The sequence below is a fragment of the Achromobacter sp. genome, from assembly GCF_050285565.1.
GTDB lineage: Bacteria > Pseudomonadota > Gammaproteobacteria > Burkholderiales > Burkholderiaceae_B > Achromobacter.
In genome coordinates, this window is record NZ_JBLZXG010000006.1 from 1 (window position 1) to 452792 (window position 452792).

397 protein-coding genes, 1 tRNA gene, 5 pseudogenes and 2 riboswitches (1 of these 405 running past the window's edge) are annotated in these 452792 nt (G+C 67.5%); of the genes and pseudogenes, 209 read left to right on the forward strand and 194 right to left on the reverse strand.

Going from position 1 to position 452792, the window contains the following annotated elements:
• The first annotated feature begins 59 nt into the window (after window positions 1–59).
• The 4 genes from apbC (at window position 60) to dcd (ending at window position 7356) form a co-directional block, all read left to right on the forward strand.
• Complete coding sequence (apbC, locus tag ACN6O8_RS13580; RefSeq protein WP_427991557.1) at window positions 60–1148, forward strand: iron-sulfur cluster carrier protein ApbC; 1089 nt, start codon at window positions 60–62, stop codon at window positions 1146–1148.
• A 3-nt stretch (window positions 1149–1151) separates the two neighbouring features.
• Window positions 1152–3044, forward strand: a complete 1893-nt coding sequence (locus tag ACN6O8_RS13585; protein ID WP_427991558.1) for an autotransporter assembly complex protein TamA — start codon at window positions 1152–1154, stop codon at window positions 3042–3044.
• Window positions 3045–3100: 56 nt separating this feature from the next.
• Window positions 3101–6700 carry a translocation/assembly module TamB domain-containing protein gene (locus tag ACN6O8_RS13590; RefSeq protein WP_427991930.1) on the forward strand — a complete coding sequence of 1200 codons (3600 nt, stop codon included), beginning with the start codon at window positions 3101–3103 and terminating at the stop codon, window positions 6698–6700.
• A gap of 92 nt (window positions 6701–6792) precedes the next feature.
• Window positions 6793–7356, forward strand: coding sequence for a dCTP deaminase (dcd, locus tag ACN6O8_RS13595; RefSeq protein ID WP_006226186.1), 564 nt, complete (start codon window positions 6793–6795; stop codon window positions 7354–7356).
• Window positions 7357–7363: 7 nt separating this feature from the next.
• On the opposite strand, the gene ACN6O8_RS13600 is transcribed toward dcd, so the two are convergent.
• Window positions 7364–8215 carry a GNAT family N-acetyltransferase gene (locus ACN6O8_RS13600; RefSeq protein ID WP_427991559.1) on the reverse strand — a complete coding sequence of 284 codons (852 nt, stop codon included), beginning with the start codon at window positions 8213–8215 and terminating at the stop codon, window positions 7364–7366.
• Between the two features lie 161 nt (window positions 8216–8376).
• Here ACN6O8_RS13600 and ACN6O8_RS13605 point away from each other — a divergent pair, with 161 nt between their 5' ends.
• Window positions 8377–9618 carry a diguanylate cyclase gene (locus ACN6O8_RS13605; RefSeq protein ID WP_427991560.1) on the forward strand — a complete coding sequence of 414 codons (1242 nt, stop codon included), beginning with the start codon at window positions 8377–8379 and terminating at the stop codon, window positions 9616–9618.
• A gap of 13 nt (window positions 9619–9631) precedes the next feature.
• Here the strand turns inward: ACN6O8_RS13605 and ACN6O8_RS13610 are convergent, their stop codons facing one another.
• The gene (locus ACN6O8_RS13610; RefSeq protein WP_427991561.1) at window positions 9632–10159 is read right to left on the reverse strand and encodes an N-acetyltransferase family protein; all 528 of its coding nucleotides are present in this window, start codon (window positions 10157–10159) and stop codon (window positions 9632–9634) included.
• Window positions 10160–10269: 110 nt separating this feature from the next.
• Between ACN6O8_RS13610 and ACN6O8_RS13615 the strand changes: the two genes are divergently transcribed.
• From ACN6O8_RS13615 to gcvP, 8 genes are all read left to right on the forward strand, one after another.
• Complete coding sequence (locus tag ACN6O8_RS13615) at window positions 10270–10722, forward strand: hypothetical protein (RefSeq protein WP_427991931.1); 453 nt, start codon at window positions 10270–10272, stop codon at window positions 10720–10722.
• Window positions 10723–10955: 233 nt separating this feature from the next.
• On the forward strand, window positions 10956–13217 hold the full coding sequence (locus ACN6O8_RS13620) for an Orn/Lys/Arg decarboxylase N-terminal domain-containing protein (protein ID WP_427991562.1): 2262 nt from the start codon (window positions 10956–10958) through the stop codon (window positions 13215–13217).
• Between the two features lie 17 nt (window positions 13218–13234).
• Window positions 13235–14437 carry an NAD(P)/FAD-dependent oxidoreductase gene (locus ACN6O8_RS13625; RefSeq protein ID WP_427991563.1) on the forward strand — a complete coding sequence of 401 codons (1203 nt, stop codon included), beginning with the start codon at window positions 13235–13237 and terminating at the stop codon, window positions 14435–14437.
• Window positions 14438–14635: 198 nt separating this feature from the next.
• Window positions 14636–15262 carry a superoxide dismutase gene (locus ACN6O8_RS13630; RefSeq protein ID WP_427991564.1) on the forward strand — a complete coding sequence of 209 codons (627 nt, stop codon included), beginning with the start codon at window positions 14636–14638 and terminating at the stop codon, window positions 15260–15262.
• A 27-nt stretch (window positions 15263–15289) separates the two neighbouring features.
• Window positions 15290–16183 carry a ZIP family metal transporter gene (locus ACN6O8_RS13635; RefSeq protein ID WP_427991565.1) on the forward strand — a complete coding sequence of 298 codons (894 nt, stop codon included), beginning with the start codon at window positions 15290–15292 and terminating at the stop codon, window positions 16181–16183.
• 69 nt (window positions 16184–16252) lie between these two features.
• Window positions 16253–16347: riboswitch (glycine riboswitch) on the forward strand.
• A 33-nt stretch (window positions 16348–16380) separates the two neighbouring features.
• A riboswitch (glycine riboswitch) is annotated at window positions 16381–16501 on the forward strand.
• Between the two features lie 80 nt (window positions 16502–16581).
• Window positions 16582–17682, forward strand: a complete 1101-nt coding sequence (gcvT, locus tag ACN6O8_RS13640) for a glycine cleavage system aminomethyltransferase GcvT (RefSeq protein ID WP_427991566.1) — start codon at window positions 16582–16584, stop codon at window positions 17680–17682.
• 98 nt (window positions 17683–17780) lie between these two features.
• Window positions 17781–18158, forward strand: coding sequence for a glycine cleavage system protein GcvH (gene gcvH / locus ACN6O8_RS13645; protein WP_427991567.1), 378 nt, complete (start codon window positions 17781–17783; stop codon window positions 18156–18158).
• Window positions 18159–18247: 89 nt separating this feature from the next.
• Window positions 18248–21121, forward strand: coding sequence for an aminomethyl-transferring glycine dehydrogenase (gene gcvP, locus ACN6O8_RS13650; protein ID WP_427991568.1), 2874 nt, complete (start codon window positions 18248–18250; stop codon window positions 21119–21121).
• A gap of 108 nt (window positions 21122–21229) precedes the next feature.
• On the opposite strand, the gene ACN6O8_RS13655 is transcribed toward gcvP, so the two are convergent.
• The 10 genes from ACN6O8_RS13655 to ACN6O8_RS13700 all read right to left on the reverse strand — a co-directional run bounded on the left by ACN6O8_RS13655 (window position 21230) and on the right by ACN6O8_RS13700 (window position 36127).
• On the reverse strand, window positions 21230–23197 hold the full coding sequence (locus ACN6O8_RS13655; protein WP_427991569.1) for a DUF945 family protein: 1968 nt from the start codon (window positions 23195–23197) through the stop codon (window positions 21230–21232).
• A 213-nt stretch (window positions 23198–23410) separates the two neighbouring features.
• Entirely contained in the window at window positions 23411–24886 is a 1476-nt protein-coding gene (locus tag ACN6O8_RS13660; RefSeq protein WP_427991570.1) for a M81 family metallopeptidase, read from the reverse strand.
• Between the two features lie 54 nt (window positions 24887–24940).
• The gene (locus ACN6O8_RS13665; protein WP_427991571.1) at window positions 24941–26350 is read right to left on the reverse strand and encodes an amidase; all 1410 of its coding nucleotides are present in this window, start codon (window positions 26348–26350) and stop codon (window positions 24941–24943) included.
• A gap of 46 nt (window positions 26351–26396) precedes the next feature.
• The gene (locus tag ACN6O8_RS13670) at window positions 26397–28082 is read right to left on the reverse strand and encodes an ABC transporter ATP-binding protein (protein ID WP_427991572.1); all 1686 of its coding nucleotides are present in this window, start codon (window positions 28080–28082) and stop codon (window positions 26397–26399) included.
• Between the two features lie 5 nt (window positions 28083–28087).
• A complete protein-coding gene (locus tag ACN6O8_RS13675; RefSeq protein WP_427991573.1) occupies window positions 28088–28993 on the reverse strand; it encodes an ABC transporter permease in 906 nt (301 codons plus the stop codon).
• Window positions 28994–29002: 9 nt separating this feature from the next.
• Window positions 29003–29944: an ABC transporter permease gene (locus ACN6O8_RS13680; protein WP_427991574.1), complete on the reverse strand. Its 942-nt coding sequence runs from the start codon at window positions 29942–29944 to the stop codon at window positions 29003–29005.
• A 26-nt stretch (window positions 29945–29970) separates the two neighbouring features.
• Window positions 29971–31536, reverse strand: coding sequence for an ABC transporter substrate-binding protein (locus ACN6O8_RS13685; RefSeq protein WP_427991575.1), 1566 nt, complete (start codon window positions 31534–31536; stop codon window positions 29971–29973).
• Between the two features lie 84 nt (window positions 31537–31620).
• The gene (locus ACN6O8_RS13690) at window positions 31621–33126 is read right to left on the reverse strand and encodes a M81 family metallopeptidase (protein ID WP_427991576.1); all 1506 of its coding nucleotides are present in this window, start codon (window positions 33124–33126) and stop codon (window positions 31621–31623) included.
• A 78-nt stretch (window positions 33127–33204) separates the two neighbouring features.
• Window positions 33205–34701, reverse strand: coding sequence for a CoA-acylating methylmalonate-semialdehyde dehydrogenase (locus tag ACN6O8_RS13695; RefSeq protein WP_427991577.1), 1497 nt, complete (start codon window positions 34699–34701; stop codon window positions 33205–33207).
• A gap of 100 nt (window positions 34702–34801) precedes the next feature.
• Complete coding sequence (locus tag ACN6O8_RS13700; RefSeq protein ID WP_427991578.1) at window positions 34802–36127, reverse strand: aspartate aminotransferase family protein; 1326 nt, start codon at window positions 36125–36127, stop codon at window positions 34802–34804.
• Window positions 36128–36298: 171 nt separating this feature from the next.
• Between ACN6O8_RS13700 and ACN6O8_RS13705 the strand changes: the two genes are divergently transcribed.
• Window positions 36299–37717: a PLP-dependent aminotransferase family protein gene (locus ACN6O8_RS13705; protein WP_427991579.1), complete on the forward strand. Its 1419-nt coding sequence runs from the start codon at window positions 36299–36301 to the stop codon at window positions 37715–37717.
• A 51-nt stretch (window positions 37718–37768) separates the two neighbouring features.
• Here the strand turns inward: ACN6O8_RS13705 and ACN6O8_RS13710 are convergent, their stop codons facing one another.
• The 4 genes from ACN6O8_RS13710 to ACN6O8_RS13725 form a co-directional block, all read right to left on the reverse strand.
• Complete coding sequence (locus tag ACN6O8_RS13710; protein WP_427991580.1) at window positions 37769–38257, reverse strand: dihydrofolate reductase; 489 nt, start codon at window positions 38255–38257, stop codon at window positions 37769–37771.
• 94 nt (window positions 38258–38351) lie between these two features.
• Entirely contained in the window at window positions 38352–40415 is a 2064-nt protein-coding gene (locus ACN6O8_RS13715; RefSeq protein WP_427991581.1) for a putative bifunctional diguanylate cyclase/phosphodiesterase, read from the reverse strand.
• Window positions 40416–40813: 398 nt separating this feature from the next.
• On the reverse strand, window positions 40814–41785 hold the full coding sequence (locus ACN6O8_RS13720) for a thymidylate synthase (protein WP_427991582.1): 972 nt from the start codon (window positions 41783–41785) through the stop codon (window positions 40814–40816).
• A gap of 47 nt (window positions 41786–41832) precedes the next feature.
• Window positions 41833–42276, reverse strand: coding sequence for an OsmC family protein (locus ACN6O8_RS13725; RefSeq protein ID WP_006391405.1), 444 nt, complete (start codon window positions 42274–42276; stop codon window positions 41833–41835).
• 119 nt (window positions 42277–42395) lie between these two features.
• Here ACN6O8_RS13725 and coq7 point away from each other — a divergent pair, with 119 nt between their 5' ends.
• The 10 genes from coq7 (at window position 42396) to ACN6O8_RS13775 (ending at window position 55276) form a co-directional block, all read left to right on the forward strand.
• Window positions 42396–43073 carry a 2-polyprenyl-3-methyl-6-methoxy-1,4-benzoquinone monooxygenase gene (coq7, locus tag ACN6O8_RS13730; RefSeq protein ID WP_427991583.1) on the forward strand — a complete coding sequence of 226 codons (678 nt, stop codon included), beginning with the start codon at window positions 42396–42398 and terminating at the stop codon, window positions 43071–43073.
• Window positions 43074–43873: 800 nt separating this feature from the next.
• Complete coding sequence (locus tag ACN6O8_RS13735; RefSeq protein ID WP_049076208.1) at window positions 43874–44977, forward strand: MraY family glycosyltransferase; 1104 nt, start codon at window positions 43874–43876, stop codon at window positions 44975–44977.
• 99 nt (window positions 44978–45076) lie between these two features.
• The gene (gene tviB / locus ACN6O8_RS13740) at window positions 45077–46354 is read left to right on the forward strand and encodes a Vi polysaccharide biosynthesis UDP-N-acetylglucosamine C-6 dehydrogenase TviB (RefSeq protein ID WP_427991584.1); all 1278 of its coding nucleotides are present in this window, start codon (window positions 45077–45079) and stop codon (window positions 46352–46354) included.
• Between the two features lie 12 nt (window positions 46355–46366).
• Window positions 46367–47392, forward strand: coding sequence for an SDR family oxidoreductase (locus ACN6O8_RS13745; RefSeq protein ID WP_427991585.1), 1026 nt, complete (start codon window positions 46367–46369; stop codon window positions 47390–47392).
• A 1-nt stretch (window position 47393) separates the two neighbouring features.
• On the forward strand, window positions 47394–48749 hold the full coding sequence (gene murJ, locus ACN6O8_RS13750; protein WP_427991586.1) for a murein biosynthesis integral membrane protein MurJ: 1356 nt from the start codon (window positions 47394–47396) through the stop codon (window positions 48747–48749).
• Window positions 48750–49895: a glycosyltransferase family 4 protein gene (locus tag ACN6O8_RS13755; RefSeq protein ID WP_427991587.1), complete on the forward strand. Its 1146-nt coding sequence runs from the start codon at window positions 48750–48752 to the stop codon at window positions 49893–49895.
• A gap of 46 nt (window positions 49896–49941) precedes the next feature.
• Window positions 49942–51873, forward strand: coding sequence for an asparagine synthase (glutamine-hydrolyzing) (gene asnB / locus ACN6O8_RS13760; RefSeq protein ID WP_427991588.1), 1932 nt, complete (start codon window positions 49942–49944; stop codon window positions 51871–51873).
• Window positions 51874–51876: 3 nt separating this feature from the next.
• Window positions 51877–52992, forward strand: coding sequence for a glycosyltransferase family 4 protein (locus tag ACN6O8_RS13765; RefSeq protein ID WP_427991589.1), 1116 nt, complete (start codon window positions 51877–51879; stop codon window positions 52990–52992).
• A complete protein-coding gene (locus ACN6O8_RS13770) occupies window positions 52989–54146 on the forward strand; it encodes a glycosyltransferase family 4 protein (RefSeq protein ID WP_427991590.1) in 1158 nt (385 codons plus the stop codon). The genes ACN6O8_RS13765 and ACN6O8_RS13770 overlap by 4 nt, the downstream gene beginning before the upstream one ends.
• Window positions 54143–55276: a glycosyltransferase family 4 protein gene (locus tag ACN6O8_RS13775; RefSeq protein WP_427991591.1), complete on the forward strand. Its 1134-nt coding sequence runs from the start codon at window positions 54143–54145 to the stop codon at window positions 55274–55276. Before ACN6O8_RS13770 ends, ACN6O8_RS13775 begins: the two co-directional genes overlap by 4 nt.
• Before the next feature lie 4 nt (window positions 55277–55280).
• Here the strand turns inward: ACN6O8_RS13775 and ACN6O8_RS13780 are convergent, their stop codons facing one another.
• From ACN6O8_RS13780 to ACN6O8_RS13790, 3 genes are all read right to left on the reverse strand, one after another.
• The gene (locus ACN6O8_RS13780) at window positions 55281–56960 is read right to left on the reverse strand and encodes a gamma-glutamyltransferase family protein (protein ID WP_427991592.1); all 1680 of its coding nucleotides are present in this window, start codon (window positions 56958–56960) and stop codon (window positions 55281–55283) included.
• A 75-nt stretch (window positions 56961–57035) separates the two neighbouring features.
• Window positions 57036–58595, reverse strand: a complete 1560-nt coding sequence (gene pgi / locus ACN6O8_RS13785) for a glucose-6-phosphate isomerase (RefSeq protein WP_427991593.1) — start codon at window positions 58593–58595, stop codon at window positions 57036–57038.
• Between the two features lie 8 nt (window positions 58596–58603).
• Window positions 58604–59995: a phosphomannomutase/phosphoglucomutase gene (locus ACN6O8_RS13790; RefSeq protein ID WP_427991594.1), complete on the reverse strand. Its 1392-nt coding sequence runs from the start codon at window positions 59993–59995 to the stop codon at window positions 58604–58606.
• Between the two features lie 306 nt (window positions 59996–60301).
• On the opposite strand from ACN6O8_RS13790, the gene ACN6O8_RS13795 reads away from it, so the two are divergent.
• From ACN6O8_RS13795 to ACN6O8_RS13815, 5 genes are all read left to right on the forward strand, one after another.
• Window positions 60302–60931 (forward strand): BPTD_3102 family carboxylase-like protein, encoded by a 630-nt coding sequence (locus ACN6O8_RS13795; RefSeq protein WP_427991595.1) that lies wholly within the window; start codon window positions 60302–60304, stop codon window positions 60929–60931.
• Window positions 60932–61027: 96 nt separating this feature from the next.
• Window positions 61028–62443: an FAD-binding oxidoreductase gene (locus ACN6O8_RS13800; protein WP_427991596.1), complete on the forward strand. Its 1416-nt coding sequence runs from the start codon at window positions 61028–61030 to the stop codon at window positions 62441–62443.
• 40 nt (window positions 62444–62483) lie between these two features.
• The gene (locus tag ACN6O8_RS13805; protein ID WP_427991597.1) at window positions 62484–63197 is read left to right on the forward strand and encodes a response regulator transcription factor; all 714 of its coding nucleotides are present in this window, start codon (window positions 62484–62486) and stop codon (window positions 63195–63197) included.
• A complete protein-coding gene (locus ACN6O8_RS13810) occupies window positions 63194–64522 on the forward strand; it encodes an ATP-binding protein (protein ID WP_427991598.1) in 1329 nt (442 codons plus the stop codon). The genes ACN6O8_RS13805 and ACN6O8_RS13810 overlap by 4 nt, the downstream gene beginning before the upstream one ends.
• A gap of 181 nt (window positions 64523–64703) precedes the next feature.
• Complete coding sequence (locus tag ACN6O8_RS13815; protein WP_427991599.1) at window positions 64704–65498, forward strand: phosphatase PAP2 family protein; 795 nt, start codon at window positions 64704–64706, stop codon at window positions 65496–65498.
• On the opposite strand, the gene ACN6O8_RS13820 is transcribed toward ACN6O8_RS13815, so the two are convergent.
• The 5 genes from ACN6O8_RS13820 to ACN6O8_RS13840 form a co-directional block, all read right to left on the reverse strand.
• Window positions 65450–66733, reverse strand: a complete 1284-nt coding sequence (locus tag ACN6O8_RS13820; RefSeq protein WP_427991601.1) for a TRAP transporter large permease — start codon at window positions 66731–66733, stop codon at window positions 65450–65452. The genes ACN6O8_RS13815 and ACN6O8_RS13820 overlap by 49 nt on opposite strands.
• Window positions 66724–67287, reverse strand: a complete 564-nt coding sequence (locus ACN6O8_RS13825; protein ID WP_427991602.1) for a TRAP transporter small permease — start codon at window positions 67285–67287, stop codon at window positions 66724–66726. Before ACN6O8_RS13825 ends, ACN6O8_RS13820 begins: the two co-directional genes overlap by 10 nt.
• Before the next feature lie 9 nt (window positions 67288–67296).
• On the reverse strand, window positions 67297–68274 hold the full coding sequence (locus ACN6O8_RS13830; RefSeq protein WP_427991603.1) for a TRAP transporter substrate-binding protein: 978 nt from the start codon (window positions 68272–68274) through the stop codon (window positions 67297–67299).
• Between the two features lie 119 nt (window positions 68275–68393).
• Complete coding sequence (locus tag ACN6O8_RS13835; protein WP_427991604.1) at window positions 68394–69275, reverse strand: SMP-30/gluconolactonase/LRE family protein; 882 nt, start codon at window positions 69273–69275, stop codon at window positions 68394–68396.
• An 18-nt stretch (window positions 69276–69293) separates the two neighbouring features.
• Window positions 69294–70133 (reverse strand): NAD-dependent epimerase/dehydratase family protein, encoded by an 840-nt coding sequence (locus ACN6O8_RS13840; protein ID WP_427991605.1) that lies wholly within the window; start codon window positions 70131–70133, stop codon window positions 69294–69296.
• A 117-nt stretch (window positions 70134–70250) separates the two neighbouring features.
• On the opposite strand from ACN6O8_RS13840, the gene ACN6O8_RS13845 reads away from it, so the two are divergent.
• From ACN6O8_RS13845 to ACN6O8_RS13855, 3 genes are all read left to right on the forward strand, one after another.
• Window positions 70251–70979, forward strand: coding sequence for a FadR/GntR family transcriptional regulator (locus tag ACN6O8_RS13845; protein ID WP_427991606.1), 729 nt, complete (start codon window positions 70251–70253; stop codon window positions 70977–70979).
• A 246-nt stretch (window positions 70980–71225) separates the two neighbouring features.
• Window positions 71226–73121 (forward strand): LTA synthase family protein, encoded by a 1896-nt coding sequence (locus tag ACN6O8_RS13850; RefSeq protein ID WP_427991607.1) that lies wholly within the window; start codon window positions 71226–71228, stop codon window positions 73119–73121.
• Window positions 73122–73198: 77 nt separating this feature from the next.
• Window positions 73199–74209: an acyltransferase gene (locus ACN6O8_RS13855; protein WP_427991608.1), complete on the forward strand. Its 1011-nt coding sequence runs from the start codon at window positions 73199–73201 to the stop codon at window positions 74207–74209.
• 13 nt (window positions 74210–74222) lie between these two features.
• Here the strand turns inward: ACN6O8_RS13855 and fahA are convergent, their stop codons facing one another.
• Together fahA and hmgA are read right to left on the reverse strand one after the other, a co-directional pair.
• Complete coding sequence (gene fahA / locus ACN6O8_RS13860; RefSeq protein WP_427991609.1) at window positions 74223–75542, reverse strand: fumarylacetoacetase; 1320 nt, start codon at window positions 75540–75542, stop codon at window positions 74223–74225.
• Between the two features lie 115 nt (window positions 75543–75657).
• Complete coding sequence (gene hmgA, locus ACN6O8_RS13865) at window positions 75658–76956, reverse strand: homogentisate 1,2-dioxygenase (protein WP_427991610.1); 1299 nt, start codon at window positions 76954–76956, stop codon at window positions 75658–75660.
• Between the two features lie 165 nt (window positions 76957–77121).
• On the opposite strand from hmgA, the gene ACN6O8_RS13870 reads away from it, so the two are divergent.
• The gene (locus ACN6O8_RS13870; RefSeq protein WP_427991611.1) at window positions 77122–78039 is read left to right on the forward strand and encodes a LysR family transcriptional regulator; all 918 of its coding nucleotides are present in this window, start codon (window positions 77122–77124) and stop codon (window positions 78037–78039) included.
• Here the strand turns inward: ACN6O8_RS13870 and ACN6O8_RS13875 are convergent.
• From ACN6O8_RS13875 to mutM, 4 genes are all read right to left on the reverse strand, one after another.
• Window positions 78005–78223 (reverse strand): DUF2783 domain-containing protein, encoded by a 219-nt coding sequence (locus ACN6O8_RS13875; protein ID WP_175134044.1) that lies wholly within the window; start codon window positions 78221–78223, stop codon window positions 78005–78007. The genes ACN6O8_RS13870 and ACN6O8_RS13875 overlap by 35 nt on opposite strands.
• A gap of 17 nt (window positions 78224–78240) precedes the next feature.
• On the reverse strand, window positions 78241–79920 hold the full coding sequence (locus tag ACN6O8_RS13880; RefSeq protein ID WP_427991612.1) for an FAD-dependent oxidoreductase: 1680 nt from the start codon (window positions 79918–79920) through the stop codon (window positions 78241–78243).
• A 124-nt stretch (window positions 79921–80044) separates the two neighbouring features.
• The gene (locus ACN6O8_RS13885; protein WP_427991613.1) at window positions 80045–80998 is read right to left on the reverse strand and encodes an MBL fold metallo-hydrolase; all 954 of its coding nucleotides are present in this window, start codon (window positions 80996–80998) and stop codon (window positions 80045–80047) included.
• Between the two features lie 217 nt (window positions 80999–81215).
• Complete coding sequence (mutM, locus tag ACN6O8_RS13890) at window positions 81216–82043, reverse strand: bifunctional DNA-formamidopyrimidine glycosylase/DNA-(apurinic or apyrimidinic site) lyase (RefSeq protein ID WP_427991614.1); 828 nt, start codon at window positions 82041–82043, stop codon at window positions 81216–81218.
• Here mutM and ACN6O8_RS13895 point away from each other — a divergent pair.
• The 18 genes and pseudogenes from ACN6O8_RS13895 to ACN6O8_RS13980 all read left to right on the forward strand — a co-directional run.
• The gene (locus tag ACN6O8_RS13895) at window positions 82042–83928 is read left to right on the forward strand and encodes a tetratricopeptide repeat protein (RefSeq protein ID WP_427991615.1); all 1887 of its coding nucleotides are present in this window, start codon (window positions 82042–82044) and stop codon (window positions 83926–83928) included. The two genes, mutM and ACN6O8_RS13895, sit on opposite strands and share 2 nt — an antisense overlap.
• A gap of 38 nt (window positions 83929–83966) precedes the next feature.
• Window positions 83967–84527, forward strand: a complete 561-nt coding sequence (gene lolB, locus ACN6O8_RS13900) for a lipoprotein insertase outer membrane protein LolB (protein WP_427991932.1) — start codon at window positions 83967–83969, stop codon at window positions 84525–84527.
• Window positions 84528–84763: 236 nt separating this feature from the next.
• The gene (locus ACN6O8_RS13905; protein WP_427991616.1) at window positions 84764–86362 is read left to right on the forward strand and encodes a methyl-accepting chemotaxis protein; all 1599 of its coding nucleotides are present in this window, start codon (window positions 84764–84766) and stop codon (window positions 86360–86362) included.
• A 40-nt stretch (window positions 86363–86402) separates the two neighbouring features.
• The gene (gene ispE, locus ACN6O8_RS13910; RefSeq protein WP_427991617.1) at window positions 86403–87320 is read left to right on the forward strand and encodes a 4-(cytidine 5'-diphospho)-2-C-methyl-D-erythritol kinase; all 918 of its coding nucleotides are present in this window, start codon (window positions 86403–86405) and stop codon (window positions 87318–87320) included.
• Window position 87321: 1 nt separating this feature from the next.
• Window positions 87322–87398, forward strand: a tRNA-Gln gene (locus ACN6O8_RS13915).
• A gap of 133 nt (window positions 87399–87531) precedes the next feature.
• On the forward strand, window positions 87532–88482 hold the full coding sequence (locus ACN6O8_RS13920) for a ribose-phosphate pyrophosphokinase (protein WP_006227587.1): 951 nt from the start codon (window positions 87532–87534) through the stop codon (window positions 88480–88482).
• Between the two features lie 125 nt (window positions 88483–88607).
• On the forward strand, window positions 88608–89225 hold the full coding sequence (locus tag ACN6O8_RS13925; protein WP_427991618.1) for a 50S ribosomal protein L25/general stress protein Ctc: 618 nt from the start codon (window positions 88608–88610) through the stop codon (window positions 89223–89225).
• 97 nt (window positions 89226–89322) lie between these two features.
• Window positions 89323–89919 (forward strand): aminoacyl-tRNA hydrolase, encoded by a 597-nt coding sequence (gene pth / locus ACN6O8_RS13930; protein WP_427991619.1) that lies wholly within the window; start codon window positions 89323–89325, stop codon window positions 89917–89919.
• On the forward strand, window positions 89919–90698 hold the full coding sequence (locus tag ACN6O8_RS13935) for a CPBP family glutamic-type intramembrane protease (protein WP_427991620.1): 780 nt from the start codon (window positions 89919–89921) through the stop codon (window positions 90696–90698). The genes pth and ACN6O8_RS13935 overlap by 1 nt, the downstream gene beginning before the upstream one ends.
• Window positions 90699–90793: 95 nt before the next feature.
• Entirely contained in the window at window positions 90794–91885 is a 1092-nt protein-coding gene (gene ychF, locus ACN6O8_RS13940) for a redox-regulated ATPase YchF (protein WP_427991621.1), read from the forward strand.
• Between the two features lie 196 nt (window positions 91886–92081).
• Window positions 92082–93293 carry a tyrosine-type recombinase/integrase gene (locus tag ACN6O8_RS13945; RefSeq protein WP_427991622.1) on the forward strand — a complete coding sequence of 404 codons (1212 nt, stop codon included), beginning with the start codon at window positions 92082–92084 and terminating at the stop codon, window positions 93291–93293.
• A 343-nt stretch (window positions 93294–93636) separates the two neighbouring features.
• Window positions 93637–94698 carry a Fic family protein gene (locus tag ACN6O8_RS13950; protein ID WP_427991623.1) on the forward strand — a complete coding sequence of 354 codons (1062 nt, stop codon included), beginning with the start codon at window positions 93637–93639 and terminating at the stop codon, window positions 94696–94698.
• Between the two features lie 126 nt (window positions 94699–94824).
• The gene (locus tag ACN6O8_RS13955) at window positions 94825–97623 is read left to right on the forward strand and encodes a DEAD/DEAH box helicase family protein (protein WP_427991624.1); all 2799 of its coding nucleotides are present in this window, start codon (window positions 94825–94827) and stop codon (window positions 97621–97623) included.
• A 15-nt stretch (window positions 97624–97638) separates the two neighbouring features.
• Entirely contained in the window at window positions 97639–99303 is a 1665-nt protein-coding gene (locus tag ACN6O8_RS13960; RefSeq protein ID WP_427991625.1) for a type I restriction-modification system subunit M, read from the forward strand.
• The gene (locus tag ACN6O8_RS13965) at window positions 99300–100889 is read left to right on the forward strand and encodes a restriction endonuclease subunit S (protein WP_427991626.1); all 1590 of its coding nucleotides are present in this window, start codon (window positions 99300–99302) and stop codon (window positions 100887–100889) included. Before ACN6O8_RS13960 ends, ACN6O8_RS13965 begins: the two co-directional genes overlap by 4 nt.
• The gene (locus ACN6O8_RS13970; RefSeq protein WP_427991627.1) at window positions 100886–102754 is read left to right on the forward strand and encodes a restriction system-associated AAA family ATPase; all 1869 of its coding nucleotides are present in this window, start codon (window positions 100886–100888) and stop codon (window positions 102752–102754) included. The genes ACN6O8_RS13965 and ACN6O8_RS13970 overlap by 4 nt, the downstream gene beginning before the upstream one ends.
• Window positions 102754–103827: an HNH endonuclease gene (locus ACN6O8_RS13975; RefSeq protein ID WP_427991628.1), complete on the forward strand. Its 1074-nt coding sequence runs from the start codon at window positions 102754–102756 to the stop codon at window positions 103825–103827. Before ACN6O8_RS13970 ends, ACN6O8_RS13975 begins: the two co-directional genes overlap by 1 nt.
• Window positions 103828–104179: 352 nt before the next feature.
• A pseudogene (locus ACN6O8_RS13980) lies at window positions 104180–104272 on the forward strand (transposase); the annotation flags it as partial.
• A gap of 50 nt (window positions 104273–104322) precedes the next feature.
• Here ACN6O8_RS13980 and ACN6O8_RS13985 read toward each other — a convergent pair.
• From ACN6O8_RS13985 to ACN6O8_RS14000, 4 genes are all read right to left on the reverse strand, one after another.
• Window positions 104323–106473, reverse strand: a complete 2151-nt coding sequence (locus ACN6O8_RS13985; protein WP_427991629.1) for a TonB-dependent siderophore receptor — start codon at window positions 106471–106473, stop codon at window positions 104323–104325.
• A 302-nt stretch (window positions 106474–106775) separates the two neighbouring features.
• On the reverse strand, window positions 106776–107273 hold the full coding sequence (locus ACN6O8_RS13990) for a DUF2938 domain-containing protein (RefSeq protein WP_427991630.1): 498 nt from the start codon (window positions 107271–107273) through the stop codon (window positions 106776–106778).
• 95 nt (window positions 107274–107368) lie between these two features.
• Window positions 107369–107815, reverse strand: coding sequence for a MarR family winged helix-turn-helix transcriptional regulator (locus ACN6O8_RS13995; RefSeq protein WP_427991631.1), 447 nt, complete (start codon window positions 107813–107815; stop codon window positions 107369–107371).
• A gap of 3 nt (window positions 107816–107818) precedes the next feature.
• A complete protein-coding gene (locus ACN6O8_RS14000; protein WP_427991632.1) occupies window positions 107819–109417 on the reverse strand; it encodes an MDR family MFS transporter in 1599 nt (532 codons plus the stop codon).
• Window positions 109418–109753: 336 nt separating this feature from the next.
• Between ACN6O8_RS14000 and ACN6O8_RS14005 the strand changes: the two genes are divergently transcribed.
• Complete coding sequence (locus tag ACN6O8_RS14005; RefSeq protein ID WP_427991633.1) at window positions 109754–112249, forward strand: AsmA family protein; 2496 nt, start codon at window positions 109754–109756, stop codon at window positions 112247–112249.
• On the forward strand, window positions 112246–112632 hold the full coding sequence (locus ACN6O8_RS14010) for an MOSC N-terminal beta barrel domain-containing protein (protein ID WP_427991634.1): 387 nt from the start codon (window positions 112246–112248) through the stop codon (window positions 112630–112632). Before ACN6O8_RS14005 ends, ACN6O8_RS14010 begins: the two co-directional genes overlap by 4 nt.
• 69 nt (window positions 112633–112701) lie before the next feature.
• Here ACN6O8_RS14010 and ACN6O8_RS14015 read toward each other — a convergent pair whose 3' ends face one another.
• The 4 genes from ACN6O8_RS14015 to rsmD all read right to left on the reverse strand — a co-directional run bounded on the left by ACN6O8_RS14015 (window position 112702) and on the right by rsmD (window position 115467).
• The gene (locus ACN6O8_RS14015) at window positions 112702–113922 is read right to left on the reverse strand and encodes a benzoate/H(+) symporter BenE family transporter (protein ID WP_427991635.1); all 1221 of its coding nucleotides are present in this window, start codon (window positions 113920–113922) and stop codon (window positions 112702–112704) included.
• Window positions 113919–114170 carry a YfhL family 4Fe-4S dicluster ferredoxin gene (locus ACN6O8_RS14020; protein WP_427991636.1) on the reverse strand — a complete coding sequence of 84 codons (252 nt, stop codon included), beginning with the start codon at window positions 114168–114170 and terminating at the stop codon, window positions 113919–113921. The genes ACN6O8_RS14015 and ACN6O8_RS14020 overlap by 4 nt, the downstream gene beginning before the upstream one ends.
• Before the next feature lie 168 nt (window positions 114171–114338).
• Complete coding sequence (gene coaD / locus ACN6O8_RS14025) at window positions 114339–114842, reverse strand: pantetheine-phosphate adenylyltransferase (protein ID WP_006385942.1); 504 nt, start codon at window positions 114840–114842, stop codon at window positions 114339–114341.
• A gap of 58 nt (window positions 114843–114900) precedes the next feature.
• Complete coding sequence (rsmD, locus tag ACN6O8_RS14030; RefSeq protein ID WP_427991933.1) at window positions 114901–115467, reverse strand: 16S rRNA (guanine(966)-N(2))-methyltransferase RsmD; 567 nt, start codon at window positions 115465–115467, stop codon at window positions 114901–114903.
• On the opposite strand from rsmD, the gene ftsY reads away from it, so the two are divergent.
• Complete coding sequence (ftsY, locus tag ACN6O8_RS14035) at window positions 115466–116776, forward strand: signal recognition particle-docking protein FtsY (RefSeq protein WP_427991637.1); 1311 nt, start codon at window positions 115466–115468, stop codon at window positions 116774–116776. The genes rsmD and ftsY overlap by 2 nt on opposite strands.
• A 132-nt stretch (window positions 116777–116908) precedes the next feature.
• Here ftsY and ACN6O8_RS14040 read toward each other — a convergent pair whose 3' ends face one another.
• The 7 genes from ACN6O8_RS14040 to ACN6O8_RS14070 all read right to left on the reverse strand — a co-directional run bounded on the left by ACN6O8_RS14040 (window position 116909) and on the right by ACN6O8_RS14070 (window position 124191).
• Window positions 116909–118567: a CHAD domain-containing protein gene (locus ACN6O8_RS14040; RefSeq protein ID WP_427991638.1), complete on the reverse strand. Its 1659-nt coding sequence runs from the start codon at window positions 118565–118567 to the stop codon at window positions 116909–116911.
• A 278-nt stretch (window positions 118568–118845) separates the two neighbouring features.
• Window positions 118846–119670: a phosphonate ABC transporter, permease protein PhnE gene (phnE, locus tag ACN6O8_RS14045; protein ID WP_427991639.1), complete on the reverse strand. Its 825-nt coding sequence runs from the start codon at window positions 119668–119670 to the stop codon at window positions 118846–118848.
• Entirely contained in the window at window positions 119667–120566 is a 900-nt protein-coding gene (gene phnE / locus ACN6O8_RS14050; protein ID WP_427991640.1) for a phosphonate ABC transporter, permease protein PhnE, read from the reverse strand. The genes phnE (ACN6O8_RS14045) and phnE (ACN6O8_RS14050) overlap by 4 nt, the downstream gene beginning before the upstream one ends.
• A complete protein-coding gene (gene phnC, locus ACN6O8_RS14055; RefSeq protein WP_427991641.1) occupies window positions 120566–121336 on the reverse strand; it encodes a phosphonate ABC transporter ATP-binding protein in 771 nt (256 codons plus the stop codon). Before phnC ends, phnE (ACN6O8_RS14050) begins: the two co-directional genes overlap by 1 nt.
• 5 nt (window positions 121337–121341) lie before the next feature.
• The gene (phnD, locus tag ACN6O8_RS14060; protein WP_427991642.1) at window positions 121342–122340 is read right to left on the reverse strand and encodes a phosphate/phosphite/phosphonate ABC transporter substrate-binding protein; all 999 of its coding nucleotides are present in this window, start codon (window positions 122338–122340) and stop codon (window positions 121342–121344) included.
• Between the two features lie 212 nt (window positions 122341–122552).
• Window positions 122553–123374, reverse strand: coding sequence for an IclR family transcriptional regulator (locus ACN6O8_RS14065; RefSeq protein WP_427991643.1), 822 nt, complete (start codon window positions 123372–123374; stop codon window positions 122553–122555).
• Between the two features lie 10 nt (window positions 123375–123384).
• Window positions 123385–124191, reverse strand: a complete 807-nt coding sequence (locus ACN6O8_RS14070) for an HAD-IIB family hydrolase (RefSeq protein ID WP_427991644.1) — start codon at window positions 124189–124191, stop codon at window positions 123385–123387.
• A gap of 147 nt (window positions 124192–124338) precedes the next feature.
• Here ACN6O8_RS14070 and ribBA point away from each other — a divergent pair, with 147 nt between their 5' ends.
• The 6 genes from ribBA (at window position 124339) to ACN6O8_RS14100 (ending at window position 128936) form a co-directional block, all read left to right on the forward strand.
• Window positions 124339–125514, forward strand: coding sequence for a bifunctional 3,4-dihydroxy-2-butanone-4-phosphate synthase/GTP cyclohydrolase II (gene ribBA / locus ACN6O8_RS14075; protein WP_427991645.1), 1176 nt, complete (start codon window positions 124339–124341; stop codon window positions 125512–125514).
• Between the two features lie 10 nt (window positions 125515–125524).
• Window positions 125525–126055 carry a 6,7-dimethyl-8-ribityllumazine synthase gene (ribH, locus tag ACN6O8_RS14080; RefSeq protein WP_006391339.1) on the forward strand — a complete coding sequence of 177 codons (531 nt, stop codon included), beginning with the start codon at window positions 125525–125527 and terminating at the stop codon, window positions 126053–126055.
• A complete protein-coding gene (nusB, locus tag ACN6O8_RS14085; RefSeq protein ID WP_049076116.1) occupies window positions 126024–126515 on the forward strand; it encodes a transcription antitermination factor NusB in 492 nt (163 codons plus the stop codon). The genes ribH and nusB overlap by 32 nt, the downstream gene beginning before the upstream one ends.
• A gap of 217 nt (window positions 126516–126732) precedes the next feature.
• A complete protein-coding gene (thiL, locus tag ACN6O8_RS14090; protein ID WP_427991646.1) occupies window positions 126733–127731 on the forward strand; it encodes a thiamine-phosphate kinase in 999 nt (332 codons plus the stop codon).
• A 135-nt stretch (window positions 127732–127866) separates the two neighbouring features.
• Complete coding sequence (locus tag ACN6O8_RS14095) at window positions 127867–128373, forward strand: phosphatidylglycerophosphatase A family protein (RefSeq protein WP_427991934.1); 507 nt, start codon at window positions 127867–127869, stop codon at window positions 128371–128373.
• Window positions 128370–128936 (forward strand): CinA family protein, encoded by a 567-nt coding sequence (locus ACN6O8_RS14100; protein WP_427991647.1) that lies wholly within the window; start codon window positions 128370–128372, stop codon window positions 128934–128936. The genes ACN6O8_RS14095 and ACN6O8_RS14100 overlap by 4 nt, the downstream gene beginning before the upstream one ends.
• A 70-nt stretch (window positions 128937–129006) precedes the next feature.
• Here the strand turns inward: ACN6O8_RS14100 and pyrF are convergent, their stop codons facing one another.
• Genes pyrF through ACN6O8_RS14115 form a run of 3 tightly spaced genes read right to left on the reverse strand, consistent with a single transcriptional unit; the run spans window position 129007 to window position 131603 of the window.
• The gene (gene pyrF / locus ACN6O8_RS14105) at window positions 129007–129825 is read right to left on the reverse strand and encodes an orotidine-5'-phosphate decarboxylase (protein ID WP_427991648.1); all 819 of its coding nucleotides are present in this window, start codon (window positions 129823–129825) and stop codon (window positions 129007–129009) included.
• A gap of 7 nt (window positions 129826–129832) precedes the next feature.
• Entirely contained in the window at window positions 129833–131152 is a 1320-nt protein-coding gene (locus ACN6O8_RS14110) for an NAD(P)/FAD-dependent oxidoreductase (protein WP_427991649.1), read from the reverse strand.
• A gap of 52 nt (window positions 131153–131204) precedes the next feature.
• Window positions 131205–131603, reverse strand: coding sequence for a diacylglycerol kinase (locus ACN6O8_RS14115; protein ID WP_427991650.1), 399 nt, complete (start codon window positions 131601–131603; stop codon window positions 131205–131207).
• A 269-nt stretch (window positions 131604–131872) separates the two neighbouring features.
• Between ACN6O8_RS14115 and ACN6O8_RS14120 the strand changes: the two genes are divergently transcribed.
• Window positions 131873–133420 carry a mannitol dehydrogenase family protein gene (locus ACN6O8_RS14120; RefSeq protein ID WP_427991651.1) on the forward strand — a complete coding sequence of 516 codons (1548 nt, stop codon included), beginning with the start codon at window positions 131873–131875 and terminating at the stop codon, window positions 133418–133420.
• A gap of 10 nt (window positions 133421–133430) precedes the next feature.
• On the opposite strand, the gene ACN6O8_RS14125 is transcribed toward ACN6O8_RS14120, so the two are convergent.
• A complete protein-coding gene (locus ACN6O8_RS14125) occupies window positions 133431–134360 on the reverse strand; it encodes a YihY/virulence factor BrkB family protein (RefSeq protein WP_427991652.1) in 930 nt (309 codons plus the stop codon).
• Window positions 134361–134475: 115 nt separating this feature from the next.
• On the reverse strand, window positions 134476–135729 hold the full coding sequence (locus ACN6O8_RS14130) for a flavin-containing monooxygenase (protein ID WP_427991653.1): 1254 nt from the start codon (window positions 135727–135729) through the stop codon (window positions 134476–134478).
• Window positions 135730–136055: 326 nt separating this feature from the next.
• Here ACN6O8_RS14130 and ACN6O8_RS14135 point away from each other — a divergent pair, with 326 nt between their 5' ends.
• Genes ACN6O8_RS14135 through ACN6O8_RS14155 form a run of 5 tightly spaced genes read left to right on the forward strand, consistent with a single transcriptional unit; the run spans window position 136056 to window position 140310 of the window.
• Window positions 136056–137174, forward strand: coding sequence for an ABC transporter ATP-binding protein (locus ACN6O8_RS14135; RefSeq protein ID WP_427991654.1), 1119 nt, complete (start codon window positions 136056–136058; stop codon window positions 137172–137174).
• Window positions 137175–137179: 5 nt separating this feature from the next.
• Window positions 137180–138178 carry an NAD(P)H-quinone oxidoreductase gene (locus ACN6O8_RS14140; protein ID WP_427991655.1) on the forward strand — a complete coding sequence of 333 codons (999 nt, stop codon included), beginning with the start codon at window positions 137180–137182 and terminating at the stop codon, window positions 138176–138178.
• Between the two features lie 53 nt (window positions 138179–138231).
• Window positions 138232–138852, forward strand: a complete 621-nt coding sequence (locus tag ACN6O8_RS14145; RefSeq protein WP_427991656.1) for a glutathione S-transferase — start codon at window positions 138232–138234, stop codon at window positions 138850–138852.
• An 11-nt stretch (window positions 138853–138863) separates the two neighbouring features.
• Window positions 138864–139343, forward strand: a complete 480-nt coding sequence (locus ACN6O8_RS14150; protein WP_427991657.1) for a type II 3-dehydroquinate dehydratase — start codon at window positions 138864–138866, stop codon at window positions 139341–139343.
• A 10-nt stretch (window positions 139344–139353) separates the two neighbouring features.
• Window positions 139354–140310: a 2-hydroxyacid dehydrogenase gene (locus tag ACN6O8_RS14155; protein ID WP_427991658.1), complete on the forward strand. Its 957-nt coding sequence runs from the start codon at window positions 139354–139356 to the stop codon at window positions 140308–140310.
• A gap of 114 nt (window positions 140311–140424) precedes the next feature.
• Here the strand turns inward: ACN6O8_RS14155 and ACN6O8_RS14160 are convergent, their stop codons facing one another.
• The 3 genes from ACN6O8_RS14160 to ACN6O8_RS14170 form a co-directional block, all read right to left on the reverse strand.
• Window positions 140425–141240 (reverse strand): ABC transporter permease, encoded by an 816-nt coding sequence (locus ACN6O8_RS14160; protein ID WP_427991659.1) that lies wholly within the window; start codon window positions 141238–141240, stop codon window positions 140425–140427.
• Window position 141241: 1 nt separating this feature from the next.
• Window positions 141242–142096 (reverse strand): ABC transporter permease, encoded by an 855-nt coding sequence (locus ACN6O8_RS14165; RefSeq protein WP_427991660.1) that lies wholly within the window; start codon window positions 142094–142096, stop codon window positions 141242–141244.
• Between the two features lie 99 nt (window positions 142097–142195).
• Window positions 142196–143221 carry an ABC transporter substrate-binding protein gene (locus ACN6O8_RS14170; RefSeq protein ID WP_427991661.1) on the reverse strand — a complete coding sequence of 342 codons (1026 nt, stop codon included), beginning with the start codon at window positions 143219–143221 and terminating at the stop codon, window positions 142196–142198.
• 290 nt (window positions 143222–143511) lie between these two features.
• Here ACN6O8_RS14170 and ACN6O8_RS14175 point away from each other — a divergent pair, with 290 nt between their 5' ends.
• From ACN6O8_RS14175 to argE, 4 genes are all read left to right on the forward strand, one after another.
• Window positions 143512–143925: a RidA family protein gene (locus tag ACN6O8_RS14175; protein ID WP_427991662.1), complete on the forward strand. Its 414-nt coding sequence runs from the start codon at window positions 143512–143514 to the stop codon at window positions 143923–143925.
• Window positions 143926–143945: 20 nt separating this feature from the next.
• Window positions 143946–144617 carry a DUF1028 domain-containing protein gene (locus ACN6O8_RS14180; RefSeq protein WP_427991663.1) on the forward strand — a complete coding sequence of 224 codons (672 nt, stop codon included), beginning with the start codon at window positions 143946–143948 and terminating at the stop codon, window positions 144615–144617.
• Between the two features lie 117 nt (window positions 144618–144734).
• Window positions 144735–145718 (forward strand): LysR substrate-binding domain-containing protein, encoded by a 984-nt coding sequence (locus ACN6O8_RS14185; RefSeq protein ID WP_427991664.1) that lies wholly within the window; start codon window positions 144735–144737, stop codon window positions 145716–145718.
• 7 nt (window positions 145719–145725) lie between these two features.
• Entirely contained in the window at window positions 145726–146901 is a 1176-nt protein-coding gene (gene argE, locus ACN6O8_RS14190; protein ID WP_427991665.1) for an acetylornithine deacetylase, read from the forward strand.
• Window positions 146902–147004: 103 nt separating this feature from the next.
• Here the strand turns inward: argE and groL are convergent, their stop codons facing one another.
• Both groL and groES read right to left on the reverse strand, forming a co-directional pair.
• Window positions 147005–148645, reverse strand: a complete 1641-nt coding sequence (gene groL, locus ACN6O8_RS14195; protein ID WP_427991666.1) for a chaperonin GroEL — start codon at window positions 148643–148645, stop codon at window positions 147005–147007.
• Between the two features lie 37 nt (window positions 148646–148682).
• Window positions 148683–148970, reverse strand: coding sequence for a co-chaperone GroES (gene groES, locus ACN6O8_RS14200; RefSeq protein WP_006221616.1), 288 nt, complete (start codon window positions 148968–148970; stop codon window positions 148683–148685).
• A 245-nt stretch (window positions 148971–149215) separates the two neighbouring features.
• On the opposite strand from groES, the pseudogene ACN6O8_RS14205 reads away from it, so the two are divergent.
• The 3 genes and pseudogenes from ACN6O8_RS14205 to ACN6O8_RS14215 all read left to right on the forward strand — a co-directional run.
• A pseudogene (locus ACN6O8_RS14205) lies at window positions 149216–149359 on the forward strand (transposase); the annotation flags it as partial.
• A gap of 375 nt (window positions 149360–149734) precedes the next feature.
• Entirely contained in the window at window positions 149735–150970 is a 1236-nt protein-coding gene (locus ACN6O8_RS14210) for a fimbrial protein (RefSeq protein WP_427991667.1), read from the forward strand.
• Window positions 150971–151227: pseudogene (locus ACN6O8_RS14215) on the forward strand (hypothetical protein); the annotation flags it as partial.
• Here ACN6O8_RS14215 and ACN6O8_RS14220 read toward each other — a convergent pair.
• Window positions 151194–151415: a helix-turn-helix transcriptional regulator gene (locus ACN6O8_RS14220; RefSeq protein ID WP_427991668.1), complete on the reverse strand. Its 222-nt coding sequence runs from the start codon at window positions 151413–151415 to the stop codon at window positions 151194–151196. The pseudogene ACN6O8_RS14215 and the gene ACN6O8_RS14220 sit on opposite strands and share 34 nt — an antisense overlap.
• 384 nt (window positions 151416–151799) lie before the next feature.
• Between ACN6O8_RS14220 and ACN6O8_RS14225 the strand changes: the two genes are divergently transcribed.
• From ACN6O8_RS14225 to ACN6O8_RS14250, 6 genes are all read left to right on the forward strand, one after another.
• Entirely contained in the window at window positions 151800–152516 is a 717-nt protein-coding gene (locus ACN6O8_RS14225) for a hypothetical protein (protein ID WP_427991669.1), read from the forward strand.
• A 26-nt stretch (window positions 152517–152542) separates the two neighbouring features.
• A complete protein-coding gene (locus ACN6O8_RS14230; protein ID WP_427991670.1) occupies window positions 152543–153598 on the forward strand; it encodes a linear amide C-N hydrolase in 1056 nt (351 codons plus the stop codon).
• Between the two features lie 474 nt (window positions 153599–154072).
• Window positions 154073–155707, forward strand: coding sequence for a Na+/H+ antiporter (locus tag ACN6O8_RS14235; protein WP_427991671.1), 1635 nt, complete (start codon window positions 154073–154075; stop codon window positions 155705–155707).
• A gap of 198 nt (window positions 155708–155905) precedes the next feature.
• The gene (locus tag ACN6O8_RS14240) at window positions 155906–156592 is read left to right on the forward strand and encodes a response regulator (RefSeq protein ID WP_427991672.1); all 687 of its coding nucleotides are present in this window, start codon (window positions 155906–155908) and stop codon (window positions 156590–156592) included.
• Window positions 156593–156938: 346 nt separating this feature from the next.
• Window positions 156939–158132 (forward strand): EAL domain-containing protein, encoded by a 1194-nt coding sequence (locus ACN6O8_RS14245; RefSeq protein WP_427991673.1) that lies wholly within the window; start codon window positions 156939–156941, stop codon window positions 158130–158132.
• Between the two features lie 76 nt (window positions 158133–158208).
• Entirely contained in the window at window positions 158209–158619 is a 411-nt protein-coding gene (locus ACN6O8_RS14250; RefSeq protein WP_427991674.1) for a DoxX family protein, read from the forward strand.
• A gap of 35 nt (window positions 158620–158654) precedes the next feature.
• Here ACN6O8_RS14250 and ACN6O8_RS14255 read toward each other — a convergent pair whose 3' ends face one another.
• Window positions 158655–159314 (reverse strand): response regulator, encoded by a 660-nt coding sequence (locus ACN6O8_RS14255; RefSeq protein WP_427991675.1) that lies wholly within the window; start codon window positions 159312–159314, stop codon window positions 158655–158657.
• 281 nt (window positions 159315–159595) lie between these two features.
• Between ACN6O8_RS14255 and ACN6O8_RS14260 the strand changes: the two genes are divergently transcribed.
• Window positions 159596–162418, forward strand: coding sequence for an ATP-binding protein (locus tag ACN6O8_RS14260; RefSeq protein WP_427991676.1), 2823 nt, complete (start codon window positions 159596–159598; stop codon window positions 162416–162418).
• 3 nt (window positions 162419–162421) lie between these two features.
• Here the strand turns inward: ACN6O8_RS14260 and ACN6O8_RS14265 are convergent, their stop codons facing one another.
• The 3 genes from ACN6O8_RS14265 to ACN6O8_RS14275 form a co-directional block, all read right to left on the reverse strand.
• The gene (locus ACN6O8_RS14265) at window positions 162422–162943 is read right to left on the reverse strand and encodes a hypothetical protein (RefSeq protein WP_427991677.1); all 522 of its coding nucleotides are present in this window, start codon (window positions 162941–162943) and stop codon (window positions 162422–162424) included.
• Window position 162944: 1 nt separating this feature from the next.
• Window positions 162945–163577, reverse strand: a complete 633-nt coding sequence (locus tag ACN6O8_RS14270) for a hypothetical protein (RefSeq protein ID WP_427991678.1) — start codon at window positions 163575–163577, stop codon at window positions 162945–162947.
• A 149-nt stretch (window positions 163578–163726) separates the two neighbouring features.
• Window positions 163727–164467, reverse strand: a complete 741-nt coding sequence (locus ACN6O8_RS14275; protein WP_427991679.1) for a response regulator transcription factor — start codon at window positions 164465–164467, stop codon at window positions 163727–163729.
• Window positions 164468–164769: 302 nt separating this feature from the next.
• Here ACN6O8_RS14275 and tssH point away from each other — a divergent pair, with 302 nt between their 5' ends.
• The 19 genes from tssH (at window position 164770) to ACN6O8_RS14370 (ending at window position 191971) form a co-directional block, all read left to right on the forward strand.
• Entirely contained in the window at window positions 164770–167415 is a 2646-nt protein-coding gene (tssH, locus tag ACN6O8_RS14280) for a type VI secretion system ATPase TssH (protein WP_427991680.1), read from the forward strand.
• 12 nt (window positions 167416–167427) lie between these two features.
• Window positions 167428–168075: a response regulator gene (locus tag ACN6O8_RS14285; protein WP_427991681.1), complete on the forward strand. Its 648-nt coding sequence runs from the start codon at window positions 167428–167430 to the stop codon at window positions 168073–168075.
• Window positions 168076–168245: 170 nt separating this feature from the next.
• Window positions 168246–168788: a fimbrial protein gene (locus ACN6O8_RS14290; RefSeq protein ID WP_427991682.1), complete on the forward strand. Its 543-nt coding sequence runs from the start codon at window positions 168246–168248 to the stop codon at window positions 168786–168788.
• A gap of 81 nt (window positions 168789–168869) precedes the next feature.
• A complete protein-coding gene (locus ACN6O8_RS14295) occupies window positions 168870–169610 on the forward strand; it encodes a fimbrial biogenesis chaperone (RefSeq protein WP_427991683.1) in 741 nt (246 codons plus the stop codon).
• 131 nt (window positions 169611–169741) lie between these two features.
• Complete coding sequence (locus tag ACN6O8_RS14300; protein ID WP_427991935.1) at window positions 169742–172327, forward strand: fimbria/pilus outer membrane usher protein; 2586 nt, start codon at window positions 169742–169744, stop codon at window positions 172325–172327.
• Entirely contained in the window at window positions 172324–172878 is a 555-nt protein-coding gene (locus tag ACN6O8_RS14305) for a fimbrial protein (RefSeq protein ID WP_427991684.1), read from the forward strand. Before ACN6O8_RS14300 ends, ACN6O8_RS14305 begins: the two co-directional genes overlap by 4 nt.
• The gene (locus tag ACN6O8_RS14310) at window positions 172875–173399 is read left to right on the forward strand and encodes a DotU family type IV/VI secretion system protein (RefSeq protein WP_427991685.1); all 525 of its coding nucleotides are present in this window, start codon (window positions 172875–172877) and stop codon (window positions 173397–173399) included. Before ACN6O8_RS14305 ends, ACN6O8_RS14310 begins: the two co-directional genes overlap by 4 nt.
• A complete protein-coding gene (locus tag ACN6O8_RS14315; RefSeq protein WP_427991686.1) occupies window positions 173396–174883 on the forward strand; it encodes an OmpA family protein in 1488 nt (495 codons plus the stop codon). Before ACN6O8_RS14310 ends, ACN6O8_RS14315 begins: the two co-directional genes overlap by 4 nt.
• 257 nt (window positions 174884–175140) lie before the next feature.
• Window positions 175141–175668 (forward strand): type VI secretion system contractile sheath small subunit, encoded by a 528-nt coding sequence (tssB, locus tag ACN6O8_RS14320; RefSeq protein WP_427991687.1) that lies wholly within the window; start codon window positions 175141–175143, stop codon window positions 175666–175668.
• 39 nt (window positions 175669–175707) lie between these two features.
• Window positions 175708–177210: a type VI secretion system contractile sheath large subunit gene (gene tssC / locus ACN6O8_RS14325; protein ID WP_427991688.1), complete on the forward strand. Its 1503-nt coding sequence runs from the start codon at window positions 175708–175710 to the stop codon at window positions 177208–177210.
• Between the two features lie 114 nt (window positions 177211–177324).
• Entirely contained in the window at window positions 177325–177807 is a 483-nt protein-coding gene (locus ACN6O8_RS14330) for an Hcp family type VI secretion system effector (RefSeq protein WP_427991689.1), read from the forward strand.
• A gap of 130 nt (window positions 177808–177937) precedes the next feature.
• Entirely contained in the window at window positions 177938–178477 is a 540-nt protein-coding gene (tssJ, locus tag ACN6O8_RS14335) for a type VI secretion system lipoprotein TssJ (protein ID WP_427991690.1), read from the forward strand.
• A 5-nt stretch (window positions 178478–178482) separates the two neighbouring features.
• On the forward strand, window positions 178483–179832 hold the full coding sequence (gene tssK / locus ACN6O8_RS14340) for a type VI secretion system baseplate subunit TssK (RefSeq protein WP_427991691.1): 1350 nt from the start codon (window positions 178483–178485) through the stop codon (window positions 179830–179832).
• On the forward strand, window positions 179829–181163 hold the full coding sequence (tssL, locus tag ACN6O8_RS14345; RefSeq protein ID WP_427991692.1) for a type VI secretion system protein TssL, long form: 1335 nt from the start codon (window positions 179829–179831) through the stop codon (window positions 181161–181163). The genes tssK and tssL overlap by 4 nt, the downstream gene beginning before the upstream one ends.
• A gap of 40 nt (window positions 181164–181203) precedes the next feature.
• Complete coding sequence (gene tssM / locus ACN6O8_RS14350) at window positions 181204–185085, forward strand: type VI secretion system membrane subunit TssM (RefSeq protein ID WP_427991693.1); 3882 nt, start codon at window positions 181204–181206, stop codon at window positions 185083–185085.
• Window positions 185082–185771, forward strand: a complete 690-nt coding sequence (gene tagF, locus ACN6O8_RS14355) for a type VI secretion system-associated protein TagF (RefSeq protein ID WP_427991694.1) — start codon at window positions 185082–185084, stop codon at window positions 185769–185771. The genes tssM and tagF overlap by 4 nt, the downstream gene beginning before the upstream one ends.
• 61 nt (window positions 185772–185832) lie before the next feature.
• Window positions 185833–188304, forward strand: coding sequence for a type VI secretion system Vgr family protein (locus tag ACN6O8_RS14360; RefSeq protein ID WP_427991695.1), 2472 nt, complete (start codon window positions 185833–185835; stop codon window positions 188302–188304).
• 64 nt (window positions 188305–188368) lie between these two features.
• Window positions 188369–188641, forward strand: coding sequence for a PAAR domain-containing protein (locus ACN6O8_RS14365; protein ID WP_427991696.1), 273 nt, complete (start codon window positions 188369–188371; stop codon window positions 188639–188641).
• A 9-nt stretch (window positions 188642–188650) separates the two neighbouring features.
• Window positions 188651–191971: an RHS repeat-associated core domain-containing protein gene (locus ACN6O8_RS14370; protein ID WP_427991697.1), complete on the forward strand. Its 3321-nt coding sequence runs from the start codon at window positions 188651–188653 to the stop codon at window positions 191969–191971.
• 10 nt (window positions 191972–191981) lie between these two features.
• Here ACN6O8_RS14370 and ACN6O8_RS14375 read toward each other — a convergent pair whose 3' ends face one another.
• The 8 genes from ACN6O8_RS14375 to ACN6O8_RS14410 are packed head-to-tail and all read right to left on the reverse strand — an operon-like array spanning window position 191982 to window position 200742.
• Complete coding sequence (locus ACN6O8_RS14375) at window positions 191982–193367, reverse strand: GlcNAc-transferase family protein (protein WP_427991698.1); 1386 nt, start codon at window positions 193365–193367, stop codon at window positions 191982–191984.
• A gap of 13 nt (window positions 193368–193380) precedes the next feature.
• Window positions 193381–194406, reverse strand: a complete 1026-nt coding sequence (locus ACN6O8_RS14380) for a fimbrial protein (protein ID WP_427991699.1) — start codon at window positions 194404–194406, stop codon at window positions 193381–193383.
• Between the two features lie 43 nt (window positions 194407–194449).
• Window positions 194450–195496: an ImpA family type VI secretion system protein gene (locus ACN6O8_RS14385; protein ID WP_427991700.1), complete on the reverse strand. Its 1047-nt coding sequence runs from the start codon at window positions 195494–195496 to the stop codon at window positions 194450–194452.
• Between the two features lie 17 nt (window positions 195497–195513).
• Window positions 195514–196563 carry a type VI secretion system baseplate subunit TssG gene (gene tssG / locus ACN6O8_RS14390; protein ID WP_427991701.1) on the reverse strand — a complete coding sequence of 350 codons (1050 nt, stop codon included), beginning with the start codon at window positions 196561–196563 and terminating at the stop codon, window positions 195514–195516.
• Between the two features lie 2 nt (window positions 196564–196565).
• Window positions 196566–198446 carry a type VI secretion system baseplate subunit TssF gene (gene tssF, locus ACN6O8_RS14395; RefSeq protein ID WP_427991702.1) on the reverse strand — a complete coding sequence of 627 codons (1881 nt, stop codon included), beginning with the start codon at window positions 198444–198446 and terminating at the stop codon, window positions 196566–196568.
• Between the two features lie 7 nt (window positions 198447–198453).
• On the reverse strand, window positions 198454–198960 hold the full coding sequence (gene tssE / locus ACN6O8_RS14400; protein WP_427991703.1) for a type VI secretion system baseplate subunit TssE: 507 nt from the start codon (window positions 198958–198960) through the stop codon (window positions 198454–198456).
• Window positions 198947–199789 (reverse strand): type VI secretion system accessory protein TagJ, encoded by an 843-nt coding sequence (locus tag ACN6O8_RS14405; RefSeq protein ID WP_427991704.1) that lies wholly within the window; start codon window positions 199787–199789, stop codon window positions 198947–198949. Before ACN6O8_RS14405 ends, tssE begins: the two co-directional genes overlap by 14 nt.
• 14 nt (window positions 199790–199803) lie before the next feature.
• Entirely contained in the window at window positions 199804–200742 is a 939-nt protein-coding gene (locus tag ACN6O8_RS14410; protein WP_427991705.1) for a TagK domain-containing protein, read from the reverse strand.
• Window positions 200743–200927: 185 nt separating this feature from the next.
• Between ACN6O8_RS14410 and ACN6O8_RS14415 the strand changes: the two genes are divergently transcribed.
• From ACN6O8_RS14415 to ACN6O8_RS14425, 3 genes are all read left to right on the forward strand, one after another.
• Complete coding sequence (locus tag ACN6O8_RS14415; protein WP_427991706.1) at window positions 200928–202427, forward strand: amidohydrolase family protein; 1500 nt, start codon at window positions 200928–200930, stop codon at window positions 202425–202427.
• Between the two features lie 169 nt (window positions 202428–202596).
• Window positions 202597–203292 carry a response regulator gene (locus ACN6O8_RS14420; RefSeq protein ID WP_427991707.1) on the forward strand — a complete coding sequence of 232 codons (696 nt, stop codon included), beginning with the start codon at window positions 202597–202599 and terminating at the stop codon, window positions 203290–203292.
• 174 nt (window positions 203293–203466) lie between these two features.
• Window positions 203467–206922 carry an ATP-binding protein gene (locus ACN6O8_RS14425; RefSeq protein WP_427991708.1) on the forward strand — a complete coding sequence of 1152 codons (3456 nt, stop codon included), beginning with the start codon at window positions 203467–203469 and terminating at the stop codon, window positions 206920–206922.
• Here ACN6O8_RS14425 and ACN6O8_RS14430 read toward each other — a convergent pair.
• Together ACN6O8_RS14430 and ACN6O8_RS14435 are read right to left on the reverse strand one after the other, a co-directional pair.
• Window positions 206913–207287: a hypothetical protein gene (locus ACN6O8_RS14430; RefSeq protein ID WP_427991709.1), complete on the reverse strand. Its 375-nt coding sequence runs from the start codon at window positions 207285–207287 to the stop codon at window positions 206913–206915. The genes ACN6O8_RS14425 and ACN6O8_RS14430 overlap by 10 nt on opposite strands.
• A gap of 878 nt (window positions 207288–208165) precedes the next feature.
• The gene (locus ACN6O8_RS14435) at window positions 208166–208531 is read right to left on the reverse strand and encodes a hypothetical protein (RefSeq protein WP_427991710.1); all 366 of its coding nucleotides are present in this window, start codon (window positions 208529–208531) and stop codon (window positions 208166–208168) included.
• Between the two features lie 835 nt (window positions 208532–209366).
• Here ACN6O8_RS14435 and ACN6O8_RS14440 point away from each other — a divergent pair.
• The 7 genes from ACN6O8_RS14440 (at window position 209367) to ACN6O8_RS14470 (ending at window position 221560) form a co-directional block, all read left to right on the forward strand.
• The gene (locus tag ACN6O8_RS14440) at window positions 209367–209948 is read left to right on the forward strand and encodes a fimbrial protein (protein ID WP_427991711.1); all 582 of its coding nucleotides are present in this window, start codon (window positions 209367–209369) and stop codon (window positions 209946–209948) included.
• Between the two features lie 71 nt (window positions 209949–210019).
• Window positions 210020–210766: a fimbrial biogenesis chaperone gene (locus tag ACN6O8_RS14445; protein WP_427991712.1), complete on the forward strand. Its 747-nt coding sequence runs from the start codon at window positions 210020–210022 to the stop codon at window positions 210764–210766.
• A 173-nt stretch (window positions 210767–210939) separates the two neighbouring features.
• On the forward strand, window positions 210940–213600 hold the full coding sequence (locus ACN6O8_RS14450) for a fimbria/pilus outer membrane usher protein (RefSeq protein WP_427991713.1): 2661 nt from the start codon (window positions 210940–210942) through the stop codon (window positions 213598–213600).
• Window positions 213601–214249: 649 nt separating this feature from the next.
• Window positions 214250–215254, forward strand: a complete 1005-nt coding sequence (locus ACN6O8_RS14455) for a hypothetical protein (RefSeq protein ID WP_427991714.1) — start codon at window positions 214250–214252, stop codon at window positions 215252–215254.
• Window positions 215251–218640, forward strand: a complete 3390-nt coding sequence (locus ACN6O8_RS14460) for a T6SS effector BTH_I2691 family protein (RefSeq protein ID WP_427991715.1) — start codon at window positions 215251–215253, stop codon at window positions 218638–218640. Before ACN6O8_RS14455 ends, ACN6O8_RS14460 begins: the two co-directional genes overlap by 4 nt.
• The gene (locus ACN6O8_RS14465; protein ID WP_427991716.1) at window positions 218625–219596 is read left to right on the forward strand and encodes a DUF6708 domain-containing protein; all 972 of its coding nucleotides are present in this window, start codon (window positions 218625–218627) and stop codon (window positions 219594–219596) included. Before ACN6O8_RS14460 ends, ACN6O8_RS14465 begins: the two co-directional genes overlap by 16 nt.
• A 284-nt stretch (window positions 219597–219880) precedes the next feature.
• Window positions 219881–221560, forward strand: a complete 1680-nt coding sequence (locus ACN6O8_RS14470; protein WP_427991717.1) for a sensor domain-containing diguanylate cyclase — start codon at window positions 219881–219883, stop codon at window positions 221558–221560.
• 54 nt (window positions 221561–221614) lie between these two features.
• On the opposite strand, the gene ACN6O8_RS14475 is transcribed toward ACN6O8_RS14470, so the two are convergent.
• Window positions 221615–222463 (reverse strand): IclR family transcriptional regulator, encoded by an 849-nt coding sequence (locus ACN6O8_RS14475; protein ID WP_427991718.1) that lies wholly within the window; start codon window positions 222461–222463, stop codon window positions 221615–221617.
• 170 nt (window positions 222464–222633) lie between these two features.
• Here ACN6O8_RS14475 and ACN6O8_RS14480 point away from each other — a divergent pair, with 170 nt between their 5' ends.
• Genes ACN6O8_RS14480 through ACN6O8_RS14490 form a run of 3 tightly spaced genes read left to right on the forward strand, consistent with a single transcriptional unit; the run spans window position 222634 to window position 225881 of the window.
• The gene (locus ACN6O8_RS14480; protein ID WP_427991719.1) at window positions 222634–224286 is read left to right on the forward strand and encodes an MFS transporter; all 1653 of its coding nucleotides are present in this window, start codon (window positions 222634–222636) and stop codon (window positions 224284–224286) included.
• Between the two features lie 20 nt (window positions 224287–224306).
• Entirely contained in the window at window positions 224307–225266 is a 960-nt protein-coding gene (locus ACN6O8_RS14485; protein ID WP_427991720.1) for a carbon-nitrogen hydrolase family protein, read from the forward strand.
• Window positions 225267–225269: 3 nt separating this feature from the next.
• On the forward strand, window positions 225270–225881 hold the full coding sequence (locus ACN6O8_RS14490; RefSeq protein WP_427991721.1) for a flavin reductase family protein: 612 nt from the start codon (window positions 225270–225272) through the stop codon (window positions 225879–225881).
• A 34-nt stretch (window positions 225882–225915) separates the two neighbouring features.
• On the opposite strand, the gene ACN6O8_RS14495 is transcribed toward ACN6O8_RS14490, so the two are convergent.
• Window positions 225916–226284 (reverse strand): VOC family protein, encoded by a 369-nt coding sequence (locus tag ACN6O8_RS14495; protein ID WP_427991722.1) that lies wholly within the window; start codon window positions 226282–226284, stop codon window positions 225916–225918.
• A gap of 139 nt (window positions 226285–226423) precedes the next feature.
• Between ACN6O8_RS14495 and ACN6O8_RS14500 the strand changes: the two genes are divergently transcribed.
• The 7 genes from ACN6O8_RS14500 to ACN6O8_RS14530 all read left to right on the forward strand — a co-directional run bounded on the left by ACN6O8_RS14500 (window position 226424) and on the right by ACN6O8_RS14530 (window position 233178).
• The gene (locus ACN6O8_RS14500; protein WP_427991723.1) at window positions 226424–227791 is read left to right on the forward strand and encodes a sensor histidine kinase; all 1368 of its coding nucleotides are present in this window, start codon (window positions 226424–226426) and stop codon (window positions 227789–227791) included.
• Window positions 227776–229113 carry a sigma-54-dependent transcriptional regulator gene (locus ACN6O8_RS14505; protein ID WP_427991724.1) on the forward strand — a complete coding sequence of 446 codons (1338 nt, stop codon included), beginning with the start codon at window positions 227776–227778 and terminating at the stop codon, window positions 229111–229113. The genes ACN6O8_RS14500 and ACN6O8_RS14505 overlap by 16 nt, the downstream gene beginning before the upstream one ends.
• Window positions 229114–229276: 163 nt before the next feature.
• A complete protein-coding gene (locus ACN6O8_RS14510) occupies window positions 229277–229951 on the forward strand; it encodes a hypothetical protein (RefSeq protein WP_427991725.1) in 675 nt (224 codons plus the stop codon).
• A 79-nt stretch (window positions 229952–230030) separates the two neighbouring features.
• Complete coding sequence (locus ACN6O8_RS14515) at window positions 230031–230378, forward strand: DMT family protein (RefSeq protein WP_427991726.1); 348 nt, start codon at window positions 230031–230033, stop codon at window positions 230376–230378.
• A 9-nt stretch (window positions 230379–230387) separates the two neighbouring features.
• Window positions 230388–231650 carry an MFS transporter gene (locus ACN6O8_RS14520; protein ID WP_427991727.1) on the forward strand — a complete coding sequence of 421 codons (1263 nt, stop codon included), beginning with the start codon at window positions 230388–230390 and terminating at the stop codon, window positions 231648–231650.
• 30 nt (window positions 231651–231680) lie between these two features.
• Window positions 231681–232898, forward strand: coding sequence for a diguanylate phosphodiesterase (locus ACN6O8_RS14525; RefSeq protein WP_427991728.1), 1218 nt, complete (start codon window positions 231681–231683; stop codon window positions 232896–232898).
• Window positions 232899–232986: 88 nt separating this feature from the next.
• On the forward strand, window positions 232987–233178 hold the full coding sequence (locus ACN6O8_RS14530; RefSeq protein WP_427991729.1) for a hypothetical protein: 192 nt from the start codon (window positions 232987–232989) through the stop codon (window positions 233176–233178).
• Window positions 233179–233199: 21 nt separating this feature from the next.
• On the opposite strand, the gene ACN6O8_RS14535 is transcribed toward ACN6O8_RS14530, so the two are convergent.
• The 5 genes from ACN6O8_RS14535 to ACN6O8_RS14555 form a co-directional block, all read right to left on the reverse strand.
• Window positions 233200–235275, reverse strand: a complete 2076-nt coding sequence (locus ACN6O8_RS14535; RefSeq protein WP_427991730.1) for a PIG-L family deacetylase — start codon at window positions 235273–235275, stop codon at window positions 233200–233202.
• 131 nt (window positions 235276–235406) lie between these two features.
• The gene (locus ACN6O8_RS14540; protein WP_427991731.1) at window positions 235407–236543 is read right to left on the reverse strand and encodes a hybrid sensor histidine kinase/response regulator; all 1137 of its coding nucleotides are present in this window, start codon (window positions 236541–236543) and stop codon (window positions 235407–235409) included.
• Between the two features lie 18 nt (window positions 236544–236561).
• Window positions 236562–237182 (reverse strand): chemotaxis protein CheB, encoded by a 621-nt coding sequence (locus ACN6O8_RS14545; RefSeq protein ID WP_427991732.1) that lies wholly within the window; start codon window positions 237180–237182, stop codon window positions 236562–236564.
• On the reverse strand, window positions 237179–238024 hold the full coding sequence (locus tag ACN6O8_RS14550) for a CheR family methyltransferase (RefSeq protein WP_427991733.1): 846 nt from the start codon (window positions 238022–238024) through the stop codon (window positions 237179–237181). Before ACN6O8_RS14550 ends, ACN6O8_RS14545 begins: the two co-directional genes overlap by 4 nt.
• A 29-nt stretch (window positions 238025–238053) precedes the next feature.
• Window positions 238054–241443, reverse strand: a complete 3390-nt coding sequence (locus tag ACN6O8_RS14555) for a response regulator (RefSeq protein WP_427991734.1) — start codon at window positions 241441–241443, stop codon at window positions 238054–238056.
• Window positions 241444–241620: 177 nt separating this feature from the next.
• Between ACN6O8_RS14555 and ACN6O8_RS14560 the strand changes: the two genes are divergently transcribed.
• The 14 genes from ACN6O8_RS14560 (at window position 241621) to ACN6O8_RS14625 (ending at window position 255974) form a co-directional block, all read left to right on the forward strand.
• Window positions 241621–241995, forward strand: a complete 375-nt coding sequence (locus ACN6O8_RS14560; RefSeq protein ID WP_427991735.1) for a response regulator — start codon at window positions 241621–241623, stop codon at window positions 241993–241995.
• A gap of 152 nt (window positions 241996–242147) precedes the next feature.
• Window positions 242148–242693 carry an RNA polymerase sigma factor gene (locus ACN6O8_RS14565; RefSeq protein WP_427991736.1) on the forward strand — a complete coding sequence of 182 codons (546 nt, stop codon included), beginning with the start codon at window positions 242148–242150 and terminating at the stop codon, window positions 242691–242693.
• Complete coding sequence (locus ACN6O8_RS14570) at window positions 242690–243361, forward strand: anti-sigma factor (RefSeq protein WP_427991737.1); 672 nt, start codon at window positions 242690–242692, stop codon at window positions 243359–243361. Before ACN6O8_RS14565 ends, ACN6O8_RS14570 begins: the two co-directional genes overlap by 4 nt.
• 58 nt (window positions 243362–243419) lie before the next feature.
• Window positions 243420–244319, forward strand: coding sequence for an alpha/beta hydrolase (locus ACN6O8_RS14575; protein ID WP_427991738.1), 900 nt, complete (start codon window positions 243420–243422; stop codon window positions 244317–244319).
• 2 nt (window positions 244320–244321) lie between these two features.
• Complete coding sequence (locus ACN6O8_RS14580) at window positions 244322–245062, forward strand: hypothetical protein (RefSeq protein ID WP_427991739.1); 741 nt, start codon at window positions 244322–244324, stop codon at window positions 245060–245062.
• Between the two features lie 67 nt (window positions 245063–245129).
• Window positions 245130–246062 (forward strand): acyl-CoA desaturase, encoded by a 933-nt coding sequence (locus tag ACN6O8_RS14585; RefSeq protein WP_427991740.1) that lies wholly within the window; start codon window positions 245130–245132, stop codon window positions 246060–246062.
• Between the two features lie 2 nt (window positions 246063–246064).
• Complete coding sequence (locus ACN6O8_RS14590; RefSeq protein ID WP_427991741.1) at window positions 246065–247330, forward strand: NAD(P)/FAD-dependent oxidoreductase; 1266 nt, start codon at window positions 246065–246067, stop codon at window positions 247328–247330.
• Window positions 247327–248103 (forward strand): DUF1365 domain-containing protein, encoded by a 777-nt coding sequence (locus ACN6O8_RS14595; protein WP_427991742.1) that lies wholly within the window; start codon window positions 247327–247329, stop codon window positions 248101–248103. Before ACN6O8_RS14590 ends, ACN6O8_RS14595 begins: the two co-directional genes overlap by 4 nt.
• Window positions 248100–249374 carry a class I SAM-dependent methyltransferase gene (locus tag ACN6O8_RS14600; RefSeq protein WP_427991743.1) on the forward strand — a complete coding sequence of 425 codons (1275 nt, stop codon included), beginning with the start codon at window positions 248100–248102 and terminating at the stop codon, window positions 249372–249374. Before ACN6O8_RS14595 ends, ACN6O8_RS14600 begins: the two co-directional genes overlap by 4 nt.
• Complete coding sequence (locus ACN6O8_RS14605) at window positions 249371–249886, forward strand: DUF2878 domain-containing protein (protein WP_427991744.1); 516 nt, start codon at window positions 249371–249373, stop codon at window positions 249884–249886. The genes ACN6O8_RS14600 and ACN6O8_RS14605 overlap by 4 nt, the downstream gene beginning before the upstream one ends.
• Entirely contained in the window at window positions 249883–250650 is a 768-nt protein-coding gene (locus ACN6O8_RS14610) for a DUF1295 domain-containing protein (protein ID WP_427991745.1), read from the forward strand. Before ACN6O8_RS14605 ends, ACN6O8_RS14610 begins: the two co-directional genes overlap by 4 nt.
• 11 nt (window positions 250651–250661) lie before the next feature.
• Entirely contained in the window at window positions 250662–251744 is a 1083-nt protein-coding gene (locus ACN6O8_RS14615) for an SAM-dependent methyltransferase (RefSeq protein ID WP_427991746.1), read from the forward strand.
• An 11-nt stretch (window positions 251745–251755) separates the two neighbouring features.
• Entirely contained in the window at window positions 251756–252274 is a 519-nt protein-coding gene (locus ACN6O8_RS14620; protein WP_427991747.1) for a lipocalin family protein, read from the forward strand.
• A gap of 337 nt (window positions 252275–252611) precedes the next feature.
• Window positions 252612–255974: an autotransporter domain-containing protein gene (locus tag ACN6O8_RS14625; protein ID WP_427991748.1), complete on the forward strand. Its 3363-nt coding sequence runs from the start codon at window positions 252612–252614 to the stop codon at window positions 255972–255974.
• Window positions 255975–256011: 37 nt separating this feature from the next.
• Here ACN6O8_RS14625 and ACN6O8_RS14630 read toward each other — a convergent pair whose 3' ends face one another.
• Entirely contained in the window at window positions 256012–256923 is a 912-nt protein-coding gene (locus ACN6O8_RS14630) for a DMT family transporter (protein WP_427991749.1), read from the reverse strand.
• Window positions 256924–257128: 205 nt separating this feature from the next.
• On the opposite strand from ACN6O8_RS14630, the gene dsbG reads away from it, so the two are divergent.
• Complete coding sequence (gene dsbG, locus ACN6O8_RS14635; RefSeq protein ID WP_427991750.1) at window positions 257129–257899, forward strand: thiol:disulfide interchange protein DsbG; 771 nt, start codon at window positions 257129–257131, stop codon at window positions 257897–257899.
• A gap of 135 nt (window positions 257900–258034) precedes the next feature.
• Here dsbG and arsB read toward each other — a convergent pair whose 3' ends face one another.
• Window positions 258035–259111, reverse strand: coding sequence for an ACR3 family arsenite efflux transporter (gene arsB / locus ACN6O8_RS14640; protein WP_427991751.1), 1077 nt, complete (start codon window positions 259109–259111; stop codon window positions 258035–258037).
• Between the two features lie 13 nt (window positions 259112–259124).
• Window positions 259125–259448 (reverse strand): ArsR/SmtB family transcription factor, encoded by a 324-nt coding sequence (locus tag ACN6O8_RS14645; RefSeq protein ID WP_427991752.1) that lies wholly within the window; start codon window positions 259446–259448, stop codon window positions 259125–259127.
• A 157-nt stretch (window positions 259449–259605) separates the two neighbouring features.
• Here ACN6O8_RS14645 and ACN6O8_RS14650 point away from each other — a divergent pair, with 157 nt between their 5' ends.
• From ACN6O8_RS14650 to pdeM, 4 genes are read left to right on the forward strand one after another with little or no spacing between them, the layout of a single operon-like run.
• Window positions 259606–260610: a ligase-associated DNA damage response exonuclease gene (locus ACN6O8_RS14650; RefSeq protein WP_427991753.1), complete on the forward strand. Its 1005-nt coding sequence runs from the start codon at window positions 259606–259608 to the stop codon at window positions 260608–260610.
• 48 nt (window positions 260611–260658) lie between these two features.
• Window positions 260659–262263 carry an ATP-dependent DNA ligase gene (locus ACN6O8_RS14655; RefSeq protein WP_427991754.1) on the forward strand — a complete coding sequence of 535 codons (1605 nt, stop codon included), beginning with the start codon at window positions 260659–260661 and terminating at the stop codon, window positions 262261–262263.
• The gene (locus ACN6O8_RS14660) at window positions 262260–264713 is read left to right on the forward strand and encodes a ligase-associated DNA damage response DEXH box helicase (RefSeq protein WP_427991755.1); all 2454 of its coding nucleotides are present in this window, start codon (window positions 262260–262262) and stop codon (window positions 264711–264713) included. Before ACN6O8_RS14655 ends, ACN6O8_RS14660 begins: the two co-directional genes overlap by 4 nt.
• Complete coding sequence (pdeM, locus tag ACN6O8_RS14665) at window positions 264697–265359, forward strand: ligase-associated DNA damage response endonuclease PdeM (RefSeq protein WP_427991756.1); 663 nt, start codon at window positions 264697–264699, stop codon at window positions 265357–265359. The genes ACN6O8_RS14660 and pdeM overlap by 17 nt, the downstream gene beginning before the upstream one ends.
• 28 nt (window positions 265360–265387) lie before the next feature.
• Here the strand turns inward: pdeM and ACN6O8_RS14670 are convergent, their stop codons facing one another.
• Genes ACN6O8_RS14670 through ACN6O8_RS14680 form a run of 3 tightly spaced genes read right to left on the reverse strand, consistent with a single transcriptional unit; the run spans window position 265388 to window position 270050 of the window.
• The gene (locus ACN6O8_RS14670) at window positions 265388–267130 is read right to left on the reverse strand and encodes an ABC transporter ATP-binding protein (RefSeq protein WP_427991757.1); all 1743 of its coding nucleotides are present in this window, start codon (window positions 267128–267130) and stop codon (window positions 265388–265390) included.
• Entirely contained in the window at window positions 267127–268842 is a 1716-nt protein-coding gene (locus ACN6O8_RS14675; protein ID WP_427991936.1) for an ABC transporter ATP-binding protein, read from the reverse strand. Before ACN6O8_RS14675 ends, ACN6O8_RS14670 begins: the two co-directional genes overlap by 4 nt.
• A 17-nt stretch (window positions 268843–268859) precedes the next feature.
• Window positions 268860–270050, reverse strand: a complete 1191-nt coding sequence (locus ACN6O8_RS14680; RefSeq protein ID WP_427991758.1) for an MFS transporter — start codon at window positions 270048–270050, stop codon at window positions 268860–268862.
• 247 nt (window positions 270051–270297) lie between these two features.
• Here ACN6O8_RS14680 and ACN6O8_RS14685 point away from each other — a divergent pair, with 247 nt between their 5' ends.
• The 4 genes from ACN6O8_RS14685 to ACN6O8_RS14700 all read left to right on the forward strand — a co-directional run bounded on the left by ACN6O8_RS14685 (window position 270298) and on the right by ACN6O8_RS14700 (window position 272551).
• Window positions 270298–270570 (forward strand): metal/formaldehyde-sensitive transcriptional repressor, encoded by a 273-nt coding sequence (locus ACN6O8_RS14685; RefSeq protein WP_427991759.1) that lies wholly within the window; start codon window positions 270298–270300, stop codon window positions 270568–270570.
• 54 nt (window positions 270571–270624) lie between these two features.
• On the forward strand, window positions 270625–271656 hold the full coding sequence (gene dmeF, locus ACN6O8_RS14690; protein ID WP_427991760.1) for a CDF family Co(II)/Ni(II) efflux transporter DmeF: 1032 nt from the start codon (window positions 270625–270627) through the stop codon (window positions 271654–271656).
• 116 nt (window positions 271657–271772) lie between these two features.
• On the forward strand, window positions 271773–272078 hold the full coding sequence (locus tag ACN6O8_RS14695; RefSeq protein WP_427991761.1) for a DUF883 family protein: 306 nt from the start codon (window positions 271773–271775) through the stop codon (window positions 272076–272078).
• Between the two features lie 74 nt (window positions 272079–272152).
• Window positions 272153–272551, forward strand: coding sequence for a PRC-barrel domain-containing protein (locus ACN6O8_RS14700; protein ID WP_427991762.1), 399 nt, complete (start codon window positions 272153–272155; stop codon window positions 272549–272551).
• Here ACN6O8_RS14700 and ACN6O8_RS14705 read toward each other — a convergent pair.
• Together ACN6O8_RS14705 and ACN6O8_RS14710 are read right to left on the reverse strand one after the other, a co-directional pair.
• Window positions 272542–273297, reverse strand: coding sequence for a hypothetical protein (locus ACN6O8_RS14705; RefSeq protein ID WP_427991763.1), 756 nt, complete (start codon window positions 273295–273297; stop codon window positions 272542–272544). The genes ACN6O8_RS14700 and ACN6O8_RS14705 overlap by 10 nt on opposite strands.
• Window positions 273298–273380: 83 nt before the next feature.
• Window positions 273381–274250, reverse strand: coding sequence for a glycosyl transferase (locus ACN6O8_RS14710; protein ID WP_427991764.1), 870 nt, complete (start codon window positions 274248–274250; stop codon window positions 273381–273383).
• Window positions 274251–274566: 316 nt separating this feature from the next.
• Here ACN6O8_RS14710 and ACN6O8_RS14715 point away from each other — a divergent pair, with 316 nt between their 5' ends.
• Complete coding sequence (locus tag ACN6O8_RS14715) at window positions 274567–275316, forward strand: class II aldolase/adducin family protein (RefSeq protein ID WP_427991765.1); 750 nt, start codon at window positions 274567–274569, stop codon at window positions 275314–275316.
• Between the two features lie 60 nt (window positions 275317–275376).
• Here the strand turns inward: ACN6O8_RS14715 and ACN6O8_RS14720 are convergent, their stop codons facing one another.
• On the reverse strand, window positions 275377–276162 hold the full coding sequence (locus tag ACN6O8_RS14720) for a hypothetical protein (protein ID WP_427991766.1): 786 nt from the start codon (window positions 276160–276162) through the stop codon (window positions 275377–275379).
• A 75-nt stretch (window positions 276163–276237) separates the two neighbouring features.
• Entirely contained in the window at window positions 276238–276627 is a 390-nt protein-coding gene (locus ACN6O8_RS14725) for a hypothetical protein (protein ID WP_427991947.1), read from the reverse strand.
• On the opposite strand from ACN6O8_RS14725, the pseudogene ACN6O8_RS14730 reads away from it, so the two are divergent.
• Window positions 276551–276998, forward strand: a pseudogene (locus tag ACN6O8_RS14730) (acetyltransferase). The gene ACN6O8_RS14725 and the pseudogene ACN6O8_RS14730 overlap by 77 nt on opposite strands.
• 106 nt (window positions 276999–277104) lie before the next feature.
• On the opposite strand, the gene ACN6O8_RS14735 reads toward ACN6O8_RS14730, so the two are convergent.
• Window positions 277105–279414, reverse strand: coding sequence for a molybdopterin-dependent oxidoreductase (locus tag ACN6O8_RS14735; protein ID WP_427991767.1), 2310 nt, complete (start codon window positions 279412–279414; stop codon window positions 277105–277107).
• 228 nt (window positions 279415–279642) lie between these two features.
• Here ACN6O8_RS14735 and ACN6O8_RS14740 point away from each other — a divergent pair, with 228 nt between their 5' ends.
• Together ACN6O8_RS14740 and ACN6O8_RS14745 are read left to right on the forward strand one after the other, a co-directional pair.
• Window positions 279643–280578, forward strand: a complete 936-nt coding sequence (locus tag ACN6O8_RS14740) for a 4-hydroxy-tetrahydrodipicolinate synthase family protein (RefSeq protein WP_427991768.1) — start codon at window positions 279643–279645, stop codon at window positions 280576–280578.
• A 138-nt stretch (window positions 280579–280716) separates the two neighbouring features.
• Window positions 280717–281724: a Bug family tripartite tricarboxylate transporter substrate binding protein gene (locus tag ACN6O8_RS14745; RefSeq protein WP_427991769.1), complete on the forward strand. Its 1008-nt coding sequence runs from the start codon at window positions 280717–280719 to the stop codon at window positions 281722–281724.
• A 21-nt stretch (window positions 281725–281745) separates the two neighbouring features.
• On the opposite strand, the gene ACN6O8_RS14750 is transcribed toward ACN6O8_RS14745, so the two are convergent.
• Window positions 281746–282963 (reverse strand): MFS transporter, encoded by a 1218-nt coding sequence (locus tag ACN6O8_RS14750; protein ID WP_427991770.1) that lies wholly within the window; start codon window positions 282961–282963, stop codon window positions 281746–281748.
• Window positions 282964–283056: 93 nt separating this feature from the next.
• Here ACN6O8_RS14750 and ACN6O8_RS14755 point away from each other — a divergent pair, with 93 nt between their 5' ends.
• Both ACN6O8_RS14755 and ACN6O8_RS14760 read left to right on the forward strand, forming a co-directional pair.
• On the forward strand, window positions 283057–284010 hold the full coding sequence (locus ACN6O8_RS14755) for a helix-turn-helix transcriptional regulator (protein WP_427991771.1): 954 nt from the start codon (window positions 283057–283059) through the stop codon (window positions 284008–284010).
• 130 nt (window positions 284011–284140) lie between these two features.
• Complete coding sequence (locus ACN6O8_RS14760) at window positions 284141–285403, forward strand: MFS transporter (protein WP_427991772.1); 1263 nt, start codon at window positions 284141–284143, stop codon at window positions 285401–285403.
• 29 nt (window positions 285404–285432) lie between these two features.
• Here ACN6O8_RS14760 and ACN6O8_RS14765 read toward each other — a convergent pair whose 3' ends face one another.
• Window positions 285433–286488 carry a GGDEF domain-containing protein gene (locus ACN6O8_RS14765; RefSeq protein ID WP_427991773.1) on the reverse strand — a complete coding sequence of 352 codons (1056 nt, stop codon included), beginning with the start codon at window positions 286486–286488 and terminating at the stop codon, window positions 285433–285435.
• A gap of 269 nt (window positions 286489–286757) precedes the next feature.
• Here ACN6O8_RS14765 and ACN6O8_RS14770 point away from each other — a divergent pair, with 269 nt between their 5' ends.
• From ACN6O8_RS14770 to ACN6O8_RS14780, 3 genes are all read left to right on the forward strand, one after another.
• Window positions 286758–288602, forward strand: a complete 1845-nt coding sequence (locus ACN6O8_RS14770) for a methyl-accepting chemotaxis protein (protein WP_427991774.1) — start codon at window positions 286758–286760, stop codon at window positions 288600–288602.
• A gap of 411 nt (window positions 288603–289013) precedes the next feature.
• On the forward strand, window positions 289014–289442 hold the full coding sequence (locus ACN6O8_RS14775; protein WP_427991775.1) for a tripartite tricarboxylate transporter TctB family protein: 429 nt from the start codon (window positions 289014–289016) through the stop codon (window positions 289440–289442).
• Window positions 289443–289460: 18 nt separating this feature from the next.
• Complete coding sequence (locus tag ACN6O8_RS14780) at window positions 289461–290972, forward strand: tripartite tricarboxylate transporter permease (protein WP_427991937.1); 1512 nt, start codon at window positions 289461–289463, stop codon at window positions 290970–290972.
• A gap of 37 nt (window positions 290973–291009) precedes the next feature.
• Here the strand turns inward: ACN6O8_RS14780 and ACN6O8_RS14785 are convergent, their stop codons facing one another.
• Window positions 291010–292176 (reverse strand): mandelate racemase/muconate lactonizing enzyme family protein, encoded by a 1167-nt coding sequence (locus tag ACN6O8_RS14785; protein ID WP_427991776.1) that lies wholly within the window; start codon window positions 292174–292176, stop codon window positions 291010–291012.
• Between the two features lie 156 nt (window positions 292177–292332).
• Between ACN6O8_RS14785 and ACN6O8_RS14790 the strand changes: the two genes are divergently transcribed.
• The gene (locus ACN6O8_RS14790; protein ID WP_427991777.1) at window positions 292333–293223 is read left to right on the forward strand and encodes a LysR family transcriptional regulator; all 891 of its coding nucleotides are present in this window, start codon (window positions 292333–292335) and stop codon (window positions 293221–293223) included.
• A gap of 34 nt (window positions 293224–293257) precedes the next feature.
• Here the strand turns inward: ACN6O8_RS14790 and ACN6O8_RS14795 are convergent, their stop codons facing one another.
• On the reverse strand, window positions 293258–293608 hold the full coding sequence (locus ACN6O8_RS14795; RefSeq protein WP_427991778.1) for a DOPA 4,5-dioxygenase family protein: 351 nt from the start codon (window positions 293606–293608) through the stop codon (window positions 293258–293260).
• Between the two features lie 5 nt (window positions 293609–293613).
• Window positions 293614–293973: a translation initiation factor Sui1 gene (locus ACN6O8_RS14800; protein ID WP_427991779.1), complete on the reverse strand. Its 360-nt coding sequence runs from the start codon at window positions 293971–293973 to the stop codon at window positions 293614–293616.
• Window positions 293974–294148: 175 nt separating this feature from the next.
• Here ACN6O8_RS14800 and ACN6O8_RS14805 point away from each other — a divergent pair, with 175 nt between their 5' ends.
• Window positions 294149–295198: an NADP(H)-dependent aldo-keto reductase gene (locus ACN6O8_RS14805; RefSeq protein ID WP_427991780.1), complete on the forward strand. Its 1050-nt coding sequence runs from the start codon at window positions 294149–294151 to the stop codon at window positions 295196–295198.
• A 36-nt stretch (window positions 295199–295234) separates the two neighbouring features.
• Here the strand turns inward: ACN6O8_RS14805 and ACN6O8_RS14810 are convergent, their stop codons facing one another.
• Window positions 295235–299209 (reverse strand): molybdopterin-dependent oxidoreductase, encoded by a 3975-nt coding sequence (locus ACN6O8_RS14810; protein WP_427991781.1) that lies wholly within the window; start codon window positions 299207–299209, stop codon window positions 295235–295237.
• A gap of 418 nt (window positions 299210–299627) precedes the next feature.
• On the opposite strand from ACN6O8_RS14810, the gene nirB reads away from it, so the two are divergent.
• Genes nirB through ACN6O8_RS14825 form a run of 3 tightly spaced genes read left to right on the forward strand, consistent with a single transcriptional unit; the run spans window position 299628 to window position 303867 of the window.
• Entirely contained in the window at window positions 299628–302180 is a 2553-nt protein-coding gene (gene nirB, locus ACN6O8_RS14815) for a nitrite reductase large subunit NirB (RefSeq protein ID WP_427991782.1), read from the forward strand.
• The gene (nirD, locus tag ACN6O8_RS14820; protein ID WP_427991783.1) at window positions 302180–302572 is read left to right on the forward strand and encodes a nitrite reductase small subunit NirD; all 393 of its coding nucleotides are present in this window, start codon (window positions 302180–302182) and stop codon (window positions 302570–302572) included. The genes nirB and nirD overlap by 1 nt, the downstream gene beginning before the upstream one ends.
• 11 nt (window positions 302573–302583) lie before the next feature.
• A complete protein-coding gene (locus tag ACN6O8_RS14825; RefSeq protein ID WP_427991784.1) occupies window positions 302584–303867 on the forward strand; it encodes a nitrate- and nitrite sensing domain-containing protein in 1284 nt (427 codons plus the stop codon).
• A 15-nt stretch (window positions 303868–303882) separates the two neighbouring features.
• Here the strand turns inward: ACN6O8_RS14825 and ACN6O8_RS14830 are convergent, their stop codons facing one another.
• Window positions 303883–304695 (reverse strand): metallophosphoesterase, encoded by an 813-nt coding sequence (locus ACN6O8_RS14830; protein ID WP_427991785.1) that lies wholly within the window; start codon window positions 304693–304695, stop codon window positions 303883–303885.
• Window positions 304696–304767: 72 nt separating this feature from the next.
• Between ACN6O8_RS14830 and ACN6O8_RS14835 the strand changes: the two genes are divergently transcribed.
• Complete coding sequence (locus ACN6O8_RS14835) at window positions 304768–305745, forward strand: bifunctional helix-turn-helix transcriptional regulator/GNAT family N-acetyltransferase (RefSeq protein WP_427991786.1); 978 nt, start codon at window positions 304768–304770, stop codon at window positions 305743–305745.
• 58 nt (window positions 305746–305803) lie between these two features.
• Here ACN6O8_RS14835 and ACN6O8_RS14840 read toward each other — a convergent pair whose 3' ends face one another.
• Complete coding sequence (locus ACN6O8_RS14840) at window positions 305804–306505, reverse strand: pentapeptide repeat-containing protein (RefSeq protein WP_427991787.1); 702 nt, start codon at window positions 306503–306505, stop codon at window positions 305804–305806.
• Between the two features lie 25 nt (window positions 306506–306530).
• The gene (locus ACN6O8_RS14845) at window positions 306531–307181 is read right to left on the reverse strand and encodes a response regulator (protein ID WP_427991788.1); all 651 of its coding nucleotides are present in this window, start codon (window positions 307179–307181) and stop codon (window positions 306531–306533) included.
• A gap of 391 nt (window positions 307182–307572) precedes the next feature.
• Here ACN6O8_RS14845 and ACN6O8_RS14850 point away from each other — a divergent pair, with 391 nt between their 5' ends.
• The gene (locus ACN6O8_RS14850) at window positions 307573–308385 is read left to right on the forward strand and encodes a hypothetical protein (RefSeq protein WP_427991789.1); all 813 of its coding nucleotides are present in this window, start codon (window positions 307573–307575) and stop codon (window positions 308383–308385) included.
• Between the two features lie 8 nt (window positions 308386–308393).
• On the opposite strand, the gene ACN6O8_RS14855 is transcribed toward ACN6O8_RS14850, so the two are convergent.
• Window positions 308394–308834: a gas vesicle protein gene (locus tag ACN6O8_RS14855; RefSeq protein WP_427991790.1), complete on the reverse strand. Its 441-nt coding sequence runs from the start codon at window positions 308832–308834 to the stop codon at window positions 308394–308396.
• A 174-nt stretch (window positions 308835–309008) separates the two neighbouring features.
• On the opposite strand from ACN6O8_RS14855, the gene ACN6O8_RS14860 reads away from it, so the two are divergent.
• A complete protein-coding gene (locus tag ACN6O8_RS14860) occupies window positions 309009–309389 on the forward strand; it encodes a hypothetical protein (protein WP_427991791.1) in 381 nt (126 codons plus the stop codon).
• A 45-nt stretch (window positions 309390–309434) separates the two neighbouring features.
• On the opposite strand, the gene ACN6O8_RS14865 is transcribed toward ACN6O8_RS14860, so the two are convergent.
• Window positions 309435–310751 carry a ParB/Srx family N-terminal domain-containing protein gene (locus tag ACN6O8_RS14865; protein WP_427991792.1) on the reverse strand — a complete coding sequence of 439 codons (1317 nt, stop codon included), beginning with the start codon at window positions 310749–310751 and terminating at the stop codon, window positions 309435–309437.
• Window positions 310752–310891: 140 nt separating this feature from the next.
• Between ACN6O8_RS14865 and ACN6O8_RS14870 the strand changes: the two genes are divergently transcribed.
• Window positions 310892–311572 carry an ArsR/SmtB family transcription factor gene (locus ACN6O8_RS14870; RefSeq protein ID WP_427991793.1) on the forward strand — a complete coding sequence of 227 codons (681 nt, stop codon included), beginning with the start codon at window positions 310892–310894 and terminating at the stop codon, window positions 311570–311572.
• 109 nt (window positions 311573–311681) lie between these two features.
• On the opposite strand, the gene ACN6O8_RS14875 is transcribed toward ACN6O8_RS14870, so the two are convergent.
• From ACN6O8_RS14875 to cyoA (ACN6O8_RS14905), 7 genes are all read right to left on the reverse strand, one after another.
• Window positions 311682–312788, reverse strand: coding sequence for a porin (locus ACN6O8_RS14875; protein WP_427991794.1), 1107 nt, complete (start codon window positions 312786–312788; stop codon window positions 311682–311684).
• Window positions 312789–313102: 314 nt separating this feature from the next.
• Window positions 313103–314284: a porin gene (locus ACN6O8_RS14880; RefSeq protein WP_427991795.1), complete on the reverse strand. Its 1182-nt coding sequence runs from the start codon at window positions 314282–314284 to the stop codon at window positions 313103–313105.
• Window positions 314285–314579: 295 nt separating this feature from the next.
• Window positions 314580–315374: an SURF1 family protein gene (locus tag ACN6O8_RS14885; RefSeq protein ID WP_427991938.1), complete on the reverse strand. Its 795-nt coding sequence runs from the start codon at window positions 315372–315374 to the stop codon at window positions 314580–314582.
• Window positions 315375–315378: 4 nt separating this feature from the next.
• On the reverse strand, window positions 315379–315777 hold the full coding sequence (gene cyoD, locus ACN6O8_RS14890) for a cytochrome o ubiquinol oxidase subunit IV (RefSeq protein WP_427991796.1): 399 nt from the start codon (window positions 315775–315777) through the stop codon (window positions 315379–315381).
• Window positions 315774–316415 (reverse strand): cytochrome o ubiquinol oxidase subunit III, encoded by a 642-nt coding sequence (gene cyoC / locus ACN6O8_RS14895; RefSeq protein WP_427991797.1) that lies wholly within the window; start codon window positions 316413–316415, stop codon window positions 315774–315776. Before cyoC (ACN6O8_RS14895) ends, cyoD (ACN6O8_RS14890) begins: the two co-directional genes overlap by 4 nt.
• Window positions 316408–318411, reverse strand: a complete 2004-nt coding sequence (gene cyoB / locus ACN6O8_RS14900) for a cytochrome o ubiquinol oxidase subunit I (protein WP_427991798.1) — start codon at window positions 318409–318411, stop codon at window positions 316408–316410. The genes cyoC (ACN6O8_RS14895) and cyoB (ACN6O8_RS14900) overlap by 8 nt, the downstream gene beginning before the upstream one ends.
• 60 nt (window positions 318412–318471) lie before the next feature.
• Window positions 318472–319515 carry a ubiquinol oxidase subunit II gene (gene cyoA, locus ACN6O8_RS14905; RefSeq protein ID WP_427991799.1) on the reverse strand — a complete coding sequence of 348 codons (1044 nt, stop codon included), beginning with the start codon at window positions 319513–319515 and terminating at the stop codon, window positions 318472–318474.
• A 224-nt stretch (window positions 319516–319739) separates the two neighbouring features.
• On the opposite strand from cyoA (ACN6O8_RS14905), the gene ACN6O8_RS14910 reads away from it, so the two are divergent.
• A complete protein-coding gene (locus ACN6O8_RS14910) occupies window positions 319740–321074 on the forward strand; it encodes an MFS transporter (RefSeq protein ID WP_427991800.1) in 1335 nt (444 codons plus the stop codon).
• A gap of 46 nt (window positions 321075–321120) precedes the next feature.
• Here ACN6O8_RS14910 and ACN6O8_RS14915 read toward each other — a convergent pair whose 3' ends face one another.
• From ACN6O8_RS14915 to ACN6O8_RS14925, 3 genes are read right to left on the reverse strand one after another with little or no spacing between them, the layout of a single operon-like run.
• Window positions 321121–322164: a histone deacetylase family protein gene (locus ACN6O8_RS14915; protein ID WP_427991801.1), complete on the reverse strand. Its 1044-nt coding sequence runs from the start codon at window positions 322162–322164 to the stop codon at window positions 321121–321123.
• A 32-nt stretch (window positions 322165–322196) separates the two neighbouring features.
• On the reverse strand, window positions 322197–322784 hold the full coding sequence (locus tag ACN6O8_RS14920) for a SanA/YdcF family protein (protein ID WP_427991802.1): 588 nt from the start codon (window positions 322782–322784) through the stop codon (window positions 322197–322199).
• On the reverse strand, window positions 322781–323149 hold the full coding sequence (locus ACN6O8_RS14925; RefSeq protein ID WP_427991803.1) for a hypothetical protein: 369 nt from the start codon (window positions 323147–323149) through the stop codon (window positions 322781–322783). The genes ACN6O8_RS14920 and ACN6O8_RS14925 overlap by 4 nt, the downstream gene beginning before the upstream one ends.
• A gap of 141 nt (window positions 323150–323290) precedes the next feature.
• Here ACN6O8_RS14925 and ACN6O8_RS14930 point away from each other — a divergent pair, with 141 nt between their 5' ends.
• The gene (locus tag ACN6O8_RS14930; RefSeq protein WP_427991804.1) at window positions 323291–323692 is read left to right on the forward strand and encodes a hypothetical protein; all 402 of its coding nucleotides are present in this window, start codon (window positions 323291–323293) and stop codon (window positions 323690–323692) included.
• A gap of 29 nt (window positions 323693–323721) precedes the next feature.
• Here the strand turns inward: ACN6O8_RS14930 and ACN6O8_RS14935 are convergent, their stop codons facing one another.
• The 3 genes from ACN6O8_RS14935 to ACN6O8_RS14945 form a co-directional block, all read right to left on the reverse strand.
• Window positions 323722–324324 carry a hypothetical protein gene (locus ACN6O8_RS14935; protein ID WP_427991805.1) on the reverse strand — a complete coding sequence of 201 codons (603 nt, stop codon included), beginning with the start codon at window positions 324322–324324 and terminating at the stop codon, window positions 323722–323724.
• A gap of 52 nt (window positions 324325–324376) precedes the next feature.
• Entirely contained in the window at window positions 324377–324778 is a 402-nt protein-coding gene (locus ACN6O8_RS14940) for a hypothetical protein (RefSeq protein WP_427991806.1), read from the reverse strand.
• 86 nt (window positions 324779–324864) lie between these two features.
• Entirely contained in the window at window positions 324865–325758 is an 894-nt protein-coding gene (locus ACN6O8_RS14945; protein ID WP_427991807.1) for a LysR family transcriptional regulator, read from the reverse strand.
• 107 nt (window positions 325759–325865) lie between these two features.
• On the opposite strand from ACN6O8_RS14945, the gene ACN6O8_RS14950 reads away from it, so the two are divergent.
• Complete coding sequence (locus tag ACN6O8_RS14950; RefSeq protein WP_427991808.1) at window positions 325866–326864, forward strand: TerC family protein; 999 nt, start codon at window positions 325866–325868, stop codon at window positions 326862–326864.
• Between the two features lie 267 nt (window positions 326865–327131).
• Window positions 327132–327899 carry a trans-aconitate 2-methyltransferase gene (tam, locus tag ACN6O8_RS14955; RefSeq protein ID WP_427991809.1) on the forward strand — a complete coding sequence of 256 codons (768 nt, stop codon included), beginning with the start codon at window positions 327132–327134 and terminating at the stop codon, window positions 327897–327899.
• Window positions 327900–328041: 142 nt separating this feature from the next.
• Here tam and ACN6O8_RS14960 read toward each other — a convergent pair whose 3' ends face one another.
• Window positions 328042–328503, reverse strand: a complete 462-nt coding sequence (locus tag ACN6O8_RS14960; protein WP_427991810.1) for an anti-virulence regulator CigR family protein — start codon at window positions 328501–328503, stop codon at window positions 328042–328044.
• Between the two features lie 250 nt (window positions 328504–328753).
• Here ACN6O8_RS14960 and ACN6O8_RS14965 point away from each other — a divergent pair, with 250 nt between their 5' ends.
• Window positions 328754–329665 (forward strand): SPFH domain-containing protein, encoded by a 912-nt coding sequence (locus tag ACN6O8_RS14965; RefSeq protein ID WP_427991811.1) that lies wholly within the window; start codon window positions 328754–328756, stop codon window positions 329663–329665.
• On the opposite strand, the gene ACN6O8_RS14970 is transcribed toward ACN6O8_RS14965, so the two are convergent.
• Complete coding sequence (locus ACN6O8_RS14970; RefSeq protein ID WP_427991812.1) at window positions 329658–331736, reverse strand: EAL domain-containing protein; 2079 nt, start codon at window positions 331734–331736, stop codon at window positions 329658–329660. The two genes, ACN6O8_RS14965 and ACN6O8_RS14970, sit on opposite strands and share 8 nt — an antisense overlap.
• Window positions 331737–332034: 298 nt before the next feature.
• Here ACN6O8_RS14970 and ACN6O8_RS14975 point away from each other — a divergent pair, with 298 nt between their 5' ends.
• The 7 genes from ACN6O8_RS14975 to ACN6O8_RS15005 all read left to right on the forward strand — a co-directional run bounded on the left by ACN6O8_RS14975 (window position 332035) and on the right by ACN6O8_RS15005 (window position 340596).
• Window positions 332035–332277 carry a hypothetical protein gene (locus ACN6O8_RS14975; RefSeq protein WP_427991939.1) on the forward strand — a complete coding sequence of 81 codons (243 nt, stop codon included), beginning with the start codon at window positions 332035–332037 and terminating at the stop codon, window positions 332275–332277.
• An 84-nt stretch (window positions 332278–332361) separates the two neighbouring features.
• Window positions 332362–332865, forward strand: a complete 504-nt coding sequence (locus ACN6O8_RS14980) for an RNA polymerase sigma factor (protein WP_427991813.1) — start codon at window positions 332362–332364, stop codon at window positions 332863–332865.
• Between the two features lie 52 nt (window positions 332866–332917).
• Window positions 332918–333913, forward strand: coding sequence for a FecR family protein (locus tag ACN6O8_RS14985; RefSeq protein ID WP_427991814.1), 996 nt, complete (start codon window positions 332918–332920; stop codon window positions 333911–333913).
• A gap of 164 nt (window positions 333914–334077) precedes the next feature.
• Window positions 334078–336468, forward strand: coding sequence for a ferric-rhodotorulic acid/ferric-coprogen receptor FhuE (fhuE, locus tag ACN6O8_RS14990; protein ID WP_427991815.1), 2391 nt, complete (start codon window positions 334078–334080; stop codon window positions 336466–336468).
• An 84-nt stretch (window positions 336469–336552) separates the two neighbouring features.
• Window positions 336553–337074, forward strand: a complete 522-nt coding sequence (locus tag ACN6O8_RS14995) for a sigma-70 family RNA polymerase sigma factor (protein WP_427991816.1) — start codon at window positions 336553–336555, stop codon at window positions 337072–337074.
• Window positions 337071–338051 (forward strand): FecR domain-containing protein, encoded by a 981-nt coding sequence (locus tag ACN6O8_RS15000; RefSeq protein ID WP_427991817.1) that lies wholly within the window; start codon window positions 337071–337073, stop codon window positions 338049–338051. The genes ACN6O8_RS14995 and ACN6O8_RS15000 overlap by 4 nt, the downstream gene beginning before the upstream one ends.
• Before the next feature lie 94 nt (window positions 338052–338145).
• The gene (locus ACN6O8_RS15005) at window positions 338146–340596 is read left to right on the forward strand and encodes a TonB-dependent siderophore receptor (protein ID WP_427991818.1); all 2451 of its coding nucleotides are present in this window, start codon (window positions 338146–338148) and stop codon (window positions 340594–340596) included.
• A 23-nt stretch (window positions 340597–340619) separates the two neighbouring features.
• On the opposite strand, the gene ACN6O8_RS15010 is transcribed toward ACN6O8_RS15005, so the two are convergent.
• Both ACN6O8_RS15010 and ACN6O8_RS15015 read right to left on the reverse strand, forming a co-directional pair.
• Entirely contained in the window at window positions 340620–341270 is a 651-nt protein-coding gene (locus ACN6O8_RS15010; RefSeq protein WP_427991819.1) for a 2OG-Fe(II) oxygenase, read from the reverse strand.
• Entirely contained in the window at window positions 341267–341974 is a 708-nt protein-coding gene (locus tag ACN6O8_RS15015; RefSeq protein WP_427991820.1) for a DNA-3-methyladenine glycosylase family protein, read from the reverse strand. The genes ACN6O8_RS15010 and ACN6O8_RS15015 overlap by 4 nt, the downstream gene beginning before the upstream one ends.
• 189 nt (window positions 341975–342163) lie before the next feature.
• Here ACN6O8_RS15015 and ACN6O8_RS15020 point away from each other — a divergent pair, with 189 nt between their 5' ends.
• Window positions 342164–342853, forward strand: a complete 690-nt coding sequence (locus ACN6O8_RS15020; RefSeq protein WP_427991821.1) for an HAD family hydrolase — start codon at window positions 342164–342166, stop codon at window positions 342851–342853.
• 13 nt (window positions 342854–342866) lie between these two features.
• Here the strand turns inward: ACN6O8_RS15020 and ACN6O8_RS15025 are convergent.
• Window positions 342867–343644, reverse strand: a pseudogene (locus tag ACN6O8_RS15025) (SDR family oxidoreductase).
• 119 nt (window positions 343645–343763) lie between these two features.
• On the opposite strand from ACN6O8_RS15025, the gene ACN6O8_RS15030 reads away from it, so the two are divergent.
• On the forward strand, window positions 343764–344282 hold the full coding sequence (locus ACN6O8_RS15030) for an MgtC/SapB family protein (protein WP_427991822.1): 519 nt from the start codon (window positions 343764–343766) through the stop codon (window positions 344280–344282).
• A 17-nt stretch (window positions 344283–344299) separates the two neighbouring features.
• Here ACN6O8_RS15030 and ACN6O8_RS15035 read toward each other — a convergent pair whose 3' ends face one another.
• The 6 genes from ACN6O8_RS15035 to ACN6O8_RS15060 all read right to left on the reverse strand — a co-directional run bounded on the left by ACN6O8_RS15035 (window position 344300) and on the right by ACN6O8_RS15060 (window position 348469).
• Window positions 344300–344668, reverse strand: a complete 369-nt coding sequence (locus ACN6O8_RS15035) for a cupin domain-containing protein (RefSeq protein WP_427991823.1) — start codon at window positions 344666–344668, stop codon at window positions 344300–344302.
• A gap of 87 nt (window positions 344669–344755) precedes the next feature.
• Entirely contained in the window at window positions 344756–345565 is an 810-nt protein-coding gene (locus ACN6O8_RS15040) for an AraC family transcriptional regulator (protein WP_427991824.1), read from the reverse strand.
• A gap of 4 nt (window positions 345566–345569) precedes the next feature.
• Window positions 345570–345953, reverse strand: coding sequence for a VOC family protein (locus ACN6O8_RS15045; protein WP_427991825.1), 384 nt, complete (start codon window positions 345951–345953; stop codon window positions 345570–345572).
• Window positions 345954–346000: 47 nt separating this feature from the next.
• The gene (locus ACN6O8_RS15050; RefSeq protein WP_427991826.1) at window positions 346001–346996 is read right to left on the reverse strand and encodes a formylglycine-generating enzyme family protein; all 996 of its coding nucleotides are present in this window, start codon (window positions 346994–346996) and stop codon (window positions 346001–346003) included.
• Window positions 346997–347112: 116 nt separating this feature from the next.
• Complete coding sequence (gene alkB, locus ACN6O8_RS15055; protein ID WP_427991827.1) at window positions 347113–347772, reverse strand: DNA oxidative demethylase AlkB; 660 nt, start codon at window positions 347770–347772, stop codon at window positions 347113–347115.
• A gap of 1 nt (window position 347773) precedes the next feature.
• Window positions 347774–348469, reverse strand: coding sequence for a 2OG-Fe(II) oxygenase (locus ACN6O8_RS15060; RefSeq protein WP_427991828.1), 696 nt, complete (start codon window positions 348467–348469; stop codon window positions 347774–347776).
• A 163-nt stretch (window positions 348470–348632) separates the two neighbouring features.
• On the opposite strand from ACN6O8_RS15060, the gene ACN6O8_RS15065 reads away from it, so the two are divergent.
• Complete coding sequence (locus ACN6O8_RS15065; protein WP_427991829.1) at window positions 348633–349211, forward strand: helix-turn-helix domain-containing protein; 579 nt, start codon at window positions 348633–348635, stop codon at window positions 349209–349211.
• Between the two features lie 7 nt (window positions 349212–349218).
• Window positions 349219–349755, forward strand: a complete 537-nt coding sequence (locus tag ACN6O8_RS15070) for a GNAT family N-acetyltransferase (protein ID WP_427991830.1) — start codon at window positions 349219–349221, stop codon at window positions 349753–349755.
• Between the two features lie 24 nt (window positions 349756–349779).
• Here the strand turns inward: ACN6O8_RS15070 and ACN6O8_RS15075 are convergent, their stop codons facing one another.
• Window positions 349780–350112: a hypothetical protein gene (locus ACN6O8_RS15075; RefSeq protein ID WP_020926561.1), complete on the reverse strand. Its 333-nt coding sequence runs from the start codon at window positions 350110–350112 to the stop codon at window positions 349780–349782.
• Between the two features lie 245 nt (window positions 350113–350357).
• Here ACN6O8_RS15075 and ACN6O8_RS15080 point away from each other — a divergent pair, with 245 nt between their 5' ends.
• Both ACN6O8_RS15080 and ACN6O8_RS15085 read left to right on the forward strand, forming a co-directional pair.
• Complete coding sequence (locus tag ACN6O8_RS15080; protein ID WP_427991831.1) at window positions 350358–350510, forward strand: hypothetical protein; 153 nt, start codon at window positions 350358–350360, stop codon at window positions 350508–350510.
• Between the two features lie 205 nt (window positions 350511–350715).
• Window positions 350716–351519 carry an SDR family NAD(P)-dependent oxidoreductase gene (locus tag ACN6O8_RS15085; RefSeq protein WP_427991832.1) on the forward strand — a complete coding sequence of 268 codons (804 nt, stop codon included), beginning with the start codon at window positions 350716–350718 and terminating at the stop codon, window positions 351517–351519.
• 14 nt (window positions 351520–351533) lie between these two features.
• On the opposite strand, the gene ACN6O8_RS15090 is transcribed toward ACN6O8_RS15085, so the two are convergent.
• A complete protein-coding gene (locus ACN6O8_RS15090; RefSeq protein ID WP_427991833.1) occupies window positions 351534–352304 on the reverse strand; it encodes a sulfite exporter TauE/SafE family protein in 771 nt (256 codons plus the stop codon).
• Window positions 352305–352577: 273 nt separating this feature from the next.
• Here ACN6O8_RS15090 and ACN6O8_RS15095 point away from each other — a divergent pair, with 273 nt between their 5' ends.
• Window positions 352578–353468, forward strand: coding sequence for a LysR substrate-binding domain-containing protein (locus tag ACN6O8_RS15095; RefSeq protein WP_427991834.1), 891 nt, complete (start codon window positions 352578–352580; stop codon window positions 353466–353468).
• 10 nt (window positions 353469–353478) lie between these two features.
• Here ACN6O8_RS15095 and ACN6O8_RS15100 read toward each other — a convergent pair whose 3' ends face one another.
• Entirely contained in the window at window positions 353479–354831 is a 1353-nt protein-coding gene (locus tag ACN6O8_RS15100; RefSeq protein WP_427991940.1) for an MATE family efflux transporter, read from the reverse strand.
• A gap of 235 nt (window positions 354832–355066) precedes the next feature.
• On the opposite strand from ACN6O8_RS15100, the gene ACN6O8_RS15105 reads away from it, so the two are divergent.
• Window positions 355067–355537, forward strand: coding sequence for a MarR family winged helix-turn-helix transcriptional regulator (locus ACN6O8_RS15105; RefSeq protein ID WP_427991835.1), 471 nt, complete (start codon window positions 355067–355069; stop codon window positions 355535–355537).
• Window positions 355538–355573: 36 nt separating this feature from the next.
• Here the strand turns inward: ACN6O8_RS15105 and ACN6O8_RS15110 are convergent, their stop codons facing one another.
• The 3 genes from ACN6O8_RS15110 to ACN6O8_RS15120 all read right to left on the reverse strand — a co-directional run bounded on the left by ACN6O8_RS15110 (window position 355574) and on the right by ACN6O8_RS15120 (window position 358357).
• Window positions 355574–356461, reverse strand: a complete 888-nt coding sequence (locus tag ACN6O8_RS15110; RefSeq protein ID WP_427991836.1) for a DMT family transporter — start codon at window positions 356459–356461, stop codon at window positions 355574–355576.
• Window positions 356462–356556: 95 nt separating this feature from the next.
• Window positions 356557–357354 (reverse strand): helix-turn-helix domain-containing protein, encoded by a 798-nt coding sequence (locus ACN6O8_RS15115; protein WP_427991837.1) that lies wholly within the window; start codon window positions 357352–357354, stop codon window positions 356557–356559.
• Window positions 357355–357394: 40 nt separating this feature from the next.
• Window positions 357395–358357: a LysR substrate-binding domain-containing protein gene (locus ACN6O8_RS15120; RefSeq protein ID WP_427991838.1), complete on the reverse strand. Its 963-nt coding sequence runs from the start codon at window positions 358355–358357 to the stop codon at window positions 357395–357397.
• Window positions 358358–358463: 106 nt separating this feature from the next.
• Here ACN6O8_RS15120 and ACN6O8_RS15125 point away from each other — a divergent pair, with 106 nt between their 5' ends.
• Complete coding sequence (locus ACN6O8_RS15125; protein WP_427991839.1) at window positions 358464–360758, forward strand: NADP-dependent malic enzyme; 2295 nt, start codon at window positions 358464–358466, stop codon at window positions 360756–360758.
• 89 nt (window positions 360759–360847) lie between these two features.
• Here the strand turns inward: ACN6O8_RS15125 and ACN6O8_RS15130 are convergent, their stop codons facing one another.
• Together ACN6O8_RS15130 and ACN6O8_RS15135 are read right to left on the reverse strand one after the other, a co-directional pair.
• Complete coding sequence (locus ACN6O8_RS15130) at window positions 360848–361222, reverse strand: hypothetical protein (protein WP_427991840.1); 375 nt, start codon at window positions 361220–361222, stop codon at window positions 360848–360850.
• A gap of 191 nt (window positions 361223–361413) precedes the next feature.
• Window positions 361414–361629 (reverse strand): SlyX family protein, encoded by a 216-nt coding sequence (locus tag ACN6O8_RS15135; RefSeq protein WP_006391018.1) that lies wholly within the window; start codon window positions 361627–361629, stop codon window positions 361414–361416.
• A 245-nt stretch (window positions 361630–361874) separates the two neighbouring features.
• Between ACN6O8_RS15135 and ACN6O8_RS15140 the strand changes: the two genes are divergently transcribed.
• Window positions 361875–363002 (forward strand): hypothetical protein, encoded by a 1128-nt coding sequence (locus ACN6O8_RS15140; RefSeq protein ID WP_427991841.1) that lies wholly within the window; start codon window positions 361875–361877, stop codon window positions 363000–363002.
• Window positions 363003–363041: 39 nt separating this feature from the next.
• On the opposite strand, the gene ACN6O8_RS15145 is transcribed toward ACN6O8_RS15140, so the two are convergent.
• The 12 genes from ACN6O8_RS15145 to ACN6O8_RS15200 form a co-directional block, all read right to left on the reverse strand.
• Window positions 363042–363659: a nitrogen fixation protein NifQ gene (locus ACN6O8_RS15145; protein ID WP_427991842.1), complete on the reverse strand. Its 618-nt coding sequence runs from the start codon at window positions 363657–363659 to the stop codon at window positions 363042–363044.
• Window positions 363660–363847: 188 nt separating this feature from the next.
• Window positions 363848–364198, reverse strand: coding sequence for a cytochrome o ubiquinol oxidase subunit IV (gene cyoD, locus ACN6O8_RS15150; RefSeq protein ID WP_427991843.1), 351 nt, complete (start codon window positions 364196–364198; stop codon window positions 363848–363850).
• On the reverse strand, window positions 364198–364812 hold the full coding sequence (gene cyoC, locus ACN6O8_RS15155) for a cytochrome o ubiquinol oxidase subunit III (protein ID WP_006387443.1): 615 nt from the start codon (window positions 364810–364812) through the stop codon (window positions 364198–364200). The genes cyoD (ACN6O8_RS15150) and cyoC (ACN6O8_RS15155) overlap by 1 nt, the downstream gene beginning before the upstream one ends.
• A gap of 3 nt (window positions 364813–364815) precedes the next feature.
• The gene (cyoB, locus tag ACN6O8_RS15160) at window positions 364816–366792 is read right to left on the reverse strand and encodes a cytochrome o ubiquinol oxidase subunit I (protein WP_427991844.1); all 1977 of its coding nucleotides are present in this window, start codon (window positions 366790–366792) and stop codon (window positions 364816–364818) included.
• Complete coding sequence (gene cyoA / locus ACN6O8_RS15165; RefSeq protein WP_427991845.1) at window positions 366792–367703, reverse strand: ubiquinol oxidase subunit II; 912 nt, start codon at window positions 367701–367703, stop codon at window positions 366792–366794. The genes cyoB (ACN6O8_RS15160) and cyoA (ACN6O8_RS15165) overlap by 1 nt, the downstream gene beginning before the upstream one ends.
• A 258-nt stretch (window positions 367704–367961) precedes the next feature.
• Window positions 367962–368516 (reverse strand): response regulator transcription factor, encoded by a 555-nt coding sequence (locus ACN6O8_RS15170; protein WP_427991846.1) that lies wholly within the window; start codon window positions 368514–368516, stop codon window positions 367962–367964.
• A gap of 1 nt (window position 368517) precedes the next feature.
• Window positions 368518–369720, reverse strand: a complete 1203-nt coding sequence (locus ACN6O8_RS15175) for an ATP-binding protein (protein WP_427991847.1) — start codon at window positions 369718–369720, stop codon at window positions 368518–368520.
• A 380-nt stretch (window positions 369721–370100) separates the two neighbouring features.
• Entirely contained in the window at window positions 370101–370592 is a 492-nt protein-coding gene (locus ACN6O8_RS15180) for a copper chaperone PCu(A)C (RefSeq protein ID WP_427991848.1), read from the reverse strand.
• Window positions 370593–370622: 30 nt separating this feature from the next.
• Complete coding sequence (locus tag ACN6O8_RS15185; protein WP_427991849.1) at window positions 370623–371240, reverse strand: SCO family protein; 618 nt, start codon at window positions 371238–371240, stop codon at window positions 370623–370625.
• Between the two features lie 59 nt (window positions 371241–371299).
• Window positions 371300–371734: a DUF2946 family protein gene (locus ACN6O8_RS15190; protein WP_427991850.1), complete on the reverse strand. Its 435-nt coding sequence runs from the start codon at window positions 371732–371734 to the stop codon at window positions 371300–371302.
• A 32-nt stretch (window positions 371735–371766) separates the two neighbouring features.
• Window positions 371767–373284: an acyl-CoA-binding protein gene (locus ACN6O8_RS15195; protein ID WP_427991851.1), complete on the reverse strand. Its 1518-nt coding sequence runs from the start codon at window positions 373282–373284 to the stop codon at window positions 371767–371769.
• The gene (locus tag ACN6O8_RS15200; RefSeq protein WP_427991852.1) at window positions 373274–374563 is read right to left on the reverse strand and encodes an MASE1 domain-containing protein; all 1290 of its coding nucleotides are present in this window, start codon (window positions 374561–374563) and stop codon (window positions 373274–373276) included. The genes ACN6O8_RS15195 and ACN6O8_RS15200 overlap by 11 nt, the downstream gene beginning before the upstream one ends.
• A 272-nt stretch (window positions 374564–374835) precedes the next feature.
• Between ACN6O8_RS15200 and ACN6O8_RS15205 the strand changes: the two genes are divergently transcribed.
• Window positions 374836–375534 (forward strand): peptidoglycan DD-metalloendopeptidase family protein, encoded by a 699-nt coding sequence (locus ACN6O8_RS15205; RefSeq protein ID WP_427991941.1) that lies wholly within the window; start codon window positions 374836–374838, stop codon window positions 375532–375534.
• Between the two features lie 71 nt (window positions 375535–375605).
• On the opposite strand, the gene ACN6O8_RS15210 is transcribed toward ACN6O8_RS15205, so the two are convergent.
• The 3 genes from ACN6O8_RS15210 to ACN6O8_RS15220 all read right to left on the reverse strand — a co-directional run bounded on the left by ACN6O8_RS15210 (window position 375606) and on the right by ACN6O8_RS15220 (window position 377911).
• Window positions 375606–376367 (reverse strand): amino acid ABC transporter ATP-binding protein, encoded by a 762-nt coding sequence (locus tag ACN6O8_RS15210; protein ID WP_427991853.1) that lies wholly within the window; start codon window positions 376365–376367, stop codon window positions 375606–375608.
• Window positions 376364–377044, reverse strand: a complete 681-nt coding sequence (locus tag ACN6O8_RS15215) for an amino acid ABC transporter permease (RefSeq protein WP_053497823.1) — start codon at window positions 377042–377044, stop codon at window positions 376364–376366. Before ACN6O8_RS15215 ends, ACN6O8_RS15210 begins: the two co-directional genes overlap by 4 nt.
• An 81-nt stretch (window positions 377045–377125) precedes the next feature.
• Window positions 377126–377911 carry an amino acid ABC transporter substrate-binding protein gene (locus ACN6O8_RS15220; RefSeq protein ID WP_427991854.1) on the reverse strand — a complete coding sequence of 262 codons (786 nt, stop codon included), beginning with the start codon at window positions 377909–377911 and terminating at the stop codon, window positions 377126–377128.
• A 192-nt stretch (window positions 377912–378103) separates the two neighbouring features.
• Here ACN6O8_RS15220 and ACN6O8_RS15225 point away from each other — a divergent pair, with 192 nt between their 5' ends.
• Both ACN6O8_RS15225 and trhA read left to right on the forward strand, forming a co-directional pair.
• Complete coding sequence (locus ACN6O8_RS15225; RefSeq protein ID WP_427991855.1) at window positions 378104–379192, forward strand: P1 family peptidase; 1089 nt, start codon at window positions 378104–378106, stop codon at window positions 379190–379192.
• Between the two features lie 134 nt (window positions 379193–379326).
• Entirely contained in the window at window positions 379327–379950 is a 624-nt protein-coding gene (gene trhA, locus ACN6O8_RS15230; protein WP_427991856.1) for a PAQR family membrane homeostasis protein TrhA, read from the forward strand.
• A gap of 16 nt (window positions 379951–379966) precedes the next feature.
• On the opposite strand, the gene ACN6O8_RS15235 is transcribed toward trhA, so the two are convergent.
• Window positions 379967–380440, reverse strand: a complete 474-nt coding sequence (locus ACN6O8_RS15235) for an Lrp/AsnC family transcriptional regulator (protein WP_427991857.1) — start codon at window positions 380438–380440, stop codon at window positions 379967–379969.
• 138 nt (window positions 380441–380578) lie between these two features.
• Here ACN6O8_RS15235 and kynU point away from each other — a divergent pair, with 138 nt between their 5' ends.
• Window positions 380579–381829: a kynureninase gene (gene kynU / locus ACN6O8_RS15240; RefSeq protein ID WP_427991858.1), complete on the forward strand. Its 1251-nt coding sequence runs from the start codon at window positions 380579–380581 to the stop codon at window positions 381827–381829.
• Between the two features lie 58 nt (window positions 381830–381887).
• The gene (locus ACN6O8_RS15245) at window positions 381888–383294 is read left to right on the forward strand and encodes an amino acid permease (RefSeq protein WP_427991859.1); all 1407 of its coding nucleotides are present in this window, start codon (window positions 381888–381890) and stop codon (window positions 383292–383294) included.
• A 98-nt stretch (window positions 383295–383392) separates the two neighbouring features.
• On the opposite strand, the gene ACN6O8_RS15250 is transcribed toward ACN6O8_RS15245, so the two are convergent.
• Window positions 383393–384304, reverse strand: a complete 912-nt coding sequence (locus ACN6O8_RS15250; RefSeq protein WP_427991860.1) for a LysR family transcriptional regulator — start codon at window positions 384302–384304, stop codon at window positions 383393–383395.
• A 101-nt stretch (window positions 384305–384405) separates the two neighbouring features.
• On the opposite strand from ACN6O8_RS15250, the gene ACN6O8_RS15255 reads away from it, so the two are divergent.
• A complete protein-coding gene (locus tag ACN6O8_RS15255; RefSeq protein WP_427991861.1) occupies window positions 384406–385539 on the forward strand; it encodes a pyridoxal-phosphate dependent enzyme in 1134 nt (377 codons plus the stop codon).
• Here the strand turns inward: ACN6O8_RS15255 and ACN6O8_RS15260 are convergent.
• Window positions 385511–386431 carry a LysR substrate-binding domain-containing protein gene (locus ACN6O8_RS15260; protein ID WP_427991862.1) on the reverse strand — a complete coding sequence of 307 codons (921 nt, stop codon included), beginning with the start codon at window positions 386429–386431 and terminating at the stop codon, window positions 385511–385513. The two genes, ACN6O8_RS15255 and ACN6O8_RS15260, sit on opposite strands and share 29 nt — an antisense overlap.
• Window positions 386432–386540: 109 nt before the next feature.
• Here ACN6O8_RS15260 and ACN6O8_RS15265 point away from each other — a divergent pair, with 109 nt between their 5' ends.
• Window positions 386541–387851: an SLC13 family permease gene (locus ACN6O8_RS15265; RefSeq protein WP_427991863.1), complete on the forward strand. Its 1311-nt coding sequence runs from the start codon at window positions 386541–386543 to the stop codon at window positions 387849–387851.
• Here the strand turns inward: ACN6O8_RS15265 and ACN6O8_RS15270 are convergent.
• The 4 genes from ACN6O8_RS15270 to ACN6O8_RS15285 form a co-directional block, all read right to left on the reverse strand.
• Window positions 387823–388245 (reverse strand): VOC family protein, encoded by a 423-nt coding sequence (locus ACN6O8_RS15270; RefSeq protein WP_427991864.1) that lies wholly within the window; start codon window positions 388243–388245, stop codon window positions 387823–387825. The genes ACN6O8_RS15265 and ACN6O8_RS15270 overlap by 29 nt on opposite strands.
• Before the next feature lie 111 nt (window positions 388246–388356).
• A complete protein-coding gene (locus tag ACN6O8_RS15275) occupies window positions 388357–389049 on the reverse strand; it encodes a helix-turn-helix transcriptional regulator (protein ID WP_427991865.1) in 693 nt (230 codons plus the stop codon).
• Window positions 389050–389237: 188 nt separating this feature from the next.
• Window positions 389238–390101 (reverse strand): hypothetical protein, encoded by an 864-nt coding sequence (locus ACN6O8_RS15280; protein ID WP_427991866.1) that lies wholly within the window; start codon window positions 390099–390101, stop codon window positions 389238–389240.
• 203 nt (window positions 390102–390304) lie between these two features.
• Window positions 390305–390772, reverse strand: a complete 468-nt coding sequence (locus tag ACN6O8_RS15285) for a CopD family protein (protein WP_427991867.1) — start codon at window positions 390770–390772, stop codon at window positions 390305–390307.
• Between the two features lie 232 nt (window positions 390773–391004).
• Between ACN6O8_RS15285 and ACN6O8_RS15290 the strand changes: the two genes are divergently transcribed.
• The 5 genes from ACN6O8_RS15290 (at window position 391005) to ACN6O8_RS15310 (ending at window position 395223) form a co-directional block, all read left to right on the forward strand.
• On the forward strand, window positions 391005–392051 hold the full coding sequence (locus ACN6O8_RS15290) for a hemin-degrading factor (protein WP_427991942.1): 1047 nt from the start codon (window positions 391005–391007) through the stop codon (window positions 392049–392051).
• Between the two features lie 10 nt (window positions 392052–392061).
• Window positions 392062–392895: a heme/hemin ABC transporter substrate-binding protein gene (locus ACN6O8_RS15295; protein ID WP_427991868.1), complete on the forward strand. Its 834-nt coding sequence runs from the start codon at window positions 392062–392064 to the stop codon at window positions 392893–392895.
• Window positions 392879–393877: a FecCD family ABC transporter permease gene (locus tag ACN6O8_RS15300; protein ID WP_427991869.1), complete on the forward strand. Its 999-nt coding sequence runs from the start codon at window positions 392879–392881 to the stop codon at window positions 393875–393877. Before ACN6O8_RS15295 ends, ACN6O8_RS15300 begins: the two co-directional genes overlap by 17 nt.
• Window positions 393874–394662: a heme ABC transporter ATP-binding protein gene (locus tag ACN6O8_RS15305; protein WP_427991870.1), complete on the forward strand. Its 789-nt coding sequence runs from the start codon at window positions 393874–393876 to the stop codon at window positions 394660–394662. The genes ACN6O8_RS15300 and ACN6O8_RS15305 overlap by 4 nt, the downstream gene beginning before the upstream one ends.
• Before the next feature lie 78 nt (window positions 394663–394740).
• Window positions 394741–395223, forward strand: coding sequence for a YajQ family cyclic di-GMP-binding protein (locus ACN6O8_RS15310; protein WP_427991871.1), 483 nt, complete (start codon window positions 394741–394743; stop codon window positions 395221–395223).
• A gap of 78 nt (window positions 395224–395301) precedes the next feature.
• Here the strand turns inward: ACN6O8_RS15310 and ACN6O8_RS15315 are convergent, their stop codons facing one another.
• The gene (locus ACN6O8_RS15315) at window positions 395302–396750 is read right to left on the reverse strand and encodes an AlkA N-terminal domain-containing protein (RefSeq protein ID WP_427991872.1); all 1449 of its coding nucleotides are present in this window, start codon (window positions 396748–396750) and stop codon (window positions 395302–395304) included.
• A 196-nt stretch (window positions 396751–396946) separates the two neighbouring features.
• Between ACN6O8_RS15315 and ACN6O8_RS15320 the strand changes: the two genes are divergently transcribed.
• Window positions 396947–397447, forward strand: a complete 501-nt coding sequence (locus tag ACN6O8_RS15320; protein WP_427991873.1) for a methylated-DNA--[protein]-cysteine S-methyltransferase — start codon at window positions 396947–396949, stop codon at window positions 397445–397447.
• A 48-nt stretch (window positions 397448–397495) separates the two neighbouring features.
• On the opposite strand, the gene ACN6O8_RS15325 is transcribed toward ACN6O8_RS15320, so the two are convergent.
• The 13 genes from ACN6O8_RS15325 to urtA all read right to left on the reverse strand — a co-directional run bounded on the left by ACN6O8_RS15325 (window position 397496) and on the right by urtA (window position 411837).
• Complete coding sequence (locus ACN6O8_RS15325; RefSeq protein ID WP_427991874.1) at window positions 397496–398101, reverse strand: phosphatase PAP2 family protein; 606 nt, start codon at window positions 398099–398101, stop codon at window positions 397496–397498.
• A 92-nt stretch (window positions 398102–398193) separates the two neighbouring features.
• The gene (locus ACN6O8_RS15330) at window positions 398194–398670 is read right to left on the reverse strand and encodes a hypothetical protein (RefSeq protein ID WP_427991875.1); all 477 of its coding nucleotides are present in this window, start codon (window positions 398668–398670) and stop codon (window positions 398194–398196) included.
• 94 nt (window positions 398671–398764) lie between these two features.
• Window positions 398765–400636, reverse strand: a complete 1872-nt coding sequence (locus ACN6O8_RS15335) for a sensor histidine kinase (protein ID WP_427991876.1) — start codon at window positions 400634–400636, stop codon at window positions 398765–398767.
• Window positions 400636–401319 (reverse strand): LuxR C-terminal-related transcriptional regulator, encoded by a 684-nt coding sequence (locus ACN6O8_RS15340; protein WP_427991943.1) that lies wholly within the window; start codon window positions 401317–401319, stop codon window positions 400636–400638. Before ACN6O8_RS15340 ends, ACN6O8_RS15335 begins: the two co-directional genes overlap by 1 nt.
• A 113-nt stretch (window positions 401320–401432) precedes the next feature.
• Window positions 401433–401861: an arsenate reductase (glutaredoxin) gene (gene arsC / locus ACN6O8_RS15345; protein WP_427991877.1), complete on the reverse strand. Its 429-nt coding sequence runs from the start codon at window positions 401859–401861 to the stop codon at window positions 401433–401435.
• A 74-nt stretch (window positions 401862–401935) separates the two neighbouring features.
• A complete protein-coding gene (locus ACN6O8_RS15350; protein WP_427991878.1) occupies window positions 401936–403471 on the reverse strand; it encodes a PepSY domain-containing protein in 1536 nt (511 codons plus the stop codon).
• Window positions 403472–403479: 8 nt separating this feature from the next.
• Window positions 403480–405681, reverse strand: a complete 2202-nt coding sequence (locus tag ACN6O8_RS15355) for a TonB-dependent receptor (RefSeq protein ID WP_427991879.1) — start codon at window positions 405679–405681, stop codon at window positions 403480–403482.
• Between the two features lie 166 nt (window positions 405682–405847).
• Complete coding sequence (locus ACN6O8_RS15360) at window positions 405848–406246, reverse strand: DUF2946 domain-containing protein (RefSeq protein ID WP_427991880.1); 399 nt, start codon at window positions 406244–406246, stop codon at window positions 405848–405850.
• Between the two features lie 25 nt (window positions 406247–406271).
• A complete protein-coding gene (gene urtE, locus ACN6O8_RS15365) occupies window positions 406272–406970 on the reverse strand; it encodes an urea ABC transporter ATP-binding subunit UrtE (protein WP_427991881.1) in 699 nt (232 codons plus the stop codon).
• Window position 406971: 1 nt separating this feature from the next.
• Window positions 406972–407811, reverse strand: a complete 840-nt coding sequence (gene urtD, locus ACN6O8_RS15370) for an urea ABC transporter ATP-binding protein UrtD (protein WP_427991882.1) — start codon at window positions 407809–407811, stop codon at window positions 406972–406974.
• Window positions 407808–408935 (reverse strand): urea ABC transporter permease subunit UrtC, encoded by a 1128-nt coding sequence (gene urtC / locus ACN6O8_RS15375; protein WP_427991883.1) that lies wholly within the window; start codon window positions 408933–408935, stop codon window positions 407808–407810. Before urtC ends, urtD begins: the two co-directional genes overlap by 4 nt.
• Window positions 408932–410563 carry an urea ABC transporter permease subunit UrtB gene (gene urtB, locus ACN6O8_RS15380; RefSeq protein WP_427991884.1) on the reverse strand — a complete coding sequence of 544 codons (1632 nt, stop codon included), beginning with the start codon at window positions 410561–410563 and terminating at the stop codon, window positions 408932–408934. The genes urtC and urtB overlap by 4 nt, the downstream gene beginning before the upstream one ends.
• A gap of 20 nt (window positions 410564–410583) precedes the next feature.
• Window positions 410584–411837, reverse strand: a complete 1254-nt coding sequence (gene urtA / locus ACN6O8_RS15385; RefSeq protein WP_427991885.1) for an urea ABC transporter substrate-binding protein — start codon at window positions 411835–411837, stop codon at window positions 410584–410586.
• 406 nt (window positions 411838–412243) lie between these two features.
• Here urtA and atzF point away from each other — a divergent pair, with 406 nt between their 5' ends.
• The 3 genes from atzF to ACN6O8_RS15400 are packed head-to-tail and all read left to right on the forward strand — an operon-like array spanning window position 412244 to window position 418457.
• Entirely contained in the window at window positions 412244–414073 is a 1830-nt protein-coding gene (gene atzF / locus ACN6O8_RS15390) for an allophanate hydrolase (protein WP_427991886.1), read from the forward strand.
• Window positions 414074–414099: 26 nt separating this feature from the next.
• Complete coding sequence (uca, locus tag ACN6O8_RS15395; protein ID WP_427991887.1) at window positions 414100–417735, forward strand: urea carboxylase; 3636 nt, start codon at window positions 414100–414102, stop codon at window positions 417733–417735.
• A 2-nt stretch (window positions 417736–417737) separates the two neighbouring features.
• Window positions 417738–418457 carry a GntR family transcriptional regulator gene (locus ACN6O8_RS15400; protein ID WP_427991888.1) on the forward strand — a complete coding sequence of 240 codons (720 nt, stop codon included), beginning with the start codon at window positions 417738–417740 and terminating at the stop codon, window positions 418455–418457.
• A 363-nt stretch (window positions 418458–418820) separates the two neighbouring features.
• On the opposite strand, the gene ACN6O8_RS15405 is transcribed toward ACN6O8_RS15400, so the two are convergent.
• From ACN6O8_RS15405 to ACN6O8_RS15425, 5 genes are all read right to left on the reverse strand, one after another.
• On the reverse strand, window positions 418821–419636 hold the full coding sequence (locus ACN6O8_RS15405; protein WP_427991889.1) for an anti-sigma factor family protein: 816 nt from the start codon (window positions 419634–419636) through the stop codon (window positions 418821–418823).
• A 1-nt stretch (window position 419637) separates the two neighbouring features.
• Window positions 419638–420150, reverse strand: a complete 513-nt coding sequence (locus ACN6O8_RS15410) for an RNA polymerase sigma factor (protein WP_427991890.1) — start codon at window positions 420148–420150, stop codon at window positions 419638–419640.
• A gap of 30 nt (window positions 420151–420180) precedes the next feature.
• Window positions 420181–420549, reverse strand: a complete 369-nt coding sequence (locus ACN6O8_RS15415) for a COG4315 family predicted lipoprotein (RefSeq protein ID WP_054447289.1) — start codon at window positions 420547–420549, stop codon at window positions 420181–420183.
• Between the two features lie 168 nt (window positions 420550–420717).
• Window positions 420718–421182, reverse strand: coding sequence for an N-acetyltransferase family protein (locus tag ACN6O8_RS15420; protein WP_427991891.1), 465 nt, complete (start codon window positions 421180–421182; stop codon window positions 420718–420720).
• Between the two features lie 8 nt (window positions 421183–421190).
• Complete coding sequence (locus tag ACN6O8_RS15425; RefSeq protein ID WP_427991892.1) at window positions 421191–422117, reverse strand: LysR family transcriptional regulator; 927 nt, start codon at window positions 422115–422117, stop codon at window positions 421191–421193.
• 61 nt (window positions 422118–422178) lie between these two features.
• Between ACN6O8_RS15425 and ACN6O8_RS15430 the strand changes: the two genes are divergently transcribed.
• Together ACN6O8_RS15430 and ACN6O8_RS15435 are read left to right on the forward strand one after the other, a co-directional pair.
• Window positions 422179–423327: a 4-oxalomesaconate tautomerase gene (locus tag ACN6O8_RS15430; RefSeq protein WP_427991893.1), complete on the forward strand. Its 1149-nt coding sequence runs from the start codon at window positions 422179–422181 to the stop codon at window positions 423325–423327.
• A 134-nt stretch (window positions 423328–423461) separates the two neighbouring features.
• Window positions 423462–424430, forward strand: coding sequence for a tripartite tricarboxylate transporter substrate binding protein (locus ACN6O8_RS15435; protein ID WP_427991894.1), 969 nt, complete (start codon window positions 423462–423464; stop codon window positions 424428–424430).
• Here ACN6O8_RS15435 and ACN6O8_RS15440 read toward each other — a convergent pair.
• From ACN6O8_RS15440 to ACN6O8_RS15465, 6 genes are all read right to left on the reverse strand, one after another.
• A complete protein-coding gene (locus ACN6O8_RS15440) occupies window positions 424387–425787 on the reverse strand; it encodes a DUF1501 domain-containing protein (RefSeq protein ID WP_427991895.1) in 1401 nt (466 codons plus the stop codon). The genes ACN6O8_RS15435 and ACN6O8_RS15440 overlap by 44 nt on opposite strands.
• Window positions 425784–427346: a DUF1800 domain-containing protein gene (locus ACN6O8_RS15445; protein WP_427991896.1), complete on the reverse strand. Its 1563-nt coding sequence runs from the start codon at window positions 427344–427346 to the stop codon at window positions 425784–425786. The genes ACN6O8_RS15440 and ACN6O8_RS15445 overlap by 4 nt, the downstream gene beginning before the upstream one ends.
• Window positions 427347–427436: 90 nt before the next feature.
• Entirely contained in the window at window positions 427437–428141 is a 705-nt protein-coding gene (locus ACN6O8_RS15450) for an SDR family oxidoreductase (protein WP_427991897.1), read from the reverse strand.
• Window positions 428142–428228: 87 nt separating this feature from the next.
• Window positions 428229–428681: an azurin gene (gene azu, locus ACN6O8_RS15455; protein ID WP_427991898.1), complete on the reverse strand. Its 453-nt coding sequence runs from the start codon at window positions 428679–428681 to the stop codon at window positions 428229–428231.
• 269 nt (window positions 428682–428950) lie between these two features.
• Window positions 428951–430285 carry a ferredoxin reductase family protein gene (locus ACN6O8_RS15460; protein WP_427991899.1) on the reverse strand — a complete coding sequence of 445 codons (1335 nt, stop codon included), beginning with the start codon at window positions 430283–430285 and terminating at the stop codon, window positions 428951–428953.
• A gap of 10 nt (window positions 430286–430295) precedes the next feature.
• Window positions 430296–430631, reverse strand: a complete 336-nt coding sequence (locus ACN6O8_RS15465) for a PepSY domain-containing protein (protein ID WP_427991900.1) — start codon at window positions 430629–430631, stop codon at window positions 430296–430298.
• Between the two features lie 192 nt (window positions 430632–430823).
• On the opposite strand from ACN6O8_RS15465, the gene ACN6O8_RS15470 reads away from it, so the two are divergent.
• Genes ACN6O8_RS15470 through ACN6O8_RS15480 form a run of 3 tightly spaced genes read left to right on the forward strand, consistent with a single transcriptional unit; the run spans window position 430824 to window position 433218 of the window.
• Complete coding sequence (locus ACN6O8_RS15470; protein ID WP_427991901.1) at window positions 430824–431171, forward strand: PepSY domain-containing protein; 348 nt, start codon at window positions 430824–430826, stop codon at window positions 431169–431171.
• Entirely contained in the window at window positions 431171–431833 is a 663-nt protein-coding gene (locus tag ACN6O8_RS15475; protein ID WP_427991902.1) for a response regulator transcription factor, read from the forward strand. The genes ACN6O8_RS15470 and ACN6O8_RS15475 overlap by 1 nt, the downstream gene beginning before the upstream one ends.
• Window positions 431830–433218 carry a sensor histidine kinase gene (locus tag ACN6O8_RS15480; RefSeq protein WP_427991903.1) on the forward strand — a complete coding sequence of 463 codons (1389 nt, stop codon included), beginning with the start codon at window positions 431830–431832 and terminating at the stop codon, window positions 433216–433218. The genes ACN6O8_RS15475 and ACN6O8_RS15480 overlap by 4 nt, the downstream gene beginning before the upstream one ends.
• On the opposite strand, the gene ACN6O8_RS15485 is transcribed toward ACN6O8_RS15480, so the two are convergent.
• From ACN6O8_RS15485 to ACN6O8_RS15500, 4 genes are all read right to left on the reverse strand, one after another.
• A complete protein-coding gene (locus ACN6O8_RS15485; protein WP_427991904.1) occupies window positions 433215–433643 on the reverse strand; it encodes a universal stress protein in 429 nt (142 codons plus the stop codon). The genes ACN6O8_RS15480 and ACN6O8_RS15485 overlap by 4 nt on opposite strands.
• Window positions 433644–433653: 10 nt before the next feature.
• Window positions 433654–434079 carry a universal stress protein gene (locus tag ACN6O8_RS15490; RefSeq protein ID WP_427991905.1) on the reverse strand — a complete coding sequence of 142 codons (426 nt, stop codon included), beginning with the start codon at window positions 434077–434079 and terminating at the stop codon, window positions 433654–433656.
• 132 nt (window positions 434080–434211) lie between these two features.
• Window positions 434212–435015 (reverse strand): glutamate racemase, encoded by an 804-nt coding sequence (gene murI, locus ACN6O8_RS15495; RefSeq protein ID WP_427991906.1) that lies wholly within the window; start codon window positions 435013–435015, stop codon window positions 434212–434214.
• 40 nt (window positions 435016–435055) lie between these two features.
• On the reverse strand, window positions 435056–435982 hold the full coding sequence (locus ACN6O8_RS15500) for a LysR substrate-binding domain-containing protein (protein ID WP_427991944.1): 927 nt from the start codon (window positions 435980–435982) through the stop codon (window positions 435056–435058).
• Between the two features lie 125 nt (window positions 435983–436107).
• Between ACN6O8_RS15500 and ACN6O8_RS15505 the strand changes: the two genes are divergently transcribed.
• Genes ACN6O8_RS15505 through ACN6O8_RS15515 form a run of 3 tightly spaced genes read left to right on the forward strand, consistent with a single transcriptional unit; the run spans window position 436108 to window position 437930 of the window.
• Window positions 436108–436686, forward strand: a complete 579-nt coding sequence (locus tag ACN6O8_RS15505; RefSeq protein WP_427991907.1) for a chromate transporter — start codon at window positions 436108–436110, stop codon at window positions 436684–436686.
• On the forward strand, window positions 436683–437207 hold the full coding sequence (locus ACN6O8_RS15510; protein WP_427991908.1) for a chromate transporter: 525 nt from the start codon (window positions 436683–436685) through the stop codon (window positions 437205–437207). The genes ACN6O8_RS15505 and ACN6O8_RS15510 overlap by 4 nt, the downstream gene beginning before the upstream one ends.
• Before the next feature lie 33 nt (window positions 437208–437240).
• A complete protein-coding gene (locus ACN6O8_RS15515) occupies window positions 437241–437930 on the forward strand; it encodes a DUF1345 domain-containing protein (RefSeq protein ID WP_427991909.1) in 690 nt (229 codons plus the stop codon).
• Window positions 437931–437985: 55 nt separating this feature from the next.
• Here ACN6O8_RS15515 and ACN6O8_RS15520 read toward each other — a convergent pair whose 3' ends face one another.
• The 7 genes from ACN6O8_RS15520 to ACN6O8_RS15550 all read right to left on the reverse strand — a co-directional run bounded on the left by ACN6O8_RS15520 (window position 437986) and on the right by ACN6O8_RS15550 (window position 447215).
• Window positions 437986–439116, reverse strand: coding sequence for a methyltransferase (locus ACN6O8_RS15520; protein WP_427991910.1), 1131 nt, complete (start codon window positions 439114–439116; stop codon window positions 437986–437988).
• Window positions 439117–439258: 142 nt separating this feature from the next.
• On the reverse strand, window positions 439259–440926 hold the full coding sequence (locus tag ACN6O8_RS15525) for an OFA family MFS transporter (RefSeq protein WP_427991911.1): 1668 nt from the start codon (window positions 440924–440926) through the stop codon (window positions 439259–439261).
• A 146-nt stretch (window positions 440927–441072) separates the two neighbouring features.
• Window positions 441073–441330 (reverse strand): formate dehydrogenase subunit delta, encoded by a 258-nt coding sequence (locus tag ACN6O8_RS15530; RefSeq protein WP_427991912.1) that lies wholly within the window; start codon window positions 441328–441330, stop codon window positions 441073–441075.
• A gap of 18 nt (window positions 441331–441348) precedes the next feature.
• Complete coding sequence (fdhD, locus tag ACN6O8_RS15535) at window positions 441349–442179, reverse strand: formate dehydrogenase accessory sulfurtransferase FdhD (RefSeq protein ID WP_427991913.1); 831 nt, start codon at window positions 442177–442179, stop codon at window positions 441349–441351.
• Window positions 442180–442199: 20 nt separating this feature from the next.
• Window positions 442200–445076 (reverse strand): formate dehydrogenase subunit alpha, encoded by a 2877-nt coding sequence (gene fdhF / locus ACN6O8_RS15540; protein WP_427991914.1) that lies wholly within the window; start codon window positions 445074–445076, stop codon window positions 442200–442202.
• A gap of 13 nt (window positions 445077–445089) precedes the next feature.
• Entirely contained in the window at window positions 445090–446661 is a 1572-nt protein-coding gene (locus tag ACN6O8_RS15545) for a formate dehydrogenase beta subunit (RefSeq protein ID WP_427991915.1), read from the reverse strand.
• Window positions 446658–447215, reverse strand: coding sequence for a formate dehydrogenase subunit gamma (locus tag ACN6O8_RS15550; RefSeq protein ID WP_427991916.1), 558 nt, complete (start codon window positions 447213–447215; stop codon window positions 446658–446660). The genes ACN6O8_RS15545 and ACN6O8_RS15550 overlap by 4 nt, the downstream gene beginning before the upstream one ends.
• A 158-nt stretch (window positions 447216–447373) precedes the next feature.
• Here ACN6O8_RS15550 and ACN6O8_RS15555 point away from each other — a divergent pair, with 158 nt between their 5' ends.
• Genes ACN6O8_RS15555 through mobA form a run of 3 tightly spaced genes read left to right on the forward strand, consistent with a single transcriptional unit; the run spans window position 447374 to window position 450196 of the window.
• On the forward strand, window positions 447374–448450 hold the full coding sequence (locus ACN6O8_RS15555) for a substrate-binding domain-containing protein (protein WP_427991917.1): 1077 nt from the start codon (window positions 447374–447376) through the stop codon (window positions 448448–448450).
• Window positions 448451–448485: 35 nt separating this feature from the next.
• Window positions 448486–449580: a GTP 3',8-cyclase MoaA gene (gene moaA / locus ACN6O8_RS15560; protein ID WP_427991918.1), complete on the forward strand. Its 1095-nt coding sequence runs from the start codon at window positions 448486–448488 to the stop codon at window positions 449578–449580.
• Window positions 449573–450196: a molybdenum cofactor guanylyltransferase MobA gene (mobA, locus tag ACN6O8_RS15565; protein WP_427991919.1), complete on the forward strand. Its 624-nt coding sequence runs from the start codon at window positions 449573–449575 to the stop codon at window positions 450194–450196. Before moaA ends, mobA begins: the two co-directional genes overlap by 8 nt.
• On the opposite strand, the gene ACN6O8_RS15570 is transcribed toward mobA, so the two are convergent.
• The 5 genes in view from ACN6O8_RS15570 to moaC are tightly spaced (at most 5 nt apart) and all read right to left on the reverse strand, a layout consistent with a single transcriptional unit that may run on beyond the window.
• Complete coding sequence (locus ACN6O8_RS15570; RefSeq protein ID WP_427991920.1) at window positions 450181–451386, reverse strand: molybdopterin molybdotransferase MoeA; 1206 nt, start codon at window positions 451384–451386, stop codon at window positions 450181–450183. The two genes, mobA and ACN6O8_RS15570, sit on opposite strands and share 16 nt — an antisense overlap.
• 5 nt (window positions 451387–451391) lie before the next feature.
• Complete coding sequence (moaB, locus tag ACN6O8_RS15575) at window positions 451392–451913, reverse strand: molybdenum cofactor biosynthesis protein B (RefSeq protein ID WP_427991921.1); 522 nt, start codon at window positions 451911–451913, stop codon at window positions 451392–451394.
• Window positions 451910–452392, reverse strand: a complete 483-nt coding sequence (locus tag ACN6O8_RS15580) for a molybdenum cofactor biosynthesis protein MoaE (RefSeq protein ID WP_049075647.1) — start codon at window positions 452390–452392, stop codon at window positions 451910–451912. The genes moaB and ACN6O8_RS15580 overlap by 4 nt, the downstream gene beginning before the upstream one ends.
• 5 nt (window positions 452393–452397) lie before the next feature.
• On the reverse strand, window positions 452398–452649 hold the full coding sequence (locus tag ACN6O8_RS15585; protein ID WP_427991922.1) for a MoaD/ThiS family protein: 252 nt from the start codon (window positions 452647–452649) through the stop codon (window positions 452398–452400).
• On the reverse strand, window positions 452630–452792 hold the end of the coding sequence (gene moaC / locus ACN6O8_RS15590; protein ID WP_427991923.1) for a cyclic pyranopterin monophosphate synthase MoaC. Its footprint extends 326 nt past the window's final position; 163 of the gene's 489 nt are visible here — the last part of the coding sequence; the start codon falls outside the window, past its right edge; it ends in the stop codon at window positions 452630–452632. The genes ACN6O8_RS15585 and moaC overlap by 20 nt, the downstream gene beginning before the upstream one ends.

Sequence of the window (452792 nt, forward strand, 5' to 3'; positions counted from 1 at the left end):
GCTATCCTTTAGGGGATGGCGGCCCGCAGACGCCGCGCTGCCTACGGAACCATAGTGACATGAGTATAACGATAGAACATATCCGCGCCGCGCTGCGCGGCGCGCAAGACCCCAATACCGGCTTGGACCTGGGCGTTTCTGTAAAAGATCGTGACATTCAAATCGACGGCGGCCGCGTCACCGTGGCGCTGGAACTGGGCTATCCGGCCGATGCCGTGCGCGAGCAGGTGCGTGGCGTCGCGGTGGCCGCGCTGGCCGCGGCCGGCGCGCCCGGCGCCCAGGTGAACGTGTCCTGGAAGGTGGCCGCGCACGCGGTGCAGAAGGGGCTCAAGCCGCTGCCCAATGTGCGCAACATTATTGCGGTCGCCTCCGGCAAGGGCGGCGTGGGCAAGAGCACCACGGCCGTGAACCTGGCGCTGGCGCTGGCCGCCGAGGGCGCCAAGGTCGGCCTGCTGGACGCCGACATCTACGGCCCCAGCGTGCCGACCATGCTGGGCGTCTCGGGCCGCCCCGAGAGCCTCGACAACAAGAGCATGGAGCCGCTGACCGGCCACGGCCTGCAGGCTAACTCCATCGGCTTTCTGATCGACGCCGACTCGCCCGCCATCTGGCGCGGCCCCATGGTCACCCAGGCGCTCGAACAACTGCTGCGCCAGACCAACTGGCGCGACCTGGACTACCTGATCGTCGACATGCCGCCGGGCACCGGCGACGTGGCGCTGACGCTGGCGCAGAAGGTGCCGGTGGTGGGCGCCGTGATCGTCACCACGCCGCAGGACGTGGCGCTGCTGGACGCGCGCAAGGGCCTGCGCATGTTCCAGAAGGTCGAGGTGCCGATCCTGGGCGTGGTCGAGAACATGGCCATCCACATCTGTTCGCAATGCGGCCACGCCGAACACATCTTCGGCGCAGGCGGCGGTCAGCGCATGGCCGAGCAGTACGGCACGCCCTGGCTGGGCAGCCTGCCGCTGACGCTGGCGATCCGCGAACAGACCGACGCCGGCACCCCCACCGTGGTGGCCGATCCCGGCAGCGAAGCCGCGGGGCTGTATCGCGCCATTGCCCGCAAACTGGCGGCGGGCGTTGCGGCGTTGCCCCGTGACATGGCCGGGAAGTTCCCGTCCATCGTCGTGCAGCAGCCGTCGTAACGCATGCGGTGGGCGGCCCGGGCCTTCTTGGCTGGACTTTGCATCGTGGCGGGCGAGGCGGCGGCCAAGCGCCCGGAAATCATCGTGGATCCGGGCGGCGTGCCGCCGGCCGCGTTGCAGGCGATCACCGAGGCGGTGGACGCCATCGCGCGCCTGGCGGAAGACCAGGACGGCGGTGAAATCAACCGCCTGCGGCGGCGCGCCCGCGACGCCACGCTGGCCGCGCTGGCCACGCAGGGCTATTTCTCGCCCACGGTCACGCTGGAGGCCGGCACCGACATCGGCGGCGAAACCTGGGACATCGGCATCGTGCCGGGCAAGCGCACCACGGTGTCGTCGGTCGATCTGACCTTCACCGGCCGCATCACGCGGCCGGAGTACGCGCAGCGGGTGCGGAAACTGCGCGACGACTGGCTGCTCAAGCCGGGCCAGCCCTTTATCAATGCCGATTGGAACCGGGCCAAGTCGTCCCTGCTGGATGAGGTCTCGGGGCGCGACTTCATGCTGGCGCGCATGACGGCGTCCGAAGCCGAGGTGCAGGCCGATAGCGCGTCGGCGGCGCTGCGCGTCACCATCGACAGCGGACCGATGGTGCGCATGGGCGAACTCAGCACCGAGGGCCTGGAGCGGGTGCCGCCCAAGCTCATCTCCCGTTATGTGCGCTATTCGCCGGGGGCGCCCTACGACCAGAACCGGCTCGATGAGTGGCAGCAGGACCTGCAATCGACGGCGTTCTTCCGTGGCGCGTTCGTCGCGCTGCGCCAGCCCGGCAGCGCGCAGCCGCCCGCTGAGCCGGCTGCGGACCGCGCCCGCGCGCCGGGCGCCGCCAACGCGGCCGAGTCGGCGCCGGCGGGCGATCCGGTGGTGTCCGGCGCCATGCCGCCACCGCCGCCCAAGTACGATTCCGACGGCGAAGTGACGCTGCCGGTGCAGGTGCGGGTGGTGGAGGCGCCGCCCAAGCGCTTTTCCGCCTCGCTCGGCGTCGACGATGAGGCGGGCGTGCGGCTGGAGTCGCTCTATCGCCAGAACGTGGTGTTCGGCCAGCCGCTGACGATGGAATCCGGTTTCAGCGTCGACCGCCTGCGGCAGCGCGTCTACGCCGACTTCCTGCTGCCGCCGACCGAGCGCGGCTACAAGGACTCCATCGGGGTGCTGGCCCAGCATTCCGACATCCAGGGGCTGGCGGTGACGCGCTACGCCCTGGGCGCCACCCGCAGCCAGGAGCGCAAGGGCGCCGGCGATAGCCGCGTCACCTACGAAACCCGCTGGGGCCTGCTGCTGGCGCACGACGACATCGCAATCGACGGCGGCGACGAATATGCCCTGCCCACACTGACCGCCACCGGCGAGTGGCTGCGGCGCGACGTCGACAACAAGTACGACCCGCGCGAGGGCAATCTGATCGCGCTGGGCGGCGGCGTGGGGGTGACGCTGGACACGGGCGAGCCCTACACCCGCGCGCGTTTTCGCGCCCAGAAGTGGTGGCCGATCGGCAAGCTGGACGTGCTGACCGTGCGCGGTGAGGTTGGCCGGGTCTGGTCCAACGGCAACGTGCAGGTGCCGGACGACTTCGGCTTTCGCACCGGCGGCGCGCGCTCGATCCGCGGCTACAAGTATCAGAGTATCGGCCTCAAGCGCGACAAGGCCATCGTGGGGGCGCCCACGCTGGTGGTCGGCAGCATCGAATACGACCACTATTTCAACGAGCGCTGGGGCATGGGCGTATTCGTCGATGCCGGCGACGCGGCCCAGTCGTTCGGCGATATGTCGCTGGCGTTGGGTTACGGCGTGGGCGCGCGGGTGCGCACCCCGGCCGGTCCGCTGTTCCTGGATGTGGCCTATGGCCAGCGCGAGCACGACCTGCGCCTGCACTTCTCGCTGGGGATCGCGTTTTGACGGTGCTGCGCAGATTCGGACGACGCCTGCTGGTGTGGTGGTTGCCGGGGCTGGCGATGCTGGCGGTGCTGGCATGCAGCTTCGTGTTCTGGCTGCTGGCCTCGCAGACCGGTACCCGCCTGCTGCTGACCACCGCCGCCCAGCAACTCGATGGCCAGGCGCTGGCGGTGCGCGGTTCGGTTCTGCGCGGCCTGCAAGTGGGGCGGCTGGATCTGGACATCGGCGGCACTCGCATCGGCATCAGCGACCTGCACCTGAAGGTGCATTGGCGCGCGCTCGGCGACCGGTTGCTGCATGTGCGCGAGCTGTCCGCCGGCAGCGTCGAGGTGGTGCTGGCGCCAGGCGCGCAGACGCCGGCCGACAGCCAGCCGGAGGCCCCCTTCACGTTGCCCGAGCTGCCGGTGGACATCGCGGTCGACCGGTTGGCGTTGGGCCGGTTCCACCTGTTGCAGGACGGCCAGCCGCTGCCGGTGACGCTGGGCGACCTGAGCGCCACGTTCGCCGCCGGCAAGCGCGGCGCGCAACTGCGCATCGCCAGCCTGCACGTGGGCCATGCGGTCGGACAGGCGCAGGTGAGCGGCGAGGCCGAATTGCAGGGCCTGGCCGATCCGTGGCCCTTCACCGCGCGTCTGGACGTGACGGCGCGCGGCGCCGGCCCGGATTCGCCCCTGTGCCAGGCCGATCGACTGAGCGGCAGGTTTGCCGCGCCGGCCCGGCCGCGCGCGCAACCGGCCAAGGACGCCTCGGGCGGCGCCAAGGGCGAGGGCGGCGCCTCGCCGGCGGAACTGGCGGGACCGCCCGCGCCGGCGTGCCAGGCGGTGTTGCGCGCGGACGCCGCGGGCTCGCTCGATGGCATCCAGGCCAAGCTGGAAGGTTCCGGCGCCGGTCTGGCCCTGGAGGTGGCGGCCGACCTGGCGCCCCGCACGCCGCTGATCCTGCGCAGCGCGCGGGCCGATGCGCGCTTGCCGGACAAGTCCACCCTGACGGCCCGCCTGGATCTGCAAGCGGTCCAGGGGCGGCCGGGCCGGGACCGGATTGCCGGCAGCGTCGGCGCGCAGCGGCTGGATCTGTCGCCCTGGCTGGGCGAGGCGATCCCGGCGGCGCTGATCAGCGCCAACGGCCAGGTCACCGCTGAATTCGAGAACCTCAGCGACCTGCGGCAGGCCGCCATCGACCTGCGCGTCGAAGAGGGCACCCGCTGGAACCGGCAGCCGTTGAGCGGCAGGATCAAGGCCGAGGTGGCTATCGCGGCGCCGGCCGCGCCCACCGCCAACCCGCCGGCCGGCAGCGCGCCAGCCGCCGACCCGCTGGCCGGCCTGCGCCTGCACGGCCTGGACGTGGACCTGAAGCTGGGCGCGAACCGGGTGCGCGTCCAAGGCGAAATCGGCGGGGCCGAGGGCGCGCTGGCGTTGGACGCGCAGGCGCCCCAGCTGGATGCGTTCTGGCCCGGCATTCCCGGCGGCGCCGACCTCAAGGGCCGGCTCGTCGGCACCGTGGCCGCGCACCGTGGCGAACTCACCGCCGGCTACAGCCCGCCCAAGCCGCGCCCGGGCGTGCTGGGCGCCTCGCGGGCCGAGGCCGCCATCGCCTTCGCGGGCGGCTGGGGCAAGGGGGCGGCCGGCGCAGCCGACGCGGCCCTGGCCGGCTGGCGCGGCACGTTCTCGCGTCTGAGCGCCAACAGCGCCGGCTTCACCCTCGCCGCTGACCGGCCGGTGACGCTGTCGTACCTGCCGGCGGCGGTGGCGCCGCAATGGCAATGGCAGGTCGGTCAGACGGTGCTGGGCGTGACGCTGCCCGGCAAGGAAAAACTGACCATCGCGCACCAGGGGTCGCGTGGCGGCGCCAGGCGCTGGGAAACCGCCGGACAGGCCGATAACCTGGTCATCACCGCCGCCATGGCGCGCCAGGTGATCGCCGCCGTCGACCCCGAGGCCGCGGCGAAGATGAACAGCGGTCCCAAGCGCGTCAATGCCAGCGTGGCCGAGGGCCGCCGCCGCATCGCGCTGGACGCGTCCTGGGACCTGAAATTCGACGGCCGCCTGGCCGGCCGCGCCCGCATCGCGCGCCGCGATGGCGACCTGCTGATTCCCGGCGATCCGCCGGTGCCGCTGGGCGTGAAGGCGCTGGTGCTGGACCTGACCGCCACGCCGACCTCGGCCAATACCAGCCGTCTGGATGCCAAGCTGGATCTGTCCACGGACAAGATGGGCAAGATCGCCGGCAACGGCACGGCGGTGCTGGCGGTCGACGCCAACGGCGGCATGGCGCTGGATCCGCGCCAGCCGATCCGCGCCCGGTTGGATGCCGACATCGCCGACCTGGCCTGGGTCGGTCTGTTCGTCGGCGATTCCATGGAGGTCGGTGGCCAGGTCAAGGCCAACCTGCAGGCCCAGGGCACGCTCAACGGCAAGTGGAGCGCCAGCGGCGCGATCCGTGGCGAAAAGCTGCGGGTGGTGCGCATCGACGACGGCGTGCGCCTGATCGAGGGCACGCTGTCGGCGCGCCTGGACGGCGACAAACTGGTGCTCGACAGCCTGCGCTTCCCGGCCTCGCTGCGGGTCATGCCGGCCGAATGGCGCACCAAGGAATGGATCACCACCAGCCCCGAGGCCAAGGGCGGCTACGTCGAAGCCAAGGGCCAATGGAACCTGATCGACGGCGGCGGCGACGTGCGCCTGACGCTGTACCGCTTCCCGGCGCTGCAGCGCTCCGACCGCTATGCCATGGTCTCCGGCACCATCGACCTGAGCGCCGCGCTGCCGCGCATCGACATCGTCGGCGACCTGAAGGCGGACGCCGGTTGGTTCAGCCTGGAGATTCTGCAGGGCGTGCCCTCGCTGGATGACGACGTCAAGGTGCGGCGCGCGGGCGACGAGCCCGGCACCGTGTCGACACCGCTGCAGACCAGCATGAACCTGAAGTTCGATATGGGTCCGCGCTTCTACATCACCGGCATGGGGCTGGACGCCGGCCTGCTGGGGTCGATCCAGATCCTGCTGAACGACGGCCGCTTGACGGGCGTGGGGGCGTTGCGCACGCGGGGCGGCGGCATCGAGGCCTATGGCCAGAAGCTGCGGCTGCGGCGCGGCACGCTGACCTTCCAGGGCCGCCTGGACAATCCGCTGCTGGACATCGAGGCCCTGCGCACCGGCGAACAGGTCGAGGCTGGCGTGAAGGTGGTGGGCACGGCGCAGCGCCCGCGCATCGATCTGGTGTCGTACCCGGACGTCAGCGACGTCGAAAAGCTCTCGTGGCTGCTGCTGGGGCGCGGCCCCGACGAAAGCGGCAGCGACGCCGCGCTGCTGCTGTCGGTGGGCACGGCGCTGCTGGGCGGCGGCGAGCCATTCTACAAGCAGTTCGGACTGGACGACGTCAGTGTGCGCACCGGCAACCTGGGCAGCTCGGGCAGCATCCTGCCCGACCGCACCGTGGCCGGCGACGTCAACCGCGACAGCGACAGCCAGTTGGCGACGCAGTTCCTGGTGGCCAGCAAGACGTTCGCCAACGGCATCACGCTCAGCGTCGAACAGGCGCTGGCGGGCAGCGATACCGTGGGCCGGGCCAGCTACCGGCTGGCGCGCGGCCTGTCGCTGGACCTGAAAGGCGGCTCGGTCAACGGTATCGCGCTGGTCTACCGCACCTTCTTCGGCGATTGATGCCGCGGCGGGGTTCCGTCCTTGTTGGGGACGGAACCCCGCGCTCGGGATAAAATGAGGCCCATTCCATTCCCCCAAGCACCTTTGCCATCATGAGCATCAAAAGCGACCGCTGGATCCGCCGCCAGGCCGAAGCCGGCATGATCGAACCCTTCGAAGCGGGTCAGGTCCGCACGGCCAATGGCGGGCGCATCGTCAGCTACGGCACCAGCAGCTACGGCTACGACGTGCGCTGCGCCGACGAATTCAAGATCTTCACCAACATCAACTCCACCATCGTCGATCCCAAGAATTTCGACGAAGGCTCGTTCGTGGATTTCAAGGGCGACGTCTGCATCATCCCGCCCAACTCGTTCGCGCTGGCGCGCACGGTGGAGTATTTCCGCATCCCGCGCAGCGTGCTGACCATCTGCCTGGGCAAGAGCACGTACGCGCGCTGCGGCATCATCGTCAACGTGACGCCGCTGGAACCCGAATGGGAAGGCCATGTCACGCTGGAATTCTCGAACACCACGCCGCTGCCGGCCAAGATCTACGCTGGCGAAGGCTGCGCCCAGATGCTGTTCCTGGAAAGCGACGAGGTCTGCGAGACCTCGTACGCCGACCGGGGCGGCAAGTACCAGGGCCAGCGCGGCGTGACGCTGCCGCGCACCTGATCGCGCCTCAGGCCTGGCGCCCCGGCGCCGGCCGCAGGTAGTCGATGTCCCATTCGCCTTGCGCCACCGGCTCGAAGCCGTGGCGGCGGTAGAAGCGGTTCGAGTCGCTGCCGCGCAGCGCGCCGACGCGCACCGGCAGGCCGCGCCGGTCGGCGTCCAGCAGCAGGCGGCCCAGCACCTGGCCGCCCACCCCCAGCCCCTGCGCCGGGGGCACCACATACAGATGATCCAGCCGCAGGCCGGCGCCGTCCGGGCGCAGGGCATAGAAGCCGATGCGCGCGCCGTCGCGCTCGATGAACCAGGTGTGCTCGGGCCGGAACGTGGCGCGCAGCCGCGCCCGCGCCCGCGCCGGGTCGAACCGGCCCAGGCGTTCCAGGCTGTCGCGCATGGCCTCGATGCGGATCGCCAGCAAAGTTTCGAAATCGGCCTCGGTCACCGGCGCATCGCGCAGCGCGCCCGGCGCCAGCGCATCGTAGCCCTGGCCCAGAAACTGCATGATGCAGATGCCGTGGCCGAACGGGTCGCTCAGGTGGGCGATGCGGCCCCATTCATGCGTGACCGCCGGGTCTTCCAGCCGCGCGCCCGCGGCCACTGCCCGCGCCACGGCGTCATCCACGTCATCCACCACCACGTCCAGGTGTACCGGCGTCCAGTGGCGCGCATAGTCGCGCGGCTGGCGCACGGCGCCCGCGGCCGGCGAGCCGGCGGCCTTTTGCAGCAGGTAGATGGGGGCCGGCGCACCCAGCATTTCGGCGCCGGTGGCGCCCAAGCGGCGGTGCAGCGCCAGCCCGAAGGCGCGGGTGTAGAAATCGATGGCCGCCTGCAGATCGGGGACATCGATATTGACCAGGATGCGCATGAGGTTTTTCCAGGGGGGGGCGAGCGCAGAACATAGCACGGCACGACCGCCGCCGAACGGGTGGTAACACGCTAAAGAACCCGGGGGCGCGACCGTAAAATGGCATATGTGTTTGCCGATTTGGCGACGTCATTTCAGCAAGCGTGAGCAAGGCCCTATCCGTGCGTTACCCCCATATCCCCTGGCTGCCCCTGTTGTTCTACCCTGCGCTGCCGGTGATGGCGGCGGTCGGGCTGCTGCTGTGGCGGCAATGGCCGCCCGCGCTGACGCAGATCGTGCCGTTCGTGCCGTGGGTCATGGCGCTGGTCGGGGGCGCCATCTGCCTGATGTATCAGCGCTCGCAGACGCTGGCATTGATGCTGGCGGTGCTGGCCGCGGTGGCCGCCTGGCCGATGCTGGCGAGCCAGGCGCCCTGGGCGCTGGGGCCGGCGTTGGTGTGGTGGTCGCTGGCCTACACCATCAATGCGCTCTGGCCCGAGCGCGCCGGCATGCTGCGCGACCTGGCCGCGCGCTTGGGGCTGATGGCCGCGGGCGCGGCCGTCATCGCGCTGGCCGGCAAGGAGGGCGTATCGCAGCTTTTCGGCGCGCTGGCGGTGCAGGGCGTGCTGGCGCGGCTGGGCGTGCCGTTCGAGGCGCTGGCGGCGCTGCTGTTGACAGGGCTGACCCTGACCCTGCTGCTGTTGCGCTATGGCCGTCCGCAGCAGGCCGGCCAATGGCTGGGTTTCGTCTGCATGGCCTGGGCCTTGCCGCGCGGCGCGCAGCATGGCGTCGAACTGGCGGTACTGGCCGCCGCCGCGTTGACATCGCTATCCATTTCGCTGGCGCACGAGGGCTATCACATGGCCTTCCGCGACGAGCTCACCGGCCTGCCCGGGCGCCGCGCGCTCAACGAACGCCTGCAGCGCATGGGCCGCGTCTACACACTGGCCATGGCCGACGTGGATCATTTCAAGGCCTTCAATGACACCCATGGCCATGACGTCGGCGACCAGGTGCTGCGCATGGTGGCGGCGCAACTGCGCCGGGTAGCGGGCGGCGGTTACGCCTATCGTTACGGCGGCGAGGAATTCACGCTGGTGTTTCCGGGCAAGACCGCGGTCGAGGCCATGCCGCACCTGGAAACCGTGCGGCGCGCGATCGAGGCCTATCAGATGCGCCTGCGCGACAAGCCGGCGCGGCCCAAGGCCGACCAGATCGGCCTGCGCCGGCGCGGTGCGCGCGCCGGCCGCAATGCGCGCCCGCTGCGCGTGACGGTCAGTATCGGGGTGGCCGAACGCGGCGAGACACTGCGCGCGCCGGACGCGGTCATCAAGGCCGCCGACCAGGCGCTATACAAGGCCAAGGACGGCGGCCGCAACCAGGTCTGCGCCTACGGCACGCGGCGGCGCGCGGGCGCGGCCTGACGCCGGGGCCGCGTCAACGGCCGGGCAAGGGCAGCGCCATCAGCAGTTCGTCGTACAGCGTGCCGTTGACGCACAGGGCTTCGTGCTCGTGGCCATACTGCTCGAAGCCGAGGCTGGCGTAGAGCCGGCAGGCGGCGGTGTTGTTGGCGGTGACGCTCAACTGCACCGTGCGCACGCCGCGCATGGCGGCGGCGTGGTCGAGCGCCGCCCGCATCAGCAGCCGCGCCAGGCCCCGGCCGCGCCACGGCGGCGCCACGTAGACGCTCCAGATGTGCGCCTTGTGGCGCATCTTCAGTTTGCGCTGCCGGGCCACGCCGATGATGCCGGCCAGCGCATCCGCCGCGAACACGCCGAACATCGCGCTGTCGTCCGCCGGGGCGATCCAGTTGCGGATGTCTTCCAGTGTCAGCGTGTGTTCCTCTTCGTAACTTGATCCGAACGCCTCCGGTGTTTCGCGCAGGGCGTCCAGGCGCAATTGGCGCAGGGCCGGGGCGTCCTCGGGCGTGAGACGTCTGACAAGCGGGGCGGAAGCGGCGGTCACGGAGCGGAGCGGCAGTGTTGGGATGAGGGAACGGCCGGGTCAGTATATAGGGGCAGGGGCCGCCTATAATGGTGTCAACGCCGCTCGCGGTTTTCACAAAGGAGCCAATGATGTTCGGTTTCCTCAAGATAAACCAGGACGCCAAGCGCGACGGAGTCCAGGAAGAATTCGTGGCGCGCGTGGCCAACGCCGCGCAGGATTTCGTCCAGGCCGCCGGCCCCGCCGGCGCCGGGCTCGACTACTCGCCATCGAGCGTGCATGCGCTCGACGACGTGCTCGAAGCCGCGCACCTGGGCACGCTGCCCCTGACCCCCATGCAGACCGTCGGCGCGGCCGCCTACCTGTACGAAGTGGCGCGGCGCGCCCATGGCGGACTGTACGAGGTCTGCGACGACGAGGATCCGGTGGTGCTGGTCTGCGGCGCGCCGGATGCCGAGATCTGCTTCGGGGCCATCGCCAAGGTCGAACGGCGCATCCGCTATGGCGCCGCCGAAGCCATTCCGCCGTACTTCGAGCGCTTCCTGACGGCCCTGGCGGCGGGCCAGGACATCACCATCCGCTAGGCGCAAAGCCCGCCGCCGCGCCGGATCGGCCGGCGCCGACGGCGGCCGGGGCGGGCCCATTGCACCGCGCTCCGGGAAAACCCATAGGGGCTGGAGAAAAACAGCCCTACAATTCCGCCATTCCCGCCGCCGGCGGGAACCTCGCGCCCGCCTGTCATCAGACGGTTTTTCACTAGAAGTACACTCGCGTCCGCCAACCCGGTCCGATTCGCCTTGCCCCCAGGAGCGCCTGCATGAAATTCCGCTTCCCCATCTTCATCATCGACGAGGACTACCGTTCCGAGAACGCGTCCGGTCTGGGTATCCGTGCTTTGTCTTCGGCGATCGAGGCCGAGGGCGTCGAGGTGATCGGGGTGACCAGTTACGGCGACCTGAGTTCGTTCGCCCAGCAGCAGAGCCGCGCCAGCGCCTTCATTCTGTCGATCGACGATGAAGAGTTCGATGTGGATTCGCCCGAGGACGTGGCCAGCGCGATCAAGAACCTGCGCACTTTCATTGGCGAACTGCGGTTCCGCAACGCCGACATCCCGATCTACCTGTACGGCGAGACGCGCACCTCGGAGCACATTCCGAACGACATCCTGCGCGAGTTGCACGGCTTCATCCACATGTTCGAGGACACCCCCGAATTCGTGGCGCGCCACATCATCCGCGAAGCGCGCAGCTACGTCGACAGCCTGCCGCCGCCGTTCTTCCGCGAGCTGGTCAAGTATGCCCAGGATGGCTCCTATTCCTGGCACTGCCCGGGCCACTCCGGCGGCGTGGCGTTCCTGAAGAGCCCGGTGGGCCAGATGTTCCACCAGTTCTTCGGCGAGAACATGCTGCGCGCCGACGTCTGCAACGCCGTGGACGAACTGGGCCAGCTGCTGGACCACACCGGCCCGGTGGCCGAGTCCGAACTGAACGCCGCGCGCATCTTCCACGCGGACCACTGTTTCTTCGTGACCAACGGCACGTCGACCTCGAACAAGGTCGTGTGGCACGCCAACGTCGCCGCCGGCGACGTGGTGGTGGTGGACCGCAACTGCCACAAGTCGATCCTGCACGCCATCACCATGACGGGCGCGATCCCGGTGTTCCTGCGCCCGACGCGCAACCACCTGGGCATCATCGGCCCGATCCCGCTGGAAGAGTTCCATCCGGACAGCATCCGCAAGAAGATCGAGGCCAACCCGTTCGCGCGCGAAGCGGTGAACAAGAACCCGCGCATCCTGACGCTGACGCAGAGCACCTACGACGGCGTGATCTACAACGTCGAGATGATCAAGAAGGAACTGGGCAGCTACGTCGACACGCTGCACTTTGACGAGGCCTGGCTGCCGCACGCCTCGTTCCACGAGTTCTACCAGGACATGCACGCGATCGGCCAGAACCGCCCGCGCAGCCAGGACGCGATGGTGTTCGCCACCCACTCCACGCACAAGCTGCTGGCCGGCATCTCGCAGGCCTCGCAGATCATCGTGCAGGAGTCCGAGACCCGCAAGCTGGACCGCAACGTCTTCAACGAAGCCTACCTGATGCACACGTCGACCTCGCCGCAGTACGCGATCATCGCGTCGTGCGACGTGGCCGCGGCCATGATGGAGCCCCCGGGCGGCACCGCGCTGGTCGAGGAGAGCATCCGCGAAGCCATGGACTTCCGCCGCGCCATGCGCAAGGTGGAGTCCGAGTTCGGCAAGAACGACTGGTGGTTCAAGGTCTGGGGCCCGAACCGCCTGGTGTCCGAAGGCATCGGCAACCGCGACGAGTGGATCCTGGAGTCGAACGACCACTGGCACGGCTTCGGCGACCTGGCCGAAGGCTTCAACATGCTGGACCCGATCAAGGCCACCGTCATCACCCCGGGGCTGGACATGTCGGGCAGCTTCGGCGAAACCGGCATTCCCGCCGCGCTGGTCTCCAAGTACCTGACCGAGCACGGCGTGGTGGTCGAGAAGACCGGCCTGTATTCGTTCTTCATCCTGTTCACCATCGGCATCACCAAGGGCCGCTGGAACACGCTGCTGACCGCGTTGCAGCAGTTCAAGGACGACTACGACCGCAACCAGCCGCTGTGGCGCATCCTGCCGGACTTCTGCCGCGGCCATCGGCGCTACGAGCGCATGGGCCTGCGCGATCTGTGCCAGCAGATCCACGAGGCCTACCGCGAGCGCGACGTGGCCCGCCTGACCACCGAGATGTACCTGAGCGACATGGTGCCGGCGCTCAAGCCGTCCGACGCCTTCGCCCGCATGGCGCACCGCGAGGTCGAGCGAGTCGACATCGACCAGCTCGAAGGCCGCGTCACCGGCGTGCTGCTGACGCCGTATCCTCCGGGCATCCCGCTGCTGATTCCGGGCGAGCGCTTCAACCGCACCATCGTCCAGTACCTGCAGTTCGCGCGCGAGTTCAACGAACGCTTCCCGGGCTTCGAAACCTACATCCACGGCCTGGCCGACGAAGTGGGGCCGGACGGCGAGAAGCGTTACTACGTTGACTGCCTGATCGAAGACTGATCAGGTCCGGAGTCCCGATGTTCGATGTCGCCGTCCTCGGCGCCGGCGCCGCCGGCATGATGTGTGCCGCGGTCGCCGGCCAGCGCGGCTTGCGCGTGGTGCTGGTGGACCACGCCGAGCGCCTGGCCGAGAAGATCCGTATTTCGGGCGGCGGCCGCTGCAACTTCACCAACATCGGCGCGGGACCCGCCAATTTCCTCTCCGACAACCCGCACTTCTGCCGGTCGGCGTTGTCGGGCTACACCCCGCAGGACTTCCTGGCGCTGCTCAAGCGCCATCGCATCGCCTGGCACGAGAAGCATCGCGGCCAGCTGTTCTGCGACGATTCCAGCGAATCCATCATCGAGATGCTGCGCGCCGAATGCGACGCCGGCGGCGTGCAGTGGCGCATGGGCTGCCAGGTGGCCGAGGTGGCCCATGGCGAGGCCGGCTTCGAGCTGCGCACCAGCCAGGGCGCGATCCGCGCGGCCAAGCTGGTGGTGGCCACCGGCGGCATGGCGATCCCGCAGCTGGGCGCCACCGACTTCGGCCTGAAGCTGGCGCGCCAGTTCGGCCTGAAGGTGGTCGAGCCGCGGCCGGCGCTGGTGCCCCTGACCTTCGACGCTGCCCAGTGGCAGCCGCTGTCGGAGCTGTCCGGCGTGGCGCTGGAGGTCAACCTGGCGACGGGGCAGGGCAAGGTCCGGGGGGAGTTCCTCGAAGACCTGCTGTTCACCCATCGCGGGCTGTCGGGCCCGGCCATCCTGCAGATCTCCAGCTACTGGCAGCCGGGCGAGCCCGTCGTCATCGACCTGGCGCCGGGGCGCGACCTGGCGGCCGAACTGCTGGCGGCCAAGTCCGGCAACCGGCAGCAATTGCATACGGTGCTGGCGGGCCTGTGGCCCAAGCGCCTGGCCGACCGCTGGCTGCAGCTGGCCGAGCAGGGCGGCAAGCCGGGCCTGGCGGCCTTGCGCCTGGCCGACGCGCCCGACAAGACCCTGCGCGCCCTGGCGCAGGACATCCACCAATGGACCCTGGTGCCCAGCGGCACCGCTGGCTACAAGAAGGCCGAGGTCATGCGCGGCGGCGTCGATACGCGTGGCCTGGACCAGAAATCGATGCAGGCCCGCACCACGCCAGGCCTGTACTTCATCGGCGAGACCGTGGACGTCACCGGCTGGCTGGGCGGCTACAACTTCCAGTGGGCCTGGGCCTCGGGCGTGGCCTGCGGCAAGGCGCTCTAGGCGTTCCTGGCGCTTCATCCAACGCTTTTCCGTCCGTCGGGTGCGGGCACGCTTCGTGCTGCCCGCCAAGACCTGTCCCGTCCCATACCCTGACTGGATGACAGGCATTGCAACGTTGTCGTTGTGATATCAAATAAAAATACCTATCATTTGTATTTCCAAAAATAAGACGCTTGCTTCCGCCAGCGGCGTCGCCCGATGGAGACCGACTTGGCCTATACCCTGCCGCCCCTGCCTTACGCCTATGACGCGCTCGAACCGCACATCGACGCGCTGACGATGGAAATCCATCACAGCAAGCACCACCAGACTTACGTCAATAACCTGAACGCCGCGCTGGAAGGCGCCGGCATTGCTACCGACGAGCCGGTCGAGGCCCTGGTGGCGCGCATCGACCAGCTGCCCGAAGCCATCCGCGGCGCGGTGCGCAACAACGGCGGCGGCCACGCCAACCACAGCCTGTTCTGGTCGGTCATGTCGCCACGGGGCGGGGGCGAGCCCGACGGCGCGCTGGCCCGCGCCATCGACGCCGAACTGGGTAGCCACGCCGCCTTCCGCGAAGCCTTCACCAAGGCGGCGCTGACGCGCTTCGGCAGTGGCTGGGCCTGGCTCAGCGTGACGTCGGCCGGCAGGCTGGTGGTGGAAAGCAGCGCCAACCAGGACAGCCCGCTGATGCAGGGCAACACGCCGATCCTGGGCCTGGACGTGTGGGAACACGCCTACTATCTCAAGTACCAGAACCGCCGCCCGGAATACATCGGCGCCTTCTACAATGTGATCGATTGGCCCGAGGTGGCGCGCCGCTACGCCGCCGCCCTGGGCTGAGCCGGCATTGCGCGGGGGCAGCGGTCCATGAACACCTTCAGCCGTCATCGCATCCGGCCCGCGGCCACCAGTGTCAGTGTCTGGACGCTGGCGGTGCTGGTCGCCTGCCTGGGCCTGCACCAGATGTGGGTCTATTTCAACGATCACGCGCCGCACGTGGCCGATGCCCTGCTGGGCGGCATGGTCGCCGCGGGCGCCACCGCGGTGGGCACGCTGCCGATCCTGTTCGCGCGCACCATCCCGCAGAAGATGCAGGACAGCATGTTCGGCTTCGGCGCCGGCGTGATGCTGGCCGCCAGCGCCTTTTCGCTGGTGGCGCCGGGCATCGCGGCGGCCGAGTCGCAGGGCGCGGGGCCGTGGGGCGCCGGCCTGACGGTGGGCGCCGCCATCCTGCTGGGGGCGGCGGCGCTGTTGCTGATGGACCGGCTGCTGCCCCATGAGCATTTCATCAAGGGCCGCGAAGGCATCGAGGCGCACCGGCTGCGCCGTACCTGGCTGTTCGTCTTCGCCATCACCTTGCACAACCTGCCCGAAGGCCTGGCCATCGGCGTGGGGTACGCCGGCAACGACCCGGTGCGCGGCACGGCGCTGGCCACGGGCATCGCCATCCAGGACATCCCCGAGGGCCTGGTGGTGGCCGTGGCGTTGATCGCCGCGGGCTACAAGCGCGCGTTCGCGGTGGCGCTGGGCATGCTGTCGGGCCTGGTCGAGCCGGTGGGCGCGGTGCTGGGCGCGGCCGTGGTGGGCTGGTCGGCGGCGCTGCTGCCGTGGGGCCTGGGCTTTGCCGCCGGCGCCATGTTGTTCGTGATCAGCCACGAAATCATCCCCGAATCGCACCGCAAGGGCCATGAGGTCTACGCCACCTGCGGGCTGATGCTGGGCTTCGTGCTGATGATGCTGCTGGACACGGCGCTGGGCTGAAGCGGCGCCCGGGCCGCGATCGCGGATCAACAACGGAACGGCGTTTCGCGGTATGCTTTCGGCGCTGTCACGCATGTTGCGGGAGAGAGCGGCCGTTCACCCGGCTGCCGCCGAAGGCGCAATTCGCCCGGAATCGCTCAGGTATCCCATACCGCGCATGTTTGCCCTGTCCCGGTTTTTACCGTGTGGACGCGGCAAAGCAGCACTCTGGAGAGACCTGGCGCCGCAACCCATCAGGGCATCGCGCGCAGACCAGGCGCCGAAGGTGCAAACCCGCCACGCGGGGCAACTCTCAGGCAAAAGGACAGAGGGGCGGAAATTTCAGCCGTTGGGCGGGCATCTGTCCCCCGGCGGCATTCCGTAACCCTGGCACCGCTGCCGCTCCGGAGTATCCGCGCATGTCCGCACCCCTCAAACGCACCCCGCTGGCCGACGAACATATCGCCGCCGGCGCCCGCATGGTCGACTTCGGCGGCTGGGATATGCCCCTGGCCTACGGCTCGCAACTGGAAGAGCACCACGCGGTGCGCCAGGACGCCGGCATGTTCGACGTCTCGCACATGCTCAACGCCGACATCGTCGGCCCCGACGCCTTTGCCTTCCTGCAGCGCCTGGTGGCCAACGACGTGGCCAAGCTGACCGTGCCCGGCAAGGCGCTCTACACCTGCATGCTGAACCCGCAGGGCGGCGTGATCGACGACCTGATCGTGTATTTCTTCGCCGCCGACGCGTGGCGCGTGGTGGTCAATGCCGGCACCGCCGACAAGGACATGGCCTGGATGCAGCGCGTCAAGCAGGCCGGCAAGTTCGACGTCACCATCACGCCGCGCCGCGACCTGGCCATGATCGCCGTGCAGGGCCCCAACGCCCGCGCCAAGGTCTGGGCCGCGCGTCCGGCCTGGCAGGCCGCCAGCGAGCCGCTGACCCCGTTCGTGGCCGCCCGCGTCGGCGACGACACGCTGGTCGCGCGCACCGGCTACACCGGCGAAGACGGTTTCGAAATCGTGCTGCCCGCCGCCGAGGCGGTGCAACTGTGGCGCGACCTGGCGGCCCAGGGCGTGCGCCCGGCCGGCCTGGGCGCGCGCGACACGCTGCGCCTGGAAGCGGGCATGAACCTGTACGGCCAGGACATGGACGAACTGACCCAGCCCGGCGAGGCCGCGCTGACCTGGACGGTGTCGCTCAAGAACCCCGAGCGCCGCTTCATCGGCCGCGACGCGCTGGAGCAATTCGCCAAGCCCGCCGCCTTCCTCGGCCTGAAGCTGCAGGAACGCGGCGTGATGCGCGCCCACATGGCGGTGCGCACCAAGAACGGCATGGGCGAGCTGACCAGCGGCACCATGTCGCCCACGCTGGGCGTGTCGATCGGTTTCGCGCGCCTGCCGCAAGGCGTGGCCGCGGGCGATACGGTCGAGGTCGACATCCGCGGCAAGTGGGTGCCCGCCCTGGTCTGCAAGCTGCCGTTTGTCCGTAACGGCAAAGCCGTCGAACACTCGTAAACTCGAAGCTTCGCGCCGTTGGCCCGTCCCTTGGGGCGCAGGCCGCCGGCGCGAGGCGCGCAACACCATTTCCCCATCCGAATCCCCCAGGAGTTCCCATGAGTCTGCCCACCGATCGCAAGTACACCGAGTCCCATGAATGGGTCAAAGCCGAAGGCGACGTGTTCGTCGTCGGCATCACCGATACCGCCCAGGACCAACTGGGTGACCTGGTCTTCGTCGGCGACGTGAAGGTCGGCGCCAAGCTGAATGCGGGCGAGACCGCCGGCGTGGTCGAGTCGGTCAAGGCCGCCTCGGACATCTACGCGCCCGTGGCCGGCGAAATCGTCGCGTTCAACGACGAACTGGAAAGCAACCCCAACCTGATCAACGAATCGGCCTTCACCGCCTGGATCTTCAAGATCAAGCCGGCCAACGCCGCCGATGCCGACAAGCTGCTGGACGCCGCCGGCTACGAAGCCGTCGCCAACGGCTAAGCCTGCCGGGGCGGGCGCGGCGCCGCCGCAGCCCGCCCACGCGTCACCGTCCGTCCCCCCGACGACACCGCCATCCCGAGATCCCTCCCATGTCGCGCGCCCTAGACACCCACACCGACTTCATCCCCCGCCACATCGGCCCTTCCGACGCCGACCAGGCCGCCATGCTCGCCGCCATCGGCAGCCCCAGCCTGGACGCCCTGATCGAAGAAGTCGTGCCGCCCAAGATCCGCAGCCAGGCGCCGCTGGCGTTGCCGCCGTCGCGCAGCGAAGCCGACGTGCTGGCCGAACTGAAGCAGATCGCCGGCCGCAACAAGGTCTTTCGCAACTACATCGGCCAGGGGTATTACGGCACGCAGACGCCCAACGTGGTGTTGCGCAACATTCTCGAGAATCCCGCCTGGTACACGGCCTACACGCCGTACCAGCCCGAGATCTCGCAGGGCCGCCTGGAGGCCCTGCTGAACTACCAGACCATGGTCGCCGACCTGACCGGGCTGGATATCTCCAACGCCTCGCTGCTCGATGAAAGCACCGCCGCCGCCGAAGCCATGACGCTGGCGCGTCGCAGCGCCAAGTCGCAGAGCCCGGTGTTCTTCATTTCGCGCCACGTGCATCCGCAGACCATCGAAGTCGTGCGCACGCGCGCCGAGGGCCTGGACATCGAGATCGCCGTCGGCGACGAGGCCGAAGGCCTGCCGGCGTGTTTCGGCGTGCTGCTGCAATATCCGCACAGCACCGGCTCGGTGGCCGACTACCGCAAGCTGGCCGAGGCCGCCCACGCGCAAGGCGCGGTGGTGGCGGTGGCCACCGACCTGCTGGCCCTGGCGCTGCTGGCCGCGCCGGGCGAGTGGGGCGCGGACATCGCCATCGGCTCGGCCCAGCGTTTCGGCGTGCCGTTCGGCTTCGGCGGCCCGCATGCCGGCTTCATGGCCTGCAAGGACGCCTTCAAGCGCAACATGGCCGGCCGCCTGGTCGGCGTGTCCAAGGACGCCCAGGGCAACCCGGCGATGCGCCTGGCGCTGCAGACGCGCGAACAGCACATCCGCCGCGAGAAGGCCACCTCGAACATCTGCACCGCGCAGGTGCTGCTGGCCGTCATGGCCGGCATGTACGCCGTCTGGCACGGCCCGGCCGGCATCCGCCGCATCGCCGAGCGCGTGCAGCGCTACACCGCGATCCTGCGCGCCGAACTCGTCAAGCTGGGCATCAAGGTCGCCAACGACACCTTCTTTGACACGCTGCTGCTGGAAACCGGCCCGGCCACCCCGGCCATCATCACGGCCGCCGAGTGCGAGCACATTAACCTGCGCCGCGTCGACGGCGCGCGCCTGGCCGTGTCGCTGGACGAGACCGTCACCGCCGCCGACCTGCAGGCGCTGGTGAACGTGTTCGCCGCCGGCCTGGAACGCGATGACGTCGAACTGGACATCGACGCGCTGGACGCCAAGGCCGCCGGCGGCATCCCCGCCGCCGTGGCGCGCGAAAGCGCCATCCTGACGCACCCGGTGTTCTCCAGCGTGCGGTCGGAGACCGACATGCTGCGCTACCTGCGCAAGCTGGCCGACAAGGATCTGGCGCTGGATCGCACCATGATCCCGCTGGGTTCCTGCACCATGAAGCTGAACGCCACGGCCGAGATGATCCCCATCACCTGGCCCGAGTTCGCGCTGGTGCACCCGTTCGCGCCCGCCTCGCAAAGCCAGGGCTACGACGAGCTGATCTCGCGCCTGTCGGCCGCGCTGTGCGAGATCACCGGCTACGACAACATCAGCCTGCAGCCCAACTCCGGCGCGCAGGGCGAATACGCCGGCCTGCTGGCGATCCGCGGCTACCACCAGGCCAACGGCCAGCACCAGCGCAACGTCTGCCTGATCCCGTCGTCGGCGCACGGCACCAACCCCGCGTCGGCGCAACTGGCCGGCATGGACGTGGTGGTGGTGGCCTCCGACGCCAACGGCAACGTCGACCTGGCCGACCTGCGCGCCAAGATCGAACAGGTCGGCGACAAGCTGGCCGCGCTGATGATCACCTACCCGTCCACGCACGGCGTGTTCGAGGAAGCGGTGACCGAGATCTGCGACCTGGTGCACCAGGCCGGCGGCCAGGTCTACCTGGACGGCGCCAACATGAACGCCATGGTCGGCGTGGCCAAGCCGGGCAAGTTCGGCTCGGACGTGTCGCACCTGAACCTGCACAAGACCTTCTGCATCCCGCACGGCGGCGGCGGCCCCGGCGTGGGCCCCGTGGCGGTGCGCGCGCACCTGGCGCCGTACCTGCCGGGCGTGGTCAACGAGCAGGGCAAGCTGCCCGGCGAAGCCCGCGTCGGCCCGGTCTCGGCCGCGCCGTTCGGCTCGGCCGGCATCCTGCCGATCCCGTTCGTGTACATCGCGCTGATGGGCGCCGACGGCCTGCGCCGCGCCACCGAAGTGGCGATCCTGAACGCCAACTACATCGCCACCCGCCTGCGCGACCACTACCCGGTGCTGTACGCGGGCCGCAACGGCCGCGTGGCGCACGAGTGCATCCTGGACGTGCGTCCGCTCAAGGAAACCAGCGGCATCAGCGCCGAGGACATCGCCAAGCGCCTGATGGACTATGGCTTCCATGCCCCGACCATGAGCTTCCCGGTGGCCGGCACGCTGATGGTCGAGCCGACCGAGTCCGAAGGCGTGGCCGAACTGGATCGCTTCATCGAAGCGATGATCTCGATTCGCGAGGAAATCGCCCAGATCGAGCGCGGCGAACGCGATCGCGAGGACAACGTCCTCAAGAACGCGCCGCATACCGCGCAGATGCTGCTGGCCGAGGAATGGCTGCACGACTACCCGCGCCAGCAGGCCGCCTACCCGGTGGCTTCGCTGCGCGACGCCAAGTACTGGCCGCCGGTGGCGCGCGTGGACAACGCCTACGGCGACCGCAACCTGGTGTGCGCCTGCCTGCCGGTCGAAGCCTACGCCTGATGCCGCATGACGGCCCGCCCCTGGGGGCGGGTCATCCAGGCGGGCCTGGCGACAGGCAAAAAAAACCCCCATCGGCAAGATGGGGGTTTTGCTTTGTGCGCGGCCGTCTTACTTCCTGGCCGGCGCCGCCGTGATGGCCGTGGCGAATTCCTCGGTGATGCTGAAGTAGGTGTTCAGCATGATCTGCAGGTTCTTCTTGCCGATGCCGCCTTCGGCGTTCATGTCCATCTGCAGCACGGCCTGGTTCTTGTCGTCCAGGTAGGCGCGGGTCCAGCGGTATTCCTGGTTCCAGGCGTTGATGGCCTTGAGCGTGGCCGGCTTCTTGCTGGCGTAGGTGGCGGTGGCCACCAGGTCGTAGCACTTCTCCGAGAAGTCGTTGCACAGGAACTCCAGGCGCAGGTCGGTGGCGCCGGTGTTGGCCGGATCCAGGATCAGAACCGGGCCTTCGTCGCCGTCGGTCTTGCGCGTGCTGTAGCCCATGTCTTCCAGCATGCTCACGACCGTGTCGACGTCGAATTGGTTGACCACGTCGGCGTTGCTGGTCGCGGCCATCTCGTCGTCCATGGGGGTGGCGCCGGCGGCCGGTTCCCATTCGTCTTCATCGTCCATGCCGTCGTGCATGCCGGCCGCGCCCAGCAGGCCCGAGAACAGCTCGTCGGCGGGGATCTTCTTGCCGTTCAGGTCGCCCATGCCATCGGCGAAGTGGAACTTGCCGACGATGTTGTCGCCGTCGTTCTTGCCGACGTTGAACATCTCGGCCATGCCGGACATGCTGCGCACGTTGTCGGCGGCCTCGGCTTCGGCCTGGTCGGCGGCCTTGCCGTCCTTCTTGATGGCGTATTGCACCATCAGGTCCTGCACCATGGGCTTGGAGATCACCAGGGTGGCGTCGATCTGCTTGATGGCCTTGACCACGATTTCCTGCGGCGTCAGGTTCTTGACGTCGGGCGGGTTGGCCAGATCCAGCGTGAAGGTCAGCTTGCTTTCGCCCTTGGCGGTTTTCCAGCTGATCGGGTCGATGCTGAACGACGGGTTGCCGGCGAGCAGTTTGCCGGCGTTGTCCAGCAGCACCTGGAACTGTTCGTCGTTCAGGCCTTCGTCGCGCACATCGACCATGTACTGGCGGATCAACTGGTTGTAGGTGTCCGACAGTTGCTTGACGGCGGCGCCGTCCAGCTTGGCAAGTTTGATCACGGCCTGGCCGTTGCCCAGCGCCACGTCGTTCACGTTCAGCTCGCCGGTCTGGTAGGCGGCCTGGATGTTGACGTTCTTGTCGTCTTCGGCCAGCTTGACGGTGTAGCCGAAGTTGTCGAGCACGACCTTGACGTCGGCATCCGGCTTGACCACTTCGACGCGCTTGATCTTGATGCCCGAGTCGCCGACCGACAGGCCAAACTTGCCCATGCGGCTGTCCACGTCCATCGACAGGCCCGACAGCACCATCTTGATCGGGTCGTTGCTCTTGGTGCCGTCCACGGCCAGCGTGTCGGTCTTGGCGCTGGCGGTGATGGCCTGCAGGCCGCGGTCGAAGGTGCCGGTGATTTCCATGCCGCTGAAATCGAGCGCGTTGCCGTCATGCACGACCTTCACCGGCGCGATGCGCGCGGTCGAGGCGGTGTGGCCGCCGAAGCTGACCACGGCGTCCGACACCAGGGGCGGGACGTCCTTGGTCAGCTCGAACAGGGGCTTGACGTTGTCGGTCTTGGCCAGTTCGGCGTGCACGAAGGCCAGCTTGGGGGCGATGGCGCCGCGCGCCAGCGCGCTCTTGGGGAACGGGCCGTGCTCGATGGTGGTGTCGAATTCGATCATGCCGGCGGGCATGTCCTGGGGGCTCTTGTCGTTCTTGACGAACGACAGGCCGTAGCGCGCCTGGGTCGAGAACAGGCTGCGTTCATACTTGATCTGGTCGATGCGCAGGCCGAACAGGGGCGTGATCTTGGCCAGCTTTTCATTGGCTTCGGCCAGGCGGCGCTGGGTGCTTTCCTCGATACGCTTGCCGGTGTACCACGTGGCGCCCACCCAGCTTCCCGCTCCCACTATGACCACGGCTAAGGTGATCGCTACGCTCTTTTTCATCGTTGTGCTTTGTCGTTGATTGTCGAGTCTCGTCCCGGCGGCGCGGCGCCCGTAAGGGGGCGCGTGCCGGCAAGGACGCATTCATCGGCCTGTCAGGACCCGCGGCGAGTATACCGAGGCGGGGTTGCCCGCGGCCGTGCGCACGGTTACTGAAGATTTCAAAATGAAAGCCGGCGTCCCGAGGACGCCGGCCATATTGTCGACAACCCGGGTTTACAGCGGATCGAGCGGGTAGATCGGCCGCCGCACGTGCTGGAAGTCGAGCTGGCCGTAGTCGGAGGTGGTGACGCCGACGCCGGTGCATTCGATGATCTCGGTGGCCATGGCGGAGAAGCCGGCGCGCCAGTGGATGCGGCTCTTGAGCACCACATAGCGCTTCTGCAGCGGGTCGATGCCGGCCGACAGCAGGCAATTGATGTCGAAAGGCTCCTGGTGCCGCGACACCACGACGATCTCGACCCGTCCGGTGTCGATCACCACGGTCAGGCCGGTATCGTTGCGCACGCCGCGATACATCGGGCCGCGATTCAGGTAGACGCCGTCGAACACCAGCTTGACCCGGCCCGTGACGGTGAGCGGCTCGCCGCGCCGGTTGATGGCGGGCATGTCCACCTTGCCCCCCAGCGGCAGGGTGATGGTGCTGCCGACGCCGGCCGTGGCGGCCTCGCGCGCCGCCTGCGGGTCACAGATGGCATAGAACACCACGTTGTCCAGTTCCTGGCGCAGCACTTCGGCCAGCACCGCGGTGGTGTCCATGGTGCCGCCGGAGCCGGTGTTGTCGTAGTGATCCAGCAGCACCACCGGGCCTTGCTCGATGGCCTTGGCGCGGGCAATGGTGGGCGCCAGCGGCTCGGAATGGAATACCCATTTGGCGCGATCGTTCCAGGCGCGCTCCAGCAGTTCGTCGCGGTATTGCGCCGCCTGGGCCGGGTTGGCGTCCGTACAGACGACGGCGCTCAGGCCCGCCTCGCGGATGTCGGCGTGCGGGAAGCCCACGAACACCGAGGCGGCCAGCACGCCCTCGGCCTCCAATTGGCGGCAGCGTTCCTGCAGCGACTTGTTGGGCTCGGCATGGGTGCCCTGGCACATGACGTGCGGCAGCATGGGCTTGCTGGCCCAGGTCATCACCGGCTTGATCTCGCCCTTGAGCGTACGCACGATGACGTTGGCCGCGCGCACGCCGGCTTCGCGGATGTCCACGTGCGGGTAGGTGTGAAAACCGCTGATGACAGTGGCGTTGTCGACGATGGCCGGGTAGATGTTGGCGTGCATGTCCAGCGTCACCGCCACCGGGGTCGTGGGGTCGATCTCGCGCAGGCGGCGCAGCAGGTCGCCCTCGGCGTCTTCCACACCCTCGGCCACCATGGCGCCGTGCAGATCCAGCAGGATGGCGTCGTAGCCGCCCTTGCGGACCTCGTCCAGCACCAGCCGGCAGAGCCGCTCGTGGGTCTCGGCGCTGGCCGGGCCGCTGGGCCAGGATTCGGCGGCCACCGGCACCACGATCTCGGCGCCGGCGCGGCGCGCCACCTCGATGTAGCCGCCCAGGCCGCTGTCGGTGTTTTCGTAGGCCCGGATGGCGCGCTCGCCGGCCAGGATGTCAGGGTTGCCGCGGAAAAAGCGCGCGAGCGGGGTCGGCACGGGCGAGAAGGTGTTCGTCTCGTGCTTGATCATTGCCAGAAGCCAACGCATGGGAATTCCTGTGGGTTGCCAAAGGGAAGGGGGGGGCGCGACTGCCGCCAGGCGCTAGGCGGCCCGGGGCGGTTGCGGCCAGGGCTGCTGTGCCGGGCGCATGCGTTCCCAGGCGCGCGCCATGCGCAGCACGCCGAGGTCGTCGAAGCGCGCCCCGGCGATCTGCAAACCGATCGGCAGGCCGGCGCGGGTGTAGCCGCAATTGACCGAGGCGGCCGGCTGCTCGCTCATGTTGTAGGGCAGCGTGTAGCCGATGTGGTGCATGGTCGTGGCCACTTCGTTGGTGGGCGCGGCCCACTCGGCGTTGTAGGCCACCACCGGCGCCACTGGCGACAGCACGTAATCGTAGGGCGCGGTGGCGGCCACCGTCCTGGCGCGCACGTTGAGGGTTTCGTAGTAGCTGCGCAACACGTCCTCGCCGGACTGGCCACCGCCGCTCTCGGCCCAGGCGCGGATGAACGGTAGGATCCGGGCGCGGCGCGCCTCGGGCAGGGCGCCCAGGTCGATGGCCGAGCGGGTGCGCCAGAAGCGGTCCACGCCGTCCAGCATGCCGGGGGTCATCCACGGATCGAGCGGCGTGACGATGGCGCCGGCGGCCTCGAACAGGCGCGCCGCGGCGTCGACGGCGGCGCGGATCTCGGGATCCAGCGGCAGGCCGCAACCGGCATCCAGTTGCAGGCCGATGCGCAGGCCGCGCACCTCGACATCCAGGTTGAGCCAGTCGAAGTCCTGGAATGGCAGGCTCATGTGGTCGCGCGCGTCGGGTTGCGACAGCACGCCCATCATCAGCGCGGCGTCGGCGATGTCGCGCGTCATGGGGCCGGCGCAACGGCCCATGAACGGCGGGTCGATGGGGATGCGGCCCAGGCTGGGCTTGAGCGTGGCGATGCCGCACCAGGCCGCCGGCAGGCGCACCGAGCCGCCGATGTCGGTGCCGATGTGCAGCGGGCCGTAGCCTGCCGCCGCCGCCGCGCCCGCGCCCGCGCTGGAGCCGCCGGGGTTCTTGGACAGATCCCAGGGATTGCGCGTCAGCGCATGAAAGCTCGACAGGCCGGACGACAGCATGCCGTAGTCGGGCATGGTGGTCTTGCCCAGCACCACGGCGCCGGCCTCGCGCATGCGCGCCGCGGGCGGCGCGTCGGCCGTGGCCGGCGTCAGGTCGGTGGCCGCCGTGCCCAGCGGCACCGGCACGCCCCGGGTGGCGATGTTCTCCTTGATGGTGGCCGGCACGCCGTCCAGCGAATAACCGCCGCAGGCCAGCGGCTCGCCTTTCATCCAGCGCGCCTCGGAGGCGCGCGCCTGACTCAGCGCCTGGTCGGGATCGAGCGCATAGGTGGCGTGGATGTGCGGCTCCCAGCGCGCGATGTGATCGAGCACCGAGCGCGTCGCCTCGACCGGCGACAGGGTCTTGTTGCGATAGGCGGCCAGCAGTTCCTGGGCCGAGAGTTCATGCGGTTGCGACATGGTGGATTCCAATTGCGGGGGGATGCCTGGGTTGCGGGGGGCGCCCTTAAGCGGCGGGGGCCGCCAGTCCGGCCGCCACGGGCCGGAAATTGCGGAAGTCCCAGTCGCGCCCGGGCGCCGCGTCGATCAGGGCGCGGGTGTACTCGTGGCGGGGATCGGTCAGCACGGCCTGCGCGGCGCCGGTCTCGACGACCTTGCCGCGCTGCATGACCATGATGGTGTCGCAGATCTGCGCGGCCACGCGCAGGTCATGTGTGATGAACAGCACGCCCACGCCGGTGCGCTCGCGCACCTGTTCGAGCAGTTCCAGCACTTGTGCCTGCACCGAGACGTCCAGCGCCGACACGGCTTCGTCGGCCACCAGGATCTCCGGGTCCATGACCAGCGCGCGGGCGATGCAGATGCGCTGGCGCTGGCCGCCCGAGAACTGGTGCGGGTAGCGCCGCATGGCGTCGGGGCTCAGGCCGACCACGGACAGCGTTTCGCCAGCGCGTTGCAGCGCCTGTTCGCGCGGCACGCCGAAATTGAGCAGGCCCTCGATGATCGACTCGCCCACGGTGCGGCGCGGGTTGAGCGAACGGTACGGGTCCTGGAACACGATCTGGATACGGCGGCGCACCGGCCGCAAGGCCGCGCCGGACAGCGTGCTGAGATCTTCGCCGCCCATCATCATGTGGCCGGCGGTGGGTTCGATCAGGCGCACGATGCAACGCGCCACGGTCGACTTGCCCGAGCCGGATTCGCCCACGATGCCGAGGATCTCGCCCTTGCGCAGCGTCAGGTTGACGTCGGCCGCGGCGATCACGTTCTGTGGCGCGCTGCGCGAGAACAGCGAGCGCCTGCCGCCGTAGGTGCGGCCCAGCCCCTTGACGTGCAGCACCGGCTGGCCGGCGGGCGCGGCGCGGTGCGAGGGCACCAGGCTGGGCACCGACGACACCAGGCGCCGCGTGTACGACTGCTTGGGTTCGGCCAGGATCTCGTTGCGCGTGCCGCTTTCGATCAGGTCGCCGCGGTTCATCACCACGATGCGGTCGGCGATCTCGGCCACCACGCCGAAGTCATGCGTGATGAACAGCACGGCGGTCTGGTGCTTGATCTGCAATTCCTTGATCAGCAGCAGGATCTGCTTCTGCGTGGTGACGTCCAGCGCCGTGGTCGGCTCGTCGGCGATCAGCAGCTTGGGCTCCAGGATCAGCGCCATGGCGATCACGATGCGCTGGCGCTGGCCGCCCGAGAGCTGGTGCGGATAGGCGTCGTAGATGCGTTCGACATCGGGCAGATGCACCGAGCGGAACATGTCCAGCACCTTGGCGCGGCGTTCGGCGGCCGACATGCGGCGGTGCAGCCGCAGCACTTCGTCGACCTGCTTGCCGACGGTGTGCACGGGATTGAGCGCGGTCATGGGTTCCTGGAACACCATGGCCATGCGCGTGGCGCGCAGCTCGCGCAGGCGGCGCGGCGTGGCGTTGGCCACGTCCTCGCCTTCGACGCGGATCGAGCCGGCGCTGATGCGCAGCACGCCCGGCGGCAGCAGGCCCATGACGGCCAGCGAGGTGACCGACTTGCCCGAACCGGACTCGCCGACCACGCAGACGGTTTCGCCGGCATGCACGTCCAGGCTCAGGTTGCGCACCACGCGGTTGCCGGCGCCGCCGACCTCCACCGACAGATTGCGGATCGCCAGCACGGCGGACGAGGCATCGCCCGCGGGGGGAGTGGGAGAGTAAGTCATCGGCATCAGATCCTGCGCACCATTTTCGGGTCGAGGGCGTCGCGCAGCGCGTCGCCCAGGATGTTCACGCTGAGCACGGTCAGCGACAGGAACAGGCCCGGGAACAGGATCAGGCCGGGCAGCATGCGGAAGTACATGCGGCCTTCGGACATGATGTTGCCCCACGAGGCGATCTCGGGCGGGATGCCCGCGCCCAGGAAACTCAGGATGGCCTCGGTCAGCATGGCCGAGGCGAACACATAGGTGCCCTGCACGGTCAGCGGCGCGATGGTGCTGGGCACCATGTGGCGCCACAGCAGCAGCGGCAGCGGCGTGCCCAGCGCCAGCGCGGCCTCGACGTAGGGCTCGCCGCGCACGCTCAGGATCTGGCCGCGCACCAGCCGCACCACCCGCGGAATCTCGGGAATGGTGATGGCCACCAGCACCGTCGTCAGGCTGGCGCCGGTGACCGACACCAGCGCGATCGCCAGCAGGATGCCGGGAATCGCCATGATGGCGTCCATGGTGCGCATGATGATGCCGTCGAGCGAGCGGAACCAGCCGGCGATGACGCCGACCACCAGCCCGATGGTGACGCTGACGACCGCCGCGCCCAGCCCCGCCATCAGCGAGACGCGCGCGCCATAGGCCACGCGCGACCAGACATCGCGGCCGAAGGCGTCGGTGCCGAACAGGTAATCGGTGAAAGGCTGCTTCAGGCGCGCGCCGGGATTGAGCAGGGTCGGATCGACCGTGCCCAGGAACGGCGCGAACAGGGCAATGGCGATGATGGCGACCAGCACCACCAGGGCCAGCATCACCGGCCAGCTTTTCAGGCCCTGGCGGATCTGGCGCCAGGCGGTGACATGGGGCGTGCCGCCGCCGGGAAGGTCGGCGGCCGCCTGCACAGCGGCGTCGGTTGGCGTTTGCATGGCGTGGCCTCAGTATCGGATACGGGGGTCGAACACCGTATAGGCGCAATCGACAACCAGATTGATGAACACGTAGACGAAGGCGAAGAACAGCGTCAGCCCCTGGATCACGGGATAGTCGCGCGCCAGCACGGCTTCCACCACCAGCCGGCCCAGGCCGGGGATGTTGAACACCGATTCGGTCACCACCACGCCACTGATCAGCAGGGCGATGCCCAGGCCCACCACCGTGGCGATGGGCACGGCCGCATTGCGCAGCGCGTGGCCCAGCAGCACGCCGGTTTCGGTCAATCCCTTGGAGCGCGCGGTGCGGATGAAGTCCTCGCCCATCACCTCGATGACGCTGGTGCGCGTGATGCGCGCGATCAGGGCGATGTACACCGTGGACAGCGCCAGCGCAGGCAGGATCAGCCGGTGCAGGAACAGCCAGAAACCGTTGGCCAGCGGTGTGTAGCCCTGCACGTTGAACCAGCCCAGCTTGATGGCGAAGGCCCAGATCAGCAGGTAGCCGGTGACGAACACCGGCACCGAGAAGCCCAGCACCGAAAAGCCCATGACGGCGCGGTCCAGCAGCCGGCCCTGGCGCCAGGCCGCCAGCACGCCCAGCGGAATCGCCACGATCAGTGTGAAGACCAGCGTCAGCAGCGCCAGGCTCAACGAGGGTTCGAGGCGCTGGCCGATGAGCTGGGTGACCGGCACGCCGGACATCAGCGAGGTGCCCAGGTCGCCCTGCAGCAGCTTGCCGCCCCAGATGAAGAACTGTTTGGCCACCGGCTTGTCCAGGCCCATCGTCTGGCGTATCTGCTCGATCCGCTCGGGCGTGGCGCCGTCGCCCGCCATGATGATGGCCGGGTCACCCGGGCTCAGACGCAATATCGCAAAGACCACCACCGCGACCATCACCAGAACGGGGATGGTCGCGAGGAGCCGGCGTGAGACGAATGCCAGCATGTATTTCCCCCTGAACTACCTGCCCGTCAAGGGGCTTTTTTGACATTCCAGAACGCGAACACCGGCGCGTGCACCAGGCCCGAGAGCTTGGTGGTGTAGACGGTGGGCACGGACATCTGGCCCAGCGGCACGTACAGGCCTTCGTCGATGCCGATGCGCTGCAATTCATCGGCGATCTTCTTCTGCTCGGCCGGATCGGAGGTCAGCGCGAACTTGGTGCGCAGTTCCTCGACCTGGGGGAAGTCGGGCCAGCCGAACCAGGCGTTGTCGCCGTTGGCCGCGGCCGGGGCCGAGCGCACCGGGTCCATCACGTCGGTGGCGTACCAGTTGGTGTTGTGGATGTTCCAGCCGCCTTCGGCCGGCGCCGCCTTGGAGGCGCGGCGGGTGGCCACGCTCTGCCAGTCCATCGCCGCCAGGTTGACGTTGAAGCCGGCCTTGCGCAGGGCCTGGGCCATCACCACCGGCTGCGCCGACAGCGTGCCGACGTCGGTGGCGTGCATCACCAGGATCGGGGTGTTGTCGTAGCCCGCTTCCTTCAGCAGGGCCTTGGCCTTCTCGATGTTCGAGGGCACCACCACGTCCTTGCCAATGTCCGATTCCAGCGGCGTGCCGCAGCCCCACAGCGAGGCGCAGGTCTTCCAGTACTTGGGATTGCCCACCAGCGCCTTCATCACGTCTTCCTGGCCGATGGCGTACATCGCGGCCTGGCGGATCTTCTTGTTGTTGAAGGGCGGGTGCTTGAAGTTGAAGCGGTACATCGTGAAGTAGCCGACCGGACTGAGCGACTCTTCCTTCAGGTCCTTGTTGCCCTCGACCATCGGCAGCAGGTCGTAGGGGAACTGCTCGACGAAGTCGATCTCGCCGCCCAGCAGGGCGTTGGCGGTGGTCAGGGCGTCGGGCATCACGTCCCACTCGACCTTGTCCACGTTCACGACCTTGCCGCCGGCCAGGCCGCTGGCGGGTTCCTTGCGCGGCACGTAGTCGGCGTTCTTGACGTAGACGGTTTTCACGCCCGGCTTGAATTCGGCCACCTTGAACGGGCCCGAGCCGGTCATGTCGGTGATCGGCTGGCCGATGGCCTGTTCGGCGATGCGCTTGGGCATCATGAAGGGCGCGGTGCCGGTGGGCTTGGACAGGGCGCGCAGCGCCAGGTCCGTGGGTTCCTTCATGACGATGCGGAAGCTGTTGTCGTCGATGACTTCGATCTTGTCGGTGAATTTCAGCAGCGTGCGGCCCATGCCGTCGCCGGCGGCCCAGCGCTTGATCGAGGCGACGCAGTCCTCGGCCGTGACCGGCTTGCCGTCGTGCCATTTCTGGCCCGGGCGCAGCGTCATGGTGTAGGTCTTGCCGTCGGCCGAGACATCCCATTTTTCCAGCATCTGCGGCTGGATCTTGTTGTCGGCGTCGGTGGCCAGCAGGGTGTCGTAGATCATGTAGCCGTGCCACGTCGTGATGTACGCGGTGGTGGCGTGCGGATCGGTCAGGCGCAGCGGCGAGTGCATCACCGCCTTGATGACGGTGTCGGCGTAGGCGCCGTGGGCCATCAGCAGGGTGGCGCCGGCGAACGCGGCCGCGCGGACGAACTTGAGCATGAAATTCCCCTTTTATGCGTAGTGAGCGGCGCGGATTGCCGCTACGTCGTTGACGCGCCGCGCCCCGGGCGCGGCGTGCGAGGGTCAGTCGGTTGCGGCGCCGGCAAAGACCGGACCGCAAGGCGCCATTCTGATACCGGGACGCAACCGTGTCCATGGTTGTTTTGCCGCATCCATCAGCATGGAGCCCGGCGCGGCGCAAACCAGGATCGTATGCGCGATGGGCGTGAAGTCGGCGCGGAAATGCGCCGAGCTCTTGACCGCCAGGATCGCCGTGCGGCGCGGCTCGATGCCGGCGAAACGGAACATTTCCTGGTCGGCCATTTGCACCTTGTTGGACGCCACCACGATGCGCACGCCACCGATGCGCAGACAGGCGCTGGGGCCCAGATCCATGTGAAAGCCGCGGTAGAACGCGCCGTGCGTGTCGAAACGTCCATCCGAAGTTTTCTCCACGATGAACTCGGCGTCCAGGGGCTCGTCGTCGGGAATACCCGAATGTCCACCCAATGCAATGCGGACTGTTTTACCGGCGCCGGCGCGATGCGCGGCCAGCGCCGCTTCCGGATCGACGATCAGGCCGATGGCGGCGTCGCGCACCTGGTGGCGGATCAACGCGTGCAGCAGGCCGGTGGTGTCGGAACTGCCGCCCGCGCCCGGGTTGTCCTGCGCGTCGGCGATCACCACCGGGCCATCGGCGTCGCGCGCCAGCCGCAGAGCGGTGGCGACGGCGTCATCCGGCGTGTAGAGCGTGCCGCCGAAATCGCGCTCCGCATCGAGCACCGCGCGCGCCAGGGTGTCGGCGGCCGCGTCGGCGTCGGCCTGGGTCGCGCCATAGGCCCACACCGCGGGCAGGCAATCGGGAAAATCCGCCGCCGGAAAACCGGTGGCCAGCGACACGCTCTGGGCGCCGCGCGTCTCGATCTCGCCCACCATCTGGTAGAGCGTGCGCGCCGGTTCGATGTCGGTCGATTGCCAGCACAGTGGAATCAGGTAGGGCAGTTGCCGCAGCGCCACGCAGGGCCGCGGCGCGCCGGCCAGGCGCCGCGCCAGCAGCGCGGCGGCGCGTTGGCCGGTCTCGGCCATGTCGATGTGCGGATAGGTGCGATAGCAGACCAGCGCGTCGGCGTGGCGCACCATCGCGGGTGTCATGTTGGCGTGCAGATCGAGGCTGGCCACCACCGGCACGTCGGGGCCCACCAGGCCGCGCACGCGCTTGAGCAATTCGCCCTCGCCGTCGTCCAGGTGTTCGGTGACCATGGCGCCATGCAGGTCGAGATAGACGCCGTCCAGCGGCATGGCCGCTTGCAGGCCCTGCAGGATCAGCGCGCTGATGCGTTCGAACGCATCCTCGGTGACCGGGCCGGACGGGCTGGCCGCGGCCCAGGTGGCCGGCAGCAGCGTGTGCTGTTGCATGGCCTCGATGAAGCCGGCCACCGGGATGTTGGCGCCGGCCACGGCCGGGAACAGCGCCGGGCCGCTGACCAGTTTCGGCCAGCCGCCGCCCTTGTCGGCGAAGTCTTCCCAGGCCGCGCGCGATGGCGCGAAGGTATTGGTTTCATGCTGAAAGCCGCCGATCCCGATGCGCATCAGGATTCCCCTTGTTGTGTGTCTTTCGGCAAAACCCCGGCCGCTTTGCGGCTCGGGGCGGTGAGAGCGTCTACATGATTACTTGGCCACCGGCATGGTGAATTCCGCGCCCTTGGCGATGCTGTCCGGCCAGCGCTGCATCACGCTCTTGTAGCGCGAATAGAAGCGGATGCCTTCCTCGCCGTAGGCGTGATGGTCGCCGAACAGCGAGCGCTTCCAGCCGCCGAACGAGTGCCAGGCCATCGGCACCGGGATCGGCACGTTGATGCCGACCATGCCGACCTTGATCTGGCGGGCGAAGGCGCGCGCCACGCCACCATCGGAGGTGAAGCAAGCCACGCCGTTGCCGAACTCGTGCGCGTTGATCAGTTCGACCGCGGCGGCGAAGTCGGGCACGCGCACCACGCACAGCACCGGCCCGAAGATCTCTTCGCGGTAGATGTTCATCGTGGGCTTGACCTTGTCGAACAGCGTGCCGCCCAGGAAGAAGCCCTTTTCGGCGCCCGGCACCTTCAGGTCGCGGCCGTCGACCACCAGTTCGGCGCCGGCGGCGACGCCGTCCTCGATGTAGCCGATGACCTTGTTGCGGTGCTGCGCCGTGACCAGCGGGCCCATTTCGGCATCGCCCTGCATGCCGTCCTTGACCACCAGCGCCTTGACGCGCGGGACCAGGCGCTCGATCACCTGGTCGGCCACGTCGCCCACCGCCACCGCCACCGAGATCGCCATGCAGCGCTCGCCGGCCGAGCCATAGGCCGCGCCCATCAGCGCGTCGGTGACCTGGTCGAGGTCGGCGTCTGGCATCACCACCAGGTGGTTCTTGGCGCCGCCCAGGGCCTGCACGCGCTTGCCGCGGCGGGTGCCTTCGGCGTAGATGTATTCGGCGATCGGGGTCGAACCGACGAAGGACAGGGCCTCGACGTCGGGATGCGCGATCAGCGCGTCCACCGCCTGCTTGTCGCCGTGCACCACGTTGAACACGCCCGGCGGCAGACCGGCCTCGGTCAGCAGTTCGGCCAGGCGCAGCGAGGCCGAGGGATCGCGTTCGGACGGCTTGAGCACGAAGGTGTTGCCGCAGGCGATGGCCACCGGGAACATCCAGCAGGGCACCATCATCGGGAAGTTGAACGGCGTGATGCCGGCCACCACGCCCAGCGCCTGGCGCATGCTCCAGTTGTCGATGCCGCCGCCGATCTGGTCGGAATACTGGCCCTTGAACAACTGCGGAATGCCGCAGGCGAATTCGACCACTTCGATGCCGCGCATCACTTCGCCCTTGGCGTCCGAGAACACCTTGCCGTGCTCGCGCGTGATCAGTTCGGCCAGTTCGTCCTGGTGCTTGTCCAACAGCGCCTTGAAGTTGAACAGCACGCGGGCGCGCTTGAGCGCCGGGGTTTCCGACCAGGCGGGGAAGGCGGCCTTGGCCGCGGCCACGGCCAGCGCCACTTCGTCGGGCGAGGCCAGCGGCACCGAGGTGATGATTTCGCCCGTGGCCGGGTTGAAGCCGTCGGCGTAGCGGCTGCTGCGGCCGTCGTAGGGCTGGCCGTTGATGTAGTGCGGAAGATTCTTCTTCATGGGAAAGCTCGAAGCGGGGTTCTTTGAAAATGGCACGGGGCGGCCCGGGGCTGCCCGCCGTTGCGTGCGATGCGCGCGGCGTCAGGCGCCGCGCCGGGGACTATGCGACTTCCTTGAGCACCTTGCCGATCTGCTCGAAGATCTGGCCGATCTGGGCCTGCTCGATGATCAGGGGCGGCGAGATGGCGATGATGTCGCCGGTGTAGCGCACCATCAGGCCGCTGTCGAAGCACTTCTGGAACACTTCGGCGGCGCGCGCGCCCGGCGCGCCGGCGCGCGGCGCCAGTTCGACGCCGGCCACCAGGCCCAGGTTGCGCACGTCGATCACGTGCGGCGCGCCCTTCAGGCTGTGGGCGGCCTGCTCGAAGGCGCCGGACAGCTTGCGGGCGCGGGCGAACAGGTCTTCGCGGCGATAGATGTCCAGTGTCGCCAGGATGGCGGCGGCCGCCAGCGGGTGGGCCGAATAGGTGTAGCCGTGGAAGAACTCGATGCCGCCGGCCGGGCCATTGACGATGGCGTCATGCACTTCGCGGCGCACCGCGACCGCGCCGGCCGGCACGGCGGCGTTGCTGACGCCCTTGGCCATGGCGATCAGGTCGGGCGTGACGCCGAAGAATTCCGACGCGGTGGCCGCGCCGAGGCGGCCGTAGGCGGTGATGACTTCGTCGAAGATCAGCAGGATGCCGTGCTTGGAGGTGATCTCGCGCAGCTTTTCCAGATACCCCTTGGGCGGGATCAGCACGCCGGTCGAGCCCGCCATGGGTTCGACGATGACCGCGGCGATGGTCGAGGCGTCGTGCAGCGCGATGATGCGTTCGAGTTCGTCGGCCAGGTGCGCGCCCCAGGCCGGCTGGCCCTTGGAATAGGCGTTCTGCTCCAGGTTGTGGGTGTGGGGCAGGTGATCCACGGCGGGCAGCAGCGCGCCGGAGAAGGTCTTGCGGTTGGTCGAGATGCCGCCGACCGAGATGCCGCCGAAGCCCACGCCGTGGTAGCCGCGCTCGCGGCCGATCAGGCGGGTGCGCTGGCCTTCGCCGCGGGCGCGGTGGTAGGCCAGGGCGATCTTGAGCGCGGTGTCGACCGACTCGGAGCCGGAATTGGTGAAGAACACGCGGTCCAGGCCTTGCGGCATGAAGCTGGCGACGGCCGTGGCGGCCTCGAAGGCCAGGGGATGGCCCAGTTGGAAGCCGGGCGCGTAGTCCATGATGCCGGCCTGGCGCGAGATCGCCTCGACGATCTCCTGGCGGCCGTGGCCGGCGTTGACGCACCACAGGCCGGCGGTGCCGTCCAGCACCTGGCGGCCGTCGGCCGAGGTGTAGTACATGCCCTTGGCCGACGCCAGCATGCGGGGATGCGCCTTGAACTGCTTGTTGGCGGTGAAGGGCATCCAGAGATGGGACAGGTCGGGCAACTCGGCGGGGGCGTTCATGGCGGCTCCAGGGGAAGGACAGGCGCCGGAGCCTGCGCGCTTTGCGGGCGGGCGGCCGGCGGGATGCGATTGATTCTGGTGCGTCCGGCGAGGAATGAAAATATACAATCCGCGCAAACCGGGCTAACTGTATAGTTGCAGGCATGACAACTGTACAGATAGCGTAGCGCCGTGATCGACTTCCAACCCGTGCGAGCCCGGGGCCAGGCGCCGACCCTGGTGGACCAGGTGGTGGCGGCCGTGCTGCGCGCCATCGAGGCGCAAGAGCTGCGTCCGGGTATGTCCCTACCCTCGGTGCGCGACTTCGCGCGTCAATACCAGGTCAGCACCTTCACCGTGGCCAGCGCCTACAGCCGGCTGGTGTCGCTGGGCTGGCTGGCCGCGCGTGCGGGCGCCGGCTACCGCGTGGCCTCGCCCGACGCGCCGCCGCGCCGGGGCCAGCCGCAGTCCTGGGAGCCGCCGCGGCTGAACGCGGCCTGGCTGCTGTCGGACATCTTCGCGGATCACTCCATTCCCATCAAATCGGGCTGCGGCTGGCTGCCGGGCGAATGGCTCAATGAAGAGGGGCTGCACATGGCGCTGCGGCACATGGGCCGGGTGCCGGCCATGCGCATCGCCAACTACGGCCATCCCTACGGCTACGCGCCGCTGCGCGAAACCATCGCCGCCACGCTCAGCGCCCAGGGCATGGAAGTGGAGGTGTCGCAGGTGCTGCTGACCCAGGGCGTGACGCACGGGCTCGACATGGTGATCCGCACGCTGCTGCGGCCCGGCGATACCGTGCTGGTCGAGCAGCCGGCCTACGCCAACCTGCTGCAGATGTTGCGCCTGGCCGGTCTGCGCGTGGTGCCGGTGGCGCGCACGCTGGACGGGCTGGATTGCGAGGCGCTGGAGCAGGCCGCGTCGCAGCACCGGCCGCGCGCGCTGTTCGTCAACACCGCCTTGCAGAACCCGTCCGGCGCCAGCATTAGCATGGCCAACGCCTTCCGCATCCTGCAACTGGCCGAGCGCCACGGGCTGTGGGTGGTCGAAGACGACATTTCGCGTGAACTGGCGCCCGGCGTCACGCCCATGCTGGCGGCGCTGGACGGCGGCCGGCGGGTGGTCTACCTGGGCGGCTATTCCAAGGTCATCAGCCCGTCGGTGCGGGTGGGCTACGTGGTGGCGCACCGCGACCTGGCGCGCGACATCGCGCGCACCAAGATGGCGGTGGGGCTGACCTCGCCGGAAATCATGGAGCGCATCGTGCACCAGGTCATCCGCGAGGGCCGCTACCGGGCCCACATCGAACGCACCCGCGAACGGCTGGCCCAGGCCCATGTGGCCGTGGCGGACCTGATGGCGCAGCATGGTTTCGAGATCTACGCGCGGCCGCGGGCGGGCCTGTTCCTGTGGGCCAAGGTGGCTGGGCAATGGCGCGAGCGCGGCGCCAATGGCCTGGCCGGGCTGGCCTTGAAGGACGGCATCTGGCTGGCGCCAGGGTCGTATTTCGAGGCCGACGAGGCCGATACGCCGTGGGTGCGCTTCAACGTGGCGTATTCGGAAGCGCCGGCGCTGTGGCGCTTCATGCGCAACGCGGGCGCGGCGTAGGCGGCATCGACCGCGCGCGGCGGCGCCAGGGCGAACCCGGCGCCACCGCGTTCAGGCGCGCTCGTAGGTCACGAAGTCGTAGCGGTAGCCGTTTTCCTCGGGCTGCGCCTGGCGCGCGGTTTCGCGCCATTGGAAGCCGGGTAGCAGCGGGAAGAAGGCATCGCCGTCGACCTCGGCGTGGACCTCGGTGGCGAGCACGCGGCTGGCCAGCGCCAGGGCCTGCGTGTAGATCTGCGCGCCGCCGATGACGAAGGCCTCGGCGCTGTCGCCGCAGGCGGCGATGGCGGCTTCCAGCGTCGGCGCCACGGTGGCGCCGGCGGCCTCGAAGGCGGGGTTGCGGCTGATGACGATGTTGGCGCGGCCGGGCAGGGGCCGGCCAAGCGAGTCCCAGGTCTTGCGGCCCATGATGATCGGATGGCCCAGCGTGCTGCGCTTGAAGTGCGCCAGGTCGCCTGGCAGTTTCCAGGGCAGGGCGTTGTCGCGGCCGATGGCGCGGTTGGTGGAATAGGCGACGATCAGGGTCAGGCGGGGGGCGGACATGCGGGCGGGATCAGTCAGGAAAACGGCCGGCAAGACCGGCGGGAGTGCCCAAGCGTAGCAAATTTGGCCGGCCCGTTGCGCGCCCGGCGCCGCTTCAACTGGCGGCGTGTTCGAGGAATTCGCTGGCCGGCATCGGCTTGCCCAGCAAGAAGCCCTGCAGCGAATCGCAGCCCAGGCCGGTCAGGAATTTCTGCTGGGCGGAGGTTTCGACGCCCTCGGCCACGATGCGCAGGTTCAACTGCTGGGCCAGCGCGACGATGGCCGAGACGATGGCGGCGTCTTCGTTGTCGTTTTCCAGTTGGTTGACGAAACCGCGGTCGATCTTCAGCTCGGTGGCCGGCAGCCGCTTCAGATACAGCAGGCTCGAATAGCCGGTGCCGAAATCGTCGATCGAAATCGTCACGCCCAGTCCCGACAGGCGCTTGAGCACGGTCAGGCTGGCCTCGGCGTCGCGCATGGCCGTCGACTCGGTGACTTCCAGCGTCAGGCACGATGGCGGCACGTCGTGCCGCGCCAGCGCGGCGCGCACCGTCTCGACCAGGCTGGCATGGGCGAATTGCAGCGCCGAGATGTTGACGGCGATGGTCCAATGGCCTTGCCCGGCATTGATCCATTCGCGCATCTGGCGGCAGGCCTCGTTGATGACCCATTCCCCGATCGACAGGATCAGGCCGGTCTTTTCCGCCGTGGGGATGAACTCGTCCGGCCCCACCAGACCGCGCGTCGGATGATTCCAGCGCAGCAACGCCTCGGCGCCGATGATGGGGCCGGCCGGCGCTTCGTATTTGGGCTGGTAGTGCAGCACGAACTGCTCGCGTTCCTGCGCCAGGCGCAGGTCGTGCAGCAGTTCGATCTGTTCGTGCGCGTCGGCGTTCATCGACGGCTCGAAGAAGCTGTAGCCGGTGCCGCCCAGCCGCTTGGCGTGGTACATCGCGGCGTCGGCGTTGGTCAGCAGCGCATGGGTGTCCTCGCCGTCGTTGGGGTAGATGGCGATGCCGACGCTGGAGGTCACCAGCACTTCATGGCCGTACACCATCACCGGCCGCGCGATCGCTTCGATCAGGCGGTCGGCCACATTGGCGGCGTCGGTCGGCTCCACCACTTCGCTGAGCACGATGAACTCGTCGCCGCCCAGGCGCGCCACGGTGTCCTGGGTGCGCAGGGTCTGGCGAATGCGCTGGGCCAGGTCGATCAGCAGGGCGTCGCCGGTGTGGTGGCCATAGGCGTCGTTGACCGCCTTGAAGCCATCCAGGTCGAAGAACAGCACCGCGAAATAGCCCTTGCGACGGCTGGCGCTTTCGATGGCCTGTTCCAGCCGGTCTTCCAGCAGGATGCGGTTGGGCAGCTTGGTCAGCGTGTCGTGCAGGGCCAGTTGCACCAGTTCTTCGTTGGCCTCGGCCAGCGACGAGGCCAGCGCCGAGGTACGGGCTTCGAGGCGGTTGTCCAGCACCGCCACCACCAGCGCGATGGCCAGCACGCTGAGCGTCACCGCGGTCACGGCAATGGCGAGCCAGCCGGCGGAGATGCCGCCATCGGCCGCCATGCAGATGCTGCCCTCGGGAAAGCCGGCCGCTTCCATGCCGGTGTAGTGCATGCCGACGATCGCCAGCCCCATGATCACGGCCGCCAGCGGCCGCGACAGCGCCACGCGCGGCCCGTCCTGCCGCAGCCGGTACGTGATCCAGAGCGCCGCGCCCGAGGCCGCCACCGCGATCGCGATGGAGAGCGCGAACCACGCGGGGTTGTAGACAATGCCCGGCATCATGCGCATGGCGGCCATGCCGATATAGTGCATGGCGGCGATGCCCGCGCCCATCAGCAGGGCACCGCTGAGCAGTCGCGACCAGGGCAGGTCGTCCTTGCAGACGATCCACAGGGCGAACGCGGAGCAGCCGATGGCAATGGCCAGCGACAGCACGGTCAGGGGCAGGTCGTAGCCCATCGGGATGGGCAGGTTGAACGCCAGCATGCCGACGAAATGCATGGACCAGATGCCGATGCCCATCGCCAGCGCGCCGCCGCCCAGCCAATAACGCGCCGCCGGCAGTCCGCTCGCGGCCCGCACGCGGTTGGCCATGCCCAGCGCCGTGTATGACGCCAGGATGGCCACCCCTAGGGATACGAGGACGAGCGAAGGGTTATATGTTCCAACGAGCATTTTTGGGGTCCTGTCCTGAGCGCATACAGCCGCCGCGCCGGCCTCAATTCAAATCAATTAGTAGTCAACAGTTGCAACTAGGCTGCAAGGCAATCCTGCTGTCGACGCTGGGCGATTCACATACTCTCTTGTCTGGATGGGGGGCGACGCCGCCCTGCAGGCGGTCGGCACAACCGGGGGGGATGATCCGGTCAGGCGGCGAATGGCAGGCACGGCGCGGCAAGGGGCCGTTCAGCAGCGACGGCGCGCTGGGCTTGCAGGACGCGCGTCCGAGGCTAAGGGATGGGTTATACCGAAAACGCGCTTCCAGAAGCTCACCAATCTTCACCTGAGCTGGCCGGCGCGCGCCCGCCGCCCGGCGCGGGCCGGGCCGGGGGGAAGTCCTGTCAGCCAGTGTGTCAGACGGCCATCGGCGCGGTGAGCGGGGCGTGGTGGGTGTAGCCGGCCAGCGAGAAGTCGGCGGGCTCCACTTTTTCCAGCCATTGCGGTTCGTAGCGGCCGGTCTGGGCGAAGTCGGGGATGCGGTCCGACAGCACCAGCCGCGGCGCTTCGTAGGGCGTGCGCGTCAGTTGCTCGCGCAGCATCGGCAGATGGTTCTCGTAAATATGGGCATCGCCGATGAAGTACGTGAACCAGCGCGGCGTGTAACCGGTCAAGCGGCCGACCAGGTGCAGCAGGGCCGCGCCTTCGGTCAGGTTGAACGGCGTGCCCAGGCCGACATCGTTGGACCGGATGTACAGGCACAGCGAGATTTCGCGGGTCGTCGCGTTCGGCAGGAATTGATAGAGCAGATGGCAGGGCGGCAGCGCCATTTCCTCGATCTGGGCCCAGTTCCAGCCGTGGAACAGGATGCGGCGGTCGCCCGGACGTTCGTGGATGGTGTCCAGGCACTGGCGCAACTGGTCGACCGCCTTGTAGAGCAGCACCTTGGGCGCGCTGCCTTCGTGCAGGTCGGCCACCTTGGTGTAGCCACGGCCCAGGGCGTCGGCGATCTGGTCGCCGCGGCTGGCGTCCAGCAGCTTGTAGGCCGGCCACTGGCGCCATTGCACGCCATAGACCGGGCCCAGGTCGTCCGGCCCCTCGCGGTAGGGGTTGGCCAGCCACTGGGCGTTTTCGTTGGCGTTCTGATCCCAGACCTTGCAACCCAGTTCGCGGAATTCGGCGGCGCTGCGCACCCCGCGCAGGAAACCGACCATTTCGCCGATGGCGGACTTGAAGGCCAGTTTCTTGGTGGTCACGGCCGGAAAGCCCTGCTGCAGGTCGAAGCGCAGCGAGGCGCCCGGCATGCTCAGCGTGCGTATGCCCGTCCGGTTTTCCTGCCACGCGCCGGTGTCCAGGATGGATTGAACGAGGTCCAGGTATTGTTTCATGGGTACAGAATCGGAAAAGGCTGAAGTGGCGCCGGCAACGGGCGGAGTCAGGCGGCTGCCGGGGCTTCCTGGGTATCGACGATGTCCACCGAGAAGGTCAGCTCGGCGGTCTTTTCGAGCATGGCGGAGGCCGAGCAGTATTTCTCGTGCGACAGTTGCACGGCGCGCTCGACCGCCGCGCGCGGCAGGTTGCGGCCGGTGACGGTGAAGGCGAAATGGATGCGCGTGAACACCTTGGGGTCGACGTCGGCGCGGTCGGCCTGCAGCTTGACGCTGCAGCCCGTGACGGCGTGGCGGCCGCGCTTGAGGATCAGCACGACATCGTAGGCGGTGCAGCCGCCGGTGCCGGCCAGCAACATTTCCATGGGGCGGGGCGCCAGGTTGTGGCCGCCGCCGTCCACCGCCCCGTCCATCACGGCCACATGGCCGCTGCCGGTGCTGGCGGTAAAGAGCATGCCATTGGGGCCGCCCCAGTCGATCGTGCATTCCATTTGTCAGATCCTTGTGCTTGAGCGCAGTCAATGGCTGATGATACCCGTTGCGTACAATTCCAGGCGTGAGAGCCCCGCCCCGCATCAGGGGTGTGTGCGCACCAATTCAGGAGTTGTCCATGTCCCCGTCCCTGTCCCCCTCCGCTGCCACCGCTTTCCTGCGCCGTTCCAATCCCTTGGACGCGCTGCTGGCCGAGGCCGACCGTGCCCTGCGCGTGCTGTCCGGCAACGCCAGTGCGGGGCGGCCCAACCCGGCCACCGCCGAGGAGGCGCCCGATACCTTGTCGGCGCGGGAAAAGCGCCACGCGGCCGGGCTGATGCGGGTCAACCACGTGGGCGAGGTCTGCGCCCAGGCGCTGTACCGGGGCCAGGCGGCGGTGTGCCGCGAACCGGGGCCGCGCGCCCTGCTGCTGGAGGCGGCCGGCGAAGAGGTCGATCACCTGGTGTGGTGCAACCAGCGCCTGACGGAACTGGGCAGCCGGCCCAGCCTGCTGAACCCGGTCTGGTACGCCGGATCATTCGCCCTGGGGCTGCTGGCCGGCTACGCGGGCGCGCCGCGCAACCTGGGATTCATGGCCGAGACCGAGAAACAGGTCGAGGCGCACCTGGAAGGACATCTGCGCACGCTGCCCGGGCAGGACACGCGCTCGCGTCAGATCGTGCAGAAGATGAAGGAGGACGAGGCCCAGCACCGTGCCAGCGCCGAGGCCGCCGGCGGCGTGCCGCTGCCCGCGCCGGTCAAGGCCGCCATGCGCGCCATGTCCAAGGTCATGACGACTACGGCGTATTGGGTCTGAGGCCGGGTGCTGAGGGCGGGCCGCCACATCCTGGGGCAGCAAAATGTTGCGATGCGCAATATTTGCCACAAATTGGTGCCACATGCACCTTTCCGGTGCAAATCATAGGGCGGGATTACCCGGCCTTGGCTAGGGTAAATCCGCAAGGGGTTAACCCCTTCGGCAATAACCCTGCATTTTCGAAGGTCATTGCTGGGCGCGGTTTTGCGGGCGGTCGTGGCAACCGGTGCGGCAAAAATGCAACGCATGACCGGGGCTGGCGCATGGCGCAAAAAAATTCTTGCATCGCACAAAAAAACTCGATACTATGCATCTCATCGGATGTTGAAACGCAGTCGGCGCGGTGCCAAACCCCGACAGCGCAGTGAGCGAAAGCGGCTCCCAACATGCCACGGTTGTCTCCTCCACCCTCCTCCTTTGGTGGATTTAGCCCGAGATCTCACGATCTCGGGCTTTTTTTTGCGCGGGGGTGATGTGTCCCTTTATTTATTCGCCGGCCTCGGACGAAGCGGGGCCGCGAGGGTGTGATCGTCCGGGCGCGGACTTCGCGTTTTCCCTTGGATATTTCGTATGCTCAGGGGCGGAAAGTTCTACAATCGATTCATGAAATTCGTACTCTCGTGCGGCCGCGTCGCAGCCTCCCCGGCAAGCCGGGGGCTCAGGCCCACGCGTGAAGCCGGCTCGCGGGCGTTACGTTCTGTCCCGGTGAATTGCACTTCCTTATCCCTCCCATATATGGGCGTTACACCTGCCGCCGATAATGGCCGGCCTGTCTCGATAGACCAACCAGAGGTGACCTTGTGACCTGGCTGTACATATGCGTGGTCGCGTTCATGGTGGGGGGACTCATCGTGGCGTCGGAGCGCTGGCATGGCGCCTTCACCGGCGACAGCGATCTCAACAAACCGCAAGCGAACCATTCGCGCGCCACGCCCCGCGTGGGCGGTCTGGCCGTGCTGGCGGGCACCCTCATGGGCCTGCTGGTGCTCGGGCCCGACAACATGACCCTGACCTGGCTCTGGCCGGCGCTGTTCGTCTCGGCGCTGCCGGTGTTCGTGGCGGGCCTGCTCGAAGATATCACCAAGGACATCGGCGCCAGCAAGCGTCTGCTGGCGGCGTTCGCGTCCGCGGCCATCGCCTGGTGGCTGCTGGGCGGTGTCAGCCGCGTCGGCATGGCGCCGGTGGATTACGTCCTGTCCTATTGGCCCGTTTCCCTCATTTTCACCATGTTCGCCGTGGGCGGCTGTACCCATGCCTTGAACATCGTCGATGGCATGAACGGGCTGGCCGGCATGGTCGCGACGCTGATGGCGGTGTCCATCAGCCTGGTCGCGCTGCAGGTGGGCGATGTGCCGATCTTCCTGGTGGCCGCGGCACTGGCGTCCGCCACGCTTGGTTTCCTGGTCTGGAACTTCCCCTTCGGCCGCGTCTTCCTGGGCGATGGCGGCGCATACTTCCTGGGTTTCATGCTGGCCGAGCTGGCCGTGCTGCTGGTGGTGCGCAATCCGTCGGTGTCGCCGTTCTACGCGCTGGCGGTACTGTTCTACCCCGTTTTCGAAACCGGTTTCTCGATCTGGCGCCGCCGCTTCAAGCGCGGCGTGCCTGTGGACCAGCCGGATGCCTTGCACCTGCACCAGCTGGTCTTCCGCCGCCTGGTGCGCGTGACCTTCAGCCGGGGGCGCCGCCACGCGGTGCCGGCCCTGTGCAACGCCCTGGCGTCGCCCTACATGTGGGTGCTGGCGCTGATCGGCCTGGTGCCCGCCACCATCTGGTGGGACAACGCCTGGGCGCTCAGTGCCAGCCTGCTGGTCTTCGCCGGCGTCTATATCTGGCTGTATGCGCGACTGGTGTCCTGGCGCCGCCCGGGGTGGCTGCTATTGCCGTCCGTCTTAAGAGCTGATTAAGTTCTCGGGCTCCCAGGCGGCAGCCGCCTTGGTGCCCGGTCATTCATCACCCCTACCATATTTAAAATACCGTAAACGTCTTACGGTGAAGGGAGAATTATGTTGCGTATTCAGGATGTGAAACTCGCGATCGTCGGCCTGGGCTATGTGGGCCTGCCGCTGGCGGTGGAATTCGGCAAGAAGCGCCCGGTCATCGGCTTCGATATCAACACGCGCCGGATCGATGCCCTGAAGGCGGGTCACGACCACACACTGGAAGTCAGCGACGCCGAACTGGCCGAAGCCAAGCAGCTGACCTACACCGCCGACCGCGCCGAACTCGGCCAGGCCAACGTCTTCATCGTCACCGTGCCCACCCCGATCGATGAATACAAGCAGCCCGACCTGACGCCGCTGGTCAAGGCCAGCGAAACCATCGGCGCCGTGCTCAAGCGCGGCGATATCGTCATCTACGAATCCACCGTCTATCCGGGCGCCACCGAAGAAGACTGCGTGCCGGTGCTCGAGCGTGTGTCGGGCCTGAAGTTCAACGTCGATTTCTACGCCGGCTACAGCCCCGAGCGCATCAATCCGGGCGACAAGGATCACCGCGTCAGCACCATCAAGAAGGTCACCTCGGGCTCGACCCCGGAAGTGGCCGAGCTGGTGGACCAGCTCTACAAGCAGATCATCATCGCCGGCACCCACAAGGCCGCCAGCATCCGCGTGGCCGAGGCCGCCAAGGTGATCGAGAACACCCAGCGCGACGTCAACATCGCGCTGATCAATGAATTGGCGCTGATCTTCAACAAGATGGGCATCGACACCGAAGCCGTGCTGCAGGCCGCCGGCACCAAGTGGAACTTCCTGCCGTTCCGTCCGGGTCTGGTGGGCGGCCACTGCATCGGCGTGGACCCGTACTACCTGACGCACAAGGCGCAGTCGATCGGCTACCACCCCGAAATCATCCTGGCGGGCCGCCGCCTGAACGATTCGATGGGCAGCTACGTGGTGTCGCAACTGGTCAAGGCCATGACCAAGCGCCGCATCCATGTGCAGGGCGCGCGCGTGCTGGTGATGGGCCTGGCCTTCAAGGAAAACTGCCCCGACCTGCGCAATACCCGCATTGTCGACATCGTCAAGGAACTGGGCGACTACAACGTCGACGTTGACGTCTACGACCCGTGGGTCGAACCCGAAGAGGCCGTGCATGAATACGGCATCACGCCGGTCGCCAAGCCCGAAGAGGGCAAGTACGACGCCGTGATCCTGGCGGTGGCGCACCACCAGTTCAAGGACATGGGCGCCGAGGGCATCCGCAAGCTGGGCAAGCCGGAACATATTCTTTATGACTTGAAGTACGTGTTGTCGCCCGCCGAATCCGATCTTCGCCTGTAAGGAGGACGTCGCATGACCACACGCTTCGAGACCGTCACCCGGGAACTGGCCGCCGCGCCGCGCAAGTGGCTGGTGACCGGCTGCGCCGGCTTCATCGGCTCCAACCTGCTGGAAACCCTGCTGAAGCTGGATCAGACCGTCATCGGGCTGGACAATTTCGCCACCGGCTACCAGCGCAACCTCGACGAGGTGCGCGGCGCGGTCACGGCCGAGCAATGGGCCCGATTCACGTTCATCGAAGGCGATATCCGTGATCTGGAGGCCTGCCGCCGCGCCACCCAGGGCGTGGACTTCGTGCTGCACCAGGCGGCCCTGGGCTCGGTGCCGCGTTCACTGAAGGATCCGATCACCACCAACGAGGTGAACATCGGCGGCTTTCTGAACATGCTGGTCGCCGCGCGCGATGCGCAGGTCAAGTCGTTCGTCTACGCGGCCTCCAGCTCGACCTACGGTGATCACCCGGCCCTGCCCAAGGTCGAAGAGAACATCGGCAACCCATTGTCGCCGTATGCGGTCACCAAGTATGTCAACGAGCTGTACGCGAGCGTCTTCGCGCGTTCCTATGGCTTCGAGACCGTCGGGCTGCGCTATTTCAACGTGTTCGGCAAGCGCCAGGATCCGGATGGCGCCTATGCCGCCGTGATCCCCAAGTGGACCGCCGCGATGATCAAGGGCGAAGACGTCGTCATCAATGGCGACGGCGAGACCAGCCGCGATTTCTGCTTCGTGGAAAACGCGGTGCAGGCCAATATCCTGGCGGCCATGGCGCCGCCCGAAGCCCGCAACCAGGTCTACAACGTGGCCGTCAGCGGCCGCAGCACCCTGAACGACCTGTTCGGTTTCCTGGTGCGCGCGCTGGGCAAGCAGGACGTGGTGTACGGCAAGCAGCCGGTCTATGGCGACTTCCGCGCGGGCGATGTGCGCCATTCGCAGGCGGACGTCAGCAAGGCCGGCCGCCTGCTGGGCTACCAGCCCACGCACACCGTGCTGCAGGGCCTGGAAGTGGCGATGCCCTGGTACACGCAATTCCTGCGTTGATTTGAAAGCACTCATCCGCAAACTCGGCAACATCCACCCGGACCACCAGCGCATTTTCAAAGGCGCCTTCCGGGTGGCGGTGTTCCTGCTGTTGGGCAAGGCCGCCGGCGCCATCAAGGAGATGGCGGTGGCCTACCGCTACGGTGTCAGCGACGCCGTGGACGCCTACCAGTTCACGATGACCATGGCCACCTGGCTGCCGGTCACCGTCGTGGGCGTGTTGTCGGTGGTGCTGATCCCGGTGCTGGTGCGCCTGCGCCGCGCCGACGCAGCCGAACGCGAACAATTCATCCGTGAGTTGCAGGGGTGGGTGGCGGCGGCGGGTATCGCGCTGGCCGTGCTGACCTGGTTTGCCTGGCCGCAGGTCGTTGGCATGCTGGGCCAGGGACTGTCGGTGCGAGTCCGCGACATGACGGCGGAACTGCTGCTGGCGTTTGCGCCCGTGGCGGCGTTGTTGCTGATCGCGGGTATCAGCGCGGCGCGCTTGCGGGCCCATGAGCGCCACGTCAATACCCTGCTGGACAGCGTGCCGGCGGTGGCGACGCTGGCGTGGGTCATGCTGGCGGCCAGCGCCGAAAGTGTCGGGCCGCTGCTGTGGGGCACACTGGTCGGCTATGCGATCCAGACAGTCTGGCTGGCGTGGCTGGCCGCGCGCGCCGACGGCGGTTTCTGGGGCGCGCCCAGGCTGACGCTGCGTTCGCCGCATTGGCCCGAACTGATGAGCGCGGCCGGCGTGATGCTGATCGGCCAGGTGGCCATGAGTTTCGTGGGCCCGCTCGATCAATATGCCGCCGCCAACCTGGGCGCCAACGCCAACGCCACGCTGGGCTACGCCAGCCGGCTGCTGTCGCTGCTGCTGGGCATCGGCGCGGTGTCGGTCGGGCGCGCGGCGCTGCCGGTGCTGGCCGATGTGCAGGCGCGTGGCGACACGGCGCGCGCGCGCGGCATGGCGCTGAAATGGTCGGTGCTGATGGTGGCGGCCGGCGGCGTCGCGGTGGCGATCGGCTGGGTGCTGGCCCCCTGGGGCGTGTCGGTGCTGTTCCAGCGTGGCGCCTTTACCGCCGAGAACACCGAGGCCGTGGCGCACGTGCTGCGCTGGGGGCTGTTGCAACTGCCGTTCTACTTTGGCGTGCTGATCCTGGTGCAGTTGCTGGCGAGCCAGAACCGCTATCGCATCATGGCGGCCATCGCCGTGGGCAATTTCGCGTTGAAGGCAGCGCTCAATACGGTGCTGGCGCCGAAGATGGGCGCCGCTGGCATCATGCTGGCGACCAGCCTGATGTACGTGCTGTCGTATGCCTGCTACCTGGTGGTGGCCCTGCGCCGCGCTGAACCCAACCACAACGAGGCCGATTGAATGCCCGCCGCTTCCGTTTCCGGACGTCCGCAGCGCGTGTTGCTGTTCATCCATTCGCTGCACGGCGGCGGCGCCGAACGTGTCGCCGCGGACCTGAGCGCCCACTGGGCCGGCATGGGCCGCGAAGTGATGGTGGTGACGCAGGCCGGCGCCGACGGTGATGTCTACACGCTGCACCCCAAGGTGCGGCGCGAGGTGCTGCATACGGCGGGCGCGGGCGGGGGGCTGCGCGGCATCTGGAGCAATGTGCAGCGCGTGCGCGCGCTGCGGCGCGTGATCAAGGCGTTCCGGCCCGACATCGTGCTGGGCATGATGACCACCGCGTCGGTGCTGTCGGTGCTGGCTTGCGCCGGACTGTCGTGCCGCGTCATCGCCACCGAACATACCCATCCGCCCTCGCAGACCCTGTCGGGCTTGTGGCAGCGCCTGCGCCGCCTGACCTATCCGCGCGCGGCGCGGGTGGTGGCCCTGACCCGTGGCACCGCGCAATGGATCGAGCGGCATGTGCCGGGTTCGCGGCTGGCGGTGATCCCCAATCCGGTGCATTGGCCCCTGCCCAAGGGCGAACCGGTGCTGGCGCCGCCATCGGCGGACGGCCGCAAGCGCCTGCTGGCGGTGGGGCGGTTGCATGCCGACAAGGGCTTTGACCTGCTGCTGCAAGCCTATGCCCGGCTGGCCCCGTCGCATCCGGACTGGGATCTGGTTATCCTGGGCGAGGGCGACGAACGCCGCGCCCTGGAAGCGCAGGTGCGCGAGGCCGGCCTGCAGGACCGCGTCAGCCTGCCGGGCCGGGCGGGCAATGTGGGCGACTGGTACCAGAACGCCGATCTGTACGTGCTGACGTCGCGCTTCGAGGGGCTGTCCAATACGCTGCTGGAATCGATGGCCAGCGGCCTGGCCGCGGTGGCGTTCGATTGCGATACCGGTCCGCGCGAAATCGTGCGCGAAGGCGTCGACGGCGTGCTGGTGCGGCCCAACGGCGATGTCGACGCCCTGTGCCGCGAGCTGGGTGCGGTGATGGACGACGAGGCCGGCCGCCGGCGCATGGCCGAGGCGGCCACGGCGGTGCGCGAGCGCTTTTCCGCCGGGCGGGTGCTGGGCCTATGGGAAGAACTTTTTGACGGTGTGAGCGGATCGGGCCGCTAGGCCGCGCGCGACACCGTTGCTGCGGTGACCACGAGAACCTGAAATCATGTGTGGAATAGTCGGAATTTGGGGCCCCCTGGGTGACAAGGCGCAGGTGCTGGCGGAAAGCTGCCGCCGCATCCGCCACCGCGGGCCGGACAGCAACGGCTTCTGGGAAGACACCGGTGCCGAGCTGGCGCTGGCGCACGTGCGCCTGGCGATCCAGGACCTGACCGAAGCCGGCCACCAGCCGATGGTGTCCGCCTGCGGCCGCTACGTCATGGTCTTCAACGGCGAGATTTACAACCACCTGGACATGCGCCAGCAGTTGGAGGCCTCCGGCCTGGCGCCTTCCTGGCGCGGTCATTCCGACACCGAGACGCTGTTGGCGGGCTTTAGTTCGCTGGGCATCGAGGCCACGCTACAGGCGTCGGTCGGCATGTTCGCCATCGCCCTGTGGGACCGCGCTGCGCGCAAGCTGGTGCTGGCGCGCGACCGCATGGGCGAAAAGCCGCTTTACTACGGCTATTCGGGCGCCGAACTGGTGTTCGCCTCCGAACTCAAGGGCCTGATGCCGATCCCCGGGTTCGGCCGCGATCTGAACCGCAATGCGCTGGCGTCGTTCATGCGGCACAACTACATTCCGGCGCCGCAATCGATCTACGAAGGCATCGCCAAGCTGCCCCCGGGCACCTGGATCGAGTTCACCGCCGACGACACCCGCAGCCGCCGCATGCCCGAGCCGCGCGTGTACTGGTCGGCGCGCGAGGCCGCGGACACCGCGGCGCAATCGCTGCTGTCGTTCGACTCCGACGCGCAGGCGACCGACGCGCTCGAAGGCGTGCTGTCCAAGGCCGTGGGCGGCCAGATGCTGTCCGACGTCAGCCTGGGCGCGTTCCTGTCGGGCGGCATCGACTCGTCCACCATCGTCTCGTTGATGCAGGCGCAGAGCGCGCAGCCCGTGCGCACCTTCGCCATCGGCTTTCATGAAAAAGGCTACGACGAGGCGCAACACGCCAAAGCGGTGGCCATGCACCTTGGCACCGACCACACCGAGCTGTACGTCACCGCCGACGATGCGCTGGCGGTGGTGCCTGGCCTGGCCGACATGTACGACGAACCGTTCGCCGATTCGTCGCAGATTCCAACGTCGCTGGTGACGCGCATGGCGCGCCAGCACGTCACCGTGGCCCTGTCGGGCGATGGCGGCGACGAGCTGTTCGGCGGCTATTCGCGCTATTTCCGCGTCAACAACTGGTGGCAGAAGTGCGAGCGCATCCCGTCGCTGCTGCGCGCGCCGGCCGGCGCGCTGCTCAGCGCCTCGACCCACCTGCCGGGGCGCGGCGCCTGGCGCGGCAAGATCGGCAAGCTGGGCGAGCTGTTGCGCGCCGACACGCGCGGCGATTTCTACCGTCTGTTCGTGTCGTACTGGTCGGACCCGGCCCGCGTGGTCAAGGGCGGCGTGGAACCGGTGTCCGAGTTCGCGCAGGCGATGCGCGGTTCGACCTTCGAGGCCATGATGAAGCTCGATACCGTGACCTACCTGCCGGATGACATCCTGGTCAAGGTCGATCGCGCCGCCATGGCGGTGAGCCTGGAAACCCGGGTGCCGCTGATCGACCACCGCGTCTACGAATTCGCCTGGAGCCTGCCGCACCAGTACAAGGTGCGCGGCGCCACTGGCAAGTGGCTGCTGCGCCAGGTGCTGTATCGCCATGTGCCGCAGGCGCTGGTGGATCGCCCCAAGCGCGGCTTCGCCGTGCCGCTGGCGGCCTGGCTGCGCGGCCCGTTGCGCGATTGGGCCGAGGCGCTGCTGGATCCGGCGCGCCTGCGCCAGGAAGGCTGGTTCGAGCCCGAGCCCATCCTGCGCAAGTGGCGCGAACACGTCTCGGGGCACCGCAATTGGGACAGCCATCTGTGGGGGGTGCTGATGATGCAGGCCTGGCTGGATCGCTACCGCGCGGGCGCTGAACAGGGAGGAACGGTTGGGAGTCGCTGACGAATGAAAATACTGATGCTGGTCAGTTCCATGCATGCCGGGGGCGCCGAACGCGTGGCCGCCACGCTGGTCAACGCCTGGGCCGAACGCGGCGATGACGTCACCCTGACGCCGACCTATTCGTCCAAGGGTACCTGCTTCTACCCGCTGTCGGACAAGGTCAGGCTGGACTGGCTGGCGGACCTGGCGGGCACGCGCGTATCCGGCCCGCTGGCCGCGTTCAAGCGCCTGCTGGCGCTGCGCCGGCATATCCGCGCCACCGCGCCCGACGTGGTGGTGTCGTTCCTGACCAACGTTAACGTGGCCGCGATCCTGGCCACCCGCGGCCTGCGCGTGCCGCTGATCGTCTGCGAGCGCACCAACCCGGTGGCCGAGACCACCACTGGCACGGTCTGGCGCCGGCTGCGCCGCCTGCTGTATCCGCGCGCCGACATGGTGACGGTGCAGGCGGCCGATACCGCCGGCCCGTTCTCGCGCCAGGTGCCGGGCATCAAGCGCCTGGCCGTGATTCCCAACCCGCTGCCCGCGCCCTTGCTGGACGCGCCGCGAGTGGCGCAGCGCGAGGATGGCGCGCCGCGCACGCTGCTGGCGATGGGGCGGCTGGTGACCGACAAGCAGTTCGACCTGCTGATCGACGTGTTCGCGCAACTGGCGCCCGAGTTTCCGGACTGGAACCTGCGCATCTGGGGCGAGGGTCCCGAGCGTGACGCGCTGGAACGCCAGGTCGAGAACCTGGGCTTGCGCGGGCGTGTCAGCCTGCCGGGCCGCACCGAGACGCCGTGGGACGAGCTGGCGCAAGGCCAGGCCTTCGTGCTCAGTTCGCTGGTGGAGGGGTTTCCCAACGTGCTGCTGGAGGCGATGGCGCTGGGCCTGCCCTGCGCCGCCTTCGACTGCCCCAGCGGTCCGCGCGAAATGACCCGCGATGGCCAGGACGCGTTGCTGGTGCCCGCTGGCAACCGCGATGCCTTGCGCGAGGCCCTGCGCCGCCTGCTGGGCGATGTGGGGCTGCGCCGGCAACTGGGCGCGCGCGGCGCCGACGCGGTGCGCCAGCGCTATGCGCTGGCGAGCGTGCTGACAGAATGGGACGAGCTGTTCGAGGCCGTGAGGGAAGGGCGATGAGCGCCGCCGCATTGCGTGTCCTGCATGTCATCACCGGCCTGGGCCAGGGCGGCGCGGAATCCGTGCTGTGGCGCCTGGCCACCTTTCCCGGGCAGGACGTCGAGCACATCGTGGTGTCGCTGACCGATGAGGGCCTGTATGGCGAGCGGTTGCGCGCCGCCGGCGTCGCCGTGCATGCGCTGGGCATGCCGCGCGGCCGTATCACGCTGGGCGGCTTCATGGCGTTGCGGCGCCTGATCGCCGGCGCCCGCCCTGATGCCGTGCAGACCTGGATGTACCATGCCGACCTCATCGGGGGGCTGGCGGCGCGCTTGGCGGGCGTGCGGGCCATTGCGTGGGGCATCCGCAATTCCGGCGCCCATCTTGAACGCAGCAGTCGCTCGGCCCGCATGGTGCTGCGCGCCTGCGCGTTGCTGTCGGGCGTATTGCCCGGCGCGATTGTGTGCGCGGCGCAGAATGCAGCCGAGCGGCACGCGGCCAAGGGCTACCGGCGCGACCGCATGGTGGTGATTGCCAACGGCTACGACCTGTCGCGCTATGCGCCCGATGCGCCCGCGCGGGCGCGGGTGCGGGCGCAATGGGGGCTGGCGGGGGATGCGCCGGTGATCGGTTGCGTGGCGCGCTGGGATCCGCTCAAGGATCACGCCAACCTGTTGCGCGCCGTGGCCGCGCTGGTGCGCGATGGCCGTGACGCCGGCTTGCGCTGCGTGCTGGTGGGACGCGGCATGACGGCCGACAACCCCGAACTGATGGCGCTGGTCGATAAGCTCGACCTGCGCGACCGCCTGGTGCTGGCAGGCCCCAGCGACGACGTGCCCGGCGTGATGAACGGCCTGGACCTGCACGTGCTTTCCAGTTGCGCCGAGGGCTTTCCCAATGTGGTGGCCGAGGCCATGGCCTGCGGCGTCTATTGCGTGGTGACGGATGTGGGCGATGCGGCCTATATCGTCGGCGACGCTGGCGTGGTGGTGCCGCCGGAGCAACCGGAAGCGCTGGCGCGCGGCATCGAGACCGCGTTGCGCGACGTGGCCTCGCGCGGACAGGGCCGCGCCGGCGAGGCCGGTCGCGCCCGGGTGCTGGCCAATTTCGATCTGGCGCGCATGGTGCAGCATTACACCGCGGTGTGGCGCCGCCTCGCCGGAGCCTCGGCATGAGCGCCGCCCGCCGTCTGCTGTTCGTGGTCAACAACCCGGCCTTCTTCATGTCGCACCGGGTGCCCGTGGCGCTGGCCGCGCAGCGCGCCGGCTATGATGTGCACGTGGCCACGATGGACGGCCCCGCGGTGGCCGACATCCTGGCGCTGGGCATGACCCACCACGTCATTCCGATGACCCGCAGCGGCAAGCACCCGCTGCAGGAACTGGGCACGCTGCTGGCGCTGTGGCGCCTGTTCCGGCGCCTGCGGCCGCGGGTGGTGCACCTGGTGACCATCAAGCCGGTTCTCTATGGCGGCATTGCCGCGCGTCTGGCGCGGGTGCCGGGCATGGTGGCGGCGATCTCCGGACTGGGCTTCGTGTTTCTGTCCAATTCGCTCAAGATGCGGCTGGTGCGCGCGGTGGTGGCGCGGTTGTACCGGCTTGCGCTGGGTCATCCCAACAGTCGCGTGATCTTCCAGAACGGCAGCGACCGCGACCTGCTCAAATCGCTGGGCGCGGTGCGCGACGAGCAGGTGGTGCTGATCCGTGGCGCCGGGGTCGACCTGGATCAATATCGCGCGCAGCCCGAGCCGCCGGCGCCGCCGGTGGTGGTGACGATGGTGGCGCGCCTGCTGCGCGACAAGGGCGTGCAGGAGTTCGTGCAGGCCGCGCGTCTGCTGCGCGAGCGTGGCGTGCCCGTGACGATGCGGCTGGTGGGCGGTGTGGACGCCGGCAATCCGGCGTCCGCCACGCCGGCCGAGGTGCTGGCCTGGCAGAAGGAAGGCTGCGTGGAGGCATTGGGCGAGCGCAACGACGTGCCGCAGCTTTACGCGGCGTCGCACATCGCCGTGCTGCCGTCTTACCGCGAAGGGTTGCCGAAGTCGCTGATCGAGGCCGCCGCCTGCGCGCGCGCCGTGGTCACGACCGATGTGCCGGGTTGCCGCGACGCCATCGATCCGGACAAGACCGGACTGCTGGTGCCGGTGCGCGACCCGCGGGCGCTGGCCGACGCCATCGCCCGCCTGGCCGGCGACAACGCCCTGCGCCAGGCCATGGGCGCGGCCGGCCGCGCGCTGGCCGAGCGCGAATTCAATATCGAGCGCGTTGCCCGCATCCACGTCGAGCTGTACGACACCCTCGGCGCCTGAGGTTTCAGCCGCCCAGCGCGGCGCCGTCGCGGCGCGGGTCGGCGGCGCCATCCAGCCCTTGCGGCGTCACGCGGATCGCGGCGGCGCCGCTTTTCATTTCGACCTGCTCGATTTGGTGGCCCTGCGCGGCCAGTTGCGCTGCCGTTTCCGCCGGCACCCGGCCTTTTTCGACCTGGCTGCGGCCGGTATTGCCGGCGACGTGCGGCAGCGCCAGCGCCTCGGCCGGACGCAGGCCCCAGGCCAGCGTGCCCACCACCGCCTGGGCGATGTAATCGACGATGTAGCCGCCGCCGGCCGAGCCGGTGACCAGGGCCAATTTGCCATCCCGGTCAAATACCATGGTCGGTGCCATCGAAGTGACCGGCCGCTTGTTGGGGGCCATGGCGTTGGGCGCGCCCTTGCCGTGCGCCGACGAGAAGTTGGTCAGGGCATTGTTCAGGAAGAAGCCGTGCGGCATCAGCCAGGAACCGAAGTTCAGGTTGATGGTGGTGGTCATGGACAGCGCGTTGCCGCGCGCGTCGACGATGGCGACCTGGCTGGTCTCGGTGGTGCCGGGGGCCTCGGCGCCGGCGGGCGCCGGCACGCCCGCGAACACGCCGGGGCGCGGATGCGCCAGCGCCCGGCCGGCCAGCAGCGTGGCGCGCTGGCGCACGTAATCGGGGGCGATGAGTTGCCGGAGCGGCGCCTTGACCTGGTCCGGATCGCCGATATAGGCCAGGCGATCGGCGCGCGCGATGCGGGCGCTGTCGATCAACAGGTGATCGGCGGCGGCGGAGCCGGGCGCCAGTTTGTCGATGCGGCGCGCCGCCAGCATGCCCAGTTGCTGCAGCACCGAAACGCCGCCGAAACTGGGCGGCGGGAAGGTACAGACCTTCCAGGACAGGAACGGGCCGCAGATCGGTGTGCGTTCGACCGCGCGGTAGGCGGCCAGGTCCTGCGCCCGGATCAGGCTGGGGTGCTTGCCGGCGCCGATGGCGGCGAGGATGTCGGCGCTGAGCGCGCCCTGGTTGATGGCATCGGGATCGGCCGCGACCTTGCGCAAGGCATCGGCCAGCCGCGGGTTGCGCACCGTAGCGCCCACCGGCAGCACCTGGCCCTGCGCGTCATAGAACACCTCGCGGATCGCGGGATTCTCCGCCAGTTGCGGCAGCCGTTGCAGGCTGTCGTGCAGGTACGGCGACATCGGGAATCCGTCTGCGGCGCTGCGGATGCCCGCCTGGAACAGGCTGGCCCAAGGCAGTTGGCCATAGCGCTGGTGCGCCAGCGCCATCACGCGCACGGTGCCGGGCACGCCCACCGGGCGGCCCTGGCGCGCCACGTCCTTGAGCGGCAGGGTAGTGCCGTCGACGTCGGTGCGCAGGCTGGCGGTGGCGCGCGCGGGCGCGGCCGCTAGGCCGTCCAGGGCGGACAGGGTGCCGCTGCCCTGGTCCCACACCAGCATCAGCGTGCCGCCGCCCAGGCCTGACGATTGCGGTTCGACCACGGTCAGCACCATCTGCACCGCGATGGCGGCGTCCACCACGCTGCCGCCGCGCTTGAGGGCATCGAGGCCCGCGGCCGCGGCCAGCGGATTGGCGGCGGCGACCATGCCGGGGGAGGCGGTCTGCGCCTGCGTGGCGGTGGCCGCCGCGCACAGCGCGAGGGCGGCCAGGATCCGCGCGATGCGGCGAACGGGCGTAGGCATGGGGCGCTCCGGGTAAGGACGACGGGCCATTATTCGCCCATCATTGCGTCCTGTCCATCGCAGCCCGAGGCGCGCTCAGTGGCGTCGCGCGATGGCGTCGATCCAGAAGCGGGTGGAGGGATCCTGCGCTGGCGCCGGCTGCGTGGGGGCGTCGAGTTCGCGGATGATGCTCTTGGCCAGGGCCTTGCCGAATTCCACGCCCCATTGGTCGAACGGGTTGATGCCCCAGATCACGCCCTGCGTGAAGACCTTGTGTTCGTACAGGGCCAGCAGCGCGCCCAGGGTGTAGGCCTCCAGGCGCGGCAGCACGATCAGCGAAGACGGCCGTCCGCCGGGGTGCACCTTGTGCTGCGCCAGCAGGCGCGCGCGCGCCGGGTCGGGCTCGACCTGCGAGGTTTCGGCCAGCGCGTCCTCGAACGATTTGCCGCGCAGCAGCGCGGCGCGCTGGGCCAGGCAATTGGCGATCAGCAGTTCGTGATGGCGCGCATAGGCGTGGTCGGGCTGCTCGCACAGGATGAAGTCGACCGGCGCGCCCGCGCTGTCCTGGTGCAGCCACTGGAAGAAGGTGTGCTGGCAGTCGGTGCCCGACATGCCCCAGACGGCCGGCCCGGTCGGCACGCCCGCCGGGGTGCCGTCAGCCGTGGCCACCTTGCCCAACGATTCCATTTCGAGCTGCTGGGCCCACGGCACCACGTGATAGAGCCGCGAGTCGTAGGGCGAGATGACCAGCGAGTCGAAGCCCAGCACGCTGCGGTTGACGACGCCGGCCAGCGCCAATTGCAAGGGCGCGTTCTCGGCCAGCGGCGCCTGGCGGAAATGCTCGTCCATGGCGGCGGCGCCGGCCAGCAACTGGTCGAAGGTGTCGTTGCCCAGCGCCAGCGCCACCGGCAGGCCGATGGCCGACCAGAGCGAATAACGGCCGCCGACCCAGTCCCAGATCTGGAAGATGTGATCAGGCGAAATGCCCAGATTGAGCGCAGCCTCGACGTTGGCGGTGATCGCCACCACCTGCTTGATCGGGTCGGCCACGCCGGCCTCGCGCAGCCAGTTCATGGCGACTTCGGCGTTGGCCAGCGGTTCGGTGGTGGTGAAGGACTTGGAGGCGACGATCACCAGCGTATCGTGTGGATCCAGCCGGCTCATGGCGTCGGCGACCGAATGCGAATCGACATTCGAGGCGAAACGCACCTCGCGGCGCATGCCGCCGTGGCGCAAGGCGCGCGTCACCAGGCGCGGTCCCCAGTCGCTGCCGCCGATGCCCAGGTGCAGGACGCAGCTGTAGCGGTTGGCGGCATCGGCATCGCGCACGAATTGGCGCACGCGTTCCCGTTCCGCCAATACCGCGCCGGCCACCATCGCGGGCGGTTGGGCCGCGCGCAGGGCGGTGTGCCAGGCCGGGCGCCGCTCAGTCCAGTTGGCCTCGCCGCCGTCGAACAGCCGGGCGCGCGCGGCTTCGAAGCCCTGCTGCGCCAGCAGGGCGGCGGCGGCCTCCTGCAGCGCTGGCGAATGGGCTTGCGCGCTCAGGTCCAGGCGCAGCCCCGGGGCGTTGATCAGGCGCAGTTGTTCGCCGCGCAGGGATGCCGTGGCGGCTGCGGCGGCGAAGGCTCGCCAGGCGGGGCTGTTGGGTAGAGACATGGGGAAATCTAGAAAGGCAGGCAAGCGTGGGGGGCCAGTTTAGTCAGTTCACGGCGGAAATCGTCCTGGATGCGGGACAAGGCCGCGGCGGTCTGCGCTTCGAAGCGCAGCACCACCACCGGGGTGGTGTTGGACGGACGGGCCAGGCCGAAGCCGTCGGGGTACTCGGCCCGCACACCGTCGATGGTGACCACGCGCGTCGCGCCCGGGAACTGGCCTTGTTGCTGCAAGGCCTTGACCAGCGCGAACGGCTGGCCTTCTTCCATTTCGAGTTTCAGCTCCGGCGTGGAGACATCCTGCGGCAAAGCCTCCAGCGGCGCGCCGGCGTCACTGAAGCGCGACACGATCTCCAGCAGGCGGGCGCCGGTGTAGAGGCCGTCGTCGAAGCCGTACCAGCGTTCCTTGAAGAAGATGTGGCCGCTCATCTCGCCGGCCAGCGGCGCGCCGGTCTCGGCCAGCTTGGCCTTGACCAGCGAGTGGCCGGTCTTCCACATCAGCGCCTCGCCGCCGGCGGCCTCGACCGACAGGCCGACGTGCCGGCTGCATTTGACGTCGTAGATGATGGTGGCGCCGGGATTGCGCTCGAGCACGTCGCGGGCGAACAGCACCAACTGGCGGTCGGGCCAGATGATCTGGCCGGATTTGGTCACCACGCCCAGGCGGTCGCCGTCGCCGTCGAAGGCCAGGCCGAGTTCGCAGTCGGTGGTGGCCAGGCAGTGGATCAGGTTCTGCAGGTTCTTGGGCTCGGCGGGATCGGGGTGGTGGTTGGGGAAGGTGCCGTCGACCTCGCAGAACAGTTCGGTGACCTGACAGCCCAGCGCGCGGAACAGCCGTGGCGCGATGGCGCCGGCCACGCCGTTGCCGCAGTCGATCGCGATCTTCATGGGGCGCGCCAGCTTCACGCCCGAGGCGACCCGCGCGATGTAGGCCGCCACCAGATCGAGTTCGCGGCGCACGCCGGGGCGCGCGGCCGGCGCATCGGTGGCGCCGTTCATGCGGCCGGCCAGGGCCTGCACGTCGTCGCCATAGAGGGCGCGGCCGCCCATCATCATCTTGAAACCGTTGTACTTGGGCGGGTTGTGGCTGCCAGTGATGGCGACCCCGGAACCGGTCTGCATGGTGTGGGCGGCGAAATACACCAGCGGTGTGGGCACCTGGCCGATATCCAGCGTGTCGACGCCGCCTTCCAGCATGCCTTCCTGCAGCGCCTGCGACAGCATCTGGCTGCTCAGCCGGCCGTCGCGGCCCACCACCAGCGTCTGCACGCCTTGTTCGCGGGCGACCGCCGCCAGCGCCGCGCCCAGGGAGCGGGCAAAGCGCGCATCGATCAGGTCCGGGACGGTGCCGCGGATGTCATAGGCCTTGAAGACGGAGGCGGGAAATTGCGCGTTGTCGGCCACGACGGTTCCTCGTTCTGTGGATCATGTTCTGGTAAACCCCAGGCCGGCTCGGGCCGGCAAACCGGGGGCAAACTCGAATTATCCTCCACATTGGGGGGCGGGATGTTGTCCGATGCTTGCCCGACCTGCCGACCGAGGCGCGCCGGCCGCCCCGCGCTGGTGCCCAGGGCGCGCCGGAACGCCTCGTTCCGGTGCGCCGGCAGGACCTGCCGAGGGGCGCGCCGGTGACGCGGACAATGGCATGGAACTTGCTCGTCCCCCGAAGGTGATACGCTTGTCATGCAAGCAGAAAGACCGGAGGGGCCCATGCGAGCCAAAGTATCCACAGTCATGTCATCAGGCGGCGCCCGGCGCAGGCGCGGACCGCCCACGGACGTCGCCGGGCCGGCGGCCGGGCGGGAACGCCGGCTCGACATTCACGTCTTCATCTCGCCGGAGGGCGAACTGGCCGCAGGCCGGGCCTGGGAACGTTGCGTCTGGCGCGACGCCCGCGTGCTGATCGCCGAATGTCCGGCGCCGCAATTGCCGGCTTCGGTCGAGAGCGCGCTGCGCGCCATCGCCGCCAGCGTGGCGCGGGATCGCGCCTGGCAGGGCATGGGCACGGTGGCCTTCTCGCTCGATGACCGCAGCGGCGTGTTCCGCGTGATCGGCGCCGAATCGCAGCCGCGCTCGGGCGCCGCGGAGGCCGGTTTCGAACCGCTCGCGGCGCATGCGCTGGAAGTGCGCATCGATGGTTGCGCCGACCGCCACATGCCATGCACGCACCTGCTGGTGTGCGGCGCCACCCGTGGCGAAGCCCTGCGGCGCGCCTACCGCGCCCTGTCCGAAATGCCGGGCCCGGCGGGCGTCGACCGCGCTTTCCTGATGAACCGCATCGCCTCGCGCGCCTATTGCACCGGCCTGACCGGCACCCGGCTGGATCAGGCCGTCGGTTGAGTCCGCCACCGCGGCCGGCCAGCCTCTACAATAGTCCGCACCTTCCTTGAACAGCGCCCGGGCGCGGCCCCGGCGCGATCTTTCCGTGCGGCGTCTATGACTTTGCTGAGCGAATTGCAGTCCCTCCTGGGCGAGCCCCATGTGCTGACCGGCGCCGACGCCGAACCCTTCGCGCTGGACTGGCGCCGCCGTTATCGCGGCGTGGCGCTGGCCGTGATCCGGCCCGGCTCGACGCAGGAAGTGGCCGACGCCATCAAGCTGTGCGCCCGCCACGGCGTGCCGGTGGTGCCGCAAGGCGGCAATACCGGCCTGTGCGGTGGCGCCACGCCCGATGGATCGGGCAGCGCCGTGGTGCTGTCGACCGCGCGCCTGAACCGGGTGCGCGCGCTGGACACCGACAACGACACCATCACGGTCGAGGCCGGCTGCATCCTGCAGGCGGTGCAGCAGGCCGCCGCCGACGCCGGCCGGCTGTTCCCGCTGAGCCTGGCCGCCGAGGGCAGTTGCACCATTGGCGGCAACCTCGCCACCAATGCTGGCGGCACCCAGGTGCTGCGCTACGGCAATACGCGCGACCTGGCCCTGGGCCTGGAGGTGGTCACCGCCGAGGGCGAGATCTGGAATGGCCTGCGCGGCCTGCGCAAGGACAACACCGGCTACGACCTGCGCGACCTCTACATCGGCAGCGAAGGCACGCTCGGCATCATCACCGCCGCCACGCTCAAGCTGTTCCCGCGGCCGGTGGCCTCGTGTACCGCGCTGTTGACGCTGGACAGCATCGACAACGCGGTCGAGCTGCTGTCGCGCGCCCGCGCGGGCTTCGGCGCCGCGCTGACCGGCTTCGAGCTGATGAGCGGCGACTGCCTGCAAGCAGTGGTGCGCCTGTTTCCCCAACAGCGCCTGCCGTTCGAGGGCGCGTCCGCCGCCTCGCCGTGGTTCGCGCTGCTGGAGCTTTCCGACAGCGAAAGCGAGGCGCACGCCCGCGAGCGTTTCGAGACCGTGCTGGGCGAGGCCATCGAGGCCGGCCTGGTGAATGACGCGGCCATCGCCGCCAGCGTGGCGCAGAGCAAGGCGCTGTGGCATCTGCGCGAGAGCATTCCGCTGGCCGAAGCCGAGCTGGGCAAGTCGGTCAAGCACGACGTCTCGATTCCAATCTCCGCCATTGCCGGCTTCGTCCACCAGACCAATGCGTTGCTGCAGGCGCGTTTGCCTGGCGTGCGCCATGTGATCTTCGGCCACCTGGGCGACGGCAACCTGCACTACAACGTGGCCAGCGCGCCCGGTCAGACCGAAGCCGAATTGCTGGCGCTGCAAAGCGATATCTATGGCGTGGTGCATGACAGCGTGCACGCGCACGCCGGTTCCATCAGCGCCGAGCACGGCGTCGGGCAGCTCAAGCGCGACGAACTGCCGCGCTACAAGAGTCCGGTCGAGCTGGCCCTGATGCGGCGCATCAAGCGCGCGCTGGACCCGCAAGGCCTGATGAACCCGGGCAAGGTGCTGCAGGCCTGAGCGGGCGATCCAACCCTTTCTTTCCATGAGGAACGATGCAATGGCGGCCAGTCCCGCGGCGGGCGCGAATCACCGGATCCTGATCGTCGAGGACGATCACATCATTGCCGGCAACCTGTATACCTTCCTGGAAGCGCGCGGTTTCGTGCCGGACGTGGCATACAGCGGCACCGGCGCGCTCGAACGGCTGGCGGAACAGCGCTTCGACGCCATGATCCTGGATATCGGCCTGCCCGGCATGGACGGCAACGCCGTATTGCACGCGCTGCGCAACGATCGCCGCCTGCCGCTGCCGGTGCTGGTTCTGACGGCCCGCGACAGCCTGGACGACAAACTGGCCGGCTTTTCGCACGGCGCCGACGACTACCTCACCAAGCCGTTCGCGCTGCTCGAGGTCGAGGCCCGCCTGCTGGCGCTGATCCAGCGCGCAAAAGGGGCAACCGTGGATACCGTGCGGACCTTCGGCGACCTGAGCTACGACACCCGCAGCCGCGGGGTTGCGATCGGCGGCAAGCCGGTGCACCTGACGCGCAAGGCCACGCTCATCCTGGAGGCGCTGCTGCGCGATCCTGGCCGCGTGGTGTCGCGCGAAGAACTCGAAGCGCTGCTGTGGGGCAGCGAGCCGCCGTCCTCCGACGCCTTGCGCAGCCAGGTCCACCTGTTGCGCCGCGCGCTTGCCGACGCCGGTTTTGACGGGATCGAGACCATGCACGGCACCGGCTGGCGCCTGGTCCACAGCGGGAGCGCCGCATGAGCCGTATCGCCGGGGGCGGCACCCTGACCCAGCGGGTGGTATGGGCGCTGACCGGCACCGTGGCGCTGTTCGTGACGGCGCTGGCGCTGCTTGCCTATCTGACGTTCGACCAGATGGAAGACGACCTGGTCAACGATATCCTCAACACCGAAATGGACCGCCTGGTGCAGCACGCGCGCGCCAGCGACCAGTTCCTGCCGCGTCGCGGCGCGCGCGAACTGGGCGGCTCCATGCGCGCCTGGCTCAGCGCCGACGGCCAGGCGCCGATCGGCATGCCGGAGGAGATTCGCGGGCTCGACAACGGCCTGCATCTGGTCGAGCCGGGCGCCTACACCTGGCATGTGATGGTGGCCGACACCGGCACCGGCAAGGTCTATCTGCTGTACGACGCCACCGACAACGAAGAACGGGTACATGATTTCGGCCTGATCGTGCTGGGGGTGGGCGCGATCTGCGTGGTGGGCGCGTATGCCCTGTCGCGGCGGGTGGCGGCGGTGGCAGTGGGGCCGCTGCTGGAATTGACCGATCGCCTGTCGACCTGGGCGCCGGGGGCGCCGGATCTGGCGGTGACCCGGGACGACGAGGCCGGCCGCCTGATCGAAGCCTTCAACCGGGTGCAGAACCAGGTCGACCGTTCCATCGCGCGCGAGCGCGAATTCGCCGGCAATCTCAGCCACGAGGTGCGCACGCCGCTGGCGGCGATCCGCTCCGACTGCGAGTTGATGCTGCTGACCCACGATTTGACGGCGGACCAGCGCCAGCGGCTGACGCGGGTGATGGACAACGTCGACGACGTCGTCGTCTGCCTCGAAAGCGCCCGCGCCATGGCCCGCGACCAGATGCGTCCGCCCGAGCCGGTGGACCTGGCCGAGTGCATGCTGGACGCCTGGCGCGGCTACGAAACCCAGGCGGCCCTGGCCCAACTGCGTTTCGACAACCACATTCCGTCCGAGCACATCCGCATCCTCGACCGCTACGCCCTGCTGACCGTATTGCGCAACCTGGTGCGCAACGCGGTCGAGCATGCCGCGCCGGCGACCCTCACGGCTTCCTTGGGGACGGATGGCGCGCTGCAACTGAGCGACGATGGCAAGGGCATCGCGGCCGAGGATCTGCCGTTCCTGTTCCGCCGTTACTACAGCGGTCGCTTGCGGGATGTCGCGACGGCGGGCCGTGACGAAACCGCGCGGGGCCTGGGCCTGGCCATCGCCAAACGGGTCTGCGACATGCAAGGGTGGACGCTGACGGTGGCGTCGTCCCGCGAGGGGCCGCGGCGGGGCACCTGCTTCACCCTGCGCCTGAACGCGGGCAAGGCGGCGGCCTGACAGGCGCCTGGGGAGCGCGGGCCGGCACGGCCCGCCCGGGGCCGCTGTGGAACCGCCGCCACACCGGCCCGCCGGCGGCAGGGCGCGGCGCCGCCGTGGCCGCCGGATTTGACGAATTTTCGACTATCGGCCACCTAAGCTCTGCGCTCCGGCCGGTCGCCATCGTCCCCAGCGCTCCCCCATGTCGTCACCCCTACCGTCCGCCTCCGTGTGGCCGTCGCCCGTCTCATACCTCTGTACGCACGTGCTGGGCGTGACCCTGATCCTGGCCTGTCTGGCCTGGTGGGCCAATGCGTCGGGCCTGGACCTGGTTATCGCCCGCGGCCTGTTCAATCCGGCGCTGGATGATTTTCCGCTGCACTCCAACCGTTGGCTGGAGCTGGTCGGACACCGCATGGTGCTGACCCTGCCCATCGGCATCGGCCTGGGGGCCGTGGCCGTGGCCGCCGCCAGCTATCGCATCCCGGCCTGGCGCGCCTTGCGCGGTCCGGCGCTGGCGCTGGCGCTGACCTGTATGGTGGGGCAGGTGGCCATCACCCAGCTCAAGCACTACACCACCTTGCCGCGCCCCTATGACCTGGACACGCTGGGCGGCTACACGCCCTATCCGCTGACGTGGTGGACCTGGGATCGCGGCAAGGCCGGCGGGGCGTTGCCCAGCGGCCATGCCGGTGCCGGCTATTCGATGTTGACCCTGTACTTCGCCGGCTGGGCCGCGCGCCGCCCCGGCTGGCGCTGGGGCGGCCTGGCGCTGGGCATCGCCGGGGGCCTCGGCTTTTCCGCCGTGCGCATCCTGCAGGGCGCGCATTTCCTGAGCCAGACGCTGTGGTCCGCCACGCTCATGTGGCTGCTGGCCGCGCTGTTCTTCTGGCCGCTGCTGGCGCGGGGGCGGACGCAGCGGCCGACCGCCTCGCCCGCCGCATCCTTTCAATTCAACAGCACGCCTGGCAGCCATAGCGAGAACGCCGGCACGTAGGTGACCAGCGCCAGTGCCCCCAGCAACGCGCCGTAGAACGGCCAGATGGTTCGCATCACCGTGCCCACCGAGACCCCGCCGATGGCGCACCCCACGAACTGCGTGGTGCCCACCGGCGGCGTGTTCAGCCCCAGCGCGCAGTTCAGCAACATCACCATGCCGAACTGCACCGGTCCCATGCCGTACTGCATGCAGATCGGCAGGAAGATCGGGGTGCAGATCAGGATGGTCGCGGCCATGTCCAGGAACGTGCCCAGCACGAACAGGATGATGTTGACCATCAGAAAGATGGCCCAGGGACTGGTGGACACCGACGCCATCAGCTCGCCGGTCTTTTCCGCCACGCCGTAGAAGCTGATCAGGTAGCCGAAGGTGGCCGAGATGCCGATCAGCAGCAGCACCACGCCGGTCGTCTTGACCGCCTTGCTGGCGGCGCGCACGAACTGGTCCCAGGTCAGCGAGCGATAGACGAAGATCGTCAGCGCCAGCGCATACAGCACGGCCACGGCGGCCGATTCCGTGGCGGTGAAGACCCCGCTCAGGATGCCCACGATAATCAGCACCACCACGAACAGCCCCGGCATCGCCGCCACCAGCGAGCGCGCCACGATGCGCCAGCCGGGGAAAGTGCCGGCCGGATAGCCGCGGCTGCGCGCCACGAAGTAGGCCGCCGCCAGGTTGCACAGCGTCAGGATCAGCGCCGGCACCACGCCGGCCGCGATCAGCGCCGCGATCGAGACCTTGCCGCCTGCCGCGAGCGTGTAGATGATGATGTTGTGGCTGGTCGGCATCAACGCGCCCACCAGCGCTGCGTGGGTGGTGACGTTGACGGCGTAGTCGGCGTGGTAGCCCTCGCGCTTCATCATCGGGATCATCACCGAGCCCATCGCCGACACGTCCGCCACCGGCGAGCCCGATACGCCGCCGAACAGCGTGCAGGCCACCACGTTGGACATGCCCAGGCCGCCGCGCACGTGGCCCACCAGCGACTTGGCGAAGGCCACGATGCGGTCGGCGATGCCGCCGTACAGCATCAATTCGCCGGTGAAGATGAAGAACGGGATGGCCAGGAACGAGAAGGCGTTCATGCCCGAGGTCATCTGCTGGAACGCCACCGCCAGCGGCAGATCCTCGTACATGATCGCGGTGATGGACGACAGCCCGATGGCGAATGCCACCGGCACGCCGATCACCAGGAAGCCCATGAAGGTGAAAGAGAGTAGGGTCAGCGCCATGCCGGTACCACCTTCTGGTTGCGCAACAGGGCGATGACGTGCTCGATCGAGAACAACGCGATCAGCACGCCCGAGAGGGCCGCGGGCACGTACTTCCAGCCGTTGGAAATGCCCAGGTTGGGAATCTTGTAGGCCCACACGGATTCGGCCAGCACGGCGCAGTTCCACGCCATCAGCGCGCCGAACAGCAGCACCAGCAGGTGGATGAAAATCTTCATGCGCTTCTGGCCCGCGGCCGGCAGCGCGTCGACCAGCGATTCGAAGCCGATGTGGCCGGCGTCGCGCACGCCGACGGCCGCGCCCAGCATGGTGACGTACAGCACCAGCAGCAGCGCCAGGCTCTCGGCCCAGGTCGGCGTGCTGTTCAGCACATGGCGGCCGACGATCTGCAGGGTGACCGCGACGATCAGGCAGACCAGCCCGAACACGCTGGTCCACATGCACAGCCGCGCCAGCCGGGCGCAGCCGCGGGCATAGGCATCCAGCGGGGCAGCCAGGGCATGCGCCCGGCCCCCCGCCGCGACATCCGGGTCATGGGTGGAGGTAGCCAACATGGGGGCTCCTTACTGGACGGCCTGGATCTTGGCGACCAGGTCTTTCATGTCGGGGGTGGTGACGAAGCGGTCGTACACCGGCTTCATTGCCGCCTGGAACGAGGCCTTGTCCACCTCGACGATCTGCGAGCCGGCCTTCTCGACCACCGCGCGTGACTTGCGCTCGCGCTCGTCCCACAGCTTGCGCATGTAGGGCACCGATTCGCGCGCGGCCTCGCGCAGGATCTTCCGATCCTCGGCCGACAGCTTGTCCCACTGGCGCTTGGAGAAGATCAGTATCTCCGGCGTCATGGTGTGCTCGGTCAACGCGTAGTACTTGGCGACCTCGTAGTGGTGCGCGCTTTCGTAGCTCGGATAATTGTTCTCGGCCGCGTCCACCAGCCCGGTCTTGAGCGAGGTGTAGACCTCGCCCATCGGCATGGGCGTGGCGTTGCCGCCCATGGCCTCCACCATTGCCACCGACAGATCCGACTGCTGCACCCGGATCTTCATGCCCTTGGCGTCGGCCAGCGCCTTGATCGGCTTGCCGCGCGTGTACATCGAACGCGAGCCGCTGTCGTACCAGGCCAGGCCGACGAAGCCGGCCGCCTCGCAGGACTTCAGGATCTGTTCGCCGAGCTCGCTGTCGAGCACCTTGTGCAGATGCTCCTTGGAGCGGAACAGGAACGGCAGCGACGGCACGCGGGTGGTCTGGCAGATGTTGTGCATGGCCGCGCTGGAGACGCGCGCCATGGCCAGCGCGCCCAGCTTGACCTGCTCGATCGAGTCGTCTTCATTGCCAAGCGCGCCGCCAGCGTACACCTTGACGGTGACGCGGCCGTTGGTGCGCTGCTTGACCAGCTCGCCGAACTGGCGCACGGCCTGCACGGTGGGGTAATCGTCGGGATGGATGTCCGCGGAGCGTAGCTCGGCGGCGTGGGTGGCGGGAATCAGCGTCAGCAAGGCGGCCGCGGCCAGGGTGGCGCGGGTCAGGGTCGGGCGCAACATGTCTACCTCCGGTTGGGAGTACGGCGTTTCGTTGAGGGCCATTGCGGCCCCGAAGCTCTTTATGTGTACGGACCTGCTTACTACACGTGCGTGGGCGCTTGGGGCGCCGCGGTCGGGTGCTAACCGGCGCTTGCGGTTTCCTCCAGGCCCCGCGCGCCGGGGCGCAGGAGAAAGACGGCACCGGCGATGCAATCCGGGGCGGCATCGGCGGGACGGATGGACGTGACCAGCAACTGGTCCAGGGCGGGGCCGCCGAAGGCGCACATGGCGACGCGCGCGGCCGGCACGTCCAGGCTGCGATCGAGGCGGCCGTCGGGGGTGTAGCGGTAGATGCGGCCCGCCTCGTTGCCGCAGATCCAGTAGCCGCCCTCGGCATCGACGGCCGCGCCGTCGGGGCGCCCGGCCGGCAGTTTCGGGATGAAGACGCGGCGGTTGCGCGGCAAGCCGGTGTCGATGTCGTAGTCGAAGGCCCAGACCACCTGCCGGCTCGGGTGCGAATCGGACAGGTACATGGTCTTGCCGTCGGGGCTGAAAGCCAGGCCGTTGGGCACGATCAGGTCATCGACGATGACCTCCAACGCGCCGCTGGGAGCATGGCGGTACAACTTGCCGGCATTGCGCGCCAGGCCCATGTCCATGACCATGGTGCCGGCCAGGAAGCGGCCCTGGCGGTCGCAACGGCCGTCGTTGAAACGCATGCCGGGCGCGCCGTGGCGCACCGCGGCCAGCGGCGCCGGCAGGCAGGGCTGTCCGGCCACCAGCGGCCCGCAGGCATACAGGCCGTCTTCCATCGCCAGCAGCCAGCCATCGCCACGCGGGGCGATGCAACCGGCCATCTGCGGCAATGCCCACTGCTCCAGGCCGCCGTCGGCGGGACTCCAACGCCACAAGGCGCGTCCGGCAATGTCTGTCCAGTAGAACGACTGGTCGGCGCTGCGCCACACGGGGCTTTCGCCCACGCCGCAGAGCAGGGTCCCGATGCGTTCGGCAGAAGTCGCCATGGTGGGAGAGGGCGGGTGTCAGCGCGGCGGAAAGGGGAACGGGCCGGCCTTGACGAAGGCGCCGCCTTGGTAGCGCGCCGCCGGGTCGTCGGCGGGCAGGGGCGGTTGCGCCTCGACCCGGGCGCGGAACGGCTCGGAGGAGTCCTTGGGCGTGAAGCCGAGCGCGGCGGCGCCGTGGTTGTCCCACCAGCTGTCGCGATTGGCCGAGGCGCCGTAGACGATCATGTGGCCGACATCCGGCGTGAACAGCGAGCGGACCACCAGGTCGGTCAGGTCGTCATGGCTGAGCCAGGTCACCATCATGCGGCGATCCTTCGGTTCGGGGAACGACGAACCGATGCGCAGGCAGACCGTCTCGATGCCGTAGCGGTCGTAGTAGAAGCGCGACAGGTTTTCGCCGTAGGCCTTGCTCAGGCCGTAGTAGCCGTCGGGCCGCAGCGGCACATCGGCATCCAGCCGCGCGCCCTGTTCGTAGAAGCCGATGACGTGGTTGGAGCTGGCGAATACCACCCGCCGCACACCATGGACGCGGGCGGCTTCATAGACGTGGTAGACCCCCTGGATGTTGGCCGGCAGGATTTCTTCGAAGGAACGCTCCACGGAAACGCCGCCCAGGTGCACAATGGCGTCGACGCCGCGCACCAGTCCGGAGACGGCGGCGGGGTCGGCCAGGTCGCAGGGCACGACTTCCTCGCCGGCGGCGGCGGGCGCCATGGCCGCCACGTCCGACAGCCGCAGCACGTCGGCGTAGGCCTTCAGGCGCGGCCGCAGCACCCGCCCCAGGTTGCCGGCGGCGCCGGTCAACAACAGACGATGACAGCGAGGGGAGACAGGCATGCGGTCGACAGCTAGGCTCATGGCGCAACGCTCGGTGGGGTGGACTTGCCTGGTACGTTATCGTACAACTAGTCCAAAGTATAATAAGCACGAATTTTTGCAGTCAAGCGCCACGCAACCGCTTTCGGACAATCCCTGATGAACGCTCCCGTCGATACCCCCGTCCTGCCGCAGCGTCGTCCACGAAACCTGGCCCAGGGCCTGGTGGAGAACATCTCCGAACGCATCCGCGGCGGCGACATCCGCCCCGGCGACAAGCTGCCCACCGAATCCGAGATCATGCGGCAGTTCGGTGTCAGCCGCACCGTGGTGCGCGAAGCGCTGTCGCGCTTGCAGGCCTCGGGCCTGGTCGAAACCCACCACGGGGTCGGCACCTATGCGCTCGAGCCCAGCGGCGGCGCCGATTTCCGCGTCGATCCGGCCGACATCGCCACGGTGCGCGACGTGCTGGTGCTGCTCGAATTGCGCATCTGCCTGGAAAGCGAGGCCGCCGGCCTGGCCGCCGCGCGCCGCAGCGAGGCCCAACTGGCCGAGATGCGCCGCGCGCTGGACGCCTTCAAGGCCGCGCTGGACAGCGGCGGCGACACCATCACGCCGGACTTCCAGTTCCACCTGCTGGTGTCGCAGGCCACCGACAACCGCTACTTCGCCGACCTGATGTCGCACCTGGGCTCGGCCATCATTCCCCGCACCCGCATCAATTCGGCCAAGTTCGCGCACGAGGACCGCGCCGCCTACTTGTCGCGCGTCAACCTGGAGCACGAGGACATCTACAGCGCCATCGTGCGCCAGGATGCCGAAGGCGCGCGCGCCGCGATGCGCACGCACCTGAGCAACAGCCGCGAGCGCCTGCGCCGGGTGCAGTAGCGCCGTGCCGGGCGCTGCCGGCCTTGCCGGCGCGCGTTCCGAAAGCGGAATTAGGATGTCGTACAACTTAACCCGGATGTCATCGGGTCTGTGTTCGGCCCGGCCGCCCGCGCCGCCGGCGCTGCGGCGCGTCAATCCGCGTTAACCTTTGCCGTTTTCAATCACTGGACGGCAAGGCATGGTTTGGCTCGGTCATCGTGGCGCGGCAACGGCGCGGGGGTTCATGCGTGAACGGGGGGCCGCCGCATGCGCCGCCTGACACTGCGTTTCATATTGTCCGTGCTGGTTCTGCTGACACTGAGCCGGCTGGGCCTGTCGCTGTGGATGTGGGAGCGCGTCGAGGCGGCCGGCGGCCTGTGGCCGGTGCTGTTCGGCGGCCTGCGCATCGATGTCTGCCTGCTGTCCATGGTGATCGCGCTGCCGGCGGTGTTCTCGCCGTGGCTGGGGCACCGGCCGTGGGCGGCGCGCGTCACCGCCTGGTGGTTCCGCGTCTGGTGGATGCTGTACGTGCTGCTGGAAGTCTCCACGCCGCAGTTCATCGCCGAATACGACACGCGGCCGAACCGCCTGTACTTCATCTACCTGCTCAATCCGAGGGAAGTCGGTTCGATGCTGTGGCAGGGCTACAAGGGCGTGCTGCTGGCGGCACTGGTGGTGCTGCTGGTGGCCGCGTGGCTCGCGCTCAAGCTGTTCCCGGTGCGCGTGCGCGATCCGTTCCTGGCGTGGTGGAAGCGGCCGCTGGCGTCGCTGGCGATCCTGGCGCTGGTGGTGTTGGGGGCGCGCGGCACGTTGGAGCATCGTCCCATCAACCCGGCCAAGGTCGCGTTCAGCTCGGACGCCATGGTCAATTCGCTGGCGCTCAATTCGCTCTACAGTGTGTTCGACGCCGCCTACCGCATGCGCGACGAGCGCTCGTCGGCCGCGATGTACCCGAAGATGCCGGTGGACGAGATGAACGCCATCGTGCGCGAGAAGGCCGGCCTGACGGGCGCGCCGCTGGACGCGCGTTATCCCAGCCTGCACGAACAGAAGGCCACGGTGCGACGCGACAAGCCGCTCAACCTGGTGATCATTCTGCAGGAAAGCCTGGGCGCGCAGTACGTCGGCAGCCTGGGCGGCAAGGACCTCACGCCCAACATCGACCGGCTCGGCAAGCAGGGCTGGATGTTCCACCGCGCCTACGCCACCGGCACGCGCTCGGTGCGCGGCATCGAGGCGGTCACGGCCGGTTTCCTGCCCAGCGTGGCCGACGCGGTGGTGAAACTGCCGCGCTCGCAGACCGGCTTCTTCACGCTGGCGCAGGTGTTGGGCAGGCATGGCTATCACTCGCGCTTCGTCTATGGCGGCGAGTCGCACTTCGACAATATGCGCGCCTTTTTCCTGGGCAACGGCTTTAACGAGATCGTCGATCGCCCGAAATTCGAGAACACGGTGTTCGAAGGCTCGTGGGGCGCGTCCGACGAAGACATGTTCAACCAGGTCGACCGCCTGCTGCGCGCCGACGGCGACAAGCCGGTGTTCACGCTGGCGTTCTCGGTCAGCAACCATTCGCCGTGGGAATATCCGGCGGGCCGCATCCAGCCGGTGGGCGATCCGGCCAGCGTCGACAACACCGTGCGCTACGCCGATTGGGCGCTGGGACAGTTCTTCGACAAGGCGCGCAAGGCGCCGTACTGGGACAACACCGTGTTCCTGGTGATCGCCGACCACGATTCCCGCGTCTATGGCTCGATCCCGGTGCCGGTGCGGCACTTCCAGATTCCGGCCCTGATCCTGGGCGCGGGCATCGCGCCGCGCCAGGACGAGCGTATCGTCAGCCAGATCGACATGGCGCCGACCTTGCTGTCGCTGATCGGGCTGGACAACGTCAACCCGATGCTGGGCGCCGATCTGACCCGGCGCGATCCGAACCGCGCGCTGATGCAGTACGCCGACAACTTCGGCTATCTGCGGGGCGACAGGCTGCTGGTGCTGGAACCTTCCAAGGCCCCGCGCGAGTTCCGCTACCGCGCCGCGCCGGTCGGCCAGGACGAGACCTATGACCCGGTCGAACCGGCGGACGAGACTTTGAGCAAGGCGGCGCTGGCGCACGCCCTGTGGGCCAGTTGGGTCTACCGCGAGGAAAAATACCGCCTGCCTTGATTTCGCCCCATCCCGGCAGGGGGCCGGTTTGATCCCGCGCAAGCCGGTCCGCCGCCGGCCCTCGCACACTCGCGCTCATGAACTTTCCCGATCCGCCCGCCGGCCCGGTCCGGCCTCCTGTCGATTCCTCCGATGCGCCTGCAGCCGCCGCCAGGCGCTGGCGCGCCTGGCCGGTTCCGCGCGGCCGCCTGGCATGGCTGACCGGCGTCTTCAGCACCGTCCTGATCGGCGTGAGCACGCTGTTCTGGTGCCTGTTGCTGTTTCCCCTGGCGCTCTTGAAACTGGCGCTGCCCTTCGCCGCGGCCAGGCGTCGCATCGATCCGGCTCTCAATGGCATCGCCACCGCCTGGATCAGCGTCAATACCGCCTGGTTCACGCGCATCCAGCGCCGGCCCTGGGACGTGCGGGGCCACAGCGGGCTGCGCTATGCCGACTGGTACCTGGTCAACTGCAACCATCAGTCCTGGTGCGACATTTTTGTGCTGCAGGGCGCGCTGAACCGCCGCATTCCGCTGCTGAAGTTCTTCCTCAAGCAGCAGCTCATCTATGTGCCGGTGATCGGCCTGGCATGGTGGGCGCTGGATTTTCCGTTCATGAAGCGCCATGGCAAGGCCGATCTGCGCCGCAACCCCGCGCTGGGGCGCCAGGACCAGGAAACGGCGCGGCGCGCCTGCGAGAAATTCTCATTGGTGCCGACCAGCGTGATGGTCTTTGCCGAGGGCACGCGCTTCACGCCGGCCAAGCGCGACGCGCAGGGGGCGCCCTACCGCCACCTGCTCAAGCCCAAGGCGGGCGGACTGGCGGTGTCGCTGAACGCGATGGGCACGCGCTTCCGTTCGATGATCGATGTCACCATCGCCTATCCGGCGGGCGTGCCCAGCTTCTGGGACATGGCCTGCGGCCGCATGGGCACGGTGCGGGTGCGCATGCGCCAACTCCCCGTGCCGCCGGCCTTCTGCGCAGGCGACTACAGCCGCGACAAGGCCTTCCGCAGCGAATTCCACCACTGGCTGGGCCAGCAATGGCAGGCCAAGGATGACGAGATCGAGGCGTTGACGGCCGATGCGGCCGCCACGCCCCGATCCTGACAGGCGCGGGCGCTTACCCCCGCGCCGGCAGCACGGTGCCCGAGCACTCGCCGAAGCCGATGCGCGGGTAGCCCGCCTTGACGCATTCGGCGCGCATGATGACCTGGTCGCCGTCCTGCAGGAAGGTACGCTTCTCGCCCCAGGGCAGTTCGATCGGGTTCTTGCCGCCGTGGTTCAGCTCCAGCAGCGAGCCGGCTTCCGATGGCTGCGGACCCGACAGGGTGCCGGTGCCGAGCATGTCGCCCGGCTGCAGGTTGCAGCCGTTCACCGTGTGGTGCGTGATCAACTGCGCCACGTTCCAGTAGGCATCGCGGAAGTTGCTGCGCGACAGCCGCGCCGGCGCCTGCTTGGCGGCACGCGACTGCTCGGTGGTCAGCAGCACTTCCATCTGCACGTCATAGGCGCCCTTGGCGCGGTTGGCATCGGACGCCAGGTACGGCAGCGGCTGCGGTTCGGCGGGGCCGCGGTTCCATTGCGTGCGGAACGGTTCCAGCGCTTCCAGCGTGACGATCCACGGCGAGATGGTCGAGGCGAAGTTCTTTGCCAGGAACGGGCCTAGCGGCTGGTATTCCCAGGCCTGGATATCGCGCGCCGACCAGTCGTTCAGGATGCACAGACCGAACACGTGCGAATCGGCGTCGGCCAGCGCGATGCGCTCGCCCTGGGCGTTGCCGGTGCCGACGAAGATGCCCAGTTCCAACTCATAGTCCAGGCGCGCGCACGGGCCGAACTGCGGCGTCTCGCCTTCGTTGGCGGGGCGGGTCTGGCCGACCGGGCGGGGGAATTTCTGGTCCACGCCGATGCTGGAGGCGCGGCCGTGGTAGCCGATCGGCACCCACTTGTAGTTCGGCAGCAGGGGGTTGTCGGGACGGAACTGCTTGCCCACGGCGGTGGCGTGGTGCACCGAGATGTAGAAGTCGGTGTAGTCGCCGATGCGGGCCGGCGTGGTGTATTCGGCGTCGGCCTGCGCCACCAGCAGCGGTTCGACCGTGGCGCGCAGCGCGGCGCCTTCACGCAGGGCGCGCGACAGCGCCAGCCGCAGCGCGCTCCAGTGGGCGCGGCCCAGGGCCATCAACGCGTTCAGGCTGTCGCCCTGGCAGGCGGCCAGCGCCTCGGCGGCGGCGCCTTCGAACGGCTTGGCGGCAGCCAGCGCGGCCAGGTCGACGATCTGGTCGCCGATGGCCACGCCCGGGCGGAACGATTCCTGCGCGCCCTTGCGGCGGAACGCCGCGTAGGGCAGGTTCTGCACCGGGAAGTCCGACGTGCCGGTGTTGGCGCTGGCGACCCAGCTCTTCAGGGAGGGGTCGTGGGTTTCGTTGATCGCGGTGGTCATGGGGAGTGTCTCGTTCAATGTGTTTGTGAGGGCGCGGCGGGCGCCGGAAAAATCCAAAGCCAAACGGCGATGCGCTTGCGCGCATCGCCGTGGGCGGGCGTGACGGAAAGAAAGGTCACGCCTTGGCGGGATCGAAATGCTTCTGCAGGCCCTGCCAGCACCGGTAATAGTCGCCCTGCAATTCTACCGAGGCCAGCGCCTGCGCCGTCGGGCGGATCACGCGCCGCGTCTCGAACATGAAGGCCATGGTGTCGCGGATGTAGTGCGCCTGGCTGGTGTCGGCGCGCGACGCCTTCTCGAAGGTCTCGGCGTCGGGGCCGTGGCCGCTCATGCAGTTGTGCAGGCTGGCGCCGCCGGGCGCGAAGCCGTCGGCCTTGGCGTCGTACACGCCCTGGATCAGGCCCATGAACTCGCTGGCGATGTTGCGATGGAACCAGGGCGGACGGAAGGTGTTTTCCATCGCCAGGATGCGCGGCGGGAAGATGGCGAAGTCCATGTTGGCCGTGCCCGGGGTGTCGGACGGCGCGGTCAGCACCGTGAAGATCGACGGGTCGGGATGGTCGTAGCTGATCGAGCCGATGGTGTTGAAGTGGCGCAGGTCGTACTTGTACGGCGCATGCGTGCCGTGCCAGGCCACCACGTCCAGCGGTGAATGGCCGATCGCGGCGCGCCAGAAGCCGCCGGTGAACTTGGCGATCAGTTCGAAATCGCCTTCCACATCCTCGTACCACGCCACCGGCGTCTTGAAGTCGCGGGCGTTGGCCAGGCAATTCGAGCCGATCGGGCCCAGTTCGGGCAGGCGCAGCGCGGCGCCGAAGTTCTCCAGCATGTAGCCGCGGGCACTGTCGTCCAGCAGTTGCACGCTGAAGCGCACGCCGCGCGGGATCACGGCGATCTCCAGCGGCTCCAGGTCGATCAGGCCCAGTTCGGTGGCCAGGCGCAGGCGGCCCTGTTGCGGCACCAGCAGCAGTTCGCCGTCGGCGTTATAGAAATAGCGGCCCTGCATCGAGCGGTTGGCGGCATACAGGTGGATGCCGACGCCGCCTTGCTCATCGGGGCCGCCGTTGCCGCCCCAGGTCTTCACGCCCTCGATGAAGTCGGTCGGCGCGGTGGGAATGGGCAGGGGGCTCCAGCGCAACTGATTGGGCGTGACCGGGCCGTGGCCGAACGCGCTTTCCCAGCCCTTGACGCCGGCAAAGGGTTCGAACGGCTTGTGCTGGGCGCCTGGGCGGATGCGGTAGAGCCACGAACGGCGGTTCTCGCTGCGCGGCGCGGTGAAAGCGGTGCCGGACAACTGTTCGGCGTACAGGCCGTAAGGGCATTGCTGGGGCGAATTGCGGCCCAGCGGCAAGGCGCCGGGCAGGGCTTCGGTGGCACAGTCGTTGCCGAAACCGGTCTGGTAGTGCAGTTCCATGGAATCCTCCTGGGTGGCGCGCGATGCGTGGCCGCGCGGTCTTGGTCGGGGCGCGCCGGCTTAAAGCGTCCGGCACCGATGCGCCATTGTCGGAAAAATCTCCCGTTGCGGCTACGGGAATGCAAAAATAGCAACTATAAATTTTGTGAATAGTAGGGGTGCCTGATGGCGGACTTGCGCGACGTCGACCTGAACCTGCTGATCCTGTTCCAGCACCTGCTGGAGGATCGCAACCTGTCCGCCGTGGCGCGCCGGCTGGACCTGTCGCAGCCGGCCGTCAGCAACGCCCTGCGCCGGCTGCGCCTGGCCTTTGGCGACGAACTGTTCGTGCGCACCGCGCAGGGCATGCTGCCGACACCGCGCGCGCAGCGCCTGGCCGGCCCGGTGAGCGAGGCGCTGGCAATGCTGTCGCAGGCCTTGCAGGAGCAGGACGCCTTCGACGCCGCCACCAGCACGCGGCGCTTTCGCGTGGCCATGACCGATGTCGGCGAGATCCACTTCATGCCGCGACTGATGGAGGTCTGCGTGCAGGTGGCGCCCCAGGTGCGCATCGATTCGGTGCGGGTGCAAGGGCCGGATCTGCCGCGCGAGATGGCGGCGGGCCGGGTCGACCTGGCCATCGGCGCGTTTGACGAGATGGGGGCGGGCACCTTGCAGCGCATGCTGTTCCGGCAGGGCTACGCCACCTTGTTCCGCCAGGCGCATCCCACCGCCCATGCCGGCATGGGGCTGAAGGCGTTTCGCGCCGAGCGCCACCTGATCGTGTCGCGCGCCGCGCCCTATGGCCAGGTGAACCAGTCGATGGAACGGGCGGGATTGACGCTGGCCGAGCATTTCAGCGTGCCGCATTTCTCGGCCGTGCCCTACATCGTCAGCGCCACCGACCTGCTGGCCACCGTGCCCGAGAAACTGGCGGCCAGCGCCGCGCCGCCGTTCGGCCTGCGCTATATGACGCCGCCGGTGAAGGTGCCGGCGCTGCAGACCAATATGTACTGGCAGCGCCGCTACGACCGCGATGGCGGCAATCAGTGGCTGCGCGCCCTGATCGTCAACACGTTTGCGGTGGGGGCGCCGTCGCGGTGACCGACGCGCGCGCCTGCGCCAGGGCCTCGCGCAGCACCGCCATGTCGCCCAGGTGGTTGGCCAGCAGCAGGATCAGCGCCGCGTTCATTTCCTGGCTCTGCTCGTTGCTCAGGTCACGGTGCGCGTCGATCAGCGCCTCGTAGAAATCGTCCGGCGCGGCCAGGTTGGTTTCGGTGTTCAGCATGGAAAGGGCCTCCGGATTCAGGCGCGGCCGATGGCGCGGTTGACGGCCGACGCTACCGCGTCGGGCTTGAAGGCGCGCCAGCGCGCGGCGACGTGCTGGTCGGGCCGGATCAGGTAGGCGGTGCCCGACAGCGCGTCATAGCGCTGAGCCAGCAGCCCTTCGGTATCGACGACGCGCGTCAGGTCGTCCGGCCAGCCGGCCGCGTCGCAACCCGGGCCGGCCACCAGCACCGGCTTGACCGGCACGGCGGCCAGGCGCAGCGCGCGCAGGGCCTGCAAGGTCCCGGCGTCGGGCGGGGCGTCGCCGCAGAACAGCGCCAGCGTGAAGCCCGCGTCCAATTGCGACAGCCACCAGGGCGAGTCGCCGGGGCCGCGCACCGGCGCGTCCAGCGCCACCGCGCCGGGCCGCAGGCGGCCGGCGAACGTGTCGGTGTCGGGCGTATTCAGCGGTGAATCGGCGTAGGTGGCGGGCAGCGACAGGCGGCCGCTGTTGACCAGCGCGCGCGCGAACGGATGGGTGCGCGCCAGATTCAGCACGGCGTTGCGAAAGCTCCGGCTGATGTCGCTCTTGGGCGTGATGAAGTCGGTGGCGCGCGAGGAATTCAGGATGTTCTCGTCGGCGGCATGCTCGCGTTCGGCGGCATAGCTGTCGATCAGCGATTCCGGCGCGTGGCCGGCCAGCACCAGGCGCAGCTTCCACGCCAGGTTCTCGGCATCCTGCACGCCGCTGTTGGCGCCGCGCGCGCCGAACGGCGAGACGCGGTGCGCCGAGTCGCCGGCGAACACCACGCGGCCGTGGCGGAACTTGTCCATGCGCTCGCAGGCGAAGGTGTAGACGCTGACCCATTCCAGGTCGAACTGCGCGTCCGGGCCGAGCAGGGCGCGGATGCGCGGCAGCACGTTCTCGGGCTTGACCGCCTCGACCGGGTCGGCGTTCCAGCCCAATTGGAAGTCGATGCGCCAGACATTGTCGGGCTGCATATGCAACAGCACCGATTGATTGGGGTGGAAGGGCGGGTCGAACCAGAACCAGCGCTCTGCCGGGAAGTCGGCCTTCATCTTGACGTCGGCGATCAGGAAGCGGTCGCGGAAGATGCGGCCGTGGCTTTCCTGGCCGATCAGCTTGCGCACCGGCGAACGGGCGCCGTCACAGGCCACCAGCCAGTCGGCGCGCAGCGCGTAGCCGCCTTCGGGCGTGTCGATCGACAACACCACGCCGTCGCCGGCCTGCTCCAGGCCCACCACCTTGTTCTTCCAGCGCAGGTCGATGTTCGGTTCCTGGCGCGCCTGCTCGTACAGATAGCCTTCGGCGTAGTACTGCTGCAGGTTGATGAAGGCGGGGCGGCGGTGGCCGGGTTCGGGCAGCAGGTCGAAGCGCCAGACTTCCTGGTCGCGGAAGAACACCTTGCCCACGTTCCACGACACGCCCTTGTCGACCATGCGCTGGCCGACGCCGAGGCGGTCCCAGATCTCCAGCGTGCGCTTGGAAAAGCAGATGGCGCGCGAGCCGGTGGACAGGCGGTAGTCGTCGTCCAGCACCACCACCCGCACGCCCTGGCGCGCCAGGTCCAGCGCCGTCGTCAGGCCGACCGGCCCGGCGCCCACCACCACCACCGGGTGGCGCGCCTGGGTCGCGGCGCCCTGGTCGGCGTGTTTCTCATAGGCGAACTCCATCGCCTGAAAGTCGATGTCTCCCACGGTTGTCTCCTGTGTGGGTCATTTTGTTTTTATGCGCGGCTGCGGCGCCCCGCGCGTGTCCGGGGGCGGACGGAGCCGTTTCGATCTGTGGAAAAAAAGCGGCCGGCGCACCGGCCGCGCGGGATCAGCCCTCCAGCTGGGCCCACATTTCCAGGTCGCGCTTGTCCGTCCAGATGCGCGGATGCACGTGACCGGTGGCCTCGTCATAGGCGCGCGATACGTCGAACGGCATGCAGTGGTCGAAGATGACCCAGTCGCTGTAGCGCGGCTTCATGAAATCGTAGACCTCCCGGTAGATCGTCTTCAGATCCTTGCCTTCGGCCACGCCGCGGTTCACCGCGCCGTACAGGTCGGTCAGGAAGGCGCGCGTGCCGGCCAGACCCTGGCGCACTTCGGCGGCATTCTTGAGCGCCGGGCCGCGGCCGGGCACCATCTTCTCGGCTTCGAAGCCGGCCAGCGCGTCCAGCGTGCTGGGCCAGTCGCGGAAATAGGCGTCGCCGCAGTACGGGGTGGACTGGTATTCGACCAGGTCGCCGGCGAACAGGATCTTCTGCTCGGGCAGCCAGGCGATGGTGTCGCCCTTGGTGTGGCCGCGGCCGACCTGCAGCAGCTTGACCTCAAGGTTGCCCAGGTTGACGGTCATCTCGCCCTTGAACGTCATGGTGGGCCAGACCAGGCCGGGGGGAATCGATTCGGCGTTGCGGAACAGGCGCGGGAAGCGGCCGATTTCGCTGGCCTTGTCCTGCTCGCCGCGTTCGGCGATCAGGTCGTAGGTGTCGCGGCTGGCCAGGATTTCCTGGGCGTTGTAGGCCGAGGCGCCGAACACCCGCACCGCGTGGTAGTGCGACAGCAGGATGTACTTGATCGGCTTGTCGGTGACTTCGCGGATGCGGCGGATGACGTCCTGCGCCATCACCGGGGTGGCCTGGGTGTCGACCACCATGACCGCCTCGTCGCCGATGATCACGCCGGTGTTGGGGTCGCCTTCGGCGGTGTAGGCATAGGCGTTGTCTGACAGCTTTTCGAACGATACGACCTTGTCGGTCAGGTCGGCGTGCGAAGCGAATTGCTTGCTCATGGAGGCTCCTTCCACTTTTATAGGCATAGGGTGTGTGGAAGGAATATAGCTTGGCGTTAGTGGTTGTGCAATACGTTTGCTATAAACGAATCAACCCTTTTTGGCAGGGATTTCCCTTGGGTTTCCAGGGCTCGTCCAAATGCATCCGGGCCGCGCAGGGCGGCCCGGACGGGAACCTTTCAGGGCGGCGGCGGCCCACAGGGAGTGGGTGCGCGGATCAGGTCTTCTGGCACTTCGGGCAGTAATAGGTCGCTCGCTGACCCTGGACGATGCGCTTGATCGGCGTGCCGCAGACCCGGCAGGGCTGGCCGGCGCGCTCGTAGACCGCGGCGTGGATCTCGAAGTAGGCGCCGGGCTCGCCGCTGGCGCCGACGTAGTCGCGCAAGGTGCTGCCGCCGGAAGTCAGGGCGTCGGCCAGCGTGGCGCGCACCATGTCCGCCAGGCGGTCGCAACGGGCCCGCGACAGCTTGTTGGCCGGGGTCTTGGGGTTGATGCGGGCGCGGAACAGGCTTTCCGAGGCATAGATGTTGCCCACGCCCACCACCGCCATGCCGGCCAGCAGCACCTGCTTGATCGCGGCGCCATGGTTCTTGAAGTGGCGGTGCAGCCAGGCGCCGTCGAAGCGCGGGTCGAACGGTTCGATGCCGAGCTTGGCCAGCAGGGGGTGGTTCTCGACCGGGCCGTCCGCGTCGGGATGCCACAGCACCGCGCCGAAACGGCGCGGGTCATGCAACCGCAGCACGGCCTGATCGAAGATCCATTCGACGTGGTCATGTTTGCGCAGGAATTCCCCGGGAGCCACGCTGCGCAGTGATCCGGACATGCCCAGGTGCACGATCTGGGTGCCGTGGTCGAAGCGCAGCAGCAGGTATTTGCCGCGGCGGCCGCATTCCCGCACGGTGCGTCCGCCCACCAGGGCGGGCAGGTCGGCCGGGATGGGCCAGCGCATCCGGGACTCATGGACGACCAGCCGCGTGAGGGGGCGGCCGGTGATGACGGCGTCGATTCCGCGACGCGTGGTTTCAACTTCAGGCAGTTCCGGCATGAGCCAGTGTAAGATCATCAATTGCGTGTACGAAGATTGTGCCACCAACCGGACGGGCCGCGTGAAGTCGTCTTTCAAACAAATGAATATCGGGATTGCCGCGCTGGCGCTTGCGTTGGCCTCTGCCCTGGTTCCTCAAGCCCAGGCCGCCGACAGCCGGACGCGGGATGCGACCGGCCCCCGCATGGCGCCCCAGAACCGCCAGCCTGAAACCGAGGTGATCCGCTTGCGTCCGGGCCAGTTGCCCTACGTGACGCTGACCGCCGACATCTTCTACCGGGTCCTGGCGTCGGAAATCGCCGCCCAGCGCGGTATGTACGGCACCGCCGCCAGCACCATGGTCGGCCTGGCCCGCGACACCGGCGATCCCCGCCTGGCGCGCCGCGGCCTCGAATTCCAGTTGGCCGGCGGCAACCTGCCGGGCGCGCTGGACGCGGCCCGCGTCTGGGCCCGCCTGTCGCCCAACGACCTGGAAGCCAGCTCCACCGAACTGGCGCTGGCCGCCGCCAACGGCCAGACCAAGGGCCTGTCGCAGGCGCTGCGCAACCGCATCGAAGCCTCGCGCGACAAGCCGGCCGCCATTGGCCAGGCCCTGGCCGTGCTGAGCCGCCTGAACGACCGCCGTCTGGCGCTGCGCATCCTCGACGAGGCCCTGAGCGACAGCGTGCGCAAGTTGCCCGCCGCCCACCTGGCGCTGGCCGATGTGGCCTCCGCCGCCGGCGACTACCCGCGCGCCGCCCAGGAAGCCCGCGCTGCCCTGGCCGCCGATCCCAAGTCCGAACCGGCCGCCCAGCGCGTCCTCGAGTATGGCGCCAAGGTCGACCCGCAGCGCGCGCAGGCCGATGCCCGCGCCTATATCAGCCGCAATCCCAACGCCCGCAAGGTGCGCCTGATGCTGGCCGGCCAGATGGCCGACGCCGGCGATTACAACGGCGCCCTGGCCGAATTGCAGGCCATGTCGCGGCGCTCGCCGGAAGACTTCGACCTGCTCTTCATGCAGGCGCAACTGGCCTACAAGGCCGGCCAACTGTCGCAGGCCAGGACGCTGCTGCAGCAATACCTGGACGTGCAGAACCAGCGCCAGCGCGCCATCGTGCCGGGCGCCACCGACGCCGGCGCCGCCGCGGCCGACGCCCACGTGCTGCTGTCGCGCATCGCCGAAGACCAGGGCCAGTACGACGAAGCCATCGCCGAACTGGGCCGCATTGACGATCCCTCGCTGCGCTTCTCGGCGCGCATGCGCCAGGCCGCGCTGCGCGCCAAGTCCGGCCGCGTCGACGACGCCATCAAGATGGTCGACGCCGCCGCGCCCCAGGACGAGGAAGAACGCACCCTGGGCGTGCTGACCAAGGCGCAGATCCTGCGCGACGCCGACCGTATCGGCCAGGCCGTGTCGGTGCTGGAAGCGGCCGACCAGGCGCTGCCCGACACCGTCGAGATCAAGTACGAGCTGGCCATGCTGTACGAGCGCCAGGATCGCCTGGCCGACCTCGAACGCATGCTGCGCCAGGTCATCGCGCTGGATCCGGAGCACGCCCACGCCTACAACGCGCTGGGCTACACGCTGGCCGACCACAACCAGCGCCTGCCCGAGGCGCTGGACCTGATCACCCAGGCGCTGGAACTCTCGCCCAACGACCCGTTCATCCTGGACAGCATGGGCTGGGTCAAATTCCGCATGGGCGACCAGATCGCCGCCGCCGATTACCTGCGCCGCGCCTACAGCGTGCGTCCCGAAGCCGACATCGCCGCCCACCTGGCCGAAGTGCTCTGGACACAGGGCAAGCGCGACCAGGCGGTCGAGCTGCTGCGCGCCGCGGTGCAGAAGGATCCCAAGAATAAAACCGTGCTCGATGTCATCAAGCGCCTGGGGGTCAGCCTGTGACGGCTACGCTGCGCGCTGCGCGCGACGGCCTGGGGTGGATGCGTTGGACGCTGCTGGCCATGCTGGCTTTCGTGCTGGCGGCCTGCACCACCACGCCCAAGCCCATCGAGGGCGCGTCGGCGGGCGCGTTCTCGCGCGTCGGCCGCTTCGCCATCACGGTCAACGAGGAAAGCGGCAAGCAGAGCGCCGTGCAGGGCGGCTTTTCCTGGTCGGATGACGGCCGCCGTTACGTGCTCGACCTGACCAATCCGCTGGGCTCGACCGAGGCGCGGGTCGAGGGCCGGCCCGGCGCGGCCAGCCTCACCAAGGCCGATGGCACCCGCCTGGTGGCTGACAACCCCGATGCCTTGGCCGAAGACGCCCTGGGCAGCAGCATGCCGGTGTCCGGCCTGCGCGACTGGCTGCGCGGCAAGCTGGCGGGCCAGCCCGAGGCCACCGACGTGTCCAACGACGACCTGGGCCGTCCGGTGGCTTTCGAGCAGGGCGGCTGGCGCGCGCGGTTGTCGCGCTACGACACGCTGGGCCCGCAGATGCTGGTGCTGGAGCGCCAGGAACCGGGCCGCCGCATCATGGTGCGCCTGGTCGTCAACCAGCCCTGATGGCCGCTCCGCCATGCCGCGCTCAACGGCCCCTGCGGGGCCGTTGTGACGTCCGGGGATAGCACGTCCGTTCCGCTTCAATCAGCAAATCAGCGTTGCAAAATCGACGCTGTTACTGATTGATAGGCTTTGTTTAACCTGAATAATCCTCCGCATACCCGCGCGCACTACCCCGCGCGCGGCATGCAAGGCCGGTGGTCGCGGATCGCGCCGCCGCTTTTTTACGGAGAATGCCAATGTTCAGGAATACGCGGATCGCGACGATGCTCTTGGGGATCATCGCGGTATTTTTCACTTTCCAGTTGCTGGTGGGCGGCATGGGTTTCGTCGCCCTGCGGCAGACCAACCAGGACGTCGGCCAGCTCTATCGTCTTTCGTCGCAACAGGTCAATGCCGTGAACACGGCGGCGTTGTCGCTGGTGGCGGCGCGCACCGACCTGAGCCGCTACGCCACGCGGGTGGCGCAGGGCAATGCCAGCGACACCACCGCGCTGCGGCTGGCGCGCCAGCGCATCGCCGCGGGCGACAGCGCCTTCCAGACCTTTGCCGGCGGCTTGTCGGCACAAGAGAAGACCGAGTCCAAGGATCTGATCGAGGCCTACACCAACCTCAGCGCCAACCTGCAGAACGTCGGCAAGGTGCTGGAGGCCGGCGACATGGACGCCTATTTCAAGCAGGGCACGCAGCAGGTGCAGGAACTGCTGGTGTCCGAACGCGACGCCTTCATGCGCCGCGCCGAAACCAGCGGGCGGGAGGTGATGGACGAGATCTCGCTGTTCCACACCTTGTTCAGTTCATTGCTGGCCGGCATCCTGGCGCTGGGCCTGCTGATGGCGGTGGGCGCGCACGTGCTGATCCGCCGCATGATCGTGCGGCCGTTGCTGGAGGCGGGCGAGATCTTCCGCCGCATTGCCGAAGGCGACCTGACGCGCCGCGTGGCCGATCGCGGCCGCAACGAGATCGGCGCGCTGCTGAACGCCCTGCGCGCGATGCAGGACAGCCTGGTGCGCACGGTGTCCACGGTGCGCCGTGGCGTCGACGAGATCAACGTCGGCGCGCGCGAGATCTCGTCCGGCAATGCCGACCTGTCCAGCCGCACCGAGGAGCAGGCCGCCTCGCTCGAGGAAACCGCCGCCAGCATGGAAGAGCTGGCCACCACGGTCAAGCAGAATGCCGATACCGCACGCGAAGCCAACCGCATGGTCGCCACCTCGGCCGCCGTGGCGCAACGCGGCGGCGAGGCCGTCTCCAGCGTGGTCGAGACCATGCGCGCCATCCAGGGCAGCTCGTCGCGCATTTCCGACATCGTCGGCGTGATCGACGGCATTGCCTTCCAGACCAACATCCTGGCGCTGAACGCCGCCGTGGAAGCCGCGCGCGCAGGCGAGCAGGGCAAGGGTTTCGCCGTGGTCGCCAGCGAAGTGCGCACGCTGGCTCAGCGCAGCGCCGCCGCCGCCAAGGAAATCAAGCAGCTCATCGAAGACTCGGCGCAGAAGGTCGGCGTCGGTTCCGAGCAGGTGGAAACGGCCGGCGCCACCATGCGCGAGATCGTCGAGTCGGTGCAGCGCGTGACCAGTCTGATGGGCGAGATCTCTGCCGCCTCTGAGGAGCAGGCCACCGGCATCGACCAGGTCAACCGCGCCGTGACGCAGATGGACGGCGTGACCCAGCAGAATGCCGCACTGGTGGAACAGGCCGCCGCCGCCGCCGGCGCGCTGGAAGAACAGGCGCGCCAACTGGCGGGCGCCGTGGCGGTGTTCAAGCTGCCGGAAGGGCAGGTGATCGAGGCGCCGGCCGAACGCCTGGCCGGCCGCGTCACGCCGCAGATCGCCTGATCGCTAAAATCGACGCATCCCCCCTTTTTTCCGCTCCATCGTGACTCTCTACGACGTCCCCGCGCCCGCCAAGGTGAATCTGTTCCTGCACGTGGTGGGCCGCCGTCCCGACGGCTACCACCTGCTGCAGACCGCCTTCCGCTTCATCGATCTGTGCGACACGCTGCATTTCGAGGCGCGCGCCGACGGCGTCATCAGCCGCGCCACGGAATTGCCGGGCGTGTCGGAAGCGGATGATCTCACCTTGCGCGCCGCGCGCGCCCTGCAGCGGGCCACCGGCACGCGCCAGGGCGCGCAGATCGCGCTGGAAAAACGCATTCCGCAGGGCGGCGGGCTGGGCGGCGGGTCGAGCGACGCGGCCACCGTGCTGATCTCCTTGAACCGTCTGTGGGGCACCGGCCTGTCGCGGCGCGAACTGATGGAGCTGGCCTTGCCGCTGGGCGCGGACGTGCCGGTGTTCGTGTTCGGTCAGTCCGCTTTTGCCGAAGGCGTGGGCGAAAAACTGACGGCGCTGGATCTGCCGGCGCGGGCCTATCTGGTGGCACAGCCGGACGCCAGCGTGCCGACTGCTGGAATTTTTTCCGCACCCGATTTGACAAGAGATTCTTCTTACATCACAATAGCGGACTTTCTTGCTTCGCCTACATTTTCCTTCGGGAAAAATGATTTGGAGCCGGTGGTCTACCGACTTTATCCTGAAGTTTTCAGGGCATCGCGGTGGCTTGCAGAGCAGGGTGTGTTGAAAAACACAGGAACCCAAGTTCGCATGTCGGGATCTGGCGCGTGTTTGTACGCCGAGTTTTCCGAGCTTTCGGAGGCCGTTTTGGCGAAAACGGAAATTACCGCTACAATGCGCGGCGCTGTTGAATTAAACGGCATCACGCATCCACGGTTCCGGTTAGTGCAGGCTTGTCCTGGGTTGACTGAGCATCCGCTGCGGAATTGGATTGCAAGATAGTTGGGGAGTCGCCAAGCTGGTTAAGGCACCGGATTTTGATTCCGGCATGCGAAGGTTCGAATCCTTCCTCCCCAGCCAACCGAATACATAAAAAAGCTGTTGAACACGCCTGTAAGACACTGGCCCGGGTTCAGCAGCTTTTTTATTTTCCGGTCCGCAGGTTCTCGCATCACCTCGTTAGTGTCTCGAAACGACCATCGCATCATCCATCATGGCAAACGATAGCTTCATGATCTTCACGGGCACGGCCAACACTCGGCTGGCCGTGGACGTAGTCAACCACCTCGATATGTCCCTGGGAAAGATGACCGTCGGTCGCTTTTCGGACGGCGAGGTGATGGTCGAGATCAACGAGAATGTGCGTGGCAAGGACGTCTTCGTCCTGCAGCCCACCTGTGCGCCTACCAATGACAACCTGATGGAAATCATGGTGATGGTCGATGCCCTGCGCCGCGCCTCGGCCGGCCGCATCACCGCCGCGATTCCCTATTTCGGCTACGCCCGCCAGGACCGCCGCCCGCGCTCGGCGCGCGTCGCGATCTCGGCCAAGGTCGTGGCCAACATGCTGCAAGTGGCGGGCGTCGACCGCGTCCTGACGATGGACCTGCACGCCGACCAGATCCAGGGTTTCTTCGACATTCCCGTGGACAACATCTACGCCGGCCCGATCCTGCTGGGCGACATCTGGCGCCGCAATTTCTCGAACCTGGTCGTGGTGTCCCCGGACATCGGCGGCGTGGTGCGGGCCCGCGCGCTGGCCAAGCAGCTCGAAGCCGACCTGGCCATCATCGACAAGCGCCGTCCGCGCGCCAACGTGTCGGAAGTGATGAACATCATCGGTGAAGTCGACGGCCGCACCTGCATCATCATGGACGACATGGTCGACACCGCCGGCACGCTGTGCAAGGCGGCCCAGGCCCTGAAGGACCGCGGCGCCGGCGCCGTCTACGCCTATTGCACGCACCCCGTGCTGTCGGGCGGCGCCATCGACCGCATCGAGGCGTCGGAACTGGACGAACTGGTTGTCACCGACACCATTCCGCTCTCCGAGCAAGGCCAGGCCAGCGGCAAGATCCGCCAACTGTCGTGCGCCGCGCTGCTGGGCGAGACCATCCTGCGTATCTCGAACGCCGAATCGGTCAGCTCGCTGTTCGTCGACTGACGTCAGCCCCCGTTTTTTGTGTCTTGCTGGTCGCGGCAAGACGCAAGCAACACGGCGCGCCTGTTGTGCGCCGTGCGTTCAACCGGCGAAGTCCGCTTCGCCATTTTTAGTTTTTGGAGTTTTCCATGAAATTCACTGCCACTGCGCGTAGCGTCCAGGGTTCGAGTGCGAGCCGCCGCCTGCGCCGCGCGGGCCGCGTTCCCGCCATCGTCTATGGTGGTTCGGCTGCCCCGCTGAACATTGAACTCGACCACAACGAGATCTACCACGCCCTGCGCAAGGAAGAATTCCACGCGTCGATCCTGCAAATGCAGCTCGAAGGCGCCAAGGACGAGCAAGTCCTGCTGCGTTCGGTTCAATGGCACGCCTACAAGCCGCAAGTCCTGCACGTGGACTTCCAGCGCGTCGACGCCAACCAGGCGCTGCGCACCAAGGTGCCGCTGCACTTCGTGAACGCTGAAGTCTCGCCGGCCGTCAAGCTGAGCGGCGCGATCATCAGCCACGTCACCACCGAACTGGAAATCACCTGCCTGCCGTCGGCGCTGCCCCAGTTCATCGAAGTCGACCTGACCAACATCCTGGCCGGCGCTTCGATCCACCTGGCCGACATCAAGCTGCCGATGGGCGTGACCTACGTCCCGCACGGTGGTGAAGAGAACCCGCTGCTGGCCGCCGCTGTCGTCAAGGGTGGCGCTGCCGCCGACGACGCCGACGACGCCGCTGCGGCCGCTCCCGCCGCCTAAGTCCTGCCGGAAAGCCTCGGCTTTCCCGCGGCTTGCGCCCGAAACCCTGCGTGTGCATTTGCATGCGCAGGGTTTTTTGGTTTAAACACCCCCCATCATGTCTATTCCCATACGCCTCATCGTGGGATTGGGTAACCCCGGTCCCGACTACGAAACCACCCGCCACAACGCGGGCTTCTGGCTGGCCGACCACCTGGCGGACGACCTGCGCGCCGCGTTCGCGCTGGAAAAATCGTTCTTCGGCATGGTGGCCAAATCCCGCCTGGGGGCCGACAACGTGCTGCTGCTCAAGCCCAACACCTACATGAACCGTTCCGGCCAGGCGGTCGGGGCGCTGGCGCGCTTCTACAAGCTGGTGCCGGAACAGGTGCTGGTGCTGCATGACGAACTCGATCTGATGCCGGGCCAGGTGAAACTCAAGCAGGGCGGCGGCCACGCCGGCCACAACGGCCTGAAGGACATCCAGGCCGCGCTCGGCAGCCCCAATTTCTGGCGCCTGCGGATCGGCATCGGCCATCCGCGCACGCTCGGCCTGGCACAGCAGGTGGCGGACTTCGTGCTGCATCCGCCGCGCCGCGAAGAGCAGAAGCTCATCGAGGCCGTCATCGACCGCTGCCGCGCTGTGGTGCCGGCCATGCTGGCCGGTGATTTCGCGCTGGCCACGCGCCAGTTGCACAGCGGCAACGAGGCCTGATGGACACCGGCCCGGGTTCCGTCGCGCCGCTCACGCCCCGTTTCCGCAGCGAATTGGCGGATTTCTGGCATTTCGTGCGCCGGCCGCATCCCTTGCGCCGTCTGCCGGGACGGGCGCCGACGGTCGGCTGGGTGTCGGACTGGTGGCCGGGTGTCGGCCCCGGTCGCCTGCTGGCCTGGGCGGCCGTGCTGTGGCTGATCAACCTGTTCGCGCTGGGGCCGGTGGCGGTGGCCGCGGCGGGCTTGGGAGGGGTGACGCACCGGCTCGATCCTGCCAACATCCCGTGGCTGACGGCGGTGGTCTGGGCGCCGCTGGTCGAGGAAATGCTGTTCCGCTACGGCCTGCGCCGGCCCAAGCAGGCGCTGTGGCTGTGCCCGGCGCTGCTGCCGGTGGTGTTGTACGGCCCGCGCATCTGGACCGGCCTGCTGCTGGCGGCCTTCGTGCTGCTGGCCTGCTGGGCGCTGCGGCCGCGTCCCGCGCCGCTCAAGCGCTGGAACACCGCGTGGCGGCGTCTTTACCTGAGGCACTTCGGCTGGGTGTTCCACCTGGTGGCGCTGACCTTCGCCGCCGTGCACCTGACCAACTTCGTCTTCCACCACACGCCGTATTGGCTGCTGCCGCTGCTGGTGCTGCCGCAGTGGCTGACCGGCCTGGTGCTGGGCTGGATCCGCATCCGCCGCGGCATCGGCGCGGCGATCGCGCTGCACGCCACCTTCAACGCCGGCCCCATTTTGCTGATCTGGGCCGTGATGCGCTGGGCCCCCACGGCGGCCAGTTGAGCCGTCCGTCCCCCAGGGCGCGGTCATCCTGACGCGCCGCCCGGCGGGGTAAACTAGAACGTTAACGATCAATACCGTACTTACACAGGATTCCCATGGCTCTGCAATGCGGCATCGTCGGCCTGCCCAACGTTGGCAAATCGACACTTTTCAATGCTCTGACCCGCGCCGGCATCGCCGCCGAGAACTACCCGTTCTGCACCATCGAGCCGAACGTCGGCGTGGTCGAGGTGCCGGATCCGCGTCTGCAGAAGCTGGCCGAGATCGTCAAGCCCGAGCGCATCCTGTCGGCCACGGTCGAATTCGTCGACATCGCCGGCCTGGTGGCCGGCGCCAGCAAGGGCGAAGGTCTGGGCAACCAGTTCCTCTCGCACATCCGCGAAACCGACGCCATCGTCAACGTGGTGCGCTGCTTCGAGGATCCCAACGTGATCCACGTGGCCGGCAAGGTCGATCCGATCGCCGACATCGAGGTCATCGAAACCGAACTGGCCCTGGCCGACCTGCAGACCGCCGAAAAGGCCCTGCAGCGCCACCAGAAAACCGCGCGTTCCGGCGACAAGGAATCGCAGCGCATCGTCGCCGTGCTCGAAAAATGCGTGGCGCAACTGAACGAAGCCAAGCCGATCCGCGCGCTCGACCTGTCCACCGAGGAAAAGGCCGATATCGCCCAGCTCTGCTTCATCACCGCCAAGCCCGCGATGTACGTGGGCAACGTGGCCGACGACGGCTTCACCAACAACCCGCTGCTGGACCGTTTGACCGAATTCGCCACCGCCCGCAACGCGCCGGTCGTGGCCATCTGCGCCGCCATCGAATCGGAGATCGTCGACCTGGACGACGCCGACCGCCAGGCCTTCCTGTCGGACATGGGCATGGAAGAACCGGGCCTGAACCGCCTGATCCGCGCCGCCTTCAAGCTGCTGGGCCTGCAGACCTACTTCACCGCCGGCGTCAAGGAAGTGCGCGCCTGGACCGTGCCGATCGGCGCCACCGCGCCCCAGGCCGCGGGCGTCATCCACACCGACTTCGAACGCGGCTTCATCCGCGCGCAGACCATCGCGTATGAAGACTTCATCACCTACAAGGGCGAGCAGGGCGCGAAGGAAGCGGGCAAGATGCGGGCGGAAGGCAAGGAATACATCGTGCAGGATGGCGATGTGATGAACTTCCTGTTTAACGTCTGACGATTTTTGCTGGATCTTGGTGGCGCTCAGTAGCGCTTGGTGGATAGATTGACCTGTTTTAAATCAATGGGTTGCAGAAATAATACGGTCTGCTGAGCGTTCCTATTGTTCATCGAGGTCTGAAAAATCCGGGGGTAGCGTTGGGGGTACTCGTGTTCAACCGTGGGGGTACATCTCCCCGCAGTGGAGTCCAACGATGCCCGAAAACCTACTCACCGACCTCAAGGTCAGGTCGGCCAAATCGACTGATCGAGATTGGAAACTATCAGACGGCGGGGGCTTGTTCCTGCTGGTCAAACCTACCGGCGGCAAGCTTTGGCGATGGAAGTACCGCCTGCAAGGCAAGGAGAACCTCTTTGCCATTGGCGGCTTTCCTCAAGTAAGCCTTGCGGAGGCGCGCGCGGCCCGCGAGAAGGCCCGCGCCCTGGTCAAGCAAGGCATTCATCCTGCGCATGAGCGGCAGCAGGTCAAGCGGCGCAACTTGGAAGCACTGGAGGAACGCAAGCGCGCTCGTGAAAGCTCGTTCGCCAAGGTGGCGCAGGCGTACCTGGCCGAGATCAAGCCTGTCTTTGCGCTCAGTTCCTACCGCACGAAAGAGTCCCGCATCAGGAAGTACCTGTCACCCAAGTTCGATGGGATGCCGATGAGCGACATTGGCGTGAAGCAGATTCGCCCGCTGCTGGAGGAATGCAAGGCCCACGGCGCGTGGGCGGCCATCCATGTCAAAGGCGATCTTTCGGCCATCTTCGAATTCGCGGTGGTTCGTGGGCTGGTCGAGGCAAATCCAATTCCCAGCCTGCGTGGGCTGCTACGCGTGCCGTTCAGCGAGAGCAAGGCGGCGATGACGCGAGAGCAAATCCAGAAGTTCTATCAGGAGTTGCGTGGCTACCGGGGCTATCCGGAAACCTCGTTGTGCCTGCGGCTGATTGCGCTGACCGCCTGCCGTCCAGGGGAGGCGGCGGATGCCGAATGGGACGAGTTCGACTTTGAGGATGCGCTGTGGCGTCGGCCTGCGGCGAAGATGAAGGCGCGGCGCGACCATGTCAGTCCGTTGTCCACGCAGGCCATAGCGGTGCTGAAAGACTTGCAGCACATCACGGGTGGCGGGCGCTATCTGTTTCCGCACCGAAGCGGAAAGGGCTTCACCACGCCCAATCGGCTCACCTACGCGATGCGCGACATGAACCTGGGCCGGGGCACGACGCCGCATTGCTGGCGGACGACCTTTTCAACTTGGGCGAATGAGAACGGATACCGGCCTGATGCGATTGAGCGGCAGCTTGCCCACGTGGAAAGCAACAAGGTGCGGGCGACCTACAACAAGGCGCTGCTGCTGGATCAGAGAAGGACGCTGTTGCAGGACTGGGCGGACTATCTGAGTGCGGCGGAGGGCAGCGTCACGGCATAGGGGCGATTTGGCTGGGTGTTGCAGAGCGAATGGACAGGGCGGCCTTTTCCTTTTCTGGATAGGCCTGTTGCCCTTGAGTGCCGTTCCCTTGCCGTTTGTCTTTGCCCTAGGTTGAACCTGGAAATGGGGTAAACAATAGGATAAATGGGGTAATTTATCATTTATTACCCTTTTATAGCTCGTGTTGTCTATTTCCTTCCCAGTCAGCCATGCCGGCCCCTCACGACCGCTGTTGTGTTCAGGAAATGGGGTAGTCCAACACCGTTAATGAGGCATTTTTAGAGACAATGCCCTATTTAGTGGCTATGATTACCCCATTTAGATAGCCTAGATTTACATTTTCATGCACTCGCTCACACCCGAGTACCTTGCCGCGCTTCGCTTCGATGGCACCCAGGCCGCCACGTTGCGCACACTTGGCGAGTACCAGGGTAAGCAGCAACTCTACGCTGCGCAGTCGCCCGAAGCCCTCAAGGGGCTACGCCAGATCGCGGTGGTGGAGTCCACCGAGTCGTCCAACCGGCTGGAAGGTGTTGTCGTCGCACCCTCGCGGCTGAAGTCCCTGGTCATCCGCAACGCAACGCCAAAGAGCCGTTCCGAACAGGAGATCGCCGGCTACCGTGACGCCCTGGCGCTGATCCACGAATCGGCCGCGCACATGCCCTTCAGTGAGGGCGTAGTGCTTCAACTGCACACCCTGCTGTACCGCTATATGCCGCAGGCGGGCGGACGCTGGAAGGCCACCAATAACGACATCATCGAGCGTCACCCGGATGGCACGTCGCGTCTGCGCTTCCAGCCGGTGGCTTCGCATCTAACGCCGATGGCCATGGCTGATCTGACAGGGCGCTACGCCACCGCGCTGGACCAGCACCTGGCCGACCCGTTGGTACTGGTGCCGCTGGCGATGCTCGACTTCCTGTGCATCCACCCTTTCCCGGACGGCAACGGTCGCATGTCCCGCTTGTTGACCATGCTGCTGCTCTACCACTTCGACTATGCCGCGGGCCGCTACATCAGCTTGGAACGCATCTTCGAAGATACCAAGGAAAGCTATTACGAGACGCTGGAAGCAAGCTCGCAGGGCTGGCACCAGGGGCAGCACGACGTAAAGCCCTGGCTCGACTACTTCTGGGGAGCCTTGCTACGGGCCTACCGCGAGTTCGAGGAGCGTGTCAGCACCATTGAGCGTGGCCGTGGCAGCAAGGGCGACCGGGTGCGGACGGAAGTTCTGGGGCGCACCCTGCCGTTCTCGATTTCCGAGATTGAAGAGGCCTGCCCGGGCGTGAGCCGGGACATGGTGCGGCTGGTGTTGCGGGTGATGAAGTCAGAGGGACTGATCGAATCGACCGGCAAGGGGCGTGGAGCAAAGTGGCTTCGCATCAATCAAGGCGGTGAGAAATGAAGACTAGAAAAAGTATTTTCAGCCTCGACATCCGCGACGATCACACTTGCGGCAACGTGCCCGCGTTCCAGACCGAGGAAATGGCCGCAGGTAGCCAACGCTTCCGCATAGCCAGGGAGGCTAGGCATGTCTAAATCCGAGGCACAGACACGAGCCGACTTGATTGACCAGCAACTCGCGTTATCAGGCTGGAACGTCAAAGACCCCACCCAGGTTGTCGAGGAATTCGACATCCTCACTGCCTTGCCAGTGGGCGTGGCCGAGCCGCGCACCCCCTACGAGGGCCACCAGTTCAGCGACTACGTCCTGCTCGGCAAAGACCGCAAACCCCTGGCAGTGATCGAGGCCAAGAAGACCAGCCGCGATGCCGCCATTGGCCGCGAGCAGGCCAAGCAATACTGCTACAACATCCAGAAGCAGCTAGGCGGCGAGCTGCCGTTCTGCTTCTACACCAACGGCCACGAGCTCTATTTCTGGGATCTGGAGAACGCGCCACCGCGCAAGGTGGTTGGCTTTCCCACCCGCGATGATCTCGAACGCTTCGCCTACATCCGTCGCAATCGCAAGCCGCTGACGCAGGAATTCATCAACACTTCGATTGCCGGACGGGATTACCAGATTCGCGCGATACGCTCGGTGCTCGAAGGCATCGAACAGAAGAAGCGCGATTTCCTGCTGGTGATGGCCACCGGCACCGGCAAGACCCGCACCTGCATCGCCATGGTCGATGCCTTAATGCGGGCTGGTCATGCAGAAAAAGTGCTGTTCCTCGTGGACCGTATAGCGTTGCGTGAACAGGCACTGGCCGCCTTCAAGGAACACATGCCCAACGAGCCGCGCTGGCCCAATGTGGGTGAAAAGCTGATCGCGACGGATCGTCGTGTGTATGTTGCCACCTACCCGACGATGCTCAACATTATCCGGGACGAGGCACAGCACCTGTCGTCGCACTTCTTCGATTTCATCGTCGTCGATGAAAGCCATCGCTCCATCTACAACACCTTTGGCGAAGTGCTGGACTACTTCAAGACCATCACACTGGGCCTCACGGCCACACCGACCGACATCATTGACCACAACACCTTCCAGCTTTTTCATTGCGAAGATGGCATTCCCACGTTTGCCTACACCTATGAAGAGGCCGTGAACAACGTGCCGCCCTACCTCTGCAACTTCCAGGTCATGAAGATTCAGACCAAGTTCCAGATGGAGGGCATCAGCAAGCGCACCATTTCGCTGGAAGACCAGAAGAAGCTGATCCTCCAAGGCAAGGAAGTTGAAGACATCAACTTCGAGGGCACTCAGCTTGAAAAGCAGGTGATCAACAAGGGCACCAACACCCTGATCGTCCGCGAATTCATGGAGGAGGCCATCAAGGACGCCAACGGCGTGCTGCCAGGCAAGACCATCTTCTTTTGCGCCACCAAGGCCCATGCCCGGCGCATGGAAGAAATCTTCGACAAGCTCTACCCGCAGTACCACGGTGAGCTTGCAAAGGTGCTTGTGTCGGATGACCCGCGCGTCTACGGCAAAGGTGGGCTGCTCGATCAATTCACCAACAACGACATGCCTCGCATCGCCATCAGCGTGGACATGCTCGACACCGGCATCGATGTGCGCGAAATCGTCAACCTCGTGTTCGCCAAGCCGGTCTACTCGTACACTAAGTTCTGGCAGATGGTCGGGCGCGGCACACGCCTGCTGGAAACCAGCAAGCCCAAGCCTTGGTGCCTTGAGAAAGATGTGTTCCTGATCCTCGACTGCTGGGACAACTTCGAATACTTCAAGCTCAACCCCAAGGGCAAGGAGCTTAAACCGCAGTTGCCGCTCCCGGTGCGGCTGGTGGGCCTGCGCCTCGACAAGATCGAAAAGGCCAATGACAGCGGCCATGCCGACATCGCCACGCGTGAAGTCGCCAAGCTCCGCCTGCAGATTGCCGCGTTACCCAAAGAGTCGGTGGTGATCAAGGAAGCCGCCGCCGCGCTGGCGCGGCTGGAAGATGACAACTTCTGGATCAGCCTCAGCCACGAGCGCCTTGAGTTCCTGCGTGCAGAAATAAAGCCGCTGTTCCGCACCGTGTCCGAGGCCGATTTCAAGGCCATGCGCTTCGAGCGCGATCTGCTGGAATATTCACTGGCCGTTTTGAGCAAGGAGAAGGAACAAGCCGACACCCTCAGGGAAGGCATCGTCGAGCAGATCGGCGAATTGCCACTCTCGGTCGGCTTTGTCAAGCAGGAAGAGGCCCTGATCCGCGCCGCGCAAACCAGCCACTACTGGGCCAAGGCGGATGAAGACGCCTTCGACGAACTGGTCGACAAGCTCGGCCCGCTCATGAAATTCCGCGAGCAATCCAGCGGCCAGGAGCAAACCCACCTCGATCTGGCCGATGAGCTCCACAAGAAGGAATGGGTGGAGTTCGGCCCACAGCACGAGGCGGTCAGTATCACCCACTACCGCGAAATGGTGGAAAACCTGATCGCCGAACTCACCGCGCACAACCCGGTGCTGCAGAAGATCAAGAACGGCGAGACAGTGAGCAGTGAAGAGGCCAAAGAGCTGGCCGAACTACTGCACGAAGAACACCCGCACATCACCGAAGACCTGCTGCGTCAGGTCTACAAGAACCGCAAGGCGCGCTTCATCCAGTTCATCCGCCACATCCTGGGTATTGAGGTGCTCAGGAGCTTCCCGGACGAGGTCAGCGCCGCCTTTGACCAATTCATCCGCGCCCACACCACGCTTAGCAGCCGGCAGATGGAATTCCTCAATCTGCTGAAGGGCTTCATCATCGAGCGCGAAAAGGTGGAGAAGAAAGACCTGATCAACGCCCCCTTCACGGTCATCCATCCGCAAGGCATCCGTGGCGTATTCAGTCCACTTGAAATCAACGAAATCCTGCAGCTGACCGAACGGTTGGCTGCCTAAATAGCAGAGCACACCATGCTTCAAAACAATCCCGAACTCAAAAGCAAGATCGACCAGCTCTGGAACAAATTCTGGAGTGGTGGCATCAGCAACCCGCTTACCGCTATCGAGCAGATCACCTACCTGCTGTTCATGAAACGGCTGGACGAACTGGATCAAAAGAGACAGGCCGATGCCGAGTGGACCGGCGAGAAATACACCTCCAAGTTTGAAGGCACCTGGATTCCACCCGAGGAGCGCAACTGGCCTGTGGCGGAACACCGTCCAGTCGACAAACGCACGCTGCGCTGGAGTGAGTTCAAGCGCATGCCGGCCGAAGAGATGCTGCAGCACGTGCAGGGCAAGGTATTCCCCTTCCTGAAAGACCTGAACGGCGCTGAATCCAATTTCACCCATCATATGAAGAACGCCGTGTTCATCATTCCCAAGCCAGCCCTACTGGTTGAAGCGGTGAAGACTATCGACGAAATTTTCGAGGTGATGGAGAAGGACTCACGGGAAAATGGTCAGTCCTTTCAGGACATCCAGGGAGATGTCTATGAAATGCTGCTGGCCGAGATCGCCACCGCTGGCAAGAATGGCCAGTTCCGTACCCCGCGCCACATCATCAAGCTGATGGCCGAACTGGTGCAGCCACAGCTAGGCTCCAAGATAGCCGACCCTGCCTGCGGCACTGGCGGCTTCCTGCTGGGCGCCTACCAGTACATCGTCACCCAGTTGGCCATCAAGGCAGGAACCAAGAACCTTGAGCCCGATGAAGACGGCTTTTTCCGCACCTCGATCGCTGCCGCACTGACCGAAAAGGCTCAGGCCATCCTGCAGGAAAGCCTGTACGGCTACGACATAGACGCCACCATGGTGCGCTTGGGTCTGATGAACTTGATGATGCACGGCATTGATGAGCCGCACATCGACTATCAGGACACCCTGAGCAAGAGCTACAACGAAGAAGCCGAGTACGACATCGTGCTGGCCAACCCGCCCTTCACCGGCAGCATCGACAAGGGTGATATCAACGAAAACCTGCAACTCTCCACCACCAAGACCGAACTGCTGTTTGTCGAGAACATCTATCGCCTGCTCAAGAAGGGTGGCACTGCCTGCGTGATCGTGCCGCAGGGCGTGCTGTTTGGCTCTGGCGGAGCATTCAAAACGCTGCGCCAGATGCTGGTGGAGCGTTGCGACCTCAAGGCCGTGATCACCCTGCCCAGCGGCGTGTTCAAACCCTATGCCGGGGTCAGCACCGCCATTCTGCTGTTCACCAAGGTTTGGGGGCCGAAAGACAAGGTGAGCAAAGCCGCCACCGAACACGTCTGGTTTTACGAAATGGCCGCCGACGGCTATTCGCTGGACGACAAGCGCAGCAAGCAGGAAGGCTTTGGCGACCTGCAAGACATCATCGCCCAATTCCACGCCCGCAACGCGGCGACCGACACCGACCGCACCGCCAAGTGCTTCATGGTGCCGCGCGCCGAGATTACTGACGAGAAGAACAACTACGACCTCTCGCTCTCACGCTATAAGCAGGATGTCTTCGAGGAAGTGCATTACGACAAGCCGAGCGTGATTCTGGATCGGCTGATTCAGGCCGAGGTGGGCGATGTGGATGAAGCGGATCTCTCCAAGGTGCGAAGCGGCATCGTGCGCGAGCTGCTGGAGTTGAAGGGGATTGTGGGATGAGGAAAGTCAAACTTTCTGACGTTTGCGACATATCGAGCGGCGGCACACCATCAAGAACTAATCCAGAGAATTTCAAGGGTAATATTCCTTGGGCAAAAATTTCCGACATTGAAAACGCCGTCAATGGCGTAGTTCATGATACCGAGGAGCACATTTCTGCTGAAGGGTTAAAGAGCATTCGTGGCAAGTTGTTTCCCGAGGGGACTCTTCTATTTGCCATGTATGGCTCAATTGGGAAGGTCGGCATTTGCGGGCGAGAACTATCGACCAATCAAGCAATTCTTGGCATCCGTCCAAAAAGAGAAAATGAAATTGATCTTGGATTCCTCAAGACTTGGTTTTCAAGCAACAAGCAGAGACTTATTAATCAAGGTCGTGGTGTTGCACTGAAGAACCTTTCAGCAACGATTGTTCGGAATCTTGAAATCGATCTCCCTGATTTCGACAATCAAATCCGCATTGCCTACCTGCTAGGCAAAGTTGAAGGGCTGATCGCCCAGCGCAAACAACACCTGCAACAACTCGACGACCTGCTCAAGAGCGTGTTTCTGGAGATGTTTGGCGACCCGGTACGAAATCAGAAAGGGTGGAAGATAGGCTCCCTTGGTTCATATGGCTCGTTCAAGAATGGCCTTAACTTCGGCAAGGGCGAGAGTGGCGTGACTGTTCGCTATCTGGGCGTGGGTGATTTCAAATCCAAGGCTGCGTTAGATGATTTTGATAGCCTTGGATTCATTGAACTCAACGAACTGCCTGCGGCGGACTATTTCCTCCATGACGGCGACCTCCTCTTTGTCCGATCCAATGGAAACAGAGAGCTGGTAGGCCGCTGCATGGCGGTGTATCCAGGAAAGGAGCGAGCCACTTACAGTGGCTTTTGCATTCGGTACCGTATTACTGATGCTTCTCTGCTCGCAGTTTACGTTGCTCACCTCTTCCGCTCCGCAGCATTCCGCCGTGTTCTTTTTCAGGGCGGGCAAGGGGCGAACATTCAGAATATCAATCAACAGATTCTTTCTGGCCTACCAATCCCAATTCCCGATGAAGGTCTGCAGAACCAGTTCGCCGCGATCGTCGAAAAGGTCGAAGCCCTTAAATCCCGCTACCAACAAAGCCTCACCGATCTCGAAGCCCTCTACGGTGCCCTGAGCCAGCAGGCCTTCAAGGGTGAACTGGATTTGTCGCGGGTGGCCTTGCCTGCCGCCCCCATCAAAGGAGAAAGCCCGGTGGTTGCTGCCGTGCCTGCGCCCATCACCACGCCGGTGATCGAACTGCCCGAAACCGATTTACTGCTGCCCGCACTGCAAGACCGCACGCACCTTGCGCCGCTGCTGCGTTTCTGGCTGGAGGCCTATCGTACGCAGTTGGGCAGTGCGGCTTTCTCCCTCGAACGATTCATCGCCGCCGCGCAAACCCGACTGGCTGAACTACATACGGACAATGACTTTGAACTGGGCAGCGATGACTACGAGCACATCAAAGCCTGGGTGTTCAAGTCGCTGGCAGCAGGCGCGTTGACTCAGGGGTTTGACGATGCGGGCAACTGCATCGAGCTCAAAGCCACCGCCGAGCAAAGTCCGGCATGAAACTTCTGCGCCTCAAGATCACCGATCCGGCCGGCTTTCGCAGCCTGCCTTGCGGTTTTGAACACCACTTTCGCACCGAGTGGAGCTTGCAGGACGAGCTGGCGCAAGCGAACGACTTTGCGCCCTTCGTTTGCGCCGGGCCCAATGGCAGCGGCAAATCCAACTTGCTCGAAGCGCTGGCGGCCGTCTTCTTTCAACTGGAAGTGTTGCGCGTGCGGCGCAGCTTTCTGCCGGAGGCCTTGCAGGACGAGGCGCTGGATGTTTCGCCCGTCGCCTTTGAGTTGGACTACCTGATCCGCGTGCCCGCCGAGTACCGCAGTCCCGACAGCCCGCCGTGGGCGAAAGTGGGTGTGTGGAAGAAGGCCGGTGAATCGGTGCGATTTCTTTGGGACAACCAGGACGACTTCGACACCGATGTGTATGAGGCGTTCAAGGGCGGACACGCCGACATCCTGTTGCCGCAGTACGTGCTGGGTTATTCCTCGGGCGAGAACGAGATCCTCAGTCTGCCCTTCTTCAAGATGCGTTTCGTGCAGTTCGACGAGTACTGGAATGCACTGACCCGCCAACTGAGCTACCCCGGCCACCCCGAGACGCGGCTGGCCTATCTGGACAGCGGATTCAGTCAGGCCATCCTGCTGTGCAACCTGCTGTTTCAGGGCGAGAGCACACTTCAGCCCTTCCGCGAGGATGTGGGCATCGAGGCCTTGCGGGAATTCCGCATCATCCTGCGCCGCCGAATTCCGATCGATGCAATACAACTGGAAGCCTTCGACCTCGCTGATGAAGATCAGAAGCGCGAGCGACGGAATCGAATACAGGCGGAAGCTCGAACACGCGGACTTTCAGAGTCTGATATCAGCCAGTCAGTTGATGATTGGGTTCGCCGCGAGATCATAAAAGACAACCCCGCGCTCTCGGAAACTGATGAGCCGGGAAATACGCGCTATCGCCTGAATCTGCTGCAGTTGCTGGAGGCTGACGAGAAGTCCTCGCTGGTGGTGAGCGCCCTCAAGCGTTGTGCCACTCTGAGTTACAACGACGACGCCAGCGATGCGCTGGTGCTCGACTACTGGGTGAATGAGGCGACCCGGCAGGCATTCCGCGAGAACTTCGATGGTTCGGCGCTGGCGCTGTTCCAGGCATTTCAGGTGCTGTTGACGCTCAACCTGTATGCCGTCAGCGATGTGCTGAAGGCCGATCTCTACACTTCGACCAGCCACTACGTCAGCGAGACGGTGCCAACCTTGGCATCCGACCAGCGCATCATGCGTTTCAAGTTCGTGCACTTCACCAAGCAGGGCGTGGCCGAGCCGATGATGCTCAAGGAATTGTCGGACGGCGAGCACCAGTTGCTGCACAGCCTCGGCCTGTGCCTGCTGTTTCGGGAGACCAACAGCCTTTTCCTTCTCGACGAGCCCGAAACGCACTTCAATCCCGACTGGCGCGCCAACTTCATCAGCCGCTTGCGCCAGTGCCTGCCGGGCCAGGGTGAATTCGCGCAGGAAATGCTGATCACCACCCACACACCATTTCTGATCTCCGACAGCAAGCCGGACAAGGTGCTGGTGTTTGCCAAGGACAAAGCCAGCGGCAAGGTCAGCATCAGCCACCCGCCGTACAACACGCTGGGCGCTTCGATTAACAAGATCACCATGAACACCTTTGGCAAGCGCGAAACCGTCGGCGGCCATGCGAAGGCCTTGCTGGACGCCTTGCGGGCCCGCTTTGAACAGGGCACCGAAGACAAGGAAGCCCTGATCACGGAGATTCACCAGCAGCTCGGTGACTCGGTGGAGAAAGTGCTGTTGATCAAAGCCATTCTTGACAGCGCTCAGTCAGACAATGGGGAGGAGCAGGACTGATGTTGTTCTCGTATACCTATGTGCCGCATCAGATGGAGAAGATGCAGGTGTTTATTGACTTCATTTTTCATGAGGTCTGGTGCAAAGCACCGGTTGGCTTGGTCTTCCATCCGGACCTTTTTGACGGCAGCCCGGAACTCAAGGAGGTCATGGGCGAGTTCGGCTTTTCCGCGCAAGCGGCAGAGCGAGGAAAGGCGTTTTACAAAGATGTGAAGGCAATCTACGATCTTTTCGCATCACTCTCACCGAGAGAGATTGACCAGTTCAAGCTGTGGTATCAGGGCAATAACGATCTGGAAAAAGTCTGTGCCAACGATCCTGCAACGCACCTCGCCCGTTACGCCGACATCGCCGTCAATCACAAAGAACTTGCAGATCAACTCGGTATCTTCTTCAAGGGACTGTATTCGCAATCGCTTTTGGGTCTCGCTGCACTGCGCGCCAAGATCGGTGATATCGACGATCACTATCAAGCCTTCGTGTCCACCAACAAAACAGGGAAGTGTCCGTTCTGCGGCATAGGCGATATCAAGGGTGAGAATCACAGCAAACGCGAAGCCTACGACCACTATTTGCCGAAAGCGCTATATCCATTCAATTCCATCAATTTTCGCAATCTCGCTCCCGCCTGCCATGAGTGCAATAGCACCTATAAACTAAGCAAAGATCCTGTACACAGTGCAGTGGGACGGCGTAAGGCCTTCTATCCGTATGCAGTTGTCAGCCATACCGTTGAATTGCAGGTTACTTTGCAACATGCAGACTTCGATAAATTGAAGCATGCCGACATCACAATTCAACTCGGTCCTGCGGAATTGGCTGAAGAACTCGACACATGGAAGCACGCATACGGAATTGAAGAGCGCTACAGAGCCAAAATCTGCGCGGAGAACAACGGTAAATACTGGCTGACGCAGGTGCTGGACGAGTGGAAAATGGACGGTCGAGATCCTGCTGACTTCATGGCAACGTTAGCGCGACAGGTGCAGAGGAATCCGTACGCCGAATGCAACTTTCTTAAAATGCCCTTTCTGGATGCTTGTCGGCAGGCCGGTGCTTTTTATGGATCGTAGACAGCCGATAAGTCGATTGTGAGCCTTGGGGAGCCCTAGCCGGGATTGGCTTGCCAGATAGACTGCCGTTGTTTCCACCCGCTCTGCCTGAGTTCACGACGGATTTGCTATCGAAAGGGGGCGGCTCGACGTCGTGATAGGCCGAGTTGGTCTGTATCAAGTTAGCCAGCTACCGGTGATTTTCTCCCTATCAACGTTTCGCCTCGTTCCCGTGTATTTCGATACCGCAGCTCATGCACTTTGTGGTGGTCAAGTTTTAGTGGACACCGCGATAGGTGGCTCTTGGGCGCAGTGACCTGCTCCCCGTGGTTAGTACGAAATCGATGTAGAGTCCGTTCACAAAGGAACGGCAATGAAGAAACGATTTACGGAAGAACAGATCATCGGGGTGCTGAAGGAGGCCAAGGCAGGGGCCAAGGTGGCCGAACTGTGCCGCAAACAAGGCGCTCTCCGACGGCATGCGTCAGGCATGCCGCTCCGTGCGCGACGGTGCCTTCAAAACTTCGCCTGCAAGCTCAACGTCACCCGCCGCGGCTCGCCATAGATCAAGCCGTTGTAGAACCCATACTGCCGGTAGTACGTCTTGTCGAACAGGTTGCTGACGTTCAGCATGGCCGACAGATGGCGGTTGATGTCGTAGCGCGCCATCGCGTTGAACAGCGCATACCCCTTCAGGGGAATCGGCGAGTCGTCGAAGCCGCCTCGGCCATTGGGCCGGCCGGGGTAGGGCTCGGACACCGTCTTGCCTTGCCAGGTCAGGCCGCCGCCGATGGTCAGCCCTCGCAGCAGTCCCTGCAGCCGGTAGGTGGTGTTCAGCCGCAGCAGATGGCGTGGATCGGGGCGCTCGGCGGTGTCGTTGTTGCCGACGTCCAGATAGGTGTAGCCCAGATAGACGTTCCAGGCGGCCGTCACGGCGCCGGCGATCTCGGCGTCCACGCCCTTGACGATGACGCCGGTGCCGGGCTGGTAGGCCTGTTCACCATCCGGCGTCAACCTGTCGCCGTCTTTCAGGGCGACGTTCTTCTGCAGGCTGCGGAATGCCGACACGGCGGCATTGAGCGCGCCATTGAACCATTCGCCCTTGATGCCGGCCTCGTAGCTGGCGCCCGTGATGGGCTTGAGGGTGTCGCCGCTTTCGTTCTTGCTGGTCTGCGGCGTGAAGACATCGGTGTAGCTGGCGTAGACCGAGTAGTTGGGCGTCAACCCATAGACCAGGCCGTAGTAGGGCGTCCAGGCGTGGGCGGCGTTTTCGCCGGTGCGCGCGCCGCGGGAGCCCGTCGCGTTGTAGTTGTCGCTGTGGATCTGGTAGACGCTGCGGCGCAGTCCGGTGATCAGGGTCAGGTCGTTGGCGAGCTCGAAGCGGCCCGCGACGTAGCCGCCATATAGCGTTGTCCGGGTGACGCGGCGGGCGTCGGTGCGGAAGGCGCGGATGTTGCCATATTCGTCGCCGCGCCAGGCGCGCCAATCCGCGACGGGCAACTCGGTGCGGTATTGGCAGCGGCCCCGGAAGCCGGCGATGCCGTCGATGCTGCAGTTGCTGCTGTTGAAAGTCCAGGACGGTTCGTCCATGCGCGAGCCGTTCAGGCCGACGAGCAGTTCGTGCCGGCGTCCGAACAGTTCCAGGGGCCCCGATAGATCCAGCGAGAACGCGTCGGTTTCGCCTTCGGTCTCCGAATGGATGGCATTGAGGTAGGCGCCGCTGCCGTCCTGATTCCAATGGGGCCAGCGGACCCTGCCGTTGTTGACCTTGATGGCGCCCTTGTTGTTCAGGTCCGCGCGCGAGGTGTGGGCATAGTCGGCGCGCAGCTTCCAGTCGTTGTCGAAGCGATGGTCGAGCGAGGCGAACAGCGTCTTCGCTTCCATGTCGGTCTTGCTCCAGTCCGCCGCGAGGTTGAGGCTGCGGCGGAAATGGGTCGGCGATCCGTCCGCGAACCAGGCGGGCACGTTGGCGCCCCAGGAGGCGCCGTGGAAGATGCTGTGTTCGTACTGGAAGCCCAGGCCCACCTGCGTACGGTTCGTCACGTCCATGGCGAAGCTGGCCAGGAACCCCTGCCGTTCGATGCCCGAGTGGTCGCGGAACTCGTCGGAGTCCTCGCCGCTGAATACCAGGCGCGAGCGGACGCGGCCGTCCGCCGCCAGCGGTATGTTGATGTCGCCGACGGCGTTCTTCTTGTTCCAGCTTCCGGTGCGCAGGGTCAGGCTCGCGCCGAGCGCGCGGCCAGGGCGCTTGCGCACCAGGTCGACGGTGGCGGAGGGATCGCCGGTGCCGCCCAACAATCCGTTCGCGCCCCGCACGATGCTGACGCGGTCGTACAGATCCATGTTGATCGCGCCGCTGCCGCCGCCGTTGAACGACGAGCCGCCGATGATCGACAGGCCATCGACCTTGTAGTTGGTGATGTCGAAGCCGCGTGCCCGCCAGGTGGTGCGCCCGCCGTTGTCCAACTCGACGAAGGTGATGCCCGTGGTGCTGCCCAGGACGTCGCCGATGGACTGCATGCCCTGGTCGTCCATCTGCTGGCGGGTCACCACCGACACGGACTGGGGCGTTTCCTTCGGACTCAGCGTCAGGCCGGTCGAGGCGCGGGTGGCGGGCACGGTATAGGATCGGGTCGCCTCGGTAGGTTCGTCGGTTTGCCCGCTCACTTCAATGGCCGGGAGCGTGGCCGGGCCGTGCGAGGGGTTGCCCGCAATGCCCGGTTGCTGTGTTTGCGCGTGCGCGGATGCGGATGTCAGGGCAATGGCAAGCAGGCTGAAAAGGACGGGCGAGCCTGATGAGTGTCGGTGCATGGCGATCTATCCCTGTATTTCTTGAAATGAAATCGCATCGATTCGCGTTTTTATTTATTGATGCGGCTGTGCAGGAATATGCAGGATCCGGGGCGGAATGGGGGCGCGCGGCAGCCCGCGCCGGCAAAAGAAGACTTGTTTAAGGGGGCGCGCGCCGTTCAGGCGCCGCGCGCCAGCGCCACCCCCCATCCCGCGAGATAGAGCCCGACGCCGAACGAAGCGTGCGCCATTAGGCTGCGTAGCCGGGCCAGGCCGGGTCTTGGCGTCCTGGACGCCGCGAGGCCGGCGCCCATGCCGGGCTGCAGGATCAGGAACGGCGCCGCGACCGTGGCGATGCCGACGATCAGCGCCGGCAGCAGGGTCGGCCGGTCGGCCCAGGCCGGGCCCCAGATCGCCAGGAGAACCAGGGCGAACACGATGCCGATGGCGTAATGGGCGAGCCAGCCGATGGCGCGTTCGCCCGTCACGGGCGCCGAGCGGACGATGGCGGGGTGGCTCAAGCGCCCCTGGGGCAGGTGGCCGAGCCAGCGGCCGACCAGCGCGTAGTCCAGTGACGCAATGCCGAACAGACGCTTGAGCAGCAGCGCCCACAGGTCCATGACGAGGGTGGCGCCGGCGCCGATCAGCGCGGCGCGAAGCAGAAGGTCAGGGGCCATGCGGACTCCGGTGAAATGAAAATAACAATCAATATATTAATTGAATGTTATTGAATAACGTTCCGGGATGTCAACGCGGCTTGCGGGGTGTGGCGTTACTCGCCCTTGCCGCCGCCCGCCGCGCGCAGGAAGTTTTCTTCCAGCACGTTGAGCACGCGGTTCAGCGTGTCGATGTCGGCGGCCGACAGCCCCTTGAGCGATTCGTCGAAGAAGGCCGCGCGCTTGGGCAGGGCCTCGTCGACCACGGCCTGGCCAGCCGGTGTCAGGCGGGCGTTGGTCAGGCGGTTGTCGTGCGGATCGACGGCGCGCGCGATCCAGCCGAGTTTCTGCATCGCCTGGAGCTGGCGGGTAAGCGAGGCGGGATCGAGGCGGCAGCGCTCGGCCAGGTGCTTTTGCGAGCATGGGCCGTTTTCATGCAGCGCCAGCAGGATGCGCCAGCGCGGCAGCGCATGGCCGACCCGGCTGCTGAAGGCGCTCTGCATGACCCGGTAGGTCTGGCCCATGTGCTGGATGACCTGCAGGCCCTGTTGTTGTTTGGGCAAAAGCTACTCTCCGACGGCGGCGGGCTCCGGCTTGGCGGGGCGCGCCAATTGCACCAGGGGGACGCGCCGCACGCACCACAGCGCCAGCAGCGCGACCGCCAGGGCGATGAGCTGCCCTTGGTGGATGGCGCCGACCAGCGCTACGCGCGCGGTCTCGATCAGCGACGTTCCATCCTGGCCTTGATGCGCCAATTGTGCCAGGAACTGGCTCTGGGCCTGGGGGTTGACCAGCATCTGCGGGTCGTCCAGTTGCGGCAGCCAGCGCGCCGCGGCGCCGCGCAGCGTCGATTCGACGCCGGTGAGATAGCGGTGGCTGACCAGGGTGCCGACCACGGCCGTGCCGAGCATGCCGCCGATCATGCGCAGCGATTGCAGCAGCGCGGTGGCGATGCCCAGGTGGCTGCGGCCGGCGGTCTGCTGCGCGAATACGGTCAGGTTGGGCATGATGAAGCCCATGCCCAGCCCGGCCAGGAGCATGTAGGCGGCGATCAGGCCGCGCGGCGTGTCTTGGTGGGTGGTGACGATGCCCAGGCAGGAGAGCGCCATCAGGATGAAGCCCGCGTACAGCATGCGGTTGGGGTTGCCGATGCGGGTGATGATGCGGCCGTTGATGATGCTGCCCACGGTGATGAAGACCACCATCGGCGTGATCAGCAGGCCCGCGTCCTGCGGCGACAGCCCGAAGCCGCCCTGCAACAGCAGCGGCGCGTAGAACAGCAGCGAGTACATCGTCACGCCCACCAGCAGGGCCAGGATGAACAGCATGGCCAGGCCACGGTTGCGGAACATGTCGAAGGGCAGCAGCGGATGCGGGCAGCGCCGTTCCCACCAGATCAACAGGCCGAAGGCGGCGGCGCTGCCCGCGCCCAGCAGGCCGATGGTCGCGCTGGCGCCTTCATTGGGCAGCAGTTCCACCAGCAGTTGCAGGCTGCCGAGCGCGGCGGCGATCAGCAGCGCGCCCTGCCAGTCCAGGCGCACCTTACCGGTGGCGTGGTTGCGCAAGTGCGGCAGGTAGCGCGTCACGAACCACAGGCCGAGGACGCCGATGGGCAGGTTGACGTAGAACACCGAGCGCCAGCCATAGTGCTCGGTCAGCGCGCCGCCCAGGGTCGGGCCGACCGCGTTGGCGATGCCGAAGGCCGAGCTGAGCATCACCTGCCAGCGCAGCCGCACGTGCGGGTCGGGAAACAGGTCGGGAATGGAGGCGAAGGCCGTGCCCACCAGCATGCCGCCGCCGATGCCTTGCAAGGCCCGCGCCAGCACCAGCGCGAACATGCTGTCGGCGGCGCCGCACAGCACCGAGGCCAGCGTGAACAGCACGATCGCCGCCACCACGAAGGGCTTGCGGCCGTAGTAGTCGCCCAGGCGGCCGAAAATCGGCACGGTGATGACCGAGGTCAGCAGATAGGACGTCGCCACCCACGCATACAGCGCGAAGCCCTTGAGTTCGGCCACGATGGTGGGCAACGCGGTACCCACCACGGTCTGGTCGATGGCGACCATCATCATGACGAAGCACATGCCCAGCATGGCAAGCAGCGTCTGCCGGAAGGGCAGCACCTGACCGGGCGAATACGGGGCGCTGGGGGCGGCGGCGGGCATTATTGGATAGATCAATGATTGATGGATCAATCATTCTAGCCCTACAATCCCCGGGACAGAAAACCGTCAGTTTCAAGTCGGGCGCGCAGAGGGGCCTGATTTGTTACGATAGCGGTATGTGCACGCTGGTCATGCTGGCGTCTTCAGCAGGTCTTTCCATGGCAGTTCCTTTCCGCTTGGCGTCCCGGCTTCCGGCCTGGCGCTCGCGGCGGCACGCGATCGAAGACGGACAAATCAGGAAGCCGCGCGCCCGGCGCGACGGCATAGCGCCATTTCCGCGCCCGGCGCGGCGGATGGCATTCAAGGATTACCAGTCGAGGTACCGACGGGGCGGCAATGAAAACGTGGTTCAAGCGCATTCTGATAGGCCTGGTGGTGTTGGTTGTCGTGGCCGTCGTTGGCCTGGCCATCTTTCTGCTGACGTTCGACCCCAACGCGTACAAGTACAAGCTCGAAGAGCTGGTCCAGGAACGCTATCACCGCACCCTCACGATCGACGGCGCGATCGAGTTGTCGCTGTTCCCGCGCATTGGCCTGTCGGTGCAGGGCGTGTCGCTGTCCGAGGTCAATAGCACCGACACCTTCGCCTCCATCGAGAGCACCCGCCTGGCGGTGGCCGTGTGGCCGCTGCTGTCCAACAGCTTCGTGGTCGATCACGTCGCCATCAGCGGTTTCAAGGCGCGCGTGGTGCGCAACAAGGACGGCCAGTTCAATTTCAGCAACCTGGTGGGCGGCACCGCGCCCGTCGTCGCCACGCCCGCCAATCCGGCCGAGGCGTTGGCTGGAGCGGCGCAGACCGCCGCGCAGGCGCTGACCAGCGGCACCCTGCCGTCGTCACGCAACAACATGCAGATCGATATCGCCGGTCTCGACCTGAAGGACGGCGAGGTGCTGCTGCAGGACGAGATGTCGGGCATGGCCGTGGCCGTGACCCGGATCAACGCCAATACCGGCCGCGTCACCTTCAACCAGCCGTTCGACGTGCGCCTGAATGCGCGCGTCGAGGGTGGCAATCCGCGCATCGACGCCAACCTGACCGGCCAGGCGCTGCTGACGCTGGATCCGTCGGCCAAGCGCTATGCGGCGCAGAAGCTGGACCTGCGCATGGACGGCAAGCTGCCGGGCGCGGAAGCCAAGAGCCTGGCGATGCGCGGCAACCTGGCGTTCAACGGCCAGAAGTCGGCGCTGGACGTGGCCGGCCTGGAAGTCGTGTTCCAGGGCGAGATCACCGACCCGGGCGCGCGCGCCACCAATGTCGAGGCCAGCGTGGCCATGCCCAAGCTGTCGATCGACCCGCACAAGAGCCAATTGCAGATCGAGAAGCTGGCGGTGCGCGCCAAGGGCAGCGTGGCCGATGGCCCGTTTGAATTCGCCGTGGATGCGCCGGCGCTGAACATTTCGCCCACGCAGGCCACGGGCGAGGCCCTGACCGGCCGCGTGCGCATCAGCGGCCTGGACGCCAGCTTCGGCCTGAACGGCATCAGCGGCAACGCCACCGAGCTCGACATCAAGGAAGCCAAGCTCGACAGCACCTCCAAGAAGGGCGAGCGGGTCGTCAAGCTGACCTTTGCTTCGCCGCTGACGCTGAACCTGTTGCAGCGCCAGGGTGGCCTGTCGGGGCTGCGCGGCGACGTCAGCATCACCGATCCGGGCCTGCCCAAGGGCAACCTGCAGATTCCCGTGATCGGCAGCCTCAACGTCGACCTGCTCAAGGACACGGCCAACAGCAAGATCAACGCCGTGCTCGAAGGCGGCAAGTTCGACCTGACCGCCGACATCGCCAAGCTGAGCGATGCGCCGCAGGTGAACTTCGCGCTGGCCGTCGATACGCTGGACCTGGACAAGCTGGTGCCGCCGGTCGCCACCGCGCCCGCCAAGCCGCCCGTCGACGGCAAGAAGGACGAGACCAAGCCGGCTCAGCCGGCGCCGGCCGCGCCGGTGGACGACACGATCAACCTGTCGGCGCTGGTCGGCCCGAGCGTGAACGGCACGCTCAAGGTCGGCAAGCTGGTGGTGCGCGGCCTGAAGGCCGACGATGTCGCCGCCGCCATCAAGCTCGATCGCGGCAAGCTCGATATCTCCAGCCTGACCGCCGGCCTGTATGGCGGCAAGCTGGCTGGCGCGCTGTCGCTGGACGCGGCGCAGGGCAACCAGTTGGCCACCAAGATGTCGCTGGCCGGCATCGCCATCGAGCCGCTGCTGATGGATCTGGCGCAGCGCAACGTGCTCAGCGGCACCGGCAGCCTGGCGCTGGACCTGAAGACCGCCGGCGCCAATCCCTACGCCATGAAGAGCGGCCTGGGTGGCACGCTGCAGGTGCGGCTGCGCGACGGCGCCGTCAAGGGCATCAACCTGACGCAGACGCTGCGTGAGCTGAAGGCCGCGCTCAAGCCGGAGTCGCAGGACGAGACCGTGGCGGCCGATACCAGCAAGCAGACCGCGTTCTCCGAAATGGAGGCCGACCTGGCCTTCACCAAGGGCGTGGCCAGCGTGAAGCGGCTGAATGTGGTGTCGCCGTTGCTGCGGGTGACGCAGGGCGAGCCGGCCACCATCGATTTCGTCAAGAGCGAGCTGGACCTGGTGGCGCGCGTCCGCGTGGTCAACCCGGCCGCCGACCCGGAAGGCAAGGAACTGATCGACCTGAAGGACGTGACCATCCCGGTGCGCGTCAAGGGCCCGTTCGACAAGCCTTCGTACACGTTGCTGTGGAAGGACGCCGTTGCCGGCATCCTCAAGCGCAGCCTGGAAAACAAGCTGCGTGAAGCCGTCACCGGCAAGGGCAAGGGCGGCGCGGCGGTGGACAAGGCGCTCAAGGGCCTGTTGGGCAGATGAGCGCCGCCACCTTCCAGCCCATCGCCCAGTGCGGCGTGACGGCGCAGGCCGAGGCCGCGCCCTATCACCGCCAATGGCTGGTGGCCAATGATTCGGGCCAGTGGCTCAACCGCGAGCTGTGCCCGCGGCTGGCGCAGGTCGAAGCGCAAGTGCGCCTGGGCTACCTGGTGCTGCGCGCGCCGGGCATGCTGCGCATGGATATTCCGCTGGATGTGATCGAGGACGACGACAGCGTGCGCTACAGCATGAAGGTCGGCGAACAGGTCATCGACGTGGTCGACGAAGGCGAGCTGGCCGCCGCCTGGATCTCGAACTTCGTGCAGGTGCCGTGCCGCATCATGAAGGTGCATCCGGACACGCCGGTGTCCGTCTGGCCGGACTGAACCTGGCGCGGGGCGCCGCTGGCGAGCCAGCGCCGGGCGCATTGGCCATCCATGCGTGACGGCGTCGGTTCAGGCCGCCGGCTTGCGTTTGTATTCGAACACGGTGTGGGCCAGCAGGCCCGCCACCAGGCCCCAGAAGGCCGAACCGATCCCCCAGAAACTGAAGCCCGAGGCCGTTGCCAGCAGCGTGATGAGCGCGGCTTCGCGCCGTTGCGGATTGGCCATGGCGGCGGCCATGCCGCCCATGATGGTGCCCAGCAGCGCCAGCCCGGCCAGGGCCGCCAGCAGCGCGGCCGGAAGCGCCTGGAAGAACACCGCGACCGCGCCGGCGACGATGCTCAGCGCGACATAGCTGACGCCGTAGGTGGCGGCGGCGATGTAGCGCTTGGAGGGTTCGGCATGCGCTTCGGGCCCGGTGCAGATGGCCGCGCTGATCGCGCCCAGCGTGACGCTGTGGGCGCCGAAGGGGGCGGCCAGCAGGCCCAGCAAGCCGGTGGCGGCCACCAGGCGCGAGGCCGGCGGGCGGTAGCCGGCGGCCTGCAGGATGGCCAGGCCGGGCAGATTCTGCGAGGCCATCGCCACCACGAACAGCGGCACGCCCAGGCTGATCGCGGCCTGCATGCTGAAGGCGGGCGTGGTCCAGACGAATTCGGTCAGGTGCCAGTCGAGCTGGTCGACCTGCATGAGCCCCAGGCCGGCGGCCGTGGCGACCGCCACGGCCATCACCACCAACACGGCGTAGCGTGGCGCCCAGCGCCGGCAAGTCAGGTAGGCGGCGCACATCGCCAGCACCAGCGCCGGCTGCTTGCCGACGTTGGTGAAGATGCCCATGCCGAAGTTGAGCAGCACCCCGGCCAGCATGGCGGCGGCGACTTCACCGGGAATGCGGCGCAGGATCGGATCGATCCAGCCGAACAGGCCGCAGGCCAGTGTCAGCGCGGCCGCCAGCACGAAGGCGCCGATGGCTTCGGGAAACGGCACGCCGGCCAGCGCGGTGACCAGCAGCGCGGCGCCAGGGGTGGACCAGGCCATGACGATGGGCAGGCCGGTGCGCAGGCTGTAGGCCGCGCCACCCAGTCCCAGCACCAGGCTGAGCGAGCCGATCCAGGAGCCGATGCGGGCCGCGTCCAGGCCGGCGGCGTGGCCGGCCTGCACCATCAGCACCGCGGTGCCGCCGAAGCTGACCAGCACGGCGACCAGCCCGGCCGCGATGGCGGAGGCGGACAGGTCGCGGCGGGCGTTGGGGCGGGTGGCGGGGGTGTCGAAGCCGGGTTGCGCGGTGTCGCTCATGCGGCACCGGTCAGGCGGCGGTATTTGGCCATCAATTGGTCCTGGCCTTCCTTCCATTGCGGGTGCAGTTCGATGCACTCGACCGGACAGACCACCTTGCATTGCGGCTCGTCGTGGTGGCCGACGCATTCCGTGCAGCGGTCGGGGTCGATGACGTAGTAGTCCTCGCCCATGGAAATCGCGTCGTTCGGGCACTGGGGCTCGCAAACGTCGCAATTGATGCATTCTTCGGTGATGGTCAGGGCCATGATGGGGGCGGCGGAATCAGGCGGGTCGCTGCAATTGTACTGCCGCGCCCGCCGGCGCCCGCGGCATGTCCCTGGCGCCGGCGGGCCCTTCGGCCGGCGCGGGCCGCAACAGCGCAAGAAGGGCGCCTGGGGCGCCCTTCGGAGATTCGGTGGCGGTGGGCGCGGGCCTCAGCCCGGCCAGGACTGCTCGCGGCGTTCCTTGGCTTTTTCCTGCAGCCAGCGTTCCACCGAGGGGAACACGAACTTGCTGACGTCGCCGCCCAACTGGGCGATTTCGCGCACGATGGTGCCCGAGATGAATTGGTATTGATCCGACGGCGTCATGAACAGGGTCTCGACGTCGGGCAGCAGGTGGCGGTTCATGCCGGCCATCTGGAATTCGTATTCGAAGTCGGACACGGCGCGCAGGCCGCGCACGATGACACGCCCGCCCTGGTCGCGCACGAAGTCCTTGAGCAGGCCGCCGAAGCTCTGCACTTCCACGTTGGGATAGTGCCCCAGCACTTCGCGCGCGATGTCCACGCGCTCGTCGATGCTGAAGAAGGGCTTCTTGTTGCGGCTGTGCGCGATGCCGACCACGACTTTGTCGAAAAGCGTGGCGGCGCGGCGGACCAGGTCTTCGTGGCCTCTGGTCAGCGGGTCGAAAGTGCCGGGGTAAACAGCGATGATCATGCGAGCTCCGTACCGTTATTAGTGGTGTACACCATCCTCCGAAGCTCGGATTATTGATCTATTTGCGCAATGCAGCAAATTCCAGGAGATGGTAGTGAACCGCCCCGGCCTTGTCCTGCCGCAGGATCGTGAAACCCTCGGGGGGCTCGATGGGGCTTTCGGCCTCGACGTAGACCAGTCCGCCCTCGGCCAGGATGCCGGGCAGCAGCGGCCACAGGCGCGGCAGCCAGCCCTGTCCGAAGGGCGGATCCAGAAGAATGAGGTCAAATCGGGACGCATCCATTCTTTCGGCGACCTGCATCGCATCGCCCACATGGATGCGTATCATGTCGGCTTTGAGCTTGTCGCGCAGTGTCCGCAGCGCGGACGCGGCGGTCTTGTCCCGCTCGACCATCTGCACATGCGCCACGCCGCGCGAGGCCGCCTCGAAGCCCAGGGCGCCGCTGCCGGCGAACAGATCCAGCACCTGCTTGTCGGCGAATTCGCCGCCCCACAGGTGGTTGAGCCAGTTGAACAGCGTTTCCCGCACCCGGTCGGGCGTCGGGCGGAGCGTCTCCACGTCGGGCACGACGATAGGGGTGCGCCGGTATTGGCCCCCGACGATACGAATATACTTGTTACCCATGTTTAGCCGCTTCTTCAAGAAAAAATCCCCTCCGCCCGCCGCGCCGGCCCAGCCCGCGCCGCCGCCGGAGCAGGTGGACGCCGGGATCGCGCCGCAGGCCGAGGCCGGCGTTCCCGTCCAGCCCGTCGAACCCGCCATTGCGGCGCGCGAAATCGCGCCCGTCGTGGCGCCGGAGGTGACGCTGCCGGTGCCGGCCGCGCAAGTGCCCGCGCCCGTGTCGGCCAGTGTGCCGCAACCCGCGCCGGCCGAGGTGCCGCAACCGCAAGCCTCGGCGCCGCTGGCCGCGCCCGTTGCCGCCGCCCCCGCGGCGACGCCCAGCGCGGCTGCGCCGGCCGTTGCCGCGCCGGCCGTTGCCGCGCCGGCACCCGCCGCGCCCGAGCCGGAGCCCGCGCCCAAGAAGGCGTCCTGGCTGTCGCGGCTCAAGCAGGGCCTGTCGCGCACGGGCCAGAGCATTGGCGGCATTTTCGTCGGCGTCAAGGTCGACGAGAACCTGTTCGAGGAACTCGAATCGGCGCTCATTATGGCCGATGCCGGCCTGGAGGCCACCGAGAAGCTGCTGACCGCGCTGCGCGCGCGGGTCAAGAAGGAACGCATCGAGGACCCGGCCAAGGTCAAGGCGGCGCTGCGCCAACTGCTGGCCGATCACCTGCGTCCGCTGGAACGTGCCTTCGACCTGAAGCGCGCGCAGCCGCTGGTGGTGATGATCGCGGGCGTCAACGGCGCCGGCAAGACGACGTCCATCGGCAAGCTCGCGCATACGTTCCAGCGCCAGGGCGCCAGCGTGCTGCTGGCCGCGGGCGATACCTTCCGCGCCGCCGCGCGCGAGCAGCTAATCGAATGGGGCAGCCGCAACAATGTCACCGTGATCTCGCAGGATGGCGGCGACCCGGCGGCGGTGGCGTTCGATTCGGTCAACGCCGGCCGCGCGCGCGGCATGGGCGTGGTGATGGTGGACACGGCCGGCCGCCTGCCGACCCAACTGCACCTGATGGAAGAACTCAAGAAGATCCGCCGCGTCATCGGCAAGGCCGACCCGGCCGCGCCGCACGAGGTGCTGCTGGTGGTCGATGGCAACACCGGCCAGAACGCGCTGGCGCAGATCCGCGCGTTCGACGCGGCCATCAACCTGACCGGACTGGTCGTGACCAAGCTGGACGGCACCGCCAAGGGCGGCACGCTGGCGGCGGTGGCTGCGGGCAGCCAGGGCGTGCGGCCGATTCCGGTGTACTGGATCGGCGTGGGCGAAAGCCTCGAAGACCTGCAGCCGTTCGTGGCGGATGAATTCGCCGGGGCCCTGCTGGCCGACTGACCAGGCCCACTGATCGCCGCCCGGGCCTCGCGCCCGGCGTCGAAAACACCGCGCCCCACGCCCGCGATGCAGCGGACGTGGGGCGCGGTGTTTTCGGCGGGCAGAACGCGATCCGCGGTGGACCGCGCCGCCTTACTTCCAGAACGGCTTGCTGTTGGCCAGGTCGTCGAAGGCGCGTTGCGCATCCACCGCCAGTTCTTCCAGGCGCGCGCTGATCCAACCCAGCGCGAACCAGGCCTGCGGATGCGTGGCCGTACACGACGCGTAGTAATCCTTGGCCACGGCCAGGTCGTTGATCTCGCCCAGGATGTCCTGCACCCGCGACAGCAGCTTGCGGTAGCCGCGCAGCTTGGCCGGCGGCAGCAGCGATTCGGCGAACGCCAGGCTGTAGCGCAGGCGCTTGCCGCGCTTGCGCAGTTCGTGACGCGTGGGCAGATCGAGCGTGGCGAACTGGGCGCCCTGGCCGGCCACTTTGCTATGCCAGCGGTGCAGGCGCCGCGCCAGTTGCTTGGGCAGTTGCTGCGGATCGGGCTCGGGCGCCAGCATGGGGATGATGGTGGGCTTGACGCTGGGGCCGGCGATGCCGCCTTCCAGACGGATGGCCGGCTCGGGCGCGGCGTCGCTGGGCATGCCGTTGGCGACCGGCAGGCCGTCGCTGGCCGGCGCCGCGGGCGGCACGTCCAGGCTCCATTCCAGCAGGTCCAGCAGCCAGGCCTGGAAGGCCTTGCCGCCGGCGATGGCGCGGGCGTCCTGTTCGGGCGGCGCGGCCTCCATCGGGATGACCGGCATGCCCGCGCGCATCAGCGCGGGCGCCACGGTTTCGTTCAGCACGTCCTGGTCGCGGTTGGCGCCGAAGGCGGCGAAGTGCGCGCGCACGCCCTGCAGGATGGCCTCGGGGACCGGCGCGACCCAGCCGTCGAACAGCTTCCAGGCCGAGCGCAGGCGGCGGATGCCGACGCGCAACTGGTGCACGTGCTCGGAATTGCCGGCGCGGTAGACGCCTTCGGTGTCGACTTCGGCCAGCACGGCGGCGTTGCGGGCGATCTGGTCCAGGCATTCGGCGGCGATGCGGCCCATGGCCTGGGATGCGGTCATGTCCTCGCGCAGCTTGATGGCAGCGGCGCCGCGCGGCGCCCAGAACAGGGCGATGGCCTGGGCGCGGCGGCTGTCGAGGTCGTCGCCCGGGATGGCGTCGACATCAGCCAGGCGCTGCGCCAGTTGGGCCAGTGCGTCGCCGCGCTCGGACTTGCTGCGCGGATCCAGCACCAGGCTGTGGCGCTGCTGCCAGCCGCGCGCCACCGCGAAGATGGCGGCGGGGCGGCCCGAAACCAGTTCGAATTCGAGTTCGGAGATCGGCAGTTCCAGCGCGCCGGCGCGCAGGATGCCGGTGTCGTAAGCGAGTTCGACGGTGCCATAGCGGGTGCGCACCTTGCGCAGCATGCGCTGCACGTCGGTTTCATAGCGCAGGCCGAGCTCGCCCTTGATGGCGGCCAGCGCGGCCTCGACTTCGGTGCCGGCGTAGACCGACAGATCGAGCACGGGGCCCGGGCGCGGGTGGTTCAGTTCGATGCGGGTGATGGCGTTGATGCCGGGCATCTTCAGCGTCTGCACCCAATCGCGCCCTTCCTGGCGCAGGCGGATGGCGATGCGGGCCCGGGCCAGTTCGCGCTCGGGCGTGTCGAAGTACATCGCATGCAGGCGGATGCGCGTCGCTTCGCGTTGCTTGATCTCTCGCAGCACGGCCTGGCGCGACGCCGTGGGCACATGCAGTTTCAATTCCTGTTCCGACATGGCGGGGGTGTCCAGCGGCAAAAGCCGAGATGTTAGTCAATGACAGGGAGGGATTTGATGACGGGTCATATTTTGGTCATGTTGAGCATAGGCTTGGTTGCGGTGCGTCAACAAGGGGGGCTGACGGGGCGTCGAGGGCAGGGGGCCAGGCCATAGGGTGGCTTGGGCTTGTGTTGCCGTGATGACGGCGGCAGGCGGATCGTGGCGAACGGGCGGGGGACGGGCAAAAAAAACCGCCCGTTGCCGGGCGGCGCAAAGGAACGTCGGTTGCGGGCGCGTCAGAGGATGCGCTTGCGCGCCTGGGTGATGAGGATCTCGGCCAGCACCACTACCACGAAGATGGCGGCCAGCACCAGGGCGACGCGGTCCCACTGGAACAGGTTGAGGGCGGTGTCCAGCGCCATGCCGATACCGCCGGCGCCGACCAGGCCGAGCACGGCCGATTCGCGCACGTTGATGTCCCAGCGCAGCAGTACGATGGACCAGAACGCCGGGCGGATCTGCGGCCAGTAGGCGTACCAGATCACCGAGGCCTTGCTGGCGCCGGTGGCGGTGACGGCCTCGATCGGGCCGCGCTGCGCTTCCTCGATGGCTTCGCCCACCAGCTTGCCGACGAAGCCGATGGAGCGGAACGCGATGGCCAGCGTGCCGGCCAGCGCGCCAGGGCCGAAGATGGCGATGAACAGCAGCGCCCACACCAGCGAGTTGACCGAGCGGCTCGACACCAGGATCAGCCGGGCCAGCATGTTGACGGTCTTGCTGGGCGTGAGATTGTTGGCCGCCAGCAGGCCCACGGGCACCGCCATGATGACCGACAGGATGGTGCCGAGCGTGGCGATGTGCAGGGTTTCGACCAGCGCGTCGTGCACGCCGCCGCGGTAGTGGGCCCAGTCCACCGGCCACATGCGCTGGAACAGGTCCGCCATCTGTTCCGGCGCGTCGTACAGGAACTCCGGGATGATCTCGACGCCGCGGATGGCCTGCACGATGGCGGCCACCAGCAGCAGGTAGAGGGCGAAGCGCAGCAGCCGCTGGCCCAGGCTGTAGCGGTGCCAGACGCGCGGCGCGTTGGCGGCGGGCAGGGTGGGGGCGTGCGTGGTCATTGGTCCGCCTCCGCCTTGCGGGCGGCCTGGTAGGCCGCCTTGGCGCTGCTGGAGCCGATGCCGCGCGCGCCGGCGAAGCGGCCCTGCAGGATGCGGTCAAAGCCCAGGTTGTCCAGGAACACGGCGCGCACGAAGCCCGCCAGGATCTCGCCCAGCATGATGATGGCGATCAGCGTCAGCAGGATGGCGCTGACAAAGTCGTAGTCAAAGCGCTGGAAGGCCGAGAACAGCGTGCCGCCCACGCCGCCGGCGCCGACGATGCCGACCATGGTGGAGTTGCGCAGGTTCGAGTCGAACTGGTAGGTGGCAAAGCCGATGAAGCGCGCGAACACCTGCGGCAGTACGCCGAAGGCCAGCACGTTGGCGAACGAGGCGCCGGTGGCGCGCACCGCTTCGACCTGCTTGAGCGAGATTTCCTCGATGGCCTCGGTGAACAGCTTGCCGATGAAGCCGATCGAGGCCACCGTCAGCGCCAGGATGCCGGCCAGCGCGCCGAAGCCCACAGCCTTGACGAACAGGATGGCGACGATCACCGGGTGCAGGGCGCGGCACAGCGCCACCAGCGAACGGGCGGGCCACGAGACCCAGGCCGGCATCAGGTTGCGCGCGCCCAAGAGGCCCACCGGTAGCGCGAACAGGATGCCCAGCACCGAGGCCAGCACGGCGATCTCCAGGCTTTCGGCGATGCCTTTCCACAGCGTGGCGGGTTTTTCGAAATTGGGCGGGAACATGCGCGCCAGGAAGGTCGAGGCGTGGCCCATGCCGCTTTCGAAGCGGGCCCAACTGAAGTCCAGTTGCGCGGCCGCGTAGATCGTATACAGCACCAGCAGCAGCACGCCGGCCTTGGCGCGGCCCGACAGGGCGAAGGGGCGCGGGTGCGCGGAACGCGGAGTCATTACGCCAGCCAAGACTCGCCTCCGTAGATGGTCTTGAGCATGGCGGCATCGAGCCCCTGGCCGTCGCCGTCATAGACCACGTGGCCGCCGGACATGCCGACGATGCGGCCGGCGTAGCGCCGCGCCAGCTCGACGTCGTGGATGTTGACGATCACCGGGATGCCGCTGGCGTCGCCCTGCGCCGCCAGCAGTTCCATGATCTCGACCGAGGTCTTGGGATCGAGCGACGAGGTCGGCTCGTCGGCCAGCAGCAGTTGCGGGCGCTGCATCAACGCGCGGGCGATGCCCACGCGCTGGCGCTGGCCGCCCGACAGCGCGTCGGCGCGCTGGTCGGCAAAGCCCGCCAGGCCCACCGTGTCCAGCAACAGGTAGGCGTGCTCGATGTCCTCGGCCTCGAAGCGGCGGGTCCAGGCCTTGAAGGCGCCGGTGTAGCCCAGCCGCCCGGTCAGCAGGTTTTCCATCACGGTCAGGCGTTCGACCAGGTTGTATTCCTGGAACACCATGCCGATGCGCCGGCGCGCGCGCCGCAGCGACGCGCCACGCACCCGGGCCAGATCGACCGTGCCGTCGCCGGCTTCCAGCACGATCTCGCCGCGGGTCGGCTCGATCAGCCGGTTGATGCAGCGCAGGAGCGTGCTCTTGCCGGTGCCCGACGGGCCGATGATGGCCGTCAGGCCGCGTCCCGCGATCCGCAGGTCGATGCCGTTCAGTACCGGCCGGCCGGCCCGGTATTCCTTGACCAGGCCGGATATGCGTAGCGACGTCGTCATGCTGGTTACTTCTTGCTCTTGGCGGATTCGCGGTCGTAGGCGGCGCGGTTGAAGCTTTCGCCGCCGGATTCGGCGACCTGGCGCACGATGGCCCAGTCCTTCTGGTAGGTCACCGGGTAGAAGCGGTCGGCGCCGTCGAAGGCCTTGGACATCTCGGCCGGGAAGCGGTAGTCGTAGAAGCACTTGAGCATCTGGTCGCGGAACTTCGGTTCCAGGTCATGCGCGTAGGCGAACGACGAGGTGGGGAATTTCTCGCTCTTGTAGATGACGCGGAAGTCGGCTTCCTTGACCTGGCCGCGCTCGACCATGCGCTTGAACACGTCCGAGGCCACGGCGGCGGCGTCGTAGTCGCCGGAGTTCACGCCCATGACGGACTGGTCGTGCTTGCCCGAGAAGATCACCTTGTAGTCCTTGTCGGGCGTCAGGCCTTCCTTGGGGAACAGCGCCACGGGCGCCATGTGGCCGGAGTTCGATGAGGGGGCGGTGTGCGCCAGCTTCTTGCCCTTGAGGTCGGTCAGCTTCTGGTACGGGCTGTCCTTCTTGACGATGACGATCAGGTTGTAGCCCTGGAAGCCGTCGGCGTAGCCCTTGACGGCGAACGGCACCGCGCCGGCGATGTTCACGGCGAAGGCGGTGGGGCCGGTGGAGAAGCCGCCCACGTGCAGGCGGCCCGAGCGCATGGCCTCGATCTCGGCGGCGTTGCTCTGCACCTGGTAGAACACCACGCGCTTGCCGGTGCATTCGGACAGGTGCTTGGTGAACGGCTTGAAAATGTCTTCGTACACGGCCGGGTCTTCCACCGGGGTGTAGGTGAACACCAGCGTCGACGGCGTCTTGAGCTTGGCCGGATCGGTGGGCGTGTCGGCCACCAGGTTCTTGTCGGCGTCGCAGTACATCTGGTCGAGGTCGCCCCGGTTCGGGCAGGTGTCGGCGGCGTGGGCGGCGAACGCCCCGAACGCGAGCGCGGCCAGCGAGGCCGCTTGCAGGTGACGCAAGGCGCGCATCGTATGTCTCCTCTTTTGTAGGTATGAATATGACTAGTAGCTGAATTCAAACATACAAGCGCAAGGGGGCACACTCGGGAAGTCCCGATGTTTCTTTTCGGGTTTTGTTCGTTTGGTTCGCTTTGGCTTCGTTTATGCGCGGATGGGGCGGCGCCGCCCGGACGGATCGGAAATCCATCGTCCGGACAGCGCTGCGCCAGCGCGGGGGCGGGTCAGGCGCGGTAGCCGAGCTTGCGCGAGATTTCCTGCGCGCAGGCCAGCAGCGGACGGGCGATGGCGCCGTCCCAGGACACGTCGAACAGGCCGGTGGGGCCCAGGCTGGTCAGCGCCAGCACGATGTTGCCGGTGTTGTCGAAGACGGGCACCGACAAGGCGTCGACGCCGGGCAGCGGGTTGCCCAGCGCGCGCGCCATGCCGTGCACGCGGATGTCGGCCAGTTGCGCCTCGATGTGGGCGCGGCTGGCCTTGCGCGGCGGCGGCACGCTGGCGATGACGGCGGTGTCGCCTTCCTCGCGGGCGATGTAGTGCTCGCTGACCTTGGGCGGCAGCCAGGCCGCGAACACCAGGCCGGTGGCGGTGTGCAGCATGGACATCACGGTGCCCTTGCGCATGTTCACGTGCACCGGGTAGCTGGCCTCGGTCATGTGGATCATGGTGGGGCCGTGCGAGCCCAGCACCGCGATCCCCAGCGTGTGGCCGATCTCGGATTGCAGCTTGGCGATTTCGGGCATGGCGATGCGCACCGGATCCAGCCGCTGCAGGCTGACCAGGCCCATCTGCAGCGCGAACGGCCCCAGCTCGTACTGGCCGGTGATGCTGTCCTGCTGCACCAGGCCGACGCGGATGAAGCTGACCAGGTAGGGGTGGGCCTTGGCCGAGGTCATGCCGGCGCCGGCGGCCAGGTCGCGCAGGGTCAGCGGCTTGGCGGCGTCGACCAGCGCGGCCAGCAGCGGCACGCCGACCTCGATGGACTGGATGCTGCGGCGGCCGTCGTTGGCGGCGGGGGCGGAGGCGGAAGGTTTGGCGGTGGCCACGGTGCGTGCCTCAGGCGGTGACGGCGCGGGCAGCCAGCAGGCGCTCGGCCATTTCGGTGAAGCCGGCGCCGCCGTGGAACGCGGCCACGTAGGCGGGGCGGTGCGTCAGGCGGTGCAGTTGCGACTGGATGTTGGCCACGCCGACCGAGACCGGGAAGTAGGCGAACATGGGTTCGTCGTTGGGCGAGTCGCCGATGAAGAGCGTGCTGTCGAGCGCGCTGGCCACGTCCAGGCCGAATTCGCGTTGGAACAGGGTGCGCGTCATGGTCAGCTTGTCGTAGTCGCCGAACCAGCCGTTGACGTGGATCGAGCTGACCTTGGCCTGGGCGCCGGCGTCTTCGAAGATGCGCACGATGCGGCCGATGTCGGCCTCGGGCAGGGGCGGCACATCCTCGCAGAAGTCGATGGCCAGGTCGGCCACGCGGTAGTCCTGGTCGCTGGCCACGGCGGCGCCGGGCACCTCGGCCAGCACCCGGTCGCGGATCGCGTCGAGCTTTTTGCGGCTGGCCTGGCGCGAGGCCGCGTCGGTCCAGTAGTGCGTGACCATGCGGCGCGCTTGGCGGTCGTAGGCGTAGTAGAACGCGCCGTTCTCGCCGACCACCGCGCGCACCGGCCACATGCGGGCGATGTGGTCGCACCAGCCGGCCGGGCGGCCGGTGATCGGCACCACCTGGATGCCGGCCTGTTCCAGGCGTTCCAGGGCGGCGTAGGCGTCGGCGGGCAGCCGGCCTTCGGTGGTCAGGGTGTCGTCGATGTCGGTGAGCACGACGCGGATCCCCGCCGCGACGGTCGAAGGCATGGCCGCTAGGGCTTGCATGGCGTTTTTCCTTGGTTTTATGGGGTGTTCTCCGGCCGAAAGTTTAACCGGATGGCCCTGTTTGGGCGGGGCCGGCGCGGCCCGGTAGGGGATATGGCGCCGGGGGCGGTAAAATCCGGGCTTTCCCGCCTGGTTTGCGTGCCCGCCATGTCCGTCCAGTTGTCCCCCTTGCCCGGCTCCGAGCCGGAATCCTTCGATATTGCCTCGGTCGCCGAGATCATCGCCGAGCTGCGCGCCGGCCGCATCGTCATCCTGGTCGACGAGGAAGACCGCGAAAATGAAGGCGACCTTGTCATGGCCGCCGAATTCGTCACGCCCGAGGCCATCAACTTCATGGTCACCCATGGCCGCGGCCTGGTGTGCCTGACCCTGACCGAAGAGCGCTGCCGCCAGCTGGATCTGCCCTTGATGGCGGCCCGCAATGGCACTCGGTACGGCACCAATTTCACTCAGTCGATCGAGGCCGCCGAAGGCGTCGAGACCGGCATCTCGGCCGCCGACCGCGCCCGCACCATCCAGGTGGCGGTGGCGCGCGACGCCAAGCCGTCCGACCTGGTCCAGCCCGGCCACATCTTCCCGGTGCGCGCGGTGCCCGGCGGCGTGCTGGTGCGCGCCGGCCATACCGAGGCCGGCTGTGACCTGACCGCCATGGCCGGCCTGACCCCGGCCGCCGTGATCTGCGAAATCCTCAAGCCGGACGGCACCATGGCGCGCCTGCCCGACCTGGTCGAGTTCGCCCGCCAGCACAACCTGAAGATCGGCACCATCGCCGATTTGATCCAATACCGCAGCGAGCACGAATCCATCGTCAAGCGCGTCGGCAAGCGCAGCATGCAGACCGCCTGGGGCACCTTCGAGGCCGTGGCCTACGAAGACGCCGCCACCGGTTCGGCCCACCTGGCGCTGGTGCATGGTACCGTGGCGCCTGACGTCGAGACGCTGGTGCGCGTGCACGAGCCGGCCTCGGTGCTGGACGTGCTGGATACCGGCGCCAGCCCGCATAGCTGGGGCGTGGCGCCGGCCCTGCAGGCCATTTCGCAGGCGCCGGCCGGCGTGCTGGTGCTGATGAACTGCCAGTCCTCCACCGAGCACCTGTTCGCGCAGATCGCCGGCTGGAGCGACCCCAAGGCCAATGCCAACCCCGCCAACGCCGACCGCTTCGGCCTGCGCACCTATGGCATCGGCGCCCAGATTCTGCGCGACCTGAACGTGGGCCGGATGAAGCTGCTGGCCCGGCCGCGCAAGATGCCCAGCATGGCGGGCTTCTCGCTCACCATTACGGGTTACGATTGCGACCCTCCGAATTCTCCCGCAACACACTGAAGGCCGACACATGAACCCTTACATCCTCACCCCCGACCTGAACGGCGAAGGGCTGCACATCGGCATCGTACGCGCCCGTTTCAATGAAGAGATCGGCCAGGCCGAACTCGAAGCGTGCCTGAAGGAACTGGCCGAGCTCGGCGTGGACGAGCGCGACGTGATGGTCGCCACCGTGCCGGGCGCCCTGGAACTGGGCGTGGCCCTGTCGCACATGGCCGAGACGTTCGAGTTCGACGCCCTGATCGCGCTGGGCGCGGTCATCCGCGGCGAGACCTATCACTTTGAAGTGGTCAGCAACGAAATGGCCACTGCAATCACCCGCATCTCCCTCGAGACCGGCATCCCGGTCGCCAACGGCGTGCTGACCGTGGACACCGACGAGCAGGCGCAAGCCCGCGCCGCCGGCAAGGGCCGCGACTGCGCCCAGGTGGCCGTTGAAATGGCCAACCTGGTGGCGGCCCTGGAGCCCGAGGAAGAAGACGAAGACGACGAAGACGAGGACGAAGATTTTGACGACGAAGAAGACGACGACCAGCGCTGATAGCGCGGCGCAAGCCCGCGCCAACGCCCGCAGCGCGCGCCGCCGTGCGCGCGAATTCGCGCTGCAGGGCGTGTACGCGTGGCTGCTGCGCGGCGGCGAAGGCACGCAGGACGCCGGCGAGATCGACGCCCACCTGCGCGACACCGAGGATTTCTCCGAGGCCGACGCGCAGTGGTTCAAGACTTTGCTGCACGGAGTCCTGCGTGAAGCGCCCGCGCTGCGCGAGCGTTTCACGCCCTACGTCGACCGACCGCTGGCCGAACTGTCGCCGGTCGAGCATGGCATCCTGCTGATCGGCAGCTTCGAACTGATCCATCACGTCGAAGTGCCGTACAAGGTCGCCATCAATGAAGCCGTGGAGCTGGCCAAGTCGTTCGGCGGCACCGATGGCTTCAAGTTCGTCAACGGCGTGCTCGACAAGCTGGCGGCCGACGTGCGTTCGCACGAGATGAAGAAGTAGAGCCCCCCCCGAAGCGCTGCGCGCTTCCCCCCCAGGGGGGCGCCGCTGCGGACCGGCGGAGCCGGATCCGCGCGGCCTGGGTCTGGGGAGGGCGGTTTCGTTTGGGGAGAACCCATTTTTGGGGTGAGCTTCCTGGGGCAAGCTTCTTATCGGGGTGAGCTTCCCCTCGTTCCTTTGGCGATCCTCCCTTTGGAGCGGGGCTCCTGAGTGGGAGTCAATGCCGGCTGTTGCGCCGGACTGCGGAGTTGTCGTGGCGTCCGAATTCGACTTGATCGCGCGCTATTTCACGCGCTCCGCGCCGGCGGGCCTGCTGGGCGTGGGCGATGACTGCGCGTTGTTTCCCGTGCCGGCGGGCGAGCAGGTGGCCACCAGCACCGATCTGCTGCTGGAAGGCCGGCATTTCTTTCCCGATGTCGATCCGAAGGCGCTGGGGCACAAGGCCCTGGCGGTGAACCTGTCGGATCTGGCCGCCATGGGCGCGCGCCCGATCGGCTGCCTGCTGGGGCTGGCGTTGCCGCGCCTGGACGAGCCGTGGCTGGCGGCGTTCGCCGACGGTTTTCACGCGCTGGCGGCGGCCCATGGTTGCCCGTTGCTCGGCGGCGACACCACCCGCAGCGCCCATGACCTGGCCATCAGCGTGACCGTGTTCGGCGCCGTGCCGGCTGACCTCGCGCTGCGCCGCGACGGCGCGCGCGTGGACGACGATATCTGGGTTTCCGGCGAACTGGGCGCGGCCGACGTGGCCTACCGCCTGCTCGACGGCCAGTATCCGGCCGACGCGGCGCGGCTGGCGGCGACCCGCGGCGCGCTCGAATGGCCCGCGCCGCAAGTGGCGCTGGGCCTGGCGCTGCGCGGCATCGCGCGCGCCGCCATCGATATTTCCGACGGGCTGCTGCAGGATCTGGGCCATATCCTGGCGGCCAGCCGGGTGGGCGCGGTGCTGCGCGAAGACCGCATGCCCGTGGCCGCCGCGCTGGCCGGTATGCCGGCCGAGCAGGTGCGCCGCGCCGTCCTGGGCGGTGGCGATGTCTACCAGCTTTGCTTTACCGCGCCGCCGGCGCAGCGCGACGCCGTGCTGGCCGCCGCCCAGGCGGCTGGCGCGCGCGTGACCCGCGTGGGCGGCATCGTGGCCCAGGCCGGCCTGGCAGTGCGGGATGCCGACGGGCACACGCTGGCACAACTGCCTGCCGGCTTCGATCACTTTCCCGCGGCCTGATTAGTCGGCGGCGTTGCGAAGCGCGCCGCCAAACCCTGGCACAATCGCTGCCACAGGCATTGCCGACAATACCGCCATTCCCCTGCCATCACCGGGCCCTCATCCATGTCGTCCTCTTCCCCCCATTCCCCGTCGATGCGCGAACGCGCGCGGGCGGTCTATCCCGCGCTGTCCTGGGTCTGCCGCGATCCAGGCCGCCTGATCGCCTTCGGCTTCGGCAGCGGCCTCATCCGGCCCGCCTCGGGCACCTGGGGCACGCTGCTGGCCTGGCTCATCTGGATCGCCGCCGCGCCAGCCGCGTCCGACCTGGCCATCGGCATCTTCCTGGCGCTGGCCTTCCTGTACGGCTGCTGGGCCTGCGACCGCGTCGGCCGCGAACTCCAGCAGCCCGATCATGTCGGAATGGTGTGGGACGAGATGGTGGCCTTCTGGCTGGTGCTGTGGCTGACGCCGGCCGGCTGGTTGTCGCAGGCGCTGGCGTTCGTGCTGTTCCGCGCGTTCGACATCGTCAAGCCGCCGCCCATCAAGTTCTTCGATGCCCGCCTGAAGGGCGGTTTCGGGGTAATGTGGGACGATATCGTCGCGGCCGGATACGCCTTGCTGATCATGGCGCTGGCGGTGCGCACAGGAGTCTTGGGATGAACCAGCAAGCGGAAAGCACGCGGCCGAATCTGTCGGCCGAACAACTGGCGCAGGCCACCACCTATGGCTTGGCCGAGCGGCTCGGCGATACGCTGCGGCGCCATGGCCTGGTGCTGGGCACCGCCGAATCCTGCACGGGCGGCCTGCTGGCGGGCGCCGTGACGGCGGTGGCGGGGTCCAGCGAATGGTTCGACCGTGGCTTCATCACGTACAGCAACGACGCCAAGGTGGCCGAACTGGACGTGTCGCCGGACGCCTTGCATCACTTCGGCGCGGTCAGCGAACCGGTGGCGCTGGAGATGGCCAATGGGGTGCTGCTGGCCTCGCCGGCGGCGCAGGTGGCGGTGTCCACCACCGGTATTGCCGGCCCGGGCGGGGCCACGCCGGGCAAGCCCGTGGGCATGGTGTGCTTCGGCTTCGCGCAGCGGGTCGGCGATGGCATCAGCAGCCGCGCCGTCACGCACGTGTTCAGCGGCGACCGCGCGCAGGTGCGCCAGCAGGCGGTCGAGTTCGCGCTGCGCGGGGTGCTGGAACTGCTGGGGGCGCCGGTCAACCGGCGTTGAGGGCGGCCGCGCGCAACGGCGCGGTTCGTGAATAGGGTGGCGGGGGCCGGGCGGCCCCCGCAAGCGTCGATCAGCGCACCGCGTTGATCGCGTCGCGCAGGCCGCGCGCGGCCTCGCCGGCGGCCTGGCGCCAGTCGTCGCCGCCGCCGGCGTAGATGATGGCGCGCGAGGAATTGATCATCATGCCGCTGCGCGCGGCGTTGGCGCCGGCATTGACGGTGGCGGTGATGTCGCCGCCCTGGGCGCCGATGCCGGGCACCAGCAGCGGCACCGCGTCGCCGATGCGCTGGCGCACCGCGGCCAGCTCGTTCGGGAAGGTCGCGCCCACCACCAGGCCGCACTGGCCGTTGGCGTTCCATTTGTCGGCCACCAGCCCCGCCACGTGCAGGTACAGGGGCTCGCCGCTATCCATCTTGAGAAATTGCAGATCCGACCCGCCGGGGTTGGAGGTGCGGCACAGCACGATCACGCCGCGGTCGCGCCACGCCAGGTAGGGCTCGACCGAGTCCAGGCCCATGTACGGGCTGACCGTCAGCGCGTGCGCCTGATAGCGCTCGTAGGCTTCGCGGGCGTAGTTCTCGGCGGTGGAGCCGATGTCGCCGCGCTTGGCGTCCAGCACGATGGGCAGGTCGGGATGCTGGTCGCGGATGTGCTGGCACAGCGCTTCGAGCTGGTCTTCGGCGCGGTGCGCGGCGAAGTAGGCGATCTGCGGCTTGAAGCTGCAGGCGTAGGGCGCGGTGGCGTCGACGATGTCGCGGCAGAACTGGAAGATCGCGTCCGGCTTGCCTTGCAGTTCGCGCGGAAAGCGCTGCGGGTCGGGATCGAGCCCGACTTGCAGGAGCGAATTGCGGGTGGTCCAGGCGTGTTCGAGTCTTTGGAGGAAATTCATGGGGAGTTCAGTGCAGTTTGACCCGGGGGCGCGTGCGCCGCATGAGCAGGCGCGCCAGGGCCAGGGAGGCGGTGCGTGAGAGGCCCAGCACCGCTTTGTGGTGCATCAGGTGCAGGCTCATGTACATCAGGCGCGCCAGTGTACCGCTTACAAACAGTCCGCGTCCGGCCAGCTTGCCCATCAGGCTGCCCACGCCGGCATCCTGGCCCAGCGAGACCAGCGAGCCGTGGTCTTCGTAGACGTAGGGCGTGGTGGGCTCGGCCGCGCGGCGCAGGCGCGCGGTGAGTTTCTTGCACAGGTAGTCGGCCTGCTGGTGCGCGGCCTGGGCGCGCGCCGGCACGGTGCGGCCGTCGCGCCAGGGCGCGGCGCAGCAGTCGCCCAACGCCACGATGTGCGGGTCGGCGGTTTCGAGCCGTTCATTGACCTCGACCTGGCCCAGCTTGTTCAGCGGCAGGTCCAGCTCGGCCAGCAGGGCCGGACCCTTGATGCCGGCGGCCCACATGCACAGGCGCGCGGGGAATTCGCGGCCGTCCGCGGTCTTGACCGTATCGGCGGTGACTTCCGAGACCCGGCAGGCGGTTTCGACGCGGATGCCCAGTTCCGTCAGCCGCGCGGTGGCGGCGGTGGAGATCTTCTCGGGCAGGGCTGACAGGATGCGCGGTGCGCCCTCGACCAGCGTGATCGCCAGGTCGCGCTCGGCGCGGAAGTTCGGCAGGCCGTAGGCGCTGACCACGTGGCTGGCCTCGACCAGTTCGACCGCCAGTTCGACGCCGGTGGCGCCGCCGCCGACGATCACCAGATCCAGCCGCGCGGAGGGATCGCGCACCTTGGCCTGGTCGACCAGCGCCATGGCCTTGAGCATGGTCAGGCGGAACTGTTCGGCGTTCTCGGTGGTGTCGAGCGTGACGGCGTGCTCGGCCGCCCCTGGGGTGTTGAAGAAATTGGAGGTGCTGCCCAGCGCCAGCACCAGCGTGTCGTAGGCCAACTCGCGGCGCGGCAGCACTTCCTGGCCTTGGCCGTCGGCCACGGCGTCCACGGTGATCTGGCGGCGTTCACGGTCGACGCCGACCAGTTGGCCCTGGGCGAAAGAAAAGCCGTTCAGGTGCGCCAGCATCAGGTAGGACAGGCCCTCCTGGTGGATGTCCAGGGTGCCGGCCGCCGCTTCGTGCAGCGACGGCTTCCAGATGTGGAACGGACGGCTGTCGACCAGGGTGATGTGCCGCCGGCCGTGGATGCGGCCGAGCTTGGCGGCCAGTTCCAGGCCGCCGGCACCTCCGCCGACGATGACGATGCGTTCCGAAGGGGCGGGCGTCGAGTTGGGCATCATGGCTCCCAGTATAGAGGCGCGGGCGCCGTGGCGGGCAAGCCGGCGCCGCAATTCAGTGCATCACGAACCGGCTGACCGCCACGCCCACCCACACGGCCACCGTGAACAGCAACAGCAGCATGACGGCGGCGCTGCCCAGGTCCTTGGCCCGGCCCAGCAGCGGATGGGTATCCACCGATAGCGCATCCGCCAGGGCTTCGATTGCCGAATTCAACAGTTCCACCGCCAGCACCAGCACCACGGTGCCGATCAGGAAGAACACCTCGACCGTGGTGCGGCCCAGGAAGAACGCGGCCGGGATCAGCAGCACGGCCAGCGCCAGCTCCTGGCGGAAGGCGGCTTCGTACTTGATGGCGGCTTGCAGGCCCTGCAGCGAATAGCGCAGCGCATTCAGGATGCGGCGCAGGCCGCCGGTGCTTTTGTAGGGCGAGTGGTGCGGATGGGTCGACATGGGGATAGCGTCATAAGGCCGGGTGTGGCGGCTTTTTAACAGATATGGATTGCGGGCGTGACTCGATCTGAAACGGGCTACGCACCGCCGCGGTTTTCGTTGGTAATAGTAAGTTACTTTTTGCCTTCGCCACGGCCATGAGATACCCTGGCGACGCGCGGCCTCGCGGCGTGGCTCTCGACCACGCCCGCCGTGTGCAATTCCCTATCAACGCGCCTTTCCGCCCGTCCCGGGGGGATGCGTGACGGCGCCCTGAGACATTGCCACCCATGCTCGAACGCTTGAATATGGAGTCCTTGCCACGCCTGCCCGCGGACGTGGAGAAACCCGCCTATGATCGCAGCCGGCTGACGCCGGGCATCGTGCACCTGGGGCTGGGCGCGTTTCATCGCGCGCATCAGGCGCTGGCGACCGATCTGGCGATGGCCGCCAGCCAGGACCTGAGCTGGGGCATCCTCGGCGTGTCGCTGCGCAGCGCGGCCACGCGCGACGCGCTGACGCCGCAGGACGGCCTCTATACGCTGGCGCTGCGCGACAGCGGCGCGCAGGGCGAGACACGCGAGCAACTGCGCGTGGTCGGTGCGTTGCAGCGCGTGATGGTTGCCGAGGAAGACCCGCAGGCCGTGCTGGAACGCATCGCCTACCCGCAGACACGCATTGTCAGCCTGACCATCACCGAGAAGGGCTACTGCCACGAACCGGCCACCGGCCACTTGCGCTGGGACGCCCCGGACATCCTGCACGATCTGGAGAATCCGGTGCGCCCGCGCAGCGCCATCGGCCTGCTGGTGCACGGCCTGGCGCTGCGGCGCGAGCGCGGCCTGCCGCCGTTGACGCTGCTGTCCTGCGACAACCTGCAGGCCAATGGCGACATGCTGCGCAGTCTGGTGCTGGCCTTCGCGCTGCGGCTGGACGCGGCGCTGACCGGCTGGATCGACACGCACTGCACCTTTCCCAACGCCATGGTCGACCGCATCGTGCCGGCCACCGGCGACGAGGATCGCGCGCGCATCGCGCAGCGGCTGGGCGTGGAAGATGCCTGGCCGGTGGTGGGCGAGCCCTACCTGAACTGGGTGATCGAAGACAAGTTCGCGGCCGGACGTCCCGCCTGGGAAGCGGCGGGCGTGACCTTCGTGGCCAACGCCGCGCCGTATGAGCGGCTGAAGCTGCGCATGGCCGACGGCCCGCATTCGGCGCTGGCCTACCTGGGCGCGCTGCTGGGTGTGGCCACGATGCGCGAGGCGGCGGCGGTGCCGGCGCTGCGCGGGTTCGTGGAAGACCTGATGCGCCACGAGATCGCGCCCACGCTCAAGGGTATTCCGCAGGCCGGCCTGGAGGGTTACCGCCAGCGTTTCCTGGCGCGGGTCGACAATGCGGCGTTGCCGCAGCCGACGCGGCAGGTGGCGCAGGACGGTTCGCACAAGCTGCCGCCGCGCCTGCTGGCCACGATTCGCGACCGCCTGCGCGGCGGCGACGATATCCGCCGCCTGGCGCTGGTGGTGGCGGCGTGGCTGGAGTACCTGCGTGGCCAGGACGAGACCGGCGCGTGCTATCCGATCGAGGATCCGCTGGCCGCGCCCCTGGCCAAACTGCTGGCGCGCGCCGAGGTGGCGGCGCGCGCGGCTGCGCCCAGGCAGGCCGCGCATCGCCGCGCCCTGGTGCTGGCCGGTTATCGGCCGGTGTTCGGCGACCTGGGCGACAAGCCGGTGTTTGTCGCGGCGCTGGCCGCGCAACTGGAGACGCTGCGCGAGCACGGTGTGCTGCACGCGTTGCAGGCCGTGACGCGCGACACGGAATCCGTCGCGCCGAGCGCCTGAAGCGCCCGCCTCAGGGCGTGGTCGCGGGCGGGGCCGAGTCCGTGCCTGCCGCCGCGCCTTCCTTGGCCGCGCGCCCGAAACGCAACGCGAACTGCCGCGTGAAGACCGCTCCGAAGAAGAATATCTGGGCCGAGTAATAGATCCACAGCAGCAGCGCGATCAGCGAACCGGCCGCGCCGTAGGCCGACACCGCCGCGCCGCGGCTCAGGTACACGCCGATGCCCCACTTGCCCACCAGGAACAGCGCCGCCGTGACGATGGCGCCCGGAATCACGTCGCGCCAGGTGATCCGCGCGCTCGGCAGCAGCTTGAAGATCACCGCGAACAGCGCCACCACCACCGAGAACGAAAACAGGTTGGAAAGCCAGTCCGCCAGCGTGGCGAAGGCCGACGCGGACCACAGCTCGCCATAATATTTGCGCGCGGCGCCCAAGGCCGCGTTCACGGTCAGCGAGATCAGCAGGAACAGCGCCAGCACCAGCACCAGGCCGAACGACAGCATGCGGCTGCGCACCATGCCGTGGATGCCGCCCTTCTGGTTGCCGGACACTTCCCACAGTTCATCGAGGCTGGCCTTCAGCTCGGCAAAGGCCGTGGTGGCGCTGAAGATCAGCACGAAGATCGAGATCAGCGCCGCGATCCAGCCGCCGCCCGATTCGTGCGCGCTGGCCAGCACCGTCTGGATCACCTCGGCGCCGCGCTCGCCGGTCAGGTCGCGCAGCGACGAAAACAGTTCCGAGCGCACCGCGTCCTCGCCGAAGAAGGCGCCGGCCACGGCGATCACCAGGATCAGCATGGGCGCCAGCGAGAACACCATGTACAACGCCAGCGCCGCGCCCTTGCTGGAGGCGCGATGGGCGGACCACTGGTTGGCGGAATCCATCAACAATCCGCCGATCTCGGACGGGCGCAGGGCGCGCAGGCTTTGGGGAAGGCGCATGGCTCTCGGTGGTTGCGGGCAAGCCCCCATTGTAGGGATTGCGCCGCCGGCCGCCCGCTTGCAAAAGTAACAAGTCCGCGCGCAGGCGTGCGGCCCCGAGACCGGCGGGCGTCGCCTAGCGCGCTTTCTCGTAGGCCAGATAGTCCAGGTGGATGCCGATGTGATCCGCGAGGTACTTGGCGTCGTGCCAGACGCCCCAGATGAAGGATGACGACCGGTTCGTCTGGTTCGGCAGGCCGAGGAAGTAAATGCCTTTCTCCGCGGTGATGCCGCGCTTGTGCACCGGGTAGCCGTGTTCGTCCAGGACATCGGCCTCGATCCAGCCGTAGTCCACCTTGAAACCGGTGGCCCACACGATGGACGTGATGCCCGCCTGCGCCAGGTCCAGGCTGAGGATGGGGTGCTTGAGGCATTCGGGGTCGTCGAGCAATTTCCAGGCCTCGGGCTCGGGCGGCAGGTCCAGGCCGTTCTGTTCGATGTAGGCATCGGCCTCGCGCAGCACTTCGAAGTAGTCGGCGTCGCCCTGCGCGATGTTGCGCGCCAGGCCCTCTTCGAAGGTCATCACGCCCTGGTCGAATCCGCGGGTGATGCCGACCAGCTGAATGCCGTCGTGGGCCATGCGGCGAAAGTCGATGGTCTTGCCGTTGTCGTAGCCGCTGACGGCGAAGGCGACGTGTTCGCGCTTGGGCTTTTTCCGCACCTCGTCCCACATGCCGAGCGCGCCCAGCCACCAGCAATAATCGCGTTCGCGGTAGGCGCGCGGCGGGCGGTAATGCTCGCCCACCGACAGGTAGACCTGGCGGCCGGCGCGGCGCAGCTCCTCGGCAATCTGCGAACCGGACGCGCCCGCGCCCACGACCAGCACCGCGCCGTCGACCAACTGGCCCGGATTCTTGTAGGCCGACGAGTGAACCTGCTGGATGCCGGCCTGCGCCGGAACGATCGCGGGATAGTTGGGAATCTGGAAGGCGCCGGTCGCCACCACCACGTGGCGCGCCTCGATCTCGCCGGCCGAGGTGGTCACGGTAAAGCCGGGGCGCTGGTGGTTGCGCCGCACCCGCAGCACCTCCACCCCCGTGCGCACCGGCGCCTTGATCATGCGGGCATAGTCCTCGAAGTAACGCGCCATGCGTTCCTTGGGCGGGAAGACGTCGGCGCCGACGTCGTCGAACTTCAGGTGGGGAAAGCGGTCGTGCCAGGCCGGGCCGTTGGCCACCAGCGAGTCCCAGCGTTCGGAACGCCAGCGTTCGGCGATGCGCTTGCGTTCCAGCACGATATGGTCGATGCCCATCGCGCCCAAGTGTTCGCTCATCGCGATGCCGGCCTGTCCGGCGCCGATCACCAGGGTATTGGTTGTTTCCACTGACATGTTTTTCCTGAGAAGTATCGAGGCCGGGTTGGCGGGGCGCCGCGGCATCGTCGCCTGGGACATGAGCGCGTTCGCTCACGGATCAGGCGCAGTGTGGGCCAGATGGCGGCGCTTGATAACTTGGTTTTTTGGACGCTGGGCTTAGGAAAAAGCAAATCACTGCGGGCGCGGCGGCGTTTCGTTTTTTCCGATGGCCCGCCTCGGTATCCACAAACGGCCGGCCGCGTTCGCCTCCCGTATGCTGCAAGCCATCGCATGCTCAAGCGCCCCGCCGCCACGCGCGCCGCGCGCCTTGCGCAGACTCTGTCGAACCCTTTCGAGCCGCCATGCAGAACAGCCCTTTGCCCCCGAAATCCTCCAGCGCGGTCAGCCTGGAAGGCGTGGTCAAGAAGTACCGCCAGCAGACCGTGTTGCAGGAGCTCACGCTGAAGATCCGGCGGGGCGAGTTCCTGACGCTGCTGGGGCCGTCCGGCTGCGGCAAGACCACCCTGCTGAACCTGATCGCCGGTTTTGCCGAGCCCGACAACGGCGAAGTCTTCATCGAAGACCAGTTGGTGACCGACCTGCCGCCCTATCAGCGGCAGATCGGCATCGTGTTCCAGAACTACGCGCTGTTCCCGCATATGACGGTGGAGCGCAACATCGGCTATGGCCTGCGCATGCGCGGCCTGCCGGCCGACGAGATCGCCGCGCGGGTGCGCGAGGCGATGGCGCTGGTCAAGCTCGACGGGCTGGGCCAGCGCCGGCCGCGCGAATTGTCCGGCGGTCAGCAGCAACGCGTGGCGCTGGCGCGGGCGCTGGTGATCCGGCCCAAGGTGCTGCTGCTGGACGAGCCGTTCTCGGCGCTCGACAAAGGCCTGCGCGGCGCCATGCAGGTGGAAATCCGCGAGATCCAGCGCCGGCTGGGCGTGACCACGGTGTTCGTCACGCACGACCAGGGCGAGGCGTTGGCCATGTCGGATCGCATCGCGGTGATGTCCGGCGGCGTGATCCGACAGATCGCCACGCCGGACGAGCTTTACCGCAATCCGCAGGATCCGTTCGTGGCCTCGTTCCTGGGCGACGTGAACATCCTGCCCGCGCACTACCACGGCGCCGAAACCGACGGCATCGTGCTGCGCCTGGGCGCGGGCCTGATACGCGTGCCGCGCGAACGGCTGGTGGGCGGGTCGCACGAGGGCCGCCGGCTGGATATCTACGTGCGTCCCGAGCAGATCCGGCTGGAGCCCCTGCACGGCGAATCGGTGCTCAGCGGCACCGTGGTCAATCACGTGTTCCAGGGCGACCATATCGATTCCTATATCGATGTCGATATCCCCGTGGCGGGCCGCCAGCGGGTCATGGTGCGCAGCGCCGGGCTGGACGCGCCGCGCCAGTGGCCGGTGGGCGCGGTGACCGGCCTGGCATTGCCGGGCCAGGGCGTCAGTGTCTTCGACGCGTCGTGACCGCCATGCCGATGCCACCGACCACCATGCGCGCCATCGTCGCCCGCGAACCGGGCAACGCCGATGTGCTGACGTTTGCCACCCGTACCGTGCCGTGTCCCGGGCCGGGCGAAGTGCTGCTGCGAGTGCGCGCGGCCGGCGTCAACCGCCCCGATATCATGCAGCGCCAGGGGCTGGCGCGCCCCGCTGAAGGCGTGACCGACGTGCTCGGGCTGGAAGTTTGCGGCGAGGTGCTGGCCTGCGGCGCGGGCGTGCCCGATGCGATGCGCGGGCGGCGCCTCATGAGCCTGTTGCCGGGCGGCGGCTATGCGCCGTGGTGCGTGGCGCGCCTGGAGCATTCACTGCCGGTGCCCGACTCGGTCGAGGACGACGCGGCCGCCGCCTTGCCCGAAGGGCTGTTCACCGTCTGGCACAACCTGTTCGAACTCGGCCGCCTGCGCATGGGCGAGACGGTGCTGATCCACGGCGCGGCCGGCGGCATCGGCACCCTGGCGATCCGCATGGCCCATGCGGCCGGCGCCCGCGTCATCGCCACCGCCGGCCGCGCCGAGCGCCTGCCCGCGCTGCGCGAGATGGGCGCGGCCGAGGCGCTGTGCTATCGCGAGACGGACTTCGTATCCGCCTGCCGCGACCTGACGCAAGGGCGCGGTGTCGACGTGGTGCTGGACGTGGTCGGCGGCGATTATGTCGCGCGCAATCTGCAGGCGCTGGCCTTCGGCGGCCGCCACGTCAGCCTGTCGTTTCTGCGCGGGGCCACGGTCACGCTTGATCTGCTGGTGGTGATGCAGAAGCAGTTGAGCCTGCATTCCTCGACCCTGCGGCCGCAGAGCACCGCGGAAAAGACGCGCATGGCCCAGGCCATCGCCCGCCACGTGTTGCCGCTGGTGGCCGATGGCCGCGTGGCGCCCAGGCTCTGCGCCCGCCTGCCGCTGGCCGAAGCGGCGGCCGCGCACCGCATGCTGGAAAGCGGCGAGGTGTTCGGCAAGGTGGTGCTGCGCCCCTGAGGCCGGCGCCCGCCGCCCGATGGATTTGCGATTTCCCACAAGGCTTCTCGACCATGCTGAAACTGCTTTACGCCCCGACCTCGCCCTACGTGCGCAAGGTCATGGTCTGCGCCCACCTGACGGGCCTGGCCGACCGGATCGAATGGCTGGACAGCGCGGCGCATCCGCTGCGCCGCGACGACCGCATCGCCGCGCACAACCCGCTGGCCAAGGTCCCGACCCTGATCCTGGAAGACGGCACGGCCCTTTACGACAGCCGTGTCATCTGCGAATTCCTGGCCGATCTGGGCGCCAGCGTCGACCTGTTTCCGGCGCCCGGTCCGCGCCGCTGGCAGGCGCTGACCCGCCAGGCGCTGGGCGACGGCTTGCTCGACGCCGCGCTGCTGGCGCGCTATGAACACACCGCCCGGCCCGCCCAATGGCAATGGCCGGCCTGGCGCGAGGCGCAACTGGCCAAGGTGGCCGCCTGCCTGGGCGCGATCGAGGCGTGCGCGCCGACGCTGGCGACGCGCGCGCCCGGCATCGGCGAAGTCACCCTGGGTTGCGCCCTGGGCTACCTGGATTTCCGCTTTCCGGAGCTGGACTGGCGCGCGCGTCATCCCGCAACCGCGCGCTGGCAGGCGGCGTTCGCCGACCTGCCAGCGATGCGGGCCACGCTTCCCTACGAACCCTGAGGCACCGACCCATGACCGCTTCCTCCGTTCCGCCCGGCCTCGCGCCGGACGCCACCCTTTGGTTTCTGAACGGCCCCAACGCCAACCTGTACGGCCTGGACGCCAACAAGACCTACGGCAGCGACAGCTTCCCGGTACTGCGCGAGCGTTGCGAGCGCAAGGCGGCGAGCCTGGGCCTGGGCCTGCGCTTTCTGCAATCCAACCACGAAGGCCAATTGGTCGACTGGATACAGGAAGCGCGCGGCCAGGCGCCGGGGCTGATCATCAACGCCGCCGGCCTGACCTATTCGTCGGTGCCGATCCTGGACGCGCTGCTGGCGTTTCCCGGCCGCATCATCGAGGTGCACATGAGCAACATCTGGCGGCGCGAGCCTTTTCGCCATCATTCCTATGTGTCGAAGGCGGCCGATGGCGTCATCGCGGGCCTGGGCGGCGACGGCTACGAGCTGGCGATCGAGGCCATGGCGCGCCTGATCGCGCGGGCGGAATAGGGGCGCGGCCATGCTCAGCGACGATGTGACGCCTTCCGGCGCGCTGGTGTTCTACAGCGAGTTCGACGATTTCGGCACCTGGCGCCAGGCGCTGCAAGCGCGCCTGCCGGCCCTGCGGATCCTGCATTCGAGCCAGGTCGAGGACCCGGCCGCCATCCACTATGCGCTGGCCTGGAAGCCGCCAGCCGGCTTTTTCGCCCGCATGCCCAACCTGCGCCTGATCATCAACCTGGGAGCCGGAGTGGATTCGCTGGTGGGGCGCGACGACCTGCCCGCCGGTGTGCCGGTCACGCGCATCACCGATCCGGAGATGGCGCGCATGATGGCCGGCTACGTGCTGTTCGCCACCTTGCGCCACGCCCGCGACATTCCCTGGTTCGAGCGGGCGCAGCGCCGCGGCGAGTGGGCCTACCGCCATCCGCGCGCCGCGGCTGACATCCGCGTCGCGGTGCTCGGCCTGGGCGAGCTGGGCGCGTACGCGGCCCGCGAACTGCAACGCCAGGGCCTGACGGTGCTGGGCTGGTCGCGCAGCCCGCGCGAGATCGCGGGCGTACAGTGCCATGCCGGCATCGAGACGCTCGACGCGGTCATCGCGCAGGCCGATATCCTGGTGGTGATGCTGCCGCTCACGGCGCAGACGCGCGGCCTGCTCGACCGGCGGCGGCTGTTGCGCCTGCCGCGCGGCGCGGCCTTGGTCAACGTCGCGCGCGGGGCGCTGGTCGATCAGGCCGCCATGACCGAGTTGCTGCGGGACGGCCACCTTGGGGCGGCCACGCTCGATGTCTTCGAACGCGAACCGCTGCCCGCCGACGACCCGCTGTGGCGCATGGACAATGTGCTGATCACGCCGCATCTGGCCTCGGTCGCCATTCCGGCCTCGGCCGCGGCCCAGATCGCCGACAATATCCTGCGCGTGTCGGGCGGCCAGGCGCCGCTGCAACAGGTGGACGCGGGGCGCGGCTACTGACTGACGCCGGCAGAACGGCGGACCTGGGCCGCGCCGCCGTCGGCGAGTGGCCGGCCAGACAGAAACGGCGCGGGATTCGCATCCCGCGCCGTTTTTTTCTGGCGAAGCCCCGGCTCAGTGCCGCGCTTCGATGTTGAGGATGCGCCCCAGGCCCAGGAAATAGTTGGCGAACGCCAGCAGCGTGGCCGTCACGGCGATGTAGACCACCGACAGCGCCGCCAGCGTCGGGTCGGCGAACTCGCGCACATAGTTGTACATGGATACCGGCAGGGTCTGCGTGGCCTGGGTCGTCACGAACAGGGAGGCGGTGAATTCGCTGAAGGACATGATGGCGGCGAACAGCCAGCCGCCGAACAGCCCGGGCGCCAGCAATGGGATGGTGACCGTGAGCATGACCTTCAACGGCGACGCGCCCAGGCTGGCGGCCGCCTGTTCCAGCCGTTCGTCGATGTTCTCCATCGATACATATACGCTGCGCATGACGAATGGCAGCACCAGCATCACGTGGCACAGCACCACCAGCGCATAGCCGCGGTCCACATCGAGTTGCGCCGCCAGGATCAGCAGGCCCAGCCCGAGCGTGAAATGCGGGATCACCAGCGGCGACAGCAGGATCGCCTGGAGCAGGTCTTTGCCGGGAAACCCCATGCGCTTGACCGCGATGGCCAGCGCGGTGCCGATCACCAGCGCCAGCACCGAGGTCCAGGCCATCACGACCAGGCTGGCGCGAAAGCCCTGCTGGAAATCGGGATAGGTGAATACCCGCGTGTACCAGCGCAACGACCAGCTTTCCGGCGGAAAGGTCAGCAGCGCCTTGTCGTTGAACGAGGCCAGCGTCACCACGAACACCGGCAGCAGCACGAATGCCAGGATCGCGCAGATGAGCAGCGGCGCGCCCAGGCGCAGCGGCAGGGAAGGTCTGTGGGCCATGTCAGTGGGCTCCGATCGCCTTGAGGCGCTTGGTGGCGCGGCCGAGCAGCATCAGCGCCGCGACCGTCAGGGCCAGGCCGGTGATGCTCAGGCTGGCCGCCAGCGGAAAGTTCATCGAGGAGAACCCCAGTTGGTAGACCAGGGTGGAAACGGTGGGCACGCGGCCGCCGCCGATCATCTGCGGCGTGGCGAAGGCGCTGAAGGTCCAGGCGAAGGCGGTGGTGATGCTGGCGATGATGCCCGGCATGGACAGCGGCAGTGTCACCGTCACGAAGGTGCGCACCGGCCCGGCGCCCAGGCTTTGCGCGGCCTTTTCATAGTCGCGGTCGATGTGCGAAATGGCGGTGGCCAGCATCAACACCACCACCGGTATCGTCACGTGCACCAGCGCGATCAGCACGCCCAGGTGGGTGAACATCAGGTTCAGCGGCAGGTCGATCAGGCCGAGCTGGCGCAACACGGTATTGATGAAGCCGTTGTTGCCCAGCACGATGATCCACGAGTAGGTGCGCACGATCTCGCCCAGGAACAGCGGCGTGATCGAGATGATCAGGATGCACGACTTCAGCAGCCGGTGGCGCACCCGCACCAGCGCGTAGGCCAGCGGATACGCCACCAGCAGCGAGCACACCGTGGTCTCGATGCTGAGCAGCAGCGTGTTGGCGAAGGCCGTCAGGTAGAGGGACTTGCCCAGGCCCGAGAAGTTGGCCAGCGTCAGGCCGCCGACTTCCATCGAGCCGGGAACGAAGGCGCGCACGCTGAATTGCAGCACGGCGGCCATCGCCACGACGATGCACAGTGCGATGAAACCCGCTGGCGATATCAGCCATCCTCGCAGGCCGGAGCGCGTGTTCATGGGTCGTATGACTTCCGTAGAGGGGTTGCTTGCGGAAATGCCCGCGTCCCGGCCGGGTGGACCGCCGGGGCGCGGGCGCGGCGCGCGGCGTGGCCGCCGTCAGTTCATGATGTTTTCGGTGAACCACTTGCGCCAGGTCGCGGTCTTCTCGGCGCGCAGCTTGTCGTCGATGACGATGGCCTGCGTGTCCCACTGTTCCTTGGTGGTGAAGACCCCCGGCAGCGCGGCGTCCTCGGCCGAGACCTTGGCGTTGGTGATGACCGGGCTGGCCTTCTTGTAGGCCACGATCTTGGATTGCACCTCGGGCGAGAGCGCGATGTTCATGAACTTGTAGGCCAGGTCGGTCTTGGCGCTGCCTTTCATGATGCCCATGGTGTCGATGCCGAGCACGGCGCCCTCCTTGGGCATCGCGACCTTGATCGGAACGCCTTGGCCGATCATGTAGTAGGCGTTCATCGACAGCAGGATCTGCACCGGCGTCTCGCCGGTGGCGATCAATTGCTGGCTGTTGGCGTCGTTGGTGTAGAAGGCCTTGAAGTTGGGCTTGAGGGCCTTGAGTTTGTCCGTCCCTTTTTCCCAGGAGGTGGCGTCGCCGCCCGAGAGCAGGGCGGCCACGGTGATGATGTGGCTGGGGTCGAAGTCCGGGGCCGACAGCTTGCCCTTGAGCGCCGGGTTCCACAGGTCGTTCCAGCTATCGAACTTGATGTCCTTGGGCACCAGGTCGGGGCGGTAGCCGATGGTGTAGACGTAGGCCCAACTGCCGACGTGGTAGGGGCTGACCTTGGCGCGATCCACCAGGTTGGCGTAGTTCGGCAGCTTGGCGGTGTCGAGCTTGTCGAACAGGCCGCCGTCGACATACAGCCAGCCGATGTGCGAGGTGGTGAAGGTGATGTCGCTTTCGGGCGTTTTGGCCAGCTTGGCCTTGTTCAGCCGGTCGATGGTGCCGCCGGTGACGTACTTGACCGGCACGCCGGTCTGGCGCGTGAATTCCTTGCCGATGTTCTCGTCGATCAGGTCGCGGAAGCTGCCGCCCCAGGTGCTGACCACGAGCGCGTCCTCGGCCCAGGCCACGTTGGCCAGCAGGACGGTGGAAAAGAGACCGGCTGCCGTAAGTTGTCGAATCATTGCAAACCCCTTGAGTGTTTTATGCCCGCCGAACGCCGCCGACTGGAGTCCAGATGATGGAAGAGGCCGATGCCGGCGGCCAAGTCGCCTTTTCCTTAGGCCTGGCTCGCAATTCCTGAGGCGCCGCGTAAACCCGCGGCGCCTCGGCCAGGTCGGAATTTCCGAGACCGGCCCCCGGAAAAAACAAATAGGCGCGCGCCGGCCCACGATCCGAAGATGGAGTCCCGGCCGTTCCCGCGGGAGCGGCCTTCGCCCGACGCCGCCCGCCGGCCCTATTTCCTCGAGAAGCCATGAAACACAAGCGCATCCGCACCTTCAATACCAAGGCGACCTATCCGGAACAGAATCTGGACAACGATCTTTGCCAGGCGGTGGTGGCCCGCGGCAGCACCGTGTTCCTGCGCGGGCAGATCGGCCAGAACCTGGAGACCTCGGAAAGCGTGTGCATCGGCGATGCCGCCGGCCAGGCCGAACAGGCCATGGCCAACATCGCCATGCTGCTCAAGGAAGCGGGCGGCGAGCTTGAACACATCTGCAAGATCACCATCTACCTCATCGACCCGCGCTACCGCGAAGCCGTCTACCGCGTCGTGGGGCGCTGGCTCAAGGGCGTGTTTCCGGTCTCGACGGGCCTGGTGGTGTCGGCGCTGGCCCGGCCCGAGTGGCTGGTCGAGATCGACGCCACCGCCGTGATTCCCGACTGATCGCGCGCAGGGGCCCGACCATGACCTTCTCGATCATCGCGCGCTGTCCGGCGTCCGGCCAATTCGGCGCCGCCGTGTCGTCGTCCTCGCCCGCCGTGGCCTCGCGCTGTGTGCGCGTGCGCGCCGGCGTGGGCGCGGCCGTCAGCCAGAACATCACCGACCCCGCGCTCGGGCCCTTGGCCCTGGACCTGATGGCCGCCGGCCAGACGCCGGCGCAGGCGCTCGAACGGCTGCGGCAGCGCCCATTCATCGACTATCGCCAACTGATGGCGATCGACGCCCGCCACCCGCCGGCCATTTTCACGGGCGCCAGCGCGCTCGGCACGCTGGCCGGCGTGGCGGGCGAGCACGCCGCCTGCGCCGGCAACATGCTCGCTTCGCCCGAGGTGCCAGCCGCGATGCTGGCGGCTTTCGAGCGCGCCGACGGGGTGCTGGCCGAACGCTTGATGCAGGCCTTGCTGGCCGGGCAGGCCGCCGGCGGGGAAGCGGGGCCGGTGCATTCGGCCGGCCTGCTGGTGTGCCAGGACCTGGACTGGCCGATGGTCGACCTGCGCCTGGACTGGGTCGATCAGGCGCCGGTCGAGGCGCTGTATGCCGTCTGGAAACGCTATGAGCCGCAGATCCCCGACTACCTGACCCGCGCCCGCGATCCGCGCGAGGCGCCGAGCTTCGGCGTGCCGGGCGATCTCTGAACGGGGGGCGGCCGGCGGCGGTGGAAATCCTTGCCCGGGGGCGCGGCCGGAGGGGATACTTTGCAGGCATCCGCCCGTCCCGGCCGGCCTTCCGAACCCGCTTTCCCACGTTGCACCATGCTCAATCGCATTTCCCTAAGGCAGATGGAGTACTTCGTGGCGACCGCCAAGCATGGCAGCATTGCCGCCGCGTCCGCCCAGATCCATATTTCGCCGCCGTCGATCTCGGCCGCCATCGCCCACATCGAGGCCGAGCTCGGCGTGCAGTTGTTCGTGCGGCATCCCTCCAAGGGGCTGGCGCTCACGCCGCTGGGCACGCAGGTCATGCAGGAGTGCGAAGACCTGCTCGAACGCGCCTCCAGGCTGTACGAGATTGCCTCGAATTCCCACGACACCATCCAGGGCGTGCTGCGCGTGGGCTGCTTCCAGCCGCTGGCCGCGATGATCGCGCCCGAGGTCATCTTCGGCTTTTCGCGCGCCTTCGAGAAGGTGGAGTTGCACATGGCCGAGGGCGACCAGCAGGAACTCATCAACCGTCTGCACCTGCTGGAGATCGACCTGGCCATCACCTACGACCTGCAACTGGGCGAAGAAATCCACTTCGAGACGCTGGCGCATATGCCGCCGCACGTGCTGGTGAGCGAGCTGCATCCGCTGGCGCAGCAGATCGCCGTCACGCTGGACGAGCTGGCGCAACTGCCGATGGTGCTGCTGGATCTGCCCATGAGCCGCGAGTATTTCCTGTCGCTGTTCGCCAAGGCCGGCCTGGAGCCGAACATCGTGGCGCGCTCGCGCTCCGAGGACGTGGTGCGTTCGATGGTGGCCAACGGCATCGGCTACGCGCTGTTCAACGTGCGGCCCAAGTCGAGCCAGTCGCTCGACGGCAAGCGCCTGGTGCGGCTGCGCCTGGCCGGCGAGCACCGGCCCATGCTGCTGGGGCTGGCCACCTACCGGCCAATGAAGCCGTCGCGGCTGACGCAGGCCTTCATGCAGCGCTGCCGCGCCTATATCTCCGATCAATACATTCCCGGCATGAGCGCGGCCAGCTTCTTCGACCCGTACATCTGCGGCCCGGCCGCCGGCACGCCGCCTTCTTCCTGAGTCTCCCATGAGCCGTCTCCCGCCGCCCGACAGCCTGGCGCTGCTGCGCGAACTGATCGCATTTCCCTCTATCACCCTGACTTCCAACGCCGCCCTGATGGATCGTGTGCAAGCAGTGCTGGAGCAGGCCGGCATCGCCTCGATGCGGGTGCCGGATCCGCAGGACGCGACGCGCTGCAATCTGTACGCCAGCGTCGGCCCGCGCGGCGTGGCCGGCATCCTGTTGTCCGGGCATACCGACGTGGTGCCGGTGGCGGGCCAGCCCTGGACCACGCCGCCTTTCGAGGCCAGCGAGCGCGACGGCCGGCTGTATGGCCGCGGCGCGGCCGACATGAAGGGGTTCGTGGCTTGCGCCGTGATGGCCATGGTGCGGGCCGCGCGCCGCCCGTTGCGGCGGCCGTTGCTGCTGGCCTTGTCGTTCGACGAGGAGATCGGCTGTGTCGGCGTGCGGCACCTGCTGCGCGAGCTGGAAGGCCTGGAACCGCAGCCGCTGCTGTGCGTGGTGGGCGAGCCCACGCTGATGCAGATCGGCACCGGCCACAAGGGCAAGGCGGCCTATCGCGCGCGCTGTTGCGGGCAGGCGGGCCATTCGGGCCTGGCGCCGCGTTTCGTCAATGCCATCCACACCGCCACCGACCTGGTGGGCGCGTTGCGCGACGTGCAGCGCGAGCTGGCCGAACAGGGGCCGCGCGAGGACGGCTACGCGATTCCCTATTCGACGGTGCACGCCGGTACGGTGCGCGGCGGGACGGCGCTGAACATCGTGCCAGCCGACTGCGAGGTGGACTTCGAGATCCGCAATGTCGCCCAGGACGAGCCGCAGCGCATCCTGGCGCGCGTGCTGGAGCGCACTCGGACGCGGATGCGCGAGGCGCAGGCCTTGCCCGAGGCCGCGTTGCCCGAGATCGTGGCGGGCAACGCGTATCCGGGGCTGTCGGTGCCGCCGGATTCGCCGGCGGTGCGCCTGCTGGCCTCGATGCTGCCGGCCGGCACGCCATGCACCAAGGTTGCCTTCGGCACCGAGGGTGGGCTGTTCGGCCAATTGTGGCAGCGGACCTCGGTGCTGGTATGTGGCCCCGGCAGTATCGAAGTGGCCCACAAGGCCGACGAATACGTCGAGATCTCGCAGATCGAGGCCTGCGACGCGATGCTGGCGCGCCTGACCGATTATCTGTGCGACTGAGCGTCGCCGAAAAAGAAAAACCCCCGGGGCGAAGGACCGGGGGTTTCTCGGGGTACTGCGTTCCCCGGCCGGAGCCGGGGAGGCCTGGCAGGGGAAGCGGGACTTAGAAGTCCATGCCGCCCATGCCGCCCATGCCGCCGGGCATGGCCGGGGCAGCGGGCTTGTCTTCGGCCAGTTCCACAACGGCGGCTTCGGCGGTCAGCAGCAGGCTGGCGACGGAGGCGGCGTTCTGCAGGGCGGTGCGGGTCACCTTGGTGGGATCCAGCACGCCTTGCTCGACCAGGTCGGTGTACTCGCCGGTCGCGGCGTTGTAGCCGTAGTTGCCCTTGCCGTTCAGCACGTTGCTGACCACGACGCTGGCTTCTTCGCCGGCGTTCGTGACGATGGTGCGCAGGGGCTCTTCCACAGCGCGCAGGATCAGCTTGATGCCGGCGTTCTGGTCAGGCGTGTCGCCCTTCAGGTCAGCGATGGCTTGCTTGGCGCGCAGCAGCGCAACGCCGCCACCAGCCACAACGCCTTCTTCCACTGCAGCGCGGGTGGCGTGCAGGGCGTCTTCGACGCGAGCCTTCTTTTCCTTCATTTCGACTTCGGTGGCAGCGCCAACGCGAATCACGGCAACGCCGCCGGCCAGCTTGGCCACGCGTTCTTGCAGCTTTTCACGGTCGTAGTCGGACGTGGCTTCTTCGATCTGGATGCGGATCTGCTTGACGCGCGCTTCGATCGACTTGCTGTCGCCAGCGCCGTCGATGATCGTGGTGTTTTCCTTGCCCACTTCGATGCGCTTGGCTTGACCCAGCTCGGCCAGCGTGGCCTTTTCCAGCGACATGCCGGTTTCTTCGGAGATCACCGTGCCGCCCGTCAGGATGGCGATGTCTTCCAGCATGGCCTTGCGGCGGTCGCCGAAGCCAGGCGCCTTGACGGCGGTGGTCTTCAGGATGCCACGGATGTTGTTCACAACCAGGGTGGCCAGCGCTTCGCCTTCGACGTCTTCCGCGATGATCAGCAGGGGACGGCTCGACTTGGCGACTTGTTCCAGCACGGGCAGCAGGTCGCGGATGTTGCTGATCTTCTTGTCGAAGATCAGGACATACGGGTCTTCCAGGACGGCGACTTGCTTGTCCGGGTTGTTGATGAAGTAGGGCGACAGGTAGCCGCGGTCGAATTGCATGCCTTCGACGACGTCCAGCTCGTTTTCCAGCGACTTGCCGTCTTCGACGGTGATGACGCCTTCCTTGCCAACCTTGTCCATCGCGTCAGCGATGATCTGGCCGATGGAGGAATCGCTGTTGGCCGAGATGGAACCGACTTGGGCGATTTCCTTGCTGGTCGTGACCGGCTTGGATTGCTTTTGCAGTTCGGCGACGGCAGCGGCGACAGCCTTGTCGATGCCGCGCTTCAGGTCGATCGGGTTGAAACCGGCGGCAACGTACTTCAGGCCTTCCTGAACGATGGCCTGGGCCAGCACGGTGGCGGTGGTGGTGCCGTCACCGGCGTTGTCGGAGGTCTTGGAGGCGACGTCCTTGACCAGTTGGGCGCCGATGTTCTCGAACTTGTCCTTCAGTTCGATTTCCTTGGCGACGGACACGCCGTCCTTGGTCACGGTCGGGGCGCCGAACGAGCGCTCCAGCACGACGTTGCGACCCTTGGGGCCCAGGGTGGTCTTGACAGCGTTGGCGAGAACGTTCACGCCACGGACGATGCGCACGCGGGCGTCATCACCGAACAATACTTGCTTGGCAGCCATGTTTTAGCTTCCTTCGAAAATTCGTTTGAGGCGGGGTTTACTGGACCACGGCGAGGATTTCGTCCTCGCGGATGACGAGCAGTTCTTCGCCATCAACCTTCACGGACTGGCCGGCGTACTTGCCGAACAGAACCTTGTCGCCAGCCTTCAGGTCGACCGGCAGGATCTTGCCGTCTTCGGTCTTCTTGCCGGGGCCGACGGCCACGACTTCACCTTGATCAGGCTTTTCAGCGGCGCTGTCGGGGATGACGATGCCCGAGGCAGTCTTGCGCTCGTTTTCGAGGCGTTTGACGATCACGCGATCGCCCAGGGGACGCAAGGCCATGAGGAACTCCTGTTACTAAGAAGAAAGTGAATGATCGGTTGGGCCCGGGAGGATTGTTAGCACTCACCGGAGTCGAGTGCTAATTATAGGGATGATGTCGCGGGGTTCAAGGGGGGAAGGGGCGGCTGTTACATATAGGGGCGGCCAGGGGGGGCGGTCTCCGATTGACCCTAACCCAGTTTTTAGTACCGATCTAAATTAGAGAAATCCGGCGTGATTTCACCATATGGAATAGGAGCCATGCCGTGAAGAGATCGAAATACACCGAAGAGCAAATCGCCTTTGCGCTGAAGCAGGCCGAACTGGGAACGGCCGTGCCCGAGGTTTGCCGCAAGATGGGCGTGAGTGAAGCCACCTTCTACAACTGGAAGAAGAAATTCGGCGGGCTCGATCACACAGGGCTCGGCGGCCAGGCCTTGCATCAGGTCGTGGTAGATCTCGCCCATCTGGCTGGCGGGCCGCTCCAATAAGCCCGATAGCTTGGTGATGCAAACGATGGTGCTGACCAATTGCGGGTTGCTCATGCAGGCCTTTCTGTGCTGGGTTGTTGAGCGCTGATACCCCGCAAGCCCGAGCGGAACCCTATGTGGCCTTGGCAACTTTCGTACTTGTCTGCTACGGGCGCCTTGGCCGTCCTTCTACACTCATTGGCGAATGAAGTGGGTGGTGGAATCTTGCATTTGTTGCGGAGGCCCACGGCCAATGGGGAGGTAGGCGCGCTTGCCAACCGCTTAGTTGGATCACAACGCTAATGGGACGGACAGATGAAACGATTGATGGCGACTTTAGGGAGCCCCCGTAAAGACTGCAATGGAGACCTGACCAAATGGTGCGGCATGGGTGCGCTGGCTTGTGCCATGCTTGTTGCGGCGCCAGCATACGCAGTCACAGGGACTTGCTCCGCGCCAAGCAGGTTTCAAGCTGTTGGCGGTTGGCAAGTAATGCAACCGGCGACCTTTTCAAAAGGGACGGTGCTGGCATCTATCAATATGCAACTGCCCATTAGCTTGTACAACGTTCGCGGTGGGACCACTGGGTCAGGGGGGCTGGCGTCCGATTACTTGCTTTCTTTTAGCATTGACCCGGCTGCCGGCGCCAGCTATCCGAATTTCGATACATCCACAAATTCAGTACCTATCTCCTCTTCTGGCGTAGGTGGCAGGCTGACCCTGACTTCGGCATCTTCGTCCATAGCGGGGCAAATGAATAGTTTTCTTCCCCTGGTGATGATTCCTGCGCAGAAAGATGGCGCATATTGGATTCCCTCTAAGGGTTCAACTGTTCAGCGATACAGCGGCACCTTTACCTACAGTGCGAAGTATGAACTTGTATTGCTAGATCCCGTAGCGTATGCGGCCGGTAATATTTCGGGGACATCTCTCGCCTCGCAGCTAGGACCTCAGTTTTCAGCTATCTTCGAATTCTATCCTGACACCTCGACCACGTATACGGTTACCAATTGTTTTAATGGTGTTTCAGGAAGTAATACACTGGCTTCGCTACCGGTTATCCCCACGCTGCCCAGGGATACGCCCACCTGCCAGTTCAGCGCTGGTGATTTAACTCAGACCGTCACGCTCGATTCGGCAACGCAGTCAAAGGTGGCTGCGCAAGGCAGTGCGCGCAGCGCAGGTAGTGTTGGCGAAAAAGGTTTTTCAATCACGGCTTCAAGCTGCGCCAAGGGTGCGGTGTACTCCGTTTATTTCACCGACGCGCTGCATCCCAGCAGTCAGTTGGATTATTTTGCGCCGGATGCGGGGAAAACGGTAGGTGTAAGGCTGTATCACAGTACAGAGACCACGCCCATCACAGTCGGCCCTGCACCCTTGGGTAGTACGTTGCCGCCGCAGGCGCCTGTCGTTTATGGCAATGCTTCAGCACCTGCCGGCGCCTCTTACGTTATGCCCTTCACCGCACAGTACGTGAGGATGCCTGAGGCGGGTTCGGCGGCGGCGGGAGCCGTCAACGCGAAGGCGACCGTCACTATTGTCTACCCTTAGTTGCTGAAGACGAAAGTCTTGCATAAGGAGTGGCGGTGCCTGGAAAACGAAGCCAGGCCGCGTCCAACTAACGCTGTCACACGTTCTCCGAAATTCTACCGGCTGGCGCCTACCTGGAGGGCAGCTTACGGTACGGCCACCAAGGTCACCAACATCGACCCACTCTTACGCTTGGCCGCGCAGGCTCAAAGCAACAAAAGGGCCAGCGCGTTGCGGCTGATTATTATCTGGAGCCGCAGATCATCATTGGGGATTCCGCACGGCCGTGCAGATATCGGCGTCCGAAGCACATCAGAATCCCGCCAGCCGACGCGGTTTGCGCTAGTTGAACAGGGCGAGGGAATTCCCCTTTCTTGATCTGCTCATAGACCGTCCACTTGGACAGCCCGATCACTTCTTTCAGATCACCGATGCTGTACACCATCGTTACGCCACACCCATCCATTCGCGATTTGTCTTATAGCGGACTCTCCCACGCCGAGCCTTTGCGCTATCTGTTTGCAGTACACACTTCCAACGTCTAACCATGCGCGACATGGCCGTGGGCAGTGTCGATGTCGACCTTCAGCCGCATACGGCCAACGTACCATCGACATGAGCATTGATTCCCCGGGGCGGTTCACTATCTCGTCGGTTTCGGGATTTTTGCGGAATTTGAGTAAGCTAATTAACGTAGATGCAAAGAAGGGAGGGCATCGGTGTGGTTCTGTCGCCTTGGTATGCGGTTGCCGTTGTCTTGTTCCTCTGCGGCGCAAATTCTGCGTATGGCGCGGATGCGACCCTCGACGTACCGGGAGAGCCCGTCCCGGCGGAATCCCCAAATGGGTCCTTGCAGGTCACACCTTATATGTGGGCGGCGGGCCTCGACGGGCATATTTCTCCATTCCAGCGAGGTTCGACGATTGGCGTCGAGAAGTCGTTCTCCGACGTGCTGGACAGCCTCAAATTCGGCGGTTTCATCAATATTTGGGGACGCTACGATCGTTTCGTCTTTTCGGGGGACATCATGTATGTCGATACGACGGACAGCCATAGCGCCGGACCGCTGCCGGCACTCGCGATTCCCGGCGTTGGTGTGATACCGACAGGCGGCGATATTGATGCGAAGGTCGACACGAAGCAATTCACAGCCACGATGATGGGTGGTTACCGCGTTATCGATACGCCGCAGTTCACCCTCGATGCCCTTGGCGGGGTGCGCTTCTGGTACATCTCCAACGATGTGAAGCTTACCGGGCGCCTTGGCGGCCCGAGTGGATCCGTCAGTTACGGCGAAAGCTTCGGCTGGGTCGATCCGCTAGTCGGCATGCGCGCATTTTTTCCCATAACGGAAAAACTGTTGGTGCAGGCGCAAGCCGATATCGGCGGCTTCGGCGCGGGTTCCAATCTCACATGGTCGGCGATGGCGACCGTCAATTACGTCTTCACCGATCGCCTTTCAGCCGCCTTGGGCTACAAGGTGCTCGACGTCAACTACAACCACAACGGCCACGTCTATGACACGCGCCTCAGCGGCCCGGTGCTTGGCATGACCTATCGGTTCTGATTTTGTCTCATGGATAGGTGTTCAAAATGTCTCGACTAACACGCATTCTCGCTACGGTGACGGCCGCCGTGGCGCTGCTGACCGCCGAGGCCCAAGCCTGCACGCGGGTCGTCTATCACGGCCCTGACGGCCGAACCCTCACGGGCCGCAACATGGACTTCAAGGATCCGATGGCCAGCAATTTCTGGATCTTTCCTCGCGGGATGAAGCGCAGTGGAGCCGCCGGTCCGCGTTCGGTGGAATGGACTGCGAAGTTCGGCAGCCTAGCCGTCTCCGGGTACGATATCTCGACGGTTGACGGCATGAACGAAGCCGGTCTCAATGCCAGCCTGCTATGGCTGAACGCTACAAAATTTCCTGAAGACGACGGAAAAACGCCTCGCATGTCGCTCTCGATCTGGGCACAGTTCTACCTTGATCAATTCGCAACGGTCTCGGAGGCCGTCGAATACACGCAGAGCCATCCCATCGAGGTGGTGAGCGGTGAAGTGCCAGGCCGTCCCGGCAGTCTCGCGCCGCTGCATCTGACACTCTCCGACGCCACCGGCGACAGTGCTGTTCTTGAGTGGATCAACGGAAAGCTGAGCATCCATCATAGCCGCACGTATCAGGTGGTGACGAACGATCCTCCCTATGACGACCAACTCGCTAACCAGAGATACTGGAGCGCGGTTGACTCCCTCAAATTCCTTCCCGGTAGCAGCCGTTCGGAAGATCGTTTCGTTCGCGCCGGCTTCTATATCAACGCCGTGACCCAGAGCGTCGACCCCAAGATCGCCGCCGCCGCCGTGTTCAGTGTGATCCGCAACGCTTCGGCACCCTACGGTGTGAGCCTTGCTGAGGCACCGAACCTGTCCACGACCCGCTGGCGCGTAGTGGCGGATCAAAAGAGCTTGCGCTTCTACGGCGAATCAGCAACCTCGCCCAACATCTTCTGGGTGGACTTGACGAGGCTAGACTTCACCGAAGGCGCGCATGTCCGCAAGCTCGATCTCGGGGTGGACATGAGCCGCATCCTTTCCGGCGAGGCATCGAACCAGTTCGTCCCTGCAAAACCGTTCGATTTCATGGAAGCGGAGTGAGGAAAGTAGAGTATGGCGAACGGATATGAGGAGCCGCCCTCTGTCTTATGTTGGAAGCGTTTAATGTCATGTCCCCCCAGTAAAACGACACTGGATGTCGCATAACCTCTGATTTTTGCGATTCCTCCCGGGCCCGCTCCAGGCAGCATGACCAGCGTGTATTTTCCGCCACGACTTGTCGGAAAAGGCCTGTAGGGCCTGCTCGGCGGACTGCGCACTGATGGCCGCGTAGCCAAGCCGCCTGCATCACATGCCGCACGTTTTTGCAGCCATGCACGGGAATTCGACTACGTCCGTCTCGAGTGCTTGTCAGGCCATATCCGCCCTTGGGCGGGCAGTGGCATGCAAAGTCGTCCGAGGCGAAGATATCTAGCGGGATGTTGGCATACGGCAACGTCTGCAATTGCATAGCTTGCAATGCGAGGTTATGTTCCCAATCTATCTCCTAAATCATGCGGGTCCAACGGGCGAATCTTGGCAACATTTACCATAGTCATTGCGATGCTGGTCGCCGTGTTGCTGAGCGGTGCTTGCGCACGCTTATCCCCAGTATCGATCCCTTTACCCTTCATACAGATCGCTTTTGGCTTCCTGGTTGCTGCCGTATTCCAGCGCGGGGTCATAATAGAGCCGGAAATTTTCTTCATTCTGTTCTTGCCGCCATTGCTGTTTCTCGATGGCTGGCGGATATCGAAGCGGACGGTGTGGGGGGAGGCGTCATCCATCTTGCAGTTGGCGTTCGGCTTGGTCTTTCTTACCGTGATCTGTATTGGCTATTTGATCCATTGGATGATCCCGGCGATCCCCCTGCCAGTATCGTTTGCCATTGCCGCGATCGTGTCGCCAACCGATCCAGTTGCCGTCGAGGCGATTTCTCGCCGGGTGGCGATTCCACGGCGCATGATGGCGATTCTCGAAGGGGAAGCCCTGTTCAACGATGCTAGTGGCCTGGTGGCATTTCGTTTTGCCGTGGCGGCAGTATTGACCGGCACATTTTCCTTGGCACAGGCAACCCTGGCTTTTCTTTGGGTATCGCTTGCGGGGGTGGTCATCGGGGCGGTATTGACCGGACTTATCATGAGGGCGCGCAGCTTGATCACGCGGCGCCTGGGGGAGGAGGCGGGCGCCGACGTGCTTCTGAGCTTGATTCTGCCTTTCTTGGTCTACTATCTCGCCGAAAAGGCCGGCGCCTCCGGAATCCTGGCGGCTGTTGCCGCTGGTGTGACGATGAGCTACGCCGAATTGTCGGGACGAGCCCTGGCGGCCACTCGTATTGAACGGCATGCCGTGTGGAACATGGTGCGTTTCACGCTAAACGGCATGATGTTCGTGCTGCTGGGAGAGCAGTTTCCCGTCCTTTTCGCCAATCTGTCCCGCGCGGCAGGTGAGGCCGGCGGACAGCCGCTCCACCTATTGCCGATCTATGGACTCGCAATCTGCCTGGGATTGATCGCAGTCAGATTTCTCTGGATCATGACCTCCCTGAAGATTAATGCGATACAGTCACGCCACCGCGGAGGCTTGCCTCAAAGCGTAAGTCCGCGCGTCATGCTGGCCATGTCGGTGGCGGGGGTTCGTGGAGCAGTGACACTGGCTGGCGTCATGACATTGCCGCTGGCGTTGCGCGACGGTTCGCCCTTTCCGGTACGGGATCTCGCCATCACCCTGGCCGCAATGGTTATCATTTTTTCCCTGTTGCTCGCGAGCGTGAGTCTGCCTGCATTGATGCGTGGCCTGCGATTCCCGCCGAATGAGCGAATCAAACAGGAACGGGATATGGCGGAAGAGGCGATGGCGCAGGCGGCGATCGACAGCTTGGCAAAAGGCCTGGAGCGACGGTTGAAGCAGGCGCCGGAAGACGCCGAGCTGTGTACCAGCGTGGTCGACATGCTGGCCGAGGATCTGCACCGTCAACGATGGGGCGCGGCAGATGAGAAGTCCGCTCAGATACAGGCCAAGCGTTTCAGTATCGAGCGTGAAATGCGCCTGGAGATGATTGCGGCTTCGCGCGCGAGGCTGTTGCAACTGGCCAGGAGCCATCAGATTTCAGATGCCTTGGCACGCGAGCACGTTCACCGTCTCGACATGCAAGAGACCCGGTTGAGATAGTCTGGTTCAGCGCGGGGGGAAAGTGGCGGGCCCGCGTTGCGTTCTCCGAGCTACCCGTCCGGTGGCTGCCGGCCATTGACTTTCGTACTCGTCTGTTCCGACTGCCGTGGGGGTGCGGACGGGTATGAGAGGCCGGAACCACGGTCGATACTACATTGGCTGTCCTTGTTTTTGAGGGCGGGATACGCCTGGAGAGCCATGAAAATAACTGTAGTGATAGCGGATGATCATCCCGCTCTGCTAGCGGGAATCCAGCACGAGCTTGCCGACTTTCACACCATTTCAATAGTCGGGGTAGCTTACAACTCCACCGATGTGGTCGCACTGCTGAAGACGCTGGATTGCGATGTACTGGTCACCGACTATGTAATGCCCGGCGGGGACTTTGGCGATGGGCTGGAGATGCTGTCGTTTCTGCGCCGCAGTTTCCCCAGCCTGGGAATCGTCGTGTACACCTCGATAGAAAGTCCCGCCACGGTAGCGGCGATCGCGCGAATAGGTGCCGGGGCGGTATTGAGCAAGGTAGATGCCGTCAGTCATCTGATTTCCGCCATTCATGCGGTACATGCGGGGACGGCGTACTTTTCGCCGAAATTCAGATCGCCACAAGCGCTGCAAGCGGCCGACGCGAAAAATTCCTTTCATTACTTGACGCGACGCGAGTCGGAAGTCGTGCGCCTTTATGCCGCTGGCGCCTCGGTCAGTGAAATCGCGGTGCGGCTCAACCGCAGCAAGCAGACCATCAGCGCTCAGAAATCGAGTGCGATGCGCAGGCTTGGAATAGAACGCGATGTGGATCTGTTCCGCTTTGCGTTCGAATCGGGCTTGTCGGCGGAGGGCGGGTACGCCCGGAATATCATGGAGCGGTTGGATTTCGACGCATGAGCGGGCGTTAGCCGACTTTGGTACTCGTCCGATTGTTACGGTTCTCGCCCACATTCATACTGCATGGCAAAGAGTCGGTGGCCATCTCTGTCCTGTGACCAGCCACCGAACCGCCGTGGGGCGCGTTAGCGCCGCTGTCTGGCGCACTCCTGAAAATATTGGCGTCGAAGGGCTTGTACCCGTGGTCCGCGTGGCCGCTTCGAGCCTGTGCCGAGCCGTGATTCGGGACGCCTAATACGAAACTCGCGAGGCCAAAGCGATGGTAGACCTGTGTTCCCCCTTTCCTGCGAATCCCGTCACATCACGCAAAGCCTTTGTGTTTGGTTCGCTTACGGCCTCCAGACCGATGTTTGCCCAGGCGATGGGAGATTTCGTGCTGTCACGGCGCGTGGACGATCTCAAGGAGCTTGCCGCAGCGTTGCGCATCGAGACCCCGGATTTCGTTGTATGTGAAATATCAAGCGCTGCATTTGACGGTCTGTGCGTACCGCTGCGCATACTGGAGGAGTTCCGCGCGGGAAGGTTGCAGCGGATGCCCGCGATCGTGTGGGTCAGCAATTTGCCGGAAGGAGTGCTGAATCCGTATGTGGAGAAACTGAACCGGGCGGGCCTGGTCACTCAGGTCGTGTCTTCCGTGCAAGCGATCCAGGGCGCGCTGGATCGTCTGACTGAAAGAGGCTTGTGGCCAAACAGCAATTCGCCACATGCCGCGCCGGACACAATGCCGGTGAATGCCGGCGACGCGCAGTTGATTTCGGCGCTTGGAGCAGGGCGGGGGCTGCGCGTGGTCGTCCAGCCTCAGGTGGAATTGGAAACCGGGCGAATTGTGGGCGGGGAAGCCCTGATTCGCTGGCGCCATCCATTACTGGGGGAAATTCCGGCTTCGCACATGGTGCAAGCGCTGGTGCGCTTGTCGCTCGATGCGCTGCTGTTCTATGTCGTGTCGGAGAGCGTGCTCGAGTTTCAAGCGATATTGATGAATCGTGGCATTCATGTGCGCATCGCGGTCAACGCATCCATCACCACATTGTCTTTGCCTGGCGTGCTGGAGAACTTCAGGCTACGTGCCATTCGCCGAGGCGTTTCGCCGCGCTTGCTGACCATCGAGATCACGGAAGATGTGAGCATTCCGGACAAGTCGGCGCTGGAGGCGGAATTGCGGCGGTTCCGAGAAGCGGGCTTCGGACTGAGCATGGACGACTTCGGCACGGGGGCATCGAACTGTGCGCGATTGACGCGGCTGCCGTTCAGCGAACTGAAAATCGATCGTTCCTTTGTCCGTCGTCTGCGTGACGACGCAGCGTCGGCGGCGGTCGTGGACGCCGCGTTGATGCTGGGGAAGCGGCTGGATCTGTCGATCGTCGCGGAAGGTGTGGAAGACTATGCCCAGGTCCGGTTGTTGCATGGGCTGGGATGTGAAATAGGCCAGGGATTCGGTTTGGGATCACCGATGGAGTATCCGGAATTTCTGGAGGCACTCTTGGCGCAAATTCCCAGCCGGAACGTGTGCGAGCACCCGCTGCAGTTGATCGCTGAGTGATCAATGGAAGGCCTGCGCCGGCGTTACGGATCGACTGCATGGAATGTGATTTTGCCGGCCGTGGCGCATCTACCAGATGGCAATTTCCCAGATGAGCGCGATTTCGCTTGTTGAGTGTCTCGTGCGAATTTTCGTGGCGTCGCAGTACTTGGAAAGCGGCGCCGCCAAGGCGATGAACTGGCATGGCACTGTGGCTCAGTTCACGCATGAATACACCATGCCGCTGTTGGCGCCGGCAATGCTGGCCACGCTATGCATGATTGGTGAGATTGTCGGTGCACTGTTACTGCTGATGGGGAAGTTTCTACGCAGTGGTTGCACCGCATTGCTGGTCATTAACAGCATTGCGGTGCTTTTTCACCCATCCATCTGGTCACTGTCGCGACCTGGCCCATTACAGGTGCGCTTGTTTGTGTCGGCTTACTTGTTGGTGGTCATCGCCTGGGGGCCAGGACGCTATTGCCTCGATGCGCGCGGGAAGTCATGAAGGGCGCCGTGCCTTGATCGATCAGTGCGATACGCTCAGGCGCTGGTGACGTCGGATGCCACCGCTATACCGTTTTCGTATGCGTAGCGAAAGAGATCGGCATCCCGATCAATGCTCAGCTTGCGCATGGCACTGGATTTCTGAGTGCTGATGGTTTGCTTGGAGCGATTCAAGCGGCTGGCGATCTCATTGACCGACAGACCGGAAACATAGAGACGAACCACCTCCAGCTCCCTTTGCGTCAGTCGGGGCGCCGACTTGGTGTCGCTGTTGCCACGCCGCGGCAAGGATACGTCGTACTCGGAGGGAAAATATCGCGCGCCAGCGTAGACCGCATGGATGGCGGAGATCAGGTGACTTGTCTCGAACACTTTTCCCAGCACCGAGTGTATTCCCAGCCTGGCCAGTCCATGCACGAGGGCCGGGCTGTCCAGCATGGTGAATACGACAATTTTCAGGTCGGGGAAATTCCGCCGCAGATACGACATGAAATTCATCCCATCACCGTAGGAACCCCCGGGCATAGCGTAGTCTGTCACCAGCACGTCGCAAGGTGTGGTGCGCAGCAGGCTGACAAGCTCGCCCGAGTCGCTTGCCTCCCCGACAACCTCCAGCGTCGGAATCTGGGCCAGATCGTGCTTGATACCGGATAACAAGGCAGGGTGGTCGTCGGCTAACAGTAGGCGGATCTTCATGGTGCGAATGAGCCAAAGGAAGGGGAAGCGCTTCAAGCGTAATGTAGCGCAGCCTATGGGACGTGGGATCACTTTCGGAAAATTGATTGCGGCGCCTGTCCCCTCGTGGATCCCGGGGGGGGGGGGTCATGCATGCGGTGGATAGTCGTTCTTGTACGAAATTTCCGCTCCAAGGGTTGGGACAAGTACGCAAATGTCCGGATTCGATTCGAACCGGGCTTGTCCCAATTCATACTTCGCAGAATTTATGGATCAGGACCGGTTTTCGGATCCTGCCTCACTTGTCGTATGTCGTGCTACATCCAGACCTCAAAACTCTGCGCAGGATTCGGAAAAATCAACAAAAGCTGCTGTATGGTGGGGGACTGATAACCACCTTGGTTGCGTTTTTCATTCTCGCCATGGGCGTCAAAGTGGGCATCGGCGCCTGCATGGAGACGCAACGGCGAGCGTTTGCCCTCGGCCGTGATCTGGTTTCTCGATATGGCCTGACAGCATTGAGAGATCCCTTCCTTGTCAGTGGTACTCACGGAATGGCCCTGTTGCTGTCAGCGGATGGCCAAATTCTCGCGTCCGCGGGCGACTGCTGCGATCAGGGTGGCGATCAATTCACGGAGATTCTGCGTCTCGTCGTCGGGAAGGCCGAGATACGCGAGCAGGAAGCGTCCCAGGATGGCATGTGGGCGATTTTTCAAAGGCTGCCGCAGACTGAGCATACGTTGGTGATGGTCTATGGCTGGCGGAGCATCGTCGCCGGAGCGAATGAGCACATCGGTGTCGATATCATGCTGACTCTGCCAACGGTGATCATGATCTGGCTGTTGCTCATCTCGCTGAAGCTACGGGCGTTCCGACCGCTAATGGAGTGGGCCAGGCGGGTCTACGAGAGCGAAAACCTGAGCCGTATCCTGATCGACACCGCGCCGGTCGGGCTTGGCCTGATCGCGGCGGAATCGGGTCGGCCGCTGCTTCGCAGTCCCGCCATGAGTGCGATCACGCTGCGTATCGCTCCCAATGAAAATGCGCTTCCGCAGGCCTGTGTCAGGCTGCACAGAGAACGCTTTAGCGGCGGCCATAGACAGTCACGCCGGGTAGTCAATGAAGATCTTCGGTTCGAGACGAAAGACGGAGCGAACGTCGTGCTGTCGGTGAGCATGGTGGCGGCCCGGTATCAGGGAAACGATGTGCTGGTCACGGCCTTCACGGACGTTACCGCTAAGCGGCGGGTCGAGCGCCAGCTCCGCAAGGCCAGAAGGGCCGCGGACATGGCTAACGCCGCCAAGTCGGCATTCCTGGCGGCGATGAGCCATGAAATACGGACACCTTTGAACGCCATTCTGGGAAATCTGGAACTGCTGGCCCATTCGCCGCTGAACAGTGAGCAAAAGGGCCGGCTCAATACCATCAGGGGTTCTTCTAACGGCCTGTTGACGATCGTCGGTGACGTACTCGACTTCTCCAAGATAGAAGCAGGCGAGCTGACCCTGGAGTCTCTGGAGTATGACGCCCACGAAGTGGCCGTTCGCGCATTGAGTATCTTCGCGCCGGTGGCGCAGTCAAAAGGCCTCAGCCTGGTGGCGGATCTGGGTGACGTAGTCAGCCTGCCGGTGCGCGGAGATCCCACGCGGCTGGGCCAGATCATTCAGAACCTGATTTCGAACGCCGTCAAGTTCACCGACCGGGGCGGCGTGGTGTTGAAGATGTGGGTCGACGAACAGGATGCGGCGCTTGGGGTGTCGGTGACGGATACGGGCATCGGCATGTCCCCTGAGCAGCGCGCCCGATTATTCCGCGCCTTCAGCCAATCTGATCCGACCATCAGCCGGCGCTTCGGCGGGACTGGACTTGGTTTGGCGCTGTGCCAGCGGCTCGCCCAGGCGATGGGCGGCACGATCTCGGTAAGAACCGCGCTGTGGCAAGGGAGCACGTTTACGTTGCGCTTGCCGCTGGGACGCGCGCCGCGTGTCGATTGCGTGCCCTGTTTTGAAGGCGAGAAGGTGGTGCTGCTGGCGGCTTCCGATGCGTGGCGGGATTGTATTTCACGTTGCTTGCGAGCTTGGGGTTTGCAGGTCAGCGCCCACGCAGATCCGGCCGACGTCGCGGGTAACGCCATGGCGGACGCTTCCGTCCTGATCCTGTGGGGCGGGCACAGGCCATGGTCGGCGCAGGCCGAGAACCAGCTCGTAGAGGAATCCGCCTGGGTGATTGACAGCATGGAAGACGGCCCGGCCGAGTTCGTGGAACGAAGTCGAGTGTTGGTGATATCCACCTATGGGTTGAAGACGCTGGCGCTTGCGTTACGTCATGTTCTCCTGGACGCGCCGCTTTCGCGGTCAGAAATGCGCAGGCCGTTACTTGCAAAGAGGTTGAAGGTTCTAGTGGCGGAAGACTGCGACGTCAATAGATCCTTGCTGCTCGAGCAATTGCGAATGCTTGGTTGCGATGGCACCGCCATGGCCAACGGTGAAACCGCTCTGCTGGCGCTGCGAGAGGATCACTTCGATGTTCTGCTGACCGACCTGACCATGCCCGTGATGGACGGCCATCTGCTAAAGAAAAGGGCGAGCCAGGCGTTGCCCGGGCTGATCGTCATCGCCATGACCGCGCACGTTACGACGCAGGAACGCCTGCGTTGCGAGAAAGAAGGGTTCGCGCAGGTACTGGAAAAGCCGCTGTTGTTGACGAAGCTGGGCGCGGCGTTAGCGGCGGCCACGGGAGTCGAGTTGCTTGATCAGGCGCGACCCGACGAACCGGCGGCGTCCGGGGAGAGCGCGATGGTCGAAGCGCTCAAGCCGCTCTTCATGGAGTCCTGTCGAGCGTCGCTGAATGCCTTGCGTGAAGCCAGGCAGGGAGGCGATGTGCCGCGGATTCTGGCTGAACTGCACAAACTGCGCGGTCTGCTGGCTGTCTATGGTCTGCATGAAATTGCGGAAAAGGCGGCTAAAACACACGGAAAGCTATGTGAGTCTTCTACTATGGACGCCGCGAAGCCGACGCTCGAGGTTCTGGAAGACGCGCTCGCTACGATACTCGAACGACGCCGCCCCAATGCCAGCGACGGAGATGGCCTCGAGGGCAGCACGGGCTGGAGAGAGACGCGCTAACCTTCACCCAAGGGCGGGGACACGCAGATCTTGAAGGTCAATCTGTGTGAGCCAGCCCAACTCATCGACTCCGAGCGCAAACTCTCGACTGATGCGATGCCAGCGCGACGCAGGCGCCCATATCAGACGCAGCCTAGCCGCTGTGCGGTCATAGTGCGCGACGGGCGTCTGTGGCTCCGTGAAGTGCCCCGAGGAGTCGAAGGCGGCATCGAGATAGGCCACGGCCGCTGCGCCGTCCACCGGCTCGAGCAAGGATTGCTGCCAGCGCAGCGGGTTGTCGTAGCCGTCAATGGACTCGAATCGCCGCGTGGCATCCAGGGTCAGGGTGAAGGTGCCGCTGACGATGTAGAGCGGCTGCGGCGTCAACCCGAAGCGCAGATCGAGAATTCCCGCCAGGGACGGGGGCTCGGGAGCGCGCGGCGGATAGACGACACGGCAGGACAGGCTATGGCCCTCACTGTCCCAGTCCGAATGGGCCTGGGCCAGGCAGGGCGCAGGTTCCACGCGAACCTGGATCGAGGTCATGTCAGCTCTTGTAAAGAAAGTGCAGGATGGTGAAGTCACGCTCGCGCACGACTACCTCGAGCAAATAGGGTTTGCCATTCTTGGTCATCTTGATGGTGTATTGAAACACACCGGCGTGGCCGAGAGGATCGGCCACCCGTTTTCCGTACCGGATCGCCAACTTGAGAATATGATGCGGCACATAGCGTCCCGGTTCACTCATATGCGCGAGCGGCGCGGCCGCGAACTTCAGCGGCTGTCGGGTCAATGCCGCAAAGCGCGTGCGTAGCCCGCTGATGGCCAGGTTGCCAACCGCGCGTCTGATGCCGACGCTGGCGCCGCTCTTGAAGAGCGCGCTGCCGCCGAGCCGCAACAATCCGTATCCCGCCAGCGCGATGTCCAGCGGATCCAGCAGCGGCGATTCGAGCGGCAATTCGCTGATGGAAACCAGGTCGCCCTGCAAGTCATAGAGATGCGTGACGCCGCCTAGTGTCCGCTCATAACCTATGATGCAGTTGAGCTCTTCATCGATCACCGGCTCGGCGCCGAGAGGCAGTCCTGGCGTTCTGATCTGAAACTGAAAGTCCGGGATGGCAGGCGCGCCATGCCATTCGAAGCCGGCCTCATCGCCAGTGTATTCCGGTATCAAGCGCATCAGCTATTACCTCCGGAGCGCACGTCGGCGCACGCCGGACCAGCGAGATAAATCTCCATCATCATTCCACTTTGTATGCCCGCGCGTCGTGCTCGGTTGGGGGCGACAGCGGGAATCAAGAGCTTATCGAGCGGGGAGTGGCTTACCCATCAGCACCGTCCTATGCGCGGGCAGTTCTTTGTCGCCGTGCGGCTATGGGAGGTGGTATCGACGGTCTTGCCAACCAGCCGGTACAGACCGTTGTCTGTCGTCACGCCGAGCTTTCGGAACGCGGCCGCTTTCTGGCTGCTGATGGTTTTCGGGCTCTTGCACAAGCGGGCCGCGATTTCCATGACGTTGGCGCCGGCCACGAAGTTGTGCAGTACGGAGTACTCGCTGGGTGACAACTCGGCACTGTGCAGCAATGCACGTATCCTCGACTCCGAATTCTCGCCGCGGGCGATGTGAGATGCGATAGGTGCCAGGCTTTCTGGCAGCAAGTGCTGGAGGGTTGGATCGATGTAGCGGTTGCCCGCGTGTACCCGCCGCAACGCCCGCACGATGATCTCATCGCGAGCCTGCTTGTTGACATAGCCGTGAGCGCCAAGCCGCAGGGCCAGCGCGACGATGCCGGGGTCTTGCGAGGCGGAGAAAACCAAGATTCTCGCACGCGGCTGCCGCTGTATCAGGACGGGTATCAGCTCAGCGCCACCAAGATCCCCCTGCTCAAGAAAGTACTCAGCGATGATGACATCGTAATGGCGTTCATCCATGCTTTCGAGCAGTTCGTCCGAATCTTCAAACGTGCCTTCGACTTCGATGTCTGGGCAGCTCTCGAAGATGGATTTGAGTCCCTTCAGTATCAATGGGTGACTATCGAGAATGGCGAGCTTGAGGCGATTTGGATACATGGGTTATGCGATGTGGGGAAGCTGCAGCCGCGCCATGTGAAGTCGGGGCGGCGTTGGTTGAGAAAGTGATGCGGCGATTGTTGGCGTTTCCACGGAGCATGAGAATAGGACTTTCGCTAAATATCCCTCCCGTCCGCCCACCGGAGGGCGCCAAAATCGTGCCGTTTGCGAAGGATCAAGAGTGAGAGGTTGCTTGATCAGTCTCATGTCGCGAAAGGGCGGCTTCAGTCCAGTCTGATTGTTCGTATTGCGCATACTGGATAGGCTGTCGTGCATTTACGCGGTACTTACCCCTGAAGCAGATGACAATTCTCCGGCGTGTCCTTTTTGGAAAACTCAACCAACGCATGTTCCAAAGTCTGGAATCTGCAACGGCGTTCTGTAAGTTGCGAGGCAATCCCTATGTGGAAGTCGCGCATTGGCTGCACCAACTCTTGAACCAATCAGATGGAGACCTGCAGCGGATACTGCGGCACGTCGGGGCGGATGGGGAGGTGATCGCGCTGCACCTGCGTGAATCACTTTCTTCGTTGCCGGGAGGAGCGGGATCGGTCAGTGACTTCTCGTATCAGGTCGAACTCGCGGTCGAACGAGCCTGGATAAGCGCGACGCTGCAGTTTTCCGACACGCGCATTCGTGGCGCATGGCTGATCCATGCGTTGGCCACGGATGCGGAGCTGCGCCGAGTGCTGCTGGGTATCTCGCCGGAGTTCCGCAAGATACCGATGGAAGACCTGGCTGATCCGTTGCGCGCTTGGATCCTGGGCTCGCCTGAAGGCGTGGACAGCGAGGCGGGAAAAGACGCCGATGATGGCGCGAAGTCCGACGATGATCCGCTGCGAAAGTTCTGTACGGATCTCACGGCCAGAGCACGCGACGGCGGCCTGGATCCCGTGTTGAGCCGCGAGACCGAGATCCGCGCGATGGTCGACGTGCTGATGCGTCGCCGGCAGAACAATCCGCTGCTTACCGGCGAGGCGGGAGTGGGCAAAACCGCTGTCGTGGAGGGGCTGGCGCTGGCGATTGCGCAGGAGCGCGTGCCGCCGATTTTGTGCGGCGCGCGTGTCCTTAACGTCGATATCGGCGCCATGTTGGCGGGAGCCAGCGTCAAAGGGGAGTTCGAGTCGCGCTTGAAGGGGCTGCTCGACGCGGCCAGGCGATCCAGCGCCATGACCATTCTGTTCATCGACGAAATGCACACGCTGATAGGCGCCGGCGGCCAGGCCGGCACCGGTGATGCCGCCAATTTGCTCAAGCCGATGCTGGCGCGCGGCGATTTGCGGGTGATCGGCGCGACGACGTGGGCAGAGTACAAGCGCTACATTGAGAAAGATCCCGCGCTGACGCGACGCTTTCACATGCTGCAAGTGGCCGAACCCAAGACAGAACAGGCAGCGGCGATGGTGCGCGGGCTGGTGCCAAGCTTTGCGCGTCATCATGGCGTCCTGGTTCGCGATGAGGCCGTGCGCGCCGCGGTGACGCTGTCTCAGCGCTATTTGCCGACGCGCCAGCTTCCGGATAAAGCGATCAGTCTGCTCGATACGGCCTGCGCCCGGGTGGCCCTGTCACAGAATGCGCCGCCTAAAGTTCTGGAGCATGTGGAACAGCGCATTCTCGCCTGCGAGGCGCTGCGCGACCTTATGCAGGCGGAAGTGAAGGTCGGCCTGAGGATGCCTGTCGAGCTGGCGGAAGTCGACGTGCAGATGGAGAAGCTGCGCCAGGAGAAGGCGGAGATTGAACTCAGATGGCGCCGTCAGAGCGAGCAGGTGCAGGCGCTGGTGGAGCGGCGCAAGGCCGCCCTAGAAGGCGGGGGGGACGAGGCGTTCGGCACGGATGCGTCGGCCGAGCTGCGAGACGCCGCGAAGGCCCTGCATGTGACGCAAGGCGAGGCGCCGTTGGTTCACCCGGAGGTGGGCGAGGCCGCGGTGGCCGAGATCATGGCGGACTGGACGGGTATACCTGTGGGGCGCATGCTGACCGATGAGATCACCGCATTGCGCAGCCTCCAGGATGCGCTGCGGCGTCGCGTGATCGGACAGGACGAGCCGATAGAGCGCATTGTGCAGCGCGTGCGCACGGCGCGGGCAGGTCTGTCGGACCCGAACAAGCCACAGGGCGTTTTCCTGCTCGCAGGGCCTTCCGGCGTTGGCAAGACGGAGACGGCGCTGGCGTTGGCAGAAGCCTTGTATGGCGGAGAGCAGAACCTGATATCCATCAATCTCAGCGAGTACCAGGAGTCGCACACGGTGTCCGGCCTGCGCGGCGCGCCGCCTGGATACGTGGGCTACGGCGAGGGCGGCGTTCTGACGGAAGCCGTGCGCCGCCGGCCGTACTCCGTCATTCTTCTGGACGAGGTGGAGAAGGCGCATAGCGACGTGCACGAACTGTTCTTTCAGGTCTTCGACAAGGGGCACATGGAGGACGGCGACGGACGATATATCGACTTTCGCAACACCATCATCCTGTTGACGACTAACGTTGGAAGTGAACTGATTTCAACTTTGTGCGGAGACGATCTCGCGCCTGTGAGTCTCGATGGCCTGCGCCAGGCGGTGGAACCGGAGTTGCTGACCCGCTTCCCGGCGGCTCTGTTGGGGCGGTTGACCGTGGTGCCATACGCGCCGTTGCGCGCCGACGCGCTTTCCAGCATCGTGCGGCTGCATCTGGATCGGGTCGGGCAACGGATGTCGGACACGCTGCATTCGCAGTTGGAGTATGGCCAGGATGTCGTGGACTACGTGGTGGCTGCTTGCCGCGTCGATCAAACCGGAGCCCGTGCGTTGATAGGATTCCTGGAGCAGCACATCTTGCCGGAGATCGCGAGTGTGTGGATGGATGCGATGTCCGAGCGCAAGGTGCTGCAGCGCGTGAGTATCGCTCTGGCGGATCCGGAATCTCCGCCCGAGCGCGCGCTCGCTTTTTCATTGAGCCTAGCTGACGGAAATTGAGGAGAGGTGGCCGTGCGAAAACTCATCCGTATTGTCGTGGCGGATGGGCACCCTGTCTGTGTCAAGGGTGTGAAGATCGAACTATCCGATGTTGACGCTGCACAGGTGGTGGGATACGCGTATGACTCGACCGGGCTGTTCGATGTCCTGAGGCAGAACGAATGCGATGTCCTGATCTGCGACTACGTGATGTCAGGGAGGCATTTCGGCGATGGCCTTTCAATGCTGGCGCTGATTCAGGAACGGCATCCGGCGATCAAACTGATCGTTCTTACGGGCATCGATAGCCCGATTGTCCTGCAGGCGCTGGAGCGCCAGGGGGTGCGGGGCATCGTCAGCAAATGCGATCGGTCCGAGCACTTGCGCCATGCCCTGCATACGGTGTGGCGCGGCGACTCATACTTCTCGCCTCGGATCATCGGCGCCTTGTCGGTGCCATCCGACGGCGATGCGGCGGAGCGCTTACGCGCGCTAACGCGTTGCGAGGTGGAGGTCGTTCGCCTGTTCCTGTCCGGCATGTCGGTTGGCGAGATAGCTGCCAAGTTCGGGCGCAGCAAGCAGACCGTGAGTGCGCAGAAACGTTCAGCGATGAAGAAGCTCGACGTGACATCGGACATCGAGCTGGTGCGCTACGGAATCTCCCATGGCTTGGCGGCCTGATGCCGCGATGGTGGCGGCCGGGACAAATATAAGGCGTCCCGTCGGACGACGCTGATGTCAAGCCCGCAGCGGGGTTCCTAAACTCATAGAGGCGTTTTCCGGTCGTATAGGAATGCGCGTAGTTCCTGTTCTTTCTCTCTAATCCGAAGCTCTCAGTCAAGGAAAGCAAGATGAAAATCAATGCTCTTCGCCTGGCGTTATTTACGCTGATGGCGGGTGGCGCTTTGTCCGCGCAGGCCCAGACGGTCACTCAAGGCAAAGTCAACTTCAATGGCAAGCTCATTGTCGATACGTGTGCGGTTATGTCCGGTTCGGAGAACCAGACCGTCACGCTGCCGACCGTCTCGACGCAGTCGCTCAGCGCGGCCAATGATACGGCCGGTTCGACGCCTTTCCAGATTCACGTCGACAACTGTCCCAGTTCCATCAATCAGGTGGCTGCGCACTTTGAAATGACCAATATGGAGCCAGGCCATTTCACCCTGAAGAATCTGGCCTCCGGCCCGAATGCGGCCACGCAGGTGACCGTCCAATTGGTGGAGGCCGATGGTTCCGAGCTCAAGGTGGGGTCGACCGGAAGGGCGTTTGCGGTGACCGGTACCGGCGCTTCGCGCGGCGCGACGATGACCTATGGCGGCCAGTACTTTGCCCTGGGCGCGACGACTCCCGGCACCGTGCAGACATACGCCGAGTTCACGCTGGCCTACCCGTGATTCCGGCTTGAGCCATTCTTAGGCGTTGCCGAGGGGTATGCCTTCGGCAACGGAGGATCTTTCTTTTCATCAGGGGCTAATGTGCTTGTCGCTGTTTCCCGGGCGTTCGCTGCCGCGCTGCTGGTCTGTGTCCCGCTGTTTGCCCAGGCGGGTGTCGTTATCACTGGAACCCGAGTCGTCTACTCGATGGGAGATCGCGAGGTCAACGTACGCTTGCGCAACATCGATAGAAAACCGGTGCTAGTGCAATCGTGGATCGACGATGGCTCGGTGAACGAATCGCCGGGACGGCTTGACGTGCCGTTTGTCATTTCACCGCCTATGTCCCGGGTCGAGCCACAGAGAGGGCAGACCTTGCGCATCATTTATACCGGCGGGGATCAACAGCAGGACAGGGAGACGTTGTTCTATCTGAATGTGCTGGAGGTTCCGCCCAAGCCGGATAGAAAGGTGGACGAGAACTTCATGCAGTTGGCCGTGCGCACGCGCCTGAAGCTCTTTCTGCGTCCGCAGGGGCTGGTTGTTCCCCCGGAGGAAGCGGCCAAGGCGCTGACGTGGGAGGCAGGCGCCCAAGGGGCGCTGCGGGTGCATAACCCCACTCCTTACTATCTTTCCTTTAGTCGTCTTGTGGCCAACGTCGCGGGCGTCAAGAGCGCATACGCCCAGGGCATGGTGGCGCCGTTCGCATCGCTTGATCTGCCGCGCTCCACGGAGAAGGTGGAGGGCGGCGAAGCGCTGCTCCCCGGCCATATCCGATACGGCATCATCAACGACTACGGCGCCGAGGTGGTGAATCAGGCAGTACTCCAAGGTAGGCCATAGGCTTCAAAGGTACGATGATGTCGCTAGGTGGAGAAATTGGGAAGAGTCCTGCCGGCAGGCTGAGTGCACCGGACGGCTGGCGCCTCGGGGGAAAATGTTCCCTGCAACGCGCGCTGCTGGTGGTTTGCTTGGTGGCGCCGATCGGCGATGCGACGGCGCAGGCTGCCGGGCAGGCGCAACCGGCGGATGTAGAGTTCGATTCCCGCTTCCTGATGGGGCCTGCGGTCGATCTCAGCCGGTTCAATCAAGGCAATGTGGTTCTGCCGGGCGTCTACTCGGTTGACGTCAAAGTCAACGGCCAGCGAGTGGGCAGACGTGATGTGCGCTATGTCGCCGTTGATGGCAGCCGCACCGAACCGTGCTTTTCCCGCGCCGACCTCGACCAAATGGGGATATCCCTGTCACGCGCGGGCGGGGAGCTCGCGCAGGCGGATGCCGCCTCTCCACGCGACACGCAGGCTGGCGATTCAACAGGCTGTCTCGCGCTGAGCGCACAGATACCCCAGGCATACGCCATGATGGATCTCGGCGAACTGGTTTTGGAACTGACGGTGCCGCAGGCCTACGTGCACACGCCGAGCCGGGGCTGGGTGGATCCGGTTCGCTGGAACGATGGCATCACCGCGGGCCTGGTCGATTACAGCCTGAATGGCTATACCAGCAATCCTCGGCATGGCGGGCGGCAGTTCAACAACCTCTATCTTGGGTTGACCTCGGGCCTGAATCTCGGCGGCTGGCGCTTGCGGCAACGGTCGACCAAGAATTGGTCGAACAACGGCTCGTCCAGTTGGAACAGCCTGGAATCCTATGCGCAGCGCGGCATCAGCCCCTGGCGCAGCCAAGTGCTGTTGGGCGACAGCTACACCAGCGGAGAGCTGTTCGACACGTTCGCGTTGCGCGGCGTGCGGCTATTCAGCGATGACCGGATGTTGCCGGACTCGATGCGCAGTTATGCGCCGGTGGTGCGCGGCCTGGCCGACACCAACGCGGTTGTCACGGTGCGGCAGGCCGGACGTGTCATCTATGAAGAGAACGTGCCGGCCGGGCCATTTGAACTGTCTGACCTGCCTGCGTCCGGCTATGGTGGCGATCTCGAGGTGTCGGTGCTGGAGGCTGACGGTCGCCAAAGCACGTTCAGCGTGCCTTTCTCCTCTGTCCCGATGTTGCTGCGCTCAGGCGTTCACCGCTATAGCGTGGGGATGGGCAAGTATCGAAATTCCGAGTTCTCCGACGAGCCTTGGGTCACGGAAGCCACTTATCAGTACGGATTGACGGACGGGCTGACCGCCTATGCGGGATCCCAGGCGGCTTCCGGCTATGCCTCGCTGATGGTCGGCTCCGCCATCAATACCCGAGCCGGCGCCTTCTCGTTGGATGTGACCGGAGCCGACACACGCATCGCCAGCGAGTCGCATCGGGGATTCAGCACTCGGCTGAACTATGCCAATATCCTGTCCAGCACCGGCACCCGCTTCTCCATGGCCGGCTACCGCTATTCGACGTCAAACTTCTATGGCTTGCGCGATGCCATCTACGCCCGCGCCGGGCGGCAGGATTCACGCGCGTTCTGGTATGACTATCGGGTCAAGCAACGCTTTCAGGTCAATATTTCGCAGCCTGTCGGCGACAGAGGGAATTTCTTTGTCACCGGAAGCCGGCAGAACTACTGGGCGCAGCAGTCCGGCAGCGACCTCCAGTTTCAGGTGGGTTACAGCGGCAGCTACCGCTCGGTCAACTATTCCATTTATGGTCAGCGGCTGCGCACGGGAGAGTCCGCGTCCTTGAGCAACCAGATCATGTTGACGCTGTCGATCCCGCTGGGCAGGGGCGCGGCCGACGATGGTCCACGGTTCAACACGCTGTCCAGCACGGTCGTCCGCTCATCCAACGGGAACTCCCAGGTCCAGGCCTCAGCCAGCGGATCTGGAGGACAGGACATGCCCGTGTCATTCGGGTTGACGGCGGCCACGTCGGACAATGATTCCGGTCGGAACAACAGTCTCGGCGCCTTCGGCACCTATCGATCGCCTTATGGCACATACAACGCCAGTGCCTCGACCGGCACCGACATGAACCAGTTCGCGCTCGGCGCAAGAGGGGCGCTGGTTGTGCATGGCGGCGGCGTAACGGCGGGCCCGTCCTTGGGGCGCGCGGCTGCGCTGGTTCAGGCAAAAGGAGCCGCCGGCGCGCGCGTGATAAACGGCCAGGGCGCGAAAATCGATGCCAATGGCTACGCGTTGGTTCCCGCTCTGTCGCCGTATCGAGTCAATAACGTGATGCTGGATCCTTCTCAGCTCGGGATGGACGTCGAGCTGGGAGCGACGGCGGAGGAAGTGGTGCCGACGCTGGATTCGGTGGTTCTGGTGGAAATACGCACCGAGCAGGGCCAACCTGTGCTGCTGCGCCTGCGCCGCGTGGATGGCGAGCCCGTGCCGCTCGGCTCGCAGGTGTATCAGGCCGAGAGCGAACATGCGCTGGGCACGGTGGGACAAGGCGGCGTTGCGCTGGTAAGGGGGATGGCCGAGCAGGGTATCTTGCGGGTCAAGTGGGGAAATGCCCCGCACGAGCAGTGTGAGGCGCCCTACACATTGCCGGCCAAGCAGCCGGCGGCGCGTTCCGCTCGGGCCATGACGGCCGACGCCATCTCGCGGCTGCAGGCTGAGTGCCGCGCCCCGGCCCAGGCTTCGGTGGTTCAAGCTGTAAGGGAGAAACCATGAGCGCAGTGTTCAGCCGCGGTCGCGGCGTTGTCGCCCGGCTCTTCGGGGTTGCGCTGGCGGTGCTTCTCGTCGCCAGCGCCGGTGCTGCGTCCGACGATGTCCATATCAGGTTCTCCGGCCGTTATGTACCGCTGAGTTGCCACGTTCGGGATGCCTCCATTGACGTGTTCCTGCCCACCATGTCTGTTCAGTCCCTTGGGTCGCCGGGCGACGTGGCCGGAGCCACGAGATTCGACATTCCGATCGAGTGTGAGGGAACGCCTGGCACGGTTCGCGCGTCATTTGAAGCGGGGCCTTATGTCGACGCCAGCGGCAGGCTCAACCTGCTGGATGCTTCGCCGGCGGCCACGCCGCGCGAGGTGCAGATCGAACTGCTCAACGCCGATGGCAGCATTATCCGGGTGGGAGATAAAAGCACTGTCAAGGCGGTCGCTTCCACGGGTTCTGGCGCTGTTCAGAATCTGACTTACTTCGCCCGCTACTACGCAACGGGGGCCGCCACCCCAGGGGTGGTGAAAGCCTACGTGACTTATACGATCGATATCCCATGAATGCTCGCAAGGTTGAAAGCGATGCCATGACGGGGGCTGCCTATACCCGTCTTCTCGACGAGACCATCCTGCATCTGGCGGTTCTGGAGTGGAGCGCGGGCATCGGCCCGACGCATGCGTGGCGAGCGCGTTGTGTGGCACTCATGGAAGAGTTCGATGACGGCCTGCGCGCGCTGGCGGTGGCGGCGGCGCAAGCCCGCCGCCTGCGACTGTCTCACACGTTGCTGTTGGACGACGTGACGGTGGCGGCCTGCACCCGGGAGGCGGGTGACGAATGGCTCGCCGCCTCGCTTTGCCGCGTCCAACTGGGTGAGCCGGATGCCCGGGAGCTGGTGCGCGCCGATCTGAGTTCGCAGATCGCCGACAGCTCGGCGTCTGTCGCGTGGCTACATTGGTATCGCTACCTGTTGACGGCGGGCCTCTTCGGACGCACGCCCGAAGCAGCCGCCTTCAAGAGAAAGCTCGAAGCTCGTCTCGGCGCCGGGGGCCTTGCCGTCTCGCGACATACGGGTGCCTCATGACTGAATCTGGCAAGCCAGGGTCGCCGGCCATGGTGATTGTCGGCGGGCCGAGCGCCGCGCTGTTCTTTGAAAAGCCGGTCGACACCCAATCAGGTGAAGTGCTGCGAAAGCGCTGGAGCGAGGGGGTCGCCTGGGTGATGGCTGCCACGCCGGAAGCGTTGATCCGCATGGTTCGAGAGGCTTCCCGCGATGGCGTCGGCTGCGCGGTTCTGCTGCCGCTGGTGCCCAGCGGCGGCGACGATGCGGTGATGCGATCGGATTGGAAATCCTGGCGGATCGCGATTGCGCGATGCGCAGTTGGCGGCCAGCCGCCGGTGCCCACGTATGCGGCCGTCTATGCGTGTATCGGGGGACACGGAAGGGCTTCCGAACAGGTTCGGAGCCTGTCAGCCGACGCGCCTTTTCCGCAAGGCAGGGTGGCCATGCGGCAAGCGGCGCAGACGCTGAGGCTTTCCAGTGTCCGGCACTTTGCCGAGGATGGGCTGTTGCGCGAGCGCCTGGTGTTCTCTGTGTTGGACTGGGCCGGCGACGCGGGCCTGCTGGCCGCAATCGAGGAGGTCGCCAACACGCCACCCTTCTTCCTCGCCGGGCTATTGCTGGTTGACGAGACGACGACGGTTCCTCATGCGACCGCCTGGATGCGTTGGGTGGTGGCAAGAACCGGACTGCATCTGGAACTTCCGCCGCCGCGCCCTGGCGTGCTCAGTTTGCCTGGGCTGCGGGTGGCCGGAAAGAAGTCAGACGGTGAATGGACCGCCGTCCAGGAGGAAAGGCGCACGCCGCATAAGTGGCTGCGCCGCGGGCTGGTGCTCGCTACCGCCCTGGCGTCGGCGGCGTTGGTCACGGGGATCCCTTACTGGCGGGTAAACCAGGATCTGAAGCGGTTCTCCGAAGTCTTGGGGCGCTACGCGGAGATACCCGAGAGCAGGATCCTCCTCAAATGCGATGCGCTTTTGCAGGTCACCGCGGACCTGAACGAGTTGAATCATCGCCTTGCGCAAGGCGGCGTCAAGTCCTGGGTGCATGAAGCCGCGGGTGCCGACCGCCTCCGCGCGGCGATGGCGCAGGCGGTCGCAGCGTACCGGCCGCCCCAGACCTCGCTGCGTATTGACAGTACGGCGAATTTCGATGCCGGCGACACGCGCATGCGACGGGCCACGGCGCAGCGGCTGCTGGAACCTGTCGCTGTTCTGCTCAAGGCAAATCCCGACTTGCGTGTCCAGATTATCGGACACACCGATTCCACCGGCGCCGCGCAGGACAACCTGGCGTTGTCGGTGGCCAGGGCGCAGGCGGTGCGCGACGAACTTGTGCTAATGACTGCTGCGTCGCCACAGCGCTTCGCAGTCGTCGGCAAGGGCGCGACGCAGCCGCGAGCGGATAACGCCTCAGCCTCCGGCCGGGCGCAGAACCGGCGCGTCGAGATTTCTCTGTTGCCGCCGATGTCGGCGCGCTTCGCCTGCGACGCGTTCGCGAATGAGTGACCGGAGGGCCACAAGCGTATCGCGCTTGAGCTTTCTCAACTCTACGCGTTTGCGATGCACGAAGCGGAAGATTTAGGACAACGCTGATTCCGACGTTCGAGGCAGCTGCCTAAGCTGCGAGGCTATTGAGGAGGCAAATCCCGGCGGTCGACGCCTCCGGGAGACTGCAACCCAAGATGGTCAAGGCAGACCGCCGTAGCGGTGGTTGCGACTGGCCATCCCGTACTACCAACCCCAAAGCCAGCGTCGGAGTATTCATGGCGGTTTCCAACAGTTCTCAAAAATTCATCGCGCGTAATCGCGCGCCGCGCGTGCAGATCGAGTATGACGTCGAGATCTACGGGTCGGGCCGAAAGGTCGAACTCCCGTTTGTGATGGGCGTGCTTGCGGATCTTTCCGGAAAGCCGCTGCAGGCCCTGCCTCCCGTCGGTGAGCGCAAATTCCTGAATATCGACATCGACAACTTCGACGAGCGCATGAAGGCGATTCAGCCGCGGGTTGCCTTTGCCGCACCCAACACGCTGACCGGAGACGGGCAGCTCATGGTCGATATCACGTTCGAAAGCATGGATGACTTCTCGCCGGCTGCCATCGCACGCAAGGTGGAACCTCTCGCGAAGCTGCTCGAGGCCAGAACCCAACTGGCCAATTTGCAGACCTATATGGACGGCAAGGCGGGCGCGGAGAACCTGATCAACCAGGTGCTCGCCGATCCGGCGTTGCTGCGCGCCCTTGCCAAAGAGCCCAAGCCGGCGGCATCCGCCGAAGCGCAAGCTTCCGAATGATCCCGCCGCTTCGAGACTTCTGAATCTAGAGAGAGAAACATGGCAGTCAAGGAAAAATCAGCAGCCCATGCCGCCGAGCAGGCGGTAGCGCAGCATTCCGACTTCAACAGCCTGCTCGCGCGCGAGTTCAAGCCCAAGACCGATCAGGCGCGTGTCGCTGTCGAGCTTGCGGTGCAGACGCTCGCCGAGCAGGCATTGCAAAACGTTGTGCGGGTATCGGACGACGCATACAAGAGCATCGCGGCGATCATTGGCGAGATCGACCGCAAGCTGTCCGAGCAGATCAATCTGATTCTGCATCACCAGGAGTTTCAACAGTTGGAGAGCGCCTGGCGGGGCTTGCACCATCTGGTCAACAACACCGAGACCGATGAGAAGCTGAAGATCCGCTTCATGGATATCTCCAAGGAAGACCTGCGCCGGACGATGAAGCGGTACAAGGGCCTCGCCTGGGATCAGAGTCCGTTCTTCAAGCAGGTCTACGAGGAGGAGTACGGTCAGTTGGGTGGCGAGCCATACGGCTGCCTGGTGGCTGACTACTACTTTGATCATACGCCGCATGACGTGGACATGCTGGGTTCGATCGCCAAGGTGGCGGCGGCCTCGCATTCGCCCTTCATCACCGGCGCGGCGCCGTCCGTGCTGCAGATGGATTCGTGGCAAGAGTTGGCCAACCCTCGCGACCTTACCAAGATCTTCACGCAGAACCTGGAGTATGCGCCCTGGAATGCGTTGCGCAATTCGGAGGACGCGCGCTATATCGGTCTGGCGATGCCGCGGTTCTTGTCGCGCCTGCCCTACGGCGCGAAAACCAATCCGGTCGACGAGTTTGACTTCGAGGAGTCAACGGACGGCGCCGATCACCGCAAGTACGTCTGGTCCAACGCGGCCTACGCCATGGCGGTGAACATCAATCGCTCGTTCAAGGAATACGGCTGGTGCACGCTGATCCGAGGTGTGGAGAGCGGTGGCGTGGTGGATAACCTGCCTTGTCACACTTTCCCCACGGACGATGGCGGCGTGGACATGAAGTGCCCGACGGAGATCGCCATTTCGGACCGGCGCGAGGCCGAGTTGTCAAAGAATGGCTTCATTCCGCTGATTCATCGCAAGAGCACCAATTACGCGGCATTCATCGGTGCCCAGTCTTTGCAGAAGCCGGCGGAGTACTACGACGCCGACGCGACTGCCAATGCGAATCTTTCGGCCAGGCTGCCTTACCTGTTCGCATGTTCGCGATTCGCGCACTACCTGAAGTGCATCGTGCGCGACAAGATCGGCTCCTTCAAGGAACGCGACGAGATGCAGACGTGGCTGAACGAGTGGGTCATGAACTACGTCGACGCCGATCCGGCGAACAGTTCGCAGGAAACCAAGGCACGTCGGCCGCTGGCCGCCGCCGAGGTCGTGGTGGAAGACGTCGAGGGAAACCCCGGTTACTACCAGGCGAAATTCTTCCTGCGCCCGCATTTCCAGTTGGAGGGTCTGACCGTCTCCTTGCGACTCGTCGCAAAGCTGCCGTCGGTGAAGGCCGCTGCCTGAGTGCATGGCTGGAGAAAGTTGAGGTTGGCGGACTTGTCCGCCGGAGCAGCAACCCGGAATGCTCCTGAATATCTCCGGGTTATTCCGCAATAACAAATGGTGTAAGGATTTCAAATGGCACATGATATTTTCCTCAAGGTCGACGGTATCGAAGGTGAGGCCGAAGACTCGACTCACAAGAACGAGATCGAAGTCCTGAGCTGGTCCTGGAATGTGTCGCAGCAGTCCAATATGCATATGGGCTCTGGCGGCGGCACCGGCAAGGCCTCGGTGGATGACTTGACGTTCGAGCATTTCATCGATCGCGCGACGCCCAATCTGGTTCAGTATTGCCTGCTCGGAAAGCACATTAAGCAAGCCCAACTGGTGGTGCGAAAGTCCGGCGGCAATCCGCTGGAATACCTCAAGCTGACCATGAACGACGTTCTGGTGACGCGCGTAAGCCCGGAAGGGGTGGCGGAAGATGAATCGCGTCCGCGTGAGCGTGTCAGCCTGTCGTTCTCCAGCATGAAGCAGGAGTACATCATCCAGAACGCCCAGGGCGGCAGTGGCGGCGCAGTGACTGCGACTTTCGATATCAAGAAGAATGCTGCCTGATCTGCCAAAAGGCAGATGACGCCGGGGGGGCTTGGCTGGCTGTTTCCAGCCGGCCCTTCCCGATTCGCCACATTTCAGCGCGGTAACGTGTTGCGCCCCGGCCTTTGCGACGGTGGCGCGAGTTGATCTCATGTACAGAAACAATCCATTCCGTCTTTCACCGCACCGCTTTGTGTGGCTGCGGATCTTGGGCGGCGTCCTCTTCGCCGCCTTGTTGACCTCATGCGCTGGCAAGAAGGAGCCGCAGGAAAAGACCGTGAACCTGGAGCTCGTTATCGAAGCGGATGATCGGGTCAACGCCGATGGCCAGGGCCGGCCCACGCCTATACAGCTTCAGGTCTTCGAGCTGAAGTCCCGCTCCGCGTTCGAAGAGGCAGATTACTTTTCGCTGCAGGCAAAGCCGCGGCAGATCCTGGGAAACGACCTGGTCGAGTCGAACGAGCTGGTGCTGCGCCCGTCTGACCGCAAGGTCATAAAGCGTCGCCTGGATGGACAGACCGTGGCGCTGGGCGTGATCGCGGGTTACCGCGATCTCGGTCACTCCGTTTGGCGCGCGACCTATATGTTGCCGCCGAAACAGGCGCAAGCCTGGTTCGGTTCATCCAGCCAGAATATCCGCGTTCGAATCAAGGTCGGCGCCGATGCCGTACTGATCGCTGAGACGGATTGAAGCCGATGAGTCTGTACAGCAAAGTCGTGTGGAGTGAGGGGTTGTTCCTCATTCCGCAACTGTTCCAGCAGCAGGAACGGTATCTGGAGTTCTACGCCCACAAACGCGCCGCGCCGGCGGGGCCGTTTTTCTGGGGCTTCTCGCGTTACGAGATTGACCATGAGGCGCTTTCGTTTGGGAAAATCGCGCTGCAACGGGGGCTGGGGGTGTTTCCCGACGGAACGCCTTTCGATATCCCGGGGCACAATCCGCCGCCTGCGCCGCTCACGGTGTTACCGGAGCATCTGAATCAAATCATCTATCTTGCAGTGCCGCTGCGGCTGCCCGATGTCGACGAAACCGGGTTTGACGTCGACCAGGGGTCAATGGCGCGGTACCAGGCGTTCGACCAGGAGCTGGCGGATAGCAACGCGATCGGTCAGGGGCCAAAAGCCGTACAACTCGCGCATCTGCGGCTTCGGCTCATGTCCGAGAAGGAGCTGACCCAATCCTGGATCGGGGTCGCGCTTGGACGCGTCAAGGCAATCCTGTCCGACGGCTCGGTGACGCTCTATGACGGCGAGTTCATTCCTCCGGTGAGCGCATGCGCGGCCAATCCGCTGCTGGTGCAGTGGTCGCAACAATTGCAGGGCCTGGTGAAGCTGCGGGCGGATGCGTTGTCCAGCCGCCTCTCCAGCGGGCAAGGCGGGGTGGCTTCGGCGGCGGAGGTATCGGATTACCTTCTGCTCCAGATCCTGAATCGATACGATCCTCTTCTCGATCATATCTGTCGTGTGTCCGAAACTGCGCCGGAGCGTCTGTACATGACGCTCGCCATGCTGGCCGGCGACCTGGCTACTTATGTCAGGCCGCAATCCAGGCGGCCGTTGCCGGCGCCCGGCTATGACCATGCGCAGTTGTATCGCAGCATTCAGCCGCTGGTGGCGGAAGTGCACAGCCTGTTGAACCAGGTGCTGGTGCGCAGCGCACAGGCGATTCCGCTGGTTGAACAGGCGCATGGCGTGAGGACGGCGACGCTAATGCCTTCGGAGCTGCAGGGCTACGCCAATCTGGTGCTGGCGGTCAGCGCGCAGATGTCGCCGGACAGCCTGATGCAGCAGTTCATTTCGCATACGAAGATCTCGCATCCGCAGCGGCTGCCCGAGTTGATAAGGTCGCACCTGCCAGGGGTGACGTTGTCGCCGCTGCCGGTGCCGCCCCGGCAGATTCCTTTTGCAGCGGGGAATGTCTATTTCGAGCTGTCGAGATCCGGTCCGCTGTGGGATCAGATTGCGCGCCAGGGAGGGCTTGCCTTGCATATCGCCGGCCACTTTCCTGAACTGAAACTTGAATTGTGGGGAGTTCGCAGTCGATGAACGCACCTGGATTTGACGCGAGGACATTTGACCTTCTGGCGGGGCCGGCGGCAGGCATTGCGCCGGCCGCAGCGCCGAGTCCCAGCCGCGAAGCGCCGAAGGTGGAGATCGCGCTTGACGAGGAAGGAACGGCGGCGGAGTTCGCTGTCCGTCTGGAAGCGGTCAAGGTGGCTGCCAATCCATTGCTGGAGGCGGCCGGGCCACTGTTGCGATTGCTGGCATCCATGCCAGAGAGCCTGCCCGACCAGACCGCGATCATGACGCTGCGTGAAATGTTGGTGCGGGAAATCGGAGTATTCCAGAATATCTGCGACAAGGCGGAGGTGCCATGGAAGAGCGTGGCGGTTGCCCGCTACTGTCTGTGCACCGCGCTGGATGAAGCGGCCAACCGCAGTGTCTGGGGCGCCGGTGGTGTCTGGGCGGCCCAGGGGTTGCTGATTGCATTCGAGGGCGAGGTCGATGGCGGCGAAAAGTTCTTCCTGCTGATCGGTAGGATGGCGAGCGATCCGGATGAGTATGCGGCCGTCCTGGAAGTCCTGTACCACATCCTCGGACTCGGCTTCGAAGGCCGTTATAGCGTGGTGGCGGACGGCCATCGGCACTTGGAGCAGATCCGTCAACGGCTGGCGGCGCTGGTCGCCCGCGCGCGCGACGCCGGCGGCAGCGAGTTGTCCGTGCATTGGCAGGGGGAAGGCCCGGCCCGGCAGACCAGCCGTCGAGTGATGCCGGGTTGGCTTAGCGCAGCCTTGGCCCTGCTGGTATCGGCCAGTGTATTCGGCTATTCGCTGAATCAGGTGAGCGAGCACCGCGACGCGGTGGTGGAGCGTATCGCCCAGGTGGGTGTGGCGGGCGAGGCGCCCGTGGCGCTGGGCACGCCGGTCGCGGTGGCGGACACCGGCCCGCGGCTGAATCTGGCTGAGTTGCTGAAAGAAGAAATAGCGCGCGGTCTGGTGAAGCTTCGCGAAGAGCCCAAGCGCACCCTGGTGACCTTCCCTGGCGACACCATGTTCGTGTCGGGGCGCAGCGACGTTCTGGCCCCCATGGTCGGCGTGCTCGAACGCGTTGCCGACGAGGTAAAGCGCGTACAAGGCAAGGTTGAGATCGTCGGATACACGGATAACCAACCGATTCGTACGAAGCAATTCCCTGACAACCAGGCGCTGTCACAAAAGCGCGCGGAGTTTGTCCGGGACGTCTTCCTGAAGCGCGGCTTGACGCCGGAGCAGGCCGTGGCCGCGGGGCGTGGCGAACTCAATCCCTTGGGGGACAACGCGACGCTGGAAGGCCGGGCCCAGAATCGCCGCGTCGAGCTCTATGTGACTTCGTACTGATTGGCCTGCGGGCTGCCGCAAGCGAATGGACTCTCAAATAATGAAACGACTGCTGGGCTTTGTTTTCTCATGGCGCTTCGTGGCCATTATCGTGCTGATTCTCTTGGCGGCGATGGTCTGGTTCGTCGGCCCCCTTGTTGACCTGGGTGGCCTGCGGCCAATGGCGGGCGAGGTGGTTCGCCTCGTCGCGATCGGCTTGTTGATGGCCACTCTCGGCTTCTGGTTGATGGAGTGGCCGCTATGGATCGTGTCGGTCGCGGCGCTGTGCGCGCTGATATGGTTCGGCGGGCCGATGGCAGCGATCGGCGAACTGCGGCCATTGGCTGACGTGATGAGCCGGGCCGGGCTGATCGCCGTCATCATCATGCTCGCGGGGATCTATGGCCTGTACCGCCTGGTCAGGCTGCTGCGCACGGACGAGGCGCTGTTGCGCCGGATTCTTGCGCCCAGCACAGACACCGCCGAGCATGATGCGTCTTCCGAGGTGCGCGCGGTTCGGCTGGTGGTTTCCAAGGCGGTCGGCCAGCTCAAGCGATTGCGCGGCGCTCCGCAAGGTTGGCGGCGCCTCCTTGAAAGCAAGCGATATCTCTATGAACTGCCTTGGTACATGATTATCGGTACGCCTGGCGCCGGCAAGACGACCGCGGTTCTGAACTCGGGCTTGGAGTTTCCGCTGGCCGAGCAGATGGGCGTCGCGAGCCTGCCTGGCGCCGGCGGGACGGTCAATTGCGACTGGTGGTTCACCAACGAAGCGGTTCTGATCGACACGGCGGGTCGCTACAGCGATCAGAATGAGCAAGGGAATGCGGACGCGGCGGCCGTCAACGCGGCCGAGTGGCAAGGCTTCCTCGGCGCATTGCGCAAGCATCGGACGCGCGCGCCCATCAACGGCGTGATTCTAGCGGTCAGCGTGGCCGAGCTGTTGGAGCGGCCGGCGGGCGACGTTGGCAGTCTGGCCGCCATTCTTCGGTCCCGCCTCGCGGACCTGCGCGGCGCGCTTGGCATTCGATTCCCGGTGTACGTGATGGTGACCAAGCTGGATCTGCTCCCGGGATTCGATGAGTATTTTCAGGCGATGACCTCCGAAAGCCGGTCTCAGGTATGGGGTTTCACGCTGGATTACGCGCGCGGCGAGGCCGATGACGGAAATCCCGACCTACGCGCCCGCTTCGAGGAAGAGTTCCGCCTGTTGGGACGGCGTCTTGAGGATGGCCTCAACTCCCGGTTGGTTGAGGAATACGGTCTGGCGCGTCGCAAACGCCTGTATCCGTTCCCGCAGGAGTTCCGTAGCCTGTCCCTGGTGCTGACCGAGCTGCTCGCGAAGGTGTTCCTGGATTCGCGCTACGACGACGTGCAGATTCAACGGATGTTGCGCGGCGTTTATCTGACCAGCGCGCAGCAGGTGGAGGCGGTCGTCCACGCTGACCAGAATTCCCTGTTCGAGAGGTTGCGCAGAACGTTGCGCCGCCTCTATGGCAGTGACGATGTCGCGTTGTCATCGCATTCGCGTGAGCCGGCCCTGATGGCGCATCGCAGCTACTTTCTTCGCAACCTGTTCAAGCAGGTTGTGATTCCGGAAGCGCACCTGGTGCAACCAAATCGGAAATGGATCATCGCCCAGACTGGGCTGCGCTGGGGCGTGCACCTCGGCTCGGCGGCGTTGGCCGTATGGCTGGTGATGGGCATGGTGAGCAGCCGCGCCAACAATGATGAATATCTGTCCGAGGTAAGCGAGAAGACGAAGGCGCTGGCTCTGCGAACCTCTGCTGTTTCAAAGGGAACGCTGGACGCGCAAGGCGTGCGCATGCTTACGGACGCAGCCAGGCTGGCCCAAGTCGAAGGGTTGAATCTGGACGCTCCCGCGCTGGAATATCGGTATGGCTTGTATGCAGCGCCACCGGTGGATGCCGCCGCGCAGCAAACCTACTCCCGTCTGCTGCGAACGTATCTCCTGCCTCCCGTGGAAGCGTCCCTGGCGCAGGCAATGCAGGATCAGTTGGCGCGCAAGAGCGCGGAAGAGCTCTACACGACGCTGGGGATGTATCTTTCGCTGTTCGACCCGCGCTTTCTCGACGCCGATGCGCTCATCGATTGGATTGAGAAAGATTGGTCAGCCAATCGTCGATTCAGCGAACGTGAGAAGTCGCAACTGTCCGTGCATCTGCGCTCGTTGTTCAAGACGGACTATCAGGGCATGCCGACATCGGAGCGGAATGCCGCGCTGGTGGAGAAGGTGCGAGCGCTGCTGCAGGAACGTCCGGATGCGATCCGGCTGTACGACCGCGCGATTCGGGCTCTCGAAGAGAACGCGCCGCCGCGTTTCAACCTGCACCAGGCGTTGGGCGCCAATGATGCCGCCCTGTTCAGCGACCAGGCATCGCCCAAGGATGGGGGGGTTCCCGGGATCTATACCTATGATGGGTACCGAGACGTCTTCCGCAAGCGCGTTGGGGGCTTCATCGATGGTGTCTGGACGCGCGACAACTGGCTGATGGGGCGGCAGGAGGGCAATGCGTCCGCCGCTACCCGGATCCAGAACATGGGCAAAGCCTGGCAGGACCGCGACGAGGTCGAGCGGGATGTCTACACGCAGTATCTGCGCGACTATGCCGCGCACTGGGAGCGTTATCTCGGTCAGATCCGTCTGGCGTCCGCGGCGGCGCCGGGCGAAGCGCCTTTGGCGATCGATGTGGCCACGTTGCGGGCGTTGAACGCGGCCGACTCGCCGTTGGCGCGTCTCGGCTTCGTGCTTGTTCGCAACACCACGCTGGGCGAGGCATCGGTACCGGGCAATCCCGCGGCGTCCGCGGCTGTCGGGGCCGCGATGGAAGCGGCGCAGCGCAAATCGCGCGCCGTGGCCAAGGCTTCCGACGCACTCGAAAAGCTCGGCGCCAATTTTGACCAGGACAAGTTGGCCGAAGAGATCGTGGACAAGCGCTTCGCGGCCTTGCGGGAGGTGGTGACTGGCTCGTCGGCGCCAGGGGTCATCGATCCCGCCAAGCCGGGCACGCAACTGCAGCAGACACTGCAACTGGTGGCGGAGCAGTACACGCAAATGTCGGTGGCGAGCAATGCCCTGGCCGCCGCCAGCATGCCGCCGACGCAGGAGACGAGCGCTGCGTTGCTGTTGACGGCTGATACGCTCCCCGCGCCGTACAAACGCATTCTTGCTGTCTTGTTCCAACGCACGGCAAATCAGTTGGGCAGGGAAACCGGCATCTTGCTGACGGAGCAGGTCAACGCATCGGTGGGCAAGGTCTGCCGAGCCGCCATCTCGGGCAAGTTCCCCTTCTCCGATGCCGAACAGGAGGTCGACCCGGATGATTTCGTGCAATTGTTCGCAAGCGGGGGGCTGTTCGATGAAACGTTCAGGCGGTCGTTGGCCGCCTACGTGGACACCAGCGCGACGCCTTGGCGCTACAAATCGGTCAATCCAGGCATGCCCGCCATCCGAGGGCCCGATCTGCAGCCGTTCGAGCGGGCCGCGGAAATACGCGCGGCATTCTTTGGCGGGGGGGGCAAGGGGCTGAGCTATCGCCTGACCGGTCGCATCGTTTCCGTGGATCCGAGTATTACCGAACTGTTGCTGGATGTCGATGGCGAGCGGTTGCGGTATGTCCATGGCCCGATTTCGCCTTTCGCGTTCAACTGGCCCGGCCCGCGCAGCGGCAGCTCGTTGGAGCTGTCGGCCAAGCCGCGGGTCTCTGCCAATACATCGTCCATTTATCTGACCGGACCCTGGGCGCCGATGCGTTTGTTGCAGCATGGCGAAGTCACGCCGACCGCCTCGGCCGGAAAGGCGTTGATCGATTTCGATTTTGATGGACGCCATGTTGTGCTGGAGGTCGGGGGAGGGCGCAAGGGGAACCTCCTGACCGGATCATTGCTGCGGGGCTTCCATTGTCCGGGAGGGGGGCTGTGAAGCTGCCTCGTCCCGCCTATTGGGGAAAGCTTCCCGCCTATGGAGACTTCCTGCGTCACGGCGCGCCCTTGGAGATTCAGGATGCCTGGAGGGCCTGGCTTGCGGGGCCGTTGGCGCGGGCCAGAGTGGCTTCGACGTCCGCCACGGATCAGGGCGTGCCGTGGGGATTCGTCATGACGCCGGGGTGCATGGCGTTTTCCCGTGACCGCTATGTCGCCGGCATTTACGCCGATTCATGTGACAAGTTCGGGCGTGAGCATCCCTTCTTGATGTGGTTTCAGCTCGATAGTGCCGGCGTTTCCGCTTTGCTGAGCGTTCACGATAACGCGCTATTTCATCTTTCCCGGCTGTTGCTTGGTCACTTGAAGGCGCCGTCGGTCTCTGCCGCAGAGGGGCTGCTGGCGCAGATAAACCGATTATGGCGTCCGCAGGGAAGAGGCGTCTGGAGCGCGCTACGCGGCAGCAGGGATGGGCCGGACTTTCTGCTAGCGCGTGCCTGGACCGACGGGCTGCGCTCCGACAAAGAGGCGGCAGGTCTGGTCGGCATTCCTTATTCCCCCTGGCGGGATTGGCCGGTAACGGTTTTCGGGGACAGTGTCCAGGCCTGGTACTGGCAGCAGGACGGGCAAGCGGGCTATGTCAGCTTTCTGTCGGTTGGGCCTGAAGCGCTCGCCGGCGGCGATTGAGGCGAAAAGTGTGCTGGCGACAGCACCTCTGCAACATTTCCATTAAAGCCTTAGGAATTCAATGATGGATAACGTGGGTATTCCTGTTCTGAATCAAGCCCGTACGGTCGAGATCCGTGGCGCGGGCCTGCCTTCGATCATGGGCCAGCCGATGCTGCGCTTTCAATCGCTGGATGGCCGGGAGCGGCTTGGGGAGCTCTTCACGTATGAGGTTCTGTTACGCACACCGAATGACACCCAGGTGCCTTTATCGGTGTCGGCAAACGTCGATCTGAAGGGAATGATCGGAAAAGAGCTTACGGTTTCGATGCAGCTTTCCGATGGCAGCGCGAGAGAGATTTCGGGTCTGGTGGTCACGGCCGGCTTCGTTCGGCAAGAGGGAGACTACAACCTTTACCGCGTCATGCTGCGGCCATGGCTCTGGCTGGCCACGTTGACCAGCGACTACAAGATATTCCAGGATCAAACCGTGGTCGAGATCATCGACCATGTCCTCAAGGACTATCCCTATCCGGTGGACCGCAGGCTGGATGTGGAAAAGTATGCGATCCAGGCGGAGAGCGAGTCCAATGATCCGCGGAATTTTCAAGTCCAGTACGGCGAGACTGACTTCGATTTCATCCAGCGGCTGATGGAGGAGTGGGGCATATATTGGTTCTTCGAGCACTCCGAAGGCTCGCACAGGCTGGTGTTGTGCGACCATGTCGGCGCACACCGGCCGCCTGACAGCCCCGCCTATCAAAAGATCCCGATGCATGCCGAAGGGGGGCGGCTGGACTGTGACGTTTTTCGGCAATTCGGTGTCGACGAGCGTCTGTTCCCTGGCCGTGTCGTGGTCGACGACTTCGACTTCACCCGGCCGCGCATGCAGTTAGTGACCTCCAACCACCAGCCGCGCGATACCAGTTGGTCCGAAGGAGAAATCTTTGAATGGCCCGGCGACTACACAGCGGCCAAGCATGGCGCCCTCATCAGTCGGGTGCGCATGGAAGAGCGCCGCGCGCGGGGCGTACGCTCCAGAGCGTACGGGAATGTGCGCGGCCTGGCCACGGGACAGACCTTCTTCCTGACAGGCCATTTATATGAGCGCGCCAACAGGGAGTACCTGGTGCTGGCCTCTCAACTGTCGCTGGTGGAGATCCCGGAGGAGGCCGGTGGCGGGACGATCTACGAATGCATTAATGAGATGGAGGTTCAGCCCACGGAGGAGGTCTTCCGCATGCCCCGGGTCACGCCTAAGCCGGTCGTCAGCGGACCCCAGTCCGCGCTTGTGGTCGGTCCCGAAGGCAAAGAGGTCTGGACGGATGAGTTCGGCCGCGTGAAAGTCCGCTTCCTGTGGGATCGCTACGCTCGCAATGATGCGTCGGATTCGTGCTGGGTGCGGGTCAATCAGGCATGGGCGGGGTCGAACTTCGGCGGTATGTATATCCCCCGCATCGGTCAGGAAGTGGTGATCAGTTTCATGAACGGGGATCCCGATCGTCCCATCATTCTGGGCGGGCTGTACAACAGTGTCACGCGGCCCCCCTGGGATCTTCCCGCCGAAGCGACCAAGAGCGGCATAAAGACCCGCAGCCTGGAAGGGGGCAGAGAGAATTACAACGGCATAAGGTTCGAGGATAAGCCGGGCGGCGAAGAATTCTATGTGCAGGCCGAACGCGAGATGGTGCGCCTTACCAAGGGCAATGAGTCGCATACGGTGGCGCTGACCTATGGGCAGAATGTGGGAATAAACCACTCCACGGCAGTCGGCGGAATGCTCAGCAGCGTGGTGGGCGGTACTGCCTCGTACAACGTCGGGCTGGCGCAGACGACACAGGTCGGCGGGGCTTGCGCCTTGAACGTCGGCGGCGCATACGCCGTGAATGTCGGAGCAGCCGCCAACTTGAACGTGGGGGCCGGCTACCTGGTCAACGCAGGCGCGATGATTGCCATCACATGCGGCAAGGCAGGCATCAACATGCTATCGGATGGCACGATCAAGATCATCGGCTCGGCGATTCACCTCGTGGGTTCGGGTGAGGTCGTCGTGCAGGGCAATCCGCTACAACTGAATCCAGGCATACAGGATGCCGCCGCTGGGTTTGGCCTGGGCGTCGCGATGCCCCCGGTCATCTTGCCAACCATTGCGCTGGCCACGGGAGGCGGGGATGACTCCACGCCCGTACCCACGCCTCCGCCGCCGACCGAGGCACCGGTGGAGACGCCGACGCCTACGCCCACGCCGACGCCCACGCCGACGCCGACGCCGACGCCGACGCCCACGCCGACGCCCACGCCCACGCCCACGCCCACGCCGACGCCGACGCCGACGCCGACGCCGACGCCGACGCCGACGCCCACGCCCACGCCCACGCCGACGCCCACGCCGACGCCCACGCCGACGCCCACGCCCACGCCGACGCCGACGCCGACGCCGACGAGAACGCCGACGCCCACGCCCACGCCGACGAGAACGCCCACGCCGACGCCCACGCCGACGAGAACGCCGACGCCGACCCCGACCCCGACCCCGACCACCTCGGACATCTGAGGCTGGATTAAACGTAACCGTCCGGGCGCTTTCCCGGCGCCCGGCGCTCATGAAGGAGTAGCCATTGGCCACATTTCCCGCCGTGCGTGCTGGCGACCTGATCGCTCATGGTGGCAGCATTCTCACCGGCTCGCCCGATGTCTTCATCAATCAGTTGCCGGCAGCCTTCCTTGGCGCGTCCGCGGTGTGCTGCGGCTTGCATATCTCGGTTCAGGCCATTGCCACGGGGGCGCCCAAGGTCTTCATCAATGGCTTGAACGCCGCGCACATGGCCTGCTGCTCGTCCTGTGGATCCACCGCGGCGACGGCTTCGAAGGACGTATTTATCGGTGAGTGAGCGCACTGTATGACAGTACGCGGATTGGCCGGCTGGTTGATGCGCTTGCCCGGCGAGCGCATCGACACGCCACCGCAGGGGCGCCGCTATGGCTGGTGGCTGCGCGGCGAAAGCGGCGTGCTTTGGCGGCGCCTGCCGGCGGCGGCACTGGCCGGATGGGGGCCGGGAGGCGTCGAGGCCTGGAGCGGCCGTCTCAATCGCGATTCATCGCTGCAACGAGACGTGCTGTCCGTCGGCCCGCGCCGGCCCGGCATTGCGCGCTTTTACGATAGTGGTGTTGCCGCGGGGGGGATGTTCGGAGCCGGCTGGCGCACAAGTTGGGATGTGGCCATCGATCGCCGCGGGGACGATCTCGTCTATCACGATGAATGGGGGCATGCGACGGTCGTTCCGTGTCCCGCACCCGGTAGCTTGGTGGTTTTGGCGGCCCTATCGTTGACTTTCGCCTGTCTTGAAGACGGAAGATTTGTGGTGGCGGATCTGGGCCCGGTGTATCGCCAGTTCTCGCCGGTCGATGCGGCGGGCAGGGCCAGGCTGGCCGCGATCGAGCACATCGACGGATATCGTATAGAAATCGAACGGAATGAGCGAGGCGTTGTCACCGGGCTGACGGATGGCGGGCAGGAAGGCGTGTGGTGCAGCACTGACGCGCGAGATCAGGTCACCGCGGTGGCGAGGAACCGGACGGTGCAGTCCGGTTTGCGATTCTCGTATGGCCCTGACGGACGATTGGCCACGGTAGCGCAGTCGGGTGGAAAGACACTGCGTCGATATGGCTACCAGAATGGCCTGCTGGCCGAGATCTGCGAGGCGGATGGAAACTGGTCCGTCCGCTGGCGGGACGAAGGCAGGCGTGCCGCGGTCGCCGGCGTACGGGAGCCGAGCGGGCAGATGTGGCTGCGCCAGCCGGATGCTCAGCGAAGATCCGTTTCCATGGTGTCGGCCGATGGCAATGCACTGCGTTGGATGTTCGACGAGCACGATCGCGTGGTGCAATACGTGGATGCGAAGGATAAATCGTATCAGGTAGCATACGACGGACGCGGCCGTCCCGTCAGTGTGGTCACGGCGGCGGGGGACTATACATTTGCGTACGATGATCTGGGCCGGGTCGTTCAAGAGAGCGGGCCGGGCGGGTTTTCGCGCAAAGTCTCGTATGCGTATGCGAGCCGCCGTCCCATGCTCATTTCTCGCAATGGGTCGCGTCATTGGTTCTGGATGCGTGACGCGCAGCTCCGTCCTCTCCAGCGCCGCGAGCCGAGCGGTGAGGTGAGCGTTTACACCTATGATGACAAGACTGGCGGGCGGACCCGAACGGCGCCGGGTGGCGTCGTCGAGGACTACTTTGACGAGTGCGGCCGTCTCAAGCTGCGCCTGCTCCCCGCAGGCGGGAAGGAGGCATTCGTGTGGTCCGCGCAAGGTCAGTTGCGTGCCCGCTCGAACGAACAGGGCGTGCTCGAAGCGCGTGAGTACGACGAGGGGGGAGGACTGCGTGTACGGCGCGGGCAGCATGCACAGATGCGGCTGATGGTGTACGACCGCCGAGGCCGCCTCCTTGCATTGTCCAATGCCGCCGGGCATGCGCGCCATTGGGCCTACGACAGCCGGGGGCGCCTGGAGTTGCAGACGGATGAAGAGGGGAATTCCACTCGCTATTCGCGCAGTCGGACAGGCAGTGACTTAGTGGTTCAAGGGCCAGCCGGAGGGACACAACGCTGGTCACGCGACCCCGGCAGACGGGTTTGCTCGCGCCACGATGCCGATGGCGTCGTCGTCGAGTACCACCAGGACATTTACGGCCACACATGCCGCGTGCTCGAGCTCGGTGCGTCGGCCCGCGCGGAGACCTGCTTTGATTATGACTCGGATGGCAGGGTGGCGAACAAGGAATGTCAGGGTCATCGATGGAGCTATCGATACGATGGCACGGGACGATTGACCACGTTGCGCGCGACGACGCCCAGCGCCGAAGAGAGCCTGCTGACGTTTGAGTACGGGGCGGGCAATCGGGCGCTCCGCGAGACCGGCGCGCTGGGCTCGGTGACCACGACGTGGGACACGCTGGGACACCTCGTGTCGATCGAGCTCCCCTGCGGCTTGGCCATATTGGCCACAAGGGACGATGGGCAGGGTGTTACCCAATTGAGCTACGTCCACGAAGGTCAGCCCGTGGTAATACTCACGGTCTGGCACGATAGCGCGGGTCGAGAGCGCGCGCGGGTGGCTGGAAACCTGCAACGGCGTATCCGATACGACGCCGAACAAGGATTGCGGGTCGAACACGCCGATCGCGTGTCGGGAAAGGGCGGCGCGGTCGAGTCGTTGATGCGCCGCCTGCGACACGATATGGCCGGGCGCGTCGTGGCGGTCGAAGGCGGCTGCGGCAGCATACTCTACGACTATGACCGCCGCGGTCAGTTGGTACGAACGATTGCCGAATCGGGGATCCTTTACACAAGCTGGAATGCCAGCGGCAACATTATCGCGCTGGATGGCTCCGGCTGGGTGCCATCGCCACTCTGCCCGGATCACCTGGTCAAGCGCGTGGGGCAATGGGCTATCGCCTACGACGAATGGGGACGGGTGGTGCGGCGCGAGGGCAATGGCACTGTCGCTACCTTCTCCTGGGATGCGCTGGGACGGCTGGTGACGGCGCAGGCCAATGGCGTAACGGTCTTCTATACCTACGACGCAGCCGGACGCCTGATCGGGCGCCGCCGAGCCGATCAGAATGAGGCGGATACGCACGCGCTGATCTGGCAGGGCCTGCGCCTGATTCAGGAATGCACACCGGCGAGGCGGGTGACATATCTGTATGAACCCGCGCCCGCCGGCTGCGTGTCTTACGCGCCGATGGCGCGCTTGATCCAGCGCCGTTCTTACGCGCATATGCCCTGGTCAGAGCCGTTGGTGCAATATCTGTTCGCGGATGCCGCAGGCCGGGTTCACGCGATTGCCGATGAAGACGGACGCGTTCAGGTTGCGGCCGACCAGCGGCCCTGGGGAGCGCTGGAGGCCTGGACTGGTGGCGAGGTTGCTACCATGCCTCCAGACCTGGCAGGGCAGTGGTCGGATCCGGATACCATGCTGCGTTGGAATGGCACGCGATTCTACGACCCGGCGACCGCGCGGTATATGAGCCCGGACCGCGACGCGCCCGCCGGTGTAAGCCCGTATCGGTACGTGTCGGCGCCGGTTTCGCAGGCCAACCCCCGCGGGTATGCGGTGCGTGCCGCCGGCATCGGTCAGTCAGCGGGCGTGGCGCCTCGGTGGACCGAGCCGGCCGCGTGGGCCGGCTCACGCGCTCCTGCCTTTTCCGAGCCGGCTTAGTTTCAGCGGATCAGCCCAGGATGGTCTGTTCGAATTGGTGCAGCACTTCGTCGTTCGGGCCGAGGATGGTCAGGCGGTAAGCGGCGGGGTGTTCCGTCAGATCGCTGAAGAAAATCAGGCGACGGTTGAACCATTCGCCGGTGCAACTGGCCCTTGCGGTGTCGATGTCAAGCGTTTCCTCGTAAATGATCGAGGCGTCCTCACGCAGCGCACTGACTCGGCAATGCGTGGCGAGCGGACAGCTTTGAACATCCATGATGCTACTGTGCGCGGTGATGTTCAGGTCGTGGGATCGGCGCAGCGTACTGCGCCAGGTGTCTGTGTCGCAGGGTTCAGTGTTCAGGCCGGGGGGGCGGCAGGCGATGACTTCCGGCTGCACCGCGCGCAGTTGGAAGCTGATGCCGGCATAGGATTCATAGTCGGACAATGTGCGTGCAGCGCCGAATCCGTAGTTTCCGTCGTGCGTCGTTTCGGGCGAGCTATCGGCGCAGGAAGGGGCGCTGTTCATCCCGAACAGCGCCCGATTGCGGGCGAGCGAACGTTCGTTGCGCTCCCACCAGGCTTCGGGCACCTGGCCAGTGTCTCGGGCCTGGCTATCATGGTCATCCCAGATCTTCGGCCGGCCCTCGCGGGTGTACTCATGCCATGCCAGGCTCCGGTGCGGATGATAGAGGTCATAGCCGTGTGTGAAGGCGCGCACGGCCAATGAAATCTCCTCTCCGTGGAAGAAGTAATCCGGATCGTGCTGGACCTCCCGCGCGAAGGAGCCATCGGCGAAGGTGAAATGACCGCTATAGAACCTGGCGGGAACCGGCTTTTTCAGCTCGGCCCAATCTGGCAATTCGAAGGCGCGGAAGAAGATCGGCCCTTCCGGGATAAAGCGGTCGAAGCGCATTCCCAAGGGCGGCGCGGCGCCCTGCGTTTCCGGGTGTGGCGCCACCGGCGAATAGGGAGGAAGGTAAGCGGTCAGCAGTGGCTTGTCGCCATCCGCACGGAGTTGCTCCAGCATGTCGATCAACTGCGTATCCCAATGCGCTACGAAGCGGTGATGAGAGTCCAACTGCAGCGTATAGGTCTCGTCGCCGTAGCGCTGCTGGATCATATTGCGCGCCCAACAGGCGCCTTGCGAGCGTTCGTGGGGGATATCGATCAGTTCGACGCGAGCGCCGCCATAATCGAAAGTGTGCAGGCAGAACGGCGTTGCGGGATGAAGCTGCCACCGCAAGAAGCCTTGCAGAAAAAAAATGCCGAGCGTTTCTTCCGGGCCATGCTGCCAGCTAACGACGATCCGCAACCGTTGCGGAAACTGTGCACGCTGGACCAGGTCCTGGATGGTCGGAACGAGTTCTGGATCGCGGTAGCTGGCGATCTGTACAAAGATAGTGGGCGGAACCATGCTGCATTGCCTGTCAAAGAAAAGTGAGTGTCACGACCGCCTGCGCGTCTATCGAGCCCGGTGCCGGTATCCCGCTACCCACCCGCAATACGGAAGCTTCGAGCGAAAAAGTGGTTTGGAATCCCGGCGACGATTTGGTCAGGACGCTGGAGGGATCTTGGGGCTTTAGCACGTACGAACTGCCGGCTTCGCGCAAGCGAATGGCCAGGTTGCTCGCATCCCCGTCATTGCGGATATAGTCGGGAGCGGCCGTGTCTGGCGAGGCGGAAAGCGTGGCCGAGACGGAGTTCGGCGCGGTTGGCCCATCGCAAGCGACATTGATGGTGACGGGTTTGGTCGGGCCGCTGACAGTCGAAACCTCCTTCGGCCCGAAAGAACCGAAATCCACCAGCAGCGACTTGCTGCTGGCGACCCAGCAATGGGGGAGAACGCGGAGAGTCACGGGGTCGACGCGCACGTCCAGAACGCTGGCGCCATCGCCGCCGCCCGATAGCCGGGCAACGGTCGCCAGGTTGATCGTTGACTGGCTTTGCATATCGCCGGTCTTGATCAATTCGATTTTGAAAACGTTGCCGGGCCCGATGGAGAGGTAGGCCGGCGGATACTTGGGAGGTTCGGCCGTCCAGTTGGACGAGAACGGAAGTACCGAGGAGGATCCTCCGGCGCGCTCATACGAGATACGGTAGGCAATGCCTGGCATGCCGGTCGGATACAAGCCGGGGGCGGTGGCGGGCTGAGCGGCCACCACGTCATAGTGAATCGTGCCGGCGTTGCCATCGCAGTACAGAACGTATACGCGCCCCTCTGCCGGGGTGGTGGCTGTCGCGATTGTGCCGTTGACGGGCAACGTGGCGTCGACATCGATCGGCGTCGCGCCAAACGAAATACGGCGTTCGGAATAGATGGACACCGTGCCGTCCGTCAATCCCGATTGCGCCCATCCCGATAGATCCTGGGCGGTCATCTTGCGGCATTCGGCCATGGCCGGCATGGAGTGAAGCAGTGCTGCGGCGGCGATTGCCGCACATACGGTCTTCATGAAATGTCGTCCTGTTTCACGGTTGAGTTCGCGTGGTTCGCTATCATTCCGGCGAGCAATCCCACTGCTCCAGAAGGTCGGGCGGCACCATTCGATGCAATTCCGAATAGCGCCGTCCAATCATGCGCTCGGCCTGCTTGAGCAATACGCTCACCGGGCTGCTGGGCTCATTGGCTTCAAACCAGGTTCTGGCTGCCCGTAATTGTTCAAGCACGTCCCAACGGGTGGGAGCGGGCGCCGTACCAGAGGTGGCCCGGCGGGTATCCGCAGGGGAGGCTGTCGCAATGGTTGGCGCGAGCGCCGCGCCGGCGGGCGCCTCAGCGGCCGCGAGGGGCGCCTCGGCAGGCACGGGGGCATGGTCGGCGTGGGCCGCGCCGCGAAAGGGCTCGAGAAGTCGCGCCAGCGGGGCGAGTTCCGGGGCCACGCCACCGAGGGTTTCGGATGCCCAACTTTCAATCCGCTCAAGCGCCGCGGCGGCGGCCGCCAATGCGAGGGCGGTCGTTTCGCGCCGGTCCAGCAGGTCGGCCACAAGGCGGTTGGCGGTTTCCGGTGCGAGCGCGTCCTTAAGGCGGGTCTTCGCCAGGGCTCGTTCGATATCCCGAAGCTGGAGCGAACTTGCCAGACTCTTGGGCAGAGCGATGTCGCGCACGTCGGCCACCAGTCCGTCAGGGTCGGCCAACGCGCTCAGCGCGTTGGCAGTGATCAGCGGATCCGGCTCGCCATCGATCAGGGGGACGGGATTGAGCGCCTTTCCAAAGCGCCGCAGCATTGCATCGATGAGTTCCAGTGAAGTGCGCAGGCCGGCCGCGCCCTCCTGGCGCGCGCGGCATCGCGCCAGGATGACGAGCAGGCGCACGTCCTTGCTGCGTGCCAGCAGCGCGCGGCAGTCGCGCTCGGCTTCGGCCCAGTTGACGGGCGCGGCGGAATCGACGAAGTCTCCGTACTGAGCATCCGCACGCGTGGCAACGTTGGCCAGCAGTACGACGTAGTCCGGGTCGTACTCGAGATCGGGGCCGCAAGGCGAAGCCTCGTCCAGCGGTTGCAGCAGGACAGCTTCGGGGCTGGTCTCAAGGTGCGAAGAGGTAGGCATGGCAGTCTTCAGGAAAGTCAGGTTTTGGCGTCACGGTAGTGATCGGGTTCAAAGATCATGCCAACGACAGCAAGATCGTCGGTAGCCTGGCCCAGCCAGGTGGAATAGCCCAGCCGATGACCGGGGCGCGTTTGCGCGCAGGGGGCTGCTCGTGGTTTTAGAACCAGTTTGAGTTCCCAGTCGAGTTCGAAGCCTACGAACGTTCGCACCCAGTCGACCAGTGTCGGCAGATCATCGCCGTGAGGTGTCAAGCGCAGATACTGTTCGAGGCTGAGGGGGCCCATCACCAGGCGGAAGCGATGCTGGCAGTCGGGGATGGACTGGCCGAGCGTGGCTTGTTCGCCCAATGCGGCGCAGGGGGAGGGCATGCCCAACACACTGCGGTTTTTCATTTCCAGAGGCATCCAGTACGGTACGTACTCTTCCACCGCCACGTCGACGCCGAAATAGAACGACAGCGCCCGAGCCAGTCCTTCAGGACTGCGCGCTTCGCGCACAAGGTGCGATGCAGCGGCGTAGCGGGCGTGGGTCGAGGGGTGCAGGCCGGCGCTGTCCTCGGGATCGTCGCCGATAAGGCTGCCGATGTAGAACGTGAAGCGCTCCTGCGAGGGGCGATCCAGCGATGCGGTCGACTGGCCTGCCGCCCAGGCGCGATAGAACAACGACAGCGCGCGATGGTGAAACATGTCCGCGAAGTCGGTCAACGTGCTGTCGTGGTGGCTCTCGGCGCGCGTATAGGCCTGCTCGGACATGTGAAGCGGCATCGGCCCCTGGGGACCCCATATCCCCAGACTGTAGAGGGACAGGCGGATGCGGTCGTCTTCCTGAGTCACGGCGGCGACTTCGCTCGGCGCAAACCTGAGGCTGGGGCGCTGGCCGATCCGGTGCCTTTCTTCTTGTGGCAGGTGCGCGGTGCCTGGCACCGGCGCGCTCTGCTCCTGGGCCGCGAGTGCGCGCATTACGCCAAGAAAGCTGCTTTTCCAAGGCTCTCTGGGGTCGAACCAGGCCGATAGCGGCTCAGCGCGGCTCGGCGTCGTAACGTTCTCGTTCTGGGGCGTACTTTCCATGCTCACACCGCGGAGCGGCCTCCCAGCCGTGGCGCCCAAGTGGCGATTTCACCGCGCTGCAGCGAGCGGAGCGTGGTCTCCGTGAAAACGTTGATCGACACGTGACGGGCGATGTACTGCTCCAGGACCAGGCCGAACAGGTACGGGCTGATACCGGAGAATCCGGCTTCGTCCACGGTTAAGGCGCAGTTCACGCCGCGGCCGTAGACCATCAACGCATGCCGCGGAAGCCTGCGGGCGACCCGGGTGATGCGCGAGCCGATCAGCGCGTCGATCTGGTTCGAAAGCTCTGTTTCGCCGGCGTGCAGAAAGAGGCGAAGCATGCTTCGAATTGCCCTTCCTCCTCCGCTCTCGTCAAGATCGGCCAGGGGGATGTAGTTGAAGCTGAGCTGGCGGATGAGCCGCCATGCGGCTTCTCCCTGGGCGTATGGCTCTCTGGGGACACTGGGCGCGTGCAGTAAAGTGACGCGTTCGATTGGCACGGACTCGCGCATGGACAGGTCATTCTGGGTGCCGTAAGGGATAAGCCTTGGGAGATCCCGATTGGTGACCAGGGCGTCGACGGACAGATAGCGGATGTCCGCGCCATAGGGCGCTTCGTGTTGATCGACCAGCGACAGGAACGCCTCGGTTCCGATGTACTGCGTGCGGGTGCCGTACTTGCGGGCATTGTCCGAGAGCAGCCGGGGTTCGCGGGTCACCGAGAAATAGCGCCCGTAGTTTCCGAGATCGCTGTGCACACTGTGATAAAGCGGGTTGAAGACGACTTCGGTGGCCGTCTGGGCCTGCTGGCCGACGACTCGCTGTACCGAGAACACCTCGTAGTCCAACGGGCGGCTGCGGTCGGGAACCAGATGAAACTCGGTCTTGGAGCGGTCGATCTCGACGCGATCCGTGCGATTTTCGAAGAGGTTTACGATCGGCGTGCAGAACAGCGAGAATCGGCTGGCGTTGACATGCGCGGACAGGGTTTGCGGCAGGCGGTCCAACAGAAGAATGATCTCGGCTTCGTTGCTGTGAGCGTTGGCCAGCCCGCGAGCCAGTTGGGTCACCTTGAAAAAATAGAAGCGTTGGCGAAAGGCAAAATACTCCTGGATCAGGTTGTGGCCATGAAAGCTGTTCCAGGAGTTCGGCAGTTGGGACTCTTCCGCGGTCAATCCGACATGGGCCACGGCATTGCGCGTCACCACGTGTCCGGCGTGCTCTCCCGCGTCGGCGCCTCGCACCACGGATGCCTGGCACCCTACGTGCACGAGTTCGAACAGGTGCGAGGTGACACGCTCGTCACCTGTTATGTAGAAGCAGAGTTCATCCAGGCCGCGCAATTGGGAGAACTTGAAATCGCCGGTTGTGCGCAGTCCGATGCGCAGCGCGCCCTGGAGCCGGGCGCTTGACGCCATGTGGCGCCGCAGGTCGGGAATATTCGGCGGCACGTTGGTCAGCGAGGCGTCGACGATCTCGATCGGCCATAAGGTGACATTCTGGCTGCTGCGGAATTCGCACGCGGTTTGTTCTCCGGGCGCGATGGGCGATCGGAACACACTGTGGCGCGGCACAACGACGCCGTGACTGAAGTCGCCCTCACGCGTGGCCGGGTGCAGCCGGGCGACGCTCATCGACGGGGTGGGCGCGACATAGTTGGGGTAGACCACCTCCAGCAGTCTTTGCGTGAACCTTGGAAACTCGGCATCGAGTTTGAGCTGCACCCGGGCCGCCATGAAGCAGAAGGCCTCGATCATGCGCTCGACATAGGGATCGGCGACTTCGCCGGACTGCATGCCGAGGCGGCGGGCGACTTTGGGGTGCGCTTGCGCGAACTCAGCGGAGAGCCCGCGCAAGTACGTCAACTCATTGTTGTAGTAGTCAAGAAGCTTGGGATCCATTTCAGATTCAGTTCAGAGCATCAATGGATGCGTGGGAGGATTCCAGGTCGTACAGACTCTGAACAAGGAATTCAAGCGGATACGGCGACCAGTGCATCAGAGCCTTGATTTCCAGGTGGATGACGTTGTAGGAGCCCGGCCCCTTCGGGGGCAGGGCGCGCACCGACAGCGATTCCGGGATCAGGCGGGGTTCGAAGGTGATGATTGCTTCGCGCACCAGTTTTTCGATGGCGGCCGGGCTATGGCTGGAACGCAAGCTGCCGGAAAGCGGGGGCAATCCGTAGTTCACGGCGGAGCGCGCGGCCTGGGGGTGACGCGCGGCGTCGATGGCCGAGCCAAGATTGCAGGTGTTCAAGAGCAAAGCGAGGTCGCGCTGGATGAGCTGGTGCATGCCGGCCGCGCTGGGCGCGTAAGCGTCATGGTGTTCATGCCGCGCGCGCGGATCGTTGTCGCGAAGGCGATCAAAGAGCGAAGGCAGGTACCTGACCTTCGGGAAAGCGTCATGCGACCGCAACGGCTTGCCCCTCGAAATGCATGCTGAGCACGTTCAGCATGGCGATTTCTCCGGCGTCGGTGATCCAGGTGCGTTGCCCCACACCGGCAATCGTGGTCTCACTGCACTCGCGCCACATTGTCACGATGCCAAGTTTCTGCGCGTCAGTTTCTCCATCGCTCAGCGGGTAGCGGGAGGGCATGTAGGCGTTGATGACCGTTTGGTCGCGCAGGGTTACCTTGCATTGGCGCCAGATCAGATCGAGCGCGGTGGCGACGGGGGGAAACGATAGCGACAGGATGTCGGAAAAGGGCACCCAGCGGTAGCCGCCTGAAAACATGAGTTCGCAAATCGGCCCCAGTCTGGAGTCGCTGTCGGCGATCCAGTCAAACGCCGGGCCAGGGTTCGCGTGTCCGGGCTGCTCTGGCGCCTGGTCCAGTGCCTGGATTCGGAGCGTATCCGACCGAGCCATATCGGCGGCCTGCATCGCTTCGGTGGCTTCGGTCATGAGACTTGCCCAGACGACAGGCTCGTCCAGCCAGCCAGGCCGTTTACGGCCTCTCATGACTTCCATGCGATAGTTTTCCGCGCGTAGAAGTTCTCGCAGCATCTGGGCCTCTCTGAGGTGGTCGGCGTCGAGGCAGGCCCAGATCTGCAGTTGCTTGAGCGCCCGTGCCCAATCTCCTTTGAGGCAAAGCAGTTGGAAGAGCATCCAGCGCAGGCCGATTTGCGCGGGATGCTTTCGCAGTTGACTTGCGGCATCTTCAATTGTGTCGGAGAGGGTGCGCCCGCCAAGCAAATGGCGCAACGAGTCACGTGGTTGGGTGCTTTGCACATCGGTATCTGGCATGGGTGGATGGCCGTTTATTGGGTAGGTTCTGGAACGTTCTGTTCAAAGTAGCTGTCGATCGACAGATCGTGATGTTCGCGGCGCGAGATGGCCGCCAGGGCCTTGGCGCCGAGCGGCTCATCGGTCTTGTCGGCGAGGAGCCGCAGGACATCCTTGTGGGCCGGGGGGGCGAAGAATTCGCCAGCCTCGAAGTCATTCATCTCGCCAAGAATCGTCTCTATGTCGGTGCGCTCGGGCAGCAACCCTTCGAGCAGCATGCGCGTGGGCACGCCGGCGGGGGCCGAATCGAACGGATCCGGGGGCGGGGGGAGCGCACTGGCCGGCGTATTGGTGGAAGTTGTCTGGAACGCTCGCAGTCCTTGATGGACACCCTGAATCGCCTGATCGAATTCCGTGGCGAGCGTTTGTAGCGGATCCTGCTGGGCAAGTGGCAGCGCGTCCGCAAGCGCGATCCCGTGATTGCGAGGACGCTCCCTTGGTGCGAGCACGCTGTTGGCCTCGTGAGGGGCGTCGAGCGCGCGCAGCGCTTCGAGCGCGGCCGCTTGGTCCAGGGTGCCGTTGCTTGGCAACCTTCCCGCCCACGCCTCCCATTGCTGCACGGAGTCGGACTGCACGACCAGCAGTTTCGTAAGGCCGACGGTTATCTCGTCCCTGTCGGCCAACATCCAACGTTCACCGGGGCGCATCTCGGCGCCGTTGACCCGGCATGACAGCGTTTGGCAATGATTCCGGATCCAGGCGCGCTCATCGTCATCCCGACCGAAAACAACGTGCTCGCTGCCGATGTTCTCTTCCTCGACGAATGCGCAGAGTCGGGCGCTGCGTGTCTGCAGGCACAGCGGCCGCGCCTGCAGCGCAAGGATTCGCATTTCCGGTTGCGCTTGCCCGCCATGCGCGACCAGCGATATCCCCCAGGCAACGGAATCGGCGCGATTTATGGCGAATGCTGTCATGGTGTAATGTTCCCGGTGATTGAGGTATGTCCGGGTTGGAGCGATGAGAGATCCGGAGATTGACCGGGTGGATGGTATGAGGCTCTTTGGCGCATTGCTATCGGCGCTGTCTGAAATGACTTCAAGAATCCGCTGTCGCCGATGTGGGAAATTGATATTGCTATTCGTTCTTAGGAGCCGCCACCATGTTCGACGTGGACAAAGCATCCCTCAGCATTTTCAGCCCCTCGCGCTGTGGCTGTCACAGCACCGCGGCAGCCCGCATTGGCGCTCTGTTTGCGGTGCATGAGAGGGTTTTGCAACAGGATCAGCGTGTTTCGACAGCGGCGCCCGCCGCGGCGGGCGCCAGCGCCCCGCCGACGATGTCGACGACGCAGGGGTCTGCACGCGCACCGTCGGGGCCGGCGCTCCAGCGCGCGCGGGCGACAGTGATTCAGAATGCCCGCATCTTTGATGGGATATCGTCGACGCTGACGGATGGCATGCGGGTAGTGGTGGATGGTCGTTTTATCAAGGCGGTGGAGCCCCAGGCACTGGCGCTGCCCGAGGGGTGCGAGGTCATTGACGCTAAAGGGGCCGTCCTGATGCCGGGCCTGATCGATGCGCATTGGCATTCGATCCTGGCGCGGCCCAGCATGCTTACCGCGATGACCGCCGATTTCAACTACGTGTACACGCTCGCGGTCGCCGAGGCCGATGCAACCTTGATGCGCGGTTTCACTACCGTGCGCGACATGGGCGGCCCCGCATTCGGGCTGAAACGCGCCATCGATGAAGGGGTCATTCCCGGGCCGCGTATCTATCCTTCGGGCGCTTTTCTGAGCCAGACGTCCGGGCATGGCGATTTTCGATTGCTATCCGAATTGCCAAAGTCGGCGCAAGGGGAACTTAGCTATGCGGAAAGGGTAGGCGTGACGGCGATCGCCGATGGCGCGGATCAGGTGTTGTTGCGCGCTCGCGAGCAATTGATGCGGGGGGCGTCGCAACTCAAGTACATGGCGGGCGGCGGCGTCATGTCCACGTACGATGGCCTCGACGTCACCGAGGGATCGGTGCAGGAGCTCGCCGCCGCGGTGACGGCTGCCGAGAACTGGGGAACCTACGTTACGGTGCACGCTTACACCTCCCGCGCGGTCAACATGGCGCTGGATGCGGGTGTGCGGTGCATAGAGCACGGTCAACTCATCGATGAAGACACCGCCCGGCGCATTGCGGATCTGGGGGTGTGGTGGAGTCTGCAGCCGTTTCTGGATGATGAGGATGCCGTTCCCACGCAATCGCCCGCGTCGCGCGAGAAGCAGTTGCGTATGGTGGGGGGTACCGATAAGGCCTATGGGCTGGCCCAGCGGTTCGGGATCAAGACCGCCTGGGGTACCGACACATTGTTCGATGCGCGGTTGGCCAGCCGCCAGGGCGCCCAGTTGGCCAAAATGAGCCGCTGGTACGGAGCGGCGAAGGTGTTGCAGATGGCGACCAGCGTCAATGGCGAGCTCTGCGCAATGTCCGGCCCGCGCAACAGCTATCCGGGTCGCCTGGGCGTCATCGCCCCGGGCGCCATGGCGGACCTTCTGCTGGTCAATGGAAACCCGCTGGAGGATCTGCAACGCCTGGCGCAGCCGGAGCGAAACCTGTTGCTCATCATGAAGGACGGCAGGGTCTGCAAGCGCCAGGACGCGGTTGCGTGAGGGATCGTTTGAATGGGGGAGGCACGGACGCCCGAACCCCATTTCTGCGGTTTTTAGTACGGGTCTGATGCGTTATGCCGCAGAGACGTATCCGTACTAGACGGCCTGACCGGATCGGGTAATACATTGGTGGTATTTGCATATTACAGGCCGCCAAGCGGGGCGAAGCGTGAAGATATCTCTCATCCTCGCCGACGATCATCCTGCATTGATCACAGGCGTTAGGTACGAATTAGCCGAGTTTCGTACGATCTCCATTGTGGGGACTGCCAGGAATTCAACCGAGCTGTTCGAATTGCTGGCGCAGTCGCAATGCGACATTCTGGTCACGGACTATGTGATGCCAGGAGGAGAATTCGGCGATGGCATGACCATGCTGTCCTTCTTGCGCCGGCGCTATCCGGCGTTGAAGATCATTGTGTTCACCACCATCGAGAATCGCGCGATCGTGGCCGAGATGATCAAGATCGGGGTGCGCGCCGTCCTGAGTAAGGTCGACGTCATTGGTCATCTCATTTCGGCGATTCACGCGGTGTACGCGGGCGCGACGTATTTCTCCCCGCAACTGCGCCATGTGTCCGCGGCGGACTGTGCAACGCAGAATGAACCGGTGCGCCGATTGACCCGCCGTGAGACGGAAGTGGTGCGGCTCTATGTGTCCGGCGTGTCGATTAACGAAATCGCCGATCTGTTCAAACGCAGCAAGCAGACTATCAGTTCTCAGAAGGCCAGCGCTATGCGTAAGCTGGGCATTGATCGCGACGTGGAATTATTCCGGTTTGCGTATGAGACCGGGCTGCTGGCCGAAGGGGGCGGGACGCTGCTGATGGATGATCCCGGGGCCTTGCCGATGACCTCCGGTTAGCCGCCAGGCGGTCAGGAGCGGCGCCCTCACGCGGTTGGAGGGGGTGGCGGGCTGGCGCGTCGTCGGAAGGTGCCGTTACGGACTATCTGAACGTGTGGGCATGCGTCATAATTGACAGAATGCAATTCACCCGAGTTCCGGGTCCCGCGCTTGCGGGCCGGGCGCCAGCGAGTTATGACGACTTCGGAACAAAGTGGCATCCTTGCGCGGCTACGCCGCTATCAGAAACTGGTGGTGTTCGGCGGTGGATTCGTCATCACGGGCGTCGTCCTGGTTGCCAGCTTGCTGGAGGATGCGGCCTCGGTTGACGCCTATATCGCGCGAACGAAGGAAGAAATTGCCGTCGATGTTCGACGTTCAAGGGATTTCATTACCCGGGCGACCGCGACGCTGCGCAACAACGTGCAGAACATGGTGCTGGCCTGGGATGTTCTGGAGACCGAGCCGTCCGGTGCCGCCGGCGCCTTTTTCGCGGATGCCCGGATCGAGAAAGTACAGCCGAACGCCGACCTGCCGCCTTTGCTGGTGATGCGGGCCAATGACCGAGAGCCCGTCTCGGACGCCTGGCGGTACGTCCGGCTGGCTGAGCGGATGGCGGCGGCCACGGCAGCGGTCGCTGCCCGCAACGCGGGAGAATTGACGGTTTATCTGATGAGTCCGGATCAGCGGACGCTGATTCTGGCGGTATTGCCCTGGACCGGAAGCGACTGGCAGGAACGGGTTCAGTCGGATCCGGACGGGCTGCTGGCAGCGCTTGCTATTGGTGATGACATGACGACGCTGTCCGCCTCGGGCCAGTGGCGGGATCCGGCCACGGGGGCGCGGGGGTTGCGCTGGCTGCCGCCCTACCAGAGCCCCCTGACCGGCAAGGCTTCGGTGAGAATTGCCGCCGAGCTTGTGGGGCGCAACGGTCGCCCGATAGGCACCTTGGTCTATGAGTTGCCGCTCGATCAGCTCGCGGCCACGCTTCCCGAAAATGGGTTGGGTGGCGCTTGCGCGATCATCGGGCCCGGGGGAACGCTCATCCTGTCCTGCAGTGATTCGCTCGAGCCCGGCTTCACGGCGCTCGCTGAGCAGGCGGTTGCCGCCGGGGTGAGCGCGTCAGGCCATAGCGTATATATCGATGGCTACCTGTTGAGCGGATGGCCGTTGGGCCCGGAGGGGTGGACCTTGGTCTACGCTCAAACGTGGCGAGACATTGCGGCGGGCGTCCATTCACAGATTGTGGTGTCGGCGTTGACATCGGTGTTGATCATCGCATTGACCTGGATGTTGCTGCTGACCGTGAAACGGCGGGTGTTCATTCCGGCGGTGCGGCAATCCCAACGCATTTTCGAGAGCGAACAACTGAGCCGGACGTTGATCGAAACCGCTCCTGTCGGTCTCGGGTTGATCGCGGTCGACAATGGACAGTCGCTGCTGCGAAGCCCGGTCATGGCGGACATGGCGCAACGGGTGAAGATAGATGGCCCGAGCTTGTCCTTCGTCCTGTCCAGAAAGTACCTGCAGCGCGAGGCGCGGGCTGGACGGGCGATGCTCATGCAGGAGGACCTGGAATTTCCCACACGGGACGGACAGCATCTTGATCTGGCGGTCAGCATGGCGCGCGCGCGCTATCAAGGCGAGGATGTGCTGGTTGCCGCTTTCACCGATGTGACGCAAAAGCGCAACCTAGAGCGCGAGCTGCAGGCGGCGCGCCAGGCGGCGGACGCTGCCAATGCCGCCAAATCCGCATTTCTGGCGGCGATGAGCCACGAGATACGTACCCCCCTGAACGCGATCCTGGGCAATCTGGAGATCATGTCGCATGCGTCACTGGATGCCCTGACGCGAGACCGGCTCAAGGTGGTCAGCCGCGCGGCGGACGGCTTGCTGGCTATCCTCAATGATGTGCTGGATCTGTCCAAGATAGAGGCGGGCGAGCTGCAAATCGAGTTCATGGAGATCGATGCGCTGGAAGTCGCTTCCCATGCGTTGATGATGTTCGCGCCAGTTGCCCGAGCGAAAGGCCTGACGCTGGTTGCCGAACTGGGGGTCGCCCTTTGTCAGCCCATGCGCACCGATCCTTCGCGGGTGGCTCAGGTGATCCAGAATCTTCTGTCCAACGCCATCAAGTTCACCGATCAAGGTCAGGTCCTGCTCAGGTTGAGGCGGGATGCGGCCAGTGACGCGTTGCTGATCGACGTCGAAGATACCGGTATAGGCATGTCATCGGATCAGGTTGCGCGACTGTTCCGGGAGTTCAGCCAGGCCGACGTCTCGATCGGCCGCCGTTTTGGCGGGACCGGATTAGGGCTGGCGTTGAGCCAGCGCCTGGCACATGCCATGGGGGGCTTCTTGGCGGCGCAAAGCGAGCCGGGAAAAGGCAGCAGATTCACCTTGCGGCTGCCCCTCGGCGGGGATGCCGACATCATCCCGGAGGTTCCCCAGTTTCCTGGGCGTCGCGTGATCCTGGTGGCGGCCGCGGCTGTGTGGCGCGACGTGATGGCCAGCGTGCTGCAGGTGTGGGGCATGCAGGTTGAAACCTGCGCGCACCCCGCTGTGGTCGGGGAAGGTAGCCTGGATGGCGCGGACGTGTTGCTGTTCTGGGGGGATCGGCAGACCTGGCATCCCGCGGATGAAAACAGGCTTATAGAAGGCGCGGCCTGGGTCTTGGACTGTCTCGAGGACGGGCCCGCGGAGCCGGTTGTCTCGGGGCGGGTGGTGAGTGTTTCGGTGTTCTCCTTGCGCGGCCTGGTGGAGGCATTGCGACATGCATTGCAAGACCAGCATTTGAGGCCCGCGGCGCCAAAGCTGCCGGCGCTGGAGAAGCCGTTGCGCGTGTTGGTGGCGGAAGACAATTCTGTCAATCGCAAGCTGTTCGAAGAGCAACTGAGCATGCTTGGCTGCGAAGTGACCGCGGTGACCAATGGGGAGCAAGCCCTGGCGCAGTTGCAACAACACACGTTCGACGTGCTGCTGACGGATCTCTCCATGCCTGGAATGGATGGATACACGCTGGCGGGACATGTCCGGCAATGTTGCCCCGGCCTGCCTGTCCTGGCCGCCACGGCGAACGTCACGCCGCAGGATCGGCAACGCGGATTGCGTGCAGGTATGGCGGCGGTGTTGGGCAAGCCGCTGTCTTTAGGAAAACTCGCTCAAGCCTTGTCCGAGGCGACTGGTCAAGCAGTTGTCGGTAACCACCCCGCTGTCGGCGCGACAATGCCCGACAACCGTGAAGGCGCGGAAAACGTGCGGCGAATCTTTCTCGACGCTTGTACCACGTCGGTTGAGCGCTTGCGCCAGGGGCTGGATGACCAGGATGCGGCCGCGGTGATGGCGGAACTGCATTCGCTGAGCGGCGCCTGTGCTGTTTTCCGTCTTTATTCGATTTCCGAACGCTCCGCAATGCTGGAGCGCGTGATCAGGAAGGATGGACTCGATGCCTGCGCGGCGGAAGTCCGCGCGCTGTGTGATAGGGTGGCAGCCTTGGCAAATCGCAGGCCTGAGGATTTGCGCGCGCTGGCCGATCAGATCATTGATCTGTCCGAAGGACAGCGCGATCAGAACAAATTCGCGGAAATTGCCGAGATTGCGAGGTTGTTGCGCAGCGCACTGCATTCCGGTCAGCAGGATCCTTACGGCTGATCCTCAATCAGCAATTGAGTCGACTGGAGGCCGAGCGCCGAGGCGAGCTTCATTTTGTTCTGTACGGTGAGTTTGTCGAATCCTTCCTCCAATTCGACGTAGAGCTGCTCAGGCACACCGGCATGCGCCGCCGCCGATTGCCGGGTCCAACCGAGGTATTCGCGCCATGCTCTGGGCAGCGCCCAGAGATTCTTGACCGCCTGCTCAAGGACTTCCTGGGGAATTGTGCCGTCACTGGGGACCTCGCAGAATGATTCTTCCAGAACCCCGGGGTCCAAATGGCTTCGGGCATAGTCGGTGAGCAGCGCGCCCTCCGCCCGCTTCTGGCGCAGCCAGGCGACGTTTTCAAGGTTCTGGCGTTGCATTCGCGATGCTTGGGCCGCTTGATTCATCTGTGTTCGCTCGACGTGGGCCGCGCTGGAAGGAGGGGGCGGGGTGGGGGCCTGGGTGGGGGCGGGGCGGATCCGGATGGTGGCCGTGGGTGCCCGGGCGCTCATTTTGGCTTGGGGGCGCTGGAGCGCTTGAGCCGGTGTATCACGACGCCGTTCTGATCCATAGAATACAGAACGTGCAGTGATCCAGATATCTTCAGGTTGCTCCGGGAGTCGTACGCGCTTGGTTTGATCGCGCCGGCCACGATCTGTGCTTCCAGACTTCTTGTGGCATTCAGCACTACACCACTTTCCTTTGGCCAAAGGGCAAGTAGAGCGGACGCGGCGTGGGACTCCCAACGTACACAGGCTGGAGGTCGGGTTCTTGTGTCCATGATGGTCGCTATTGTCGGTCATGAAGCGGCAGGAAAGGCTGGGGTCGGTACGAGGGCTGAAGCATGGCCCTGGATGTTGAACTCATGGCGAGTCACTCACAATAGGACAAGTTCGATAGTGCGGTACGAGAATCGGAGTGTGCCTGGCGGCAAGTCGCAAGACTTGACGCGCGGCAGGATCATCCGCCAGAAAATTTCGTACTAGTCTGGATGCCTTCGGGCGGGCTCGCAGGTATAGTTTCGGCACCGTTCGGGAGGGTGCTGTGTCATGCGCCGCGCGCGGCCCCGTTTGCCGCTATCGAGCAATTGAATGCGGCTTTCTCGGGCGAGGCGCTGCCCGCCAGGTTCGGAGGTGGCACTTTCGCGGAAGTTCTGTTTGCGAGCCTGGGAGGATGGGAAAAGAGGCTTTGCTTTGACTTCGCGTAGCGCCCATGCTGTTGGGCCCTCGTCCGTTGAGACGAGGGCCCAGTCTGTGGATCAGAGATAGCTCAACGTGACGCGATACAGGTTTTCAGTTTCGCTGGCTTGACGTAGCCAGATGCGACCACCCGGCGAAGCGGAACGACTCCAGACGAATCTCCCATTTTGAGCGGTATGGTCAACGGTTTCGAGGGTCGCGGTGACGCGGCTCTGCATGGTGTCGCGCGCACAGCGGATCGTCAGATTGGCGGGCGCGGACGGACGTCGAACGACTTGCTCGGTCTGGCACTGCGCGGCTTCGACGATGGCTCCCCGAAAACGAATCTCTCCATGCGCGCCAGGCTCCGCTGAGGCCTGGGCGAATACCAGGGGGGTGACAAGGGTGGCGGCGAGCGCCAAGCGGTGTCGTAGGGAGATGGTCATGCTTTTCTCCTTCCTTGTGTCGCGCCTTCCGAGTATCGGAATGCGCATTTACTACCTGCTCTACGGCGCGTTGGAGGCGGAACTTAAGGCCGGATGCTTCTTGTGATCGCTTGGCCTCGTGCCTTGGCACGCGGTCAGTGAAATGCTTGAAACCGCCGGCCTGACAGGTGCGGGTATCGCCATGGCTGCGCCGTATCGATATTTGTACCCACGAGGTCTGGCCATCGCCATTAGTGCAAATACTAGGCGTCCATGCAGGCTCGCGGCGGCTCCATGCCCGGTGCGCGCATTGCCGCATGGCTGATGGTGGCTGTCCATGGCTTCAAGATGCTTTTTTTTTGACCATGAAAGTAGAGGCGCCGAAATCGGATGCTGAATCTTGCGCGGCGGATGCCGCCCACTCCGTTGGGATTGCCCTAGTGCTGCTTGCCAAGCCGGGCACCGCTGGTCGTGGAACGATCGCGATGATCATCAGCCCGACTCGAAGCTGCGCGCAAAAACGCATGAATATGTCCGTCGGATCATTGAATAGCCCGCGGCGGCCTCGAATGCCACCTCAAGCAGGATGAGTCGCATTGGTTCGCACTGGCGTGCTCGGGTGTGCGGTTCATCATTGACGGGGGGCAGGAAATCGTTGCCCGGCCCCCACTCCGCTCAACCGCGCCGCGCCGATCCCGCGCGCATTTCGTACCTGTCTGAAACCTGGCTCTATGTGTAAATCCTACAATTTTTTCAGGCCCTCAAAAAGCCATTACCTCGATGCATTACGCGGGAGCAGGGTTGAGTTCTTGCCCCTCTGCATGCGTCATTCTTTCCATGTCAAGGATGTGAAACTATGAAAAAGCTGATCCTCAGCGTCGCCGTATTGTCGGCAATGTGTGCCGCCGCAGCGAGCTCGGCCGCCACCGTTGGCGCCACCGGCACGATAACGTTCAACGGCAACATCAATGCCGATACCTGCGAATTGACCAGCAACAGCGCCGGCACCAGCAGCACTGGTGGCAATATCGCTGTGAACATGGGCTCGGTTTCCACGAACACCCTCGGTACCGAAGCCTCGCCGGTGACGTCGAGCGGTTCGCTCGCCACGCCGTCGTCTCAAGATCTGAACTTGACGCTTCAGTGCCAGACGGGCACTTCGGTGGACCTGAAACTGACCCGTCAAGTTGCTTCGGGCAAGGGTATCGGTCTGGCTCCTGGTGGCGCTCAGAATGTGCAGATCATGCTGGTCGATACGAGTACTGGCGCGCCGCTGGACTTCACGTCCGGTTCGGTCAAGCTGACCAAGGCGCTCACTGGCGGCTATAGCACGTTTCCGTTGAAGGCTTACTACACGGTCGTCAGCGGAAAGACCAACGCCGATGTTGTGGTGGGCGCCGCGAACGGCACCGTGAACTACGAGATCTCGTACAACTAATTCGCCAGGAGAGGTTTGGAAGGCGTTCAGCGGTGCTGACGCCTTCCCGGAAGGCGTTTCTGGAGGAACCGATGTCCACCATTTCTATCGCTCGCCGCCTTTGCGGCGCTGCCCTCGGTGTCCTGATGTTCTGCTGTGTGGGCAGCGCGCAGGCATCCATTTCGCTCAGCGCGACGCGGGTCATCTTTGACGGCAAGTACAAGGAGGCATCCATTGCCGTTCGCAATGGAAATTCCAATATCCTGGTTCAGTCGTGGATCGAAAGCAATCAGCCGGGCGATAAGGGAGATCTTCCTTTTGCGGTCACGCCGCCGTTGGCGAAAATGCAGGCGAATGGACAACAACTGCTGCGTGTCCTGTACGCCGGTGCCAACAACGATTTGCCGCAGGATCGCGAGTCCGTGTTCTGGCTGAATGTGCAGGAGATACCCGAAGCGGCTCAGGGCGATGCCGTCCTGCAGGTGGCCGTGCGGCAGCGGATCAAGTTGTTTTTCCGTCCCGCGGGTTTGCGCGGTGTCGCCGCGGATGCGCCCGCTGCGTTGCAATGGCGCCTCGAAAAGGTCAATGGCCAGCCCAGCCTGTCGCTGGAGAATCCGTCCAATTTTCATGTGTCGATCAATAGCATCACGGTCGGAACGGAGGATGGCATCACCGCACCTCTGATGATCGGGCCCGGAGAGTCCCGCCGGTTTCCTTTGAAGACAAGCCAACCGGATGCGATGCTGAAGTTTCATAGCGTCAATGATTACGGCGGCAACGATGTGTTCAAGACACGCCTGAATGGAGCCGCCGCTGTCACGGCAACGGCCGAGAAGTAGAAAAGGGCTCTAGAGCGCGCGCTGCTTGTGTTCGTCTCTTCCTTTGATTCCATATTCTGTGAGCCGCTTCAGACCGGCTTGTGTATGCCGCTCGTTGGTCGGCATTGATCCGAAATAGGTCTTCCTCGATGAAATCCCCATACTCCCGTCGTTGCGGAGCGAGCGTATACGGCGTGGCTATCTACGCGCTCGCCCTGAGCCTGCCGGCGGCGGGAGCCGCGCCGGCGGCGAGCGAGCCTGCGCCGCCGGGCGGTCCACAGAGCTCCGGTACAGCGGCCGAGGCGTTGCCAAAGCATCCGGCGGTGGCTTTGGCGGGCAGCCCCAAAGGCTATACGACGGCGTTTCTTCAAGGCGGCGCGCAGGCGGCGGATGTCAGATCGCTCCTGGTCGGAGGGGATATCCTCCCCGGCACGTACCGCGTTGATCTTTACGTCAATACCACGCCGGCCGGCCGCCGAGATGTCACATTTTCGGAGAATCCCCGCACTGGCGCGGTGGAGCCCTGCATCTCGCCGGAGATGCTGATCCAGATTGGTGTGGATGGCGGAAAAATGAAAGTCGGCAATGAGAAGCGCGCCGACGGTGAGTGTCTGCGGCTTTCGGATTTGATTACAGAGGCTACCGCTTTCTACGACGTGCCTCGCTTGCGCTTGAATCTGAGTATTCCCCAGTCCTACCTTTCGCCCGCGCGCAGGGGCTACATCGATCCCGAGTTCTGGGAGGATGGCGTGCCTGCCGCTTTCCTGGACTACAGCCTCACTAACCGTAACGACTGGGCCAGCGGCAATGGCGGCAGAAACGGAACAAGCACCAGCGTAGGCATGCGCATGGGCGCGAACTTGGGCCCTTGGCGGTTGCGGAACAACTCGTTCCTGACTTCAGGCAAGAATCAGCCTACCCAGTTCAAGAGCCAGAATACTTATCTGCAGCGCGGACTCAGCACCATCAAGAGTCAGTTGTGGCTGGGCGAGACCTATACCAATTCGACGCTGTTTGACGGGGTTCGATTCCTGGGCGCCCAAATGGCGTCGGACGAGTCGATGTATCCGGACAACGAGCAAGGATACGCGCCGGTCATTCGCGGGAATGCCGATTCCAACGCCACCGTGGAGGTGCGGCAGAACGGCTATCTGATCTACACCGCCAACGTTGCGCCCGGCCCCTTCGAGATTACCGATCTGGCGCCTTCCGGATCGAATGGCGATCTGGAGGTAACCGTCATCGAGGCGGACGGCACCCGGCGTGTGCAGCGGCAGGCATTCTCCAGTCCGCCGTTGATGGTCAGAGAAGGCCGGGTGAGTTATGACGCGGCGATCGGACAGTTTCGCCAAGATTACACGGGGGGAGAACGTCCTGTGTTCGGCAGCGCTTCCGCGCTCTACGGCCTGTCCAGCAATGTGACCTTGGCTGGTGGGCTGCGCATGGCGGCGGGAGGCTATCAGGCCGCATCCCTCGGTGTTGGCGTCAATACGAGATTTGGCGCGTTGTCGTTGAGCGGGACGCACTCCATCAGCAAGGTCGGCGGCGAGAGCCAGGCCGGTGACCGGATCAATCTCCGTTATGGCAAGTATCTAGAAGACACCAACACCCATATCTCGGTGAATGCGCAACGCAGTCTCAACGATAAGTTCCGCAGCCTTTCCGATCATGTTTACGCAAAAGGCGTGATTGATCACGCGTCCTGGTATGGCTCGAAGTATGCCTATTCGAAGTCACGGGTAGACGTCTATTTGACGCAGAACATTGGTCGCGACAGCCGTTATGGCAGTTTGTATGTGAGTGGCTCTGACGAGGCGTATTGGGACGATTCGAAGTCGCGCAGCCTTTCGCTGGGATATAGCAATTCGCTGGGGCCGGTTTCGTACAGCATTGGCTACACCCATTCGCGCAATGTCAGCTCTCCGCAGTATCGGGATCGCTACAGCGACAACGTGGTTTCGCTTACTTTGTCGTTCCCTCTGGGATCGGGTTGGAAGGCGCCGCAAGCGTATACCAATCTGAATCGGCAGAACGCAGGCACATCGGTGCAGGCGGGTGTGACCGGACAGCTTCCCACGGAGCGGGAAATCAACTATGGCATCGCCGCCGGCCGAGGCATGGATGGAACTGGCAGCGGTTCGGCATCGGTCAGCACGACCACCTCATTCGCCCGACTGGGAGCCGGTTACAGCTATGGCAATAACTACCATTCCGGCACGTTGTCCGCCAATGGCTCGTTGGTGGTGCACGGTGGCGGGGTGAATATGGGGCAATCGGTGGGCGAGACCTTCGTGCTTGCAAAGGTGGATCCGCCTGTGAGTGGCGTGGCGCTGTCCAGTTATGCGGGCATCGAGACCGGCAGCAACGGCTATGCAATCGTTCCCGGTGCAACACCTTTTCGCAGTAACTGGGTGGGCTTGAACACGCGCGAGCTTGGTGGCGACATTGAGTTCGAGAACGCGATGCAACAGGTCGTCCCGACGCGGGGCGCGGTTGGCCTGGCGACTTTCGCAGCGGAAACCGGCCGTCGGGTGCAATTCGAGTTGACCCAGGCGGATGGCTCGCCGATGCCGTTCGGCGCGATTGTGGATGATGCTAGCGGTAATCGTCTTGGCATTACCGACACCCGCGGGCGGGTGTTGACGATGCTGGGGCCGAATGCGGAGCGCGGCTCGCTGGTGGTCCGGTGGAGCGATCGTCAATGCCGGGCGGACTATTCCGTAGCGGGAAAGGCCAAGGATGAGAACTATCAGCGAGTCCCTGTGCGCTGCGGCGAGTCGGAGATCGTGAAGCCGGACTCCAGCTCAAAAGGTGGACCCGTGGCGGCAGCTCGGTCGGAAGTTCCGAAGCTGTAAAGTCTGACGGGGCGACCGGTGGGGCGATGCGCCGGCCAGGCCGGCGCAGTAAGTTCTCTTAGGTTCTCCGCCTTGCACGCTCGCCGGCATAGACGACGGCCGGCGAGCAAAGGCTGGTTGCGCGCCATGCGCCGCCGGCCTCGTGATGCGGCGCCGGCGGCGTTTGCATTGGCATGGGCCGGGGCGTGGTCAGTCGTCGAGCGACGGCACTGTGCCAAGTGGGCATCTAAGGGAAAAACTCCACTCTTAATGGTTAGGCTGTGGCAACTTGAGTGGCAGCAATGCTGCCTAAGGTATTGATTCTTATGGATCCAGGGTTTTATCTGGAACGGACTTCAACAGCTGCTGTTGATATGAAACATCGAGGTCACTCCGACTAAAAGGAGCCCCTTATCTTGCTGTCACGGCCGCGCGCGACCAAATAAAAACGCTGATCAGCCCGAAAGCTGAGCGCAACTCAATAGTCTTTGGCATATTCAAAATCCACTCCGGGCTCATCGGTGATGCAATGATCGCCGATCGCGCTGTGACTGAACGGCCCGCTCAAATGCGGGATTGAGGGGTTCACACGGTATCCCCGAGTCGTTTTTCGTTACTCGCCTTTCTTTACCCCTACGGGGTGTTTTTTGAACCCAGGAGCCTGAGTTCGATGCTGTTGTCACCCCCAGCGTCGTTGCCTTCGATATTTCCGCCGCAATCGGCATTCGAGTCATTTCGCCACGCGCTGCTTTCAACACTTTGCGCGTTGCGGCGAGCGCGTCCCGATACCCGGCTATTGGTGCTGTACGACCCGGCGCTGGGCGATCCGCTGGGGGTGCTACACGATGAACGCCGCGCCACCACGCTGTTGCGCCATGGGGCGGGGGCAGGCGTTGCGCCGCCGCGCCTGATTGAACTGGATTGCCACAAGACCGCGCCCTATCTGTTCGAAACCGATGCCGGATTGGACGACCCCTGCTTCGAAGCCAGCCTGACCCAGGCATATCGCTATGCGCAGGCCGGCCCTCTGGGGCTGCCCGACGATCCTGGACGGGCCTGCGGCGGCTGGATCGTCACCGCCGATAGCGGCCATGCCGTGGCGCAACGGTTCGCCGCGGCCAGCCTCGACCTGGCCGCGCCTGTCGATCACCGGCACCGGTGGCATGATCCGCGCGCCTTGGCGCACATCTGGGACAGCTTGTCGGCATCCCAGCGCACCACACTCCTGGGCGACGATCTGATTTGGCTTGCGCTAGATGCCCAGGGGCGGCTGCGCACCTTTCAGGGCGGGGCGCAGGGCGCGCCCACATCCCGGCCGGGTTCCTTGACGCTCACGCCCGAGCAACGAGCCCGCGCCCGGCAAACTGGCCAGGTCAATCGACTGCTCGCGACGTGGCAAAGCCAGCAAGCGCATTTGCCGCCGGATGCGGCAGCCCGGCTGCACCGTCGCCTGGCGCATCCCCTGGCCAGCCGCCTGGACGGCCCGGACCGCGCGGCCTTTGCCTTGGCCACCGCCGAGCTGGATGATTCGTTTGCCAAGGACCCTCGTTGGCAGCGTGCGATCCTGGGCTTGCCTGGCCGTGGCACGCTCGCCGAAAGCTTGCGGCAACTGCCACGACAGGCCTGGACCGACAACGCGGTGGCTCGCCCCTCGCGACCGGAGCCTCGCGCATGACGTATCCCGGCATTGCCCTGGACGGTAAACCCTACCCTATCGACAGCGCCGATTGCCAGCAATGCGGGCGGCTCGATTACCCGTTGCTGTTGGTGCGCCCCAGCGTGGTAGACCGCCGGCACGAGCCCGCGCTGGCAAGCGTCACGCGCCTGTGCGACCAGTTGCTCGACACGGCGTTCGGAAAGATGAAGCGGCAAGGGACGACCCCGGTCACCCGCCTGTTGCGCCGAGGCTACGTCTATGTCTTCTACCAGGCCCGTGGGGTGTGGGACCTGTGGCGCAGCCATGAGGACGGCACTTATCTCAAGCTGCTTGAACAAGCGACCCCGCGGCAGTATGCCCAGTATGTGACCGAGTTCACGCAGGCGCCGGCGGACCTGCCCGCCTCCGCCTGCTCGCGCGGCGCGGCCAACGTGCCTGCCGGTCTGATCACCCTGGTGGGCGCCATCACCCAGCCCGATATCTGGCTGGCCTATGCCACGCACGTCTGGGATCCCGAGGTGCTCGACGGCTACGGCGCCGCCCGGAGCGCGACCAGGCCCCTGCGCATGACCCACCTGAACGGTCAGGCGTTGCTGACGCAGGGCGTCTTTCCGGCAACGGGAACGCTGCTCGCCCAGAGCGCCCTGGAGTCCTTCATCCCTGAGTTCAGTCCCGTCATGCCGACCGCCGGCCCCACGCATCACCCGGCGCTGAAAGTGTTTGAGCGTTCGGACTCGCCGCTGGCGGCGTCACGTTTTGGCCGCGCGGCCCAATACGACGCAGCCGCGCGCCAGCTCGAAGCCAGCAGCGGCCCGGCCGCGGCCAACAAGGCTCTGGTGCTGATGCTGGCCGATCCGGTTGGCGTGGCGCAGGACTACAACGATATCCGGCTGGGCATCCATGAGGAGCGCCAGCAATGGATGAATGGCGGCCCGGATGCCACCGGCAGCCATGTCGATGCCGACCGGCCCTGGAAACGCCAGTCCATGCTGTGCGCGGGCTACATCCGCGACTGGCTGCGCGCCCGTGAGCGCGGCAACGTGCAAGCCCGCTACGAGGGTGGCGCCATCAAGGACACGATCACCATCACGGAATATGAGTACCAGCGCATCCAGGCCGATGAGGCCGCCGGCCGTCCCCGCTACCCGGCCGGCACGCGCTATGAGCGCCTGGACACCGTGCCGGTGGTCTACCGGGTGCATTGGCCGACCACCTCGGTCGAGCAAGGCCTGGAGGGCATGGCGGATGGTCAGGCTCGCCCGCGCATCGACCGCTACAACAGCCACCTGGACTGGGCGCGTATGGAGCAGACCAACCAGCAATGGCTGGCGCAGGAACAGGGCTGGCGAGCATTGCAGGAAGCGCGCGACCAGGATTATGTGGACTGGCTGCAATCGGAGACCTTGCTGACCGCGCTGCGCCACGACTACGCGGACCGCCCCGTGCTTGCACAAGCCGCGCGTGAAGCCGGCCAGTTCGAGGCGGATCTGCACAATGCGATGGCACGCCTGGATGCGGTGGCTCGCTGCTATGGCGGCGGTGCCTGTGGACCGGCCTCGCTCAAACACCTGATCGCGCTCTTCGGCAGGGAAGAGGACGACCCCGAGCACTGGATCGCCGCGGCAGCGATCAAACCCTTCGACCTGCTCAAGACCTTGCGCACGGATCCGGGCGCGCAGGCTAGTCTGTATGACGCGCTGGTGGGCAACCGCAAGGCCGCGATCGAGCAATTGCGCGAAGGCTGGCTCTCGGTGCGCGAGTCCGGGGTGATGCACCTGGCCACGCTACTGCTGGTTTCAACCCAGATCACGCATCAGATGCGCTATCTGGCGCTGGCGCCGCAGGCGGTCAAGGAGTTGGGCCTGGCGTCGCAACTGGCGCTGGCGCGGGCCAAGGAAGGTATCTGGGTGCGCGCGGGCGCGCTACTGGATTTTCTGGACTCGGGCGAGCGCCGTTATCTGGTGGGCATCATCGCGGACGCGAGCGCCGCGCCCCGGCCGGCGCCGGGTAAAGTGCCGGCGGCGCCCGCCGATATCGGCCGCCTCGAACCCTATCCGGAGTCCACCGCGGGCCGCCAAGCCGGCCGCGCGGCCCAACGCACCGCGCGCGCCAAGGCGGCGCTACGCTTCCGTGGCCTGGCCGCCCTGGAGAATTCGACGGTCTACCTGGTGTTCGACCAGGCCGAGCTGCAGGCGCTGCAGGGTAAGGCGGGCGGCGTGGCGATGGTGCCGGTCACCTCGCACGATCTGTTTGGCAAGCCGACGCTCGCGCAGATCCCGGCCGACCTGGCCGATGATCTGCTGCGCGAGCCGCAGGTCGCCTTCGGCAAGCGCCTGGGCGTGGCGTTGGGAAAGCCGTTCGAGGTGGAATACCGGCTGCCGTCGCTGGCGGCGGTCGTGGTGCTGGCCTTGCAGGGGCGGGCGTTGTGGAAATCGATCGACGATCTGGAAAACCAGGGAGGATTGCAGCGCATGGAGGCTGCCGCCGCCGTCGCGAGCGCCAGTACCGGGATCGCTGGCGCCGCAGTGGAATTGGCGGCTATTGGGCTTGCGCGGCCCCTGGTGACGCCGGCCGGCACGCCGGCGGCCGCCATGCTGGCGGGCAAGCTGCCGTGGTCGGTGCGGCTGCGCTTGGCTGGTGGGTTTCTGGCTGGCGGCGGGGCGTTGTTTGATGGCATAGCTGCTTACATAAAAAAAACAAATCTAAGCCAGAAAGGCGACCAGGACAGCGCGAAGATGTACCGTATTCAGGCGCAATTTCAAGTTCTCGGTGGCTTTAGCGTAATTTCGGGATCGTTACTGACTTGGTATGTCGCCAGACGACTGGCTATCGATGCCTCCTTGCGCATCGGCCTGACCCTGGCTGGCGGAACGTTTGTTGCCGGCAGCACCATCGCCGCCTGGCTCAGCGGGGTGGGGTTGGTGTTGTGGATCGTGGGTGTCGGCGTCTCGTTCTGGGCCATGTCGCTGGAAGACGATGCGGCGGAAATCTGGCTGGATCGCAGCTACTTCGGCCGCCATCAGCGCTCGGAGGGCGCCTTCGACGATCTGGAGCAAGAGCTTCGTGCCTTCGGCGCGCTGTCGCTGGGCGTCACCGCGGACGCGTCGTGGAGCCACAACTGGATCAACGACGACGAAGTCTCCGCCACCATTACCCTGGCGAGCTGGGAGCCTGGGTTCGGCGCCGGCTATGTACTGGAAGGCTTTACCGACCGGTATACCCGCAACGCGATCGGCAGGTTGGCCGAGGGCCGCGAGCCTGCTCCCGCTGATCTGGGGCAACCCTGGGTCATCCGCGTGCGAGTGCCTATCGGTGGCAGGCAGACACGCGCCGCGCGGTTGACCTACGCGTTTAGCCGGGGCGATGAAGTCCTGGCAGTGGATCACATATGGATAGAAAAGTGATGGAAACACGGGCTCCTGATCGCCTGGAGCCGGACACCGCCAACGCCGTGCTGCTGCCCGGCATGGAGGAACGCAGCCGCAGCGCGCCGGCAGCGGGCTTTGCGGTGCTGCGCGCGTATAAGAATGGCTTGGCGCTCACTGACGGAGCGAGTCTGATTGAAGGGTATGGGGCGGTGTTCGGTACGCTCGGGCTATGTATAGCTGTTCCGATTTGGATATCGGCATTTACGGATGCGGATATTCTGGGGATCGCATTGATGTCAGTTGGCATCATGATGGGGGCCGTGATGTTGCTTTTCGACTGCACCGGCTACCGCGAACAACCGACCCTCTTCGATCGAGCCGCCGGCCGCGTTTACATCATGCACAGCCAGCGCGACTGGCTGCGCCCCTGGCGCTGGTTCCGTATTCCGGTTTCAGTCCAGTCGTTCGAATGGTGCCGCATCCGCGCCATGATCGTGCCCACGGTCGGCTTGGGCGGCGCCGGCGCGCCGCGCCTGAACTACGCCTTGCGCTTGGTCGAGACCGATGTGCCCAACGGCACGCGCATTGTCGCGTCCTTCGGCGTCGGTATTCCGAGCGTCTACGATGGCGGCGCCGAGCCCGCAGCGTTATGGGAACATCTGCGCCGCTTCATGCAGGAGGACGGGCCGCACCTGGGGCCTCATGACGCCCTCTACGTAGATGACAGCAGCCCGAGCCGGCTCTGGAACGCAATCTGGTGGTGGCAGCCGCTCCTGGGGCCGGGCGCCAAACAGTTCTGGGCGGGCCCCTACTGGTTCCTGACGGTTCCCTTCGGTCTTTTCGCGCTGATCGGCTTGCCTCTGACGATGGCAGGCGGCTTTATCCGTTGGTTGTCCTATCGCTGTAAGCGCCCGGCGCCCTGGCCGGTGGATGTGCTGGCCAGCATTGGACCGCCGCTGACGCCAGCCGAGTTGGCATCGCGTGGAAGGTAGACTCCGGCTGACCGGTCTGGGCCGTGGGCCGGCAAGGGCTCGAAAGAGTCGTTGAAGCGCACACCAAACCCGCAAAATTTCAAGATAAGTGACGAATTCGTAGCAAGATCTCAACTTAGGTGGATACGTGGCCCCAAAACCAAGGAAAAACATCTTCTAAGCGGTTGATTTCACGGTCTCGCACGTTCATTTTGCGGCGAGTTCGACATTGGCAGGAGGTGTGACAAAATATCAAAATTGCCGCTCGACTGTAACGGTAAACTTGGTATTGATCGGGTCCTGAAATGTCCGTTGCCGGAGACTCACACTTCACCCAGCGCGATCTTGGGGACGGCTCGCACTGCGAGTCCGGCGACCCCCTGGACCGGCTGGCGCGCCTGGCCCGACGCTTGTTCAGTGTGGACCTGGTCATCCTGGCGTGCACCGACGCCGCCGGCACATGCCAGGCGGTGGACGGCGCGCCGCCCCCCAGCGGCCAGCCCTGGTCGCTCGAATGGCCCGTGCGCGCCGCCGATGGGCGCCCGCTTGGCGGCTTCAAACTGCTGCACCGGAAGGCGCGCGATTTCGCCGCCGACGACCGCCAGGCCTTGACGGATCTGGCCGCGCTCGCGGCCTCGGTGATCGAGCAGCGCCAGGCGCGGGTCAGCGAGCGCGCCGACGAAGACACCTGGCGCGAAGAAGCCCGCAAGCTGTCCCTTGCCATCGCAGGTAGTGGCACCGGCGTCTGGGACCGCAATGTGGTGACGGGCGAGATCACGTATTCGCCCGGCTGGAAGGCCTTGTTTGGCTATTGCGAATCCGACCTCTCGACCCGCATCGAGGACGCCTATACCCGCCTGCATCCGGAAGACCTCGACTACGTGCGCGCCGCCATGCAGGATCATTTCGACGGCAAGACCGACAGCTATGAGGTCGAGCACCGTATCCGTTGCAAGGACGGTAGCTACAAGTGGATCAGCAGCCGGGGCAAGGTGATCAGCCGGGACCCTGAGGGCAGGGCGTTGCGGATGATGGGCACGACCACCGACATCAGCGCGGTGCGCGCCATGTCGGAACGGCTCAAACGCACGGCGGATCTTGTCGTGAACCTGACCGACGCCGTGCCCGGCCTGGTGTTCCAATGCCGATCCGTGCCCGAGGGCGGCGCGCGGTTCTCTTATGTCAGCGCCGGCATCTGGGACATGTTCGAGCTAACTGCCGATGCCGCGTACGCCAGCACCACGGCCATCGAACAGCGCATTCATCCCGAGGACCTGCCCGCTTATCGCGCCTCGCTGCACAAGGCCGCGGCCGCGCTGACCCCGTGGCACCTGGAGTTCCGGGTCTGCCTGCCGTTGCAGGGCGTGCGGTGGCGGCAGGGGGATGCCAGCCCGCGCCGCGACGCCGACAATAGCGTGGTGTGGCATGGATTCGTCACGGACATCACCGACCGCAAACGGGTTGAACTCGAACTGCGCGAGCTTGCCGCCACGGACGCGCTCACGCTCCTGCCCAATCGCCGCCATTTCATGACGGGAATCTGCGCGGAGCTCACCAGAATCAAGGCGCGCGGCGGCCTGGGTTCGGCGGTGCTCATGTGCGACCTGGACCACTTCAAGCACATCAACGACACCTGGGGCCACGCCACTGGCGATGGGGTGCTGCAGCATTTTGCGAACATGCTCAGAGCCCAGTTGGGCCAGGCCGACCTGGCGGGTCGCATCGGAGGCGAGGAGTTCGCGGTGGTGCTGTCGGAAGCGGACAGCCAACGCGCCCACCTGTTCGCCCGCAACCTGCAACGCCGGATCGCCGCCACGCCGTATGTGTCGGGCGGGCGCCACGTCCCGCTGACGGTCAGCATCGGCATTTCCGCGCTGCAAGCCGACGATGCTGACGCAGAGCTGGCGCTCAGCCGCAGCGACCGCGCGCTGTATCGCGCCAAGCAACGGGGACGCAATCGGATCGAGTCGCTGTTTTTCCGCTAGACCGAACCCCGCCAGGCCGCGCATCGCGGTCAAGCAAGAGAGAAACCTCGGCGCTCAGCGTTCGGCGCTATCGGTCCATCCCGCGAGCCGGGAAATCGCGCGGGCCTTTTCCAGCAGCAATTGCGCGGTATCCGATGCCAAGTCATCATCGATGGCGCCCACCGGGCCCATCAGCGTGATGCCCGCCGTCATGGAACCGAGCATGTCGAAGACGGGCGCGGACAGTGACGTGAAATGCGGCAACAGCGCGTGACGGCAGCGGCTGATATGGTGCTTTCGGACCTCCTCGCGAATCGCCTCGACGTCCTCGGGGGTGTAGCGGTGCGCGGCCTCTGCCTCATAGCGGTCCGACGACGGGCCTTCCATTTCGATTTCGAGCAGCTCGCGCGTGCTCGCTTGCGGCAGATGCGCCAGAAAGTTGCGGCCCAGGGCGGATGACAGCAGGGGCAGCACGCTGCCCACGCGCAGCTCCAACAGCGGGCGGCTGCGCGCGCCTTCGACGCGATAGACGATGGTCGGGCCTTTGTTGCCCCACACGCCCAGGAAGACGGTGTGGCCGGTGATCGCGGCGACTTCCTCCATGATGGGGCGCGCGCTGCTGAACACGTCGAACTGTTCCAGCGCCGCCAGCCCCAGCCGCAGGGCGTATGGCCCCAGGCCGTAGTGGCCGGTATCGGCCTGCTGCTGCACCAGGCCCACTTTCTGGAAGCTCACCAGGTAGTAGTGGACGTTGGGCACGGTCAGGTCACAGGCGTCGGCGATTTCCTTCAGGGGCGTGGGGCGGCCGGCCTTGCGGATGACGTCCAGGATGCGAAAGCCCACTTCGATCGATTGAATGCCTCGACGGCCAGATGCCGGCGCCCGCTCCGAATCGCTTTTCGCCGTGTTGGCGGACTTGGCCATGCGCTCCTCCCTCGAATCGTGTGGCGGGAAGTGTAACAGTGGCCGCGGGGCGTTCCCCGTGGGCGAAAACGCACTCGCCGGGTTTCCCCTAGTTCTGAAATGCCGGCCTCAAGTTTGATAATAGTTAAGCGATACAGCATTATCAATTCAAACCCAAGGGGAATTCAGGCATGCAAGCGCACGCGGCGACACAACGGATCGATACCGGTTCGACGCTCAGCAGGAACGAGGAACGCCAGGTGGTGGTGGCCTCGACGCTGGGCACCCTGTTCGAGTGGTATGACTTTTTCATCTATGGCACCCTGGCCGTCTTCATGAGCCAGGTGCTGTTTCCGCAGGACAATCCCACGGTGGCGCTGCTGGCGGCGCTGGGCGCCCTGGCGGTGGGCTTCATCATCCGCCCGCTGGGCGCGGTCATGTTCGGCTACCTGGGCGACAAGCTGGGCCGCAAGTACACCTTCCTCATCACGGTGGTGATGATGGGCGGCGCGACCGTGCTGATCGGCTGCCTGCCCACCTATCAGTCGGCCGGACATCTGTCCTGGATCCTGTTGCTGACCTTGCGCGTGGTGCAGGGCCTGGCGGTGGGGGGCGAGTACGGCGGGGCGGTGATCTACGTGGCCGAGCACTGCGAGCCGAAACGCCGCGGGCTGCTGACCGGCTGGATCCAGATCACCTCGTCGGCCGGGCTGATCCTGTCGCTGGTCGTGATCCTGTGCACCCAGGCGTCCATGAGCGCCGAGGACTTTCGTCAATGGGGCTGGCGCCTGCCGTTCATTCTGTCGATCGTGATGCTGGCCGTCTCGATCTACGTGCGCGCCAAGCTGCACGAGTCGCCCGTGTTCACCCGCATGAAGCAGCAGAACCGCCTGTCCAGCAATCCGGTCAAGGAAACGTTTGGCCAGTGGTCCAGCCTGAAACTTGTGCTGCTCGCGCTGGTCGGCGTGACGGCGGGCCAGGGGGCCACGTACTTCACCGGCCAGTTTTACGTCATGATCTTCATGCAGCAGGCGGTGCAGTTGGAGCAGACCAGCGTCTATACGTTGATTCTGATCGGCTTCATCATCGGCGCGCCGGCGTTTGTGCTGTTCGGCTGGCTGTCCGATCGCATCGGCCGCAAATGGATCATGATGGCCGGGCTGTTCATCGCCGCGATCGGCTATCACTCGATGTTCGATGTGCTGCTCAAGGCTGGCAACCCGGCCCTGGCGCAGGCGATGCAAAGCACGCCGGTGCGCGTGCATGCCGATACCAGCGCGGGGGCTTGCGATTTCGGGCTGCAGGCCGCCATGATCGGCAGCCACGCCGATCACAAGAAGGTTTGCGTGCAGGCCAAGAAGTTCCTGGTCGGCAAGGGCATCAACTTCGAATATGCGGCGCCGCTGCCCGGCCAGAGCATTGCCATGAGCGTGGGCGATACGACCGTCAATGGCTTTGACCGCGCCGCCTATACCCGCGCGCTGACCGCGGCCGGCTACCCCGAGCGCGCCGACCCCGCGCGCGTCGACCGCGCGACCATCATCCTGATCCTGGTGCTGATGACCGCCGTCGTTGCCATGGTCTATGGCCCGGTCGCGGCCTATCTGGTCGAGCTGTTTCCCGCGCGCATCCGCTATACCGCGCTGTCCTTCCCGTATCACATCGGCGCCGGCATCTTCGGCGGCATCGTGCCCTTCACCGCCACGTATCTGGCGCAGGCCAGCGGCAATATCTTCGGCGGCCTGATGTACCCCGTCGTCGTGACCGCCGTGGTTGGCGTCGTCGGCAGCCTGTTCCTGCCGAACACCCGCGCCCGCGCCATCGACGAAGACCCCGCGCACTGACCCAAGCAGAAAGGAAAGAAATGTCCAAGCAACAGCGTTTCAAGGCCGCCGTGATTCAGGCGGCGTCCATCCCGACCGACAGCGTTGCCTGCGCCCAAAAGGCCGCGGCGCTGATCCGTCAGGCGGCGCAGGAGGGGGCCCGCGTGCAGGTGTTCCCCGAGGCGTTCCTGGGCGGGTATCCCAAGGGCAATTCCTTTGGGGCGCCCATCGGCATGCGCAAGCCTGAAGGCCGCGACGCGTTTGCCCGCTATCACCGGCAGGCCATCGGCCTGGACGGAGAGGAAGTCGCGCTGGTGGCCCAGGCCGCGGCGGACACCGACAGTTTCGTGGTCATGGGCTGCATCGAGGCCGACGGCGGCACGCTCTACTGCACGGTGCTGTATTTCAATGGCCGCGAAGGCCTGGCCGGCAAGCACCGCAAGCTCATGCCCACGGCGGGAGAACGCCTGATCTGGGGGTTCGGCGATGGCTCCACGCTGCCCGCGCTGGATACGCCCTACGGCAAGATCGGCGCCGTCATCTGCTGGGAAAACTATATGCCGATGTTGCGCATGTACATGTACAGCCAGGGCGTGACGCTGTATTGCGCCCCGACCGCTGACGATCGGGATTCCTGGATTCCCAGCATGCGTCACATCGCTCTCGAAGGGCGGTGCTACGTGTTGACCGCGTGCCAGCATCTGCGCCGCGACGCTTATCCCGATGACTTCGAGTGCGCGCTTGGCGATGCCCCCGACACCGTATTGATGCGCGGCGGCAGCGCCATTATCGACCCGCTGGGCAACGTGCTGGCGGGGCCGGATTTTGCCTCCGAGACGATCCTCTACGCCGAGATCGATCCCGAGCAGATCCTGCGCGGCAAATACGATTTCGATGTGTCAGGCCATTACGCCCGCCCGGACGTGTTCCAGCTGCATGTCGATACCGACGCAAAGCGCGCCGTTTCCAGTCATCCCGCCACCCGGCCGCAGGAGGGCTGATTCATGCATTTCGACTTCAGCGAGCTGCCGCCGCAGACGGTCTACAACGTACTGACCTCGACCGTCACCCCGCGTCCGATCGCCTGGTTGACGACCCTGTCCGGCGAGGGCGTGGTCAACGCGGCGCCGTTCAGTTTCTTCAATGTCATGGGGCATCAGCCGCCGACGGTGGCCGTTGGCCTGATGCGTCACGCCAGCGGCCGCTTGAAGGACTCCGGCGCCAATATCATCGAGAACGGTGAGTTTGTGGTGAACCTGGTGCCCGAGTCGCTGGCCGCGCAGATGAACCAGACCTGCGCGGATTACCCGGCCGATGTGGACGAACTGGCCGCGGCCGGCCTGACGGCCAGGCCCGCGCTGCGCGTGCGTCCTCCGCTGATAGACGGGTGCCCGGTGGCGCTGGAATGCGTCAGTCAGGCAACGATCGTCACGGGACCGCGCCAGCTCGTGGTGATTGGCCGGGTGCTGGGTGCGCACGTGTCCGATGCCTATGTGTTGGACGCGCAACGCGGCCACATGGACACCCCGGCCATGAAGCTGATCGCGCGCATGCATGGCGGCGGCTGGTACGCGCGCAGCACTGACCGGTTTCAATTGGCGCGGCCGCCGGCGTAAGCGGCGCTTCCCGGTGTTGCCAGGGCGCGCGGCATCAGCCCTGGGGGCGGTGGCACACCGCTTCGACGTTGTGGCCGTCGGGGCCTATGACGAACGCGGCGTAGTAGTGGGGATGGTAATGCGGGCGCAGTCCGGGCGGGCCGTTGTCCTTGCCGCCCGCCGCCAGGGCGGCGGCGTAAAACGCGTCCACTTGGGCGTGGGTGTCCGCGGCGATGGCGATATGCAAAGGCGCGCAAACGCCGGCATGCGCATACAGCCAGAGCGATGGTTTGCCCTGTCTGCCCAGGCCGACGCTGTCCGGCCCCTGCATGGCCAGGCTCACGCCCAGCGGCGCAAGCGCCTGGCAGAAGAATTCGCGGCTCAGGTCGATGTCGCTGACGCCAAAGCCAATGTGATCGAGCATGCCGTGTCTCCGACGCTACGGTAAGCTGCCAGTTTTAACACTACCGGTTTGCGGAGGCCGGCGGCGGCGCGGATCGGGCCGGGCGCCGCGACCTGCCCAGGGCCTGGCGCCGGGCTTGTCCGATCGGGTATTTTGGCGAATGTGCACGCGAAGGAGCGCGATCCTGTCACCGCAGACATCGATTCGTCGAGACCTGGCGATCCTCTGGTTCTGGATCGCCATTGTCGCCCTGGTGCTGGCGGGGCTGCTGGTCGCCCTCGGCCGCCAGGGCGCCGGTTCCCAGATTGCGCGCGCGCGCGACTTGGCCGCGGTCAGTTGCGAAGCGCTGCGCGCGGGGGCGGCGCGCCTGCCCTGGGCCGGCGCCGCCGGCCCGCGCGCCGATCTGCCCGGCGCCCAGGCGATTCTTGATCTTGCCTTGCGGGATCGCGCCGGCATGGAAGGCGGATTCTGGCAGCCGCGCACGGGCGTGCTGGCCTATGCCTTTCCCACCTATGACGGCACCGGCATCAAGCGTGATCCGCCCAGCGCGGAGCTGGAGCGCATTGGCGCCACCGCGCAGCGCGCGCTGGATGCCGCCGGGCTGGTCACCGACATGCGGCCCGGCTTGCGCGAAGCCGTGGTCTTCGCGGCCTGTCCCGCCGATAGCGCGCCCAACACGCTGGCGGCCTGGACCATGACGCGCGTGCCGCTGATTGGCGGCGATGTGATCAATGCGCTGATCCTGGCGATCAGCCTGTTGCTGAGCATGGTGGTGGTATCCGGCCTCTGGCTCGGCCGCACGTTCACCCGCTGGCGCCGGCAGACCGACGCCATGCAGCGGCAGTTGCAACAGGCCGAACGGCTGGCGACCCTGGGACGGATGTCCGCGGGGCTGGCCCACGAAATCCGCAACCCCCTGGGCACCATGCGCATGAAAGTCGAGAACGCGCTGGCGGCGCCGCGGCCGGTCCGCGAGGCGCGCGTGGCCGGCGCCCTGGAGGCGGTGCTGGCGCAGACCGAGCGTCTCGAATCCCTGGTGTCCAGCCTGCTGGCCCTGACGCAGCCGTTCCGCGTCGAGCGGCAAGTGCTCGACCTGCCCGCCTTTCTGCGGGAGCGGGTTCAGGCGCACGCGGCCGCGGCGTGCAAGGCGGGCGTGCGGCTGACGGCGAACGCGCCGGACATGCCGGGGCCGCGCGCGTGGTTCGATCCGACCCAGATGGCGCGGGCATTGGACAATCTGCTGTTGAACGCGCTGGCGCATACCAGTGACGGCGGTGTGATCGAGCTGGGCGCGGGCCGCGGCCCGCATGGCGCCTTGCGGCTGTGGGTCGCCGACGATGGCGCGGGGGTGCCGGACGAATTGCGCGAAACCCTGTTCGAGCCTTTCGCGACGGCGCGCACGGGCGGGTCCGGCCTGGGACTTGCCCTGGTGCGGGAGATCGTGCAGGCGCACGCCGGACAGGTCAGGCTGGCGTCGACCGCGCGCGGCGCGCGCATCGAAATGGAGCTGCCATGGCCCGCATCCTGATCGTCGACGACGACGCGGCATTTCGCGACAGCCTGACGGAGACGTTGCAGGACCTGGGGCATGCCGTGTTGCAGGCCAGCTCGACCAGCGCCGGCCTGAACCGCTTGCGCACCGAGGCGGTGGACCTGGCCATCGTCGATTTGCGCATGCCGGGCGATGATGGCCTGGTGTTCCTGCGCAAGGCGGCCGGGCTGTCATCCGTGCCCTGCATCATGCTGACGGCCTACGCGAGCGGCGGCAACACCATCGACGCCATGCGCCTGGGCGCCTTCGATCACCTGGCCAAGCCGGTGGCGCGCGCCGCCCTGGTGGAAACGCTGGAGCGGGCGTTGCGCAGCGCCGCGGCGGCCGGCGATGCGGGCGCCGCCACCGGCGCCGAGCCGGTCGACGATTTCGAGCTGGTCAGCGGCAGCGCCGCCATGCGCGAGGTCTTCAAGCGCATCGGCATGGCGGCGCGCGGCGATGCCACGGTGTTGATCCTGGGCGAGACCGGTACCGGCAAGGAGCTGGTGGCGCGCGCCCTGCACCGCAGCAGCGCGCGCGCGTCGCGGCCGTTCGTTGCCGTCAATTGCGCCGCGATTCCCGCCGACTTGATGGAAAGCGAGTTGTTCGGGCACGTCAAAGGCGCCTACACCGGCGCCACCAGCGACCGTGCCGGCCGTTTCCGCGAGGCCGAGGGCGGCACCCTGTTTCTCGACGAGATCGGCGACATGCCGCTGTCGACCCAGGCCAAGATCCTGCGCGTGCTGCAGGAGCGGGAAATCACCCCGCTTGGCGGCGGGCGCGTGATGCCGGTGAATGTGCGTATCGTCGCGGCGACGCATCGCGATCTGCCGGCGGCGGTCGCGGCGGGCCGGTTCCGCGAAGACTTGTGGTACCGGCTGCAAGTCGTGCCGATTGCCTTGCCCCCGTTGCGCGAGCGGTTGGGCGATGTGCTGTTGTTGGCCGAGCATTTCCTGCGGCGTATCGGCGGCGGCGCGCCCAAGCGCCTGTCCACGGCGGCCGCGCAGCGTCTGCTGGCCCACCCCTGGCCGGGCAACGTGCGCGAGTTGCGCAACGCCATGGAGCGCGCGGCGGTGCTCTGTCACGGCGCGGTCATCGAACCCGGGCATCTCGGCGCGCTGCCGTTGGCGGCGGGGCGCGAGGAGGGCGGTGACATGGCGCTGGACGGCCCGCTGGCCGAGGCGGTGGCCGCCCTGGAGCGCACCATGATCCGGCGGGCGCTGGCGGCCACCGCCGGCAATCGCGCCGAGGCCGCCCGGCGGCTCGGGCTGTCGCGCCAGCAGCTTTATCGCAAACTGGCCGAGCACGGCCTCGGGTGAGGTGTCTGGTTCGGGTGTCCGCTTCTGTGACGCGCAGGCGTCGCGCAAGCGGACGCCGGCCGGCCGCCGGGCCGCGCAAACCATTGATTTATCTGGCACTCCTGGTTGGCACACGGTTTGCATTGAACACCGAAGTGTTCACTGCCGGCTCAAGGAGTCCATCATGTCCCGATCCGCGTTTGCCCTGCTTGCCCTCGCGGCGGCCCTCGCCGCCTGCCCGGCCGGCGCCGCGCCGCCGCCCGCCGGGGCGATGCCGCCGCCACCCGCCGATGCGATGCCGCCGCCCGCCGCGCCGGTGGTGGCAGAGGGCCAGGTCCAACGCCTGTTGATCAATCCCTATGGCGAGGTCGACGGCCTGCGGCTGGCCGATGGCACCGTGGTGCAGTTTCCGCTGCATCTGTCCGAGGCGCTCAGCGCCGCCGTCAAGCCCGGCGACGCGGTCCGCGTCATTGGCCGGCCGCAGGGGCGGGCCAGCGTCAAGGCCGACGCCATCGTCAATGCCGCCAGCGGGCAGACCGTCTACGACCAGCCGCCGGCAGCGGGCGGCGGGCGGCCGCTGCCGCCGCACCTGCGTGCCCAGGCGCTGCGGCCGCAGCAGGTGCAAGGCCAGATCGACGCCGTATTGACCGGGCCGCGCGGCCAGGCCAATGGCGTCATCCTGACCGACGGCAGCATCGTCCGCTTTGCGCCGCAGCCCCTGCCGTTGTCCGTGCGGCCCGGGGCGGCGTTTGCCGCCGATGGGCTGGGCACGCGCAATGCGCTGGGCACGTCGCTGGAGGCGATCCGCATCGGCACCAGCCTGTCGGCGCTGCAACCCCTGTACGACCGTGCCCCCTGACTGCCGTCCGCCCCATTCGAACCGGGCCGCCGCGCCGATCGGCAGCGGTTTGTCCGCCCTGTGCCCGAGAGGCCTGAAGATGTCCCCGAAGCTATTGCCCGTTGTGCTGTTGCTGGTCTCCAACGTATTCATGACTTTCGCCTGGTATGGGCATCTGAAGTTCGGCGAGCGTCCCCTGTATGCCGTCGTCCTGGCTAGTTGGTTGATCGCGCTGGCCGAATACTGTTTCGCGGTGCCGGCCAACCGCATCGGCCATGCCGTCTACAGCGCCGCCGAACTCAAGACCATGCAGGAGGTCATCACGTTGACGGTGTTCGCCGTGTTCTCGGTTTTCTATCTTGGCGAACGGCTGACGCTCAATCACCTGGTGGGGTTCGGTTGCATCGGGTTGGGGGCGTTCTTCGTTTTCAAGGGCCCGTTGCCCTAGGAGGCGATCATGGCGACCGCGCAAACGGACAACGATCCGCGACGCTGGCTGGCGGGGGTCAATTTCTTCCTGGCCGACGTGCGTGACGGGCTGGGCCCGTTCCTTGGCGTATTCCTGTTGGGCCACGGCTGGCAGGCCGACGCCATCGGTTACCTGATGACGGCCGCCGGCCTGGCGGGCATGCTGGCCACCACGCCGATGGGCGCCTGGGTGGATGCGTCGCGCCGCAAGCGCGGATTGCTCGCTGGCGCCACCCTGGCCCTGATCGCCTGCAACCTGGCGCTGTGGGCCATGCCCGTGGCCAGCGTGGCGGCCGCCACGCAGATCCTCGCGGCGGTCATCGGTGCCCTGTTCGCGCCCGCCATCATGGGCCTTACGCTGGGTTTGGTCGGCCCGCGCGGCCTGCCGCGACAACTCGGGCTGAACGAAGCCTGGAATCACGCGGGCAACGTCGCGGCCGCGGTGCTGGCCGGGCTGGCCGGCTACCGCTGGGGCCTGTCGGCGGTCTTCGTGCTGATGGTGGTCGTGCCGTGCGGCGCCTTCGTCTGTCTGGGGCGGATCCGGCCCTCGGCGATCGACCATGAGGTGGCGCGCGGCGCGCGGCCGGCCGCGCCGGCCCGGGCCCATCCGGAAAAAGCGCCGGGCATCTGGCAGGTGCTGTCAGGCTCGACAGCGCTGCGCCGGGTGGCGCTGGTCATGATGTTGTTTCATCTGGGCAACGCCGCCATGTTGCCGTTGCTGGGTCAGGCCGCTGTCGCGCGCGGCGGGGCCGACCCCAGTGCCTACACGGCGCTGACGATCATCGTGGCGCAGTTGGTGATGATCCCGGTGGCGCTACTGGCCGGGCGCTACGCCCGGCAGTATGGCTATTGGCGCCTGCTTGCGTGGGCCTGCTGCGTGCTGCCGCTGCGCGGATTGCTGGCGGCGACGCTGCCGCCGGCCTGTGCCCTGGTGCCGGTGCAGATGATGGACGGGGTCGCCGCCGGGCTGATGGGCGTGGCGTTGCCGGGGCTGGTGGCGTCGATCCTGCGCGGCAGCGGGCACGTCAATGCCGGGCTCGGCGCCGTCATGGCCATCCAGGGCGTTGGCGCGGCGCTCAGTCCGGCCCTGGCCGGCTGGGTGGCGCAACACCATGGCTATGGACCGGCCTTCATGGCGCTGAGCGGCGTCGCGGCGCTTTCCTTGGCGTTGCTCGCGACGCAGCGGATGCCGCGCCGCGGCATCCCGACAGGGGCAATACGGCGGCCCTACGACGTAAACTCCTCACATTGACTATCCAGGTGCCGCGGCGGGAGGGCACACATGCTATCGACATTGATCTACCGCAGCCGGGCCTGTGAGCCCATGAGCGCTGACGCACTCGATGGTCTCATCCGGCAGGCCAGAGCGCGCAACGCATCGTTGAACGTCACCGGCCTGCTGCTTTTTGACGGCGTCCACTTCGTGCAGTTGCTGGAGGGGCCCGCGCAGTCCGTGGAGTCGCTGTTCGACACGATTGGCCGGGATGCGCGGCATAAAAGCGTCGTGCGCCTGCTGCGCGACCATGGGCCATTTCGCCGCTTCGAGGGCGATGAGATGGCCATGGTCGATCTGCGCGATCTCGCCGTCACGCAGGTGGCGTCGCTGATTCTCGAAAAGATGAAGAAGCAGGCCCGGCTGGCCGTCAGTGATGACCGCGTCATCAAGATCCTGACCTGGTACGCGCTGGCGCGCGACACGAGCCACATCGTGGAAGGCGAGGATGCCGCGAACTGGCGGTTCGTGGCGGATGAGGGGGCGTCGTCCGAGCCCTGTTTGCAACCCGGGCAGACGTATCAGTTTGCGCTGCAGCCGATCGTGGAGCCGGCGCGCCGGGCGATCACGTCGTTCGAGTTCCTGATTCGCAGCCAGTCCGGCGGGTCGCCGGAGCAGTTGTTCGCGTCCGTGCCGCCCGCGCAGCGCTACCGGATCGACCTGGAATCCAAAGCGTTCGCGTTCCGCCTGGCAAGCCGCTTGTGCCTGGACGACATCAAGCTGTCGGTCAATCTGTTGCCCATGTCGCTGGTGGCCGATCCCTCGGCGGTGGATCTGATGCTTGACCAGATCGCGGGATGCGGCCTTTCGCCCGGGCAGGTGATCGTGGAGATCACGGAGCAGGAAGCGATCGTGAACCAACGCGACTTCGGGGCGGCCATCGAGCGCTTGCGCAGGGCCGGTATCGGTGTGGCCATCGATGACTTCGGCGCCGGCTTCGCGGGGCTGTCCCTGCTGGCCGATTTTCAGCCGGACAAGCTCAAGATCGACCGCAAGATCATCCAGAACATCCATGCGGACGGCCCGCGGCAGGCGATCGTGCGCGCGATTGTCGAGGCATGCGCGGCATTGGGCATTACGCCCGTCGCCGAAGGCGTGGAGCGGGTCGAAGAGTGGTGCTGGCTCCAGGCCGCGGGCGTGGAGCGTTTCCAGGGCTATTTGTTCGCCCGCCCCGCGCTGAACGGCGTGCCCGCGATCCACTGGCCGCAACGCACGCCGCCGCATTAGACTGTGCGAGTGGCCGGGAACCGCCGATGAAGGGATTCCAATTCACATCCGATGGGAGCGCTCACCCATGATTGTCAGATTAGCGGCCTTGAATCAAAGCCTGATCACCGTGGCCAGGCTGATGGATACGGCGGAAGACCTCGAAGGCGTGAAAGCCGCTTTTGCGCTGCACGCGGAGGTGGCCGCCGGGTTGTTCAAATTGCTCGAGGCGGAGTTGCTGGATCTGCGGGAGCGGGTCGACGAGGCGCAGGGGACGCTCACGCGGGCGGGGCTGATGTAGACGGCCGTCCCCGCCGGCGGGTCATTGCACCTGGGTCGGCGTGGCGGCGCGCGACGCTTGCGTCGGCATCGGGGCCTGCGTCAAGGTGCCGGGTTCGGTGGCCGACGGCCGGATCACGACGGCGTTGTGGCTGTCGGTGGCGCCCAGCTTGGGTAGATCGGCGGGCCGCGCGGCCAGGCCGGCGAACGGGCCGCCGCCGCTTGCCGGCATGCCGTCCAGCGTCAGGCTGGCGGCCCATTGGCCATCGCGGCGCGACAGCACCTGGTAGCGCTGCGGGCCGCCCGCCATGCGCGCCACCAGATACAGCGTGCCGTTGATCAGGTGCATCGCTGGCGGTGACGCGGCCTCGGCCTGCAATTTGACCGGCTTGCCATGCTCGACCAGCCACAGCGGCCCGCCAGCGCGTTCCAGGATCGCCACGAGCACGTTGCCTTGCGCATCGGCGTCGATGGCGGGGCGGCCGATGTAGGGCACGCCCAGGTCGGTCGGCGCGCTCCAGTCCATGTCCATATCGGTGGTGTCGCCGGTTTCTTCCAGGCGCGTCAGGTGATTGTTGGCGCGTTGCCGGAAATAGAGTTCGACCCGGTGCGCATGGTTGCGGATCGCGGCCAGTCCGCCAGCGGCCTGGGGCGCTGCCACGCGCCGCCAGGGCTGCCAGTCGGGGCGCTGGCCTTTGGCGGCGGGCCGTTGGCGGGTGTAGAAAAGCTGGCCGCCGCCCGCCGACGCGAACACGATGTAGCGGCCGTCGTCGCCGCGCACGACCGCGGGCGCGCCGGTGGCGCCGTCCAGCGGCGGCAGGCTTTGCCAGGGGCCCCAGCTGCCGTCGATGCCGGATGGCGCGATCCAGTGCAGCAGGCCGTCATAGCCGAGCGCGACGGCGGCGGCTTCGCCGCGTGGCGCCACGGCGGGGATCTGGCTGACGCGGATGCCCGCCAACGCCTGCCACCCTTGCCAGGTGCCGTCGTGGCGCTGCTTGTTGGCCCACACCCCGCCCAGGGGATCGCGCGCCATCAGGCCGGCGGTGCCGTCGGCGTGGCCGAACGTGACCAGCGGGCCGCTGGTGCGCCCACCCAGGCTTTGCCAGCGGCGCTGGCCGGCGTCCCAGCGATTGGCCGCGGCATTGGTTTCGCCGGCGGCGAACACCACCAGGCCGTTGCGGCCGTCCGGATAGATCTGTGGCGGCATGTCCTGGCGCGATACGTAGTACGCGCGCTGCACCCAGGCGGCGGCGGGGCCGGCCGGTTCCTTGCAGCCGCTGGGGCCGGCGCAGTAGTGGTAGTCATTCCAGGCGTAGTGCTGGAAGATCACCGATTTGCTGGCGATCTCGTTCTCGGCAAGGTTGCTGGCGCGTTCCTGGCTGGGGTAGTCGATATAGCCGGTCTCGGCATAGTTGCCGGGCGCGCGCAGCATGGCCGCGCGCACCAGCCGCGCGCTGGCGATATGGTCGGGATGCCCGTGCCCGGCGCAGCGCCAGCACAGTTGCGTGTACGGCACGGCGATGGTGTCGTCCAGGTGGCGCACGGTGGTCGGCTGATACTGGCGGATCAGTTCGGCCAGGGTATCGACCAGTTGTTCGCGCGAGTAGACCTCGGGGTAGGGGCCGAGCGTGTCGACCCTTTGCCCGGGCTCCGATTCGGTGCGGCTCAACGGCGTCAGGCTGCCCCAGCCCTTGCCCAGCCACGGGTCTTTCAGGCGCAGGTGCCACAGTTGCACGCGGGGGTTGCCGCTCAGGGTGAAGCGCGCGATCCGCCGTTGGCCGGCCTGGCCGGCGCTTTCTTTCCATTGATCGGGCTGGCGCGCCATGTAGGCGTAGGCGGCGCGCACGCCGCGCTCGCGGCCCAGCATGTAGGTGTCGCCTTCGCCGGCGTCGCTGGCCGTCAGGTAGACCACGCGCACGCAACCGCCGGCCGCGATGTTGGAGGCGATGTCCGGGTTCATGAACAGCAGGTCGTCATCCAGGTGGGCGACGAAGGCCAGATCCTTGATGCCGTTGCATTGCGCCAGGGTTGGCGGCGCGGCGAGGGCGGGGGCGGCCAGGCAGGCGAAAAGCAGCGCCCGCGCGGCAAGGGAGAGCAGGGTCGTGAGTATCCGCGTCAAGAGGCGTGGCTCCGGAAGGCAGGGATATGAAATTGCCGGTTGCGGGAATCTTACCAAGTCGCGTTGCGGTTGAATCAGGCGCGGACGCTCATTCGGGGCTGGCGCCGGCCACGGCTCGCGCCGTTGCGCGGTCAGCCCGCGACCGGCGCGGCCCGGCGTGGCAGCGTCACGCGAAAGCGCGTGATGGCATCGCGCGATTCGGCGCCGATGCGGCCGCCATGCGCCAGCACGATCTGCTGCGCGATGAACAGTCCCAGGCCGAGGCCGCGGTGGCCGCCGGGCGGGCGGGTGCCGCTGCGGAACGGATTGAACAACTGTGGCAGCAGGTCCGCGGGGATGGTGCCGCCGTTGCTGACCGTGACCACGACATGTTCGGGCGCCGCGCCATCGACCTCGACGCGCACCGGGACCTCGCGGCTGCCGTGGTGCAAGGCGTTGCCCAGCAGGTTGGACAGCACTTGCGCGATGCGTTCGCCGTCCCAGTCGCCGGCCGCATCGCCGTGGTACTCGGTGTCGATGCGCCGGTCGGCCGAGCCGGCGCGGACCTCGTCCAGCGCGCGCTCGACCAGCGCGGTCATGTCCAGGCGCGTCGGCGCCAGCGTCAGGCCGCCGGCCTGGCGGATGCGCGTCACGTCGAGCAGGTCCGAGATCAGGTGATTCATGCGTTCGCCGCTTTGCAGCATGCGCTGCGCCAGGCTGACGACGCGCGCATCGTCGCTCTGGCGGCGCAGCAGCGACGCGCCCATGATGACGGCCTGCAGCGGCGTGCGCAGGTCATGGCCGAGCACCGCCATGAACATGTCGTTGACCCGCAGCGCCTCGGTGCGGGCTTGCAGCTCCCGCGCCAGCGCGTGGCGGCGTTCGTGCAGCTCGAAAAAGACGTTGGCCTTGCTGCGCAGCATGTAGGGATCGACCGGCTTGTACAGGAAATCCACCGCGCCGCTCTCGTAGCCGCGGAACTGCCAGTTCTGCTCGCGCGAGCCGGCGGTGATGAAGATTAGCGGGATGTGGCGCGTGCGTTCGCTGCCGCGGATCAGCTCGGCCAGTTCGAAGCCGTTCATGTCCGGCATCTGCACGTCCAGCAGCGCCAGCGCCACATCGGGATGGTTCAGCAGCAACTCCAGGGCCTGCGGGCCGGATTGGGCCTTGAGCACCTGGACGCGGTCGCTGGCCAGCAGCGCTTCCAGCGCGATCAGGTTTTCGGGAACGTCGTCGACCAGCAGGCACTTGATACGATCGTCCGATGATTTGGAGGGTGTCAGTAGCATGGTGTCGGGTTGAGGGGGTCAGGGCACGCGCTGCGCGGGCAGGCGCGCCAGCAAGGCGGCGATGGCCGCGGGCGGCAGGACATGGGCGAACGCCACCCGCGCCAGGGCGGCCTCGGGCATGGCGCGCATGGCGGCGGTCTCGGGCGCCTGGACTACCGCCATGCCGCCCGCCGCCTGGATCGCCGCCAGGCCTTTGGCGCCGTCTTCGTTGGCGCCGGACAGCAAGATGCCCAGCAGGCGCGCGCCATAGCCATCGGCGGCGGATTGGAACAGCACATCGATCGATGGCCGCGAGAAATGCACCGGCGGGCCGATGGACAGGGCCAGACGCGGCCCGCGATCGACCAGCAGGTGGTAGTCGGGCGGGGCGAAGTACAGGTGGCCCGGCTGTATCGGCATCTGATCCTCGGCTTCCCGCAGCGGTAGCGCGCAACGGTCGCGGAAGATGTCGGCCAGCAGGCTGCGACGGTCGCGCGGCAGGTGCACCAATACGATCACCGCCGCGCACAGGCCGGCCGGCAGGGCCGGCAGCAGCAGGTTCAGCACATCGATGGCGCCCGACGAGCCGCCGATGACGACCGCGTCCCAGGCGGCCGTGGCCGCCGCCTCGTCGCGCGGCGCCGGCGCGTGGCGGTTCACAGCCCGGCCTTCTTGCGGTAGATGCGGTCTTCGAGCACGAAATCGTCGAAGCCGTCGGCCTGGGCGGAAAAACGCACCGATTCCCGCGATCCCAGGCCCATGAAGCCGCGATGCACCAGGGCGTCGTGGAACAGGCGCAGCGCCCGGTTCTGCAGCGCGCGCTCGAAATAGATGAGCACGTTGCGGCACGACACCAGATGCACTTCGGCGAACACGCTGTCCGTGGCCAGGCTGTGATCCGAGAACACCATCTGCGCGCGCAGCGCCTTATCGAACACGACGCGGCCGTAGCGCGCCGTGTAATAGTCGGACAGCGAGCTGCGGCCGCCGGCCGCGGTGTGGTTGCGGGTAAAGGCGGCCACCCGTTCCAGGTCGAACACGCCCTGTTCCGCCACGCGCAGCGCATGCGGGTTGATGTCGGTGGCGTAGATCAGCGCGCGATCCAGCAGGCCTTCCTCGTGCAGCAGGATGGCGAGCGAATAGACCTCTTCGCCGGTGCTGCAGCCGGCCACCCACACCTTGATCGAGGGGTAGGTGCGCAGGATCGGCACCACTTCGTTGCGCAGCGCCAGGAAGTAGCTGGGGTCGCGGAACATGTCGCTGACCTGCACCGTCAGGAATTGCAGCAATTCCGTGAACACGGGCGCTTCGTGCAGCACGCGGTCCTGCAGTTGGGACAGGGTCTTGCAGCCGAAGTGCGTCAGGGCGCTTTGCAGCCGGCGCTTGAGCGAGGCCTGCGCGTACTCGCGGAAGTCGTAGTGGTAGTGGTGATAGATCGCATCGAGCAGCAGGCGCTGCTCGATGTCTTCGGGGGCCACCTTGGCCGGCGCGGACGGATCCATGGTCACGGAAGGGGCAGGGCGCCGGTGTGTCACTTGCGCATCCAGACGCGCACCAGCGACAGCAGGCGTTCGACGTCCAGCGGCTTGGCGATGTAGTCGTTGGCGCCGGCGGCCAGGCATTTCTCCTGGTCGTCCTTCATGGCCTTGGCCGTCAGCGCGATGATGGGCAGGCGCCGCCATTCGGGCCGGGTACGGATCGCCCGCATCGCCGTGTAGCCGTCCATCTCGGGCATCATGATGTCCATCAGCACCAGATCGATGGCACGCTGGCCATCGACGCCGGCGCGATCCAGGGCCTCGAGCGCCTCGCGGCCGTTGCGCGCGATCTCCACCCGCAGGCCGGTCGGCTCCAGGATGCTGGACAGCGCGAACACGTTGCGCACGTCGTCCTCGACCACCAGCACCGTGCGGCCTTCCAGCGTGGCGTCGCGGCTGCGGGCCAGCTCCAGCATCTGGCGCTGCTGCGGTGGCAGGTCGGCCTCGACCTGGTGCAGGAACAGCGTCACTTCATCGAGCAGGCGTTCGGGCGAGCGCGCGTCCTTGATGATGATGGACTTGGAGAAGCGGCGCAGTTGCTGTTCCTCGTCGCGCGACAGCGCCCGGCCGGTGTACACGATGACCGGCGGGAACGACACGCTCTCCTGTTCGGCCATCTCGCGCAGCAGCTCATGGCCGCTGATGTCGGGCAGGTTGAGGTCCATCACGACACAGTCGAAGGTGGTGGCGCGCAGCAGGTCGAGCGCGGCGCTGGCGGTGGCGGCGGGCACGATTTCGACGTCATCGCGCGCCAGCAGTTCGCGCACGCTGTCGCGCTGGCGTTCGTCGTCTTCGACCACCAGCACACGGCGCACGTTCTGGGTGAACTTGGCTTCCAGGCGCTGCAACGCGTGCACCAGTTCCTCGCGCTTGACCGGCTTGAGCGCGTAGCCGACCGCGCCGCGCCCCATGGCTTGCTGGGCGTAGTCGGCCACCGACACGATGTGCACCGGGATGTGGCGGGTGTGCGGGTTGCGCTTGAGCTGATCCAGTACGCCCAGGCCGGAGAAGTCGGGCAGGTTGATGTCCAGCACGATCGCGTCGGGCCGGCGCCGGGTGGCCAGCGCCAGGCCGTCGGAGGCGGTGTGCGCGGCCAGACAGGCAAAGCCCATCTCGCGCGCCAGGTCGCCCAGGATCGCGGCGAAGCGCTCGTCGTCCTCGATGACCAGGATGGTGCGGCCGCCGTCCTGGCCGGGCTGGGGCGGGGATTCGGTGTCCGCTTCGATGGCGCTGGCCGGCGCCAGGGGCGCGGCGGGGGGAATGCTCGCGCGCGGCGCCGGCGCCGGCGCCGGCCTCGGGGCGGCGTCCAGGCGCAGCGGCAGCAACAGCGTGAACACGCTGCCCTGTCCCGGCGTGCTGACCAGCGACAGGCTGCCGCCCAGCAGTTTGGCCAGGTCGCGCGAGATCGACAGTCCCAGGCCGGTGCCGCCATGTTTGCGATGGGTGCTGCCGTCGGCCTGGCGGAAGGCCTCGAAGATCAGTTCCTGCTGGTCGGCGGCCACGCCGATGCCGGTGTCCTGCACCGCGAACGACAACATGTTGCGCGGCGCGCGCGCGACCTTGAGCGTGACGCTGCCCTGGTCGGTGAATTTGAGCGCGTTCGACAGCAGGTTCTTGAGCACCTGGCCCAGCCGTTGCGGATCCGTGTGCAGCGACGGCGGCACGTCGGCGGCGACCTGCAGTTCCAGCGCCAGGCGCTTTTGCTGCGCGATCGGCCGCAGCGGATCCAGCAGGCGTTGCAGCGCCGGGCCGATGGCGACTTCTTCGACTTCCACGGTCGCCTGGCCGGCTTCGATCTTGGCCAGATCGAGAATATCGTTGATCAGCGCGAGCAAGTCGCTGCCCGCCGCGTGGATGGTCTGTGCGTACTTGACCTGGTCCGGCGTGAGGTTGCCCGGCTTGTTGTCCGACAGCAGCTTGGCCAGGATCAGCGTGGAATTGAGCGGCGTGCGCAGTTCGTGGCTCATGTTGGCCAGGAATTCGCTCTTGTACTGGCTGGCCTGCGTCAGCAGGCGCGCCTTGTCGGTCAACGCGCTCTGCACCCGCAGCAACTGTTCGGTCTGCTGTTCGAGGCTGACGTTGGCCTGCTTGAGTTCGGTCTGCTGCACCTCCATGCGCGCCTGCGATTCCTGCAGGATGCGGCTCTGCTGCTCCAGCTCTTCGTTGCTGACGCGCAGCTCTTCCTGCTGGGTCTGCAACTCTTCCGATTGGCGCTGGGTTTGCGCCAGCAGCGATTCCAGGCGGGTGCGGTCCAGGCCCGCGCGGATCGCCGAGGCCAGCATTTCGGAGGCGCCCTCGAGCAGGCTGCGTTCGCTCTCGCTCACCGGGTGGTTGAAGCCCAGCTCGATCACCGCATACACCCGGTCGTTCTGCATGGCGGGGGCCAGCACCAGTTCGGCCGGGTTGGAGCGGCCCGTGGCCGACGAGATTTCGAAGTGGCCGGCCGGCACGTCGCGCAGGTGCAGCAGCTTGCGCGAACGGGCGGCCTGTCCGACCAGCCCTTGCGCGCTGGCGATCTTTTGCGCCAGGCGCTCGGGGGGCAGGGCGTAGCCACCGAACAGCGCCAGGTCATCACCGCCGTTGACCACGTAGCCCGCGCCCACGCTGGCATGCAGGTATTCGGCCAGGTATTCCAGCGCGCGCTTGCCGATCTCGTCCAGGCGGTGATCGCCGCGCAAGCGCATGCCCAGGCCCGACAGGCCCGCCGTGACCCAGGCCTGGCGCGCCTTGGCGCGGTACTCACGGATGGTCACGCCAGCCGACGCCAGGATCAGCCCCAGCAGCAACAGCGAGCCGCCCCAGGAGTAGTAGGTGGAGGTGGTCGAGGCCGAGGCCCAGGTTTCGCGGGCTTCCTCGACCATGGACAACTGCCGCGTGTACAGGTCGGCGACCAGGTCGCGCAACCGGTCCATCGCGTCCTTGCCGGCATCGGTTCGAACCACGGCCAGCGCGCCCTCGGCATCGCCGGCCTTGCGCATGTCGACGGTTTCGCGCAGCTCGGTCAGCTTCTGTTGGGTGATCCCGGCGATGTCGTTGACGAGGCGGCGTTGCGCCGCGTCCGTGGCGGCGGCGGCCTGGATGACGGCCAGGCGCTGCTCGATGAGGGGCACGGAGCGCAGGTAGGGCTGCAGGTAGGTGGGATCGCCGGTCAGCAGATAGCCGCGCTGGCCGATCTCGGCATCCTTGAGCGCCGAGTTGAACAGGCTGAGCTGGCGCAGCGTCTCGGTGGCGCGGTCCATGGCCGTGACCGCCTGGGTGCGGGTCTCGGCCGAGCGCACATTGACGAAGGCGATCAGCAGCGTGGCCAATGCCGCCAGCACGAAACCGAGCATCAGGATGCGGGGCAGGGCGTGGCGGGCGGCGCGTTGCGGCGAATGCGGCATGGCAATGGTTTGTTCGGATGCGAAAAGAACGTCGACTATACAGGGGGATGAAGCGCTTGTTGCGTAAGGATACAAATGCTTCCCCTATGAAGGGCGCGCATGTCCTAGCATGCGGCCTTTCCCGCTGCGCCTATGCGTCCGCGCCAGGCCTTCGCCGAGGCGCCGGCCTGAACAATCATGACGAAAATCCTTTTGGTCGACGATCAACCCGCGTTGGTCGCCCTGATGAGCGAGTTCCTGAGCAGCGAAGGCTACGAGGTCGCCACGCACACGGATGGCCTGACGGCGTTGCGGCAAATGCTGGAACTGCGGCCGGACGTGGTCATCACCGATTTTTCCATGCCGGGCATGGACGGCGGCGCGCTGCTTACCGCCATGCGCGAAAACGCCTATCTGAGCGAGACGCCCGTGCTGGTGCTGAGCGGGCGGCCCGAATCCGAGATCGGCGCGGCCTGCGCCGGGCGCGCCACGCTGCTGCGCAAGCCAGCCGAGCCCGAAGACGTGCTGCGGGCCGTCCGCCGCCTGCATCCGGCGCCGGCGCTGGCCGCCTAGCCCCGGCCGGTCGCGGCTTCTGCGCGATCCGGCCCGCCCAGGGCGCGCCGGCCCCCCGGACTTGCCTGTATCATGCGCTCGAAGACATCTGTCCCCCGAGCGCCGGTCCGCGGCGCGCGGCCGTACCCCCGTCAGTGACCCGGATAGCTGCCATGCCCGACCCGCTACGTCTGCAGGCTTTGATACAGGAGTGTGCCCGCGGCCAGGAATCCGCGTTGGCCGAACTCTATCGACACACGTCCCCGCATCTGTTTGCGCTTGCCGTACGTATATTGCGGCGAAGCGACTGGGCGGAGGAAGTCCTCCAGGACAGCTTCATCAATATCTGGCGCAACGCCACCCGCTATTCTTCGGAGCAGAGCCAAGTCATGACCTGGATGACGCGCATCGTGCGCAACCGCTGCATCGACCTGTTGCGCAGGCCGGACCTGGAGCGCCCCGACGCCGACGGGGCGCTGACGCTGGCCTGGGCCGATGATGCGCCCGGCCCGTTCGAGCGGCTGCAACGCGACCAGGACGGCCAGCGCCTGGCCGACTGCCTGAAACAGCTCGAGGGGCCGCAACGCACCGCCATCGCGTTGTCCTTCTTCGACGACCTCAGCCATAGCGAGATCGCCCGCCGCCTGGAGGCGCCGCTGGGCACGATCAAGAGCTGGGTGCGGCGCGGCATGGACCGGCTCAAGAGGTGCCTGTCATGAACTACAGCAATCCCCAACTGCGCGCGCGGCTCGCCGCCGACTACGTGGCCGGCGCGATGCGCGGCGGCGCGCGCCGCCGCTTCGAGGGCCTGATGGCCGCCGACGCCAACCTGCGCCGCCAGGTGCGCGACTGGGAAGACGACATCTACCCGCTGCTGTGGTCGCTGCCAGCCCGGGTGCCGCCGCGCCGCGTCTGGCGCGCCATCGAATCGCGCCTGAAGCCGGGCGGCGCCCGCGGCTGGCAGGGCCTGGCCTTCTGGCGCGTGCTCAGCGGCGCGCTGGCCGCGGTGCTGGTGGCCGGGGTGGTGGTCTACCCGATGCAGGTCGACCGCGCCGCGCGCACGCAACTGATGGCGGTGCTGCAAAGCCCCGAGGCGCAGGCCATGCTGGTGGTGCGCGCCGACGAGCGTGGCGGCCTGCACGTCCATGCCTTGCAGGATCTGGCTTCGCGCGCTGGCGGCAAGGCGCTGGAGCTGTGGGTGATCCCGCCCGGGCAGGCGCCGCAATCGGTCGGCGTGGTGGCGCCCGAGGGCCTGACGGCGCTGCAACGCCGCCAGGGCCTGGAAGGCATCCAGAAACTGGCCATCACGCTCGAACCGCCGGGCGGTTCGCCATCGGGCAAACCGACCGGGCCGGTCATCATGAGCGGCGACGTGCTCAAGATCTGAGCCGCATCCAAAGCGCGCCGGGCCGCGTATAGAGGGGTGTCCCATTGCGGAGCCCCTCATGTCTTCCTGGATAACCGCAGGCCCGCGCGGCCCGCTTGCGATCGTGGTTCTGGCCGCGCTGGCCCTGGGCCTGCTGGCCGCCTGTTCCCCCCTGACGCTGCTGAACGGGGCTGTGCCCGACGACGCCCACCGCGTCTCGTCGGGGCTGGCCTATGGCCCGCTCGCGCGCCAGCGGCTGGACGTCTACCGCCCGCCCGACGCGGCGCAGGCGCCGGTGGTGGTGTTCTTCTACGGCGGCAGTTGGCGCAGTGGGGAGCGGGCCGACTACCGCTTCGTCGGCGACGCGCTGGCGGCGCGCGGCATCGTCGCGGTCATTGCCGACTACCGCGTCTATCCCGAGGCCGGCTACCCGGACTTTCTGCGCGACGCGGCCCTGGCGGTGGCCTGGACCCAGCGCCATATCGATGCCTATGGCGGCGACCCGCGGCGCGTCTTCGTCGCCGGCCACAGCGCCGGCGGCTACATCGCCGCCATGCTGGCGCTGGACGGGCGCTGGCTGGGGGGCGCCGGCTCCAGCCCCGCGGCGCTGGCGGGCTGGATCGGCCTGGCCGGGCCCTATGACTTCCTGCCCATCGTCGCGCGCGATGTGCGGCCGGTGTTTGGCTACCCGGACACGCCGGCCGACTCGCAACCCATCCACCATGTCACCCCCGATGCGCCGCCCGGCCTGCTGCTGACCGGCGCGGCCGATACCACGGTAGACCCGCGCCGCAACAGCGCCCGCCTGGCGGCCGCCCTGCAAACGGCCGGCGCCTGTGCGCGGCTGGTGACGTACCCCGACCTGGGCCACAAGCTGCTGGTGGGCGCGCTATCGCGGCCGCTGCGCTGGCGCGCGTCCGTGCTGGACGATCTGGACGCGTTCGTGGCCCGTCCCTGTCCGTCCCCCCAAGGAGAATGACGATGCGACGCCTGCTCGCGTTTCTGCTGCTGACTCCGCTGGCCGCCTCGGCCGCCAACGAGCACTACCTGGGCTACGCCTATGACAGCCGCGATGGCGCGGAGCGCTATCGCGAGGAACACTGGGTGGTGCGCGAGGGCGGCCGGCAAGAGCGGCTGGTGTTGTACCGCTGCCCCAGCGGCGCGGCGTTCGCGCGCAAATGGGTGCGCGGCGCGGTCGATGATCCCGCGCCGGATTTCGCCCTGTATGACCAGCGCGACGGCTATCGCGAAGGCGTCGATACCCGCCAGGGTACGCGCATCGTCTACGTGCAGGCGCGCGCCGGCGCCGCGATGCGGAGCCGGCCGCTGCCCGCCGTGGCCGACGCCGTGGTGGATGCCGGTTTCGACGCCTGGCTGCGCGCCAACTGGCAGCCGCCCGCCACCCCGCCGAATTTCCTGCTGCCCAGCCGGCTGGACTGGATGCCGCTGGCAGTGCAGGCGCGCGCCGCCGCCGGCCAGGGGGAACGCAGCTTCCGCCTGCGGCTCGATGCCTGGTATGGCTTCGCCGCGCCGGCCTTGCGCGTGACCTACGACAGCGCCAGCCGGCGCCTGCTGCGTTTCGAAGGGCCGAGCAACCTGCGCGACGGCAACGGCGGCACGCAGACCGTGCGCATCGAATTCCCGGCCGAGGCCGTCCGGCCGCCGCCCTCGGCGCAGGACCTGCAGGCGGCGGCCACGCCGCTGGTGTCGCGCTGCAACTAAGGGTTTTCCCTGTGCATCCGATACAACCCCGTACCCGTATATCCCGACACGTTTCACACAGGACACCATGATGCGCTCCGTTTTTACCGGCTGGACCGCTTCGATACGACGCTGGGTTGATACGCAGGCGCAGGACGCGCCGGGCGGCGATCCCGACCGCATCGACTGGACCCGCGCCTTGCCCTTCGCTTTGTTGCACGCCGGCTGCCTGGGGGCGCTGTGGACCGGCGTGTCGCCCGCGGCGCTGGCGCTGGCGGCGGCGTTGTACGCCGTGCGCATGTTCGCCCTGACCGGGTTCTACCACCGTTACTTCTCGCACCGCACCTTCCGCACCTCGCGCGGCATGCAACTGGTGTTCGCCGTGCTGGGCGCCTCCTGCGCGCAGCGCGGGCCGCTGTGGTGGGCGGCCCATCATCGCCATCATCACCGCCATGCCGACGACGAGCAGGACCTGCATTCGCCGCGCCGCCATGGGTTCTGGTGGAGCCATATGGGCTGGTTCCTGACGCGCCGCGCCTTCGCCACCGATCTGGCGCGCGTGCCGGATCTGCGCGGCTACGCCGAACTGCGCTGGCTCGACCGCTTCGACGCGGCGGTGCCGCTGGCATTGGCGCTGGGCTGCTACGGCCTGGGCGCGCTGCTGGAGCGCGTGGCGCCCGGCCTGGGCACCGACGGGCCGCAGATGCTGGTGTGGGGCTTTTTCATTTCGACGGTGGCGCTGTTCCACGCCACTGTCACCATCAATTCGCTGGCGCACCGCTACGGCAAGCGCCGCTACGACACCGCCGACGACAGCCGCAACAACGCCTGGCTCGCGCTGCTGACCTTCGGCGAGGGCTGGCACAACAACCATCACTTTTACCCGGGCTCGGCGCGGCAGGGATTCCGCGCTCGCGAGATCGACATCACCTGGTACGGCCTGCGCCTGCTGGCCGCCGCCGGCCTGATCTGGGACCTCAAACCCGTGCCGGCCTGGGCGCTGGCCGCCGCCAAGGAGTGAACATGCGCATCGCCATCATCGGTTCGGGCATCGCGGGACTGGTCTGCGCCTGGAAGCTGGGCCGCGACCACGACGTCACGCTGTACGAGGCCAACGACTACCTGGGCGGGCACACGCACACGCATGCGGTCGAGCAGGACGGCCGGCGCTACGAGGTCGACAGCGGTTTCATTGTCCACAATCCGCTCAACTACCCGCACTTCACGGCCCTGCTGGACGAATTGGGCGTGGCGTCGCAGCCCACCACCATGAGCTTTTCGGTGCACAAACAGGCCGACGGGCTGGCGTACAACGCCACTTCGCTGGACACGCTGTTCTGCCAGCGGCGCAACCTGCTGTCGCCGCGCTTTCTGGGCATGGTGCGCGATCTGCTGCGCTTTTACCGCCAGGCGCCCGGGTTGCTGGACGCGCCGGACCCGGGCCCGACCCTGGGCGAATATCTGGAGCAACACCGTTACGGCCAGGCCTTCCGCACCGATCACCTGATCCCGATGGCCTCGGCGCTGTGGTCGTCGCCGGCGGCCCGCATCCTGGAGTTCCCGGCGCGCTATCTGGTGCAGTTCATGGCCAACCACCAGATGCTGCGGATCAGCGGCCGGCCGCAGTGGCGCGTGGTGCGGGGCGGATCGCGCCGCTATATCGATGCGATGCGCCAGCGCTGGACGGTGCGCGAGCGGCTCAATTGCGCCGTGCGCGGCGTCAGGCGCCATGCCGCCGGCGTGCAGGTGGTCACGCGCGACGGCCAGGAACACCATGACGAAGTGATCTTCGCCTGCCACAGCGACCAGGCGCTGGCGCTGCTGGCCGACCCGACGCCGCAGGAGCGCGCGGTGCTGGGCGCCATCCCCTACCAGGACAACGACGTGGTGCTGCATACCGATGCGCGCCTGCTGCCGCGCCAGCGCAAGGCCTGGGCCGCCTGGAACGCCTACGTGCCGGCCGACCCGGCGGCACCCTGTTCGGTCAGCTATTGCATGAACCTGCTGCAGGGCATCACGTCGCCGCGGCCGTTCATCGTGACGCTCAACCGCAGCGAGGCCATCGATCCGGCGCAGGTGCTGGCGCGCATGCGCTATCACCATCCCGTGTACACCCACGAATCGGTGGCCGCGCAGGCGCGCCGCGCCGAGATCTCGGGCCGGCACCGCACTTGGTACGCGGGCGCCTACTGGGGCTGGGGCTTTCACGAGGATGGCGTGGCCAGCGCGCTGGACGTGGTGGGCGCCATCCTGGGGCGGCCCCGGGTCTGGGCGCGGGAGGCGGCATGAATCTGCAAAGCGCGGTCTACGAGGGCCGGGTGACGCACCGGCGTCATCTCCCGCACGCGCATGGCTTCGGCTACCGCATGGGCCAGCTCTACCTGGATCTGGACGAGATCGACCAGGTGTTCCAAGGCCGCTGGCTGTGGTCGGTGGAGCGGCCCAACCTGGCGCAGTGGCGCCGCGCCGACTACCTCGACGCGGATGGCGGGCTGCCGCTGGCGCAGGCGGTGCGGCAACGCCTGCGGGCGCATCTGGGCGACATGCCGGCCGGGCCCATCCGCCTGCTGGCGCATCCGCGCTACGCCGGCTACGTCTTCAATCCGGTGAGCTTTTACTACTGCTACGAAGCCGACGGCAGCACGCTGGCCGCGATCGTGGCGGAGATCACCAATACGCCGTGGAAGCAGCGCCATTGCGTGGTGCTGCCGGCCGCCGCCGCCGAGCGCGAGGGCGACGCGCTGGCCTGGCGCTTCGACAAGCGTTTCCACGTGTCGCCCTTCATGCCGATGGACTGCGCCTACGACTGGCGCTTCACCGCGCCGGCCGATGACCTGCGCGTGCACATGCGCGTCAGCCGCCAGGGCGTGGCGCAATTCGACGCGCGCCTGGATCTGCAACGCCGCGCGCTCGACGGCGCGGCGCTGGCGCGCCTGCTGTGGCGCTACCCGCTGATGACGCTGCAAGTCATCGGCGCCATCCATTGGCAGGCGCTGCGCCTGTGGCTCAAGCGCAATCCCGTCTACGACCATCCCCGCACGCCCAACGGAGAACCCCAATGAAACCCATGACGCCCACGGAACACGCTTCGATCGCGGCCAGCCGCCGCGCCGGCCCGCTCGACCGCCTGTTGCGCCAGCGCCTGTTCGCCAGCCTGGCGGCGCTGGACCACGGCCAATTGCTGATCGAGGACAGCCTGGGCAGCGTCACGCTGGGCCGCGGCGAGCCCTGCGTGCGCCTGACCGTCAGCGACCTGGGCTTCTACCGGCTGGTGGCCGCGCAAGGCAGTGTCGGCGCGGGCGAAGCCTACGGCGACGGCCTGTGGCGCTGTGACGACCTGGTCGGGCTGGTGCGCCTGCTGGTGCGCAACCGCGACACGCTGGACGCCATGGAGTCCGGGCTGGCGCGGCTGGCCGGCTGGGCGCTGCGGCGCTGGCACGCGGGCAACGCCAATACGCGCGCGGGCAGCCGGCGCAACATCGCCGCGCACTATGACCTGGGCAATGCCTTCTTCGGGCTGTTCCTGTCGGATGACCTGATGTATTCCTCGGCGCTGTGGGCCGACGCCGATGACACGCTGGAAGCGGCATCCCACCGCAAGCTGGAGACGATCTGCCGCAAGCTGGAACTGCGGCCCACGGACCGCGTGGTGGAAATCGGCAGCGGCTGGGGCGGCTTCGCGATCCACGCGGCGCGCCAGTACGGCTGCCATGTCACCACCGCCACGCTGTCGCGCGAACAACATGACCTGGCGGTCGAGCGCGTGCGCGCCGCCGGATTGCAGGGCCGTGTCGAGGTGGTGCTGCGCGACTATCGCGATCTGCAGGGTCAGTACGACAAGCTGGTGTCGGTGGAGATGATCGAGGCCGTTGGCGCGAACTTCCTGGAAACCTATTTCGCCAAGGTCGCCAGCCTGCTCGACCCGCGCGGCCGGGCGCTGATCCAGGCCATCACCATCGAGGATCACCGCTATCAGCAGGCGCTGGCGTCGGTGGATTTCATCAAGCGCCACATCTTTCCGGGCAGCTTCATCCCGTCCATCGAGGCCATGCTGCGCGCCAAGACGCGCGCCTGCGACCTGGCCCTGGTGCACCTGGAGGACTTCGGCCTGTCGTATGCGCGCACCCTGCAGGCCTGGCGCGAGCGTTTCCTGGCGCGCCTGCCCGAGGTGCGGGCGCAAGGCTTCGACGCGCGCTTTTGCCGCTTGTGGGAGTTCTATCTGGCGTATTGCGAAGGCGGCTTTCGCGAGCGCTCGATCGGCGTCGCGCACTTGCTGCTGACGCATCCGCAGGCGCGCGCCACGGGCGCCCGCTGGGTGCGGGAGGACGCATGATGCGCTTCTGGGCCAACCTGATCGGCTACCAGCTCGTGTGGTTCAGCGCCGTGATCGGCGCCGGCCGCGGCCTGGCCTGGCCGGGCGTGGCTGCCGCCCTGGCGTTCATCGCGGCGCAACTGGCGGCCTCGGCCACGGCGCGGGCCGATCTGCGGCTGGCCGGCGCCGCCGTGCTGTGCGGCGTGGCGCTGGATGGCACGCTGTCGGCGCTGGGCTGGGCGCGCTATGCCGCCGACGCCTGGCCCGCGCCGTACTGGATCCTGGCGTTGTGGGCGGCGTTCGCGCTGACGCTGAACCATTCGCTCGCCTACCTGCGTCCACGGCCCTGGCTGGCCTGTGTGTTCGGCGCGGTCGGCGGCCCGCTGGCCTATTGGGGCGCGGCTCGTGGCTGGCAGCCGGTGCAGTTCGAACCGCCGGCCTGGCGCGCCACCGCCGCGCTGGCGGCGGGCTGGGCGCTGGCATTGCCGGCGCTGACCGCCGGCGCGCGGCGCTGGGTCCGGGAGGCGTCATGACGGCCTGGCAACAATGGTTCTGCATCGCGGCCGCCATGATCGTCGCCATGGCGCTGGCCTGGCGCTGGCAGCGCCGCCGCGCCAACGCCGGCATCGTCGACGTGGTGTGGGCGCTCGGCATGGGCGCGGCCGCCGGGCTGATCGCCGCCACCGGCGCGGGCAGCCCCGCCGCCCGGTTGGCGCTGGCGCTGATGGCCGGCGTCTGGTCGTTGCGGCTGGCCTGGCACCTGTGGCGCCGCGTGCGCGAAGGCGAAGATGGCCGCTATCGCGCCCTGCGCGAACACTGGCACGGCCACCAGGGCAAGTTCTTCGGCCTGTTCATGTTCCAGGCCGGCCTGGTGATGCTGTTCTGCCTGCCGTTCCTGGCGGTCGGCGCCAGCCCGGCGCAAGGCTGGCCGGTGATCCTGGGCTTGTTGGTCTGGCTGGCGGCGCTGGCGGGCGAGGTGATCGCCGACCGTCAGCTCGACCGCTTCCGCGACGACCCCGCCCACCGGGGCCGGACTTGCCGCGAGGGGTTGTGGCGCTATTCGCGGCATCCCAACTACTTCTTCGAATGGTGCCACTGGTTCGGTTATGTGGCGCTGGCCTGGGGCTCGCCGCTGCAATGGCTGGCCTGGCTGGGACCGGTGCTGATGTACGTATTCCTGCGCTGGATCAGCGGCATTCCGTTCACCGAGCAACAGGCGCTGCGCACGCGCGGCGACGACTACCGCGACTATCAACGCCGCACGTCGGCCTTCTTTCCCTGGTTTCCCAAATCCTGACGAGGCACGCCATGACGACCGCCACCTTGCACGACACTCCCCTGGCCACCGATCGCCCCGCGCCCGGCCTGCTCGGCTTGGCCGAACGCGGCCTGCTGCCCGATGCGCTGCTGCGCCTGGGCATGCGGCGCCTGTGCGCCCAGCGCCTGGCGCAGGAATATGCCGGCGGCATCGAGGCCTGGACCGAGCGCGACCGCCAGCTCATCGCCGGGCTGCGCGCCAGCGCCGTCGCCCTCCATACCGACGCCGCCAACGCCCAGCACTACGAGCTGCCGACCGCTTTCTTCCAGTTGTGCCTGGGCGCGCGGATGAAGTATTCGAGCTGCTACTACCCGACCGGCGGCGAAACCCTGGACCAGGCCGAGACCGCCATGCTGCGCCTGTACGGCGAGCGCGCCGGGCTGGCCGACGGCCAGGACATCCTGGAGCTGGGCTGCGGCTGGGGCTCGCTGACCTTGTGGATGGCCGAGCAGTTCCCCAACGCGCGCATCACGGCGGTGTCGAACTCCGCCACCCAGCGCCAGCACATCGAGGCGCGCTGCCGCGAGCGTGGCTGGTCGCACGTGCGGGTCGTCACGTGCGACGTCAATGTGCTGGCGCTGCCGGCCGCCGCCTACGACCGCTGCGTCTCGGTGGAAATGTTCGAGCACATGCGCAACTACGAGGACCTGCTGGCGCGCATCGCCCAGTGGCTGCGGCCCGGCGGCAAGCTGTTCGTGCACATCTTCGCGCACCGCGAACGCGCCTATCCGTTCGAGACCGAGGGGGCCGATAACTGGATGGGGCGGCATTTCTTCACCGGCGGCATCATGCCGTCGGCGCATACCTTGCTGCACTTCCAGCGCGACCTGCGGCTGGAGGAACGCTGGTTCCTCGACGGCACGCACTACGCCCGCACCGCCAACCACTGGCTCGCCAACCAGGACGCGCGGCGCGACCAGGCGCTGGCGGTGCTGGCGCAGGCCTATGGCGCGCCGCTGGCCGGCCTGTGGCACCAGCGCTGGCGCATGTTCTGGATGGCGTGCGCCGAGCTCTTCGGCTACGACGACGGCCAGCAATGGGGCGTGGCGCACTACCGCTATACGCGGCCCTGAGGAGAACGATCATGCTGCGCACCCTGTGTATCGGCCTAGCCGCCCTGCTGGCCGGCTGCGCGTCGCCGCCACCGATGCCGCCGGTGGCGCAGGTGGACCTGGATCGCTTCATGGGCGACTGGTATGTGATCGCGCATATCCCCAGTTGGCCCGAGCGCAACGCCTACGATGCGGTGGAAAGCTACCGCCGGCTGCCGGACGGCCGGGTGCAGACCGACTTCCGCTACCGTGATGGCAGCTTCGATGCGCCGGTCGACACCATGCACCCGGTGGCCACCGTGCGTCCGGGCACCGGCAACGCGGTCTGGGGCATGCAGTTCATCTGGCCGATCAAGGCCGAATACGTCATCGCCTACCTGGACGAGGGCTACCAGACCACCATCATCGGCCGTTCCAAGCGCGATTACGTCTGGATCATGGCGCGGGTGCCCTGCCTGGACGACGCGGTCTACGCCGATCTGCTGCGCAGGGTGACGGCCCTGGGCTATACGGAACCCCCGCGCAAGGTGCCGCAGCGCTGCTCCCGGTGACGGCAGGCCGGCGCCGCGATGTTCCCTTAAGGACTTGAAATGAAAGAAAAATCGATGCGGGCTTAAGCGCGGGCGCCTGGTGTCGTCAATGGCTTTGGAACCTTTTCGAAAGGAATGTTACTTAGCGGGTTAATTTTCCCGGTTTCCAAGGCCCATTGTGAAAAGAAAAACCTCGATTTCCCCCGCCTTCCATGCCGGCGTGTGGCCCTGTTCGCTTTCGCTCATCGCCGCGTTGCTCGCGGGCGTCACCGCCAATGCGCAGGCGCAGGGGATACCGCATGTCTGGATCGCGGGCGGCGGCGCCGATACCCGATGGAGCACGGGCGGCAATTGGGATATGTCGTCCCCGCCCGGGGCGGGCGACGATGTCTACATCGGCAATTCGGCGTCCCTGCAAACCGTGCGGCTGGATGGCGCGCAGCAGGTCGGGCTGTTCTACCTGGGCACCTCGGGCAGCGCCACGCTCGATTTCGATCCCGCCGCGAGCCTGCAGACCAATCTGAGCATCCTGTCCAACAGCGCCACTTCCCAGGTCTCCATGAACCTGGCCGGGGGCCAGTCGTGGACGGATACCTCGTTGTCCATCATCGGTAATTTCGGCCGGGCGCAGGTGTCGCTGTCCGACGGCGCCTCGTTCAACGGCGTTCGGGTCTACCTGGGAAGCGAACGCGGCGCGCACGGCACTCTGCAATTGCGCGACCGGGCCTCAGCGACCCTCACGGCGCTGGAAATCGGCGCATCGGGCACCGGGCTGCTCTCCGCCGCGGACAGGGACACGCTGCTGCAGACCGGTTCCGCGGTGCTTGCGACCGGCGCGGGATCCAGCGGCTCGGCGACCTTGGCGAACGAGGCGCGATGGATCGTCTCCAATCAGTTGACGGTTGGCAGCCAGGGCGAGGGCAGCGTCAGTGTGGCCTCCGGCGCGCAACTGACCTCGCAGGGCCAGGTGATCATGGGCCTGTACGCCGGCAGCCGGGGCGACATCATGGTCACCGACCGCAATTCCCTTTTCAGCACCTCCGGCACCCTGTTCGTGGGCGCGCGAGGCACGGGCCTGATCACGATTGAAAACCAGGGCGCGATGGTCGCGGGCGACACCGTGCTGGGCCGGGGCGGTTCGGCCAACGGCGGCATCGTGCTCAGGGGGGGCGGCACGACGATGGGGGTCAATACCCTCACCATCGGCGGCGACCGCACCGATACCGGCGCCGTGGCGGCCGTGGGCCGTCTGGACATCAGCGACGGCGCCAAGGCCACCACGGCCCAGGTCCGGCTGGGCGACGCGGTCAACGCCAGCGGCACGCTGACCCTGACCGACACGGGCTCGTCACTGACCTCCAGCGACCGGATCAGCGTCGGCTATGCCGGCACCGGCTCGCTGGTCATGACGCGCGGCGCGGCGTTGACGGCGCAAGGCATGTTGATCGGCCATGAGGCCGGTTCGTCCGGCTCCGCCACCCTGGACGGGGCCGGCACGCGCCTGAACAGCGCCGGCGTCGTGTACGTGGGCAACGTCGGCAACGGCACCCTGCAGATGAGCGGCGGCGCGCGCCTGGACAGCACCGACGGCTACGTCGGCACCGAAAACGGTTCCAACAGTAGTGCCACGCTCAGCGGTGGCGCGGCCTGGGTGAACAGCGGCGACTTCTTCGTCGGCCACAACGCCGGCGCCCGGGGCGCGGCCGTGGTCGCCGGCGGCGCCCGCGTCGAAAGCCGCTATGGCATCCTGGGCGATCTGAACGGCGCCAACGGCACGATGCTCGTCACGGGCGCCGGTTCGCTCTGGCAGACCTCCAACGACATGAACGTCGGCCGTCTGGGCCAGGGCGAAATGACCCTGGCCGATGGCGGCACGGCGCGCGCGCCCGTGATCTACATCGCCAACAACGCCGGCTCGCGCGGCGTGCTCAACGTCGGCGCCGCGGCGGGCGCGGCGCCGGCGGCCGCCGGTGTGCTGGACACCCCGCGCGTGCACCTGGGCGCGGGCGACGGCCGGCTGGTATTCAATTTCGCCGGCGCGCCGCTGGTCTACGGCGGCAAGATTTCCGGCCGGGGGGCCGTCGATCTGTACGCCGGCAACCTGGTGTTGACCGGCGCCAGCACCAATACCGGCCCGACCACCGTGCGCGGCGGGTCCCTGGCGGTGAACGGCAGCCTGGCCGGGCCGGTTCAGGTGCAGACCGGCGGCGTCCTCGGCGGCAGCGGCACCGTGGGCCCGACCACGGTGGCGGCCGGCGGGGTGTTGGCGCCCGGCAATTCGATCGGCACGCTTACCGTCAACGGCGACCTGAGGCTGGCGTCCGGCTCGGTCTATCGCGTCGAAGCCGAACCGGCGGGCACCCAGAGCGATCGCGTCGACGTGCGCGGCACCGCGTATCTTGGCGGCTCGGTGCTGCACGTGGGCCCGCAAGGCGACTTCACCCCCAACCAGCGCTACACGATACTGACCGCCAACGCGATCTCGGGCCGCTTCGACAGCGTGGCTTCCAACTACGCCTTTCTCGATCCGGCCTTGAGTTACGACGGCGGCGCGGTCAGCCTGCAGCTGGATCAGACCCGTTCGTTCGCCAGCGCCGGCGCCACGGGCAACCAGCGCGCGGTCGGCGCGGCGCTCGACAGCCTGCCGCAAGGGCACACGCTGCGGCGCTACGTATCGACCTTGCCTGCCGGCCAGCCGCAAGCCGTGTTCAACAGCCTGTCGGGCGAAGCCCATGCCAGCGTCAGCGGTTCGCTGGCCCAGGGCGCGGCCACCTTGCGCGCGTTGCCGATGACGCGGCTGCGCGCCAATCTGCAAGCCGGCATGCTGCCGGGGGCGCCCACGGCGCAGGCGGGCGGCACCTTGCCGCAAGGCGCGCTGCCCTCATCGGCCGCCTTGCCCGCCTGGGCCGAGGTGGTGGGCGGCTGGCAGCGCTTCGATGGCGACGGCAACGCGGCGCGCCTGCGCCAACATACCGGCGGCGTGTTCGTCGGGGCCGACCAGGCTGTTGGCGCGGGCTGGCGCCTGGGCGGCGCGGTGGGCTTCACCGATACCCGGGCCAAGGTCGATGACCGCAGCAGCCAGGCGGACATCGGCAGCTACAGCGCCCTGGTCTACGGCGGCAAGTCGTTCGCCGCCGCCAGCGGCGCCTGGAACCTGCTGGCCGGCGCGGGCTACACCTGGCACGACATTTCCACCCGGCGCCAGGCGGCCAGCCAGGCCGACCCGTTGACGGCCGATTACGGCGCCAGCACCGCGCAACTGTTCTCCGAGCTGTCCTATGCGTGGGCGGCAACCCCGGGCTTCACGCTCGAACCGTATGCCGGACTGGCCTGGAGCGACCTGCGCACGCGCGGCTTCCGCGAAACCGGCGGCGCCGCGGCGCTGACGGGCCAGTCATCGCGCCAGCAACAGACCCAGACTTCGCTCGGTCTGCGCGCGCGCCAGGATGTCGAACTGGGCGGCCGGCAAGGGCGGGTGACCGCCATGCTGGGCTGGCGCCATGCTTTTGGCGACGTGAATGCGACGACCCGGCTGGCGTTCGACGCCAGCCAGCCGTTCACGGTGGCCGGCACGTCCATTGCACGCGACGCCGCCCTGGTGGGATTGGGCGCCGACATGGCCCTTGGGCGCAACAGCAGCGTCGGCCTGTCCTACGACGGCCAGTTCGCGCGCGGCAGCCGCGAGCATGCCGCGAACGTGCGCGTGGCGTGGCGGTTCTGAGCCGTCGATAGCCATCGCCACGCCGGGCCGGCCCGTTTCAGCCGGCCCGGCGCCGCCCCAGGTGCATGAGCGCCATGCCCGAGATGGCGAGCGCGGCGCCGATGAACAGGCTGCCGGGCGTGGGCTCGCCCAGCCACAGGCTGGAGAACAGCACGCCGAATACGGGCACCAGCGTGATGTAGCCGGAGGCGGCGCCGGCGCCCAGCGCCTTGACGCCTTCGAAGTACCAGGCGTAGGCGATGGCGGTGGCGCCGAACGCCAGCGCCAGCACGCTGGTCCAGGCATTGAGCGGCGCATCGCCCAGCGCCCGCCAGGCCGCGCTGCCCTCGAAGGCCAGGCTCGCCAGCAGCAGCATCAACGCGCCGATCACGGTGGTGACGGTGGTGGTGGTCAGCGCGTCCACGCCCTTGAGCACCAGCCGCCCGATCAGGGTATAGGCCACCCAGCAGGCCACGCAGCCGAGCAGCAGCAACTCACCGACGCCGAGCGCGCCCGGCAGGGTGGCGCCCGCGCCGCCGCTGATCGCGATGTAGGCGCCGATGGCCGACAGCACCATGCCCGTCAGGATGGCGGGGTTCAGGCGCTCGCGGAAAAGCAGCGCGGCCAGCAACAGCGTGGCGCCTGGATTGAGCGTCACCACGATGGCGGCGCGGCCGGCCGGCACCAACTGCAGGCTCAGCATGAAAAAGCTGGAGTAACCGAACACGCCCGCCAGGGCGGCGGCGCTCAGGCCGAGCCACTGGTTGCGGGTCAGCTTCTTCAGGTCGCGCAGCGCCGAGGCGCGATGCATCCACAACAGCAGCGCCACGCTGGCGAACAGGAATCGCAGGCTGGCCGCGGCCAGCGGCGCCATCGACTGGGCCACGACCTTGCCCCAGGACCACGACGCGCCCCACAGCGCCGCCATGCCGACCAGGCGCAGGTGCGTGGCCATCAATGTGTTTTTCATGTGTCGTTCGCAGCCAGGCGGCAAGGGTCGCGCCAGGCGCGACGGGGCAAGGGGAATGCGTCGATAGGGCCGGGGGCACTCGATCGCGAGCGGGATTTTAGCTGGCTGCCACGAATACGCGATCGCGCGGCCGGCACGCGCGCAGCTCAGCGCTGCCAGTATCATTGGCGCCTTTGGCACTGTCCGGCAAAGTTCAGGAGTCCCCATGATTCGTTCGCGTGCGCCCCGCCGTTTTCTTTTCGCCCTGGCGGCCTGGCTGGCCGCCGCTGGCGCCCAGGCCGCGCCGGATCGGCCCGCCGTGCTCAAGGCGCTTGAGGCGCGCGGCCTGCGCGTGGTGCAGGAGTTCAAGATCGACGGCGATCTGCGCGCCTTCGCGGGCGTGGCCGGCGACCAACCCGTGGCTATCTATGTGACCCCGGACGGCAACGCCATCGTCGGCGCGCGCCTGGACGCGCAGGGCAAGCCCCTGGACGATGCCAGGATCGAGGCCTTGGTGACCAAGCCGATGGGCGAGCAGGCCTGGGCGCAATTGGAGAAATCGGCCTGGGTGCTGGACGGCAGGAAAGACGCGCCGCGCGTCATCTACACCTTCAGCGATGCCAATTGCCCCTATTGCCACAAGTTCTGGGAAGCCGCGCGGCCATGGGTCGATGCCGGCAAGGTGCAATTGCGGCACGTGATGGTGGGCGTCATCCGCGAGGACAGCCCGGCCAAGGCCGCGGCCATTCTGGGCGCCGCCGACCCGACCGCCGCGTTGCTGGAAAACGAACGCCAGTTCGACGCGGGTGGCATTGCGCCCGCCACGCGCGTTCCGGACAACATCGCCAAGGTGCTCGATGACAATCAGGCGTTGATGGTGTCGTTGGGCTTTCGCGGCACGCCCGGCATCGTTGTGCGTGACGCCGCCGGGGCGCTGAAAAAGTACAACGGCCTGCCGCAGGCCGCCGAACTGGACAAGGTGTTCGGACCGCGCTGACGCAAGGCGCGTCTAGCCGGTCGGATCGACGCTTGCCGCATCCGTGCCGACAGGGCCTGCGCGCTTTCCTGGCGTTCGCTGGCATCCAGCGCCTGGAACAGGCGGGCATCGAGATTGGGCAGGTCGGTCATCGGGTCAGACACGCCGGCCTCCCGCGTCGTACCAGTCGCGGCTGCGATTGACGAGGCGCACCACCAGCAGCATCACCGGCACCTCGATCAACACACCCACCACGGTCGCCAGCGCCGCGCCGGATTGGAAGCCGAACAGGCTGATGGCGGCCGCCACCGCCAGCTCGAAGAAATTGGACGCGCCGATCAAGGCCGACGGGCAGGCGATGCTGTGGCGCTCGCCGAGGCGGCGATTGAGCCAGTACGCCAAGCCCGAATTGAACAGCACCTGGATCAGAATGGGCACCGCCAGCATGGCGATCACCAGCGGCTGGCGGAGGATGGCCTGGCCCTGGAACGCGAACAGCAGCACCAGCGTCAGCAACAGCGCGGCCATCGACAGCGGGCCGATCCGTGCCAGCGCGGCGTCGAAAGCGGCCTGCCCGCGCCGCAGCAGCGCGCGCCGCCACAGTTGCGCCAGCAGCACCGGGATCACGATGTACAGTCCCACCGACACCAGCAGCGTGTCCCAGGGCACCGAGATGGACGACAGGCCGAGCAGCAGGCCGACGATGGGCGCGAAGGCGAACACCATGATGGTGTCGTTGAGCGCGACCTGTGACAGGGTGAACGCCGGGTCGCCGCCGGTTAGCCGGCTCCACACGAACACCATGGCGGTGCAAGGCGCGGCGGCCAGCAGGATCAGGCCGGCGATGTAGCTGTCGAGCTGAGCGGGCGGCAGCCAGTCGGCGAAGACGTGGCGGATGAACAGCCAGCCCAGGAACGCCATCGAGAACGGCTTGACCGCCCAGTTGATGAACAGTGTCACGCCGATGCCGCGCCAGTGCCGGCCCACCTGGCCCATGGCGGCGAAATCCACCTTCAGCAGCATGGGGATGATCATCACCCAGATCAGGAATCCGACCGGCAGGTTGACCTGCGCGAATTCCAGGCGGCCGATCGCCTCGAACAGCCCCGGCAGCACGTGCCCGAGCGTTACGCCCAGCACGATGCACAGGAATACCCAGAGGGTGAGATAGCGTTCGAAGCGGTTCAGGCCGGCGGGCGCGCGGGGCGCGGCGGCGGTTTGCGGCGAGGGCATGGCAACGCTCCGGTCAGCAGTTGGCGCAGGCGCCCGGGTTGACCGCGCACGGTTCGCCCTGGCAGCAATGCTCGGTGAGATAGCCCAGCAGGCCGTTCATGTGGGCGTAGTCGGCGCGGTAGATCAGGTTGCGGCCCTGCTGCTCCACGCTGACCAGGCCGGCGTGCGCCAGCGCTTTCAAGTGGAACGACAGCGCGTTGCGGGCGACGCCGAGCTGGTTCGCCAGGACGCTGGGGGTGAGGCCGGGAAGGCCTGCGACCACCAGCGCGCGGAACGTGCGCAAGCGTTGGGCGTGGGCAAGGGCGCCCAGGGCGGAGACGATCTGTTCTTCATTCATTGTTCAATAGTACAACGATTATTGAATGGTTGGGAAAGGCGCGGAATCAGCCCGGCGGCCGGACGCGGGCGAGCACGCCGTTCGCGGTATAACTGTGCGATGCCCAGGCGGCACCGCTCGCCCGGCGCGCGCCGCGTCCACCCGATCGGGAGAGCCCATGGCCGACATCGTCCAGTTGCGTCCGGAAGGTCTGTATTGCCCCGCGGGCGGGTTTTACATCGACCCCTGGCGTCCCGTGGCGGTGGCCGTGCTCACCCATGGCCATGGCGACCATGCCCGCGCTGGCATGGGTTGCTACCACACCAGCGCCGAGGGGCTGCCCATCCTGCAATGGCGGTTGCGCGAGCAGGACTACCGCGTTCACGCCTACGGCGAACCCTTCACGCTGGGCGCGGCGCGGGTCTCGCTGCATCCGGCCGGCCACGTGCTGGGCTCGGCGCAGGTCCGCATCGAGGTCGATGGCCAGGTCTGGGTCGTCTCGGGCGACTACAAGCGCCAGCCGGATCCCACCTGCAGTCCGTTCGAGGCGGTGCCGTGCGACACGTTCATCACCGAAGCCACCTTTGGCCTGCCGATCTACCGCTGGCCCAGCGCCGCTCAGGTGGCGCGCGACATCGTCGATTGGCGCGACCATTGCGCCGCGCGCGGCGAGGCGGCGGTTCTCTATTGCTATGCGCTGGGCAAGGCGCAGCGCCTGCTGGCCGAGCTGATCCCATACGTCGACCGGCCGGTCTATCTGCACGGCGCGATTGCCGCGGGCGTGGACGTCTACCGCGAGGCCGGCGTCGCGCTGGCCGAGACGCGCCCGGTCATCGACGCGGACGGCGCGCCGGCGGCCGCGGGCACGGGGTTTGCGGGTGAACTGATCCTGGCGCCGCCCTCGGCGGCCGGCAGCGCGTGGCTGCGGCGTTTCCGCAAAGCGCAGCACGGCTTTGCCTCCGGCTGGATGCGACTGCGCGGCAACCGGCGGCGGCGCAACATGGATCGCGGCTTTGTGGTATCGGATCATGCGGACTGGCCCGACCTGTTGCGCACCATCGGCCAGACCGGCGCCAGCCGTGTCATCGCCACGCATGGCGACACCGATGCGCTGGTGCGCACGCTGAACGACTCGGGCATCGCCGCCGAGACGCTGGCCACGCAGTATGGCGAAGACGACTAGGACGGCGCGCCGCGCCATTTTCATCGGGACAGGGGAACGGATCCAGGCATGAAGCGATTCGCGGCGTTGTATCAGGAACTGGATCGCAGTACCGCCACCTTGGACAAGCGCGCCGCGCTGGTGGCGTACTTCCGCGACGCGCCGCCGCGCGATGCGGCCTGGGCCTTGTACCTGCTGGCGGGCGGCAAGATCACCAGCGCGCGCCGCAAGATCGCGGCGGTCGGCGAATTGCGTGCCTGGGTCGCGAGCGCATCCGATACCGCGCCATGGCTGGTGGACGCCTGCTATGACCAGGTCGGGGATTTGGCCGAAACCCTGGCCCTGCTGATCCCCGATCCCGCCATTGCCACGCCCGAGCGCGGGCTGGCCGACTGGATCGAGGACGTCCTGGTGCCGGTCGCCAATCGCGACGAAGCCGAGCGCCGCGAGGTCATCGTCGCGGCCTGGCGCGGCCTGCCCTATATCGAACGCCTGGTCTTCAACAAGCTGCTCACCGGCGCGCTGCGCGTGGGGGTGTCGCAGCGCATGGTGCAGCAGGCGCTGGCCGAATTGTCGGGCGTGTCGATCGCGCGCATTGCCCAGCGCATGCTGGGGGCGTGGTCGCCCAGCCCCGCGTTCCTGCGCGACCTGCTCAGCGCCGGGGAACTGCCGGGCGACCGGCAGCAGCCCTATCCATTCTTTCTGGCCTCGCCGCTGGAAGGCGACCCGGCGCTGCTGGGGCCGATAGACGACTGGCTGCTCGAATGGAAATGGGATGGCATCCGCGCGCAGTTGATCCGCCGCCGCGGCGAGGTGGCGCTGTGGTCGCGCGGCGAAGAGCGGCTGGACGGCCGCTTTCCCGAAGTCGAGGCGGCCGCGGCGGCGCTGGCGGTGGATTGCGTCGTCGACGGCGAACTGCTGGCCTGGCAGGAAGACGGCGCCGACCCGATGCCGTTCGCGGCCCTGCAGACCCGCATCCAGCGGCTCAGGCCCGGGCCCAAGTGGCTGGCCGAGGCGCCGGTGCGGCTGCTCGCTTACGACCTGTTGGAACTGGATGGCGCCGATCTGCGCGAGCTGCCGCAGGCCGCGCGCCGCGCGCGCCTGGAAGCGCTGCTGCGCGAGCGCGCCGACTCGCGCCTGGGCCTGTCGCCGCTGGTGGCGCCGGCCAGTTGGGACGAGGCCCGCGTGTTGCGCGCGCAATCGCGCGAACGCGGCGTCGAGGGCTTTATGCTCAAGCGCCGCGGCGCGCCCTACCAGAGCGGCCGGCGGCGCGGCGACTGGTGGAAGTGGAAGATCGATCCGCTCACCATCGACGCCGTGCTGCTGTACGCGCAGTCCGGCCACGGCCGCCGCAGCACGCTCTATACCGACTACACCTTCGGCCTGTGGGATGGCGACGCGCTGGTGCCCATCGCCAAGGCCTACTCGGGCCTGGATGACAAGGAGATCCTCGAACTGGACCGCTGGCTGCGCGCCCACACGCGCGAACGCTACGGGCCGGTGCGCGCGGTCGATACGGTGCAAGTGTTCGAGCTGGGCTTCGAGGGCGTCAACCTGTCAAAGCGGCACAAGTCGGGCGTGGCGCTGCGTTTTCCCCGGATCCTGCGCTGGCGCCACGACAAGCGCGCCGACCAGGCCGACCGGCTCGACACCCTCAAGGCGCTGGCCCGATGAGCGCCGCGCGGCGGGACGGCCCATTGCTGGCGTGGTTCGCGGCGCGCGGCTGGAAGCCCGCCGCGTTCCAGCGCGAAACCTGGCGCCGCTATCTGGCGGGCGAATCGGGTCTGCTGCACACGCCCACCGGCAGCGGCAAGACCCTGGCGGCCTTCGGCGGCCCGCTGCTGGAGGCGCTGGCCGAGGCGCCGCCGGCGCGGGCGGCGGGCGAGGGGCCGCGCGTGCTGTGGGTCACGCCGCTGCGGGCGCTGGCCGCCGACACCACCCGCGCCCTGACGCAGACGGCGGCCGGCCTGGGCCTGGCTTGGACGGTGGCGCTGCGCACTGGCGACGCCAGCGCGCGCGACAAACGCCTGGCGCGGCAGGGCAAGGCGCAGGTGCTGGTGATCACGCCCGAGTCCCTGGCGCTGCTGCTGTCCTACGCCGACGCGTCGCAGCGCTTTCGCGCCCTGCGCTGCGTCGTGGTGGACGAATGGCACGAGCTGCTGGGCAACAAGCGCGGCGTCTTGCTGCAGCTTTGTCTCGCGCGTTTGCGGCGCCTGTCACCGGCGGCGCGGACGTGGGGCCTGTCGGCCACGCTGGGCAATCTGGAGCAGGCCCGCTCGGTGCTGCTGCCGCACGCGCCCGGCAGCGCGCTGGTGGCCGGCGCGCGCCCGCGCAAGATCCGGATATCGACACTGCTGCCCGAACGCAGCCGCGCCCTGCCATGGGCGGGACACCTGGGGCTGTCCCAGTTGGAACGGGTCTTCAAGCGCCTGTTCGAAGTGCGTGCCACGCTGTTGTTCACGAACACCCGCGCGCAGGCCGAGTTATGGCATCGCGCGTTGGAATCGATCTGGCCCGAGGCCCCGGACACGCTGGCGCTGCACCACGGGTCGCTCGATCCCAAGTTGCGCGCGGCGGTGGAGCAGGGTTTGCGCGATGGCTCGGTGCGCTGCGTGGTGGCCACCTCCAGCCTGGACCTGGGGGTGGATTTCCCGGCGGTGGATCAGGTCTTGCAGATCGGCAGCCCCAAGGGCGTGGCGCGCTTGTTGCAGCGCGCCGGCCGCGCCAGGCACCGGCCGGGCGAATCCGGCAACGTGGTGTGCGTGCCGGCGCAGGCGCTTGAATTGATCGAGTATGCCGCCGCCCGCCAGGCGATCGCGCGCGGCGCGATCGAATCCCGGCCGCCGCCGGTCGGCAGCCTGGACGTGCTGGCCCAGCACGCGGTCACGCTGGCGCTGGGGGGCGGCTTCGATGCGGACGCGCTGTACCAGGAAGTGCGCGGCACGCATGCCTATGCCGCGCTCGACAGCGCGACCTGGCAGGCGGTGCTGGATTTCATCGTGCAGGGCGGGCGCGCGCTGGCCAAGTATCCGGACTATCAACGCGTCGTGCGCGACGATGACGGACGCTATCGGGTGCATGACCGGCGCATCGCGTTGCGCCATCGCCTGTCCATCGGCACCATCACCGCCGACGGCGCCGTGGCCGTGAAGTATCTGCGCGGGGGCAGCCTGGGCTCGGTCGAAGAAGGCTTCCTGGCGCGCCTGCGACGCGGCGACCGCTTCCAGTTCGCCGGCCGCACGCTGGAGCTGGTGCGGCTGGAAGGCATGGTCGCCTACGTGCGGCGCGCCAAGGGCGGCGATGGCCCGGTCGCGACCTGGCAGGGCGGCCGCATGCCCTTGTCGACGCAGTTGGCTGCCGAGGTGGAAAGCCTGTTCTCGCATCCCGGTCCGCACGCCGAGATGCGCGCGGTGGCGCCGCTGCTGCGGATCCAGGCGCAGGCCAGCGCGCTGCCGGATCGCGGCCGGCTGGTGGCCGAGCGCATCGCCACGCGGCGCGGCCTGCATCTGTTCCTGTTCCCCTTCGCCGGGCGCGCGGTGCACGAAGGCATCGCGGCCATGATCGCCTTGCGCTGGGGGCGGCGGCAGCCCAATACGATTTCCTACACGGTCAACGACTACGGGCTGATGCTGACCCTGGCCGAGCCGGCCGCGCTGGACGCGGCGCTGCTGCGCGAACTGCTCAGCCCCGACCACATGGCCGAGGACCTGCGCGACGGCGTCAACCTGGGCGAGATGGCGCGCCGCCAGTTCCGCGAGATCGCGCGCGTGGCCGGGCTGCTGACGCCGTCATTGCCCGGGCAGGCGGCGCGCTCGTTGCGGCAGGTACAGGCATCCAGCGGGCTGCTCTACGATGTGCTGCGCCGCTACGATCCGGATCACCTGCTGCTGGCGCAGGCCGAGCGCGAGGTCTTTGCATTGCAGTTGGAAGCGCCCCGCCTGCTGGCGGCGTTGCACGACTGCCGGCGCCGCGAACTGGCGCTGTGCGAGCCGCGCACGCTGACGCCCTTGTCGTTCCCCCTTTGGACGGAAAGCCTGCGCGGGCAACTGAGCACCGAGACCTGGCAGGCGCGGGTCAGGCGCGCCGCGCAGCAACTGGAGAAACGCTATGAGCGCCTCGCCTGAGGGCGCGCTGGAGGTGGCGCTGGGCGGCGAACCCATGTGGCTGCTGGGGACGCGGGCCTTGTTCTGGCCCGCGCGTTCGCGCCTGATCATCGCCGACCTGCACCTGGGCAAAAGCCAGGTGTTCCGGCGCGCGGGCATCGCCGTGCCGAGCGGCGCCACACGGGGCGACCTGGACCGCCTGGCGCAGGTGGCGGCGCTCACGGCCGCGCGCGAACTGTGGATTGTGGGCGACCTGTTGCATGGGCCTGTGGCACAGGCGGGCTGGCGCGACACCTGGACACAATGGCGGCAAGCCCATGCCGCCCTGGACGTGGCCGTGCTGGCGGGCAACCATGACCGGGCGCTGGATGGCCCGGCATTCGGCGTGCGCCAACTGGGCCAGGCCCACGTCGACGCCCCGTTCCTGTTCAGCCATCTCCCGCGTCGCGGGCCGAACGGCCTGCATGTCATTGCCGGCCATGTGCACCCGAAGACGTCCGTGCGCGGCGTGCCGCGCAGTTGGCCGGCGTTCTGGCTGCGCGCGGGCATCACGGTCTTGCCAGCGTTCTCGGATTTCACTGGCGGCCATCCGGTCGGCGGTGACGGCGGGCGCATCGTCGCCTGCGTGGAAGGCGCCGCCATCGAGGTCGGCGGCCATCGGCGTTGACCGGGGCCGGGGATCGCGCGGCGGCCGTCTACCCCTGTTGCGCCAGCCACATCTGCCGGTAGCGTCCCGGCCGCGCCAGCAGTTCGGCGTGCGTGCCCTGCTGGGTGATGCGGCCGTCTTCGAACACCAGGATGCGGTCGGCGGCGACGATGGTCGACAGCCGATGGGCGATGACGATGACGCTGCGCTGCGCCACCAAGGTGTCGATGGCCGCCTGCACCGCCAGCTCGCTCTCGGTGTCGAGCGCGGCGGTGGGCTCGTCCAGGATCACGATTGGCGCATCCTTGAGAATGGCGCGCGCGATCGACAGGCGTTGGCGTTCGCCGCCCGACAGTTTGCCGCCGGCTTCGCCCAGGCGCGTCTGCCAACCCTGCGGCAGGCGATCGATGAAATCCAGGCAATGCGCCGCGCGCGCCGCCGCCTGAACCTCGGCCTCGCTGGCCTCGGGCCGCGCCATGCCGATGTTGCCGATCACGCTGTCGTCGAACAGGTGCACGTCCTGGAACACCGTCGAGATCAGGCGGTTCAGGTCGGCGGGCGCCAGGCTGCGGATGTCCACGCCGCCGATCCGGATCGCGCCGCGCTGCGGATCGGCATGGCGCATCAGCAGGCGCGTCAGCGTGGTCTTGCCGGAGCCCGACGGGCCGACCAGCGCGGTCAGGCCGCGCGCTGGCAGATCCAGGTCGATGCCGCGCAGGGCCGGCGCATTGGCGCCCGCATAGCGGAACTCCAGGGCTTCGACATGGATCGCTGCCGGCGTCGCGATTGTGCCCTGTGCCGGCCATTGCGGCAGCGGCGCGACCGCCCGCACCGCTTCGATGCGGGCCAGCGCGGCCTCGATCAGCGCCAGGACCGTGGTGAAGTTGACGAAGGTCGCCAGCGGTTCGGCAAAGCGCACCACCAGTACCAGCACCGCGCCCAGGGCGGCCGGCGCGAGGCTGCCCTGGGTGGCCCACAGCATGCCGCAGCCCAGGATCGCCAGCATGCCGCCTTCGACGATGGCGGCCACCATCAGCGACGGCTTGGCGCCGCGCCGGTGATGGTCGCGCTGTAATTGCTCCAGGTGCTCGAAGCCGGCGCGCAGGCGCTCGTTGGCGGCGCCCGCCCGTCCGGTTGCCAGGCACACCGGCAGCCCCTGCATATATTCGAGCAGCTCGGCGTTCAAGGCTTCGTTGGCGTGGCCGGCGGCGGTGTGACCGCGATCCAGCGCCGGCCGGCGCCAGCGGTACAGCGGCACGATGGCGGGAAACACCAGCATCAGCGCCACGCCCACCCGCCAGTCCCAGGCCAGCAGCGCCAAGGCCGCGGCCGCGGGCGTGACGATGGCGCCCAGGATCAGGTTGATCACGGTCAGCGCGTAGTTCATCTGCTCGTCGACGCCACCCAGGAGCTTGGCGGCGATGCCGCCGGTGCGCTGGGCCTGCAAGGCTTCCAGCGGCATGCGCCGCAGTTGTTCGCCCAGCAGCACGCGCAGTTCGTGCGTGGCCCGCGCCATGTGGCCGCCATAGTCGAAGCCTTGCGCGCGCCAGCGCAGCGCCGTGGCCGCCGCCGCCAGCGCGGTGAAGGCCGCCAGCCAGGGCAACGCTCGGTGCCACCCATCGGCGCCGGTCAGGTGGATGAACAGGGGCACGATGCAGGCCAGCGACAGACCCTGGCACAGCGCCGCCAGCAGCAGTTGCAACAGGCTCAGGCGCAGGCGCCCGGCCTGGCTGCCGGCGCTGCGCAGGAGGCGGCGATAGGTATCGCGCCAGGGTGCGGGAGAGGAGGTCATGCGGAATGCTCGCCTAGCGTCCAGCGACGGGCGCGTTGATGGTTGTCCCAGAGTCGGGCATACAGGCCGCCGGCCGCCACCAGGGCGTCGTGCGTGCCGGATTCGGCCAGCCGGCCCCGGTCCAGCACCAGGATCTGGTCGGCGTGGCGGATGCTGGCAAGCCGGTGGGCGACCATGATGACCGTCTTGCCGCGCATCAGCGCGGCCAGCGCCGCGCCGACGGCGCGCTCGTTCTCGGGGTCGGTGGCGGCGGTGGCTTCGTCCAGCACCAGGATCGGCCGGTTCATCAGCACCGCGCGGGCGATGGTCAGGCGCTGGCGCTGGCCGCCGGACAGATCCTTGCCGCCTTCGCGCAGCACCGTGGCGTAGCCGTCGGGCAGCGCCTGGATGAAGTCGTGCGCCTGCGCCGCGCGGGCGGCCGCCTCGATCTCGGCGGCGCCGGCGTCGGGGCGGCCCATGGCGATGTTCTCGGCCACGCTGCCGGAGAACAGGAAGTTGTCCTGGAACACGAAAGCGACGTGCTCGAACAGGGTTTCGCGCGCCACGTCGCGCACATCGACGCCGCCCACCAGCACGCGTCCGGCGTCGGCGTCCCAGAAGCGTGCGATCAGGCGCGCCACGGTGCTCTTGCCGGCGCCGGAACGGCCCACCAGCGCCGTGACCTGCCCGGCGTGCGCAGTGAAAGTCAGGCCGTCCAGCGCGGGCTTGCCGCCATAGCCGAAGCGCACGTCCTCGAAGCGCACGCTGGTGTCGGCCGGCCGCCGTTGCGGCGCGCGCGCCGGCGGCAGCGGTGCGATCGCCAGCACCTGCTGGATGCGCGCGACGCTGAGCTTGGCCTGGTCGATCATGTGGGCCAGCGACATCATCGGGAACATGGCCTCGGCCATGCCCATGCCGAACAGCAGCAGCGCCAGCCAGACCGGGAAATCGAGCTGGCCCTGCGCCGTCCACCAGGCGCCCAGCCAGAGCAATACGGTCAGCGTGGGCAGGGGGCCCAGCACGGCGATGGCGAAGCGCGCGCTGAAACTGGCGTCGCGGTACCAGTCGGTCAGCATGGCCAGGTAGCGTTCCAGCGCGCGGTGGTAGCGCCCGAAGGTGGTCTGGCCGGTATCGAAGGTGCGCACCACCGGCATCGCCTGCACGTACTCGATCACCGCCGCGCTGACCTGTTCGCGTGCCTGGTGATAGCGCCGCGTCATGACCTCGCGGCCGCGCATGGCCAGCGACAGCCCGCCCACGCCGACCGCCAGCACGCCCACGGCGGCCAGCGCCATGCGCCAGTCCAGCGCGAACAGCAGCACCGCGCTGAACAGCGGCATGGCGTAGGCGCGGGCGAACAGCGGCGTGCTGTCGGCCACGAACACGTGCAGGGCCTGGACGTCGTTCTGCACCACCTTGGCCAGCGGGCCGCTGCCCAGCGCCTGCAATTCGCCGAAGGACAGCCGCGCCAGGTGCCGGATCAGGTCGTTGCGCAGGATCACTTCGAGGCGGAAGGCGGCGTAGTGCGACTGGTTGAAGGCCTGCAACCGCAGGAAGCAGGCAGTGAGGGCGCAGACAAGCGCGCCCAGGAAGGCGGGCCAGGGATAGGTGGCGCGCGACTGCAGCAGGTCGCGCATGGCCAGCGCCAGGCAGCCCAGGCTCGCCAGGCTGCACAGCACGCCGGCCACCGCCAGCCCCATGGCCAGGCGGATCCGGCCGCGCACCGGCCGCATGATTTCCCAGGGTTTGTTCATACGGCCTCCCGGGGAATCCAGCGCGCGGCCGTGAGCAGGGCCAGCACGGCCAGCGTGACCGCCGCGCCGACCACGCCGCCATAGCCGATGCGGCCGGCCAGCATGGTGCCGGCCGAGGTCAGCAGCATCGAAAAGAAGTGGCCCACGCTCATCTGCAGGGTGTAGTCGGTGGCGGGGCTGTGCGGCGACGACTGATCCATGATCAGCGTGCACAGCACCGTGGCGGCCGGGGTGTACAGCATGTAGTACAGCACCACCGCCACGCCGGCCGTGGCGTGCGAGCCCCAGGCCATGGCCGGCAGCGCCAGGCCGGCGATGCCCACGACCTGCAGCAGCGCCGCCGACAGCGTGGCGCCGCGCCGCGACCAGCGCTTGAGCAGGCGGCCATAGGCCAGCGCGACCAGCAGGCCGGCGATGGCGCCCACCACGTTGAGGATCAAGCCGATGTCGGCGAGCGACCAGCCGGTATCGATCAGCGCGGGCATGATGACGGCATAGCCCAGCGAGGCGGAGGCCGGATAGAGCACCAGCAACAGCAACCAGCGCTTGCGTTGCGGGCCGCGCCAGAAGGCCAGCAGGCGGGCATGGCTGGCCGCTGCGGCGCCGCGGGACCAGCGCGGTTCGCGGTAGCCCAGCAACTGGAGCCACGATACCGCCGTGAGCGCGGCCAGCAGCAGGCAGCAGCCACGCCAGCCCATTTGGGGATACAGCATCAGCATGATGCCGCCCCCGACCAGGTTGCCGATCAAGCCGCCGGCGATCTGCAGGCCATTGCCGAGGCCGCGGTCGGCCGGGTTGACCAGCAGCCGGCAGGCCAGGCCGTCCAGCGCGACGTCCTGCGCGCCCGAGAGCAGCGCGGTGGCCCAGCACAGCAGGTAGATGAGGGTGAAGTCGGTGCGCGGGTCGAACATGCCGATCAAGGCCAGGCACAGCACCAGCCCGCCCTGGGTGACCAGCAGCCAGCCGCGGTAATGGCCGCGCAGGCCGGTCGCGTGGCGGTCGATCCAGGGCGCGTACAGCGCCTTGAGCGGCCAGGCCATGCCCATCAGGTACACCAGGCCGATGGTGTCCAGGCTGGCGCCGCCCTGGCGCAGGATGGCCGTCATGGCGATGACGAAGAACATCAATCCCAGGAACTGTGTGCTGTACAGGCTGGCGAGCAAGGCCCAGGAGCGGCGCGATGGCATGAGGATTCCGAATGACGAGGGGACTGCGCATGCGCGCCAGGATGGCGCGGCTGGAGGCGTCTTCGTCAGTGGATGATAGCGATTTGCGCTTTTATTTCTACCCGATTCCGTACCTCTCCCGCTCGAATCGGATCAGTTCCGCCGTGACCGGGCGCAGTGGCGGCCAGGCCCGCCGCCAGGTGCCGGCGGCGCGCGCCAACGTCGATGATAATATAGTCCCCCACACTATATTTATCGCATACCCGCCATGGCCCACACCATCCACCAGAAGGACAAACTCATCGCTCGCGTGCGCCGCATCCGTGGCCAGCTCGACGGCGTCGAACGCGCGCTGACGGCCGAGGCCGCCTGCGGCGAGGTGCTGCGCCAACTGGCGTCGGCACGCGGCGCGCTCAGCGGTCTGACCGCCGAGGTCATGCAGGGCCACCTGGACGAACACGTGGTGCATGCGCCCAACGAGGCCGAGCGGGCCCGGGCGGCGCAGGAAATGATGGATGTGATCCGGGCCTATCTGAAGTAGCGCCGGAACGGTATCGGGCCGCCGGTTCAGGGCCCCGCGAGCAGGAGCGACAGCATGACTACCCAGACCCCCCATGAACACGTTTTTCTCGGCCAGGATCATCGACGCAACGAGCGCCGGGTGTGGTGGGTCATCGCCCTGACGGCGGGCATGATGGCCGTCGAGATCATCGCCGGCCATCTTTATGGTTCGATGGCACTGGTGGCCGACGGCTGGCACATGTCGACGCATGCCGGCGCGATGCTGATCACGGCGCTGGCCTACGGCTACGCGCGCCGCCACGCGCGCAATCCGCGCTTCACTTTCGGCACCGGCAAGCTGGGCGAGCTGGCGGGGTTTGCCAGCGCCATCGTGCTGGCGCTGATCGCATTGATCATCGGCTGGGAGAGCGTGGCCCGCCTGGTCGATCCCGTGCCCATCAGCTTCGACCAGGCCATCGCCATCGCGGCGGTGGGGTTGCTGGTCAACCTGGTGTCGGCGTGGTTGCTGAAGGATGATCACGGCCACGGCCACGGCCACGACCACGACCACGACCACGGGCACGGCCACGGCCACAGCCACAGCCACGGCCACAGCCACGGCCACAGTCATGGGCGCCACCCAGACCACGGCGCCGACCACCGCCACGCACATGGCACGCGTGCCGTCCACGCGGCCCATGGCCACGACAACAACCTGCGCTCGGCCTACGTGCACGTGCTGGCCGACGCCCTGACCTCGGTGCTCGCCATCGTGGCGCTGCTGGTCGGACGCAGCTACGGCTGGCTGTGGGCGGATCCGGCGATGGGCGTGGTCGGCGCGCTGGTCATCGCGCGCTGGTCGTGGGGCCTGATCCGCGATGCGGGCACGGTGCTGCTCGACGCCACGCCGCAGAGCGGCCGCCTGCGGCGCGATATCGAGCAGGCCCTGGACGCCGCGGATGGCGCAATCGTGGATCTGCACGTGTGGCAGGTGGGGCCGGGCCACTACGCCGCCATCGTGTCGCTGGTCGCGCGCCAGCCGCGCGACAGCGCTTTCTACAAGGCCAAGCTGGCCCACATCGCCGGCCTGTCGCACCTGACGGTGGAGACCCAGGCCGGCCCGTGAGCAGGGCGTTCGGCTAACGCCTCCCGCCAGGGGGGGACGCTGGCACGCGGCTTGCTGAAAGGGAAGCGTCCGGGCTCGCGGTGAGCGGGGCGCGGACTTTTCTTCAAGGAGGTGTCATGGCTACACACAACGGCAACGGCACGTTGCGCGACCTGATCTCGGGAACCGAAAGCCTGCTGCGCAGCACGGCCAGCTACGGTGGCGCCGAGATCGAAGCGGCGCGCGATCGTCTCAAGCAGCAACTCGACGCCGCGCGCGCCGAGGCGCGCGGTTGGGAGAAGCACGCGCGGCGGCGCGCCCGGGAAGTTTCGGCGGCCACCGACGGCTACGTGCACGAAAACGCCTGGAAGAGCATCGCCGGGGCCGTGCTGGTGGGCGCGCTGGCCGGCGCTTGCCTGATGTCGGAAGCACGGCGCCGCTGACCGCGGCGGCATGGGTCATGCCCCTATTCATCAATCAAAGACAGGCAGCGGGTCAACCCCGCGGGAGAAACGCGATGGAACAGCAATCGAATATCGTCGGTGGTCCGAAGGCCAAGGCGCTGGGCCCCGGCCCGGAGGTCATGGCCGCCAATACGCTGGAAGGCAACGACGTCTATAACGCGGCCGGCGAGAGCCTGGGCGACATCAAGGAGATCATGCTCGACGTGCCGCGCGGCCGCGTGGCCTACGCGGTGCTGGCGCGCGGCGGCGTGCTGGGCATGGGCGAGAAGCTGTTCGCCATTCCGTGGGCCGCGCTGACGCTGGATACCGACCGCAAATGCTTCGTGCTCAATGTCGACAAGGAAACGCTCAAGAACGCGCCGGGATTCGACAAGGACAACTGGCCGAGCATGGCCGACGAAACGTGGGCGCGCGACCTGCATAAGTACTACAACCAGGATATCTACTGGTAGGAGCCGTCCGGCGTCGTGGATCGGCGCGAAGGCTTCGCGTCGATCCATTGGCCGTTGTCCGGCCGCACTTGCTGGCGCGCGTCGCCGCGGCGCACCTGTTGCGCGTCCAGCCGCGCGGCGGCGTGGGAATCGACGTCAAACTCGATGCCCAGGGCGGCCGCCACGCGGGTGTCTTCGATCGGCAGTTCCCAGGTCAGGAACACTTGCGAAAGGCCGTGGCCGGCCGCGAAGTCGGCGGCCTGAAACACGCTGGCGCCGCGTGGCACCACGCCATGCGGTTGGCAGGTGTCGAACAGCACGGCCGTGCCCCGCGTCAGCGCGATGCGCCGGCCGGTTTCGGCGAAAACCAGGTCCAGCCCCTGGTCGTCGCTCAGGAACAGGTTGCAGAAGGCTGCGTAGCCGTATTGGTTGCCGTCATGATGGTAGCGGGCGCCGCGGCAGGCCATCAGCGCGATGACGCCGTCGTCCAGCACATCGCCCAGCCCAAGCGCCGCGGTCCAGTCACGCATGGCCCTTACGCAGGCGCCATAATCGGGCCAGCGCACGATGGTGCGCGCCAGCGGCATCTGTTCCACGTCGCCCGGCGCCAGCCGCAGGCGGGTGTCGATCTCGCGCGTCCAATCGGCCTGCAACCGCGCGGGCGGCGCGGGCAGGGCAAGCGTGGTGGCGGGCGTGGCGACGCCGATGGCGCGGCTGCGCAGGCCATCGCCGCTGTGGAAATACGAGACAAGAGGGGCGCGGGACATGGCGCTATTAGAGCCCAAAGGCGGCGCGCAAGCCGGCGCCCGCGCCGTTGCCCCGCGACTGGAGCCGTGACAGGGGCCGCGCTTCAGCCGCCGAGCGCGCCGGCCCAGAGCCGCTGTATCCAGGAACGGCGCGGCGCGCGCGGACGGTTGCCGGTGTAGTCCTTCTGCGAGGCCTTGACCACCTCGCCGAACGGCGCGCTGGCCCGGTAGTCGTCGAGCCTGTGGCCGGCCTGCAGCGCTTCCTGGTAATAGCGGTCGAACAGTTCGGCCAGATCGGTGCGCGCGTGCGCCACCACTTCGCCGTCGAACCAGTGGCGCCGCCCCTCGGCCCGCAGGCGCGGCATGGCGTAGCGGTGCGAGAACTGGGTGCCCATGTCGGAATAATGCAGGATGCCGATCTGGTCGCGCGCCAGGCCTTCGCCGTCGATGCTGTTGTAGCGGGCGTCCAGGTGCTGCACCAGGTGCGGCCGCTCGGCGAAATAGTGCTTCATTTCGCGATTGGCGTGGCGCTTGGCGCGCAGCGCGTCGAGCGAGGGCAGATGGTCGCGGGCGCGGGCGCAGTCCCACAGCGCCACGCACGACCGCCATTGGTCGCCGTCGCGGCGCCCGGCGACGATGGCATCGCCTGCGAACGGCAGGTCCCAGATCGCGGCCAGGTCGCACAGCACCAGCATGTCGGCGTCCATGTACAGGGCGCGGCCTTCGAAACCGGCGGCGGCCGGCACCGCCCAGCGGAAGGCGGAGAAAGGCGTCGACCACTTTTCGGTGCGCCAGCCGCGGCCGCGCGCCGGATCGCAATACCACGGGCTGGCGGGATCGCGCGACAGGCGCATCCAGGTGATCTGCACCGGCCGTGACGCGTGCTTGCGGGCGCTGTAGTCCAGCACCATCATCTGTTCGAGGTCGCAGTCGTTCGGGTCGCAGCCCACGAAAATCCTGATGGCGTCGCGCATGTGTCTCGTCATCCCTGGCAGTAGGGCGCGCCTGGCAGGAGGCGCCGCACCTGAATAATTGCTGAATTGTAATCGGACTTTACCGTCGCGGCGATGCCGGCGGACGCCGCGTGGGCGTATTGCCGGCGTGGCGCCGCCCGGCCGCCTTCATGGCGGCCCAGCAAGCGGCGTGCCGGCGCGCCGCGTTGCACGTAGCGGACGCTTGCCCGCGTCGCGCTGGCGTGCGCGCGCAAACCGAATACAGTGCCCGAACCCCGTGGCGTGCGTGCCCGGGCCTGGAAACGACAAGGGAGACAATATGGATACGGCAGGGAACATGGGAACCCGCGTGCGCGAGCGGGTCAGCGCCACGGAATGGCAGGTGCGCAAAGACCTGGCGGCGCTGTACCGCTTGGTGGCGCTGTTCGGCTGGGACGACCTGATCTTCACTCACATCACGGCCAAGGTTCCCGGCACCGAGCATTTCCTCATCAATCCTTACGGCATGATGTTCGACGAGATCACCGCGTCCAGCCTGGTCAAGATCGACCTGCACGGGCGCAAGGTGATGGATTCGGAATACGACATCAATCCGGCCGGCTTCACCATCCATAGCTGTATCCACGCGGCCCGCAAGGACGCCATGTGCGTGCTGCACACGCATTCCATCAACGGGGTGGCGGTGTCGGCGCAGAAGGACGGGCTGCTGCCGCTGTCGCAGTTCGCCTTCATCGCGCTGCGCTCGCTCGCCTATCACGATTACGAAGGCCTGGCGCTCAACCCCGAGGAGCAACCGCGCCTGGTGCGCGATCTGGGCGCCAACCAGTACCTGATTCTGCGCAACCACGGGCTTTTGACCGTGGGGCAGAGCATGGCCGAGGCGTTCCAGGCGATGCACCGGCTGGAAGCGGCCTGCATGGTGCAGGTGCGAGCCCAGGCCGGGGGCGGGGAGCTGACCTTCATTCCGCCCGAGGTGCTGGCGCGCGCGGCGGTGGAGTCGCCAGCGGATCGGGCCCACAAGGCCGCGCTGGCCTGGCCGGGCCTGTTGCGCCGGCTGGACCGGCGCAATCCCGGCTACGCGGACTGAGGCGCGGCGCCGCTGGCGCTCGCGTCCAGGCCGGCGCGGTTTGCACGCGCCGGCGCCGGCTCAGCCTTTGCGGGGCTGGGCCTCGAGGAATTCGGCGCAGTCGGGCAGCGGCGTCGCCGGCCGGTAGACCGCGCCGTCGGCCTGCCACTTGTAGGTCACGGTATAGCTGCATTGCTTGTCGCTCTGCGGCTGCCGCGGGGCCGCCGTCGGCGCGGGCTGCCTGGCCGGATCGGCGTAGCGGCTGGCGCCGGCCGGCGCGCGCGTGGCCTGCGTGGTCACCTGCAGGTCGGGATACGGCTGGGCGCCGGCCAACGCTTTGACCGTGGCGTCGTAGCGATACTCGTCCATGCAATTGGCCTCGCGCCGGCGCGCATCGGCCTCGTTCATGCAGCCGCGGATCGACGCCCGGGTGGAGTAGGGCAGCAGTTGCACCAGGCTCGACGATTTGTCGCCCAGGTCGACCACGAACAGGTACAGGTCGCGGCGCGAGAAGCTGCCGCCGGGAATCTGGATTTCTTCCTTGTAGTCGGGTTCGTTGGGGCCGATCACGCCCACCAGGGCGCGTTCCTCGCTCAGCCGGATCAGGTGCGGCCAGACCGTGAAGCGCGAGAAGTCCGGGATCTCGGGCAGGTCCCATAGACGGTAGTTGGCGCGCAGCGTGCGGCTGCTGGCGAACGGGCCGTTTTCCTCGAAGCTGCCGTCGACCTTGATGCCGACGCACCAGTCGGTCTGCGGGTTGCAGTACAGCTTGTTTTGCGGATTCAGCGTCAGCGCTTCGACATCGGGCTGCGCGGCGGTCGCCAGCGCGGGCAGGGCGCAGAACAGCAGGGCAAGGACTTTGTTCATCGGGATTCCTGGTAGGCGACAAAGACGGCGCGCAAACACGCCGGCGCATTGTGGCCCGAAATGCCCGGCGAGGCGTCACCAATTGTGTAAGGCGCTGCAAAAGCCTTCGCCACGCTCCCGGGCTTGTCGATGCCGGCCATCGCGCCGGGCGCGGGTGAGCGGCGCTGACACGGGCGGCTTCTTTTTTATGCCTTTATGATTGTCCATCCGGAAAACAATGGGATGGCGGGAAGATGATAGGGTCGCGTCGATGAAGGCCGCGCCGCCATCTCCGCCCATGACCGATGCCGCCGCCGACAGCATCAACCACCCGGCGCGGTTCGGGGCGGTCTCGATAGACCGACGAGGCGCCCGGCGCGCGACAACGCTTTTCTTTACGCTTGGCATCATGATCACCATCAGAACTTCCACCCCCGCTGACGGCGAGCGCGTCGTCGACATCTGGCGACGCTCGGTCGACGCCACCCATGATTTCCTGACCCCCGAGGACCGCCAGGCAATCGAGGCCGAGGTCGTCGGCTTCCTGCCCGCCGCCACCCTCGCTGGCGCTGGACGCGAGTGGCCGGCCGCTGGCCTTCATGCTGCTGGACGGCAGTCACATGGAAGCGCTGTTCGTCGACCCCGACGCGCGCGGCGCCGGCGTCGGCCGCGCGCTGGTCGAGGACGCGCTGCGGCGCCATCCGGACCTGACCACCGATGTCAACGAGCAGAACGCGCAGGCGGTGGGCTTCTATGAACGCATGGGCTTCGCGCGCACCGGGCGTTCCGACCGCGACGGCCAGGGACGGGCGTATCCGTTGCTCCACCTGCGCCATCGCGCCGCCCCGCCGGCATGAGCGCGGTCTTCACGTCCGAGCGCCATGCCGCCGCCGTGCGCGCGGCCTGGCAGGGCGCGTGGGCCGTGGGCAGGGCGCGTCCCGGCCGGCGCGCGCGGTTGCGCCGCTAGTCCGTCGTCAGCGCGTGCAGCGCCGGCGGCTCGAAGGCCCGCACCTGTGGCGCATCGCCGCGCCAACGTTCCACCTGCACCAGCGCCGACAGCGCGCTAGGGCCTTGCGCCAGCCGCGAGGTGCCCACGTCCACCGTCAGCACGTTGGGATTGCCGTGGCGTTCCAGCGCGCCGTCCCGCGGATCGAACCAGGCGCCGGTCGGCATCACCACCACGCCGCGCAGCAGGTCGGCGCTGAGCTGGGCGCCGCCGAGGCAGGCGCCGCGATCATTGAAGATGCGCACCACGTCGCCCTGCGCGATGCCGCGTTCGGCGGCGTCGTCGGGGTGCAGCAGCACCGCCTCGCGGCCGGCGACCTTGTTGGCGCGCGTGGCCGGTGCCGGGTCGAGCTGCGAGTGCAGGCGGTCGGCGGGCTGGCAGGTGACCAGGTGCAGCGGCCAGCGCGCCGCGCGTTCGGCGCCCAGCCATTCCACCGGCGGCAGCCAGGCCGGATGCGGCGGGCAATCGTCGTAGCCGAATTCGGCGATGGCCGCGCTGTGCAGTTCGAGACGGCCGGAACGGGTTTTGAGCGGATGCGCGGCGGGGTTGTCGCGGAACTGTTCGAACAGCACGAAGTCGCGCGCCGGCGGCGGCAGCGCGACGTGGCCGCGCTCCCAGAATTCGTCGAAGGCCGGCAGCGTCAATTGCGCCGCTTCCCAGGCCGGCCGCATCTGCTCGTAGATGTGGCGGATCCAGGCCATTTCGTCGCGGCCTTCGGTAAAGGCCTGCTCGAAACCGCCACGCGCGGCCAGTTCGCGGTAGATGTCGAAATCGTTGCGGCTGTGGCCCACCGGCGCCAGCGCCTGCCGCATCGCCAGGATGTAGCGGTCGCGCGAGGAGCCGCCGATGTCGTTGCGCTCCAGCGTGGTGGTGGCCGGCAGCACGATGTCGGCGCGCCGCGCGGTCGGCGTCCACCACGGTTCGTGCACGATGATGGTCTCGGGCCGCGCCCAGGCCCGCGCCAGGCGGTTCAGATCCTGGTGGTGGTGGAACGGGTTGCCGCCGGCCCAATAGACCAGGCGGATGTCCGGATAGGTGCCGGTCGCGCCATTGAATTCATAGGACGCGCCCGGCTGCAACAGCATGTCGGTCAGGCGCGCCACCGGAATCGAGGCGCCGGCCGGATTGCGGCCGGCGCGCATCTCCGGCGCCGGCAGGTCGGGGCGCGGATTGCCCGCGCCGTTCATCGAGCCGTGGCCGAAGGCAAAGCCGCCGCCGGGCAGGCCGATCTGGCCCAGCAGCGCCGCCAGCGCGACGCTGCCCCAGTACGGCTGTTCGCCGCGATGGCCGCGTTGCAGCGACCACGAGCACGACAGCAGCGTGCGGGTGGCGGCCGCGTCCCGCGCCAGCGCGCCGATGGTGTCCGCCGGCACGCCGCAGATGCGTTCGGCCCATTGCGCATCCTTGGGCTGACCGTCGGCGCGGCCCAGCAGGTAGTCGGCGTATTGCTCGAAACCGTTGCAGCAGCGCGCCAGGAAGTCGCGGTCGTGGCGCTCCTCGGCCAGTAGCGTGTGCGCCATGCCCAGCATCATCGCCGCGTCGGTGTTGGGCCGGATCGGGATCCATTCGGCCGCCAGCGCGGCCGGCGCGTCGGCGCGCGTGGGGCTGACCACCACGGCGCGCATGCCGGCCTGGCGCGCCCGCGCCAGCCAGCCGGGCGCGCTGTGGTCGCCCGCGCCGCCCGAGGCGATCTGGGTGTTGCGCAGGGGGATGCCGCCAAAGGCGATCAGCAGCCGCGTATGGCCGACCACGCTGTTCCAGTCGGTGATGCGGCCGGTCACCGGCGCATAGGTGCCGATGATGTGGGGCAGCAGGAATTGCGCCGCGCCCCAGCTGTAGTTGCCGGATTGATCGACGCAGCCGCCGCCGGCATACAGAAAACGGTGCGTCAGCGTGCGCGCGTGGTGCAGGCGCCCGGCCGAGGACCAGCCGTACGACCCGCCGAAGATGGCGGTGGGGCCGTGCTGCGCGCGCACCCGTTGCAGCTCGTCGTGCACCAGCGCCAGCGCCGTGTCCCAATCGACTTCGACGTAGCCGTCGACGCCGCGCCGTTCGGGCGCGCCACGGTGTTTGAGCCAACTTGCGCGCACCGCGGGGCGGTCGATGCGCAGCGGTGAATGCACCATGTCCGGCATGGCGTGGATAAGCGGGGACGGGGCCTGGTCATGGGCGAACGGCTCGCAGCCCAAGACACGGCCGCCACGCACCAGCGCGGTGTACGCGCCCCAGTGGGACAGGGACGGATAACGGGAGATCGCTTCGGACATGCGGGCAGCACCGTGAAAAGCGTATTGTTATGGAAATCCTCATAACTTAATCGCATTGCCTTAGAAATTCTTTGTCTTTCGGGCGCCCAGAAAGTGTGGAAAATAGAAAAATTTTCGGGGCCGCTCTTCCTATACTGCGTAAGCAACAAGGGGAATGGCCAGGTGCAGGCGCCAACCGCGCGCCGCCCTGGCTTCGATCGGGCAGTCCATCCGCAAGTGGAGTAGGTCATGAGCAAAATGAAAATCCAGGGGTCCTTCGTCGCCATCGTCACGCCGTTCAACCGTGATGGCAGCGTCGATTTCAGCGCCTTCCGCAGCCTGTTGAAGTTCCAGGAAGACAACGGCACCGCCGCCGTGCTGATCATGGGCTCCACCGGTGAAGTCTCGATGCTGTCGCCCGAAGAGCGGCGCCAGGTGATCGTCGAGACGGCCAAGATGAAGACCGGCAAGATGAAGCTGTTCTACGGCTGCACCGGCAACAACACTGACACCACCATCGACTACCTGAAGTTCGCGCGCGCCAACGGCGCCGATGGCGCGATCCTGGCCGCGCCCGCCTACATCTGCGCCTCCGAGGCCGACACGGAAGCCTATTTCCTCGAGGTGGCCGATGCCACCGACCTGCCGCTGGGCATCTACAACAACCCGCCGCGGGTCAAGAGCGACCTGCACTGGGATCAACTGCTGCGCATCTTCAAGCATCCCAACTACGTGGTGCACAAGGAATCGACCACTCGCGTCGGCCAGGTGGCGCAGGTGCTGCGCGGCCGCCCCGACGTGTCGGTGATGTGCTGCGATTCGCCCAACCTGGGGCTGGTGGTGCCCACCATGAGCCTGGGCGGTCACGGCACCGCCAACATGACCGGCAACATCGCGCCGGCCGAGATGGCGGACATCTCGCGCCCGTGGGACACCCCGGACGTCTCGGTCAGCTTCCGCGAGGGCTACCTGGGCCTCTTGCCGATGCTGCACTACTCATACTCGGCCATCAACCCGGTGGCGATCAAGTCGCTGATGAAGGCGGTGGGCCTGCCGGTCGGCGACCTGCGGCGTCCGCTGCGCGGCCTGGAGGGCGACGCCCTGGCCAAGGGGCTGCGCATCGTGCGCGAGCTGGGCCTGGACACCAAGTACGGCTTCAGCTCCGCGCAGCTCAAGGCGGCCTGATTCCCCTGTTCCGGCGGCGCAAGCCGCCGGATGCATTTTGACGATCCACGCCATGGCGGGCGCGCGTGTCGCGCGCCGATGGCGTGGTCGGCTCCTGCGCGTCCGGAATGGCCGCGCCATCGCCAAGAGAGATCCATCATGTTCCAATCCCCGTCCCGCCCCGCGCCGCGCAAACGGCTGCTCAGCGCCGCCCTGCTGGCGGTGGGCATCGTGTCCGGCGCGGCCGCGCTGGCCGACGACACGTATCCGCAACGTCCCATCACGCTGGTGGTGCCGCACCCGCCGGGCGGCTCCGTCGATGGCGTGGCGCGCCTGTATGCCGAACAGCTGGGCAAGGAGCTGGGCCAATCGGTGGTCGTGGAAAACCGCGCCGGCGCCTCGGGCATGATCGGCGCGGCCTACGTGGCGCGCGCCGCGCCCGACGGCTATACGCTGTACCTGAACGCGTCGATCCACGCCATCAACCCGCTGTTGTACAAGAAGACCATCAAGTTCGATTCGGTCAAGGATTTCACGCCCATCAGCGAATTGGCGCAGGGCGCCTTGATCTTCAGCGTCAATCCCAAGGTGCCGGCCGACAACGTGCGGGATCTGGTCAAGGTGCTCAAGGCCGATCCTCAGAAGTACTCGTTCGCCACCACCGGCTTCGGTTCGGCGGGCCATCTGGCCGCGGCCTCGTTCCTGCATGACAACGGCCTGGAGCAGATCCCCATCGTGCTGTATCGCGGCGGCGGTCCGGCGCTGTCGGATCTGGTCGGTGGGCAGGTGCAGGGCTTGTTCGATCCGATGCTGTCGTCGCTGCCCATGGTGCGCGCCGGCAAACTCAAGGCATTGGCGCTGACCGGTGCCGATCGCAGCCCCTTGCTGCCCGACCTGGCCACCATGAAGGAGCAGGGGCAGAAGGACTTCGAGTTCTATTCCTGGTACGGCGTGTGGGGGCCGGCCAAGCTGCCGGAGCCAGTGCTGCGCAAGCTGGAGGCGGTATCGGCCAAGGTCATGGCCAGTCCGAAGGTCGTGCAACAGTTGAACGGATTGGGCTTCGAGCCGTCGGTGAAGAACTCGGCGGCATTTGCCAAGTTCATCGACGCCGAAATGAAACGCTACCAGGTCATCATCGACCAGGCCAATATCCAGATTACGGAATAGCGCGGCGCGGGCGCCGCCGCGTCATGGCGTGGCGGCGGCCGGCGCGGCCGCGCGCCGCTTGCACGCCGCCACCAGCGCCACCAGCAGCAGCAGGCTGGCGGCCACCACGTAGGGCAGCCAGGGGCGCACGCCGTACAGCAGCGTGCAGACCAGCGGCGCCACCACCATCGCCAGGCCTTGCACCGCGATCACCGAGCCGGCGGCGATGCCTTGCTCGTCGGCCGTGACCGCATTGGCCGCGAGGGTCTGGATCGACGGGAACACCAGGCCCATGCCGGCGGCCATGACGGCGTAGCACGCCAGCAGGCCCCAGGCGCCGCCCAGCACCGGCACCAGCAAAAAGCCGACGCCCGACAGCAGGGCGCCGCCGGCCAGGCAGCGGGCCGCGTTCATGCGGCGCGCCTTGGACAATCCCACCTGCACCAGGATCAGCATGACGCCGACGGTGGTCATGGCCCAGCCCGCCGTCCGCGCCGCGGCAGCGGGCGCCTGGCGCAGCGCGTCCATGGCGTAGAAGCCGACGATCATCTGCGCGGTGATGACCGCGCTCATGGCCAGCAGCATCGCGCCCAGGGGCAGGCGCAGGCGCCGGTCGCTCAGCTTCAGGGGCGGCGTGGCGCGTGGCTGGTGCGCGGCGTCGGACGGCAGTTTCGCCGCCAGCCACAGCGTGCCCAGCAGGGGCAGCACGGCGGCGATGTACAGCGGCAGGGTCAGGCTGTCTTTGACCAGCAGGCCGCCGATGGCCGGGCCCAGCACCATGCCCAGCCCGTTGGCCGCGCCCAGCTTGGCCATCATGGCGCCGCGTTGGGCCGGCGTGGTGATGTCGGCGATGCGGGCCGCGCTGACGGTGGGCATGGCGGCATAGAAGGCGCCGATCAGGGCGCGCAGCGCCATCAGCGCCAGCAGCGCCAACCACGCCGGCGGCGGTTCGCGCAGCATCAGGTCCAGGCCCACGGCCAGCAGCAGGTAGCTGACGATATAGCCGGCGGCCGCGCGCAACAGCACGCCGCGGCGGCCGACGCGGTCGCTGCGGCGGCCCCAGTAACGCGCCATCAGCATCCACAGCACCCCGGCCACGGTGACCACCAGGCCGCCGTGCCATTCGGCCAGCCGCAGCCCGCGCACCACCGGGCCGATCACGGGCATGAACGCCATGATGGCGGTCAGGCACAAGGTGTTGAAGACGAACAGGGCGGGGGCTTCGTTCGGTCGGCGGCCGGGGTCTGGCAATTGCGGCATGAAGGATGAGATGCGGATGAAAATTGTTATCATCCAGGCCAGGTCGCGGCCGCGCTAGCGAATCCGCGCCGGAAATTGCGGAATTGGAACAAAATGGCCTCTCTGCCCCGTCATGCCCCGGATCGTGGCGCGCCCCTGACCGCGCAGGATCTGGCGCGCCTGCTGCCGCCGGATTGGCTCCGGATCCGCACCCAGCACGAGTTGCCCGGCGGCATCTCCATCGGCTGCTTCGACGGCCGCCCCGAGTCCGATTGGGCCGTCAGCGGCGCGGCCGAATCCAGCGTCGGCGTGGCGATCGTGCTCGAAGGCCAGTTCGGCGTGGGCTTCGAAGGCGGCGCGGCCCTGCGCATCCGGCCCGGCTGCGTCATTCTGCATGGCACGGCCGAGCCGGTGACCGGGTGGGACGAATTCAAGGGGCGGCACAACATCCGCGCGGTCGACATCCGTTTTTTCAGCGACGCCGTGCGCGCGCTGTGGCGGCGCACCTTGCGGCCAGTGCCCTGCGCCGCGTTCGCCGCCGACGGCAGCGTGCCGGCGCGCGATGCGCAACTGGCGCTGTTGCCGCTGTGGCCGGGCCTGGCGCGCGTGGCCAGCGAGATCCTGGCCTGGAACCAGGAGCGTGGCGAAATCGCCGCGCTGTATCTGCAGGGCAAGGCGCATGAGGCCCTGGCGCTGACCCTGGCGCACCTGGCCGGCCACGGCGCGGCCGCCCCGCCGCCGGCGGCCGACCGCAAGCGGTTGGCCGAGGCCCATCGCCGCATCCAGCACGAATATGCCGATTGCGGCAGCGTGCGGCAGTTGGCGCGGGCCGTGGGCCTGGGCGAAAAGCGGCTGCAGGCCGGCTTCATGGCGCTCTACGGGCAATCGGTGCACGGCTGCCTGCTGCAAGCCCGGATGGACGCCGCCGCCGGCCTGTTGCGGCGCGGCTGCTCGGTCACCGAAACCGCCTACCGCATCGGCTTTTCCAGCCTCAGCCATTTCATCAAGGCCTTCAAGGCGCATCGCGGCGCCACCCCCAAGGCCTGGCAGCGCGGCGCCCTGCAATAGGCGCGCGGCCGCCGCGCCGGCAGGGGGGTAGCGCCAATACCGGTATCGCGGCTGGCCTTGCTGGGCGCGGCGAGGCTGGCAACAATTCTGGCTTTACGCTTCGCGCCCGACCGCGACAAGGCCAGCTTCCATGACATCGTCCACTTCCCCGGGCCACGCCGACACCGGCGCGGCCGCGCCGGCCGAGAATATCCATTGGCGCCGCAACCTGGCCGTCTGTTTCGCCGGTTCGTTCAGCACCATCGTGGCCATGACGCTGCTGTTGCCGTTCCTGCCGCTGTACGTCGAAGAACTGGGCGTGCAAGGCCATGCCGCGATCGTGCAGTGGTCGGGCGTGGCCTACGGCGCCACCTTCTTCGCCGCGGCGCTGGTCGCGCCCCTGTGGGGCCGGCTGGGCGACCGCTACGGCCGCAAGCTGATGCTGGTGCGTGCGTCGTTCGGCATGGCCATCTGCATGTCGCTGACCGGCATGGTGCAGAGCGTATGGCAACTGGTGCTGCTGCGGCTGCTGGTGGGACTGGCCGGCGGCTATGCCTCGGGTTCGACCATCCTGGTGGCTATGCAGGCGCCCAAGGCGCGTTCGGGCTGGGCGCTGGGCGTGCTGTCGGCCGGCATCATGGCGGGCAACCTGGTGGGGCCGCTGATCGGCGGCGGGCTGCCGCCGCTGATCGGCATCCGCGCCACCTTCCTGCTGGCTGGCGGGGTGATCTTCCTGGCGTTCCTGGCCACGGTGTTCCTGATCAAGGAGATGCCGCGTCCGGCCAGGCCCGCCCAACAGGACGGCAAGCGGCGCGGCGGCTGGGCGCAGATTCCCGACAAGCGGCCGGTGGCCGCGATGCTGGCGACCGGCATGCTGCTGATGTTCGCCACCATGTCGATCGAACCGATCATCACGGTCTACGTGGGTCAGTTGGTCGATGACCCGGCCCGCGTCACGCTGGTATCTGGCGTGGTGATGTCGGCGGCGGCGCTGGGGGCGATCCTGTCGGCGTCGCGATTGGGCCGGCTGGCCGACCGGGTCGGCCACTGGACGGTGATCATCGGCGCGCTGGCGGTGGCCGCGCTGCTGCTGATCCCGCAGGCCTTCGTCACCGCGGGCTGGCAACTGGTGGCGCTGCGTTTCCTGATGGGACTGGCGCTGGGCGGGCTGCTGCCGTGCGTGACCAGCGTGATCCGCCACAATGTGCCCGACGGCGTGGGCGGCAATGTGCTGGGTATGTCGATTTCGGCGCAGTACGCCGGCCAGGTGGCCGGGCCGCTGTTGGGGGGATTCATCGGCGGGCATTTCGGCATGCCGGCCGTGTTCCTGGGCACCGCGGTGCTGTTGGCGCTGGGGGCGCTGGCCAATGGCGTGCTGCGGGCGCGCCACCAGCGCGCCGTGGCCGGCGCGTAACGCGCCACGGGCGCCGGCCGCGGCGCGTCTCAGTGCAGGGTGCGGGCGCCCTTGCGGGCGCGCTTGATCTCGTACATGCGGGCATCGGCCATGCGCACCGCTTCTTCGGCGGACAGGCCGCTCGGATCCAGCGCCACCACGCCAACGCTGGCGCCTTCGTAGGGCAGGGTCACCTCGCCAAGCAGGTAGCGGCCGACCGTGGCGGCGGCGGCGCGGTCTTCCAGCGACCGGGCGGCTTCCTCGGCATCGCCGCGTTCGGCCTCGTGGCCCGGCGCCGCGTCGCCGCGCGCCAGCGCCGGGCCGGGCCCGATCAGCACGAATTCATCGCCGCCCAGCCGGCCCACCATGTCGGAGGCGCGCAGCGCCATTGCCAGGCGCCGCACGACCTCCCGCAGGAAGACATCGCCCTGCTGGTGGCCATGGGTATCGTTGATGCCCTTGAAGCCGTCCAGGTCGACCACGCCCACCAGCACGCTGCCGCCTTCGCGCAGCGCGCGGCCGCGCAGGCGCTCCAGTTCCTCGTACAAGGCGCGGCGGTTGGGCAGGCCGGTGAGCGGATCGGTCAGGGCAAAGGCCATCAGCTTGGCGTTGGCCTCGCGCAGTTGCGCGACCAGTTGTTCGCGTTCGAGGAAGTTGCCGATCACGCTGGCGAACAGCCGCAGGATCGACTCGGTCCGCGGCGCGATGGGATGCTGACCGGCGCTGGCGCCGCACAGGGTGCCCAGCAACAGGCCATCGTCGCCGCGGACCGGCGCGCTGACGTAGGTCTGGATACCGAACCGGCGCGCCATGTCGGAGTCGGGCCAGCGGGCGCCGACATCGCTGGCGGCCATGCTGCCCGCGTCCAGCGCACGCTTGCACAGGGTGTCCGACCACGGCATCGACAGGCCTTCGGAGATCCGCAGCGCGCCCGCATTGCGCGCATAGCGCACGTGCAGCAGGTCGGCCTGCGGGTCGATCGACGTGAGGTAGGTCGACTCCAGTCCGGTCACGGCCCCGAGCATGTCCAGGAGGGGGCGCGCCAACTGTTCGACCGATCGGGCGGTCTGCAGCGACGCCGACAGTTCGGCGAGTATCGGGTCCAACGAAAGCTCCCTGCGAATCACTGACGTAACGATGCCGCGCCCGGCCCGGGGGAACGCGGTTACATCCCGGGGGGCCGTGGCGTGGCCTGGCCTGCCCATTATGCCTTGCCGGGATGGCCTCGCCACCTTCTGCGCGCGGGGCGCGGATCAGGCCGGCGCCGGGCCTAAAGTCCCATGCCGCATTGCCGTAAGCCTGGGTGGCGCGGAGGTTATCGCGTACCTGGATACCCGTGTCCTCCGGCATGGGCAGTTGCAGTAAGAAGACAAGCATGAAAATCACCTCGTTGCGCAACAGGATCCTGTTGATCACCTGTTTCACCGTTATCGGCGCGCTGGTGCTTTCGGGCATCGCGATCTATCACATTGTGCGTGACAACATGATGGCGACCATCTCCGCGGACCTGGACGCCATCGCCGCCGGCAATGCCAGCGCCATCGAGCGCTGGTCGGCCGACAAGGCCCAGGCCGTGGCGGCCACCGCCGCCGTGGTCGAGAAGGGCGACCCGCGCGGCCTGACCAAGCTCATGGGCGAGACCAACGGCTTTCCCATCACCAGCATCGGCTGGAGCGACAAGAGCTATTTCTCGACCGCGAAGACCCCGCCCGACTACGACCCCACGGCGCGCCCCTGGTACAAGAGCGCGGTGGCCGCCGGCAAGCTGACCGTCACCAAGCCCTATGGCGATTCGGGCACCGGCAAACCCTACGTGGCCTTCACCGCGCCGATCATGCGCAACGGCCAGACCACCGGGGTCATCAGCGGCGCGGTGGCGCTGGACGGCATCAAGGACGTCATCAAGGCCATCCGCCCCACGCCCGCCAGCACCGCGTTCGTGCTGGCCAGCGACGGCCAGGTGATTTCGCACGTCGACGACAAGCTGGCGCTCAAGCCCTCGACCGAGGTGGCCGCCGGTCTCACGCCCGCCGTCCTGGCCGAGATGGCGCGCGACGGCGCCGCGCCGGTGGTGCTGAGCCTGGGCGGCGTGCCCAAGCTGCTCAAGGCCCGCCGCATCCCCGGCACCGACTGGTTCCTGGTGATCGCCCTGGACGAGGCCGAAGCCACCGCGGGCCTGGCGCAGGTGTTCAACGCCACGCTGATCTCGGTGGTGGTGCTGACGCTGGTGGCGGTGCTGCTGGCCAGCGTGGTCACCTCGCGCGCCTTCAAGCGCCTGTCGGCGGTGCGCGACGCCATGGACACCATCGGTTCGGGCGACGGCGACATGACGCACCGGCTGGCGGTGGTGGGCCACGACGAAGTGGCGCAGATCTCCGCTTCGTTCAACGCCTTTGTCGACAAGATCAGCCACGTCATGCTGGACGTGCGCAGCGGCGTGCATTCCATGACCTCGGCCACGCGCGAGATCGAGATGGGCAACCGCGACCTGTCGCAGCGCACCGAAGTGTCGGCCGGTTCGTTGCAGGAAACCTCGTCGGCGCTGACCGAACTGACTTCCAGCGTGCGCCAGACCGAGGAGGCCGCCGAGCATGCCACCCGCCTGGCGACCGAAGCCAGCCAGGCGGCCGAGCGCGGCGGCCAGGTGGTGACCGACGCCGTCACCACCATGGGCGCGATCGCGCAGTCGTCCGAGCGCATCACCGAGATCATCAGCGTCATCGACGGCATCGCCTTCCAGACCAACATCCTGGCGCTGAACGCGGCGGTGGAAGCGGCGCGCGCCGGCGAGCAGGGCCGCGGCTTCGCGGTGGTGGCGGGCGAGGTGCGCACGCTGGCGCAGCGCAGCGCCGCCTCGGCGCAGGAAATCCGCGCCCTGATCCAGGCCTCGGTGCAGAACGTCAAGAGCGGCACCGAGCGGGTGCAGGCCGCCGGCTCGACCATGAACGAGATTGTCGAAGGCGTGTCGCGCGTGCAGAAACTGGTCAGCGAGATCCACGGCGCCATGGCCGAGCAGAGCGTGGGCATCAGCCAGATCGACCGCAGCGTTTCCGACATGGATCAGGCCACGCAGCAGAACGCGGCGCTGGTGGAGCAATCGGCCGCGGCCTCGGCCATGCTGAGCGACCAGGCCGGCGCGCTGGCCAGAACGGTGGCGTTGTTCAAGCTGCGCGAGGACGCGCAGGCGGTTGTCCCGCAGCGGGTCGCGCTGGCGGCCTGACCCTGCCCTGCGCGCGGCGGCTCCCCGCCGCCGTCCGTTGCCGGCCGCCACGCCGACGCCGCTTCGCGCCGCGTCGGCGTTGTCTTTTCCGCGCCCAGCCAGAGGCGCCGATCGTGCCCCGCGCCTGTGGAAAAAAACACGGCGCCGCAGCGTGCTTACGCTGTGTTTGCATGTAATTCAGGAAGCAGTCAGTAGCCTGTCGCGCGATCTACGGGAAAGCGATAGGTGCCGAGTGCGCGCGGGCGCAAAAAGCGAAAGCGGATTGGAAGTGTCGCTCTCTACTATCTGCCGACCTCGTCCGCGGCACCGAAATTTTCAGCGGGAAGACAGGCGGGGAAACCGGATCCGGTCGCAAGGATCGGCCGGAAAAAGCACGCGAAAAAAAGCGCATAGCCTGGGAGGGCGCGTCGTATGTACTTAAGCAATAGAAACTTCGTTGCGGGGCTCTTCATGATCGCCTTCGCCCTGTTGTTCGGGGGGGCGGCATTGAAGTATCAACTGGGGACATTCAGCCGGTCCGGACCGGGCCTGTTTCCGCTCATGATCAGTTCGCTGCTCGGCCTGATCGGGCTGATCACGGTGCTGCGTTCGCGTTTCGTGCCGCCAGTGCCGCTGAGCTACAGCGTCAAGAACATCGCCATCATCATGCTGAGCCTGTGTGGCTTCGCGGTGGTGTCGGGGTTCATCAACATGATCGTCGGCATCGTCTTCCTGGTGTTCTGCTCGACGCTGGCGGGCACCTCGTACTCGGTGGTGCGCAATATCAAGATCTCGCTGGGCCTGATCGCGGTGGCGTTCGCTTTCCGTAACCTGCTCGGCCTGAACCTGCCGCTGTTCTGAGGGGAGAGAGACACCATGATGGAGATGTTCAACAACCTCGCGTTCGGTTTCGAGCACGCGCTGACCCTGCAGAACCTGATGTACTGCGCGGTCGGCTGCGTGGTCGGCACGCTGGTCGGCCTGCTGCCGGGCCTGGGCCCGCTGTCGACCATCAGCCTGCTGCTGCCGCTGACCTATTCCATTCCCACCGGCGGCGCGCTGATCATGCTGGCCGGCATCTATTACGGCGCGCAGTATGGCGATAGCGTCAGCGCCATCACCATGAAGATTCCGCACGCGAGCAGCATCGTCGCCTGCATCGACGGCTACCAGATGAACCTGAAGGGCAAGACCGGCCTGGCCTTGTTCACCGCGGGCGTTTCCAGCTTCATCGGCGGCACCGTGGCGATCGTGGTGCTGTCGACCATGGCGCCGGCGCTGGGCGAAGTCGGCCTGCTGTTCGGGCCGGCCGACTACTGCGCGCTGATGCTGCTGGGCTTTTTCTGCGTCAGCTTCGTCAGCAGCGGCAGCCTGCTCAATGGCCTGGCCATGGCCATGATCGGCATTCTGCTGGGCGTGATCGGCACCGACGTCAACAGCGGCGTGGCGCGCTACACCATGGACCTGGCGTTCCTGCAGGACGGCGTCGGCCTGATCAGCATCGCGCTGGGTTGCTTTGGCATCGCCGAGATCGTCAAGAACCTGGACAACCGCAACACGCTCACGCCGTTCAACGGCAAGATCAAGCTGATCCCGACCTGGCCCGAGTTCAAGCGCATCCTCCCCAGCGCGCTGCGCGGCAGCGTGGTCGGTTCGGTGCTGGGCATTCTGCCCGGCGGCGGCCCGACCATCGCGCAGTTCGCCGCCTACGCGGCCGACAAGCGTTTCAGCAAGTACCGCCATGAAATCGGCAGCGGCGCGATCGAAGGCGTGGCGGGCCAGGCGGCCGCCGACGAAGCGGCCGCGCGCACCAGCTTCATCCCGCTGATGGCCATCGGCATCCCCGAGAACGCCGTGATGGCGCTGATGCTGGCGGCGTTCATCGTCAAGGGCATCCAGCCCGGTCCCAACATGATCGGCACCCACCCCGACCTGTTCTGGGGCCTGGTGGCCAGCATGTGGGTGGGCAACTGCTTCCTGCTGATCCTGAACGTGCCGCTGGTGCGCTACTGGCTGTCGGTGTTCAAGATCCCGTACACGGTGCTGTTCCCGGCGATCCTGTTCTTCTGCTGCATCGGCACGTTCAGCATCAACAACAACCTGGACGACATCTACATCACGGCGATCTTCGGCCTGATCGGCTACCTGTTCCTGCGCCTGGGCATGGAGGCCGCGCCGCTGATGCTGGGCTTCATCCTCGGCCCGATGCTGGAAGAGAATTTCCGCCGCGCCATGCTGCTCAGCCGTGGCGAGTTCGGCATCTTCCTGTCGCGGCCGATCAGCGGCACGCTGCTGGCGCTGATCGGCGCGGCCGTGGTGTGGCAGTTCGTGTCGTTCCTGCGCAAGGCGCGCAAGGCGCCCGCGCTGGAACAGGCCCCGGTCGAACCGTGACGCGGCTCAGCCGCTGCCGATGCCGCGGGCGGCCGCCTTACTCGGCCAGCTTGCGCATCTCGGCGATCAGGTCCGCCTTGCCTTCGAAGCCGATGCCGGGCAGCTCGGGCAGGGTCACATAGCCATTGTCGACCCGCGCGCCGTCGGGAAAGCCGCCATAGGGTTGGAACAGGTCGGGGTAGGATTCGTTGCCGCCCAGTCCCAACCCGGCGGCGATGTTCAGCGACATCTGGTGGCCACCGTGCGGAATGCAGCGGCTGGCCGACCAGCCGTGCTGGCGCAGCATGTCCAGCGTGCGCAGGTATTCCACCAGGCCGTAGCTCAGGGCGCAGTCGAATTGCAGCCAGTCGCGGTCTGGCCGCATGCCGCCGTAGCGGATCAGGTTGCGCGCGTCCTGCATCGAGAACAGGTTCTCGCCGGTCGCCATCGGCTTGTCGTAGTAGTTGCGCAGCGTGGCCTGCAGTTCGAAGTCGAGCGGATCGCCGGCTTCCTCGTACCAGAACAGGTCGTACTGCGACAGTGCCTTGGCGTAGCGGATCGCGGTGTCCAGGTCGAAGCGGCCGTTGGCGTCGACCGCCAGCTTCTTGCCGTCGCCCAGCACCTCCAGGATGGCGTCGATGCGGCGCAGGTCCTCGTCCAGCGAGGCGCCGCCGATCTTCTTTTTCACCACCGTATAGCCGCGGTCGACGTAGCCGCGCATTTCGTCCTTGAGTTTGCCCAGGTCCTGGCCCGGATAGTAGTAGCCGCCTGCCGCGTAGACGAACACGCGACGCTCGGGCCGGCCGTCGCCATAACGCTCGGCCAGTAACTGGAACAGCGGCTTGCCGGCGATCTTGGCCACCGCGTCCCACACCGCCATGTCGATGGTGCCGATGGCCACCGAGCGCTCGCCATGGCCGCCGGGTTTTTCGTTGACGAACATCGCGTTCCAGATGCGGTGCGGGTCGAGGTTGTCGCCGCTGTCATCGAGCAGGCTGGCGGGATCGGCCTCCAGCACGCGCGGGATGAAGCGCTCGCGCATCAGCGTGCCCTGACCATAGCGGCCGTTGGAATTGAAGCCGTAGCCGATCACGCGCCGGCCATCGCGCACCACGTCGGTCACCACCGCCACCAGGCTCAGTGTCATCTTGCTGAAGTCGATGTAGGCGTTGCGGATGGGGGAACTGATGGGGACGGTCTTCTCGCGGATTTCGACGATTTTCATGGTGTCTCCTTGGCGGGGCGGCGGATGGGAAAACCGTAGATTATTGGCGCCGAGGCGCATTATGATTCGCCATCAGGCACTACTTTATTAACTTAAAGTTAAAGACCGGGCGGCGCGCCGTGGCGCCGCCGATCCTTTCCACAAGGCGTTTCCCGCGTGAACAACGACCTGGCATCTTCCCTGGAATTCTTCGTGTTGCTGGCGCGCCATCGCAACCTGTCGGCGGTGGCGCGCCAGCTCGACCTAACGCCACCGGCCGCCACCAAGCGCCTGGCGCAGTTGGAAGCGCGGCTGGGGGTGCGGCTGGTGAACCGCAGCACCCGCAGCATCAGCCTGACGCCCGAAGGCGAAACCTATCTGCACTACGCCACCCGCATCCTGGCCGAGGTGCGCGAGATGGAAGAAGTGGTGTCGTCCAGCGGCTCGGTGCCCAAGGGCCTGTTGCGCATCAACGCCACGCTAGGGTTCGGCCGCACGGCGATCGCGCCCATCGTGTCGGAATTCGCCTCGCATCATCCGCAGGTCGAGGTGCAGTTGGATCTGACCGACCGGCCCATCGACCTGGTGGAAAGCGGCGTGGATCTCGGCATCCGCTTCGGCGCCTTGCCCGACCAGCGGCTGGTCGCGCGCCGGGTCATGTCGAACCGGCGCTTTCTTTGCGCGGCACCGCGCTATCTGGCGCGGCACGGCACGCCGGCCAGCCTGCGCGACCTGATCCACCACCAGTGCATCATCCACCGGCAGAACGAAGACGCCTATGGCGTCTGGCGCTTCACGCGCGACGGCCACGCCGAGACGGTGAAGGTGCACGGCGCGCTGTCCAGCAACGATGGCGACATTGTGCTGAACTGGGCGCTGGACGGTCACGGCATCCTGATCCGCTCGGAATGGGATCTGGCCAAGTACCTGGAAAGCGGGCGCTTGCGGGTGGTGTTGCCCGAGTGCATCCTGCCCTCGGCCGACCTGTTCGTGTACTACCCCAGCAAGCGCGACCTGTCGGCGCGCACGCGGGCGTTCATCGATTTTCTGATGGCGCGTTTCGCTTAAGGGCAAGCGCCACGCGTCAGGGGGCGCGGGCGGATCAGCCGCCCAGCGCGGCCAGGTTCAGCGTGTGGCTGTGGCCGATCCACAGCGCGCAGTCGCGGTGGTCTCGCAGCGAGTCGCCGGTGTTGGGATGCAGGAGCACATCCAGGGCGCCATGGTTGAGCGCCAGCCAGGTGAGCACGCGCGGCAGCGCGGCCGGCGCGAACGCGAGCTGGTAGCTCCATTGCGGATGCGGGCCGACCGTCCGCTCGTGGAAGCGTCCCATCTGGATGCTGTCGCCGAACGCGGCGATGGCCTGTTCGCGCAGCGCCCAGGCCGCGTCGCGGCGGTCGGCGTCGAAGTAGACGTGGGCGTGCCAACTGTCGACGATGGCGGGATCCAGGATCATGGCGGTCAACCCCCGGCGCGCTTGGCGCGATGGCCGAGTTTTTCCAGCGTCGCGAGGAGGCGGTCGCAGTGGTCGCCCTGCACCTCGATCACGCCGTCCTTGACGGTGCCGCCCGAACCGCAGGCGGTGCGCAACTGTTTGCCCAGCGCCGCCAGCGCGGCGGCGTCCAGCGGCAGGCCCTTGACCACGGTCACGGCCTTGCCGCCGCGGCCCTTGGTTTCGCGCGAGACGCGCACGCCGCCGGGGGCGGGCGCCGGCGGGGACGGCGCCTGGCATTGGCAATCGGCCAGCGGGCGCCGGCATTGCGGGCACATCCGGCCGCCATCGGTGGAGTAGACCAGTCCGCCTGGGGAGCTGCTTTTCATGGGGGCATGCGTGAGATTGCGGTTCAGGCAGCCATTATGCCGGAGCGGCCGCCGCGTCGCGGGCGCGGGCCGGGATGTCCACGGCGTGGGCCAATCGCGCGGCCTGGTCAGCAAGCCGCCAACCGAGTTGCGGTAAGGTAATCCCTCCTTTCAGAGATTCCGCACGGAGCAGAACTTGAAATACCGCAAACTCGGCCGTACCGACCTGGACGTCAGCCTGATCGGCCTGGGCACCATGACCTGGGGCGAGCAGAACACCGAAGCCGAGGCCCACCAGCAGCTGGACTACGCGCTGGAGCGCGGCGTCAACCTGGTCGACGTGGCCGAAATGTACCCGGTGCCGCCCAAGGCCGAAACCCAGGGCCTGACCGAAACCTACATCGGCACCTGGCTGGCGCGCAGCAAGCGCCGCCAGGACATCGTGCTGGCCAGCAAGGTCGCCGGCCCGGTGCGCGACCCCAAGCGCCCCGGCCACATCCGCGACGGCAAGACCTTCCTGGACCGCAAGAACCTGACCGCGGCGCTGGACGCCAGCCTCAAACGCCTGCAGACCGATTACCTCGACCTGTACCAATTGCACTGGCCCGACCGCACCACGGCCACCTTCGGCCAGTTGTCGTACCCGTGGGTCAAGGACGAGCACACCGTGCCGATCGAGGAAACCCTGTCGGTGTTGCAGGATTTCGTGCGCGCCGGCAAGGTGCGCCACGTCGGCGTGTCGAATGAAACGCCGTGGGGCGTGTCGCAGTTCCTGAAGGCTGCCGACAACCTCGGCCTGCCGCGTATCGTCTCGATCCAGAACGCCTACAGCCTGCTCAACCGCGTCTACGAGATCGGCCTGTCGGAATTCACCCACCATGAAGGCGTGGGCCTGCTGGCCTATTCGCCGCTGGCGATGGGCATGCTTTGCGGCAAGTACCTCGATGGCGCCCGCCCGGCCAATGCGCGCCTGACGCTGTACACGCGCTTCACCCGCTACAGCAATCCGCAGGCCGAGGCCGCGACCGGCGCCTACGTCGAACTGGCGCGCCAGCACGGTATCTCGCCCACGCACCTGGCGCTGGCCTGGGTCAACCAGCGCCCGTTCGTCACCAGCAACCTGATCGGCGCGACCAGCCTGCAGCAGTTGAAGGAGAACATCGACAGCGTCGACGTCGAGCTGCCGGCCGACGTGTTGCAAGCCATCGACCGGATCCACGTGCGCCATCCCAATCCGGCGCCCTGATCCGGCGGGCGGCGCCGGCCGTGCCGGCGCCTGACCTCAATACACATCGCGCACATAGCGCTTTTCCGCGGTCAGGCGCGCCACATACGCGGCCGCGGCCTGCGCATCCAGGCCGCCGTGTTCCCGCGCCACCTGCCGCAGCATCGCGTCCACGTCCTTGGCCATGCGGGCGGCGTCGCCGCAGACATAGAAATGCGCGCCTTCCTGCAACCACGCCCATAGCTGCGCGCCGTGTTCGCGCATGCGATCCTGCACATACACCTTGGCGGCCTGATCGCGCGAGAATGCCAGGTCCAGCCGCGTCAGCAGGCCGTCCTCGCGCAGCGCTTGCAGTTCGTCGCGATAGTAGAAATCGCTGGCCGCGTGCCGTTCGCCGAAGAACAGCCAGTTGCGGCCGCGGTCGCCGCGCGCCCGCCGCTCCTGCAGAAAGGCGCGGAACGGGGCTACGCCGGTGCCGGGGCCGACCATGATCATCGGCGTGTCCCCCTGGCGCGGCGGACGGAAGTGGCTGGCTTGCTGCACGAAGACCGGCACGTCGACCGTATCGGCACGGTCGGCCAGGAAGGTCGACGAGACCCCTTTGCGCTGGCGCCGGCCATTGTCGTAGCGCACCGCCGAGACGGTCAGGTGGACTTCGCCGGGGTGGGCCTTGGGGCTGGAGGCGATGGAGTACAGGCGCGGCTGCAAGCGCTTGAGCGCGTCCAGCCACGCCTGCGCCGGCAGCGCCACCGGAAACGCGTGCAGCACGTCGGCCAATTGCTTGCCCCACAGCCACTGGCGCAGCTCGGCGCGGCGATCCTCGGCCAACAGTTGCCGCAGGCCGGTATCGCGCGTGCGCTCGGCGATCAGCGCCAGGGTGGCCGGCGCCGGACGCGCGATTTCGTAATGGGTGGCCAACGCCCGGGCCAGCGCCAGCTCGCCCACGCCCGGCACCGTGACCACGGTGTCGCCGGGCAGGCCGGTGTGCGCCAGCAGTTCCGCCACCAGCTCGGGACAGTTCTCCGGCCATACACCTAGCGCGTCGCCGGCCTCGTAGGCCAGTTCGGAACCGGCAATGTCCAGCGCCAAGGCGCGTGTGTCCTTGTCGCCGCTGGCGTTCAGCCGCCGGTTGCCGGTCAGGCGCGCGCGCGCCGGGCGCGTCCTGGAAGGCGGGGCGGGACGCGCGCCGGGCGGCGCGACACGCGGGGGCGGGTCGGGCAGGGGCTCGGTCGCCAGCGCCGTGGCGATGCCGTCCGGCATCAGGCCGCCGGCCGGATGGCCATGCGCTTCAGCCTCGGCCGCGTGGATGGCGGCGATGGCGCGTTCCAGCCAGGCATCGGCCGGCGCCTCGTAGTCGGTGTCGCAATCGGCCCGCGCCAGTAAGGCGCGCGCGCCCAACTGCGCCAGCCGTTGGTCGAGCCGGCGGCCATGGCCGCAGAAGGCGTCATAGTTGCTGTCGCCCAGGGCCAGCACCGCGTAGCGCAGCGACGCCAGGCGCGGCGCATCGGCGGCCGCGAGGGCGCGCCACAGGTCCTGGCCGTTGTCGGGCGCGTCGCCGTCGCCGAAAGTGCTGCTGATCAGCAGCAGGTATTGGGTGCGCGCCAGGCCGTCGAGCGGGTAGTCCGCCATGCAGGCGGTGCGCAACTCGAAACCGGCCGCCGCCAGCGCGGTGGCGCTGCGTTCCACCAGCGATTCGGCGTTGCCGGTCTGCGAGGCCCACAGCAGCGTAACGCGCGGTCGCGGGCCGACGATACGGACGGCGGGTTGCCCGGCGCCGGCCTGCCGCAAGCCGCCCGGAGAGCCCGCCAGGTAATGGCGCTGGCGCGCTTCCAGCGCGGGCCGGCCGCCGCTGTCCGTGGCCACGCCGGCGGGCGTCGCCACGCGGCACAGCGCCACCGCGCAGAACTTCAGTTCCGGCTGCTGCGACAACGGATCGATGGCGTCGCTGGTAACGGCGTTGATGCACAGGTCCGCGCCGTAGACGTCGTTCCAGTGCATGGGGGCAAAGCCGTTGCCGGGCCGCACCCGGTCGGTGACGACGGCTGGCAATACCGCGCGGCCGCGGCGCGAGCGGATCTCGACGCTATCGCCGACGGCGATGCCGAGCGCGGCCGCGTCCTCGGGATGGATCTCCACGAACGGCGCGGGATTGAGCTTGTTCAGCATCGGCACCTTGCCGGTCTTGGTGAGGGTATGCCATTGGTGCTGCAAGCGGCCCGTGTTGAGCACCATGGGGTAGTCGGCGTCGGGCAGCTCGGCCGGTGCAATGTGGGGCCGCGCGTGGAATCGCGCGCGGCCGTTGGCGGTGGCGAACACCAGGCGCGGATGGGGGCCGTCCTGCGTCAGGCGCGGCGGTGGGCCGGGCCCGTCGTTGAGATATCGGATCGGATTGCGCTCGGGGCCGTCGGCGTGCGCACAGGGCCATTGCAGCGGCGTCTCGCGCAGCCGCGCGTGGCTGGCGCCGCGCAGGTCGTAGCCGGTGGCGGGGTTGGCGAAGCCGGTGATTTCATCGAACACGTGCGCCGCGCTGGCGTACTGGAACGCGTGGCCATAGCCCATCTCGCGGGCCACGGTGGCGATGATGCGCCAGTCGGGCAGCGCGTCGCCGGGGGGCGGCACGGCTTGCGGCATCAGTGTCAGCGTGCGTTCGGAATTGACCATCACACCCTCGGCCTCGGCCCATAGCGCGCCCGGCAGCAGGATGTCGGCGTAGCGGTTGGTCTCGGTGTCCAGAAAGGCGTCCTGTGCGATAACCAGTTCCGCCGCTCGCAGCCCGGCCACCACATTGGCGCGGTTGGCCACGCTGGCCACGGGGTTGGTGCAGATGATCCAGCAGGCCTTGATCTGGCCGGCGGCCATGCGCTGGAACAGGTCGATGGTGCCTTGCCCCAGCCGCGTGTGCAGCGTGCCCGGCGGCACGCCCCAGCGTTGTTCGACAAAGGCCCGGTCCGTGGCCGACAGCACGCTGCGCTGGCCCGGCAGGCCGGCGCCCATGTAGCCCATCTCGCGTCCGCCCATGGCGTTGGGCTGGCCGGTCAACGAGAACGGCCCGCTGCCCGGACGGCAGATGCGGCCGGTGGCCAGGTGCAGGTTGCACAGCGCGTTGGTGTTCCAGGTGCCGTGGGTGCTCTGATTCAGCCCCATGGTCCAGCAGCTCATCCATTCGGGCGCGGCGCCGATCCAGTCGGCGGCCTGGCGCAACTGCGCCGCGGCAATGCCGGTCAGCGCCTCGACCCGCTCGGGGGCATAGTCGCGCAGGAAGTCTGGCATCGCTTCCCAGCCGTCGGTGTGCGCGGCGATGAAGGCCGCGTCGGTCTGGCCGGCCTGGTGCAGCAGGTGCAGCAGGCCGTTGAGCAGCGCCAGGTCGGTGCCCGGGCGGATCGCCAGGTGCAGGTGCGCTTTCTCGGCGGTGGTGGTGCGGCGTGGATCGACCACGATCAGGCGCGCGCCGGCCTTGACCCGCTCCATCATGCGCAGGTACAGGATGGGGTGGCAATCGGCCATGTTGGCGCCGATCACCAGGAACAAGTCGGCGCGGTCGATGTCCTGGTACGAGCCGGGCGGGCCGTCGGCGCCCAGCGACAGCTTGTAGCCCGTGCCGGCGCTGGCCATGCACAGGCGCGAATTCGATTCGATATTGTTGGTGCCGATGAACCCCTTGGCCAGCTTGTTGGCCAGGTACTGGGCCTCGATCGACATCTGGCCCGACACGTACAGCGCGACCGCATCGGGGCCGTGCGCGTCGATGATGGCGCGCAGCCGGCGGGCGGTGTCGCGCAGTGTGTCCGCCATCGGCCGGGGCGCGGGATCCTGGCCGCGCCCGGCGCGCACGTAGGCGTGTTCCAGCCGGCCCGACTGGCGCAGGGCGACGTGGGCCGAGGCGCCCTTGGTGCACAGGCGTCCGAAGTTGCTGGGATGTTCGCGGTTGCCGGTGATCTTCACCACCTGCTCGCGCTCCACGTGCAGGGTCATGCCGCAGCCCACGCCGCAGTAGGGGCAGACGGTGTCCACGGTGCGCGGGTTGCCGCTCATGCTCGGCTCCAAAAAAGAAGGCGCCCTGCCTGCGCGGCCAGCGGGCCGGGCGGGCAGGGCGCCATTGCCCTGTGTTCCGGCATTGCCGGGTCGATGGCCTTGTCGACGCAAGTTCCATGCCAGTCCCATGCCGGCCGCGGCGCCACGGGCGCGGCGGGCGGCGGGCGCGCGCGGTGGTGCGCGCCCGCACCGCCGTGGTGCGTGGCGGAACCGTTTGGGTGCGCGGTGGCCGGCGGCGGCCACCCCGCCGGCGCGTTCGCGCCGGGACAGCGGCCGATGGCACGCTTATTGCTTCGGTTGCCCTACCGGGCCCGTGTCCGGCCAGACAACGCAAGCATTGCAGGCAACGGCGCCCGGACCCAACCGTCCCGGGCGCCGTTTGTCTTTTGGAAACCGAACCGCCCGCCCGGATAACCTCATGAGCACAGCGACCTCCACGACTCCCACGCAGACCCTGATCGTCATCGGCAACGGCATGGTCGGCCATCACTGCGTCGAGCAACTGATCGAGCGCGGCGCGCTGGCGCGCTACCGCATCCTGGTGTTCGGCGAGGAAAGCCGGCGCGCCTACGATCGCGTGCACCTGTCCGAATACATCGGCGGGCGCGATGCCGAATCGATGGCCATGAGCGAGGCCGCCTTCTATCAGCGGCCGGGCCTGACGCTGCGGCTGGGCACGCCGGTGCTGCGCATCGACCGCCAACTGCGGCAGGTGGTGACGGCGGACGGCAGTCATGGCTACGACAAGCTGGTGCTGGCCACCGGCTCCTATCCCTTCGTGCCGCCCATCGCCGGGGCCGAAGGCGCTTCGCGCCTTGTGTACCGCACGTTGGATGACCTCGACCAGATCCGCGCGGCGGCCGACGGCGCGCGCCGTGGCGTGGTGGTGGGCGGCGGGCTGCTGGGCCTGGAAGCCGCCAATGCGCTCAAGTCGCTGGGGCTGCAAGCGCACGTGGTGGAATTCGCGCCGCGCCTGATGCCGGTGCAACTGGACGAGGCCGGCGGCGCCGCGCTCAAGGCGCGCATCGAAGCGTTGGGCGTGGGGGTGCACCTGGCGCGCGCCACGCAGGAGATCAAGGACGGCACGCAGTACCGCTACCGCATGCGCTTCGCCGAGGGCGCGCCGCTGGAGACCGACCTGATCGTGTTTTCGGCCGGCATCCGCCCGCGCGATGGCCTGGCGCGCCAGGCCGGCCTGACGGTGGCCGAGCGCGGCGGCGTCGCGGTCGACGGCCATTGCCGCAGCAGCGATGCGTCGATCTACGCGATCGGCGAATGCGCCGCGTTCGACGGCGCCATCTTCGGCCTGGTGGCGCCGGGCTACCAGATGGCGCGGGTGGCCGCCGCCGACCTCTGTGGCGAGGCGGTCGCGCCGTTCGCCGGCGCCGACATGTCGACCAGACTCAAGCTGCTGGGCGTGGACGTCGGCTCGATCGGCGATGCGCATGGCGCCACGCCGGGCGCGCGCAGCTACCGCTACATCGACGAGGCCGGCGCCTCGTACCGCCGCCTGGTGGTGTCGGCCGACGGCAAGCGCGTGCTGGGCGCGGTGCTGGTGGGCGACAACAGCTACTACGACACACTGCTGCAATACGCGCAGAACGGCATCGCGCCGCCGGCCGACCCGGCCACCCTGATCCTGCCCGCCGGCCAGGCCGCGCCCGCGCCGGGCGCCGCCGCGCTGCCGGCCACCGCCACCATCTGTTCGTGCCACAACGTCAGCAAGGCCGCCATCTGCGGCGCGCTCGACAGCGGCTGCACCGACGTCGGCGGCGTCAAGGCCCGCACCAAGGCGGCCACCGGCTGCGGCGGCTGCGCGGCGTTGCTCAAGCAGGTGGTGGAACACGAACTGGCCAGCCGCGGCGTCGCGGTGGACAAGAGCCTGTGCGAGCATTTCGCGTATACCCGCCAGGAGCTCTACGCCATCGTGCGGGTGCAGGGCATCGAGTCGTTCGAGGAACTGCTGGCGCGCCACGGCCGCGGCCAGGTCGGCTGCGACCTGTGCAAGCCGGTGGTGGCGTCGATCCTGGCGTCATGCTGGAACCGGCCGATCCAGGACCCGCATCTGGTGCCGCTGCAGGACACCAACGACACCTTCATGGCCAATATGCAGAAGAACGGCACCTATTCGGTGGTGCCGCGCATCCCGGGCGGCGAGGTCACGCCCGACGGCCTGATCGCGATCGGGGCCGTGGCCAAGAAGTACAAGCTCTACACCAAGATCACCGGCGGCCAGCGCATCGACCTGTTCGGCGCGCAATTGCACGAGCTGCCCGACATCTGGGCCGAACTGATCGCCGCCGGCTTCGAGACCGGCCACGCCTACGGCAAGTCCACCCGCACCGTGAAGTCCTGCGTCGGCAGCACCTGGTGCCGCTACGGCGTGCAGGACAGCGTCGCCATGGCGCTGCGCCTCGAAGACCGCTACAAGGGCCTGCGCGCGCCGCACAAGCTCAAGTTCGCGGTTTCGGGCTGCACCCGCGAATGCGCCGAGGCGCAGAGCAAGGACATCGGCGTCATCGCCACCGAGAACGGCTGGAACCTGTACGTGTGCGGCAACGGCGGCATGCGGCCGCGCCACGCCGAACTGTTCGCCCAGGACCTGGATGACGCCGCCCTGATCCGCTATATCGACCGCCTGCTGATGTTCTACATCCGCACCGCCGACAAGCTGCAACGCACCTCCGTCTGGCGCGAGTCGCTCGAAGGCGGCCTGGGCTACCTGAAGGCCGTGGTCATCGACGACAGTCTGGGGCTGGCCGCCGAGCTGCAGGCGCAGATGCAGCTGGTGGTGGATCGCTATGAATGCGAGTGGGCCAACGCCTTGTCCGACCCGGAAAAGCTCAAGCGCTTCCGCACTTTCGTCAACAGCGCCGCGGCGGATCCTGACATCCGCTTCGTGCAGGAGCGGGGCCAGCCGCGCCCCGCGCCGGCCGCGCGCGTGATTCCCATCGCCGAGGAGCTTGCCTGATGCGCTCGAATGCCGCCACCGCCTTGCGTCCCGACACCGCGCCCGCCGCCGCGCCCTGGCAACCGGTCTGCACCCGCCGCGACCTGGTCGCCGGTTCCGGCGTGGTGGCGCTGGTGGACGGCCGCCAGGTGGCCCTGTTCTATCTGCCGGCCGCCAACGGCCAGACGCTCTACGCGCTCGACAACCGCGATCCGAAATCGGGCGCCAACGTCATCGGCCGCGGCATCGTCGGCCATCTGGCCGGCGAACTGGTGGTGGCCGCGCCGCTCTACAAGCAGCACTTCCGCCTGCGCGACGGCGCCTGCGTCGAGTCTCCCGAGCAGTCGTTGCAGGCCTGGCCCGTGCGGTTCAACGGCGACGCGGTGGAACTGCGGCCACCCGCGGCGGATTGAAGGCGGCCGCCATGTCGCAGCACGCCATGCCCTCGACCCTGCGGTTCCTCCTGGCCGCCCGCCGCAGCGAGCTGCACGGGCTCGAAGCCCTGGCCAGCACCTGCGAACTGGCCACGCTGGTCAGCAAGCTGGTGCACGTGCTGCAGAAGGAGCGCGGCGCGTCCAATCTGTATCTGTGCGGCGGCCACGAGGCGCCGCGCCAGATCCTGGCCGGGCTCAGCGCCGACGCCCGCGCGGTCGAGGAAGAAGTGCGCCGCTTCCTGGATCGCCTGGAACCGGACGCCACCCGCAGCGCGGGCAAGGCGCGCCTGCTCAACTGCATCGCGTACGCCCTGTACCGGCTGGACGAACTGCCGCGCACGCGCCGCGCCATCCGCGACCGCCGTGTGGCGGCGCAGGAGGCCGGCGCCGTTTTCACGCGGCTCATCGCCAGCCTGTTCGCGCTGGTGTTCGAAGCCGCCGACTCGGCGCTGGATGCCGGCGTTACGCGCCTGCTGGTGGCGTTGCTCAATTTCATGCAAGGCAAGGAATTGTGCGGCCAGGAGCGCGCCTACGGCGTCATGGGCTATACCGCCGGCTACTTCACCGAAGCGCAGAAGGCCCGCGTGCTGGAACTGGTCGACCTGCAGAAGCGTTGTTTCGAGTGCTTCGCGCAATATGCCGCGCCCGACGCGCTGGCGGCCTGGGAGCGGCTGGAACAGGGCGCCGGCCCGGTGCTGCGGTTGCGCGACATGGCCTTGCGCACGTCCGAGGCCGAACGCGTCGACGCCGGCCTGGCCGAGCTATGGTTCGGCCTGTGCACCGAGCGCATCGACGCCATGCGCGCGGTCGAGAGCCTGCTGGCCGAGGCCCTGACCCTGCAATGCCACCGTCGCATCGTCGAGACGCGCGCCGAACTCGATAACCACCGCCTGTTGCTGAGCCGCTTCGCCGACCACGCCAGCGACGCGACGCCGGCCATGCTGTTTCAATTGCAGGGCCGCATCCTCGACGTGCCGCCGCAGGACGGCGTGGGCGAGGCCATGGAGCGTTCCATCCTCGACCTGATGCGCGAGCAGGCGCAGCGCCTGCGGCAGTCCGACGATGCCTTGGCGACGGCGCGCGGCGCGCTGGAGGAACGGCGCCGCGTCGAACGCGCCAAGTGGCTGCTGGTCAGCCGGCACGGCCTGAGCGAGCAGGCCGCGCACGATCAATTGCAGCGCGTGGCGATGGATCGGCGGCGCTCGCTCGACGACGTGGCCCGGCAGGTGCTGGCCGAGCTGGACGGCGCCGGACTGGACAGCGCCGGGCACTGACGGCGGCGGGCCGGTCTACGCGACCGGCACCTGCCACAACGCATCGGGCAGGAAGCCCGCTTGTTCGCCCTTGCGGGCGTAGCCCAGGGGATTGGCCATCACGCGGCAACCGTCCTTCACGTAATCGAGCGGGCAGTGCAGGTGGCCGTGCATCCAGGCGTCGGCCAGCGGCAACAGGTGATCCAGCGCATTGCAGAAGCCCGCGGTGCCGGGCGTGACGCCGTAGCGCGGATCGGCGCTGGCCAGGCTGGGCGCGAAGTGGGTGATGGCCAGGGTCGGGCCGTCGAACGGCGTGCGCAGCGCCTGCTCCAGCCAGGCCTGGCAGGCCAGTCCCTGTTCGCGCATCTGTTCGGCCATGAAGGGCGCCCCATGGCGTCGCATCTGCGCTTTCTCCAGGTAGAAATCGGCCGCCCGGAAAGCCTTGCCACGCTTGGCCAGCACCTGCGTCAAGGTGTCGCCAGGCGCGGCCAGCGCGTCGAAATCGGTCCACAGCGTGGTGCCCACCAGGCGCACGCCGTCGATCACCCGCGTCTCGCGCTCCAGCCATTGGATCTCCAGCGTTTCGCAAAGCGCTTGCAGGCGCTCGTGCGTCTCGTCGAAATCGAGGTTGTCGTATTCGTGGTTGCCCGGCACGTAGACCACCGGCGTCGGCCAGCCGTTGCGTGGCGCATAGCGGCCCAGGCCGAAGTCGTCCGTGGTCAGTTTGGAGCGCGGCTGGTACGAGCCGATGTCGCCGGCCAGCACCAGCAGATCCGCGCCCGGGATGGGGTGGGCGACGAAGCCGGGATCGGATTCCAGGTGCAGGTCGGACAGCAATTGAATGTTCATGGGCCGGGAGCTTGTTTTGGTTGCGAAACGCAAGTAAATTGGTTGCGACCCGCAACTTCAGGACGCGTCATCATGGATCTTATCGATTTTCCCACCCGCTCCCGGGAACAGACCATCCGCGACCTGCGGGAATTCTCGCGCAAGCTGGTGCGCGAGCTCGGTTTCATGCGGCCGTCCCTGGCCGGCAGCGACCTGGCGCCGTCGGCGGTCCACGCCATCATCGAGATCGGCCTGCAGCCGGGCATCCAGGCGCGCGACCTGGCCCTGGTGCTGCGGCTGGACAAGTCCAACACCAGCCGCCAGGTCGCCAAGCTGGAAGCGGCCGGCCTGGTGACGCGCGAGAGCGACAGCGGCGACGCGCGCGCCTCGCGCCTGTCGCTGACACCCGCCGGCCTCGATCTGCGCAACCGTATCGACCAGTTCGCCACCGAGCAGGTCTCGCGGGCACTGCGCCAACTGGCGCCGCCCGACCAGGAAATCCTGGTGCGTTACCTGTCCTTGTATGCCGACGCCCTATCGCGCGAGAACCCCAACACGCGCGCCGCGCAGGCCAGCGACGTGATCGAGGCGCAGATCCAGGAAGGCTACGCGCCCGGCTGTATCGGCGACGTGGCCGCCTTGCACGCGCGCTACTACGCCCAGGCCGCCGGCTTCGGCGTGGTGTTCGAGCGCCTGGTGGCCACCGGCCTGGCGGCCTTCGCCGAAAGCCTGCCCGCGCCCGGCAAGAACCTGTGGCGCTACACCGACGGCAACCGCACGCTGGCCTCGATCGCCATCGACAGCGACCTGACGGCCCGCAGCGCGCACCTGCGCTGGTTCATCGTCGACGAATCGCTGCGCGGCATGGGGGTGGGGCGGGCCTTGCTGGCGCGCGCCATGGCCTTTGTCGATACGCTCGAAATTGACGAAACGTATCTGTGGACCTTCAAGGGCCTGGACGCCGCGCGCCATCTTTATGCGTCGGCCGGCTTCGTGCTGACGCAGCAAGCCGAGGGCACGCAGTGGGGCGCGGTGGTGGTCGAACAGCGCTTCAGCCGCCGCGCGCGTTGACCCCGCGCGTGAGGGGGTCTGCCGCCGCGTCGCCACCGGCGCACGGCGGCAGGCAGCTTCAGATGACGGTGATGCGCAACTCCGCCAGCAGCGTCGCCGCCTGGGTCTTGGAGATGACGGCGCCGGCCAGTCGGGCGGCCGCCGAGAGGTCGATGCCGCCCAGGTCGGCCTCGCGCAGGTCGGCGCCGTCCAAGCGCACGTTCTTCAGCGTGGCGTGGCGCAGGCTGCCGCCGTGGAAAACCGTGTCGCGCAGGTCGCTGCCGGTCAGGTCGGCATCGGAAAAGTCCAGCTGCCGCAATTCGCTCTTGCGAAACGAGATGCCGCGCAGCAGCGCGCCCACCAGCAGGCAATCCTCCAGCGTCCAGCCCAGGCAGGCGATGCCGTCGAAGTCGGCGCCGGTCAGCTTGCAGCCGGTGTAGCGGGCCGCCGCCAGCCGGGCGCGGCGCCAGTTGGCGTTGTTCAGGTCGCAATGCTCGAAAATCGCGTCGCTGGCGTCAGCCGAGGCGAATACGGCATGCCCGCCACGGCAGCGCCGCCAGACGGTGTCGGCCAGCGTGGCGCCCTGGAACGAGGCGCCAGCGATGGCGCAGGCGGTGAAGCGGGCGCCGCGCAGGTCCAGCCGGGAAAAGTCCGCCCGCTCGAAATCGCAATCCTCGAAGGCCAGGGGCCGCTCCCGCGCCTGGTCGATCAGTGCCTGCATGGCCGGGCGGTCCACCGCCAGGCCGCTGACGACGTCCATGGATTGCTGCGTCATGCCCATCTACTCAATCGGGTTGCTCGAACCCTTATTGGAACATGCCGCTTTCGACACAGAAGGTGACCAGCTCCTGATCGGTCTGCACGTTCAGCTTGCGCATGGCCGAGATCTTCTGGCCGCTGACGGTCTTGACGCTGCGCTTGAGGCTGTCGGCCACCTGCATCATCGACTCGCCGCGGATGAAATGCCGCAGCACTTCGAATTCCTTGGGCGACAGGCTGTTGATGCGCTCGCCGATGAACTTGCTGCGGGCCGCCAGCGTGCCGTCGCGCTGGAAGCCGGGCGGATAGTACTTGCGGCCCAGTTGCAGCGCGTGCAGCGCGGTGACGATCTCGCCCAGGTTGTCGTGTTTGAACACCACGGCGTCGACGCCGGCGTCATACAGCGCCGAGATGATCATGGGGTTGGATACCATGGTCAGCACCACGATGCGGGTGGCGGGATAGTGGCGGATCAGGTACTTGATCAGGCGGATGCCGTCGCCGTAGATCTCGTCGCCGGGCATGGAGTAGTCGGTGATGACCACGTGGGGCTGGTCGCGCGCCAGTTGTTCGACCAGTGCCGTCGGCGTGCCCAGCGTGGCGACGAGATCGAAGCTCAGGTCTTGGCGCAGTAGGTCGGTCATGGCCATCAGCACCAGCGGATGGTCGTCGGCGATGACGATGCGGAGTCTTTGCATGCGAGGCGCAGTCAGATGGGCCGGTTGGGCATACGGATTATTCTGCACCAGGATCCGGACTTGAACCAGAATGTTGCGAAGTCGGGCGTAAGACCAAATCGTATGCGTCACGACCGGCAGCGGCCATAAGAAGAATCTCAAAAATGGGGACGGAAAAAGTGGGGCGCAACCCCGGCTGATGCGCTTCGGATCCGTCCGATGGTGTAGGTCGATTGAGAATTTTCTTGTTCAATTGCCCGGCGCCATTTGGCACCATCCTCATCGTACCCGCTTCAGTCTTCCGGCCCGCCGTGTCGTGGCCGGAATTGCGGCGCTCCGGCGCCCACACGAGGTTCCATGATGTCTCCCTCCACGCGCCGCGTCTGGCCGGCGCCCGTGGCCCGGCTCCGCCATGCGTGACGCCGTTTCCCCGTGGCCCCCGCGCGAGGAATCCCTGTTCCTGCGGTTCCAGCCGGTGTTCACAGCGCAGGGCCGGGTGCATGAATATGCGGTCGCGAGCAGCCTGATGCCGGCGCGCAGCGGCGGCCCGGGCCTGATATCCCAGCGTGCCCGCTTGCGAGCCGCCGCCGCCTTCGCCACGCAGTTCCCCACGCCCATCGACTTCTCCTTCGAGCATGCCCTGGCCGCGCCCGACGGCGCCGACCTGGCGCGACGGCTGTGCGCCGACCTGGACCTCGGTCTGAGCGGCGACCGCCTCTGCTTCGGTGTGCCCGACGCGCTCATGCCGCCACGGCTGTCCGGCCAACGCCTGGTCTTCGAGCTGCCCCTGTTTCCCCGGTTGTCGTCCCTGGCCAATGAAGTGGCCAACTACTCGGAATTCCGCGCCAGCCTGCGGGCGCGGCTGTTGCCGGCCAGCCGGGGCGGCCAGCCCCAGCCGGGCGGTGTCCTGCGCGTCGAAGGGCTGACGGTGCGCATCCCGCGCGGCCTGGGCGACAACCGCGCATTGCAGCGCCGCTTCCTCGGCCTGATGGGGTGCGCCGCCGGCACCAAGTCGAAGATAGTGGTCGACGCCATCGAGGACATGCACGATTTCGTCTGGCTGCGGCAGCATGACGGCCTGCTGTTTCGCGGCACGGCGTTGTCCGCGCCGCTCAGCGCGCAATGCCTGGAGGTCTGGTTGCGAGCCGACGGCGCGGCCTGGCGCAGCTTCCATGCCTGTATCGCCCGGCCCGGCTGGGCCGAAAACCCGCCGCCGGCAAGCTAGACGCCGCTTCACCCGGCCTGCATGCGGCCCAGGATGAAGCCGTCGACCGCGCTGCTGCGCCCGCGCCATAGCGTGGGCTGGCCCGCGATCGGCGTGCCGTCGGCGGTGAAGAACAGCGCGTCGGCCAGGTGGATGTAATTGGGCAGCGGCTCGGCCGGTTGCGGCAGGCGGAAGACGTCGCCCAGCTCCGCCAGCGAGGTGCGCACCGATTGGCGCGCCGGCGTATCCATGTCGGCCAGCGAATCGGCGAAGGCCGCGGCGAAACGGTCGAAATACTCGGCGCCCGACACAATCGAGCCGGACACCAGCATGCCACCCATCTGCAATGTCACGCCGATGCTCTCGAGCTGGCCGCCGTTGTTCACCAGGTTCACCAGGAACTGCAGGAACACGTCGGCCGTGGGCGCGGGCTGGGGCTGAGGGATGGCGGGGGTCGGGTCGAGACTCATGGCGGCGCGTGCTCCGGAATAGGTGAGGGTGACACAAGATACTTGAAGCCGGGCCGATGCGCACCGGGTGCAATCGGCTGATAAACGCTGCAATCGGGCCCCATTCCACGGCTTCGTCGGCGCCGGCATCGGGGTAACTTGCGGATAATCGAGACTTCGCACGCAGAGACGCCCATGATTGCCATCGATCCCACCGCCGCCGCCCGCACGGCCAACGCCCGTCCCGCCAGTGCCGGTGCCGACCAGGGAGCGTTCCGCGCCGCCTTGGCCGACGCGCGCGAGCGGGGCGCATCGCCCCTGGCCGGTGGCGCGGGGGGCGCCGCCGCGGCCGCGCCCTCGGCGGCCGAGCAGGAATTCATGGGCTACGCCTCCATGTCGTTGCAAGAAAAGATGTTCTACGCCGCGTTGGCCGCGCTCGGCATTTCCAAGGAAGACTATGACGCCATGTCGGCGGCGGACAAACTCAAGGTCGCCGAAAAGGTCTCCCTCATGATGCAGCAACTGGCCAAGGCCGAACAGGTCAAACAGACCGAACAGGCGGGTCGCGCCGCCTGAGTCCGCGCCGCCCCTTCCCTCATCCGGCCTGATCCCGCCGCCGCGCTACCAGCCCCAGCAGGTGCCGGCGGCAGGCTTGCCGCAAGCGCGGTAATTGACCGCGAACCACAACTTGCCGGCGCCGCGCGGGCTGCCGTCGGCCTTGACGTCGTTGCGCGGCAGTTCTTCCAGCGTGTCGCGCGCCGTCTTGGTGGGCGAGCCGCTGGGCGCGCCGGCCACCAGCGGGATGCGGCCCAGGCTGGCGGCCGTGCGATCCTGGAACACGATATCGGTGTCGGCCAGCGCGGTCATCTTCAATGCGGCATTGCGCACCGCGGCGGCATAGCCGTCGTTGGCGCCGGTGGGCGCCAGCGCCGAACTCAGCGTGCTGACCGTCAGGATCTGCGCCGGCGTGGACGGGGCCATCATGGCGTACTGCTCCAGGCCGGGCAACTGGCCGCCAGCGACCTGGCGGCGCAGCCAGTCGCCCCACAGGAATTCGGCGAACTCCGGCAGGTTGCCATTGCTGTAGGCGATGTCGCGGGTGAAGTACACCAGCGAGCGGTAGCGGTCCTCCTGCATGCCGCCGGCTTCCTGCGCGTTGGCGATTCCCAGGCGCGTCGGCAACTGATCCACCGTGATGGGCTGGTTCTGGCCATCACGCAGCCAGGCCTTGCGCTCATCGACCATGCGCTGCCAGAACGCCGCGGCGCTACCCACGCTGCTGTAGTTGGCATCGACCTTGACCCACACCGGCAACCTGGGGCCGCCATCGTCGATCTCGCGCAACGACGAAAACGTGTGATGGCCATCGGTCAGGTACAGATTGCCATCCCAGCCCACCACCACGGTCTTCAGGTTGGCCGGGTCGGCGCCCATGGCGGTGGTGCAAGTGTAGGTGTCCGGCCGGTCCAGGCGCGCGGCCTGGAGCTGCGCGATCGAGGTAAAGGGCTGGGAGGTGGTGGCGCCCATGTCCTCGCAATAGTCGCTGAACTTCTTGCCGACCGTGCGGTTGAGGTAGTCGAGCTGCTTGACCGGATCGGCGGCCCAGGTGGCGCGATTGAAGTCGCCTTGCCAGCGCCCCAGCTTGTAGTAGATCTGGTCGTAGCCGATCGCGGCCTGGGTCGGCCGCAGTTCCTCGATGCGCACCTTGATCACGTCGCCCGGTTTGGCGGCCAGGTACGCGGGGTTGCGCGTGTCCGCCGGCGGCGGCGCCGGGGTCGCCGCCACGGGGCGGCTGGCGGGGCCATCGTTGTCGTCATCGCCGCTGCCGTTGCAGGCGCTCAGCAGCAGTGGCAGCGCGGCCAGGGCCAGTAGCCGCAGGGCGGGGTGCCAGCGTGGGGTGAACTGTCGTGGCAGGTCGGGGGAAGGCGTGCGGGACATGAGTGTGGGGAGCTTGTTTTGACAAGTATCCAATGATGACAGCGCCGTGTTTCGCATTCATTGCACCGTCACGCGGCGGACATCGCGCGCCGGCCGCGTCGCGCCTGGTCGAGGCCGGCGCAGTGCTAAGATCGCCGCCAATGACCGCGCCACCTGTCCAGCCCCTTCTTGCCGCCGAACTGGCCGAGCTTGCCCGCACCTTGGGCAACGCCCATCGGCTGATCCTGCTGGAGCATATCGCGCAGGGCGAACGGCCGGTCGAGCGGCTGGCCGAATTGTCCGGCCTGTCGGTGGCCAATACCTCGCAGCACCTGCAACAGTTGCGCCGCGCCGGCTTCGTCATGACGCGGCGCGATGGCAAGCACGTGTACTACCGCCTGGGTGCCGCGCCCATCGCCGGCCTGCTCAACGCGCTCGGCGCGGTGGCGCGCCACAACCGGGGCGAAATGCGGCGCCTGCTGGCCGACAGCCAGGATCGGCGCGACGGGCTCGAGGCCATTTCGCGCAATGAACTGTTGAGCCGCCTGGGCGACGGCAGCATGACGCTGCTCGACGTGCGGCCCGCCGACGAATTCGCGCAAGGGCACCTGCCCGGCGCCATCAACATTCCCGCGGACGAGCTGTTGCGGCGGCTCGCGGAGCTGCCCGCCGACCGCGAGATCGTGGCCTATTGCCGTGGCCCGTTCTGCGTGCTGTCCTCCGACGCCGTCACTGCCCTGCGCGCCCGCGGCTGGCGCGCGCGGCGGCTCGATGCCGGTTTCCCGGACTGGCGCGCCGAGGGCCTGGCGGCTCAAACGCCGGCCGCGGCCAAGCACGGCTAAGCCAGGCCTGCGCGCGAAGCCAGCGCTGCTTTTCGCCCCGCTCCGGCGCCGGCGCGCTGCTGCGCCTTGGCACACGTGGCGGATGCCAGCGCCGGCGCGATCCCCTGCCTTAGAACACGTGGCGGATGCCGACGCCGGCCGCGGTGCTCTTGAGGCCGTCGATGAACGCATAGTCCTTGCCGTACGAGCCATAGGCGTACAGGTTGGTGCGCTTGGACAGGTCGTAGGTGTAGCCCACGCTCCAGACGTTCATGTTGGCGTCGCCGCCGGTCAGGCGGTCGTTGGACGGCGACACGTGCTGCCACGACGCGAACAGGCTGCTGGCGCCGCCCACCGGCAGCGTCGCGCCCAGCATGTAGGCGTTGGCCTTGAAGCCGTCGACGTAGCGGTTGGTGCCGAACTCGTCGCTGAACGGCGTGCCGGCCGGCAGGTCCTGGCCGACGAACCAGCCGTCGGTGGTGCGGCCGTAGGCGGCGGCCAGTTTCACCACTTCCAGGTCGTACGACACGCCCACGGCGTACTGGCGCGGCGTGGCGTCATGGTTGATCGAAGCGCGGTTCGAGCCGTTGAGCTGGTCGTAGGTCAGCGTGACGTTGAGCGGGCCTTCGACGTAGCGCAGGCCGGCGGTGATGCCGCGCGAATTGTCGGCGGTGCGGAAACGGGTTTCGTCGCTGTTGGTATCGTCGACGTTGAAGGAATAGCCCGCGGCGAACTGAAAGCCGCTCATCGAGGGGCTGCGGTACATCACCATGTTGTCCCAGCGCATGGTGTTGGCCGCGCTGAAACCCAGGCCCAGGTTCGATTGGGTATAGCTGGTGTAGAAGGGGTCGATGTCGGCCAGGTAGTTCGAGCCCACCGTGGCCTGGCGGCCGAATTCGATCGTGCCCCAGGCGTCGTTGGCCAGCCCGAGGGTGGCCTGGCGGCCGAACAGGCGGCCATTCTGGGCGCGGGAACCGTTGCCCGAGTCGAAACCGCTTTCCAGCGTGAACACGGCGCGCAGGCCGTCGCCCAGGTCTTCGGATCCGCGCAGGCCCCAGCGGGAGCCGGCCTGGATGCCGTTGATCATGCCGAGCTTGCTGCCGTCGTAGCCATTGCCCTTGATCTTGTTGTAGCCAATGCCGGTGTCGATGACACCATAGAGAGTGACTGACGTTTCTGCCTGAGCGATGCCTGCGAACGTGGTCAACATTGCGGCTGCGAGCAGCGTCTTTTTCATCCGTGAAACTCCTGTCGTGAAGTGGGAAAAAAACAAAGGGAACAGCAGTCAGGCATGATGCCGATTGCGGTTCCCGGGCTGCATTGTAGGTCAAAAAGCCCTATTTTCTGACAACATGCATGGATTTATGGCTATTTCGGTGGGGTGGCGGGCGAAATGGGATGGCTTTCCGGAACCGGCGGAGCGGGTATCCGATGCGACCTGGCCGCCTCGATCCAGAGGGGGCGGACACGCAAAAAAGCGCCGCCAGGGGAATGCCCTGGCGGCGCTTCGAAGGCGATGCGCCGGCCGTGCCGGCGCGGCCCGGTCGCGGCTTAGAACAGGTGACGCACGCCGACGCCGCCCGCGGTGCTCTTCAGGCCATCGATGAACGCGTAGTTCTTGCCGTACGAGCCGTAGGCGTAGACGCTGGTGCGCTTGGACAGGTCGTAGGTGTAGCCCACGCTCCAGATGTTCATGTTGGCATCGTCGCCGCTCAGCAGGTCGTTGGACGGCGACACGTGCTGCCAGGAGCCGAACAGGTTGCCGGTGCCGCCCAGGGGAAGGGTGGCGCCCAGCATGTAGGAGTTGGCCTTGAAGCCGCTGGCATAGTGGTAGCTGCCCAGCGTGAGGTTCGGCAGATCCTGGCTGACGAACCAGCCGTCGGTGGTGCGGCCGTAGGCGCCGGCCAGCTTCACGACTTCCAGGTCGTACGACGCCGCCACGGCGTATTGGCGCGGCTTGATCGAGTGGTCGAATTCGGCGGGGGTGCCGTTGGTGATGACCGGATCGCCGTTGGCATCAAGCACGCGCGCCCGGTTCGAGCTGTTGATCTGGTCGTAGGTCAGCGAAACGTTCAGCGGGCCTTGCACGTAGCGCAGGCCAGCGGTGATGCCGCGCGCGTTGTCGGCGGTCTGGAAGCCGCTCTGGTTGGCATCGGTGCCGTCGACGTTGAAGGAATAGCCCAGCGCGAACTGGAAGCCGTCGGTCCAGGGGCTGCGGTACATGACCATGTTGTCCCAGCGCATGGTGTTGGCGGCGCTGAAGGACGTGCCGATGTTGGCCTGGGTGAAGCTGGTGTAGAACGGATCGATGTCCGCCAGGAAGGTGCCGCCGACGGTGGTCTGGCGGCCGAATTCGACCGAACCCCAGCTGTCGTTGGTCAGGCCGATGGTGGCCTGGCGGTTGAACAGGCGGTTCTGCTGCGACCGGCCATCGCCCGAATCGAAGCCGCTTTCGACCTTGAACATGGCGCGCAGACCGTCGCCCAGGTCTTCGCTGCCGCGCAGGCCCCAGCGCGAACCGGCCTGCACGCCGTTGATCATGCCGAGACGGCTGCCGCTCATGTCCTGTTGGGTGACCGTGCCCGTGGCGGGATTTCTGATCGGGAAATCGCCGGATACCTTGTTGTAGCCGATGCCGGTGTCGATGACCCCGTAGAGCGTGACCGAGGATTCCGCCTGGGCGACGCCGGCGAAAGTGGTCAGGATGGCGGCTGCGAGCAGCGTCTTTTTCATCGGGAAAACTCCTAGAGAGATGAAGGGCGGAAGAACGGACCCGTGGGCCGGGAGTCTGGCCGGGTTCCGGTTGCCCGTGTCGATTGCACTGAGCCATTCTCCGGTAAGTACGGGGAATGGCTGGTCATCTCGCTTTCTTCTAGGACAGATCTGAGACGAGTTCGCCACGGTCGCAAGTGAGCCGCCGGACCGGGGCGCGCGGCCCGGCCGGCGCCGCCTGTCAGGGCCGCGCCGGCCAGACCGGGCAAGAGGGGGAGGATGGTTGTCGATCCGGCCGGCGCCGGATCGTCGGGGGTCAGCGGCGCGCGCGCGTCCGCCGTTCTTCGCGCATCACGATGCCGGCGCCGACGATGATCATCGCGGCCAGGGCGTACCAGGTGATGGCGTAGACCAGGTGGTTGTTGGGGAAGGTCAGCGTGGTCAGGCCGCCCACCGGGGCCTGGGCCGGATCGCGGCCGGCGCCGGGGGCGGCGTCGGCGTCGATGAAATAGGGCGCCACCGCGCCCAGCCCGCGCGCCTGGGCGATGGCCGGCAGGTCGCGCGAATACCAGAGGTTGGCGGCCGGATCGTTGTTGCGCAGGAAGCCGTTGCCCGGCTCACCCATGCGCAGCAGACCCTCGACCTTGACCGGGCCGGTGTCGGCCTCGGGCAGGGCGCCGGTCGCCTGGCGTTTGCGCCACTCGGGCAGCACGAAGCCGCGGTTGACCAGCACCGTGCCGCCGCCGTCCGCCAGCCGCAGCGGCGTCATGACCCAGTAGCCGCTGCCCAGTTCGGTGGCCGCCTGCACCAGCGTCTGTTTGTCGTACTGGTAGGTGCCGCTGGCCGATACGCGGCGGTATTCGGCGTTGTCGGACGTCAGCGCCGGCCAATCCGCGCGGGCCGGGGCGGGCACGGCAGGCGCGTGGGCGCGTTGCTCCACCTGCGCGATCAGGTTCTGTTTCCAGGCCAGGCGATGCACCTGCCAGGTGCCAAGGGCGCACAGGCCCGCGAACAACGCGGCCGCAACCACCCCCAGGATGACCAGGGTGGTTGCGCTGCGGGGATTGCGGGGGGTGTCGCCGGAATGCGTAGGGTTCTTTGTTGCCGCCATCACGTCAGGGCATATTCCGCATGTCGTGGATCGACATGGGCATCATGTTGGAGTTCAAGTGGTACATGATCCAGATGGATCCGCTGAGCGTGATCACGACCAGCACCAGCGTGAATATTAACGCCAACATGTTCCAGCCGCTTTCGGACTTGGCATCCAGGTGCAGGAAATAGATGATGTGCACCACGATCTGCACCGCCGCGAATGCCAGGATGATCAGCGCCGTGGTGCGCGAGCTTTCGAATACCCGGCCCATCACCAGCCAGAACGGGATGGCGGTCAGGATGGCCGCCAGGATGAAGCCGGTGACATAGCTTTTCAGGGTGCCATGGGCGGCGCCGTCGTCCTCGTCGTGATGGCCGTGATCGTGGCCGTGGCCGGCATGGTCGGCATGGGCGTTCATGGCAGCACTCCCATCAGGTAGACAAAGGTGAACACGCCGACCCAGATCAGGTCCAGGAAGTGCCAGAACATCGACAGGCACATCAGCCGGCGGCGGTTCTCGGGGATCAGACCGTGCATGCGCACCTGCACCATCATCGTCACCAGCCAGACGATGCCGAAGGTGACATGCAGCCCGTGCGTGCCGACCAGCGTGAAGAACGACGACAGGAAGGCGCTGCGCTGCGGCCCGGCGCCGATGTGGATCAGGTGCGCGAATTCATACAGTTCCAGCGCCAGGAAGCCCAGCCCCAGCAGCCCCGTGACCGCCAGCCAGCCCTGCGTGGCGCCGACCCGGTTGCGCCGCATCTCCAGCATGGCGAAACCGTAGGTGATGGACGACAGCAGCAGCAGCGACGTATTGACCGCCACCAGCGGCAGGTCGAACAGATCGGCCCCGGACGGGCCGGCCGCGTAGTTGCGTCCCAGCACGCCATAGGTGGCGAACAGGCAGGCGAAGATGAGGCAGTCGCTCATCAGGTAGACCCAGAAGCCCAGCAACGTGCCGTTCTTCGGGTGGTGTTCGCCGGCCACGTGGAACACGGGCGCGGCGGGCGGCGCGGCGCCGCCGGGCAGGGTGGGGGCCAGGGTCTCAGACATGTTTCGCCAACAGTTGGGTGCGGGCGTGCTCCGTGCGCACGACCTCGTCGGCCGGCACGTAGTACTCGCGCTGGTAGTTGAAGGTATGGACGATGGACACGATGACCAGCGCGGCGAACGCCAGCACCGCCAGCGGCCACATGTGCCAGATCAGCGCGAACCCCAGCACCACGCTGATGCCCGCCAGCACGATGCCGGCCCAGGTGTTCTTGGGCATGTGGATGGGAATGAAGCCGGCCTGCGGACGCTGGTAGCCGTGTTGTTTCATCTGCCACCAGGCGTCCTGGTCATGCACCCGCGGGGTGAAGGCGAAGTTGTAGTTGGGCGGCGGCGAGGACGTCGACCATTCCAGCGTGCGGCCGTCCCAGGGGTCGCCGGTGAAATCGCGCAGCGACTCGCGGCGCCGATAGCTGACCACCAACTGGATCAGGAAGCAGGCGATGCCGATGGCGATCAGGAAGGCGCCGAACGCGGCCACCTGGAACCAGATCTGCAGCGACATGTCCTCGAAGTGGTTCAGGCGCCGCGTCACGCCCATCAGCCCGAGCACGTACAACGGCATGAAGGCGAAGTAGAAGCCCACCAGCCAGAACCAGAACGAGCACTTGCCCCAGAACGGATCAAGCTTGTAGCCGAAGGCCTTGGGGAACCAGTAGGTGATGCCGGCCATCAGGCCGAACAGCACGCCGCCGATGATGACGTTGTGGAAATGGGCGATCAGGAACAGGCTGTTGTGCAGCGCGAAGTCGGCCGGCGGCACCGCCAGCAGCACGCCCGTCATGCCGCCGATCACGAAGGTGACCATGAAACCCATGGTCCACAGCATCGGCACCTCGAAGCGGATGCGGCCGCGGTACATGGTGAACAGCCAGTTGAAGATCTTGGCCCCGGTCGGGATCGAGATGATCATGGTGGTGATGCCGAAGAACGAGTTGACGCTGGCCCCGGACCCCATGGTGAAGAAGTGGTGCAGCCACACCAGGTACGACAGCACCGTGATCACCACCGTGGCATACACCATCGACGCGTAGCCGAACAGGCGCTTGCGGCAGAAGGTGGCGACCACCTCCGAGAAGATGCCGAAGGCCGGCAGGATCAGGATGTAGACCTCGGGGTGGCCCCAGATCCAGATCAGGTTCACGTACATCATGGCGTTGCCGCCGAAGTCGGCCGTGAAGAAGTTGGTGCCGACGTAGCGGTCCATCGACAGCAGCGCCAGCACCGCCGTCAGCACCGGGAACGCCGCCACGATCAGCACGTTGGTGCACAGCGCGGTCCAGGTGAAGATCGGCATGCGCATCAGCGACATGCCGGGCGCGCGCATCTTGACGATGGTGACCAGCAGGTTCACGCCTGACAGCAGGGTGCCGACCCCCGCGATCTGCAGGGCCCATATGTAATAGTCGACGCCCACGTCCGGACTCTGCGCGATGCCCGACAGCGGTGGATAGGCCAGCCAGCCGGTGCGGGCGAATTCGCCCACGAACAGCGACATCATCACCAGCACCACGCCGCCGGTGGTCATCCAGAAGCTGAAGTTGTTCAGGAACGGAAAGGCCACGTCGCGCGCGCCGATCTGCAACGGCACCACGTAGTTCATCAGCCCCGTGACCAGCGGCATGGCCACGAAAAAGATCATGATGACGCCGTGCGCGGTGAAGATCTGGTCGTAGTGGTGCGGCGGCAGGTAGCCGGTGGCGTCGCCGAAGGCGATGGCCTGCTGCAGCCGCATCATGATGGCGTCGGCGAAACCGCGCAGCAGCATCACCAGCCCCAGGATCATGTACATGATGCCGATCTTCTTGTGGTCGATGCTGGTGAACCACTCGCGCCACAGGTAGCCCCACTTGCGGTAGTAGGTAATGGCGCCCAGCACCGCGATGCCGACGATGGCCACCACGGCGAAGGTGGCCAGCAGGATCGGCTCGTGGAACGGGATGGCGTCCCAGGTCAGGCGACCGAAGATCAGCTTGGTGAGGTCGGGTTGATCAGTCATCTCGGTTTCCAGGGTGAAGACCTTGGTTTCACGCAATGCGCCGCTGCGCCGGCGCAACCCCTACAACGCCAGTTCCGCGGCCGACGTGCACATGGCGCCGACATACTTGCGCGGCGGCGCGCCGGCCAGGCCCAGGCGCTCGCGCGTGGCCTCGTCCAGGCTGGCGAGGTTGCGCGCGCCGGGGATGCCCAGCCCGCCACGCGCGTCGATCGCCATGGCGTCCTTCATGCACATGCGGTTCGGCTCCACGCAGCGGTTGACGATGGCGTCGAACAGGCCGGGCGCGACGCTGGCGTAGCGCTGCACCGGGTTGCGTTCGCTGGGTTGTTCCAGTTTGAGGTAGGTGTCGCGGCCGAGCGTGGCGCCGGAGGCGCGGGCGTCGGCGATCCACTTGTCGAAGCCCTGCTGATCCAGACCGTGGAAGCGAAAGCGCATGCCGGAAAAGCCCGCGCCGCTGTAGTTGGCCGACAGGCCCTCGTATTCGCCGGGATGGTTGATGACCGCGTGCAGCGTGGTCTGCATGCCCGGCATGGCGTAGATCTGGCCAGCCAGCGCCGGGACGAAGAAGGAGTTCATCACCGTGGACGAGGTGATCTTGAACTGGATCGGCCGGTCGACGGGGGCCGCCATTTCGTTGACCGCGGCCACCCCCTGCTCGGGATACAGAAACAGCCACTTCCAGTCGAGCGCCACCACTTCGACCACCAGCGGCTTGGTGCCGGGCGGCACCTCGCGGCCTTCGGACAGGCGCGCCAGCGGACGGTAGGGATCGAGTTGATGGGTGCTGACCCAGGTGAGCGCGCCGAGCGCGATGATGATCAGCAGCGGCGCGGCCCAGATCAGCAGCTCCAGCATGGTGGAGTGGTTCCAATCGGGGGCGTAGTGCGCGTCGCGGTTGCTGGCGCGATAGCGCCAGGCGAACAGGAAGGTCAGGCAGATCACCGGCACGATGATGAGCAGCATCAAGCCGGTGGAGATGATGATGAGGTTGCGTTGCTGCACCGCGATATCGCCAGATGGCGAGAGCAATACCGCATTGCATCCGGAGAGCAACGGCAGGGCGGCAAACAGCAACAATCCGCGGAGCCTTGGGAAAGACGGCATGGCCATACCCCGAAACGTAACCGTGGGAGTTAAACGCAACACTACGCTGGAAGCCGCGAAAAATCTAGGGTAAAAAGAGCAAAAGTATGCACGCGAAGGTGTGCGGGACAGGGCCGTCCGCCACGGCGAAACGGCGTTCGGATCCTGGATGCGTGTGCGTACGAGTGTGTTGCAAAAATCGTAGACAAGGCGTTTTTCCAAACCTCCTTTCAGCGAGCACTCTCATGGCGACCACCACGCAGTATCCCGGCCATGCCTCTGCCTTGCCTGCCCCGGGCGCGACGGGCGGAACGGCCAGCCATGCCAAGGTGGCGCCGGGCGAGATCGCCGTGGGGGTTGTCATCGGGCGCGCCTCCGAATACTTCGACTTCTTTGTCTTCGGCATCGCCTGCGTGCTGGTGTTTCCGCGGGTGTTCTTCCCGTTCGAACCGCAGCTGGAAGGCACGCTGTGGGCCTTCGTCATTTTCTCGTTCGCGTTCATCGCGCGGCCCATCGGCACCGCGGTATCGATGGCGATCCAGCGGCGCTGGGGACGCGGCACCAAGCTCACCATCGCCTTGTTCCTGCTCGGCACCGCCACCGTCGGCATGGCCTTCCTGCCGGGCTACGATGCCATCGGCGGGCACGCCATTGTGCTGCTGGCGGTGTTCCGCTGCCTGCAGGGCCTGGCGTTCGGCGGCTCCTGGGACGGCCTGCCGTCGTTGCTGGCGTTGAACGCGCCGCCCAAGCGCCGCGGCTGGTACGCCATGCTGGGCCAGTTGGGCGCGCCCATCGGCTTCATGATCGCCAGCGCCCTGTTCCTGTTCCTGCACGTGACGTTGACCGAGGCCGACTTCATCGAATGGGGCTGGCGCTATCCGTTCTTCGTGGCCTTCGCCATCAATGTGGTGGCGCTGTTCGCGCGCTTGCGGCTGGTGGTGACCGAGGAATACACCCAACTGATGGAGGAAGGCGAACTGGAGCCCATCAGCACCGGGCAGATGGTGCGCGAGCAGGGCTACAACCTGTTCCTGGGCGCGTTCGCGGCGCTGGCCAGCTATGCGCTGTTCCACCTGGTGACGGTGTTTCCTCTGTCGTGGATCGCGGTCAGCGCCACGCAGCAGATTTCAGACGTGCTGATCGTGCAGATCGTCGGCGCGGCCCTGGGCATCCTGGGCACCATTGCCTCGGGCTGGATCGCCGACCGCATCGGCCGGCGTACCACGCTGGGCCTGTTGGCGGCGCTGATCGGCGTGTTCGCGTTGTTCGCGCCGTGGTTGCTGGGCGGCAGTCCCCGGGCGCAGGACGCCTTCATCCTGATCGGCTTCGTGCTGTTGGGGCTGTCGTACGGCCAGGCCTCGGGCACGGTGACAGCCAACTTCAGCAAGCGCTTCCGCTACACCGGGGCGGCCCTGACCACCGATATGGCCTGGCTGGTGGGCGCGGCTTTCGCGCCGCTGGTGGCGTTGGGACTGTCGGCGCGTTTCGGCCTGGTGGCGGTCAGCATCTACCTGCTGTCAGGCGCTGCCTGCACGCTGCTGGCCCTGCGCATCAACAAGGCGCTGGAAACGCGCGATTGAGACGAGGGCGCGGCCGGGAGCGGGCCGCGTTCATCCTGCGCGTGGCTCAGCCGGCATACCCTTGCAGCACGTTGGCGACGTTGGTGCCGACCTCGGCCACCGCATAGCCGCCTTCCATGGTGAACACGGTGGGCAGCGCCAGCCGTGCCAGCCGCGCGCCTACCTTGAGATAGTCGGCGCTGCGCAGCTTGAATTTCGAGATCGGGTCGCCTTCATACGTGTCCACGCCGAGTGCGATCACCAGCGCGTCCGGCCGGAAGCGCGCGATGGCGGCCAGGCCTTGCTCGAGCGCATCGCGCCAGCCGGCGAAGTCGGTGCCGGCCGCCAGCGGCAGGTTCAGGTTGGCGCCCAGGCCCGCGCCCTGGCCGGATTCGTCGGCATAGCCCAGGAAGAACGGGTATTCGGTGGCGGGATCGCCATGCACCGACACCGTCAGCACGTCGCCGCGTTCGTAGAAGATGCTTTGCGTGCCGTTGCCGTGGTGGTAATCGATGTCCAGGATCGCGACGCGTCCGGCGCCCGCCTCGCGCAGCGCCTGCGCCGCCAGGGCGGCGTTGTTCAGGAAGCAGTAGCCGCCGAAGAAGTCGGCGCCGGCGTGGTGGCCGGGCGGACGCGTCAGCGCCATGGCGGCGCGCGGGCCGCCGCCGGTCGCGACCGCGCGCGCCGCGTCGATGGCACAGGCCGCGCCCGCGACGGCGGCTTCCCAGGTGCCGGCCGTCAGGGGGCTGCCGCTGTCGAACGAGAACAGGCCGACGCGCGCGGCGAAGTTGGCCGGCGAGACGTCATGGCGAAAGCCGCGCACCGGCCACACCGACGGCAGGATGTCGAGGTCGGCGTTGGCCGGATCCAGCGCGATCCAGTCGGCCCAGGCGCGTTGCAGGAAGTCGATGTAGCGCGCACTGTGCACGCGTCGGATCAGGTCGAGGTCGGGCGCGGCCGGCGCGCGCAGTGTGCCGATGCCGCGCTGGCGCAGGGCGTCCAGCACGTATTCCAGCCGGGCGGGAGTTTCGTGGCAGGGCACCAGCTTGCCGCGGAACATTTCCTGGCGGCCATCGTGTTTGCTGTGGACGGGGTTGTGGAAGATATGCACGGCGCATGCCTGTGGAAAAAGGGGAAGGGAAACTATAGCGGCCGCAGCGCATACCAGACGATGGCCGGCAGCTCGCGCAGGATCGAATACAGGTCGCGCGCTTCCAGGAAGCGGGGCGCGGCCCCGCCGACCTGTCGCACGCCATGGCGCCTGAGCGCCAGCATGGCGCGCGGCACATGGAAGTACTGCGTGATGACGATGGCGCGGGTGTAGCCGTGGTCGCGCAGGTAGGCGCTGGCGTGGATGGCGGTGGCCCAGGTGTCGTTGCCGAGACTGTCGGCCACCACCCGGTCGGCCGGCACGCCGCGCGCGATCAGGTAGTCGCGCATCACCGCCGCTTCGTCGTGGCCCGCCGGGTCGACGCCGCCGCTGACCAGCAGCACACGGCAACGCGCGGCGGCGTAGCACGCATAGGCGTGGTCGAGCCGGGCGGCCAGGCGCGGTGACGGGCGGCCATCGGGCGCCACGCTGTTGCCCAGCACCACCGCGACATCGGCCGCGCTGTCGTCGGCCAGCAGACCCACGGCGACGAGCGCGGCGGCGGCCAGCAACAGCGCGGCCAGCAGGCCGGCGGCGGTGGCGAAGGCGCGGCGGCGCCAGCGGCAGACGGCGGACATCATGCGGGCGCGGTCAGGGTTGTTGCCGCTTGGGGAAGGGCAGGTCGACCTCGATGGCATTCGAGTAGACCGGCTCGCGCGCGCCCGCCGCATCCTGGCGCCACAGCGCCGGGTCGTCGGCCTATTTGGCGACATGCGGCGCCGTCGTGGGCGATGCCGGGCGTCTCGAAAAAGTCGACCGCTGCATTGTCCAGGCGGGCGAGTTCGCGCGAGGCGCCCTTGCCGGCGCGGACACTGACGCGCTGCGCCGGGGGGGCGTCGAGGGTCACCGTCGCCCGCAGGCCCGGCTGGATGTCGTAGGCGCGGTCACGCGCCAGCGCGCTGGCGCTGACGCCGGCCGATACCGCCGCGAGCAGGAGCAGTTGCAAGGCAGAGCCTCCCGGATTTTCTGTCCGGCGCATTATGCCCGAGCGGCCGCGCCCGGCGCCGCGCCGGCGCGGGAAAGCCGAGGGTCGCGGCGGCCGGCGGTTCGTGGGTAGAATCGCCGGATAGCTTGCCACGCGCGCGCCATGAACCTCCCGTTTCCCATCCGTCAAGAATGCCCGCCCGGCGCCTGTATGTGCGACCGCGAGCGGCTGCTGGCCGATCCGGCGGCGGACGTGCGCATCCTGCGGCTCACCAAGGAAGAAGAAAAGCGGCTGGTGGCGCGGCTCGAGAACATCACCAGCCTGGAAGACCTGCGCGCCATGCAGGGCCGCATGCAGGCGCAACTGGGTATCGTGGTGCGCATCACCCCCAGCGACAACGAGGTGCGCACCTCGCGCGGCATTGCCATCCAGCTCGACGATCAACCCGGCCTGTGCCGCAAGACCCGGTCGTCGATTCCGGCCGCCATCCGCCGCGGCTTCGACAACAAGCCCGAGATCGTCTACGCGCTGCTGAACGAGCGCGACCTGCTGAGCGGCACCTAGGGCGTATCGATTCAGCGCCGGCGTGGTGCCTAGCGTGCGCGCGGCACCGCGCAGGGCTTGAGCGGGGTGACGGCGGTTGGCGTCCGGCCCGCTTCGGGCCGGGTGTCCTGCTTCTTGCCGCCGCGCGCGGGGTAGGCCAGCAGCACGGCGCCGCCCGGTTCCAGCGCGGGCGCATTGGGGCCGCCATAGGCCACCGTCCAGCCGCGCACCGCCAGCGGCGCCAGTGTGTATTGCAGCGCCGAGCCGGGCGAGACGTGGGCGACCTTGCCGGCGAACAATTCCTGCAGCCGGGTCTCGACCCCGTCGACCGACTGGTAGGTGGCGATGCTGACCAGCGCGGCGGATTCGCCGTGCCGCGCCAGGATGGCGGTTTCGTAGCGGCCGGGGGCGATGGCGCCGAGGCTGACCGTGAAGTGGTCAAGGGCCTGGCCGCTGGTGTCCAGCCGCACGCCGGTGACTTCGGCGCGGGCCAGCGGCGCCGAGCCCGTGTTGCGCAGCCGCACGCTGTACTGGCCGGAGGTACCCGTCAGCGTGCAGACCTCGACGCCGTAAGGCGCCGGCGTGGCGTGGACGGGCGCCGTGACCAGCAGGACGGCGGGCAGGACGGCGGCGCGGAAAAGTCGGGACGGCACGATACGCTCCTGTAAGGAGGCAGCGCGCCGGGAGGCCGCGTTGCCTGCCTTATTACACCACTTGGCGGCCGGCGCCGTCGCCCTGTGGGCGCTTGCCGGCCAGCCAGTGCAGGATCAGCGCCAGGATCAGCAGGGCGGCCATGATGAAGCCCCAGAACAGCCAGCCCAGCACCGCGATCCAGGTGCCCAGGCTGCCGGCGGCGGGCAGAACCTGGTTCAGCGCCTCCACCAGCCACACCAGGCCGGATTGCAGCGACTGGATCAGGCCGGCGTCGACCCAGGGGGCCGCCCAGGCGGGCGCCTGCCACTGCGCCGAACCGATCGCGGCGGCGCCCGGTACCTGGGCCGAGGCGATGGCCGCCAGCACCCAGTCCGCCAGTTGCAGCGTCAGCGCCACCAGCCCCGTCCATAGCGCGGCCAGCACGGCGAAAGCGATCCAGATGATTTTCTTCATTGAAGTGGTACTCCGGTGATTCAGGAAAGAAACGCCACGATAGAGCGGAAAGGGTTTCTGAAAAACCAGTGTCTTTGTGACAAACGTTAAGAAAAAACCGAAGTCTTGGCGTGCGCCAGGATACGCTGCACCAGCGGATGGTGCTGGCCGCGGCGGTTGCGGATGCCGTGGATCTCCTCGTGCACGCTGTCGCAGCGCGCCAGCGGCCGCAGGCCGCGCAGCAGGCCGGCGTCGCCGCCGCCCAGGCGGCTGAGCGGGAACACGCCCAGGCCGCGCGCGGCGAACACCGACATCAGCGCGCTGTCCTCGAACTCGCCCACCACATTGGGCCGCAGTCCCAGTTCATTGAACCACCGATCCAGGGTCTGGCGCAGCACCGAATGGCCGGTGGGCAGCAGCACCGGCAGGCGCTGCAGGCAGCGTGGAAAGTCCAGCGTGTCGGCCTTGCGCACCAGCCGCGCGGGGCCGTACCAATCCACCGGCGAGGACACCAGCCGGTCGCTGGTCAGGCGCAGGTTGGGGTTGGCCGGCGCGCCCTGGCCGGCCAGCACCAGATCCAGATGGTGGCGCGCCAGTTCGCCCAGCAGCTCCTCGACCTCGCCCTCGTGGCAAGTCAGGCGCAGGTCCGGCGTGTCCAGTACCGGCCCCAGCAGCGCATGGGCGGCCAGCTTGGAGATGCCATCCGACAGGCCCACCGACAGCCGGATCACGGGTTTGGTGGCGGCGGCGCGGACCTCCTGCGGCAGCTCCTGGCCGATCTGGAAGATCTCCTCGGCGCGGGCGAAGGCGGCCTGGCCGGCGTCGGTCAGGGCCACGCCGCGGCCGGCCGGACGCAGCAGTTGGTGGCCAAGGTTCTTTTCCAGTTCGCGCACCTGGGCGCTGATGGTCTGAATGGCCATGTCGAGGCGTTCGGCGGCGCGCGAGAAGCCGCCTTCCTTGGCGACCATCCAGAAGTAATACAAGTGACGGTAGTTGAGCATGGCGATAATCACTTCGGTTTTTTCGAACCATAACTCACTTTCAGGCTGATTTCTCCGTCAGGCCCGGATCCGGATCATGAAGGCCTTCACACACAAGCGGGAAAATCATGGAAGCCTTGCTCTCATTGCTACAAGCCGACTTCGCCGGCACGCCGGCCTGGAGCTGGCTGCTGTTCATCGGCATCGTCATCGCCCTGCTGGTCTTCGACCTGGGCGTGCTGCACAAGGAAGATCGCGAGATCGGCGTGCGCGAAAGCCTGCTGTTGTCGGCCGGCTACATCTCGGCCGCCTTGCTGTTCGGCGGCTGGGTCTGGTGGCAGATGGGCGCGGCCAGCGGCATGGCCTATTACACGGGCTTCCTGATCGAGAAGTCGCTGTCGCTGGACAACGTCTTCGTGATCGCGCTGATCTTCAGCTTTTTCGCCATTCCGCGCCAGTTCCAGCACCGCGTGCTGTTCTGGGGCATCCTTGGGGTGATCGTGCTGCGCGCCATCATGATCGGCCTGGGCGCCGCGCTGGTCAGCAACTTCGGCTGGCTGATGTACCTGTTCGGCGCGTTCCTGGTGTTCACCGGCATCAAGATGTGGCTGATCGCCGACCAGGAGACGGACATCGCCACCAACCCGATTCTGACGTTCCTCAAGGGCCGCATGCGCGTGACGGACGGGCTGCGCGGCAACGCCTTCTGGGTGCGCGAGCCGGATCCGGCGACGGGCAAGACGGTGCGCTGGGCCACGCCGCTGTTCCTGGCCCTGGTGTTGATCGAGTTCGTGGACCTGCTGTTCGCGGTCGACTCGGTGCCGGCGATCTTCGCCATCACCACCGACCCGTTCATCGTGTACACCAGCAACATCTTCGCCATCCTGGGCCTGCGCGCGCTGTACTTCGCGCTGGCGGCGATGATCCACCGCTTCCACTACCTGAAGTACGCGCTGTCGCTGGTCCTGGTGTTCATCGGCACGAAGATCTTCCTGGTCGGCATCATCGGCAAGATTCCCGCCGTGGTGTCGCTGTCCGTGACCTTCGGCCTGATCGGCGGCGGCGTGCTGTTCTCGCTATGGAAGACCCGCGCGGGGGCCGCGCAGGCCGAGCTGAAGACGGAGTAAGCACGCATGGCGGCGAACGGCGCGCCCTGGTCGGCGTCCTGGTCCGGCGCGGACAGCGGCGGGCCGAACAGATCGCCGCTGCCGTCCATGCCGGGCAACAGGGCCAGTTGGGTCGTCAGTCACGAATTTCCGAGGGGACGATAGCCGCATTCTGATAGGCCGCTGGCATATCTGTGGAGTATGAATGATTAGCCTCATATATATTTGTCATATGGACTGACGCGGCGTAGAGTGCGGGAGGTAGCCAGACCCACGCAAGGAGCCGCCATGACCTGGTCCGCCAGACAGTATTCCGCCTTTGAGAACGAACGCACGCGCCCGGTGCGCGACCTGGTGGCGGCATTGCCCAACGAGGACGTCGCGACCGCCATCGACCTCGGGTGCGGCCCCGGCAATTCCACCGAGGTGCTGGCCAGCCGCTATCCCCGAGCCGAGGTGACTGGCATGGACAGTTCCGACGACATGGTGCAGGCTGCGCGCAAGCGCCTGCCGTCGATCACGTTCGAACTGGCCGACATCGAGACCTGGAATCCACCGCGCCGCTATGACGTGATCCTGGCCAACGCCGCGCTGCAATGGGTGCCTGATCACGCCACCCTCTACCCGCGCCTGGTGGCCAAGCTGGCGCCGGGCGGCAGCCTGGCGGTGCAGACGCCGGACAACCTGGAAGAACCGGCCCACCAACTGGCGCGCCAGGTCGCCGCCGAAGGCCCCTGGGCCGGCAAGATCGGCGGCGTCAAGCATCCGCCGCGCCACAGCGCTGCCTGGTACTACGAGCTGCTCAAGCCGCATTGCGGCCGCCTGGACGTCTGGCGCACGATCTACCTGCACCCGCTGGCGGGCGCGCAGGCGGTGGTGGAATGGTTCAAGGGCACGGCGTTGCGGCCCTACCTGAACAAGCTGGATGCCGGCGAGCAGGCCGTGTTCCTGGCGCGCTACCAGCAAGAGATCGCGCGCGCCTATCCGGCGCTAGCGGACGGCACGGTGCTGCTGCCGTTCCCGCGCCTGTTCCTGGTGGCGGGGCCGAAGGACTGACGCGGCGCGGCCGAGCGTGCCGGCTCGCTGCACGGACTGCTGCAAATGATGCCGGCCGCGTCCGGCACCGGCGGCGCGACGCATGCCGCCTTGATGGCCCTGGCGGTGAGGTCTCAAGCGCGTGAGTGTGCGCACCGGCGCGTCAGTCGAACACGCCCGCCAGCACGTCGGCGACGATGCCGGTGGCGATGGCGATCAGGATCAGGTCATTGCCGGCCACGCGCCATTCATAGCCCGGATGCACGGGCAGCCGGGCCAGCATCGGGCCGGGCACCATTTTCTTGGCGATGCCCGGGGGCAGCGGCTTGCCGCGCGCCAGGTTCTTGCGGATGCCGGGCGGCAACGACCCATAGCCGGTGGCGCCCGCCTGCACCGCGTAACCGCGCGCGGTCGAGATGCTGATGCCGGCGCTGCTCAGGGTGACGCCGAGGTTGCTGTCGGCGTCGTTGCCCTTGCGCTTGCCGTTGCCTTTGTTCCTGTCACCGCCGTTGCCTTGGCCGGCGTGGTCCGGCTTGCCACGGTTTTCGGGAGGCGCCGACCAGGCGGGCGCGACCAGGGCGGTACAGGCCACGACGGCCAGGCAGGCGGCGAAATGGCGGCGCATGATGGGATTCCGAGTTGAGGTTCAGGCAGCGTAACGCATTGCCAGAACGCGCACCATGTCCATTGGCAAGCAGTTTTTCTCATTGCAACAACCGTAACCTTGCATGCCGCTGACTCGGGCTAGAATCGCTCGCTTCAATTCCGGGGGGATGCCAGATGCGATATTTCCTGATCTTGGTGGGGGCGGCGGTGGTTGCCTATTTGCTGGCGCGCGGCATCGCCGCCGTGCTCTCGGACCGCAAACGCAACAAATGAGAAAGGGACTCCAAGTGAAGCCGACCGACCTGCAGATCGTCAAATCCGTCAAGCCGCGCAGCCTGAAGCTGGCCATCGGCACGGGCGCTTTGTTCGTCCTGATCCTGTGCCTGGCGTTCGGCTCGTGGTTTCAGGTGGATCAGGGCGAACGCGGCGTGGTGCTGCGCAACGGCAAGCTGGTGCGGGTGTCCGAGCCGGGCCTGGATTTCAAGACGCCGTTCATCGACAACGTGATGACGGTGTCCGTGCGCGACCACACCTTCGTGTTCGAGAAGCTGGAAGCCTATAGTTACGACCAGCAGCCCGCCACGCTGCGTGTGTCCGTCACCTACCGTGTGCCGGCCGAGCACGTGGCCGAGCTGTATTCCGAGTACGGCACCATCAACAACCTGCAGATGCGCGTGCTTGAGCGCAAGACGCCCGACGCGGTCAAGAATGTGTTCGGCCAGTACACCGCCGTGCGCGCCATCCAGGAACGCCAGAAGCTTGGCCTGGACGTGAACAACGCCGTGCTCAAGACCATGGAGGGCGCGCCGGTGCAGGTGGTGGGCGTGCAGATCGAGGAAGTCGGCTTCTCGCAGGCCTACGAACACTCGATCGAGCAGCGCATGCTGGCGCAGGTGCAGATCGAGACCACGCGCCAGCAGAAGGAAACGGCAATGATCAATGCCGAGATCCAGGTGGTCAAGGCCAAGGCCGAAGCCGATGCGCGCCGCCAGCAGTTCACCGCCGAGGCCGACGGCATCCGCATGCGCGGCGAAGCCGAGGCCGCGTCGATCCGCGCCAAGGCCGAAGCCCTGGCCGCCAATACCAATCTGGTCAGCCTGAACGCAGTCGAGAAATGGGACGGCGTGCTGCCGTCGACCCAGGTGCCGGGCGCGGCGCTGCCGTTCATCGGCATCAAGTAGCCGCGGCGTTGTCGCGCTGCGCGGCGGCCGGTGCGCGGTGCCGCGCGAAGGCCACCATGTCCTCGCCGGACAGCGCCTTGCTGTAGAGCCATCCCTGCACGATGAGCTCGGCGCTGGAATCCAGCGCCGCCAACTGCTCCGGCGTTTCCACCCCTTCGACGATGATCTGCAGGTCCAGCGCCTCGCAAAAGCGCAGCAGGCCGCTCATCACCTGGACGCCGCGCTCGCTGTGCTGCGCCTGCACGAAGCTGCGGTCGATTTTGACGGCGTCGATCTCGAACTGGTGCAGGTAGCTCAGCGCCGAATAGCCGGTGCCGAAGTCGTCGATGTAGACCTTGCTGCCGATCGCGTGCAGCCGGTCGAAGGCGGTGTGCAACGCCTGCGCGTCTTCCACCAGCGCGTCCTCGGTCAATTCCACCGAGACCTGGCCGCCGGCCTGCTCCAGCACGCTGACGAGCTTGTCCAGGTATGACTGCGAAGTCAGGGTGCCGCCGGTCACGTTGACGGTCAGCGGCAGGGTGAAGCCGGCTTTGCGCCAGGCGCGGCATTGCAGCACCGCCTGCTTGGCCACCCACAGATCCACTTCGCGCATCAGGTCGGCCTGGGCCAGCCAGCGCAGGAATTCCAGCGGTGCCTGTTGCGCGCCTTCCGGGCCGGTGGCGCGCAGCAGCGCCTCGCAGCCGGTGCAGCGGCCGCTGCGCAGGGATACCTGCGGCTGGTATTCGAGATAGAAGTCGTATTCACTGATGGCGCGGATGCGCGAGATCTCGGCGCTGCGACGCGCCCGGTTGGCATAGGTCGAGACCACCGGGTCATGCGCGAACAGCAGCGACTCTTCCTGCAACCGCGGGAAGGTGGTGTCGAGCGATTTGAAGTAGACGGTGGCGTCGGCCTTGCGCTGGCGCTCCAGCGCCACCACGAATGGCGCGTAGATGCAGGTGCCGAGCGCGATCAGGATCACCTGCAACACCACGCCGCCGGGATGGCCGCCGGCCCCCAGATAGGCGTTGAGCAATACCGGCGAGGTCAGCGGCAGGGTGACGCTGGCCGGTTCCATCCAGCCGGTCTGCACGGCGGCCAGCGCGATCAGCACATTGCAGACCGGCGCCAGGATGAACGGTATCAGCAGACGCGGATTGAGGATCAGCGGCAGGCCGAACAGCAGGATCTCGTTGACGTTCAGCAGGGAAACCGGAATGCTGGCCAGCGCCAGCAGGCGCAGCGATTCGCTGCGCGAGAACAGCAGGATGGCCACCACCAGCGACAGCGTCGCGCCGGCGCCGCCGATGAAGACGAAGGCCCCCAGCAGGGTGCCGTTCAAAGCGTACATCCCTTCGTAGCCCGCGGCGGCGCTGGCCGCGTTCAGCGCCGTGGCCTGATCCAGCACGTCGATGACTGGCGCCATCGCGTGGTAGCCGTGGATGCCGAAGAACCAGAAGACCGAATTCAGCGCCGCTGTCGCCGGCCCCGTGGTGAATGGGCTTTCGAGCGACGCCAGATCCAGCGGAATATCGAACTGCGCCACGCCCGGAAGCCGCAGCAGTGCGCTGAGCGCCAGCGCCACCACGCCGGCCGTCAACAGGCCTGGTATCACCATGTTGAGGGTGCCGCGCACGTTCTCGCCGATCAGGCCGTCGGGCGCCAGCCGGGTCCAGGGGCGCCGGTGCAGCCAGGCCAGCAGCGGCACGCTGCCCAGCGGCAGCAGGATGGCGAGGTTCAGGCTCAGGGTGGCGGCGGCGTGCGGATGCGGCGCCAGCAGCCCTTCGGCGATCACCACGTACGACAGGCACAGGAACGCCGCCGGCAGGTTGGGCACGCGATAGCGGATCGACATCATGTAGCCGACCGAGGTGCTGACCAATATCGGCATGATGGCGTTGAGCCGGCTGTGCACATTGGCCAGCATCTCGGCCACCGCTGGCGGCAGCCCCAGTTGCCGCGCCAGCACCGACAACACCAGGAACAGGGCGGCCACCAGCAGGCACGGCAACGTCCAGAGCAGGCCTTCGCGGATGGCGCGTAGCGCGTTGGCGCTGGCCAGGGCCGCCAGCCGATCTTTCGGATAGCGCATGAAGCTCGATGTCCGCATACCGGTCTGCCCTAAAAAGCCCGTTACCGAGGGTGGGCCGCCGGGGCGCGAGCGTGTCGCCGGCCCCCGGTTTGTAAGAATCCTTTGCGGCATCCTAGCGCCTGAGTTCCCGCCCTGGCAATCGCGTTTCGGAAAAATCCTAGGGATTCCCCTCTGTCAAGAATTGAAAAGCGGGCGCATCGTGCGCTTATCAGGAGGCAGGCATCGCTATACGATCGAACGCGAGCCCGCGCGGGCGCGACCGCGGCTTCACGACAGGCAGGATCAAGAGGGAGACGGGATGTCGCAGTTGGAATGGGTACCGGGAGACACGGCGCCGCAACGGCAGGGCTATTACGAAACGCGGTTCGACACCGGCGGCACCGCGATCACGCTGTATAGCGTGCTGGGCTGGATGCCCGCCAAGGCGCCCGGCAACATGGTGAGCTGGCGCGCGTTGCCGCCTGCCATCGAAAGGCAAGAGGCCGAGCGGCACATCCAGGAACTGCGCGCGGCGCAGAGCCATGTGCCGATGGATTATTAGCGCCGACCGGGCGGGCGCGGTTGCGATAATGAGAATTGTTTGTAAAATCCGCAGCGTTGTCCCACCACGCCACCGGATTGCGCCATGTCCCGCCCCGCTTCGTCCCGCCCCGGATGGCTCGCCTGCTATGACGAGCTGATCGGCGCGTGGAGCCGCCGTTCAGGCAACCGGCACGACGCCGAGGACGCCGCGCACGATGCGATTGAACAACTGCTCCGGGGGGACGCCAGCGTGGCCGTGAAGGCGCGCGGGTATCTGTTCCAGGTGACGGGCCATCGCCTGATCGACCGCTGGCGCCGCCAGCGCCGCGAGCAGCACGTGCCGCTGGATGAACTGGCCGAGCACGACCAGCCGGCGCAGGACGACCCGGACGCGCCGGTGCGGGCATCGCGCCTGGCCGACGACCTGGCGCGGGTGCTGGCCGAATTGCCGCCCAAGTGCCGCGAGGCTTTCGTGCTGAACCGCATAGAGGGCTGGACCCAGGCCGAGGTGGCGGCCTGCATGGGGCTGTCCAAGAATATGATTGAACGCTACGTCATGCGAGCGATCGAACACGTGCAGGAGCGTCTGCGCGAGCATAATCCGTGACGCGCTTTTCCTTCACACCCGTTTCGCGCCATGGCGCGGGCGACAGCCGACGATGACAGAGTCCTTTTCCCGCGATGCCGACGAACCGCGCCAGCCCGCCACTGCCGCCTGGTGGTTTGCCCGCTGGCATTCGGGCGACATGACGCGGCGCGAGCGGCGCGCCTTCGCGCGCTGGCGCCGCGAACAGCCGGACGCGGCGCGCGAGTTCGACCGCATGCAGCGGCTGGGCCAGGCGGCCGCGCGGTTGCCGCGTGATCGGGTGCGCGAGCTGCTGGGCGGCGCGCTGCCGGCCCGTCCGGCGCGGCGCCGCATTGCGGCGCCGCTGCGCCTCGCATGCGCCTGCGCGGCGCTGGCGCTGCTGGTGCTGGTCGCCTGGCGCAACCTGCCCGGCGAGGCGCCAACGTTCACCACCATGGTGGGCGCCGATCGCGGCGAGCGCAAGCAGGTCACCCTGCCCGATGGCTCGGTGCTGGAGATCAACGGCAGCACATTGGCCGAGGTCAAGTTCTATGCCGGCCGGCGCGAGGTCGAATTGCAGGGCGGCGAGATCCTGTTCAGTGTCAGTGCGGCATCTGAGCGGCCGTTCATCGTGCGCGCCGGCAGCGGCGAGGTGCGCGTGACCGGCACCGTGTTCGACGTGCGCCGCGACGAGGACGTTGTGACCGTGCTGGTGCGTTCCGGCACGGTGGAGGTGACCGGCGGCCATTGGTGGAACCTGGGCCTGGCGGTGTTGCGCGACGGCCATGGCATCCGCGTGCCGGGCAGCGGCGCCATCGGCGTCCCGGCGCCCGCCGACGTCGATACCGCGCTGGCCTGGCAGACGGGCAGGGTGGTGTTCAAGAATGCCCCGCTGGCCGAAGTGGTGAGCGAGATGAACCGCTATCTGGCCACGCCCTTGCGGCTGGCCGACAGCAAGACGGGCCGCCTGCGGGTGTCGGCCTCGTTCAGCCTGGATCGGCCGCAAGCCCTGCTGGAGGCGCTGCCGGCGGTGGCGCCGGTGAAGCTGGTGCCGTCGGCCGACGGCACCATCGACGTCACCGCGCGCTGAGGGCCTGCCGTGGCGGCAGGCTGGCACCGCCGGCTGTTACAAAATAATCGTCCCCGCCATTCAGGTTTTTTCGCGTCGGCATCGTTCCAGGAGAGAAGGCGCGCCGCGCCCTGTCTCCGCAAGGAGACCTTCTTCTTGCCCCAGAACCGAAATCGTTGCTGATCGTGAATGCTTCCTCCAGGCGCCGCGCGCGCGCCACGTCCCGTATCGTCCTTTCCTGCCTGATGTTGTCGCTGGCCATGACCACGGGTGTCTGCGGCGCGGCCCGCTCCCAGGCGCCCGCGGTGGCGGTGGACATCGCCGCCATGCCGCTCGGCGAGGCCCTGCTGCAGTGGGCCGCGCAGACGCGCCAGCGCGTGTTCTACGCCCCTGATCTGGTGGTCGGCCTGCGCACGCCGGGCCTGCGCATGAACGCCAGTCCCGACCAATCGCTGGCGCGCCTGTTGCAGGGATCCGGCGTGGGTTACCGCTGGCAGGGCGACAGCATCGTCCTGACGCGCGAGAGCGCGGTGGCCAGCCTGGCGCCGCTCACGGTGCAGGGCGCGGGCGACCCGGCCGTGACCGAGGGCACGGGATCCTACACGACGCCAGCGACGGCGGCGGCCACCGGGCTGATGTTGTCGCTGCGCGAAACGCCGCAGTCGGTGACCGTGGTGACGCGCCAGCGCATCGACGACCAGAACCTGCGTTCGCTGGACGAGGTGCTGGGCAACGTGGTCGGGGTGCAGGTGGTTTCCGAGGACAGCGACCGCACCGATTTCTGGTCGCGTGGCTTTTATATCGACAGCCTGCAGTACGACGGCGTGCCGACCACGATCGGCCTGTCCATGTATGGCGAGTCCGACAACGATTCCATCATCTACGACCGCATCGAGGTGGTGCGCGGCGCGACCGGATTGATGACCGGCGCGGGCAACCCGTCGGCCGCGATCAATCTGGTGCGCAAGCACGCCAACAGCCGCGCATTCACGGGCACTATCAACGTCGGCGCCGGGTCATGGAACCTGTTGCGCAGTTCGCTCGACCTGAGCACACCGTTGAACCCGGCGGGCACCGTGCGCGCGCGCATGGTGGCGCTGTACCAGGAAAAGAACTCGTACATCGATCTTTACCACGCCGACAAGAAAGTGTTCTACGGGGTGATCGACGCCGATCTGACGCCATCGACCACGCTCAGCGTTGGCCTGGACTCGCAGGACAAGCGGCCGCGCGGCACCACCTGGGGCAGCCTGCCGGTGGTGTTCAGTGACGGCACGGCCACCGATTGGCGGCGTTCCAAAACCACCGCGGCGCCCTGGACCTACTGGCACACCACACAGCGCACGACGTTCGCTTCGCTCTCGCATCGGTTCGACAATGACTGGGAGGCGAAGGTCGACTGGTCATTGCGCAAGAGCAAGTACGACGCCAAGCTGCTGTACCTGTATGGCCAACCCGACCGGGAAACCGGAACCGGGCTGCGCGCGCTGCCCGGCTACTGGAATTCCTACGCGCAGCAGACGGCGCTGGATCTGCAGGTCAAGGGCCCGTTCCAGTTGCTGGGCCGGCGCCACGAACTGGTGCTGGGCGCCTCGCGCAGCCGCTATAGCGAGGACTTCTACAGCTACGCCCGGCCCGCGTCGATGCCGGCCACGGGCTCGTTTTACGACTGGGACGGTTCCTATCCCGAGCCCGCCTGGGGCGCGTCGACGCTGCGCGATACCGTCACGCACCAGCGCGGCGTGTATGCGGCCGCGCGCTGGTCGTTGACCGACGATGTGACGTTCATCACCGGCGCCCGCCACGCGGCCTGGAAGTCGCGTTCCCCCACCCGTGACCAGCGCGACTCGCGCCTGTTGCCGTATGCCGGCCTGGTGGTCGATTTGAACCGCACCTATTCGGCCTATGCCAGCTACACCGATATTTTCCAGCCGCAGGACTACCGCGACCGCAACGGCAACTACCTGGATCCGGTCGAAGGGCAGAACTACGAAATCGGCGTCAAGGGCGAGTACCTGGACGGCCGGCTCAATGCCTCGCTGGCACTGTTCAAGGTCAAGGAAACCAAGGCCGCCGTTCCCGATCCGGGCCAGGTGGTGGCGGGGTCGACCGATGGCGCCTACAAGACGGCCGATGGCGTCACCACGCGCGGCATCGAGATGGAATTGACCGGCCAGTTGGCGCCGGGATGGAACACCACGCTGGGCGGCACCTACTACACCAGCCGCGATGCGCACGGCGTGTCGGTCAACACCGAGCGCCCGCGCGCCTCGGCCACCCTGTTCACGACCTATCGCCTGCCGGGCGCGTGGAGCAAGCTGACGCTGGGCGGCGGCGCCAACTGGCAGATCAGCACCTATAGCAAGGTGGAACTGAGCGAAGGCAGCGTCATCGCCAAGCAGAAGGCCTATGCCGTGTTCAACCTGATGGCGCGCTACGATTTCAGCGCGCGCCTGTCGGCGCAGTTGAACGTGAACAACCTGTTCGACAAGAAGTACTACCTGGGGGGCGTGGCCAACCAGGTGTATTACGGCGAGCCGCGCAACCTGTTCCTGAACCTGAAGGCGACGTTCTAAGCGGCGTGTGCGCGGGACGGGCCGGCGCCGGGCAATGGGATAAAATAGTAACAATTCCCATTTAGATTGTTCGCGAGCGCGCCCGTGTCTTCGACCGAATCCCTGCCCACCGACTCCGTCACGCGGATCTACCGCGAGCACCATGGCTGGCTGTCGGGCTGGCTGCGCAAGAAACTCGGCAATTCCTTCGACGCGGCCGACCTGGCCCACGACACGTTCGTGCGCCTGATGGCCGCGCGAGTGCGGCCATCAGGCGGCGACGAGCCGCGCGCGCTGCTCACGCACATCGCCAAGGGCCTGGTGGTGGACCACTGGCGCCGCCGCGCGTTGGAGGACGCCTATCAAGCCGCGGCGGCGCAACTGCCGGCGCGCGAGGCGCCTTCGCCGGAGACGCGCGCGCTGATCCTGGAAACGCTCTACGCCATCGATGCCAGCCTGCGCACGCTGCCGGCCAGGACACGCGAGATCTTCCTGTCATCGCAGTTCGATGGCATGGCGTACGCCGACATCGCCCGCGCGCAATGTGTGTCCCTGGCCACCGTCAAGCGTCACATGCAGCGGGCGCTGACGGCCTGCCTCATCACCTACCAGGCCGATCCCGCATGAGCGCCGCGCCGGATCCCGCGCTGCTCGAAGAGGCCGCCGGCTGGCTGGTGCGCTTCCAATCCGAAACGCTGTCGCCCTCGGACCTGGCGGCGTTCGAGCGCTGGCGCGGCCGCAGCGCGGCCCATGCGGCGGCCTGGCGCCGCGTCGAAGCCATGCTGCGCGGTTTCGGCCAGGTGCCGCCGGCGCTGGGCGCGCGCGCCTTGCGGCAACTGGAGCGGCCCGCGCGCCGCCAGGTCGTGCGCGCCGTGGCCGGCCTGCTGGTGGCGGGCCCGGCGGCCTGGCTGGCCTGGCGCGAACTGCCCTGGCGCGAATGGCGCGCCGACGTGCGCACCGCCATCGGCGAACAGCGGCAGGTGCTCCTGGCCGATGGCACCCGCCTGTGGTTGAACACGGCCACGGCGGTGGACATCCTCTACAGCGCGCGGCAACGCCTGGTCTGGTTGCGCGCCGGCGAGATCCTGCTGGCCACCGGCACGGACCCGGAGCCGCAGGCGCGGCCGTTCCTGGTGCGGACCGCGTTCGGCACCGTGCGGGCACTGGGCACGCGCTTCATGGTGCGCGACGCGGGCCGCGCCATCCAGGTCGCGGTGTTCGAGGACGCGGTGGAAATCCTCACCAGCGCGGACGCGCGGCGGCGGCTGCACGCGGGGCAGCAGGCGCGCTTCAACGCGGACGGCATCGATCCCGGGCAGGCCGCCGATGCCGCGCTGGTGTCCTGGGAGCACGGCATGCTGGCCGCGCGCGACTGGCGGCTGGCCGATCTGTTGGCGGAACTGGCGCGCTACCGGCGCGGCTTTCTGCGGTGCGACCCGGAGGTGGCCGGATTGCGGGTGTCGGGCGCGTTCCCGCTGGCCGACACCGATGCCAGCCTGCGTCTGCTCGAAAAGACCTTGCCGGTGCGGATCCAGCGCGTCACGCCTTACTGGGTCACCGTGGTGGCGCGCCAGCCAGGTAGCGAGACCGCCGTTACAAATTAGCGGCGCCGGTGCTGACACTTTTTGCGCCTTCGTCCGGTGTACCGGGTGAACCGTCGCGGCCCTGCCGCGAGAACCGCCCAGGAAGGATCGTTCCATGCCCGACCGTCATTCCCGTCTTCCGTCCTCCCGCCGCGCGCGACGCTCCCGCGCGCCGGCGCGGGCCACCGCGCTCGGGCTCGGTCTGGCCCTGCTGCTGGCGGCCGCGCCGCCGGCCTCGCTGGCCGCCGATAGCGCGCGCGTCGCGTCAGGTAAATCCTACGCGATCGCGGCGGGTGCGCTAGGCGATGTGCTGGCGCAGTTCGCCGCCGCCTCCGGCGTGCCGCTGTCATTCGACCCGGCGCTGCTGGCCGGGCGCCACAGCGACGGCCTGAACGGCGTCTATACCGTGCGCGATGGTTTTGCGCGGTTGCTGGCGGGGTCGGGTTATGCGCTCGCCGAGCAGGGCGATGGGGCGTATTCATTGCGCAGGCTGCCGCCGCCGGGCGAGGCCACCACTTTGCCGCGCATCGTCGTTGACGGCGCGGGCGTGTCGCCGTCGGCGCTGCCGCCCGGCTACGCCGGCGGCCAGGTCGCGCGTGGCGGCCGGCTCGGTCTGCTGGGCAACCGCGACGTGATGGACACACCCTTCAGCGTCGCCAACTACACCGCCGACCTGCTGGCCAACCGCCAGGCGGTAACGCTGGCGGACGCGCTCAACGTCGACTCGTCGGTGCGCTTCACCGGCCAGATCGGCGGGGTGACCGATTCCTTCTACATCCGTGGTTTTCCGATAGGCGAAGGCAACCTGGGCGAGATCGCCTTCGATGGCGTCTACGGCGTGGCGCCCAACTACCACGTATTCACCGACTACATCGAACGCGTCGAGGTGCTCAAAGGCCCCGCCGCGCTGCTGTATGGCATGTCGCCCAACAGCGGCGTGGGCGGTGTCATCAACATGGTGCCCAAGCGCGCCTTGGCGCAGGACCTGACGCGCGTGTCGGCCGACTATGCCGGCGCCTCGCAGTTCGGCGGCCGCGTCGACCTGAGCCGGCGTTTTGGCGACGATGGCGCCTGGGGCGTGCGCGTCAATGGTCTGCATCGCCAGGGCGACACGCCGCTGGACAACCTGCATTCGCGCACCGACATCGGCGCGTTGTCGCTGGACTACCAGGGCGAGAAGCTGCGGGCCTCGCTGGATCTGTTGACCCAGGAAGAAAAGATCGACGCGCCCACCCGGCCGTTCCTGGTGGCGGCCGGGCTGCGTACCCCCGGCGCGCCGGACGGCCGGCGCAACGCGACCCAACCGTGGGGCTGGTGGAAATCGTCGGGCCAATCCGCGCTGCTGCGGGTGGAATACGACGTCAGCGAGCACCTGACCGTGTTCGCCGACGCGGGCGGTTCCGACACCCGCATCAACCGCCTGTCCGACCAGACGCCCACCATCGTCAGCGCCGCGGGCGACACCCGGGTGACGCCCAATCATTTCAAGTTCCAGGTTGACCGCAGCACTTACAACGCCGGCCTGCGCGCCAGGCTGGAAACCGGGCCGGTGCGCCACGCCATCTCCTTCATGGGCACGCTGTACAGCGACCGCAACGCGCAGGCCAGCGTGAACGGCACGCCGCTGTCGTCCAACATCTATCACCCGGTGACGCGGCCCCGCCAGGACATCGCCGCGCCCGCCAGCGTGCCCAAGGTGTCGTCCTCGGACCTGACCGGCTTCGCGCTGGCCGACACCATGAGCGTGCTGGACGAGCGCGTCCAGCTGACGCTGGGGGCGCGCCAGCAGCGCATCGCGTCGCGCAATTTCAATCCCGCCACCGGCGCGCGCACGCTCAGCTATGACGAAAGCGCCGTCACGCCGTTGGCGGGCCTGGTGCTCAAGCCGTGGGACAAGGTTTCGTTCTACGCCAATTACATCGAAGGCCTGAGCAAGGGCGACGTGGCGCCGGCCACCGCGTCGAACGCTGGACAGGTGTTCAAACCGTACAAGTCCAAGCAGAAAGAGGTGGGCGTGAAGGTCGATTTCGACAGCGCCATGCTGACCCTGAGTGCCTTCGAGATCACCAAGCCCAGCGGCCAGTTGACGGGCACGGTGTATGCCGCGGACAGCGAGCAGCGCAACCGCGGCCTGGAACTGAACCTGTCCGGCGAACCGTTGCGCGGCCTGCGCCTGCTGGGCGGCGTGACGTTGCTGGATGCCGAGTTGACGCGTACCGGCAATCCGGCCACGCGCGGCAACCAGCCCGTGGGCGTGCCGCGCTGGAGCGCCAATCTGGCGGCGGAATGGGATACCCCCTGGGTTGCCGGGCTGACCCTGACCGGCGGCGTGATCCACACCGGCAAGGAATACGTCAATCAGGCCAATACGCAGTCGGTGCCGTCCTGGACCACGTTCGATCTGGGGGCGCGCTATGTCACGCGCATCGATGGCAAGGACGTGACCTTGCGCGCCAACGTCGTCAACGTTTTCAACCGCGCCTATTGGTCGGGCGTGGCGTCCTACGGCACCATTTCGCAAGGCGTGCCGCGCACGCTGATGCTGTCGGCGTCGATGGACTTCTGAGGATGGCGGCCGGCGCGTGCCGGCTACGGCGGGGCGGGCGGGCCGTCCAGCGGCAGCGACAGGCCCATGCGCTCGCCGCCGCGCACCCGGCTGATGGCACGGCGCAGCGTGGCGCGGTAGTCGCCGCTGGCCCCCTGCACGGGCCGGTGCGCCACTGCGATCACGGCGCCGTCGCCCCGTGCCAGCGGCAGAACCATTGGGCGCGATTGCTGGCGCGGCCGCTGCTCGGTCATGACGAATTCGCCGCCGCTGAAGTCGTGGCCGGGCTCGGACAGCAAGGCAATCAGGCCGAACGGGAACGCGGCGCCGTCGGCGGCGTGGCGCAGGGGCTGGCAGTCGTCCTGGCGCAGCCTGCTCAGGCAGGCCGGGGCCGCCGCCGTGGCGGCGGGGGCGGCGCGCTCCAACCGCCGCGCCCACGTCCGCGCCAGCGGCGCCAGCCGCGCGTGCAGCCTGGCTTGCAGGGCGTCCAAGCCGTGAGGCAGCGGCGGGGGCAGTGACCGGCATGTGCCGTCAGCCGCGCCGGTGGGCACGGTGCGCGGATCGTCGAAGGCGCGCGCCAGCGCACGGGCCTGGGCGGGGCTGAACAACGCGGGCAGCGGCGCCCAGCCCTCGGTGTCGAGCTGTTCGAGAATGCGGGCCCAGTCGTAGCGGTCCAGCGGCAGGGGCGCGTTCATGGCGCCGCCAGGGCCGGGACGGCGGGCATGCGCCACAGATACCAGGCCGCGATCGTGCGGTATGGGCGGAAGGCCTCGCCGATGGCGCGCATCCGCGCCGGCGAGGGCGCCTTGTCCAGCCGCTTCAGGCGCCGGTAGCCCTCGCGCACACCGAAGTCGTCCGCCGGCAGGATGTCCATGCGTTCCAGCGTGTAGATCAGCAGCATCTCCACGGTCCAGCGGCCCACGCCGCGCAGCGTCACCAGACGTTCGATCAGGTCTTCGTCGCGCATCGCCAGCGCTTCGTCGCGCGTGGGGATCCTCCCATCCAGCGCGGCCTGCGCGATGCCGCGGATGGTGGCCAGCTTGGCGGCCGAAAAGCCGCAGGCGCGCTGAAGCGCGGGATCGGTGTCCAGCAGCGCGCGCGGCGCGGGAAAGGCCTGCCCCGGATACAGCGCCAGCAGGCGGCCGAGAATGGCGTCGCCAGCGCGCGCGTGCAGTTGCTGGTAGGCGATAGCGCGCACCAGCGCCTCGTACGGGTCGCGCGCCGGCCGCGAGGCGTGGCGGCAGGGGCCGATGGCGGCGACATGGCCGGCCCAGTCGGCGTCCAGCGCCGCCAGGTGCCGGGCGGCGCGTGCGTACAGGGCGGCGGCGTCCGCGACGGCGGTGGTGGTTTCGCGGGCTGGTGGCCGTGGCGGCTTGGGAAGAGAGGTCGTTGGCGTCATGGGGGGGTGTCAGGCTGCGGGGTGGGGCAGGGCGCGGCACGCGCGCGAGGCCGGCCGCGATACAGCATAGCGAAGCGCGCGGCCGCGCACACTCCGCTGCTTGCGCCCGCGCCACGGCCGGGGCGCGGGTGGGTGCCGGCGGTGCAGTATGCTCTAGGGCTTCCCCGATTCTCCCCTTCCGTAGCCGCAATGACTGATTTTCCCTTTGACGCCGTGCTGTTCGACTGTGACGGCGTCCTGGTCGATTCCGAGCCCATCACCGCCCGCGTCCTGACCGAGATGCTCAACGAACTGGGCTGGGCCATCAGCTTCGAAGAGGCCACGCGCATTTTCACTGGCAAGGCGGTGCGCGACGAGCTGCCGTTGATCGAGGCGCGCACCGGCGTGGCCCTGGCGCCGGAATGGTTCGCGCAGTTCCGCGAGCGCCGCAATGCCGCGCTCGAGCGCGAGCTGCGCGAGATTCCCGGCGCGCCGGACGCGGTGCGCAGCCTGCACCAGACGCTGGCGGGCCGCATCGCGGTGGCCTCGGGCGCCGACCGGCGCAAGGTCGAGCTGCAATTGGCCAAGGTCGGCATCGCCGAATGTTTCGGCGAACGGGTCTTCAGTGGTCACGAAATGCCGCGCAGCAAGCCGCATCCGGATGTCTACCTGGCCGCCGCCGACGCGCTGGGCGTGGATCCGCGCCGTTGCGCGGTGGTCGAGGACACCGTCACCGGCGCAACCGCCGGCGTGGCGGCGGGCGCCACGGTGTTCGGCTACAGCCCGGACGCCAACGGCCATAGCAGCGCCGACGCGCTGCGCGGCGTGGGCGTGGCGCAGGTGTTCACCGACATGGCGCACTTGCCGGGCCTGCTGGCCGGCTGGGCCGCGGCGCGCTGAGGCGCCGGGCGCGTCAACGGCCGGCGTATTGCTCGCCGCCGTCCAGGTCGATGACCGTGCCGCTGAGATAACCGGCCCGCGCCGACGCGCCGAACACCACCATGTCGGCCACTTCTTCCGGCTCCATCAGGCGCCCGAAGGGCAGGTCGCTCAGGGTTTCCTGCCAGCGCGATGCGTCGCCCCAGCGGGCCTGCGCGCGCTGTCTGGCCAGGGTCAGCACGCGGTCGGTGCGGGTGCGCGGACGGGTTCACGCCGAACACGCGCACGCCGTGGCGCGGCCCGTCGCCGCCCAGGGCGCGGGTGAAGGCGATCAGCGAAGCGTTGGCGGCGGCGCCGCAGATGTAGTCGGCGCGCGGCGCCGAGCCGGCCATGCCGATGATGTTGGCGATGACGCCGGCGCCCGCCGCGCGCATCCGTGGATAGTAGTGGCGCGCCAGATCGATGTAGCCATGCACTTTCAGATCCCAGCCGGCGCGCCAGCGTTCTTCCTGCACCTGATCCAGGGCGCCGCCCGGCACCGCGCCGGCGTTGTTGACCAGGATGTCGATCGCGCCGGCCTGTTCCACCACCCGCGCCGCCGCGCCGGGTTGCGCCAGGTCGACCGCCAGGGTGCGCGCCTGGCGGCCGCTGCGCGCCTGGATCGCCTGGGCGGCGCTGTGCAGTGCCGCCGCGTCGCGCGCCGCCAGGATCGGCTCGGCGCCCTCCCGCGCGAAGGCCATGGCGCAGGCCAGGCCGATACCCTTGGACGCGCCCGTGATCAGGACGCGCTTGCCCTGCAACTGTAAATCCATCCGAAGCTCCTGGTGGTGTCCGTCTGGGTGCGGACCTGCCTGACGTTGTAAACCAGATGGCCGGCGCCACGCCAGCGCGCCCCTGCTATGCTGACGCCACCACCCGGGGGGAAATCACGATGGCGGATATCTGGCTGGAAATCTGGAGCACGCTGCGCAGCGAATTCGCCGACATTCCCGATGCCGGCGAAGCCACCCGCATCGTCCTGCGGCTGGGCATGGCGGTGCTGCTGGGCGGCCTGCTCGGCTACGAGCGCGAGCGCAGCGGCAAGGCCGCCGGCCTGCGCACCCACATGCTGGTGGCGCTGGGCGCCGCCATCTTCGTGCTGGTGCCGCTGCAGAACGGCATGCAGGTCGGCGACCTGAGCCGGGTACTGCAAGGCGTCATCGCGGGCATCGGTTTCCTGGGCGCGGGCGCCATCATCAAGCTCAGCGATGAACGCGAGATCCGCGGCCTGACGACCTCGGCCAGCATCTGGATGACGGCGGCCATCGGCGTGGCCGCCGGCATGGGCCGCGAGGCCACCGCCTTGGCCAGCACGTTGCTGGCGTTGTTCGTGCTGGCGGTGCTGCGGCGGGTCGAGGCGCGCATCGCCTCCCGGGCCGACAAGCGCGTGATCGAAAGCGAACGGCCCTGAACGGCCCTGGGCGGCCCTCAGATCCAGACGTCGTTGGGCGCGCTGCGATCGCCGCCCTGGTCGCCGGTGTTGCGCACGCCGCGCGGCTCGATCAGCATGGCCTGCACTGCTTGCGTTGCACAGGGTTTGTGTTCAACGCCCTTGGGGATGACGGCCATCTCCCCCGGCCCGAGGTCGATGTGGCCGTCGCGCAGGTCGATGCGCAGGCGGCCCGCCAGGACGATGAACGTCTCGTCGGTCTCGGCATGGGCATGCCAGACGAACTCGCCATGCAGCTTGACCAGCTTGAACTGGTAGTCGTTCATTTCGGCGATGACCTTGGGCATCCAGGGTTCCTGGATCAGCGACAGCTTGTGGGCCAGGTTGATGGCGGTGATGGCGGGCATGGTGGCCTCCTTGGCGCGGTAGTGAAAACCCCTAGCTTAGGAGCCGGCGCGCGCGGGGTCTTGTACGTTTGTGCGCGACGCCGCGCGTCAACGCCTGAGGGCGCCGCGCCAGTGCGCGGGTGTCATGCCGAACGCCTCGGCGTGGCGGCGTGTCAGGTGGCTCTGGTCGGTGAAGCCAGCGGCCAGCGCGGCCTGCGCCAGCGGTTCGCCGGCGGCGATCAGGCGCCGCGCCAGGTCGAGCCGGCGCAGCAGGGCATAGCGGTACGGGCTGGTGCCGTACAACGCGCGGAAATCGCGCGACAGGCGCCAGCGGTCGATCCCGGCAACGCGTTCCAGGTCGGCCAGTGACACCGCCAGGCCATGCGTGTCGTGGATGTACTGGCGCGCGCGCTCGCCGGCGGCGTAGTCGGGGCGGATCCGGGCCGGCGCCTGTCCCGCGGCGGCGCACAGCGCCAGCGTCAGGTCATAGAGCGCATCGTCTTCGCGCAATGGATCGGCCGTGGCGTCGGCGTCGCGCAGCAGCGCGGCACAGGCGGCGCGCAGCCGCGCATCGGTGGAAATGCCGTCGCGCACGAAGGGCAGCGCACGGCCCCCCAGGATGCGCTGGATCAGCGCCGGCTGCACGTAGGCCATGCGGTAGTGGAAACCGGCGTCGGTGCCGGCCTGGCCGTCATGCGGCTCGTCGGGGTGCAACACCAGGACGCCGCCCGGCAGGCTGTGACGCAGGCCGCGGCGGTAGTGGAAGCTCTGCACCCCCGCCAGCGTGCAGCCGATGGCATAGGTGTCGTGCCGATGCAGCCCGTAGCCACGGCCGCCGAAATAGGCTTCGATGCGCTCGAACCGGTCGCCCGGCGCGTGACGCACGATCCAGTCGCGGGAGGCGGAGCGGGCGGTCATGAGGCTACTTCAATTGCACCAGCACGAATTCGTTGCCGTACAGGTCGATGAAATGCGCGTAGATGGCGGTGTTGTCGTCCACCGGCTCCTTGGTGAAGCGCACCCCGCGCGCGGCGAAGCGGGCGTGGTCGCGCACCACGTCGTCGGTGTAGAACACGCCCACCGGCTGGCCGCCGGTCTGATCGCCGACGCGGTCGCGCTGGGCCTGGGTCTGCGCCTGCAACAGCCACACGCCCACCTGCGGCTGCTCGTGCAACCGCAGGTGCACATAGCGCTGCGGTCCCACGGCCATGTCGACGAATACCTCCATGCCCAGCTTGTCCTGGTAGAAGGCGATGGCGGTGTCGTAATCGTTGACCAGCAGGACGAGGCGGCCCAGCGAATGCATGTCGGGTCTCTTTTGAAAGGTTGGCTTGCGGCTATGCTAACCGGTCTTCATGGCGCCACCTCGCGCAGCAGGCGGAATCCGACCAGCGGATAGCGCGTTTCGGCGGTATTCCAGTTGCGGTACGCCGCGCGCGTGTACAGCGCCCAGGTATGCCACGAGCCGCCGCGGCGCACCCGCACGTTGCCGCTGGCCGGGCCCTGCGGGTCGTTTTCGGGCGAATGCGCGTAGTAGTCCTCGCCGTACCAGTCCGCCACCCATTCCCAGGCGTTGCCATGCATGTCGTACAGGCCGAAGGCGTTCGGCGCATAGCTGGCGACCGGGGCGGTGAAGCGGTGGCCGTCGCTGCGCGCGGCGGCGTAGGCCCGCCATTTGGGCCAGAGCGGCGCGGCGTCGGCGTCGAACGTGTTGGCCACGTCCGGCAGGGCGGCCGGATCGTCGCCGTGCTGGTAGCGGCCACGGCCGCCGGCGCGGGCCGCGTACTCCCATTCGGCCTCGGTCGGCAGGCGGTAGACCCGGCCTTCGCGTTGGCTCAGCCAGCGCGCCATGGCGGTGGCGTCGTTCCAACTGACGTTGACCACCGGGTGCGTGTCGCCCTGGGCGAAGCCGGGATTGCGCCAGGAATAGCGCCGGTCGCGGCCTTCGAAGGCGTCGCCGCGCTCGGAGGCGTCTGGGTCGTAGGCGGCGTTGTAGCCATAGCCGCCGGTGCCGTCGGCCTCGGCTTCCGGCACGTAGCCCGATGCCTCCAGGAAGCGGCGGAACTGGCCTACGGTGACCTCGGTCGGCATCAACAGGAACGGCCGGGTGATGCGCACGGTGTGCACCGGCGCCTCGTCGGACAACTGCGCGAAGCGTTCCCGCGGATACTGGGGGTAGTCGCGCGCCAGCGCCTCGGGCGTTTCGTCGCTGCCCATCTGGAAGCTGCCGGCCGGCACCATGACGAACGGCATGCCCAGCGAATTCTCGACGCGGGCGGGGGGCTCGGCGGCGCTGGCGGGCGCGATGGTCAAGGGGCACAGGAGGGCGAGGGCGATACTCAGGCGCATGGGATTCCCGGAGGGCGGCAAAGTTGCCCGATAGTAGGCTCGCCCGCCGGCCGCCGCCAGCCCAGGGGAACCCGCATGCGGATCAGGGCGCGGCGCGCCGTCTGACACGTGCGATTTCAGCCGGCCTGGCGGATGGTGAAGTTGATGCGCACGCTGCCCAGCGTGGGATGGGGACGGTCCTTGAGCGGCAGCACGCCGTGGTAGCGCAGCCGGTCGACGCCGCCCCACACCACCACGTCGCCATGGAACAGCGGCACGTGCACCGCCCGGTCGCCGCGCGCATGGCCGCCGAACAGGAACACCGCCGGCATGCCCAGCGAAACCGAAACGATGGGCGCGCCGTGGTCGCGCTCGTCCTTGTCCTGGTGCAGCGACAGCCGCGCCCCGGGCTGGTAGCGGTTGACCAGGCAGGCATCCGGGGCGAAGCCGGGAAAGCCCGCCGCCTGCGCGGCCGCGCGCGCCAGGGTGTCGAAGGCCTCGGGCATGGCTGGCCACGGCAGGCCCGAGCCGGGATCCTCGCGCGTGTAGCGGTAACCCCGTTCATCGCTGGTCCAGCCATAGCGGCCGCAGTTGGTCAGCGCCACTGACATGGGCAGCCCGCCGGGGGTGACCATGTGGCGAAACGGCGCCTGCCGGCGCACCGTGTCGACACCGGCCAGCAGCGCCTGGGCCACCGGCAGCGCGTAGCCGCGCAGCACCACCGACTGCGCGCCGATGGGCTCGCGGCCGGTCTGCGCGATCTCGGCGTCGTCGAACAGGTTCAGGCTGGTTCCCATGTCAGGCCGCGTCGTGGAAGATCACCCCGAGCGTGTGGCGCCGTCCCTCGCGCAGGGCGCTGACACCGTGGCGCATGGCGACGCGGCGCCAGCCGCGCGCGCCGGCCACCGGGCGTTGGTTGACGGTGAAGATCAGCGCGTCGCCCTGGCCCAGCGGCAATACCTCGGCGCGCTGCCCGGCGCTGTCGGTTTCGGTCATGACGAATTCGCCGCCGGTGAAGTCCTGGCCCGGCCGCGACAGCAGCACCGCGACCTGCAAGGGAAAGACATGCTCGCCGTACAAATCCTGGTGCAGGCAGTTGTAGTCGCCGGGCCCGTACCGCAGGAGCAGCGGCGTCGGCCGGCGCTGCCCGGCCTGGTGGCAACGCGCCAGGAAGTCGGCGTGGCTGGCCGGGTACGCGACGGCGCTGCCCATCTGCCGGTTCCAGCGGTTGGCGATCGGCGCCAGCCGTGGATACAAGGCCGTGCGCAGGTTGTGCAGCAGGCGCGGCAGCGGATAGGCGAAGTACTTGTATTCGCCGCGCCCGAAGCCGTGACGGCTCATGACGACGCGGCTGCGGTAGCGGTGCTCGTCGTCGTAGCCGGCGGCCAGTGCCTGGCATTGCGCGGGCGTGAGCAGGCCGGCGGCCAAGGCGTGGCCGCGCGCGTCCAGGTCGGCGGCGATGCGGGTCCAGTCCAGGGTGTCGAGCTTGCTCATGGGAAAACGGGGCAACGGAAGTCGGCGGGTATCCAGTCTACCGCCGACCCGGCCGGCATGAACGCCATAACTTGCGGCGACGTTTCAGCGGCTCGGCGCCGGCGGCGCGAAAGGCTTGCGGGCGGCATTGATGGATTTCCGCATATGGGATAAATTCCCGAATATGGAAAACACAACCCCTTCCGCTTCCGATATCGACCTGGATCAACGCCTGGCCGGCCGTCTCAAGACCTTGCGCATCGAACGCGGCTGGTCGCTGGACGAACTGGCCGGCCGCGCCGGCGTCAGCCGCGCGACCCTGTCGCGCCTGGAGAACGCCGAGGTCAGTCCCACCGCCAGCGTGTTGGGCAAGCTGTGCGGCGCCCATGGCATGACGATGTCGCGCCTGATGCGCATGGTCGAAGACGACTTCACCCCGTTGGTGCCGAGCGCGGCGCAGGCGCTGTGGGTCGATGGCGGCACCGGGTTCCGGCGCCGCAGCGTCTCGCCGCCCTCGCAGAAACTGGCCGGGGAGGTACTGGCCTGCGAACTGCCCGCGGCCACCCATATCGCATACGCGCAATCGCCGCGAGCCGGGCTGGAACATCATCTGGTGATGCTGGAAGGCGAACTGACGATCCGCGTCGACGGCCATTCCCACACCCTGGCGCCCGGCGACTGCCTGCGGTACCAGCTCTACGGCGCCAGCGCTTTCGACACGCCGCCGCACAGCGGCGCCCGCTACCTGTTGTTCATCGTCTGAGTCCACCATGTCCACCACCACCCTTGCATTGAACCCTGTTACCGCCGACGAAGCCCGGGCGCTGCTGCCCGGCCTGGGCGAACTGCTGCATGCCTGCGTGCAGGACGGCGCCAGCATCAGTTTCGTGCTGCCCTTCGGGCCCGAGGCCGCGCGCGCGTACTGGCTCGACAAGGTGCTGCCGCCGCTCGAAGGCGGCAGGCTGGTGTTGCTGGTGGCGATGTGCGAGGAACGCGTCGCCGGATCGGTGCAGCTTGATTGCGATACGCCGCCCAATCAGCCGCACCGCGCCGAGATCCGCAAGCTGCTGGTGCATCCGGATTTCCGGCGCCGCGGCATCGCCCGCGCGCTGATGGCGGCGGCGGAAGCGGCCGCGGGGCAGGCCGGCCGCAGCCTGCTCACGCTGGACACGCGCACCGGCGATAACGCCGAGCCGCTGTACGCCTCGCTGGGTTACCGCACGGTGGGGGTGATTCCGGGATTTGCCCGCGATGCGCGCGATCCGTCCAGGCTGGACGGCACCACCATCATGTACAAGCCCCTGTAGGCAGGCCCGGCGAAATACCCGCGCTCAGGCGAGCGGCTTGAGCCCCACGCTGTAGGGCGGGGCATTGCCGCGCGCGGCGGCCTTGATCTTCAGCATCGAGCCGCCCGGCGTGAATTCGAATTCCTGGAACGGCACTTCGAACCACTGGTGGAAACTGGTGCGCGAGAACTCCGGCACCCAGACCTTGGGGCGCTTGGCGTCGCAATGGAATTCCACCAGCGTGCGGTCGATGCCCAGCGGCCGCGTGTTGCCGATGCGATAGCTGGCGCGCAGCTCGGCGCTTTCGGTGCGGCCGGGCTGCCAGGTCAGGCCGATGGACATCATGAATTGTTCGATCGCCTCAATGCCGCGATACATAGCTGACTCCGAATGCTGCCCGGCGCGCGCCGGCGGGAAATAGGCGGATTATCCGCCATTCCCCGGTTTCCTGCCCGCCGCCGCGCCGCCCGGCGCGCCGGGCCGCGGCGTTGCGTTGTTTCAATGGCCTCGATTGCGTAAACCAAATGGACGCGCGCCGCCCCGCCCGGCACGATGAGCCCCATGTCTTGTATAAGACTGGCGCAGCCGCCGCTGGTCCGGGCATTCGACGCAAAGGAATCATCATGGCAAATCTTCTCCTGGCATTGGTCACGGCCGAACTCTCCCTTTTCGGCGTCGACGCCGCCGCGCCCGGCGTCGAGCCGGTGACGAACGCCGCGCCCGCCGACGGCGCGCCGCGTTTCGACAGCGAGCACTACCGCAGCGCGCTGGGCTGACGCGCGTCGGCCGCCCTGTTCCCGCGGGCGGGGTTTCCGCAAGCCTGTAGAAATAGGCAGGTTTCAAGCAAGAACGGGCCTGTGCGCCGCGCTGCGCGATCCTTAATATCCCTCTCACGCTTGGGGTCGATGGCTGCCTCGTGAATCCATGGACGCCAGCGGGCCGCCGGCGTGTTGCCGGCCGCCGCAAGTAGAGGGAGATCGCATGAGCACCGAAAAAATCTGGTTTGTGACGGGCGCCGCCGGCGGCCTGGGCCTGGCGCTGGTCAGGATGCTGCTCGACCAGGGGCACAAGGTCGCGGCCACCTCGCGCGATGCCGATGCGTTGCTGGACGCGGTGGGCGCCAAGCTCGAAGGCCGTTTTCTGCCCTTGGAAGTGAACCTGGCCGACGAGGGCCAGGTGCGCCGCGCGGTCGACACCGCCGTGGCCGCGTTCGGCCGTATCGACGTGGTGGTGAACAACGCCGGCCACGGTCTGGCGGGCGCGCTGGAAACACTGTCGGATGCCGAACTGCGCGACAGCTTCGATATCAATGTCTTCGGCGTGTTGAATGTGGTGCGCGCGGTGATGCCGCGCCTGCGGGCGCAGCGCGCCGGCCACGTGTTCAACATCTCGTCGATTCTCGGCTTCGATGGCGGCCGCGCCGGCTGGGGCGCCTACAGCGCCGCCAAGTTCGCCGTCAGCGGCTTGAGCGAAGCGCTGGCGCTGGAAGCCGCGCCGCATGGCGTGCGTGTGTCGCTGGTCTATCCCGGCGCCATGGGCGCGCAGGTGGACAGCGCCCGTCCCGAGGCCGGCGCGGGCCATGCCGCCTGCGGCGATCCGGCCAAGGCGGCACGCGCCCTGATCCAGGCGGCGCATGCGCAATATGCGCCGCTGCACCTGTTCCTGGGCCGCGACGCCTTCGACCAGGCGCGCGGCAAGATCCAGTCGGTGCAGCAGGAACTGGCGCGCTGGCGCGAGATGTCGGTGTCCATCGGCAGTGTCGACGAACGGCGCCTGGCGGCCTGAGGCCCGGCGCGCGCTTACCCGGCCAGGCCCTGCGCCACCTGGTAGGCGCCCAGCAGCGCCAGGCTGACCATGAAGCACTGCTTGAACGCGCGCGCCGACAGCCGGCCGCGCAACCACTGGCCCAGGGCCATGCCGGCCAGCGCCGGCAGCAGCATCAGCACCGAGGCGCCGGCCGCGCCCGGCGTGTAGCTGCCGTTCAGCCACAGCGCTGCCGCCAGCGCCACCGTGGACACGGTGAACGAGATGCCCATTGCCTGGATCAGGCCATCCTTGCCCAGATTCAGCGCCTGCAGATACGGCACGGCCGGAATCACGAAGACTCCCGTCGCCGCGGTGATGATCCCGGTGACCGCGCCCACCACCGCGCCCAGCGCGCCCGCGTGGCGCGCGGGCACCGTTGGCGGCGTGCCGAACAGCCCCCAGGCCGCATACGCCACCAGCGCGATGCCCAGGCAGACGCTGGCCCAATGGCCGGCGGGCGCGCCGAACGCTGCCGCGCCCGCCAGGGTGCCGGCGCAGACGCCCGCCTGTAACGTGGCGATGCGGCGCAGGACCCGCGTCAGCGTCGGCCAGGGCCGTGCTTGCCACAAGTTGGTGATGAGCGACGGCACGATCAGCAGCGCGGCGGCCTGTGCCGGCGCCATGATCAAGGCCAGCATGGCCATGGAAATGGTCGGCAGGCCCAGCCCCACGACGCCTTTGACCACGCCGGCCAGCACGAAGACCGCGGCGGTCGCGGCCAGCAGCGCGGGCGTGTCCAGACCCAGCAGGCCATTGGCGCTCATGCGGCCTCGCTGTGCGCGGTCGGCGCGTGATTCGGTGCCGGCGTGGCGGAGGCCGGCAGGGGGGCGTTGGCTTCGGCGCGGCCTGAGGAGTGCAAGGCCCGCGCCGCGCACCCGGTTCCGGTCCGGCCGCCGCCGTGGCGAGAGATCATGGAATTTCCCCGCTTTCAATGTTGGATGCCGGTATTCTGCCCCGGCGATGGCGCGTCGCCCTATCGGGATCTGGCGTAGCCTGCCTATGGAACAGCCTGAGCCTGGCGTGCTACGCTTTTTCGCATGCGCTTCGACCTGACCGATCTGCGGCTTTTCCTCAATGTGCAGGAAACCGGCTCCATCACCGCCGGCGCGCGGCTTTCCCACATGACGCTGGCGTCGGCCAGCGAGCGCATCCGCGGCATGGAGGCAACGCTGGGCGTGGCGCTGTTGCTGCGTGAGCATCGCGGCGTGCAGGCCACGCCCGCCGGTCGCACGCTGGCCCATCACGCACGGCTGGTGCTGGCGCAGATGGATCGCATGCGCGGCGAACTGGATCAGTATGGCCAAGGGCTCAAGGGCCATGTGCGGGTGCTGTGCAACACCACTGCGCTCAGCGAGTATCTGCCACCGGTGCTGGGCCAATTCCTCAAGGACCATCCGCGCGTATCGGTCGATCTGCAAGAACGCCTCAGCCACGAAATCGCCGATGCGCTGCGCGCCGGTACCTGCGACATCGGCGTGTTGGCCGATTCGGCCGACCTGCAAGGTCTGCGCGTGGCGCGCTTTCGCCATGATCCGCTGGCGCTGGTGGTGCCGCCGGCGCATCGCCTGGCCGGCCGCGCCACCGCGTTGCTGGCCGACGTCGCTGGCGAGGAATTCGTCGGCCTGGTGGCAGGCAGCGCCTTGCAGGAGCACATCGCGCACCACGCGCGCCGCGGCGGCCAGGCGCTGTCGTACCGGGTGCGCCTGCGCAGCTTTGACGCGGTCTGCCGCCTGGTGGGCCAGGGCGTGGGCATCGCCATCATGCCCCGGGTCGCGGCGGTGCGCCACGGCCGCGCGGCGGGCGTGCGGCGCATCGCGCTGGTCGATGACTGGGCGGTGCGTGACCTGGTGCTGTGCGTGCGCGGCGAGCTGCCGGCCTACGCCCGGCAACTGGTGGCCTACGCGCTGCGCGATGCGCCCGGGGCGTAGCGGGTAGGGATCACCGCCGCGCCAGTCCTGGTCTGCGTAAGTGGCCGCGTTCGAACCATGATCCCGACGCCACCGCGCCCAGGATCACCAGCCCATACAGGGCCATGGCCAGCGCGGCGACCGCAAAGAACCAGGCCAGCGAACCGCTCAGGTGCAGCACCGCGCCGCCCAGGCCGATGGCGGTGGCCAGGCGCAGGAAGCCGGCCCACAGCGGCCACTTCAGGCGGCCCGCGCCCTGCGAGGCGAAATACATCGAGAAGCCCAGCGCGAAAAAGCCGTACAGTGGGCCGACGATGCGCAGGTAGGCGGCGCCAGCCTGCAGCATGGCTGCCTCGGCGCCGAACAGCCGTAGCCAGGCTTCGGGAAACAGCGCGGCCGCCAGGCCGATGAGTTCGCCCAGCACAAAGGCCATGGCGCCGCCGGTCAGCGCCACGCGCAGCGCCCGCTCCGGCTGGCCGGCGCCGATGTTGGCGCCGACCATCGCCACCATCGGCGCGCCCAGGCCGAACGCCAGCGGCATCATCAGGTATTCCAGCCGCACCGCGATGCCGTAGCCGGCCACCGCGGCGGTGCCCGCGTACGCGCCCACCAGTGCCGTCGTCAGCGCCACCACGCCGTTGGTGAGCAAGGGATTGAGCGTGGCCAGCGCGCCGACCCGCAGGATGCTGCGCATCAGGCTCGGGTACAGGCGGCTGCGGGTCAGGCGCGCGGCATTGCGCCCGCTCAGGCAGTAGCCGCCCAGCACCAGCGTGCCCACCGCGTAATAGGTGACCAGCGCCCAGCCGCCGCCCGCCACGCCCAGCGCCGGGAACGGGCCCCAGCCAAAGATCAGGCACGGCGACAGCGGCACCAGCAGCAGCGCGCCGCCGCAGATCACCGCGCCCGGCACCAGCATGTTGCCCGTGCCGCGGATGACGCTGGCGAAGGCGTTCATCAGCCACATCAGCACGATGCCGCCGAAGATGACATTGGAATAGGCCAACGCGGCGTCCAGCGTCGCGCCGTCGGCGCCCAGGGTGCGATACAGCCACGGCCCGAAGACCAGCAGCAGCACGCAGAACGCCAGGCCCAGCGCGGCGTTCAGGACGACCGCGTGCAGCACCAGTTGGTCGGCCTCCCGTTGCCGCCCCGCGCCCAGGGCGCGCGCCACGGCCGCCGAGATGCCGCCGCCCATCGCGCCTTGCGACATGTTCTGCATCAGCATCAGCACCGGCACCACCAGCGCCACCCCGGCCAGCACCGGCGTTCCCAGGTCCGCCAGAAACCAGGTTTCGATCAGGCCGGTGGCCGACTGCGCCAGCATCATCAGGATGTTGGGCCAGGCCAGCCGGGCGAGGGTGGGGGCGATCGGTGCGTGCAGCATGGCCCGCAGGCGCGCGTTGGCGGGAGGGGGCGTGGCGGCGGCGCGGGAGGCGGGCATGGACGGGGTGCCGGAGCGAAGGGGTGCGGAAAATTTACGTGCATATGCCAATAAATGTCAAGAATGCGCTAGACGCCGCCGCGGCGCGGCAGTAGCGTTATGAACTTGCCGTACCCTTGCCACGGCGGCGCGCCCGCCCCGGCGACGCGCGCTTTTCATCCAGTCGTTCGAATCCATCATGTCCGACGTCGACCCTTCCGCCATTCCCCAGGACCCGCTGGTCTGCAACGGCGCCGCGCTGCGCAAGGCCACCCGGCGCGTCTCGCAGTTGTACGACACGGTGCTGGCGCCCTGCGGCCTGAAGGTGTCGCAACATTCGATCCTGGTGCATATCGCGCGCGCCGGCGCGCCGTCCATGACCGACCTGGCGCGAGCCATGGTGCTGGATCGCTCCGCGCTGGCGCACAACCTCAAGCCGCTGGAGCGCGACGGCTATGTGCGCGTGGCGCGCGACGAGCGCGACGGCCGCAGCCGGCGCGTGGCGCTGACCGACGCCGGACGCGCCAAGCTGGCCGAGTCCAAGCGCCTGTGGAAAGACGCGCAGCGCCGCTTCGAAGCGGCCTATGGCGCCGAGCGCGCGGCCGCCTTGCGCCAGTCGCTGGCGGATATCGTCTCTGACGACTTCGCGTTGGCGTTCAGCCGTGGTTGAACGCGCCCGGGCCGGCTGGTCGGCGGCGGCGCGCGCCTACCTCGCAACGGTAACCGGCTTGCGGACCCAGCCCTGGATGAAGACGGCGCCAAGCACGCAGGCCATGCCGGCCAATTGCGCAGCGGACAGCGATTCGTGCAACACCCCGGCGGCCAACAGCACGGCCGTGAGCGGCGCAACGGCGGTGAACAAGGCGGCTTCCGATCCGGCGACGCGTTGCGCGCCGGCGTACCACAGTACGAAGCCGGCCACGGTCGGCACCAGCGCGTAATAGGCTACCGCCAGCAGCGCCTCGGCCGAAAGCGCCAGCGTCCACGGTGCCTCCATCAGGCTGGCCGGCAGGCATACCGCCAGGCCCAGGGCGCACATCACGGTCGACAGCGCCAGGGGCGGCAACGGCGCGCGCAGCCGCTTTTGCAGCAGGATGAACAGGCCCTCGCACACCACCGCGCCCAGTACCAGCGCATTGCCGATCCACGAGCCGGCGCCCGGCGTCGCGGGGCCGCGCGTCATCAGCCACACGCCCGCCGCCGCCGTGGCGATGGCCAGCAGCGTGGCCTTGCCTGGCCGTTCGCCCAGCAGCGCGATGGCGATGGCGGCCGACACCAGCGGCAGGGTGCCCAGGATCACCGCGCCGTCCACCGCCGTGGTGCGCGCCAGGCCGGCGATCAGCAGCGTGGTGTAGCCGACGCTGCCGGCGCCGGCCTGCGCCGTCAGCAGCAGCCAGTCGCGCCAGCCCAGGCGCGGCAGGCGCGTGCCGGTCAGCCACCCCAGCAGTGCGAAGCAGGGCAACGCCAGCGCGAAGCGCAGGGCGGTGGCGGTAAACGGCGGCAGCCCGGCCGCGATGATCTTGCTGGCGACGACGGTGCTGCCCACCAGCGCCATGGCGGCGGCCAGGCAGGCATATCCTTGGTTTCGGTTCATGGCAAACAGCCGGAGTCGGGACGAGGCCGCAGCGTAGGCGCGCGCTGCGGTCACGGTCTTGAACGAAATTGCGGCGGGGTGCCCGTGGCGCGTTGTCAGCGCGCGGCGGCGGCCCGGGCGTAGCGTCCCGGCGACACGCCATAGGCGCGCGCGAACAGCCGCGTCATGTGGCTCTGGTCGGCGAAACCGGCGGCCGCGGCGGTGTCGGCCAGCGCCATGCCCTGGCGCAGCAAACGGCGCGCCAGCAGCAGCCGGCGCTGCACCTGGTAGGCATGCGGCGTCATACCGGTGGCGCGGTGGAAAGCGCGCAGCACCTGGAAGCGGCTCAGGCCGCTGGCGTGGGCCAGGTCGGCCAGCGACAGGGCGGCGGCGGGGGCGTCATCGATCAGGCCGAGCGCATGGCGGATGGCGGCGGGCAGGCCTGGGCGCGGCGCCCGCGCGGCCTGGCGTCCGGCGCGCGCCAGCACCCGCAGCAACAGGCTGTCGCGGGCCAGCGGCCCGGCGCCGTCGATGGCCAGCGCGTACAGCACGGACAGATCCGCCGCCAGCGCCGGCGCGTCCATCACGGGATGCTCGAATTCGAATGGGCCGGGGATCGGCAGCGCCTCGGCCGCGTCGGCCACCACCGCCGGGTCCAGATACAGCATCTGCCAGGCGCGTTCACCGCCGATGGGGGCGCCGTCGTGCACTTCGCCGGGGTTGACGGTGATCACCTGGCCCGGGCCGGCCTCGACCTGGCCGCGGCCGCTGTGCGAGACCTGTCCGCCCTGGCGCATCACCCCGATGCCGAACTGCTCGTGCGTGTGCCTGGCAAAGGTGCGGGCGCTGCGCGCGGCCACGGCCTGCACGCCGGCGAGGGCGCTGCGGTGCATGACGAACTGGTTGGCGCTCATGTGCGGATTCCGGGTTGTGCCGGTATCGCCGCGGCCGCGCTCAGGCGCGCCCGTGGCGGCTGAAGACCTCGCGCAAGGCCGCCGCGAACAGGGCGTCTACATCGCGCCGCAGGCCGTCGGCGCGGGTGAACAGCGAAATCGGCGGCAGGGTCCAGTCGAAAGAATACGGCACGATCGCCGCGCCGGCGATGCGCACCAGCTCATCGGCGATATCGGCGGGCAGGATCGACACGGCACGGTCGCTGGCGACGATCATTTCGCCGATCAGCTTGGAGGAGTCGCTCTGCACCGAGGGCGTCGGCGGCGCCAGCCCGGCACGCAGGAAGATGTCGGCCACCTGCTCGCGGATCGGGCTGTCCGGCGTGCCCAGGATCCAATCGAGGTCGGCCAGCATGTTCCATTCCAGGCGCGCGCGGCCCAGGCGCGCGGCCAGGCGGCGGCTGGCGATCAGGCGGGGCGGCTGGTGGTACAGCACTTCGAAGTCGATCTGGCCCAGGTCCACCGACGGCGTGGCCCACCCCACCACGGCGTCCAGCCTATGGTCGCGCAACTGGCGCAGCAAGACCGGACCCTGGCCCTCGTGGATGGTGGCGGTGATGCCGCGTCCGCGCGGCAGGGTGCGGGCGATGGCGGCCGACAGCAGTTGTCCCGACACGAACGGGATCACGCCGATGTGCAGGTGGGCCGCGTGGCCGGCGGCCACGGCTTCCATTTCCTGCACCAGGTGGCCCAGGTCGTGCACCAGGGCGCGGGCCCGCGCCAACACCACCGCGCCCAGCGCCGTGGGCGTCATGCCGCGCACCGAGCGCTCGAACAGCGGCACGTCGAACATGCTTTCCAGTTCGGCCAGCGCATTGGTGACGGCGGGCTGGCTGGTGGCCATGTGCTCGGCCACCCGCGTCAACGACCCGTGCTGCTCGATCTGCAACAGCAGCATCAGGTGCCGCATCTTGAGCCGCGAGGTCAGTTTCCGGAGCACCTCGTCGGGCGAAAACGGTGTCATAGACAAGGCATAAGAAAAAAGTGATGTGACAATATTAAATCCGAATGAACGCCTTATGTCTGCCGTCCTAGAATCTGCCTTGTTCAAGACTAGGAGGCGCCGCCCCATGAATTCGCAAGCAGACCGCCAGGCCGCTCTGGATTACCACGAGTTCCCCACCCCGGGAAAGATCTCCGTCGTGGCGTCCAAGCCGCTCACCAACCAGCGTGATCTCGCCCTGGCATACTCGCCCGGCGTGGCGGCGGCCTGTGAAGAAATCGTGACGGATCCGGCCAACGTGTTCCGCTACACCGGCCGTGGCAACCTGGTCGGCGTGATCTCCAATGGCACCGCGGTGCTGGGCCTGGGCAACATCGGCGCGTTGGCCTCCAAGCCGGTGATGGAAGGCAAGGCGGTGCTGTTCAAGAAGTTCGCCGGCCTGGATGTGTTCGACATCGAGATCAACGAAACCGACCCGGACAAGCTGGTCGAGATCATCGCCGGCCTGGAGCCGACCTTCGGCGGCATCAACCTCGAAGACATCAAGGCGCCCGAGTGCTTCACGGTCGAGCGCAAGCTGCGCGAGCGCATGAAGATCCCCGTCTTCCATGACGACCAGCACGGTACCGCCATCACCGTGTCCGCCGCCTTCATCAACGGCCTGAAGGTCGTCGGCAAGCAAATCGACAAGGTCAAGGTGGTCACGTCCGGCGCCGGCGCGGCCGCGCTGGCCTGCCTGGATCTGATGGTGGACCTGGGCCTGCCGCTGGAGAACGTCTGGGTCACCGACATCGAGGGCGTGGTCTACGAGGGCCGCACCGTGCTGATGGATCCGGACAAGGCGCGTTTCGCGCAAAAGACCGACGCGCGCAAGCTGGCCGAGGTCATCGAGGGCGCGGACGTGTTCCTGGGCCTGTCGGCCGGCGGCGTGCTCAAGCCGGAAATGGTGGCCAAGATGGGCCCGCGCCCGCTGATCCTGGCGCTGGCCAATCCGACGCCGGAAATCCTGCCCGAGCTGGCCCATTCGGTGCGCGACGACGTGGTCATGGCGACCGGCCGTTCGGACTACCCGAACCAGGTCAACAACGTGCTGTGCTTCCCGTACATCTTCCGCGGCGCGCTGGACGTGGGCGCCACCACCATCACCCGCGAGATGGAAAAGGCGGCGGTGCACGCCATCGCCGCGCTGGCCGAGGAAGAGCAGAACGAAGTGGTGGCCGCCGCCTACGGCACCTACGACATCTCGTTCGGCCCCGAATACCTGATTCCCAAGCCGTTCGACCCGCGCCTGATCGTGCGCATCGCGCCGGCGGTGGCCAAGGCCGCCATGGAAGGCGGCGTGGCCACGCGCCCGCTGGCCGACCTGGAAGCCTACGAAGAGCAGTTGCAGCAGTTCGTGTACCACTCCGGCGCTTTCATGAAGCCGCTGTTCTCGGCCGCCAAGCGCATCGTGCGTGGCGGCGGTAAATCGCGCATCGTCTTTACCGAAGGCGAAGACGAGCGCGTGCTGCGCGCGGTGCAGGTGGTGGTGGACGAAGGCCTGGCCCGGCCGATCCTGGTGGGCCGTCCCGCCGTGCTGCTGTCGCGCATCGAGAAGTTTGGCCTGCGCCTGCGCCTGGGCGAGGATGTCGAAGTCACCAACCCCGAATACGACGAGCGCTTCCACCAGTACTGGACCACGTACTGGGAGCTGATGTGCCGCCGCGGCATCACCAAGGAAATGGCGCGCGTGGAAATGCGCCGCCGCCTGACCCTGATCGGCGCGATGATGGTGCACCTGGGCGACGCCGACGGCATGGTCTGCGGCACCGTCGGCGCCTATCACGATCACCTGCGCTTCATCGACGAAGTGATCGGCCGCCGCCCCGGCGCCAACGTCTACGCCGCGATGAACATCCTGCTGCTGAACGAGCGCACGGTGGTGCTGGTGGACACGCACGTCAACGATGAACCGACCGCCGAGCAGATCGCCGAGTTCACCATCGCCGCGGCCAAGGAAATGCAGCGCATGTTCCTGGCGCCCAAGGTGGCGCTGCTGTCGCGCTCGAACTTCGGTTCGGGCAGCTCGGCCTCGGGCGCCAAGATGCGCCGCGCGCTGGAATTGGTGCGCGAAGCCGAGCCGGAGCTGGAGATCGACGGCGAGATGCACGGTGACTGCGCCTTGGACGAGGCGCTGCGCCTGCGCATTCTGCCGTCCTCGACCCTCAAGGGCCAGGCCAACCTGCTGGTGTGCCCCAACGTGGACGCCGGCAACATTGCCTACAACCTGCTCAAGACCGCGGCCGGCGGCAACGTGGCGGTGGGCCCGTTCCTGCTGGGCGCCAACGCGCCGGTGCACATCCTGACCTCCAGTTCGACCGTGCGCCGCATCATCAACATGACGGCCATGACGGTGCTGGACGCCAACCGCGCCGAAGGCTGATCGCCGCGCGCGACCGCACGGCAAAACGCCCGCTTCATCTCAAGATGAAGCGGGCGTTTTTCATGGCGCGGGCCAGGGTGGCGCGCGACTCAGTTGGCGCTGGCCTTCCAGGTGCCGTCGGCTTGCTTGCAGAACCAGAACTTCCAGGTTTCGCTGGTGCTGGTGCGCGCGAAATCGCCTTCCAGCAGGCGACAGGTACGGTCGCCCGCCGTGCTGGTCTGCAACGGCGTGATCTTGGCCGTGATCGGCGCGGCCTTGCGCTTGGGCGTGCTGGACCAATTGACGCTCTGGCCATCGGCGGTGTCGTTCAGCGCCTGCGCCACCGCCTGGTGGAAGGCCGGCTTGTCGGCCTTCGAAATCTGGGTGATGAGGGCATTGTTGAGCATGACGGCGGGTGCCGCCAGGGCCGGCCCGCACGCGACGCCGGCGGCCAGTGCGAAAGCGATGAGACGGATGGTTTTCATTGCGGACTCCCTTTTGGTTGTCAAGGCTGCGCGGGCAGCCTATTGATGGCTAGATGCGATGGTACGCGAAGCGCCCGCGTCTTGTCTCGGGCCGTTTCCCCTGCGCGCCCGCCGGCTTGCGCGCCCGCCAGGAATCCTCCGATTCGTCGGCGCGGCTTGCGTCATGGCCTACCCCCCCTGAAGGGCGCGGTTCAGTAGTGCGGCGGCAGTTCGTCGCGCAGGCTGCGGAACGGCGCCGCGCCCTCGGGCGCCTGCTGGCGCAGGTCGGCCACCTCGCGCTGCAGGCGGTCGATCTGCTGCTGTTGGCGCACGATGATCTGGTTCAACTGCTCCAGCAGGTCGTCGGCGAAACTGGCCTTGACCTCCAGATCCAGCAACCGGCGTTCGATGTCTTGCGAATTTTCCATGGCGCTATTAGAACCCATTGCCCCGCGCGCCGGCCCGCATCGGCATTGCCAGCGTCCTGTGCGAGGCCGCGGGCACGGTTGCACATCGGGGGTTTACCGGCGCTACGCCGGCTCGCTCATCGTCAGCGAGAGCAATGGCGGCTATTACGAACCGGCTCCGCCAATCTAGGACGATAGGCTGGCGTTGGCGCAAGGGGCGAACGATAAAATGATTTATGCATTTTAAGCAGCCGGAGACGCGAATCGTGGCATGGCAAGCGTGTATCAAGCGGGCTTGGCGCGCAGGGTTGCTGATTGCCTGCGGGCTGGCGCCGGCGCTGGGGCATGCGCAGGCGGGGGTGCGCGAATGCAAGCTGCTCAACGGCGACAACGCCGTCACCTTCCTGATACCGCCGTCCGTCAATTTTTCCAGTGACAGCGCGCCCATCGGCGGGTCGTTCCTGTATTTGAGCCGGCCATACGAATTCCAATACCGTTGCATCAACAATGCGCCCGGCCCCAGGCGCGTGGCTATCGTCGTCCAGGGAGACTACGCCCCGCTGCGGCAGGCCCTGCGAGACGCGTCGCTGCGGCTGGACATCGTCTACGACAACCTGCAATTGGGCTCCTGGAATCCCGATCCGCTGATTTTCGGCCACACCCCCTTTTTCAGCGTCGACGTTCCCTACGAGAAAGACACCGGCGTCCGGTTGGGGCGCATCTTCCTGATGCTGTTCTCGACAGAGCGGGTCACCACGCCCCTGCGCGTGTACTTGCCGCCCACCCAGGCATTCAAGTTGATTCCCGACGAGACGGCCACCACGGCGCCCGGGATCTTCCTGAATTCACGCGCCTCGCGCTTCCAGTACATCCCCCGATGCGTCGGCTCGGTCAACGTCGACAACACCGTGCTGTTCGACACCATCCTGACCACCAGCAACTTCAACGGCAAGTTGCCACAGGCCAAGCCATTCAATCTGACCACCCAGGTCAACAACGCCTGCCCCGGCGTCGCGGCGTTGGTCGCGCCGCCGGGCCCCATCCCGGGCGACGAGTTCTACTTGCGGACGCTGGTGTCGTTTCTGCCGCAAAGCGGCGAACGCGTGGACCTCATGGACGACGCGATCTACCTGAAGAACGCCAACGGCCAGGAGAACGGCCTGAAGCTGAGCATCACCAACGGCGCCAACCAGACGATCAAGTTCGGCCCGATTCCAGTGGACACGCATGGCGAACCCAGCAGCGCCTACTACACCAGCAACCTCGGTGTCACCCTGCACGGCACCGCCCTGGCGTTGACCCAGACCTACACCGCTCGCCTTGAGCGTAGCGGCGCCGAACTGAAAACCGGCAAATACAGCGCGCAGGTGCTGGTCAAGGTGGCCTGGTTCTGATCCGGCGCCGCGACGCGGTCGGCCGTGGCGCGGGCCCGTTCAGCGCCCGCGTTGATTCCCATAGCAGAAAGCGTGGTCTTCGCAGGCGCCGCAACCCGGCGCGGCCTGCGGCGGCAGGCCGGCATGCGCGAAGGCCGCGTAGGCCAGGAATTGCTTCCAGCGCAGGTTGCGGGTGTTGCGCGCTACCAGGTCGGGATAGTGGCGGGTCAGTAGCGCGGTGATGTCCTCGCGCCCGCCCAGACCGAGGTCGCGCCACAGGTGGTCCGGGCGCAGGCAGGCGTGCGTCAGCACGCTGGTGACCCAGGCGGTGGTCGTGGCCTGGGCGCTGCAGGCCTCGAGCAGCACGCGCAGCAGCCGCGTGAAATCCGGTTGCGGGCTGGCCAGGCCGCGCGCGTCGTAGGCCAGCAGTTGCGCCCGCAGGTCGGCACAGGCCGGCGTGGAACCGGCCTGTACGCCAGGGAACAGGTTGGCCATTACCTCGGCCAGTTCGGTGGGCGACAGGCCGGTGCGGGCCAGGTCGCGGTGCGCCAGGCTCTTGCCGACCACCGCGGCGAAAAAGCGGGTGTCGGGATGGTCGGGCGCGGCCTGTTCCAGCAGGCTACAGGTCAGGGCATCGATGTCCCGGGCGGGCGGGGCGGCGGTCAGGACGGCATCCATGGCGGTTCGCGGCAAGCAAGGGTTCAAGGAATCGTTATGTGCCGAAATATATAACGAAGAGGGCATGGCCCGGTCTGCGCGGCGTCAAAGCCGCTGGCATGCGGGACCCGGACGATTCCGCCATGGCGCGAGCATGCAAAAAAACAGGCGCCTTGCGGCGCCTGTCTGTCGTCAGCGGGTGACGGGTCTTACATGGCGTGGCCCATGTTGACGTTCATGTTGTACAGCACCCAGGCCGAACCACCGACGATGATGGCGATGATCAGCACGGTGAAGACGAACGTGGCCAGGTTGTCGCGGGCCGATTTCGAAGCGCCCATGTGCAGGAAGTACACCAGTTGCACCAGCAACTGGAGCACGCACAGCGCCACCACACCGACGATGGTGATGGTGTGGGACAGCGCGCCGCTCATCACCAGGCCGAACGAGCCGAAGGTGAGCAGGAGCGAGAGCACGAAACCGATGATGTAGGACTTCACGGTGCCGTGGTCGGCGGCGTGATCGTCGTGGCCGTGTGCGGCCGCAGCGGAGTGCGACATCAGAGGGCTCCCAGAAGATAGACGAAGGTGAAGACGCAGATCCAGACGATGTCCAGGAAGTGCCAGAACAGGCTCAGGCACGCCAGACGACGCTTGTTGATCGAGTCCAGGCCATGGCGGCGGATCATGTCGATCATGACGACGATCCAGATCAGGCCGAACGTCACGTGCAGGCCGTGCGTGCCGATCAGCGTGAAGAACGCCGACAGGTAGGCACTGCGGCCGGGGCCCGCGCCTTCGGTGATCAGGTGATGGAATTCATAGACTTCCATCGCGATGAAGCCCGCGCCGAACAGGAACGTGACCATCAACCAGCCGATTGCGCGGCTCTTGTTGTTGGCGTGGACGTTCAGGTTGGCCATGCCGAAGGTGAAGCTCGAGAACAGCAGCAGCAGGGTTTCGACCAGCACGAACTTCAGGTCGAACAGTTCCTTGCCGGTGGGGCCGCCCGCGGTGGCGTTGGCCAGCACCGCGAACGTCGCGAACAGCACCGAAAAGATCAGCAAGTCGCTCATGAGGTAGACCCAGAAACCGAAAACGGTCTTGGATCCATCGTCATGGTGCGCGTGATCGTCGTGACCCGCGTGGGGGTGAGTGGCTACGGCTTGAATCATGGCTCAGGCGGCCTTCTGCATTTTGTCAAAGTGAGCGTTTTCGATGCGTTCGACTTCCGCGGCCGGGACCCAGTAGTCGACGTCGCGGTCATAGGCGCGGACGATGAACGAACCGATCATGCCGACGAAACCGACGATCGACAGCCACCAGATGTGCCAGATCAGGGCAAAGCACATGACCAGGCCGAACGCGCCGATGAAGACGCCGGCGGCGGTGTTCTTCGGCATGTGGATGTCTTCGTACTTGGCCGGGCGCTTGTAGGCCTTGCCGCTCTGCTTGTCTTCCCAGAACTGATCCAGTTCATCGACGTGAGGAACATGGGCGAAGTTGTAGAAAGGCGCGGGCGAGGCGATCGACCATTCCAGGGTGCGGCCATCCCAGGGGTCGCCCGTGATGTCCTGGTTCTGCTTGCGCTGGCGCACCGACACGAACACTTGCTGCAGCAGGAACCAGATGCCCAGCATGATCAGCGCGGCGCCGGCCAGCGCCACCAGCAGGTAGGGCTGCCATTCGGGGTTGTCGTAGTGGTTCAGGCGGCGCGTCATGCCCTTGAAGCCCAGGATGTACAGGGGCATGAAGGCCAGGAAGAAGCCGACGAACCAGCAGTAGAACGAGTAGCGGCCCAGGCGTTCGTTCAGCTTGAAGCCGAAGGCCTTGGGGAACCAGTAGGTCATGCCGGCGATGCACCCGAACACCACGCCACCGATGATGGTGTTGTGGAAGTGGGCGATCAGGAACAGGCTGTTGTGCAGCACGAACGACACGCCAGGGATGGCCAGCATCACGCCGGTCATGCCGCCGATGACGAACACCAGCATGAAGCCCAGCGTCCACAGCACCGGCGTGGTGATGCGCAGGCGGCCGCGGTAGATGGTGAACAGCCAGTTGAAGATCTTCGCGCCCGTCGGGATCGAGATGATCATCGTGGCGATGCCGAAGAACGCGTTGACGTTGGCCCCCGCGCCCATGGTGAAGAAGTGGTGCAGCCAGACCAGGAACGACAGCACGCCGATGGCGGCCGTGGCGTAGACCATGGACTTGTAGCCGAACAGGGTCTTGCGGGCGAAGGTGGCGACCACTTCGGAGTACACGCCGAAGGCCGGCAGCACCAGGATGTAGACCTCGGGGTGGCCCCAGATCCAGATCAGGTTCACGTACATCATGACGTTGCCGCCCATGTCGTTCGTGAAGAAGTGCGTGCCCAGGTAGCGGTCCATCGTCAGCAGCGCCAGCGTGGCGGCCAGCACCGGGAAGGCGGCCACGATCAGGACGTTGGTGACCAGCGAGGTCCAGGTGAAGATCGGCATCTTCATCAGGCTCATGCCCGGCGCGCGCATGCGCAGGATGGTGACGATGAAGTTGATGCCGCTGAGCGTTGTGCCCAGCCCGGAGATCTGCAGCGCCCAGATGTAGTAGTCCACCCCGACACTCGGGCTGTAGTCGAGCCCGGACAGTGGCGGATAGGCGAGCCAGCCGGTCGCGGCGAATTCACCGACGAACAGCGAGATCATCATCAGCGCGACGCCGGCGCCGAACAGCCAGAAGCTCAGCGAGTTCAGGAACGGGTAGGCCACGTCGCGGGCGCCGATCTGCAGCGGCACCACGATGTTCATCAGCCCGGTGATGAAGGGCATCGCCATGAAGAAGATCATGATGACGCCGTGGGCGGTGAAGATCTGGTCGTAGTGGTGCGGCGGCAGGAAGCCGGCGGAGTCGGCCGAGGCCACGGCCAACTGGGTCCGCATCATGATGGCGTCGGCGAAGCCGCGCAGCAGCATGATCAGCGCGACGATGATGTACATCACGCCGATGCGCTTGTGGTCGACCGAGGTCAGCCATTCGGTCCAGAGGTACTTCCACTTGCGGAAGTAGGTGATGGCGCCGAAGACCGCTAGGCCTCCCAGGCACACGGCGGCCAGCGTAACCATGACGATGGGTTCATGGTACGGAATGGCCTCGAGGGTGAGTTTCCCGAGCATTATTGAGTCAATCCTGCGACAAGATTATTCGACGTGGGGGTGCACGTGGCGTCTTCGACGCCGGCCATCTTGGACATGGTGCTGCCCAGGATGTAGTCGAACATGGACGGCGGCACCGAGGCGTACCTGGCGACCGGGTTGTGTTCGCTGCGCTTGGTCAGTTCCTGGTACACGGCCGGGGTCAGCGCGGTGCCGGAAGCCTTGGCTTGCTTGACCCAGTCGTCGAAGCCTTCCTGCGACGTGGCGATGGCCTTGAAGCGCATGCCGGAGAAGCCGGCGCCGCTGTAGTTGGCCGAGATGCCGGCGTAGGTGCCGGGTTCGCGCGCGTTCAGGTGCAGCTTGGTCTCCATGCCGGCCATCGAGTAGATCTGGCTACCCAGCTGGGGAATGAAGAACGAGTTCATGACCGAGGCCGAGGTGATCCGGAAATTGACCGGGACGTCGACCGGGAACGCGATCTCGTTGACCGTGGCGATGTCGTACTCGGGGTAGATGAACAGCCACTTCCAATCCAGCGACACCACCTCGATGGTGACCGGCTTGTGCTCGGAGACGAGCGGCTTGTAGGGATCCAGCGCGTGCGTGGAGCGCCAGGTGATCACCGCCAGGGTCGCCACGATGATACACGGGATGGTCCAGACCACGATTTCGATCGCCGTGGAGTGGGCCCACTTGGGCTGGTATTCGGCTTTGGTATTGGATGCGCGGTATTTCCAGGCAAACGTCAGGACCATGATGATGACCGGGATCACCACCAGGAGCATCAGACCGGTTGCCGTGAACAGCAGGGTCTTTTCCTGAGCGCCTATATCTCCCTTGGGGGAGAGGATTTCCATGTTGCAGCCGCCAAGCAGCATGACCGCGCCGACGCCAAAAATGCGCGTAAGGGTCGCAAGGAGGGGGTGTTTCACGTACAGCCTTGGATGGAAGGTGGGAAATGCTGCGGAGCAGCGGACTGGAATGCTGCCAAGCAGCAACGTCCATCCTATCGGTTTGACCTGGGTCAAGCCTGCGACGAATGGTCGCATTGCCCAGGAGGCTTTTGCCCCCAACACGGCCGGTTAAGGGTTTTCCCAGGCGGGAGAAGCCTTTGCGGCGAGGGCGGGGGTGCGACGATATGTCGCACCCGCACAAAGCAAGATTGTTGCGATGTGTGGCGCGGACGCCAATCAGTCCACCAGAACCTCACGTTCCGGCCCCGGTTTCTTGGCCAGCTTGCGCTGCAGGGAGCGCCGGTGCATGCCCAGCAGGCGGGCGGCGGCCGAGACGTTGCCGCCGGTTTCGTGCAGCGCCTGATGGATGTGTTCCCATTCTAGGCGGTGCAACGGCGTCATGGTGCTTTCGATCGTAACGGTTTCCGGCTTCACCAGGCCCAGGGTGCGCAGGATCATCGGCGCGGTGGCGGGCTTGGGCAGGTAGTCGTCGGCGCCGCGCTTGATGGCCTCGACCGCGGTGGCCACGCTGGCGTAGCCGGTGACCAGCAGGATGCGCATGTCGGCGCGCAGGGCACGAAGGGGACGGATCAAGGTCAGGCCCGAGTCCTCGCCCAGCCGCAGGTCGACCAGGGCGAAGGCCGGGCGGATCTCTTCGGCCACGCGCAGCGCCTCGGCGATGCCGGTGGCGGTTCGGGTTTCCAGGCCGCGGCGCGACAGGCTGCGTTGCAGGGTGCGCACGTAGAGCTCGTCGTCGTCGATCAGCAGGCCAAGGTCGTTGGGATTCAACATATCAGGTCCCGGGGCTACCGAGGGGTAAATAAAAGCGGATGCGGGTACCGCCGCCATCGGCGGCCGTCATGGTCATTTCACCGCCCATCTGTTCGACGGTGGCGTGCGACAGGGCCAGGCCGACGCCCAGCCCGCCGGGCTTGCCGCTGTTGAACAGACTGGTGGCCGGCAGCAGCGTCTGGTCGGGGTCGAAGCCGCGGCCGTAGTCGCGCACTTCGCCGCGCAGGGCGCCGTAGCCGTATTCCAGGTGCAGGTCCACGCGCGGCGCGTTGGCGGCTTCGCCGGCGTCGGCCGCGTTGTTCAGCAGGGCTTGCAGCAGGTGGGCGATGGCCGGATCGACCCGCAGGCTGGCCGGCAGGGTGCCGGAGCGGCGCAGGTCGATGGTCGGCCGGATCAGGCGCCACTGCCCCACCACGCGCACCAGGTCCACGGCGGTTGGGACAGCCAGATTGCGGATACGTTCCCGGCACAGGGCCAGCAATTGGCTGAGGGTGGCGACGTCCTGTTTGAGTTCGGGTTCCTTGACCTCGGCGGCGATCTCGTCGGCCAGCAGGGTCATGGTGGCCAGCGGGGTGTTCAATTCGTGCGCCATGGCCGCGGCGTGGGTGGCCAGGGCGACGATGCCCTCGTTGCGGGTGAAGCGTTCGCGCAGCCGCGCCAGCTCGCGTTCGCGCGCCCGCAGGTCGGCCGCCAGGCGGGTGCTGAACACCAGCACGACCACCACGGAAATCAGGAAGTTGGCGGCCAGGCCCCACAGCAGCAGGGTGTGGGTGTTGAGGTCGCCGCGCAGCGGCTGGCCGAAAACGGCGGCGGCGAAGTAGCCGGAGATGCCCGCCAGCGCCGCGGCCAGCGCCCAGTTGCGCGGCAGCGCCAGGGCCGCCAGCGCGGTGAGGATCAGGAACATCATGCCGAACGGATTGCTCAGGCCGCCGCTCCAGCCCACCATCCAGGCCAGCACCGCCATGTCCACCAGCAGATGGCCGAAGGCGGTGGCGTGGGACAGGTCGCGGCTGTGGCGCAGGCGCAGGCTGGCGTAGATGTTGAAGCCGATCAGCACGCCCACGCCGATCCACAGCGGCTCAAGCGGCAGCGCCAGGCCGAGCACGGCGCTGGCCACCAGGATGGTGGCGGCCTGGCCCGCGATGGCGAGCCAGCGCAGGCTGCAGAGGGTACGCAGGAAGGAAAAGGCGGAACTACCGGGCATATCCAGACACAGGGTTGCCGGTCCATCGCCGGCGGATCAGGCGCCCGGCTGCGCGGAACGCTGGCATCCGGGGCGGCATGGGGCGCCGCGCTGCCGCCGGGCCCCGCGAGGCCGCCGGCGGCGGATGTGTGCTGGCATTGTATGAGGAATCAGGACGGGCCGCAGATTGCGGTGTGTCCCTGTTATTGGATATCGGACGCGCCGCTATGGCCATGGGTATCGGCGGATAGCTTTCTTCGTCCGGCGCCATCTGCCCTTGCATCGCGGCGGTCTGGCGCTTCTGTTCGACCTGGGCCCGGCTTTCGCCGGGGCCGGTGGATGCGATGACGGGCGGGTAGTCTTCCTGGCCGAAGGTGTACTGGCCGTCGGCCAGGCACGGGTCAGTGCTTGTGATCGCCGGCCGGTTTCGCGGCGGCCGCCAGCGGGCGGGCCTCGGCGGTTACCGGCACGCGCCGTTGCTTGCCGTCGGCGTCCTGCACCAGCAGCGTCAGCGCCACCGGGTCGCCCACGGAAATCTGCCTGGCCAGGTCGATCAGCATGACGTGGTAGCCGCCCGGCTTGAGTTCCACCGGCTGGCCGGCGGGCAGGTCAAGGGCGGGGATCTGGCGCATTTTCATGACGTTGTCCTGCATCGCCATTTCGTGCACCTCGACGTGTTTGGCGGCGGCGGATTCGACGCCGACCAGGCGCGCCGGCGTGGCCGAAGTCAGGCGCATGAAGACGCCGGTGGCATGCTGGTTGGGTACCGTGGCGCGGACCCAGGCGTCTTCCACCTTGAGGGTGGCGTCCTGCGCCAGGGCGGGCGCCTGGGCCAGGGTCAGGGCGCCCAGGGCGAAGGCGGCGGCGAGGGATTTGAAGGCGGTCATTTTCATTGGATTTCCTTTGATCGGGGGGGAGGGGGCTCAGAGCACCGTGCGCAGGTCGGCGACGCATTCCTCGGCGGTTTGCTGGTGGCGCAGGGCCACGCGCAGCTTGCCTTCGGCGTCGATGAGGTAGGTCAGCGCGGTGTGGTCCATGGTGTAGGACGAGCCGGTCGGGACCTTCTGGTAGAACACCTTGAACGACTGCGCCGCGGCGCGGGTCTGTTCGGCGTCGCCGCGCAGGCCGACGAATGCCGGGTCGAACGCCTGCAGGTAGGCGTGCAGGATTTCCGGCGTGTCGCGCTCCGGGTCGACGGTGATGAACAGCACCTGCAGCTTGGCGGCGTCGGCCCCCAGCAGGTTCTTGATTTCCAGCGCGCGGGTCAGCGCGGTGGGGCAGATGTCCGGGCATTGGGTGAAGCCGAAGAACAGCATCACGGTCTTGCCGCGGTAGTCGGCCAGCCGGCGTTGCCGGCCTTCGGTGTCCTGCAATTGGAAGTCGCCGGCGGGCATGCTGGACAGATCCATGCCGTTGAGCTTGGGGGCGTCGGGGCCGCAGCCGGCCAGGGGCAGCAGGGCCAGGGCCGAGAGCAGCCGGCGCCGGTGACGGTCGGGCGCCGGCGGCGCGCCCAGGGGGGCGCGCAGGGAAGGGGAATGCATGAAAACCTCGTGGCTTGACGGTTCGCGTGGGCGCGGCGGGGCCGCGCGGCAAGGCGTGGTCAGGCTGGGCGAGGCGGGGCGCGCGAGCCGAGCGGCGGCCCTTGGGCCGGCTGTACCGGCAGGGCCTGGGGCGCCGGCGCGGTGGGCGCGGGGCGGTCGCCGGTCAGGGCCAGCGGCGTGGCGTGCGAGGCGGGCGCGGGCGTGACATGCGCCAGCAACCCGAAGGGGCATTGGGCGCCGGTATCGGCGTTGGTGTGGGCGCCGGAACCGGCGTCGCCCTTGCCGCCGGGCGACAGCGCCAGCCGCAGCGTGGACAGGTCGCCGGCGGCCGAGCAGAAGGTGACTTCGACGCGGCCGTCGTGCAGGGCGCGGGCGTCGGGCATGTAGCCGGACGGCACCACGGCGCGCAGCAGCAACGCCAGGAACGCCAGCCACAGCACGCCGCGCGCGCGTAGCGCGCCACGGGTTCGGGGAGGTCGGATCAAGGCGGACATGGGGCGATTGTAGGCCCTGTCGCCGACGCCGTTCAGGTGTCGGGATCCAGGCGCCGGATCAGGGCGATGTAGCGGCGCCGGGCCTGGTCCGCCGGCAGGCCGGCCAGCAGGCGCCAGGCGGCCAGCTCGATCTGTTCGCGCAGCGTGGCCGCGGCGGGATCCTGTGCCGGGGCGTCGCCGTGCCGCGCCTGTTGTTCGTAGGCGTACAAGCGGATGGCGACGTTGGCGGAGGGCGCTTGCGGCAGGCTGCGCAGTTCGAGCACGGCGGCCTGGAACGCGTCGTCCAGTTCCTCCGGCGGGATCGCCAGCGTCGCGGGATCCATTGCGTCGCCCTCGGGTTCCAGGCCGCTGGCCACGGCCAGCCGGCGCCACAGGGCGTCGTCGGCGGCCGCATCGGCGGCCTGCGCGGTGACCTTGACGATGCTCTGGTCGCGCAGGCGCAGCGTGTGGGTGCAGGCGCCACGGTAGGTGGCGGCGCCGTCGCGCACCTGGAAGGTCAGCGGCACGGCGATGGCGCGGCCGGCCAGCGCCGGCTGGCCGACGCTGTCGACCGTGAAGGTATTGCGCGAATAGTCCATCACGCGCGAGAACAGGTCGATCAGGCCGCCGCGGCCCTGGTAGGCGCCGCTCAAGGGGTTGTCGCCGCCTTCCTGCCAGAGGACGTCCTCGGCGAAGAGCGGGAACAGGGTTTCGTATTGGCCCGACAGCAGCGCCTCGCGGTAATGCCCCAGGATGCGTTCGACCTCGTCGCCGCTCATGGCGGCGGCGCGGCCCGGACGGGCGCTGTCGGGGCGCTTGTCCATGAACTGGAGGATGTCGGCGGCGACCCGGTCGCGGTCGTTGTCGACGCAGATCATGTGATAGCTGTTGTCCAGCAGCACCATGCGGCTGCCGGCAATGGCGTCGTTCAGGAAGCGCGCCGACCGCACCGAGGTCAGTTCGTCCTCGTGCGCGTGGATGATCAGGCTGGGGCAGGCGATGGCGTCGAGCCCGCGCTGCACGAAGCGGCGCAGGCGGTCCACTTCGCGGATGCAGGCCAGCGGCACCCAGCGGTAGTGGAAGTTCTCGCCGCGCTCGAACTTGGCCTTGACGATGGAGCGCACCAGTTCGTTCTTGATGCCGTAGGGTTCTTCTTCCTCGACCCGCATGCGCGCGGCCAGGCCGGGGATGCGGTAGACCAGTTTGCGCAAGCCGCGGTACCAGGGCGTGCTCCAGCCGTCGATGAAGACGGGCGCGGCCAGGCTCACCAGCTTGCCCTTGCTGTGGCGCACGCGCTTGCACAGCTCCACCGCCAGCAGCGCGCCCAGGCACATGCCGACCACGTGCAGCGTGTCGTGGCGTTCGGCCACTTCGCGGTACTTGGCGGTGACGGCGTCGATCCAGTCCTCGGCGCGCACCGGCAGCAGATCCTCGGGCGTGGTGCCATGGCCGGGCAGTGTCAGCGTGTGCGTCTCGATGCCGGCGCGCTTGAGGATCTTGTGCAGCGATCCCAGGTCGTACTGGGTTCCGCCCAAGCCGTGGATGAGCAGGGCGCCGGTGTTAGTGGACATCTGCCTGCTCGATTTCGCCCAGCCGCCACATGCCGGCGACGACGGCCACGCTGCCGTCGAAATCCTCCAGCGGCGAGCCGCGGTCGCTGACCACGCGCCAGCCGCCCGCGGCATGCGCGATGCGGAACAGCAGCAGGGTGCGGTCCTGGGCGCCGGCGCGGCGCGCGGCCCAGTGCAAGGTCAGGCGGGCGCGGTCGTCGGGGTGCGCCAGGGCCAGCAACGCGTCCAGGCTGGCAATCGCGTCCGCCTGCAAGCCGAAGGCGCCCTGCAGGTCACCGGCCAGTTCGAGCGAACCGTCGAACGGGTTGTAGCGGTACATCAGTTGGTTGCTGCCGGCCAGCGCGAGGTCGAAGCGGCCGCGCCACTGCACGGCGTTTTCGAGTTCCTGGGCGCGCGCGGCGCGCAACGTGTTGACCAGCAGGATCAGCAGCGCGGTGACCACCAGATAGACCTGCGTGGCCAGCAGCACGTGCCAGTGGTCGTTGGCCTCGACGAACGGCCCTTCGCCCTGCGCGCTCTGGTACAGCGCCATCAGCGCCAGCGTGATGACCGCCAGGGTGCCGCCCGGCGGGCCCCAGACCAGCGCGGTCAGCACCGCGAACACCAGCGGCAGGTAGGTCAGTTCGAAGGTGACGACATACGGCAGGTTCTTGATCATGTCGCCGTCGAAGGTCATGAAGGTCGACACGATCAGGGCGAGGTAGGCGCTGATGCCCAGCGCCAGGTCGCGCTTGCGCGGGCCCCCCGAGCGGCGCGGGCGGAAGTGGGCCCAGACCGTCAGGGCCGGCGCCACGATCAGGATGCCGGCCAGGTAGGCCGCGACCCAGGTGCGCAGCCGCACCCAGGCATGCGCTTCCTGGGTCAGCCATAGCCAGCCGCCGCCCAGCAGCGCCGACAGGCCGGCGCCCGCCAGCGCGCCGGCCAGCAGCGCCGCGACCAGGCCGAGTCCGCCCTCGCGCGGCGCCAGGCGCTGCACCGTCCAGGCCGCCAGCACGCTGGACAGGCTGGCGGTGATGGCGAACGCCAGGGCGGTGGCCGGCTGGCCGCGCGTGAAGCTGGTCAGCACCAGTTGCGCGCAGAAGAAAGCGGCCAGCAGCAGCGGCCAGTTGCGGCGCCGGGTCAGCAGGTAGGCGCCCACCGCCACGCCGGGCGGCAGCCAGACGAACACGGCATGGCTGACCGGATCATTGAGCAGGCGCGAGAAGACGCCGCACAGCAGGTAGGGGATGGCCCACAGCAGGCAGTACAGGTTTCTTCGGGGCGCTCTGGGTGTTCCCATATTGTTCCTTGCAGACGCGGTGATCCATGGCGAGCGGCGGCTCGCGGCAATTAGCGGGGTTATACAACACGGCCCGGCTTGGTCCGCGAAAGTTGCCGGGCGGGCATACCGCCGTTCGAAAATCTTGGTACCCTTGAACGCAGTCGTGTCTCACTCCGTTCCAGGATTCAGTGCTCTCCTTGCCCGCCCAGACCCTGTCCGTTCCCGCTTCCTTTGCCGTTTCCCTTGCCGCTTTCGGGGCCGCCCGGCTCCGCTCGTCCGGGCGCGATGCCATCCGGTTCGTCAGGCTCGGGCTGCTGGCCGCATTGCTGGCATTGCTGGCGGCCTGCGGCACCACGTCCAAGGTCCAGCCGGGCTATTACCGGGTGCAGTCGGGCGACACGCTGACGCAGATCGCCCGCAAGCAGGGCACCAGCGTAGCCAACCTGGCGCGTTGGAACAACCTGTCGAACACCAATGCAATCGAGGTTGGCCAGATGCTGCGGGTGGCGCCGCCAGCCGGCCAGGCCAGCACTTCCGCGCCCACCCAGTCGCGTCCCAAGGCCTCGGGCGGATCGCGCGCGCCCGCCACCAGCATGGGCAAGCGGCGCACCGCGCCGCCGGGGGCGATCTCGCTGGTGTGGCCGGCGCAGGGCAAGGTGACCCGCGGCTACGACGGCTCGGGGTCGAACGGCATCGTCATTGCCAATACCGCCGGCACGCCGGTGGTGGCCGCGGCCGCCGGCACCGTGGCCTATTCCGGCAGCGGCCTGCGGGGTTACGGACACCTGGTGATCGTCAAGCACAACGCCAGCTTTCTCAGCATCTATGCCCACAATAGCAAGCTGCTGGTCAAGGAAGGCCAACGCGTGAGCCAGGGGCAGAAAATCGCCGAAATGGGCAACAGCGATAGCAAGCAGGTGGGACTGTACTTCGAACTGCGCTACGACGGCCAGGCGGTCGACCCGGCCGGCTCCCTGCCGGGGAGGTAGAGGCGGCCCCACGCGGCGCGCGCTTGCCGCTCCCGCGGGCGCTGCCGGCCTTCGGGCGGCCGGGCGCCGCTTCAACCGATCTGGCCGGCGTCCTGCGTCAGCGTTGAAATGAACGTCGCGGTGCGCGGGTCGCGCGGCCGGGTGAACAGGTCGCGCGAGGCGCCGGCCTCGACCACGTTGCCGTCGAGCAGGAACACCGCTTCGCGCGAGACGCTGGCGGCCAGTCGCAGGTCGTGGGTGGCCATGAGCATGGTCATGCCTTCGGTGGCCAGTTGGCGCAGCACGTCCACGACTTCGGCCGCCAGGCCGGGGTCGAGCGCGGAGGTCGGCTCATCGCACAGCAGCACCCGCGGGGCGGGCGCCAGGGCGCGGGCGATCGCCACGCGCTGCTGCTGGCCGCCCGACAGGTTGGCGGGCCAGGCTTCGGCCTTGTCCAGCATGTTGACCTTGCGCAGCAGTTCCTCGGCCCGGGCGCGGGCGCGGTCGGCGGGCCACTTCTGCACCGTCACCAGCCCTTCCATCACGTTGCCGATGACGGTCTGGTGCGGAAAAAGCTGGAAGTTCTGGAACACCATGCCGGTCTGCATGCGGACCCGCTGCACCTGGTCGCGCGAAAGCTTCAGACCGGGTTCGAAATCGACCCGCTCGGGGCCGATCTCGAGGGTGCCGCGGTCGGGCACTTCCAGCAGGTTGACGCAGCGCAGCAGGGTGCTCTTGCCGCTGCCGGACGGGCCGATCAGGGCGGTGACGCTGCCTTCGGCGATGGCCACGTCGACCTGCTTGAGCACCAGGTTGCCGCCGAAGGATTTTTCGATCTGTTCCAGGCGGATCATCGGTTCTTCTCGGAAAACACCGCGTGCTGGCCGAAGCGCCGCTCCAGGCGCACCTGGGCGGCGGACAGCACCGAACTGAACACCAGGTAGATCAGCGCGGCCTCGGTGTACAGGATCAGCGGTTCATACGTGACGGCGGCGATGCGCTGGGCCGCCTGGAAGATCTCGGGCACCGTCAGCACGGCGGCCAGCGAGGTGTCCTTGACCAGGGCGATGAAGGAGTTCGACAGCGGCGGCACCGCCACCCGCGCGGCCTGCGGCAGCACGGTGCGGCGCAGCGCCTGGCCGCGCGTCATGCTCAGGGAATAGGCCGCTTCCCACTGGCCCTTGGAGATGGATTCGATGGCGCCGCGGATCACCTCGGAGTTATAGGCGCCGACGTTCAGCGTGAAGCCGATCAGCGCCGCCGGCAGCGGGTCGAGCACCACGCCGATGCTGGGCAGGCCGTAGAAGATCACGAACAACTGCACCAGCAGCGGCGTGCCGCGGATCAGCCAGACATAGAAACGCACCAGCGCCACCAGTGGCGCCGGCCCGAACAGCCGGATCAGCGCCACCACGAAGGCCAGCGCCAGCCCCAGCGCGAACGACATCAGCGTCAGCGGGACGGTGAACACCAGCCCGGCGTGCAGCAGGGGCCAGAACGAGTCGGCCATCAACTGCACCCAGGCCGGCACCGCCAGGGCGTCGAGCTGGGCCAGAACCCAGTCGGGCAGGACGTTGTGCAGCCAGGCGGGGAGCGTCATGGCGCGGACCGCTTATGGCTGCGCCGACAGGTCCGTGCCGAAGTACTTGACCGAGATGGTCTTGTAGGTGCCGTCGGCCTTGATGTCGGCCAGCGCCTTGTTGATGGCGGCCACCAGTTCGGGATTGTTCTTGCGCAGCAGCACGCCGGAGTTGCTGAACTCGGCGGCCTTGTCGGTGGCGGCGATCTTGACCTTGGCGTTGGGCTTTTGCTTCTTGAAGTCCAGGAACGACAGGTTGTCGTTGACGGTGGCCTCGACCCGGCCCGAGGTCAGCAGGTCGATGGCCTCGTTAAAGCCCTGCACCGCCACCACTTCGGCGCCATGGCTCTGCGCCAGCTTGCCGAAGTTGCTGGTGAGCGTGTTGGCGGACTTCTTGCCCTTGAGGTCGGCGAACGACTTGATGGTGGTGTTGTCGTCGCGCACGATCAGCACCGCGGCCGATGAAATGTAGGGATCGGAGAAGTCGTACTTGGCGCGGCGCGCGTCGGTGATGCCGACCTGGTTGATGACGGCGTCGTAGCGCTTGGCGTCGAGCCCGGCGATCAGGCCGTCCCACTTGCCTTCGACGAATTCGGCCTTGACCCCCAGGCGCTGGGCGATCGCGCGCCCGATATCGACGTCAAACCCGGTAAGCTGGCCGGAGGCGTCGTGGTAGGTGAAGGGAGCGTAGGTGCCTTCGGTGCCGATCTTGAACACGCCGGCGGACTTGATCTGATCCAGCCCCGACTGGGCATGGGCGGCGGACAGGGCGGCGGCCTGAACCAGGCCGGCGATGAACAACGAGCGCAAGAGTTTCATGGCAATGCTCCACGGATGAGGGATCACTGCGAAAGGCCCGCGCCGATCGCGCCGCCTTCCGGTGTAGCCGCACTCTAACAACGCGTCTATTTTTCCACAAAGCATAAGGAATAGTAAAAATATAGCGGCAAGTCATATGCGGCATTCGCGCCCCGGGCCGGCCGGCCCGGGGTTGATCCAGGTGTTATCCAGATGGAGACAGGCGTGCGACAACAATGGAACAGGCGGGCTTTCATGATGGCGGCGGCGGGTGTGGCGGCGTCCGCAAGCGTCATGCCGGCGCAAGGCGCCGGCGGATTGCGCCGGATGCCCGGCGGCGGCAGCATCACCGACGTGGCCGGCCTCAAGGTCGGGCATTACACCGACACCCGGCGGCCGACCGGCTGCACCGTCATCATCGCGGAGGCGGGCGCCACCGGCGGCGTGGACGTGCGCGGCGCGGCCCCGGGCACGCGCGAGACCGACCTGCTCAACCCGGTCAACATGGTGGAGAAAGTGCACGCGGTGATGCTGGGCGGGGGCAGCGCCTTCGGCCTGGAGGCGGCAACGGGCGTGATGCGCTATCTGGAAGAGCGCAAGATCGGCTTCGACGTGGGCGTGGCGCACGTGCCGATCGTGCCGGCCGCCATCTTGTTCGACCTGGGCGTGGGCGACGCCTCGATCCGGCCCGATGCCGCGGCCGGCTACCAGGCCTGCAAGGCGGCCAGCGCCCAGCCGCCGCAGGAGGGCAACGTCGGCGCCGGCGCCGGCGCCACGGTCGGCAAGCTGTACGGCGCCAAGCGCGCCATGAAGGGCGGGCTGGGCAGCGCCTCGCTGACCGTGGCGGGCGTCACGGTGGGCGCGATCGTCGCGGTCAACGCGGTGGGCGATGTGCTCGATCCGGCCACCGGCCGCGTGCTGGCCGGCGCCCGCACCGCCGACGGCAAGATGTTGTTGGACACGCGCGCGGCGATCCTGGCGGGCGACCTGCCGAAGTCGATGCGCGAAGGCGCGGCCACCACCATCGGCCTGGTGGCCACCGACGCCAGGCTGACCAAGGCGCAGGCGCAGAAGATGGCGCAAGCCGCCCACGACGGCCTGGCGCGCACCATCAACCCGATCCACACCATGCTCGACGGCGATACCGTGTTCGCGCTGGGCACGGGCGTGTCCGACAAGCCCGCCAACATGATGCTGCTGGGCGTGATGGCGGCCGAGGCCATGGCGATCGCGGTGCAGCGCGCCATCCTGGCGGCGCGCGCGCTGGAAGGCTATCCGGCGGCGGTCGACTTCATCGCCTGAGCGGCGGCCGCCGGTTCGCGGCTGCCAAACCGCGCCTGGCGGCGCCTCTCCCGGACGTCTGACCCCAAGCTGTCACATGGGGTGGGCAAGATGGAAAGCGTCGGCGTCACGCCTGCGCGCGGGAGAGGGACAGTATGTATAAAGGAGAGCGCTTCAACGGGGCCACGCACTTGGCCGGCCTGGCTTTGGCGGTGGCTGCCTCCGGGGCCCTGATCGCGCGGGCCGCGGAATTGAACGTCGCGTGGCGCCAGACCTGGGCCTGCGCCGTGTTCGCGGCGTCCATGATCGCCGTGTATGCGTCGTCGGTGCTGTATCACTGCTCGCGCGGGCGCCGCAAGGCGCTGTGGGCCAAGGCCGACCATTGCGCCATCTACCTGCTGATCGCGGGCACCTACACGCCGCTGGCGTTCGTGCCGCCCGAACTGGGCTGGGGCGCCGCCATGGCGGTGGCGATCTGGCTGCTGGCGCTGGTCGGCATCGGCCGCGAACTGTGGTGGGCGCGCGGCGCCGCGCCGGCCCTGCCGCTGTACCTGGCGATGGGCTGGCTGGGGGTGATGTGCGCCGCGCCCATCGCCGGTGCGTTGTCGGGCGCCGGGCTGGCGTGGCTGCTGGCCGGGGCCGCGCTCTATACGGTGGGCACGGTGTTCTACGCCAACGACAAGCGCTGGCGCCATGCCCACGGCATCTGGCATCTGTTCGTCATGGGCGGCTCGGCCTGCCACTTCGTCACGGTGTTCGGCTTCCTGCGCCACGCCTGAGCGCCGCTGCCGGCCGTCAGCGCCACGCCGCCAGCGGCAACATGCCGCCGCGATCCTTGACCTTGCGCATGACGATGTGCGAACACAGGTCGCGCACCCCGGCGATCTTGCTGAGCTTGTCCTCCACGAACTGCGAGAACGCCGCCAGGTTGCGGGTGCGCACCGTCAGGATGTAGTTGGAGGCGCCGGTGACGATGCTGGCTTCGGTGATTTCGTCATACAGGGCGATGCCGGCCAGGAATTGCTCGTGCCAGCCGGCGCGGGACTGGTCCAGCGATACGTGCACGACGGCTTCCAGCTCGAACCCCAGCCGCTCGGCGTCGAGCACGGCGCGGTAGCCGCGGATCAGCCCGCCTTCCTCCAGCGCCCGCACCCGCCGCAGGCAGGCCGACGGCGACAGCGCCACCTGCTCGGCCAGGTCCTGGTTGCTGAGCTGGCTGTTCTCCTGCAGGCGGTAGAGGATGCGGTGGTCGATGGCGTCCAGTTGCATGGTGCAATCCAATTCGAATAAATGGCGGATGACGCAATTTAATGCGAAATTCCAGGGTAAGCCACGCCTTGTTTTGCAATTTTTCGGCCCGGGCACGCTGCTAGTATGTAGCCAGCACATTGCCCGAAGGAACTGAGAATGCATACCCGTGAAGCCTGCGTCGCCGCCGACCGGCAAGACCCCCTGGCGCCGCTGAAGGCGCGTTTCGACCTGCCGCCCGGCGTGCTCTATATGGATGGCAACTCGCTGGGCGTGATGCCGCGCGCCGCCGCCGCGCGCGCCGCCGAGGTCATCACACAGGAATGGGGCACGGGCCTGATCCGCAGTTGGAACACCGCCGGCTGGTTTGAACTGCCGTCGCGGCTGGGCGACAAGCTGGCTGGCCTGCTGGGCGCCAGGGAAGGCGAACTGGTCATCACCGACACCACCTCGCTGAACATCTTCAAGGCCCTGGCGGCCAGCCTGCGCATCCAGCAGAAGCGCCAGCCCAAGCGGCGCGTGATCCTGTCCGAACGCGACAACTTCCCCACCGACCTGTACATGATCCAGGGCATGATCGACCTGCTGCAGCAGGGCTACGAGATGCGCCTGATCGATGACGCGCTGCCGCTGGAGCGGGCGCTGGACGACGACGTGGCGGTGGTGCTGCTGTCGCACGTCAACTACCGCAGCGGCCAAATGCACGACATGGCGGCGGTCACGCGCCAGGCGCACGCGCGAGGCGCGCTGGTCATCTGGGATCTGGCGCACGCCGCCGGCGCGGTGCCGGTGGATTTGAACGGCGCCGACGCCGACTTTGCCGTGGGCTGCACCTATAAGTACCTGAACGGCGGCCCGGGTTCGCCGGCCTTCATCTGGGTCGCGCCGCGCCACATTCCCGACTTCTGGCAACCGCTGTCGGGCTGGTGGGGACACCAGCGGCCGTTCGACATGACGGTCGCCTATGAACCGGCCGGCGGCATCCGCCGCTACCTGTGCGGCACCCAGCCGATCGTGTCGCTGGCCATGGTCGAATGCGGCCTGGACGTGGCGCGCGAGGCCGACATGGCCGAGGTGCGCAGGAAGTCGCTGGCGCTGGGCGACCTGTTCATCGCCCTGGTCGAGGAGCGCTGCGCCGGCCATCCGCTGACGCTGGTGACGCCGCGCGCGCATGCCCAGCGCGGCAGCCACGTCAGCCTGCGCCACCCTAACGGCTACGAGGTCATGCAGGCGCTGATCGCGCGCGGCCTGATCGGCGACTACCGCGAACCCGAGGTGCTGCGCTTCGGCCTGACGCCGCTGTACTTCGGCTATGCCGACGTCTGGGACGCGGTCGAGATCCTCAAGGACGTGCTCGACAGCAAGGCCTGGGACAAGCCCGAGTTCAAGCAGCGTTCGGCCGTGACCTGACCCGCCGCGCACCGGCCCAAGCGACATCCAACAAGAGAGCGCAGTACCGGAGGAGACAATGCAACAACCACAAGGCTTCGGCAGAATCGCCGAACGGGAGCAGGGGCTCAAGCGCCGCCTGACCTCCGGCCAGATGAGCATGATCGCGATCGGCGGGGCCATCGGCACCGGCCTGTTCCTGGGCAGCAAGTTCGCGATCGGCTTTGCCGGCCCCAGCGTCATCATCAGCTACGCCATCGGCGGGCTGATCACGCTGCTGCTGATGGGCTGCCTGGCCGAGATGACGGTGGCGCATTCCACCTCGGGCTCGTTCGGCGCCTACGCCGAGCACTACATCGGCCCGCTGGCGGGCTTTCTGGTGCGCTACGCGTACTGGTCGTGCGTGGTGCTGGCGGTGGGCACCGAGGTCACCGCGGTGGCCGAGTACATGAAGTTCTGGTTCCCGTCGGTGCCCGGCTGGCAATGGGTCTGCCTGTTCTCGGCGGCGCTGATCTTCATCAACGCCATGAGCGTGAAGGCGTTCGGCACCATCGAATACGGGTTCTCGACCATCAAGATCAGCGCCATCGTGGCGTTCATCATCCTGGGCGCCTATGTGGTCTGGGGCAATCCGCAGTACGGCGCGGCGCAATACACGGCGCACGGCGGCTTCTTCCCCAATGGCGTGTGGGGCATGTGGATCGCGGTGGTCATCTCGATCTTCAGCTACCTGAGCGTGGAGATGATCGCGGTGGCGGCGGGCGAGGCCGAGGACCCCGAGCGCGCGGTGAAGAAGGCGTTCCGCGCCACCATCGTGCGGCTGGTGGTGTTCTACCTGCTGACGCTGGCGCTGATCCTGGCCATCGTGCCGTGGGATCAGGCCGGCAAGGGCGGCAGCCCGTTCGTGACGGTGATGGAAGCGGTGCGGGTGCCGTACGCGGCCGGCGTCATCAACTTCATCGTGCTGGTGGCGGCGCTGTCGGCCATGAACAGCCAGCTGTACATCACCACCCGCATGATGTTCAGCCTGTCGCGCGCCGGCCATGCGCCGGCGGCGTTGGGCCGGTTGACGCGCAGCGGCACGCCGCTGAACGCGCTGCTGCTGTCGACCAGCGGCATCGCCATCGCCACCGTGCTGAACGTGCTGTATCCGGAGACCTCGTTCACGCTGATGATGGCGATCTCGATGTTCGGCGCGCTGTTCACCTGGATGATGATCTTCGTCACGCACTACTTCTTCCGCCGCCGCTGGGCGCGCGAAGGCGGCGCGGCGCTGTCGTTCCGCATGCCGGGCTTTCCGCTGCTGACGCTGCTGGGCGCGGGCGCCATGCTGGCGATCCTGGTGACGACGTTTTTCACCGGCGTGTTCAAGATGACGCTGGTGTTCGGCGTGCCGTTCCTGCTGCTGCTGGCGGCGCTGTACCTGCTGCTGTTGCGCAAGACCGCCGCGGCGGTGGCGCTGGACGCGCGCGAGCAGCGTTCCTAGCGGTTGCGCCACGTAATCCGCCTGGCGTTGTGGCTGGCGGGTTGTGGCTGGCGGGTTTCCGACAGCGGTCGCCCACGGCGGCTCCCCGACGGCGCGTTTCAGCCGGCGCCCGCGTCCACGCACTGGCGGATCGCCGCCAGCATGGCGCGGGCCCGCGCCGGCAGCGAACGCGACGCGTACACGGCGTGCATCTGCGGCGCCACGCCCTGCGCCGAGGTGACGGTGTAGCCGGGGCAGACCCGCACCAGCGTGCCGCGCGCGATCTCCGGCGCCGCCGCCCAGTCCGCCAATCTGGCGACGCCCACGCCCTGCAGCGCCAGCGCCATCAGGCCGCTGCTGGTGCTGACCCGCACCGCCGGCTCGGCATGCATGCGCACGATGCGCTTGTCGCGCCGCAGGTGCCAGTCCTTCAGCACGCGCGGCCCGGTGTGCATGATGAGGCGATGGTGCGCCAGTTCCTCGGGATCGCGCGGCAGGCCCATGCGCGCCACGTAGTCCGGGCTGGCGCACAGCAGCCGCGCATACGGCCACAGGCGCGCGCCCAGCAGTTCGCTGGAGGCCGGGAAACCGCCGCGGATGGCGAAATCCAAGCCCTCGGCAATCGGGTCGATCCCCTTGTCGGTGTAGTGGATATCCACCGTGACGCCGGGATGCTCGGCCGTGTAGCGGCGCAGCACGGCGGGCAGCAGGGTCACGCCCAGCAGGTCGGGCGCCGAGAAGCGCAGCCGGCCCTGGTCGCCCGACTGGGTGTCGCGCAGCGCCTCGCGCGCCTCGTTTTCCAGGCGCAGCAGGCCGCGCGCCGACTCGAAATAGCTTTCGCCCTGGGGCGTCAGCACCACGCTGCTCTTGCTGCGCAACAACAGCTGCGCGCCGACCTGGCGCTCCAGCGCCTGCACCGCGCGGGTCACGGCGCTGGGCGAGGCGCCCAGCGCGCGGGCGGCCAGCACGAAACTCTGGCGTTCGGCGACAGCGCAGAACACCTGGTATTCCCATAGCGCGCCACGTTCCATGGCGATTCTCCATTGCGTTTATCGCAACATGATATTGCAACGCGGAGCGCGCGGACGGGCCTAGACTGCGGCCCTTCCCGACTCTGCGCCAGATTGACCCCATGTCAGATCCCCACTATTTCGATCCCCTCACCGGGGCGCGCCACGCGCTGGACGAAGCGCGCTGGTGCTCCGAGGCGCGCACGCCGCTGATGATTTCGCCGCTGCCGGGCATCTCGCGCGACGACATCGACCGCCGCGAGCGCTCGCTGTGGCGCTACCGCGCCGCGCTGCCGGGAGCGGTCGCGCGGCCGGTGTCGATGGGCGAGGGCTGCACGCCGATGGTCGAGCGCGCCTGGGGCTGGCTGCGGCCGCATTTCAAGCTGGAATGGTTCAACCCCACCTGCAGCTTCAAGGACCGCGGCGCGGCGGTGATGCTGTCGTGGCTGCGCCAGATCGGCATCGACGCCATCGCCGAGGACAGCTCGGGCAACGGCGGCGCCGCGATTGCCGCGTTCGGCGCGGCGGCCGGCATGGGCGTTACCATCTTCGCGCCGGCCTACACCTCGGCCGCCAAGGTGGCGCAGATCCGCGCGTTCGGCGCCGACGTGGAACTGGTGGACGGGCCGCGCGAAAACGCCGAAACCGCGGCGATCGAGGCGTCCCGGCGCATCTTCTACGCCAGCCACAACTGGCAGCCGTTTTTCCTGCAAGGCACCAAATCCATCGCCTACGAGATGTGGGAAGACTTCGGTTTCAAGGCGCCGGACAACGTGGTGATCCCCGCGGGCGCGGGCAGCAATGTGCTCGGCTGCGCCATCGGTTTTGCCGAACTGCTGGCGGCCGGGCAGATTACGCGCCTGCCGCGTCTGTTCGTGGCCCAGCCGCTGAACTGCTCGCCGGTGGATGCCAGTTTCCAGGCCGGTGTCGAAACGCGGGTGCCGCGCGAGGCGCTGCCGACGGTGGCCGAGGGCACCGCGATCAAGCAGCCGGTGCGCCTGCGCGAGGTGTTGCAGGCGATCCGCGCCAGCGGCGGCCAGACCGTCGCGGTGCCGGAGGCGGACATCATCGCCGCGGTGCGCAAACTGGCGGCGATGGGACTCTACGCCGAGCCCACCAGCGCCACCGCGGCCGCGGCGCTGGATCGGCTGCGGGCGCGTGGCGCGATCCGCGCGACCGAGCGCACCGTGGTGCTGCTGACTGGCACCGGCATCAAGGCCACGCAGTTCATGACGGATCTGTATTCGGCGGCGTGACCGGCGCCGCGTCCGCCAGCAGGTGATCGAGCAGGCGGCGGGCGCGGGCGCTGAGGCTGTCGCGCGATTGCACGCACAGCAGCAGCTGGCGCGAGGCCCACGCGTCGGTCAATGCCACCGGCACCACGTCGAGCAGCCGGCGCATGCTGTGCGCGGTGGTCTCGGGCACGATGCCCACGCCGACGCCGGCCTCGACCAGGCGGCACATGGCGTCGAAGCTGCGCAACTGCACCCGCAGCTTGATCGGCCTGCCCGCGACCAGCGCATGGCGCGCCAGGAAGCGTTGCAGGGCGCTGCTGCGGTCGAGCCCGACGAAGTCCTGGTCGAGCACGTCGCGGAAGGCGACTTCGGCCGTGCCGGCCAGCGCATGGCCGGCCGGCACGATCAGCACGAAGCGGTCGGAGCGATAGGGGTGGGTCTGCAACGCGCCGGTGTCGACCGTGCCAGCGACGATGCCGATGTCGGCCGACCCGTCGGCGATGCACTCGACGATTTCATCGCTCAGCATTTCGTGCAGTTCGACGTTGATGCGCGGGTGGGCCGCCAGGAAGCCGCTGAGCGCTTCGGGCAGGAAGGCGGTCAGGGCATTGGTGTTGGACAGCAGGCGCACGGAGCCGCCGAACTCGCCGGAGAAATCGGCCAGGTCGTCGCGCAGGCGGTCGGCCTGGGCCAACATGACGCGGGCGTGCGCGGCCAGTTTCAGCCCGGCCGGCGTGGGGATGACGCCCTGGCGCCGGCGTTCCAGCAGCGGCGCGCCGAGCGAGGCTTCGAGATTGCGGATGCGGGCGCTGGCGGCGGCCAGGGCCAGGTTGGCGCGGGCGGCGCCGTGGGTGATGCTGCCGGCCTGCACCACGTGCAGGAACAGCGCCAGGTCGGTCAGGTCGAAGCGCATGGCGGCGAGCCTACGCGATGCGCGCAGGCAGCCTATGCGAATGGCGCATTTTCAGCCACGGACAGGGTCCGTACACTGCGCCGATCCGTGTTCTTGTGATGGTCTGCTCATGCATCTTGTCGCCTCCGGTTTTCCGATTCTACCCGCGCTGATCACCGCGCTCACGATCGCGCTGTGGGCTTTTTCGCGGTTGCCCGAATACCTGACGGCGCTGCTGTTTTTCAGCGCGGCGATGATTCTTGCCGCGGCCCCGCGCGAGGTGGTCTTTTCGGGGTTTTCGTCGGCGGCGTTCTGGCTGGTGCTGAGCGGCTACGTGCTGGGCCTGGCCCTGAAGTACACCGGCCTGGCCGACCGCATGGCGGGCGCGCTGTCGCGGCGCCTGTCGGGGTCGTACGCGAAGGGGGTGGCCGGCGTGGTGGCGCTGACCTACCTGCTGGCCTTCGTGATGCCGTCCAACATGGGCCGCATCGCCTTGTTGATGCCGGTGGTGCTGGCCTATGCCGACCGGATCGGGCTGGCGCCGGGCCGGCGCGGGCGTATCGGCCTGGCGCTGGCAGTGGGCTTTGGCACCTTCCAGTTGTCCACCTCGATTCTGCCGGCCAACGTGCCCAACCTGGTGATGGCCGGCAGCATCGAGTCCAGCTACGGCCTGCAATTGAGCTATCTGCCTTACCTGTGGCTGCATGCGCCGGTGCTGGGCATCCTGAAAGCCGTGGTGCTGGTGGCCTGTATTGTCTGGCTGTTCCGCGATACGCCCGAGGCCGCGCCGCCTGTCCCGCCGGCCCAGCCGCTGACGGCGGCCGAAAAGCGCCTGGCGGGGCTGTTGGGGTTGACGCTGCTGGGTTGGGTGACCGACGGCGTGCACGGCGTGGCGCCCGCCTGGATCGGGCTGGCTTCGGCCTGCCTTTGCCTCTTGCCCAAGGTGGGATTCGTCAGCGGCGAGCAGTTCGGCAAGGAAGTGAATTTCCGCACCGCGATCTATGTGGCGGGCATCCTGGGCCTGGCCGCGATGGTGGCGGACAGCGGCCTGGGCGGCCTCATCGGCCGTGCCCTGCTGGCCTGGCTGCCGCTGTCGCCCGAGGCGCCGATGCAGAGCTTCTTTTCGCTGGTGGGGCTGTCGGCGGCGTTGAACTTCGTGGTCACGGCCAACGGCGTGCCGGCCTTGTATACGCCGCTGGCCGCGACGCTGGCGCAGGCCTCGGGCTTTTCGCTGATGACGGTGCTGATGGCGCAGGTGGCCGGCTACGCCACGGTCATCATGCCGTACCAGGCCTCGCCCATCGTGGTGGCGATGGGCATGGGCCAGGTGCCGGCGCGCAGCGGCCTGGCGCTGAGCCTGCTGACGGCCCTGGTGTCGTTCGTGGCGTTGGTGCCGCTGGACTACCTGTGGTTCAGGCTCCTGGGAATGCTGGGATCGTGACCAGGGCTTCCTCGGCGGGCGCGGCGTCGGGCGCCGGAGCGAACACGCGCAGGCGGTGGCCGTCGGGGTCGAGCGCCACGAAGGTGCGGCCGAAGTCCATGTTGGTGGGGGCCTGCAGGATCGGCAGGCCGCGCAGGCTCCAGTCGAGGTGGCGCTGGTTGAGGGCGTCGGCGTCGGGCACGGTGAAGGCCAGTTCGGTGCAGCCGCCACGGCCGGCCGCGGCCGGTTCCACGGTGTGACGCGACCACAGGCCCAGCATCAGGCCGGAGTCGAGCGCGAACAGGGCGAAGGTGGGCGAGCTTTCGACGGGCGGGCGGTTCAGCAGCGCGCTGTAGAACGCCGCGCTGGCTTCGGGCTTGTCGACGTAGAAAATGACGAAATTCTTGGCGGACATGATGCGCTCCTGGTTGAATGAGCGCTCATCTTAGAAAGGCATGCTGTCAGATTTTGTCAGTAGTCTTCGGAGCGATGTCGCACCGGCCGCGCCGTTGGCGCGGGCCGTGGCTCAGCACCCGTCGCATTGGGCGGCGTTGATGGCGCGCCACTCCTTGAGCAAGGCGTGGCGGCGGCGCGGGTAGCGTTGTCCGGCTTCGAGCGTGGCGATGCGGTCGGTGCGGAAGTGACGGTAGTCCTGGCGCAGTTCGCACCAGGCCATGACGATGCGCACGCTGTCGAAAAATCCCAGTGCAAATGGCCAGATGACGCGTTCGGAGTCGGCGCCCTTGTCGTCGCGGTAGGTGATGGCGATTTTCTGTTCGCCGCGAATGGCCTGGCGGATCTGCGACAGGTCGACCCGGTCGGCCACGGCCCAACTGCTGGGGCCGACCAGCAGCGGAATGGCGTCCAGTTCGTCGCGCAGTTCCCGCGGCAGCACCGCGCTGATCTTGGCCAGCGCGTTGGCGGCGGCCTGACCCAGGCGTGGGTCGGAACGCCCGGCGACCCAGCGGGTGCCCAGCACCAGGGCCTCGATTTCTTCGGTGCTGAACATCAGCGGCGGCAGCATGAAGCCGGGCCGCAGCACGTAGCCGATGCCCGGCTCGCCGTCGATCCCCGCGCCCTGGGCCTGGAGCGTGGCGATATCGCGGTACAGCGTGCGCAGGCTGATGCCCAAGTCGGCCGCCAGGCGGTGGCCGCTGACGGGCAGGCGATGGCGCCGCAGGGTCTGCAGCAAGTCCAGGAGGCGTTCGGCGCGGGACATGGGGGCGGGCGGGCAGGGCGGGGAGGGCGTAATGCTGCCACGGAATGGCAGCAGCCGGAAGCCGCGGCCCTCAATCCGGCGGCGCCGCCCGCGTCATTCGCCGTTGCCGCCCCGGCCGCGAGCGAGGGCGCGAGGCAGCCGGCCCGCGCCAAACAGGCGCCGGGCCCAGGCCCCGCGCCTGTCCGCGATCAACGGCTGACCGGCTTGCCGCTGGCCACGTCGATCACCGAGCCGTCTTCCAGGCTGACGCGGTAGATCTCGCGCAGCACGTTGCCGGCGAAACCGATTTCGACGATCGACACGTCCTTGAAGGTGGTGTCGATGCCGTCGGGCAGCGCGGCATTGAACTTGTCGGCTTCCTGTTTCATGGCGTCGGCCAGGCGCGCGTCGTACGGCGTCATGCTGTAGACCAGGGTGGTGTGCGGATTGTGGGCGCGCACTTCCTTGCCGTCCTGCATCACGTTGACGCCGCTCACGCCCATGGTCTTGACCAGGTCGCGGCCGGCCTCGGCCATCTTGGCGTACACCGGGCCGGTCACGCGCGGCAGCGGGCCGTCGCGCAGCGGCGCCAGCGCGGCCGTGGTCACGGTGTTGTAGGCCATCATGGCTTCGAAGCCCGCGCCGCTCTTGACCACGCCCAGATCCAGCCACCATGGATGGCCGGCGCCCTTGGCGGCTTCGGTGGGATAGAAGCCCTTGAGCGTGACGGCCAGCGGTGCCGGCGGCTTGGGCAGCGCCTGCAGCATGCGTTGCGGCGTGGCCGGGTCGGCGTTGTGGATGTGGACGACCGTGACGTGGGGCATGTTGGGGGTCGCGGCCTCTGTCTTCAGGCCCAGCGCCAGCAGATCCTGCTTGAGCGTGGGGTTGACCTTGGCGTCGAGCACGCTGTTGACCGCCTGAGGCAGGCGGTACACCACGCCATAGGTGGCCTTGTGTTCGCGGAAGGCGGGCTGCTCGAGGGCGCTGTTGTCGATGGGGGCGGCGGCGACGGCGGCCGACAGGGTGGCACAGGACAGGCCGAGGGCGGCCAGGGGCAGGATGCGTTTGATCATGGATTTTCCTTTTATGGGGACCCGCGAGAGAGTCCGCGCCAGTGTGGCCGCGCCGGATGTACGGCGTATTGCACCAGCCCAAAGAAATCCGATAGCCGCCCCGGGCCGGCCGATAGCTGGGCCGGCCCCGCGGGCAGAGTGTGGCGCGCCGCGGCGCGGCCGGGTGCCGGCGCGTGCGCCGCGCCGCTGAAGGCCAGGGCGCCCTAAAGCAGGAAGACGGCCGCGACGATGGCCAGCCCCAAGAGCAGATTGATGCCGACCCAGCGGCGGATGCCGGCCATGGCCTGCCCGCCGCGCGGCCAGTCGGCGGCCGCCACCGCGCCGCGCAGGCGCGGATAGAGCACGGCGCGGATGTAGGCGTAGATGACGGTCATCACCAGTGCGCCGGCGGCCATCACCGTCCAGCCACGCGGCATGAAGAAGGCGCCGCCGCTGCGGGCGGCCTGGGCCGCCTCCTGGCCGATCATTGCCGCGCCCGTGGCCAGGATCAGCACGACCGCCGCCAGCACGGCATTCAGGAACGGGCCTAGCACCGCATTCATCAGCGCCAGCCGCTGCGGCGGTTCCAGCCGCGCGGCCGCCGGCCGCAGGAAACAGTGGGCGAACAGCATGCCGCCGACCCAGAGAATCACGGCCAGCAGGTGGATGAGTTTGAAGGCGCTGTAGGTCATGGCGTCGGACTTGTCGTGGGAGGCGGGGAGGGCGGCTGAATCCGTCCCCATCATATCGCCGCCGGCCTGCCGGCGGGGGCTTGACCTGGATCAGGGCTTTCCATTTAGAATGAGATTGATTTTTATTCATGATCAAGAGTGTTCGGCAGCCCACCGTGTCCAACCTTGCGCTTGCCCGCGGCGACGCCGTCCACCTTTCATTCCGGCCGGAGGGCCCGCCATGAGCCACGAAGTGAAGCAACCCGATTTCGCCACCCGCGCCGCCGCGCTGCGCGCCCGCAACGAGGCACTGGCGGCGTCCAAGCCCGGCCTGCGGGCCCGCAACCTGGCCCAGGAACTGGGTGTCTCCGAGGCCGAATGGGTCGCCGCCGGCTGTGGCGGCGTCAAGGCGACTGAACTGCACGGCCAGCCGCAGGAGATCTTCCGCGAGCTCGGTACGCTGGGGACGGTGATGGCGCTGACGCGCAACGATTGGTGCGTGCACGAGCGTCATGGCGCGTACCTGGACATCCAGGCAGACGGCCCGGTCGGGCTGGTGCTGGGGCCGGACATCGACCTGCGGGTGTTCTTCTCGTGCTGGGCATCGGCCTGGGCCGTCGAGCAGGACGGCCGCCACAGCCTGCAGTTCTTCGACGGCGCGGGCGTGGCGGTGCACAAGGTCTACCGCACCGACGCCACCGACGGCGCCGCGTATGACGCGCTGGTGGCCCGGTTCGCCGGCGCCTCGCGCTGGCCCGAGACCGCGCCCTACGCGCCCGCCGCCGAGGCGCCGCGGGTCGAGGACAGCGCGCAATGGCGGCAGGCCTGGCTGGGCATGCAGGACACGCACGAATTCTTTCCGCTGCTGCGCAAGTTCAAGGTGTCGCGCCTGGCGGCGCTGGCCGCGGCCGGCGAAGACCTGGCGCAGACGGTGCCGGTGGCGTCGGTGGAACGGATGCTGGAATCGGCGGCGGCCAGCGGCCTGTCGATCATGTGCTTCGTGGGCAACCGCGGCATGATCCAGATCCACACCGGTCCGGTGCAACAGTTGCGCCGCGCCGGCCCCTGGTTCAACGTGCTGGATCCGACCTTCAACCTGCACCTGGACACCACCGCCATCGCCTCGGCCTGGGTGGTGAACAAACCCACCAGCGATGGCTGGGTGACGTCGCTGGAACTGTATGCGTCCAGCGGCGACCTGATCGCGCAGTTCTTCGGCGAGCGCAAGCCGGGCAAGCCGGAGCTGCAAGGCTGGCGTGAATTGATGTCGGGCCTGTGCCACGTGCCGTTGGCCGCTTGAGGAAGACGTGATGAAGACCTGGCTGGCGGTGGTGGCGGGATGGATGCTGGTGGCGGGCGCGCAGGCGGCGCCGCCGGCGCGCGTGGTGACGCTGGGTGGCAGCGTGACGGAGATCGTGTATGGCCTGGGGCAGGGCGAGCGGCTGGTCGGCGATGACCAGTCCAGCCTGTATCCGGAGGCCGCGACCCGGCTGCCGCGTGTCGGCTACTACCGTGCCGTGCCGGTCGAAGGCGTGCTGGCGCTCCAGCCCGACCTGGTGCTGGCCTCGGAACAGGCCGGTCCGGCCGAGGCGCTCAAGCGCCTGGGGGACGTCGGGGTGCGGGTGGTGAGCGTGCCGGATGCGCCGTCGGTGGCGTCGCTCAATGCGCGCATCCGCGCGGTGGCCGCCGCGCTCGAGGTGGCGCCGGCCGGCGAACAGATGGTGGCGGACGTGGCGCGCGAACTGGTCAGGGCCGAAGCCGTGCCGGCGACCCGCGCGCGGGCGTTGCTGCTGATCAATCGCACCGGCACGCCGCAGGGCGCCGGCCATGACACGGCGGCCGCCGAGGTCATGCGCCTGGCCGGCCTGGCCAACGTGCTGGACGCGCAGCAGGGCTACAAGTCGTTGTCGCCCGAGGCCATCGGCGCGCTGGCGCCCGACCTGATCATCGTGACGCGCGCGTCGCTGCAGGCCAGCGGCGGACTCGAGGGCTTCGCGCGCCTGCCCGGCATTGCCGTGACGCAGGCCGCGGCGAAGCAGCGCATCATCGTCATGGACGACCTGCTGATTCTGGGGCTGGGGCCGCGCCTGCCGCAGGCGCTGATGCAGCTCAAGCAGGAGGCCGCGCATGCCATGGCGCGCTAGCACGCCGTGGGTGCTGGCGCTGCTGGGCGTGGCGCTGGTGCTGGCGGTGTTGGCGGCCAGCGCCAGCGGCGCGGTGTCGATTCCGCTGCGCGCGCTGCCGTCGTTGTTGTGGGGCGCGCCCGGGCCCGAACAGGCGCTGTGGCGCAACGTGTTGCTCGACATCCGCCTGCCGCGGGTGCTGCTGGCGGTGGTGATGGGCGCCGGCCTGGCGATCTCGGGCGCGGCGCTGCAGGCGCTGTTCCGCAATCCGCTGGCCGAGCCGGGCCTGATTGGCATTTCCGCCGGCGCGTCGCTGGGCGCGGTCATTGCCATCGTGTTGACGCCCGGCGGCTTCGGCTACACCGCGCCGGGCGCCTTCATCGGCTGCCTGGCCGCGACGCTGTCGGCCTACATGGTGGGACGGCGGATGCCAGGCGTGGCGGGGCTGCTGCTGGCGGGCGTGGCGATCTCCGCCATCGCTTTCAGCCTGATCGGCCTGTTCACCTTCATGGCATCCGACACGCAATTGCGCGACCTGACCTTCTGGAACATGGGCAGCCTGGCCGGCGCCACCTGGGCGCTGCTGGCGTTCCTGGGCCCGTGGGTGCTGCTGCTGTCGTGCTGGCTGCTGCGGCAATGGCGCGTGATGAACGCATTGCTGCTGGGCGAGCGCGAGGCCCAGCATCTGGGCTATTCGCTCAAGCAGGCGCGGGCCCGGCTGGTGCTGGCCTGCACCCTGATCGTCGGGCCGCTGGTGGCCGCCTGCGGCACCATCGCGTTTGTCGGCCTGGTGGTGCCGCATCTGGCGCGCATGACGCTGGGCGCCAATCACCGCCTGCTGTTGCCGGCCTGCCTGCTGGGCGGCGCGCTGGTGATGACGCTGGCGGACTGGCTGGCGCGCGTCGTGGTGGTGCCGGCCGAACTGCCGATCGGCCTGGTGACCGGGCTGGTGGGCGGCCCCTTCTTCCTGTGGCTGCTGGCGCGCGGCCGGAGGCAGGGTTGATGCTGGCCGCCGAGAACCTGACGCTGGCGCGCGACGGCAAGCGCATTCTCGATCGCGTGTCGCTGGCTATCCATCCGGGCGAAGTGGTGGGCCTGCTGGGCAGCAACGGCGCCGGCAAGTCGACCCTGCTGGGGGCGTTGTCGGCCGAGCTGGACGCGGCGGGCGGCCGCCTGATGCTGGATGGCCGCCCGCTGCATGGGCTGCCGCCGCGCGAACAGGCGCGCAAGCGCGCGGTGCTGCCGCAAAAGCCTGGCCTGACCTTCGACCTGGGGGTGCGCGAAGTGGTGGCAATGGGCGCCTATCCCTTTCCGGAACTGTCGCCGGCCGCGGTCGACGAGCTGGCGCGGCAGGCGCTGGCATGGGCCGACGCCAGCCACCTGGACGGCCGCCGCTATCCGCAACTGTCGGGCGGCGAGCAGCAGCGGGTGCAGTTCGCCCGGGTGCTGGCGCAATGCCGCGCGGCGCGCGCCCAGGGCGAAGCCCGCTACCTGTTGCTGGACGAACCCACCGCCAGCCTCGATCCCAGGCATCAGACCGAGCTGATGAGACGGGCGGCGCAACTGGCGCACGAGGGCCACACCGGTGTGCTGGTGATCCTGCACGATATGAACCTGGCGGCGCGCTGGTGCGACCGCCTGCTGCTGCTGAGCGCCGGCCAGGCGGTCGCGCAGGGAACGCCGGCGCAGGTGCTGACACCGGCCAATCTGTATCTGGCCTACGGCATCGAGGCGCAGGTGATGCCGCATCCGTTGCAGACCGACCGGTTGCTGGTGCTGATGGCTTGATGGCGGCGCCCCGTTAAAATGGCGCGATCGCGGCGGCCGCGGCCGCCTTTTCCTCATCTACCGACAGGACCCAGTGTCATGCCTACTTTCGACGTCGTCTCCGAAGTCGACAAACACGAACTCACCAACGCCATCGACCAGGCCAACCGCGAGCTCGCCACCCGTTTCGATTTCAAGGGCACGGATGCCAAGTTCGAACTGGACGGCTTCGTGGTGACGCAGGTGGCGTCGAGCGTGTTCCAGCTCAAGCAGATGCTGGACATCCTGCGCGGCCGGCTGTCGGCGCGTGGCATCGATGTGCGTTGCCTGGATGTGGCGGACCCGCTGGAGAACCTGGGCGGGGCGCGGCAGAAGATCACGGTCAAGCAGGGCATCGAGCAGCCGGTGGCCAAGAAGCTGATCGCCGCGATCAAGAACGCGAAGCTTAAGGTGGAAAGCCAGATCAATGGCGACAAGCTGCGGATCAGCGGGAAGAAGCGGGATGATCTGCAGACGGCGATTGCGTTGTTGAAGAAGACGGACGTGGATTTGCCGTTGCAGTTCGAGAATTTCCGCGACTGATTTTTTTGATATGGCGGGTATGCTTCGCAGGCCGCCCGCCGCGTCATTGGCGTGTATCGAGCGGTGCCCGCCTGCGCCTCAATACGCCGCCCACAGGTGCTGGGCGGCGTAGGCGCGCCAGGGGCGCCAGGTTTCGGCGCGGGCCAGGAGCTGGGCGGGGGTGTAGGCGCGGTTTTCGATTTTTTCCAGAGCGCGGATCAGGCCGATGTCGGCGGCGGGAAAGGCGTCGGGTTCGCGCAGTTGGCGCAGGGCGATGTACTGGGCGGTCCATTCACCGACACCGCGCAGGGAGCGCAGGCGGGTGACGGCGCTGTCGAGACTGCCGGTGGTGTCGAACAGGCGCGGGTCGGCCAGGGCCGCGGCGGCGACGGCGCAGAGGGTGGCCGCGCGGCTGCGGGGCATGCCCAGGGGAGCGAGGTCGACGGGGGCGATGGCGGCCGGCGTCGGGAACAGATGGGTCAGGTCGCCGTCGGGCTGGTCCAGGGGCTGGCCGTGGGCGGCGACGAGCTTGCCGGCCAGTTTGATGGCCGCGCCGACGGTGATCTGCTGGCCGAGCACGGCGCGCAGGGCGAGTTCGAAGCCGTCCCAGGCGCCGGGCACACGCAGGCCGGGCCGGGCGGCGGTCAGCGCGGCCATGACGGGATCGTGCGCCAACTGGGCGGCGAGCGCGGCCGGGTCGCTGGCCAGGTCGAAGACGCGGCGCAGGCGCGCGATGACGGTGGGCAGGGCGCGCAGTTGCGGAAAGCGGACGGTGGCTTGCAGCGCGTTGCCGGCGCCGGGCTCGACCCGCACGGTGCCCTGGGCGCCGTCCAGGCCGATGGTGCGCGTGTAGTGGTTGTCCGTGACCCGTTCGATGCCGGGAATGGCGCGCACGCGCAGGAATTCCAACATGGCGGGCCAGTCGTAGGGCGGGCGGTAGCGCAGCAGCAGCTTGATTTCGCCTTGCGGGCCGGCCGAGACATCGGGTTTGCCGGAGCGGCGCAATGCGCCCGGCGCGCGGCCGAACAGGGCCAGGAAGATCTCGTTGAAGCGGCGGATGCTGCCGAAGCCGGCGGCAAACGCGATTTCGGCCATCGGCAGGTGGGTTTCGTGGATCAGTTGCTTGGCCAGCAGCACGCGCCGGGTCTGGGCCACGGCCACGGGCGAGGCGCCCAGGTGCTGGCGGAACTGGCGCCGCAGCTGGCGTTCGCCGATGCCCAGGCGCGCGGCCAGGGCATCGACGCCGGCCTCGTCCAGCGCGCCCAGTTCGATCAGGCCGAGGGCGCGCGCGACGCTGTCGGGCAGGTCGCGGGCGTGGCCGGCGGCGGGCGCGGTTTCGGGCCGGCAACGCAGGCAGGGGTGAAAACCCGCTTCCTGGGCGGCCGCGGCCGTGGGGTAGAAAACCACGTTGCGCGCCAGCGGCGTGCGCGCCGGGCAGACCGGGCGGCAGTAGATGCGCGTGGTCTTGACGGCGGTGAAGAAGCGCCCGTCGTAGCGGGCGTCGCGTACGCGGATGGCGCTGTAGCAGGCGTCGTGATCGAGGTTCATGGGGCCATGCTAGCGCCGGCGCTGACCATGAGCTAGCGGTTTTCGGACGCTGTTGTTGGAATCACTGCCGTGTCCGGAATCCGCCAGCGGGCGGCCCCGGACGCGCCTATATTGGATCCGCCCATCCCCGAATCCGGAGCTCGCCATGCCCGTCCACACCTTCACGCTTGAACGCGTTGCCACCCCGATCGGGCAAATGCTCGTGCTGAGCGATGCGCGGGACGGCCTGCGCGCGGTCGACTGGGCGGACTACGAAACCCGCATGCACACGCTGCTGCGCCGCCAGTATCGCCAGGACGCGGTGCGGGTGACGGATGCCGCGCGGGTGTCACCGGCCAGCCGCGGGTTGCAGGCGTACTTCGAGGGCGAGGTCGATGCGATCGACCGCTTGCCGGTGGCCTCGGGCGGCACCGATTTTCAACGCCAGGTGTGGCGCGCGCTGCGTGACATCGCGGCGGGCGATACCGTTAGCTACGGCACGCTCGCCGTGCGCATCGGCCGGGCGCGGGCGGTGCGCGCGGTGGGGCTAGCCAATGGGGCCAATCCGGTGGGAATCGTGGTGCCGTGCCACCGCGTGGTGGGGGCCGACGGGTCGCTCACCGGCTATGGCGGCGGACTGCATCGCAAGCGCTGGCTGTTGGCGCACGAGGGCCGCTGGCGCGCGGCCCGCGATAGCTTGTCGGCGCAGGCCGCCTGAGGCGGGCGCGATGCAACGCCCGCGTCACGGGGACGCGGGCCGCGCACCTCAGGCGCGGATCCAGCCGCGCGCGATGGGCAGCGCCAGCAGCTTGCGGTAGAGGGCTTGCAGCGAGGTGGTCAGCGGCGTGCCGACGCGGCGCCAGACCGGCACGGCGAGCCCGGCGGCCACGGGCGCCAGCAGCAGGCCGCCAGCGATGTCCAGCGGGAAGTGCACGCCCAGGTAGACGCGCGACAGGCCGACCACGGCCGCCAGCAGCAGCGTGGCGTAGCCCCAGCCGGCCCAGCGTCGGTCGAAGATCAGTGTGAAGGCCAGCGTGGCGATGATGATGGCGTGGTTGCTGGGGAACGAGGCCGTGGCCTTGTGCGCGAAGAAGGCTTGGCCCAGTCCGAGCACGAACGGCCGCGGATGCGGCCACAGCGCGCCGCACAGATAGCTGATACAGAGCGCCGCGCCGATGCCGGCCAGCGCCTTGAGCACCAGGTCACGCTGGGGCGGTCCGCCCCACAGCCACAGCCCCGCGAGCGCGGCCGGCACCAGCAGGATCAGCCGGTTGGCGATGAACAGGCCCGCCTGAATGCGCCAGCCCGGGCTGGCCGGGTCGGCGTTGATCAGAAGAAACAGGGACTGATTGAGAGGTTCGAGGAAATCCATGACGCGTCATTTTGATGAAATGTTCTTGACTGGCGCGATGGTAGCCGGGTTTGCCGTCAATTCCCTTGCAAAATGCGGCCGAATTCCTGGATTTACTTCTGGATGCGGATGGGGCCTTGCGTCGCGTTCACCGGCTTGCACAGAAACAGCACACAGGCGGGTTCGTCCAGCCCGGACCGCGCCAGCCGCAACAGCGAACCCGCCAGGTCCGCCGGCACCGCGCGTGACAGGGCGGCGGCCAGGCGCGGATGGATGGGGCGGGGCGCGTCGGCGGCGGTTTCGCCGGGGGCGGGAACCGGCCGCGCCGCGTCCAAGAGGCCGCCCGTGTCGCGCAGCAGCCCCAGCGCCGCGCCGCCGAGCCAGGCCGCGTACGCGCCCGGTCCGCGCCCGCGCGACAGCCGAGCGGCCGTGTCGAACGCGTGGCCGCCCTGGGACACGCCTGCCGCAAGGTGCTCGCGCAGCACGCGCGCCAGCGATTCCGCGTGGGTGCCAAGCAGGTCCCGCAACAGCGGCGCGTCGGTGCGTTCTGGGGGGAAATCCGGCTGGCGCGGCATCGAAGGCGTGGACATGGGGATCTGCATGGAGGGTAAATCGGCGCGCGACCTGACGCGCCGGTCAACCCCGCATTAGATCGGCCGGAGGCGGCCTTGGGTATCCCTGAAATCAGGTAATCGTGGCCGCTGCCGGTGTCGCCAGGCGCGCCAGCAACCGCGTGCGGCCGGGCGCCGAGGCGATATCCAGCGTGCCGCCGACGCGCGCCAGGCGGGTGGCCATGCTGCGCACGCCGACGCTGAGATTGGCGGCGCGCACGGCCTCGACGTCGAAACCGACGCCGTCATCCTCGATCTCCACCACCAGTTCGCCGGGCTCGGGCTGGCGCAGCGCGACACGGACACGCTGGGCGCGGCTGTGCTTGACCACGTTGGTCAGCGCCTCTTCGATCAGGCGGGTGAGGGCCAGGCATTGCAGCGCGGAGGGCGCGCCGTGCCATGCCGCGGGCACGTCCCAGCGTACCGCCAGGCCCAGTTCATCGAACAACTGGGTGTAGCGGTGGCGCAGCGGCGCGATCCAGGCGCGCGGCGTGGCCGGCGGCGTCATGTCGGCGCTGGCGCCGTTGTCGATGGTCTGCCGCAGGTCATTGCGCAGCAGGTTCAGCATGGCCAGGACCTGGCGGTGCTGCAGCGGCTCGGCGGCCTGTTCGACCGCCGCCGTCATGCGCACCAAGGAGCCGCCCAGGCCATCATGCAGGTCGCGGGCGATTTCCAGACGATCCTGCAGGCGGCTGTTGGCCAGCGCCAGTTCATGTTCGCGCGCCAGTGTCGAGGCGAGCTCGGCGCGGGCGCGGGCCACCGACCTTTCCAGCTCGTGGTTGAAGCGCTCGATGCGCCGCAGGCCGCGCGCGTGGCGCAGGCCCAGCACGGCCGACATCGCGACCAGCACCGCGATGCTGGTGTAGGGAATGTAGGAACGGTCGCCATCGATGCGCTTGAAGATCAGCAGCAGGTCATGCAGGGCGGCGCCCAGAAAGACCACCAGGCAGGCGGCCAGCAGCATCTGCTCGCGATCGCGGCTGCGCACCGCGTGGATGGCCGATTGCAGGCAGTTCAGGAAGAACAGCGCCGACATCGTCAGCACGATGGTGCGCTGCATGGGCGCCACGGCCGCGTCGGGCACGCCGATCGCGGCGGCCAGCATTACGGCCACGGCGAGCCACAACGCCTTTTCCAGGCGCGGCCAGGATTGGCCGCCGAAGCGCCAGGTGAACAGGCAGAAGCAGGCGATGTGCAGGATCAGCGCGGCCGTGTTGGCGCGCGCCGCCATCAGCGTGGTGCCGAACGGCCAGGGGCTGACGGCGAGCACGTTGGCACAGAACAGCACCCAGAAGAACGCGGTCAGCGCGTACCAGCCGTGACTCGACTGCTGCGGCTTCATGGCCCACAGGAAGAAGAACAGCGCGCCCAGCGTGGCCGAGATCACCAGGTTGACCTGGAACAGCGTGCGGTTGCGCCACCAGCGCAGCGCGTGTTCGCGCGCCAGCGCTTGCGGCTCGCCCAGGTGGACCGGGCCCAGGCCGGGCGTCTGGCCGGCCACGCCGGTCACGCGTATCCAGAGTTGGTTGGCGCCGGCGCGCACCGATGACTCGGGCAGGCGCCAGTAGCGCGGCATGTTCCAACTGCGCGACAGCGGCTCGACCAGGCTGGCGTCGCGCCACAGCAGGTCGTCGTTCAGGTAGACCTCGCCGGCCATGACGATGGATTCGAGTGCCAACGCGGCCTGGCCGGCGGGCGCGCCGTCGCAGCCATGGCGCCAGTCGACGCGGTACCAGACGGAGCCGCTATGGCCGGGCCAGCGGCTTTCCCAGTTGTCCGGCAGCGTGACGGTGCGCCAGGCCGGCCCGTCCGCGGGCCGTTCGCCGCCGGCGCCGGCGATGGCCGCGCGCACCCCGGTCACGCGCGCCACGCAGTCCGGCGGGGCGCTTTGCGCCAGGGCCGGCGCGGCCAGCAGCGCCAGCCACGCCAGCACGGCCCGCCACATCAGTCGAGCAAGCCGCGCGAGCGCGCCGTGTGGATCGCGCGGGTGCGCGAGGAGACGGCGAGCTTGCGATAGATGTGCTTGATGTGGCATTCGACGGTATAGCGCGACAGGTGCAATTGCTCGGCGATTTCGCGGTTGCCCAGGCCCTCGGCCACCAGGCGCAGGATCTGGCCTTCGCGCGGGCTGAGCGTTTCGCCGGCGTCGGCCGGCGCGGGCTGGGCCGGCGCGGGGCGCATTTCCTCGATGATGCGGCGGGCCACGAACGGGTCGATGGGCGCGCCGCCGCGCAGCACGCTGCGCAGCGACAGCAGCACTTCCAGATCGTCGCGTTCCTTCAGCACGTAGCCGGTGGCGCCCGCGCGCAGCGCGGCCAGGATGGCGTCCTCGGTGCTCCAGGCCGAGATGACCAGGATCGCCAGGGCCGGATCGGCAGCGCGCAGTTCGGCGATCAGGTCGATGCCGTTGCCGTCGGGCAGGCCCAGGTCGACCAGCGTCAGCGCGACCGATTCGTCGGCCGCGCGGCGCCGCGCTTCGGCCAGCGAGGCCGCGAACAGCAGCGCGTCGCTCGGATAGCCCAACTGCCCAAGCAGCCGCTCCAGCCGGCGGCAGACCAGCGGCTCATCTTCCACCACCAGAACCGGGGCGGGCAGGGCAAGCGCGGAGACGGGCGGCAGATCGGTCATGGCGGCGGACAGGGAAGCCACGGGCGAAATTGCCCGCCGGGCATTTTGCCGGCCGCCGTCCGGGTTGGCTATCCCCGAAACTGGGTATGCCGTGACATTGTGGGGCGGCGCGCTCACTTGGCGATGCGCTTGCCCTGGGCGTCGATCACCGCCTCGCCGTCTTCCTTGGTGAATGCGCCCTGCTGCGGCGCCGGCAGGATGTCCAGCACCTGTTCGGACGGACGGCACAGGCGCGTGCCCAGCGGCGTGGTGACGAAGGGGCGGTTCAGCAGGATGGGGTGGGCCTCGATGGCATCGAGCAGGGCCTCGTCGCTCAGCGACGGGTCATCCAGGCCGAGTTCGGCGTAGGGCGTGCCCTTCTCGCGCAACGCCTCGCGCACCGTGATGCCGGCGCGCTTGAACAGCGCCTGCAGTTCGGCGCGCGAAGGCGGTGTTTCCAGGTACAGCACGACGCGCGGCTCGATGCCGGCGTTGCGGATCATGGCGAGCGTGTTGCGCGAGGTGCCGCACTTGGGGTTGTGGTAAATGGTGACGTCGGACATGAGCGCTTCCTTGAGGTGTTGCGGGAACAGGAGGGAGCATAGTGCATTCCGGACCCGTCTCCGCCGCGCGGGTCTCAGGCGCGCAGCTTGCGCCCCAGCCGGCGCCAGCCGATCACCACGCCGGTCAGGCTGAGCGCCGCGCCGCCCAGGCTCAGGAACACCAGCAGGACGTCCCACAGCGGCCGTCGCGCCAGCAGGCCGGTCCAGTCCCAACTGTGCAGGAAGGCGAACAGCCAGCGGCTGGCGCGGTTGCCGCGGTCCTGCCGGCTCAGCACCTGGCCGGTGCGCGGGTCCAGGTAGACCCAACTGGCCTGCGGGTCATCGAACACCAGGCGCCAGGCCGGCAGCGGCTTTTCGATGTGGCCGAGCATGGCGTGTTCGTCGCGGCCGTAATAGTAGAAGTCGTAGCGGTCGAGCACCTGCACGTCGGTCAGGGTGGCGCCCGGCACCAGGCGCGCGGCGGCGCCGCGCAGGGCGGCCGGGTCGAGCGTGACGGGCCGCGCGTCGGCGGCCGCCAGCAGCTGCGGCGCGCCCGGCCCGCTGCGGGCCAGCACCAGGTCCTGGCCGTCCACCCGCTGCCAGCGCAGTTCGCGCGGCGCCGCCGGCAGGGCGCGGATCAGCGCGGCGGGCGGCGCCTGCGGCGCGTCGGCGGCATAGGCGCCGCCGGCATAGGCCTTTAGCGCCAATGGCGGCGCGCCGCTGCTGAACACCTGCCACGGGTTCATCGACATCAGCCCGCTGAAGATCCAGGTGAGGGTGATGCCGGCGAACAGCAGGCCGGCCAGGTGGTGCCAGCGCATCATGTTTTCGCGATAGGGCGAGCGGCTGCCGCTGGCGTAGGGACGCGAGAAGCGCCAGCGCAGGATGCCGACCACCGTGCCCGTCAACGCCACCGCCAGGCCGGCCAACGACAGCCAGACGACGATGTCGTGCCACCACGGATCGAAGACGTTGCCGCGAAACGGATACAGCCAGTGGATCCAGGCGCCCGCGTAGTTCCACAGCCGCTCGCGGCGGGTGGCGTCCAGCACCACTTCGCCGGTGGCGGATGAGACGTACAGCCGGGTGCGGGCCGGGTCGCCCATGTCGATGCGGTGCAGCGGCCGATGCAGGTCGAGCGCGCCGGAATGGGTGTAGACGTCCTCGTCCACCTCGCCCTGGTAGCGCGCGGCGTAGTCGCCGCCGAACCAGGCGGTGGCGCTGGCCGTGGCGACCGTGGCATCGGCGCGCGGCAACAGCGCGCCGCTGGCGGCATCCACCACCTTGGGCGCGCGGCCACGGCCCATCGGCACCAGGTAGACCGGCGCGCCGCCGCGCAGCGCGGCCAGGCTCAGCCCCGCCATGTCGCCCGCGCCGGCGGTCGCCAGCGCCTGCGCCGGCGTGGCGCTGACGCGGGCCGGATCGAGCGGCGCCAGGTGCGTCATGCGTTCCTGCGGGGTGAGCTTGGGGTAGCCCACGTACATCATCACCACGCCGGAGATGAACCACATGGCGAAGAACAGGCACAGCACGATACCGGCCCAGCGGTGCGTCAGGTACAGCCAGCGCTTGGCGCGGGTGGACCACGGCACCGGCGCGGGCCGGCGCCGAGGCGAGGGGATGGCGTCCATGGAGGTCCTCAGAACCGCGCCTGCAGCGTCAGTTCGAACGAGCGCGGCGCGCCCAGGTAGAACATCGGCGTGCCGGTGACGTTGGCCGCGTACACCTTGTCGGTCAGGTTGCGGACCCGGCCGGTGACGGTGAAGTGGCGGTCGATGCGGTGCGACAGCGCCGCGTCGAACACGGTGTACGACGGCGCCCAGACGGTGTTGGCGGCATCGGCGTAGGCGCGGCCGACATAGCGCGCGGCGACGCTGGCGTTCCAGTCCGGCAGGAAGGCGTAGTCGATCCAGGCGTTGGCCACGCGCCGCGGCGTGTTGGTCGGCACATTGCCGTTGCGCGACACGCGCACCCCGCCGACGGTTTCCGAGAAATCGTCGTACTTGGGATCGACGAAGGCCACGTTGGCCTGCAGCGACAGGGTGCGCGTCAGGCGCAGGCCGCCCGCCAGTTCCAGCCCGCGCGCCGACTGCTGGCCCACCGGAATGCTGACCGCCGGATTGTTGGCGTCGGGCGCCGAGATGTTCTTGCGCGTGATCTCGTAGGCGGCGATGGTGGCCGAGCCGCGGCCGTCCCAGAACTCGAACTTGCCGCCCACTTCCTTCTGCGTGCCGGTGGTCAGCTTGTCATTGTTGAGCACGTCGGCGAACGAGGCGGTGGCCATGATGCCGGAGGGGGGATCGGCGGCGGTGGCGTACTGCGCGTAGAGCGAGGCCTGCGGCGTGATGGCCCAGTTCAGCGCCAGCCGGCCGGTGGTGGGCGAGTAGCTGCGCGAGGCCGAGGCCGGCGCAGTGGCGGTGACCGCGCGGCGGTTGGTCAGGTCCAGGTCGATGAAGTCCTTGCGCAAGGCCGACACGATGGCCACGCCGGGCAGCACCTCGGTACGGTTCTCCAGCGTGAAGGCGAGCGTGCGGATGCGGTTGTCGCGGTCCGGATTGTGGCCGCGCGTCATGCCGGGGATGTCGTAGAAATAGCCCGGCTGGAAATCGTACGGATCGACCGCGTCGACCGTGGCCGGCAGGCTGGTGGGGTAGCGGGTCTGCTTGTTCACGCTCAGGTCGGCGCCGAACGACCAACTGGTGGGCAGTCCGGCCAGCGTCGATTCGACCAGGCCTTCGACGCGGTTGCCGAGCAGGCTCTGCTCGTGGCGTTGCAGCAGCGCGCCCGAGCGCAGCACGCGGCTGTTGGCGGCGTTGTAGCGGTAGGTCTCCAGGTTGCGGAAATCGCGCTCGGCGCGGTAGTAGTAGAGCGTGTTCTTGAACGTCACGCCCGGCGCCGCGCGCCATTCGGTGAGCGAGCGGGCCCACAGCACCGACTGCTCGTACCGGCCGTCGTCGACGTTGTAGTTCTTGAAACGCGTGCCGCCACGGATGTGGCCCTCGCCGCTCACCTTGCCGTTCGCGCCGACCGTCAGCGGCGTGCCCCAGTAAGGCCGGTCGACGCGCTCGCGCTGGTACTCGAAGGCCCAGGTCTGGGTGACGTCGTCGCCCAGGTCGGACAGCAGCGAGGCCGCCACCTGGGTGGCGCGGGCGCGTTCGCCGTCGACCCAGCCGTTGCTGGCGGTGGTGTTGGCGTCGATGCGCAGGTAGTGGCCGCGCCCGCCGGGCGAGCCGGCCAACTGCTGGTTGATGCCGGCCGACACCTGGCGCGTGTCGAACGAGCCCAGCCGTAGCTGGCCTTCGTAGAAGGTGTCGCGCTCGGCCTGCTTGGTGACGTAGTTGATGGCGCCGCCGACCGCGCCGGCGCCGAACAGGAAGGTCGAGGGCCCGCCGATGGCCTCGACCCGGTCGTAGATCCAGCTATCGATCGGCCGCGCCGCCACCGCGTCGTACTGTACCGAGATGCCGTTGAACAGTTGCGAGACCTGCCCGCCGCTGAAGCCGCGATAGCTGACCGCGCCGGCCATGCCCGGGGGCGAGGCGTTGTTCACGCCCGGGATGCCGCGCGCGATGTCCTGGGTATTGAGGGCGCCGCGCGCCTCGATCTGCTGGCGCGAGATGACGGTGACGGAGGCCGGCGTGTCCTTGATGCGCAGGCCGAGGCGGCTGCCGGTGCCGTCGATGCGCTCCAGGTTGATCGGGCCGTTGGGCGAGTCCTCGGCGCGCTCGCCTTCGACCCGGGTGGGGGCCAGGGTTTCGATGGCGGGTTCGGCGGTCAGCGCGAACGCGGGATTGGCCGCGCAGGCGCCGGCCAGCAGGGATGCTGCGTAGGTTTTTTTCATGATCCAGGCCGGCAGGGGCCGGCATGCGCGCTCGCGCGGGCGCCGCGGTCAGGGCGGCAAAGAGGCGCGGGCGTGGGTTCTCCAGGGCGTCGCCGCCGGAAATGGGCGGCGCGGGCTCGGGCAGAAGCGGCGTGGCGGTCGTCCGCGAGGGACGGCCGCCGCGCGCTCAGGCCGCGGGCGGGGCGCGTGGCTGGGGCGCGCGCCAGGCGTGGAGCGGATGCGCGGCGCGGTAGAACAGCGCCGGGTAGGTGACGCCGCCGCTGGCGGGCGCCGGCAGCACGGTCAGGGGAGCGGGGGGAATGCCGGGATCGGCTTGCGGATTGCGGCAGAACGGGCAGTGGTTGCCGTCGCCATGATGGGCGGCGGGGTCGCCGGCCGCGTCATCGCTTTGCACCTCGATGGTCAGGGACGAGCGGCCGTCGGGGGCGCAGTAGTCCACGGTGACCTGGCGGCCGGCATTGGGCAGGTGGTTGCCATGCGCCAGCGACGGCACCAACGACGCCCACAGGATCGCGATCAGCGCGATCCAGGCGTAGCCGCGGTTCAGGAAGAGGGCGAGGTGCATGACGGCGCATTATATCCAAGCCTTTTCAGACGGAAAGGTGGCGCCGCACGTCCTCCCCGTCGATGGCGGCGCGGTCGCCGCTGGCCACCACCTCGCCGCGCGACAGCACCACGAAGCGGTCGGCCAGCTCGCGGGCGAAGTCGAAGTACTGTTCGCACAGCAGGATGGCGATGTCGCCGCGCTGGCGCAGCAGGTGGATGACGCGGCCGATGTCCTTGATGATGGACGGCTGGATGCCTTCGGTCGGCTCGTCCAGGATGATCAGCCGGGGTTCGGCCACCAGGGCGCGGGCGATCGCCAGTTGTTGCTGCTGACCGCCGGACAAGTCGCCGCCGCGCCGCGCCAGCATGCTCTTGAGCACCGGGAACAGCTCGAACACTTCTTCCTTGATGCGGCGCGCGCGCGCCGCCGGCTTGGTGGCCATGCCCATCAGGATGTTCTCCTCGACCGTCAGGCGGGCGAAGATGTCGCGGCCCTGCGGCACATAGGCCATGCCGCGCGCGGCGCGCTGGTGCGGCGCCAGGCGGGTGATGTCGGCGCCGTCGAAGCCGATGGCGCCGCGCGCCACCGGCAGCACGCCCATCACGCACTTGAGCAGCGTGGTCTTGCCGACGCCGTTGCGGCCCAGCAGCGCCAGGCATTCGCCCTGATTGACCGCCAGCGACACGCCGCGCAGGGTATGGCTGCCGCCGTAGTACTGGTCGATGGTGTTCACGTTCAGCATGTCAGCGCCCCAGATAGACTTCGATCACGCGCGCATCGGCCTGCACCTTGGCCATCGGCCCCTCGGCCAGCACCGAGCCCTCGTGCAGCACCGTGACCTTGCCGTCGCCGGCGATCTGGTTGACGAAGTCCATGTCGTGCTCGACCACCATCAATGAATGGCGGCCGCGCAGTTCGTTGAGCAGTTCGCCGGTGCGCTCGGTCTCGGCGTCGGTCATGCCGGCCACCGGTTCGTCCAGCAGCAGCAACCGGGGTTCCTGCATCAGCAGCATGCCGATCTCCAGCCATTGCTTCTGGCCGTGCGACAGCAGGCCGGCCGGGCGGAAGGCCTCGGGCCGCAAGCGAATCAGGTCGAGCGTCTCGCCGATGCGGTCGGCCTGCGCGCCGGTCAGGCGCGCGAACAGGGTGGGCCGCACGCGCTTGTCGGTCTTCATGGCCAGTTCCAGGTTCTCGAACACGGTGTGCTGTTCGAACACGGTGGGGCGCTGGAATTTGCGGCCGATGCCGGCGTGCGCGATCTGCGCCTCGCTCAGCGTGGTCAGGTCGATGCTCTGGCCGAAGTAGGCGGTGCCGGCGGTGGGCCGCGTCTTGCCGGTGATGACGTCCATCATGGTGGTCTTGCCGGCGCCGTTGGGGCCGATGATGCAGCGCAGTTCGCCGACGCCGATGTCCAGCGTCAGGTCGTTCAGGGCCTTGAAGCCGTCGAAGCTCACGGTGATGCCTTCCAGGTAGAGGATGGCGCCGTGGCTGGTGTCCAGGCCCTTGGGGCTGACGCGGCCGTAGCCGGCGTCGCCGCTGGGGCCGCCGTCCAGCGTGGCGGATTCGGAATGGGTGCTGGTCATGCGCGTCGCTCCTGGTGGCGGGCGGCCAGGCGCCGGGCCAGGCCGACGATGCCGGTGGGCAGAAAGAGAGTCACCAGCACGAAGATCAAACCCAGCGCGTACAGCCAGAATTCCGGCAGCACGCTGGTGAACCAGGTCTTCAGGCCGTTCACGGCGCCGGCGCCGATGATGGGGCCGATCAGCGTGCCGCGCCCGCCGGTGGCCACCCAGATCACCATTTCGATGGAGTTCTCGGTGGACATCTCGCTGGGGTTGATGATGCCGACCTGCGGCACGTACAGCGCGCCGGCGATGCCGCACAGCACCGCCGACAGCGTCCACACGAACAGCTTGAAGCCGAGCGGGTCGTAGCCGATGAAGCGCAGCCGGCTCTCGGCGTCGCGCACCGCCGTCAGCACCCTGCCCAGCTTGGACTGGGTGACGGCGCGCGCCAGCACCAGCGCGCCGGCCAGCGCCGTCAGCGTGATCCAGTAAAGCGCGGCGCGGGTGCCGGGCGCGGTGATGTCGAAACCCAGGATGCGCTTGAAATCGGTGAAACCATTGTTGCCGCCGAAGCCCGTGTCGTTGCGAAAGAACAGCAGCATGGCGGCAAAGGTCAGCGCCTGCGTGATGATGGAGAAGTACACGCCCTTGATGCGCGAGCGGAACGCGAAGTAGCCGAACACGAAGGCCAGCACGCCCGGCACCAGCACCACCAGCAGCATGGCGTAGGCGAAGTGGTCGGTGAATGCCCAATACCAGGGGTAATCCTTCCAGTCCAGGAACACCATGAAGTCCGGCAGCCGGCTCTGGTAGACGCCGTCCTGGCCGATGGCGCGCATCAGGTACATGCCGTGGGCGTAGCCGCCCAGGGCGAAGAACAGGCCGTGGCCCAGCGACAGGATGCCGGCATAGCCCCACACCAGGTCCAGCGCCAGCGCCGCCATGGCGTAGCACATGAACTTGCCCAGCAGCGCCACGGCGTAGGCCGAGACGTGCAGCGCATGGCCGGCGGGAAACACCAGATTCAGCAGCGGCACCAGCGCCAGCAGCAGCACGCCCGCGCCCAGCGCGGCCCAGGCGCGGCCGTTGAACAGGGGCCGGCGCGCCAGCAGGTTGATATCGGTCAGCGCGGTCTGCCTCATTCGACGCTCCGGCCGCGCGGGGCGAACAGGCCTTGCGGCCGCTTCTGCACGAAAAGCACGATGAGCACCAGGATAGTGATCTTGGCCATGACCGCTCCCGCGTAAGGCTCCAGGAATTTGTTGACGCCGCCCAGGCCGAGCGCGGCAATCACGGTGCCGGCCAATTGGCCGACGCCGCCCAGCACCACCACCATGAAGGAATCGACGATGTAGCCGCGGCCCAGGTCCGGGCCCACATTGCCCAGTTGCGACAGCGCCACGCCGGCCAGCCCGGCGATGCCCGAACCCAGCCCGAACGCCAGCATGTCGACGCGGCCGGTGGGCACGCCGACGCAATCGGCCATGCGCCGGTTCTGCGTGATGGCGCGCACGAACAGGCCCAGGCGAGTGTGGTTCAGCAGCGCCCACACCAGGAACACCACGAACAGCGCGAAGCCGATGATGACCAGCCGGTTGTAGGTCAGCACCAGGCCGCCCAGCACCGTGACGCCGCCGGACATCCAACTGGGGTTGCCCACCTCGACGTTCTGCGCGCCGAACAGCGTGCGCACGCCCTGCATCAGCATCAGGCTTATGCCCCAGGTGGCCAGCAGCGTTTCCAGCGGCCGGCCGTAGAGCCAGCGGATGACGGTGCGTTCCAGCGCCATGCCGACCAGAGCGGTGATCAGAAAGGCCAGCGGCAGCGCCGCGGCCACGTACCAGTCGAGCCAGCCCGGCAGCCAGGCGCGGAACGCCGTCTGCACCAGGTAGGTGACATAGGCGCCGATCATCAGCAGTTCGCCGTGCGCCATGTTGATGACGCCCATCAGGCCGAAAGTGATGGCCAGGCCCAGCGCCGCCAGCAGCAGCACGCTGCCCAGGCTGAGGCCGTAGAACAGGTTGCCGGCCCACTCGATGGTGGCCAGGTGGCGGTCGATGCGCTTGAGCGCGGTGGCGGCCGCCTCGCGCACGCCAGCGTCGGGTTCGGCAGAGACGCCGCCCTGCTGTTGCGTCAGCGCCGCCAGCGTCGGCCGGAAGGCGGCGTTGTCGGTGCGGCCGAGCAGATCCACCGCGTGGCGCCGCACCGCGGGGTCGGCGCTCTTGAGTTCGAGGTTGGCCTGGGCGATTTCCAGCGCGGCGCGCACGGCCGCGTCCTTTTCGGCGGCCAGCGCCTTTTCCAGCAGCGGCAGGCGCGCCGGATCGCCGGTCTGTTGCAGGCGGCGGGCGGCGGCCAGCCGTTCCTGCGGATTGTCGGAGAACAGGCGCGAGCCGGCCAGCGCCGCCTCGATCGCGCGCCGCAAGCGGTTGTTGATGCCGATGGCGGCGGCCTCGGGCGGCAGCGCCAGGGAAGCGCCGGTGGCCGGATCGGTGGCCTGGCCCTTGCCGTCGCCGATCAGCACGCGGCCATCCGGCAAGGCATACAGCTGGTCATTGCCCAGCGCCTGCAGCACGGCGGCCGCGCCCGGGCCGGGCTGCTGGCCCAGGGCGGCGATGGCTTGCAGGCGGGCGTCGGTGTCGTCGCCGGCCAGCGGGGCCAGCAGCGCCGGGTCCACGCCGGGCGTGGCCGCCTGGGCGGCCAGCGCCGGCAGGGCCAGCAGCCATGCAAGCAGGAGGTGACGCAGGAATCTCGCGAGGACCGCATTCGGCATGGCTGCGCTTCCGGTTCCGGTTAGAGACCTTGCTTGCTTTCGTTGCCCGGAATGTACGGGCTCCACGGCTGCGCGCGGATCGGGCCCTTGCTCTTCCAGACCACGTTGAACTGGCCGTCCGCCTTGATCTCGCCGATGTAGACCGGCTTGTGCAAGTGATGGTTGGTCTTGTCCATCTCGATGACGAAGCCGCTCGGCGAGTTGAACTTCTGGCCGCCCATGGCCGCGATCACCTTGTCGACGTCGGTGGTCTTGGCCTGTTCGACCGCCTGCTTCCACATGTGGATGCCGATGTAGGTGGCTTCCATCGGGTCGTTGGTGACCACGGTGTTGGCGTTGGGCAGGTTCTTGGCCTTGGCGTAGGCCTGCCACTTCTTGATGAATTCCGCGTTGACCGGATTCTTGATCGACTCGAAGTAGTTCCAGGCGGCCAGGTGGCCCACCAGCGGCTTGGTGTCGACGCCGCGCAGTTCTTCCTCGCCCACCGAGAACGCCACCACCGGCACGTCGGTGGCCTTCAGGCCGGCGTTGCCCAGTTCCTTGTAGAACGGCACGTTGGAGTCGCCGTTGATGGTGGAGATGACCGCGGTCTTGCCGCCGGCCGCGAACTTCTTGATGTTGGCGACGATGGTCTGGTAGTCGGCGTGCCCGAAGGGGGTGTAGACCTCGTCGATGTCGCTGTCCTTGACGCCCTTGGAATGCAGGAAGGCGCGCAGGATCTTGTTGGTGGTGCGCGGGTACACATAGTCGGTGCCCAGCAGCACGAAACGCTTGGCGCCGCCGCCGTCTTCGCTCATCAGGTATTCCACCGCCGGAATGGCCTGCTGGTTGGGCGCGGCGCCGGTGTAGAACACGTTCTTCTCCAGTTCCTCGCCTTCGTACTGCACCGGGTAGAACAGCAGGCCGTTCAGTTCCTTGAACACCGGCAGCACCGACTTGCGCGACACCGAGGTCCAGCAGCCGAACACCACCGCCACCTTGTCCTGCGACAGCAACTGGCGCGACTTCTCGGCGAACAACGGCCAGTTCGAGGCCGGATCGACCACCACCGCTTCAAGCTTCTTGCCCATCACGCCGCCGTTGGCGTTGATCTCGTCGATGGTCATCAGGGCCACGTCCTTGAGCGACGTTTCCGAGATGGCCATGGTGCCGGACAGCGAATGCAGGATGCCGACCTTGATGGTGTCTTCGGCGGCGAACAGTTGCGGCGTCCAGCCCGACACGGCCAACAGGCTCGCGGCGGTCAACTGCTTGAGGATTAGTCTGCGTTTCATGGTGACTCCTGGATGGGAAGAGGCCGGCGGTGTGCCGGCGATAACGGTGTCAAAGCCTGGGACTGCATCCAACTACCTCTGCGCGCGGCCCTGCCGGAGCAAGGGCGTGACCAGGACTTCAAAGCAAAAGCCGTGCCAACCGCGCCCGGCGGGCGTGGCGCTGTAGTGAGCAATGGGAGTGAGCGGGGGCGGGCGGGGCGCGGCGGCCGCGCGCGGCGCGGTTCAATCTGGTGCCGTGTGCACAAGTTCGGTGCGGCGCCTGCCCGTTGCGGGTGCGCGCGCGGCGCGGGAGATGCCGCCGCCGCGGTCGCCGCGCGTGGCTGGCAGGGGAAAGGCGCGGCGCGCGCGGCACGTGGCACGCGTATTGCTTGGGAATCCGTACTTGTATACCAGAAAGGATTCCAGCATGAATGCCGTAGCAACGCAGCAGGGCCCGCTCGGTTGGACGATCGCGCAATGGCTGTCGGCCTATGACGACGGGGCCACGCCGCAAGCGCTGTTGATGCCCCTGGCCGCGACGCCGGGCGACCCGGCCGACAACGCCTGGATCGCGCGCGCCAGCGCCGCGCAGCTGGCGCGCCAGCTTGACGACCTGGGCCTGTTGCTGGCCGCGGCCGGCGGCGATCGTTCGCGCCTGCCGCTGTACGGCGTGCCATTCGCCATCAAGGACAACATCGACGCGGCCGGCTGGCCGACCACCGCGGCCTGCCCGGCGTTTGCCTACACGCCGGACGAGGATGCCACCGTCGTGCGGCGCCTGCGCGCGGCCGGCGCCATCCTGATCGGCAAGACCAACCTGGACCAGTTCGCCACGGGCCTGGTCGGCACCCGCTCGCCGCATGGCGCGGTGGCCAACAGCTTCCAGCCCGACTACATCAGCGGCGGCTCCAGTTCGGGATCCGCCTCTGTGGTGGCGCGCGGGCTGGTGGCGTTCTCGCTGGGCACCGACACCGCGGGTTCGGGCCGCGTCCCGGCCGGCTTCAACAACATCGTCGGCCTCAAGCCGACCAAGGGCTGGCTCAGCACCGCCGGGGTGGTGCCGGCCTGCCGCACGCAGGACTGCGTGTCGATCTTCGCGCTGACGGTGGACGACGCCGAGCGCGTGGCTGGCATCGCCGGCGGCTACGACGCGCGCGATCCCTATTCGCGCGCGCAGCCGGCCGGCGCCGCCGCGCCCTGGCCGGCCACGCTGCGGCTGGCCGTGCCCGACCGGCTGGAGTTCTTCGGCGATGCCCAGGCCGCCGCCGCATTCGAGGCCGCGGTGCGGGCGCTCAAGGCCAGCGGCGCCGAGATCCAGGCCATTGACTTTGCGCCCTATGCCGAGCTGGCGGCGCTGCTGTACCAGGGGCCGTGGGTGGCCGAGCGCTTCGTCGCCGTCGAGGCGCTGTGGCGCGACAACCCCGAGGCGATCCACCCGGTGGTGCGTGGCATCGTCGAAGGCGCGGTCCACTACGATGCGCTCGACGCCTTCAAGGCCGAATACCGCCGCGCCGAACTGACGCGCCGCATCCATCAGTCGCTGCAGGGCTTCGACGCGCTGGTGGTGCCGACCTCGCCGTCGATCTACACCATCGCCCAACTGCAGGCCGACCCCGTGCGCCTGAATTCGCAACTGGGCATCTACACCAACTTCGCCAACCTGGCCGACCTGTCGGCGCTGGCGCTGCCGGCCGGCATGCGCGAGGACGGCCTGCCGGCCGGCATCACGTTGATCGGCATGGCCTGGCAGGACCGCGCGCTGGCGCGCTTCGGCCGCCAGTGGCAGGCCCTGCGCGGCCTGCCGCTGGGCGCCACGGGCCAGCCGCTACCGCCGATGGGGCCGCCCGCCGCCGACCCGGAACTGCTGCGGGTCGCGGTGGTGGGCGCGCACCTGACCGGCATGCCCTTGAACCACCAACTGACCTCGCGCCGCGCGGTGCTGGTCGAAAAGACCCACACGGCCGCCGACTACCGGCTCTACGCGCTGGCCAACACCACGCCGCCCAAGCCGGGCCTGGTGAAGTCCGACAGCGGCGCGCCGATCGAGGTGGAATTGTGGGACATCCCGCTGGCGGCGTTCGGCGCCTTCGTGGCCGAGATCCCGGCGCCGCTGGGCATCGGCACATTGACGCTGCATGACGGCCGCCAGGTCAAGGGTTTCATCTGCGAGCCGCGCGGCCTGGCCGGTGCGCGCGATATCACCGCCTTCGGTGGCTGGCGCGCGTATCTCGCCAGCCTGAACGCCACCCCCCGCTAACGCCAATCGCCCCTGGGAGCCGAACCGTGTTCGATACCGTCCTGATCGCCAACCGTGGCGAAATCGCCGTCCGCGCCATCCGTACCCTGAAACGCCTGGGCATCCGCAGCGTTGCCGTGTATTCCGATCCCGACCGCAATGCGGCCCACGTGCGCGAGGCCGACGTGGCCGTGGCGCTGGGCGGCGAGAAGGCCGTCGACAGCTACCTGCGCATGGACCTGCTGCTGGCGGCCGCGCGCGAGCACGGCGCCCAGGCCATCTACCCCGGCTACGGCTTCCTGTCGGAAAGCGCCGAGTTCGCCGAGGCCTGCGAGGCCGCCGGCATCGCTTTTGTCGGCCCGACGCCGCTGCAGATCCGCGAGTTCGGCCTGAAGCACCGCTCGCGCGAACTGGCGGCCGCGGCCGGCGTGCCGATGACGCCCGGCACGGGCCTGTTGGCCAGCCTGGGCGAAGCGCTGACGCAGGCCGAGCGCATCGGCTATCCGGTGATGCTCAAGAGCACCGCCGGTGGCGGCGGCATCGGCCTGTCGCGCTGCGACAACGAGGCCGAGCTGACGGTGGCGTTCGACAGCGTGCAGCGCATGGGCGAGCACTTTTTCCGCGACGGCGGCGCCTTCATCGAGCGCTACGTGGACAACGCCCGCCACGTCGAGGTGCAGATCTTCGGCGACGGTGCCGGCCGCGTGCTGGCGCTGGGCGAGCGCGACTGCTCGGTGCAGCGGCGCAACCAGAAGGTGATCGAGGAAACCCCCGCGCCGCACCTGCCGGCCGCGACCCGCGCGGCGCTGCTGGACGCGGCCGTCAAGCTGGGCGAGTCGGTGGCCTACCGCTCGGCCGGCACGGTCGAATTCATCTACGACCCGGCGCGCGACAGCTTCTATTTCCTGGAGGTCAACACCCGCCTGCAGGTGGAACACCCGGTGACCGAGGCCGTGACCGGCCTGGATCTGGTCGAATGCATGCTGCGCGTGGCGGCGGGCGAAGCGCTGGATCTGGCCGCGATGTCGCGCGCGCCGCAGGGCGCCTCGATCGAGGTGCGGCTGTATGCCGAGGATCCGCTGCGCCAGTTCCAGCCCTCGCCCGGCGTGCTGACCGAGGTGTATTTCCCGGCGGGCGTGCGGGTCGATGGCTGGGTCGAGACGGGCACCGAGGTGCCGCCGTTCTACGACCCGATGCTGGCCAAGCTGATCGTGCACGCCGAGACCCGCGAAGCCGCGCTCGACAAGCTGGCCGACGCGCTGGCGCATACCCGTCTGCACGGTATCGCCACCAACCTCGATTACCTGCGCCAGATCGTGGCCGACGCGCGCTTTCGCGCCGGGCAATTGTCGACCCGCTTCCTGGAGGGGTTCACCTACCGGCCCGCGGCCATCGAGGTGCTGGAGGCCGGCACCTACACCAGCGTGCAGGACTATCCGGGCCGCACTGGCTACTGGGACATCGGCGTGCCGCCGTCGGGGCCGATGGACGACTACGCGTTCCGCCTGGCCAACCGCATCGTCGGCAATGCGCCCGGCGCCGCCGGCATCGAGGCCACGCTGGTGGGGCCGACGCTGCGCTTCCATGGCGACGCCGTCGTGGCGCTGACCGGCGCCCAGTGCGCCGCCACGCTGGATGGCGAACCGGTGCCGATGTGGCGGCCGGTCAGCGTGCGCTCGGGCCAGGTGCTGGCCACCGGCCGCGCGCTGTCCGGTTGCCGCACCTACCTGGCGGTGCGCAATGGACTGGACGTGCCCGTCTACCTGGGCAGCCGCTCGACCTTCGCGCTGGGCCAGTTCGGCGGCCATGCCGGGCGCACGCTGCGGGTTGGCGACATGCTGCCGCTGGTGCGTCCCGACCTGCCGGCCGCCAATGCCGAGCCGCCGGTGAGCGCGCCGCGGGCGGCGCCGGCCGAGCTGATTCCCGCCTATGGCAATACCTGGGAGATCGGCGTGCTGTACGGCCCCCACGGCGCGCCGGACTTCTTCCGTCCCGAAGCCATCGAGGCCTTCTTCGCCGCCGACTGGGAGGTGCACTACAACTCCAACCGCCTGGGCGTGCGCCTGACCGGCCCCAAGCCGACCTGGGCGCGCGAGAACGGCGGCGAGGCCGGCCTGCATCCGTCCAACATCCATGACTGCGAATACGCCATCGGCAGCATCAACTTCACCGGCGACAGTCCGGTGATCCTGACGCGCGACGGCCCCAGCCTGGGCGGCTTTGTCTGCCCGGTGACGATCGCGCGCGCGGAACTGTGGAAGGTGGGGCAGGTCAAGCCGGGCGACCGCATTCGCTTCGTGCGCATCGACTACGCCGAGGCGGTGGCGCGCGAAGCGGCGCAGGATAGCAGCGTGGAACTGCTTGGCGCGGTGGCGCCGCGGGCCACCGCGCCGTCCGCGCCGCCCGCCACGGCGTCCGAGACCATCATCGCCGCGCTGCCGGCGACCGACGCCCGGCCGTCGGTGTCGTACCGCCAGGCGGGCGACGGCTATCTGCTGCTGGAGTATGGCGACAACGTACTCGACCTAGCGCTGCGCATGCGCATCCACCTGCTGATGGAGGCGCTGGCGGCGCGGCCGATCGATGGCGTGCGCGAGCTGTCGCCGGGCGTGCGCTCGCTGCAGATCCGCTACGACAGCCGCGTGATCCTGCAACAGGCCCTGATCACGCGGTTGCTGCAGATCGAATCGCAACTGGCCGACGTGGCGACGTTGAAGGTGCCGACCCGCGTGGTCTACCTGCCGATGGCGTTCGAGGATTCGGCCACGCTGGGCGCGGTGCGGCGCTACCAGGAAACCGTGCGCGCCAGCGCGCCTTGGCTGCCGAACAATGTCGACTTCATCCAGCGCATCAACGGCCTGGCCAGCCGCGAGGACGTGCGCCGTATCGTGTTCGACGCCAGCTATCTCATCATGGGCCTGGGCGATGTCTACCTGGGCGCGCCGTGCGCGGTGCCGATCGATCCGCGCCACCGTCTGCTGACGTCCAAATACAACCCGGCGCGCACCTTCACGGCCGAAGGCACGGTGGGCATCGGCGGCGTCTACATGTGCATCTACGGCATGGATTCGCCCGGCGGCTACCAGCTGGTGGGCCGCACGCTGCCGATCTGGAACAAGTTCCTGAAGAACCGGGTGTTCCAGGATGGCAAGCCGTGGCTGCTGCGTTTCTTCGACCAGGTGCGCTTCTATCCGGTGAGCGAGGCCGAACTGGACACGCTGCGCGAGGACTTCCGCGAAGGCCGCGCCACGGTTCGCATCGAGGAAGAAGTGTTCGACTTCGCCGCGCACCAGCGCTTCCTGGCCCAAGAGGCCGACAGCATCGCCGCGTTCCAGGCGCGCCAGAAGACGGCCTTCGACGCCGAGGTGGCGCTGTGGCAGCACGAGGATGTGGCGGCGGCGCCGGTCGAGGCCGCGCCGGAAGTGGAGACCGCGCTGCGCGAGGGCGAACGGCTGGTCAGCGCCGACATGTGCGGCAACATCTGGAAGATCCCGGTGCAGGTGGGTCAGAGCGTGGCGGCCGGCGACACGCTGGTGGTGGTCGAGGCCATGAAGATGGAGCTGTCGGTGATCGCGCCGGTGTCGGGCACGGTGACGGCGATCCGTTGCGTGCCGGGCAAGCCGGTGAACGCGGGCGACGCGCTGATCGTGCTGGCCGAGGATGCCACCTGCCCGGTGACCTGATCATGCGCGATTCGGTACGCATCGGGCCGGCGTTGCGGCAGGCGCCGGCGCTCGCGGGGTCGCTGGCCGATCAGGTCTACCAGCGCATCAAGGACGAGCTGTTCGACTTCCGCCTGCTGCCCGGCGACCGCTTCACCGAGGCGGAGCTGGCGCTGCGGCTGGGGGTGAGCCGCACGCCGGTGCGGCTGGGGCTGGCGCGGCTGGAGCGCGAGGGCTTCGTGCTGCCCAGTCCGCGCAGCGGCTGGCAGGTGCGGCCGTTCGATTTCGAGCGCTTCGAGGCGCTGTACGACGTGCGGGTGGTGCTGGAGCTGGCGGCGGTCGAACGGCTGTGCGCGCGCGAGCACATGGACGAGAGCGGCCTGCTGGGGGCGTTGACGGATGTGTGGCTGGTGCCGCCGGCGCAGCGGATCCTGGATGGGCGGATGGTGGCGGAGCTGGACGAGGCCTTTCACTGCTCACTGGTGGCGGCTGCCGGGAATGCGGAGATGGCGCTGATCCACCGGGAGGTGACGGAGAAGATCCGGATCGTGCGGCGGCTGGATTTCACCAAGGAGTTCCGGGTGGATGCGACGTATGAGGAGCATGGGGCGATTCTGCGGGCGGTGCTGGCTCGGCGGGGGGAGGCGGCGGGGAGGATGTTGCGGGGGCATATTGAGATGAGCAAGGCTGAAGTGAGGAAGATCACGCTGCATATGTTGTATGTGGCTCGGGAGGGTTCTTAAGGCGCGGCGGGCTGCGGCGGCCGGGTGGGCGCGGGGCTACGATTGCGGTCCGGAGCGTTCGCTCCGGACTGCCCCGTGCTCAACCTCGTTGCCGCCTGCGGCGGCTGCCTTCGGTTTCCGCCGGGCGCATCTACACGCCCCGCACCCACCCGGCCGCCGCAGCCCGCCGCTCGTGCGTCTCCATGCGGCGGATGGCGGGCAGGGCGGTTTGCTTGGCGTTCTGCTCAGCGTCGGGAGGGGGAAGGGGTTTGCGGGGCCCGCCAGAAACGGCTGCGCGGGCAGCCGTTTCTGGCATACATCGTTTGGGGCGTCGGGGCGGTGGTCGCTGCGCGTGGTGGCTGCGATGGGGGGGCCTCGCCCGGGTCAGCCTTGCAGTTGTTTATAGACTTCTTCGGAGACGCGTTGGAGTTGTTCGCGGCTGATGGCGCCGGAGAGGGCGTAGCCGAATTCGCCTTCGACCCAGTAGAAGACGCGGACGGGGCCTTCCTGGGTGAATTGGAAGGCGGTCTGGCCGCCGGCGGCTTCGCGGGTGACGTAGAGGGTCAGGCGTTGGCCGTCGGCGGCGCCGTACATGAAGAGGGCGACGGGGCCGCTGCCGCCGGGCAGGAGGCGGCCGCCGACCAGGTCGTAGCCGGCGTGGGTCAGGGAGGGGGCGCGCACGGGGGCGCCGAGGCGCTTGGTGAGCCAGGTGACCAGGGCCTTTTCGTTATCGCCGCTGACTTCGACGGGACGGCCCATGTCGGGGGCGTAGACGGTGTGGGCGATGGCGGCGCGCTGGGCGTAGCCGCCGGCGGCGCGGTCGGGGGCGGCGGTGGCCAACACGGTTTGCAGGTGGCGGGCGTCCAGGGCGCCGCGCGCCAGCCAGGCGCTGCTGGCGCTGATGGCGGCGATGGCCACGCCCGCCGCAACGGCGCGCCACGGCAGGCGGCGCGCGGGCGGCGACAGCGGCAGGCGCAGGGGCAGCGGTTCGTCCAGCACCGGATCGAGCAGGGCGTGCAGGGCGCGGCGCTGGGCCTGCCAGGCGTGCACGCGGGCCAGGTCCTGCGGGTGCGTGGCGAGGAAGGCGTCGACCTCGGCGTGGCGGCCGGGCGGCAACTGGCCGTCGGCGTAGGCGTGCAGGTCGGCTTCGGTGATCGGGTTGCCGGCGGTCGGGACGGCGTGGAGGCGTTTGTCGTTCATGTCATTTCACGCGATGGAGCCGGCTGGCGGCTTGCTGGCCTTGCATCAGGGCGCCCAGCCGTTCGCGGGCGCGCGACAGGCGCGACATGACCGTGCCCATCGGCACGCCCAGCACCTGCGCGGTTTCCTGGTACGACAGGTCTTCCACGCACACCAGCAGCAGCACTTCGCGCTGCTCGGCCGGCAGGCCTTGCAGGCAGCGATCCAGGTCGCGCACCTCCAGGTGGTCGGTCTGCGTGGCGCGCACCGGCACCTCGGGCAGATCGCCCGCGCTGGCCTGTTCGGCCTGCCGGTGGTGGGCGCGCACGCCGTCGATGAAATGGTTATGCATGATGCCGAACATCCAGGCCCGCAGCTCGCCACGGCGTTGCCAGCGCGAGTAGCGGCTCCAGGCCCGTTCGAGGGTGTCCTGCACCAGGTCGTCGGCCCGGTGCGGGTCGCCCGTCAGCCCGCGGGCGTAGCGCCGCAGGCTGGGGATGCAGGCCAGGATCGCGGCTTCGTCGTCGGCGCGCATGGCGGGCGGGGATGGACGGCGAGAGCGCGGTCAGGGTTTGGCGGCGTGCCAGACGTCCTTGAAGTTGTCGCCGGTCTTGTCGCCCGGCTTGGCGTCTTTGGCATACAGGTAGACGGGCTTGCCCTTGTAGGCCCATTGCTTGGAGCCGTCGTCGCGGGTGATGATGCTCAGGTCGCCCGAGGCCTTGGCGTCGGCGGCGGCGGTGACAGGGGGCCAGATCTTGGCGCACTGGTCGTTGCAGGCGCTCTTGCCGCCGGCATCCTTGTCGAAGGTATAGAGGGTCATGCCGGCGCTGTTGACCAGGACGCCGTCCTGGGCCTTGACGGCCTGGGCATGGGCGCCGGCCGAGAACAGGGCGGCGGAGGAGAGAACCAGGGCTGCGGCGATTTGAGTACGCATGTCGTGCCTCGTAGATGGGAAAGTGGGGGACTGCCCACTACAGACGCCGGGCGGAATCGCAATATTCCGCCCGGGACAAAAAAAAGTGGAGGGCAGGGCGCGCATGATCGACCGCGTCTGGCGCGACCCGCGACAGGCCACTCGCGGCGCAGGCGGCGGACCGCCTGGTCAGGCGTGGCTGACGGATCGCGGCATGGGGTCGTAGCGCATTTCTATTTCCAGGGCGGTCTCCTCGACGGGGGTGAAGCCCAGCGACTCGTAGAGCCGGCGGGCGGGGTTGCCCTTCAGGACGGACAGGGTGACCGGCGCGCCTTCCTGGTCGGCCTGCCGCAGCAGTCCCTCCAAGAGGCGCCGGCCCAGTCCCTGGCCCTGGAAGGCCGGATCGATCTGGATCTGCGCCACGCGCCAGCCTTGCGGGTCGCGGAAGGTCTTGAACAGGCCGGCGGGGCGGCCGTGCAGCCACACGATCCGGGCGTCGTCGAAATGGTGGCGGATACGCGCCAGGTGATGCGCATCGTCCCGCGGCGCGCCCACGCGCGCCAGGTGTTCGGTCATGGTCGCCTTGCGCAGCGCCAGCAGGAACGGCAGGTCGTCTTCGGTGGCGGCTTGCAACGCCAGGGAATGAGGGCTCATGGGAGGCGTCAGGGTTGCTTGGAAGAACCACGCTTGGCGCTTTTGCCGGCCTGGTGGATAAGGTTATAGAGCTGTTGCGCCGCCGGCGCCAGGGGCCGTCCCCTGCGCGAGATCAAGCCCAGGCTGCGGGTGACGCGCGGATGCTCCAGTTTGATGCCGGCCAGGGTCGGGTGACCGGCAGGCGGCATCGCCAACTGCGGCACCGCCGCCACGCCCAGCCCGGCTTCCACCAGCCCCAGCAGGGTCATGACGTGGCTGACCTCGAAGGCGCTGACGGTGCGCTTGCCGCTCTTGGCCAGGGCGTCGTCAATCAGCAGGCGATTGCCGCTTTCCTTGGCCACGGTCATGAAGCGCTCCTGCGACAGTTCCTCCCACGATACGCTGCGGCGCGTGGCCAGCGGGTGGTCGCGGCGCACCGCCAGCACGAAGTCCTCGCGCAGCACCGCCTTGAAATCCACGTCCGGCTCCTGGGTGCCGAAAAAACTGATGCCGAAGTCGGCGCGGCCCGTCACCACGCTGTTGAGCACGGTGTGGGCGGTTTCGTCGATGATACGCACGCGGATGCGCGGAAAGCGCTCGGCGTAGTCGTGGATGATGGCGGGCAGGAAGTAATAGGCCACCGACGGCACGCAGGCCACGGTCACCAGCCCGCCGCGCTGCGCCGCCAGGTCGCCGATGCTGAGCACTGCGCGCTCCAGTTCGTCGATGGCGCCGCGCGCGCGTTCCAGGAAGATGCGGCCCACATGCGTCAGCGCCACCCGCCGGGTGGTGCGTTCCAGCAGCCGCGCGCCCAGCAAGTCCTCCAGCTTGTCGATGCGCCGGCTCAGGGCCGGCTGCGACAGGTTCAGGTCCTCGGCCGCGGCGCGGAAACTGGCGCGTTCGGCCACGGCCACGAAGGCCTGCAATTCCTGCAAATCGAAATTGATGCGTGCCATGCATTAATCCATCCGTAAGTTGCAATTCAAATAATAGCCGCGCCGTCGCAGAATGCACCGCATGGAAACGATCATCCCTTGCGTACTGATGCGCGGCGGCACCTCCCGCGGCCCCTTTTTCCTGGCCGACTGGCTGCCCGCCGACCCCGCCGAGCGCGACCGGCTGCTGTTGCAGGCGATGGGCTCGCCCCACGCCCTGCAGGTCGACGGCCTGGGCGGCGGCAACTCGCTGACCAGCAAGGTCGCGATCGTGTCGCGTTCGACCCGGCCCGATTGCGACATCGACTACCTGTTCGCCCAGGTCTCGGTGGACCGCGCCAGCGTCGACACCCGGCCCAACTGCGGCAACATGCTGTCGGGCGCCGCGCCCTTCGCCATCGACGAGGGCCTGATCCCGGCGGCCGACGGCGAGACCTCGGTGCGGGTGCACAACGTCAACACCGGCGCCGTCATCGAGGCAGTGGTGCAGACGCCCGGCGGCCGCCTGACCTACGAAGGCCAGGCCCGCATCGATGGCGTGCCGGGCGCGGCCGCGCCGGTGCGGTTGAATTTCCTGGACGCCTGGGGCGCGGTTACCGGCCGGCTGTTTCCGACCGGTCTGCGCCAGGAGGTGGTGGACGGCGTGGCCGCCACGCTGATCGACGCGGCCATGCCGATGGTGCTGCTGCGCGCCGCCGACTTCGGCCTGCGCGGCGACGAGTCACCGGCCGGACTGGACGCCAACCCCGCGTTGCTGGCGCGCCTGGAGCGCATCCGCCGCGAGGCCGGCGCCCGCATGGGGCTGGGCGATGTGTCGGACAGCGTCATTCCCAAGCCGGTGCTGCTGGCGCCCGGCAGCGATGCCGCCGTCCTGTCCCTGCGGTCGCGCTACTTCACGCCGCACGCCTGCCACCGGGCCCATGCCGCCACCGGCGCGGTGGGCGTGGCGGCGGCCTTCCTGATGCCGGGCACGGTGGCGCACGACTGCGGCGGGCCGGCGGTACGCCCGGGCTATCGTGGTGTGCGCATCGAGCACCCATCGGGCGGCATGGACATCGACGTCAGGCTGGACGAGACCAGCGGCGAAGTGCGGGCCGCCGGCCTGGTGCGGACCGCGCGCAAGATCATGAAGGGCCTGCTCTACGTGCCGGGGCGCTACGTGCCGGCGCGGTCGGGACGGTTGGCGGACGCGCAGGCCGGCGTGCCCGAGCTGGACGCGGTGGCGGCCTAGCACCCCGGATGCCGTTCCCCGGCGCGCCGCCAACGGCCTCCGGGGTTGAAACAAGCAGGATGCGGACATGTCCGCGTCCGAATCGAGACACAGCGGCCCGCAGAGGCCGCTCCCACAACTTCAGGAGACAGGACATGGCTTTTTCCTCTCGTGGCGCGCTGTGCGCCGCCGCTCTTTGGCTGGCCCTGGGTGGCCAGGCCGCCCACGCCGAATTCCCCGAACGCCCGATCACCATGGTGGTGCCCACCGCCGCCGGCGGCGGCAACGACACGCTGGCCCGCGTGATCGGACAGAAGATGGGCGAATTGCTGGGCCAGACCCTCATCGTGGTCAACAAGCCCGGCGCGCAGGGCGCCATCGCGGCCGACTACGTGGCGCGCCAGCCGGCCGACGGCTACACGCTGATGCTGGGCTACATCGGCACGCACGGCATCAACCCGGCGCTGCAGAAGCTCAACTACGACCCGGTGCGCGACTTCACCGCCATCGGCATGGTGGCCGACTCGCCCACGCTCATGGTGGTGTCCAGCAGCATCGGCGTGCAAGACGTGGCGGGCTTGCTGAAGTACGGCCAGGCCCATCCCGACGGCCTGAGCTACGCCTCGGCCGGTCCGGGCACGGCGCCGGCGGTGGCCGGCGAACTGTTCAACCGCGCCACCGGGGCGGCCATGCTGGAGATCCCCTACAAAGGCTCGGCGCCCGCCATGACGGACACGCTGGCCGGCGTCACGCAGGTCATGTTTCCCAGCCTGTTCAGCGCCTATCCGCACCTGAAGTCCGGCAAGATCCGGGCGTTGGGCGTGGCCGGCACGCGCCGCGCCAAGGTGCTGCCGGACATGCCGACGCTGGCGGAGCTGGGCGTGCAGGGTGTCGATGTGGCGCAATGGTATGCCGTGTTCGCCCCGGCCAACGCCGATCCGCAGGTTGTGGCCAAGCTGAACGCGGCGCTCAACGGCGCGCTGAACGACCCGGCCGTGGCCGCCAAGATCGATGACCAGGGCGCCGAAGTGCGCACCAGCACGCCGGCCGAACTGGCGGCGTTCGTGCGCGAGGAAGCGGTCAAGTGGAAGCGGCTGGCGTCGACGATTCACGCGGCGCTGTGAACAGCGCCAACGGCGCGGCGTCGAAGTGGCGCAGGTTCGGAAACACCAGCCGCAGGTCGTCGGCGCTGGCGCCGAACCAGCCGCCCAGCGCCGCGCCCAACTGCTCCACCGCCAAGGTCGGCAGCAGCCGGCCGTTGTCGACGAACCCGGGGCCATCGGGCGCGATCTCGGGATGCACGCCATGGTAGCGGCCGCCGTTGACGGCGCCGCCCAGCACCAGATGGTGCGCGCCCCAGCCATGGTCGGAACCGTTGCCGTTCGATCCCAGCGTGCGGCCGAATTCCGAGGCGGTGAAGGTGGTGACCTGGCGCGCCACGCCCAGGCCCGTCAGCGCATCCTGGAAAGCGGCCAGCGCCTGACCCAGTTCCTTGAGCAGGGCGGGATGGGTGTCGTTCAGGCCGGTGTGGTTGTCATAGCCGTTTTGCGACACGAAGAACACTTGGCGCCGCGCGCCCAGCGCCTGGCGCGCGGCGATGATGCGCGCCACGATCTTGAGCTGCCGCGCCAGCGGCGAGGCGAAGTCGCCCGGCACCGCCACGTCCGCCAGCGCCGCCCGCAGGCGCGCATCGGCATCGATCGATTGGGCGGCGATGCGTGACAGCTCGCGTTCCATCAAGTGCTCGCGCGGTTGCGTGATCAACTGGCGCAACAACGCGGTGCAGGCGCTGGAACCATACATGTCGCGCGTCAGCAACTCGATGCGCGTCGAGCCGTTCACGCCCACCCGGTAGCCCGCCACGTGGCGGCCCGCCAGCAGCACGGTGCTGCCTCCGGCGGTGATGCCGGTGAAACTGCGTTGCGCGTTGATGCCGGCGTACAGATCCGTCAGGCGCCCGGCCCAGCCGGAAGAGGCGCCTTCCGGCGCCAGCGCCTGCCAGTACGACTGCTGGTCATTGTGCGAGAACAGCTTGGGCGGCAGCGGCACGCGCGCGCCGAGGTAGTCGGCCTTGCGGGTGGGCACCACCAGCGGGCCGACATTGAGCACCACTGCCATCTCGCCGCGCTCGAACCGGGGCGCCAGCGGAGCCAGCGCGGGCGCCAGCGCGAACTGCGCGCCCTCGGCGGCCGGCGTCTTGCCGCGCAACACCGTCGCGCGCAATGCGTCGCGCGGCAACGCGATGTCGCTGCGTGCCGCCGCGTAGGCGCGATAGGCGGGGGCGTCGAACGGCACCAGGGTATTGAACGGGTCGTTGCCGCCATACAGGAACACGCACACCAGCGCCTTGTAGTCGCCATCGGCCGCCGACTGCGCCGCCGCCGCGCCCAGCGCCGCCAGGTTCAACGCCAGCGGCGCGGCCGCGTGGGTGGCGCCCAGGGCGCAGGCGCGCAGCAGGAATTCGCGGCGGTCGGCGTTCATTTCTGCACCAGGTATTCGGGGCTGGCCGCCACCAGCGTGATGGCGGCGCGCGCGCGGTCGTGCGGCCGCGAGCGCGGCAGCGTGTCGACCGCCTGCGCGATCGCGCGCGCCGTTGTCGCGCTGAAGGCGTCGCCCGCCAGCAGCAGCACCACCCGTGCCACCAGCGCGTCGGCGTCGTCGGCCAGGGCGATTTCGGCGGTGTAAGGGGTCTGCAGGTCCTCCCAGCCGCGGTCGACGTAGATGGCCAGGAAGTTCAGGTAGCCGGCGATGCTGGTCTCATCGGTGATCTGCAGCTCCGGCGCCACCAGGCCGCGCCGCGCCAGTTCGGTGACCGGGGGCGTGTAGCGCGGCCGGAAGAAATTGAACACGCTGGCCGAACGCATCGGGCTCTGCGCCAGCCGGATGGTGTTGTCGGTGGTATCGGGCATGGCCCAGGCGCCGTTGATGGAGGTGGCGCCGAAAGCGCGCGCCCAGCCCGAGAAACGCAGAATCGGCTCGCGCACCTTGCCCCAGCCGGGCGCCGACAGGTCGGGATGGCGCGCCTCGTCGTCCAGCAGGATGGCGCGCACCACCGCCTTGAGGTTGCCGCGCGCGCCGTGGCCGTCGTCGTCGAACACGGCCGCCACCCGCCCGACATACGCCGGGCTGGGATTGCTGGTGACCAGCCGCTGGATCAACTGCGTGCCGATGAAGGGGCCGACATTGGGATGGGCGCTGATGACTTCCATCGCGCGCCGCAGCGATTGGTGGCCGTCGGTGCCGGGGGGGATCACCGCGCCCAGGAAGCGCTTTTCGGCCAGTGCGTGCAGCGCCGGGTTCAGCACCATCGGGCGGCGGTGGAACTGCACGTCGGTCTCCGGCCCGTCCAGATCCCAGCCGGTGAAAACCTTGGCCAGCCCCTGCACGTCGGCGTTGCCGTAGGTTTCCACGGGCGCGCCATTGACCAGCCGCGGCGTGCCATCGCGGTTCAGTTCGACCAGGCCGATGCTGAACAACTGCATCACTTCGCGCGCGTAGTTCTCGTCGGGATGGCGGCCGGTGCGCGGGTCTTCCTTGCGGTTGCCGCGATAGGTCAGCATGCAGCCCATCGACAGGTTGCGCGTGACGGCGGTCAGCAGCGCCCGGTAATCGCCCAGGGCGTGCTCGGCCAGCAAGTCCATGAAGCCGGCGGCGCCGAATAGTGGCCAGTTGGCGGTGATGGAGGCGACGCCGACCACGAAGATCTCCGACAGCGCGAACGCCACCCGGGTGCGCACCTGGTCTTCGGCACTGATGAGCTTGCGCCACAGCGTCGATTCGAGCGGCGCGTTGATGCCGTTGCCTTTATAGGCCTCGGTGTTCTTGCCTTGTTGCAGCAGCCAGTCGAAATGGCTCTGCGACGGCGGCAGCGCCAGTTGCGCGTCGAGCCAGGCGGCGTAGCCGTCGCGCACCACGGCGTCGATCTGCGCTGGCGTCGGGCCGAACGTGGCCTGCGCCAGGAAGCGCGAAGCCTGGCCGGGCGTGGGAGGCGCAACAGAAAGGGAAGCGGCCGGCGCCGCTTCGGACGGCGACGCGGACATGCAGGCAGCCTCGGGCTCGAATGCGAGCTCCTACGGTACCGAAGCGCCCGGGGGCGCTTCAAGACCGTCATTCGGCTTACAACCTTGGTATTACACCGAACGGGTGATGCCGCCGTCGATGCGGATGTTCTGCCCGGTGATGTAAGAAGCGGCGTCTGACGCCAGGAAGGCGATCAGGTCGGCCACTTCCGCGGCGGTGCCGTAGCGCCCCATCGGGATGCGCGCGCGCCGCGCTTCTTTTTCCGGCAGGCTGTCGATGAAGCCGGGCAGCACGTTGTTCATGCGCACGTTGTGCGCGGCGTATTCGTCCGCGAACACTTTGGTGAACGCGGCCAGCCCGGCGCGGAACACGCCCGAAGTCGGGAACAGCGCTTCCGGTTCGAAGGTGGCGTAGGTCGAGATGTTGACGATGGCGCCCGCTTGCTGGCGCTTCATCACCGGCGCCACCAGGCGCGCGATGCGCACCACGTTGAGCAGGTAGAACTCCATGCCCAGGTGCCAGTCGTCGTCGCTGATTTCCAGCAGCGGGCCCTTGGGCCCGTGGCCGGCGCTGTTGACCACGGCGTCGACGCGGCCCCACTTTTGCAGGGTTGCGTCCACCAGCCGCGCCAGGTCGTCGGGCGAGCGGTTCGAACCGGTCACGCCCAGCCCGCCCAGTTCCGCGGCCAGCGCCTCGCCCTTGCCGGACGAGGACAGGATGGCCACGCGAAAGCCGTCGGCCGCCAGTTTGCGCGCCGCCGCCGCGCCCATGCCGCTGCCACCGGCGGTGATGATGGCTACTTTATCCGTGCTCATGCGTCGTTCCCCAAGCGTGTTGGCAAACGGCCATTGTAGGGGCGACGCGGCGGCCTCGCGCGGATCCCGCGAGGCCGGCAGGGCCGGTCAGTCGACCAGCTTGAGCACGCCCTTCATCAGCGCGAAGTGGCCGGGGAACGAGCAGAAGTAGGCGTAGTCCTGGCCGGCGGCCAACTTGCTGACATCGAACGTGACGGAATCGCTTTCGCCGCCGCCGATCACCTTGGTGTGGGCGATGACGCGGGCATCGTCCTTCTTCACGTAGTTGTTGTCCAGGCCGGCGGCCATGCCGTCGTTGACGGCGCCCTGCATGTCGGCCTGCTTGGTCAGCACCCAGTTGTGGCCCATGACGTTCTTGGCCAGCTTGCCGGGGTGCTTGAGGTTGACGGTGAATTGCTTGCAGCTCTTGCTGACCGTGATTTCCTTCTTGTCGAACTGCATCTGGTCGTTGCCGGCGATGTCGACCGAGCATTCGGCGGCCAGCACGGGGGCCGAGGCCAGGGCCAGGACGGTCGCGGCGCAGAGATTCTTCAACAGCATGTTCATGTCTCCAGGGATCGAGGGAAGGGGCACCGCGCGCTCCGCCGGACGGAGCCGCGCGGCTGTTGCGGTATTGTCGTCCCAGTCTACTGCGCGTGGCGCAAGCGCGCTCGCAAGCGGTTTGACGCAACGCAAGCCGGCACCAGTGAATTGCGCCGGGCCGTCCGCGCGCGTGTCGGTGAACGGCACGGCGATGAGCTGGTAACCGCTGCGCGGAGCGCGGTTCCAGGCCCCATGCTGGCCGACGAACATGCCGCGCTTGCCACCGCCTAGCGCATCTCGAATGCCTCCTGGTGCCAGTGGACGCCACCGCGGCCCAGGCGTTGCAGGCCCTTGCGCAGCGCGGCCGCCAGGCCTGCCGGACCGCAGAACCAGACATCGGCGACCCGGCCGGCGGCCACTTCGCCCTGCGCCAGGGCGGCGGCATCCAGCCGCTGGCCCGCCGCCGCGCTGTGCACGCGCAGCGTGACGTTGTCCAACCGCTCGCAGCGTTGCCGCAGCACCTCGACGAACGGGTCGGTGGCGGCGTCGCGTACGCAATAATGCAGCCACACGGGGGGCTGGCCGCCGGGCTGGCCGCGCGCGGCTTCCAGCCAGGCCAGGAACGGCGTGACGCCGATGCCGCCCGCGACCCACACCTGCGGACCGGCGGCGGCATCGGCGGGACGTTCGAAGCGGCCGTAGGGCCCTTCGATCGTGACCGGCGCGCCTTCGCGCAGCGTGGCGGCCAGGCGCCGGGTGTAGTCGCCCAGCGCCTTGATCTGGAACGTGACATCGTGGCGGCCGGGGTGCGGCGCGCTGGCAATGGTGAAAGGGTGCGCGCCTTCGCGCCGGTCAAAGGTGACGAAGGCGAACTGGCCGGCGGCGTGGCCCGGCCAGCGCGGGCCGAGTTCACAAGTCACCTCCAGAATGTCGCCGGGCCGCTGCACCAGGCCCGTCACCCGGCCCGCGACGCGCCGGCCGCGGCCGATGCGGCCGGCCAGCGCCAGCAGCGCGGCCCAGGCGCCGCCGGCCATCAGCGGCAGCAGCAGCGCGCCGGTCGGGCCGGTCCAGTAATAGGCTGGCGCCAACGCCAGGGTGTGGAACACCAGCACCAGGTAGGCCAGCGGCATGGCGCGATGGACGATGCGCCAGGCATGGTACGGAAAGCGTCGCCACAGCGTGATCGCCAGCACCGCCAGCAAGGCGTAGATTGTCCATTCGCCGAGATCCTTGGCCAGGCCGCGCGAGTCCGCCAGCATGGCCAGCACCGCGTCGCGCGCGGGGCGGCCCTCGGTGCCGACCAGCGCCTTCAACGGCGTGCTGGCCAGCTTGATCAGCCAGTGCGCGGCGCCGGCGCCGATGGCCAGGATACCGGCCCATTTGTGCAGCCGGTAGATCTTGTCCATGCCGCCCAGCGGCCCTTCCAGCCAGGCCGGGCGCAGCGCCAGCAACATGATCAGGGACATCAGGCCGATCGACCAGACGCCCGTCAGGTACAGCGCCTGCTGGCGCAGCACCCAGGGCCAGGCGGCGGTGGCCGCCGGTTGCAGCAGGAAGGCGTCAACGGCCCAGGCGCCGGTCAGCGCGAGCAGGAAGAGGCCCAGGGCGGAACGGGTTTTCATGGCATCGGCCTCAATCCTTGATACGGCTGCGCAGCACCGCGCCGGTCTGCGCGTCCACGCGCAGCTTCACGCGCTGGCCTTGGGGGTCGTCGGCCTTGACGTCATAGGCGCGGTGGTGCTCCAGTTCGATCTCGGTGATGTTGCGATAGCCCGCGGCGGTCAGCGTGTCATATATCTGGCGCACGGTCAGAATCTGCGCGGCGGGCGCGGCCTGGGCCGGCGCGGTCGCGGCAGGCGCCGGGGCGGCCGGGGCGGGTTGCGGCGCGGTTTGCGCCAGCGCGACGCCGCCGGCAACGGTGGCGGCTCCCAGGGCCAGGGCGGACAGGGTCTTGCGGATCGGGTTCATGCGGTTCTCTCCTGAAAGTTGAGGCCGGGGATCGGCCATGACGTCATTATTCGGCGGGCCGCATGAACCCGTTCTGAAGCCGCCATTCACTCGTCGTTCATGTTTGATCCGCTATAAATGAGACGCTTGTTTTCCCCTGTTTTTCCCCCGTGCGCCGGGTTAACCTGGACGCGACCGCCCGACGGAATCCCCATGACCGCACGCTTTCGTATCGGAATCTGGCTGACCGGCTTCGTGCTGGCCGTGGCGCTGGCCGCCGGGCCGGGCGCCGGCCGGGCCGACGAGCGCGATCACGAACAGGCCCGTCAGGCCCTGCAGGCCGGCAAGGTGCTGCCGCTGCGATCGGTGCTCGACATCGTCGAGCGCGATTTTCCCGGCCAGGTGGTCAAGGTGGAATTCGAGGAGGACGACGGCCGCTTCCTGTACGAGATCCGCCTGTTGCAGCCCGGCGGCAGCCTGGTCAAGCTGAAGATCGACGCGCGCGACGGCGCCGTGCTGGGCATGAAGGGCCGCGACATCCAATTCCGGAACCGACACTGATGCGCATACTTGTCGTCGAAGACGAACCGACCCTGGCCTCGCAACTGGCCGAGGCGCTGCGCCACGCCGGCTACACCGTCGATACGGCGGCGGACGGCGGCACCGCACACTACATGGGCGAGGTCGAGACCTACGACGTGGTGGTGCTGGACCTGGGCCTGCCGGTGATGGACGGCCTGACGGTGCTCAAGCAGTGGCGCGCGGCCGGACGCGGCATGCCGGTGCTGATTCTCACGGCGCGCGCCAACTGGCACGAGAAGGTTGCCGGCATCGACGCGGGGGCCGACGACTACCTCACCAAGCCCTTCCACATGGAAGAGCTGCTGGCGCGCGTGCGGGCGCTGCTGCGCCGGCACAGCAACCATGCCAGCGCGCAATGGCGCTGTGGTGCGCTGATGCTCGATACCCGGCTGGCCAGGGCCACGGTCGAGGGCGTGCCGCTGAACCTCACCAGCCACGAATTCAAGGTGTTGGCCGTGCTGATGCAGCGCGCCGGCGAAGTGGTTTCGCGCGGCGAACTGATCGAGCACATCTACGCGCAGGATCACGACCGCGACTCCAACACCATCGACGTGTTCATCGGCCGCCTGCGCAAGAAGCTGCCGCCCGACACCATCGAGACCGTGCGCGGGCTCGGCTACCGGCTCGCCTGTCCGTCATGACCCCGCCGCGCGCGCCGGGGTCGCTGCGCTGGCGTCTGCTGGCCGGCACGCTCGCCTGGATCGCGGCCACCATCGTGCTGGCCGGCTGGGGGCTGGGCAGCCTGTTCCGCCAGCACATCAACGAACAATTGCGCGCGGAGCTGGCGCTGCACATTAACCAGTTGACGGCGGCCGTCAGCGTGGCGCCCGATGGCCGCCCGACGGTGGCCCCGCCCCTGAGCGATCCGCGCCTGGAACAGCCCTTGTCCGGCCTGTACTGGCAGATCGACCGCCTCGACGATGCTGGCCGCGTGGTGGCCGCCGGCGTGGCGCGCTCGCGCTCGCTGTGGGATCAGGTGCTGGCGCTGCCCGCGGGCGACCGCGCCGATGGCCTGCATGACATCGCGGGTCCCGAGAACCACCGTCTGAGCGCCGTGACGCGCCTGCTCAAGCCCGAGGACGCCGACACCGGCACGCTGCGCCTGATCGTGGCGGCAGACCGCGCGGTGCTGGCCGAACCGATCGAACGCTTCGACCACATGCTGCTGCTGTCGCTGGGCGCGCTGGCGGCCGGGCTGGTGGTGGCGGCGGTGGTGCAGGTGGCGGTGGGGCTGCGGCCGCTGGGGCGGCTGCGGCGCCAACTGGCCGCGCAGCAGGGCCGCAACAGCGTGCGCATCGAGGGCCGCTTTCCCAGCGAGATCCAGCCCTTGGTCGACGATTTCAACCGGGTGCTGGCAGTCAACGCCGATATCGTGCAACGGGCGCGTACTCAGGCCGGCAACCTGGCGCATGCGGTCAAGACGCCGTTGACCATCCTGGGCAACGCGGCGGCGCGCGAAGAGGGCGCTTTTGCCCGCCTGGTGCGCGAGCAGGTGGCCACGGCGCAGCGCCAGATCGACTACCACCTGGCGCGTGCCCGGGCCGCGGCGGCCTCCGGCACGGCGGGCGGGCGCGCGCCGCTGCGCGCGCCGGTACAGGCCCTGTTGCGCGTCATGCAGCGCCTGTACGCGGCGCGCGGGCTGGAACTGGAGATGGGCGAATTCGGCGATGGCCTCGAATTCCGCGGCGAGGAGCAGGACCTGCAGGAGATGGTCGGTAACCTGCTCGACAATGCCTGCAAATGGGCCGTGCGGCGGGTGCGGATCAGCGCCCAGGCGGCCGCTTCCGACCGCCTGCGGATCGTGATCGACGACGACGGCCCGGGCATCGCCGAGGACGAACGCGAGCGCATCTTCGAGCGCGGCGTGCGCATGGACGAGCAGCGTCCGGGCTCCGGGCTGGGGCTGGATATCGTGCGCGACCTGGCCGGCACGTATGGCGGCCAGGTCAGCGCCGGGCAGTCGCCGCTGGGCGGGCTGCGCGTGACGCTGACCCTGCCGGCGCTGCCGGGCGGGGGCGCCGCCTAGCGCACCAGCGTCACCGGCACGTCGGCCAGTTGCACCACCTGGTTGGCGACCGAGCCGATCAGCACGCCGGCCAGCGCGCCGTGGCCGCGCGTGCCCATGACGATGCGCGCGCACTGGTGTTCCCGCGCGTAGGCATGGATCTCTATCGCCGGCCTGCCGAATTCGACATGGCTGGTGTAGTCGGTGCCGGTGACATCGAGCAGCTTGCGCGCCTCATCGGCGGCTTCCTGGCCTTCGCGCACGTAGTACTCATCGATCATGTCCTGCGTGACCAGCCGCGACAGGCCGGCGCGCCCCTGGGGCGGAGACTGGATGTTGAGCAGGTGGATGCGCGCGTCGGGCGCGCCCTCGGCCAACTGGCGCGCGTACAGCACGGCGCGGTTGGCGTTGTCGGAACCGTCGACCGGGACGAGGATGTTCAGCATGGCGGCTCCTTTACTTGACCAGGGTGACGGGCAATTCCGTCAGGTGCAGCACCTTGGTGGCGACCGAGCCCATGAACAGCGAGGCCACCGAACCCAGGCCGCGCGTGCCCATGTAGATTTCGTCGGCGTCGATGTCGGCGGCGACGCGGGCGATGGTCTCGGCCACCGCGCCGGTCTCGATGCGCTGGCCGTACGGCACGCCGGCCCCGGCCAGCAGCGCGCTGGCGTCGCGCAGCGCGGCCTCGCCTTCTTCCTGGTGATAGGCGTCGATATCGGCCTGCGACAGGCCGCGGCCGAACTTGCCCGCCGGCAGCGGTACCTGCACGGTCAGCAGCTCCACGCGTTCGACGGGGTCATAGCGGCGCGCCTCGAGCAGGGCGCGCACGGCGTGCACGGCATGCTGCGAGCCGTCCACCGGGATCAGAATGCGTTTCATCGACGTCTCCTTGTTGTCGGCGGGCTAGCGGCGGCGCCATGATGGCGCCGCCGCGGTATCCCACTTTACGCAATTATTCCGCCGGGCGGGTGACACCGGGCTGAGCGGAATCAAGCAAGGCGCTGCGGGCGCTCAGCACCAGGCGGCCGGCAGCCGCGTCGCCACGCCCGGCAGCCCCAGCAGCAGGGCGGCCATGCGGCCGAGCGCGGCGGCATCGCCGGTGGTCGTCAGTTCCACCGCGCCCGCGCCGTCGGCGGCGAGCCGGCCGCGCGCCTGCAACTGGTGCCGCAGCCGGCGCGCCACCGGCGCGCCGGTCTCCAGCAATGGCACGGCGGAGCCGGCCGCATCTTGTATCGCCTCGCGCAGGAAGGGGAAGTGGGTGCAGCCCAGCACCAGCGCGTCCGCGCCCTCGGCCAGCAGTTCGCGCACCGGCGCGGCCACGGCGGCGGCGGCGGCCGCGCCGTGGATCTCGCCGCGCTCGACCTGCAACACCCATTCAGGACAGGGGCGGAACAGGATGCGGATCTCCGGGGCTTCGCGTTGCACCAGGGCGGCGAACTTGGGGCTGGCCAGCGTGCCGGTGGTGGCGAAGACGCCCACCACGCCGCTGCGCGTCAGGTGCGCGGCCGGCTTGATGGCCGGCTCCACGCCGATGATGACCAGGTCCGGATGGCGGGCGCGCAGCGCGGCGATGGCGGCGGCGGTGGCGGTGTTGCAGGCCACCACCATGGCCTTGGCCTGGCGCGACACCAGGTAGTCGGCGACGGCCAGCGCCCGTTGCCGCACGTATTCCTGGGTCTTCTCGCCATAGGGCACGTGGGCGGAATCGGCCACGTACAGCAGGTGTTCGCGCGGCAGGATGTCGCGGATGGCGCGCAGCACGCTCAATCCGCCGACGCCGGAGTCGTATACGCCTAGGGGAAAAGGGGCGGGCATGGGGATGCGGGCGGGACAAAAAGAGGCGCCCAGTGTAGCGCTACCGCGCCGCCTCCTGCGCCGCGCGATGCGCCCGCACTTCCTCGATCAGGCGGCGGATCGCGCCGGTCGGCGGCGCGTCGCGCCAGATCAGGGTCAGCGGCGCGCGCATGGCCACCGGGCCGGTGACATTCACGTACACCACGCCTTCGATGTTGACCCGCCGCAGCGAGGCCGGCACCAGCGACACGCCCAGCCCGGCCGCCACCAGGCTCAGGGTCGACAGCATGCGCGGCGCCTCCTGCGCCACGCGCGGACTGAAGCCGGCGGCGCGGCAGGCCGAGATGATGGCGTCGTACAGCCCGGGTCCGCTGTGGCGGCGGTACAGGATCAGCGATTCGTCGGCCAGTTCCGCCAGGGCGATGCGCTTGCGCGCGCGGCCCCTGACCATGGGGTGGTCGGCCGGAAAGGCCGCCAGCATGGTTTCCTCCAGCACCGTTTCGACCGCCACGCCGCGGTCGACGCCGTGCGCGCCGCGAATGAAGGCCACGTCGACGCGGCCGTCGCGCACGTCTTCCATCAGTTCGCCGGTGCTGCTTTCCTCCAGCACCAGGCGCACCTGCGGCGCGCTTTCGCGGAAACGCCGGATCACCGACGGCACGAAGGGGTGGAACGCGGCCGAACCGGTGAAGCCGACCGTCAGCCGGCCCGCCTCGCCCAGCGACACGCGGCGCACCCCATCGACCGCCTGATCGACCAGCGCCAGGATGCTGCGCGCGTCGGCCAGCAGGGCGCGGCCGCTTTCGGTCAGTTCCATGCCGCGCGGCAGGCGGTGGAACAAGGTGACGCCCAGCTCCTGTTCCAGCACGCGGATCTGCTGGCTCAGTGGGGGCTGGCGGATGCCCAGCCGGGCGGCGGCCTTGGTCAGGTGGGATTCTTCGGCCACCGCCAGGAAATAGCGCAACAGCCGCAGGTCGACGGATGCCATATGCATGGAATATGAGTGTTTAACCAGCCATATATTAGACATTATCCAGGCCGGGGAGTAGGCTGCGAGCTGTCCCTTCACTCCCGGCGCCAGCGCCCGGCGGATCGCCCCGCAGACACACGACAATGAACGCAGCAGCACCTGACACCCCCGACGCCGCGACGCGGCCGCCGCCCACCTGCGGGCAACTGTTCCACGGATTCCTCATGCTCGGCCTGACCGCCTTCGGCGGCGCGCTGCCGCTGGCGCGCCGCATGGTGGTCGAAAAGCACCGCTGGCTGTCCGGCGCCGAGTTCACCGATCTGCTGGGACTGTGCCAGTTCCTGCCCGGCGGCAACATCATCAACCTGTCGGTGGCCCTGGGCATGAAGTTCCGCGGCCCGCGCGGCGCCTTCGCGGCGCTGATGGGATTGATCCTTGCGCCCTCGGTCATCGTGGTGCTGCTGGGCATGGTCTACGACCGCTTCCAGAACGACCCCCACATCCAGCACCTGTTCGCCGGCCTGGCCGCCGCCGCCGCGGGGCTGCTGATCTCGATGGCGGTCAAGATCTGCGTGCCGGTGCTCAAGCGCCGCGACTGGCTGGCCGGCCTGGTGGCCACCGCCTGTTTCATCGCCATCGCGGTGCTGCGCATCCCGCTGTTGCCGACCATGGCGGTGCTGACGCCGCTGAGCATCCTGCTGGTCTGGAGGCAACGCCGATGATGCAGACCCTGATCGCCCTGGCCATCATCTTTTCGCAACTGTCGGTGCTGGCGTTCGGCGGCGGCAACACCATCCTGCCCGAAATGCAGCGCCAGGTCGTGCAGGTGCACGGCTGGATGACCGCCGCCGACTTCTCCGCGCTGTTCGCCCTGGGCCAGGCGGCGCCCGGCCCCAACCTGATGGTGGTGACGCTGGTCGGCTGGCACGTGGCCGGCTGGGCCGGCATGCTGGTCACCACGCTGGCCAAGTTCGGGCCGTCGTCCCTCATCACCATCCTCGCGCTGGGCCTGTGGGAACGCTTCAAGGACCGGCCCTGGCGCGGCGTGATCCAGGCCGGCATCTTTCCCATGACGGTGGGCCTGGTGGCGGCCAGCGCGGCGCTCATCACCGAAGCATCGGCCCATACCTGGCTGCTGGGGGCGATCACCGCCGTGGTCGCGCTGCTGGGCAGCGTCACCCGCATCCATCCGCTTTGGCTGCTGTTCGGCGGGGCGCTGGTCGGATTGATCGCGATCGGTTAGCGTGGAAGCTCGCGCCACGCCTGGGAGCCCGCCATGACGCTACCGGTCAAGGATCCGGAAACCGAATCGATGCCCGCCGCGGTCGAGCCGCTGCCATTCTTCCATGCGCACCGCCGGCTGGTGTTGTGCGGCCTGCTGTTCGCCGTCCTGGCGGGGACGCTGTGGCGCGCCGGCCTGACGCCCAGCCGCGCGGGCCTGTTGGCCTTCGACGCGGCGGCGCTGGTGTTCCTGCTGCTGACCGCCGCGGCCTTCGGCAAGGCCACGCCGGCCATGATGCGGGTGCGCGCCCAGCAGGTCGACGTCGGCCGCAGCGCGGTGCTCTGGAGCAGCGTGGCGCTGTCGTGCCTGGTGATGGCGGCGCTCTGGACCGAGTTGCGCGCCGCCGGCGGCATCGAGGGCGCGGCCGACCTGGTCGCGGCGGCCGTCAGCATCGTGCTGTCATGGCTCTACCTGAACATGATCTTCGCGCTGCATTACGCGCATGGCTACTACAGCCACCGCAACGGCATGCACAAGGGCCTGGATTTCCCGGGCAAGGAAGATCCCGACTACTGGGATTTCGCCTACTTCGCCCTGGTGCTGGGCATGACCTTCCAGGTGTCGGACGTGCAGATCGTCAGCCGCCGGCTGCGGCGCACGGCGCTGATGCACAGCGTCATCGCGTTTTTCTTCAACGTCTTCATCATCGCCATCAGCGTCAACGTGGCGGCGGGGCGGGCATGACAGAGCCCGGCCGTGGGGCCGGGTTTTGCCAGGGGGGGCGACGGGCCGCGCGCGCTCAGGCCGCGGCCAGGCGCCACAGCGACGTCACTTCCTTCGAACGCGCCGCGTGCAGCGGGTCGGTGGCGTCCGTGGCGCGGCCGTGCGTGGGGCGCGTGTCGATGCGCTCCACCACGCGCAGGCCGGCCTGCGCGATCATTTCCAGCAATTGCTCACGGGTGCGCAAGCCCAGGTGCTCGGCCAGATCAGACAGGATCAGCCAGCCTTCGCCATTGGGCGTCAGGTGCGCCGCGAGTCCGTTGAGGAATCCGCGCAGCATGCGGCTGTCGGGGTCGTAGACCGCGTGTTCGACCGGCGAACTGGGGCGGGCCGGCAGCCACGGCGGGTTGCACACCACCAGCGAGACCCGGCCTTCGGGGAACAGGTCGGCCTGCACCACTTCGACCTGCCGCGACAGGCCCAGCCGGTCGAGGTTGTCGCGGGCGCAGGCCAGCGCCCGCGGGTCCATGTCGGTGGCGATGACGCGCTTGCCGCCGCGGCGCGCCAGCACCGCCGCCAGCACGCCCGTGCCGGTGCCGATGTCGAACGCCACGCTGCCGCGCGGCATCGGGGTGCGCGCCACCAGGTCGATGTACTCGCCGCGTAGCGGCGAAAACACACCGTAGTGCGGGTGGATGCGGTTGTCCAGCGCGGGAATCTCCACGCCTTTCTTGCGCCATTCGAAGGCGCCGATCAGGCCCAGCAGTTCGCGCAGCGACGCCACATACGGTTCGTCGGCGGGGCCGTGGGCGGCTTCGCAGGCCTGCCGCGCATCCGGCGCGCGGCGTAGCGAAATGCCATGCCCGGCGTCGAACGGAATCAGCAGCATGCCGAGGATGCGGGCGCGCTGCGACTGGATCTGGCGATGCTGGTTGAAGGCCTCCAGCATGGTCTCGACCGGCTTGCGCGGGCGCTTGTCCACGCGCCGCGTCATGGCCTGCAGCAACTGGCGCGCATTCTGGAAGTCGCCGCGCCACAGCAGGCCCACGCCTTCGCAAGCCAGCCGATAGGCCACGTCCGCCGTGGTGCGGTCGTCGGCCAGTACCACGCGTTTGGGCGGCGTGGCGCCGGACTCCGAGCGCCAGCGGGCGGTATGGTGGGCCAGGTCGGGGCCGTCGCCCTCCGTCCAGTGCAGTTCAGGCGGGGTCAACGGGGCGCTCCGGCGAAAGCGGACATCAAGGGCAGGGCGAGCATGAAGGGGGCAATCCTGGGGAAGAAAAACAAAGGGCGCGGGCTGCCAATGTAGCAGCTTCGCGCCCGGGGGGCGGCGGGCGGCGCCCGCCAGGCCGGTTTCAGTGAAACAGCACCACGGCCTTCTGCAGCGTGATCCAGATGCCCCAGGCCAGCGGAATGCCGACGCAGGCCCAGGCGAACAGCACCAGCGCGGCGGGCGTGCGGAAGGTCGAGGCGCCCACGCCATGGGTCTCGGCGGCGGCCGCGCGTTCGTGCGCCAGGGCCTTCTCGCGCGCCAGTTCCTCGTCGCTCATGAAGTACTTGGGGTTCACCGGCCGGATCGCCAGGTTGCACAGCAAGCCCAGCACCAGCATGCCGGCCAGGATGTACATGGTGATGTCATACACCTGCGCCCGCGGCACGCCGATGGACAGTTGGTATTCGCGGATGTAGTTGACCAGCACCGGCCCGAAGATGCCTGCTGCCGACCAGGCCGTCAGCAGGCGGCCGTGAATCGCGCCCACCATCTGCGTGCCGAACAGGTCCGCCAGGTAGGCCGGCACCGTGGCGAAGCCGCCGCCGTACATCGACAGGATCACGCAGAAGGCGGCTACGAACAGCGCCAGCGCGCCCATGTGCGCGGTCCAGGGAATCGCCGCGTACAGCACGAAGCCGAGTACGAAGAAGATCAGGTAGGTCATCTTGCGGCCGAGCTTGTCCGACAGGCTGGCCCAGAAGAAGCGGCCGCCGATGTTGAACAGGCTGAGCAGGCCGGTGAAGCCCGCCGCGATGGCGGCGATGGCCGCCAGTTGGTTCTTGTCGAGCTGGCCGTAGCCCAGTTCCGGCTTGTTGATCAGACCGCCGCCGAACACCTCCTGCAGCAGCGGCGAGGCCATGCCCAGGATGCCGATGCCGGCGGTCACGTTCAGACACAGCACCAGCCACACCAGCCAGAACTGCGGCACACCCCAGACCCGCTTCACGTGCACGTGGCCCTGGGTGATCATGGCGTTGTTGGCGTGTCTGGCGGGCACGGTCCAGCCCTCGGGCTTCCAGCCGGTGGGCGGCACGCGGTAGCCGAGCGCGCCCGACATCATGAAGACGAAGTACACCAGCGCCATGGTCAGGAAGGTCTGCCACACGCCCGGCGAGGTGGGCGTGGCGAAGTGGCGCATCAGCAGGTCGGCCAGCGGCGCGCCGATCATGGCGCCGCCGCCGAAGCCCATGATGGCCATGCCCGTCGCCATGCCGCGGCGGTCGGGGAACCACTTGATCAGCGTGCTGACCGGCGAGATGTAGCCCAGCCCCAGTCCGATGCCGCCGATGACGCCGGAGCCCAGCCACAGCATCCACATCTGGTGCAGGTAGACGCCGGCCGCCGAGATCACCAGGCCGCCGCACCAGCACAACGCCGATACCACGCCCGCCTTGCGCGGCCCGGCGCGTTCCAGCCAGCCGCCCCACAGCGCCGCCGAACAGCCCAGCAGCACGAAGAACAGCGTGTACATCCACCCCATGGTGGAAATCTTCCAGTCGCAACTGGTGGTGAACAGTTCGGCCATCAGGCTCATGTCGGCCGGGCAGGCCAGCGGCTGGGTGCCGCCGACGGCCTTGGACAACGGCAGCCAGAACACCGAGAAGCCGTAGGCCATGCCGATGCACAGGTGGATGGCCAGGGCGGCCGGGGGTACCAGCCAGCGGGAAAAACCCGGTCCGGCGATGGTGCGTTCCTTGTCCAGGAAACCCGGCTTGGCGCCGGGCAGGTCGAGTGTTGCAGTGCTTTCCATGAGGTCTCCTCGGGGTGCGGCTTTATAGCGGCGTTGGCTGGAGAAATCCAGTCCCGCCGTCTCTTGTTGAACCCTTTGCTGCGGTAAAGCTTGCTGCGCCCGCGCGCCGTGGTGGGCACGCGGATCTATGCGGACGCGCCAGTCGGTCAGGACACGCGCGCCAGCGGTGTCAGGCGTTCGCGGTTCTGCGTCACCGCCTCCAGCACCAGCGGATGCAATTGGTACTCGCCGGCATCGCCGTCGGGCTGCCGGGCCAGGAAGTCCAGCAGCTCGTTGCGCATGCGGGGTTCCCAGAACTTGTGGATATGGTTGGCCACGCCTTCCACCGCCTCGGGCCGCAGCGGCATGGCTTCGAAGAATTGGCCGATGCGGTTGGCCATGCGGATCAGGTTGCCGATTTCCATGCGTATGTCGCGTCCGGTCTAGGAGGTGATGCGTTCGGGGTGGGAATACAGGGTGGCGTCGTCATCGCGCAGGAAACCCAGCAGCGCGATGCCGGCGCTGTCGGCCAGCCGCACGGCCAGCGCCGTCGGCGCAGACACCGCCGCCAGGATGCCGACGCCGGCCGCGGCGGTTTTCTGCACCATCTCGAAACTGGCGCGGCTGGACACCAGCACCACGCCGCCGGTGGCGGGCAGTGCCTGGCGCGCCAGCGCGCCGACCAGTTTGTCGAGCGCGTTGTGGCGGCCCACGTCCTCGCGCACCAGGGCCACGGCGCCGCTGGCGTCGGCCCACCCGGCGGCGTGGGTCGCGCCAGTCAGGTCGTGCAGCGCCTGGCGCGCGCGCATGGCGCGCATCGCCCGCAGCACCGCGCCCACCGGCAGCGGCGCGCCGGCCGGCACCGGCGCCACCGGCCGCAGCACCTCGGGCAGCGTCTCGACGCCGCATAGCCCGCAGCCGGTGCGCCCGGCCATGGCGCGGCGACGCGATTTCAGGCGCGCCTCGCAGGCGCTTGAAATCTCCAGTTGCACCACGATGCCGTCGCACTGCGGCAGCACGTCGATGCCGCGCACGTCGGCCACGCTGTCGATGATGCCTTCGGACAGCGAAAAGCCGACGGCGAAGTCTTCCAGGTCAGCGGGCGTGGCCAGCATGGTGGCGTGGCTGATGCCATTGAATTCCAGCGCCACCGGCGTTTCCTCGGCCAGGCGGTCGCCTTCGGCGCCGGGCGCGATGGCGCCGGCCCGCACGCGGGTCACCTGGGCCGCCACGTGGTCGGGGCGAGAGGAAGGGGGCGGGGCGCTGTGATCCATGGCGGGCTCGGCTGTCGGGGTTATTTCCCCGAGGTCACGGCTTCGCTTTCGCGCGAGCGCTCGCGCAGCAGCTTCTGCTGGATGTCCGCGAAGCGCGACCATTGCCGCTGCCATTCCGACGGCTGGGACACGCGCGTGACCTGCACGGCCGTGACCTTGTACTCGGGGCAGTTGGTGGCCCAGTCGGAACTGTCGGTGGTGACGACGTTGGCGCCGGACTCGGGGAAGTGGAAGGTGGTGTATACCACGCCCGGCTGCACCCGGTCGGTCAGGGTCGCGCGCAGCACCGTTTCGCCGGCGCGGCTCTGGATGCCGACCCAGTCGCCTTCCCTCACGCCACGATCCTCGGCGTCCTGGGGGTGGATCTCCAGCACGTCCTCACTGTGCCACATGACGTTGGGCGTGCGGCGGGTCTGCGCGCCGACGTTGTACTGCGACAGGATGCGGCCGGTGGTCAAGAGCAGCGGGAAGCGGCGCGTGCTGCGTTCGTCGGTCGGCACGTACTTGGTGATCATGAACTTGCCCTTGCCGCGCACGAAGCTGTCGATGTGCATGATGGGCGTGCCCTCGGGCGCGTCGTCGTTGCACGGCCACTGCAGGCTGCCCAGCCTGTCCAGCTTCTCGTAGCTGACGCCGCTGAAGGTCGGCGTCAGGCGCGCGATCTCTTCCATGATCTCGCGCGGATGACGGTAGTTCATGGGGTAGCCCAGGGCGTTGGACAGCGCCACGGTCACTTCCCAATCGGACTTGCCGTTCTTGGGTTCCATCACCTTGCGCACCCGCGAGATGCGGCGCTCGGCGTTGGTGAAGGTGCCGTCTTTTTCCAGGAACGACGAGCCGGGCAGGAACACATGCGCGTACTTGGCGGTCTCGTTCAGGAACAGATCCTGCACCACGATGCATTCCATCGCCGCCAGCGAGGCCGCCACGTGCTGCGTGTTGGGGTCGGACTGCACGATGTCCTCGCCCTGGCAGTACAGGCCCTTGAAGGTGCCGCCCAGCGCGGCCTCGAACATGTTGGGAATGCGCAGGCCGGGCTCGGGTTGCAGCGTCACGCCCCAGTCCCGCTCGAACTGCGCCCGCACCGTGTCGTCGGAAATGTGGCGGTAGCCCGGCAGCTCGTGCGGGAACGAGCCCATGTCGCATGAGCCCTGCACGTTGTTCTGGCCGCGCAGCGGATTCACGCCCACGCCTTCGCGGCCGACGTTGCCGGTGGCCATGGCCAGGTTGGCGATGGCCATGACGGTGGTCGACCCCTGGCTGTGCTCGGTCACGCCCAGGCCGTAATAGATCGAGCCGTTGCCGCCGGTGGCGAACAGCCGCGCCGCGCCGCGCACGGCCTGCGCCGGCACGCCGGTGATCTCGGCCATGGCTTCGGGCGAATTCTCGGGCAGCGACACGAAGTCGCGCCATTCCTGGAAGGCCTTGGTCTCGCAGCGCTCGGCCACGAAGGCCTCGTCGATCAGGCCTTCGGTGGCGATCACGTGCGCCATCGACGACAGCAGCGCGGTGTTGGTGCCCGGCCGCACCTGCAAGTGAAAGTCGGCCTTGATGTGCGGCGAGCTCACCAGTTCGATGCGGCGCGGGTCGATCACGATCAGCCGCGCGCCCTGGCGCAGGCGGCGCTTCAGGCGCGAGGCGAACACCGGGTGGCCGCTGGACGGGTTGGCGCCCATGACGATCACCACGTCGGTGTGCATCACCGAATCGAAGGTCTGGGTGCCGGCGGATTCGCCCAGTGTCTGCTTCAGGCCATAGCCGGTCGGTGAATGGCAGACGCGGGCGCAGGTGTCGACGTTGTTGGTGCCGAAGGCGGCGCGCACCAGCTTCTGCACCAGCCAGGTTTCCTCATTGGTGCAGCGCGACGAGGTGATGCCGCCGACCGCGTCGCGGCCGTACTGCCCCTGGATGCGGCGGAATTCCGCGGCGGCATAGTCGATCGCCTCTTCCCACGACACTTCCTTCCAGGAATCGGTGATGCGCTTGCGGATCATCGGCTTGAGCACGCGTTCCTTGTGGGTGGCGTAGCCCCAGGCGAAGCGGCCCTTGACGCAGGAGTGGCCGCGGTTGGCCTGGCCGTCCTTCCACGGCACCATGCGCACCACTTCCTGGCCCTTCATCTCGGCCTTGAAGCCGCAGCCCACGCCGCAATAGGCGCAGGTGGTGACCACCGAGTGCTCGGCCTGGCCCATCATGATGACGGTCTTTTCCTGCAGGGTCGCGGTCGGACAGGCCTGCACGCAGGCGCCGCAGGACACGCATTCGCTCTCCAGGAAGGGCTGGTCCTGTCCCGGCGACACGCGCGATTCGAAGCCCTTGCCGGAAATGGTCAGCGCGAAGGTGCCCTGGGTTTCCTCGCAGGCGCGTACGCAGCGGTTGCAGACGATGCACTTGGAGGCGTCATAGGTGAAGTACGGGTTGGACTCGTCCTTCTCGCTCTTGAGGTGGTTGGCGCCGTCGTGGCCGTAGCGCACGTTGCGCAGGCCCACCACGCCGGCCATGTCCTGCAGCTCGCAGTCGCCGTTGGCCGGGCAGGTCAGGCAGTCCAGCGGGTGGTCGGAGATGTACAGCTCCATCACGCCGCGCCGCAGGTCGTGCAGCTTGGGCGTTTCGGTAAAGACCACCATGCCGTTCTCGGCCGGCGTGGTGCACGAGGCGGGATAGCCGCGGCGGCCCTCGATCTGCACCAGGCACAGGCGGCACGAGCCGAACGGCTCCAGGCTGTCGGTGGCGCACAGCTTGGGAATGTTGATGCCGGCCTCGGCGGCCGCGCGCATCAGCGAGGTGCCTTCGGCCACGGTGATTTCCTGGCCATCGATGGTCAGGGTGACGGTCTTTTCGGACACCCGCGCCGGGGTGCCCAGATCGCGGTCGCGCTTGATGACGGTTTCTAGCATGGCGGTCTCGGATTCAGGCGGAGTGGACGGCGGACGGCGAGGACGCGATGCCGAAGTCCTGCGGGAAGTGGTTCAGCGCGGACAGCACCGGGTAGGGCGCCATGCCCCCCAGCGCGCACAGCGATCCGCCCAGCATGGTGTCGCACAGGTCGCGCAGCAGGTGCACCTGCTGCTCGCGCCCCGGACCGCCGGCGGCGATCTTGTCGATGGTTTCCACGCCGCGGGTCGAGCCGATGCGGCAGGGCGTGCACTTGCCACAGGACTCGATGGCGCAGAACTCCATGGCGTAGCGCGCCATGCGCATCATGTCGACGCTGTCGTCGAACGCCACCAGGCCGCCGTGGCCGATCATGGCCGAGATCTGCACATAGGCTTCGTAGTCCAGCGGCACGTCCCACTGCGATTCCGGCAGGTAGGCGCCCAGCGGGCCGCCGACCTGCACCGCGCGCAGCGGCCGGCCCGAGGCGCTGCCGCCGCCGAAGGTGTACAACAGGTCGCGCAGGCTCAGGCCGAAGGCTTTTTCCACCAGCCCGCCCTGCTTGAGGTTGCCGGCCAGTTGGAACGGCAGCGTGCCGTGCGAGCGGCCCACGCCGTAGTCGCGGTAATAGGCCGCGCCCTTGGCCAGGATGATCGGCACGGTGGCCAGCGAGATCACGTTGTTGATGACCGTCGGCTTGCCGAACAGGCCGGCGATCGCCGGCAGCGGCGGCTTGGCGCGCACCACGCCGCGCTTGCCCTCGATGCTTTTCAGCAGCGAGGTCTCCTCGCCGCAGATATAGGCGCCGGCGCCCTTGCGCACTTCCAGGTCGAAGCGGCGGCCGCTGCCGTGCACGTCGTCGCCCAGCCAGCCGACGCCGCGCGCCCGTTCGATGGCGGCTTCCAGCGTGGCGATGGCGTGCGGGTATTCGGAACGCACGTAGATATAGCCGTAGGTCGCGCCCACCGCCAGGCCGGCGATGGTCATGCCCTCGATCAGCACATAGGGGTCGCCTTCCATCAGCAGGCGGTCGGCGAAGGTGCCGGAATCGCCCTCGTCGGCGTTGCAGACGATGTACTTGCGGTCGGCCGGCGAGCCCAGCACGGTCTTCCACTTGATGCCGGTGGGAAAGGCCGCGCCGCCGCGCCCGCGCAGGCCGGAGGTGAGCACCTCTTCGACGATGGCGGCCGGTTCCATGGCCAGCGCGCGCTTCAGGCCCTGCAGGCCGCCATGCGCGGCGTAGTCCTGCAGCGACAGCGGATCGATCACGCCGACGCGAGCGAAGGTCAGGCGCTCCTGCTGCTTGAGATAAGGGATCTCCTCGGTCAGCCCCTGGCGCAGCGGATGCGCGCCGCCCGTGAGCCAGCCGGCGTCGAACAGCGCCGGCACGTCCTCGGGTTGCACCGGGCCATAGGCCAGGCGGCCCTCGGGCGTGGATATTTCCACCAGCGGTTCCAGCCACAACAGGCCGCGCGAGCCGTTGCGCACCACCTGCACGGCCAGGCCGCGTTCGTCGGCGGCCAGTTCGATGGCGGCGGCCACGGCGTCGGCGTCCATCGCCAGCGCCGCGGCGTCGCGCGGCACGTAGATCAGGGTGGGGGTGCTCATTGGCCGGCCTCCCGCACGCGATGCAGCAGGCGGTCGAGCTTGGCAGGCGTGACGCGGGCGTGCGGCTGGCCGTCCAGCATCACCGCCGGCGACTGGGCGCACAGGCCCAGGCAGTACACCGGCTCCAGCGTGAAGTCGCCGTCGCGCGTGCTGGCGTGGAAATCGCAGCCCAGCGCCCGGCGCGCGTGGTCGGCCAGTTGTTCGCCGCCCATCGCCTGGCACGCTTCGGCGCGGCACACTTCCAACGTGTGGCGGCCGGCGGCTTCGCCGCGGAAATGGGGGTAGAAGGTGATGACGCCGTGGACTTCGGCGCGCGACAGGTTCAGGGCCTCGGCGATGGTCTGCACCGCCTCGGCCGGAATACAGCCCAGTTCATGCTGCACCGCATGCAGCACCGGCAGCAAGGGGCCGGGCTGGTCTTTCAGGCGGGCCAGGATACGGGCGGTGGCGGCCACCGCGGGGCTGGCGGACGCCTGGGCGGCGTCCAGAGCCATTGCGCCGCCACGGGCGCCGCCGGTGGAAGCCAGATCGGATTTTGCCTCGCGCTGACGCATGGCGGTCTCCTCCAGTAGTGCTGGGACCCCGTGGGGAGGGGGCTGTTCTGATGCGAGGTCAGGTTGATTTATATGCATAGAAAAACATATAAAAATCCCATGCCCTGCGTTATTTGTGTACTCTAAACAGGTAATTAATCGCCTTCAATAAGAAATAAATGACATATAAGTTCCGCATCGGCCTGCGGCCGCAATGGACCTTGGGCGGAGACGACGGCGCCCCCGTGCCGCTGCAGGACATGCTGGCCCTGCTGGCCGCCATCGACGCCACCGGCAACATCGCCGGCGCCTGCCGCGCCTGCGATCTGTCATACCGCCACGCTTGGGGCGTGCTGCGTCGTTTCGAGGGCATCTTCGGCACCCAGTTGCTGATCACCAACCGGCGTCAGGGCACGCAACTGTCGCCGTTCGCGCAGCGCCTGCTGTGGGCCAACCGCCGCATCGAGGCGCGGCTGATGCCTACGCTCGACAGCCTGGCCTCTGAATTGCAGGAGGAACTGGCGCGGCTGCTGCCGGAGAGCGACCCGCACCTGCGGCTGCACGCCAGCCACGGTTTCGCGGTGGAATCGCTGATGGAACACATGGGCGGGCGCAAGCCCGGGCTGGAACTGCGCTACCGCACCGCGATCGAGGCGCTGGCCTCGCTCGAGCGGCACGAGTGCGACCTGGCCGGCTTCCAGGTGCCGCTGGGCGACTTCGAGGCGCCCATCATGGACCGCTACGCGCAGTGGCTGCACGCCGACGAATACCTGCTGATCCACCTGGCGGTGCGCAATACCGGGCTGTTCGTGATGGCCGGCAATCCCAAGCGCATCACCGGCATGGCCGACCTGGCGCGCCAGGACGTGCGCTTCGTCAACCGCCAGATCGGCTCCAGCACCCGCTACCTGGTCAGCCTGATGCTGCAGCGCGCCGGCGTTTCGATCAGCGAGGTGCGGGGTTATGAAACCAACGAATTCACCCACATGGCGATCGCCGCTCACATCGCCAGCGGCATGGCCGACACCGGCGTCGGCGTGGAGACCGCCGCCTGCCGCTTCGGCCTGGACTTCATTCCGCTGGTGCGCGAGCGCTACTTCTTCGCCATCCGCAAGAGCGCGCTGGAGACGCCCGCCATGCGCGATCTGCTGTCCATCATGCGCAGCCCCGACTATGTCGGCTACGTCGGCCAGCTGGTCGGCTACGACGCGCGCGATACCGGCCGTCTGCAGACCCTTGAAGAGGCATTTTCCTAGGCGCGCCACCACGGGCGCCGGGCTATGATGTTCCCATGAGCAAAGTGATCCTCCTGGCTGATCGCCGTATCGATCGTCCGGCGCCCGTCGCGCCGCCGGCCGCGGGCCAGCCCGCGCTCGACCGGCGCGCGCGGCCGCTGCGCGACCTGCGCATCTCGGTCACCGATCGCTGCAACTTCCGTTGCACCTACTGCATGCCGCGCGAGGTCTTCGACACCGACTACGTCTTCATGCGCCACTCCGACCTGCTGTCGTTCGAGGAAATCGCCCGCCTGGCCGGCGTCTTCGCGCGCCTGGGCGTCGAGAAGATCCGCCTGACCGGCGGCGAGCCGCTGCTGCGCAAGCATGTGGAAAACCTGGTGGGCCTGCTGTCGGGATTGCGCACCCCCGCTGGCCGGCCGCTCGAACTGACGCTCACCACCAACGGCAGCCTGCTCGAACGCAAGGCCGCGGTGCTCAAGAGCGTCGGCTTGCACCGCGTCACGGTCAGCCTGGACGCGCTGGACGCGGCCATGTTCCAGGACATGAGCGACAGCGGCTTCACGCCCGACGACGTGCTGCGCGGCATCGATGCCGCGGCCGCCGCCGGGCTGGCGCCCGTCAAGGTCAACATGGTGGTGCGGCGCGGCCTGAACGACGCGCAGATCCTGCCGATGGCCGAGCGCTTCCGCGGCAGCGGCCACATCCTGCGCTTCATCGAATACATGGACGTGGGCAACACCAACGGCTGGAACCTGACCGAAGTGGTGCCCAGCGCGGAAGTGCTGGCGCGCATCGGCGCGACCTATCCGCTGGAACCGATCTGCACCGAGGACATGGGCCGCGTCGCCGAACGCTGGCGCTACCGCGACGGCGCTGGCGAGATCGGCGTCATCTCCAGTGTCACCCATGCCTTCTGTGGCGGATGTACGCGCGCGCGCCTGTCGCCGGAAGGCAAGCTGTTCCTGTGCCTCTTCGGCCACGAGGGCCACGACCTGCGCGCGCCGCTGCGCGATGGCGCCAGCGACGATGAGCTGGCCGCCATCCTCACGGGCATCTGGGCCGCCCGCGGCGACAACTATTCCGAACAGCGCGGCCGCAACATGGCCGACCCGGCCCGCAAAGTCGAGATGAGCTACATCGGTGGCTGATACATTGCCCGCGTTCGACCGGCGGCAGGTGGCCGGCCTGATCCTGGCCGGCGGTCAGGGTTCGCGCATGCGGGGTAGCGACAAGGGGCTGGTCACGCTGCGTGGCGAACCGTTGGTGGCGCACGTGGCGCGGCGCCTGGCGCCGCAGGTCGGGCCGCTCCTGGTCAGTGCCAATCGCAATGCCGATATCTATTCCCGCTACGGCCGGGTGGTGGCCGACGATACCGATGCCGTGGGCGCCTGGCAGGGGCCGTTGGCGGGCCTGGCCGCCGGCCTGGCGGCCGCCGCGCCGTGCGAATGGCTGGTGGTGACGCCGTGCGACACGCCGTTCCTGCCTGCCGACCTGGCCCAACGCCTGATCGCGGCGGCGCGGGTGACGGGCGCGCCCCTGGCCTATGCGACGGCGGGGGGCCAGCGCCATCCCGCCTGCATGGCGTTGCGCGTATCGCTGCTGCCAATGCTGCGCGACTACCTCGCGGCCGGCGAACGCAAGGTCGGCCTGTGGCAGTCGCGGGTGGGCGGCGTGGGCGCGCCGTTCGACGGCGCGCCCGGCGCGTTCATGAACCTGAACACGCCCGACGACCTGGCGGCGGCCGAGCGCTACGCCAGCCAGTGACGCAGGTCGTAGTAGGGCACGCGGTCGCGGTCCTGCACCCGCACGTCGGCGGGCAGGCGTGCCAGGCCGGTGGACCACGGCAATGAACTGATCACCCCGGAACCCTGGTGACCGTACGGCACCAGTTCGGCGTTGCCGTCATCGCCGGCGCGACGCTGCACCCGCAGGAATTCCTCGCGGCTGTCCTGGCGCGGATGCTCGGTGCGCAGCGGCAGCCGGCTGACCGGCGGGAACAGTTCCGCGCGGCCCTGCATGCGGCGCACCAGCGGCGTCACCAGCATGGCGAACACCGCGTAGGCCGACACCGGATTGCCCGGCAGGCTGACCACCGGCTTGTCGCCGATCATGGCCAGCGCCACCGGCTTGCCCGGCTTCATGCGCACCTTCCACAGCGACAGCTCGCCGCCCAGCGCGGCCAGCGCCGGCTTGACCAGGTCGCGCTCGCCGACCGACACGCCGCCCACGCTCAGCACCAGGTCGCAATCGGCCAGCAGCGTCTTGAAGGCGGCCAGCAGGTCCGCCTCGGTGTCGCGCGCATGCAGCACGTGGGTCGGTTCGGCCGCCAGCCCGCGCACCAGCGCGGCCAGCATCGGGCCGTTGGAGTTGTAGATCTGCGCCGGCTCGCGCGCGCCGCCGGGGGCCACCAGTTCATCGCCGGTGGTCAGGATGCCGACCCGCAGGCGGCCGTACACCGGCACGCTGGCCAGGCCCTGCGAGGCCAGCAGCGCCACGTGGCCGGCCTGCAACTGCGTGCCGGCGGGCAACAGCGGGGCGCCGGCCAGGGTGTCTTCGCCCCGCAGGCGGATGTGCTGGCCGGGGCGCGGCTGGCGCGTGATCTCGACCTGCTCGTCGGCCTCGTGCGTGTCTTCCTGCATCACCACCACGTCGGCGCCCTCGGGAATCAGGCTGCCGGTGAACAGGCGGATGGCGTGGCCGGGCTTGAGCGGCTGCGGTGTGTCGCCAGCGTAGCAGCGCTGCTGGATCGGCAGGCGCGCGCCCGGCTGCCAGTCGGCCAGGCGCAGCGCATAGCCGTCCATGGCGCTGTTGTCGGCCGGCGGAATGTCCACCGTGGCGTCGAGGTCGGCTGCCAGCACGCGGCCGGGCGCCTGGTCCAGGCCGACGGTTTCGCGGCGCGCGAGCGGCGCGGCGGCGTTGGCCAGCAGGGTCTGGGCTTGGTCGAAATCCAGCATGGGTATCAGTGGTCTTGGTCGCGGGGTTGGAAATGCGTGGCGAAATTGCAGGGGCGGTGGGTGCTGTCGAGCTGCTCGCGGATGATGCGGTTCCAGGCGGTCTCGCAGGCGTTGTTGGAGCCGGGCAGGCAGAACAGCAGGGTCTGGTTGGCCGCGCCGGCAAAGGCGCGCGACTGGATCGTCGAGCTGCCGATTTCCTCGAAGGAGATCTGGCGGAACAGTTCGCCGAAGCCGGGAATCTCGCGGTCCAGCAGCGGCAGGATCGCCTGCGGCACGTGGTCGCCGTGCGAGAAACCGGTGCCGCCGGTGGTCAGGATGACCTGCACTTCGGGGTCGGCGATCCAGTCGCTGATGACGCGCCGGATCTGGTAGATGTTGTCCTTGGCGATGTCGCGCCGCACGCACTGGTGGCCGGCCTGGGCCAGGCTGTTGGCCAGCAGGTTGCCGGAGGTGTCGTCGCCGGCGCTGCGGGTGTCGCTGACCGTCAGCACGGCGCAGGCCAGCGAGACGGGGGAGGCGTCGTTCATGGAGTCTCCTTGGGGGGCGGGGTATCGGCGTCCCAGGACTGCGTGCGGTCCTGGTCGGATTGGCGCTGTTCCACCCAGAAGCTGTCGCCACCGGCGAGGGTTTCGCGCTTCCAGAAGGGCGCGCGGGTCTTGAGCGCGTCGATGATGAATTCGCAGCCGCGGAAGGCGTCGCCGCGATGGGCGCTGGCGGCCGCCACGAACACGATCTGGGCATTGCGGGCGAGGGCGCCGACCCGGTGCACGATCACGGTGCCGTCCAGGTTCCAGCGCGCGCGGGCGGTGGCGGCGATGTCTTCGAGCTCGCGCTCGCACATGCCGGGGTAGTGTTCCAGGTAGAGGGTGTCGGTGGGCGTGTCCGGCGCGTAGTCGCGCACATAGCCCACGAAGGTGACGATGCCGCCCACGCCCGGCCCGGCGCTGGCGCGCAGGGCGGCGGTGAGCGCGGCGCCGTCGAAGTCGGCTTCCTGCACGATGACCATGGCGCTCAGCCTCCGGTGACGGGTTCGAACACCGCGACCTCGTCGCCCGCGCGGATCGGCGCCGACGGCTTGGCGTGGGTCTGGTTGATGGCCAGCTTCAGGCGCGCGGCCGGGGCCAGTTGCGGATAGCGCTCGCCGAGCGCGGCCAGCAACTGCGCGCCGGTGGACTCGCCCGCGACCGGCCAGGCTTCCGAGCGCTTGCCGACCAGTTCGGCCACGCGGGCGAAATACAGCAGGTTAATCGTTGCGCCATTCACCGCTTTTACCTCCCGCCTTGTACTTCAGGCGAACTTGTTCGATCACGATGCCCTTGTCGGCGGCCTTGCACATGTCGTAGATGGTGAGCGCGGCGACGCTGCAGGCGGTCATGGCTTCCATTTCGACACCGGTCTTGTAGCTG

Bases quoted from the DNA above. Each gene is read 5' to 3' on its own strand.
- apbC (WP_427991557.1), top strand. From the start codon at position 60: ATGAGTATAACGATAGAACATATCCGCGCCGCGCTGCGCGGCGCGCAA.
- ACN6O8_RS13585 (WP_427991558.1), top strand. From the start codon at position 1,152: ATGCGGTGGGCGGCCCGGGCCTTCTTGGCTGGACTTTGCATCGTGGCG.
- ACN6O8_RS13590 (WP_427991930.1), top strand. From the start codon at position 3,101: ATGCTGGCGGTGCTGGCATGCAGCTTCGTGTTCTGGCTGCTGGCCTCG.
- dcd (WP_006226186.1), top strand. From the start codon at position 6,793: ATGAGCATCAAAAGCGACCGCTGGATCCGCCGCCAGGCCGAAGCCGGC.
- ACN6O8_RS13600 (WP_427991559.1), bottom strand. From the start codon at position 8,215: ATGCGCATCCTGGTCAATATCGATGTCCCCGATCTGCAGGCGGCCATC.
- ACN6O8_RS13615 (WP_427991931.1), top strand. From the start codon at position 10,270: ATGTTCGGTTTCCTCAAGATAAACCAGGACGCCAAGCGCGACGGAGTC.
- ACN6O8_RS13620 (WP_427991562.1), top strand. From the start codon at position 10,956: ATGAAATTCCGCTTCCCCATCTTCATCATCGACGAGGACTACCGTTCC.
- ACN6O8_RS13625 (WP_427991563.1), top strand. From the start codon at position 13,235: ATGTTCGATGTCGCCGTCCTCGGCGCCGGCGCCGCCGGCATGATGTGT.
- ACN6O8_RS13630 (WP_427991564.1), top strand. From the start codon at position 14,636: ATGGAGACCGACTTGGCCTATACCCTGCCGCCCCTGCCTTACGCCTAT.
- ACN6O8_RS13635 (WP_427991565.1), top strand. From the start codon at position 15,290: ATGAACACCTTCAGCCGTCATCGCATCCGGCCCGCGGCCACCAGTGTC.
- gcvT (WP_427991566.1), top strand. From the start codon at position 16,582: ATGTCCGCACCCCTCAAACGCACCCCGCTGGCCGACGAACATATCGCC.
- gcvH (WP_427991567.1), top strand. From the start codon at position 17,781: ATGAGTCTGCCCACCGATCGCAAGTACACCGAGTCCCATGAATGGGTC.
- gcvP (WP_427991568.1), top strand. From the start codon at position 18,248: ATGTCGCGCGCCCTAGACACCCACACCGACTTCATCCCCCGCCACATC.
- ACN6O8_RS13655 (WP_427991569.1), bottom strand. From the start codon at position 23,197: ATGAAAAAGAGCGTAGCGATCACCTTAGCCGTGGTCATAGTGGGAGCG.
- ACN6O8_RS13660 (WP_427991570.1), bottom strand. From the start codon at position 24,886: ATGCGTTGGCTTCTGGCAATGATCAAGCACGAGACGAACACCTTCTCG.
- ACN6O8_RS13665 (WP_427991571.1), bottom strand. From the start codon at position 26,350: ATGTCGCAACCGCATGAACTCTCGGCCCAGGAACTGCTGGCCGCCTAT.
- ACN6O8_RS13670 (WP_427991572.1), bottom strand. From the start codon at position 28,082: ATGACTTACTCTCCCACTCCCCCCGCGGGCGATGCCTCGTCCGCCGTG.
- ACN6O8_RS13675 (WP_427991573.1), bottom strand. From the start codon at position 28,993: ATGCAAACGCCAACCGACGCCGCTGTGCAGGCGGCCGCCGACCTTCCC.
- ACN6O8_RS13680 (WP_427991574.1), bottom strand. From the start codon at position 29,944: ATGCTGGCATTCGTCTCACGCCGGCTCCTCGCGACCATCCCCGTTCTG.
- ACN6O8_RS13685 (WP_427991575.1), bottom strand. From the start codon at position 31,536: ATGCTCAAGTTCGTCCGCGCGGCCGCGTTCGCCGGCGCCACCCTGCTG.
- ACN6O8_RS13690 (WP_427991576.1), bottom strand. From the start codon at position 33,126: ATGCGCATCGGGATCGGCGGCTTTCAGCATGAAACCAATACCTTCGCG.
- ACN6O8_RS13695 (WP_427991577.1), bottom strand. From the start codon at position 34,701: ATGAAGAAGAATCTTCCGCACTACATCAACGGCCAGCCCTACGACGGC.
- ACN6O8_RS13700 (WP_427991578.1), bottom strand. From the start codon at position 36,127: ATGAACGCCCCCGCCGAGTTGCCCGACCTGTCCCATCTCTGGATGCCC.
- ACN6O8_RS13710 (WP_427991580.1), bottom strand. From the start codon at position 38,257: ATGTCCGCCCCCCGCCTGACCCTGATCGTCGCCTATTCCACCAACCGC.
- ACN6O8_RS13715 (WP_427991581.1), bottom strand. From the start codon at position 40,415: ATGCTCGTTGGAACATATAACCCTTCGCTCGTCCTCGTATCCCTAGGG.
- ACN6O8_RS13720 (WP_427991582.1), bottom strand. From the start codon at position 41,785: ATGAAACAATACCTGGACCTCGTTCAATCCATCCTGGACACCGGCGCG.
- ACN6O8_RS13725 (WP_006391405.1), bottom strand. From the start codon at position 42,276: ATGGAATGCACGATCGACTGGGGCGGCCCCAATGGCATGCTCTTTACC.
- coq7 (WP_427991583.1), top strand. From the start codon at position 42,396: ATGTCCCCGTCCCTGTCCCCCTCCGCTGCCACCGCTTTCCTGCGCCGT.
- tviB (WP_427991584.1), top strand. From the start codon at position 45,077: ATGTTGCGTATTCAGGATGTGAAACTCGCGATCGTCGGCCTGGGCTAT.
- ACN6O8_RS13745 (WP_427991585.1), top strand. From the start codon at position 46,367: ATGACCACACGCTTCGAGACCGTCACCCGGGAACTGGCCGCCGCGCCG.
- ACN6O8_RS13755 (WP_427991587.1), top strand. From the start codon at position 48,750: ATGCCCGCCGCTTCCGTTTCCGGACGTCCGCAGCGCGTGTTGCTGTTC.
- asnB (WP_427991588.1), top strand. From the start codon at position 49,942: ATGTGTGGAATAGTCGGAATTTGGGGCCCCCTGGGTGACAAGGCGCAG.
- ACN6O8_RS13765 (WP_427991589.1), top strand. From the start codon at position 51,877: ATGAAAATACTGATGCTGGTCAGTTCCATGCATGCCGGGGGCGCCGAA.
- ACN6O8_RS13770 (WP_427991590.1), top strand. From the start codon at position 52,989: ATGAGCGCCGCCGCATTGCGTGTCCTGCATGTCATCACCGGCCTGGGC.
- ACN6O8_RS13775 (WP_427991591.1), top strand. From the start codon at position 54,143: ATGAGCGCCGCCCGCCGTCTGCTGTTCGTGGTCAACAACCCGGCCTTC.
- ACN6O8_RS13780 (WP_427991592.1), bottom strand. From the start codon at position 56,960: ATGCCTACGCCCGTTCGCCGCATCGCGCGGATCCTGGCCGCCCTCGCG.
- pgi (WP_427991593.1), bottom strand. From the start codon at position 58,595: ATGTCTCTACCCAACAGCCCCGCCTGGCGAGCCTTCGCCGCCGCAGCC.
- ACN6O8_RS13795 (WP_427991595.1), top strand. From the start codon at position 60,302: ATGCGAGCCAAAGTATCCACAGTCATGTCATCAGGCGGCGCCCGGCGC.
- ACN6O8_RS13800 (WP_427991596.1), top strand. From the start codon at position 61,028: ATGACTTTGCTGAGCGAATTGCAGTCCCTCCTGGGCGAGCCCCATGTG.
- ACN6O8_RS13805 (WP_427991597.1), top strand. From the start codon at position 62,484: ATGGCGGCCAGTCCCGCGGCGGGCGCGAATCACCGGATCCTGATCGTC.
- ACN6O8_RS13810 (WP_427991598.1), top strand. From the start codon at position 63,194: ATGAGCCGTATCGCCGGGGGCGGCACCCTGACCCAGCGGGTGGTATGG.
- ACN6O8_RS13815 (WP_427991599.1), top strand. From the start codon at position 64,704: ATGTCGTCACCCCTACCGTCCGCCTCCGTGTGGCCGTCGCCCGTCTCA.
- ACN6O8_RS13820 (WP_427991601.1), bottom strand. From the start codon at position 66,733: ATGGCGCTGACCCTACTCTCTTTCACCTTCATGGGCTTCCTGGTGATC.
- ACN6O8_RS13825 (WP_427991602.1), bottom strand. From the start codon at position 67,287: ATGTTGGCTACCTCCACCCATGACCCGGATGTCGCGGCGGGGGGCCGG.
- ACN6O8_RS13830 (WP_427991603.1), bottom strand. From the start codon at position 68,274: ATGTTGCGCCCGACCCTGACCCGCGCCACCCTGGCCGCGGCCGCCTTG.
- ACN6O8_RS13835 (WP_427991604.1), bottom strand. From the start codon at position 69,275: ATGGCGACTTCTGCCGAACGCATCGGGACCCTGCTCTGCGGCGTGGGC.
- ACN6O8_RS13840 (WP_427991605.1), bottom strand. From the start codon at position 70,133: ATGAGCCTAGCTGTCGACCGCATGCCTGTCTCCCCTCGCTGTCATCGT.
- ACN6O8_RS13845 (WP_427991606.1), top strand. From the start codon at position 70,251: ATGAACGCTCCCGTCGATACCCCCGTCCTGCCGCAGCGTCGTCCACGA.
- ACN6O8_RS13850 (WP_427991607.1), top strand. From the start codon at position 71,226: ATGCGCCGCCTGACACTGCGTTTCATATTGTCCGTGCTGGTTCTGCTG.
- ACN6O8_RS13855 (WP_427991608.1), top strand. From the start codon at position 73,199: ATGAACTTTCCCGATCCGCCCGCCGGCCCGGTCCGGCCTCCTGTCGAT.
- fahA (WP_427991609.1), bottom strand. From the start codon at position 75,542: ATGACCACCGCGATCAACGAAACCCACGACCCCTCCCTGAAGAGCTGG.
- hmgA (WP_427991610.1), bottom strand. From the start codon at position 76,956: ATGGAACTGCACTACCAGACCGGTTTCGGCAACGACTGTGCCACCGAA.
- ACN6O8_RS13870 (WP_427991611.1), top strand. From the start codon at position 77,122: ATGGCGGACTTGCGCGACGTCGACCTGAACCTGCTGATCCTGTTCCAG.
- ACN6O8_RS13875 (WP_175134044.1), bottom strand. From the start codon at position 78,223: ATGCTGAACACCGAAACCAACCTGGCCGCGCCGGACGATTTCTACGAG.
- ACN6O8_RS13885 (WP_427991613.1), bottom strand. From the start codon at position 80,998: ATGAGCAAGCAATTCGCTTCGCACGCCGACCTGACCGACAAGGTCGTA.
- ACN6O8_RS13895 (WP_427991615.1), top strand. From the start codon at position 82,042: ATGAGCCAGTGTAAGATCATCAATTGCGTGTACGAAGATTGTGCCACC.
- mutM (WP_427991614.1), bottom strand. From the start codon at position 82,043: ATGCCGGAACTGCCTGAAGTTGAAACCACGCGTCGCGGAATCGACGCC.
- lolB (WP_427991932.1), top strand. From the start codon at position 83,967: ATGCGTTGGACGCTGCTGGCCATGCTGGCTTTCGTGCTGGCGGCCTGC.
- ACN6O8_RS13905 (WP_427991616.1), top strand. From the start codon at position 84,764: ATGTTCAGGAATACGCGGATCGCGACGATGCTCTTGGGGATCATCGCG.
- ACN6O8_RS13920 (WP_006227587.1), top strand. From the start codon at position 87,532: ATGGCAAACGATAGCTTCATGATCTTCACGGGCACGGCCAACACTCGG.
- ACN6O8_RS13925 (WP_427991618.1), top strand. From the start codon at position 88,608: ATGAAATTCACTGCCACTGCGCGTAGCGTCCAGGGTTCGAGTGCGAGC.
- pth (WP_427991619.1), top strand. From the start codon at position 89,323: ATGTCTATTCCCATACGCCTCATCGTGGGATTGGGTAACCCCGGTCCC.
- ACN6O8_RS13935 (WP_427991620.1), top strand. From the start codon at position 89,919: ATGGACACCGGCCCGGGTTCCGTCGCGCCGCTCACGCCCCGTTTCCGC.
- ychF (WP_427991621.1), top strand. From the start codon at position 90,794: ATGGCTCTGCAATGCGGCATCGTCGGCCTGCCCAACGTTGGCAAATCG.
- ACN6O8_RS13945 (WP_427991622.1), top strand. From the start codon at position 92,082: ATGCCCGAAAACCTACTCACCGACCTCAAGGTCAGGTCGGCCAAATCG.
- ACN6O8_RS13950 (WP_427991623.1), top strand. From the start codon at position 93,637: ATGCACTCGCTCACACCCGAGTACCTTGCCGCGCTTCGCTTCGATGGC.
- ACN6O8_RS13955 (WP_427991624.1), top strand. From the start codon at position 94,825: ATGTCTAAATCCGAGGCACAGACACGAGCCGACTTGATTGACCAGCAA.
- ACN6O8_RS13960 (WP_427991625.1), top strand. From the start codon at position 97,639: ATGCTTCAAAACAATCCCGAACTCAAAAGCAAGATCGACCAGCTCTGG.
- ACN6O8_RS13965 (WP_427991626.1), top strand. From the start codon at position 99,300: ATGAGGAAAGTCAAACTTTCTGACGTTTGCGACATATCGAGCGGCGGC.
- ACN6O8_RS13970 (WP_427991627.1), top strand. From the start codon at position 100,886: ATGAAACTTCTGCGCCTCAAGATCACCGATCCGGCCGGCTTTCGCAGC.
- ACN6O8_RS13975 (WP_427991628.1), top strand. From the start codon at position 102,754: ATGTTGTTCTCGTATACCTATGTGCCGCATCAGATGGAGAAGATGCAG.
- ACN6O8_RS13990 (WP_427991630.1), bottom strand. From the start codon at position 107,273: ATGGCCCCTGACCTTCTGCTTCGCGCCGCGCTGATCGGCGCCGGCGCC.
- ACN6O8_RS14000 (WP_427991632.1), bottom strand. From the start codon at position 109,417: ATGCCCGCCGCCGCCCCCAGCGCCCCGTATTCGCCCGGTCAGGTGCTG.
- ACN6O8_RS14005 (WP_427991633.1), top strand. From the start codon at position 109,754: ATGAAAACGTGGTTCAAGCGCATTCTGATAGGCCTGGTGGTGTTGGTT.
- ACN6O8_RS14010 (WP_427991634.1), top strand. From the start codon at position 112,246: ATGAGCGCCGCCACCTTCCAGCCCATCGCCCAGTGCGGCGTGACGGCG.
- ACN6O8_RS14015 (WP_427991635.1), bottom strand. From the start codon at position 113,922: ATGAGCGACACCGCGCAACCCGGCTTCGACACCCCCGCCACCCGCCCC.
- ACN6O8_RS14020 (WP_427991636.1), bottom strand. From the start codon at position 114,170: ATGGCCCTGACCATCACCGAAGAATGCATCAATTGCGACGTTTGCGAG.
- coaD (WP_006385942.1), bottom strand. From the start codon at position 114,842: ATGATCATCGCTGTTTACCCCGGCACTTTCGACCCGCTGACCAGAGGC.
- ftsY (WP_427991637.1), top strand. From the start codon at position 115,466: ATGTTTAGCCGCTTCTTCAAGAAAAAATCCCCTCCGCCCGCCGCGCCG.
- rsmD (WP_427991933.1), bottom strand. From the start codon at position 115,467: ATGGGTAACAAGTATATTCGTATCGTCGGGGGCCAATACCGGCGCACC.
- ACN6O8_RS14040 (WP_427991638.1), bottom strand. From the start codon at position 118,567: ATGTCGGAACAGGAATTGAAACTGCATGTGCCCACGGCGTCGCGCCAG.
- phnE (WP_427991639.1), bottom strand. From the start codon at position 119,670: ATGACCACGCACGCCCCCACCCTGCCCGCCGCCAACGCGCCGCGCGTC.
- phnE (WP_427991640.1), bottom strand. From the start codon at position 120,566: ATGACTCCGCGTTCCGCGCACCCGCGCCCCTTCGCCCTGTCGGGCCGC.
- phnC (WP_427991641.1), bottom strand. From the start codon at position 121,336: ATGACGACGTCGCTACGCATATCCGGCCTGGTCAAGGAATACCGGGCC.
- phnD (WP_427991642.1), bottom strand. From the start codon at position 122,340: ATGCGCGCCTTGCGTCACCTGCAAGCGGCCTCGCTGGCCGCGCTCGCG.
- ACN6O8_RS14070 (WP_427991644.1), bottom strand. From the start codon at position 124,191: ATGCAAGCCCTAGCGGCCATGCCTTCGACCGTCGCGGCGGGGATCCGC.
- ribBA (WP_427991645.1), top strand. From the start codon at position 124,339: ATGTCCGTCCAGTTGTCCCCCTTGCCCGGCTCCGAGCCGGAATCCTTC.
- ribH (WP_006391339.1), top strand. From the start codon at position 125,525: ATGAACCCTTACATCCTCACCCCCGACCTGAACGGCGAAGGGCTGCAC.
- thiL (WP_427991646.1), top strand. From the start codon at position 126,733: ATGCCGGCTGTTGCGCCGGACTGCGGAGTTGTCGTGGCGTCCGAATTC.
- ACN6O8_RS14095 (WP_427991934.1), top strand. From the start codon at position 127,867: ATGCGCGAACGCGCGCGGGCGGTCTATCCCGCGCTGTCCTGGGTCTGC.
- ACN6O8_RS14100 (WP_427991647.1), top strand. From the start codon at position 128,370: ATGAACCAGCAAGCGGAAAGCACGCGGCCGAATCTGTCGGCCGAACAA.
- pyrF (WP_427991648.1), bottom strand. From the start codon at position 129,825: ATGAATTTCCTCCAAAGACTCGAACACGCCTGGACCACCCGCAATTCG.
- ACN6O8_RS14110 (WP_427991649.1), bottom strand. From the start codon at position 131,152: ATGATGCCCAACTCGACGCCCGCCCCTTCGGAACGCATCGTCATCGTC.
- ACN6O8_RS14115 (WP_427991650.1), bottom strand. From the start codon at position 131,603: ATGTCGACCCATCCGCACCACTCGCCCTACAAAAGCACCGGCGGCCTG.
- ACN6O8_RS14120 (WP_427991651.1), top strand. From the start codon at position 131,873: ATGCTCGAACGCTTGAATATGGAGTCCTTGCCACGCCTGCCCGCGGAC.
- ACN6O8_RS14125 (WP_427991652.1), bottom strand. From the start codon at position 134,360: ATGCGCCTTCCCCAAAGCCTGCGCGCCCTGCGCCCGTCCGAGATCGGC.
- ACN6O8_RS14130 (WP_427991653.1), bottom strand. From the start codon at position 135,729: ATGTCAGTGGAAACAACCAATACCCTGGTGATCGGCGCCGGACAGGCC.
- ACN6O8_RS14135 (WP_427991654.1), top strand. From the start codon at position 136,056: ATGCAGAACAGCCCTTTGCCCCCGAAATCCTCCAGCGCGGTCAGCCTG.
- ACN6O8_RS14140 (WP_427991655.1), top strand. From the start codon at position 137,180: ATGCCGATGCCACCGACCACCATGCGCGCCATCGTCGCCCGCGAACCG.
- ACN6O8_RS14145 (WP_427991656.1), top strand. From the start codon at position 138,232: ATGCTGAAACTGCTTTACGCCCCGACCTCGCCCTACGTGCGCAAGGTC.
- ACN6O8_RS14150 (WP_427991657.1), top strand. From the start codon at position 138,864: ATGACCGCTTCCTCCGTTCCGCCCGGCCTCGCGCCGGACGCCACCCTT.
- ACN6O8_RS14155 (WP_427991658.1), top strand. From the start codon at position 139,354: ATGCTCAGCGACGATGTGACGCCTTCCGGCGCGCTGGTGTTCTACAGC.
- ACN6O8_RS14160 (WP_427991659.1), bottom strand. From the start codon at position 141,240: ATGGCCCACAGACCTTCCCTGCCGCTGCGCCTGGGCGCGCCGCTGCTC.
- ACN6O8_RS14165 (WP_427991660.1), bottom strand. From the start codon at position 142,096: ATGAACACGCGCTCCGGCCTGCGAGGATGGCTGATATCGCCAGCGGGT.
- ACN6O8_RS14170 (WP_427991661.1), bottom strand. From the start codon at position 143,221: ATGATTCGACAACTTACGGCAGCCGGTCTCTTTTCCACCGTCCTGCTG.
- ACN6O8_RS14175 (WP_427991662.1), top strand. From the start codon at position 143,512: ATGAAACACAAGCGCATCCGCACCTTCAATACCAAGGCGACCTATCCG.
- ACN6O8_RS14180 (WP_427991663.1), top strand. From the start codon at position 143,946: ATGACCTTCTCGATCATCGCGCGCTGTCCGGCGTCCGGCCAATTCGGC.
- ACN6O8_RS14185 (WP_427991664.1), top strand. From the start codon at position 144,735: ATGCTCAATCGCATTTCCCTAAGGCAGATGGAGTACTTCGTGGCGACC.
- argE (WP_427991665.1), top strand. From the start codon at position 145,726: ATGAGCCGTCTCCCGCCGCCCGACAGCCTGGCGCTGCTGCGCGAACTG.
- groL (WP_427991666.1), bottom strand. From the start codon at position 148,645: ATGGCTGCCAAGCAAGTATTGTTCGGTGATGACGCCCGCGTGCGCATC.
- groES (WP_006221616.1), bottom strand. From the start codon at position 148,970: ATGGCCTTGCGTCCCCTGGGCGATCGCGTGATCGTCAAACGCCTCGAA.
- ACN6O8_RS14210 (WP_427991667.1), top strand. From the start codon at position 149,735: ATGAAACGATTGATGGCGACTTTAGGGAGCCCCCGTAAAGACTGCAAT.
- ACN6O8_RS14220 (WP_427991668.1), bottom strand. From the start codon at position 151,415: ATGGATGGGTGTGGCGTAACGATGGTGTACAGCATCGGTGATCTGAAA.
- ACN6O8_RS14230 (WP_427991670.1), top strand. From the start codon at position 152,543: ATGTCTCGACTAACACGCATTCTCGCTACGGTGACGGCCGCCGTGGCG.
- ACN6O8_RS14240 (WP_427991672.1), top strand. From the start codon at position 155,906: ATGAAAATAACTGTAGTGATAGCGGATGATCATCCCGCTCTGCTAGCG.
- ACN6O8_RS14245 (WP_427991673.1), top strand. From the start codon at position 156,939: ATGTTTGCCCAGGCGATGGGAGATTTCGTGCTGTCACGGCGCGTGGAC.
- ACN6O8_RS14250 (WP_427991674.1), top strand. From the start codon at position 158,209: ATGGCAATTTCCCAGATGAGCGCGATTTCGCTTGTTGAGTGTCTCGTG.
- ACN6O8_RS14255 (WP_427991675.1), bottom strand. From the start codon at position 159,314: ATGAAGATCCGCCTACTGTTAGCCGACGACCACCCTGCCTTGTTATCC.
- ACN6O8_RS14265 (WP_427991677.1), bottom strand. From the start codon at position 162,943: ATGACCTCGATCCAGGTTCGCGTGGAACCTGCGCCCTGCCTGGCCCAG.
- ACN6O8_RS14270 (WP_427991678.1), bottom strand. From the start codon at position 163,577: ATGCGCTTGATACCGGAATACACTGGCGATGAGGCCGGCTTCGAATGG.
- ACN6O8_RS14275 (WP_427991679.1), bottom strand. From the start codon at position 164,467: ATGTATCCAAATCGCCTCAAGCTCGCCATTCTCGATAGTCACCCATTG.
- tssH (WP_427991680.1), top strand. From the start codon at position 164,770: ATGACAATTCTCCGGCGTGTCCTTTTTGGAAAACTCAACCAACGCATG.
- ACN6O8_RS14290 (WP_427991682.1), top strand. From the start codon at position 168,246: ATGAAAATCAATGCTCTTCGCCTGGCGTTATTTACGCTGATGGCGGGT.
- ACN6O8_RS14305 (WP_427991684.1), top strand. From the start codon at position 172,324: ATGAGCGCAGTGTTCAGCCGCGGTCGCGGCGTTGTCGCCCGGCTCTTC.
- ACN6O8_RS14310 (WP_427991685.1), top strand. From the start codon at position 172,875: ATGAATGCTCGCAAGGTTGAAAGCGATGCCATGACGGGGGCTGCCTAT.
- ACN6O8_RS14315 (WP_427991686.1), top strand. From the start codon at position 173,396: ATGACTGAATCTGGCAAGCCAGGGTCGCCGGCCATGGTGATTGTCGGC.
- tssB (WP_427991687.1), top strand. From the start codon at position 175,141: ATGGCGGTTTCCAACAGTTCTCAAAAATTCATCGCGCGTAATCGCGCG.
- tssC (WP_427991688.1), top strand. From the start codon at position 175,708: ATGGCAGTCAAGGAAAAATCAGCAGCCCATGCCGCCGAGCAGGCGGTA.
- ACN6O8_RS14330 (WP_427991689.1), top strand. From the start codon at position 177,325: ATGGCACATGATATTTTCCTCAAGGTCGACGGTATCGAAGGTGAGGCC.
- tssJ (WP_427991690.1), top strand. From the start codon at position 177,938: ATGTACAGAAACAATCCATTCCGTCTTTCACCGCACCGCTTTGTGTGG.
- tssK (WP_427991691.1), top strand. From the start codon at position 178,483: ATGAGTCTGTACAGCAAAGTCGTGTGGAGTGAGGGGTTGTTCCTCATT.
- tssL (WP_427991692.1), top strand. From the start codon at position 179,829: ATGAACGCACCTGGATTTGACGCGAGGACATTTGACCTTCTGGCGGGG.
- tssM (WP_427991693.1), top strand. From the start codon at position 181,204: ATGAAACGACTGCTGGGCTTTGTTTTCTCATGGCGCTTCGTGGCCATT.
- ACN6O8_RS14360 (WP_427991695.1), top strand. From the start codon at position 185,833: ATGATGGATAACGTGGGTATTCCTGTTCTGAATCAAGCCCGTACGGTC.
- ACN6O8_RS14370 (WP_427991697.1), top strand. From the start codon at position 188,651: ATGACAGTACGCGGATTGGCCGGCTGGTTGATGCGCTTGCCCGGCGAG.
- ACN6O8_RS14375 (WP_427991698.1), bottom strand. From the start codon at position 193,367: ATGGTTCCGCCCACTATCTTTGTACAGATCGCCAGCTACCGCGATCCA.
- ACN6O8_RS14380 (WP_427991699.1), bottom strand. From the start codon at position 194,406: ATGAAGACCGTATGTGCGGCAATCGCCGCCGCAGCACTGCTTCACTCC.
- ACN6O8_RS14385 (WP_427991700.1), bottom strand. From the start codon at position 195,496: ATGCCTACCTCTTCGCACCTTGAGACCAGCCCCGAAGCTGTCCTGCTG.
- tssG (WP_427991701.1), bottom strand. From the start codon at position 196,563: ATGGAAAGTACGCCCCAGAACGAGAACGTTACGACGCCGAGCCGCGCT.
- tssF (WP_427991702.1), bottom strand. From the start codon at position 198,446: ATGGATCCCAAGCTTCTTGACTACTACAACAATGAGTTGACGTACTTG.
- ACN6O8_RS14405 (WP_427991704.1), bottom strand. From the start codon at position 199,789: ATGCCAGATACCGATGTGCAAAGCACCCAACCACGTGACTCGTTGCGC.
- ACN6O8_RS14410 (WP_427991705.1), bottom strand. From the start codon at position 200,742: ATGACAGCATTCGCCATAAATCGCGCCGATTCCGTTGCCTGGGGGATA.
- ACN6O8_RS14415 (WP_427991706.1), top strand. From the start codon at position 200,928: ATGTTCGACGTGGACAAAGCATCCCTCAGCATTTTCAGCCCCTCGCGC.
- ACN6O8_RS14425 (WP_427991708.1), top strand. From the start codon at position 203,467: ATGACGACTTCGGAACAAAGTGGCATCCTTGCGCGGCTACGCCGCTAT.
- ACN6O8_RS14430 (WP_427991709.1), bottom strand. From the start codon at position 207,287: ATGCAACGCCAGAACCTTGAAAACGTCGCCTGGCTGCGCCAGAAGCGG.
- ACN6O8_RS14435 (WP_427991710.1), bottom strand. From the start codon at position 208,531: ATGACCATCTCCCTACGACACCGCTTGGCGCTCGCCGCCACCCTTGTC.
- ACN6O8_RS14440 (WP_427991711.1), top strand. From the start codon at position 209,367: ATGAAAAAGCTGATCCTCAGCGTCGCCGTATTGTCGGCAATGTGTGCC.
- ACN6O8_RS14445 (WP_427991712.1), top strand. From the start codon at position 210,020: ATGTCCACCATTTCTATCGCTCGCCGCCTTTGCGGCGCTGCCCTCGGT.
- ACN6O8_RS14455 (WP_427991714.1), top strand. From the start codon at position 214,250: ATGCTGTTGTCACCCCCAGCGTCGTTGCCTTCGATATTTCCGCCGCAA.
- ACN6O8_RS14460 (WP_427991715.1), top strand. From the start codon at position 215,251: ATGACGTATCCCGGCATTGCCCTGGACGGTAAACCCTACCCTATCGAC.
- ACN6O8_RS14465 (WP_427991716.1), top strand. From the start codon at position 218,625: ATGGATAGAAAAGTGATGGAAACACGGGCTCCTGATCGCCTGGAGCCG.
- ACN6O8_RS14470 (WP_427991717.1), top strand. From the start codon at position 219,881: ATGTCCGTTGCCGGAGACTCACACTTCACCCAGCGCGATCTTGGGGAC.
- ACN6O8_RS14475 (WP_427991718.1), bottom strand. From the start codon at position 222,463: ATGGCCAAGTCCGCCAACACGGCGAAAAGCGATTCGGAGCGGGCGCCG.
- ACN6O8_RS14480 (WP_427991719.1), top strand. From the start codon at position 222,634: ATGCAAGCGCACGCGGCGACACAACGGATCGATACCGGTTCGACGCTC.
- ACN6O8_RS14485 (WP_427991720.1), top strand. From the start codon at position 224,307: ATGTCCAAGCAACAGCGTTTCAAGGCCGCCGTGATTCAGGCGGCGTCC.
- ACN6O8_RS14490 (WP_427991721.1), top strand. From the start codon at position 225,270: ATGCATTTCGACTTCAGCGAGCTGCCGCCGCAGACGGTCTACAACGTA.
- ACN6O8_RS14495 (WP_427991722.1), bottom strand. From the start codon at position 226,284: ATGCTCGATCACATTGGCTTTGGCGTCAGCGACATCGACCTGAGCCGC.
- ACN6O8_RS14500 (WP_427991723.1), top strand. From the start codon at position 226,424: ATGTGCACGCGAAGGAGCGCGATCCTGTCACCGCAGACATCGATTCGT.
- ACN6O8_RS14505 (WP_427991724.1), top strand. From the start codon at position 227,776: ATGGCCCGCATCCTGATCGTCGACGACGACGCGGCATTTCGCGACAGC.
- ACN6O8_RS14510 (WP_427991725.1), top strand. From the start codon at position 229,277: ATGTCCCGATCCGCGTTTGCCCTGCTTGCCCTCGCGGCGGCCCTCGCC.
- ACN6O8_RS14515 (WP_427991726.1), top strand. From the start codon at position 230,031: ATGTCCCCGAAGCTATTGCCCGTTGTGCTGTTGCTGGTCTCCAACGTA.
- ACN6O8_RS14520 (WP_427991727.1), top strand. From the start codon at position 230,388: ATGGCGACCGCGCAAACGGACAACGATCCGCGACGCTGGCTGGCGGGG.
- ACN6O8_RS14525 (WP_427991728.1), top strand. From the start codon at position 231,681: ATGCTATCGACATTGATCTACCGCAGCCGGGCCTGTGAGCCCATGAGC.
- ACN6O8_RS14540 (WP_427991731.1), bottom strand. From the start codon at position 236,543: ATGCTACTGACACCCTCCAAATCATCGGACGATCGTATCAAGTGCCTG.
- ACN6O8_RS14550 (WP_427991733.1), bottom strand. From the start codon at position 238,024: ATGGATCCGTCCGCGCCGGCCAAGGTGGCCCCCGAAGACATCGAGCAG.
- ACN6O8_RS14555 (WP_427991734.1), bottom strand. From the start codon at position 241,443: ATGCCGCATTCGCCGCAACGCGCCGCCCGCCACGCCCTGCCCCGCATC.
- ACN6O8_RS14560 (WP_427991735.1), top strand. From the start codon at position 241,621: ATGACGAAAATCCTTTTGGTCGACGATCAACCCGCGTTGGTCGCCCTG.
- ACN6O8_RS14565 (WP_427991736.1), top strand. From the start codon at position 242,148: ATGCCCGACCCGCTACGTCTGCAGGCTTTGATACAGGAGTGTGCCCGC.
- ACN6O8_RS14570 (WP_427991737.1), top strand. From the start codon at position 242,690: ATGAACTACAGCAATCCCCAACTGCGCGCGCGGCTCGCCGCCGACTAC.
- ACN6O8_RS14575 (WP_427991738.1), top strand. From the start codon at position 243,420: ATGTCTTCCTGGATAACCGCAGGCCCGCGCGGCCCGCTTGCGATCGTG.
- ACN6O8_RS14580 (WP_427991739.1), top strand. From the start codon at position 244,322: ATGCGACGCCTGCTCGCGTTTCTGCTGCTGACTCCGCTGGCCGCCTCG.
- ACN6O8_RS14585 (WP_427991740.1), top strand. From the start codon at position 245,130: ATGATGCGCTCCGTTTTTACCGGCTGGACCGCTTCGATACGACGCTGG.
- ACN6O8_RS14590 (WP_427991741.1), top strand. From the start codon at position 246,065: ATGCGCATCGCCATCATCGGTTCGGGCATCGCGGGACTGGTCTGCGCC.
- ACN6O8_RS14595 (WP_427991742.1), top strand. From the start codon at position 247,327: ATGAATCTGCAAAGCGCGGTCTACGAGGGCCGGGTGACGCACCGGCGT.
- ACN6O8_RS14600 (WP_427991743.1), top strand. From the start codon at position 248,100: ATGAAACCCATGACGCCCACGGAACACGCTTCGATCGCGGCCAGCCGC.
- ACN6O8_RS14605 (WP_427991744.1), top strand. From the start codon at position 249,371: ATGATGCGCTTCTGGGCCAACCTGATCGGCTACCAGCTCGTGTGGTTC.
- ACN6O8_RS14610 (WP_427991745.1), top strand. From the start codon at position 249,883: ATGACGGCCTGGCAACAATGGTTCTGCATCGCGGCCGCCATGATCGTC.
- ACN6O8_RS14615 (WP_427991746.1), top strand. From the start codon at position 250,662: ATGACGACCGCCACCTTGCACGACACTCCCCTGGCCACCGATCGCCCC.
- ACN6O8_RS14620 (WP_427991747.1), top strand. From the start codon at position 251,756: ATGCTGCGCACCCTGTGTATCGGCCTAGCCGCCCTGCTGGCCGGCTGC.
- ACN6O8_RS14625 (WP_427991748.1), top strand. From the start codon at position 252,612: ATGTCGTCCCCGCCCGGGGCGGGCGACGATGTCTACATCGGCAATTCG.
- ACN6O8_RS14630 (WP_427991749.1), bottom strand. From the start codon at position 256,923: ATGAAAAACACATTGATGGCCACGCACCTGCGCCTGGTCGGCATGGCG.
- dsbG (WP_427991750.1), top strand. From the start codon at position 257,129: ATGATTCGTTCGCGTGCGCCCCGCCGTTTTCTTTTCGCCCTGGCGGCC.
- arsB (WP_427991751.1), bottom strand. From the start codon at position 259,111: ATGCCCTCGCCGCAAACCGCCGCCGCGCCCCGCGCGCCCGCCGGCCTG.
- ACN6O8_RS14645 (WP_427991752.1), bottom strand. From the start codon at position 259,448: ATGAATGAAGAACAGATCGTCTCCGCCCTGGGCGCCCTTGCCCACGCC.
- ACN6O8_RS14650 (WP_427991753.1), top strand. From the start codon at position 259,606: ATGGCCGACATCGTCCAGTTGCGTCCGGAAGGTCTGTATTGCCCCGCG.
- ACN6O8_RS14655 (WP_427991754.1), top strand. From the start codon at position 260,659: ATGAAGCGATTCGCGGCGTTGTATCAGGAACTGGATCGCAGTACCGCC.
- ACN6O8_RS14660 (WP_427991755.1), top strand. From the start codon at position 262,260: ATGAGCGCCGCGCGGCGGGACGGCCCATTGCTGGCGTGGTTCGCGGCG.
- pdeM (WP_427991756.1), top strand. From the start codon at position 264,697: ATGAGCGCCTCGCCTGAGGGCGCGCTGGAGGTGGCGCTGGGCGGCGAA.
- ACN6O8_RS14670 (WP_427991757.1), bottom strand. From the start codon at position 267,130: ATGACCTCCTCTCCCGCACCCTGGCGCGATACCTATCGCCGCCTCCTG.
- ACN6O8_RS14675 (WP_427991936.1), bottom strand. From the start codon at position 268,842: ATGCGGCCGGTGCGCGGCCGGATCCGCCTGGCCATGGGGCTGGCGGTG.
- ACN6O8_RS14680 (WP_427991758.1), bottom strand. From the start codon at position 270,050: ATGCCATCGCGCCGCTCCTGGGCCTTGCTCGCCAGCCTGTACAGCACA.
- ACN6O8_RS14685 (WP_427991759.1), top strand. From the start codon at position 270,298: ATGGCCCACACCATCCACCAGAAGGACAAACTCATCGCTCGCGTGCGC.
- dmeF (WP_427991760.1), top strand. From the start codon at position 270,625: ATGACTACCCAGACCCCCCATGAACACGTTTTTCTCGGCCAGGATCAT.
- ACN6O8_RS14695 (WP_427991761.1), top strand. From the start codon at position 271,773: ATGGCTACACACAACGGCAACGGCACGTTGCGCGACCTGATCTCGGGA.
- ACN6O8_RS14700 (WP_427991762.1), top strand. From the start codon at position 272,153: ATGGAACAGCAATCGAATATCGTCGGTGGTCCGAAGGCCAAGGCGCTG.
- ACN6O8_RS14705 (WP_427991763.1), bottom strand. From the start codon at position 273,297: ATGTCCCGCGCCCCTCTTGTCTCGTATTTCCACAGCGGCGATGGCCTG.
- ACN6O8_RS14710 (WP_427991764.1), bottom strand. From the start codon at position 274,250: ATGCGCGACGCCATCAGGATTTTCGTGGGCTGCGACCCGAACGACTGC.
- ACN6O8_RS14715 (WP_427991765.1), top strand. From the start codon at position 274,567: ATGGGAACCCGCGTGCGCGAGCGGGTCAGCGCCACGGAATGGCAGGTG.
- ACN6O8_RS14720 (WP_427991766.1), bottom strand. From the start codon at position 276,162: ATGAACAAAGTCCTTGCCCTGCTGTTCTGCGCCCTGCCCGCGCTGGCG.
- ACN6O8_RS14735 (WP_427991767.1), bottom strand. From the start codon at position 279,414: ATGTCCGAAGCGATCTCCCGTTATCCGTCCCTGTCCCACTGGGGCGCG.
- ACN6O8_RS14740 (WP_427991768.1), top strand. From the start codon at position 279,643: ATGAGCAAAATGAAAATCCAGGGGTCCTTCGTCGCCATCGTCACGCCG.
- ACN6O8_RS14745 (WP_427991769.1), top strand. From the start codon at position 280,717: ATGTTCCAATCCCCGTCCCGCCCCGCGCCGCGCAAACGGCTGCTCAGC.
- ACN6O8_RS14750 (WP_427991770.1), bottom strand. From the start codon at position 282,963: ATGCCGCAATTGCCAGACCCCGGCCGCCGACCGAACGAAGCCCCCGCC.
- ACN6O8_RS14755 (WP_427991771.1), top strand. From the start codon at position 283,057: ATGGCCTCTCTGCCCCGTCATGCCCCGGATCGTGGCGCGCCCCTGACC.
- ACN6O8_RS14760 (WP_427991772.1), top strand. From the start codon at position 284,141: ATGACATCGTCCACTTCCCCGGGCCACGCCGACACCGGCGCGGCCGCG.
- ACN6O8_RS14770 (WP_427991774.1), top strand. From the start codon at position 286,758: ATGAAAATCACCTCGTTGCGCAACAGGATCCTGTTGATCACCTGTTTC.
- ACN6O8_RS14775 (WP_427991775.1), top strand. From the start codon at position 289,014: ATGTACTTAAGCAATAGAAACTTCGTTGCGGGGCTCTTCATGATCGCC.
- ACN6O8_RS14780 (WP_427991937.1), top strand. From the start codon at position 289,461: ATGGAGATGTTCAACAACCTCGCGTTCGGTTTCGAGCACGCGCTGACC.
- ACN6O8_RS14785 (WP_427991776.1), bottom strand. From the start codon at position 292,176: ATGAAAATCGTCGAAATCCGCGAGAAGACCGTCCCCATCAGTTCCCCC.
- ACN6O8_RS14795 (WP_427991778.1), bottom strand. From the start codon at position 293,608: ATGATCCTGGATCCCGCCATCGTCGACAGTTGGCACGCCCACGTCTAC.
- ACN6O8_RS14800 (WP_427991779.1), bottom strand. From the start codon at position 293,973: ATGAAAAGCAGCTCCCCAGGCGGACTGGTCTACTCCACCGATGGCGGC.
- ACN6O8_RS14810 (WP_427991781.1), bottom strand. From the start codon at position 299,209: ATGAGCGGCAACCCGCGCACCGTGGACACCGTCTGCCCCTACTGCGGC.
- nirB (WP_427991782.1), top strand. From the start codon at position 299,628: ATGAGCACAGCGACCTCCACGACTCCCACGCAGACCCTGATCGTCATC.
- nirD (WP_427991783.1), top strand. From the start codon at position 302,180: ATGCGCTCGAATGCCGCCACCGCCTTGCGTCCCGACACCGCGCCCGCC.
- ACN6O8_RS14825 (WP_427991784.1), top strand. From the start codon at position 302,584: ATGTCGCAGCACGCCATGCCCTCGACCCTGCGGTTCCTCCTGGCCGCC.
- ACN6O8_RS14830 (WP_427991785.1), bottom strand. From the start codon at position 304,695: ATGAACATTCAATTGCTGTCCGACCTGCACCTGGAATCCGATCCCGGC.
- ACN6O8_RS14835 (WP_427991786.1), top strand. From the start codon at position 304,768: ATGGATCTTATCGATTTTCCCACCCGCTCCCGGGAACAGACCATCCGC.
- ACN6O8_RS14840 (WP_427991787.1), bottom strand. From the start codon at position 306,505: ATGGGCATGACGCAGCAATCCATGGACGTCGTCAGCGGCCTGGCGGTG.
- ACN6O8_RS14845 (WP_427991788.1), bottom strand. From the start codon at position 307,181: ATGCAAAGACTCCGCATCGTCATCGCCGACGACCATCCGCTGGTGCTG.
- ACN6O8_RS14850 (WP_427991789.1), top strand. From the start codon at position 307,573: ATGCGTGACGCCGTTTCCCCGTGGCCCCCGCGCGAGGAATCCCTGTTC.
- ACN6O8_RS14855 (WP_427991790.1), bottom strand. From the start codon at position 308,834: ATGAGTCTCGACCCGACCCCCGCCATCCCTCAGCCCCAGCCCGCGCCC.
- ACN6O8_RS14860 (WP_427991791.1), top strand. From the start codon at position 309,009: ATGATTGCCATCGATCCCACCGCCGCCGCCCGCACGGCCAACGCCCGT.
- ACN6O8_RS14865 (WP_427991792.1), bottom strand. From the start codon at position 310,751: ATGTCCCGCACGCCTTCCCCCGACCTGCCACGACAGTTCACCCCACGC.
- ACN6O8_RS14870 (WP_427991793.1), top strand. From the start codon at position 310,892: ATGACCGCGCCACCTGTCCAGCCCCTTCTTGCCGCCGAACTGGCCGAG.
- ACN6O8_RS14875 (WP_427991794.1), bottom strand. From the start codon at position 312,788: ATGAAAAAGACGCTGCTCGCAGCCGCAATGTTGACCACGTTCGCAGGC.
- ACN6O8_RS14880 (WP_427991795.1), bottom strand. From the start codon at position 314,284: ATGAAAAAGACGCTGCTCGCAGCCGCCATCCTGACCACTTTCGCCGGC.
- ACN6O8_RS14885 (WP_427991938.1), bottom strand. From the start codon at position 315,374: ATGGCGGCAACAAAGAACCCTACGCATTCCGGCGACACCCCCCGCAAT.
- cyoD (WP_427991796.1), bottom strand. From the start codon at position 315,777: ATGAACGCCCATGCCGACCATGCCGGCCACGGCCACGATCACGGCCAT.
- cyoC (WP_427991797.1), bottom strand. From the start codon at position 316,415: ATGTCTGAGACCCTGGCCCCCACCCTGCCCGGCGGCGCCGCGCCGCCC.
- cyoB (WP_427991798.1), bottom strand. From the start codon at position 318,411: ATGACTGATCAACCCGACCTCACCAAGCTGATCTTCGGTCGCCTGACC.
- cyoA (WP_427991799.1), bottom strand. From the start codon at position 319,515: ATGCCGTCTTTCCCAAGGCTCCGCGGATTGTTGCTGTTTGCCGCCCTG.
- ACN6O8_RS14910 (WP_427991800.1), top strand. From the start codon at position 319,740: ATGGCGACCACCACGCAGTATCCCGGCCATGCCTCTGCCTTGCCTGCC.
- ACN6O8_RS14920 (WP_427991802.1), bottom strand. From the start codon at position 322,784: ATGATGTCCGCCGTCTGCCGCTGGCGCCGCCGCGCCTTCGCCACCGCC.
- ACN6O8_RS14930 (WP_427991804.1), top strand. From the start codon at position 323,291: ATGAACCTCCCGTTTCCCATCCGTCAAGAATGCCCGCCCGGCGCCTGT.
- ACN6O8_RS14940 (WP_427991806.1), bottom strand. From the start codon at position 324,778: ATGAAGAAAATCATCTGGATCGCTTTCGCCGTGCTGGCCGCGCTATGG.
- ACN6O8_RS14945 (WP_427991807.1), bottom strand. From the start codon at position 325,758: ATGCTCAACTACCGTCACTTGTATTACTTCTGGATGGTCGCCAAGGAA.
- ACN6O8_RS14950 (WP_427991808.1), top strand. From the start codon at position 325,866: ATGGAAGCCTTGCTCTCATTGCTACAAGCCGACTTCGCCGGCACGCCG.
- tam (WP_427991809.1), top strand. From the start codon at position 327,132: ATGACCTGGTCCGCCAGACAGTATTCCGCCTTTGAGAACGAACGCACG.
- ACN6O8_RS14960 (WP_427991810.1), bottom strand. From the start codon at position 328,503: ATGCGCCGCCATTTCGCCGCCTGCCTGGCCGTCGTGGCCTGTACCGCC.
- ACN6O8_RS14965 (WP_427991811.1), top strand. From the start codon at position 328,754: ATGAGAAAGGGACTCCAAGTGAAGCCGACCGACCTGCAGATCGTCAAA.
- ACN6O8_RS14970 (WP_427991812.1), bottom strand. From the start codon at position 331,736: ATGCGCTATCCGAAAGATCGGCTGGCGGCCCTGGCCAGCGCCAACGCG.
- ACN6O8_RS14975 (WP_427991939.1), top strand. From the start codon at position 332,035: ATGTCGCAGTTGGAATGGGTACCGGGAGACACGGCGCCGCAACGGCAG.
- ACN6O8_RS14980 (WP_427991813.1), top strand. From the start codon at position 332,362: ATGTCCCGCCCCGCTTCGTCCCGCCCCGGATGGCTCGCCTGCTATGAC.
- ACN6O8_RS14985 (WP_427991814.1), top strand. From the start codon at position 332,918: ATGACAGAGTCCTTTTCCCGCGATGCCGACGAACCGCGCCAGCCCGCC.
- ACN6O8_RS15000 (WP_427991817.1), top strand. From the start codon at position 337,071: ATGAGCGCCGCGCCGGATCCCGCGCTGCTCGAAGAGGCCGCCGGCTGG.
- ACN6O8_RS15005 (WP_427991818.1), top strand. From the start codon at position 338,146: ATGCCCGACCGTCATTCCCGTCTTCCGTCCTCCCGCCGCGCGCGACGC.
- ACN6O8_RS15010 (WP_427991819.1), bottom strand. From the start codon at position 341,270: ATGAACGCGCCCCTGCCGCTGGACCGCTACGACTGGGCCCGCATTCTC.
- ACN6O8_RS15015 (WP_427991820.1), bottom strand. From the start codon at position 341,974: ATGACGCCAACGACCTCTCTTCCCAAGCCGCCACGGCCACCAGCCCGC.
- ACN6O8_RS15020 (WP_427991821.1), top strand. From the start codon at position 342,164: ATGACTGATTTTCCCTTTGACGCCGTGCTGTTCGACTGTGACGGCGTC.
- ACN6O8_RS15030 (WP_427991822.1), top strand. From the start codon at position 343,764: ATGGCGGATATCTGGCTGGAAATCTGGAGCACGCTGCGCAGCGAATTC.
- ACN6O8_RS15035 (WP_427991823.1), bottom strand. From the start codon at position 344,668: ATGCCCGCCATCACCGCCATCAACCTGGCCCACAAGCTGTCGCTGATC.
- ACN6O8_RS15040 (WP_427991824.1), bottom strand. From the start codon at position 345,565: ATGACCGCCCGCTCCGCCTCCCGCGACTGGATCGTGCGTCACGCGCCG.
- ACN6O8_RS15045 (WP_427991825.1), bottom strand. From the start codon at position 345,953: ATGCATTCGCTGGGCCGCCTCGTCCTGCTGGTCAACGATTACGACACC.
- ACN6O8_RS15050 (WP_427991826.1), bottom strand. From the start codon at position 346,996: ATGCGCCTGAGTATCGCCCTCGCCCTCCTGTGCCCCTTGACCATCGCG.
- alkB (WP_427991827.1), bottom strand. From the start codon at position 347,772: ATGGGAACCAGCCTGAACCTGTTCGACGACGCCGAGATCGCGCAGACC.
- ACN6O8_RS15060 (WP_427991828.1), bottom strand. From the start codon at position 348,469: ATGAGCAAGCTCGACACCCTGGACTGGACCCGCATCGCCGCCGACCTG.
- ACN6O8_RS15065 (WP_427991829.1), top strand. From the start codon at position 348,633: ATGGAAAACACAACCCCTTCCGCTTCCGATATCGACCTGGATCAACGC.
- ACN6O8_RS15070 (WP_427991830.1), top strand. From the start codon at position 349,219: ATGTCCACCACCACCCTTGCATTGAACCCTGTTACCGCCGACGAAGCC.
- ACN6O8_RS15075 (WP_020926561.1), bottom strand. From the start codon at position 350,112: ATGTATCGCGGCATTGAGGCGATCGAACAATTCATGATGTCCATCGGC.
- ACN6O8_RS15080 (WP_427991831.1), top strand. From the start codon at position 350,358: ATGGCAAATCTTCTCCTGGCATTGGTCACGGCCGAACTCTCCCTTTTC.
- ACN6O8_RS15085 (WP_427991832.1), top strand. From the start codon at position 350,716: ATGAGCACCGAAAAAATCTGGTTTGTGACGGGCGCCGCCGGCGGCCTG.
- ACN6O8_RS15090 (WP_427991833.1), bottom strand. From the start codon at position 352,304: ATGAGCGCCAATGGCCTGCTGGGTCTGGACACGCCCGCGCTGCTGGCC.
- ACN6O8_RS15095 (WP_427991834.1), top strand. From the start codon at position 352,578: ATGCGCTTCGACCTGACCGATCTGCGGCTTTTCCTCAATGTGCAGGAA.
- ACN6O8_RS15100 (WP_427991940.1), bottom strand. From the start codon at position 354,831: ATGCTGCACGCACCGATCGCCCCCACCCTCGCCCGGCTGGCCTGGCCC.
- ACN6O8_RS15105 (WP_427991835.1), top strand. From the start codon at position 355,067: ATGTCCGACGTCGACCCTTCCGCCATTCCCCAGGACCCGCTGGTCTGC.
- ACN6O8_RS15110 (WP_427991836.1), bottom strand. From the start codon at position 356,461: ATGAACCGAAACCAAGGATATGCCTGCCTGGCCGCCGCCATGGCGCTG.
- ACN6O8_RS15115 (WP_427991837.1), bottom strand. From the start codon at position 357,354: ATGAGCGCCAACCAGTTCGTCATGCACCGCAGCGCCCTCGCCGGCGTG.
- ACN6O8_RS15120 (WP_427991838.1), bottom strand. From the start codon at position 358,357: ATGACACCGTTTTCGCCCGACGAGGTGCTCCGGAAACTGACCTCGCGG.
- ACN6O8_RS15125 (WP_427991839.1), top strand. From the start codon at position 358,464: ATGAATTCGCAAGCAGACCGCCAGGCCGCTCTGGATTACCACGAGTTC.
- ACN6O8_RS15130 (WP_427991840.1), bottom strand. From the start codon at position 361,222: ATGAAAACCATCCGTCTCATCGCTTTCGCACTGGCCGCCGGCGTCGCG.
- ACN6O8_RS15135 (WP_006391018.1), bottom strand. From the start codon at position 361,629: ATGGAAAATTCGCAAGACATCGAACGCCGGTTGCTGGATCTGGAGGTC.
- ACN6O8_RS15145 (WP_427991842.1), bottom strand. From the start codon at position 363,659: ATGGATGCCGTCCTGACCGCCGCCCCGCCCGCCCGGGACATCGATGCC.
- cyoD (WP_427991843.1), bottom strand. From the start codon at position 364,198: ATGTCGCACTCCGCTGCGGCCGCACACGGCCACGACGATCACGCCGCC.
- cyoC (WP_006387443.1), bottom strand. From the start codon at position 364,812: ATGATTCAAGCCGTAGCCACTCACCCCCACGCGGGTCACGACGATCAC.
- cyoB (WP_427991844.1), bottom strand. From the start codon at position 366,792: ATGCTCGGGAAACTCACCCTCGAGGCCATTCCGTACCATGAACCCATC.
- ACN6O8_RS15170 (WP_427991846.1), bottom strand. From the start codon at position 368,516: ATGTTGAATCCCAACGACCTTGGCCTGCTGATCGACGACGACGAGCTC.
- ACN6O8_RS15175 (WP_427991847.1), bottom strand. From the start codon at position 369,720: ATGCCCGGTAGTTCCGCCTTTTCCTTCCTGCGTACCCTCTGCAGCCTG.
- ACN6O8_RS15180 (WP_427991848.1), bottom strand. From the start codon at position 370,592: ATGAAAATGACCGCCTTCAAATCCCTCGCCGCCGCCTTCGCCCTGGGC.
- ACN6O8_RS15185 (WP_427991849.1), bottom strand. From the start codon at position 371,240: ATGCATTCCCCTTCCCTGCGCGCCCCCCTGGGCGCGCCGCCGGCGCCC.
- ACN6O8_RS15190 (WP_427991850.1), bottom strand. From the start codon at position 371,734: ATGTCCGCCTTGATCCGACCTCCCCGAACCCGTGGCGCGCTACGCGCG.
- ACN6O8_RS15195 (WP_427991851.1), bottom strand. From the start codon at position 373,284: ATGTCCACTAACACCGGCGCCCTGCTCATCCACGGCTTGGGCGGAACC.
- ACN6O8_RS15200 (WP_427991852.1), bottom strand. From the start codon at position 374,563: ATGGGAACACCCAGAGCGCCCCGAAGAAACCTGTACTGCCTGCTGTGG.
- ACN6O8_RS15210 (WP_427991853.1), bottom strand. From the start codon at position 376,367: ATGATCCGCCTGGAACAGATCGAAAAATCCTTCGGCGGCAACCTGGTG.
- ACN6O8_RS15220 (WP_427991854.1), bottom strand. From the start codon at position 377,911: ATGAAACTCTTGCGCTCGTTGTTCATCGCCGGCCTGGTTCAGGCCGCC.
- ACN6O8_RS15225 (WP_427991855.1), top strand. From the start codon at position 378,104: ATGGAGACAGGCGTGCGACAACAATGGAACAGGCGGGCTTTCATGATG.
- trhA (WP_427991856.1), top strand. From the start codon at position 379,327: ATGTATAAAGGAGAGCGCTTCAACGGGGCCACGCACTTGGCCGGCCTG.
- ACN6O8_RS15235 (WP_427991857.1), bottom strand. From the start codon at position 380,440: ATGCAACTGGACGCCATCGACCACCGCATCCTCTACCGCCTGCAGGAG.
- kynU (WP_427991858.1), top strand. From the start codon at position 380,579: ATGCATACCCGTGAAGCCTGCGTCGCCGCCGACCGGCAAGACCCCCTG.
- ACN6O8_RS15245 (WP_427991859.1), top strand. From the start codon at position 381,888: ATGCAACAACCACAAGGCTTCGGCAGAATCGCCGAACGGGAGCAGGGG.
- ACN6O8_RS15250 (WP_427991860.1), bottom strand. From the start codon at position 384,304: ATGGAACGTGGCGCGCTATGGGAATACCAGGTGTTCTGCGCTGTCGCC.
- ACN6O8_RS15255 (WP_427991861.1), top strand. From the start codon at position 384,406: ATGTCAGATCCCCACTATTTCGATCCCCTCACCGGGGCGCGCCACGCG.
- ACN6O8_RS15260 (WP_427991862.1), bottom strand. From the start codon at position 386,431: ATGCGCTTCGACCTGACCGACCTGGCGCTGTTCCTGCACGTGGTGCAG.
- ACN6O8_RS15265 (WP_427991863.1), top strand. From the start codon at position 386,541: ATGCATCTTGTCGCCTCCGGTTTTCCGATTCTACCCGCGCTGATCACC.
- ACN6O8_RS15270 (WP_427991864.1), bottom strand. From the start codon at position 388,245: ATGTCCGCCAAGAATTTCGTCATTTTCTACGTCGACAAGCCCGAAGCC.
- ACN6O8_RS15275 (WP_427991865.1), bottom strand. From the start codon at position 389,049: ATGTCCCGCGCCGAACGCCTCCTGGACTTGCTGCAGACCCTGCGGCGC.
- ACN6O8_RS15280 (WP_427991866.1), bottom strand. From the start codon at position 390,101: ATGATCAAACGCATCCTGCCCCTGGCCGCCCTCGGCCTGTCCTGTGCC.
- ACN6O8_RS15285 (WP_427991867.1), bottom strand. From the start codon at position 390,772: ATGACCTACAGCGCCTTCAAACTCATCCACCTGCTGGCCGTGATTCTC.
- ACN6O8_RS15295 (WP_427991868.1), top strand. From the start codon at position 392,062: ATGAAGACCTGGCTGGCGGTGGTGGCGGGATGGATGCTGGTGGCGGGC.
- ACN6O8_RS15300 (WP_427991869.1), top strand. From the start codon at position 392,879: ATGCCATGGCGCGCTAGCACGCCGTGGGTGCTGGCGCTGCTGGGCGTG.
- ACN6O8_RS15310 (WP_427991871.1), top strand. From the start codon at position 394,741: ATGCCTACTTTCGACGTCGTCTCCGAAGTCGACAAACACGAACTCACC.
- ACN6O8_RS15315 (WP_427991872.1), bottom strand. From the start codon at position 396,750: ATGAACCTCGATCACGACGCCTGCTACAGCGCCATCCGCGTACGCGAC.
- ACN6O8_RS15320 (WP_427991873.1), top strand. From the start codon at position 396,947: ATGCTCGTGCTGAGCGATGCGCGGGACGGCCTGCGCGCGGTCGACTGG.
- ACN6O8_RS15325 (WP_427991874.1), bottom strand. From the start codon at position 398,101: ATGGATTTCCTCGAACCTCTCAATCAGTCCCTGTTTCTTCTGATCAAC.
- ACN6O8_RS15330 (WP_427991875.1), bottom strand. From the start codon at position 398,670: ATGTCCACGCCTTCGATGCCGCGCCAGCCGGATTTCCCCCCAGAACGC.
- ACN6O8_RS15335 (WP_427991876.1), bottom strand. From the start codon at position 400,636: ATGTGGCGGGCCGTGCTGGCGTGGCTGGCGCTGCTGGCCGCGCCGGCC.
- ACN6O8_RS15340 (WP_427991943.1), bottom strand. From the start codon at position 401,319: ATGACCGATCTGCCGCCCGTCTCCGCGCTTGCCCTGCCCGCCCCGGTT.
- arsC (WP_427991877.1), bottom strand. From the start codon at position 401,861: ATGTCCGACGTCACCATTTACCACAACCCCAAGTGCGGCACCTCGCGC.
- ACN6O8_RS15350 (WP_427991878.1), bottom strand. From the start codon at position 403,471: ATGGACGCCATCCCCTCGCCTCGGCGCCGGCCCGCGCCGGTGCCGTGG.
- ACN6O8_RS15355 (WP_427991879.1), bottom strand. From the start codon at position 405,681: ATGAAAAAAACCTACGCAGCATCCCTGCTGGCCGGCGCCTGCGCGGCC.
- ACN6O8_RS15360 (WP_427991880.1), bottom strand. From the start codon at position 406,246: ATGCACCTCGCCCTCTTCCTGAACCGCGGCTACGCCTGGATCGCGCTG.
- urtE (WP_427991881.1), bottom strand. From the start codon at position 406,970: ATGCTGAACGTGAACACCATCGACCAGTACTACGGCGGCAGCCATACC.
- urtD (WP_427991882.1), bottom strand. From the start codon at position 407,811: ATGACCAGCACCCATTCCGAATCCGCCACGCTGGACGGCGGCCCCAGC.
- urtC (WP_427991883.1), bottom strand. From the start codon at position 408,935: ATGAGGCAGACCGCGCTGACCGATATCAACCTGCTGGCGCGCCGGCCC.
- urtB (WP_427991884.1), bottom strand. From the start codon at position 410,563: ATGCCGAATGCGGTCCTCGCGAGATTCCTGCGTCACCTCCTGCTTGCA.
- urtA (WP_427991885.1), bottom strand. From the start codon at position 411,837: ATGAAACGCAGACTAATCCTCAAGCAGTTGACCGCCGCGAGCCTGTTG.
- atzF (WP_427991886.1), top strand. From the start codon at position 412,244: ATGAATGCCGTAGCAACGCAGCAGGGCCCGCTCGGTTGGACGATCGCG.
- ACN6O8_RS15400 (WP_427991888.1), top strand. From the start codon at position 417,738: ATGCGCGATTCGGTACGCATCGGGCCGGCGTTGCGGCAGGCGCCGGCG.
- ACN6O8_RS15405 (WP_427991889.1), bottom strand. From the start codon at position 419,636: ATGAACGACAAACGCCTCCACGCCGTCCCGACCGCCGGCAACCCGATC.
- ACN6O8_RS15410 (WP_427991890.1), bottom strand. From the start codon at position 420,150: ATGCGCGCCGACGACGAAGCCGCGATCCTGGCCTGCATCCCCAGCCTG.
- ACN6O8_RS15415 (WP_054447289.1), bottom strand. From the start codon at position 420,549: ATGCGTACTCAAATCGCCGCAGCCCTGGTTCTCTCCTCCGCCGCCCTG.
- ACN6O8_RS15420 (WP_427991891.1), bottom strand. From the start codon at position 421,182: ATGAGCCCTCATTCCCTGGCGTTGCAAGCCGCCACCGAAGACGACCTG.
- ACN6O8_RS15425 (WP_427991892.1), bottom strand. From the start codon at position 422,117: ATGGCACGCATCAATTTCGATTTGCAGGAATTGCAGGCCTTCGTGGCC.
- ACN6O8_RS15430 (WP_427991893.1), top strand. From the start codon at position 422,179: ATGGAAACGATCATCCCTTGCGTACTGATGCGCGGCGGCACCTCCCGC.
- ACN6O8_RS15435 (WP_427991894.1), top strand. From the start codon at position 423,462: ATGGCTTTTTCCTCTCGTGGCGCGCTGTGCGCCGCCGCTCTTTGGCTG.
- ACN6O8_RS15440 (WP_427991895.1), bottom strand. From the start codon at position 425,787: ATGAACGCCGACCGCCGCGAATTCCTGCTGCGCGCCTGCGCCCTGGGC.
- ACN6O8_RS15445 (WP_427991896.1), bottom strand. From the start codon at position 427,346: ATGTCCGCGTCGCCGTCCGAAGCGGCGCCGGCCGCTTCCCTTTCTGTT.
- ACN6O8_RS15450 (WP_427991897.1), bottom strand. From the start codon at position 428,141: ATGAGCACGGATAAAGTAGCCATCATCACCGCCGGTGGCAGCGGCATG.
- azu (WP_427991898.1), bottom strand. From the start codon at position 428,681: ATGCTGTTGAAGAATCTCTGCGCCGCGACCGTCCTGGCCCTGGCCTCG.
- ACN6O8_RS15460 (WP_427991899.1), bottom strand. From the start codon at position 430,285: ATGAAAACCCGTTCCGCCCTGGGCCTCTTCCTGCTCGCGCTGACCGGC.
- ACN6O8_RS15465 (WP_427991900.1), bottom strand. From the start codon at position 430,631: ATGAACCCGATCCGCAAGACCCTGTCCGCCCTGGCCCTGGGAGCCGCC.
- ACN6O8_RS15470 (WP_427991901.1), top strand. From the start codon at position 430,824: ATGACCGCACGCTTTCGTATCGGAATCTGGCTGACCGGCTTCGTGCTG.
- ACN6O8_RS15475 (WP_427991902.1), top strand. From the start codon at position 431,171: ATGCGCATACTTGTCGTCGAAGACGAACCGACCCTGGCCTCGCAACTG.
- ACN6O8_RS15480 (WP_427991903.1), top strand. From the start codon at position 431,830: ATGACCCCGCCGCGCGCGCCGGGGTCGCTGCGCTGGCGTCTGCTGGCC.
- ACN6O8_RS15485 (WP_427991904.1), bottom strand. From the start codon at position 433,643: ATGCTGAACATCCTCGTCCCGGTCGACGGTTCCGACAACGCCAACCGC.
- ACN6O8_RS15490 (WP_427991905.1), bottom strand. From the start codon at position 434,079: ATGAAACGCATTCTGATCCCGGTGGACGGCTCGCAGCATGCCGTGCAC.
- murI (WP_427991906.1), bottom strand. From the start codon at position 435,015: ATGCCCGCCCCTTTTCCCCTAGGCGTATACGACTCCGGCGTCGGCGGA.
- ACN6O8_RS15500 (WP_427991944.1), bottom strand. From the start codon at position 435,982: ATGGCATCCGTCGACCTGCGGCTGTTGCGCTATTTCCTGGCGGTGGCC.
- ACN6O8_RS15505 (WP_427991907.1), top strand. From the start codon at position 436,108: ATGAACGCAGCAGCACCTGACACCCCCGACGCCGCGACGCGGCCGCCG.
- ACN6O8_RS15510 (WP_427991908.1), top strand. From the start codon at position 436,683: ATGATGCAGACCCTGATCGCCCTGGCCATCATCTTTTCGCAACTGTCG.
- ACN6O8_RS15515 (WP_427991909.1), top strand. From the start codon at position 437,241: ATGACGCTACCGGTCAAGGATCCGGAAACCGAATCGATGCCCGCCGCG.
- ACN6O8_RS15525 (WP_427991911.1), bottom strand. From the start codon at position 440,926: ATGGAAAGCACTGCAACACTCGACCTGCCCGGCGCCAAGCCGGGTTTC.
- ACN6O8_RS15530 (WP_427991912.1), bottom strand. From the start codon at position 441,330: ATGGAAATCGGCAACCTGATCCGCATGGCCAACCGCATCGGCCAATTC.
- fdhD (WP_427991913.1), bottom strand. From the start codon at position 442,179: ATGGATCACAGCGCCCCGCCCCCTTCCTCTCGCCCCGACCACGTGGCG.
- fdhF (WP_427991914.1), bottom strand. From the start codon at position 445,076: ATGCTAGAAACCGTCATCAAGCGCGACCGCGATCTGGGCACCCCGGCG.
- ACN6O8_RS15545 (WP_427991915.1), bottom strand. From the start codon at position 446,661: ATGAGCACCCCCACCCTGATCTACGTGCCGCGCGACGCCGCGGCGCTG.
- ACN6O8_RS15550 (WP_427991916.1), bottom strand. From the start codon at position 447,215: ATGCGTCAGCGCGAGGCAAAATCCGATCTGGCTTCCACCGGCGGCGCC.
- ACN6O8_RS15555 (WP_427991917.1), top strand. From the start codon at position 447,374: ATGACATATAAGTTCCGCATCGGCCTGCGGCCGCAATGGACCTTGGGC.
- moaA (WP_427991918.1), top strand. From the start codon at position 448,486: ATGAGCAAAGTGATCCTCCTGGCTGATCGCCGTATCGATCGTCCGGCG.
- ACN6O8_RS15570 (WP_427991920.1), bottom strand. From the start codon at position 451,386: ATGCTGGATTTCGACCAAGCCCAGACCCTGCTGGCCAACGCCGCCGCG.
- moaB (WP_427991921.1), bottom strand. From the start codon at position 451,913: ATGAACGACGCCTCCCCCGTCTCGCTGGCCTGCGCCGTGCTGACGGTC.
- ACN6O8_RS15580 (WP_049075647.1), bottom strand. From the start codon at position 452,392: ATGGTCATCGTGCAGGAAGCCGACTTCGACGGCGCCGCGCTCACCGCC.